Below are 458,422 nucleotides of genomic sequence, written 5' to 3'. Positions count from 1 at the left end.
ATGGCGGTGTGAATTTCACCCATGTTCCCTGCCTCAATGACAGCGATGAAGGCATGCAGGTCATCGAACAGATCGTCCGCCGTGAATTGCAGGGCTGGCTGTAGAATCCCTGCTTTTTGACACTCCCGCTATGGTTTATCGTGCACGGACCCGCTAAACGAGATAGTGTGAGTGTCTAGGCTTCAGGGCCGACCAGGGGGAAATACAATGAGCGGTTTTGATTTCACGATACCAGTGCTGGTCATTCTGGTACTGGCAATTCTGTTTGCGGGCGTGAAGACCGTGCCCCAAGGTTATAATTATACGATTGAGCGTTTCGGCAAATATACCCGCACCCTGTCGCCGGGCTTGAGCCTCATTGTCCCGTTCTTCGACCGTATTGGTGCCAAGCTTAACATGATGGAACAGGTGCTTGCCGTTCCAACGCAGGAAGTCATCACCAAGGACAATGCCAATATTGCCGTAGATGGCATTGCCTTCTACCAGATCCTCAACGCACCGCAGGCGGCCTATCAGGTCAGTGGACTGCAAAACGCCATTTTGAACCTCACCATGACCAATATCCGTACTGTCATGGGCTCGATGGTTCTCGACGAGCTTCTTTCCAACCGCGATACAATCAATGATCGGCTGTTGCGCGTTGTCGACGAAGCGGCGCATTCATGGGGCATCAAGATGACCCGCGTAGAGATCAAGGATATCAATCCACCAAAGGACCTGCTCGATTCCATGGGCCGCCAGATGAAAGCCGAGCGTGACAAGCGCGCCGTCGTGCTGGAAGCCGAAGGCACACGGCAGGCGCAAATTTTGCGGGCCGAGGGTCTGAAACAGTCGCAAATCCTTGAAGCGGAAGGCAAGCGTGAAGCCTCCTATCGTGAGGCCGAAGGCCGTGAACGGCTTGCCGAAGCCGAAGCCAAGGCAACAGAAATGGTGTCTGCCGCCATTACCAGCGGCAATGTGCAGGCGCTCAACTATTTCGTTGCACAGAAATACACGGAAGCCTTCGGCAAGTTTGCTTCGAGTCCCAACCAGAAGATCATCCTGATGCCAATGGAAGCTTCGGCTCTTGTCGGTTCACTTGGCGGCATCGGCGCAATTGCGCGCGAAGTCTTCGGCGACAATGCGCCCGCAACTCCGCCCGCAGCCCCTGCTCGCGGACGCACTGTTCCGGGCAGTGGCAGTACAAATTCATAACGCGGGATAGGGCGGCTCTGACATGCTGGAAAGTCTCTTTGCGGAACTCGGCCCCTGGAATTGGATCGTGCTCGGCCTCGTGCTGATGATTTTGGAAGTAGCAGCGCCGGGTATATTCTTCCTCTGGTTCGGCATTGCCGCGCTCATTGTCGGCAGCCTTGCCATCCTGCTTGGCGATGCATTTGCTTTCGGCTGGCAGGTGCAAGTCATCCTGTTTCTGGTGCTTTCACTGATTGCTGTTTTCATCGGTCGCAAGCTTATCGGCGCGACCGATGCGGAGTCAGACGAGCCTTTACTCAACCGGCGCGGCGAGCAGCTCATTGGTCAGATTGTTACACTTGAAGAAGCGACTGTGAATGGCCGTGGCCGCGCACGCATTGGCGATAGCCTTTGGCGTGTCACAGGTCCGGATCTTGCGGCCGGAACGCCCGTGAAAATCATTGGTATCGATCAGGGAACATTGCAGGTCGAAGCGGTCTAAGAAAACAGAACCAGCTTGTTAGGAATCTATGAAGATTTTCGGCAGAATGAGCCGAAAATGCTGGTTTTCGAGTACCGGAGCGCAGTGAACTTTTGGTTCATGAGCACCGGCACGCAGAAAAGCGTCATTTGCAGGCCAGTCTGACGTAAATCAATGATCTTTATGCAGCGCCGATGCGCAACAGATCATGAAAATGCACGATCCCGACCGGATAATTATCTTCAGTCACAATCAGCGCGCCGATGTTGTGATCATTGAGCAGCGCCAATGCTGCACTTGCCAGCATGGTTGGCGGCACGGTTTTCGGGTTGCGTGTCATGATCTCTTCAACAGTCATCGCCACCAGATTGCGATGCAGATTACGCGAAAGATCGCCGTCCGTGATAATGCCCGCCAGCGTGCCATCGGCATTGCCGACAGCAATGCAACCAAACCGTTTGTCAGACAGAACCTTCATCGCATCGGGGATCAGCGTGCCAAGCGGCACGAGCGGAATTTGATCGTCGCGGTGCATGATCTCGCGCACATGCGTCAGGCTGGCGCCAAGCGAACCACCCGGATGGAATGTCTTGAAGTCCCCCGGCGTGAAGCCCCGCGCCTCAAGCAACGCCACGGCAATGGCATCGCCCATCGCCAGTTGCATGAGCGTCGACGTCGTCGGCGCCAGACCGTGCGGACAAGCTTCCGCCACACGTGGCATCAGGACCACCACATCGGCAGCTGTCGCCAGCGCTGATTTTTCACCCGCTGTCACCGCTATCAATGGAATGCGGAACCGGCGCGAATAGCTGACTATCCCTTTCAGCTCTGCCGTATCGCCAGACCATGACAGCGCCAGAATGGCATCATCGGTGGCGATCATGCCAAGGTCGCCATGATTGGCTTCCGAAGGATGCACGAAAAAGGCTGGTGTGCCCGTCGAGGCAAATGTCGCTGCAATCTTGGCACCGACATGGCCGCTTTTGCCAACGCCGGTGACAATGATGCGACCTTTGATTGCGGCAATCTTTTCAATCGCCCGGCAGAACGCATCCGCCAACGGGCCTTCCAGCGCTGCGCCTAGCGCAACCAACCCATCTTGTTCGGTTGTAATTGTCCGTTTGGCGGAATCGACCACCGCGGACCTGTCCAGTTTTGTGTCATTTATAGCTTGCATGGACAAACCGTTAGCGCTTCGTCTCGCATCTGTCCAATTTTTGTTGGTCAGCCCCCTCAAATCGGGCTCAGCCATGCTCAGAAGCAACGGTCTTATCAAGTCATTAACCATGCTTCTTTACCATCGCTGAAGGTTCGAACCCTTTGGCAAATCTATTGACTCATTCGCCCAAACCACGCGCAAAAGCGAGCTATCGCTTCAAAGCTTCAAGCAATCTTTGCGTCATCGCAATCTTGCTTGGTAGCACTGCGTCTATGGTTTGCGGCCCTGCTTTGGCCCAACAAACTGTCCTGCCGGACAACTCTCAGTTGCGTGGCCCTATCGAGCAAGACACGCCACAAGCGCAAAATCCGCGAGGCGCTGATTCGCGATCCACGCAGGCCGACCAGCCACCTTTTGCCAACTCTGGCATCCCGTCACGCCCCTATGAACCTGTCAGTCCCGGCGCTGTGCCCGCCGACGACGATAGTTCCAATCTGGGATTGCTGGGCGTCCCCTTGGAGAATGGCAGTCCCCCGAGCGGGCCAGCGGATGATAGCGGCGGCTTGAACCCGCCTCCGTCTCCGCAAGATTTGGTGACACCTGTCCCGGCACAGCGACCGGCAGCGCAAAGCCGCGTAACCATAGCCCGCGATGAGGAAAATGCTGATCAAGCCTATGCTGCTGGCGCAATCGAACAAAGTCAGGAAGCCAATCCTGCAGAAAAGCGTGTCGAAAAGGACAATATGCCCGTTTCGGCAATCGAGCGCCGCACACCGCGCCTTGATCCTGAACCTTTTGCACCGCTTGGCATCCGCGCTGGAACCGTCACCTTGCGCCCCTCGCTCAGTCAAGGCCTGCGCGCAACCACCAATGCCGACAACAGTTCTGATGGCAAATCTGCTGTGCTTTCCGAAACCCGGCTTCGCGTCCGTGCGGCGACGGACTGGTCGCGGCATTCCGCCTGGCTGGATTTTGACGGCACTTATGACAAGACCATTTCCGGCGAAGACTATTCCGCGCCCAATATCGGGCTGCGTGCGGGCTTTCAGTTGGACCTTGGCGCACGCACAACTGTAACCGGCGAGGCTGGCTATCGGTATCGGCAGGAAGATCCGAGCGCACCGACAACGCTTCAGGGCACATCAAACCGTCCTGGCGTGCAGGAGCTGGATGGCGCCCTTGGTGTGCGGCATGAGTTCGGAAAATTCTTCGGCGATCTCAAGGGCAAGATTAATCGCACCACCTATGGCAATGCGGAATTTGGCAACAATACTGTCAGTCAGAAAGATCGCGACAATACATTTGCCAGCATCGCCCTGCGCGGCGGCTTTGAAATGTCTCCCGCCATCAAGCCCTTCGTGGAAGTCGAGATCGGCAAGCTGCTTTACGATGAGAAAGTGGATTTCGACGGCTATCGTCGCTCCGGCATCCGCACCGGCCTTCGCGGCGGCGTGGAGATTGATTTTGGCGAGAAAATGTCAGGCGAGTTTGCCTTAGGCTATCTGCGGCAAGCCATTGATGATGACCGGCTGCAAGCTGTCGAAGGTCTGAGCGCTGATGCCGCAATCAAATGGTCGCCGCAACGCGGAACCGATGTCGATATCGGTCTCTTGACCCGCGTGGAAGGTGCTACTGCGCCCGGCGAAAGCGGCTCAATCTATTATGAAGGAACGGTTGGCATCAAACGTCAGGTCAGGGCTAATCTGGACTTCAACGCAAAACTCATCGCTTCCCTGCGCGACAACAAAGATGACACCGGATTGGATAAGGGCTTTGGCGCGGAGGTGGGTGTAACCTATTGGTTCAACCGTATGGTCGGGCTGGATATCAGTGCCCGCCACCAGCTCGTCCGCAGCGATGTTGATTCACGCAATACGGATGAAACCAGTGTCTATGTTGGTGTGACATTGCAGCGGTAATGTGTCCCTCAACGTCATCCTCGGGCTTGACCCGAGGACCCACGGATACAAGAGGTAGATTTAGTGAAACGTCACCTATCCGCCGCGCCGCAAGCACAATGGATCCTCGGGTCGAGCCCGAGGATGACGGTCAAGGTGCATTACAGTGTAATTACTGCCCCTTCGGCTTGATCGTCTTCAGCATATTGCCGATATTGTCGAACACGCCATTCCGGATATCCTCACGCCAAAGCGCGAAGGCCACATTGGCTTCGACAAATCCTTCCTTGGAACCGGTATCATAGGTGCGGCCCTTGAAATGGTAGCCAAAGAAATCCTGTTCCTTGGTCAGCTTGAGCATGGCATCGGTCAGCTGGATTTCATTGCCCGCACCGCGCTCCTGATTTTCCAGAATGCTGAAAATCTCCGGCTGCAAAATATAGCGGCCATTGATGTAAAGGTTTGATGGCGCTGTGCCCTTGGCAGGCTTCTCCACCATTTCCGTCAGCTCAAAGCCATTGCCGACCGGCTTACCCTGTCCGACAATGCCATATTTGTGCGTTTCTGCCGGATCGCATTCCTGCACCGCAACAATATTGCCGCCGGACTGGTTATAAAGCTCCACCATGTCGGCCAGACAGCCATTTTTTTCCGGCTGCATGATCATGTCCGGCAAAAGAAGCGCAAAGGGCTCGTTGCCCACAATATCGCGCGCGCACCAGACAGCATGGCCCAGACCCATTGGCACCTGCTGGCGTGTGAAGCTTGTGGTACCCGGGCGCGGCTGGATGCTCTGCAATTCTTCCAGCAGGGCGGTTTTCCCGCGCTCGGTCAGCGAGGAATACAACTCGTACTGCGCATCGAAATAATCCTCGATGACAGCCTTGTTGCGGCCCGTAACGAAAATGAAGTGTTCAATTCCGGCTTCTCGTGCTTCATCAACCACATATTGAATGACTGGCTTGTCAACGACCGTCAGCATTTCCTTGGGAATGGACTTTGTGGCTGGAAGAACGCGGGTTCCAAAACCCGCAACGGGAAAGACGGCCTTGCGAATTTTCTTCAGTGTCGTCATCAGTACCTCGTTAATGTTGCATGCGATTTCTTCGTTACTGCATCTATTGTCGTCTTGAACTCACAAAAGCCGCAGTAACAATTCAAATTTCGATATAATTTCCAAATACCGATTCTGGTTATTGGCAGGATATTAAACAATCTGGCCTCAAAGAACGAAAATGCACAGACCTGTAAAATAAATATTCTTTGCCGTTGTTAATAGGCTTGCTGAACTTAGGGTCAGGCCCTAGCCGCCCGACGCGCTAAAGAATAATTTTCCCGCTGGAAAAGGCATGGTAAACTAAATCCTAACTTTGACATGCACATATTATCGTTTGAACCTGTGGCGACACATTTCGAGGATATAACATGATTAAAGCTTCGTCGGCATTGTCCAAACGTCTATGCATGATTGCAGCAGCAGCGGGCCTGGTCCTGTCACTGAACGTTAATAATGCCTCCGCCGATGCAAAGTTCCAGGCTTGGATCTCGGATTTCAGGGCAACTGCCATGGCCAGCGGCATTTCTGCGGCGACCTATAAGCGAGCCTTTGCTGGCGTCACGCAGATTGACCCGGAAGTCCTGGAGAAGGCAAAGTTCCAGCCGGAATTCACTGCGCCTGTCTGGAACTATATCGATAACCGCGTCAACGAAAATTCGGTTGCAACCGGTCGTGAGATGGCCAGGAAGTATAGCCGCTGGCTGAGCGCCATTGAAAAATCCTTTGGCGTTGACCGCCACATCCTTCTCGCAATCTGGTCAATGGAAACCAATTACGGCGAGATCATGAAGCGCGATGATGTGATGCGCGATGCTGTGCGTTCGCTTGCCACCCTTGCCTATGCTGATCCGCGCCGGAGCAAGTTCGGGCGCACGCAATTGATTGCCGCCATGAAAATTCTTCAGACCGGCGATATTGATCGCAGTCACCTCACCGGATCATGGGCAGGCGCCCTCGGCCACACGCAATTTATTCCGACCAGCTATATCGCCTATGCCGTGGATATGGATGGCAATGGCAAACGTGACATCTGGAATTCCATACCGGATGCGCTTGCGACCGCCGCCAATCTTCTTCGCAAGAATGGCTGGCAGTCGGGGCAGACCTGGGGCTACGAGGTTGTTCTGCCTGCCGGACGCAAATTCCCCGCTGGCTCACTGACGATTGCCGAATGGCAAAAACTCGGAATCGTTCGTGCCAATGGCAAAGCATTTCCAAATAGCCGGATGAAGGCCACCTTGAAAGTGCCGGATGGTCGCCAGGGCCCATCATTCCTCATGACCAAGAACTTCTTCGTGCTGAAAAACTACAATAATGCTGATAAATATGCGTTGGGCGTAGGCCTTTTGGCCGATCAGATCGCCGGATGGCCCGGTCTGCGTCAGGACTGGAACCGCCCCTTTACGCCGATCACAATGAAAGAGCGCGAGGAACTTCAACATCATTTGCTCGAACTCGGCTATTATGATGGTAAGATAGACGGCAAGATCGGCAGTGGCTCGCGCAATGCCATTCAGGCATTCCAGAGCCGCATGGGCTTGGACCCTGATGGTCACCCAAGCAAGGAAGTGCTGACGATCCTGCGCAAGAAGTAAATCAATTTGCTTGTCGAACCCGTGTGCGTGGTTCGACAAGCTCACCATGAGGGCGTAGCGTTTTGCAACGGGTTATCACGACAAACCTCGAGGACGATTCATTCAACCTGCCGCCCTCCTGCAGCCCACCACCTTCCCTCATGGTGAGCTTGTCGAACCACGCACGACTCATTGGCAAGACTTTCTTCTGTCGGCGTATCCTGCGCCTTTGCCTGCTTCTCACGCTTCCTGCCATTTTGGTTTTTACCGAAACCGCATCTGCCCGAACCCTGCTTGATATGCTGATGGGGCGGCGCGAAATTTATCGCGAAGATACGGATCGTCTCATTGATGATGGCAGAAGAATCCGTCCGAGGCCCAAGAATCGCGCAACCAAACCCGCTCGCCGCAAAGTAGCTCCCGCTGGTGTACAATCGGGACCCGCGCCAGCAGCAACGGTCGAACCGGCTATTCCTGCCAAGCTACCTGATGCCAAGACAGTTCTTGTCGTTGGTGATTTCATGGCAAGTGGTCTGGCGGAGGGCCTTGACGCAGCTTTCATCGATAGCCCCGGTGTGCGTATTATCGACAAGGCAGATGGCTCATCCGGGTTCGTTCGTGACGACCATCTCAATTGGCCTGCAACCGTTAGCCGGTTGATTGAAACAGAAAACCCTTCAGTCGTCGTTGTTATGGCGGGGGCCAATGACCGACAGCAATTTACAGGTGTTCAATCCGAGGCAAAGGGCCAGTCGGTCCTGAGTGAGGAATGGTCGAAGGAATATCAGGCCCGGCTCGGCGCATTTCTTGAGGCCGTCAAGAAAACCGGCCAACCGGTCGTCTGGGTTGGGCAACCAGCCTTCAAAACCAAGAGCATGACCAATGATTTGCTGGCCTTCAACGAACTCTATCGCAATGCCGCTGAAAAAGCCGAAGGTACTTTTGTTGATGTATGGGACGGCTTTGTTGATCAGAGTGGTTCGTTCACACTTACCGGCTTCGATATGTCCGGACAAACTGCCCGCCTGCGCAACAATGACGGTATTGGCCTGACCGTTGCCGGTAAGCGCAAGCTCGCTTTCTATGTGGAGAAGCCGCTGCGTCAGTTGCTTGGCACTGCCACCGCGCCGGATGTCGCCGCGATCAAACCGGGGGCCCCGGTTCAGGCACTACCGGAAACACCGTCAGGCCCGGTCAAAGTCGACCGGCTTGCGCCGATCAGCCTGAATGATCCTGAATTGGATGGCGGCACCGATCTGCTTGGTGCGCCCACGCGTGCCATTCCTGCTACGGAAAAATCGGCCCGTGATCTGCTCGTCAAACAAGGTGTTACACCGGCAAGTCAGCCGGGAAGGACAAATGATTTTTCCTGGCCAAAACCAGCGAAATAGAACTGGCGTCGGCTCGCACGCTCTACGTGTCTAAGGTTGTTATCGCGGCATCGAAGCCAACATTCCGGTAACCTACGAATTCAAGTCACAATTTACAAAACCGACGCGAAAATGAAGCAAATTTCTCGGAGTTGACTGAGAAATCGCCGATTTTTGCGGAAAATTTGTAACTACCGCGTTCAATTTGGTTGCGCGCGGTAGAAATACCTATCGGGGCAGCACCGAGCTTCCCATCAAGGCAGTATCGATAGCGACTGCAGCCTGGCGCCCTTCACGGATAGCCCAAACCACGAGAGACTGGCCGCGCCTGACATCGCCAGCCGTGAAAAGCTTATCGACACTGGTGCGATAATCGACATCGTCCGCTACAACCGAGCGGTTACCACGACGATCAGCCTTCATCTCTAAAGAACCGGAGAGTTCCTTGATGATCCCGTCTTCGAACGGACCAGAAAAGCCGATTGCGATGAAAGCAAGATCGGCCTTGATGAAGAATTCCGTTCCAGCGATAGGCTTGCGTGCCTCATCCACTTCGCAGCATTTTACATGTGTCAGCTCGCCATTTTCTCCAATGAATTCAAGCGTCGCCACCTGAAATTCACGGGTGGCACCCTCGGCCTGCGATGAAGATGTGCGCATTTTTGTTGCCCAGTAAGGCCACACGCTCAGCTTGTCTTCCTTCTCCGGAGGCTGCGGACGGATGTCGAGCTGGGTCACTTTTACCGCGCCTTGCCGGAATGCCGTGCCTACGCAGTCAGACGCGGTATCACCACCGCCAACAACCACAACGTGTTTTCCGGACGCGACAATGGAGTCGCTTTTCCATGCCACGGATTCAATATTCTCACGGCCAACGCGGCGATTCTGCTGAACCAGATAGTGCATGGCATCATGGACACCCTCAAATTCCGCGCCGGGAATGCCTGCTGGGCGCGGTGTTTCGGCACCGCCGCAATATAAAACGGCATCGTAACTATCGATAAGCTCTTGAATTGGCTTGTCAATTCCCACATTGACGCCACAATAGAATGTGACACCCTCGCCTTCCATCTGGGCGATCCGACGGTCGATGAAATGTTTCTCCATCTTGAAGTCAGGAATACCGTATCGCAACAGCCCGCCTGGCTTGCTTTCGCGTTCATAGACATGAACTTCATGACCAGCGCGGCCAAGTTGCTGCGCTGCCGCCATGCCTGCCGGCCCCGAGCCAATGATCGCAACATTTTTGCCGGTTTTGGATGCGGCCGGCTGAGGAATGATAAATCCAGTCTCATAGGCCTTGTCTGCGATAGCCTGCTCGACCGTTTTGATCGAAACCGGCACGTCTTCAAGGTTCAGCGTGCAGGCCTCTTCACAAGGTGCAGGGCAGATTCGTCCTGTAAATTCAGGGAAATTATTGGTGGAATGCAGGTTGCGGATCGCCTCATCCCAATTGTCATTATAGACAAGATCATTCCAGTCCGGGATTTGATTGTGAATCGGGCAGCCTGTTGGTCCGTGACAAAATGGAATGCCGCAATCCATGCAGCGTGCCGCCTGCTTTTTGACCTCGCCATCCGTCATGGGAATGGTAAATTCCCTAAAATGGCGTATGCGATCTGACGCGGGCTGATACTTGCCAACCTGTCTGTCTATTTCAAGAAAACCTGTAACCTTACCCATAAACTGCTCCCCTCGCCTCTCGGAGGACCACCCATATCGATTTAAATCGACGGGCAGCATTGGACCTTTGCCGAGCATCGCAACAGCGACGCTCGAAGCTAAGGCGTTGAAACTATTCGGCTGCGACACCCATCCGCATACGCTCCATGTCTTCGAGCGCGCGTCGGTATTCCACCGGCATGACTTTCACGAATTTTGGCCTGAAACTTTCCCAATTATCGAGAATTTCTTTCGCACGGCCGGAACCCGTATAGTGCATATGGTTCGAAATCAGCTGAACAAGACGCTCTTCATCATGCCTTGTCATATTTGCCGAGACATCAACACGTCCTTTGTGGGCCAGATCACCGCCATGATGATGCAGCCTCTCAAGGATGTCATCTTCTTCCGGAACCGGCTCAAGTTCAACCATGGCCATGTTGCAGCGTTGAGCAAAATCACCAGCCTCATCAAGGACATAGGCAACACCACCGGACATGCCAGCTGCAAAGTTTCGTCCAGTCTGACCTATAACCACGACAACGCCGCCGGTCATATATTCGCAACCATGATCGCCGGTGCCTTCGACAACGGCAATTGCTCCGGAATTGCGAACGGCAAAACGTTCACCTGCAACACCTCGGAAGTAGGCCTCGCCTTCAATTGCTCCGTAAAGTACGGTATTGCCAACGATAATTGAATTTTCCGGCACGATCTTCGTATTCTCAGGCGGGCGAATGACAATACGCCCACCACAAAGTCCCTTGCCTACATAATCATTGCCGTCACCGATCAATTCGAAGGAAATGCCTCGCGCCAGAAATGCACCAAAGGACTGTCCGGCCGTACCTGTAAACTTGACCGAGATCGTATCTTCTTTCAATCCCTTGTGCCGATAGCGCTTGGCAACTTCGCCAGAAAGCATTGCACCAACGGAACGATCGACATTCTTGATGCCCATTTCGATCTTGACCGGCTGTTTGCTTTCGAGCGCGGGCAGTGCCTGCTCAATAAGCTTGCGGTCGAGAATATCGATGATTGGATGGTTCTGCCGCTCGGTCCAACGCGTCTTTTCTTCAGGCGCTTCCGGCTTGTGGAATATGCGAGAGAAATCAAGCCCTTTGGCTTTCCAATGATCAATCGCCTCGCGCTTTTCAAGAAGTTCGGCTTTGCCAACAATCTCTTCAAAACGCGTGTAACCCATTTCAGCCAGGAACTGACGAACCTCTTCCGCCATATAGAAGAAGAAGTTGATTACATGCTCAGGCGTGCCCTTGAAGCGCTTGCGCAAGACTGGATCCTGCGTCGCAACGCCAACGGGGCAAGTGTTCAGGTGACACTTGCGCATCATGATGCAGCCTGCCGCTATCAATGGAGCTGTAGAGAAGCCAAACTCATCAGCTCCCAAAAGCGCACCGACAATCACGTCGCGACCGGTTCGCAGACCACCATCAACCTGCAAAGCGATGCGCGAGCGAAGCCCGTTGAGCACCAGCGTCTGCTGCGTTTCCGCCAGACCCATTTCCCACGGGCTGCCCGCATGCTTGAGCGAGGTCAGCGGCGATGCACCCGTGCCGCCATCGTATCCGGAAATGGTGATGTGGTCGGCGCGTGCCTTGGCAACGCCAGCAGCAACCGTGCCTACACCAACTTCCGAAACAAGCTTGACGGAAACATCCGCTTCCGGATTGACGTTCTTCAAATCGTAGATCAGCTGCGCCAGATCTTCGATGGAATAGATGTCATGATGTGGCGGAGGCGAAATAAGACCGACACCCGGTGTCGAGTGACGGGTTTTGGCAACTGTTGCATCGACCTTATGTCCCGGAAGCTGACCGCCTTCGCCGGGCTTTGCGCCCTGAGCGACCTTGATCTGCATCATGTCAGAATTGACAAGATATTCAGTCGTTACACCGAAGCGACCGGAAGCGATCTGCTTGATTGCCGAGCGTTCAGGGTTCGGCTTTCCATCGGGCAGTGGATAGAAGCGGTCAGGCTCCTCACCACCTTCGCCCGTATTCGACTTTCCACCAATGCGGTTCATCGCAACGGCCAGCGTTGTATGGGCTTCACGGCTGATCGAACCGAATGACATAGCACCCGTGGAAAACCGCTTGACGATTTCCTTGGCAGGTTCAACATCATCAATTGAAACTGGTCTGCGCCCGGTATCAGCAGCCATTTTGATATTGAACAGGCCGCGAATGGTCTTGGCCTGCGCCGATTGGCTGTTCACCATATCGGAGTACTCTTTAAACGTGCTGGGCGAGTCCGTCCGTACGGCATGCTGAAGCTTTGCTACAGCGTCCGGTGACCATAGATGGGCCTCACCGCGCATGCGATAGGCATATTCACCACCCACCTCAAGTGTGTTCAAAAGTACGGGATCATTGCCAAAGGCATCCCGATGACGGCGAACTGTTTCTTCGGCGATTTCTTCCAGACCAACGCCCTCGATCATCGTCGCAGTGCCAAAGAAGAAGCGGTCAACAAACTCCGACTTCAATCCAACCGCGTCAAAAATCTGGGCGCCACAATAGGACTGATAGGTCGAAATACCCATCTTCGACATGACCTTGAGGATGCCCTTGCCGATGGACTTGATATAACGCGATACGACTTCCTTCGAGTCCACTTCCGGCGGGAATTCACCCCGTTTGTGCATGTCGAGCAATGTATCAAAGGCTAGATACGGGTTAATTGCTTCCGCGCCATAACCGGCAAGGCAGCAGAAATGATGCACTTCGCGCGGCTCACCCGATTCAACCACCAGACCAACCGAAGTGCGCAAGCCCTTGCGGATCAGATGATGGTGAACGGCAGCGGTTGCGAGCAGCGCCGGGATCGGAATTCGATCCGGACCGACCTGACGGTCGGAAAGAATGATGATGTTGTAGCCACCGTGAACCGCCGCTTCTGCGCGATCACAGAGCCGCTCCACAGCACCAGCCATTCCAGCCGCGCCTTCTTCAACATTATAGGCCGTATCAAGCGTCTTCGTATCGAAACGATCTTCCGTATGACCAATGGAGCGAATTTTCTCCAGATCGCCATTGGTTAGAATGGGTTGGCGCACTTCGAGCCGCTTGCGGCGCGATGTTCCGACCAGATCGAAAAGGTTTGGGCGTGGACCGATGAACGAAACAAGGCTCATTACCAATTCTTCGCGGATAGGGTCAATCGGCGGATTGGTGACCTGCGCGAAGTTTTGTTTGAAATAGGTGTAAAGCATCTTCGACTTATCAGACATCGCCGAGATCGGCGTATCCGTACCCATCGAACCAATAGCTTCCTGGCCTGTTGTCGCCATTGGCGACATCAGGATTCTTGTATCTTCCTGTGTATAGCCAAATGCCTGCTGGCGATCGAGAAGACTGACATCCTTGCGTAAGGCGCGCGGTTCTACAGGACTCAACTCCTCCAGGATTAATTGGGTGTTCTTGAGCCACTGCTTGTAGGGATGGCGATTTGCAATTTCGGACTTGATCGTATCATCAGATACAATCTCACCCTTTTCCATATCGATCAGCAGCATGCGGCCAGGCTGCAACCGCCACTTCTTGACGATCTTTTCTTCCGGTACTGGAAGCACGCCTGCCTCCGAGGCCATGACCACAAAGTCGTCATCCGTCACGAGATACCGCGCCGGACGCAGACCGTTACGATCCAGCGTAGCGCCGATTTGGCGGCCATCCGTGAACGCAACAGCAGCTGGCCCATCCCAGGGCTCCATCAGCGCCGCGTGATACTCATAAAATGCCTTGCGATCATCGGCGATCAACTTGTTACCAGACCACGCCTCAGGGATCAGCATCATCATGGCATGAGCAAGCGAATATCCGCCTTGGAAAAGGAACTCCAAAGCATTATCAAAGCACGCCGTATCCGATTGGCCCTCATAAGAAATCGGCCATAGCTTGGAAATGTCGTTACCAAAAAACTCTGAATCGACTGAGGCCTGTCTCGCAGCCATCCAGTTGACGTTACCACGCAATGTGTTGATTTCGCCGTTATGCGCAACCATGCGGTATGGATGCGCCAACTTCCAGGACGGAAAAGTATTGGTTGAGAACCGCTGGTGCACAAGCGCGACAGCACTAACAAAGCGCGGATCCTTCAAATCCTTGTAATAAGCGCCGACCTGATAGGCAAGAAACATGCCCTTATAAACAATCGTCCGGGCGGACATGGAGACCACATAAAAGTCACCTTCCTTGCCGCCATTCTCCTGATAGATACGGTTTGAAATCACCTTGCGCAGGACAAACAAACGACCTTCGAAATCCTCGTCGGATTCGATGCTCGGGTTGCGCCCGATGAAGACCTGCCGATGAAACGGCTCGGTCGCCGCGATATGCGGAGCCTTTGACAGGGAGGAATTGTCGACCGGCACGTCACGGAACCCGATGAGCGTCTGGCCTTCCGAAGCAATAACTTCAGCGACGACCTGCTCTATGTGAGCGCGTTCTTCCGGGTCCTGTGGCATGAAGAAATAGCCAACCGCATATTGATTGACTGCAGGAAGCTCGACACCTTTTTCTGCCCACTCAGCACGGAAAAAAGCATCCGGTATCTGGACGAGCATACCAGCGCCATCGCCCATCAATGGGTCTGCACCCACGGCACCGCGATGCGTCAGGTTTTCGAGCATGAAAAGCCCGTCTTCGATGATCTTGCGAGACTTTACGCCCTTCATATGCGCAACAAAGCCTACACCACAGGCATCATGTTCGTTGCGAGGGTTGTAAAGGCCTTGGGCTTTAGGGAAACCCGACAATTTATTGGTTTTGACCGCACGACTCTGTACGGCCTGAGCGAGTTCAGTCGTTACAGATGGCGTCAAATCCGACATCGTCAATTCCTCCATTGAAGCCCTCACAGGGCGGTCTTGGTCATATGGGACGGAATAGCACAATTCCTGCCCCGCTTCATGCGGCATATCTTCCGATTGCGGATTGCGGGCACCTCAAGAAGGACGAAAGCACTTGGCTCACCGTCCTCAATTATCGTCCCCCACAAATAGGACAGCAATGCTGTCGTATCAGCATATGCCAGAATTATTCCAAACAAACAAGATGGAAAAGCAAAAAATAACATCATTCGGCGAAAGAAGATTGCGTCAAAATGTCAAATTGGTCTCATTAATTACAGTTACTGGATTTTCCGCTAAATTCGAAAGAGAACTAGTTACATCATCCAATAATGACAGGTTCTGCTGCTTTCCACCATTCTTCTAAAGGCGTAAACCACTGCTGCACCATCGTGAACAGAGGTAAGCTTTATGCATTTTGCGTCCGATAATTGGGCCGGCGCCCATCCTAAAATTGCCGAAAATCTCAATCGTCATGCAGGTGGCTTCGCCTCAGCCTATGGCACCAGCAAACTCGACAGCTTAATTGAAGAAACATTCAACACGATCTTCGAGCGGGAAGTAGCCGTATTCTTTGTCGGAACGGGCACTGCGGCTAACTCACTCGCTCAGGCCGCTATCAGCAGACCCGGCGGCGTCACTTTCGCTCATCGCGAAGCTCATCTGATTGACGACGAGGGTGGAGCTCCCAGCTTTCTCTCGGCCGGAGGCCGGTTTCAGCCGGTCGATGGGCCGACTGGGTGTATCGATATCAATAATCTTAAAGCAGCTATTGAAGGGTTCGCTCCCGGCAATGTTCATGCCGGGCAGCCAATGAGCGTTTCAATCACACAATCGACCGAGATCGGCACCCTTTATCAACTGACCGAAATCGCAGCCATTGGCGCACTCTGCAAAGACAATGGCTTGCCACTCCACATGGATGGCGCGCGCTTTGCCAATGCCCTTGTTGCGCTGGGCTGCAGCCCCGCGGACATGACCTGGAAGCAGGGCGTCGATATTCTCTCCTTCGGGGGAACCAAAAACGGGTGCTGGTGTGCGGAAGCCTTAATATTCATGAACCCCGAACAGGCAAGGGATTTGCCCTTTATCCGGAAAAGATCTGCCCAGCTTTTCTCAAAGTCCCGTTTCGTAGCAGCTCAGTTCGAGGCTTACTTCGCTGATGGCTTATGGCTGGAACTTGCAGGCCATTCTAACAATATGGCAAGCGAGCTGGCCCAGCGTATTATGGCCTCATCAAAACTGAAACTCGCTTGGCAGCCACGCGCAAACGAAGTCTTTGCAATCGCCTCTCAGGATATTGTGCAGAGTTTGCAGGCAAGCGGAGCAATCTTCTATGAATGGAAGCCACCTCACAATGAAGCAACTATGGTGGCCGAAAACGAAACATTGATTCGGCTTGTGACAAGCTTTGCTACGACGCAGGAAGAAGTCCGTCGATTTGGCGATCTGATCGCATAAAAAAGCGGCGCATTTCTGCGCCGCTCGACTTGTTGCAGCGACTGCTTAGTTCGTGGCTTTTGCTTCTATTTGCTTGGCTTCATTGTCAGACAAAGCCGTAACTGCAATCTTGCGTGGTTTCATCTCTTCCGGAATTTCGCGCTTGAGATCAATGTGCAACAAGCCATTTTTCAGGCTGGCACCATTGACCTCGACGAAATCGGCAAGATGAAAACGGCGCTCAAATGCGCGAGACGCAATACCGCGATACAGCGTTTCGGACCCTTCCGACTTTTCAGCAGCTTTTTCGCCTGTCACTTTGAGCTGGTTGCGATGGGCTTCAATCTGGATTTCATCCTCAGAGAATCCGGCAACGGCCATCGTGATGCGATAAGTACTCTCGCCTGTCCGCTCAATATTATAGGGCGGATATGTCTGGGCGCCTTCCGGCTGAGCCAAACTGTCGAGAATTGTGAAAAGCCGGTCGAAACCGACAGTTGAACGGTAGAGTGGTGAAAAATCAACGTGACGCATGGGTAAGCCCTCCTTTAGAGCGACAATGTTTGCGTTTTCTGATTCGCTGCAGGATTCCCGATGTGGCAAATCCCGTTGAACCAGCAGCCCCGATTTGGCGGCTGCAAATCTTATTTGGTAAGCGCAATTCACGGTTTCAAGTCCATTTAGCATCAATCCGCACCGTTCAATGAACGCAAAATGAACATCATCTTCGGAATACGTTCAGCCCGATGATTTTATAACTGCACTCACAGTCGGACACAGCCCGGCAAACAAAGGACAGGACAATGAAGAGACCCCTTATCGCGCTTACCGCAGCAGCCGTTTTGATCACGGGCTTCGCCTCCTCGGCGTTTGCTCAGGAACGCTACTATCGCGATAATGCGCCTGCAATCTATCTGGAGCAGGACGAACCGGGTGGCTACTACATTCAGGATCGCGGCCGTTATGATCGTGATCGGCGTGACTGGCGTGAAGACCGCCGCGAACGTTTTAGCCGTCGTGATGTTGCCCGTATGCTGGAACGTCGCGGTTACAGGGTCCGCGATGTCGATTTTGAACGTGGCCGCTATTTCGTAAGGGCCTCCCGTCGCGGCAATCCGGTGATTGTCGTCGTATCCCGCAGAGGCGAGATTCTTGAAACTCGCCGCGTGGGGCGTGACCGTGATCGTCGCTCTGGTTTCAGCATCGAGATCAATCCGGCCTACTGATAAAAAAGCCGAAATCATTGCAGATGTAACGTCCCTTCCATCTGCAATGTACTGACCGGAAGCTCTCAGGCAGAGTTTCCGGTCGATCTTTATTCCGAATACTCAAAAATTTGCTGTTCAAGCATGATTTGACCTTCTGTTGGCGCAGCTTTATCACGGAGGCAACTTGCTCTTTAAGGCATCCGAACGCACATGATCCGATCACTTGTCGAAACGGCGTCAAATCCTATTCCTGCCGGTACGCGCGTTGATAGTTTTGATCTGCCAGACGGCAAACAACTGCGCTATGCAATCATTCCCGCCAGCACACATCAAGTTCGTGGAACTGTCATCATTCTGCATGGTCGTAGCGAGTGTATCGAAAAATACTTCGAGACCGCCAAGGACATTGCGGCGCGCGGCTTCGCGATAGCCACCTTTGACTGGCGCGGACAGGGTGCCTCAAGCCGCATCCTGCGGGATGCGGCACGGGGCCATATAAAAAGCTTTGAACATTATGTTGCTGATTTCGAGTGCTTTTTCGAGACCGTACTCCTTCCCGATTGCAAAGGCCCATTTTACGTTCTTGCTCACTCCACCGGTGCGCTCATAGCGCTGCTTGCAGCACCCTCCATGTCCAACCGTATTCACCGTATGGTCCTGACATCGCCATTGCTTGATATTCCCATGACGCGCCTGCAAGGACTGACAGCGAGGATCGTTGCCAATTCCCTGCGTTCTATCGGGCTTGGCAGAACTTACATGCTCAGCGGGCCGTACAAGGCCAAGCCTTTTGAAAACAACCCTGTGACATCGGATGCGACGCGCTACAAGCGCCAATCCGACGTACTTGAACAAGCGCCGGAACTGGCTCTTGGTGGCCCGACGGCAAGTTGGATTGTTGCTGCCGCAAAAGCGATCAACAAAGTCAATCGCCCGGAATTCATCGAAAAAATCCGTATTCCAATGTTGATCATTGCCGCCGGGGCGGACAGCATTGTCTCGACACCGGCGATCGAGCGCTATGCCATGCAATTGCGCAACACCACGCTTCTCACAATTGATAGCGCAAAACATGAGATTCTGCAGGAGGCGGATTTCTATCGCGAGCAGTTTTTTGCTGCATTTGACGCCTTCGTTCCAGGAACCGGCCACGAACCTACACAATTGTCGGACGAGACAAAGCTTATTGATTGAGCAACGCAAGCGCTTTGGCGTGCAGTTCCGGAGTGGCCGCCGCAACAATATCGCCTGCCTGCTCTGCCGCACCACCATCCCATGTTGTGATAACACCGCCGGCTTTTTCAATGATCGGAATTAACGCGACGATATCATAGGGGTGCAGCCCGGTTTCGATCACCAGATCGACAAATCCTGATGCCAGCATTGCATAGGCATAGCAATCTGTACCGTAGCGAGCGAGCCGCGCTGCCGACTCAACCCTGTCATAGGCCTCGCGCTGCACACCTTTGAACAGCGCTGGCGTAGTGGTAAACAACGTTGCCTCGGCCAGCTCAGTAGTGTTGCGCGTGTGCAAACGGCGAACCCCATCTGGTCCTTCGTACCACGAGGCTTTGCCATCACACATGAAAAGCTCCCGAGTGAACGGCTGGGACATCATCCCTGCCACCGCATCGCCATTGATTGTCAATCCGGCAAGTGTCCCCCACACCGGCAAGCCGGAAATGAAAGCGCGTGTTCCATCGATAGGATCAATGACCCATATATTCGGCTGGTCAAGATTCTCTCCGCCAAACTCCTCGCCCAAAATTCCATGTTCCGGGAAAGTAGCATTTATCAAGCCACGAATCGCACGCTCCGCTTCCCTGTCAGCTTCCGTAACCGGGTCAAAACCAGTCTGATATTTATTATCAACCAGCGATACTGTGCGAAAGCGGGGCAGAGTCTGCGCGGCTGCGACCTCGGCAATTTGCTTCAAAAAGGTAATATTGATGACCAAAACAGCTCCTGATGACTTAATTATTCTCTTTCATGACCAAAACACGCAATTTATGCTTATTTTTTAGGCAAACGCGACGAGTGCTTAAAAAATCACTCGCCTGCCTTGACATTTGTGCGATGCAGCATAGACTGAGAAATGGATGGGGTGACCTGTCTATGCCCTCCTTGGGCGTTTCCTCCCTAGACTTAGGCCGCGCTCACGCGCGGTCTTTTTTATTGGGATGTGGTGATAATTCCTACTCTGCCGCTAAAGGTGTATCGAGAAAATAAAAGTCCGGCAGGGACACCAGATCTGCAAGGAACAGTCCTATATCCCGCTGGAGCTGCTCAAAACCTGGTTTTTTTTCGTAGGTATTTTCATTCAGATAAAGGCCACGATTGACCTCAATCTGCAGTGCATGCATGTGCTTCAGGGGACGCCCATAATGTTCAGTGATGTAGCCGCCAGCATAGGGCTTGTTGTGCGCAACAACATAACCCATTGCGCGTAATAGCTGTATGGCAGCACTTGCCAATTCGGAGGCGCAACTCGTGCCAAACCGATCCCCTATGATGAAATCTGGACGCATTCCACTTTCCGGAAAACGAATGCTGGCAGGCATTGAGTGACAATCAACCAGCACGCCATAACCAAAGCGGGCATATGTAGCCGCAAGGATGTTTCCCAAAATTGAATGATACGGCTTATAGATACTGTCAATACGCCCGAGCGCTTCGGAAATATGGAGTTTTTGGGCGTAGATTTCCTGCCCTTCCCCCACGAGACGGGGAACAGTGCCAAGACCGCCAGCCACCCTTGCAGAATGTCCATTTGCAAAGGAAGGCAAAGGCTCCAAAAACATTTTGGCATCGAGTTCATAGGGCTCGCGATTGACGTCAAGATAGGCGCGCGGGAAATGTGCCAGCAGCAGTGGTGCCCCCAACATTACTGCTGATGAGAAGAGCTGATCCACAAAGCAATCTTCCGAGCGGCGGATCGCATGAGCATCAAGCTGCGATTGCAGGATGAAATTCGGCGGATAGAAGCGACCACTATGGGGTGAGTTGAAAACAAATGGAATACGTTGATCGGACGGCTGCCGCAATTCATATGGAGGGTGATCTGGGAAATCGCGGCTGACCGTCATCATTCACTTCAAGCGTTTACTGAAATTGCGGATAATGTTTAACCTACTCTAGAGCAAGTTCACGCGTAATGGAATTGATCGCGCACGCAACATTCGCCGATCTTTGTTAAGATGGTCTATCCGTACCGGACCACCTCGACATTTTGTACATTCAGTCTTATTTCTAGCAAATCATTCACGCGATCTTTACCAAAAAAGCGCTTTGTAGATTTGACAGAACGCTGGTCTGGGGATGATCGGCGCTAGATAGTTCGGACGGACCGATGAAAAGAATACTTCTTGCAGAAGATGACAATGATATGCGGCGCTTCCTGGTGAAGGCGCTGGAGAAAGCTGGTTATCACGTCACGCATTTCGACAACGGAGCCAGCGCCTATGATCGTCTCCGTGAAGAGCCCTTCTCCTTATTGCTGACGGACATTGTCATGCCGGAAATGGATGGGATCGAGTTGGCCCGCCGGGCATCCGAGATCGATCCAGATCTGAAGATCATGTTTATCACTGGTTTTGCTGCCGTGGCTTTAAATGCCGATTCGCAGGCACCTAAAGATGCCAAAGTGCTGTCCAAGCCATTTCATTTGCGCGATCTCGTCAATGAAATCGAAAAAATGCTCGTCGCTGCCTAGAGCTGATCTGACATTCCTGCAAGAAAGCGCGATAAGTTCCATCAACAGCTATTGACGGACACAATTCAATATGGTGTATGCGCCCGGCAGATGGGCGTGTAGCTCAGCGGGAGAGCACTACGTTGACATCGTAGGGGTCACAGGTTCAATCCCTGTCACGCCCACCATCTGACCCAGTTTCAATTGTTGATATTTCAAGCGAGAGCAGTAAATGCATCGCGCTTGATCCGCCTAAGCCTCTCCACACATATCGAACTGTTTTTAACTCATTGCTCTCAGTGGGGGAGAACAGCTGCGTATTTACTTTAAGTTCTGAAATACGCAAACGCTCTTGCGTTTGATTATCGCAGCGGTGAGTATCGCCCCCGCGCACAACTTTTAGTTGATACAGCCGGTTTATAATCGAGTGCCAGGACAATGATGATAACGACCACAGATGACATAGATTATGCGTTCCGTTTGATTTTAGGTCGAACAATGAACGAAGTTGAAAAATCTCACTACACTTATGTTGGCCAGCCGCTTGAGAACATTGTCCGCATGTACATCAACTCGCTTGAGTTCCAGAGCCGCCGTCTGCTTGGTCCGGCATCCGATCGGCAGATCGAAAAGGTCTTTCTGAACAATGCATGGATCTATGCGGATCAGAACGACCCGGATGTTGGAATCAATGTTATCGGAGGCGCCTATGAACCGAACGTGACGAAGATATTCCAACAATACGTTAAACCCGGAATGCATGTCATCGATATCGGGGCAAATATTGGATACTTCACCATGCTGAGTGCAGGGCTGGTTGGGAGTCGGGGACGCGTTCTTGCAGTGGAACCGAATGTCGAAAACGGACGCTTGCTCGTGGCAAGCCGTGATGCGAATTCCTTCAGCCACGTTAATGTTCTTTTGAGCGCAGTCGGCGATAAAACCGATGTCCTTGCTCTAAACGGATCTGGATCCAATGGCGTCACGGCAACACTTCAATCAGGGCAATCTCTCGAAATCAAACGCTTGATCCCATGTGTACGGCTCGATGACGTCTTGCAAGACTGGAGTAAGGTCGATTTCGTCAAGATCGACATTGAGGGCGCCGAGTACAGAGCATTCACCGGTATGATAAACACATTGAGGAAATTCCGCCCCATTATTGTCAGCGAGTTCAGCCCAAATCTTATTGGCTGGATATCCAGCGTTACGCCCGAGACTTATTTGAAGTTCCTTATGGATCTTGGCTATCAAATTTCCATCATCACAGCGGAAGGCACATTGGTTGATCGCGGGCAAGATATTCCGGCGATCATGAACGATGTGCACACGGCGGACAGCGACCACATCGATATCGTTGCACTGCCGGTTTAATTGAAGCCTGCAAACTGCCACGGAGCCAATGACCAATTTATCTTTAAATCGCCGGAGTCTTCTGGCCGCTGGCATAACTGGTATTCTTATGCCTCAAATAGCGGGGGCGAGAGAACAACCCCGGGAAGATGGGCCCATTTGGCCCGTATTCGGCAATCCAAAAGGCAGCGTGACAATTGTCGAGTTCTTCGAATATCAATGCCCCAACTGTAAACGGCTGCATCCTCAACTGGAGAAATTGCTTAAAGACCATGGGTCGATACGACTGATTATGAGAGATTGGCCTATATTCGGCGACACTTCAGTCTATGCTTCAAGAATGGCTTTGGCTGCGGGTTATAGCGGAGAATATGAGCGAGCGTTCCACGCTTTAATGAAAGTATCGGGCAGGCTCACACTGAAACGGGTGGACGATACCTTGAAAGCGGCGCGGATCAACACCAATCGGGTCAGGGACGCATTGGAACAGCATTTCGATACGATACAAGGCCGATTGGATCAAAGCGCTGCGCAAGCAAAGAAACTACGGCTAGCTGGAACGCCAGCATTCGTCGTCGATGGCAAGCTCTATCCCCAAGTGCCGGACATTGACACGCTTCGCACAGCCGTTGATAAATCAGGAAGCGAATAGCGCTCCAAACACAGCCATCCGACCGGCAATGTGTTCCTCAAGGATATTTTCAACTTTCCCGGAGATTAAAAATGCAACTCGGTATGATTGGATTGGGCCGTATGGGTAACAACATGACCCAACGCCTGATGCAGCACGGACACGAATGCGTTGTTTATGACGCGCGTACCGAAAGTATGGCTGCATTGGAAGCGCTTGGGGCTTTGGCAAGCGCCTCCTTGCAAGATTTCGTATCCAAGCTGACCAAACCGCGGGTTGTCTGGCTCATGCTTCCTGCAGCTGTTGTCGATAAGGTTCTGGATCAACTGGTGCCCCTGCTTGAGAAAGACGACATCCTGATCGACGGTGGTAACTCCTACTATCATGACGATATTCGTCGCAGCGGAGCGTTGCGGTCAAAAGGTCTGCATTATGTTGATGTGGGAACCAGCGGCGGCGTTTTCGGTCTTGAGCGCGGCTATTGCCTGATGATCGGCGGTGAGAAAGCGACCGTCGAGCACCTTTCACCAATTTTTGCCGCTCTTGCACCGGGTAAGGGCGAAGTGCCTGTCACTGAAAGCCGCCCGAAGGGCCTGGCCAGTACTGCCGATCAGGGCTTCCTGCACTGCGGGCCGCATGGCGCCGGACACTTTGTTAAAATGGTCCATAACGGCATTGAGTATGGTTTGATGGCAGCCTATGCTGAGGGTCTGAATATTCTGCGAAATGCCGATATCGGCATGCGTCAACACGACGTTGACGCTGAAACCACACCGTTGCAACACCCGGAACATTATCAATATAAGCTTGATCTGCCAGAGATCGCTGAAGTATGGCGTCGTGGCAGTGTTATCAGTTCATGGCTGCTCGATTTGACTGCCGATGCCCTTTATGGTGATCCCGCTTTAGAGAGTTACGAAGGCCATGTTTCCGATTCCGGCGAAGGACGCTGGACAGTGATGGCCGCCATTGATGAGGCAGTGCCGACACCTGTCCTCAGCGCAGCTTTGCAGGAGCGGTTCTCATCGCGTGGCAATGCTGATTTCGCGAATAAGATTCTTTCAGCCATGCGCAGTGAGTTCGGCGGACATAAGGAAAAGCCAAAGGGATAAGCTCCTTAGTCACCCATCTCTCAATGCGGCAAGCTTATGCCTGCCGCATTTATAAATATCTGACCTTCCTCAAAGACCATCCAAATAGCTCTCTTGCATAGCGCGCATTGGTATGCGATGACGCGCCTCCCAAATCGAAAGCGCATTTCGCGCGCGTAAACTAGCAAAATTTAACAGCACAAGGAGCGCGGCCATGGCTCAGGCGCTGGGTTTTGACTTTGGCACGACCAATACCGTTATGGCATTGGCAGATGGAGCTTCCACCCGCTCCATGACATTCACCAGCCGGGCTGGGGAAACCGACAGCATGCGGACAGCATTGTCGTTCATGAAAGATCCTCTTGCGGGCGCTGCATCATTAAAAGTTGAGGCGGGACACGCCGCGATACGGCAATTCATCGATCATCCCGGCGACTGCCGTTTTCTTCAATCCATAAAAACATTTGCAGCAAGCGCGCTCTTCCAGGGCACATTGATTTTTGCAAAACGACAGACTTTTGAAGACCTCATGGAGATTTTCATAAAGCGGCTGCGAACATATGCAGATGATAACTGGCCTTCGGATGTCAGCCGTATCGTGACTGGCCGACCCGTTCATTTCGCAGGAGCCAACCCTAATCCCGACCTGGCTATGGAACGCTACAACGAGGCGCTCACGCGTTTTGGTTTTCCTGAGATGCACTTCGTTTATGAGCCCGTCGCTGCAGCCTTCTACTTCGCCCAACATTTGAAGTCTGACGCTACCGTACTGGTCGCTGATTTCGGTGGCGGTACAACTGACTATTCAATCATTCGCTTTGAGCGTTTCGCTGGCAAGTTGAAAGCGACACCAGTCGGCCATTCTGGTGTTGGCATCGCAGGCGATCATTTCGACTATCGCATGATTGACCAGATCGTCGCGCCACAGATTGGCAAAGGAACCTACTTCAAGAGCTTTGACAAGAAACTCGAAGTTCCTTCCTCATGGTACGCCAATTTCGGTCGCTGGAACCAGCTTTCCATCTTTAAAACCTCGCGCGAATTCGTTGAGTTGAAAAAGCTCGTTCGCAGTAGCCTGGATCCGGAAAAACTCGAGACTTTTGTGGATCTGGTCGAACATGACGAAGGATATCCGCTCTATCAGGCAGTGTCCGCAACGAAGATGGCATTGTCATCGGCAGAAGAAGCGGAATTCAACTTTGCTCCTCTTGGACACGGTGGAAAGAAGACCATCAAACGCACAGATTTTGAAAGTTGGATAACAGAAGATCTGGAAAGAATTGAAGGCGCGCTTGATGAGGTGCTGGCCAAAACCAACACCTCCCCGGATGCGATCGATAAAGTGTTCTTGACGGGTGGAACGTCCTTCGTACCTGCTGTCCGCAATATTTTCACGAAACGCTTCGATGAGAGCCGGATCGAAAGTGGCGGTGAACTCCTTTCCATAGCGCACGGATTGGCACTTATTGGGGAACGCGACGATATCGCCCAATGGACCGTGCAGGGATGACAATCAGCCCGGAACCGACTATCGAAATAGAACACATCCTACATACGCGCTTGGAAAGTCGATATCATGAAAGAAGCGATAACGCTCAAACAACTGAAAGAAGCGGTTGGAACTGAAATCGGTTGCTCCGAGTGGCGTACTGTCACGCAGGATATGATCAATCTGTTTGCCGACGCGACTGATGATCACCAATTTATTCATGTCGATCCGGAGCGCGCTGCAAAGGAAACACCCTTTGGAGGCACCATCGCCCATGGCTTCCTGACGATTTCATTGCTTTCAACGCTGGCCTATGAAGCGCTGCCGATGATTGAAGGTGCAACAATGGGCATTAATTACGGCTTTGACAAAGTGCGCTTCATGTCTCCGGTCAACACTGGGAGGCGCGTTCGTGCCCGCTTCAAGCTCGTCGATGCTGATATCCGACCTTCAGGTCGTGTCCTCAACAATTACGAAGTCACTTTGGAGGTTGAAAACCTCCTCAAGCCTGCACTCGTAGCAAACTGGCTGACAATTGCAGTGCTGGAACACCCGCCAGAAATGGACTGAAAGGCTCTTAGCCAATCCTGCCTTCTTTATCGAGTGGCGCCGGTTCGCCATCATATTCGGTCATCAGTTCAGCAAACATGAAGGGCCCTTGCACAAACATGCCCATATCGTAGGTGTTGCGTATCTGAGCCCCTTTGAGAAACAACAGGTGCATCTTGAAAAAGTTCTTCTTTGCCCGCGCATAACGTGCTGGCTTGTGAACATTCTTGAATCTTATTCGACGGATGATGGGCATGACCGTCTGTTTAATCCCCAACGCACTGGCCGGATTTGACTTATAAAAATGTATAATGTCGGAAATGGCTTGAAATTCTACCCAAAGCACTGGCGTTTCCTGCATCACAACCCGGACATCTTCCTTTAAGCTTGTCGCTTGGGGATGCAATGCGATCATCAGGAGGCAAGACCCCGCTGCAACCAGCGATACCGGTCTGTTTTTCAATAACTCCGGTTGCGAGCGCCAGACATCGGCGATCGCTTCCACGGCTGGCACAGTCCCAAGGCTATGGGAAATTATAATGACTTCATCCGCGTCGCTTGCTGCCAGCTTCCGAACAAGGTGATCAGCAAAATCGCGGCGCCGCAGAATCAATCTGCTATTGCGCCCATGAATCCGGTCAGATGCAGCGGCCCAATCATCAAGTAGATAGGAAAAGAATACTTTGTCGCCCGGCCATCGGATAAGAATGCGGCAAGCAACCAATGCAAGTGGAACACTCCATAGCATATGCCAGGGATTAAAATCTGCCCACATGGGTGACAAGCCAACCCCAAGCAGCACCAGCGCGATCACGCAGGCAAGCGCAAAGGGCCACATGAAGAAGAGGCAAAATCGCCAGCTGGTCCGCATGTATCGATAGAAGGTGCCCGATAGAAGAACATCAAGAAAGGCCATCAAGCCTGTTGCGAAACGGGTAATAACGTTTCGGGCAGAATAGGCATCGAAAATATCGGCAGTGCCATACTGGCAGAATTCCGTTTCTGTGCTCCAATTCGCACCAGTGGTTTCGATGCGCATGGAAGCGACGCCCGGCCCATCGCCTACCATTGGCCCTGCATTGGTTTTTGCACTCCACAGCCTGTTGAAGTCACCTGAACTATTCAGATAACGCCCACGTACCGCATCAGGATGCAAACCTTCATAACCGGTAAAATTGATAACCAGACGCTTCTTGACCGCCATATGCTTCTCTATGCAAGCAGACCACGCGAATCGGCGGTCATCCGAATCTCTTCATAAAAAACGACGGCGTAATTGTGTTTGCCGACGCTGTCAGCGTCTGTTTACATCATATCTGGAAAATTGCATCAGCATTGCTGATGTTTGCGAGAACGGCCCTCGCCCTTATATCGCCATGTTAAAAGATGCTGGAATTAGCAAGGAATAAGCTCCTCGTTGAGTACTTATCCATTACACTGCGGCATCCCGAGCAGATTCTTGAAGGAAAGCATAGGCATAGTTCGAAAATGACCGCCAGCATTCCACGCGGAACTCGTTTTCAGCAAGACGCCAGAGAACAATCTCGATCTTGCCGAGCACTGTCCTCGAAGCAGCTCCAACCGGAAATGCTGTCAGCGAAAGATCCTGTGGACACCCACCATTGACCACGGCATCGGCACCTTTACCAGACACCAGAATGCCGACATTGCGATGCGAAACATCAACCGCCGAATGCAATACTGTGACTTTGGCAAGGGCCGTCATGATGCTGCTCTCAGCGCTGTCGATGATCAGCCATTCATCGGGACCGATCCACAGAGCCGACCGATCGCCCTTCGACGCGGTCGTTTTCGGTCGCATCGGCAATGTCAGACCCAGCACCTTGGAAAGCGCTGGCACAGCATCTTCTCTGGCGCGAAGCGATACGCGAGTGGCGTTGTCAGCCAGCATTACTGATACCGACACAATGTCGGATTGACCGGCGTGCAGCGGATGCAGGCGAGTCGCGCGGATAACCTCAACCATTGAGCCGTTCTCCTTTTTCATCGAAGAAGACCATTCCGGTTACTTCAACCTCAATCACACCATTTGGCATTGGCACATAAAGTCTCTCACCCAGTCGTTTAGCTCCATCAATTACCAGTGCCAGTGCAATGGAGCGCCCGCAATTTTCTGACCAGTAAGATGACGTAACATGGCCAATCATGGTCATGGGCACAGGCTGGCTTGGATTGGCGACGATTTGCGCGCCCTCCTCCAGCACAATTTTCGGATCAACCGTCTTCAATCCGACGAGTTGTTTGCGCCCGTCGGAAACAAGATCGCGGCGCAGAAGTCCTCGAATGCCAACATAATCGGTTTTATTCTTGCCTATGGCCCATGTCAGGCCGGCATCCTGCGGGGTGACAGTTCCATCAGTATCCTGACCAACGATAATATAACCCTTTTCAGCGCGTAGCACATGCATTGTCTCTGTGCCGTAAGGCGTAAGGCCATAAGGTTTACCCTGTTCATAGACCGCTTCCCAAACGGCTTTGCCGTAGTCCGCTGGTACGTTGATTTCGTAACCAGCTTCACCGGTAAACGACATGCGGAACAAGCGGGTGGGAACACCACAAATTTTACCCTCCCGCACACTCATATGCGGCATGGCTTCGTTCGAGAGATCAATACCTTCAACCAGCGGCGCAATGATATCACGGGCTTTTGGGCCTTGGACCGCGATGACAGCCCATTGTTCCGTCGTTGAGGTCAGCCAGACATTCAGATGCGGGAACTCAGTCTGAAGATAATCTTCCATATGATGCATCACGCGCGGAGCACCGCCCGTTGTCGTTGTCACATGGAAGCGATCCTCTGCCAGGCGACCGACAACACCATCATCATAAATAAAGCCATCTTCGCGCAGCATGATACCATAACGGCAACGCCCCACTCCGAGCTTTTCCCAAGGATTTGTATAGAGCAATTCCAAGAACTTGGCGGCATCAGGCCCGACAATTTCGATCTTCCCGAGTGTAGAGGCGTCGAAAATGCCCGCCTGATTGCGCACAGCGACACATTCGCGATTAACTGCTGCATGCATGTCCTCGCCCGTCTGCGGGTAATACCATGCACGTTTCCACTGCCCCACATCTTCGAACGGCGCGCCCTGAGCCTCATGCCAATCATGCATGGGAGTGCGGCGAGTGGGATCGAACAAATTATGCCGGGCATGGTTGACGATCGCACCGAAGGTGACAGGCGTGAATGGCGCCCGGAACGTTGTGAGACCCACCGAAGGAATTGGCTTGTCCAAAGCCTCCGCAGCAATGGCCAGACCATGCAGATTGGAAGTTTTGCCTTGATCCGTTGCCATACCATTGGTGGTGAACCGCTTGATATGCTCGATGGAATGCATGCCTTCCCGAACCGCCAGTCGAACGTCTTTCGCCGTCACGTCATTCTGGAAATCCACGAAGGCTTTAACGGTCGTGTCAGCACCTGCTCCCGGTGCGGAGCCGATCATACCGGCGATCCAGTTCGTACCGCCACTGGCAACAATTGCGCTGGCTTGTCCGCCGCCAGCCGTAAGGGCCTCATCTATGGCAGCTTGCAAATTGTCGGTGCCGTTACAGGCACCAACAGAAACGCAATCTTGAGCATAGGTTCCCGGCAGGAAGCGCTCATTGGCAGAATCCCAAGCTACCTTGCCGCGAGATTGTGAGAATAGGTGAACTGAAGGCGTCCAACCAGCGGACATGATCAATGCATCAACCGCAATTTTTCGCTCATTGCCGCCATTGTTGCGCTTAACGGAAATGGAGGAGACACGGCGCTTGCCGCCAGCGCTATAAACCGCATGACCAGTCAACACTTCAACGCCGAGCGAACGTGCTTCATCGATAACGGCAGATACCGGGTCATCGCGTGTATCGACAATGACTGGCACATCAACACCAGCACGCTTCAGGTCGATCGCTGCTGCGTAAGCTGAGTCGTTGGCGGTGTAGACACCCACCTTGCGGCCAACTGCAACCCCATATTGGTTGAGGAACAAGCGTGCGGCAGATGCGAGCATGATGCCAGGGCGATCATTATTGGCAAAAACCATATGCCGTTCGATCGCACCTGTTGCCAGAACAACCTTTTTCGCACGCACCTGCCAAAGGCGCTCACGCGGCATGTCAGCAGCAGGGCGGCTCAAATGATCGCTGATGCGTTCGACCAGCCCTACGAAATTCTGCGCATAGTAACCGAACGCTGTCGTACGCGTCAGAACTTGAACATTATCCATCCCACGCAGTTTGGCGTAAGTGGCAGTTGCCCATTCGTAACCGGTAATGCCATCAATCTTGACATCGCTTTCATAGCGAAGCGCCCCGCCCACTTCTGGCTGCTCATCACAAAGAATAACTTGCAAGCCAGTGGACGCGGCACTTAAAGCTGCCGCCAGACCAGCGGCCCCAGCGCCTACAATCAGTACGTCACAATGGGCAAAGCGATTGGAATAGCGGTCCGTATCGGGCTCGTCCGGCACAACGCCAAGTCCGGCAGCTGCGCGAATTTTCGGCTCATAGATCGTTTTCCATGCAAACTTCGGCCACATGAAGGTCTTGTAGTAAAAACCAGCCGGCAGCATTGGCGAAAAAACATCGTTGACCGCGCCAATATCGAACGTCAGCGACGGCCAGCGATTTTGTGACTTCGCCTTCAAGCCATCGTAGATTTCTTGAACTGTCGCGCGCACATTTGGCTGCTTGCGTGACTTGTCCCGTTCAATATCGACCAGAGCATTTGGCTCTTCGCTACCAGCGGAAAGAATACCCCTTGGCCGGTGATATTTAAACGACCGGCCGACCAGGTGAATACCATTGGCGAGCAGAGCCGAGGCAAGCGTATCGCCTTCCAACCCTGTGAGGTTTTGACCATCAAACGTAAACCGTACGGTTTTGGCGGGGGTGAGGCGACCAGCGCCTGCAATGCGATTGCTTCCGGAATGAGTGGAATGAACCATCTGATCAAAGCTCCGCTTTCTTTGTGCGGGGCGCACGTTTTTTTACTGGTGCTGTTTCCTGTGACGCATTCCCAGACAGAAGTGCATCCACATCAGGCTTTGGCTCACCTGCCTTGTAAACAGCTAAAAATTTGTCTGACACGGAATCGCGAACGGCATTGAAGAACCGACCGCAGCCATGAATGTGGCGCCAGCGTTCAAACTGCAAACCTTTGGGATTCTGCCTGAAATAAAGGTAGGAGGCGAAGTCTTCGTCCGACTGTTCGATGATCGAAGAATTGCGCACAAGATGCGCTTCGCCAGCGTTGCGGAACTCCAGTTCCGGACGCTCTTCTTCGCAATAGGGGCATTTGATGAGAAGCATAATACGTGTCTCTCTTGAAATCAGTGTGCAACGGCAGCGGCGGCAGCTTCGTCAATCAGGCGTCCGGTGGTAAACCGCTCAAGCGTGAACGGCGCATTGATCCTGTGCGGTTCGTCACGAGCAATTGTATGGGCAAAAACATTGCCAGATCCCGGCGTGGCTTTGAAGCCGCCCGTACCCCAGCCGCAATTGACGTAGAGTCCTGGAACCGGCGTCTTTGCCAAAATGGGAGATCGATCCGGCGTCACATCAACAATACCACCCCAAGACCGAAGCATTTTTAGGCGTGTCAGAACGGGGAACATCTCGCAAATGGCATCGAGCGTATGATTGATGATGTGCAGTCCGCCAGTCTGTGAATAGGAGGTGTACTGATCGGTGCCTGCACCAATGACCATCTCGCCCTTATCCGACTGCGAAATATAAGCATGGACGGTGTTCGACATGATTACACAGGGAATGAGCGGCTTGACCGGCTCTGAAACCAACGCCTGAAGCGGGTAGCTTTCAAGCGGCATACGAACGCCCGCCATGTTCATCAGAACAGAGGTGTGTCCTGCCGCTACGACGCCAACCTTCTTGGCGTTGATCGGTCCACGATTGGTGTCTACACCGAGAACCGCTCCGTTGGGTGCGCGGCGAACACCCGTGACCTCGCAGTTTTGAATAATGTGGACGCCGCGGTCTGCGGCAGCGCGGGCATAGCCCCACGCAACTGCGTCATGTCGAGCCGTGCCGCCACGCCGCTGCAATGCAGCGCCAATGACCGGATAGCGGGCATTAGATGAAAGGTTGATCGGCGGACAAAATTCCTTGACCTGCTCGGGCGTCAACCACTCATTGTCGATGCCGTTCAGTCGGTTCGCATGGATATGCCGTTTGAAAACCTGAACGTCATGAATATTATGCGCGAGCATCATCACGCCGCGAGCTGAATACATCACATTGTAATTGAGATCCTGGCTCAGCCCTTCCCAAAGCTTCACCGCATGCTCGTAAATGCCTGCCGATTCGTCGTAGAGATAGTTCGATCGAATAATCGTCGTATTGCGGCCGGTATTGCCGCCACCCAGCCAACCCTTCTCAAGAACAGCGACATTGGTGATGCCATGCTCTTTTGCCAGGTAATATGCCGTTGCCAGCCCATGACCGCCAGCACCAACAATAATAACGTCATATTCTGACTTGGGTTCCGGGGACGACCATTGCTGATCCCACCCCTTATGGGCGCGCAACGCCTCCCGGGCCAAAGCAAATACCGAATATTTCCGCATCGTCCATTCCTAGCAATTGGGCCCTGGCAAAATAGCCATTGCAAAGCGATTATTAATGGGTGGTGCCGCTTGATCCTGTTCAAATATCGACATCGTCTTTAACGGCCAGAACCACGCTTTTATGCATCAGTACCGTATCCGATCATAGCTCTTTTGCCATTTTGCGACGGAGATTGGCGCTCCGCGTCAGATAATCCCAAATTACATAATTGATGGTGCGTTGAAACAAATACTCGCCGGTCTTTACAACTCTGCCATGGACATCGATAAAAGTTTCTGCTAATGGCCACCCCAGTTTGCGATAGATGACTGTCGCGAAGTTTGGTTTTTGTTCCCTACTCAATGGATAGGCGTCAAAAATCAGGCTCAACGAAATTCTAAGAGATACAGGAAAAACCGTGCAGGTACTCGTACGCGAAAATAATGTTGATCAGGCCCTCCGCGTCCTCAAGAAGAAGATGCAGCGTGAAGGCATGTTCCGCGAAATGAAGATGCATGATCATTACGAAAAGCCGTCGATCAAGCGTGCCCGCCAGAAGGCAGAGGCAATCAGCCGCGCCCGCAAGCTGGCTCGCAAGCAGGCTCAGCGTGAAGGCCTCTTGCCAATGCCTGTCAAGAAAGTACCGGCCCGCGCTTCTGCGGCTCGTTAATAGACAATTATCGACGCCTTGACTCGACAAGGGGTGGAGTGGCTTGTGTCACACCGCCCTTTTTTCGTTTGTCGGAATAGGAACATTTTCGCTTGCAAAGGCTTTGGTTGAACAGGACAATTGGAACATGACACATTCAATGGAAATGGCTTCATACCGCAAACCTGCATCGATCAAGGGATCGACTAGAATCGCTGGCATCCTGTTGGCTTCCGTAATGGCTTTCACACTTGCAGGGTGCAACACAACTGCAACGGACATGACCGGGATCGATAAAGCTCAGGGCTCTGCCGAGAATATCAGCTCGCTCAACGACGTTATCCGTAACAACCCCAAAGATCCTGAAGCCTACAATGTGCGCGGATCAGCATTCGGACGCGCCGGTCGTAGCAATGACGCAATCAAGGACTTCAATACGGCCCTTCAGTTAAACCCAAACTTCTACCAGGCCTATGCGAATCGAGCGCTCGTTTACCGGAACATGGGCAATACAGCTCAAGCGGCGGCCGATTACAGCAGAGCCATCCAGATTAACCCGCAATATGATACGGCCTATATTGGTCGCGGTAATCTATACCGTCAGGCGGGACGCCTGGACCAGGCTTTGAATGATTTCCAACAGGCCATTCAGCTCAACACCACCGACGCGCGTGCTTATCACAATCGTGGCCTGATCTATCAGGCTCGTAACCAGCACAAACAGGCTATCGAAGATTTTTCGACCGCTATATCGCTGCAACCCGATGCCGCAGAGCCTTACAACGGACGGGGCATTTCCTATGTCGCGCTCGGCGATGACGACAATGCGTTCGATGATTTCAACACGGCCATCAAGCTTGACGGCGACATTGCCGAAGGTTGGGCAAATCAGGCGCTCATCTATGAACATCGCGGTGAGAAAGCCCGCGCAGCCAAATCCTATGCCAAGGCGGTGCAGCTTGATCCCAACTATAAGCCAGCCAAGGATGGCCTTGCCCGTACTCGGGGCGCTTGATACTGCAAATTACATTATCGGCCATACAAAAAACCCGCCGGAATGGCGGGTTTTTCATGTCCGGATATATGTGAATCTAATGGTCCAGCGCTTTGACGATGTTCTCGACCATCTTCTTTGCATCGGCAAAAAGCATCATCGTGTTGTCGCGGAAGAACAACTCGTTCTCCACACCGGCATAGCCGGAACCCATGCCGCGTTTGATGAACAAAACTGTGCCAGCCTTATCAACATCCAGAATCGGCATGCCGAAGATCGGTGACTTCGGATCGGTCTTTGCCGCCGGATTGGTCACGTCGTTCGCCCCGATAACAAAGGCCACGTCAGCCTGTGCAAACTCGGAATTGATGTCTTCAAGCTCAAACACTTCATCATAGGGAACATTGGCTTCTGCCAACAGCACATTCATATGACCCGGCATACGACCAGCAACCGGATGGATGGCATATTTGATCTCAACACCCTCAGCCTTGAGCTTATCCGCCATTTCACGCAGTGCATGCTGCGCCTGAGCAACCGCCATGCCATAGCCTGGCACGATGATGACCTTGGAAGCATTTTTCATGATGAAAGCAGCATCGTCGGCAGAACCCTGCTTGACGGGACGCTGTTCAACTTCGCCAGTCGCCGCACCGCCAGTCTCTCCACCAAAACCACCAAGAATGACCGAGATGAATGAACGGTTCATACCCTTACACATGATGTAAGAAAGAATTGCACCGGAGGAACCGACCAGAGCGCCGGTGATGATCAATGCAAGATTGCCGAGCGTAAAACCAATACCTGCCGCTGCCCAACCCGAATAGGAATTGAGCATCGACACCACGACCGGCATATCAGCACCGCCGATTGGAACAATGATCAGTCCACCCAAAATGAGCGACAGGATAACGATGAGCCAGAACACCACATGGCTTTCCGTCAAGACCAACGCAATGACGAGAACGACAATAGCGATCAACAGACCGGCATTAATGAAATGGCGTCCGGGCAGCATGATCGGCTTGCCCGACATACGTCCGTCCAGCTTGAGAAACGCAATGATCGAGCCCGTAAAGGTGATTGCACCGATGGCGACACCAATGGACATTTCAACCAGCGCCTGAGCATGGATTGACCCGATTTCACCAATCCCGAATGACTCTGGAGAGTAAACAGCCGCCGCTGCCACCATGACGGCTGCAAAGCCGACGAGAGAGTGGAAAGCTGCCACGAGCTGCGGCATAGCCGTCATGGCAATACGCTTGGCGATATAAGCGCCGACACCACCACCAATGGCAAGACCAAGAACAATCAAGCCAAGGCCGCCGAAGCTCGGTTCAGCCAGTGTTAGGGTTGTAATGATTGATATTCCCATACCAATCATGCCGTAGAAATTACCCTGACGGCTGGTGGTTGGATGTGACAGGCCGCGCAGCGCCAGAATGAACAGGACACCGGAGACGAGATAAAGAAAAGCTGCGAAATTAACGCTCATTGCTCAAATCTCACTTTTCTTTTTTCTTGTACATGGCAAGCATGCGATGAGTGACGAGGAAGCCGCCAAATATATTGACGCTTGCAAGAACGAGTGCGATGAACCCGAACCCTGTGGCCGCGCCACTTGCTGACAGACCCACAGCAAGCAGTGCTCCCACAACAATGACGGACGAAATAGCATTGGTTACAGCCATCAGCGGCGTATGCAGTGCGGGTGTCACCGACCAGACCACATAATAGCCAACGAAAATTGACAGAACGAAAATTGCCAGCCGGAAGACGAATGGGTCGACGGCGCCACCGGTGATTGCGTGAGCAGCAGCGCCAGCTGCGTCGGGCATGGTTTCGGCAGCCTGCCGCACCATTTCAGTGGCCTGATTGAGCGTTTCGAGCGCTTTGTCTAGCGTTGCATCAGCCATCATGCCTCTCCTTCAGATGTTTTGGGGGCAACAATCTTCGTCGCGACTTTCTTCGGTGCGGCCGCTTTTTTGGGAGCTGCCTTCTTGACGGGCGCTTTTGCAACACTCGCCTTTGCTGGTGTGGTCTTCTTTGCAGCAGCCGGCGTTGCCGCTGAAGCAGCATTGCCTGCAAAGCTCGGATGCACCACCTTGCCCTCATGCGTCAAGACAGTCGCTTTGACCAACTCATCGTCGAAGTTAATCTTGATCGTCTTGGTTTCTTTGTCGACCAGCGTTTCAACGAAGGCGACGAGGTTCTTGGCGTAAAGCTGTGAAGCTGTAGCGGCGATACGTCCGGCAACATTGAGGTGCCCGACAATCTTGACGCCATCGACTTCAACGATCTTTCCAGCAACAGCGCCCTCTACGTTTCCACCGCGTTCCACTGCCAGATCAATGATGACGGAACCGGGACGCATGCGTGAATACATCTCACGCGTTACAAGTCTTGGTGCTGGCCTTCCGGGAATGAGTGCCGTCGTGATAATGATATCTTGCTTGGCGATATGCTCAGCAACCAGCGCAGCCTGCTTCGCCTGATATTCTTTGGACATCTCCTTGGCGTAACCACCGGCTGTTTCCGCCGCTTTGAACTCTTCGTCTTCGACCGCCAGGAACTTTGCACCAAGCGAAGCGACCTGTTCTTTAACGGCCGGGCGGACGTCCGTCGCCGTGACAACGGCTCCAAGACGGCGCGCAGTTGCGATCGCCTGTAGACCAGCAACGCCGACACCCATAATGAAAACCTTTGCCGCTGGAACAGTACCAGCAGCCGTCATCATCATCGGCAAGGCGCGATCATACTCTTCTGCGGCGTCAACCACCGCCTGATAGCCTGCAAGATTTGCCTGACTGGAAAGGACATCCATGACTTGAGCACGCGTGATGCGCGGCATGAACTCCATGGTAAAGGCAGTAACGCCCGCATCCGCGAGTTCCTTCACCGCAGTCTCATTGCCATAGGGGTCGAGCATAGCGATGACGACCACACCCTTTTTATAAGATTTGAGCTCGGACGAGTTTGGTCGACGCACTTTCAAAACAACGTCGGCATTTTTCGCATCAGCAGCCTTGCCAATCGACGCTCCGGCCGACTCGAATTCGCGATCCGGAATTCGGGACAAAACACCCGCGCCGCCTTCAACGATGACTGAAAAACCAAGACTTACAAGCTTTTTGACCGTTTCCGCCGAGCCGCCAACACGCGGCTCACCGGCATCAGCCTCTTTCGGTATGAATAGTGTCTGAGCCAAGCTCTCACCCCCTAAGCAAGTTAACTCCATACAGGCTCCGGCAAGATCGCCTGGAGCCTGTCCGACTTTACCGGGCCATACCCTTACGGTGAAAACAGTCAGTTAACTGGTTTGCAAGGGGCACCCACCCGAGTAATTAATGAAAAGGCAAACAGGCTAAACCAAAAACCAGGCAGCCACACATATAACGATGAATAAGATGGTAGCGGAGAAAAACCCGCCAGCGAAAAAGCCGAAAGCCATCGCGGCTAACAGCGCAACACAGAAAATCACGCCCCATTTTGAAAGAGTAAGGAACAGATTGTAGGTGTTCTCGTGTTCTTTGTAGTCCATGGGAGCGCCCAGTTCCGCAGGGGCGGTATCGTGATGTTCAGCCATCTTCAAACCTCTTCGTATCGACGTCTTAATGGCAATAGCGAAAACGACGCATCAGCGCAATGCGCAGATGGTCGCTCGCTGCTGTTCAATCGAGATAAATCCAATCCAGCGATTGACGATTATTTAATTGAGAAGATTGGGAAACAGGCCAAGCACGCCAATGATAATCAGATAAAGCGCGACGACGTAATTCAAGAGGCGCGGAGCAATGAGTATGAGAATACCCGCGATAAGTGCAACCAATGGGGCGATGGCGATCTGTGTAATCATGCTTGTAACATCCTTTGAATTATATGCCTGGATGCCCAGAGCAATCCAAATCACACAAGAATGCAATCCACTTCCCGTCTTTTGCTCATTGAATCAGTAGATATAGCGACATTTCAGCTCTCAGGGCACGCTGCCAATACAGCGTTTTTGTCCGGATTGGCATCATAAAATGGCCCCACAACAAGGGGTTTGTCAGGCATGACAGACTGATCAACATCAGAGATCATCTTGCGCTCTATAGTCTGTAAGAGCTGACCCTTGCCATCCATCACACGCATGCTGACCTTGTACTCCCGATTGGCCTTAACACATTTTACCGGAGGGCTTTCCACTGTTACCTTGGCCATTTTCGGCCAGATTTTTTGCCGCACGATGAAAGGATCTCCTCCCGTCGGATTCTCAAAAGTCGTTTCCAATAACGAATCGTCTGGTAACGGCCTGATCTTGTTAAGCGTCAAAAGATACGTCGCCTGCGCGATGCGATAATTAAATACGAAGATTTTTCCGGAAACGTTGAGATAATCACCCTGTCCCGGATCGCGGCATGCACCAAGCGCGAGAACAACCGTCATAGTCATCAGCACAATGGCGTTTCGGGCTCTATAAGCCATGCTCCCTGCCCTTACGATCATAGTGTCTTTTTGCCTTTGCGCGATTGCCGCACACGGTCATGTCGCACCAGCGCCGACTGCGATTACGACTTTCATCCAGATAAAGCCAATGGCAATTCGGACATATTTTGATTCTTGATAACCGCGACGTGTGGAGCAGGCTCAGTCCAGACAACACGGCTCCAGCAGATAGTGAAAGCGCGCGGTGCCGGGCAAATGGCGGCAAGGTGAAACCCTGCTCATTCTGGCTTTCACCGATGATGGTAGAAGAAAGCCGAAAAAAACCTGACAAATACTGGGCTTTGAAGCCTTCCTCCAGTACCGCCGTTCGGAACAAGCTGTTTATTGATTCACGTATTTCTATCAGTTTCAAATGCTCTGGCAGTGATTGCGGCGCAATAAAGTTAACACTGCCCCACTCCGCAGCGCGAAAATTCGCAGCAGCGGATGCAAATCTTGCAACTTCGAGACTGTTTGAAAAACGGTCTTGCGCGCGTTCGGGAGCCTGGCGGAAAATAACAGTATTCGCCAAATCGAACGCCAGCACGCCTCCGCTAAACCTGTGAGCATTCCAATCGATCCACATGGCGCAATTCTAACTGGTAAAATGGGTTTTACAAGTTAGAATGAAAGGCAATCGGATTGTTCTTTATGTCATACTTTCTGCAGCTATTGTTGAACGGTATCCATAACGCAGCGCTCTATGCACTGCTCGCATATGGATACGTCCTCATTCACGGCTTGACGCATCGAACAGATTTGTCACTCGGCGCAATCTTTGCGTTTTCCGGTCAGACATTTATCCTTGCAGCAGCTTTTGGTTTTTCCGTCCTTTGGATGACAATGCCAGCCGCTTTGGGGTTTGGGGTTGTGATTTCGGCTCTTTATGTCATCGCGGGCGGGTATATCGTCGCCAAGCTCATTTATACACCGCTGGATGCTGGCAATCGCAATACGGTCCTCGTCGCCACGTTAGGGTTGAGCATTTTTCTGATGGAATTGGCGCGGATCGCTGCCGACACAAGAGATTACTGGCTGCCACCTATGCTCGCCTCGCCGGTCTTTATGTTCGGACCAGCCGTGGACATAAGTCTCACCAAGTTGCAGCTTTTGAACATTGGACTTGCACTGGCGGTTGTTCTTCTCGCTGAGATGACAATGAACACCACGCTCGCTGGCCGCATCTGGCGTGCGGTCAGCGACGACGCAATTGCCTCTGCATTATGCGGTATCAATCCGGGAACCGTCCGAACAAAGGCAATACTGGTCGCCTATGCAATTTGTGCACTCGCCGGCTTTCTTGCAGCACTTTACTACGGAAATGTGAGCTTCAATACAGGCATCATCTTTGGCCTGAAAATCCTGTTTATAACCGCCGCTGGAAGCTTTTCGCGCCCGCTCCATGCTGCATTCGGAGCGGCAATCGTCGGCATGGTGGAGTCCGTCTGGAGCGGATATTTCCCAGTGCTCTGGCGCGATGCGGCTGTATTTTCGCTGCTTGTCCTGGTGTTGGCGATACGCACTAACGTCGATGAATGGGAACGTGTCTAGCCTTGCAGGCTATGGCCACCATCAACGGTGATAACGGTTCCCGTAATATAGCTGCTTGCATCGGAAGCGAGCAATAACACCGCACCATCAATATCTTCCGGCTCTCCCAAACGGCGCATTGGATTTTTGCCTTTAAGAAAACCTTTTGCCGGGCCATCCATGATGGTTTCATTGAGTTTAGTTGGGAACCAGCCAGGTGCAATGGCATTGACGCGGATACCATGCGGCGCCCATTCAAGCGCGAGTGATCGCGTCATTTGTGCGACAGCCGCTTTCGACATCGCGTAACCGGCGGAACCCTTTATCGGCGCGTCGGCCAGTATGCTCGAGAGATTAACTATTGAACCGCCGATCTTTTGGGCGATCATACGCTTGGCCGCTTCCTGAGCAATAAAGAATGCCCCTTCGACATTGACCTCGAATATATGACGCAATTGCTCGCGCGTGGTCGTCAATGCCCGTTCGATAGCAGCCACGCCAGCATTGTTGAAGACAACTGAAACTGGTCCGAACAGCCGTTCTGTTTCGTCAAATGCCCGTTCAATGTCGGCGGCAATCGTAATATCAGCGATGATGTTCACTACATTGGAATGAACGATGCTTTCAGGTGTGGGTGTCCGCGAGATCGAGACCACATTGGCTCCGTGCGCAGCAAGAATCTGGATCATCCTTAGACCAAGACCCGATGAGCCGCCCGTTACAGCAATGTTTTTTCCTGCAACCGAAATAGATGGATCGATATTCATTGATTAAGTACCGCTGGCATCCCAATTGTGGTGTCACTGATAGACGGCCCGGCATGGTATGACAACTAAAGAAGCAGAATGAAACGGGGACCCCGGCTCAAAGAACCGAGGTCCAACGTCGAGATAGCGGCTTTTATAGTTTACCGTTGCGTTGTTGCACCATCATGAAAGTGTCAAATGTGTACTCGGCAACTTGAGAATACAGGAAATGTTCATTGCGGAATGCTTTGATCGAATCCCATATCTTTTTGAAGGAAGCGTTACTGGCCTCCAGTTCTGCATAAACAGTGTTGGCAGCCACGAAACACGCGCTCAGAATTTCAGGGCTGAACGGCCGTAATTGTGCACCACCTGCAACGAGCCGCTTGATAGCGCCGGGGTTGAGGTAATCGTACTTCTGCAACATGTTTGCGTCCGTAGCCTGTGCGGCAGTACGGAACAATGACTGGTACGCAGGTGGAAGCTCGTCCCATTTCGACTTGTTGACCATAAAGCTGACGGTCGGGCCGCCTTCCCACCAACCCGGGTAATAATAGTAAGGCGCAACTTTCTGGAAACCGAGCTTCTCATCGTCGAAAGGCCCAACCCATTCTGCCGCATCGATCGTGCCCTTTTCCAGAGCCGGATAAATGTCGCCACCGGGTAATTGCTGGGGTACAACGCCAAGCGTTTCAAGCACCTTGCCGGCAAATCCGCCAACACGCATCTTCAGACCTTTGAGGTCTTCGATAGTCTTGATTTCCTTACGGAACCAACCGCCCATCTGCACGCCCGTATTGCCACCTGGATAGACTTGCAGCCCTTGGGCGTTGAAGAACTCGTTCATCAAATCAATGCCGCCGCCATGATACTGCCAGGCGTTCATGCCGCGCGCATTGAGTGCAAACGGCACCGCCGCTCCAAGCGCCCAGGTGGGGTCTTTCCCCCAGTAATAATATGCTACCGTATGGCAGAGTTCGACAGTGCCCGCCGCAGTGGCATCCGCAGCTTGGAGGCCCGGAACAATTTCACCAGCCGCAAATGGCTGGATATTGAAGTTGCCATCGGTTGCCTCTCGCAAATACTTCGACAGGTCCACTGCCCCACCGTAAATCGTCTCCAGCGATTTTGGAAACGATGATGCACATCGCCAGGTAATCTTGGGCAATGTTTGTGCAATTGCTGGTGCTGCCAATGTGGTCGCAGCTGTCGCTGCCCCAACGCCTGCAAACCCCGCCTTCGTCATGAAAGAACGACGATCCATTAATTCTCCTCCAAAACGTTGAACCCCAGAACTATTCTTGGTCCAGATCAACAGACATTTCAGCCTTGTCCTCCCGATCCTGCGCTAACCATACACACTCATCCGTTCTAGTCTAGCGGACGGTACGACAGATAGGCCGAATTCTGGTTTACTCATCGCGGTGGCTATTGTGTAGGCTCGGCAAATGGTTAGATGAGAACCATTGGAAATGGTTTCAAACTAAACTACATTCAGCTTGGAAAGCTTTTGGAGTAAAGTCATGCGGCAACCTCTCGTCGCCATATCATCAGACGTGCGAACTTTCGAAAATTACACGTGGCATGCAGCGCCGGATCAATATCTCATGGCTGCGTATCAAGCGGCAGATGTCATTCCGCTGATTATACCCTCATTTGGCGATGGTCTGGATATTGACGCAATTCTCGATGGTGTAGATGGGGTCTTAATTACGGGCTCGAAGTCTAATGTTCATCCGTCACTTTATGACGTTCAACCCACTGAAGCACACGAGCCATTCGATTCGGCCCGCGATGCGACCTCGCTTCCGCTTATACGCCGCGCGATCGAACGTGGCGTACCGCTTCTAGCTATTTGTCGCGGCATTCAGGAGTTGAATGTTGCACTCGGCGGAACGCTTGCCACTGAAATCCAGCAATTGGACGGACGGATGGATCACCGGGCTCCGGCGTCCGAACATCAGGCAGAACGATTTGCGATTCGCCATCCTGTACATATCAAGCCAGGATCATGCTTAGCGAATGTCATGAGCAGTGATTCAATCCAGGTAAACTCGGTGCATCGTCAAGCAATCGATAAGCCTGCTCCTCAACTGGAAATCGAGGCAGTGGCAGATGATGGGACTATCGAGGCTGTATCCGTCAAGAACGCGCGCGCTTTTGCAGTCGGTGTACAATGGCACCCGGAATACTGGGTAAAAACCGATAGTCCTTCCCGGAAGATTTTTGCTGCATTTGGCGACGCAGTGCGCGCGCACAAGGTTAGCCGGGAGCGATTACAGACCGCCGAATAGCTACACTTTAATGAAGGTCAGCGCTCCTTGGGTTTAGACGTCGACTGCCGTATCCGTAATTCAGGTTTTATAAGTTCCTGACGAGCATGGGTGTCAGCTCCATTCAACTGGTCAAGTAAAGCACGCGCCGCACGTTGCCCGACTTCCCGCTGACCGTTCCAAACCGTGGTTAAGGCAGGAGTCGCAATGGCGGCCTCTTCAAGATCGTCGTAACCTGTGACCGAAATATCGACACCCGCAACGAGACCGGCGCGAGCAATGCCATTCATCATGCCAATTGCGCAAAGGTCATTCCAACAGACAGCTGCTGTAGGATGATCCTTTAGCGCAAGAAATTGCGGGGCAGCATCGAAACCAGCCTGTTTGGTGCGTGGCCCAGGGATTCGCCACTCAGGTTTCGCATCAAGCCCTGCTTTCTGCATCGCATGCAGATAACCCTCATATCTGTCTCGCCCTGTCGATGTTTGGTCAGTACCGCCAACCATTGCGATTCGCGTATGCCCAAGCGAGATCAGATGATTGGTCGCCAGACCAATGCCATATGCATCGTCTCCACGGAAAACCGGGACATTCGCGTCCTGCACTGTACGTGCAATCAGCACAACCGGAAGACCATTGTCTTCGGCCATGCGAATATCTGCTGCAGGCGTGCCGATAGCGGGAGACATGATGACACCATCACCACCCAACTGAAGAACCGTTTCAATAAATGTTCGTTGCTTCTCCACCTGATCATAATGGTTCGATAAAATGAATGTTTGGCCGGAACGATCCAATTCGCCCTCAATAGCCCGCAAAATTTCGGCAAAAAACGGATTCATGATGTCATGAACAACTACGCCAACAATCCCTGACCTTGAAGTGCGCAAGCTTGCAGCACGCCGGTTATAGATGTAACCGATTGCCCTCGCATGCTCCTTGATCTTGTCGCGGGTCTGGTCAGCAACAAGCGGGCTATCCCTTAGGGCAAGTGACACTGTCGCGGTGGACACTTTCAAGGCGTCGGCAATTGTCGATAGCTTAATTTTTTGCGCCAAAAGTACTCTCTCCCCGCGATTCCATTCATTGAACAGAATATCATTGTTGGCGTTATGCCATCGCGGATCAATAAATCAAAGTTCTTTCCACTCCAAAACTGACGCGGCAAGATCCAAATTATCTTGTGAGCTCCTAAAGGACGCTCGCAAACCTTCCAGCCGCCAGCTTGTGATTTATGATGAGAACATCCCACAGTTTATGTGCCTGACAAACAGGCGCTCTTAATCATTCATCGTCGTTGTCGTCATCACCATGATCCTCTGAGCCCGTCTGACGCAAAAGATCCGCAGCCGAAAGATTCATTTCAAGCCGTGTCAGCATTTTGACAAAAGCTTTACGTTCCTTTTTGTCAAAACCTTTCATTGCATCTTTTTCGGTTTTGCGAATGGATTTTTCGATCGATTTGATGGCCTCGTTTCCTGTGTCTGTCAGGAAAATATGGGCTTGGCGCTGATCAGTCGATGATCCCTCTTTCTTCACAAACCCCTGAGTTTGCAGACGAGAGATCGTTTTTGTGATTGTCGGAGGACGTACACCAAGTCTCTTGGCAAGGACACTGGGTGATAACCCATCCTCATGCGCAAGTTGGAGCATAACGGCGTCTTGTCCGGCATAAAAACCGTGGCCCAGCAGCCTTATTGCCAAAGCGGTACGTGTCAATCTCGCAGTCGACTGCAAGCGGTGAAGAATAAGAGGTTTACGATCCTTGACCATTCCAATTCCTCTTCTTGCGTATAAACCGTTTACGATAGTGAGACGGCTAGCACAATTGCGTCAAAACTCATTAACAGACAAATCTACGATAGGAAAATGCCTCGTCTCTATGAGATTATTGACCGGTTTCCAAACAATGGCTGCATTTAAACTACTGTCTGAGTGCCGCGTTACAATTCTTATGTGACAAACTGATGAAATTTGCCGACGAATTGCTCATGACGCAAAAATAAGGCTGTGAATGCGTTATACGAGGGCATAGTTTCAAAGACTACAGACGTGCTTTCACAACGATGATGCAAAGTGACCAAATATGTCGAGCTCTTCACCCAATACAATCGCATTACTGCCGCTTGGTGCGCACGAACAGCATGGACCACACCTCCCACTTGAGACGGACACGTTGATTGTTACGGGATTGATCAACCGCCTCAAGCCCCTGCTGCCGTCCACATTGGACATAGTTTTTCTCCCCACCGAGCCTATTGGCTATTCTATCGAGCACATGGATATCGTTGGCACGAAATCGCTACGTTTTGATGAGGCTGTATATCGTTGGATTGGAATTGGCGAAGATCTGGCGCAACGCGGAGTATCCAAGCTGATCATGCTCAATGCGCATGGCGGCAATTCACCGCTTATGACAATTGTCGCCACTGAGCTGCGCGTGCGCTTTAATATGCTCGCCGTCGCGACCAGCTGGACACGCTTTGGACTACCGGCCGGATTGATATCACCTGAAGAAAAGGCCATCGATATCCACGGCGGCTTTATCGAAACCTCTGTGATGCTGTCTCTATATCCCGAACTTGTTAAGATGAGTGAGGCGGGAAACTTCACCTCAAACCAGAATCGGTTTGCCTCTGAGTACAAGCATTTACGAGCCTATGGGCCACACGCATTTGGGTGGAAAATGTCTGATCTGAACAAACAAGGCGTTGCTGGCAACGCGTCATTAGCCACTGCGCAAGCCGGCGAGGCAATAATTGCACATAGCCTAAAGGGTATCGTTGAGCTAATTGACGATGTTGCGAAGTTTGATAGTTCTGCCTTCAAAGCCTAGCCTTTGGCATGTTCAATCGAATTGACACATCCTTTTCTGCATTTGAGCGCTACACATATGGCAAAAGCTGAGTCAATCACCTATATCGTGGGTCTATTCATTATAAGAGGCACACCATGAGTGAAGCTCAGACCATTTCAGCTGACACCGCCAAGACTGCTCAAATTCCGGTTACAGTGTTGACCGGATATCTTGGCGCAGGCAAGACAACGTTGCTCAATCGCATTCTGAGCGAGAACCACGGCAAGCGTTATGCAGTCATCGTCAATGAATTTGGTGAAATCGGAATTGATAACGATCTGATCGTCGAATCCGATGAAGAAATCTACGAAATGAACAATGGCTGTATTTGTTGTACAGTCCGGGGCGATTTGATCCGCGTTGTTGAAGGTCTTATGCGACGCCCCGGTAGATTCGATGCAATTATCGTTGAGACGACGGGCTTGGCCGATCCGGTTCCGGTTGCTCAGACATTCTTCATGGATGAGGATGTGCGCAACAAAACCGCGCTTGATGCTGTTGTTGCCCTCGTTGACGCCAAGCATCTTCCACTGCGTCTGAAAGACAGTCGGGAAGCCGAAGACCAGATAGCATTTGCCGATGTCGTTTTGCTAAATAAGACGGATTTGGTAACCTCGGAAGAGCTGGCAACAGTTGAAGCCACCATACGCGCCATAAACCCGCATGCAATCGTTCATCGCACGGAACGCGCCGATATTGATCTTGCAAAAGTTTTGGATCGTGGGGCATTTGACCTGACGCGTGCATTGGAAAGCGATCCGCATTTTCTCGACCATGACCATCCCGACCATGCTTGTGGCCCGGACTGTGATCACGATCATACACATCATCATCACGACCACGACCACACGCATCATCACCATCATGATCATGCCTCGCCCATCCATGATGTTACCGTGCAGTCAGTTTCTCTGCGCACAGGGGAGTTGGTTGCCGACAAGTTCTTCCCTTGGATCCAAAAGATAACCCAGGAGCAAGGCCCGAATATTTTGCGCCTGAAAGGCATTTTGGCGTTCAAGGACGATCACGAACGCTATGTTATCCAAGGCGTTCACATGATTATCGAGGGCGATCATCAGCGTGCCTGGAAAGATGGTGAAAAACACGACAGCCGTCTCGTCTTCATTGGGCGCGAACTCGACCAAGCCGCGCTAAAATCCGGCCTTGAAGGCTGCCTTGCCTGATGCCAACCATAGCTCCACTGGATTTGGTCGGGCATTGTATTGACGCGCGTTTCATTCAAGAAATTCCCTTCTTTGCTTTGGCAGATGGAACCATCCATCGTCTCGACAATGGCCATAAAGTAGCAGAAGCCCATGATGGGCTTTTATGTGCAATTCCATCCAGCGATGGTAAGGCTCTACTTACGGGCGGTGAAGATGGTCGAGTCTGTTTAACCGGCTTAAACGGCGTATCGAAAGAATTGAGCAATCTGCCCCGCAAATGGTTGACAGCTCTTGCTGCCGCGCCTGGTGGTGCAATCGCTTTTGCATCTGGCCGCAGCGCATGGGTTCGATCTGCTGATGGCACTCTCAAAGAGTTGCCGCATGAACGCAGTGTCGAAGGTTTAGCCTTTGCTCCAAAGGGCCTTCGCTTGGCGGTTGCACGTTATAATGGTGTGACCTTGCATTGGCCTGCTACCAACAGTACACCTACAGAGCTGGAGTGGAAGGGTGCGCACGTGATGGTGATGTTCTCACCGGATAATCGCTTTCTTGTTACCTCCATGCAGGAGAACGCATTGCACGGCTGGCGCCTTGATGACAATCGCCATATGCGTATGACGGGCTATCCGAACAAGGTGAAAAGCTGGTCATGGAGCCCGAAGGGCAAATGGTTGGCGACATCCGGTGCACCAGCAGCAATTGTCTGGCCATTTTCGGGCAAGGATGGTCCCATGGGCAAGGGACCACTGGAACTTGGTACACGCGGTGACAGTCTTGTCACTTCCGTTGCATGCCATCCTGTGGAGGAAATTGTCGCGATCGGTTATTCTGACGGCATGATCCTTGTTGGCCGCTTTGGTGATCAGAAAGAAGTACTTCTGCGACGCCAAGGCAACGGCGCCATTTCAGCTATGAGTTGGGACGCCCTTGGGCATCGGCTGGTTTTTGGGAGCGAGGCGGGCGACTGTGGTGTGATAGATATCACTGGATAACCAGTGGCAGCTTGGCCCGAAACAAAAGCAAGGATTGATTTGTTCCTTGTTTGTTCTATTGTTGCCGAATGCAGTATGTTTTCGATTTCGGAACTCCGAGTCCTCTCGTTGTCATCCATGATCGCTTGAAGGCGCATTATGGCACTCCAGCCCTTGGGCCAAGGTTCACACCTGTCAGTATGCTGGTCATGGCAATGCTGGGGAGCCGGACACGCGACAACGTGTCATTAGAAGCTTTTCAGAATCTTCGTACCAGATTTAAAAAATGGGAAGCTGTCGCTGCGGCCTCACCCGAACAGGTCAACGATTGCATTTATCGGATCACCTTTTCAAAAACTTATCGCATTTTTATTCCAGAAGCCTTGCAAGCAATTATCTTGCGATATGGAGAACTCAGTCTCGACAAGCTTTTCTATATGCCGGTCGAGCAGGCTTTACGCTCGCTGCAACAGCTTCGTGGCGTCGGCCCCAAGATAAGCGCCTGTACTGTCAATTTCAGTACACTGCAGATGCGTGCACTGGTGATTGATACGCATTATCTTCGTTTTGCCGTGCGCTTTCAGCTGATCCGACATCGTCTCCACTATGATGGCGCGATACGAGCCATTCAACGGCTTGTTCCCGATTCCTGGTCGGCATTGGATTCAGAAGAACATCATGTCCTTGTAAAGCGATTGGCACAGGAATTTTGTGTGGCGGGAACACCACGCTGTTCTAGATGCCCTCTGCGAGAAATTTGTGTATATGGTCAATACTTGGACCAATTGAGCTCGACAGATTGGTCTAGCCGTCCATCAACGGGGATGAACCTGCGTCCGATCCTGCCCTGATTATTACGTCATTGCTTTCTGGTGTTTCCATGAAAGCCAGTCTTTTTCGGTTATTCTGCTTGTTATGGGTAATCTTTTTTGGTTGCGGGGAAGCGCAACACTCGGCCCCTGCGAAACGGAGCCCAAAATGCGAAAACCTCCGCAGCCGAAGCTTTGGAGGTTTCGCAGGAATCGGTGGTTGCGGGGGCACGCAACACCCGATTCCTGCGATTGGTTGAGAGACCTATTCCAAGGTTAGCAGCTTAGCTTTTCCCAGTGGAAACTAAGATCATCGACTTTGTCCCGTCAGCCGCTTTGTTCAATCCCGTCATGGCGGCTTATAGACAGCACCTCATCGAAGGACCAGCACGGCGCGTCTTCGCCAAGAGTTCGATGAGGTATCTGCCATCGAGCGGAAACTCGGCAGGTCCGGTCGTAAATGCGTAGGCTGAGGCAATAATCTGCACTTTGGCCAGGAGGCAGAACAAATCGATCTGGCGTCCCGTGTACACGAAGGGGAGTCAGCGGGTCTTCATATCCCTTCCCTCCGCTGTTAGAGCCAGATCAGCTTGGGCTTCGGGTAGACCGTCATCGTGTCAGCCTTGCTGCACGTCTTGCCCCTATAGGTCGTGCCCTCTGATACCGGCTTGCCTGCGTCAGTTAGGCAAACAGCGCTCAGATCATAGGCGGATGAACGAACGGTGCTTGCCGTTGTCCTGCTATCGGCTGTGGTGCAGCCTGACGCGGTAAGAACGGCGGCGGCCACAATAGCGTAAGATTTCATTCGTGGAGACCTTAATATAGCTGTTGGAATGATCGATACTTAGCAAATTGCCGCGCAAAACATCAACCGCCTAACTCGCCCTTCCAACTTGGCGAAGGCGGGAATAACTGCAAACTAGGCTGGCGTTCGCTATATTGCGGCTTCTTGGCGTACGCAGCAAAGCGGAATAGCACGTTTGACAGCGTGAGCATCATTGCAGCGCCTCCCCGATTCCAGATGCCGCGATGGACGTGCCTGCACCACACCTCGCATGACCAGAAAGGCGTTTGCCAATCAAAGTGAGGTATTGAAACAGAATCCGATTGTGTCGGCGCGCCAAGCCCACTGACGCAATGGCCATTAGCCTCGTTAGATGATCATCTTGCTAGTCATCGTTGCGGTTTCAGCATCTGACCTTTCGCTTTGCGAAATCCCTTGTCGGTCGCCATGAAGCGCTGAAGCATCGGCGCGATCAGCTTGACGGGCTCGGGTGCGTCATGCCCGCCTTCATGCCCGATTGCGTCGGCATAGGCCTGTAAGTCCTTGAACACGGGAGACGGCAGCTCAACAGTGAGCTTGACCGGCTTGTCGTCGGGGACGGCAGATAGCTTGAGCTTGGTCATGAGCGCTCCTTGGCAGCCCCGTAGGGCTGCATCACCAAATCCCGGTTCACGATGATCCGGACCGGGAAGCCTGGCCGAATCGTCAATGTCGGCTGGATGTTGAGCTGGCGACGCACAATCTGCTGTCCAACGTCGGAAGCGGTGTCCTGGGCGCTCTCGCGGATCGCCTTGGCGATCTCGCTCTCATTATCGCTCGAGCCAATCTCGGTGCCGACGCCGAGCAGCGTCGAAAGCAGAGCCGCCTTGAATATCTGGCCCCAATGGTAGTCGACACCGTCCTCCAGGCCGGAATAACCTTGGGTGTCGGCGCCCTGGAGCCGCTCCAGGACGATGGAGGAACCGTCGGGCATGATGATGCGGTTCCAGACGAGCAACACGCGCGACTGCCCGAAGGCGACCTGGCTGTCGTACTGGCCGATCAGACGTGCGCCCTGTGGGATGAGCAGATGGGAGCCTGTCGGTGAATCGTAGACATGCTCCGTGACCTGGGCAGTGATCTGGCCCGGGAGATCGGACTTGATGCCGGTGATGAGCGCGGCGGCAATGACCGTGCCGGCCTGCACGACATAGGGCGACGCCTTTTCTTGCACGCGATCCGAGCTAACGGTACGGCGATCGGTGGCGGCATTGACGAAGGCGAGCTTACGATCCTGCATGTTCTGCGCCGAACCGGGATCAAGCGGCGGGGGCTCGGCCGGCAGCGTCAGACCGGTCGCCGGATCGATCGTGCCGGGCCTCACGGGCTGGGCATCGGGCGTCCGCTCGCCGCGACTGCTGGTGAACAATGCCGCGACGCGGGCCGCCTCGATCTCGGCAAGTCGGCGCTGCTCTTCCGGATCGGCGCGCGGCGCCTGGATGTTCGGGGCGACGACGGGCCTGCCTTCCTCCTGCGCTCTGAGGATCGGCCGGCCGAGATCTCCCGGCAGCGCGGGACCGAGTTTCGGGATGCCGGTATAGTCCTTCGGCAGGCTGGCAAGCCCATCGGCGGGAGTGCGGTTGTCGGTGCTATAGAGCTCGGTCGAAGGCTGGTTGCCGCGACGATTCGCGTCGAGCGCCCAGACAAGCGCGCCGAGGATGGCGACGGCGCTGACGCCGCTTAAGCCCATCAGCACCTTGCGCGACAGCCGCGTGACCTTCGGTGCTTCGGGCCGCAGGCGAAGCTCGGCCTTGATGTCCGGCCCCCCAGTCATCGAAACAGCCCCGCACTGCGCGTCGGCCGGCCGTCGGTCCGGACGATGCGGACCCGCTTCGCGGAATTCTTGTCGCCGAGGCGCAGCTCGGCGGCGGCGAAGAGGCGATCGACGACATAGTAGTTCTGGCGGGCGCGGTAGTTGACGAGCTCGGAATCGCCAGCGGAGCCGATGACGAAGAGCGGTGGCATCTCGCCCTGGCCGATGCCGGAGGGGAACTCGATATAAACCTTGGAACCGTCGTCGAAGGCGCGTAGCGGTCGCCAGGGCGCGCTGTCGCCCTCGATGCGATAGCGGAAGTTCAACTTCGAGATGTCGACGCCTGTGGCGACCGGCTCGATCTCGGCGGCTCTCGCGTTCTGACGGCGCAGCGCGATCAACTGATCCTGCGGATACTGCCAGGAGACCGAGGCCATATAGGTCTTCTCGGTCGATCGCAGCTCCATGTGATAGGTGCGCAGGTTAGTGTTGATGACGAGGTTGGTCTGAAGGTCGGGTCGCGTCGGCTTGACTAGGATATGGACCTGCTTGCGGTCGCCGGCGCCGCTCTCGGTGTCGCCGACGATCCAGCGCACGGTGTCGCCAGCGGCGACCGGGCCGGAGCCGACTAGCTGCTCGCCGGGTTGGAGCGCGATGTCGGTGACCTGTCCCGGCGCGGCGTAGACCTGATAGAGCGCACCGGCCGAGAACGGGTAGACCTGCACGGCGTTGATGAAGCCGTTGCGAACGGGCTGTATGCGGGCGGCCTCGTTGGCCTGCGCGATGCGGGCCTTCGGATCGGCGGGCTCGGGCTTGGTCTTGCTGCCGTCGACGGGCTTCAACTGGCCGGGCAGCGGCAGGGGCTTGGGGAGTTCGACCACCTTCACGGGACCGACCGGATCGGCGGTCAGGACCGCAGGAGCGGCATCGTCATAGTCGATCTCGGGCGGCGTGTATTTTCCGGCGCAGCCCGCGAGCGCGGTGGCCGACAGCATGATGACGATCAACGCGGACGAGCAATGCCCGTGCCGCCATGCCCAGTTGTTCTTCATTGCCCCCTTCATGACCCCAACTCCTTCGACCAGTTGATTGCGTTGACGTAGACACCGAGCGGATTGGCCCGGAGCTTCTCGGGCGTTCGCGGCGGCTGGATCACCACGGTCAGGATCGCGGTCCAGCGCTCGGTGCCGGCGATCTGGCCGTTCTCGTAGCGGCGCTCGGTCCAGGCAATGCGGAACGAGTCCGGCGAAGCGCGGATCACGCTGGATATCTCGACAGCGGCTTGGCTCTTACCGACCTTGGTGAAGGGGTCGTTCGACCTCGCGTAATCGTTGAGGGCGATGGCACCGCGATCGGTGGTGTATTCGTAGGCGCGCAGCCAGTTCTGCCGCACGATGACCGGATCGGCGGGGATGCTCCTGACCTGCTCGACGAATCTGGCGAGGTGCCAGGCAATCTGCGGATCGGTGGGCCGATAGTCGGCGACGGCCGAGGCCACGGCCTGCGCCTCGCCGAAGCGGTCGATCTGGACCACCCAGGGCACAACTGTGCCTTGGGTCGATTGCCAGACGAGCGCGGTGGCGAAGCCGCCGGCGAGCGCCAGCGACCCGAAGGCCATCAGCCGCCAGTTCTTCGCCTGCACCCGGGCCGAGCCGATGCGCTCGTCCCAGGTCTGCGCAGCCTTCTGGTATGGGGTTTCCGGTTCGGGCGTGCGCGCATAGCGCACGGAAGGACGTTTGAAGAGATTCATCTGCGATCATCCTGATTGAGAGAAACGGACATGGAGCCGCCGCCGTGGTCGCCTGAGCGGATGGCGTGAGCGGCCGCCGTCATGCCGTGGCTGACGGCTTGGCCCCGCTTCATGCGGCTGGCCCAGGCCGGCGGTGCGGAAGATGAGGAAGCGACACTGGACGCCGCTGCGCTGCCGCCAGCAGTGTCGGCGTGGGCGGGACTGACCTCGTTCTTGCCACCGGTCGCCTTCCATGCGGCGGCCTGTCCGGCGCGGTAGCTGGAGTGGAGAGACTGGGAGGCGCGGGAGGAGACCTCCTTGCCCTTGTTGACGGCAAGGCCGGCGCCGGCCTGGGCTATAGCCGCGAAGCCGGCCGCGGCCCCACCGGTCCCGGTCGACCCCACGGAAGCGTCGCCGAGACCGTAGGCCGTGCGGACACCGCCTGCGAGCGCAGCTCCGCCGCGCACTGAGCCGCCGGCAGCGCTTGCCGCCGCGCCCAGTCCAGCCTTTGCGCCCATGTAACCGGCAGCGCTCAAGCCGGCGACGCCAAGGCCGGTACCGACGGCAGCGCCCGCGCCGAGCTGCGGCGCACCGGAGACGAGGCCGGTCGCGATGCCGGGGCCGAAGATCGACAACCCCATCAACGACAATGCACCGAGAACGAGAGCGAGCGCATCGGTGATGGTTGGCGTCGCAGAGAAGCTGTTCTTGAACTCGTCGAAGAGGCCGGAGCCGATGCCGACGATGACGGCGAGCACCAGGATCTTGACGCCGGAGGCGACGATGTTGCCGAGCACTTTTTCGGCGAGGAAGGCTGTCTTGTTGAACAGGGCGAAGGGAATGAGGATGAAGCCGGCGAGCGTCGTCAGCTTGAACTCGATTAGCGTGACGAAGATTTGCACCGCGAGGATGAAGAAGGCGACGAGAACGATCAGCCAGGCGATCATGAGCACCATGATCTGCACGAAGTTCTCGAAGAAGGAGATGTAGCCCATCAGCTCGCCGGCGGCCTTGAGGATTGGATCACCGGCGTCGATGCCGACCTGGGCGACGCGGCCGGGCTGAAGCAGCTCGGAGGCCGAGAGCGACGAACCTCCCGCCTTCAGGCCGAGCCCGCTGAAGGACTTGAAGACGATGCCGGCGAGATTGTTGAAGTTGCCGATAATGAAGGCGAAGAAGCCGATATAGAGGGTCTTCTTCACCAGGCGATGCAGCACGTCCTCGTCGGCGCCCCAGGCCCAGAACAGGCCGGCGAGCGTGATGTCGATGACGATCAGGGTCGAGGTGAGGAAGGCGACCTCGCCGCCGAGCAGGCCGAATCCGGAATCGATGTAGGAGGTGAAGGTCGCCAGGAAGCGATCGATGACGCCCGTGTTATTCACCGTCCGGCTCCTCATCAATGGCCGCCTCGGAACCGGCGCCGGCTTCCGGTGGAAGTCGGCGTGCATCCGGTTCACCCGGAGGGGTGTGGTCATCGCTGGCTGGAACCGGATCGGCCGGCCGCGCCTTGCCAAACCGTTCCGGCTTTGGCGCAGGCGGCCGCTCCGGCCTTTCGCCGCCGAAGAATCGGCGCCGGTTCTCGGCCCATGCCTTGCGGCAGGCGGCATCCTGGGCGGCGGACAGGCCGAGATCGCGGCAGCGGGCGAGTTCGCCGCGGCCAAGCGGGGCATTGGCAGGCTCGCCGCCCGGATGATGGAGGCTTTGGGCGGGGGCATCCTCCGTACCATTCTCTGGTCCGTCTCCGCGCAACGCCATGACGGCGGCAGTCATGGCGGCGCCAACAGCGAGAACGGCAACCATCCGGGCGGCGATCTTCAAGTCCATGATCGGTCGCCTCAGTCGTTAAACATCTTGACGGTGGACGGGCTGTAGCCGGTGCCGGTCATGAAGCGGCTGAACTGCTCGCGGGCCTGCTCCTGCGCGGCAGCCCGGCGCGACTGCTCCAGCGCCTCGGCGCGGCCCTGCGCGGCCAGCATGGCCGTGAGGTCGGCCATCTGCCGTGCCTGCACCGCGAGAAGCTCGTTGCCGGCTTGGGTCGCCTGCAGCACGCCGACGGCCGATTTCGAGGCGCCGACCAGCGAACTCGCTTGCGAGCGTGTGCCTTCGATGTTGGTGACGGCGGTGGCGCCGGCCTTCAGCGAATGCTCATAGGCCGAGAGTGATTGCTGCCAGCGCTGGCGGGCTCCCTCGACGAGCTGCGCGCCGGTCTTGTCGCCGGCAAAATCCTGATAAGTCGAGGCGAACTGCTGCTCGATGTCCTGGACGCTGTAGGCGAGCTTCTGGGCCTCGCTCATCAGGCTCTTCATCTCGGAGAAGTTGCCCTCGATCTCAGACAGCATCGAGGTCGGCAGGCTGGCCAGGTTCTTTGCTTGGTTGATCAGCATCTGCGCCTCGTTGGCGAGCGAGGTAATCTGGTGGTTGATCTGCTCCAGCGTGCGTGCGGCGGTGAGGACGTTCTGGATGTAGTTGGTCGGGTCGTAGACGATGCGCCACGCCGAGGCTGGCGCGGACGACAGTGCAACGCCGATCGCTATGGTGCTGGCGATGAGCACGTCGCGCAGGCGGGCATGCGGAATTTTGCGGTTCATGACGAAACCTCCTCTTCGGGTGACGGGTCTGTGATGCCGGAGACCTCCGCAGCTGCTGGCGCGGACTGGTCGATGACATTGGCGAGGTCGGGAATGAGGTCGGCGGCCCAGGCGAGGTCGTTGGCGTGCAGCCAGGCCTCAAGGAAGTAGGGTCGCCCGCCCTCGCGGATGAGCTCGTCGATCAGCGCATGCGCAGCCTTGTCGGAGGCCGCGCAGAACGCGAGCGCGACATGGCCCATGCCGAGCTCAAACAGCCGGTTGCCGCGCCGGGACTGGCAGTAATAGTCGCGCTTGGGCGTCGCCCGCGCGACGATCTCGATCTGGCGATCGTTGAGCCCGAACTGGCGATAGACGGCAGCTATCTGCGGCTCAATCGCACGCTCATTGGCGAGGAAGATGCGAGTCGGGCAGCTTTCGACCAGCACGGGCGCAATCGACGAGGCCTCGATGTCGGCAAGCGACTGCGAGGAAAAGACGACGCTGACATTCTTCTTGCGCAGCGTCTTCAGCCATTCCTTGATCTTGCCGGCGAAGTCGCCGTCATCGAGCGCGCGCCAGCCCTCATCGATGATGAGCAGCGTGGGGCGGCCGTCGAAGCGGGCCTCGATGCGGTGGAAGAGATAGGCGAGCACGGCGGGAGCCGCTTTGGTGCCGACCAGTCCCTCGGTCTCGAAGGCTTGCACGGACGCTTCGCCGAGCCGCTCGGCCTCGGCATCGAGGAGCCGGCCATGCGCGCCGCCGATGCAGTAAGGGCGCAGCGCCTGCTTCAGGGCCGAGGATTGCAGCAGCACCGTCAGGCCGGTGATGGTGCGCTCCTCGACCGGAGCGGAGGCGAGCGAGGTCAGCGCCGACCAGATATGCTCCTTCACCTCCGGCGTGATGGCAATGCCCTCGCGGGTCAGCAGGTCGACCAGCCAGTCGGCCGCCCACGCCCGTTCGGGCGTGTGGTGGATGCCGGCGAGCGGTTGGAGAGAGACGGAAGCATCCTCGGAGAGCGTACCGCCGAGATCCTGCCAGTCGCCGCCCATCGCCAGGGTGGAGGCGCGGATCGAGCCGCCGAAGTCGAAGACGAAGACCTGGGAGTTGGGATAGCGGCGGAACTGCAGCGCCATCAGCGCCAGCAGGACGCTCTTGCCGGCGCCGGTCGGGCCGACCAGCATGAGATGGCCGACATCGCCGACATGCAGCGCGAAGCGGAACGGCGTCGCTCCTTCGGTCTTGGCATAGAAGAGCGGCGGCGCATCGAAATGCTCGTCCTGCGCCGGCCCAGCCCAAACGGCCGAGAGCGGGATCATATGCGCCAGGTTGAGCGTGCTGATGGGAGGCTGACGAACATTGGCGTAGACCTGCCCGGGAATGCTGCCGAGCCAGGCTTCGATCGCGTTGACGCCCTCGACGATGCAGGTAAAGTCGCGTGACTGGATGACCTTCTCGACCAGCCGCAATTTCTCGTCGGCGATGGAAGGATCGGCGTCCCAGACGGTCACGGTCGCGGTGACATAGGTTTCGCCGACCTGATCGGAGCCGAGATCCTGAAGTGCGGCGTCCGCATCGGCCGCCTTGTTGGCGGCATCCGAATCCACGAGCACGGATTGCTCGTTGGTGAGCACTTCCTTGAGGATCGCGGCGATCGACTTGCGCTTGGCGAACCATTGCCGTCTGATCTTGGTGACCAAGCGCGTCGCGTCGGTTTTGTCGAGCATGATCGCCCTGGTCGACCAGCGATACAAAAACGCCAGGTGATTGAGATCGTCGAGGACCCCAGGGAACGTCGTCGTCGGGAAGCCGATGACGGTGAGCGTGCGCAGATGGAAGTCGCCAAGGCGCGGTTCAAGGCCGCCGGCGAGCGGCTGGTCGGCGAGCAGCGCGTCCAGATGCATCGGTGTTTCCGGCACGCGCACCCGATGACGCGACACCGAAATCGTTGAATGCAGGTAGGTCAGCGTCTCGGCATCGTCGAGCCAGTCGGCCTCGGGCACGAAGCCTTCGACCAGGTTGAGGACGCGGTCAGTGCGGTCGACGAAACCCTTCAGCAGTTCCCAGGCATCAACGCCGGTTCTGTCACGTCCCTCGTAGAGCCAGCTCTCCATGCGTGAGGCTTCCTCGGCCGGCGGCAGCCAGACGAAGGTGAGGAAGTAGCTCGACTCGAAGAGGACTCCGCTATCCTCGAACTGCTCGCGGCGCTCGATGTCGAGCAGCGCGGAGGCCGAGTCCGGAAAGCGGCTTTCGGGATAGTCGGTGGCGGGATTGCGCTGCGCCTCGACGAAGATCGCCCAGCCGGAGCCGAGACGGCGCAACGCATTGTTGAGCCGGCCGGTGGTGCCAACCAACTCGGCCGGCGTCGCGCTGTCGAGATCGGGACCGCGGAAGCGCGCGGTGCGCTGGAACGAACCGTCCTTGTTGAGCACCACACCGGGTGCGACGAGCGCCGCCCAGGGCAGGAAGTCGGCGAGGCCGGAGGAGCGCTTGCGATATTCTGAGAGGTTCAGCATGGAGACCTCACACGCCCATATGCGCGGGATAGCGCAGGTGCCGGCGCACCACGTCGACGAACTGCGCATCACGTTTGGCTGCCCAGACGGAAGCGAAATGTCCGATCGCCCAGATGGCGAGGCCGGCAATCCAGAGACGCAGGCCGAGGCCGACTGCACCGGCCAGCGTCCCGTTGAGGATGGCGACCGAGCGTGGCGCGCCGCCAAGCAGGATCGGCTCGGTCAGCGCGCGATGCACCGGTGTGAAGAAGCCGCGGACCTCATCCTCCATCAGACAAGCGCCCCGCCGCCGAAAGAGAAGAAGGACAGGAAGAAGGAGCTGGCCGCGAACGCTATCGACAGGCCGAACACGATCTGGATCAGCTTGCGAAAGCCGCCGCTCGTGTCCCCGAAAGCGAGCGCCAGGCCGGTGGCTATGATGATGATCACAGCGACGATCTTGGCGACCGGTCCCTCGATGGATTCGAGGATCTTCTGAAGCGGCTCTTCCCAGGGCATGGAAGAGCCCGAGGCATGGGCGGGCGTAGCCACCAGCATGGCGACGGTCGCGAGAGCGGTCGCATGGACAAGGCCATCGCGGGCGTGGCGGACGGCGAACAGAACAGACGGCTTCATTGCTGATCTCCTTTCGAGAGAGGCTGCTGTTGGGATGGGAGAGATGCGTTGAGGGTGTGGTAGTCGCCGGTAGCGTTATCGAGCCCGTCGACGAGGGCGATCTCGGCGAGACGGCGCGCGGAGCCACGACCGGAGAGCACGGCGATCAGATCAATGGTGTCGGCGATGAGAGCGCGTGGGACCGTCACGACGGCTTCCTGCACGAGCTGCTCGAGGCGGCGCAGCGCGCCAATCGCCGTGTTGCCGTGGATGGTGCCGATGCCGCCGGGGTGGCCGGTTCCCCAGGCTTTCAGGAGGTCGAGGGCCTCGGCGCCGCGCACCTCGCCGACCGGGATGCGGTCGGGTCGCAGGCGCAGCGACGACTTCACGAGGTCGGAGAGCGAGGCGACGCCGTCCTTGGTGCGCAGCGCCACGAGATTGGGCGCGGCGCATCGCAGCTCGCGCGTATCCTCGATCAACACGACGCGATCCGAGGTTTTCGCGACCTCGGCGAGCAATGCGTTGGTGAGCGTGGTCTTGCCGGTCGAGGTGCCGCCGGCGACAAGGATGTTCTTCCGTTTCTCGACCGCAAGGCGCAGCACGTCGGCTTGGGGCTCAGTCATGATGCCGGCGGCGACATAGTCGGCGAGCGTGAACACGGCGACGGCCGGCTTGCGGATAGCGAAGGTGGCGGCCATGACGACGGGCGGCAACAGGCCCTCGAAGCGTTCACCCGTCTCCGGCAGCTCGGCCGAGACGCGGGGACTGCCTGGGTGCACCTCGGCACCGACATGATGGGCGACGAGCCTGACGATGCGTTCGCCGTCGGCCGGGATCAGGATATTGTCGGTGGCGACCAGGCCTTCACGCAGGCGGTCGACCCAGAGCCGGCCATCCGGGTTCAGCATCACCTCGACGATCGAAGGGTCTTCGAGGTAAGCCGCGATCGCAGGGCCAAGCGCCGTGCGCAACATCCTCGCGCCACGCGATACCGCTTCCCTGTTCCGATTTTGAGCTTCCACGAAGACCCCCGATCTGCCATCCGCGAGACGGATGGATGGCAACGGGACAATCAAGAAAGGCACAAATTACGTTGCCGCAACACTATTCTTCAGCGTTTCGTAGCCGCTCGTAGACGAGCGAAAAAATACTTGCGGCTCGCGGCGGGGCGTTTGTCGGATAGTCAGTGGTGATCGTCAGTGGACCCGAATCGATGTGATGCGGATGCGAGCAAGGGCTGTCGGTTATCCTGCCGCGGCTTCTTGCGTTGTCGTTGTTCTAAACAGCCTGTAGGCTGATTCTTGCGCATCGTATATCAGGCTATAGGCTTATTTTTTGGGTTCTATTTCATGCTATAAACTGATATTTAGCGGCTTAAAATCAGACTATGAGCTGATTCCGAGAGGCAGGATAATATGAAAAGCGAAGCGCGCAAGAGAGCCCGCACAAGGCTCGACGAAAGGCTCGACGGGCTGCGGCCGACCGAGCGCCTTAAGGCCCCGCCGAAAGGGTGGGTGCGGGCGCTGCGCGATGCGCTCGGCATGACCAGGGCGCAGCTCGGTGCCAGAATGGGCATTCGTTCGCAGACCGTCGAGACGATCGAGAAGTCGGAGGCGGCAGGCACGATCCAGTTGAATACGCTGCGTCGCGCGGCGGAAGCGCTCGACTGCACACTCGTCTATGCGCTCGTCCCCAACACATCGCTCGAGGCGATGGTCAATGCCCGCGCGCGCAAGATTGCGATGCGCGAGCTGCAGCGCGTCGCGCATACAATGCGGCTGGAAGCACAAGGCACGGACGATGCCGATCTCGAGGCCCGCATCCAGGCCTATATCCGCGACAGGCTCTCCGAGCGCGATCTCTGGAACGAGACATGACCGATCTCTTCCAGGAGCCGGAGGATGCGACGCCGCTCGAGCCACAGGAGCGTGAGGGCCTGCTGCAGAGCTGGATCACGCACAGGAAAGACCTCAACGAGGCCGAGCAGGAAAACATCGTTGAAGGAGCCGCCTGGGCGCGCAGGCTCAGGCGACTGCCGCTCGACAGGCTGCTCAGCGTCGACTTCACGCAGACCTTGCACAAGCGGATGTTTGGGGATGTCTGGCAATGGGCCGGCACGTTCCGGACGACGGAGCGCAATATCGGCATTCAGGCCTATCGCATTGCGATGGAGCTTGCGGCGCTGCTGGGCGATGTCCGGTTCTGGATCGAGCATGAGACCTACCCGCGCGACGAAATCGCGATCCGGTTTCATCACCGCCTCGTCGCGACTCATCCTTTCCCTAACGGCAATGGACGCCATGCGCGCCTGGCGGCCGATCTGCTCGTCGAGCAGCTCGGCGGCGAGCCTTTCTCTTGGGGCGGCGGTAGCCTGGCCGATGTCGGAGAATTGCGGGCGCGCTATGTCGCTGCATTAAAAGCCGCGGACGATCACGATATCGGCCTGCTACTCGAATTTGCGCGAAGCTGAGACCAACCCGCGATCACCTTCGCGGCCTAAGCGCGTCGATGAAAGACCTGCGGGCGGGGTTGGTATTGTCCGGGCGCCAACAGGCGATATAGCCAAGCCGTGTCGCGCCGTTACCGTTGTGGACCGGACGGAAGACTACGCCAAGACTGGTGAGGCCCACAGCGGATTCACACTGGAGCGCGACACCCTGGCCGGCGGCGACCTCGGCCAGAATGCTCTCGCGGCTCAGATGGCGGGTATCGATGTCGGGATGGTCGGAAGGCGCGGCCAGATTGTGCAGCAGGATATTGCGGATATCCAGCCCGGGCTCGTGACGGCTGATCAGGAAGCGCTCGCCCTTCAACTCCGGCCAGTAGATGAACGGCCTGTCGGCCAGCCGATGAGTTTCGGGAAGCGCGACGACGAGATGTTCTGACCAAAGCGCAACCGAATCCAGTACCTCGCATTTGCCGGCATCGCCGAGAATGATGGCGACGTCGATCGCTCCAGACAGCACGGCGGCGGTCAGTTCGATAAAAGGCGTCTCGATCAATTCCACCTCGATGTCCGGATAACGTTCACGGAAATAGGCAAGGGCGGCGCGGAAGCCACCTGCGGAAAGTGATTTGTAGAAGCCGACCACGACACGCCCCAGCTTGCCGGCGCCGCGCGCCTTCGCCCGTTCGGTGAGGCGATGGACATCCTCGATGATGCGACGTGCGCCGATGGCGAATTCCTCGCCGGCCGGCGTCAGCCGCGCACCGGCTGTGGTGCGGTCGAACAATTGGATGCCGAGCTCCTGCTCGACCTGCTTGATGCGCTTGCTGACGATCGGCTGGCGAACGTTGAACTCATGCGCGGCCGCGCTGAAGCTGCCGTTGCGGGCGCTGGCGACGATAAAGCGGAGATGGCGCAGGTCCAATTGTTCCTTCCTTTCCGCGCCGGCTCTTTCACGGTCGGCTGGGTGCCGGGTTCGATGATATCGTTTCGCGGGCTCCCTGGTCCTTGATCGAGACGGGTGTGCGGCCGGTTGCTATTTCGCGAGCTCGGTGCTCCTGTCCATGGCGGCGGTAAATCCGTTGAGCGAGACCTTGAAGGTCGGCACTTCGGAGCCGCCTGCGACGTTCGTCGCTGTTATGATCAGGCTGGTGCCCTTCTTCATCGCGTCGGTGGCAATGGTCGGGAACGAGACGGGAACGATGCAGCCCTGCGGATAGCAGGTGGAGAAGCGCACACCCTGACCGAGATTCTGCTCGTCGATCTTCAGCTTCACGCCGTCGTCGAGCTTGAGACCGAACGGCATCAGAAGGATGCCGTCGGTCTTGCCATCCTTCGGGCTTTGCAATTCGACGGCGAACAGACGCTGGCCGGTCTGCTTGTCGCCCTGCGCCTGGCTCATCACGCAGATCTTGCGGCCATCAGCGATCGAGCAAGCGACGGACCAATCGCCATAGGTCTCGTTGATCGAGTTTGCACCGTTCGGAAGCGAGACGGTCGCCGCGGCGCGATCTCCCTTCGCGGCGGGCTTGTCCTGTGCAGAGGCCGGCATCGCGCCCAATACGAGGACTGCTGCGAGCGGTAGAAGAATGCTTGGGATATTTGAGGAAACTTCAAGGGACATAAGATGTTGCTTTCGTTGGAGATTAATCAGGGCTTGAAGGGGATGACGGCTTCCGCCGACCCAGCGGCCCGGTCATGCGTGACAGGATGCCGTCCCGGAACATCATCCTATGGACGAAGACCATAACGATGTGACCGGCCATGAACGCAGCGAGCGTCCAGGCGAAGATGCCGTGGCTAGCGTTGCCGAGGGCCACCATCCACTCGATACGTTTGCCCGTCGCCGGGATGACCGGAAAGCCCCAAGGGCTCCAGCCGTGGCCGTCCCCATAGATGCGCAAGAGCCCGACTGTAGGAACCGTGAACATCGTGAGGTAGAGCGCCACATGACCGGCAGCGGCGACGCGACCGGGCCAGCCGCGAGCATGGGATGGGCGCCGACGCCGGTTGGCGAACGTCCAGAGCGTTCTCGCCACGACAAGCAGGAATGTCAGGAGGCCGACTGTGCCATGGTTGGGTCCATACCAGGTGATGGTCTTGATGATCTCCAGGGGGCCGAAGACCCGGTAGGACAGGATCACGCCGAACTGCCATAGCAGCAAATAGGCCATGCCCCAATGCAGGATGCGGGTGATCAGCCCGAAGCGCGTAGTGCTGTCGAACCAGATTCGTGTCGCAGGCTCATTGGGCTTGGTTCCCATAGTCTCACCGCACGCTGAACCGGACTGGAGCGATGACCGTCTTATTCACGCCTGGCGGCGGCTGCGGCACCGGAGACGCCCGTCGCACGAGAGCGATGACCTCAGCGTCGAGTTCCGGGAAGCCGGAGGAACGCGCCAGCGAGGCCGAGAGCACGTTGCCGGCATCGTCGATGCGGAACCGCACATAGGCGACGCCGGTCTCCCCGCGCGAGCGCGCGCCGGAGGGGTACTTCTTGCGCCGCTCCAGATGCGACATCAGCCGGGACTGCCATTTGGCTGGCGACATCGACGAACCGCTGCCGCTCGACGACGCGCTTGCGGCATTGCGGCTGCTTTCCCTGACCTGGGCCTGCGCCTGGTCGGCCTGCCGCGACACCGGCGCCGGCTTCTTGCGCTTCGGCCTTTCGGCCTTCTTGCGCGGCTTTTCCTTCTCGACCTCCTTCTTTTCAGGCGGCTTCGGCCGGAACACCGGGACCGGGACCTCGACCTTGTCGAGCTGGGCGAGGATCTGCTCCTCGACCGGATCGGCATCCTCGACCTTTTCGTCAGGTTTGACCTCGGCCGTTTCCTCCGGCTTCTCGATCTCTTCCGGCGTCTCTTCCTCCGCCGTCTCCGTCGGCTCGGGCGTGACCTCCGGCGTGGGGTCCTTCACCGGCTCGACGGTCTGGCTCTGCACATTCTCCGAGACGGTCTGGTCGGGCGCGACATTGGTGTCTTCCGTCTCGACAGCTTCCGGCGTCGGCGCGAGCTCGATCATGATCGCCGGAGGCGGCGAGTCCGCCATGACGGTCGGCGGCTCCTGCAGCGCCCAGGCCACCGCGCCGACATGGGCGCAGATTGCGACCAGGCTGGCGCCGGTCCAGAGCGCGATCTCGCCGATGCGCCAGCGGCCGCGCAACTCGTGCTCGATCACGCTCATGGCGCACTGCCAGGATCGGACGTGACCGGCTTCACGCCGGCATCGTCAGTTCCGACGATGGGCTGCGGCAGGGTTTCCAGGCCGACCAGCGCGATCTTGAGATAGCCGGCGTCGCGTAGCAGGTTCATGACATTCATGAACTCGCCGTAGTCGACGCCCTTGTCGGCGCGCAGGAAGCTGCGCGTGTCCTTGTTGGCTTCGCTGCGCCGATCGAGCTCGGCCGCAAGCGCCTCGCGCGCGACCGGATCGTTGCCGAGGCTGAGCGTCAGGTCGGTCTTCAGCGTGAGATAGAGCGGCTTGTCGGGCTTCTCCTGCGGCTTTGCTGTCGAGGCCGGCAGATCGACATTGATGTCGACGGTCGCCAAGGGAGCGGCCACCATGAAGATGATCAGCAGCACCAGCATCACGTCGATGAAGGGCGTAACGTTGATCTCGTGGTTCTCCTCGAGATCGTCGCCGCCTGCACGCTCGCGTATTCCTCCGGCCATGCTGCTTACTCCGCCGCCAGCGCCGGCGCAGGCGATGAGGCCGTATTGCCGGGCACTTTGCGGAAGTCGAGATCGCGGCTGACCAGCCGTTCGACGCCGACGGCAGCATCGGCAAGCAATTGCCGATAGCCGGTAATGGAACGGGCGAAGACGTTGTAGATCACGACGGCCGGGATCGCGGCAACGAGGCCCAGCGCCGTCGCCAGCAGCGCCTCGGCGATGCCCGGCGCCACGACGGCGAGATTGGTGGTCTGCGCTTCCGAGATGCCGATGAAGGAATTCATGATGCCCCAGACCGTGCCGAACAGGCCGACGAAAGGCGCGGTTGAGCCGATCGTGGCGAGCACGCCGGTGCCCTTCGACATGCGCCTTCCGGCATAGGCCTCGATCCGGCCGAGTGCCGCCGAGACGCGCTCCTTCACGCCCGCGCCACCGGCATGGTCGATGGCGGAATCGGACAGATCGACCTCTTCCTTCGCCGCCTTGAGCATCAGGGATGCCGGCCCGCCGCGGCCGTTGACCCGCTGCACGGCCTCGTGGAGCGTCTTCGAGGCGCGGATCGCGGCGAGTGTGCGATTGGCCCGCGCGCGGGCGCCCATGAGCTCCAGCGACTTCGCCAGCCACACCGTCCAGGTGACAAGCGAAGCGAAGGCGAGGCCGATCATCACCGCCTTCACGACGAGGTCGGCCGCCATGAACATGCCCCAGGGCGACAGGTCGTGAGGCACGTCGGCTCGCCGCTCCCCCGGCGTCAACATGTGCGAAATTGCTCCTGCGGGATCGTCCAGCAGAGATGGCGTATCAACTGGCAGCGTCGCGTCAGGGAGTTGTTTCGCACCGGTCTCCGGCAAGACGTCATTTTGACGGTTTCCAACTGAACCGGCGTCGCCGTTCCCCTCGGCAGGCTCGCCGCTTAACTGCTGGTCTGGTATCATCCGGTCGGCGGGCACAAGCTGTGTCGAGGTAACGCCTTTGATCGAGGTTTCGGCCTGACCCGCGCCGATCGGCGGCGTGCCGGCGGCGGCTGTAGCCCGGTCCTCGACTTCCATATCGGTGTCCGTGACAACGCCTGTCTCTGGAGCCGTATTCCGGGTCTCTCCCAATGCCCCGTTCGGCCGCAGTTCGCCGGCATGGCTGGTGGAGGAGGGATCGCCTGTTGCGGCGACCTCAGCATCCGTCAGCTCAGTTGAACCGGCTTTGCTCTGAGCGAGTGACGCCGCACGAGCGCTGAATTCTGCCCCCGGTTTGGGATCATGGGCTTGCGCAGGCAAGCATAGCCAAGCCGCAGCAGCCACCAAGATGCTCAAGATAGTCATCAGGCGAAAGCGGTAAGTGAATGTCCAATTCGCCTGATCTAGTGCATTCATACCAAAGGCCCTCTCTGTTCAGAGTTGGGGCCTGCCTACATGGTGCATGCTTCGGGCCCCTGAAACTTGACGTTTCAGGGAAAGCAATCTCGCAAAAGGCATGCTCTCAGCGCAGGATGATAATGCCACCAGGAAGTTGGGTCATATTCGCTTTAGCGGCCGCGGCGAGTGAACGAATGGCCCCCTCCGGGTCGTCGAGACGATAGTTGCCGCTGACAATCGTCTGCCCAATTTGCGCATCAGCAAGTATTATATGACCTCGATAGTATCGCTGCAGTCTCGCGATTACTTGGGAGAAGGGCTGATCATAAAAGCTCATTCGACCTTGCAGCCAGGCGAATTCCGTTGCGGTATCGACACTCGTTACGCGAGAAAGCCGGTGTTCGGTCGCGGTCACGATCTGCCCCGGTTCGAGATCCACCGAGTCACGGCTATCCGATAGAAGCGTCACTCCAACACGTCCATGCTCAAGCACGACCAATTCCGATGAACTCTCCATCCGCACCGAAAACGCGGTTCCTTTCGCCTCAACACGTGTAAACGCCGAGGTAACCTGAAACGGATGGTCAGGGTCGCGGATCACATTGAAGTACGCCTCACCTTGAAGCAACGTGACGTTCCGCCGGCTGCCGTCGAAATCGATCGACGCGGCAGAGTCGGTATTGAGGATCATTGTGGAGCCGTCGGGCAGCGTAACAGTTGTCTGCTTTCCGGTTTCAGAAATATAATCGGCTCGCCACTGCAACATAAGCATGGGCAGTTGGTGAACGAAAATCAACACGATGAGCATGGCCGCCAACCCAGCGACACCAACCGTCCAGCGCCCCTGGAAAGACTGCTTTTCCCCTCGCGAGAGGATGGAACCCCCAGGTCTCTTCAGTTGGCGACCGACTCTCTTCGCTGCTCCTTCGAGTTCGCTCGAACCCCAGATAGCCTGGAGCTTCCGGAATTCAACAGAATGACGGGGATCGGCTGCAAGCCAAGCCTCGAATTCTCCAACGACCGCGGGATCCCTCCCGCCGGTCTGCAATCGCGCAAACCATTCGAGGGCCTCGTCGGCTATTGGATCGGGATGCGTATAGATATCTTGTGGTGCATCCTCATCGGATGATTTTCGTCCCACTCAGGCCATCCAATCTGTTCGGCTTCGAGCCCTATAATACTTGGGACGTTTCAACGGCTGCAATCTCGCATAGGTTCAGCGCCGCCTGGAACGAAAAATCGTCCTGACGGCGCATTAGAATGTGTCTTCCTTGGGAATTTACATAGATCGCCCGAGATCAGCAACCGTCGGGACTCACGTCTGGTTGGGCTCGTCGACGGCCTCCCGGAGGTGTCCCATCGCGAGTTTCAGATCAGTGAAGACGGTACGTGGAGAAATCTGAAGCTCTTCTGCAATTCGGGGGTATGGCCACCCCTCTATCCGGCTGAGCACAAAGACCTTCCGCGTCCGCTCGGGCAAGGCCGCAAGCGCCTTTTCGAAACGCTCCATGCTGTCCTTCGCGATTACCGTGGCCTCTGCGGAAGGTATATCTGCGGGAACGCCTTCGATCTCATTTTCAGTGAGATCCTGTCGTTCTACTCTTTCGCGTGTCTTGCGCCGGCGCATGTGATCAAATGCGAGGTTGCGAACGGTGCAGTTCAAAAATGCCTCGATCTGTTCGATGGCGCCCTTTTCGATCGTTTTTCGGGCCCGAAGATATGCCTCTTGCGCCAGGTCCTCGGCAGTATTCGGATCGCGGACGATACGCATTACGCTCCAAATCATCGACCGCCGATGCTTGAGAAAAACGCCGTTCAAACTCGCCACTGACATCAGCCTGTCCCATTCGACCTCGCGCCTCTTGGTCTCGCTCGCCACTACGCCGTGGGTCCGTCAAAACCTTGGCTGGCTACATACGCTGTGGCTTGCTGTGGCAGACTGGCTTGGCGATCGTTCACCGAGACGCGAGTTGATATCCATTTTCGCCACCGCCGCGCCCGGCGAGGACGCCGTTTCGATAGACAAGATCGAAATCGCCTGCAATGACAATGATTTAGAACTACTCTAAGAACGTATCCCTCCAGGTAAGGGTCCTGGAGAAATGATGAGTAGAAAGGTCATGTTTAGTGCTTGATTTTGTTGACGCGTGGAGAAGGTGTCCGGTCGCGGCTGCACCGACACGCTGCTCCATTCGCGGCTGCATTTTTTTAAGTTGTGTTGCGCATTAGAAACACATTGCGCCGATCAGCCGTCATTTCGTGCAAATCTTGATAGTGGCACGCAGTTGATTAAACCGGAATCTGGAACGCGCCGTTTTCGACCAGCGCAGCTTTCATTTCGGAGATCAAGGGCCGGCAGGCTTCCGGCACCGGGGTTCGATGGCCTCGCGGACGCCGAAGCGGCAAAACCTCTCCGCACAAAAACAACGCACTGCCCTTGAAAATCCAGTGTTCGTTTCGTCTCCCCAAAGAGAACGATACGGGTCGGGAGACTATGGATGGCTCGCTGCAGATGGCTGCCGTGTCCAGCAGAAGACAGCACATCGCACGAGTCGCGCTTGGCATCTCGCGTTGCGAGTCGCAGGGCATCTTTCGTGCCCTTCACCAGTATAGCAGCCATCGGATGGCTCATCGACTGCGCCCTCTATCTTTGGTTGACGCTGGAAGCCCATCTACCACCGTTTACGGCAAATCTCGTCAGTTCTGCGATAGCCTCCGCGCTTGTATTCAGTGCAGCCCGTCAAGCTCTTTTCCAAAAGGCCCCTCGATGGGGGGGAACACGCCTCCTCGCCTATGTGGCGTACACTCTTCTCGTGATCGTCGCCGCCTCGGTATTGATCCAAGCGCTCAGTCCCCGGCTATCCACTCTCCTATCGTCGTTCCTGTCTTCGACGAACGACGGCGCAGCAATTCTGCTGTCAAAGATCTTCGTGACGCCACCCCAACTACTGCTAAATTTCTTTGTCGCGCGAAAACTTAGCGAAGCCACTCTTTCCGTGGGGCGATCAGCCAATGACTGATCGGATCCTGCTCTTCATTCCTTGCTTCAACTGCGAAAAACAAGTCGTAAGGGTTGTTCGCCAGGCAGCTCTGGAGCATTGCCCGGGGTTGGCGGAAATCCTCGTCGTCGACAATCAGGTCGCAAGACCGCACTCCTTACCATGCGTTGGAAGCACTGTCGGACATCCAGAACGTGCCTTGGGTGGTATGCCGGAACAGAGCGAACTACGGCCTCGGCGGGTCTCACAAAATCGCGTTCCGCTATGCCGCAAGTAATTCCTTTAGTCACGTCATCGTCCTTCATGGCGACGATCAGGCGCTGTTGACGGATCTGACAAAGCCGCTGGAGCAGGGCTTACATCGCGCGAATGCCAGTCTCCAATGAAAGAACACAAGGGGCAAAACACCTCCGTTGGTGGGCTTTTCCTCGGGTTCGGTTGGTTTTTGACCGGCATTCGCGCCGGATCGGCAAACTTTCTCTTTCCGCCGGGCAGACCGCGTTTGGCTGTCCTTCGGTTCTTGAACCAGTCTCCAATGCGTGACCCTGAAACCTGCGTCACGGTGCCGAGCTGATATGCCCGTTCCATGAGCTGGATATCCGGTCCCCAGCCCTTGAGCAGGCGTTTGTAGGCACCGATGTCGTCTTCCATTTGGCGGCAATATCCAGTCTTGCCGAATGCCAATCGGATCCGAGCGAGGCGATATCTGTAAATGTTGGCGGCACCGCCAACGTGCTCGAGATGGCCAGGCGATGCGGTGTCAGAAGAGTCGTGTTTGCGAGCACTTCGGCCGTGTATGAAAATAATACGCGCTTTCCGTGCAAAGAATCAGATCCCGTTGCACCGAGTCTGATCTATCCTATGTCCAAGCATCAGGCAGAGTTATTGTGCCACTCGTACAAAGAGAATTATGATCTCGATGTAGTCATCACGAGATACTACAATGTCTATGGTCCGCACCAGAACATGGTGAGAAAATCGCCGCCATTCGTCGGCTACGTCATCCGAGAACTCATGGCCGGTCGCCCTCCGCTGTTGCATGCAAACGGGACACAGCAGCGAGACTACGTCTATCTCGATGATGTTATTGCGATCAATCTCGCATGCCTTGAGCGACCCGAAGCGTCCGGCGAGATCTTCAACGTGGCCTCGGGACGGGCCTCCTCGGTAAACGAGATGTATCGGCTTATCACCGACTTGCTCGATGCACGCATCGTCGCGGAGTTTCGGCCGTCATCCTCATTCTGGGATGCCTACCCTAGCCTCTTTGCAGGTCCCTACCCGCTAAAGCGCGAGATGGTCGAGGCCGAGGTGGAGAAATTCACTCTTGGGAGCACCGAGCATGCTGCCAGTCGCCTCGGGTGGTCGGCAGAGATTGACCTGCGCGAAGGGCTTGCAGCCACGATCGACTATGTGAAGCAAATCGTGGAGCCGCAATCATGAAGGCGGCTCCGGAGATCGGCGGCGCGTTGGTGGACTTGACGGCATGGAATCCGAGCCGAAACCCAGTCGATCCGCACCCGTCGCTCGCGCTGGTTATGCCGATGGCGGGAAAAGGCAGCCGTTTTCGCGCCGATCCTACGATCCGTGTCCCGAAGCCACTCGTGACCGTTGCCGGTCGGCCGTTGTTCTGGTGGGCAACAGAAAGCGTACGTCGGGCGATATCCGTCGGGAAACGGTCTTTGTCGTGTTGAAGGAGCATGTGATTGACTACGCTATCGATCGCGAGATCATTCGGTATTATCCTGAAGCAATAATCGTAGAGCTAGACCAGACTACCTCCGGTGCAGCCGAAACGGCTGCGCTGGGTGTCGCAGCTCTCGCATCCCTTGGGCCCTTTGCAGTCAACGACTGTGACCACGCATTCTCCTGCAACGGTCTGATGGCCGCCGTCGCGCGCCTCGCCGACGGTGCGGACGGAGCACTCCTGACTTTTCGGTCGAGCAATCCTGCATTTTCATACCTGCGCCTGTCCGCTGACGGAGAAGTGGTCGGAACGATAGAGAAGCAGGTCGAGAGCGCGAATGCGATCGGCGGGTGTTACATATTCGCCAACGCGTCCGAACTTTGGAGCCTCTGGTCCCGGCGGTTGCAATCGCTATCTGGCTCCTTCTCCCCGCGCTGACGCCAGTGCACGTCGAGGGCTTTTCGGCTCAGATCGCGTCTATCGCGCTCTATGCTCAAGGCGAAGGCGTCGAAGCGCATGACCCCTTCCTCCCCCTGATTACCGAATTCATCTATCTAACCCGCGCCGGCGTCGTTCATATCCTGGCGACGATATACGAGACGACGGGCATGGCGGGCGATTGGGCCTTTTCCATCCTGACGCTTACGAGTCTTGCGACGATCCTTGTCGCATCAGTCATCTTTGCGCGTAAGTGGAATCCCTGCCCCCCGTCGCAGCAATTGCCGCGATGTTGCTCACACCCGGAATTCCCGAGACGGGTTTCTTCTTTAACGACAACATCGTCTCCGCAGCGTTTTCATCCGTTGCCCTCGCGGTAATCGGGCCACAGGCGAAGCCGCGATCATACGTGCTCTCCGGGGCGTTGATGGCCGTTGCAACGATGTGTCGCCTCGATGCAGTTTTGCTTGCGCCGCTGCTTCTGCTGCTGGTCTTCTCGACGCCGGTTTCAACGTCAGAACGCGCCATGCGCGTGCTCGCCCTTGTGACGGGCGGAATCGTAGCCCTCGCCGCGATGGAAGCCTTCACCAAATATTCGATCTGGGCCTCGTTTCGGATTGCTCGTGAATTCAAGGCAATCGTGGAGGGGTGGTACTCGCTCGATGATGCAGCCCTTACCTTCCTGTATTTTTGGGGGCCGATCATGCTCTTCGTGTGCCTGATCGGTGCCTTCATCATCGGCCGCAAAGCCCTTCAAGAGAAGAAATGGATCATCGCCGCCGCCCTCATCGGATACCCACTCCTGCTGGCAATTTATGCTCTCATGACGTCGAGAGAGGTCCGGTACATCTACCCATTGCTCACTCCGATCGTGGCGACAATCGGAGGACGTGGACTTCAATGGGTTGCGACCGCCGTAACGAGTTGCAGCAAATATGAGAAGGCTGCGGCACTTGTCATCGTGATGCTCGGAGCAGTGTCCTTCGTAACACCTCCCACGCTCCTATGGGTAAGTTCGGTCAGCGACGGGCCGCGGATGTTTCTCGGCCGGCTATGGTCTCCGCTCCTCTGGGAGCGGTGGCAGGGTGCCGTTGGAACGTCGATGAATCGGATCGCGCAACTTGTCGAACAGATCGGCCATCACAACAGCGCGGTGGTGATCAGCACACACCACAATGACGTGTTCTACCTCAGACTTCGCCTGTTCGAGGCGGGTTTCAAGCCGGCTCTGCCGGCGACGCTGTCAGTCTCATGTCGTGGTGTGAGCACCTACCATCGCGGCGCCCAGGTCGTCTTCCATATCAGGACCGAGCCGCAATATACCCTCGGGGGCTTCTCGTACGACGAAGCGACCGCTTTGCAGATATCGCATGCCTTCAAGTGCGATGAGGTCGCCGGCTCTGGCGCGGTATTTCTCACCATTTTCGGAGGCGATGCAGGCCGCCTGGACCAGGCAATTTATCCAATTTCAGTTGCTCTGTTCTCTGGGCCGCTCGAGGTTAGTTTTGCCCCGGACCTGTGGCGCTCCCTCAATCCGGTGCCGGGCACGCAAGCACAAACCTACGGCTTATTCGACTTCGTTCCCTTGACGCCTCCTCAAGTCACGGCCATTCGGAGCATGACAGAGGCTTATCTCACAGGCTCTCGCCGGGTTGCAGAATCTGGAGGTGGAGAAGAGAGCTTCGGAAAATTTCATAGCTCGTTCGCTCCACGATATTTGCGGTCATAGTCAACGGGCTTGCCCAAGATGCCTAGTTTGGAACTGCGTTACGGCACAGGTCCGAAAAGCTCACATTGATGAGGCTGTTGCGGCGAGGACAATGCGCTATTTTGCGGATCGCGACGCGCACTGCGAGAGAGAAACGACATTGCGACGCAGATCGGGTTTCAGGATTCGCAGGGCGACAGCTTTGCTTATTGCTTCGCCACGGCTTTCGGCGTGAAGCTTTTTCATGGCCTGGCCGATATGCTTGTCGACCGTCCGGATGGACGTGCCTATGAGATGGGCGATCTGCTTCGACTTGTAACCCATCATCGCATAGTGGAGGGTCTCGGCCTCTCGTTCGGTAAGATCGTCGCTGAGCTCGTAGCAAGCCTTATCGTCAGGCAATCCCAGCGTTATGTCGTCGAGCAAATTATGGGTAATCATTGCCATGAATCTGAGCGTCAAGCGGTCGCGTTCGGCCAGTTTCCGCCCATCAATGGAATAGGAGACACCACTTATCCGCATGCAAGGTCCATGGATTGGAACCGTCAGACCATCGATCAGACCGGCGCGTCTTCTATCGTCGACAACCCTTCGCTCGTCGGGGGTTAGCAATCGCGTCGCATAGAGTTCGCTCCAGACATATGGCGCATCTGCCACGCGAAGATGTTTGGCGACGGGATCAATATGCACATATCCAAGGCGATCATATCGGCTCATCAAATCCTCATTCCAGGTTTGGAGGCGGATAAGTGGACCGAGGCGCTCGCGTCGGGTCGGGAGGTCTGCAACAAGAATTCCTGTAACGCCGAGCGGCCTGGCGATTCGAAGCACCGCATCCGTTACTTCATCCGCGGTTTCTGCCGTTTCAAGGGCAGAGAGATACTCCTCTAAGATCGTCATTGGTGCTAAAATACCTCCCCTGCTTAATCGCTATTCATTCAAAATGCTCCGTTTTCGCGGATGGGAATTCGTTGCCACTGTCGGACCGGGCGGCGCCGGGCGTGTATATGTTCTACCAAGGTGCCGCCATGTCTGCAGTTTGCAGCGCTCCTGACATGGCAGAGTAGAAACAACCGGCGCCTTGGTGCTCCCGATATCGAAACCGTTCAGCCCCATCGCGAGGTCCGCCAGAGTGAAGTCATCGAATGTGTCCAGGAACGAGTCGCAGGCTGCGAGGAGGACACGATCAAATGCGAGCCACGGAACAGATGAGTTGGGTCGTGCCGATGGCCGGCGGCCAACGCCAGGACGCCGGCCGTCTTGCGTCAATCGAAGGACGGCGCCGAGCCGGATTTCTGCGGCAGGATGGGCGAGAGCTACACCTCCACCGCGCCCGCGCTTGCTTCGAAGGAATCCGCCTCTGACAAGAAGAGCTACTGCTTGTGCAGCAAAGAACTTGGTCGTACCGGTCTGCCTGGCCAGTTCCGCGGTCTGGGCGATCTCATGTCTCTTGAGCGCACATGCGTTAAGAATGCCGATGGCAATTTCGGATTGTCGTGATAGGCGCATGTCATCCTCCCGTTCCTTTATCGGCTAGGTCGCGATGGCGACAATTCGCTGTGTTGACGGCTGGCGCATGATTTCCATGCGGAGTCCGTAAATCGCCTCGAGCCGACTCGGGGTCATCACCTCCTCGGGCGTTCCTCGCGCGATTATTCGACCAGAGTGCAGTGCTATCAGTTCGTCGCAGAACCGTGCTGCCAGGTTGACGTCGTGCAGGACGACGACGACGCCCAGACCTTTTGAATGGCTGAGCTTCTGCACCAGAGACAGGACTTCGATCTGATGGGCGATGTCGAGCGCGGAGATCGGCTCGTCGAGCAGCAGGCATTCAGCGTCTTGGGCCACCAGCATCGCGAGCCAGACGCGCTGCCGCTCGCCACCGGAGAGCGTGTCGACGAGGCGGTCCGCCAGTCCCGTCACATCCGTGAGGGACATTGCCTCGTCGACCTTCTCCCGGTCGCCCTTTCCGAAGCGGCCGAGCGCGCCATGCCAGGGATAACGGCCGAGCGCGACCAATTCCTTGACCAGCATGCCGGAAGCCGCCGGGGTATGCTGTGGTAGATAAGCGAGCTTGCGGGCGAAGGGCCGGTCGCCCCAGTCGGATAGCGCCCGGCCCTCGAAGCGTACGGTTCCACCACTCGCCGGCTGCTGGCGCGCGAGGATCTTCAGCAGCGTCGACTTGCCGGAGCCGTTATGGCCGATCAGGCCGACGATGCGCCGCGCCGGCAAATTCAGGGTCAGCGGCTCCAGCAGCGCGCGACCGGACACTGAGAACGACACCTCGTCCAGCACAAACAAAGGCGAGGTCTCTTCCATGCTGCGCCGCTCGCTGGTTGCGACGGCGACGGTGTTCGCCTGCGCGGTTTGCTCGCGGCTCAGGCCGGTATCGTTCGCGGCCAGTGCGGTCGCAACTGTTCCGGACGGGTGATAGGCATTTATCTGCGTGACATTGCTCATGCTATTACTCCCTCGCGAGCGCGGTGACGGGCTCGAGGCGCGCGGCGCGCAGCGCCGGCATGAAGCCGAACACGAGACCTGTGAGAATGGCGGTTGCGACCGCGCCGACCAGGGCGAGACCGGTGAAGATGACGGGTATGCCGAAGCCAAAGGCCGCGATGGCGCCGACCATGATGCCAATCACGGCCCCGACAATGCCGCCGACGCCGGCGACCACAATTGCCTCGGAGAGGAACTGGCGCAGGATGTCGGCGGTGCGTGCGCCCGTCGCCATGCGGATGCCGATCTCGCGGGTGCGCTCGCTGACCGTCATCAGCATCACGTTCATGACGCCGATGCCGCCGACCAACAGCGAGATCGCTGCCGTCGAGCCGAGCAGCAACGTCATCGTGTCCTGCGATTTCGAGCGCGCCTCGATACTGGCGGCCTGGTTGAAGATGCGGAAGTCGCGGACGCCGTGAGCGCGTTCGAGCGCGCGGATAATATCGGCCTCGGTCTCGTCGGCCTGGTCGAGATCGTCAATCAGCACCGAAATCCAAGAGAGATCCTGCTTGCCGAAGACACGGGCGGCACCCGTCGGATAGGGAAACACAATCGTGTCATCGTCATCGCCGCCCTGGCCGTCCGCGCCCTTCGGCGCCAGCACACCGATGACCTGGAACGGCACGCCGTCGACCAGAATCGAACGGCGAATCGGGTCGGAGCCATCCGGGAACATCCGGGCTGCGAGCTTGGTACCGATCACGGCGACCGTCGCGAGCTTCAGTTCGTCGTCCTCGGTGAAGAAGACACCGCGCTCCAATGGCCAGTTCAGGATGCGCGGGAAGTCGGTTGTGATCGCGGCACCTTGCGTTGGGTAATCCACATTGCCTGCACGCACCGTGACTTTACCCTGGAGATATGGCATCGCCGCCGCGACATTGGGGACCGAGCGCACATAGAGCACATCGGCGGGCAGCAGACGCCCGCCCGGGCCGCGACTGCTCTCGCCTCCGGGGATCAGATACATGCGGTTGGTGCCGAAGGTCGCCATGCGGGTAATAACGTCCTGGCGCGCGCCTTCGCCAATCGCCATCAGCGCAACGACCGAGGCGACGCCGATGACGATGCCGAGAAGGGTGAGGCCGGTCCTGAACGGATTGGACCCGAGTGCGCGCACGCCGGAGCGCATCGCCTCGCGCATGTTAGCGAGTAGCGGCGCGCCGGCCGACGCCTTCGGAAGAGAGAAGGATTCTACTGCGCTCTCATCGGAACGTTGATTTGGCAGTTGGGGAACGGCACTCGTCGCGGCGGCAGCGACAGGGCCTTGGCCAGTCGTTGTCGATGCGGCGTCCGAGACGATCCGGCCATCCTTTATCTCGACGATGCGCCGCGCAGCGGCAGCGACCTCATGATTGTGTGTGATCAGGATGATGGTGTGCCCGTCATCGGCAAGCCGCTTCAAGAGCGCCATCACCTCTTCGCCCGTGACGCTGTCGAGCGCGCCGGTCGGCTCGTCGGCGAGAATGATGCGCCCGCCATTCATAAGGGCGCGCGCGACCGAAACGCGCTGCTGCTGGCCGCCGGACAACTGCCCCGGACGGTGATTGAGCCGCTCGCTGAGGCCGAGTTGGCCGAGCAGTTCAGCGGCGCGGTGCCGGCGCTCCCTCGGTGCGAGTCCGGCATATGCGGCCGGCACCTCGACATTCTCGCAAGCGGTTATCGAGGGAATGAGATTGTATTGCTGGAAGACGAAACCGAAGGCCTCACGCCTGAGCGACGCCTGCTCGTCACGGTCGAGGCCAGCGACGTCGCGTCCTGTGAGCCGGTAGCTGCCGCCGGTCGCCCGGTCAAGAAGGCCGAGGATGTTCATCAGCGTGGATTTGCCGGAGCCCGACTGGCCGACGATAGCAACGAATTCGCCGGCATGGATGCTGATCGACAGGCCGCGCAGTACCTCGACTGCCACGCTGTCGCTGGTCATGAAGACCTTGCGCAAATCGCGGAGCTCAATCAGCGGCGTGCAGGCGGGTGCGTGAGACATCGGAGCCGACACCGTCATAGGCGGAACCTGACGAGTGATTGCGCGTCCTTGCTCGTGCGCATTCCGGTTACCACTCGCTCGCCTGGTTTCAGCCCGGACAGGACTTGAACCTCAAAACGGTTTCTGAGACCGACCATTATGCCTCGATCGATCCGCTGCCCGTCAGGTTCCAGCACGTCCACGTGAGCGTGGCCGTTGGGCAGTGGCTTGGAACGCAGGGCCGCCATCGGCGCGATGACCGCGTCTTCCTTCTGCGCCACCACGAACGAGACCTGCGCGGTCATTTCCGGTCGGAGCTCGTTAGCTGCGTTGGTCACATCGAACAGCGCAGTATACAGCACGACATTGTTTGTGGAGCTGGACGACACCCCAGCGCTGTCTGCCTGATTGGCCGCTTTTTCCGGCTTCTGTGGGGCCGGCAATATCTGTTTCAGGTGTGCCGTCCAGCGCTGGTCGCCATGCCCGAGCGTTGTGAACCAAACCTCCATTCCTGCACGGAGCCGGGTAACGTCGGCCTCCGAGACCTGCGTCCAGACAGTCATCGTCCCCAATTCTGCGATGCGCATCACGACCGGCGTGGAATAAGCAGCGTTAAGAGTTTGTCCCTCGCGTACGTCGATGGACACAACGGTGCCCGACATAGGCGCGTAGATCTTCGTGAAGCCGAGTAGCGCCTCGTCCGACTGTAGCGTTGACTGCATTTTCTCGATCTCGGCTCGGATCGCCTCGACCTTGGCTGTGGCTATCTTCGCATCGCGCTTTGCCTCATCGAATGCGGATTGCGAAATCGCATTCGTTGGTGCGAGTTGCGCGTTGCGCCTCGATCGCGCGTCGGCGAAGGCGGCCTCCGCTTCCTGGGCGGCCAGGTTTGCCTCAAGCTGATGCAGTTCGGCCCTGTCGGCATTGACCTTTGCGGCTTGGACCTGAGGATCGATCTCCGCCAGAAGATCGCCGGCCTTGACTTGATCGCCGATCGCGACATGGATGATGTCGAGCCGCCCGGAAGCCTGGGCGCCAACATCGACATAGGCACGTGGCAGTATATTGCCGGTAGTGGTCACGACGTCCTCGATGAGGCCACGCGCCACCTCTTCAGAGACGATATCCTTGTTCGGAGGCAATGCCGCGCCGACAGCCCAATAGAATCCGCTACCGGCAGTGCATAACATGGCGCACGCCACCAGCGCGCCACGCCGCCACCGTGCGTGACGGCGCAAAGATTGGATCGGGCGAGCGGCTGAATGGGATGCAACCATGGCTCAACCTCCTCCTGTCTCGTTGGGAGATGGAGAAGCTGGCGGTCTTTTTTCTGCACGGCCCCTGACCGGGATTCCCCAGGTTTCGTCAGGACGATCGATCGCCTCAACGATCCTTCCCTTCTCGAGACGGATCAGTCGGTCGGCCGCACCGAAATAGCGATCATCGTGGGAGATGACGATTAGCGATTTACCCTGTCGCTTCAGATCAGGGAGCATCTCAGTATAGAACAGTCGCCGGAACGTGGGATCCTGCTCGGCCGCCCATTCGTCGAAGACGATTAGAGGTCTGCCATCAAGCCAGACCTGAATAAGCGCGAGTCGTTTGCGCTGCCCCGCTGACAAGTCGGTGGTAGAGAAGCGTCCACCTTTGACGGCAACCTTGTCGGCGATCTCCAGCTTCTTAAGCCAGTCGGTGATCGCGTCCGGCAATATTCCATCGGGAGCGACAAGGTCGTCGAAGAGGAAATAGTCGAAAAAGATAGTCGAGAAAAGCTGGCGGTAATCGTCGAGTTTCTCCGACGTGACAGGTTCGCCGTTGAGCAACAGTTTTCCTTCCTGCGGCTCGTATAGTCCGAGGATCAGCTTGATTAGTGTGGTCTTGCCGCAGCCGTTCTCTCCCACGATGAAGAGGGTCTCCCCACCCTTGATCGTCAGGTCGACCGGCCCGAGGGTGAAGGGTTCCACGCCATTGGTCGCCGGGAAGGTGTATTTGGTGCCGCGTAGTTCGATCGTCTCAATTGTGGATGCTAGCGCGGCCCGGTCCTCAGATTTCTGAGGATCAAACAAATGTGCTTCCGGATTCGCAAAGTCCGCTGAAAGTTGCGCAATACGTTTGAAGGAGACCTGTGCATTCACGAAGCTTGAGTAGGCGCCGAGGGCCTGATTTAACGGCCCCTTCGCATAGAGCAGCACCAGTACGAAGCCCGAGACGACGGTTCGATCAACGGCGAACCAGCCCTGCCAGCCGACTATGATGCCGATCATGGCGAAGAACAGCGCGCTGTCGGCGGCATTGGCCGACATGAAGATGCGGAACGCCTTCACTTTCATGTCCCGGATACGGTCGATCGCGCCGTTCAGTTGCTCTCGATGGACGCGGCGGCGGCGGTCTCGATTTATGCGGAGTTCCTTTGCGCCTTCGGTGATCGCGCGGTAGTGCTTGTAGACCTCGTCCTGCTCCGAGCGTGCCTGGTCGTACCAGACCGCGCCGCGCTGCCGGGCATATCGGTTGATCCCGACACCAGCGCCGATTGCGATCGCAACGATCACAAAAAGGGACGGCGACAGGAAGATCAGATAGATGGCGCAGCCGGTTGTGACCGCCAGCGCGATGGCCAGCGAGGAAAAGTTGTAGGAAAATCCGGATACAGTATCGACATCCTGGCCGAGTACCGACAGGAGCCGATGGGTCTTGTAACGCTCAAGCTGATCGATCGGCGCCGCGACCACCTTCGCGACCAGCCCCTTTCTCAACGATGAAATGACCTGCTGGCCGATGAAGCTGTTGCCAAAGTCGGATATGATTTCGCCTGCTAGAGTCAGCACGACCAGCCCGGCGAAGGTCCACATGATCGCCGCCGTAATATCGCCCTCGCCATAAAGCGCATGATTTATGGTCGCGAGAAGCCAGGCCGTCGCGAGGCCGCTCAGTGTTCCCATGCCTGTTGCGAACAGCGCAATCGGCCAGAACGGTCTCAGAAGGCGGACGCTCTCGCCGATCAGTGTTGTCTTCGCCTCGCTCATGTCACGACCTCCTTCAGACATGCTTTTCCGGCTTTCGCGACCACCTCGCTCGGGCAGATGCTGCAAAAATCGTCGTTGGGGAGTAGGTATCGAAGGCAGCAGACCCGCTTCTCGCGGCGCGGGCCTTTCGGGCTATCGACATACCGGACTGGCTCGAACAACGGATTGCGCCAGCCGTCAGGCCAATGGCTCTCGATCAGTATCCGATTGAAGTCGGCGATGTGTTCTGCTTGCATTTCTGGCAGCGCGGCAATGTCGCGAAGCGTCCAGTCGAGACCGTTACCGACGATGCCCCAAAGCACCTTGGGCGAGATCCGCGCCCAAGCCGAGATGGACCTGATCAGCGGATCGAGGTGCTCCCGCACCAGCGCGTGCAGGCGGGTGAACACATCGCCTTCGATTGGAGCGCCGCCATGAGGAATGCAGATCGCGGCGACGTGGCGGCCGTCGTCGGACAGCGTCAGGCCCGCCTCAGTGAAGCCGACTGGCAAACGTCGACCGCCGACAAGCGCGGCGCCGACCACAGGACCGGGAAACCGGTTGAAATAGATCGTGCTCCACAGCGAGGCGACGCCGCGACGGTCGGTTCCGGCCGGGAAGCCGGCAAGATAGCGCTCAAGCAAGGCGTGCAGGCCACCGTCCAGAATCGCCTCGCCGGGCAGCTCGGCGTCCATGGCTTGCGTGATGACGAACTGACGTTCGATCTGCACATCAATCGCGGTGAGGAATTCCTTGATAGTCGCGGCCATGGCTCATCTCCCCCTGTACAATCGCCAAAGTAGAAAGGGACCACCGATCAGCGAGGCGACGAGGCCAGCGGGAAGCTGATCCGGGAAGAGGATAGTGCGGCCGAGCCAGTCGGCGGCGAGCATGATTAGGGCCCCGAGAACGGCGGCGGCGATGATCTGGGGCATGGCGCGCTGGAAGCCCAGCATGCGGGCGATGTGCGGCGCCATCAGCCCGACGAAGGTCATTGGCCCGATGACTAGCGTCGCGGCCGCCGTGATGATCGCGATGACGAGCAGCAGGCTCAGCCGGCTCAGGGCGAGGCCGACGCCGACGGCGCGCGGCATGGTCTCGCCGAGCGGCAGGATGTCGAGCCAGCGCTGGGCGAAGGGTACGACGGCAAGGGAAGCGACGGCGATGACGACAGTGACGCCGGCGGCGGTGGCTTCGAGCCGGTAGGTCGAGCCGGCCATCCAGGTCAGCAGGATGCCCATGCGCGGATCGCCGGAAGCCATCAGCACCGCCATGATGGTGGAGACCACGGTGCCGAGCGCGATACCAGCGAGGAGCATGCGCTCAGGCGAGAAGGACGTCTTGCAGCTGATCAGAAGCATGATTGTTAGCACAGCGAAGGCGCCTCCGCCTCCGGCGAGAACCTGTCCCAGGCGATCCGGCATGACGCCGGAGACGAGCATGGCGAGGATGACGCCGAGCATAGCGCCGGAGGTGACGCCGAGGACCTCCGGCGAGGCCATCGGATTGCCGGTGAGGCGCTGCATCAGCGTGCCGGCAATGGCGAGCATCACGCCTCCGGCGATCGACCCGATCATACGGGGAGCCCGAAGGTCGATGACGTAGGCTAGATCGGCAGCGGTGCTCCAATGCCAGCCGGAGAGTCCACGGCCGAGATGCAGCGCGACGTAGGCGGCCAGCGCGACCAGAACGAGCCCGCCGACGATCACCAGTCGAGGCCGCCGCAGTCGTGCGACTGCATCGCCGGAGTGGGCCGTCGGCGACATGATCGCCCCTCGAAGGCGCGGAAGCAGCCAGAGCAACATCGGTGCGCCGAGCAGCGATGCGGCGATGCCTGTGGGGATCAGCTCGCGGTCCCCAGCAGCGAACCATTGCACGGCTTGGTCGGTAAGCCAGAGCAGAGAGCCGCCCAGCAGTGGCGCCCAGACGAGTTGGTCGCGGAAACGGCGAGCTCCCATCAAACGGGCGATCGCCGGGCATGCCAGACCGACGAAGCCGATCATGCCGACCGCACTGACGACGAAAGCAGAGAGCGCCACCGCGAGCGCGAGACCGATGAGCCGGACATGCTTCATCGACAGGCCGAGATTGCGCGCGCCTTCCTCCTCCAGGCCAAGCAGTGTCATTGGCCGGATCAGGAAGAACGTCACCGCCCATACCAAAGCGAGGCGAGGGAGTAGGAAGCTCACCGCGCTCCAGTCGTTCTGCTGCAGCGAGCCCGTGCCCCAGATCAGCAGGCTTTGCAGATACTCGCGATAGAAGAGGGTGACAGCGGCGGCGATCGAGCCGGACAGGAAGTTGACGACAAGGCCGGCCAGGATCAACGACAAAGGCGACAGGGCGCGGCCCCACGATACACCGAACACGAACAGGATGGCGATGGCGGCTCCCGCGAGCGCGACCGTCTCGCGGCCGAAGGCGAGCAGGCTTGGCGCCCAGAGCGTCGCCACGGTCAGCGCCAGCGAGGCGCCGGCCGAGACGCCGAGCGTGGTCGGCTCGGCGATGGGGTTGCGCAGCACTTGCTGGAAGACTACGCCGGCGAGCGCCAGCGCTGCTCCGCACAGGATAGCGGTCAGCACGCGCGGCAGGAGGCTGTAGTGGACGATCATCTCTCGGATGTTGTCAGGATCCGGGGAAACCATGACCCACGACAGATGGCGCAGCTCGATCCAGTGTTCAATCCGTAGCAGTGTCAGAATGAGCGCCGCAACGGCTGCTGCTGCCACTGCCAAAAGTGGGGTCCGTTGCGTAGTCAAGACGCGGGCAGGCGAGGTCATTTCAACCATGTCCCGTCTCCAAGTGTTCCAATGCCGGCACAAGATGGCGGGCGAAGCGCTCGGCGACAGGGAGTCCACCGACGGTCCACATCGGCGGCAGCGACACGACGCGGCGTTCCCGAACCGGTCGCAGAGCCTGCCACAATGGGCTCGCCATTATATCGGAGGCGCTGCCACTGCCTCCGATCACGACAATGTTCGAATCCTCGAGAGGAGCGATCTGATCCAAGCCGACAAGCGACATGCCGAGCGGCATCGCGACGCCTTGCCAGGCGTTCACCAGCCCGAGACGGTCGAGAACTCCCTGGAAGATGCTGTTGCGCACCAGAACGTAGGTGTGCCGCCGGTCGACGCCCCAAAGCACAAGAACCGGACGGCCCGCGATTGGCTTCACACGGACGCTAAAATCCTCTATTAGCCTTGTGATTTTACTCTGGAAGTATTCGCCTTCGCGAACACGACCAAGCGCTTCGCAGGTCAGTTGGTGCTCATGGCCTGCTGTAATGAACGGTTCCTCACCCAGAACCGAGAATCCGCGAGACGGAACAGCCAACGGGGCGATGGTCGAAAGTACTGATCCAGAGGATGCGCTGATCGATTGATTTAGAAGGATGAGATCGGGCTTCAAATACCTGAGCAACTCCAGCGACGGCTCTGTGACGTTGCCACCTATGTCGACCACGCCATTTGGCAATGTGGGTTCAACAGCAAACCGGCGGTAGCGCGACGGTTGGGAGATACCGATCGGGGCAACACCAACGGACAAGGCAATCTGCGTCAAGCTAATGTCAAGCGAGACGATACGCGGAACAATCGTAGTTTGCGCTCGCGCGAAGGGCGTAGCACCAAGATGGGCCGCAACCAAAGCAATCCCTCGTAGGACCTGCCTTCGAGAGATTGCCTGCTGTAGATTGGTGCTTTTGCCGCCGTGTACGCCTTGCGCTACCAGCCGTCGACCGGCGGAACGGCTCCGAGATACTCCTACCACCGGTACGTCAAAGCTCCTGTTATCGTTCGACCGCTGCCATAGTTGCAAATAGTGTTGCTGTAGCAAGTCGTGATATACTCTTTATTGAAGAGGTTCGTGGCGTTGACAGAGAGGTGGAGCCCATCCAAATCACGGAATTTCTTCCCGAAGTCGTAACGGAGCGCTGCATCAAAAAGTGTGGTAGCAGGAGCGTAGAAGGTGTTCATCTGGTCGCCAGGAGAAGAGCCGATGTAGCGAACGCCCCCTCCGAGGCCGAGTCCCTCAAGCGGTCCAGACGAGAATGTGTAGTCGAGCCACGCCGATGCTTGATGTGCAGGCACCGCGTACTGCGATTTCCCGACAGTTGAGACGCCCGCAAAATTCGGATTCGCCTTCGTCACTTCGTTATCGACGTAACTATACGATGCGATGAAACGCAGATCATCTGTGACATTTGCCGCGCCACTCAGTTCGATACCGCGAGATGCTATTTCACCTGTCTGCACACTAAAAGATGTATTGTCAGGATCGGTCGTTACAACGTTCTGCTTACGCAAGTCGTAGAGAGCTACCGTAAAGAAGCCGTCGAAGAAGGAGGGCTGATATTTAATGCCAACTTCGTACTGTCGGCCTGTCGTTGGTTCGAAAGGCTGACTTCCACGAGCAGGTGAGCTAGTGCCGCTCTGCGGCTCGAAGGATTCCGCATAGCTGAAGTAAGGTGCAATGCCGTTTGAGAACTCGTAAACAACGCCGACACGCCCGGTGAATGCATGCTGGTCCATCTCGTTCGTGAGCTTATGATTGTCGAAGACGTTGTATGTCTTCGATTCTGCCCAGTCGTATCGTCCACCCGCAATAAGCGTCCACGAGCCCCATTTGATCTGATCCTGAGCGTAGATACCCGTCTGCCAGCTGTCCTGATCTGTACCTTCGGTGAAGGCAGGCGCCGGTCCTGAAAACAGGTCATACCGTGGGTTGGTTATGTCGATGGGCGGAACACCGGCGGAACTCCACCCACTTTTTGAAAGGCTCGCGATCTGACGATAATCGATTCCGAAAAGAGCCGTGTGATCGAACGGACCAGTGGAGAACTCCGCCTCAGCATTAGTGTCTACAGCGAATTGCCTGGTGCGTTCATAGATATGTTGGGCGCTACGGTTCCATATTGTTGTCGTGGGGGAATTGCCAGCATTCAAGTACTGCCGGTTGAGCTCGCTCTGCTCGTATCGAAGGTTCTGACGAACCGTCCAGATATCATTAAATCTGTGCTCAAACGCATAACCGATCTGAAATTGGCGGCGATACGATCCCGCGTCGTAAGATGGGTCGCTTCCGTAGAAGTTGTTCGGAATGCGAAAGCCGTCAGGTCTACGGAAAATTGTTCCTACTGCAGGAACTGAAGGTGCCGTTAGAATGTGCGGATCGTATTGATACTTGGCAAAAATCGTCAGTTGTGTATCGTCATTCGGACGCCACGTGACCGCTGGTGCGATATAGACACGCTGATATTCGCTCCCATTGTCGTATTCGGTTCCGAGGTTCTTTCCCAAGCCTGTAAGTCGATAGAGGAATTTGCCATCCTCATCGACCTTGCCCCCGACGTCAAAGAAGCCTTGAATCCCGCCGTACTCACTTGTGAGAACTCCGACCTCGCGAATTGGCGTATCCGTTGGACGCTTGCTGACGACGGAAAGTAGCCCTCCTGGATTAGACTGGCCATAGAGAACTGATGCTGGTCCTCGAATAACCTCAATGCGTTCTGTACCATACGGCTCGACCCAGCCGTTACTGTAGAGACCGTCGAGATAATTGCTTGATGAGAAGAAAGGAAACCCGCGGAGGATGTAACTGTCCGTGCCGGCCTGCACGGCTCCGTTTAGATCTGCCTTAACTCCCGGTGTGTAGCCTATAGCTTGGCCCACGGTCTGGACCCCTCGATCCTCCATCTGCTGTCGGCCGACGACGGAAATCGATTGGGGCGTTTCAATCAATGGCGTGTCGGTCTTCGTGCCTGTAGCACTTTGCTTTGCTACGTATCCCTGGACTGGACCCCAAGCATTATCGCCCTGGCCCTGCACAACGATTGTTTCCAGTACTGTTGTGCCTGCCTCAGCGACAGGCGATGCACTCGCGCCGCTAACCGTATTATCAACGAGTGCAGCGGTTGAAGGCCCTGTGATTTTCGCGCTCACCCCCGTGCCATCGACTAGCTTGGCAAGTGCAGCAGCCGGAGTCATTTCTCCGATGACAGCCCGAGACGTTTTTCCGGTCACAGATAAGGAAGAATATCCCACCTGCCAACCTGTCATACGAATGAACGCGTCGATCGCCGAGCGCATTGATTGAGCCGGGATGGAAAAGTGCCTGAGGTTGCGTTGGGCATCGATCGTAGGAGAGGTCTGAGCGACAGCTATCGAAGAATAGGAAACGCTGGCGCACGCAAGTAACGATACGACTACCGCCGTGGTATGAAGCGGACGTATCCCGCCTCCTGATACTGTGCTCCCCGTTCCGAAATGCGTCTTCCGCGATGCTGTCGCCACTTAATAACCCCCTGATCGTATGTACCGAGGGCTTTCACACGGCCTTAGCAGGATCCCTCTCTTTGGTAGACGTCCCTCGAGACCGAATCTTGCAAAAAAAAGATGACTATTCCTGACATGATTTTGGGCCGGTTTTTTCCGGCTCAACCAAGGCGAGGCTATCGCTCGTCGAGCCTTATTGGTTCTCGGTTCGCACCATGAAACCTACGCGGAAGTGACTGCCAAATCTAACGCTGCAACGTGAGCAAACACGTCACCAAAACTATTTAGAAAATCGCGATTGGTAACAATTCCCAAGTGAGTATCGTCTATCACAGGCGCGTCAAACATCTCTCCGCGAGTAAAGGGAGACCAGTCGTGTGTCCAAGAGGGGCGTTTGCTCAAAGCAAGTGTTTTCCAGCAATGAATGTTTGCGCCGACGGTTCCCGCGGTAAATTCTCTTCCTTCGAAGAGCGCTATATGACGGTCAACGATATCCGCAATGATAATTGGTAAATCGCTTGGTGGTATGCCCATATCGGCTAGCAGTGATGCGTAACGGTCAAGTTGGGCAAGACGGTGCGCCTTTTCATCCGGACTGTAATCTGAATGGTCAGACTTACTCAGCACCGGGGTATCGATCAGTCCAAGAAACAAGACTTGAGCGCTCCGTGCCTCAAGTTCATGCGCCACTTGTACCGCAAGCCACCCTCCCAAGGACCATCCCGCCAAGCAATATGGCCCGACAGCATCGATCGACTGAACATGATCAGCGTACAACTTTGCCAAGCCATTAAGATCCATAGCGATAGTAGATATGCCGGGAAGAAACGGTGAATTGACCCCGAAAACCGACGCCCTGCCATCCAATGCACGTGCAAGCTCACGATATGCGATTGCAATTCCGTAATCTGGATGTAGGCAAAACAAGCGTATGCGAGAACGCGACCGATTGAGCAGATGTATGAAAGGGGGCACTACCTTATCAGCGGCGCTGCTCTTTTTTGAAAGACCGTTGATCGTAGGATACGTTAGCAGATCGATTAATGAGATCCGCTGATCGCTCGATTGCTCCAGCAGGGAAATCACTTTTAGAGCTGAGAGCGATGTCCCCCCGAGCATGAAGAAGTTGTCGGTGACGCCGATGTCGTCGCGCTTCAGCACCGCCTTCCACACCGCCAGGAGACGTGCCTCCGTCTCGTTGCGCGGCGCCACGATCGTCCGTTCCGACTGCCCGTCCGGTTCCGGCAACGCCTTCCTGTCGATCTTGCCGTTCGGCATCAGCGGCAGAGCATCCAGCACCATGACGGAGGCCGGCACCATGTAGCCGGGAAGCGCCTGCTCGAGACGTGAGCGCAGATCGTCGGCGTCCGCCTCTCCGGCGGCATAGGCGAGAATGTGCCTGTGCTCGCCCTCGCCGGCGATGACGGCAACCGCGTCACGCACGCCGGGAGCGGCACGCAGCGCCGCTTCGATCTCGCCGAGCTCGATGCGGAAGCCCCTCAGCTTGATCTGGTTGTCGAGACGGCCGAGGAAGTCGACGACACCGTCGGGCCGCTGGCGCACCAGATCACCGCTGCGGTAGAGCCTGCCGCCCGGTCGCGTCGGATCGGGCACGAAGCGCTCCGCCGTCAAGCCCGGCTTGCCGACATAACCCCGCGCCAGCGTCTCGCCGCCGATGCAAAGTTCGCCCAGACCACCCACCGGCGCCTCGTTGCCGTCCCGGTCTATCACGAACGCACTGCGCGACGGATAGGGGACGCCGATATTGACGGTGACGTCGTCGCCGTCGGATGCCTCCGTCCGGCGATAAAGGCAGGCGATGGTGGTCTCGGTGGGACCGTAGAGATTGTCGAGATGGATGTGGCTGAGCGGCCCCTCCTGCCACCGCTTCAGCGCATCGCCGGGCAGGCCCTCGCCGCCCACCGTCACCTGACGCAACGCCGGCATCTCCTCGGGAAGGTCGTGCAGCCATTGTTGCCAATAGGCCGTGGGGATGCGGGAGAAGGTCACCTTCTCTTCCGCCAGCTTGCGGGTGAGCGTGGCAAGATCCCATAGCTGCGGTCCCCGCATGAGCACCTGTCCGCCCTGGGTCAGTGCCGGCAGCAGCTCGTGCAGGGCGACGTCGAAGTTGATGGTGGAAGACTGGAGAACCTTGTCCTCAGGCCCGATCCGATAGGTATCGAGGAAGTCGTCGAGATGGAGGCTGAGGGCATGATGGCTGATCGCCACCCCCTTGGGCATGCCGGTCGAGCCGGAGGTGTAGATGACATAGGCGAGCTGGTCGGGATGAACGGGTTCCTCCCAGCGGCGCTCGGCGCTCTCGCCGTCGACATCGGTGACCAGCACCACGTCGAGGCCGGACAGAAGATCACCAAGGGTCCCGGCGGTGGCCGGATCGCAGATGATCTTGCGCACACCGGCATCCTCGATCATGTGGCGCAGGCGATCGGCCGGATAGGTCGGATCGAGCGGCACGAAGGCGCCGCCGGCCTTCAGCGTGCCGAGCAGGCTGGCGACAAGACCGATCGAGCGCTCAACGGCAAGACCGACACGCTCTTCCGGCATAATGCCGAGCTTCTTCAGACGCCGCCCGATCCGGTTCGACCAACCGTCAAGTTCGCCATAAGAGATACGCTCGCCCTCGCACGAAACAGCCTCCGCTTCCGGATGAGCAGCCGACTGCGACGCAATGCGGGGCCCAATGGAGCGGAAGGTATGAGGAACCAGTGGCTGATGAGGTGTGGCAGGCGAAGTGTTAGAGATGATGGCGGCATCGCCATCTGACGCTCCCACCTTGTGTAGGATGCCGCGTAGGTCTCGCTGAGTATCTCAATGATGTCAGGTTCAAACAGGTCGAGCGCATAATCGAAAGCGAGCCGGAGATTGAGGCCATCGTCAACAATATCCAAAGTGAGGTCGAATTGAGCTATCTGCGTGCGGCTGGATGAAGATCGCCCTTTGGTCGATTGCGGTGAGGCCTTCCCAGAAGCCCTTTTTTGATCGAAGCTGCACATGACCTGGAAGAGCGGTGTCTGGCCGAGGACACGCTCGGGCTGGAGAGCCTCGACGAGCTTTGCGAACGGCAGGTCCTGATTGGCCTGCGCTTCGAGGACACGGTCGCGGACCTGATCGAGCAGATCCCCGAAGGTCATGTCGCCGCGCACGTCGGAGCGGATGACGAGCGTGTTGACGAAGAAGCCGATCAGGCCCTCGGTCTCGACACGCTGGCGGCCGGCCACCGGCACCCCGACCCGGATGTCGCTCTCGTTGCAATAACGATAGAGCAGCACGTCGAAGGCGGCCAGCAGCGTCATGAACAGCGTGGCGCCATGCTCGCGCGACAGCTTGCGCAGCCGGTCGGCGACATCGGCGGGGATCTCGCAGGTTACCCGGCCGCCTTTGTTCGAGCGTGGCCCCTTGGGCTTGCCGGTGACCGGCAGCTGGAGAACGGGATGTTCGTCGCCGAGGCGGTTCTTCCAGTAGTCGAGCTGGCCCTTCAGCGCCTCGTCGTCGAGCCATTCACGCTGCCACAGCGCATAGTCGGCATACTGGATCGGCAGTTCCGGCAGGTCGGGCTGGCGGCCATCGAGGGCGGCCTCGTAGAAGGCGGAGAACTCGCGCACCAGGATGTCGATCGACCAGCCGTCGGAGACGATGTGGTGCATGGCGAAATGGAGGACGTGCTCCTGCTCGCCGAGATGGAACAACTCGATCCGCAGCAGCGGTCCCTGCTCCAAGTCGAAGGGTGTCTGGGCGGCGCGGTCGAGGCCTTCCCTCAGCGCCGCCTCGCGGGCCTGATGATCGGTGATGGCGGCAAGATCGTGCTCGGTCCAGCCGAAGACGGGTTCCGGCTCGATGACCTGCCAGGCCGTGCCGTCGACATCCTCGAAGCGGGTGCGCAGGCTCTCGTGCCGCCGCACCAGGCCGGTCACCGCAGTGCGCAGCGCCGGCACGTTCAAAATACCATCGAGACGGACCGCTCCGACGATGTTGTAGGCGGGGCTGTCCGGCTCCAGACGCCACAGGAACCACAACCGCTCCTGCGCATGCGAGAGTGGAACGCAATTGTCACCAGCAGCGCGCTTGAGGACCGGGAGGTCTGACGTGAGATAACCCTCTACTCGTAATTTTGACCTAATTCGTGTGCGAACGCCCTCAGGAAGTTTTCCATATTCTTTCAGTAGATCTCCAATCTCGTTGGTTCTCATTGGTTTGCCTCGCCTGCAGATGCGCGTTCAATCAGACTTGCCAGCGCTGACGCGATCCCTTCACGCCTATTGAAGATATGACTCGAAAAGGTCGAAATCTGCGGATTTCGGAGAACTTGCTCCACGGACACTGTCGTTGCAAATTCGAGCGAAATCGCAAATGCGACCCGAAGAGCTAGCAGCGAATCGCCGCCGAGCATGAAGAAGTTATCGGTGACGCCGATATCGTCGCGCTTCAGCACCGCCTTCCACACCGCCAGCAGACGTGCCTCCGTCTCGTTGCGCGGCGCGACCCGCTCGGTGATCAGCGCGGTCTCCGGCTCGGGCAGTGCCCTGCGGTCGAGCTTGCCATTGACGGTGAGCGGCATGGCGTCGAGGAAGACGACCGCGGAAGGCACCATGTAGGCCGGCAGGCGGTCGGCGAGATGCTCGCGCAGATCCTCGGCCGAGGGCTCCTGCTCTTCCGATCCGGCGGCCACGACATAGGCGGCCAGACGCTTGCCACCGTCGTGATCGTCGATGGCCAGCACCGCCGCTTCGCGCACGTCCGGATGGGCGAGCAGCGCCGCCTGGATCTCGCCGAGCTCGATGCGGTGGCCACGGATCTTCACCTGGAAGTCGTTGCGGCCGATATATTCCAGCTCGCCGTCGGGCAACCGGCGGGCAAGGTCGCCGGAGCGGTAGAGCCTGCCGCCGGGAACCGACGGGTCCGGGATGAAGCGTTCGGCGGTGAGGCCGGGTCTTCCGAGATAGCCGCGGGCAAGGCCGGCGCCGCCGACATGCAGTTCGCCGGTCGCACCGAGCGGCACGACGTTGAGATCGGCATCAAGCACGGCAAGCGACAGGTCGGGGATGGGTTCGCCGATCAGCGAACGGGCCTCATCTGCGGTGTCGTCGAGAGAGACAGGCCGATAGGTGACATGCACGGTCGTCTCGGTGATGCCATACATGTTGATGAGGCGCGGCGCAGCCTTGCCGCGCTTCTCCAGCCACGTCCTGAGTGCCGCAGGCTCAAGCTTCTCGCCTGCGAAGATGATCACTTTGACGGTAGTGAATGGCGCTTCCGCACGCAGATCCTCTTGCATCAGCGGCAGGAAGGCGGATGGGGTCTGGTTGAGGACTGTGACCTTCTCCTCGCGCAGCAGGCGGTGGAAGGCGGGCGTATCCCGGGATGTCCAGAAGGGCACGACGACCAATCTGCCGCCGGTCGCCAGGCAATGGAACAGCTCCCAGACCGACACGTCGAAGGCATAGGAGTGGAACAGAGGCCACACGTCCTCGGGCCCGAAGCGGAACCACCGGGCCGTGGCATCGAGCAGGCGGGCGATATTGGCATGCGTGACGCCGACGCCCTTGGGCGTTCCCGTGGATCCGGAGGTGTAGATGACATAGGCGAGCTGGTCGGCATGGACCGGCTCGTCCCAGCCCGCGCTGCTCTCGGCATCAAGGTCCGAGACGATAACGATGTCGAGACCCGACAGCAGATCACCCAATACCTCGGCGCTCGCCGCGTCGGCCACCACCTTGGTGAGGCCCGAATCCTCGATCATGTGGCGCAGGCGGTCGGCGGGATAGGACGGGTCGAGCGGCACATAGGCCCCGCCCGCCTTCAGGATCCCGAGCACACCTGCCATCAGGCCGGTCGACCGCTCAACGGCTAGGCCGACCCGCTCTTCCGGCCGAACGCCGAGGGCCTTCAGACGACGGCCGATCCGGTTCGACCAGCCGTCGAGTTCGCCGTAGCTGATCCGCTCGCCCTCGCAGGTGAGCGCCTCAGCGTCTGGACGAAGTGCCGCCTGCTCCGTGATGCGGTCGATCACCGCCCGGAACGGATGATCGGCGAGCGGCGCATATGGCGCCTCCACCTTTGGCCGGACCGTGCGGAGCGGCTCGCCGGCATCCAATGCGCCAGCGAGGGAGGTCAGGATCTCGGCGTAATCCGTGCCGATCTGCCCGACTGTATCGGCGTCGAGGCGTTGGCCGTCCCAGGACCATTTGATCTCGACGGCGCCGCCAGGAACGACGGTGACGGTGAGCGGATAGTGTGTCTTCTCGGCTGTGTCGGCCGCGGTGGTGGCGAGACCGGTGTCGGCCTTGCGCAGCTCCTGATCGACGGGATAGTTCTCGAAGACGACGAGGGTGTCGAACAGGGCATCGCCGGTGCGCCCGGTCCATTGCTGGAGATCGGCGAGCGGCGTGTGCTCATAGGCCCGGAGCTCGGTGTTGCGGGCCTGCAGGTCGCGCAGCCACGGGCCGACGCTGGCATCGCCGGGCACGTCGACGAAGATCGGCAGCGAGTTGATGAACAGCCCGAGCATGCGCTCGACGCCGGGCAGCTCGGCAGGCCTTCCCGAGACCGTGGCCCCGAAGGCCACCTGCGGCCGGTTGCCGTAGCGCGACAGCAGGATCGCCCATGCTCCCTGCATCAGCGTGTTCAGTGTCACCTGATGGGTCTGGGCCGCCTGACGCAGCCGCTCGGCCAGATCGGCGTCGATGACGGTGCGCCGGTGATGCACGCCGGGTTCGGGGTGGCGCGGCCGCCCCAGGCTCTGGGTCAGCGTCGCCGGCTCGTCGAGCCGCTCGATCTGCGCCCGCCACCACGCTTCTTCGGGCGACGGCTGGCGGCGCAGCCAGGCCAGATAGTCGCGATAGGGGACCGGAGCCGGCAGGTCGGCGGTGCGGCCCTCGCGTCTTGCGCCGTAGTCCTGGATGATCTCGCCCATCAGCTGGGCGGTGCCCCAGCCGTCGGTGAGCACATGGTGATTGGTCCAGACCAGGTCGTGGCCGCCGTCGGGACGGGCGAACAGGTTGACCCGCATCAGCGGCGCCTCGGCAAGGTCGAAGCCGCGCGCGAGGTCGTCGGCACGCCATGCCGCGAGCTTCTCCTCGTAGCTGGCCGCCGTCTCGGCCGACCAGTCGTGCTCGGCATAGGGCAGCGGCACGGATCGATGCACCACCTGCAGCGCCTCGCCGCCATGGCGCCATTCGAAGTGGGTGCGCAGGATGTCGTGACGGGCGATCGCCGAAGCCCAGGCATTGCGCAACGCATCCCGGTCCAGATCCCCCGACAGGCCGAGGCGGAGCTGATAGATGTAGACGCCCTCCCCCTGCAGCATCGAGTGGAAGATCAGGCCCTGCTGCACCGGGGTTGCCGGGTAGATGTCCTGCACATCGTCGAGCGGCAGGTTCAGAAGTTCAAGCTGCGACTGGCTCAGGCCCGCAAGCGGGAAGTCGGAGGCGGTGCGGGTCGGCCTGGCCGTGCTGCAATGGTCGATCAGCGCGGCGAGGTTCTGCTCGAAGGCCGCGGCCAGATCGCGGACGGTCTCCTCGGCGATGACGCCGGGGCTGAAGCGCCAGGACAGCGACAGCTTGCCGTCGGCAACGAGGCCGTTGAGATCGAGAACATGGCTCATCGCCGAGGCGGGATCGACGGATGCGCCGGCGCTCTCGGTGGCGAAGCCGAAGCGGCCGCCCTTGTCGATCGCCTGATCGAACTGGCCGAGATAGTTGAAGCCGATCTTCGGCACGGGCAGCGCCGCGACGTCGGCACGGATGCGATCGTCGGCAAGGTGGCGCAGAAGCCCGAAGCGGAAGCCCTTGTCGGGGATCGACCGCAGCCGTTCCTTGGCGGCAATGAGCGCCTCTCTCGGATCGGCATGCGCCTCCAGCCAGACCGGGAACTGGGTGGTGAACCAGCCGACCGTGCGGCTGAGGTCGACCTCGTCGATGACGTGCTCGCGGCCATGGCCCTCGAGCTCGATCAGGACGCCATCCTTGCCGGACCATTCCGAGATGGTGCGGGCCAGCGCTGCGAGAAGAACCTCGTCGGCCTGGGTGCCATAGGCGCGCGGCGCCTCCTGCAACAGCTGGCGGGTGCGCTTGCGGTCGAGGCCGATGCCGACGACGCTGCTGGCAGCGATCGTGCGGTCGGCGTCTTCCGGCTCATCAATCGGCAGCTCCGCTATCGCGCCGTCAAGCTGGCCGCGCCACCAGCCGAGCTCGGCGGTGACCTCGGGGCTTGCCGCATAGGCGCCGAGCTTCGTCGCCCACACGCTCCACGGCGTCGTCCGCGACGGCAGGGTGATGACCTCGCCGGCCTCGGCCCGGCCATAGGCCTCCTGAAGGTCCTCCAGGATGATGCGCCAGGAGACGCCGTCGACGGCGAGATGGTGGATGGCCAGCAGCAGCCGGCCGTCGCCGTCGGGCAGCGTGAAGTAGCCCGCCCGCATCAGCGGCCCGGTGCTCAGGTCGAGACTGCGCTGGATGCGCTCGCCCTCTTCCTTCAGCCGTTCCTTCCAGTCGCGCTCGCCGGCAAGGTCGATGATCTCCAGCACGGAGGCTTCCTCGCCGTCGTCCCTGAACAGCCACTGGTGCCATTGCTGGTCGCAGGCGCCCATGAAGCGCAGCCGCAGCGCGTCGTGGCGCCGCACGATCGCGTCGATCGCCGCCGACAATGCCGTTGCGTCGAGACCGCCCTTCGCCTTGAGCAGCACCGACTGGTTCCAGTGCGACGGCGGCACGGCATGGCGTTCGAAGAACCAGGCCTCGATCGGCGTCAGCGGCAGTTCGCCCTCGACCTCCTTCTGCAGCGCCGGGTCGAAGCCGGACGGCTCGGCCAGTGTGGCCAGCAGGTCGATGCGTGGTGCCTCGAAGACCTGCTTCGGGGTGAGCCTGAGGCCGGCGGCCCTGGCGCGGGCGATGATCTGCAGCGACAGGATCGAATCGCCGCCGAGCATGAAGAAGTTGTCGGTGACGCCGATGTCGTCGCGCTTCAGCACCGCCTTCCACACCGCCAGGAGACGTGCCTCCGTCTCGTTGCGCGGCGCCACGATCGTCCGTTCCGACTGCCCGTCCGGTTCCGGCAACGCCTTCCTGTCGATCTTGCCGTTCGGCATCAGCGGCAGAGCATCCAGCACCATGACGGAGGCCGGCACCATGTAGCCGGGAAGCGCCTGCTCGAGACGTGAGCGCAGATCGTCGGCGTCCGCCTCTCCGGCGGCATAGGCGAGAATGTGCCTGTGCTCGCCCTCGCCGGCGATGACGGCAACCGCGTCACGCACGCCGGGAGCGGCACGCAGCGCCGCTTCGATCTCGCCGAGCTCGATGCGGAAGCCCCTCAGCTTGATCTGGTTGTCGAGACGGCCGAGGAAGTCGACGACACCGTCGGGCCGCTGGCGCACCAGATCACCGCTGCGGTAGAGCCTGCCGCCCGGTCGCGTCGGATCGGGCACGAAGCGCTCCGCCGTCAAGCCCGGCTTGCCGACATAACCCCGCGCCAGCGTCTCGCCGCCGATGCAAAGTTCGCCCAGACCACCCACCGGCGCCTCGTTGCCGTCCCGGTCTATCACGAACGCACTGCGCGACGGATAGGGGACGCCGATATTGACGGTGACGTCGTCGCCGTCGGATGCCTCCGTCCGGCGATAAAGGCAGGCGATGGTGGTCTCGGTGGGACCGTAGAGATTGTCGAGATGGATGTGGCTGAGCGGCCCCTCCTGCCACCGCTTCAGCGCATCGCCGGGCAGGCCCTCGCCGCCCACCGTCACCTGACGCAACGCCGGCATCTCCTCGGGAAGGTCGTGCAGCCATTGTTGCCAATAGGCCGTGGGGATGCGGGAGAAGGTCACCTTCTCTTCCGCCAGCTTGCGGGTGAGCGTGGCAAGATCCCATAGCTGCGGTCCCCGCATGAGCACCTGTCCGCCCTGGGTCAGTGCCGGCAGCAGCTCGTGCAGGGCGACGTCGAAGTTGATGGTGGAAGACTGGAGAACCTTGTCCTCAGGCCCGATCCGATAGGTATCGAGGAAGTCGTCGAGATGGAGGCTGAGGGCATGATGGCTGATCGCCACCCCCTTGGGCATGCCGGTCGAGCCGGAGGTGTAGATGACATAGGCGAGCTGGTCGGGATGAACGGGTTCCTCCCAGCCTTCGGCGCTCTCGCCGTCGACATCGGTGACCAGCACCACGTCGAGGCCGGACAGAAGATCACCAAGGGTCCCGGCGGTGGCCGGATCGCAGATGATCTTGCGCACACCGGCATCCTCGATCATGTGGCGCAGGCGATCGGCCGGATAGGTCGGATCGAGCGGCACGAAGGCGCCGCCGGCCTTCAGCGTGCCGAGCAGGCTGGCGACAAGACCGATCGAGCGCTCAACGGCAAGACCGACACGCTCTTCCGGCATAATGCCGAGCTTCTTCAGACGCCGCCCGATCCGGTTCGACCAACCGTCAAGTTCGCCATAAGAGATACGCTCGCCCTCGCACGAAACAGCCTCCGCTTCCGGATGAGCAGCCGACTGCGACGCAATGCGGGGCCCAATGGAGCGGAAGGTATGAGGAACCAGTGGCTGATGAGGTGTGGCAGGCGAAGTGTTAGAGATGATGGCGGCATCGCCATCTGACGCTCCCACCTTGTGTAGGATGCCGGCGTAGGTCTCGCTGAGTATCTCAATGATGTCAGGTTCAAACAGGTCGAGCGCATAATCGAAAGCGAGCCGGAGATTGAGGCCATCGTCAACAATATCCAAAGTGAGGTCGAATTGAGCTATCTGCGTGCGGCTGGATGAAGATCGCCCTTTGGTCGATTGCGGTGAGGCCTTCCCAGAAGCCCTTTTTTGATCGAAGCTGCACATGACCTGGAAGAGCGGTGTCTGGCCGAGGACACGCTCGGGCTGGAGAGCCTCGACGAGCTTTGCGAACGGCAGGTCCTGATTGGCCTGCGCTTCGAGGACACGGTCGCGGACCTGATCGAGCAGATCCCCGAAGGTCATGTCGCCGCGCACGTCGGAGCGGATGACGAGCGTGTTGACGAAGAAGCCGATCAGGCCCTCGGTCTCGACACGCTGGCGGCCGGCCACCGGCACCCCGACCCGGATGTCGCTCTCGTTGCAATAACGATAGAGCAGCACGTCGAAGGCGGCCAGCAGCGTCATGAACAGCGTGGCGCCATGCTCGCGCGACAGCTTGCGCAGCCGGTCGGCGACATCGGCGGGGATCTCGCAGGTTACCCGGCCGCCTTTGTTCGAGCGTGGCCCCTTGGGCTTGCCGGTGACCGGCAGCTGGAGAACGGGATGTTCGTCGCCGAGGCGGTTCTTCCAGTAGTCGAGCTGGCCCTTCAGCGCCTCGTCGTCGAGCCATTCACGCTGCCACAGCGCATAGTCGGCATACTGGATCGGCAGTTCCGGCAGGTCGGGCTGGCGGCCATCGAGGGCGGCCTCGTAGAAGGCGGAGAACTCGCGCACCAGGATGTCGATCGACCAGCCGTCGGAGACGATGTGGTGCATGGCGAAATGGAGGACGTGCTCCTGCTCGCCGAGATGGAACAACTCGATCCGCAGCAGCGGTCCCTGCTCCAAGTCGAAGGGTGTCTGGGCGGCGCGGTCGAGGCCTTCCCTCAGCGCCGCCTCGCGGGCCTGATGATCGGTGATGGCGGCAAGATCGTGCTCGGTCCAGCCGAAGACGGGTTCCGGCTCGATGACCTGCCAGGCGGTGCCGTCGACATCCTCGAAGCGGGTGCGCAGGCTCTCGTGCCGCCGCACCAGGCCGGTCACCGCAGTGCGCAGCGCCGGCACGTTCAAAATACCATCGAGACGGACCGCTCCGACGATGTTGTAGGCGGGGCTGTCCGGCTCCAGACGCCACAGGAACCACAACCGCTCCTGCGCATGCGAGAGCGCGACACGGTTCTGGCCCGCCGACCGTGGCAGGATGGCGATCTCGGCGTCGACGCCGGGAAGCTTCTCCAACTCGGCGGCCAGATCGCGCAAGACCGGCGTTTCGAAGATGAGGCGGAGCGGGATGTCGCGATGCAGGTCCTGTCGGATGCGCCACAGGACGCGAACGGCAATAAGCGAGTGACCCCCGCGTTCGAAGAAGTTGTCGAGGGCACCGACGGCGTCGATCCGCAGCACGTCGTGCCAGATGCGGGCAAGGCGCTTCTCCATCGCCGTCGCCGGAGCGACATAGATCCGGCTGGAGCTTGTCTCGGGTGCCGGCAGCGCCTTGCGGTCGAGCTTGCCGTTGACGGTGAGCGGCATGGCGTCGAGGAACACAAAGGCCGCAGGCATCATGTAGGTGGGCAGGCGATCGGCGAGATGCCGGCGCAGGTCTTCCTCTAAGGAGCCCGGCCCTTCTGTGGCTAGAACGACATAGGCCGCAAGGCGCTTGCCGCCATCGTGATCGTCGAGGGCGATAACCGCAGCCTCCCGCACTTGCGGGTGGGCAATGAGCGCGGCCTGAACCTCACCGAGTTCGATGCGATAGCCGCGGATCTTCACCTGATCGTCCGCCCGGCCGAGATATTCGAGCGAACCGTCGGGAAGCCTGCGGGCAATGTCGCCTGAGCGATAGAGGCGCTCGCCGTTTCCGAAAGGATCGGGCACGAAGCGCTCGGCGGTGAGGCCGGGGCGGCTGAGATAGCCGCGCGCCAGTCCTGCTCCGCCGATGCAGATCTCGCCGACCGCGCCGAGCGGAGACAGGTGTCCTTCATGGTCGAGCACGAGGATGCGGGTGTTGGCGATCGGCCGTCCGATCAGAACGTCGCCGGTCTGACTATCGCTCTCTGTGACGGTATGAACGATGCAGCCGACCACCGTCTCGGTCGGGCCATATTCGTTGATCAGCCGTGTCGCCGGGGCATGGTTGCGCCACGAGGCAACGGTGCTTGCACGAAGCGCCTCGCCGCCAATGACCAAAGCGTGCGCCTGACCGGCGAGCTTCCCCGACGGGATCAGATGTGCGAGCGCATCGAGATGCGCAGGCGTGAGCTTCACCAGACTGAAGTCGTGGTCGCCCTGGAGGAGCTCTGCGAGGGCTTCGATCTCGTTGTCTTCACCAACGAGCCACAGGCATTTGCCGGCAAGCAGCGGCAACAGGATGCTGGTGACGGTGGCGTCGAAGCTGAGCGGGGTGTTGACCGGGGCGCCGCTTCCGGAGCCTGGAGCATAAGCAGCCTCGCCATAGCTCACATAGTTGTGCAGGCCGGCATGGGTGATCATCACGCCCTTGGGCATGCCGGTCGAACCGGAGGTGTAGATGACGTAGGCGAGCTGGTCAGGGTGCTGCGTGACAGGCAGCAGTCCAGAGCCTATCGGACCGAGCTGATCGACATCGATGCGGACGATGTCCGCGGCAAGGAGCCCGGCATGGCGCGCACTCGACACGACAATGGCCGCGCCAGCATCCTCGACCATGTAGGCGATCCGCTCCTGCGGAAGACGAGGATCGAGAGGCAGATAGGCTGCACCGGTCTTGAGGATGGCGAGCAGCCCCACGATCATGTCGATGGAACGCTCCAGGCCAAGCCCGACGATCGTGTCGGGCTTGGCACCATGCTCTTGCAGCGTGCTGGCGAGCCGGATAGCCCGCTCCTCGAGTTCCCGGTAAGTGAGGTGCTCACCGCCGTGTCGGATGGCGACGTCATCGGGCGTCCGCTCGGCCTGAGCGGCGATGCGCTCATGGACGTAACGGACTGGGCCGAATGACGTAACGGTGTCGTTCCAGTCAGCGACGAGGCTGCGCTCCTCCTCACGGCCGAGCATTGCGAGCTGGTCGATGGACCCGCGGTCAGCTGTTGTGAGCGCGGCAAGCAGATTCCGGTAATGCTCCTCCAGTTGCCCGATGGCATCGTCATCGAAGCGTTGGCCGTCCCAGGACCATTTGATCTCGACGGCGCCGCCAGGAACGACGGTGACGGTGAGCGGATAGTGTGTCTTCTCGGCTGTGTCGGCCGCGGTGGTGGCGAGGCCGGTGTCTGCCTTGCGCAGCTCCTGATCGACGGGATAGTTCTCGAAGACGACGAGGGTGTCGAACAGGGCATCGCCGGTGCGCCCGGTCCATTGCTGGAGATCGGCGAGCGGCGTGTGCTCATAGGCCCGGAGCTCGGTGTTGCGGGCCTGCAGGTCGCGCAGCCATGGGCCGACGCTGGCCGCGCCGGGCACGTCGACGAAGACCGGCAGCGAGTTGATGAGCAGCCCGAGCATGCGCTCGACGCCGGGCAGTTCGGCAGGCCGTCCCGAGACCGTGGCCCCGAAGGCCACCTGCGGCCGGTTGCCGTAGCGCGACAGCAGGATCGCCCATGCTCCCTGCATCAGCGTGTTCAGCGTCACCTGATGGGTCTGGGCCGCCTGACGCAGCCGCTCGGCCAGATCGGCGTCGATGACGGTGCGCCGGTGATGCACGCCGGGTTCGGGGTGGCGCGGCCGCCCCAGGCTCTGGGTCAGTGTCGCCGGCTCGTCGAGCCGCTCGATCTGCGCCCGCCACCACGCTTCGGGCGACGGCTGGCGGCGCAGCCAGGCCAGATAGTCGCGATAGGGCGCCGGTGACGGCAGGTCGGCGGTGCGGCCCTCGCGTCTTGCGCCGTAGTCCTGGATGATCTCGCCCATCAGCTGGGCGGTGCCCCAGCCGTCGGTGAGCACATGGTGATTGGTCCAGATCAGGTCGTGGCCGCCGTCGGGACGGGCGAACAGGTTGACCCGCATCAGCGGCGCCTCGGCAAGGTCGAAGCCGCGCGCGAGGTCGTCGGCACGCCATGCCGCGAGCTTCTCCTCGTAGCTGGCCGCCGTCTCGGCCGACCAGTCGTGCTCGGCATAGGGCAGCGGCACGGATCGATGCACCACCTGCAGCGCCTCGCCGCCATGGCGCCATTCGAAGTGGGTGCGCAGGATGTCGTGACGGGCGATCGCCGAAGCCCAGGCATTGCGCAACGCATCCCGGTCCAGATCCCCCGACAGGCCGAGGCGGAGCTGATAGATGTAGACGCCCTCGCCCTGCAGCATCGAGTGGAAGATCAGGCCCTGCTGCACCGGGGTTGCCGGATAGATGTCCTGCACATCGTCGAGCGGCAGGTTCAGAAGCTCAAGTTGCGGCTGGCTCAGACCCGCAAGCGGGAAGCGAGTGCCTTCGGCCTGTTCCTCAGGCGTATAAAGCTGGATCGGATCGAAGGCTTCTTCCGCGACCGTCGCCAGCAGGTCGATGCGGGGCGCCTCGAACACCTGCTTCGGGGTGAGCTTGAGACCGGCGGCTCTCGCCCGGGCGATGATCTGCAGCGACAGGATCGAATCGCCGCCGAGCATGAAGAAGTTGTCGGTGACACCGATATCGTCGCGCTTCAGCACCGCCTTCCACACCGCCAGCAGACGTGCCTCCGTCTCGTTGCGCGGCGCCACGATCGTCCGTTCCGACTGCCCGTCCGGTTCCGGCAGCGCCTTCCTGTCGATCTTGCCGTTCGGCATCAGCGGCAGAGCATCCAGCACCATGACGGAGGCCGGCACCATGTAGCCGGGAAGCGCCTGCTCGAGACGTGAGCGCAGATCGTCGGCGTCCGCCTCTCCGGCGGCATAGGCGAGAATGTGCCTGTGCTCGCCCTCGCCGGCGATGACGGCAACCGCGTCACGCACGCCGGGAGCGGCACGCAGCGCCGCTTCGATCTCGCCGAGCTCGATGCGGAAGCCCCTCAGCTTGATCTGGTTGTCGAGACGGCCGAGGAAATCGACGACACCGTCGGGCCGCTGGCGCACCAGATCACCGCTGCGGTAGAGCCTGCCGCCCGGTCGCGTCGGATCGGGCACGAAGCGCTCCGCCGTCAAGCCCGGCTTGCCGACATAACCCCGCGCCAGCGTCTCGCCGCCGATGCACAGCTCGCCCAGACCACCGACCGGCGCCTCGTTGCCGTCACGGTCCATCACGAACGCACTGCGCGACGGATAGGGGACGCCGATGTTGACGGTCACGTCGTCGCCGTCGGATGCCTCCGTCCGGCGATAAAGGCAGGCGATGGTGGTCTCGGTGGGACCGTAGAGATTGTCGAAATGGATGTGGCTGAGCGGTCCTTCCTGCCAGCGCTTCAGCGCATCGCCGGGCAGGCCTTCGCCGCCCACCGTCACCTGACGCAACGCCGGCATCTCCTCGGGAAGGTCGTGCAGCCATTGTTGCCAATAGGCCGTGGGGAGAAATACAAAGGAGACAGGCTCGGTGCGCAGAAGTACATTCAAAGAACTCGTATCAATTCCATGCGCCGGGACCAAACCAAGCCTGCCTCCCACGCACAATGCCGGCACAATTTGTTCGATGGCAATGTCAAAGCTGATGGTCGAGAACTGCAGGACGCAGTCATCCACGGCCAACCCGAATCGATCAATGCAATCGTTCACGTGCAGGCTAAGGGCATGATGGCTGACGCCGACACCCTTGGGTGTTCCGGTCGAACCGGAGGTGTAGATGACATAGGCCAGCTGGTCGGGATGGACCGGTTCGTCCCAGCCCTCGGCGCTCTCGCCGTCGACATTGGTGACCAGCACCACGTCGAGACCGGACAGCAGATCGGAGAGTGCCTCCGCTGTCGCCGCGTCAGTGACCACCTTGGTGATGCCGCTATCATCGATCATCTGACGCAGGCGCTCTGACGGATAGGACGGGTCGAGCGGCACGAAGGCGCCGCGGGCCTTCAGCGTGCCAAGCAGACCGGCGACAAGACCGATCGACCGCTCCATCGCCAGCCCGATCCGTTCCTCCGGCTCAATGCCCAGCCGCTTCAGTCGTCGCCCGATGCGGTTCGACCAAGCATCGAGTTCGCTGTAGCTGATCCGTTCGCCCTCGCGCGACACCGCCTCCGCTTCAGCACGGAGAGCGGCTTGCTCCACGATACGGCTGATCACCGGCCGGGACGGGTGCGCTTGGAGCGTCACATGGTCGGATGCGATCGCCGGAACACAGCTGGCGATCCGGAGCGGCTGATCGTTCTCGACCGTGAGGCCGTTCAAACTCTCGACGTAATGCTCAATGATGCGCCGGGCAGTATCAGCATCGAACAGATCGGCGGCATAGTCGATCCCGATCTGAAGTTTTGCACTATCATCGATGGCATTGAGTGTAAGATCGAACTGTGCCGTCATTACTTCGCTGGATGCCGAGCTGGCGGTGATCGTGGACAGGTCGGTGCTGCTGTCGGATCCTTGATGGGCGCCGAAGCTGCACATGACTTGGAAGAGCGGTGTCTGGCCGAGGACACGCTCGGGCTGGAGAGCCTCGACGAGCTTTGCGAACGGCAGGTCCTGATTGGCCTGCGCTTCGAGGACACGGTCGCGGACCTGATCGAGCAGATCCCCGAAGGTCATGTCGCCGCGCACGTCGGAGCGGATGACGAGCGTGTTGACGAAGAAGCCGATCAGGCCCTCGGTCTCGACACGCTGGCGGCCGGCCACCGGCACCCCGACCCGGATGTCGCTCTCGTTGCAATAACGATAGAGCAGCACGTCGAAGGCGGCCAGCAGCGTCATGAACAGCGTGGCGCCATGCTCGCGCGACAGCTTGCGCAGCCGGTCGGCGACATCGGCGGGGATCTCGCAGGTTACCCGGCCGCCTTTGTTCGAGCGTGGCCCCTTGGGCTTGCCGGTGACCGGCAGCTGGAGAACGGGATGTTCGTCGCCGAGGCGGTTCTTCCAGTAGTCGAGCTGGCCCTTCAGCGCCTCGTCGTCGAGCCATTCACGCTGCCACAGCGCATAGTCGGCATACTGGATCGGCAGTTCCGGCAGGTCGGGCTGGCGGCCATCGAGGGCGGCCTCGTAGAAGGCGGAGAACTCGCGCACCAGGATGTCGATCGACCAGCGTCGGAGACGATGTGGTGCATGGCGAAATGGAGGACGTGCTCCTGCTCGCCGAGATGGAACAACTCGATCCGCAGCAGCGGTCCCTGCTCCAAGTCGAAGGGTGTCTGGGCGGCGCGGTCGAGGCCTTCCCTCAGCGCCGCCTCGCGGGCCTGATGATCGGTGATGGCGGCAAGATCGTGCTCGGTCCAGCCGAAGACGGGTTCCGGCTCGATGACCTGCCAGGCCGTGCCGTCGACATCCTCGAAGCGGGTGCGCAGGCTCTCGTGCCGCCGCACCAGGCCGGTCACCGCAGTGCGCAGCGCCGGCACGTTCAAAATACCATCGAGACGGACCGCTCCGACGATGTTGTAGGCGGGGCTGTCCGGCTCCAGACGCCACAGGAACCACAACCGCTCCTGCGCATGCGAGAGTGGAACGCGATCCGTTCGATCACTCAGGCGGACAATCGGAAGTGAGCGAGGTAAAATGTTTTCGCGCGTAAGAAACTTACGAAATTCTACCCGATGGGTAGGCGACAACGATGCAAATCGATGAGATAATGCCAGGCGCCGATCGATCTCATTCATTCCCTTCTTCCTCCCCTGCCTCTGCTTGCGTTTCGTGCGCACTCAGCCAGTTTTCCATTAAGTTGGTTTCCGACGAAGGCTTCAGCAGGTTGGCTTGCAGTGCGCTGGCAAGCTCCGCGACGGTGGCCGATTGAAAAATCGTTTGGAGCTCGATCGGTGTTGAGAATTGGTGCTCGACGTGGAATCTCAAACGAACAGCACCGATCGAATCGCCGCCGAGCATGAAGAAGTTATCGGTGACGCCGATATCGTCGCGCTTCAGCACCGCCTTCCACACCGCCAGCAGACGTGCCTCCGTCTCGTTGCGCGGCGCGACCCGCTCGGTGATGAGCGCGGTCTCCGGCTCGGGCAGTGCCCTGCGGTCGAGCTTGCCATTGACGGTGAGCGGCATGGCGTCGAGGAAGGCGACCGCGGAAGGCACCATGTAGGCCGGCAGGCGGTCGGCGAGATGCTCGCGCAGATCCTCGGCCGAGGGCTCCTGCTCTTCCGATCCGGCAGCCACGACATAGGCGGCCAGACGCTTGCCGCCGTCATGATCGTCGATGGCCAGCACCGCCGCTTCGCGGACGTCCGGATGGGCCAGCAGCGCCGCCTGGATCTCGCCGAGCTCGATGCGGTGGCCGCGGATCTTCACCTGGAAGTCGTTGCGGCCGATATATTCCAGCTCGTCGTCGGGCAGTCTGCGGGCAAGGTCGCCGGAGCGATAGAGCCTGCCGCCGGGAACCGACGGGTCCGGGATGAAGCGCTCGGCGGTGAGGCCGGGTCTTCCGAGATAGCCACGGGCAAGGCCGGCGCCGCCGACATGCAGCTCGCCGGTCGCGCCGAGCGGCACGACGTTGAGATCGGCATCGAGCACGGCAAGCGACAGGTCGGGGATCGGCTCGCCGATCAGCGAGCGGGCCTCGCCCCCGGTGTCGTCAAGGGTGACGGGTCGATAGGTGACATGCACGGTGGTCTCGGTGATGCCGTACATGTTGATGAGGCGCGGCGCAGCCTTGCCGCGCTTCTCCAGCCACGTCCTGAGTGCCGCAGGCTCAAGCTTCTCGCCTGCGAAGATGATCACTTTGACGGTAGTGAATGGCGCTTCCGCACGCAGATCCTCTTGCATCAGCGGCAGGAAGGCGGATGGGGTCTGGTTGAGGACTGTGACCTTCTCCTCGCGCAGCAGGCGGTGGAAGGCGGGCGTATCCCGGGATGTCCAGAAGGGCACGACGACCAATCTGCCGCCGGTCGCCAGGCAATGGAACAGCTCCCAGACCGACACGTCGAAGGCATAGGAGTGGAACAGAGGCCACACGTCCTCGGGCCCGAAGCGGAACCACCGGGCCGTGGCATCGAGCAGGCGGGCGATATTGGCATGCGTGACGCCGACGCCCTTGGGCGTTCCCGTGGATCCGGAGGTGTAGATGACATAGGCGAGCTGGTCGGCATGGACCGGCTCGTCCCAGCCCGCGCTGCTCTCGGCATCAAGGTCCGAGACGATAACGATGTCGAGACCCGACAGCAGATCACCCAATACCTCGGCGCTCGCCGCGTCGGCCACCACCTTGGTGAGGCCCGAATCCTCGATCATGTGGCGCAGGCGGTCGGCGGGATAGGACGGGTCGAGCGGCACATAGGCCCCGCCCGCCTTCAGGATCCCGAGCACACCTGCCATCAGGCCGGTCGACCGCTCAACGGCTAGGCCGACCCGCTCTTCCGGCCGAACGCCGAGGGCCTTCAGACGACGGCCGATCCGGTTCGACCAGCCGTCGAGTTCGCCGTAGCTGATCCGCTCGCCCTCGCAGGTGAGCGCCTCAGCGTCTGGACGAAGTGCCGCCTGTTCGGCGATGCGGTCGATCACCGCCCGGAACGGATGGTCGGCGAGCGGTGCTTGCGGTGCCTCCACCTTTGGCCGCACGGTGCGCAGCGGCTGACCAACATCCAGTGCCTCAGCGAGGGAGGTCAAGATCTCGGCATAATCCGTGCCGATCTGCCCGATGGCATCGTCATCGAAGCGTTGGCCGTCCCAGGACCATTTGATCTCGACGGCGCCGCCAGGAACGACGGTGACGGTGAGCGGATAGTGTGTCTTCTCGGCTGTGTCGGCCGCGGTGGTGGCGAGACCGGTGTCGGCCTTGCGCAGCTCCTGATCGACGGGATAGTTCTCGAAGACGACGAGGGTGTCGAACAGGGCATCGCCGGTGCGCCCGGTCCATTGCTGGAGATCGGCGAGCGGCGTGTGCTCATAGGCCCGGAGCTCGGTGTTGCGGGCCTGCAGGTCGCGCAGCCACGGGCCGACGCTGGCATCGCCGGGCACGTCGACGAAGATCGGCAGCGAGTTGATGAACAGCCCGAGCATGCGCTCGACGCCGGGCAGCTCGGCAGGCCTTCCCGAGACCGTGGCCCCGAAGGCCACCTGCGGCCGGTTGCCGTAGCGCGACAGCAGGATCGCCCATGCTCCCTGCATCAGCGTGTTCAGTGTCACCTGATGGGTCTGGGCCGCCTGACGCAGCCGCTCGGCCAGATCGGCGTCGATGACGGTGCGCCGGTGATGCACGCCGGGTTCGGGGTGGCGCGGCCGCCCCAGGCTCTGGGTCAGCGTCGCCGGCTCGTCGAGCCGCTCGATCTGCGCCCGCCACCACGCTTCGGGCGACGGCTGGCGGCGCAGCCAGGCCAGATAGTCGCGATAGGGGACCGGAGCCGGCAGGTCGGCGGTGCGGCCCTCGCGTCTTGCGCCGTAGTCCTGGATGATCTCGCCCATCAGCTGGGCGGTGCCCCAGCCGTCGGTGAGCACATGGTGATTGGTCCAGACCAGGTCGTGGCCGCCGTCGGGACGGGCGAACAGGTTGACCCGCATCAGCGGCGCCTCGGCAAGGTCGAAGCCGCGCGCGAGGTCGTCGGCACGCCATGCCGCGAGCTTCTCCTCGTAGCTGGCCGCCGTCTCGGCCGACCAGTCGTGCTCGGCATAGGGCAGCGGCACGGATCGATGCACCACCTGCAGCGCCTCGCCGCCATGGCGCCATTCGAAGTGGGTGCGCAGGATGTCGTGACGGGCGATCGCCGAAGCCCAGGCATTGCGCAACGCATCCCGGTCCAGATCCCCCGACAGGCCGAGGCGGAGCTGATAGATGTAGACGCCCTCCCCCTGCAGCATCGAGTGGAAGATCAGGCCCTGCTGCACCGGGGTTGCCGGGTAGATGTCCTGCACATCGTCGAGCGGCAGGTTCAGAAGTTCAAGCTGCGACTGGCTCAGGCCCGCAAGCGGGAAGTCGGAGGCGGTGCGGGTCGGCCTGGCCGTGCTGCAATGGTCGATCAGCGCGGCGAGGTTCTGCTCGAAGGCCGCGGCCAGATCGCGGACGGTCTCCTCGGCGATGACGCCGGGGCTGAAGCGCCAGGACAGCGACAGCTTGCCGTCGGCAACGAGGCCGTTGAGATCGAGAACATGGCTCATCGCCGAGGCGGGATCGACGGATGCGCCGGCGCTCTCGGTGGCGAAGCCGAAGCGGCCGCCCTTGTCGATCGCCTGATCGAACTGGCCGAGATAGTTGAAGCCGATCTTCGGCACGGGCAGCGCCGCGACGTCGGCACGGATGCGATCGTCGGCAAGGTGGCGCAGAAGCCCGAAGCGGAAGCCCTTGTCGGGGATCGACCGCAGCCGTTCCTTGGCGGCAATGAGCGCCTCTCTCGGATCGGCATGCGCCTCCAGCCAGACCGGGAACTGGGTGGTGAACCAGCCGACCGTGCGGCTGAGGTCGACCTCGTCGATGACGTGCTCGCGGCCATGGCCCTCGAGCTCGATCAGGACGCCATCCTTGCCGGACCATTCCGAGATGGTGCGGGCCAGCGCTGCGAGAAGAACCTCGTCGGCCTGGGTGCCATAGGCGCGCGGCGCCTCCTGCAACAGCTGGCGGGTGCGCTTGCGGTCGAGGCCGATGCCGACGACGCTGCTGGCAGCGATCGTGCGGTCGGCGTCTTCCGGCTCATCAATCGGCAGCTCCGCTATCGCGCCGTCAAGCTGGCCGCGCCACCAGCCGAGCTCGGCGGTGACCTCGGGGCTTGCCGCATAGGCGCCGAGCTTCGTCGCCCACACGCTCCACGGCGTCGTCCGCGACGGCAGGGTGATGACCTCGCCGGCCTCGGCCCGGCCATAGGCCTCCTGAAGGTCCTCCAGGATGATGCGCCAGGAGACGCCGTCGACGGCGAGATGGTGGATGGCCAGCAGCAGCCGGCCGTCGCCGTCGGGCAGCGTGAAGTAGCCCGCCCGCATCAGCGGCCCGGTGCTCAGGTCGAGACTGCGCTGGATGCGCTCGCCCTCTTCCTTCAGCCGTTCCTTCCAGTCGCGCTCGCCGGCAAGGTCGATGATCTCCAGCACGGAGGCTTCCTCGCCGTCGTCCCTGAACAGCCACTGGTGCCATTGCTGGTCGCAGGCGCCCATGAAGCGCAGCCGCAGCGCGTCGTGGCGCCGCACGCACGATCGCGTCGATCGCCGCCGACAATGCCGTTGCGTCGAGACCGCCCTTCGCCTTGAGCAGCACCGACTGGTTCCAGTGCGACGGCGGCACGGCATGGCGTTCGAAGAACCAGGCCTCGATCGGCGTCAGCGGCAGTTCGCCCTCGACCTCCTTCTGCAGCGCCGGGTCGAAGCCGGACGGCTCGGCCAGTGTGGCCAGCAGGTCGATGCGTGGTGCCTCGAAGACCTGCTTCGGGGTGAGCCTGAGGCCGGCGGCCCTGGCGCGGGCGATGATCTGCAGCGACAGGATCGAATCGCCGCCGAGCATGAAGAAGTTGTCGGTGACGCCGATGTCGTCGCGCTTCAGCACCGCCTTCCACACCGCCAGGAGACGTGCCTCCGTCTCGTTGCGCGGCGCCACGATCGTCCGTTCCGACTGCCCGTCCGGTTCCGGCAACGCCTTCCTGTCGATCTTGCCGTTCGGCATCAGCGGCAGAGCATCCAGCACCATGACGGAGGCCGGCACCATGTAGCCGGGAAGCGCCTGCTCGAGACGTGAGCGCAGATCGTCGGCGTCCGCCTCTCCGGCGGCATAGGCGAGAATGTGCCTGTGCTCGCCCTCGCCGGCGATGACGGCAACCGCGTCACGCACGCCGGGAGCGGCACGCAGCGCCGCTTCGATCTCGCCGAGCTCGATGCGGAAGCCCCTCAGCTTGATCTGGTTGTCGAGACGGCCGAGGAAGTCGACGACACCGTCGGGCCGCTGGCGCACCAGATCACCGCTGCGGTAGAGCCTGCCGCCCGGTCGCGTCGGATCGGGCACGAAGCGCTCCGCCGTCAAGCCCGGCTTGCCGACATAACCCCGCGCCAGCGTCTCGCCGCCGATGCAAAGTTCGCCCAGACCACCCACCGGCGCCTCGTTGCCGTCCCGGTCCATCACGAACGCACTGCGCGACGGATAGGGAACGCCGATCGGAACGATCGCCTCGCCGGCATCCTCTGTCACGGTCTCGCGCTGGAGCGCCGTTATCGTCGTCTCCGTCGGGCCGTAGAAGTTATAGAGCGGCACCTTCGAGAGAGAGCCTTCCTGCCAGCGCTTCAGGGCATCGCCGGCGAGCGCCTCGCCGCCGGGCGCGACCAGGCGCAAGGCGGGAAGATCGTCCGGAAGGGCATCGAGCCATTCACGCCAATAGGCGGTCGGCGGGTTCATGATGGTGACGCGATGCTCGGCAAGTCGCTCGTTGAGGGTCGGCATGTCCCAGATCTGCGGCCCGCGCATCAGGACCCGGCCGCCGACGCTGAGGATCGGCAACAGCTGTTCGGTGGCCACATCGAAGTTGATGGTGGCGAACTGCAGCACGGTATCGGCATCAGTATAGCCGAAGGTGGCGATATAATCGTCGATGTGCAGGCTCACCGCCCGATGGCTGACGCCGACGCCCTTGGGCGTTCCCGTCGATCCGGAGGTGTAGATGACATAGGCGAGCTGGTCGGCATGGACCGCCTCGTCCCAGCTTTCGCTGCTCTCCCCTTCGACATCGGTGACCAGCACCACATCGAGGCCGTGAAGCAGATCGCCGAGTGCGACAACCGCCGCTGCGTCGGCCACCACCTTGGTGAGGCCACTATCCTCGATCATGTGGCGCAGGCGGTCAGCCGGATACGACGGGTCGAGCGGCACATAGGCCCCGCCCGCCTTCAGGATCCCGAGCACACCTGCCACCAGGCCGATCGACCGCTCAACGGCTAGGCCGACCCGCTCTTCCGGCCGAACGCCGAGGGCCTTCAGACGACGGCCGATCCGGTTCGACCAGCCGTCGAGTTCGCCGCAGCTGATCCGCTGACCCTCGCACAACACTGCCTCCGCTTCCGGATGTGCTGCAGCCTGCTCCGCGATCCGCGGCACGAACGCCCGGAACGGAGGGCCGGCAATAGGTGCATGAAAAACCTCGGCAGAGAAGGCGGCCCATTCTGCGACCCGCAAACGTGCGCCCGTGGTCTCGTTGACTAAGGTAATCAGAATTGTGCGATAGTGTTCTCCAAAACGCCGAGCGGTTTCATCATCGAAGCTATCAGTAGCAAAGCTGAGCGCAATCTGCAGCGTTTCGCCATTGTCCACAGCGCTCAACATGAAATCGAACTGTGCCGAAGCGAGCTCACTGCTTATTGATCGGGCGTTAGTCGCCGATAAGATCTGCTCGTTCTCATCTGTTGCCCCGTGAAAATTGAACGAAACCTGGAAGAGCGGGGTCTGGCCGAGGACACGCTCGGGTTGGAGAGCCTCGACGAGCTTTGCGAACGGCAGGTCCTGATTGGCCTGCGCTTCGAGGACTCGGTCGCGGACCTGGTCGAGCAGCTCCCCGAAGGTCATGTCGCCGCGCACGTCGGAGCGGATGACGAGCGTGTTGACGAAGAAGCCGATCAGCCCCTCGGTCTCGACACGCTGGCGGCCGGCGACGGGAACCCCGACCCGGATATCGCTCTCGTTGCAGTAGCGATAGAGCAGCACGTCGAAGGCGGCCAGCAGCGTCATGAACAGCGTGGCGCCATGCTCGCGCGACAGCTTGCGCAGCCGGTCGGCGACATCGGCGGGGATCTCGCAGGTTACCCGGCCGCCTTTGTTCGAGCGTGGCCCCTTGGGCTTGCCGGTGACCGGCAGCTGGAGGACGGGATGTTCATCGCCGAGGCGGTTCTTCCAGTAGTCGAGCTGGCCCTTCAGCGCCTCGTCGTCGAGCCACTCGCGCTGCCACAGCGCATAGTCGGCATACTGGATCGGCAGTTCCGGCAGGTCGGGCTGGCGGCCATCGAGGGCGGCCTCGTAGAAGGCGGAGAACTCGCGCACCAGGATGTCGATCGACCAGCCGTCGGAGACGATGTGGTGCATGGCGAAATGGAGGACGTGCTCCTGCTCGCCGAGATGGAACAGCTCGATCCGCAGCAGCGGTCCCTGCTCCAAGTCGAAGGGTGTCTGGGCGGCGCGGTCGAGACCTTCCCTCAGCGCCGCCTCGCGGGCCTCATGATCGGCGATGGCGGCAAGGTCGTGCTCGGTCCAGCCGAAGACGGGTTCCGGCTCGATGACCTGCCAGGCCACACCGTCGATGTCCTCGAACCGCGTGCGCAGGCTCTCGTGTCGCCGCACCAGGCCGGTCACCGCCTCACGCAAGGCACCAACGTTCAGCGTGCCTTCCAAACGGACGCTGCGCGACATCACATAGGTCGCCGCAAGGGGCTCCAACCGCCATAGGAACCACAACCGCTCCTGTGCATAGGACATCGGAGCCGGCTGCATCTTATCGTGCCAACGTACGATGGGAAGGTCCGTCTCAGCCGTATATGCTTGACGTACCTTTCGGCGGAACGCAGCCCGCGCCGGCCCACTCAACGCTATATATCGGTGAGCCAGGTCGAGTTCGGCCTTATTGCCGAGAGCAGACGCAAGTACCATAGCCCACCTCTACTTCAAATCGTCGAGGAGAGCGCTCATCTCCTCCAGTTTGCGCCTGCTTGCACCTTCGCCTGAAAATCCCTCGGCCAGCGCCCGCACCGTTCGTTTCTCGAACAGTGAGTTTGGAGTAACGGGCAGACCGGCCTTCTTCGCGCGCGCAACGATCTTCAGACCCCGGATTGAATCGCCGCCAAGATCGAAAAAGTCGGACAACACGCCGAAATCCCCGCGTCCAAGCACCTCTTGCCAAATATCAAGAAGGATTTTTTCCGCTTCGCTCGCTGGTGCAGCACTCTGCACATCAGGTGGATGACCGGGAATAGGCAGCTTCTTTCGATCAACCTTTCCGTTCAGGGTCACCGGAATCCGGTCGATCACCTGAATCGTCGATGGAATCATTTGAGGCGGTAAAACTACCGACAGCGTATGGCGAAGCTCGCCACCATCGAGTGCCTTACCTACCGCATATCCGTGCAACTCGGCGTTACCGTCCTCCGCTATGCGGGCGACTACGATGGCATCGATCACATTTGGGAGGTTCCGAAGGTGATGCGCAATTTCACCTGGCTCGACGCGATAGCCTCGGATCTTGACCTGGTCGTCGAACCGACCTCTGAAGGCGATCTCTCCGTCATCCAGCAGGTGGCCACGATCGCCTGTTCGGTACATTCGAGATCCAGGAGGCCCGAACGATGCCGGAACGAAGCGCTCGGCGGTCGCGCTCGGCAAGCGGAAGTACCCTCGTGCAAGAGCGCTTCCCGAGACGCAAACTTCCCCGTCTGCACCATAGGGGATTACGTTTCCGTCGCGATCGCGCACATCCACATGTACGTGCGCAAGGGCGCGTCCAATCGGCAGGATTGGGTCTGTCGTGTCGCCCCCTGCTCTGGTCAACACACCGACGGTGGTTTCGGTAGGCCCGTAATGATTTATCAGGCGGCATGTGGGCCGAAGATGCGCGATGCGGTCGGCTAGACTCTTGGAGGCGGCTTCGCCACCCAATACGATGCACGTTGAAGGGAGAGCGCCGGCAGGTGCTGATGCTTCTAGCAATCCTGTCAGGTGGCTCGGAACGATCTTCAGCAGATCAATCTCGTTGGCCTGCATGAATTCAGAGAATCCATCTGGATCGACGATCAGGCGATCCGGCACCAGATGGAGGACCCAACCGTAATAGAGAGCACCGAACAGTATCGTGTGACCTAAGTCCGCAGCAGGTGTCGACGTGTACGCTGCCGATCGAATTTCAGATGGCAAAATCGATGCTAGGGCCGAGATGTAATCCGCCAGCGCCCGATGACTGATCGTCACTCCCTTTGGTGCTCCGGTGGAGCCGGACGTAAAGATGATGTAAGCAGCCTGATCGGGTAGCATTTCAAAATCGTCTATGGTGCCACTTCCCCGCTCTTCCGGGGTGATCCACGCGAGAGATGTCGTCTGCCCTGGCAGGGGCTCATTACTGATGACGACCTCGATGCCCGCGCTGCCCAGCTGTTTGACTATGCGTTCAGCGGGCGCGGAAGAATCAAGAGGAACGTAGATTCCCCCGGTCCGCCAGATCGCGAGCAACGTGACCACAAGCTCGATAGAGCGGGGTAATTGGACGGCGACCGGAACTTCCGTTGAGATCCCCGCGTCGACAAGGCGCGATGCGAGACCACCTGACTGCTTCCACAATGCTTCCCACGTTATCGATCGGTCGTCCTCCACGATTGCAATACTGGACCCGCGTTCCCTGCAATTGCGGGCGATCCGCGCAAGGATCAGTGGCTCGGCAGTTGCACTTGGTTGGCTCGCCTCAACGGGGATCTTGAAATCAAGACCGCCGATGCGGGTCGAGCGCTCTGAGGCAAGCTGCTGCACCAGCAATTGGTAGTTTTCGCAGAATGCCTCCATGACAAACGGAGCAAACTTCTCGATGTCGTATGAGAAGCGGCATTCGATCGTCGTGGGCGTTTCCGTCACGTCGAGCGAGATATCGAAATGGGCTTCGCTGTCCGACAGTGGCAACGCACTGCAACGAAGTTCAGCAATTGAACTTTCTGTTGGACGTTCGTCCCGCAGCAGGAACTTGACACGCGTCAATGGAGACTCATGTGAGTTCCGGTCCGGTTGCAGCTCGGCGACGAGACGATCGAACGGCAGATCCTGATTGGCCTGCGCTTCGAGGACACGGTCGCGGACCTGATCGAGCAGCTCCCCGAAGGTCATGTCGCCGCGCACGTCGGAGCGGATGACGAGCGTGTTGACGAAGAAGCCGATCAGGCCCTCGGTCTCGACACGCTGGCGGCCGGCCACCGGCACCCCGACCCGGATGTCGCTCTCGTTGCAATAACGATAGAGCAGCACGTCGAAGGCGGCCAGCAGCGTCATGAACAGCGTGGCGCCATGCTCGCGCGACAGCTTGCGCAGCCGGTCGGCGACATCGGCGGGGATCTCGCAGGTTACCCGGCCGCCTTTGTTCGAGCGTGGCCCCTTGGGCTTGCCGGTGACCGGCAGCTGGAGAACGGGATGTTCGTCGCCGAGGCGGTTCTTCCAGTAGTCGAGCTGGCCCTTCAGCGCCTCGTCGTCGAGCCATTCGCGCTGCCACAGCGCATAGTCGGCATACTGGATCGGCAGTTCCGGCAGGTCGGGCTGGCGGCCATCGAGGGCGGCCTCGTAGAAGGCGGAGAACTCGCGCACCAGGATGTCGATCGACCAGCCGTCGGAGACGATGTGGTGCATGGCGAAATGGAGGACGTGCTCCTGCTCGCCGAGATGGAACAACTCGATCCGCAGCAGCGGTCCCTGCTCCAAGTCGAAGGGTGTCTGGGCGGCGCGGTCGAGGCCTTCCCTCAGCGCCGCCTCGCGGGCCTGATGATCGGTGATGGCGGCAAGATCGTGCTCGGTCCAGCCGAAGACGGGTTCCGGCTCGATGACCTGCCAGGCCGTGCCGTCGACATCCTCGAAGCGGGTGCGCAGGCTCTCGTGCCGCCGCACCAGGCCGGTCACCGCAGTGCGCAGCGCCGGCACGTTCAAAATACCATCGAGACGGACCGCTCCGACGATGTTGTAGGCGGGGCTGTCCGGCTCCAGACGCCACAGGAACCACAACCGCTCCTGCGCATGCGAGAGTGGAACGCGATCCGTTCGATCACTCAGGCGAACGATCGGAAAGACAGAAGTGTCTGGCTGCGAAGACTGGATTTTTGTACGGAACGCGTTACGGCGATCGCGGTCCAGTCGCGCATACTTATTGGAAATGTCGAGTAGCGGATCTGCGATGCTGTGTTCCATAACGGTATCCGATCTATGCGTTGTCGAGCTCTTCAAGGAGCGTGGTCATCTCCTGGAGCGTTTCATCGGTGACGAATTGTCCGGACTGGCCAATATTGGTGACCAGGTCAGCGACCGTGGGGGTGAGAAAGATCTGCCGGACTGGAAGGAGAATGCGCTGACTGCGGGCGCGGGCGGCGACTTGCAGGCAAAGCAGCGAATCCCCGCCGAGCATGAAGAAGTTGTCGGTGACGCCGATATCGTCGCGCTTCAGTACCGCCTTCCATACCGCAAGCAGCCGTGCCTCCGTCTCGTTGCGCGGCGCCACGATCGTCCGTTCCGACTGCCCGTCCGGTTCCGGCAACGCCTTCCTGTCGATCTTGCCGTTCGGCATCAGCGGCAGAGCATCCAGCACCATGACGGAGGCCGGCACCATGTAGCCGGGAAGCGCCTGTTCCAGACGTGAGCGCAGATCGTCGGCATCCGCCTCTCCGGCGGCATAGGCGAGGATGTGCCTGTGCTCGCCCTCGCCGGCGATGACGGCAACCGCGTCACGCACGCCGGGAGCGGCACGCAGCGCCGCTTCGATCTCGCCGAGCTCGATGCGGAAGCCCCTCAGCTTGATCTGGTTGTCGAGACGGCCGAGGAAGTCGACGACACCGTCGGGCCGCTGGCGCACCAGATCACCGCTGCGGTAGAGCCTGCCGCCCGGTCGCGTCGGATCGGGCACGAAGCGCTCCGCCGTCAAGCCCGGCTTGCCGACATAACCCCGCGCCAGCGTCTCGCCGCCGATGCAAAGTTCGCCCAGACCACCCACCGGCGCCTCGTTGCCGTCCCGGTCCATCACGAACGCACTGCGCGACGGATAGGGAACGCCGATCGGAACGATCGCCTCGCCGGCATCCTCTGTCACGGTCTCGCGCTGGAGCGCCGTTATCGTCGTCTCCGTCGGGCCGTAGAAGTTATAGAGCGGCACCTTCGAGAGAGAGCCTTCCTGCCAGCGCTTCAGGGCATCGCCGGCGAGCGCCTCGCCGCCGGGCGCGACCAGGCGCAAGGCGGGAAGATCGTCCGGAAGGGCATCGAGCCATTCACGCCAATAGGCGGTCGGCGGGTTCATGATGGTGACGCGATGTTCGGCAAGCTGCTCGTTGAGGGTCGGCATGTCCCAGATCTGCGGCCCGCGCATCAGGACCCGGCCGCCGACGCTGAGGACCGGCAACAGCTGTTCGGTGGCCACATCGAAGTTGATGGTGGCGAACTGCAGCACGGTATCGGCATCACTGTAGCCGAAGGTCTCGATGTAATCGTCGATGTGCAGGCTCACCGCCCGATGGCTGACGCCGACGCCCTTGGGCGTTCCCGTCGATCCGGAGGTGTAGATGACATAGGCAAGCTGGTCGGCATGGACCGCCTCGTCCCAGCCCGCGCTGCTCTCGTCGTCAACGTCCGTGACGATGACGATGTCGAGACCGGACAGCAGATCGCTGAGCGCGGTAGCCGAGGCTGCATCGGTGACCACCTTGGTCAGGCCACTATCCTCGATCATGTGGCGCAGGCGGTCGGCCGGATAGGACGGGTCGAGCGGCACATAGGTCCCACCCGCCTTCAGGATCCCGAGCACACCCGCCACCAGACCGACGGAGCGCTCCACCGCAAGGCCGACACGCTCTTCCGGCGCAATGCCGAGGCTCTTCAGGCAACGGCCGATCCGGTTGGACCATGCATCAAGTTCGCCATAGCTGATCCGCTCGCCCTCGCAGGTGACCGCCTCCGCTTCCGGGCGAAGCGCCGCCTGCTCGGCAATCCGCAGCATGACAGCCCGGAACGGATGGTCGGAAACTGGCTGGTGCCGTATGCCAAGCGTATTCGCCAGCTGACCTAATTTCGTGGTGGCATCTGCGGTTGCCAGCCTGGATAGAAGCCAGACGTAGTCGCGAGTGACGCTCGCAAGGGTCGCAGCGTCAATGTGCTCAGATCTGGCTGACCACCTTAACTTGATCTCATCCGACGGGACGACAGATACGGCGAGCGGATAATGCGTACGTTCTACTGACGCGACAGCTTCGATCGTTACGTCACCCTTGGTATCGGACAGCGCCTCATCCAGAGGATAATTCTCGAAGACAAAAAGGGTATCGAAAAGCGAGCTAGCCGGTCGCCGCAGCCACGCCTGCAAATCGGTAAGCGCCGTGTGCTCGTATTGTCTCAGCTCGACACTATCCGCCTGGAAAGTCGCGAGCCATTCGGCCAAACCTACGCTGCCATTCACATTGATGAGGAATGGAAGGCTATTGATAAACAAGCCGACCATTTCTTCGACGCCATGCAGTTCCGGTGGGCGCCCGGAAACGGTAACGCCGAAAGATACCGCCGAATCACCGGAGTAGCGGGCGAGCAGGATAGCCCACGCTCCCTGCATCAAGGTACTGAGTGTCACCTCGTGGTTTCGCGCAGCTGTCCGAAGTGCGTCACTCAGATCACGCGGCAAAACAAGACTGCGGAGTTCGTTCCCGATCTGGACGCGTAGCGGACGTCGGAGGCCCAAAGACGTGCCCAGGGAATCGCGGACTATCGAAAAACGATGTGTCCACCACTCCTCACCGGACGGCCGGGTCTGCAGCCAACTCACATAATCGCGGAACTGTGCAGTATCTCCAATTTCGAAGCGGTCGGAGTTGTAAGCCGTCATCACCTCCGTGAGAATTCTCGCTGTGCTCCATCCATCCAAAAGGGAATGGTGGCATGTCCATACAAGGTCGTATTCTCCGCCTGCGCGCGCAAAAAGATTGACGCGCATGAGTGGCGCTTCCGCCGGGTCAAATCCTTGCGCGAGATCTCGTGCGAGCCATTGCGAAAGGCGATCCTCATAGTCGCCGTCATCTGTTCCCCATAGATGTTCGGCATAAGGAAGTGGGACTGTGCGATGCACGACCTGCAGCGCCTCGCCGCCATGACGCCATTCGAAGTGGGTGCGCAGGATGTCGTGGCGGGCAATGACCATCTGCCACGCACGGCGCAATGAGCTGCGGCGAAGCGGCCCTGCAAGCGTTATGCGTAGCTGCGTGATATATAGTCCCTCTCCACGCGCTGCTGTTTCATGGAAGATCAGGCCCTGCTGCACCGGGGTTGCCGGATAGATGTCCTGCACATCGTCGAGCGGCAGGTTCAGAAGCTCAAGTTGCGACTGGCTCAGGCCCGCAAGCGGGAAGTCGGAGGCGGTGCGGGTCGGCCTGGCCGTGCTGCAATGGTCGATCAGCGCGGCGAGGTTCTGCTCGAAGGCCGCGGCCAGATCGCGGACGGTCTCCTCGGCGATGACGCCGGGGCTGAAGCGCCAGGACAGCGACAGCTTGCCGTCGGCAACGAGGCCGTTGAGATCGAGAACATGGCTCATCGCCGAGGCGGGATCGACGGATGCGCCGGCGCTCTCGGTGGCGAAGCCGAAGCGGCCGCCCTTGTCGATCGCCTGATCGAACTGGCCGAGATAGTTGAAGCCGATCTTCGGCACGGGCAGCGCCGCGACCTCGGCACGGATGCGATCGTCGGCAAGGTGGCGCAGAAGCCCGAAGCGGAAGCCCTTGTCGGGGATCGACCGCAGCCGTTCCTTGGCGGCAATGAGCGCCTCTCTCGGATCGGCATGCGCCTCCAGCCAGACCGGGAACTGGGTGGTGAACCAGCCGACCGTGCGGCTGAGGTCGACCTCGTCGATGACGTGCTCGCGGCCATGGCCCTCGAGCTCGATCAGGACGCCATCCTTGCCGGACCATTCCGAGATGGTGCGGGCCAGCGCTGCGAGAAGAACCTCGTCGGCCTGGGTGCCATAGGCGCGCGGCGCCTCCTGCAACAGCTGGCGGGTGCGCTTGCGGTCGAGGCCGATGCCGACGACGCGGCTGGCAGCGATCGAACGGTCGGCGTCTTCCGGCTCATCAATCGGCAGGTCCGCTGTGGCGCCGTCAAGCTGGCCGCGCCACCAGCCGAGTTCGGCGGTGGCCTGTGGCGTTGCCGCATAGGCGCCGAGCTTCGTCGCCCACACGCTCCACGGCGTCGTCCGCGACGGCAGGGTGATGACCTCGCCTGCCTCGGCCCGGCCATAGGCCTCCTGAAGGTCCTCCAGAATGATGCGCCAGGAGACGCCGTCGACGGCGAGATGGTGGATGGCCAGCAGCAGCCGGCCGTCGCCGTCGGGCAGCGTGAAGTAGCCCGCCCGCATCAGCGGCCCGGTGCTCAGGTCGAGACTGCGCTGGATGCGCTCGCCCTCTTCCTTCAGCCGTTCCTTCCAGTCGCGCTCGCCGGCAAGGTCGATGATCTCCAGCACGGAGGCTTCCTCGCCGTCGTCCCTGAACAGCCACTGGTGCCATTGCTGGTCGCAGGCGCCCATGAAGCGCAGCCGCAGCGCGTCGTGGCGCCGCACGATCGCGTCGATTGCCGCCGACAATGCCGTTGCGTCGAGACCGCCCTTCGCCTTGAGCAGCACCGACTGGTTCCAGTGCGACGGCGGCACGGCATGGCGTTCGAAGAACCAGGCCTCGATCGGCGTCAGCGGCAGTTCGCCCTCGACCTCCTTCTGCAGCGCCGGGTCGAAGCCGGCCGGCTCGGCCAGTGTGGCCAGCAGGTCGATGCGGGGCGCCTCGAACACCTGCTTCGGGGTGAGCCTGAGGCCGGCGGCCCTGGCGCGGGCGATGATCTGCAGCGACAGGATCGAATCGCCGCCGAGCATGAAGAAGTTGTCGGTGACACCGATATCGTCGCGCTTCAGCACCGCCTTCCACACCGCCAGCAGACGTGCCTCCGTCTCGTTGCGCGGCGCCACCCGTTCGGTGATCAGCGCGGTCTCCGGCTCGGGCAGTGCCCTGCGGTCGAGCTTGCCATTGACGGTGAGCGGCATGGCGTCGAGGAAGACGACCGCGGAAGGCACCATATAGGCCGGCAGGCGATCGGCGAGATGCGCGCGCAGATCCTCGGCCGAGGGCTCCTGCTCTTCCGATCCGGCGGCCACGACATAGGCGGCCAGACGCTTGCCACCGTCGTGATCGTCGATGGCCAGCACCGCCGCTTCGCGCACGTCCGGATGGGCGAGCAGCGCCGCCTGGATCTCGCCGAGCTCGATGCGGTGGCCACGGATCTTCACCTGGAAGTCGTTGCGGCCGATATATTCCAGCTCGCCGTCGGGCAACCGGCGGGCAAGGTCGCCGGAGCGGTAGAGCCTGCCGCCGGGAACCGACGGGTCCGGGATGAAGCGTTCGGCGGTGAGGCCGGGTCTTCCGAGATAGCCGCGGGCAAGGCCGGCGCCGCCGACATGCAGTTCGCCGGTCGCACCGAGCGGCACGACGTTGAGATCGGCATCAAGCACGGCAAGCGACAGGTCGGGGATGGGTTCGCCGATCAGCGAACGGGCCTCATCTGCGGTGTCGTCGAGAGAGACAGGCCGATAGGTGACATGCACGGTCGTCTCGGTGATGCCATACATGTTGATGAGGCGCGGCGCAGCCGTGCCGCGCTTCTCCAGCCATGTCCTGAGCGCCGCAGGCTCCAGCTTCTCACCGCCGAAGACGACGGTATGCAGATCGATGAGCGGTCGCTCGGCCCTGGCGTCGACATCGATCAGAGGCAGGAAAGCGGACGGGGTCTGGTTGAGGACGGTGACCTTCTCCTCGCGCAGCAGCTGATGGAAGGCTTCCGCATCGCGGGCAACCCAATGGGGGACGACGACCAATCTGCCGCCGTGGCAAAGCGCGCCGAACAACTCCCAGACCGAGAAGTCGAAGGCATAGGAGTGGAACAGGGTCCACACATCCTCGGCCCGAAGCGGAACCATCGGGCCGTGGCATCGAGCAGGCGGGCGATATTGGCATGCGTGACGCCGACGCCCTTGGGCGTTCCCGTGGATCCGGAGGTGTAGATGACATAGGCGAGCTGGTCGGGATGAACGGGTTCCTCCCAGCCTTCGGCGCTCTCGCCGTCGACATCGGTGACCAGCACCACGTCGAGGCCGGACAGAAGATCACCAAGGGTCCCGGCGGTGGCCGGATCGCAGATGATCTTGCGCACACCGGCATCCTCGATCATGTGGCGCAGGCGGTCTGCCGGATAGGACGGGTCGAGCGGCACATAGGCCCCGCCCGCCTTCAGGATCCCGAGCACGCCTGCCACCAGGCCGGTCGACCGCTCAACGGCAAGCCCGACCCGCTCTTCCGACGCGGTGCCGAGCGCCTTCAGACGTCGGCCGATCCGGTTCGACCAACCGTCAAGCGTCGCGTAATCGATGCGGTCGTCACCGTCAGAGACGGCGATGTTCAGCGGGCGATGATCGGCCTGTTCCCGGAACCGTTCCGTCACGCCATGGAATGCAAATGCATCGCGCGGCGCAGTAATGCCGGCGACCTCTGGATCGACGTGCAATTCGGCGACCCGGATGTTGTTGTCATGAATGACCTGGCGCAGCAGGTCCTGATAAGATTGTCCGACCTGCGTGACGGTTCCTTCATCAATGACCGCCGCATGATAGTCGAGCATGCAGCGGAATGACTCACCGTCATCGATGACTTGGAAGGTGAGATCAAACTGTGCCGTCTTGCCAGCGACGGACTCGCGCCGCGAGTCGATGCCGGTAAGTGAAAACGAATCTCTCCGATCCCTATTCACGAAGCTGAACATGACCTGGAAAAGCGGTGTCTGGCCGAGGACACGCTCGGGCTGGAGAGCCTCGACGAGCTTTGCGAACGGCAGGTCCTGATTGGCCTGCGCTTCGAGGACACGGTCGCGGACCTGATCGAGCAGCTCCCCGAAGGTCATGTCGCCGCGCACGTCGGAGCGGATGACGAGCGTGTTGACGAAGAAGCCGATCAGGCCCTCGGTCTCGACACGCTGGCGGCCGGCGACGGGAACCCCGACCCGGATATCGCTCTCGTTGCAGTAGCGATAGAGCAGCACGTCGAAGGCGGCCAGCAGGAATGGGAACAGTGCGACTTGCCGCTCAGCTGAGGCCTGCCGCAGAGCGGTTACCGTCTCAGGATCCAACACCAACTCCTTCGTTCCACCCTGACGGATCTCCGGGCTTGATTGTGCGCCGGCGGACCTCGTTGGCAGTTGGAGGACGGGATGTTCATCGCCGAGGCGGTTCTTCCAGTAGTCGAGCTGGCCCTTCAGCGCCTCGTCGTCGAGCCATTCACGCTGCCACAGCGCATAGTCGGCATACTGGATCGGCAGTTCCGGCAGGTCGGGCTGGCGGCCATCGAGGGCGGCCTCGTAGAAGGCGGAGAACTCGCGCACCAGGATGTCGATCGACCAGCCGTCGGAGACGATGTGGTGCATGGCGAAATGGAGGACGTGCTCCTGCTCGCCGAGATGGAACAGCTCGATCCGCAGCAGCGGTCCCTGCTCCAAGTCGAAGGGTGTCTGGGCGGCGCGGTCGAGGCCTTCCCTCATCGCCGCCTCACGGGCCTCATGATCGGTGATGGCGGCAAGGTCGTGCTCGGTCCAGCCGAAGACGGGTTCCGGCTCGATGACCTGCCAGGCGGTGCCGTCGATGTCCTCGAAGCGGGTGCGCAGGCTCTCGTGACGCCGCACCAGGCCGGTCACCGCAGTGCGCAGCGCCGGCACGTTCAAAATACCATCGAGACGGACCGCTCCGACGATGTTGTAGGCGGGGCTGTCCGGCTCCAGACGCCACAGGAACCACAACCGCTCCTGCGCATGCGAGAGCGCGACACGGTTCTGGCCCGCCGACCGTGGCAGGATGGCGATCTCGGCGTCGACGCCGGGAAGCTTCTCCAACTCGGCGGCCAGATCGCGCAAGACCGGCGTTTCGAAGATGAGGCGGAGCGGGATGTCGCGATGCAGGTCCTGTCGGATGCGCCACAGGACGCGAACGGCAATAAGCGAGTGACCCCCGCGTTCGAAGAAGTTGTCGAGGGCACCGACGGCGTCGATCCGCAGCACGTCGTGCCAGATGCGGGCAAGGCGCTTCTCCATCGCCGTCGCCGGAGCGACATAGATCCGGCTGGAGCTTGTCTCGGGTGCCGGCAGCGCCTTGCGGTCGAGCTTGCCGTTGACGGTGAGCGGCATGGCGTCGAGGAACACAAAGGCCGCAGGCATCATGTAGGTGGGCAGGCGATCGGCGAGATGCCGGCGCAGGTCTTCCTCTAAGGAGCCCGGCCCTTCTGTGGCTAGAACGACATAGGCCGCAAGGCGCTTGCCGCCATCGTGATCGTCGAGGGCGATAACCGCAGCCTCCCGCACTTGCGGGTGGGCAATGAGCGCGGCCTGAACCTCACCGAGTTCGATGCGATAGCCGCGGATCTTCACCTGATCGTCCGCCCGGCCGAGATATTCGAGCGAACCGTCGGGAAGCCTGCGGGCAATGTCGCCTGAGCGATAGAGGCGCTCGCCGTTTCCGAAAGGATCGGGCACGAAGCGCTCGGCGGTGAGGCCGGGGCGGCTGAGATAGCCGCGCGCCAGTCCTGCTCCGCCGATGCAGATCTCGCCGACCGCGCCGAGCGGAGACAGGTGTCCTTCATGGTCGAGCACGAGGATGCGGGTGTTGGCGATCGGCCGTCCGATCAGAACGTCGCCGGTCTGACTATCGCTCTCTGTGACGGTATGAACGATGCAGCCGACCACCGTCTCGGTCGGGCCATATTCGTTGATCAGCCGTGTCGCCGGGGCATGGTTGCGCCACGAGGCAACGGTGCTTGCACGAAGCGCCTCGCCGCCAATGACCAAAGCGTGCGCCTGACCGGCGAGCTTCCCCGACGGGATCAGATGTGCGAGCGCATCGAGATGCGCAGGCGTGAGCTTCACCAGACTGAAGTCGTGGTCGCCCTGGAGGAGCTCTGCGAGGGCTTCGATCTCGTTGTCTTCACCAACGAGCCACAGGCATTTGCCGGCAAGCAGCGGCAACAGGATGCTGGTGACGGTGGCGTCGAAGCTGAGCGGGGTGTTGACCGGGGCGCCGCTTCCGGAGCCTGGAGCATAAGCAGCCTCGCCATAGCTCACATAGTTGTGCAGGCCGGCATGGGTGATCATCACGCCCTTGGGCATGCCGGTCGAACCGGAGGTGTAGATGACGTAGGCGAGCTGGTCAGGGTGCTGCGTGACAGGCAGCAGTCCAGAGCCTATCGGACCGAGCTGATCGACATCGATGCGGACGATGTCCGCGGCAAGGAGCCCGGCATGGCGCGCACTCGACACGACAATGGCCGCGCCAGCATCCTCGACCATGTAGGCGATCCGCTCCTGCGGAAGACGAGGATCGAGAGGCAGATAGGCTGCACCGGTCTTGAGGATGGCGAGCAGCCCCCACGATCATGTCGATGGAACGCTCCAGGCCAAGCCCGACGATCGTGTCGGGCTTGGCACCATGCTCTTGCAGCGTGCTGGCGAGCCGGATAGCCCGCTCCTCGAGTTCCCGGTAAGTGAGGTGCTCACCGCCGTGTCGGATGGCGACGTCATCGGGCGTCCGCTCGGCCTGAGCGGCGATGCGCTCATGGACGTAACGGACTGGGCCGAATGACGTAACGGTGTCGTTCCAGTCAGCGACGAGGCTGCGCTCCTCCTCACGGCCGAGCATTGCGAGCTGGTCGATGGACCCGCGGTCAGCTGTTGTGAGCGCGGCAAGCAGATTCCGGTAATGCTCCTCCAGTTGCCCGATGGCATCGTCATCGAAGCGTTGGCCGTCCCAGGACCATTTGATCTCGACGGCGCCGCCAGGAACGACGGTGACGGTGAGCGGATAGTGTGTCTTCTCGGCTGTGTCGGCCGCGGTGGTGGCGAGGCCGGTGTCTGCCTTGCGCAGCTCCTGATCGACGGGATAGTTCTCGAAGACGACGAGGGTGTCGAACAGGGCATCGCCGGTGCGCCCGGTCCATTGCTGGAGATCGGCGAGCGGCGTGTGCTCATAGGCCCGGAGCTCGGTGTTGCGGGCCTGCAGGTCGCGCAGCCATGGGCCGACGCTGGCCGCGCCGGGCACGTCGACGAAGACCGGCAGCGAGTTGATGAACAGCCCGAGCATGCGCTCGACGCCGGGCAGTTCGGCAGGCCGTCCCGAGACCGTGGCCCCGAAGGCCACCTGCGGCCGGTTGCCGTAGCGCGACAGCAGGATCGCCCATGCTCCCTGCATCAGCGTGTTCAGCGTCACCTGATGGGTCTGGGCCGCCTGACGCAGCCGCTCGGCCAGATCGGCGTCGATGACGGTGCGCCGGTGATGCACGCCGGGTTCGGGGTGGCGCGGCCGCCCCAGGCTCTGGGTCAGTGTCGCCGGCTCGTCGAGCCGCTCGATCTGCGCCCGCCACCACGCTTCGGGCGACGGCTGGCGGCGCAGCCAGGCCAGATAGTCGCGATAGGGCGCCGGTGACGGCAGGTCGGCGGTGCGGCCCTCGCGTCTTGCGCCGTAGTCCTGGATGATCTCGCCCATCAGCTGGGCGGTGCCCCAGCCGTCGGTGAGCACATGGTGATTGGTCCAGATCAGGTCGTGGCCGCCGTCGGGACGGGCGAACAGGTTGACCCGCATCAGCGGCGCCTCGGCAAGGTCGAAGCCGCGCGCGAGGTCGTCGGCACGCCATGCCGCGAGCTTCTCCTCGTAGCTGGCCGCCGTCTCGGCCGACCAGTCGTGCTCGGCATAGGGCAGCGGCACGGATCGATGCACCACCTGCAGCGCCTCGCCGCCATGGCGCCATTCGAAGTGGGTGCGCAGGATGTCGTGACGGGCGATCGCCGAAGCCCAGGCATTGCGCAACGCATCCCGGTCCAGATCCCCCGACAGGCCGAGGCGGAGCTGATAGATGTAGACGCCCTCGCCCTGCAGCATCGAGTGGAAGATCAGGCCCTGCTGCACCGGGGTTGCCGGATAGATGTCCTGCACATCGTCGAGCGGCAGGTTCAGAAGCTCAAGTTGCGGCTGGCTCAGACCCGCAAGCGGGAAGTCGGAGGCGGTGCGGGTCGGCCTGGCCGTGCTGCAATGGTCGATCAGCGCGGCGAGGTTCTGCTCGAAGGCCGCGGCCAGATCGCGGACGGTCTCCTCGGCGATGACGCCGGGGCTGAAGCGCCAGGACAGCGACAGCTTGCCGTCGGCAACGAGGCCGTTGAGATCGAGAACATGGCTCATCGCCGAGGCGGGATCGACGGATGCGCCGGCGCTCTCGGTGGCGAAGCCGAAGCGGCCGCCCTTGTCGATCGCCTGATCGAACTGGCCGAGATAGTTGAAGCCGATCTTCGGCACGGGCAGCGCCGCGACCTCGGCACGGATGCGATCGTCGGCAAGGTGGCGCAGAAGCCCGAAGCGGAAGCCCTTGTCGGGGATCGACCGCAGCCGTTCCTTGGCGGCAATGAGCGCCTCTCTCGGATCGGCATGCGCCTCCAGCCAGACCGGGAACTGGGTGGTGAACCAGCCGACCGTGCGGCTGAGGTCGACCTCGTCGATGACGTGCTCGCGGCCATGGCCCTCGAGCTCGATCAGGACGCCATCCTTGCCGGACCATTCCGAGATGGTGCGGGCCAGCGCTGCGAGAAGAACCTCGTCGGCCTGGGTGCCATAGGCGCGCGGCGCCTCCTGCAACAGCTGGCGGGTGCGCTTGCGGTCGAGGCCGATGCCGACGACGCTGCTGGCAGCGATCGTGCGGTCGGCGTCTTCCGGCTCATCAATCGGCAGCTCCGCTATCGCGCCGTCAAGCTGGCCGCGCCACCAGCCGAGCTCGGCGGTGACCTCGGGGCTTGCCGCATAGGCGCCGAGCTTCGTCGCCCACACGCTCCACGGCGTCGTCCGCGACGGCAGGGTGATGACCTCGCCGGCCTCGGCCCGGCCATAGGCCTCCTGAAGGTCCTCCAGGATGATGCGCCAGGAGACGCCGTCGACGGCGAGATGGTGGATGGCCAGCAGCAGCCGGCCGTCGCCGTCGGGCAGCGTGAAGTAGCCCGCCCGCATCAGCGGCCCGGTGCTCAGGTCGAGACTGCGCTGGATGCGCTCGCCCTCTTCCTTCAGCCGTTCCTTCCAGTCGCGCTCGCCGGCAAGGTCGATGATCTCCAGCACGGAGGCTTCCTCGCCGTCGTCCCTGAACAGCCACTGGTGCCATTGCTGGTCGCAGGCGCCCATGAAGCGCAGCCGCAGCGCGTCGTGGCGCCGCACGATCGCGTCGATCGCCGCCGACAATGCCGTTGCGTCGAGACCGCCCTTCGCCTTGAGCAGCACCGACTGGTTCCAGTGCGACGGCGGCACGGCATGGCGTTCGAAGAACCAGGCCTCGATCGGCGTCAGCGGCAGTTCGCCCTCGACCTCCTTCTGCAGCGCCGGGTCGAAGCCGGACGGCTCGGCCAGTGTGGCCAGCAGGTCGATGCGGGGCGCCTCGAACACCTGCTTCGGGGTGAGCCTGAGGCCGGCGGCCCTGGCGCGGGCGATGATCTGCAGCGACAGGATCGAATCGCCGCCGAGCATGAAGAAGTTGTCGGTGACACCGATATCGTCGCGCTTCAGCACCGCCTTCCACACCGCCAGCAGACGTGCCTCCGTCTCGTTGCGCGGCGCGACCCGTTCGGTGATCAGCGCGGTCTCCGGCTCGGGCAGTGCCCTGCGGTCCAGCTTGCCGTTGACGGTGAGCGGCATGGCGTCGAGGAAGACGACCGCGGAAGGCACCATATAGGCCGGCAGGCGATCGGCGAGATGCGCGCGCAGATCCTCGGCCGAGGGCTCCTGCTCTTCCGATCCGGCGGCCACGACATAGGCGGCCAGACGCTTGCCACCGTCGTGATCGTCGATGGCCAGCACCGCCGCTTCGCGCACGTCCGGATGGGCGAGCAGCGCCGCCTGGATCTCGCCGAGCTCGATGCGGTGGCCACGGATCTTCACCTGGAAGTCGTTGCGGCCGATATATTCCAGCTCGCCGTCGGGCAACCGGCGGGCAAGGTCGCCGGAGCGGTAGAGCCTGCCGCCGGGAACCGACGGGTCCGGGATGAAGCGTTCGGCGGTGAGGCCCGGACGGCCGAGATAGCCGCGGGCAAGGCCGGCGCCGCCGACATGCAGTTCGCCGGTCGCACCGAGCGGCACGACGTTGAGATCGGCATCAAGCACGGCAAGCGACAGGTCGGGGATGGGTTCGCCGATCAGCGAACGGGCCTCATCTGCGGTGTCGTCGAGAGAGACAGGCCGATAGGTGACATGCACGGTCGTCTCGGTGATGCCATACATGTTGATGAGGCGCGGCGCAGCCGTGCCGCGCTTCTCCAGCCATGTCCTGAGCGCCGCAGGCTCCAGCTTCTCACCGCCGAAGACGACGGTATGCAGATCGATGAGCGGTCGCTCGGCCCTGGCGTCGACATCGATCAGAGGCAGGAAAGCGGACGGGGTCTGGTTGAGGACGGTGACCTTCTCCTCGCGCAGCAGCTGATGGAAGGCTTCCGCATCGCGGGCAACCCAATGGGGGACGACGACCAATCTGCCGCCGTGGCAAAGCGCGCCGAATAACTCCCAGACCGAGAAGTCGAAGGCATAGGAGTGGAACAGGGTCCACACATCCTCGGGCCCGAAGCGGAACCATCGGGCCGTGGCATCGAGCAGGCGGGCGATATTGGCATGCGTGACGCCGACGCCCTTGGGCGTTCCCGTGGATCCGGAGGTGTAGATGACATAGGCGAGCTGGTCGGCATGGACCGGTTCATCCCAGCCCGCGCTGCTCTCGGTATCCACGTCGGTGACCAGCACCACGTCGAGACCGGTCAACAGATCACCCAATACCTCGGCGCTCGCCGCATCGGCGACCACCTTGGTAAGCCCGCTATCCACGATCATGTGGCGCAGGCGGTCTGCCGGATAGGACGGGTCGAGCGGCACATAGGCCCCGCCCGCCTTCAGGATCCCGAGCACGCCTGCCACCAGGCCGGTCGACCGCTCAACGGCAAGCCCGACCCGCTCTTCCGACGCGGTGCCGAGCGCCTTCAGACGTCGACCGATCCGGTTCGACCAGCCGTCGAGTTCGCCGTAGCTGATCCGCTCGCCCTCGCAGGTGAGCGCCTCGGCTTGCGGACGAAGCGCAGCCTGCTCCGTGATGCGGTCGATCACCGCCCGGAACGGATGATCGGCGAGCGGCGCATATGGCGCCTCCACCTTTGGCCGGACCGTGCGGAGCGGCTCGCCGGCATCCAATGCGCCAGCGAGGGAGGTCAGGATCTCGGCGTAATCCGTGCCGATCTGCCCGACTGTATCGGCGTCGAGGCGTTGGCCGTCCCAGGACCATTTGATCTCGACGGCGCCGCCAGGAACGACGGTGACGGTGAGCGGATAGTGTGTCTTCTCGGCTGTGTCGGCGGGCGGTGGTGGCGAGACCGGTGTCGGCCTTGCGCAGCTCCTGATCGACGGGATAGTTCTCGAAGACGACGAGGGTGTCGAACAGGGCATCGCCGGTGCGCCCGGTCCATTGCTGGAGATCGGCGAGCGGCGTGTGCTCATAGGCCCGGAGCTCGGTGTTGCGGGCCTGCAGGTCGCGCAGCCACGGGCCGACGCTGGCATCGCCGGGCACGTCGACGAAGATCGGCAGCGAGTTGATGAACAGCCCGAGCATGCGCTCGACGCCGGGCAGCTCGGCAGGCCTTCCCGAGACCGTGGCCCCGAAGGCCACCTGCGGCCGGTTGCCGTAGCGCGACAGCAGGATCGCCCATGCTCCCTGCATCAGCGTGTTCAGTGTCACCTGATGGGTCTGGGCCGCCTGACGCAGCCGCTCGGCCAGATCGGCGTCGATGACGGTGCGCCGGTGATGCACGCCGGGTTCGGGGTGGCGCGGCCGCCCCAGGCTCTGGGTCAGCGTCGCCGGCTCGTCGAGCCGCTCGATCTGCGCCCGCCACCACGCTTCGGGCGACGGCTGGCGGCGCAGCCAGGCCAGATAGTCGCGATAGGGGACCGGAGCCGGCAGGTCGGCGGTGCGGCCCTCGCGTCTTGCGCCGTAGTCCTGGATGATCTCGCCCATCAGCTGGGCGGTGCCCCAGCCGTCGGTGAGCACATGGTGATTGGTCCAGACCAGGTCGTGGCCGCCGTCGGGACGGGCGAACAGGTTGACCCGCATCAGCGGCGCCTCGGCAAGGTCGAAGCCGCGCGCGAGGTCGTCGGCACGCCATGCCGCGAGCTTCTCCTCGTAGCTGGCCGCCGTCTCGGCCGACCAGTCGTGCTCGGCATAGGGCAGCGGCACGGATCGATGCACCACCTGCAGCGCCTCGCCGCCATGGCGCCATTCGAAGTGGGTGCGCAGGATGTCGTGACGGGCGATCGCCGAAGCCCAGGCATTGCGCAACGCATCCCGGTCCAGATCCCCCGACAGGCCGAGGCGGAGCTGATAGATGTAGACGCCCTCCCCCTGCAGCATCGAGTGGAAGATCAGGCCCTGCTGCACCGGGGTTGCCGGGTAGATGTCCTGCACATCGTCGAGCGGCAGGTTCAGAAGCTCAAGTTGCGGCTGGCTCAGACCCGCAAGCGGGAAGCGAGTGCCTTCGGCCTGTTCCTCAGGCGTATAAAGCTGGATCGGATCGAAGGCTTCTTCCGCGACCGTCGCCAGCAGGTCGATGCGGGGCGCCTCGAACACCTGCTTCGGGGTGAGCTTGAGACCGGCGGCTCTCGCCCGGGCGATGATCTGCAGCGACAGGATCGAATCGCCGCCGAGCATGAAGAAGTTGTCGGTGACACCGATATCGTCGCGCTTCAGCACCGCCTTCCACACCGCCAGCAGACGTGCCTCCGTCTCGTTGCGCGGCGCCACGATCGTCCGTTCCGACTGCCCGTCCGGTTCCGGCAGCGCCTTCCTGTCGATCTTGCCGTTCGGCATCAGCGGCAACGCGTCGAGCACCATGACGGAAGACGGCACCATGTAGCCGGGAAGCGCCTGTTCCAGACGTGAGCGCAGATCGTCGGCGTCCGCCTCTCCGGCGGCATAGGCGAGAATGTGCCTGTGCTCGCCCTCGCCGGCGATGACGGCAACCGCGTCACGCACGCCGGGAGCGGCACGCAGCGCCGCTTCGATCTCGCCGAGCTCGATGCGGAAGCCCCTCAGCTTGATCTGGTTGTCGAGACGGCCGAGGAAGTCGACGACACCGTCGGGCCGCTGGCGCACCAGATCACCGCTGCGGTAGAGCCTGCCGCCCGGTCGCGTCGGATCGGGCACGAAGCGCTCCGCCGTCAAGCCCGGCTTGCCGACATAACCCCGCGCCAGCGTCTCGCCGCCGATGCACAGCTCGCCCAGACCACCGACCGGCGCCTCGTTGCCGTCACGGTCCATCACGAACGCACTGCGCGACGGATAGGGGACGCCGATGTTGACGGTCACGTCGTCGCCGTCGGATGCCTCCGTCCGGCGATAAAGGCAGGCGATGGTGGTCTCGGTGGGACCGTAGAGATTGTCGAGATGGATGTGGCTGAGCGGTCCTTCCTGCCAGCGCTTCAGCGCATCGCCGGGCAGGCCCTCGCCGCCCACCGTCACCTGACGCAACGCCGGCATCTCCTCGGGAAGGTCGTGCAGCCATTGTTGCCAATAGGCCGTGGGGATGCGGGAGAAGGTCACCTTCTCTTCCGCCAGCTTGCGGGTGAGCGTGGCAAGATCCCACAGTTGCGGCCCGCGCATGAGCACCTGTCCGCCCTGGGTCAGTGCCGGCAGCAGCTCGTGCAGGGCGACGTCGAAGTTGATGGTGGAGGACTGGAGAACCTTGTCCTCTGGCCCGATCCGATAGGTATCGAGGAAGTCGTCGAGATGGAGGCTGAGGGCATGATGGCTGATCGCCACCCCCTTGGGCATGCCGGTCGAGCCGGAGGTGTAGATGACATAGGCGAGCTGGTCGGGATGAACGGGTTCCTCCCAGCCTTCGGCGCTCTCGGCATCCACCTCGGAGACCAGCACCACGTCGAGGCCGGACAGAAGATCACCAAGGGTCCCGGCGGTGGCCGGATCGCAGATGATCTTGCTGACACCGGCATCCACGATCATGTGGCGCAGGCGATCGGCCGGATAGGTGGGATCGAGCGACACGAAGGCGCCGCCGGCCTTCAGCGTGCCGAGCAGGCCGGCGACCAGGCCGATCGAACGCTCAACGGCAAGACCGACACGCTCTTCCGGCATAATGCCGAGCTTCTTCAGACGCCGCCCGATCCGGTTCGACCAACCGTCAAGTTCGCCATAAGAGATACGCTCGCCCTCGCACGAAACAGCCTCCGCTTCCGGATGAGCGTCAGCCTGCGATCCAATGCGGGGAATGAGTGCCTGGAATTCCCGTGTACGGAACTCGCGGTCAGCGAGAGGCGGCTCCTGAAGAGTAGCTATTTGAAAGTCCGCGTCGTCCGGCCTGCTCAATTCACGCAGAACCGATCTGAACTCGGCATCGATTCGCTCTATGACGTCTCCCCCAATTTTCTCACCGTCCCATGACCACTCGATTTCCATTTCGGGGTCCGGCAGGATGCGCAATGCAAGGGGGTAGTGGGTGTGCTCGACGAGATCCTTTACTGCAAAGGCACCGTCCCCACGCACAAGGTGTTGATCGACGGGATAGTTCTCGAAGACGACGAGGGTGTCGAACAGGGCATCGCCGGTGCGCCCGGTCCATTGCTGCAGATCGGCGAGCGGGGTGTGCTCATAGGCCCGAAGCTCGGTGTTGCGGGCCTGCAGGTCGCGCAGCCATGGGCCGACGCTGGCCGCGCCGGGCACGTCGACGAAGACCGGCAGCGAGTTGATGAACAGCCCGAGCATGCGCTCGACGCCGGGCAGTTCGGCAGGCCGTCCCGAGACCGTGGCCCCGAAGGCCACCTGCGGCCGGTTGCCGTAGCGCGACAGCAGGATCGCCCATGCTCCCTGCATCAGCGTGTTCAGCGTCACCTGATGGGTCTGGGCCGCCTGACGCAGCCGCTCGGCCAGATCGGCGTCGATGACGGTGCGCCGGTGATGCACGCCGGGTTCGGGGTGGCGCGGCCGCCCCAGGCTCTGGGTCAGTGTCGCCGGCTCGTCGAGCCGCTCGATCTGCGCCCGCCACCACGCTTCGGGCGACGGCTGGCGGCGCAGCCAGGCCAGATAGTCGCGATAGGGCGCCGGTGACGGCAGGTCGGCGGTGCGGCCCTCGCGTCTTGCGCCGTAGTCCTGGATGATCTCGCCCATCAGCTGGGCGGTGCCCCAGCCGTCGGTGAGCACATGGTGATTGGTCCAGATCAGGTCGTGGCCGCCGTCGGGACGGGCGAACAGGTTGACCCGCATCAGCGGCGCCTCGGCAAGGTCGAAGCCGCGCGCGAGGTCGTCGGCACGCCATGCCGCGAGCTTCTCCTCGTAGCTGGCCGCCGTCTCGGCCGACCAGTCGTGCTCGGCATAGGGCAGCGGCACGGATCGATGCACCACCTGCAGCGCCTCGCCGCCATGGCGCCATTCGAAGTGGGTGCGCAGGATGTCGTGACGGGCGATCGCCGAAGCCCAGGCATTGCGCAACGCATCCCGGTCCAGATCCCCCGACAGGCCGAGGCGGAGCTGATAGATGTAGACGCCCTCGCCCTGCAGCATCGAGTGGAAGATCAGGCCCTGCTGCACCGGGGTTGCCGGATAGATGTCCTGCACATCGTCGAGCGGCAGGTTCAGAAGCTCAAGTTGCGGCTGGCTCAGACCCGCAAGCGGGAAGCGAGTGCCTTCGGCCTGTTCCTCAGGCGTATAAAGCTGGATCGGATCGAAGGCTTCTTCCGCGACCGTCGCCAGCAGGTCGATGCGGGGCGCCTCGAACACCTGCTTCGGGGTGAGCTTGAGACCGGCGGCTCTCGCCCGGGCGATGATCTGCAGCGACAGGATCGAATCGCCGCCGAGCATGAAGAAGTTGTCGGTGACACCGATATCGTCGCGCTTCAGCACCGCCTTCCACACCGCCAGCAGACGTGCCTCCGTCTCGTTGCGCGGCGCCACCCGTTCGGTGATCAGCGCGGTCTCCGGCTCGGGCAGTGCCCTGCGGTCCAGCTTGCCGTTGACGGTGAGCGGCATGGCGTCGAGGAAGACGACCGCGGAAGGCACCATATAGGCCGGCAGGCGATCGGCGAGATGCGCGCGCAGATCCTCGGCCGAGGGCTCCTGCTCTTCCGATCCGGCGGCCACGACATAGGCGGCCAGACGCTTGCCACCGTCGTGATCGTCGATGGCCAGCACCGCCGCTTCGCGCACGTCCGGATGGGCGAGCAGCGCCGCCTGGATCTCGCCGAGCTCGATGCGGTGGCCACGGATCTTCACCTGGAAGTCGTTGCGGCCGATATATTCCAGCTCGCCGTCGGGCAACCGGCGGGCAAGGTCGCCGGAGCGGTAGAGCCTGCCGCCGGGAACCGGGAACCGACGGGTCCGGGATGAAGCGTTCGGCGGTGAGGCCCGGACGGCCGAGATAGCCGCGGGCAAGGCCGGCGCCGCCGACATGCAGTTCGCCGGTCGCACCGAGCGGCACGACGTTGAGATCGGCATCAAGCACGGCAAGCGACAGGTCGGGGATGGGTTCGCCGATCAGCGAACGGGCCTCATCTGCGGTGTCGTCGAGAGAGACAGGCCGATAGGTGACATGCACGGTCGTCTCGGTGATGCCATACATGTTGATGAGGCGCGGCGCAGCCGTGCCGCGCTTCTCCAGCCATGTCCTGAGCGCCGCAGGCTCCAGCTTCTCACCGCCGAAGACGACGGTATGCAGATCGATGAGCGGTCGCTCGGCCCTGGCGTCGACATCGATCAGAGGCAGGAAAGCGGACGGGGTCTGGTTGAGGACGGTGACCTTCTCCTCGCGCAGCAGCTGATGGAAGGCTTCCGCATCGCGGGCAACCCAATGGGGGACGACGACCAATCTGCCGCCGTGGCAAAGCGCGCCGAACAACTCCCAGACCGAGAAGTCGAAGGCATAGGAGTGGAACAGGGTCCACACATCCTCGGGCCCGAAGCGGAACCATCGGGCCGTGGCATCGAGCAGGCGGGCGATATTGGCATGCGTGACGCCGACGCCCTTGGGCGTTCCCGTGGATCCGGAGGTGTAGATGACATAGGCGAGCTGGTCGGGATGAACGGGTTCCTCCCAGCCTTCGGCGCTCTCGCCGTCGACATCGGTGACCAGCACCACGTCGAGGCCGGACAGAAGATCACCAAGGGTCCCGGCGGTGGCCGGATCGCAGATGATCTTGCGCACACCGGCATCCTCGATCATGTGGCGCAGGCGGTCTGCCGGATAGGACGGGTCGAGCGGCACATAGGCCCCGCCCGCCTTCAGGATCCCGAGCACGCCTGCCACCAGGCCGGTCGACCGCTCAACGGCAAGCCCGACCCGCTCTTCCGACGCGGTGCCGAGCGCCTTCAGACGTCGGCCGATCCGGTTCGACCAACCGTCAAGCGTCGCGTAATCGATGCGGTCGTCACCGTCAGAGACGGCGATGTTCAGCGGGCGATGATCGGCCTGTTCCCGGAACCGTTCCGTCACGCCATGGAATGCAAATGCATCGCGCGGCGCAGTGATGCCGACGGTGCCGAGCTGAAGATTGGCGAGAAGGACATCATCCTCCACGATGGCGCCGAGGATCGCCTCATAGGCTGCGGCGAGGCTTTCAATCACCTCCCTGTCGAAAAGGTCCGTTCGATACGACCACGACACCGACAATCCGTCGCCATCCTCAACATCAACCATCAAATCAAAGGCGACGGGTTGATGCTGAAACCGAATTTCTTCCACGGCGATGTCAGCAAAATGCAGCGTCTGGTTGGGATTTGAATGGCGCAGATTGAACGTCACGTTGAAGAGCGGATTGTCTCCATCACCACGCTCGGCGCCCAACGCCTCAACCAGGGCGGTTAGTGGCACATCCTGATTATGTCGGCCACTGACGAGACCCTGATGAGCCTCTCGCAGCAACTCGCGGAACGATACCTGTCCTTTCATCTTCGAACGAATGACCAGCAAGCGGACGAAATCGCCGATCACGGCTCGTGTCACCGAAACTTCACGGCCACTCACCGGAACTCCGACACAAATGTCATCCTGGCCACTGAAGCGATGCAGGAGGCATTGGAACGCCGCGAGCATAACAGCGAATGTGGTTGTTCCAGCCCTGGCCGCCAATATACGCGCCTTTGCCGACGTCTGTGGATCGAACTGGTGTCGATAGCAAAGACCCTGTCCGTTCCACTCATCGCCCCGTCGTCGCAGATCCCCCAGTTCAATCAGCGGTCCGGTATTCTCCAGATAGTTGACCCAATATGCCAGCTGCGATTGATCGGGCTCGGCAGACATACCTCGTTGCCATAATGCAAAGTCGCCGAAGCCGATACGAGGCGAAACCGATAGAGGTTCCGCGCCGCGGACCTCTTCCTCGTATAGGGCGCTCACATCGGCCAACAAAACATCCGCGGATGTTGCGTCGGCGACGATGTGATGCGTGATGAACTGAACCGATCCGGCATGTTCTCCCAAGCGGATCCATTGCACGCGAAGGAGAGGATCGGCTGCAAGGTCGAACGGTCTCGCCAATGCGGCAAGGTGCAATTCGATCTGTTGTGCTTCCCGTTCCTCGGGCGAAAAAGAGGATAGGTCTTGCTCCGTCCATTCGAAATCAGCGGTAGGCAGAAAACTCTGGTGAGCGACGCCGTCGTGCTCTGAGAATCGTGCGCGAAGCGCCTCATGGCGTTCAACCACCCTTTCCACGGCTCGACGCAACACGTCCAGTCGGACGTTGCCTGTGATCTGGAACGTCCTGGCGACATTGTAGGCAATACTCGAGGGGTCGAGCCGCCAAAGAAACCAAAGTGCCTCCTGCTCTCTCGTGAGTGGCACCGACGCACCCAGGTCCTGTCGGCCGACAATGGCTTGGGTCCCGGGAAGCGTTACGGTTCCGTCCGCGAGCGCCTTGGCCTGCTCTCCGACAGTCGTGGTCTTCAAGGCAAAGGCAGTGGGAATTTCAATTCCCATCACATCCGCCAGCTTACTCGACAGCTGAGCGGCGAGAAGAGACTGCCCTCCAAGCGCGAGAAAATCATCGTGAAGACCGATCGGCCGTATCCCGAGAATCTCTTCCCAGGCGGCGGCTACGAGCCGCTCCAACGGGGTTTCCGGCGCTGCGTAGGGTGGGCGTCCGGTCCCTTGGTCAACCTGATCATGAAAGATGGCGAGTGGCAGCAGCGCACCGCTTAGCCAAGAAGGCAAACATGCGGACCGCCGTAATTTGCCACTCGATGTTCTTGGCAAATCACCCGGCTTGAGCAGCAGGACAAGCGAGGGAGCCTCATTGTGCAAGCGCGCGGCAGCCGACCGAACCGCACGAATAATTCGGTCGGCTCCCAATTTTTTCAGCGCAGTGAGCGAGACCTCCGCTGCAATTCCGAGTTTATCAGATCCGCTTCTGTCGATAGGGAAAGCAGCGATCCGCCCCTTCCGCAGGCCGTCTACGGTCAATCCAACAGTAAACTCGACATCCTGCGGGTATACATTCTGGCCTCGGATAATGATGAGATCCTTCAGCCGGCCACTGATGAAGAGCTTGCCCTCGTGCAAGAAACCCAGATCGCCGGTGCGCAGTTCGGTCTCTCTATCGCGATCAGTCGACTTGACGAACGTCTCACGACTTGCGCGCCTGTTATTCCAATATCCCAGCGCAATGCTCGGACCAGAAAGCCATACCTCACCAATCTCACCTTCCGGCAGTTCCCTATGTGTCTCAGGATCAACGATGCGTACCCTGTGGCCCTGTTGCTCAGCGCCGCAGTCGATGATTCCGATCCCAACCGAGGCCGGAATTGCTCGCCGCTGCGCGATAGCCGCAGGATCGAAGCAGGCGGCATTCGCTCCGGTGAGCGGTCGGCTCCCCGTCGCCATCAGGGTGCCCTCCGCGAGTCCGTAGCAAGGATAGAGGGCCTCCCGACGCAACCCCGAAGGCGCGAACCGTTCGGCGAAGGCGTCCATTGTCTGTTGGCGGATTGGTTCGGCGCCGCAATATGCGACGCGCCAACTGCTGAGATCCAGATCAGCCAACTGCGTATCTCTAATCCTGTCGAGGCAGAGTTGATACGCAAAGTCCGGGCCGCCGCTGACCGTTCCTCTATGGTTCGCGATTGCCTTCAGCCACCGCGACGGACGTTCGAGAAACGCCTGAGGGCTAAGGAGCACCACCGGAAAGCCATAGTAAATTGGGCCGAGCAGCCCGCCTACCAGCCCCATGTCGTGATAGAGCGGAGCCCAACTCACCATTACGTCGCTCGCGACGAACTCCATGGCTCGCCCTATGAGGCGTTCGTTGGCCGCGAGGTTACCATGAGAGATCATTACGCCCTTCGGCGTCGAAGTCGATCCAGAGGTATATTGAAGAAATGCGATTGCCTCTTGGCCGACCGGCGAGGTCCAGGACGTTGAAGTATCCAAGTCGGTACGGCGGACGACAAGCACCTCGGCGCTGCTTACATCCTCATCGTCGACGAATGACGTGGCGACGTTCAAGCCCGCTTCATCAGTCAATAGCAGCGCTGGTGAGCAGTCGTTACAAATCGATCGGAGACGATCGTAAGCCTGCTCGGCCTGCTCCGAGGGAGGAAATGCTGGTACGGCAATCACCCCGGCATGGAAACAACCGAATAGAGCCACGACATATTCCAGCCCAGTCGGAAGCATCAGAACCGCACGATCGCCGGGCTGCGTGCGTTCTTTCAAGATGGCCGCGAACGCTCTCGCCTCTCGATCCAGTTCTGAATACGAAAGCTCGGTCGCTCCAGTCTCGCCGTCGATTAAAAAACGAACGGCGACGTCCGCCTGTTTATTTGCAGCGTGGAAGGTCAGTCGATTGACGATCGTGTCGTCACTCGTTGTCGCCACATTCTCGTGGAGTGGGACATTAAGTGCCCGCGCCGCCTTCTCCGCGGCGAGTTCCTGGTCTTTCTTGCGAGCAAGAAACGGACACGCGCCTCTATTCGGTTCATCGTCGTCCGAAAGGAAGTACTGCTTCCACTCACGGTTATCCGGGTCGCCATAGACGCCCAGGTCAGGGTGATGGGCAACGCCATCCCATGCGATCAAACGTTTGCGGACCTGGTCGCGTGCCTGGGGGCCGATAGCTCGCTGCGTGATGGCGTCAATGAAGACGCTTCGGGGCTGGAACAGCATGATCATGCCAGGCCCCAAATTCCGGCTTCTCCGACGCTGATACGAAGGAGTGCAGGCGACGACGAACATTTGCATTCCGGCGAATTCGAATTCCCAGTCCGGATGGCTGGGATCGAGAACCTCGGTATCCGCCGTTATGGTGTGATCGTGGTCATGTAGATATTGAAGTACGCCCCAGAAACGCTTTCGATATCCGTCGTGATCGAGCGGCGTCTCGTCAGGCTCGAAGAAGAGTGCAAAATTGTTCTTTTCGTTTGCCCTGTCCTGAGACAGCTCCGCGAACTTCATCATCGTCCGGGGCAAGTGAGTGAGATCGGCCTCGGAGACAAAGGAATAGAACATCTCTCCTCTGCGCTCGGCCTGGGTTCCGAAGAAGCAGGGGAATTCTGGATGGAGGACGTCTTCGCTGAATCGGCGATAAGCGTCCCCCAGCCATTCGGGAATCTGGATATTGCCGACCCGCTCACCCAGCACGATACGTTCCCGCCATGGAGATATGGCGGCCTTGGCGGCTTTTGATGATGTGTCGGATTCCAGCATGATGATGCCCGTGACGTTGGTTATTCGGGAGTTGTGCGCTACTCGGCGGCGCGACGCTGATGCAGCTCGTTCACCAACGGCTCAATCCACTCGGGGGGAATGATGGGTTGATGATAGGTGCATTCGTCCGACTCGATCGAAGAACCATGCAAGCGGCCCTTCGGGACGAACACCATCTCGCCCGGCTTCATGCGGAGCGTCATCCCCAGATTGGCCCAGAACACCATGTCGCCCGACTCGATCACCACGAGCCTGTGGTCATTGTGGACGTGGGTCGTGGAGCACATCTCCCGAGGTTCGACGAAGGTTTCTCGATCGATGTCGGGCCGTTCAGCTTCTATCCGCTTGCTGATTGCCTGAGCAATATCCCGATATTGATCCACCGAAGCAATCCAACGGACCTGGTCGTTGAGATCGTCCCAGGCACAAGCCGCCAAACGCTTGGCTGCCATAAATCCTTGAGCAACTTCCGCAACGCCTCGCGCCCCAAAATGCTGCTCCACCGCCGTAAGGACGCGACGGAATCGCGCGGTAATGTCATCGATGGCGGAGGAGACTTCGAGCCCGATCTCGCGGCCCCCAACGAGACCGAGGCGACCCAGACCTTGTCCTACCAGGCATCCGAAGGCGATCAGCTCAGCCTCCGCCGCAAACGCGGCTCCGTAAAGTGACAGCGCCCTGTCTGGACGATCTGCAAACGCATGGAGGAGATTGCCGCTTGCGAGGCTCGTCGACAGGTAGAACTGCCAATAGGAGTGCTCGCGTTTGGTCACGCCGACTTTCTCGGCAAGCTTTCGAATGAGTTCGTCGTCGAAGCCTTGGATCGTGAGGCGCGGCCGGTCATCCGTCGCGATAGGATCAAAGAAGCCCGCTGCGAGGGCCCGGCTCAGAGCTGATCGCTTGGATGGCAGCAGGCTCCAGCGCTGGATGAGGACAAACCGAACTCCTTCCTCCACATAGTCCCGATACTGCAACAGGCCGAACAGCTCGGCCCATCCAGCAGCTTCCGCCTGGAGGAACTCTTTCAGATCGTTGACGCAGGCGTCGATGGAGCCAAGTTCGAACGGCTCAGCAAGATGGCTGAAGACGTAGTTCTCCAAAAAGGGTCTCACACGGGCTGCAAGTACGCGGCCTTCGCCTCCGTAGAAGCGATGAAATTCTTCGAAACTCTTATCGGACCCGTCACGCGGCAGCCTTGCCACGTTCAGCTCATTAATGCAGAGGAGCATACGCTGCGCAGCGAGCGAGGGCAGCAGGCTGATGCGGTCAGGCGTAACCGCGCGTTTGAACTTGATGTACGGCAGGTCCTCTGGGCGCAGCGGGCGCCGATAAAAGTCTTCGTCGAGCTCGAGTTCTTCCACGACTGCGCTTCGAAACGCCTCGTGATCCGCGAACTCTTTCACCAATTCGCGGTACCCCTCGAGCCTGGAGAGGTACGGCGTGAAATCGAAAAGCGCAGACATGAACATAACTCCTCTTCGGATAAATCAGCGGGTTGCCTTGAACGGCGGTCAGGATGGAAAAGTCTCGGCCATGGCGACGAGCACGCGTCGCTTGCCCTTGAACGGCGCTCGGCCGTGGGTCACCAGCATGTTGTCGAGCATGAGCACGTCGCCCTCTTCCCACGGGAACGCGAAGAGGCCATCGAGATAAACCGTCCGGATTTCGTCGAGCAGCTCGTCGTCGATGGGTGTGCCGTCGCCGAAATAGACATTGCGAGGCAAGTCCTCTTCCTCAACGATCTCGAGGAGCGATTCTCGGACGTCCTTTGCCAACCCCGATACATGGAACAGATGCGCTTGGTTGAACCAGAGATTCTCGCCCGTCAGCGGATGAGTTGTTACAGCCTGGCAAAGTTGCCGGGTCCGCAAGCGGCCGTCGTCCAACCATTCCCATTGAATATCCTGCGCGTGGCAGAAAGCTTCTACCTCTTCGCGTCGCTCCGTTTGAAATACCTGGTGCCACGGCAAGTCGAGGCCGTTGCCATAATTCCGCACATACATCAGCTTTTTGCGCGCGAATAAGTCGCGTAACTCTGGCCGAAGTTTCCGGAATACACTCCGGCTATCGACCACGGGCGTTTCCCCACCCTCCTCCGCTGGCGTGTCGCAGTAAAACCATATCTTCAATGGCCAGCGCAGCGTGTAAGCTTGTTCGTTGTGCTGCGGGATCCATTGATCCGCGGGATACTCTGTCGACGAATAAACGCCGCTTTCGATTTTGCTCCGCGGCGTCGAGGCGAACTCATAGGAAGCCAGTTCATGTCCGAAGCTGCGGGCAAACGCATTGAAATCACCGACCGATCCCTTTGCGAACCCACGAAAGAGAATGGCTCCCTCCCTCGTCAGGTGATCGCGGGCGAACTGGTGCGCGACGTCGTGATGGTCGGAGAGCGCTTCCCCGTTGTGGGCGCGTATCACGACGACGCTCGTCCCCTGTTTGCTCCATGTATCGAGCGAGAACGGCCCCAACGTATCCTGCATTGAATCGAGAATAGTCACAGAGAGACTCTCCTTTGTTGTGAGCGCGCTACGCATGATTGTTCAGTCGCGCCCGCCGGACCCGATTGAAGCCGGCGATCTACGAGAAACTGGACCTTGGTGGGTATGAAGCTGGTCGCCAGTGTGGCCACGAACGGCTCAGGGACAGGCAATGGAGTGAGCGACCACTCACCGGCTTCGCCAAGACTGAGCAGGTCTGATGGTGTGCCGTTTGGCCCAAGGACTGATGTCAAGTTCATCGAGTCGTGGAGCCCCTTGCCAATACCCTTGAACACGGCCTCTTTACGCGTCCAGATATCAAAAAACGGACGCGGGTCCTGCGCCTCTGAGAGGTAAGCCAGCTCCGACGCATGATAGGCGATCACGGCCGGCCCCGCCCAATCAAAGCCCGGATCCATGCGCTCGATATCGATACCGACCGGACCGCTCGAGCTGATCGCAAACAGCCAGAACGTGTCAGTGTGGCTCCAATTGACATGCAGGCCGTGGCGAGGATTGAGCATCGGCTTGCCATACTCGCCGGTGCTGATGCTTATCGACGATGGCGGTCTTCCAATATAACTGCCGATGATCCTGCGAACGGTTCCGCGACCGACGGCGAAGGCTTCTCTGTTATGGCGCCGGTCGAAATGCGATGCTCTCCGCATTTCCTCCTCAGACAGGGTGGCCATGCATCGTAAGAGATGACGCTCAGCCTTGCTGGCAACATCGAACGCCCAGACATGCGCGGTTCTTGGTGCCAGGCAAGGCCTTCCACCGAATTCAGCCAAGCCGGCCACTGGGTTCGAGGCAAATGCTCCAGAACTAGCGCCGACACGACTGACCCGAGGGGTGCTTTCGCAGCTCGCAGCGGGATCCTTCCTTGCGTATTTCCGTGGGGCCTCAAGCATACAAGGCACCTCGCGTCGCGGAGGCATGGGCGAGCGAATGAGCAAGCTTGACCAGCACCTCATCGCGACGGCTATCGATGAAGAAATGTCCGTCGTCGATCATGTGGACAGAGCACGGCCCTTTCGTTTCCAGAGCCCACGCGCTCAAATTCTCGCTCGGGTCGGAGACATCGGTGTCTCGAGTGCCCCCCAACACCAGGATTGGGCAGTCGAGCGCGGCGCGATCGGCGCGCGAATAGCTGCCGCACAGATGAAAATCATTGCGCAGTGTTGGCAAAACAAGATCGAGAAGTTCCCGGTGTTGCAGCAGCTCGGGCGGTGTCCCGCCAAGTTTCTGGAGCTCAGCCACCAGTTCAGCTTCGGGGCAGACCAGCCATTTCATCTCCCGTTGTCTTCGCGACGGGGCTGTGCAACCGGATGCGCCAAACCAGACTGGTCCCGGACGTCCGGCTCGCCGAAGAGCATGTGCCAGTTCGAAACCGACGAGCGCACCCATACTATGCCCGAAGACTGCAAATGGTGATCGCAGCCAGCGAAGCTCGGACAATAGCCAGTCGAGTAGCGGCTCCCACTCCGAAAGGCTTGCTTCCCCGGTGCGCACGCCATGGCCCGGCAGATCAACAGCCCGAACCTTGATCCACGACGGTAGCCGACCTTCCCAGTCGCGGAAAACCGCGGAGGAACCACCGGCGTAAGGAAGGCAGAGTAGGGTGAGAGGCCGCATGTCGATACGCCTCAGTTGGCGTTCTGAGTGCTGGCCTCGCGCTCAGCAAGCGCTTTGCGCAAGCTGAGTGGACGCATGTCAGTCCAGACCTCGTCGATATGTGCGAGGCAGTCGGCCTTTTTGCCGGTCTTTCCCTCAGCACGCCACCCATCGGGTATCGGCTTGTAGCTCGGCCAAATGGAATATTGCTCCTCGTGATTGATAACGACAATGAAATCCGTGTTCTCATCACCCCAACTCATGTCAGCGACCGTCCCTTGTTCGTGTGATTCGGCGTGGTTCACTCGGGAAGCGACGAGGTCGTTTCGCTCTCAGAAGCAGAGCCTCGTCTCCCAACACACATGAACGACGATTCAACGGAGATTTTTTCTAGGGGGGAGTTCAAGAAAGTGACGCAACCCACACCGGCGCGGCGTTCCGCCACCGTCGCCGGGATGCATTCAGGCGCACTACCGACTGGCGGCACCTTGAAAATCGGGCAATCGATTCGTCTAGGTCACAAACGAATGTTGCATCGGAGCTCTGCCGAACGATTTAGCCGGAGCGAGAGCAAGGGTTCCGCTATGGCTTACGCAAGACTCACTCGGCAGCTTCGGTCTTCACTTCTGGTGGCCGCCATCCTCCCGTATTCGACGGCGGCGCTGTGCGAATCCATATCGAGGCCGCCCACGTACGACGATCTCCCACGGACAATAGACGTAGAAATCACACGAACCCGCTTCCACATCCCGCATATCAAGGCGAATGATTTCCGAAGTCTCGGCTTTGGAGTCGGGTATGCGTACGCAGAGGATAATATCTGTCTACTTGCGGAAACGTTGCTGACGGTGCGGGGTGAACGATCCAAATATTTCGGCCCAGATGCTGTATCCGCGGGATCGGGTGTCAGCAATATCGACAGCGACACCTTCTACCGAGCCTACCTGAACCGCGAGACGATCAATCCGATTTATGCCGGTATCTCGAATGACGCTCGTGACCTCATTCGCGGCTATGCCGATGGCTATAATCGATACATCCGGGTTACATCACCAACCGCGCTCCCCGTTGCATGCAGGGGCTCAGAGTGGGTCACAAGCGCATCAGAGGCAGACATTCATCGCCTGATGGCCGACAAAATGATCTTGGCGAGCGCAGGTGGGATGATTCCGTTGGTGGTACGCGCATCACCACCGTCCGACAGTGCGGAACCGATCCCGCACATGGACAGGCAAAAAGAGGAGGTTCCTGGCAGCAACGGCTATGCCATCGGGAAAGACCTCTCGAATGATCGATCAGGAATACTCATCGCCAATCCGCATTTTCCTTGGGAAGGATCCAACCGGTTTTACGAAATGCACCTTACGGTGCCGGGAAAACTGGACGTAATGGGCGCCACGATCTTGCCGTTCCCAATGGTGGTGATCGGATTCAACCGCGACGTGGCGTGGACACATACAGTGTCTACGGGGCAGCGTAGCACCCTCTATGAGCTTGAGCTCGTCCCGGGAAATCCGCTCCGCTACGTCTATGACGGACAGGAGGAGCCGATTGTCGAGCGGCGCGTCACGGTGGATGCTCGATTTCCCGATGGCTCACATCGACGCCTCGATCGCTCGATCTACATGACGCGCTTCGGCCCCATTGTGATGAATCCGGAGCGCGGTCTAGCCTGGTCGAAGACGCATGCTTACGCCGTGCGCGATGCCATGCTTCCCAACGCAAGAGCGCTGGACCAGTGGCTGGACCTCAGCCAGGCAAAAGATGTCAAAGCTGTCGCGCAATCGTTGACCGCCATCCACGGTACGCCTTGGGTCAACACAATTGCCGCCGACCGCGCTGGCAATACGCTTTATGCCGACCTCTCAATTGTGCCGAACGTTCCGGATGAGATGCTCAAGCGATGCAGACCGCGGACAATTGATCAGGCTGGCTCGGCTCAGACAGGTGAAATCGTGTTAGATGGATCCAGAAGCCAATGCGCCTGGGTGATGTCACCGGGAACGCGCCAAGATGGGGTGTTGCCAGCCTCAAGCATGCCGCTAGTCATGCGGAGGGACTATGTCTTTAACAGCAACGACTCGTTTTGGCTCGCCAATCCTGATCAGCCGCTCACAGGCTATCCGGCAGTTGTAGGCGAGGTCGGAGTTGAACAGGGCTTCCGAACGCGCATGGGTTATAAGCAACTCCGCGAACTTATCGAGCAGAAGAAAGGGAAGATCACGGCCGACGATCTGCGCCTGATGATCATGAGTGATCGAAATTTCGCAGCGGAGCTTATTCTCGATTCCGTGCTGGAAATCTGCGAAACTGCTAATGCGCAGGAAGCGTCAACCGGACAGGATGCATGCGCGGCGCTCAAGGTTTGGGACCGGCGCGATGATGCGACAAGCCGCGGTGCCGCTCTGTTTCGGGAGGTTTTGCGGCAGCTGAACCACAGGACTGATCTGTGGTTGCACCCTTTCGACCCAGCTGATCCGCTTCGGACGCCGACAGGCCTCGCCGTGGAACGCTCTTCCGTGAGAGACGCCGTTCTCGCCGCGATCGCGAAGGCCGGCAAGCAGTTCGATGCTCTCGGCATACAGCTCGACGCAAGCCTCGGATATCTTCAAACCCGACCTAGCACAGTCGGATCTATCCCATTGAACGGCGGGCTCGGTGATGCCGGCGTGCTCAACCTCATGCACCTTGGCCCATTGCAACGCGGCGGTTACGCCAATCGCACCATTGGCGGTTCGAGCTACATGCAAGCCGTCACCTGGGATGAGAACGGTCCCGTTGTCCAAGCCCTCCTCGCTTACGGACAATCGTCGGACCCTGCCTCTCCGCACTTTGCCGATCAAACGCTGCTTTTCCTCATCAAGGAGTGGCCCCGCCGTCCATTCTCCCCTGACGAAATCGCACGAGAGCGAGCAGCCTATCTCCACCTAAAGCAATAGGCGAACACAAACGGCGGCAATGCGCTGGGAAGTCAATCAGCGATGAACATATTGCGGGCGCGGGGAGCCGCAGGGAGAGGTTCGTCGATCCGCACTAGCCGCGATCAACTCAGAATCCTGTCGTCTCCGACGGAGGAAGGGGAGCGTATGTGTGTCAAGGAAATGAAACAGAACTAAGCATCAGCGTGGCCCAGCGACAAAGACACGATCGCTAGAGCGCAGCAGCTACTCTTCCTCCGTCCGACCTGGCTTTCGATCCACTACGATACCGGCATTCACCAGATCCCCTAACATGGGAGCGAGCCTCTCAACGTCGCCGAGCTTGCGACAGATCCCCGCTCGCCCGGGAGCGGCGCCAAGCCAAGCTTCGAATTCCTGCAACAGCACTTCATCGTCAGGGCGTTCGCGCAGCTTGTCAAGCCACGTCAAAGCGTCGTTCCAGTCACGATCCCTAAGGGCGTCAGTCATTCCTGCCATACATAGTCTTAAACAAGGGGTGGGTGGACTGGTTTCTTCCAACATTTATGCCATAGGGATGTGGCGGCGAAAAGGCAATATGACTAATCAATCGGAAAGCTTATTGTTCGATTGTGTCAGATCAGGAAGTTGCTGAGCCAGATGCCGCATAGCGTTTCGCACGAGCTGATCCACTCGTGCGACTGAAATATCCAAAATATCGGCGATTTCTCTCAGGCGAAGACCTTGCACCTTGTGCATAGTAAATGCTGCCCGGGTACGGGGTGGGAGTTCTTTCAATGCTTGTGCGATGAGATCCAGCTGCTGCCGTTCCATCGCGGCTTGCTCTGGCGAAACGCCGCCTGGCTGTAGATCAAGCTGCTCCACGGGCGCGTAGCGCTGACGCTCAAGTGAGCGGCTGCGAATGCGGTCGATCGCAAGATTGCGCACGACGCCGAAGATATAAGCATGAAGATCACGTATCTCTCCTCGAGGACCGGTCGTCCAACGCGGATCATCCAGCCTGATGGTAGAGATGCGGATGAAGGCATCCTGCACGACCTCTTCCGCGAGATCCGAGCCCACGCGGCTCGCGGCATAGTCGAGGAGATCGGCGCGGCGGCTCAGGAAGGTACCTATAGCTCTGCGATCCTGATCCATCTATCCCATCCCGCACAAACGCCGCATTGCGAGCACCCTGCCCGAAAGAGTACGGTGGCGGTCGGAGGGTACAAAACATGAGTGGAAGTGACAACTTCAGTAAATACTATCTTGACGGGTACTATTTAGAATAGAAATAAAGCGGCCCATGGACGGAGACCGTGCATTGCTCTTTCATCGGCTGTTGAGCGTTATACAATAGCCCCTGTCACGGTGAGACAAGACGACGTTCCGTCTGGGAGGTCTTTCCGAACGCCCTCAATTTTAAGCTTCGATCAGGAAGATGCGGTGTTGGGGCCAGGAGCCCAGTAAGTGACAATCCGCTCCATGTCGGGACGGCGTCGATCCGATGGTGTCGTTGTCGGCGTCCCTATATGGAGAATTCCGGCAATCTTCTCTCCCACCTGAGCGCCCAGCACATGCGATGCGGCGGGACTATAGGCAGCCCAACCCGTCAGCCAGATTGCGCCGAATCCGCTCGCGCGCGCGGCAAGAAGCAGGTTCATACAGACCGCTCCGGCGGACAGCACTTGCTCCCATTCCGGTATCCTTGAAGCTGGGTCCGGGCGACTGACTACAACAACGATAAGGGGCGACTTCTCCAGCGTCTCACTGATTGAACTGCAAGCCTTTTCAATTTGCGCAGAGTCACCGGATGCATTTTCTGCGGCGTAGCTCTTGGACAGGCGTCTGGCGAGATCAGACTTGGCCCGGTCTTCGACAACAATGAAACGCCAAGGTTCCAAAGCTCCGTGATCCGGCACTCGTGCCGCAATACTCAGGATTCTCTCGACCTCCGCCCGCGTCGGAGCAGGCTGGGTCAGCCAGGGTAAGGGCACTGAGCGTCGCTCTTCCAAAGCTGAGAGCATGCAGTCGAGTGGGACAGCTTCCTTGGTCGCTCCATTATCGGTTGCACTCATTTGATCTAATCCTCACCACTCGTCTTTTGGGTACTGTTGCGGGTTGGATGCTATTGTGCCGCTTGCATAGCATCCTTGGGCCGTCCGGCGCCGGGCAGCGTATGCGCCTCAAGCCAATCGACGACGTGCTCGCACCCGGTCTGACTGAGAAACCGCTCCGACATGGCAGCCATATTCTGTCGGATAGTGTCGCCTTGGGCGGCTTGAACCAGCTCGGCAATGTCATCACTCGTGACCGTCGAAATATCACCACGCAGACCAAGCCGGTGAAAAACAACTCGGGCGGCAGTCCCCGGCTGATCGAGCCAGCAGGGGAAGATGACCATCGGCACCCCCAGAATCGTAGCCTCCCTCACCGAGCTGAAGCCGCCATGCGTGATGAATAAAGCTGCACGGCGCAAGAGAGCAATCTGAGGCGTGGCCTTCGCAAGCACGATGTGGCCAGGTACAGGCCCGAGCTCGTCTTCCGTCACTGCATCTCCGATTTGCACGACGAGCTGCCAATCTGTCCGATCTTTGAATGCCTCGACCACAGCGCCGAAAAGTCTTTTGGCATTCGGATAGGCTTTACTATAGGTCCCCAGCGAGCAATACAGCAGAGGTTTGTCATCGTTGATCTGCGACCAGTCGAACTCAATGTCCTGCCGATCCAGATCCACGCAACTGCCCGCGTAAATGCGCCCGTTCGTTCGTGACGCGCCGGGGAAATCAAACTCGTCCGGGGCGAGCACAACTTCCGGGGCGATCAACCGTGGCCCATACTCGCCGATGGCGAGGCGACCGCCATTTTGTGCCACAATCGACCTTGCTCGATATCGAGACGCGCGCCGCGGCCCCATGATGGCAACGCGGTTAACGTCCTCACGTATTTGAGACCACGACTCTCTGAGGAGAATTGGTATCCAGGCCGTCACGTTCCTAAGCCGCTGAAACAGTCGCGAGCCGTCATTTGGTAACATATCCGAAAAGACCGGAGGCAAATCGAGATTGAACCTCCATGCAAGCGTCGTGTTTAGACCAACTACAGGAACACGATTCGCCAAGAGAGGGCCGGCATACCGCCACATGAGGGGATCAAGGAGCGCAATGGCCTTGATCTGTTCGTCGGCAGAGGAGAGAATATCGCGGAACGCTCGGTAGCCTGCCTTAAATCGCGAGCGCTTTTCGCGCCACTTTCGAAACAACCGGAATCGCAAGACCTCCTTCGGTGACTCGGGGGGACTTACGATCAGATATTCGAGGCCTTGGGCGATGACATGCTCAGAATGGTCCTTCGGTCCCAGATAAGCGACCCGATATCCTCTCGCCCGCAACTCCTTCGCCAGAACAAAGCTGGCGTTGAACGCACCACGTTCGGGCAGCAGCACAAACAAGACCGTCCCTTTATCCAGTTCCATTCTCACTGCCTTCAACAGCCCGGTGCTGCCGCTCTGTCTAGCCTCAAGTCGCAATCTGAAGACGAACCAGGCTCGGAATTTTCAAGGGGGTGGCAAGAACTTTGACCGTGCCGGATCATACGGTGCTCATCCACTGCTACGGGCGTTCTGTAACAGCGGGCTTCGAGACCGTTCGGCATACGCATCCGAGTAAATAGCGTCTTGGTTGTGTAACATGTCGGCCTTATAGCCGGATCGTATTTTCCTATGCCGGACCTGGGTCAGAAACGTCCAAACGCATCTCTTCCGGCATTTCCTGCCTGAGCCGCGGCCCCTTGGCGAGACGCCGGCCGAGCACTTCGAGGAACTTGTCGTAGCGCTCGCTGCCCTTGGCGCGGGTTGCGGCGGCCTGGGCGGTTTCGGGAAGCGATGCGGTCGAGGTGAGCCAGGAGCGCATGAAGATGGCGAAGGCTTCGTTGGCGATGCCGATGTCGCGTTCGAGGCGCTGGACGTTGCGATCGATGCGGTCAAGGCGCTTGGCGATGGCTGCTTCCTGCCGCTCGTCGGCATCTGGCGAGAGGAAGGAGGCGATGGCCGCCTCGGCAATCAGTGAGCGCGACTGCTCGCGCCGGTCTGCGAAGTCAGCGAGCAGGCGCATGAGTTCCGGATCGAGATAGACGGACAGCCGCTTCTTCTTGTCAGGGCGCAGGTCGTGGCGGTGCGGCATTGCTCAAATCTCCATGCCGTCGCCGGGGTCCATCGCGATCCGCCGCGCCATCTGGCGCATGTTGCGGGCGAGATCGCGATTGGTCGCGGCATCGTCCTGCGGTTGGTCCTGATCGGGATCGAACTCGTTGGCTGGCTGTTTGCTCGGCTCCGGTGCGATGTCCTTGTGCTCCTCGAGGCCGGGCTCACGGCGCAGCCCGGCATTGGCCGGATCATCGTCCTGCTTCGCGGCAGCTGCCTTTGCAGAGCCGGTGGCCGTCGGCGCGACCGGGGAACCGGCGGATGCATTAGTTGCCGCGGCGGCCGCTGCGATCGGCTTCAGCGGCGACCAGTCGTCGGGCTTGGGCGGGAAGCCGGCATTCGGATTGTCCGGCACCGGCAGCAGACGTTCTTTGAAGCGTGCGTCTTCGTAGTAGCGCGCCTTCTTCGCCCGGACCGGCGGGATGCCGGCGACCATGACGATCTCGTCGTCGGGTGGGAGCTGCATGACTTCGCCGGGGGTGAGCAGCGGCCGCGCCGTCTCCGAGCGAGAGACCATGAGATGGGAGAGCCATGGCGCCAGCCGGTGGCCGGCATAGTTCTGCATGGCGCGCATTTCCGTCGCGGTGCCAAGCGAATCCGAAACACGCTTGGCCGTGCGTTCGTCATTGGTCGCGAAACTGACGCGGACATGGCAATTGTCAAGGACGCTGTTGTTGGCGCCGTAGGCCTTCTCGATCTGGTTGAGCGACTGCGCGATCAGGAATGCCTTGATGCCGTAGCCGGCCATGAAGGCGAGCGCCGACTCGAAGAAGTCGAGCCGGCCGAGCGCCGGGAACTCGTCGAGCATCATCAGGACTCGGTGGTTGCGATCCTTGGCGTGCAGATCCTCTGTCAGCCGGCGGCCGATCTGGTTGAGCACCAGGCGCACGAGAGGCTTGGTGCGGGAGATGTCGGAGGGCGGCACGACCAGGTACAGCGTGGTCGGCTTCTGCTCGGCGACGATGTCCGCGATGCGCCAATCGCAGCGGCTGGTGACGGCGGCGACCACCGGATCACGATAGAGGCCGAGGAAGCTCATCGCCGTGGAGAGCACGCCCGACCTTTCGTTGTCGGATTTGTTGAGCAGCTCGCGGGCCGCGCTGGCAATGACGGGATGCGGTCCCTTCTCACCGAGATGCGGCGTGGTCATCATGGCGGACAGCGTCGACTCGATCGGCCTTCGCGGATCGGAGAGGAAGGCGGCGACGCCGGCGAGCGTCTTGTCCTTTTCGGCGTAGAGGACATGGAGGATAGCGCCAACCAGCAACGAATGGGATGTCTTCTCCCAGTGGTTCCGCTTTTCCAGCGAGCCCTCGGGATCGACCAGCACGTCGGCGACATTCTGGACGTCGCGTACCTCCCATTCGCCGCGCCGCACTTCGAGCAGCGGATTGTAGGCGGCCGACTTCGTGTTGGTCGGGTCGAACAGCAGCACCCGGCCGAAGCGGGAGCGCAGGCCGGCAGTCAGTTCCCAGTTCTCGCCCTTGATGTCGTGGACGATGGCCGAGCTTGGCCAGGTGAGCAGGGTCGGCACAACAAGACCGACGCCCTTGCCGGAACGTGTCGGCGCAAAGCACAGCACATGCTCGGCGCCGTCATGGCGGAGGTAGTCATCCTCGTAACGGCCGAGAACCACGCCGTCGTCACCGAGCAGATGTCCTGTCTCGATCTCGTTGCGCTCGGCCCAGCGGGCGGAGCCGAAGGTGCGCACGTCCTTGGCCTCGCGCGCCCGGTAGATCGACATCATTATGGCGACCGCAATGGCAATCAGGCCGCCGGAAGCCGCGATCGCGCCGCCCTCCATGAAGACATGCGGCGCATAGGCGTCGAAGAAGTACCACCACCAGAAAAACGCCGGCGGATAGTAGACCGGCAACCCGGCGACCTCGAACCAGGGGGAGCCGAGCTGCGTCTGGAAGCCGAGCCGCCAGGCCGTCCACTGCGTCGCGCCCCAGACCGCGACGAGCACGATCGTGAACACGACGATGATCTGGCCCCAGAGGACGCGGGTGGCGGACACGGCTGCGCTGACCTCGCTGCGACGACTGAAAATGTCGAAGAAGGGCCAGGAATCCGCAGGATTCAACCCAATTTGGCGGCCGATCGCAGTGCAGCGAAGGCGTCGCGGAAAATACTTGCCCGTCGCGGCGGCCTGACCTCAGGCGGCGCCTGCCCGCACTCCGATCCGAATCGTCGGCAACCTGAGCTACGGCAGGAATGGGACGATCTCGACGACCTCGCGCGAGGCGGCGATGCTCGACGGCCCTTTGTTGAGCAGTGCGAGCAGCCGTTCGGCGGTGAGCGGAGCGATTTCGATCTTCTCGATCGACCAGGGCGCAGGAACGCTCTCGCACTCGTCCCAGGTCTTCAACAGGTCGCGCCTCAGCTCGTGTACAGCCTCGCGCGCGGCCTCCTGTGTGGTGAAGAGCTCCGGTCCCTCAATTCCGAACTCCACGGCGTAGTAGCTTGTTGGGAACGTCTCGGCCATCTCAGCTCCTTTTGTGTCACTACGCGGAGAATGATGGCCAATGCTCTGCCGCGCACCTGTAGAATTCTACAGTTGGCGGGGCGTGGGTGGTGGCGAAAACCAGGGGAATGGGGCGGTCACAGCCCCAACCCGCGCTTTCGTCCGAAGGACCAGTCCACGCCGCCATCGCCGCGAGCGACGCCGGAGATGTGCTGGCCGATGTGCTTGTCGATCGACGGCGTCCAGGGCACGAGCTTGAAGCCGAGCCCGTCATCGATCATGGCGAAGCGGCCTGAGGAGAGCGCGAAGCGCTGGCGGTAGGTGCCGGCGACATACTCGCCGGCGGCGGATTGCTGGAACGGCATGTTCGTCTCGCTGGCGAGTTTTTGGCCGAGCGCATCCAGCTCCCGCTGCCGAAGCGTGGCGAGCAGGTTACGGGCGAAGACGACGCGCTGACCCTCGCGCCGCGCCAGCCCTTCCTCGATCAGGTGCTCGGTGCGGGCCTCCATCGCCTGCTTCACCTCCAGGCCGAAGCCACCGCCAAGATCGACCGGATCTCGGACGATGAGCTGACGGTCGAGCCAGGTGGCGCCTTCCGCCGTGGCCTGTGTCTCGATCGAGAGGTCCGAGCGGACGGCGAGCGCGACACGTCGCTCGCCCTTCGCATCGTCAAAGCTACGCAGTTCAACGATGGAGCCGGGCGCAGAATCTCCTGCCGCCTCGATATTCGGCAAATGGATGTGATGCATGCGGCCGTCGATGCCGTCGACCACCGCCCAGGCGGTGCCGCGCAGTTCGTCGTCGAGGCCGCGCTCCACGAGGCGGCCGATGACCGGCTGACCATGTGTCTCTCCCGACAGGACATAGTCGGCCGGGCCGCGGTCAATACCCTGTTCCGACAAAGCGCGGTGCATGCGCTTGATGATGTCCCCGCGTTGGCCGAGCTCGCGCAGGGTCGCCTCAGCCTCGTCGGCGATGATCCATTGGCCGGGGCCGATGGTCTCGGCCAGGCCGAGGCGTTCGAGGTGCCGGAGTCGACTGACCTTCTGCGTCAGGTAGTCGTCGGGCTGGCGATCAGGAGATGGCGCAACATCGATGACACCATGCTCGTTCCTGTCACGGACAAGTTGGCGGTCGAGCTGCGTCCAGCGCTCGGCCTCGATCTGCCGATCCAGCGAGCGGCTGATGTCGAGATCGGTCCGTTGTCCCAGTTCCTGCGTGACCAGATCCTGCGCCCGGTCGCGCATACCGCTCTTGATGTAGTCGCGGTCGATAACGAGGTCCTGGCCGTCGTCGGTGCGGCCACGCAGGATGACATGGACATGCGGATTGTCGGTGTTCCAGTGATCGACGGCGACCCAGTCGAGTTTCGTGCCCAGATCCTTCTCTGCCTGCGCCATCAACTCGCGGGCGAAGCGCTTCAGGTCCTCCAGGTCGGTGGCGTCTTCGGGCGAGACGATGAAGCGGAAGTGGTGGCGGTCGTCCTTGCAGCGCTCGGTAAAATCCTTCGCGTCGGCGTCGTCGGTGTCCGGACCGAACATCCTCGCGCGTTCGCCATCACGGGTGACGCCATCGCGGCGGAGGTAATTGAGATGCCGGGTAAGCGGGCCGCGTTCGCCCCTGTTGCGGACGACGAGCGCCTTGACGGTGCAGAAGCGCGTGCGGCTGGTGATGAGACGATTGGCGCGTATGCAAGCCACCCGGCCGCGCGCGAAACTCGACCCCCGACCACGGCCGGAGGCGATCTTTCCGGATCGCGAGACGCGCCCGCCGGCTTTCTGCGCGGCGGCGAGCGCCTGGGCGACGAAGGGCTTTGCCCGCTGCGCCTTCGAGGTGCGGATGCGGCCTGGCCGGACGCGGAAATCGTCGTCGTGGCTCATGGCGCAAAAAACGGCGATGTGCGATCTGCTCTGAAATCGCTGAACAAATAAATGGAGCGCACCTCGCGCTCATGATCCGCGATGTGCGGAAAATTCAAAAAAGGCGAATCAAACCAACCGACCGTCCGAGCCGCGATGTGCGGTTTTTTATCTTGCCTTACTTTACGGTCGGTTCCGGCTACCCCGCAGCGTCCCGCAATGCCTGCGATTGCACACCCAACTATGCGAAAAAGCTCGATATTCAATGCTGGTCTCCTTCCGCTTCCGGCCGGAGCACGAACAGATCATTCGAGGATGGCACTAGTGCTGAGAGATCGATGATCGCTTGACCGTTTGGAGGGCGACCGGAAGGAAGATCGGTGGCCGCCGGATCGTCTCCGGTGCGGACTGTCGAACGCGCAACGAAGAGCGGCGCACGGGACCATGCCCGTCGTGATGAACTGCCGACGGAAGGCGCGATGGCGACCGTTCCGTCGATCATCGGCGTAATCTTGGCGATGTAATCGATCGTCTCGGCCGGCAGCGCGCGGCCGGACGCGAGATGCGTATCGAAGCGCGCCGGGCCGGCATTGTAGGCGGCCAGCATCGCGGCAACCGAGCCGTAGCGGTCGTGCATCTCGCGCAGATAGGCCGCGCCCGCGAGGATGTTGTCGCGCGGCTGCCACGGGTCGTTTCCGAGACCATGCCTGGCTCGCAGTTCGGCCCATGTCGCAGGCATTACCTGCATCAGGCCGATCGCGCCCTTGGGCGAGAGCGCGGCCGGATCGTTGACGCTTTCAACGGCCATGACCGAGCGTATCCAGCGCTCGGGAATGGCGAAGCGCTTCGCGGCTTCCGCGATATGCGCAGCCCATGTATCGGACGATGATGCGCGGTCAGGCGGGCTGCCTCGCGTCGATGCGGTGGCCGTTGCCGGGTCGCCGGGAGATTGTTCGGCCGACGCGGGAGCCGCCATCACGGTGATCATCGCACATGCGATCAGCATCGTCATGATCGACGGGACGGCAGCACTGGCACCGCCGTCCCGAACCGCCATCAGCCTGCCATCGTACTCGCTGCGGCCAAGGGCAAGGCTGCGCTGGCGGCCCACATTTTCCGGACGGGCATCGTGGGAAGATGTGTCCGAAAGCCGGAAAACAGACCGCCGCCCTTGACCTTCGCTGCGCGCGATGGCCGCCCGATGGCGATCGGGTCGAGGGGATTGACCGGCACTCGATCGATCAAGGGGATTGAGCCTGAAGATTGGCGAGAACGATGGCCGCGCATGACTTGTCATGCCTCGCCGTCGTTCTTCTTCCTGCGCGTCCAGTGCAGGTGCCACGTATTCTTTTTGGTGTCAGACTCGAACAAGCGAGCGCGGATCGGCTCGACGAAGGATGGATCGTCGATCGTCACCGATAGATAGGCGCCGGCCTTGTCGCCGGTGCGATTCCAGGCTGCGCCAACCTCCATCCCGTCCATGAAGACACGATGCTCGGGGGCATTTTCCGCGTCCGATCCTTCGGTAGGAAGAACGGTCATTTCGACATCAAGAGTGAGCGTGCGGACGCGGCCGAAGAAGCCGTCGTCGTTGCGGGTGAATGTACCAATCTGGGCCACGATGTTTTTCCTTTTGCGGTTGGAGAAGCGAGCCGTCACGGCTCGTCGGAGACCGGCTCGCGGAAGCTCTCCGCGGCCGGATCGGGATCGTCGGTCGTCCAGACGGGGATGGCGCGGCCGACGACGGTTGAGAGAGGAAGTGGCCCGAAATAGCGGCTGTCGAAGCTGTCGGGACTGTCCCAGTTCATGAAGAAGGCTTCGCCGTTCCGCAGCGTCCGGCAGCCTTGCCAGGCGGGCAGCGGGCGGCCACGCGTGTCGCGATCATGGGCCTCGCCATAGGTCGTGCCGTAGGCGAGGATCTCCGCGCCCGATCGGCAGACGGTGGTGCCGGAGAGCGCCAGCACGCGCTTGATGAGCGGCAAGCCGCGCGGCAGGTAGCCACGCGCGCCGAGGAAGGCCGCGAGCTTGCCGGGCGGCATGACGACGGCGAGATCGGTGACCTCGATGCGCGTTACCGGGACGATGCGGTAGAGACCAATGGGAACGCTGGCCGAAGCATTCCAGATGAAGCGGATATCGGGCCGGCTCCAGACGGGCGCTGTGATCAGCGCCGCGCCGGTGAGCATGGTGAGAAGCGTCAGGCGGCGCGGGGTCATGACAGCACCTCGCGGCGGCGCAGCCATGCGCGGTGCTGTGTGAGCGTGTAGGTCCGGAACGGTTCATGGACGGCGATGCGATTGGCGATGTGTCGCCAATGGTCCGGCGCGACGTCCGCGGGATCGATGCCGAGCGCTTCGATCGCATCGATCGCCTGCAGCACCATCTCGACCTTCGGCCAGCCGGTGAGCCTAAGCAGGATCTCGCCGCCAGGTCTCACGAAAGGCAGCGTCTGGAACGGCACGCCGGAGACAACGGCGCGCACGATATCGATGCGCGAGATGATCGTTCCGTATTCGTTTCCGGCCCACCGCACGAAGGCGAAGATGCTCCCCGGCTGCAAGCTGACGATGCGTCGATGACGATCGAGGCGCTGCTCTTCAGCTATCCGACCGAAGCGAATCCAATGTTCGATCCGCTTCTCACGCCATGTCAGTTCGACCGACGTGAGATCGGAATTATGATCCGATTGCATGTGCGCCGTCATGGCCGCGCCCCTTCCGGAAAGGGTGGCGTGGTCCTGCCTGGCAAAGCGGCGGTGGCGAAGCGTGTCGTTGAATGGCGTAGGAAATCGTAGTGTAACTGTGGTCCTTGCAATCTGTTCGATTGCTCGACGGCAGACGCGCAAACAAACAATCCACAGGACGCGCAATCATGCGTTTGCGTTAGCAAGAATCCGAAGGATTCTATGTTAGATAAGTTAGCAGCGCGAATTTCTCTTCTGCGCCAATAGGCTATACCCTGTTTGGGTTCCCGGAATGACGTGCGGCGGGTTACCGGAATGACGTCTCCGCGGGTTACCGAAATGACGACATGATTCACAGGTTTTCCCCCGCGTTTGTGCGTCGCGTCCGTGGGACGTTCGCCTTGAAGGAAAGCAATGGCTCGCCGTTACGATCCTGCCCGAGCGAAAGCCGATAGCCGGGCAAGGGCTGGCGGCGCACGATGTCGCGGATGTCGAAGGCGAAACGCTTGTAGGGCGAGAGGCAGCCGGACTTCAGGTAGAGGTGGCGCAGGTGGAACGACCAGCCATGCGCCTGCTGCCCGCCATGCTTTCGCACCAGCCGATAGAGCCAGCGCTCGATGCCACCCATCAGGTCGAAATAAGACCGGTCGATCGTCAGCACGAAGGCGTCGGTCATGACGCCTGCGTAGAACCAATCCGGCAGCACCATCTCGATACCGAGCGGACGGCCTTTCGCGTCGGCGCGTTCCTTCCACTCGTTGATCCAGGAGAAGCGGTGCATGCGCCGCTCATTGGTCTGGCGGATGGTGGTTGCAACCGTCGTCGACTGGAGGCGATCGAAAGCGGATTTGAGGAGGTGATATTCGCGCGCCGATGTTCCGCGACCGATGAAGGCCAGGATCTCGTGCGGGGTCGCGATCATATGGCGTGAGGTGAGCAGGCCGTGATCGCGCGCATCGACGATCTGGCTGGCGGCCCAGATCAGGATGTCGGCGTCCCAGATGGTCGCCATGCCGTGCTCGGCGGTCGCCTCGACGCGGATCGCTGTCTGCCCCATCCGGAAATCGATCGGCTTGATCCGACGGGCCTTGGCGAGCGAAAAGAACGGCCAGGACATCAGGTCCTGCGTGTCGCGCGCCGCAATGTCGCCGGAGCGGGCGTAGAACAGCTCCAGTTGCTGGCTTTGATGTGGGCGGCGCGCGGACATGGAGACGGACACCACGACGATCAGCGTGCCGCAGCGGCGACATGAGGTGTCGTCGGGGCTTCAGGCGTGCGGTTACCAGGGGCGGCTTGCGAGGTGGACTGGCGGGCGCAGGCGTCGACCCAGGCATGCAGGTCGGCGACGGCATAGACGACGCGGCCGCCGAGCTTGTGGAAGATCGGCCCGGTGCCGTCGCAGCGATGCTTCTCGAGAGTGCGCGGAGAAAGATCGAGAAGGCGCGCGGCCTCGGGCGTGCGTACGAAGCGCGGCCAGTTGCTGTCGGTTTTGTTATCCATGATCGAGCTCCGTCGCATGAGCCGGCAAAGCGGCGTGTCGATTGCGACGATGGCGGAAAATCCGCGGCCCGGCGGAGTGACAAAAATCGAGCCCTCTAAGGAAAGTGTCTCCCCTCGCGATGGGAGGTGGATCGGCTCGCACACGCTGGAGACGGGGCGATTTCGAAGGGGCTAGCCTTAGACAGAACCAGCCGGCCAAGGCAGAACAGCGACCGCCGGCCGAACCACCATTTCGCCCTCTTATTCGTTATGTAATGTTATAATATTGCATTTCTGGCGCATTCCGGTATTTGGGTAAGGGATCGGAGATATCCCAATGATGCATATGCGATTTTCCGCCGGGGCGATGATCGCCCTTCTTGCTTTCACGCCCTCAATGGCGTCGGCCTATGGTCTGTGGACCGCACGGCGGGCCGGCGAGACCGTTATCGTCTATGGCAAGGGGCCTGCGGACAGATCCTATGATCCGTCTGTCATCCGCTCCGTGGTCGCTCTCGATGCCGATGGCGAGACCGTGTCGACGACGATCGAGCCGCATGAGAAGCGCGTCACGGTCGATGCGGGAAGTGACGCGGCCATCTTCCTCGTCCACGGCGACATGGGGATCTTCAGTCAGGATGCCGAAGGCTACTGGCGCAAAGGCGCAAAGGCCAATGTCGCCGGCTCGAAGGTCACGCAGCGGTTTCTCAAATACGGCGTCTCCGTCACGCACCTTCATGGTGACCTTCCGAAGTTGCCGGCACAGACCCTGCAAATCCTGCCGGTAACGTCCTGCCACCGATCACGGGAACACAATATGAGGCCGGCATCCGGCAGGAGCTGTTCGATGGACGGCTGATGGTTTCAGCCGCCGCGTTCCACATCCTGCGTGAGAACGTGGCGATTTCACAGCGAACCGAAGACGGTCGTCGCTATTCCATCGCAGCCGGCGAGACACGCTCGCGTGGTTTCGAGCTCGAAGCGGTCGGCAAGATCACGGACTCGTGGAAGCTCTATGCCGGCTATGCCTTTACCGACGCGCGCATCCTCAAGGCAAGCATCAACGAAGGCAACGTCATCGCTAACACGCCCCGACACAAGTTCAATCTATGGACCAGTTACGCCTTTCGGGGTGGCATGCTCGAAGGATTGGAAATCGGAGGCGGCGTGACGGTCTCGAGCAAGTTCTACGACAACGCCAATGTGATCGAGGCTCCGTCCTTCGTCACGGTCGATCTCGGGGCGAGCTACAAGGTGAATGACAATTTCGGCGTGTCGGTGAAGGTCAACAACCTCTTCGACGAAAAATATTATAGCAGCGTCGGCACGACCTCTCAGGACAACTACTACGGGGAGCCAAGAAACGTGCTGGTGCAGGCGAAAGCGACATTTTAGAGGTATGCCGGGACGCGAATATAAAGCGTCAAGAATCCTACATGGGCCTGCGAGGGGATAGCCAGCGCAAATAGCCGCCCTCGATGGTCTCGCGGGCGACTTTCAGGATGCGGGCAAGGCGACGGCGTTCCGGTGCATTCTTCCAGTCGAGCGCGCGCATCGAGGTGACATCCGGATTGAGCAGGATGCTAGCGACGTGTCGCCGCGATGCTCCCGATTCCACACCATCCCAGGCGCGCAGCATGAGGGTTGCGCGATGTAGCTGGAACCGGGAGAGACGTTGATCGCGGGGCCACCGGCCGGACGGCTTGCCGTCGAGGTGGCGGTGGAGGCGGATCACATTGCGGATGCGCCAGAAAAAATGCTCGTCGCGCGGAATGACGAACGCTTCATTCACAGGCCGGTCTCCTTCCGGAAACCAGATGCGATGATCGCCAGCGTCATCCGCGGCCACAGCGTGCAGCCCGTCGGCGGTCAGTTCCTCGATGGAGGGCCGTGCGAGCGGGTCAGAAAGCGAGGAGGCAGCAAAGCCGTTCGGGGCTTCCCTGACAATCACGATGGCAGGAAAGAGCTGCGGGCGCCACAAGGGAGCGACTGCGAGGGCGGAGGCAGTGGGATCGGCAGGGAAACTCCAACCCCCAGCGGCGGGACAGACGGGCGATCGCCTCGTCCTTCCTCGCCTTGCCGGAAATGATCTCTTCAAGGGTCGTCTTGTAGTCCGTGCGGTATTCGCGGTTACGGCGCAGGAACTCGAAGGAGACGCCGCCGCGATCGAGGCTGCTCAATTGGTGTTCGAAGTGCGGCGACTGCCAATCCTGCAAGGGCTCCATCTCGAAATCCTCCCCAACCCGGTTGTTGCCTTCGGGATGATTCGAGTATTGGCGGAGTGGCACACTGCCAAGCCAGATAATTGGAATGCGGGGAAGCCGGCAACGCACTAATCGGAAGTTGCGCTTAGCTATTGCATTCGCGTGTCGAGGAGATGGCGGTATCCAGTCTCGGTCATCCATCGGGCGCGAGCCAGGTGAGTGTCGTGAATGCGCCTGGCGCGCTCCAGATCGGCGTCGGGATCGAGGCCGAACACGATGCGCACTACTTCGCGCCAGTCGGCGCCTTCCTCGGCCGCGTCGAGCAGCCTCAGATAGGTCGCGAAATGGGCCTCGTCATAAGCGTTGACACGGTCGGTCAGCGGCGGGCTGTCCTCGAATACTGTGTCGGTCATCAACAGGTCCTCAAAGTCTTCATCTTCGCAGTGCAACAACACCGAACACGACCGGGGTGCAATACTTTGGTCGCAGGTGGCATGTGACATTCGAGGAATGTCATCATGCCCAAAACGGCACGAGTGATTCTATATTCGCAGGCTTTTATGTCGATCATGCGTTGCTGCGGCCGTCGTGGAGGTCGATGTCTTGTGGAAAATCGAACCAGTACGCTTTTGACGCGCCGGTTCGCGGATTGAGATGCGGCGAAATGAAGATGATGATTTGTTTGCACAGCTACTTCCTGCTCATCCTGTAGAGAATACTCCGTGGTAAAATACTCTACAAGGCCGTGCACTCACTTGCATGGACATACGGGAAGTTTTTGCGTCGAATCTGAAGAGGTTGCGGCTGGCTCAAGGGCTATCGCAGGAGGAACTCGCCCATCGTGCGGACATCGACCGCACCTATGTGAGCGCGCTGGAGCGCAGCGTCTATGCGGCCGGCATCGATGTGGTCGACAGGATCGCGAAGGTGCTTGGCGTGGAAGCGTCGGAGATGTTGAAGCGGCCGGCGCCGGCCGGCGACAAGCGGAAGGGATGATGCGGGCGCAGCGCCGGACATGGCCGGCCTGCTGCCTTCGCCCTTATCGGGCGAAGGCAATGACGTCGAAGGGATCAAGCTCCGCGACGATCTCGTCGTCGTCGCCGTCGAATTCCGGCGCAGGGACCACCGAGTGGGAGCCGTCGCCGGCGCGGAAGATGACGATCGAGACCATCAGGGTGGCGGCGAGGCTGAGGGCGAAGGCTTGCGCATCTGGGAAGGACATCGTTTCGGCTCCTGTTCTTGAGGCGGGAGGACTTCCCGCTCGACAGGCGCCGATGTGTTTCGGCCACGGCCGCGGTCACCGCTGAGGCTCGTCCTCAGCGGCGGCATGCTTTGCATAGACCGACCCTTCAGGGTTGACCGTGGAAGGCCGTGATTGAAACCAAGGTCAGCCTCAAAGAGCGGGTGTGCTTCCGACAAACCTGAGCCGGACATGCCCTGGATGCGTTGCCGGAACGCCCTGGGCTGCAACCGGGATGGTCTTGATCGGCGGCTTCCGCGCTCAACGGGGTATTCTGTGGGATGCTCCGGACTGCTGCGACAGATGCCCCCATTGATGGTCTATCGCCTCGTAAGCACAAAAAATCGGGCGATGTGCGTGGTCAAGGCGTTTTCAGGGCTACCAATTTCCGCCGTTTCGCTGTCAAACGGAAAGAAAGAACAACCAGACAAGGAGAGGATTGCTCAATGACGACAGCAAACGAGATCGCCGACAAGATCGCGGGCGACCAGGGGATCCCCAAGGCACAAGCCAAAACTATAGTCGACAGCGTCTTCAGGCTAATCACCGATGCGGCGGTCAGTGGCGCCGAAACGAGTATCCCCTCCTTCGGCAAGTTCAAGCTGAAGGAAACGCCGGAACGCGAGGGTCGCAATCCCTCGACTGGAGCGACGATCAAGATCGCCGCTTCAAAGAAGCTGACCTTCGCGCCGGCCAAGGCGGTCAAGGATGCCCTGAACGGCTGAGCCATTGCGCCGCGAGCATGAAAAGAGCCCGGCGGCTTGCGCCGCCGGGCTTCAATTCGAACCGCTCAAAACGGTATCTCGTCATCGTAGTCGCGCTGGTTGCCACCCTGGCTGTCGGCCTCCTTCGCCTTGCTGAGGAAGTCCACCGTCTCGGCGATGATCTCCGTCGAGTAGCGCTCGACGCCTTCGCGATCGGTCCACTTCGTGTAGTGGATGCGGCCTCGCACCAGCACCTTCATTCCCTTTTCGCAATACTGCTGGACCGTCTTGCCGAGGCCGTTGAAGCAGGTGATGCGGTGCCATTCGGTATCCTGCACCCGGTAGCCGTCCTTGTCCCGAAGGACCTTGCCTTCGGCGTAGCGGGGGCGCGAGGTGGCCAGCGTGAAGCGGGTGATGCGGGTTTCGCTGGAGGTAGTGACGGTTTCGGGGTCCTGGCCGATGTTGCCGGCGAGAATGACGATGTTCTGCATTTGAGGTCTCCGTTGCTTCTGTCCGAGGGACCATCCCTCCGACGAGACCCGGCCAAGCCCGCCGGAGGCCGGTTGCAACCGAAGGCTCGCCGCCAAGTTCCGGTGTGGGGCGGGCAGTCGCTTCAGCGACAACACGGCCGGAATCTTGGTGGTTGCTGCCGGCAGCCGCTCGGGATTAGGGGATCAGTCAGTCGGAGGGATTTGTCCTGCGGCGAAGCTCCTCGGAGACCAGAGCAGCCCCATCGTCCTTGCCGGCAACATCGGGCATGGCGCCGAAATCCCACCGTTCAATGCGATCCGCTCGCTGACGCGCCAGGTCGCCCGATCTTCTGTTATCGGCGAATGGTTCGGGACAGCGAAGGCCACCGATGACAGGTCAGGACTCAAGACGCCCACTGGAATTCAAGGGCTCAATGCGCGGTTCTGCATGCGGGAAGAATGAAGGTGCTGGCTAGCGCGGCTGGACGCTGCTGGGTGGAGCATATCCGACGATATCGAAGCTCTACTCAACCAAGATCGGCGGCGGCGATGAACTCATCTTCAGTGGGGAGGAGACGGGAGCGCAAGGGTCTTGCGACGATCCGACCATACCTCTGAAATGAGCTGCGCGGATCGAAGACTCGGTGGCGGATGTGCGGTGGGCATTTCGGGCACAGCAGGTGCTTATGATCGATCGTTCCTTTTCGGTCCACGTTTCTTGGCACGCGCGCCGGCCCGTCGTCCGGCAACGTCCACGAGGCGTCTGAAGGTCGGGCATTCCATGTGAGGAGGCGCACGGCAATGCGCAACATGGCGCAAGGTGTCGCGCAAGGCAGTGAGCTCGCGAATCTGCCTGTCCAGTTCGTCAGCTTTCGCGTGCAACACCGCCCGCGGCAGCTCCGGTGTGCCGTTCCTGCCGAACATTCCGGAAATCTCTTCGAGCGAGAAGCCAGCCGTTTTGCCCATCGCGATCAGCTTGAGCTGCAGGAGCACTTCGGGCGGAAACTGGCGGCGCAGCCCGTTGCGGGAGACTGAGGAAATCAACCCGACCTCCTCGTAATAGCGTAGCGCGGAGGGACGTACGCCGGTCCTTGCCGATACTTCGCCTATGTCGAGAAATTTCATGCTTGACCTCAAGTCGACTTGAATTCGTAGCCTGCCTGCTCACAGCGTTTTCGGCAAGAGAGGAACAGAGGTATGGAGCAAACAGGATCGACCGCACTGAAGGGAACAGATCGCCGTGTCATGGCGACCCTGGCGCTCTCGATGCTGTTGGCGTCTCTCGGCACCAGCATCGGCAATATTGCGCTGCCGACGCTGGCGGAGGCGTTTTCCGCACCATTCCACCATGTCCAATGGGTGGTCATCGCCTATCTCGCGGCCATGACGGTTTCGGTCGTCTTCGTCGGGCGGCTTGGCGACAGGTACGGGCTGAGGCGCATGCACATTGCGGGCCTCGTTCTGTTCTGCATAACTTCGCTGCTCTGCGGCCTTGCATCGAGCCTTTGGCTTTTGGTCGGGACGAGAGCGCTTCAGGGCATTGGCGCCGCCTTCCTGATGACATTGACCATTGCGCTGGCGCGCGAAACCGCGAGCGAAGAGCGCATGGGGCGGGCGATGGGCCTGCTGGGCACGGTGTCGGCGCTCGGAACGGCTCTCGGTCCTTCGCTCGGCGGCGTTCTGCTGTCAGCGACCGGCTGGCCGGGTATCTTCCATGTGCAGGTTCCGATCGCGCTGCTTGCCCTGATCCTCGCCTTGAGTTCGCTGCCGCCCGACGTGGGTTCGACGATGCAGCAATCGGCCGGACCTCGCGCAGTTCGGAAGCGGATAACGGGACTGCTGCCCAATCTTTCTGTGAACATTCTCGTCGCCGCCGTCATGATGACCACGCTTGTGGTCGGCCCGTTCTATCTTGGCTTCGGTCTGGGCCTGACGGAGATGCGGGTCGGAATTGTCATGTCGATCGGGCCTTTGATCTCTATATTCAGCGGCGTTCCGTCCGGACATGCCGTCGACACATGGGGCGCACGGCGCGTCCTTACGGTCGGGCTGATCATGCTCGCTGTCGGAGCGTTCCTTCTGTCATTCCTGCCGGCATTGTTTGGTACGGTGGGATATGTCTTGGCCATCACGGTTCTGACGCCGGGCTATCAGCTCTTTCAGGCCGGCAACAACACCGCCGTTATGGCGGACGTTCCCAAGGACCGGCGCGGCTTGGTCTCGGGGCTGCTCAACCTGTCGCGAAACATCGGCCTCATCCTGGGCGCGTCCGTCATGGGTGGCATCTTCGCGCTTGGTGTCGGGACAAGCGACGTCGAGCAAGCATTGCCCGCGGCCATCACCAGCGGAATGCGGCTGGTGTTCATTCTAGCCGGCGGGATGATGCTCGCGGCAATCTGGATTGCTCTCCGGCGGTCAAACGGCACACCATGATCGCTACTGTGCGCCGCCGACCTCATCAAGACCTGTCCGAGAGTGGGAGGATGCGCCTGCTTGCTGCTACAAGTAGTTATGACAGGTGTGGTGCCTACTGGATGGTCGTGGCGGAAACAGGTCCGTCCATCGCGGCCTGCATCGCTCCAGCTATGACGATTGCCGGGCTTGCCTCCCCATCCATGGCGGCTTGTTCAACGATCAGTCCTCGATCAACAAGCGAGGCGATCGTGTCGGAGATAGGCACAGTCGAATCACCCAAGTAATCGCGCAGAACCTGAAGCGTGACCGGCTTCCCATCTTCCTGCAGCCTGGAAACAATGTCCAGCAGGCCGATCTGGCGGAGACGATCGGAGGAAGTCTCGCCATCGCGAGGATAATCCATGATCGCTTGAACAAACAGTGTGGAGTGATTTGTATTGCTGTAATGCGTTCTCATGGTCTGTGTCTCCTGCAACGGCTGCCTCGGGTGTCAGATTCAGCATAGAATCCCTGTGCTGATCCTAACGTTGTCAGAACGATGTTTGGAAGGCGCAAAACGAAGTCAGCCAAGTAACTCCGCAGGGCTTGATCTTGTAGCTTGTCCAGACCGGCGGCGTTCGATCGGGAGCGTCCGCACAAGGGCAGATCAGCGAGACAGAAGGGCGGCGCTGAAGGCGCTGATGTTCGTCATCGCTGCAATGCCGACGATGAGGCCACTGGTCCCGCAGAGGAGCCGAAGCGCGATCACGGAGTCGACGGCATTGTGCGCTACGCCGTAGATCAGGGCGTAGCCCGCAACGGCGGCGGGCGCGGCGAATATCCCGAGGATGACGATGCGCAGGGCGGAGTTTGCCGTCATCGCGAGCAAGGCGACGACGAGCGTGACGGTCAGGAAGGCCGCGCCGAGCGCGGCGATACCGGACATCATGAAGCTGGCGTCCATGGTATGGACGTAGCGGAACGCCGCCAGCGCGACCATGCATGGGAGTGCGCACATCGCGAAGCGAAAGGCGATGAGCGCGAGCATGATCGTGAACGAGATGGCGAGAAAGATAAGCGTCATAACCGAGGCTCCTGTAGGAAGATGGAGGGAGAAGGCAGCGCTCACGCGCTGCCGTTGAACTTCATGACCGGGATGCCGAGCTTCTTCGCCTTGTCGGTGAGGTTTTCCTGGATGCCGGTTCCGGGGAAAACGAGGACGCCGACCGGCAGGGTCTCCAGCATCGCGTCGTTGCGCTTGAAGGGGGCGGCGCGGCCATGCTTGTCCCAGTCGGGCTTGAAGGCGATGTGCGCCACCTTGCGGCTATCGGCCCATTTGGCGGCGATCAGCTCGGCGCCCTTGGGCGAGCCGCCGTGCAGCAGCACCATGTCGGGATGCCTGGCGCGGACCTGATCGAGCCTCGCCCAGACCAGGCGGTGGTCGTCGAAGTCGAGACCGCCGGTGAAGGCGACCTTGGGACCGGCGGGCAGCATCACCTCGGCCTCGGTCCGGCGCTTCGCGGCGAGGAAATCTCGGCTGTCGATCATCGCCGAGGTCAGGTGGCGATGATTGACCATCGAGCCGGAGCGTGGCCGCCAGGGTGTGCCGGTGTGGCGTTCGAAGTGCTCGGCCGCCTGGTCGCGCATCAGTTCGAAGGCGTCGCGCCGCTCGATGAGGGTCTGGCCTTCCGCCGTGAGGCGCTCCAGTTCGACGCTCTTGACCTCGGTGCCGTCCTGTTCGCGCTGGAGGCGACGTTGCGCCTGCTCGTTGTCGTCGAGCTCGCGCTCGATCCGGCTGACGGCGCGGTGGAAGAGGTTGACGGCTCCCCAGAGCAACTCTTCGAGGTCGGGTTCGAGCCGGGTGTCACCGAGGGTGGCGATGAGGGCGTCGAAAATGTCGGCGACAGCTCCGGCGACATGACCGCCTTCGGGCAGCGGCCTCGGATCGGGCTCGTCCTGGAAGGGACGCCAGCCATAGAGCTGGAGTTCGGTGATGAGGTGATCGGTCGGGGATAAGGCGTGGTCGGGCTCGAAACCGTCCTCGTGTTCGTTTCTCATTTGTGTGGTCTCCTTCGTCGTCTGACCGCGACCGCCGCGGCCTTCATGGCGCCGAAAGCCCACGGGCGGGCCGGACTGGCACCCTCGCTCGCGAGGGCCTTGATGGCCGGGCACGGCTATTTTGCTTCGCGCTGCAAAGGCGGGGCACGCGCCGCCGGCGGAAAATGGCCAGGGCGCGGCCATTGCCTTTCCGGGCCGTTTGTGGGCTCGATCGCCCTCTGAAGAAGGCCGGGTCGTGGTCTCTGCGACGATTGCCGGAGCCACGCCGAAACGAACTGGACGGCTGCGCCGCCGCCCCATTCATTCGTGACCAGCCTATGCCGCCAGCGCCATGAAGCGATTGACGTCCTCCGGGACGAGATGCGGCACGATTACCGCCCGAAGCGGGCCGATGCCGTGGAGCCGCAGATCCTCGTTGAAGTCCTCCAGCCTCGGCGACAGCACGATCGCCTCGATTCCTGCGCTCGCTGCCCGCTCGACCAGCCGGTCTCTTGCACCGTCGCCGGCCGGGTCGCGGTCACGCAGGATGTAGAGCCGCCGCAGCGTTGCCGGGAACAGAATGGCCGCGAGATGTGCGGCGGACGTGCCCGCCAGCATCGACATCTCGGGCAGGACCGAGCGCGCCGAGAGCACCGTCTCGATGCCTTCGCCTGCCGCCAGCACATCGGATGCCGCACCGAAGCGAATGCCGTGTCCGAGCAGATCGCCCATCGCACGCCTTGGCGTCTCGATCGGCGCCTTGCCGAGACGTGCCTCGGAATAGCCGGCCGGGTCCAGCCAGGTGCGATGCGCGCCGGTCACATGGCCGTCGAGATCGGTCACGGCGGCGATCATTGCCGGCCAGATTTCGGTGGGGGAATGCTCGTCCGGCCGATGATAGCAGCGCGGATGGAAGCGCAGGCTCGCCGTGCCAGAGAGGTTCGTGATGCCACGGCCGCGCAGATAGGAGGCAACCAACGTGCCGTGGATCGATCGCGACATGGCCAGCAGCCGCCGTGCCGCTTCGGGCGAGCCGGGAGATGCTGGCGAACGTCGAGCGTTCTCGTGTTCCTGTTGCGGGAGACTGAGAAAGCTCCGCGCTTCCTCTGCGACGTCCTTGAAGTCGACGAGGCCGAGCGTTTCGCGGATGACGTCGAGCAGGTCGCCGTGCTCACCGGTCGCTGCGTCGGTCCAGCGCCCGCAAGCGCCTCGGCCGCTCTCCGGGCCGACGAGGCGCACGAACATCGAGCGCCCTTTGGTGTTGCGGACGTCGCCCACCAGCCAGTAGCGGCCGCACCGGCGGCCGTTGGGGAGATAATGGCGGCACACCGCCTCGGCCCTGCGACCGAGACGGATCGCCAGTTCGGAGACATCGTAGCGAGGCATCACGCAGCCTCGCGCTCGCCGATGCGCTGGACCGGCCAGCGTTCGAGGATTTTTGTGAGAACCTCCGGCCCCTTGGCGTCCGTGGGCACGAACATGCGCAGCTTCCACGAGATGATCTCGTGGAAGAGGCCGTAGGCTGTCAGGCGCTCGCGCATCGTGTCGGTGAAGCCGCTGAGCTCGATGCGGTTCGCACCCATGACGCGGCTGCGTCGGAGCTGGAGTCCCTCGGTGAGGTCGAGGATCGTCCGACCTTCCGTCAGCGCCATGAAGGCGTCATCCGGCGTCAGCGACGACGTACCCGTCGCGGTGGCTTCGGCCACCCAGGCGGGCGAGACGCGCCGACCGATGATGCGCTCGCCATCGTCGGTCTGGAGCCGGTAAACACGCGTCGACTCGCGCGGCAGGCGCTTCCAGATCGGCAGCAGCAGCCCCGAAACCATGTGCAGCGTGGAATCGGAGAACTCCGGCACTTGCGCCAGTTCGGCACTCCATGCCTCTGCGAAGCTCTTGCGGTCGGTGTCGAGCCAATGGCTGCCTGCCATCGCCTCGACGGGAATGGTGTGGGTCTCCATCGGTCGGATCAGACGAACGCGATACTGGACATCGCCATCGTCGGTCATCACGGACGGCGCACGGACCTGCACGGCAGCGCGTCCCGAACGCTCGTTGACGAGGAGTTCCGCACGCGGATCGTCGAGTTCGGCAAGTGCGTCGTCGAGCGTGATGGGGCGGTTACGCCGGCGCTGGGTGATGGTCAGCAGCCGGGTCTCCGCGCCGGTGCCGGGATGGGCGTAGATCACCTGCCGATCGGTGACGGCAAAACTCTCAGCCGTCAGGGTCTCCAAGCCCATGTCGTAGGTGCCGGAGGCAATTGCGCCTTCGATCCGCGCATTGAGCAACTGCTCGAAGGCGGTGAAGATGATGCCCTGAAGCTCGATGGTGAGCGCGAGCAGCCGGTTGAGGAAGGTGGTGATCGGCGGCAGATCGTCCTTGAGGCCGGTCGAATCCATCAGCTTGAGGCCGGTGGCGGACTCGAAACGATCGAGCGAGCAGCCCTCGACCTTGCCGCGCACCAGCAGGAGATAGAGCTGGCGTAGTGCATCGCGAGCATAGTGCGATTCCAGATTGTCCTCGGGCCGGAACAGGCCCTGTCCACCGGTCTGGCGCTGGCCGCGCGTGATCGCGCCCAGCGTGTCGAGGCGACGGGCGATGGTCGAGAGGAACCGCTTCTCGGCCTTCACAGTGGTGGCGATCGGCCGGAACAGCGGCGGCTGCGCCTGATTGGTGCGGTGCGTGCGGCCGAGCCCCTGGATGGCGGCGTCGGCCTTCCAGCCGGGCTCCAGCAGGTAGTGGACGCGCAGCCGCGTGTTCTTGGCCGACAGCTCGGCATGATAGCTGCGCCCAGTGCCGCCGGCATCGCTGAACACGAGAACCCGCTTCTGATCGTCCATGAAGGCGGCGGTTTCGGCCAGATTGGCCGAGCCGGCACGGTTCTCGACCATGAGCCGGTCGATGCCGCCGGGACTGGTGGTGCGCACGATCCGCCGGGACCGGCCGGTGACCTCGGCCACCATGTCGGTGCCAAAATGCTGGACGATCTGGTCGAGCGCGCCGGGGACCGGCGGCAGGCTGGCGAGTTTTGCGATCAGCGCGTCTCGGCGGGCAACCGCTTCGCGGCTTTCAACCGGCTGGCCGTCGCGCGTGACAGGCCGCGACGACAGGTTGCCCTCCGAGTCGGTGAAGGGCTCGTAGAGCTGCACCGGGAAGGAATGCTGCAAGTACGACAATACGTACTCACGGGGAGAGAGATCGATCCTCAGATCGTTCCACTCCTCGGTGGGGATCTCGGCGAGGCGGCGTTCGGTGAGCGCTTCGCCGGTCGAGACGATCTGCACGACGGCGGCATGGCCCGCCTCCAGATCGGTCGTGATCGACCGCAGCAAGGTGGGCGTCTTCATGGTGGTCAGCAGATGGCCGAAGAAGCGCTGCTTGGTGCTCTCGAAGGCAGAACGCGCCGCGGATTTCGCCTGGCGGTTCAGCGTGCCGGCGCTGCCGGTAATGTTGGCCGCCTCCATCGCGGCGTCGAGATTGTTATGGATGATGGCGAAGGCCCCGGCATAGGCATCGTAGATGCGGGTCTGCTCGGGCGTCAGCGCGTGCTCGACCAGTTCGTATTCGACACCGTCGAAGGAAAGCGAGCGGGCCGTGTAAAGACCCAGCGCGCGCAGATCGCGTGCCAGCACCTCCATCGCTGCCACACCGCCGGCCTCGATCGCCTCGACGAACTCGGCGCGTGTCGTGAACGGGAAATCCTCGCCGCCCCAGAGGCCGAGCCGCTGGGCATAGGCGAGATTGTGAACATTGGTGGCACCAGTCGCCGAGACGTAGACGACACGCGCGTCCGGCAGTGCGTGTTGAAGGCGCAGCCCGGCGCGGCCCTGCTGCGAGGGCGCGGTATCGCCGCGCTCGCCCTTTCCGCCGACCGCGTTCTGAAGCGAATGGCATTCGTCGAAGATGATGACGCCGTCGAAGGCACTTGCATTCCCTGTCGCGGCTTCGCCGCTCCCCGCCTCTTGTGCGAGCCAGTCGACGATCTGCTGGACGCGGGACGCTTTCCCGCCACGCTCGTCGGTCCTGAGTGTGGCGTAGGTGGTGAACAGGATACCCTCGGACAACGTGATCGGTTTGCCTTGCGTGAACCGCGACTGCGGCGTGATCAGCAGGCGCTCCATGCCGAGCGCCGACCAGTCCCGCTGCGCGTCTTCGAGCAGTTTGTCGGACTTGGAGATCCAGACGGCCTTCCTTCGTCCCTGCATCCAGTTGTCGAGGATGATCGCCGCCGATTCACGGCCCTTGCCGACCCCGGTGCCGTCGCCGATCATGAAGCCGCGGCGGAAGCGCACGGTGTTCTTCGCGTCGTCGCGTGCGGCGGTCACGACGTCGAAAGTCTCGTCGACCGTCCACGATCCGGCGAGATGATCGGAATGGGCCTCGCCGGCGAGGATCAGGGTTTCGAGCTGGGCGTCGGACAGCAGGCCGCCCGTGACGAGACCTGCCGGCAGGCGCGGCCGATAGCTCGGCTTCGGCGGCGCGACGGAAGCCATTGCCGCCGACTGCACCAGTTTTGTCGGATGAGGCTGCGCATCGGGAATGCGGATCGACTGGAGCCGGTATTCCTCATAGATGGCGTCGGTGATGCGGCCGACATCCGACTCCTGCCGCTCGATGGCCTCGTAGGCGAGATCGACGGCCTCCGGCTCGGCAAGGAGCTTTCTCGGCGCGGCCTTCGCCGCACGAGCGATGTAGCCGCGCACGCTGCGCGGTGCGGGCGTCGCTGCGACCGGAACCGCAATGGCGGGATCGACCGGCAGGCGAACCGGCACATGTTCGGCTATCCAGCCCATCAGCGTCACAGCGTCGGGTGCAACCCCGAGCGCGGCCGGAAACACGGCCGGATCGTCGGCGGGCAGCTTGTCGATCACGGTGAGCCGCGTCGGGAATGTCGTGCCGTGCTTCGCGTAGACCGAACCGTCGATCGCGGCCGAGAACACGACGCGGCCGCGCTCCTGCAGCCGGGCATAGGCGGATATCCAGGCCGGCGCGTCGGGCGCGAAGTTCGCGCCGGTGATGGTGACGAGACGGCCGCCCGGAGCAAGGCGCGCAAGCGCCGAGGCGACATGGCGCAACGTGGCGTCGGCCATTCGTCCCTCGACATTGGCCATGACGGAAAATGGCGGATTCATCAGTACGACGCTCGGCACAGTGGCCGGATCGAGATGATCGTCGATCTGGGCGGCGTCGAAGCGGGTGACGGAAACTGCTGGAAAGAGGGAGGCGAGCAGGCCCGCGCGCGTTTCGGCCAACTCGTTGAGAGCCAGCGTGCCGCCGGCGATCTCGGCGAGAATGGCGAGAAGGCCGGTGCCGGCCGAAGGCTCAAGCACGCGGTCGGCCGAGGTGATGGCGGCGGCAGTCGTGGCCACCAGGCCGAGCGGGATCGGGGTCGAGAACTGCTGGAAGGACTGCGCCTCCTCGGATCGGCGCGTGTGAGTCGGCAGAAGTGCTGCGACCCTAGCCAGCATGGGAAGCGCGGCAGCAGGCGAGCCTGCCTTGCGCAAGAGCGTCCTGCCGAACTTGCGCAGGAACAGCACGGTTGCCGCCTCGCAGGCCTCGTAGGCGGTCTTCCAGGTCCAGGTGCCGGTCGCATCGGAGCCGCCAAAGGCGGCCTCCATGGCGTGGCGGAGCATCGGAGCGTCGATGCGCTGACCGCGTTCGAGATGAGGAAGGAGGAGCCGCGCGACCGAAAGGATGGCGGTGGCGGAATCGGCTTCGGAGGCGAGCGGGATCGGCGCGGCCGCCTCAGTGGCCACGGTTGCAGACATCATGTTCATGCGAGGAACCTCGGGAGAGCGGGACAGGATCGAGCCCGCGCAGCGCTCTCTCTCCACCGCACCGGCTCGAATCCATCCCGGGCCTTCCTCTGGCTCTCAGGCCGCGGCCATCAATCCACGCCATCAGGCGATGCGCTGGTCGCGGCTTGTAATGGCCAGACGGCGAAGAAGATCGCCGCTCGGCGGACAAGAACGTTACCCCACGACAGCGGTCGCCACATGGCTCAGGTGGCTGGATTGGCGGCGTCGGGCGAAAGAGGCTCGCTCGAGCCTCCTTCATGGTTTCCATAGCAATGCGAGAATGAAGTCAGCCCTCGGGCTTGCAAGTGGCAGGAAGGATCAGTCAGACGCGCGCTTCCCTCACCGCTTTGATCTCGCGAGAGCCTATCCCCCGGCTCACGTAGCATCTCACGGTCAGTTATTGTCGAAATCGGTCAACCAGGTGAACAACGCACTACGCAGTTTCGCGATAGTTTTCTTCGGCAGATGAGTATTCTCCAAGCGATCGGTAATGATCCTCCGGCAGGAATTCAAGTTACATGCGGAATTTCCATGTCGTGCTCCATAGATGTGTTCTAACATCCTATCGCCCCGCCACGGATTGATACTACTGTAGAATTTTACAGTAGCGACACCGCCGCATCGGCGGAAATCAGGCTAAGCGGCGGCCGCATGCGACTGGATCGAATGGGGTAAAACAAAGATTCTTGTGGTAACGTCACGCTGCCCTGAGCAGGGCGGCCCGAGCCATCTGACGCCAGTCGGAGTGAACCAGGCGGCCCTCGAGCACACTGGCACGGAATCGGAGGCGGCGGGCGGTGTCGTGATTGTCCCAACCGGCCTCGATAGAGGCTTCGCCGGCAGTTTGCTCGCCTTTTCAACGACAAGACGGGCTTCGCCATCGGAGGCGACCGGATCGCACCACCTGACGCCGCGTTGCCAAGGCTCTCCCGCGAGAACCAGGCACTGCTCGTCGTCAAGAACCACGAACAGCCGTGGCTCGAAATCGAGGGCATTGTCTTCACCGGTGTCGATACGCTCAAGTCTGGCGATCCCCTCGACGCAGGCGATAGCCTGATCCAGGGAATAGCATTGATCCAGCTCGACGGTATGAACCACCGTATAGGAGCCGAAGGTTGGTTCATCTTCGAGATAACGGATCTCGCCGAGGCAGGTGATCCGCAGCGGAAATTTGCGGGCGACCGCCTGCGTGGCGACCGCATACGAGCGTGGGACGGCAGGCGCTACAAATCCGATGTTGTTCATTACGATGTCTCCGTGACGGGCGGCGGAAGCCTCTCTCCCGCTCAACATCCCGTCGCGGCCAAACCGACAGCCCTCTCCCTCTCATCGCTCGCGAATGAAGACCGTGTCTGGCATGAAAAAAGCGCCCCACCGATCGATAGGGCGCTGATTGTCGTTCAGTCGATGGCCTGGAATATCTCCGACGCCTCCGGATGGCCGCTCGAATAGGCGTGAAGGCGATCGTAGCCTTCCGCCAGAAGGTCGGATTCGAACCGGAAGGAGAGATGCGAGAAGGTGAACAGCGTGGCTATGATGCCGGCAGCTTCCGCCGAGATCTCGCCGCGATACTCCGTGATGTCGCTCTCGATCCGGAAACGCGGGCGGCGGGCCGGCGCGAGGAACAAAGGTTGGCCGGCGCGCTCATAGAAATTCCAGAAGCCGCCGCCATAGTCCCGTGGACTGAGCCGTTCCATGAACGTATAGACGGCGTTCTCGGCGACGATCAGCAGCGGAAGCCCGAACAGTGTCGGCAAGAACATCTCGCGGCGATCGTCCTGAACTGGAGTTGCAAGGTGGGGCATGGTGAGTTGGGTCGTCATGGCCAGTTTCTCCGGAGAGCTTGAAAGGACAGGTCCGTACGACGCTCTCTCGTCCCGCCCGGACCTGTTCCCGCTCCACAGCCCTCTTGCTCTCAGACCCTCCAAAGGCCATCCGAAATCTCGCGCGCGATAAGTGCGCGAGCCTTCATCATGACGTCGTCGCCACGGGTTTCCGGATGCTCGAAGAAGCGGGCGCCGGGGCCGTTTTCGGGCCAGTCCGCGTAATAGCAGTAGGTTTTCTCCGTCAACCGGAAGGCGCGCATGTCGGCAGCCCAATGCGGCTTCGGCTCGACGACCACGGTGATGCTGCCGCGTGTTTCCTCCCACGGCAGCGAGCGAGCTGCGGGGGCGTTTTCTCGATCATTTGCGAAAATGGCATCTATGCCGATCATCCCGCGCCTCCGCCGTCGGGTTTCCGGAGGAAGCCCGTCGGATCCTCGGGGTTCGGCGGCAGATAGGCGTCGTAGGGGTTCTGGTCGGCGAGATGGCCGAACGGCGTGAATATGTAGTCGTCACCATCGCGGCCGACAGCAGCGATGACATAACGTTTCTCGCCTGTGAGCGCATCGGCGCATTCCATCAGCGCGAGATTGCCGTCGCCGGCCGCCCTAAGCAGCGTATCGAAGTTGGTGCGGGCGTGATCGGGAATAGCCATTGTTTGGGCCTCCTGAAACGAAATGGCCCGGCGCTCTCGTGGCGGCCGGGCCGGGTTGTGAATCGGGTCGTGGTCCTGGACGTCACGCTGCCGCGCGGCCCTCGACGACGTCGGCGCCGATCTCGTCGGCGGTGACTTCTTCCAGTCTGGCGGAGCTGTATCCCGCCTTCGCCAGCCAGAGCTCGGCGGCCTCGCGGTTCTCCGCGAGATGCAGCAGTTCCACGTTGTCGCCGAGCTGTTGCAGGACGCGGACCTGACCGATCCGCGGGCGCTCGACGATCTCAAAGGAGAGATCGCTGTCGAGCGAATGCGTACGCATGACGGTGACGAGGATCACGCCGCCGCTGGCGAAATTCCCCTCATGCAGGGTGAAGCATGGCGGGCTCGAATAGGTCGGCCGCTCGCGCGCCGGTTCCTTGCGCACGAGGCGCCCGACGCCGTTATGCCGCTCCCAGGCCGCCAGCTTCTTGGTGTAGCGGGCGGGTGGTTTCGGGGCGTGATCAGTGTAACGGATGAGCGAGCCGAGCGGCGCATTCGCGTGGACAATGTGAGCTGACATGGAAATCGTCTCCTGAAACGAAAATGGCCCGGCGGAATGCCGGGCCATGAGGTGGAAGGGGGAATGAACGGGGCGACCGAAGCCGCTCCGCAGCAGGTTATTCGGCGGCGATCATGTTGATCGGCTCACCGATGGCCTCGGCATCCGGTGATGCTTCGGCGTCGTTCGCGAGGAATGCCGGCAGTTCCTCGTCACCGGTGTCGCCATCCATGCCGACGGCATGCTCCGGCTCGGCATCGAGCAGACGCAGCGGCTCGGGCAGCCAGCCCGTATCCGCCAGGAGACGCTCGGCCTCCCTGGCCATGTCACCCTTCTTCAGATGCTCGATCAGCGAGGCTGCACGCTCGCCAGCACCTTCGCGCACGGCTTCGAGGATGCGGGGCTTGGTGACGCGGCCGAGATAGTTTTCGACCGTCGGCCGCCATCCGGCGCCCTCCACCATGTCGAGACCCGTGGCGCGCGCCAGCCGGTCGGCGTGGGACATGCGCTTTTCCAGCCCATGCGGCGAGACGCCGTGGCCGCCGTAGGGGTTGGGCTTCTCGTAGAGGGCGTTGACGCCATAGGCGACGCAATGGGCGAGCAGCGCCATGCGGCTGGCGTCGTCGAGGCCGGCGATCCAGTCCCAGAGAGCGTCGTCGTCGGTCGGAAGATCCGCCTTCCAGTCCTCGTAGCGGGCAGTGATGGCCTTGGCGGACGGGCTGTCCTTCAGGTCCGTTCCCTGCGCCGAGAAGAAGTGATGGCGCACGGTGACTTCGAGGCACCCGCTCGGAGCGGAATAGTGATAGCGCTCCATCACCAGCCGGTGCAGCAGCGCCGTCATGGCGACGTGGGGATGGTTCGCCAGCGCATCATGCAGTGCCAGCGTCCGATGCGCCGTCAGTTCCGAGACCAGCCGCTCGGGCAACGGCTTGATGACGTCTTCCTCATCGTCCTCCTGCGGCTCGGCCGGCTGGCCGCCGATGGTGATGACCGCACGCTGGATATGCGGCGCCTGCGGATCGCTGCCATCCTGACCGGAGCCTTCAGCCTCGGGCGCACCGCCGTCGACGGCTGCTGCCGGCTCGTCCTCGGGCCGGATATAGCCGCGATCGACGATCAGATCGCCATCGGAATCGACGCTGATGAACACGCCGGCAATGGCAACCTCGGCCGGGTCGTAGATGGCCGGCCGGCGCTCGAAGGCGTTGAGCGCGCTTTCGATCTCACTGAGCCGCTGGTCGACCTCATCTGGCAGCTCGTCGTAGTCAGCGTACTCGGCCTCGAGACGCTCCTGGTCCTTGCGCAGCTTTTCGCGCTCCCGGCGTTCCTTGCTGCTCAATTCGGCGGCCGTGCCGGTGAGCGCCCGCAGGTCGTAGTCGTAGCCATACGGGAGTTCGAGGCTGACGATGATCCACTTCCAGCCTTCGGCTGCAACCTCGTCGGCGACCGACTTGAGCTTGTCGGAGACGAGTTGGTCGAGCAGCGCAACGTTTTCCAGCCAGCCCTCGTCCTCGTCGTCGAACAGGTAGCGCGGCAGCACCGGGCCACCGGCCGCGACGTAAGCGTCAAGGCCGATGAATCCGGCACGCTTGTCGGAAGCCGGAACCGTGGTCTCGGTCAGCATGTTGCGGATGCGCCAGGGCTCGCGATAGTGCGACTGCCTGACAGCGTCCCACACCTGCTCCTGACGGGCGTGATCTGGATGGGCGGTGAACGCCTCCAGTACCGCCAGCGTCATGCCGTTCTCGGCATAGATTTCAAGCAGCTTCGGTGACACCGAGGCAAGGCGCAGGCGCTGTTCGACATAGCGCTGCGTGGTGAAATAGGCGGCGGCGACTTCCTCCGTCGACATGCCGCCCTCGACCATGCGGTTGAAGGCGCGATACTGGTCGAGCGGATGGAGGGCGAGGCGATGCGTGTTCTCGGCCAGCGAGTCATCGACCGCCGTGGTCTTCGCATCCGCCTTCTTGACAATGCAGGGGATGAGGCCGTCCTCCGGGAAGCGGCCTGCTTTCACGAGCCGGGCGATCGAGCGATAGCGGCGACCGCCGGCCGGCGTCTCGAAATCGCCGGTCTCGTTGCCGTCGTCGTCAAGGATAGCGCGGACATTAAGGCCCTGCACGAGATCCTCGCGGCGCTCGATGTCGAAGGTGAGTTCGTCGAGGCCAGCCTCGACGTCGGTCTCGCGAACGTTGCTGTCGGACAGCCTGATGCGGTTGAACGGAATATCGCGCGACCGCGAAAAGACGATCATCGGGACAGCGGACTTCTTCTTGGCAGCTTTCCTGGCCATGGTGGTTTCTCCGTGACGGGCGCCGAGAGCCTCTCTCTCCGCTTCAAACCCGTCACAAAAACCCCATCTCCTCTCTTACTCTCTGCGGGCGATCATGCCGCCGTTCTGTCAGGCAGGGGCATGGTATCGGCAGTTGGCTGCTCGTCCAACGGCAGAAAGGAGAGTATCCAGTCCGCCGCCTTGCTTGCTTGCGAGGCGGCGCGGAAGATGACGCGGTTGTCGGCCCGCATCGTGTCGATCCATGCGCCAATGTAATCGCTGTGCCTCACAGTTGGCGCGATCCCGAGCGCCGCGCAGGTGTAGGCTGCCGAAATCTCGGCCACGCATTCCTCGAAAAAATAGCGCTTCGAGCCGAATAAGCCACCGAGATCGCGGCTAAGACGGGAATCATGGCCGCTTGCATGACTGACCTCATGCAAGGCCGTCCGGCTCCAGTTTATCGGCTCGAAGAAGGCTTGCGGCGGAGGGACTCGGACATAATTATTCAGGACATTGAAGTAGGCGCGATCGCCGCCGATGCGGAAGTCGATGCCAGTCGCCTTGATGAGAGCATCGACCCTCGGTTCGATCAGGCAGGGCGGTGGAGGTGGCGCCGTTGCCTCGATTTCCTCGGGGAGGTTTTCGCACTGCACTGTGTTGAACACTGTGAAGCGCTTGAGAAAAGGTATCGCGTACGCTTCCTCACCGGTCTCGCAGGCGCGCTTCTTCTCATCCTCGGGTGTGAAGCGGTCGGCATTGACGACGGTCGTGCCGCGCTCGCCCTTGCGAACGTTTCCTCCAAGCGACAAGGCCTGGCGAAACGTCAGCCAGCCCTGACCGGGAAAGCCATGCTCGATGACCGCGCCCCAGAGAATGAGTACATTGATCCCGGAATAATTCCGGTTCGTCGACGCGTTCCTCGGCAGGCCGAGCGGCGCCTTGGCGGCAGATGTGCCCCAGGGCAGGACCCAGGGCACACGGCCTTCCTCCAGTTCGGCGATGATCTTATTGGTGACGTCGTCGTAAAGGCTCGTACGGTCCGAGCCGGCGCGAGCATTGCGGTCTTGTCTGGCCATCGGGATTGTCTCCGCAACGGGCGCCGGAGGCCCTTCCTCCAGTCCTCAACCCGTCACAGGAAACCCGACCGAGCTCTTCCTCTCAGGGGGCGTTGCGGGGCGCTCCCCGCTCGAAGGGTGTGCCGGCGACCGCGACGCCGGCCAAGGGGAAGGCATGCCCCCGAGTATGACATCCCCGGCGTCGTGGAAAACCGGTCCATAAGGATGCCCAGAGCGAGCCCACCCTCGACATCATCAGAGGACCCCAGTGAGTTTTGTCGTCCACCGGAACGGCGATTCCGGTAAAGAAAAAGGACTGGCTTTGCGAACTACGGTATGCTATTGTCCTACGACGCTTAGAAGGAAGACCGTTATGGCAAATCTCGCTCCTGTGAGCGTCAGGGTCTCGCCGAAAGAGCGCGAATTGCTCGAGGCAGCGGCCGAACAATCCCGCACCAACCTGAGCGACTTCATCCGCCGCAAGGCGGTGGAAGCCGCCGAACTTGAACTCATCCATCAAAACCGTGTGGTTATTCCCGCGATTGATTGGGAGAAATTCGAGGCATGGGTCGATAACCCGCCGAAGGATGTCCCCGCTCTGCGTGATCTTGCAAAGACCCGTCCGGCATGGCGCGACTGACTCCGCCCCGCCAGCTTCGCGAGGATGATGACAGGGAGAGTTTTGATTGCGGCCGCGAGACGATGAACCAATGGTTCCGGCGGCACGCCTGGCGCAATCAGCAACTCGACATTTCCCGAACCACGGTGATGTGCGATGCGGCGACCGGCGACATTGCTGGATATGTGACCTTGGCCACCGGCTATATCGAAAGGGAGTATCTGCCGAAGCAATCGCAACGAAACAGACCGGAACACATTCCAGTTTTCCTGCTCGGCCAACTCGCCGTTGACCGGCGGTATCAGGGAATGGGACTTGCGCGCTCCCTGCTGTTCTACGCTCTGGCGACATCGGTACGCATTGCCCGGACAATCGGATGCGTCGGAATCCTGACACACCCGCTCGATGACGAGGTTCGCAGATTCTATCAACGGTTCGGGTTCGAGGACCTGCCTTACGATCCGCGGCGCAGCATGATCTTTAGGATTAAGGACCTCAAGCAGAACGGCTTCGATGACGAATGATGGTCTGGAGAAATACGCAGAAGAAAGCGGAACCAACAGGATGAAACCTTGTAGAATTCCAGTATTTTTACGATGGAGTTCGTTCCTTCCGTCGCAAGATGTACGAGGAACTGCGAAACGGCGCGAAGGGGAGCGGCGCTCTACGCTGAAGGTCGCTGATATGCGCGCGAATTCGCATTCAAATCCGCCGGTTTCCGGCCCAGACTTTGCCGGGAGCGGAATGGTCCGCTCGACGGCGAGGATCGCGTTGTGGCAAGGCCGAGACGAACGACAGCGGAAAGGGTGCGGCTGGTCCTCGAACCGTCGCCGCGCGCTGCCGTCCATGATCCGGCGAAGCCCGATCCTCGCCTCATCGAACTCGTCCGCGTGCTTGCACGGCAGGCCGCAAAGGATTTTGTCGAAGCCGAAGGGAAGCGTGAAGCCGGCGATCGCCTCCCCGAATAGGGAGGCCGTCTCATGAAGGTCGCGCTCTACGCCCGTTATTCTTCCGATAATCAGCGCGACGCCTCCATTGAAGATCAGCTTCGCATCTGCCGCGCCCGCGCTGAGCGCGAAGGCTGGCAGATCGTCGACAGCTATACAGACCGCGCGATTTCAGGCGCGTCCCTGATCCGGCCCGGCATCCAGGAGCTGATCGCCGATGGCCTCAAGCGCCGGTTCGACGTGATCCTCACGGAGTCGCTCGACCGCCTCTCGCGCGATCAGGAGGATATCGCCGGCTTCTACAAGCGGATGCGCTTCGCCGGCATCGCCATCGTTACACTGTCGGAAGGCGAAGTGAGCGAATTGCATATCGGCCTCAAGGGGACGATGGGCGCGCTTTACCTGAAAGACCTTGCCGACAAGACGCGCCGCGGCCTGCGTGGCCGTGTCGAGGAAGGTAAGTCCGGTGGCGGATTGTGCTTCGGCTACGACGTCGTCAAGCAGTTCGACGGCAACGGCGAGGCGATCCGCGGCGAACGGAAGATCAACGAGGCGGAGGCGGCCCTGGTGCGCCGCATCTTCGCGGACTATCTCGCCGGACAGTCGTCCCGTACGATCGCCATGGCCCTGAACCGTGAGGGGATCCCCGGCCCGCAGGGCAAGGAATGGGGACCGACGACGATCCACGGCAATCCCAAGCGCGGCGCCGGCATCCTCAACAATGAGCTCTATGTCGGCAAGCTGGTCTGGAACCGGCTGCGCTACCTGAAGGACCCTGATACGGGCAAGCGCGTCTCGCGCCTCAACCCCGAAAACGATTGGGTCATCCAGGACGTGCCCGAGCTGCGGATCGTGGATCAGGAGGTGTGGGACGCGGTAAAGGCCCACCAGAAAATCCTCGCCTATGAACCGCCCGCCGAGGCAGGCGAGAATACACTGAACGACCGTCGCCGGCCGAAGCACCTATTCACCGGCCTCGTCAAATGTGGTTGCTGCGGAAGCGGCTACACTATGATCTCCAAGGACCTGCTCGGCTGCTTCGGCGCCCGCAACAAGGGCATCTGCGAGAACCGGGTCAACATCCGGCGCGATGCGCTCGAGAAGTCCGTCCTGCAGGGCCTCCATACGCATTTGATGGAGCCGGGGCTGTTCAAGGAGTTCTGCGCCGAGTTCACCCGTGAGGTGAACCGCCGGCGCATCGAGCGCAGCACCGGCTTGGACTCCGCGCGGCGCCAGTTGGAAAAGACGGAGAAGCAAATCCGGGGAATCATCGAGGCCATCAAGGAAGGCATGTTCCAGCCGTCGATGAAGAGCGAGATGGACGCTCTTGAGGCACGTAAGGCCGAATTGGAACAGATTCTGGCGAATGCCGACGTGCCGCCGCCCCTATTGCATCCGAATATGGCGGAGATCTACCATCAGCGGATTTCGACGCTCTACGGCGATCTCCAGAACGAGGAAACGACGGCACAGGCGGCGCTGACCTTCCGTTCCCTCGTCGACCGGATCGAACTATTCCCCGACGGCAACGACCTTCAGATCGTGCTGCGTGGCGATCTGGCTGCGATCCTGCGGTTTGCGGCGGCAAAGAAAAACCCCGACGTCCTTTCGGAAGTCGGGGTTTTGGATGACCTGCTATCGCAGGGATCGGTGGTTGCGGGGACAGGATTTGAACCTGTGACCTTCAGGTTATGAGCCTGACGAGCTACCGGGCTGCTCCACCCCGCGCCACCAAGAACGGCAGATTTGCCGCAGCAGCCCGGATTTTTCCGTTTGTCCGGCCTCAAAAGCGAAGGAGCTTTTTCGGTTCCGGACGGGGTGCTGCTCCACCCCGCGTTATCAAGAACGGCAGATTTGCCGCAGCAGCCCGGATTGTTCCGTTTGTCCGGCCTCAAAAGCGAAGGAGCTTTTTCGGTTCCGGACGGGGTGCTGCTCCACCCCGCGTTATCAAGAACGGCAGATTTGCCGCAGCAGCCCGGATTTTTCCGTTTGTCCGGCCTCAAAAGCGAAGGAGCTTTTTCGGTTCCGGACGGGGTGCTGCTCCACCCCGCGTTATCAAGAACGGCAAGTTTGCCGCAGCAGCCCGGATTGTTCCGTTTGTCCGGCCTTTAAAAGCGAGGTGCTTTTTGGCTTTGGACGGGGTGCTGTCTGCCCTTTTTGCAGCGTTGCCGCTGTATTGAGTTTTGGTTGTTTATCCAGAATTTATTCTGAATGTATTCCAAAAGCAAAAGGCCGCGACCTGAACATGTTCTGGCGCGGCCTGATTGGTCTGTTGTGTATGCGGTGTGTTTTGAGAAGGATTTGTTGCGTTTGGCAGACCTGGCAGCGACCTACTCTCCCGCGTCTTGAGACGAAGTACCATTGGCGCAGGGGCGTTTCACGGCCGAGTTCGGAATGGGATCGGGTGCAGCCACCCCGCTGTAACCACCAGGTCAGCAAAGCGCAACAAAATTGAGAAGCTGGTTTTGTTTGATTTATATCGCTCACGCACGAGTTCCCATACAGCACGCTCGTGCGTCCGAAGGCGTCCGCGCAGCACAGGTCCAAAGGACCGTACGTGCGTGAGCGCAACACGCATGCCTCGTTTACGAGGTATGATGGATATGAGTAATGAGAATGATCAAGCCAATCGAGCTATTAGTACCGGTAAGCTTCATGCGTTGCCGCACTTCCACACCCGGCCTATCAACGTGGTGGTCTTCCACGGCTCTGATAGGGAATACTCGTTTTCAGGTGGGTTTCCCGCTTAGATGCCTTCAGCGGTTATCCCGTCCGTATATAGCTACCCTGCTATGCGGCTGGCGCCACAACAGGTCCACCAGAGATACGTCCATCCCGGTCCTCTCGTACTAGGGACAGATCCTGTCAATATTCCTACACCCACGGCAGATAGGGACCGAACTGTCTCACGACGTTCTGAACCCAACTCACGTACCGCTTTAAATGGCGAACAGCCATACCCTTGGGACCTGCTCCAGCCCCAGGATGCGATGAGTCGACATCGAGGTGCCAAACAACCCCGTCGATATGGACTCTTGGGGGTCATCAGCCTGTTATCCCCGGCGTACCTTTTATCCGTTGAGCGATGGCCCTTCCACGCGGGACCACCGGATCACTATGACCGACTTTCGTCTCTGCTCGACTTGTCAGTCTCGCAGTCAGGCGGGCTTATGCCATTGCACTCGACGACCGATTTCCGACCGGTCTGAGCCCACCATCGCGCGCCTCCGTTACTCTTTAGGAGGCGACCGCCCCAGTCAAACTACCCACCATACACTGTCCCGGATCCGGATAACGGACCGCGGTTAGACATCCATATAGGTAAGGGTGGTATTTCAAGGATGACTCCACGAAGGCTGGCGCCCCCGCTTCAAAGTCTACCACCTATCCTACACATGCCGACACGAATGCCAGTGTAAAGCTATAGTAAAGGTGCACGGGGTCTTTCCGTCTAACCGCAGGAACCCCGCATCTTCACGGGGAATTCAATTTCACTGAGTCTGCGTTGGAGACAGCGGGGAAGTCGTTACGCCATTCGTGCAGGTCGGAACTTACCCGACAAGGAATTTCGCTACCTTAGGACCGTTATAGTTACGGCCGCCGTTTACTGGGGCTTCAATTCAAAGCTTGCACCTCTCCTCTTAACCTTCCAGCACCGGGCAGGCGTCAGACCCTATACGTCGTCTTGCGACTTCGCAGAGCCCTGTGTTTTTGGTAAACAGTCGCTACCCCCTGGTCTGTGCCACCCTCCTCTACTTGCGTAAAAAAGGGTCACGCTTCTTCCGAAGTTACGCGTGCAATTTGCCGAGTTCCTTCAACGCAGTTCTCTCAAGCGCCTTGGTATTCTCTACCAGTCCACCAGTGTCGGTTTAGGGTACGGTCTATACGCGGGAGCTATTTCCTGGAACCGCCCCGAAGCCCCTCCAATCCAATAAGGAGGAACAACATACGCGATCCGTCACTACCCGCAGGCCCACGAATATTAACGTGGTTCCCATCGACTACGCCTTTCGGCCTCGCCTTAGGGGCCGGCTAACCCTGCTCAGATTAACTTTAAGCAGGAACCCTTGGACTTTCGGCGAGGGAGTCTCTCACTCCCTTTATCGTTACTCATGTCAGCATTCTCACTTCTGATACCTCCAAAGGCCCTCACGGGTCCCTCTTCAACGGCTTACAGAACGCTCCGCTACCACTTGCATTTACATGCAAATCCACAGCTTCGGTGTATGGCTTTAGCCCCGGTACATTTTCGGCGCAAAGACCCTTATTTAGACCAGTGAGCTGTTACGCTTTCTTTAAATGATGGCTGCTTCTAAGCCAACATCCTGGTTGTTTTGGGATCCTCACATCCTTTCCCACTTAGCCATAACTTAGGGACCTTAGATGGTGGTCAGGGTTGTTGCCCTCTTCACGACGGACGTTAGCACCCGCCGTGTGTCTGCCGATTAGTACTCTTCGGTATTCGGAGTTTGGTTAGGTTTGGTAAATCGGTGAGATCCCCTAGCCCATCCAGTGCTCTACCCCCGAAGGTATTCGATCGACGCTCTACCTAAATAGATTTCGCGGAGAACCAGCTATCTCCAAGTTTGATTGGCCTTTCACCCCTAGCCACAAGTCATCCCAATCTATTGCAACAGATGCGGGTTCGGTCCTCCAGTAAGTGTTACCTTACCTTCAACCTGCTCATGGCTAGATCACTTGGTTTCGGGTCTAATCCAACGAACTGAACGCCCTGTTCAGACTCGCTTTCGCTGCGCCTACACCTACCGGTTTAAGCTTGCTCGTCAGACTAAGTCGCTGACCCATTATACAAAAGGTACGCTGTCACCCAGAACAAATCTTGGGCTCCAACTGTTTGTAGGCATTCGGTTTCAGGATCTCTTTCACTCCCCTTGTCGGGGTGCTTTTCACCTTTCCCTCACGGTACTGGTTCGCTATCGGTCATGCACGAGTACTTAGGCTTGGAGAGTGGTCTCCCCATGTTCAGACAGGATTTCACGTGTCCCGCCCTACTCAAGGACTTTTGTTCGCATTACGTGTACGGGGCTATCACCCATTCTAGCCACCCTTTCCAGAGTGTTCCACTTGTCTCACAAAAGCCACTGGCCTGGTCCGCGTTCGCTCGCCACTACTTACGGAGTCTCGTTTGATGTCCTTTCCTCCGGGTACTTAGATGTTTCAGTTCCCCGGGTTCGCTTCTAACCCCTATGTATTCGAAAGTTAGATACCTTATTATGATATCTAGAAATTATTTGGGTTCTCAGTTTTCGCTCACGCGCCGCATCGTCCCTGCCGGGACGGGCGCTGCGCTAGCGCGGCCAAAAAATGGCCGACGACCTAGCGGTCTGTATGGGCGCTTACCCGCTTTTGTCACCAAAAGGAGCCATCCATACAAAGCCCGTAAGCTCATCATCCAACCAAAATAATTTTCTAGATATCTAAGGTGGGTTTCCCCATTCGGAAATCGTCGGATCAAAGGGTATTCGCACCTCCCCGACGCTTATCGCAGCGTATCACGTCCTTCATCGCCTGTGCATGCCAAGGCATCCACCAAATGCCCTTAAGACACTTGATCATTCTCATTGCCAATATCCATCCTTGCCTTAACGGGCATCATGCCTCCGTGGGGGATACCAACGGACAACAAAACACCCAGCAACAATCGATTTGACAAAAAAGACCAGCTTCTCGAGATAAATCCGATGGCTCTGCGGTTAAGCGGCCAATCATAAGTCAGAGGCTTTTGATGAGCACCCCTGACGACATTATTCAGAGTTCACGGCCCCAAAGGGCCTGCACTCGGCGCGCAGCAAGCTGCGACGACCTAGCGGTCTGTATTTTTGGTACAGACCTTTGAACATCCGGAATAATCCGAACTTATCTTCTCTTCACAATGTCATACAGAACAGGCAACCAGCAGGCATAAACCCGACAAGCTGCAAACTTGATTCTTCCCTCACATGATATTTGCTTTCGCATCGTCCATCTCCAAAACCTTTGGTGGAGGCGGACGGGATCGAACCGACGACCCCCTGCTTGCAAAGCAGGTGCTCTCCCAGCTGAGCTACGCCCCCGTAAGGTATGGTAAAACTCATCCGTCAATCAACACTCCGAAGCAAGGCTTCGCAAGGCCGACTGGCCGTCGCGGCTTACGCCGCGTGCCCGCGCAGCACAGGTCCAAAGGACCGTACGTGCGTAAGCGATGAATATGGTGGGCCTGGGAGGACTTGAACCTCCGACCTCACGCTTATCAAGCGCGCGCTCTAACCAACTGAGCTACAAGCCCGAAAGCCATACCGGCTTTAAGCGCCAGTACAGCGCGCTAGCGCGTCGCGGCTTGTGCCGCGCCCCCGCGGAGCGCCAGCCCATAAAGGGCGGTACGGCGCGCGAGCGCGTATCATGTGGAAGAAAGAGAAACGTAGGCGGCAGTCCGCGCATTGTATGCGCGATTGTCAGGCTGACTGGCCTGCAATCTTTGTTCTAATAGACAGGTAAAAGACCAGCCATGGACAAGTCCATGCTGTTGACTGTTTACGCGTCTCCTTAGAAAGGAGGTGATCCAGCCGCAGGTTCCCCTACGGCTACCTTGTTACGACTTCACCCCAGTCGCTGACCCTACCGTGGTTGCCTGCCTCCTTGCGGTTAGCACAGCACCTTCGGGTAAAACCAACTCCCATGGTGTGACGGGCGGTGTGTACAAGGCCCGGGAACGTATTCACCGTGGCATTCTGATCCACGATTACTAGCGATTCCAACTTCATGCACTCGAGTTGCAGAGTGCAATCCGAACTGAGATGGCTTTTGGAGATTAGCTCGACCTCGCGGTCTCGCTGCCCACTGTCACCACCATTGTAGCACGTGTGTAGCCCAGCCCGTAAGGGCCATGAGGACTTGACGTCATCCCCACCTTCCTCTCGGCTTATCACCGGCAGTCCCCTTAGAGTGCCCAACTGAATGATGGCAACTAAGGGCGAGGGTTGCGCTCGTTGCGGGACTTAACCCAACATCTCACGACACGAGCTGACGACAGCCATGCAGCACCTGTCACCGATCCAGCCTAACTGAAGGAAACCATCTCTGGTAACCGCGATCGGGATGTCAAGGGCTGGTAAGGTTCTGCGCGTTGCTTCGAATTAAACCACATGCTCCACCGCTTGTGCGGGCCCCCGTCAATTCCTTTGAGTTTTAATCTTGCGACCGTACTCCCCAGGCGGAGAGCTTAATGCGTTTGCTGCGCCACCGAACAGTATACTGCCCGACGGCTAGCTCTCATAGTTTACGGCGTGGACTACCAGGGTATCTAATCCTGTTTGCTCCCCACGCTTTCGCACCTCAGCGTCAGTATCGAGCCAGTGAGCCGCCTTCGCCACTGGTGTTCCTGCGAATATCTACGAATTTCACCTCTACACTCGCAATTCCACTCACCTCTCTCGAACTCAAGACTTCCAGTATCAAAGGCAGTTCCGGGGTTGAGCCCCGGGATTTCACCCCTGACTTAAAAGTCCGCCTACGTGCGCTTTACGCCCAGTAAATCCGAACAACGCTAGCCCCCTTCGTATTACCGCGGCTGCTGGCACGAAGTTAGCCGGGGCTTCTTCTCCGGTTACCGTCATTATCTTCACCGGTGAAAGAGCTTTACAATCCTAAGACCTTCATCACTCACGCGGCATGGCTGGATCAGGCTTGCGCCCATTGTCCAATATTCCCCACTGCTGCCTCCCGTAGGAGTCTGGGCCGTGTCTCAGTCCCAGTGTGGCTGATCATCCTCTCAGACCAGCTATGGATCGTCGCCTTGGTAGGCCTTTACCCCACCAACTAGCTAATCCAACGCGGGCTCATCCAATTCCGATAAATCTTTCCCCCGAAGGGCTCATTCGGTATTAGCACACGTTTCCATGTGTTGTTCCGAAGAATTGGGTAGATTCCCACGCGTTACTCACCCGTCTGCCACTCCCCTTGCGGGGCGTTCGACTTGCATGTGTTAAGCCTGCCGCCAGCGTTCGTTCTGAGCCAGGATCAAACTCTCAAGTTGAAAATTTGATATTGGCTATGTTAGTCACGTTATGAATCGACGAGAACATATATACACCTTACATCTAACCTTGCAGTCAAATGCATGTAACATCTTCTCTCGAAACGTGTCCGCCAAAGTATCTGTTGAACTCCTTGCGAAGTTCCGCACGACCCTGCCGCCCACGTTTCTCTTTCTTCTGTATGCAATTGTCAAAGAACCGGCCATGATCACAATCACCGCCCAAATATCAATCCAGCAAAAGCCAGACCAGGTAAACCAACAATCAGGACAAACCCAACCGTCAAAAAACCAAAACAAACCAGGCAATAAAGCCCAATCCGCCAAAGAGAAACTCAATCACTTCTCTCTAATTCCGTCAACGATCGCAGCTCTAAAGCCGCCTAGCTTATGGGCGCATTCGGCAACCGCCAGCGGCGCCCCGCCCTCGTTGTGTCGGTATATAGACCCCACATAACAAAACTGTCAACACAACTTTTCCAAAAAAATACCCAAAATCCAACTTTTATAAATTCATACCCAATCCCTGGGGATAACCTCAGACTAGCGGTGAAAAAATAAGGGGCGCTGCCAATGCAACGCCCCTTATTTTGTGTCTATGACGAGGATCAGGCCAGCGTATAAGCAGTTTTAACGACAGTATAAAACTCTGCTGCGTATTTGCCTTGCTCACGCGGGCCGTAGCTTGATCCCTTGCGCCCGCCGAAAGGCACGTGAAAATCGACACCGGCAGTGGGCAGGTTAACCATGACCATCCCGGCCTCAGCATTGCGCTTGAAATGAGTCGCATGTTTCAGGCTTGTGGTTGCAATGCCAGATGAGAGGCCAAAGGGCGTATCATTCGCCGTATGCAGCGCCTCCTCGTAATCCTTGACCCGGATAACACTGGCGACTGGACCAAATATCTCTTCGCGAGAAATACGCATTTGATTCGTCGCTTCCGTGAACAAAGCCGGCTGCAGATAGAAACCGGGATTATCGCGTGTCAGTCGTTCACCGCCGAAAGCAAGCTTTGCGCCTTCTTTCTGACCGATAGCAATATAATCTTCATCCTGTCTAAGTTGGCTCGCATCGACAACCGGGCCAATATGGGTTCCCGCCTTCAAAGCATCATCAACTATAATGGTTTTCAATTTTTCAGAAACGGCTGCAACGAAGCGGTCGTGAATACCTTCGGTAACGATGATACGCGAAGACGCCGTGCAACGCTGCCCGGTGGAGAAAAACGCACTGTTTACGGCGGCGTCAACCGCGACGTTCAGCTCCGCGTCATCCAGCACGACAAATGGATTTTTGCCGCCCATCTCCAGCTGAAATTTGCGCATATGTTCAATTGACGCTGCTGCAACGCGCTTTCCTGTACCGACAGATCCAGTAAAAGTAATCGCGTTAACATCAGGGCTATCGAGAATTGTCTGCCCTACAACTGAACCCTTGCCCATGACAAGATTGAGCACGCCCTTTGGCAAGCCCGAGCGATGGAGAATATCGACGATTGCCCAAGAGCAACCCGGGACAAGATCCGCAGGCTTAAATACAACGGTGTTTCCATAAGCCAGCGCGGGTGCAATCTTCCACGCCGGGATAGCAATCGGGAAGTTCCACGGCGTAATAATGCCGACAACACCGACGGGTTCACGCGTGATCTCGACGCCGATATTCGGACGGGCGCTTGGGAGAACTTCGCCAGCAAGCCGTAACACTTCTCCCGCGAAAAAATCGAATATCTGTGCTGCGCGCAAAGTTTCGCCAATTCCTTCAGCGAGTGTCTTGCCTTCTTCTCTGGATAATAAACGGCCGATCTCATCCTTGCGGGCAGTAATCTCATCTGCGGTCTTGCGTAAAATTGCATGGCGTTCAAGAATGCCAGAACGCGACCATGCCGGGAAAGCCGCCTTTGCCGCCGCAATAGCCCTTAATGTATCTTCAGCCGTTGCTCGCGCATATTCCCCAACCACATCATTGGTGTTGGATGGATTGATATTGGCAATGGCGTCGCCACCGGCCCATTCGCCGTCGATCAGATTTTGGTGCAATGTCATGATTGTGTTCTTTCGTTCTGTTCAGTGGAATTAGTACCATAGGAGACGTGTGTTTCAACGTTAAATCCGGCATACTTGCTTTATCTATAAACAGAAGCTTCATCAGATGATAGAACGCAGGCCAAAGCACTGCTATTGAAGCATGTCTATTTCGTCCGCAGCAATCGCACTTGCGAGAATCATATCAAGGAATGCCGTTCATGCCTCACTCATTGTTCAGCCTGGAAGGACGTTTGGCACTCGTTACCGGATCCAGTCAAGGTATCGGTTTTGCGCTGGCAAAAGGCCTTGCAGAAAACGGTGCGACGGTCGTGCTTAACGGTCGTGATAAAGAGAAGCTGGCAGTTGCACTCGATGAACTCAGAAACAACGGCTATAAAGCATATGCATCGCATTTCGATGTAACTGATATTATTGCGGTCAAAGCAGGCATTGATCAAATCGAGGCTGCAATTGGTGCGATTGATATCCTCGTCAATAATGCGGGTATGCAGTTTCGCGCGCCCTTGGAGGATTTTCCGGATGATAAATGGCAACAATTACTGCAAACAAATATATCAAGCGTCTTCTACGCGGGCCAAAGTGCTGCCAAACATATGATCAAACGAGGGCACGGCAAGATCATCAACATTGCGTCAGTGCAGAGCGAACTTGCCCGGCCTTCAATCGCTCCCTACACGGCAACCAAAGGAGCGGTTCGCAATCTCACTCGAGGCATGTGTACTGACTGGGCAAAATATGGTCTGCAAATCAACGCTATTGCACCTGGCTACTTTAAAACACCTCTCAATCAGGCATTGATCGAAAATCCGGATTTTTCTGCTTGGCTAGAGAAACGTACACCTGCAGGACGTTGGGGTAACGTCGAGGAACTGGTCGGTGCTGCGGTTTTCCTAGCAAGCGACGCATCATCCTTTGTTAATGGGCAAGTTATTCACATCGATGGTGGGATCACGGCTTCAGTATGATGCGCATTATAGTTATGGGCGTTAGCGGCTCGGGAAAAACCTCCGTCGGTGTTGCAATCGCGGAAACCTTGAGCCTCCCTTTTCTGGAGGGCGACACACTTCATCCTGCAAGCAACGTCGAGAAAATGTCTTCAGGGATTCCGTTGACCGATGAAGACCGCTGGCCTTGGCTCGACAAAATTGGCGCCGAACTGGCAAAAGCCGAAAGTGGCCTCGTAGTATCTTGCTCTGCTTTGAAAATGAGCTATCGCGAACGCTTGCGGGAGAAGGCCAACGGCGCGCTTGCTTTCATCTTTCTGGATGGTAGTGCCGAAGTTCTGCGCTCCCACATGAATCAGCGAACGGGGCATTTTATGCCTGTTTCGATGCTGGATAGTCAGCTTTCAACGTTGGAGTCACCTGTTGGTGAGACTTTGGTTTTCCGTCAGGATGTTTCACAAAGCGTTGATGAGATTGTTGCTGCGAGTGTTGAGTGGCTGCGGCGGTTGCCTGTTTAGGTAATTACGCATGTGTCAACGCAGGTCTATGCTTTGACTATAAGGCCGTGGCACAGTGATTTAAAGTCGACTAGCAAATTCTACTGGACTAATTGCCCAGCTTTTCCGTTTGTCCTCTCACTCTTCAGGTGGTGAAGATCTTGCGGATGGAGAGGTTCCACCGGGAGGGATAGCGGGTTATTTTTGTGCGAAGAGTTTGATTTTGAGATTTGTTTTGGTTGCGGGGACAGGATTTGAACCTGTGACCTTCAGGTTATGAGCCTGACGAGCTACCGGGCTGCTCCACCCCGCGCCACCAAGAACGGCAGATTTGCCGCAGCAGCCCGGATTTTTCCGTTTGTCCGGCCTCAAAAGCGAAGGAGCTTTTTCGGTTCCGGACGGGGTGCTGCTCCACCCCGCGTTATCAAGAACGGCAGATTTGCCGCAGCAGCCCGGATTTTTCCGTTTGTCCGGCCTCAAAAGCGAAGGAGCTTTTTCGGTTCCGGACGGGGTGCTGCTCCACCCCGCGTTATCAAGAACGGCAGATTTGCCGCAGCAGCCCGGATTTTTCCGTTTGTCCGGCCTCAAAAGCGAAGGAGCTTTTTCGGTTCCGGACGGGGTGCTGCTCCACCCCGCGTTATCAAGAACGGCAAGTTTGCCGCAGCAGCCCGGATTGTTCCGTTTGTCCGGCCTTTAAAAGCGAGGTGCTTTTTGGCTTTGGACGGGGTGCTGTCTGCCCTTTTTGCAGCGTTGCCGCTGTATTGAGTTTTGGTTGTTTATCCAGAATTTATTCTGAATGTATTCCAAAAGCAAAAGGCCGCGACCTGAACATGTTCTGGCGCGGCCTGATTGGTCTGTTGTGTATGCGGTGTGTTTTGAGAAGGATTTGTTGCGTTTGGCAGACCTGGCAGCGACCTACTCTCCCGCGTCTTGAGACGAAGTACCATTGGCGCAGGGGCGTTTCACGGCCGAGTTCGGAATGGGATCGGGTGCAGCCACCCCGCTGTAACCACCAGGTCAGCAAAGCGCAACAAAATTGAGAAGCTGGTTTTGTTTGATTTATATCGCTCACGCACGAGTTCCCATACAGCACGCTCGTGCGTCCGAAGGCGTCCGCGCAGCACAGGTCCAAAGGACCGTACGTGCGTGAGCGCAACACGCATGCCTCGTTTACGAGGTATGATGGATATGAGTAATGAGAATGATCAAGCCAATCGAGCTATTAGTACCGGTAAGCTTCATGCGTTGCCGCACTTCCACACCCGGCCTATCAACGTGGTGGTCTTCCACGGCTCTGATAGGGAATACTCGTTTTCAGGTGGGTTTCCCGCTTAGATGCCTTCAGCGGTTATCCCGTCCGTATATAGCTACCCTGCTATGCGGCTGGCGCCACAACAGGTCCACCAGAGATACGTCCATCCCGGTCCTCTCGTACTAGGGACAGATCCTGTCAATATTCCTACACCCACGGCAGATAGGGACCGAACTGTCTCACGACGTTCTGAACCCAACTCACGTACCGCTTTAAATGGCGAACAGCCATACCCTTGGGACCTGCTCCAGCCCCAGGATGCGATGAGTCGACATCGAGGTGCCAAACAACCCCGTCGATATGGACTCTTGGGGGTCATCAGCCTGTTATCCCCGGCGTACCTTTTATCCGTTGAGCGATGGCCCTTCCACGCGGGACCACCGGATCACTATGACCGACTTTCGTCTCTGCTCGACTTGTCAGTCTCGCAGTCAGGCGGGCTTATGCCATTGCACTCGACGACCGATTTCCGACCGGTCTGAGCCCACCATCGCGCGCCTCCGTTACTCTTTAGGAGGCGACCGCCCCAGTCAAACTACCCACCATACACTGTCCCGGATCCGGATAACGGACCGCGGTTAGACATCCATATAGGTAAGGGTGGTATTTCAAGGATGACTCCACGAAGGCTGGCGCCCCCGCTTCAAAGTCTACCACCTATCCTACACATGCCGACACGAATGCCAGTGTAAAGCTATAGTAAAGGTGCACGGGGTCTTTCCGTCTAACCGCAGGAACCCCGCATCTTCACGGGGAATTCAATTTCACTGAGTCTGCGTTGGAGACAGCGGGGAAGTCGTTACGCCATTCGTGCAGGTCGGAACTTACCCGACAAGGAATTTCGCTACCTTAGGACCGTTATAGTTACGGCCGCCGTTTACTGGGGCTTCAATTCAAAGCTTGCACCTCTCCTCTTAACCTTCCAGCACCGGGCAGGCGTCAGACCCTATACGTCGTCTTGCGACTTCGCAGAGCCCTGTGTTTTTGGTAAACAGTCGCTACCCCCTGGTCTGTGCCACCCTCCTCTACTTGCGTAAAAAAGGGTCACGCTTCTTCCGAAGTTACGCGTGCAATTTGCCGAGTTCCTTCAACGCAGTTCTCTCAAGCGCCTTGGTATTCTCTACCAGTCCACCAGTGTCGGTTTAGGGTACGGTCTATACGCGGGAGCTATTTCCTGGAACCGCCCCGAAGCCCCTCCAATCCAATAAGGAGGAACAACATACGCGATCCGTCACTACCCGCAGGCCCACGAATATTAACGTGGTTCCCATCGACTACGCCTTTCGGCCTCGCCTTAGGGGCCGGCTAACCCTGCTCAGATTAACTTTAAGCAGGAACCCTTGGACTTTCGGCGAGGGAGTCTCTCACTCCCTTTATTATCGTTACTCATGTCAGCATTCTCACTTCTGATACCTCCAAAGGCCCTCACGGGTCCCTCTTCAACGGCTTACAGAACGCTCCGCTACCACTTGCATTTACATGCAAATCCACAGCTTCGGTGTATGGCTTTAGCCCCGGTACATTTTCGGCGCAAAGACCCTTATTTAGACCAGTGAGCTGTTACGCTTTCTTTAAATGATGGCTGCTTCTAAGCCAACATCCTGGTTGTTTTGGGATCCTCACATCCTTTCCCACTTAGCCATAACTTAGGGACCTTAGATGGTGGTCAGGGTTGTTGCCCTCTTCACGACGGACGTTAGCACCCGCCGTGTGTCTGCCGATTAGTACTCTTCGGTATTCGGAGTTTGGTTAGGTTTGGTAAATCGGTGAGATCCCCTAGCCCATCCAGTGCTCTACCCCCGAAGGTATTCGATCGACGCTCTACCTAAATAGATTTCGCGGAGAACCAGCTATCTCCAAGTTTGATTGGCCTTTCACCCCTAGCCACAAGTCATCCCAATCTATTGCAACAGATGCGGGTTCGGTCCTCCAGTAAGTGTTACCTTACCTTCAACCTGCTCATGGCTAGATCACTTGGTTTCGGGTCTAATCCAACGAACTGAACGCCCTGTTCAGACTCGCTTTCGCTGCGCCTACACCTACCGGTTTAAGCTTGCTCGTCAGACTAAGTCGCTGACCCATTATACAAAAGGTACGCTGTCACCCAGAACAAATCTTGGGCTCCAACTGTTTGTAGGCATTCGGTTTCAGGATCTCTTTCACTCCCCTTGTCGGGGTGCTTTTCACCTTTCCCTCACGGTACTGGTTCGCTATCGGTCATGCACGAGTACTTAGGCTTGGAGAGTGGTCTCCCCATGTTCAGACAGGATTTCACGTGTCCCGCCCTACTCAAGGACTTTTGTTCGCATTACGTGTACGGGGCTATCACCCATTCTAGCCACCCTTTCCAGAGTGTTCCACTTGTCTCACAAAAGCCACTGCCTGGTCCGCGTTCGCTCGCCACTACTTACGGAGTCTCGTTTGATGTCCTTTCCTCCGGGTACTTAGATGTTTCAGTTCCCCGGGTTCGCTTCTAACCCCTATGTATTCGAAAGTTAGATACCTTATTATGATATCTAGAAATTATTTGGGTTCTCAGTTTTCGCTCACGCGCCGCATCGTCCCTGCCGGGACGGGCGCTGCGCTAGCGCGGCCAAAAAATGGCCGACGACCTAGCGGTCTGTATGGGCGCTTACCCGCTTTTGTCACCAAAAGGAGCCATCCATACAAAGCCCGTAAGCTCATCATCCAACCAAAATAATTTTCTAGATATCTAAGGTGGGTTTCCCCATTCGGAAATCGTCGGATCAAAGGGTATTCGCACCTCCCCGACGCTTATCGCAGCGTATCACGTCCTTCATCGCCTGTGCATGCCAAGGCATCCACCAAATGCCCTTAAGACACTTGATCATTCTCATTGCCAATATCCATCCTTGCCTTAACGGGCATCATGCCTCCGTGGGGGATACCAACGGACAACAAAACACCCAGCAACAATCGATTTGACAAAAAAGACCAGCTTCTCGAGATAAATCCGATGGCTCTGCGGTTAAGCGGCCAATCATAAGTCAGAGGCTTTTGATGAGCACCCCTGACGACATTATTCAGAGTTCACGGCCCCAAAGGGCCTGCACTCGGCGCGCAGCAAGCTGCGACGACCTAGCGGTCTGTATTTTTGGTACAGACCTTTGAACATCCGGAATAATCCGAACTTATCTTCTCTTCACAATGTCATACAGAACAGGCAACCAGCAGGCATAAACCCGACAAGCTGCAAACTTGATTCTTCCCTCACATGATATTTGCTTTCGCATCGTCCATCTCCAAAACCTTTGGTGGAGGCGGACGGGATCGAACCGACGACCCCCTGCTTGCAAAGCAGGTGCTCTCCCAGCTGAGCTACGCCCCCGTAAGGTATGGTAAAACTCATCCGTCAATCAACACTCCGAAGCAAGGCTTCGCAAGGCCGACTGGCCGTCGCGGCTTACGCCGCGTGCCCGCGCAGCACAGGTCCAAAGGACCGTACGTGCGTAAGCGATGAATATGGTGGGCCTGGGAGGACTTGAACCTCCGACCTCACGCTTATCAAGCGCGCGCTCTAACCAACTGAGCTACAAGCCCGAAAGCCATACCGGCTTTAAGCGCCAGTACAGCGCGCTAGCGCGTCGCGGCTTGTGCCGCGCCCCCGCGGAGCGCCAGCCCATAAAGGGCGGTACGGCGCGCGAGCGCGTATCATGTGGAAGAAAGAGAAACGTAGGCGGCAGTCCGCGCATTGTATGCGCGATTGTCAGGCTGACTGGCCTGCAATCTTTGTTCTAATAGACAGGTAAAAGACCAGCCATGGACAAGTCCATGCTGTTGACTGTTTACGCGTCTCCTTAGAAAGGAGGTGATCCAGCCGCAGGTTCCCCTACGGCTACCTTGTTACGACTTCACCCCAGTCGCTGACCCTACCGTGGTTGCCTGCCTCCTTGCGGTTAGCACAGCACCTTCGGGTAAAACCAACTCCCATGGTGTGACGGGCGGTGTGTACAAGGCCCGGGAACGTATTCACCGTGGCATTCTGATCCACGATTACTAGCGATTCCAACTTCATGCACTCGAGTTGCAGAGTGCAATCCGAACTGAGATGGCTTTTGGAGATTAGCTCGACCTCGCGGTCTCGCTGCCCACTGTCACCACCATTGTAGCACGTGTGTAGCCCAGCCCGTAAGGGCCATGAGGACTTGACGTCATCCCCACCTTCCTCTCGGCTTATCACCGGCAGTCCCCTTAGAGTGCCCAACTGAATGATGGCAACTAAGGGCGAGGGTTGCGCTCGTTGCGGGACTTAACCCAACATCTCACGACACGAGCTGACGACAGCCATGCAGCACCTGTCACCGATCCAGCCTAACTGAAGGAAACCATCTCTGGTAACCGCGATCGGGATGTCAAGGGCTGGTAAGGTTCTGCGCGTTGCTTCGAATTAAACCACATGCTCCACCGCTTGTGCGGGCCCCCGTCAATTCCTTTGAGTTTTAATCTTGCGACCGTACTCCCCAGGCGGAGAGCTTAATGCGTTTGCTGCGCCACCGAACAGTATACTGCCCGACGGCTAGCTCTCATAGTTTACGGCGTGGACTACCAGGGTATCTAATCCTGTTTGCTCCCCACGCTTTCGCACCTCAGCGTCAGTATCGAGCCAGTGAGCCGCCTTCGCCACTGGTGTTCCTGCGAATATCTACGAATTTCACCTCTACACTCGCAATTCCACTCACCTCTCTCGAACTCAAGACTTCCAGTATCAAAGGCAGTTCCGGGGTTGAGCCCCGGGATTTCACCCCTGACTTAAAAGTCCGCCTACGTGCGCTTTACGCCCAGTAAATCCGAACAACGCTAGCCCCCTTCGTATTACCGCGGCTGCTGGCACGAAGTTAGCCGGGGCTTCTTCTCCGGTTACCGTCATTATCTTCACCGGTGAAAGAGCTTTACAATCCTAAGACCTTCATCACTCACGCGGCATGGCTGGATCAGGCTTGCGCCCATTGTCCAATATTCCCCACTGCTGCCTCCCGTAGGAGTCTGGGCCGTGTCTCAGTCCCAGTGTGGCTGATCATCCTCTCAGACCAGCTATGGATCGTCGCCTTGGTAGGCCTTTACCCCACCAACTAGCTAATCCAACGCGGGCTCATCCAATTCCGATAAATCTTTCCCCCGAAGGGCTCATTCGGTATTAGCACACGTTTCCATGTGTTGTTCCGAAGAATTGGGTAGATTCCCACGCGTTACTCACCCGTCTGCCACTCCCCTTGCGGGGCGTTCGACTTGCATGTGTTAAGCCTGCCGCCAGCGTTCGTTCTGAGCCAGGATCAAACTCTCAAGTTGAAAATTTGATATTGGCTATGTTAGTCACGTTATGAATCGACGAGAACATATATACACCTTACATCTAACCTGCAGTCAAATGCATGTAACATCTTCTCTCGAAACGTGTCCGCCAAAGTATCTGTTGAACTCCTTGCGAAGTTCCGCACGACCCTGCCGCCCACGTTTCTCTTTCTTCTGTATGCAATTGTCAAAGAACCGGCCATGATCACAATCACCGCCCAAATATCAATCCAGCAAAAGCCAGACCAGGTAAACCAACAATCAGGACAAACCCAACCGTCAAAAAACCAAAACAAACCAGGCAATAAAGCCCAATCCGCCAAAGAGAAACTCAATCACTTCTCTCTAATTCCGTCAACGATCGCAGCTCTAAAGCCGCCTAGCTTATGGGCGCATTCGGCAACCGCCAGCGGCGCCCCGCCCTCGTTGTGTCGGTATATAGACCCCACATAACAAAACTGTCAACACCGATTTTGAAGTTATTATGAAAAATATGACAAAGCCTATGAATCTGGCTTCGGCACACATTATAGGCCAGGAGTACGTCTGACCTTGTGGATAAACACCAAGGTCACAAACATGCCCGATTTGCCCCATAGCGCTCCTTCACGGCATGGCAGTGATCCATACAATGGGAGTTAAGGACGCATTGCGTTGACACAGCGATCTTACGGGGGCAAAACTGCGACCGAATGAAAATACCAGGCAAGGCCAGATGGCCAATACGCTGATCTTCTCGCAAAGCCTTTAATCTTCTAAATGACGACAGGTTCGACACGTAATCGTATGAATGAGTATGAGGGGCATTCTCTAATCGATCCGGGCAATGAGCCTCCGCTGATTACAGACGGTCGCCGGGGGCCGCCGGATAGGCGTGAGGTTTCAGCTCGTTGGCTTGCGGGCACGTTTTTAACCGGCATCACATCAAGTATGCTTATCGGTGTTGCACTTTTTGCTGCCCTTGACGGACGGGAACAGCTGGCCACACCCCCAGAGCTTATGGCGCGCAACGCAATGCCGAGTGCCAATAATAGCGATGTGGTGAAGGGTGCCCGCGTGGCAGCAACCACGCCTGTGCAGAAAAACCGAGACCGCAGGCGCCTTGATATATCGACCATGTTTAAAGAGGGTGAACGCGATGTTATCCGCACAATGCCCTTTGAACTCGTTCATATAGCGCTCGCAGATGTTCATAATACCAATCGCAGATACCCTTCATTCAACCCGTTGAACGTGTTTGCCGAAGCGAATGCCAACACTGATCCCATTCCGCGAACCGGTTTGATCTATGGTGCCAAAGTTGAGAGCGAAGTCAGCCTGCGAACCCTGGACTTTCCGTTAGCCACCGCCCAATACGATCCCTCTGACGATCTGAGCGTCGATGAGGTTGAAGAGGTTGTCCGAAATACCGGCGCACTACTTTCCGATGGCGCCATTCAGGTTGCCTCACTTCATTATGTGGATCCATTGCGCTTTGGCTCGGACGAGGACCCCTACAATCTGCGCAGCCCGCTCGCGGTCAAGATTATTCAAGAAAATGTCAGTGTATCGCCTCGAATGGCCGAGGACGCTGTGAGCGCTGGATATTCGGAGGAGCTCATTCCATTCCGGCGAGATAATGACGTACTCACTGCACTCAGCGATGCTGGCTATGAAGGCAGCGACGCGGCAGGCATGGCCGGCGCGATCTCAAAGCTGCTTAATTCCACGCGGTTGAAAGCGGGAAGCGTATTGCGGCTCGGTATTGAATCTGAAAATAACACCGACCGGATCATTCGTGCCAGCGTCTATAATCGTTCGACCCACATTCTCACGATCGCTCTCAATGATCGTGAGCAATATGTTCCTGCAGACGAACCGGAAATGACACCTGGGCTTCAAGTCGCATTTGACGATAGCCCTCCCCTTATGCGCCGCGCGGAAGATCTGCCAACGGTCTATGATGGCATATATAGAGCAGGGCTGGCATACGGTATGACCGACACGATGATCCAGCAGCTCATTAGAATGCTGGCCTCCGACGTTGATTTTCAGGCTCAGCTATCGCCAACCGACCAGTTGGAAGCATTATTCTCTTTGCCTACAGGGTCCGAGAAAGCCGACGAGCAGTCTGAAATTCTTTATGTAGCGGCTAATTTTGGCGGTGATCTGAAAAAGTTTTATCGGTTCCATAATGATGATGGCACCACCGATTACTACGACGAGAATGGCAAGAGCTCTAAACAGTTCCTGCTACGCAAACCTGTTCCCAACGGTGTTTTCCGGTCGCCTTTTGGGATGCGACGTCATCCGATTTTGGGTTATTCGCGCATGCATACCGGCGTTGACTGGTCGGCGCCGCGCGGTACTGCAATTATTGCATCAGGCAATGGCGTTGTGGAGCGGGCTGGATGGACTAACGGCTACGGCAATCAGACCTTGATTCGTCATTCCAATGGTTATGAAAGCAGCTATTCCCATCAAAACGCCATAGCGAATGGTGTGACACCTGGCGCCAAAGTCCGGCAAGGACAGGTCATCGGCTATGTCGGTTCAACCGGGCTCTCGACCGGTCCGCATCTGCATTATGAAGTAATCGTGAATGGGTCGAAAGTCGATCCAATGCGTATACGCCTCCCAAGTGGCGGTGAGCTTCGCGGGGATGATCTTGTGGCGTTCAAACGTGAACGCGAGCGAATCGATCAACTCATCCAGGACGATGGAACACCCCCGACCAAGGTTGCGGCCAGCGGCTGATCCTATTCTTGAAACTCCACTGTCACGCCTTTTTGCACGAGCTTTGACAGTTCGGTTGCGTCCCAATTGGTAAGACGCACGCAACCATGGCTGTTTGTCTTGCCGATTTTGGAAGGCTCCGGCGTTCCATGGATGCCATAAGTCGGCTTTGATAGCGCGATCCAAACCGTTCCCACGGGGCCATTAGGGCCCGGCGGAATCGTCAGCACCTTGTCATTTTCGCCCTGCTTGAAGTTCAGCTTTGGATTATACGTATAGTTGGGATTGAGTGCGATGCGCTCAACTTGAACGATACCAGAGGGCGAAGGCGTGTCTGTTGATCCGATTGTTGCTGGATAAGCCACAACCAGCTTGCCCTCAGCATTATAGCCGCGCACCTGTTTGCGCCCCTTGTCGGCAATGATCTTGGTTACGGCTCCACCAGCACTCTGTCCCGTATTGGCAACCTGAATTATTACCCCAGGCGTATTGAAATCAATTCCGGGATTAATCTCTTTCAGATAGTTCTCATCCATATGGAATCGTTCTGCCAGCAATTCCGTCACGGACGTAAACGCCATACGCTCAAGCTGTGCCTTGTGAGCATAGTCTTCGGGAATGGAAGCCACATAAGGATAGGCCGCATCCTCCGACGAGATCGTATAGGATGTGAAAGCGGGACCGCCGGTTTGTTCCAGCGAAGCATTGATTCCCTCTTCATTCAAAGGATCAAACTGCTGTCCTGTCATTTCTTCAAACGCAGAGACGGCTTTATCCACATTACCGCCCTTATGGCCATCGATGACACCGGGTGAAACGCCGATCCGGTCAAGCAGGACCTGAATTGCCGCAATCTTCGCCTTGGCGCCCTGCCCCTTTGGCAACTCTACAGTCGGAGCGGGATTGGGATGAGCCGGTATTTGCTCCAGAGGTGCATTGCTCAGCCCATCTGACGGGAAATCGGGATCGAACAGATTGGGGTCGGATGGTTGCAAACCCGGCTCGCTGTTGGCGGGCGGCAAAGGCTCACGGGAAACACTTCCATAATCCCGCTCGGAGGGACCAGATGATGGCCCTCCATAGAGATCATTGGGAATTGCGCCGGTATCGTAAGGATCTTGTGGGGCTTCGGGAAAATAGTCCGGGCTCTGACCATATTGATCGTTCTGCGGCTCCTCCACGGATACAATCCGGCCACGGCGATCTACGGTAACCCGGCGACCATATTCATCAAAGTAGGAGCGGAATGCTTCGCGGCGTGGACGGCGCTCTTGAGGCTCGAACAATTGAGCGACTTCAAAGGATTTCTGATTGCCCGCATGCGCGGAAGGTCCAGCAGCAGCTATTCCCACGCCCAATGCGCTCGCTGATGCAGCGAGCAATATCTTCACCAACGAACCGCGATAGAACGTCATTCCTGAGTTTCCGATTTCTCTAATAACCTGTCATTAATCATAAAATGACGCGTTTTCATGTCTTTATGGTTAATGCCATTAATAATCGTCGCATTTATCGGATGAACGAGACATGAAAATGGCCGCCATGTGGCGGCCATTTTGTTGTCGTGCTCAAGCTGGCTATGCGGCTTCATTGCCCTCAATAACCGGGTTCCCTTTCGAAGCCTTGAAATTGAGCCGGTCCGATCCGGACGTAATCTTGACTGTCGAACCATCCAGTATTTCGCCGAGGAGAATTTTCTCCGCCAGCGGGTCCTGTACCTGCTTTTGGATGACGCGCTTCAACGGACGCGCACCATAAGCAGGATCGTAACCCTTGTCGGCGAGCCAGTTCGTGGCTTCATCGTCGATTTTCAGAACAATCTTCCGATCCGCAAGAAGGGACTGCAAACGTTGGAGCTGGATCGCAACGATGGTTCCCATTTCCATGCGCTTCAGACGGTGGAACAGAATCACCTCATCCACGCGGTTGAGGAATTCCGGTCTGAACGAGGCTTTGACCACATTCATCACATCCTCGCGCACTTCTTCAACATCCTGATCTTCACCCAGCGAAACAAGGTATTCCGCACCAAGATTGGACGTCATAATGATCAGCGTGTTGCGGAAATCGACTGTGCGGCCCTGTCCATCGGTCAGACGACCATCATCGAGAACCTGAAGCAGTACGTTGAACACATCAGGATGCGCTTTTTCGATCTCATCGAAAAGAATGACCTGATAGGGACGACGGCGAACTGCCTCGGTCAAAGCCCCACCTTCTTCATAACCAACATAACCGGGGGGCGCTCCGATCAAACGAGCCACCGAGTGCTTTTCCATATATTCCGACATGTCGAGACGAACCATTGCCGTTTCATCGGAAAACAGGAAAGAAGCCAGCGATTTTGTCAGTTCTGTTTTACCGACACCTGTCGGTCCGAGGAAAATGAACGAGCCAATAGGCCTGTTCGGATCCTGCAAACCTGCACGAGCACGACGCACCGCTCTGGATACAGCTTGCACCGCCTCGCCCTGTCCGACTACCCGCTTGGCGAGTTCATCTTCCATGCGAAGCAGTTTGTCGCGCTCGCCCTCCAGCATCCGGTCAACCGGAATGCCCGTCCAGCGGGAAACAACCTGTGCAATATGATCCGGCGTGACGATCTCCTCGACCATAGAGGTCGAACCATCATTCTTCTCCGACTCCGCCAGTTGTTTTTCCAACTGCGGAATCGTGCCATAGGCAAGCTCACCGGCCTTCTGGAATTCGCCATTGCGCTGTGCCGATGCCAATGCATTGCGTGCATCATCGAGCTGACGTTTAAGATCGGCTGCCAGACCAAGCTTCTGCTTTTCTGCCTGCCACGTATTGGTTATTCCGGTCGATTGCTCTTCCAGATCGACAAGCTCTTTTTCCAATCTTTCAAGACGGTCGCGAGAGGCATTGTCGGTTTCAACCTTCAAAGCTTCGCGTTCAATCTTCAATTGCATAATGCGCCTGTCGATTTCATCCAGCTCTTCAGGCTTGGAATCCACCTGCATGCGAAGACGCGCAGCGCCCTCGTCAATGAGATCGATGGCCTTGTCCGGCAAGAACCGGTCCGTGATATAGCGATTTGAAAGCGTGGCAGCTGCGACAAGTGCCGAATCAGAAATCCGCACCTTATGATGCTGCTCGTATTTTTCCTTCAAGCCGCGAAGAATCGAGATCGTATCTTCGACAGTTGGCTCATCCACGAAGACGGGCTGGAAGCGCCGGGCAAGGGCCGGATCTTTTTCCACATGCTTACGGTACTCATCAAGCGTGGTGGCGCCAACGCAATGGAGTTCACCGCGGGCAAGAGCTGGCTTTAGCAGGTTCGATGCATCCATCGCACCTTCGCTTTTACCGGCGCCAACAAGCGTGTGCATCTCATCGATAAACAGGATGATATCGCCATTTGCGGACGTGACTTCGGATAGAACACCCTTCAGGCGCTCTTCGAATTCACCGCGATATTTTGCACCCGCGATCAGTGAACCCATATCAAGGGCCATCAACTGCTTGTCCTTGAGAGATTCAGGTACATCACCATTGATGATACGCAGCGCCAGTCCCTCGGCGATAGCTGTTTTACCAACGCCAGGTTCACCGATAAGCACCGGATTGTTCTTGGTACGGCGCGACAAAACCTGAATTGTCCGGCGAATTTCATCATCGCGGCCAATAACAGGGTCGAGTTTGCCTGCCCGCGCATCCGCGGTCAGATCGCGCGCATATTTCTTCAAGGCGTCATAGCTGTTTTCCGCTGAAGCCGAGTCTGCGGTTCGACCTTTGCGGATATCATTGATAACCGCATTGAGGCCCGCAGCCGTAACGCCAGCACGGCTCAATATTTCAGAGGTCTTGGACGACTTTTCGATCGCCATGGCCGTCAGCAGCCGCTCAACGGTCACGAAGCTGTCGCCCGCTTTCTGCGCCACTTCTTCGGCTGTAGCAAAAACTTTAGCCAGCGGCTGGGCAAGGTAGAGCTGGCCATTGCCGCCAGTTACTTTGGGCAAAGCGTCCAGTGCCGCCTGCAATCCGAGGCGCACATCTGCAATTCGTCCGCCTGCCCTTTCAATCAAGGATGCAGCAAGACCCTCTTCGTCATCGACCAGAACTTTCAACAGATGCTCTGGCGTGAATTGCTGGTTGTTGGACGATAGGGCAAAAGTTTGCGCGGACTGAATGAAGCCGCGAACCCGTTCGGTATATTTTTCAATGTTCATTCTTGTCTCCTTTTACCGAGCAACCCGATTTCGGCATTGCCTGGCGTGTTGGTGACGGATCCCCTGCAACGAGGCAGATCCATTCGCTCGATGCTGATATGGGAATATTATCCCCGGCGTACAAGGCCGGATTTTCTGCTTTTCTGACGCCTCAAATCTAGCATGTATGCCTCTCCCTTGCCACGCCCGCTTTCGCGTCTGGCTATTGAGGTGGTGGGAAAGACGGGCGGTCATCGAAGCGCATCTTTGTAGTAAATCAAGCGATCCGAAGACCGCCCGTCCGGCGATTTTGCATTCTGCCCGTTCCGCTTGGGAGGCCTCGGTGCCGGGGAATGCCATTTGCGACACGCCATGCGTCACCTACTCGCCCCTTAAAGTGCTCGTCCAGCACGCGCCGTTCCTAGTAACGGCAGGGGAACCCTTGGACAGAACGTCCCCGGATGGCGGGTCCGTAACCCGCCATCGGAGGCGCCCATCCTTCCCCAAACTTCGAACGGCTCCGGAAGCTGTTTCCCGCGGGAAGGACAGGAGCAGAATAATTCAGCTGCAAAGCTGTTGGATAAGTTTTTGGAAGATTATTTTTGGAAGCCTGATTTGCACGAACCAAATGCGCCCTTCGACAAGCTCAGGATGAGGGAGGTGGGTTGATTGCAGGGAGCCATATTCTGGAGCGCCGAAGGTTACCTGTGCAGTTTGCCAATCTTCCTCATGGTGAGCTTGTCGAACCACGCATTACATCAAATGCAGTCAACAAACCCTCTCAGAATGAGCATCCTGAGCTAGTCGAAGGGCGAACCATCCACCAGCCCAACCGCCGCTCAATAAAAAACGCCACCCGCAGATTTCCCTGCGGGTGGCGCATCATTCAATTCAATCAGATCAAACGTCAGATTCGACCGCAGCGCGACGCTTTTTGACTTCAGCCACAATACTGGCTGGAGAAAGATCGGACGCCGCTTCTGGTGCGCTTGCCGCAGCAGCATTGTCTTCAGTTACACGTGGACGAGCAGGTCTGCGACCACGCGGTGAACGGCGGGTGGCTGGCTTTGCCTCTGTAGCTTCTTCCGGAGCAGTAGCAACGGCTTCAACTTCCTGGCTTTGAGCAGGTTGCGCCTGTGGCTGACGCTGGCTGACAGTGTCATCATCATAAGCGACCTCGGCAGGTGTACCCTCGATCACCGGTTGAGGACCACTGCCATTGATCGGCTGATGCATCACGCGCTCAGGGCGTTCACGGCGTTCCGGGCGCTCCTGCCTTTCATGGCGCGGCTGGCGCTCCTGACGGTCTTGACGCTCTGGTCGTTCTTGACGCTCGGCGCGATCCTGACGTTCAGGGCGTTCCTGCAATTCCTGCTCGTTATTGCCGGTATTGTTGCCGTCGTCTTCATAATTATTTTCGTCATCCTGTTCCTGATCATCGCGATCGTCGCGCTGATACTGAACGGGTGCCGCAGCCTGTGCAGCCATGATGATTCGATTGTAGTGTTCTGCATGCTGAAGATAATTTTCAGCCATAACGCGATCACCCGCGCTTTGTGCATCACGTGCAAGAGTCGTGTATTTTTCTGCTACGTGTTGAGCATTTCCCCGAATTTTTACGTCAGGACCGTTGCTCTCATAGTTACGGGAAAGTGGGTTAGGACCTTTGCTGCGGTTATTGTTGTTACCGCGTCCGCGCATGCGCCTATTCTGCTGTACTGGCCTCATACTTATCTCTTTTCAGAAAATCAGGGGGCGCTCATTTGCTCAACATTTCGAGTCAAAAAGCTTCGCTTCTCAAGTGCCGATCTGAAGCGCGCCCCGCGCTTCAATCGCATCCAAAGTTCATAAAACTTTTGTGCTACCCCAAGAACCATTTCTCCAAAACAAAAGTATGGAGAAATCAAACCCCCGGAAATTTGCGTATCAATTATCTTGATAGGCAGAACCAGAGTTGTTCGGTTTCGAGCGGTAACTGGAAACTAGCGGGCTTCGCCGCAAATTCCAAGCCTTTTTTCATTATTTTTCGATTGTTGTGAACAAGAGGGCCCGTTCATGCCCCCCGAAATCCTGCTTCACACCCTTCAGAATGAAATTTTTGATGCGGAAAATGGCCTCGATTTCGTCTCGCTGCCCCGCCCCGATTTCGACAGCGACAGCGCCCCCCGGACGCAGATAGCCGCGGGCATCGGCAGCGATGATCCGGTAGGGTTCCAGCCCATCCGCGCCCCCATCAAGCGCCCGGACAGGATCATGGAGAACAACTTCCCTTTGCAACTGCGCAATATCACCTGTACGGATATAGGGCGGATTGGAAATAATCATGTCATATGAACCGGTTAGCTCGGAAAACCAGTTGGATAACAGCGCGGCAAAGCGCGAAGAAGTTCCGCAAAGCACCGCATTGTCGCGCGCAGTGGCGAGTGCATCGACCGATATATCGACGCCCACAGCACGCAATTGCTGCAACTGATCGAGCAGCGAAAGGGCAATCGCTCCGGTTCCTGTCCCAAGGTCAACAAGGTCAACGACGCTTTGGGCAGAGATGCGTTCTTGCAGGAAGGGTAAAGCCAGTTCCACCAGCGCTTCCGTGTCAGGACGTGGTTCGAGCGTTTCTGTGGAAAGGCTTAACTCAATACCGAAGAATGCCCGCTTGCCGATAATGCGATGCACGGATTCACCATTGATTCGGCGGGCAAGAACGGCACTGAGAGCTTCATATTCCCGCTGGCTGAGCTTGCGATTCGGGTTGCGGATCACTTCCAGCCTGTCACAACCGGTAATCCATTCAAGCAAAAGCCGCGCATCAAGCTCCGCGGATTCGATTCCAGCTTCAGCGAGAGAGGCACGTGCGCCCCGCAGAACGTTCATCAAATGATGGCTGTGATCAGAAGCCGTCATTCATCTGTGCCAGCAAAGCCGTTTGGTAATCGGAAATCAGCGCACCGATCAACTCATCCAGATCGCCTTCCATGATGCGGTCCAGCTTATAAAGCGTCAGGTTGATCCGATGATCCGTGACCCGCCCTTGCGGGAAATTATAGGTGCGGATGCGCTCGGAACGGTCGCCGGAACCGACCTGGCTGCGCCGCGCTTCCGAGCGCTCACTGTCCGCCTTCTGCCGTTGCATGTCGAACAGGCGCGACCGCAGCACCTGCATGGCGCGGGCACGATTCTGGTGCTGTGACTTTTCCGCCTGCACGACGACAATTCCGGATGGGATATGGGTAATGCGCACGGCCGAGTCAGTTGTATTGACGTGCTGTCCACCCGAACCCGATGCACGCATCGTATCGATCCGGATATCGTCGGGGCGGATATCGATATCGATCTCCTCGGCCTCCGGCAATACGGCGACCGTTGCCGCTGACGTATGGATACGTCCGCTGGCTTCAGTATCCGGAACACGCTGAACACGGTGGACACCGGATTCGAATTTCAGCTTGGCGAACACGCCCTTGCCAGAAACCATGGCGATAACTTCTTTGTAACCGCCAGCTTCACCCTCGCTGGCCGAGATCAGCTCCACCCGCCAGCCATTGGCGGATGCATAACGTTCATACATGCGGAAGAGATCGCCGCCAAAGAGCGCTGCTTCCGAACCGCCGGTGCCCGCACGAATTTCAAGGATGGCGTTGCGCTCATCGGCAACATCCCTGGGCAAAAGCAGAACCTGAATATCTTTCTCAAGCTCTTCAATGCGCGCTTCGATTTCCGGCAATTCCGCTTCCGCAAGCTCGCGCATGTCGCGGTCGGTCGACGCATCGTCCAGCATTGCCTGTAAATCGGCCGCTTCGCTGCGGGCGGCAAGAAAATCGCGGATTTTGAAGACGACCGGCTCAAGCTCGGAATATTCCGAAGCGAGCTTCACATAGGTTTCGGAATCGGGATTGCTCGCCATCTGCGTTTCCATCATCGAAAAACGCTTCAGCAGCTGATCCATGCGATCCTGCGGAATAGACATCAGATTAGCCTCACAGTGATATGCCTGCCCGCTCTGCAAATTTGGTCAGGACGTGGCGCAGCGAGCCGGTATCGCCATGATTGTTCATTGCATCCGTCAGTTGTGTCTCAAGCTCGCTGACATCAAGCGAACCGAGCATTGCCTTGATCGGCCCGATGGAAGCGGGCGACATCGAAATCGAGCGGAACCCAAGGCCGAGAAGCGCGAGCGCTGAAATCGGCTTGCCAGCCATTTCGCCGCAAAGCGTGACGTCCGTATTGTTGCGAATGCCTGCTTCGACGATCTGACGAAGCACGCGCAGGAACGGTACGGAAAGATTATCGAAACGGTTGGTGATGATCGAATTGCCCCGATCAACTGCCATGACGAACTGGAACAGATCGTTGGAGCCGACAGAAACAAAATCGACAACTGTCATCAGCTCGTCAAGCTGCCACAGCAAGGAAGGCACTTCCACCATGGCGCCGATCTTGACCCGCGTCGGCAAATTATGGGCAAAGCGGGAAAGATGCTGCACCTCACGATTGATCAACTCACTCGCTTTGCGCACTTCTGCGATTTCAGTGACCATGGGCAGCATGAGGCGCAGTTCACGCCCGCCAGCCGCTTTCAACAAGGCGCGAACCTGTGTGCGCAGCAGGCCCGGACGGTCAAGCGTCAGGCGGATGGCTCGCCAGCCCAGCGCCGGATTTTCCTCTTTGGTTTCGCTGCGGAAATAGGGCAGCACCTTGTCGCCGCCAATATCAAGCGTACGGAAAGTCACCGGCTTGTCGCCCGCTGCCTCAAGCACAGAGCGATAGAGACGCTCCTGCTGCTCGGCGCGCGGGAAAGTCGATGCAACCATGAATTGCAATTCGGTCCGGAACAGGCCAATTCCGGCAGCGCCTGCCTCAACCAGTTGTGGCAGATCCACGAGCAGACCGGCATTCATCAGCAATGTGATCGGCACGCCGTCCTTGGTTACCGACGGGCGGTCACGCAGTTCGCGATAAAGCGCCTGACGCTTGGCGCGGAATTTCACCTTTTCGGAATAGGCCGCTTCCACATCGGACTGTGGCCGCAAATGCACTTTGCCGTCATCGCCGTCTACAATGATCGCATCATTGTTTTCGGCCATGGACACCACGCCCTTGACCTGTCCGGCAACGGGAATACCCATGGCACGGGCAACGATCACCACATGGCTCGTCGCCGCACCATCTTCCAGAACGAGACCCCGCAGGCGTTCGCGCGGATAATCCAAGAGCTCGGCAGCGCCCATGGAGCGCGCAACGATAATCGCATCTTTGGCCAGCGATCCCGCCATGGTCTTCACATCGCGGCCCATCAATTGGCGCAGCAGCCGATTGGCGAGGTCATCAAAATCGCTCAGCCGCTCACGCATATAGGGGTCGGTCAGATGCATCATGCGCGCACGAGTGTCGCTCTGGACTTTTTCGACTGCCGCTTCTGCGGTCAATCCATTGCGAATCGCTTCTTCCAGACGCCGCACCCAGCCATTATCATGGGCAAACATGCGGTAAGCTTCCAGCACCTCGCGGTGCTCGCCTTCAAATGCCACATCGCGGCGTGACAGCATGTCATCAATGGATACACGCAATGACCCCAGCGAGCTTTCAAGCCGGTCTATCTCCGTGTCGATATCTTCATTGAACAGGTTGGTCACGACGATACGTGGCTCATGCAGCACAACATGGCCAAGACCAACGCCATCATTAAACGCACTGCCGGCAAAGCTCATCGGCTTGCCCATGTCGAGTTCAACACCCGGACGCGCCAACCGTGTAAGACTTCCCGCTGCGACCATCTCGGCCAGCACCATGGCCGTGGTTTCCAGCGCCTCTATCTCATCCTCGCGGTAGACCCGCTTCGTCCTGTTCTGGACGACGAGAACGCCGAGCGTGCGCCCTGCCCGCAGGATCGGTACACCGAGGAATGAGTTGTAAATCTCTTCGCCTGTTTCCGGCAGATAGGCGAATGCCGGATGGGTCTGCGCATCGGTAAGGTTCAAAGGACGCGCGCTCGCAGCAATCGTACCGACAAGACCTTGCCCGAGACGCAATTGCGCCAGATGAACAGCAGAAGGATTCAGGCCTTCTGTTGCATAGAGTTCCAGCACGCCGTCGGAGCGCAGCACGTAAAACGAGCACACTTCCGCAACCATGTTCTGCGCGATATCGCGAACAATGCGGTCAAGCCTCTCTTGTGGCTCAAGAGCCTCCGCCATCAATTCGCGGAGCCGCTTCAGCATGACACGAGGGCCGGTTGTCTGCTCGCGCGTGGGCACCATTTGCTCCATAGCATTTATTGGCAAAGCCGGAATGACTTTGCCAATGTGAACTTTAGATCATCTTAGTCGGCAGAAATACCGGCAAACAGAATCTCTTCTGTCAATGCTTATCCAGACCGTAGACAGAATGCAAAGTGCGTACTGCAAGTTCTGCGTATGGGCCGTCAATTAGAATGGAAATCTTGATTTCCGATGTGGTGATAGCACGGATGTTGATGCCCTTGTCAGCAAGCGCACGGAAGGCCGTTGCCGCAACACCCGCATGGCTGCGCATGCCGATGCCGATAACCGACACTTTGACCATACCGGCTTCCGACTGGATAATATCACAGCCGATTTCGGCTTTGACCTTCTCCAGTACCGCCAGCGCCTTATCAAGATCACCCGATGGAACGGTGAACGTCATATCCGTCTTGGTGCCATCTTCCGATACGTTCTGAACGATCATATCCACATTGATGTGGGCCTCAGCAAGCGGGCCGAAAATACCTGCCGAAATACCTGGACGATCCGCAACGCGGCGAAGCGATATCTGTGCTTCATCCTTGGCATAGGCAATTCCTGTGACAACCTGCTGTTCCACGATTTCTTCCTCGTCGCAAATAAGAGTACCGGGCGGATTGATCAGATCACCCATGCCCGGTGCATCGGGGTCTTCAAAACTGGACCTGACAAATGTGCGCACTTTATGCACCATGGCAAGCTCAACGGACCTGACCTGTAGAACTTTCGCACCGAGTGAAGCCATTTCCAACATTTCTTCAAATGAAATGCGCGAAAGGCGGCGCGCCTTGGGTTCAACCCGCGGGTCAGTGGTATAAACGCCATCGACATCCGTATAGATATCGCACCGATCTGCTTTGACTGCCGCCGCAATGGCAACAGCACTCGTGTCCGAGCCGCCGCGTCCAAGCGTCGATATCCGATTGTCGGGGCCGATGCCCTGAAACCCGGCAATCACCGCGACCTGACCTTCTTTGAAGCGCTCGATCAGGAAAGAACCGTCAATATCGGTGATGCGGGCAGCGCCATGCGCATTGTCTGTCCTGATCGGTATCTGCCAACCCTGCCAGGAACGCGCATGAACACCCATTGCCTGCAAGGCGATTGCCAGAAGACCGGCGGTCACCTGCTCGCCTGAAGCAACAATCGCATCATATTCGCGCGCATCGTGCATGGGCGAAGCTTGACGGGTCCAAGCGACGAGTTCGTTGGTTTTTCCTGCCATGGCCGAGACGACGACTGCGACTTCGTGACCGGCATCGACTTCACGTTTGACATGCCGGGCCACATTACGGATGCGGTCGATATCGGCCACCGAAGTGCCACCGAATTTCATCACAATGCGAGCCATGGGAATTACCGTTCTAGAAAGGCCTGAAATTAATTTGGAAGAGAACCCGTCAAATGAACAGGTTCCACGCCAGTTGAATGGGGCCTCCCATAACCAAATTATGACATAACTGCAAGAACGCGGGACGATTTGCGCCTTGACATTTTTTGCATGAACAGGCCACTCGACAGGAAGAGCAAAGGATAAGGCTATGGCCCAGGCAGAACGCAGTACAATTGATGCCGCAGAAGTCGAGCGCTTTTCGCGCATGGCTGCTGAATGGTGGAACCCTCAAGGCAAGTTCCGCCCGTTGCACAAATTCAATCCGACGCGTCTTGCTTATATCAAGGAAAAAGTCTGCGCCCACTATAATCTCGACCCGAACAGCCCCCTGCCGTTCAAAGGTCTGCGCTTTCTCGATATTGGCTGCGGTGGCGGACTGCTCTGCGAACCTATGGCGCGGCTTGGCGCGACAGTCGTGGGCGCCGATGCTGGCGAGACCAATATTGAAGTTGCCAAAATTCATGCCGCCCAAAGTGGCCTCGATATTGATTACCGGGCGACCACAGCAGAAGCGCTGGCTGAAGCCGGAGAAAAATTCGATGTTGTTCTCAACATGGAGGTTGTCGAGCACGTGGCGGACGTAGATCTCTACATGTCCGCCTGTTCGCAAATGGTCAAACCGGGCGGCATGACCTTCGTCGCCACGATCAACCGGACATTGAAAGCCCTTGGCCTTGCCATTTTCGGTGCCGAATATGTCTTGCGCTGGTTGCCGCGCGGAACCCATCAATATGAAAAGCTCGTGCGTCCGGAAGAGCTGGAAACTGCTCTGGTGGCTGCTGGGCTAACTGTTACCGAGAAAGTCGGCGTGAGCTATAATCCCTTTGCCGATAGCTGGAACCGCTCAACTGATACCGATGTGAATTACATGGTGCTGGCTGTTCGGGAGTAATGACAGTTAAACGATGTCGTCTAACGACACGTTGAGTATCTCCGCGATATGCTTCATTACCGACAAGCTGCCATCTTTTTTACCAGTTTCGATTTCCGACAGATAGGCAGCGCTTATCCCTGCTTCAGCGGCCAGTTTCCGGGCTGACATTTTTCTGTATTGCCGCCAGACACGAAGCGGGTTTTCGCCATCAAGAATCCTGTTGGCAAACTCCGCGGGAACACGCTCTTCATCACCAGATGCAAGCTGAGCCTTGAAGCGATCAAAAGCAGCCACATCGTGAACCATTTCGCTGACTGTCATTCTAACCCGCCTTCGCTGCCATCAGTTGCGCCTTTGTCGTCATGGCAACGCCAACGGTAATAACAGCAGCGCCAAGCCATGTGCTCAGCCCATATGTTTCCCCCAGAAACAGCGTTCCCGCCAACAAGGCCACTGCTGCCCCGACATACCCTATCTGGCTGAGGTAAACCGGGCCACCCACCGCTTGCAGCCGGAAATAGAGTGCGAACATGCAGGTGGAGGCAAGAATCTGCGCCAATACCAGCCATGGCACTTCGGCCAGAGGCGCAACCGGGAAACCGCCGGTCATGAGCAGAATAGCGGGAACAAGCATGATCGCCGTCACAATATGGCTTCCTGCCGCCAGTTCCGTCGGATCAGCACCTTTGGGCCAATCAATGGTGCGATAAACATTTCCCAAGGCCAGAAGAACCGGAATCAACAGGCCGATTATGACCCAAAATGGTTCGGCGGGCTGCCCCACCTGACCGCGTGTAAAACCAACGATGACGGCACCGATAAAGCCCACCAATATGCCGAAAAGCCCCAGCATGCTCGGCCGCTTCAACTTGAACAGGATGGAAAGCATCAGCGTGAAAACAGGCGAGAGCGTGTACATAATGCCCGTATAGCCTGATCCGAGATGCGGTATGGCCGAAAGTGTCATGACATTGGGCACTGCGTAGGAGATGAATGCGGCGATCAGATAGTAGCGCACCATATGGGCGTCCAACCGTGGGCGTTTTCCCATGAGCAGAAAGGCGATCAGCAGCACTGTTCCTGCGCCGGTTGAGATCACAAAGGCCCACAAGGCTGGGTTTATACCAGCGGCGAATGCCAGTTTACCGAAAGGCAGCGTCAGCCCGAGAAAACCCCCTGTTAAAAGCAGCAACAGGGGTGCGGAATTCAAAAATTGCATGGAAATTCACCCGGACGGTCAGAATCGACCTCCGCACAATAGTCCTTAGTCAAATCAGATCAATTGCGATCTTCAGGAAACACGGGAAGCGGCATGACATCCACTCCATCTTCCAGCAAGGCTTCTACATCTTCAGGAGTTGCCTCGCCATAAATGCCGCGCGCCTCGGCCTCGCCAAAATGAATTTTGCGTGCCTGTTCGGCAAACTCTGTGCCAACATAATCCGCATTCTCGCGGACCTTTTTGACCATTTCTTTCATTTCCTTGGCCATCTCGCTCATGGCAATGGCAATCTTTTCTTTTTGCCTGCCGGTCGAGACCGAAGGCGCCATCAAAGCTTTACCAACCTTGTGCGAGCCGCATGACGGGCAGGTTACAAAACCTTTATCGACTTGAGAATCGAAGTCGTCATTGCTGCGGAACCAGCCTTCGAAGTCGTGGTCTTGGTCGCAATGAAGAGAAAAACGGATCATGACGCGTCTGCCAGTCTCTCGCTCTGGCCGTCATTTTCAACAAGCACGCCGAACGGGCGAGCATTCTTCAGGTTCGGTACCTTGGCACGGGCAGCGGAACTCAATGCCGGATCAATATCAGCAACGATGACAGCTGGATCGGCATGTGCGGCTTCGGCCAGGACCTCACCCCAAGGCGCGACAATAATCGAATGGCCAAATGTCTCACGGCCATCTTCATGCACGCCGCCTTGCGCGGCGGAAATCATGAAAGCACCATTTTCGATGGCGCGTGCGCGTTGAAGGACATTCCAGTGGGCTTCGCCGGTCTGGCGTGTAAACGCAGCGGGTGCCGTTAAGACCGACGCTCCAGCCAATGCCTGTGCACGGAACAGTTGCGGGAACCTCACATCATAGCAGATTGCGAGACCCAACTTGGCGAATGGCAAATCAAGAACCACCGTATCACTGCCGGGCGAATAGACGGCGGATTCGCGCCAGCTTTCGCCATTATCCAGATCGACATCGAACATGTGGATTTTATCGTAGCGGGTGAGGATATTTCCGTCCGGCCCGAAGAAGAAGGCACGATTGGCAATCTTGCCATCCTCAAGCGCAATGGCAGTGGACCCTATATGAAGGTGAATCTTGTGCTGTGCTGCCAGCTCGGAGGCGGTACGTACGATGATGTCATCGCTTTCGGCCTTCAATACACTGGTTAGTGCTTTGCGGTCCCGTTGCAATGCGCCCGTCATCTCAGGAGTTTGCACATAGACCGCGCCCTTGCCAACAGCATCGGCAACGTAGCCAACGAGATCGGCAGCATTGCGCTGCGGATCGACACCCGAGCGCATCTGGATAGCAGCAGCACGAAATACACTCATTCCACTGTCCTTAAACGAGTTCACCGGTTTTCAGGAGTCCGTCGAGACGGCCTTGCCTTTCCAGCGCGTACAGATCATCACAACCACCCACATGGGTCTTGCCGATGAAAACCTGCGGAAATGTCGTGCGCCCATTGGCGCGGGCCAGCATTTCCTGCCGTGCATTTGGCTCAACAGTGGCGTTGTGCTCGACAAAGGCTACACCCTTTTCCTTAAGCAAGCCAACAGCCGCTGTGCAAAAGCCACAGCCATTACGCGTATAGATTGTCACATCGACCATCATGATACTCCAATTTTTTCCTTATATAGTCGTGAAACCCTGACGGGAAAAGGCCCGTTCATTGCGTGAAAGCCAGATTAATGGGTCCTGACCCTAGACAGACAATTCGTCTCCCATAACCCTGCCAAAGGTCAATACATCTACACTCTTCGCCCCGCCACGCATGAGCGTGCGTGATGCGGCCTTAACCGTCGCGCCTGTTGTGTAGACATCATCAATCAGAAGGACATTGCGCCCTCGAACCTTTATCTCCTGCGCCGCTGGCACTTTAAAGGCGCCGCGAACATTCGTCATGCGCTCGTTTGGACCGAGCCCCACCTGTTGTCTTGTTTTCCTGATGCGTTTGAGGGCGTCGGGCTCAAAGGGCTTGTTGCTGATGCCCGCCAGATGGCGGGCGAGCTCTGCCGACTGGTTGAAACGGCGCAACCAGAAACGCCGCGCATGCAGTGGTACCGGCACGATAACGTCACAATCATCAATCAGCTCGCGCCCTGCCCGCGCCATCCACCCGGCCATCCAGCGACTCAAATCGGTGCGATCATTATACTTGAGCCGATGCACCATATCGCGAATGACGCCATCATAGATTGCAACCGCACGGGCACGGGCGAAGGGCGGCATATCCGCAATCGCTTCCGCCGAAAGAATTTCCGAACCCAGATCATGGCTGAAAGGCGTCCCAAGCACCGGGCAATAGGGTTTTTCGATAAATCTGACTTTGGACCAGCATGTTCCGCACAGGGAGCCAGGCTCAGCAACATGCCTGTCACATCCGGCGCAGACAGGCGGGAAAAGCACATCAAACAATTCACGGGCGGCGGACCGCGTGAACACGCCAAGGCTGGTGCGTATATTTTTCCCGATAGTTTTCATTGCAATTCATGTCCAGGCAACGCATCTACCGGGCAACTATACATTCATCAGAGAAATTCGGAATGGATCGGCATCAGGTCTTCGATCGAACTTTAGTCCTACAAAGAAGATTGCGTGCGCTCAAGCAGCACGGGAATTCTGCCGACTTTCTGCTCATGCGCGCCGCTGACGACCTCGAAGAGCGTCTATCGGCTGTCGAGCGCCAGTTCGATGTTGCGGTTGACATTGCCAGCCATACAGATCTTGCAGCAGAGGCGCTGCAACGCTCAGGCAAGGCTTCGACTATTATACGCATTGAAGAGGCCGCGCCGTTCCTGACAACCGCGTTTCCTGCGATCATTGCCGATCAGGAAATATTGCCACTGAAAGCCGCAAGCATTGATCTTGCCGTTTCCTTACTGTCTCTACATCTGACGAATGATACGCCGGGAACTTTGCTGCAGATACGACGTGCATTAAAACCGGATGGGCTGTTTCTCGGCGCCATGGCCGGTGAGAACACCTTGACCGAACTGCGCGAATGTCTGATCGCCACCGAGAGCGAAATCAGCGGGGGCGTATCACCGCGGGTAGCCCCCTTTGCCGATGTGCGTGATGTCGGCGGGCTGTTGCAACGGGCCGGGTTCACATTGCCCGTCACGGACATTGAAACCTATACGGTGCGATATGATAATCTTTTCGCTCTGATGCGTGATCTGCGCGCCATGGGCGTTCAAAACAGCCTTTTCGGGCGCTCCCGCAAGCCATTGACACGAAAATTCTTCATGCGGGCAGCGGAAATCTATGCCGAGCGCTTCAGTGATCCTGATGGGCGCATCCGCGCGACATTTTCGTTCATATGGATGTCTGGCTGGGCGGCACATGAATCGCAGCAGAAGCCGCTCAAACCAGGCTCCGCGAAAGCTTCGCTGGCAGATTTCCTCAAAGAAGCTGAAAAAGATTAACAGTCGCCTGTTTTCGTACCATCGCTCTTGAGAATGCAAACCGAATTTGGCGTGCTTTGCAGCACGCTGCGGCGAACCGTATAGGTCGATGGGTCAGCTTTCCTGATTGATCCAGTCTGGATTTCGTCCAGCGAGCGGCCTGCCGAATAATCCACAACAGCCTGACTGCCTCGATTGGCAAGCGGGGCTATTATCAGCGCCAGCGCAACGGCAGCAGAGCCAAACAGCAATGTAATCCGCAGGATTCCCCCAGCCGCACCGGACAAACCACCGGCTCGCATCGTCAGATCATCATCGATGTAATCGTTTTTGCGCGCCATAAACCACCTGAAAAATGCGCCTCAAGAATGTTTAAAAGTCGCTTATTCAGGTGAAGGATCGATTAACCGTTAGAGTTAACGGGCAAGAATACATCTTAAAATTGTATAAAATTACAGAAGATCGATCAAAAACGGGATAAGCGGAATATCGGCGGGCGGCATGGGGTAGTCGCGCATGTCTTTGGGACGCACCCATTTGAGTGCCTGCCCCTCCATTGACCGCGGTATGCCCTCGTAACGGCGGCAGATGAACAGCGGCATGAGAAGATGGAATTTCTCATAAGTATGGCTGGCGAATGTCAGAGGCGCGAGACATGAAGGCTTAACCGTAATCCCGAGCTCTTCGTGCAATTCTCTGATTAGGCTGGCTTCCGGCGTCTCGTTCGGCTCAACCTTGCCTCCGGGAAACTCCCATAGGCCGGCCAGCGACTTTCCTTCCGGACGCTGCGTCAGCAATACCCTGCCATCGCTATCAACCAAAGCGCATGCAGTCACCAGCAGAATCGGGAGCATTTTGTCAGTCATGTTCTGCCCGCCAATAAGCGTATCGGTAAGTTTCTTTGAATCCCATGGATTGGTAAAGGGCGATAGCGCCTGCATTACTGGCTTCGACCTGAAGCCATGTCTTGCGGGCACCTTGGAGAACAGCCCACTTCAGCGCCGTTTTTACAATGGCCCGGCCATGTCCGCGGCGACGCTGGTTCTTGACAGTTTCAATACCAAAGAGCCCAGCCATGGCTCCATCGCATACGCAAATTGCGGTTGAAACAGGCACATCGGCATCTTCAACGACAAACAGACCCTTTACGGGTCTAATCGCGCTCACCACATCAATCAGCCCCTGCCTCAGTTTGTTTGCCTCGCCTTGCACCTGCAAGGACGCGTCGACAAACCGAACGATATCGGCCAGAGGGTCCAGATCAATAGCGTCAGAAAGATCGACCTCTGCCAAATCAGCAATCATCACCAGCGATTCGTCGAATCGTGTCCATCCGGATTGTTCCAGATATGATTCAAGTTTTTGCGGGGCCAATGGAGAAAGCCTGAATATAAGCTCCCGACCGGAGGCCCGAAACCGCTCTGCTGCTGCGGCTATACGTTGTTCAATATTGTCCGTATCACCCGGATCAAGCGGGTTGACCGAGTTTAGCCGTTTTGCAGGATGAGTTGCCGTTATGCGGATGCTCCAGCTTCCGTCGTAATGTACGGATGAAGCTGGCCACGCCCGGAAACCCAGCGCCTCAAGCTGTCTGACTTGCGTTAAAGCGATTGGCATCAGCTGCGATAATCACCGTTGATCGCCACATATTCCTTCGTCAGATCGCAAGTCCAGACTGTGGCTTTGCCTTTGCCAAGACCGATATCGACACGAATTTGGATATCTTCGTTCTTCATATAGGCCGAAGTTGCTGCTTCCGAATAATCGGGATCGCGCTCGCCTTCACGGGCAACGCGGATGTCGCCGAACCAGATTGCCAAAAGATCGCGGTCCGCAGGTTCACCAGCCTTACCCACAGCCATGACAATGCGGCCCCAATTGGCGTCCTCGCCAGCGGCGGCTGTCTTGACCAGCGGCGAATTTGCGATGGACAAAGCTATCCGCTTCGCCGATTTGTCTGATTTTGCTCCGGTAACTGTAATTTCCAGCATCTTGCGGGCACCCTCGCCATCCCGCACAACCTGCAAAGCCAGATTTTTGAGGATACGCTCCAAAGCCTTTTCAAAGGGCTTGAGGCGCTTGTCTTTCAGCTTGGTGACGGGCGCGGCACCGCGCTCGGCAGCCGAACCGGTCGCGAAAAGCAGCAAAGTGTCCGACGTTGATGTATCACTGTCGACAGTTACTGAATTGAAGCTCTTGCCAACCGCCTTGGAAAGAAGTTCCTGCAAAACATCAGAAGCGATGGGGGCATCTGTCGCAACAAATGACAACATGGTTGCCATGTCCGGCGCGATCATGCCTGCGCCTTTGGCGATACCGTTGATCGTGACCGGAACACCACCAAGCAGAACGGTTTCCGTGGCGACTTTCGGGAATGTATCCGTTGTCATGATCGCACTGGCGGCATCCTGCCAGCAATCCGGCATTGCCTGCTTTGACATATCACCAAGCAAGTGGCTGAATTTCCCGGCATCAAGCGGCTCACCGATGACGCCGGTGGACGCAAGGAATATTTCACCAGGCTTGCAACCAACAGCTTTAGCGGCAGCAGCGGCAGTGATCTTGGTTGATTCCTTACCCTTTTTGCCAGTGAATGCGTTGGCATTGCCCGAATTGACAATAACGGCGCGCGCATAACCGCCCTTCAAGCTGGATCGGCAGAAATCCACCGCCGCAGAGGGACATTTCGAGCGGGTGAAAACACCGGCAACAGCCGCAGGCTTGTCGAAAACCATCATCACAACGTCGGTTCGGCCTTTATATTTTATGCCTGCCTCAGCCGTCGCAATCCTGACCCCCTGAATCTCAGGCATTGCAGGGAAATGTTTGGGAGCAAGGGGCGAAACCGCTGTGGACATCTACAACCTCGAAGATGGGAAAGAAGGATCGAAGGGAGTGAAGGCCCGCCTTTTTATGTAAGCGGGCCTTCGAAATTTTACTGCTGACCTTCGGTCGCTGCCTTGAAGGCTTTTTCGACTTCGGGATCGGCATAGACAATCTTCAGTGATGTCCGTTCCTTCTTGATCAGGTCCGTATAACGGTCGCGAATCAGCATCGACTTGACCTGATCTTTCACCTGATCGAATGCAGGTGGCTGCTTGGCCCGCTTGTCCTCAAGCTTGATCACATGGAAGCCGAACTGGGTCTGCACCGGAGTCTTGGAATATTTGCCAATCTCCAGCTCATTTGCTGCCTTTTCGAACTCTGGAACCATTTGTCCCTGTCCGAAATAGCCAAGGTCACCACCCTGGGCTGCGGAACCGTCTGTCGACTTTTCCTTGGCAATGTCCTCGAAGGAAGCACCGCCATCCAGCTGCTTGATGATTGCTTCCGCTTCCTCCTTCGTCTTCACCAATATATGACGGGCGCGCACTTCATTTGTCGCTGGCATTGCAGCGATTTCCTTGTCATAGCGTGCGCGAACATCCGCATCCGTAATCTTGTCTATCACCTGCTGCTTGAAGTATTCGTTGTGCATGGCGCGTTCTTTGAGAAAAGTCATGCGCGACTTGAATTCGGGTGTCTGATCGAGCTTTTCGGCTTCGGCCTTCGCAGCAAATGCCTTGATGTCGATGATTGCTGCCAGCGCGGCCACACGGCGCTGCTCCTCAGGCAACTGAGAAATTTGAGGATCGAGATCTGCGGATGCCTGATCCAGATCTTTCTGCGTAATGTCGGTGCCATTTACAGTGGCAATGACCGTGTTCGGATCCAAAGGCGCGGCTTTTGCAGCCTCGGCCGCCGGTGCGGGTTTTGCATCCTGTGCCAACGCGCTGTTCTGGACCATTGCCACAGTGGAAACACCCGCTAAAAACGTGGCTACAGTCATTAATGAAATCGTCTTACGCAATAGGTTCATTTTCAATTTTCTCCTTGGGAGGACCGGTACGGGCTATGAATATGGCAGAATTTGGCCGTAGCGAAGCAACGCTTCAACATTGACATCATTCAAGGCCCCTCTTATCTGTCCAACGGCTTTGCGTCCAGATAGCTTGGCAGAAGATGCTTTATACCTTTGACTTGTTCGTTCAGATATATGGCAGCTTTATAGTTCCGGACATCAGACGCTTCAAATGCCGGACTTACCGGCAGAACGTATTTAAAGAGAGGACCAGGGATGGTCAGTTTCGGCGGCTTGGCTCGCAAGCTTTTTGGCTCTTCAAACGAGCGTCGCGTAAAAGGATTCAAGTCTCGCGTTGATGCAATCAATGCACTTGAGCCGGAAATTTCGGCCTTAACGGACGAACAACTCCAGGGCAAGACTGCGGAGTTCCGAGCGCAGCTGGCAAATGGTACCAAGCTGGATGACCTGCTGATACCTGCATTTGCTGTTGCGCGCGAGGCAGCCAAACGCGTCCTGGGCATGCGTCCATTCGACGTCCAGCTTATCGGCGGCATGGTGCTTCATCAGGGCGGCATTTCGGAAATGCGTACCGGTGAAGGCAAAACACTCGTCGCTACCTTGCCGGTCTATCTGAATGCGCTCGAAGGCAAGGGCGTTCATGTCGTTACCGTCAATGACTATCTGGCCAGCCGCGATGCGCACTGGATGGGCCAGATCTATAATTTTCTTGGTCTAAGCTACGGTATCATCGTTCACGGACTTGACGATGACGAACGCGCCAAAGCCTACAATGCCGACATTACCTACGCGACCAACAACGAGCTCGGCTTCGATTATCTGCGCGACAATATGAAGTATGAGCGCGCACAGATGGTTCAGCGCCCGCACAATTACGCCATCGTCGACGAAGTGGATTCTATCCTTGTCGATGAGGCGCGCACGCCGCTGATCATTTCCGGTCCGCTGGATGACCGTTCTGATTTCTACAATCTTATCGACACATTCATCCTGCCCTTGCAGCCGGAAGACTATGAAATCGATGAGAAACAGAAAACGGCGATTTTCACGGAAGACGGTACGGAGAAGCTGGAAAACCTGCTTCGCGATGCCGGCCATCTGAAAGGCGATGGTCTTTACGACATCGAAAACGTTGCTGTCGTTCACCACGTCAACAATGCGTTGCGCGCCCACAAGCTTTTCCAGAAGGACAAGGATTACATCGTCCGCAATGACGAAATCGTCATCATCGATGAATTCACCGGCCGTATGATGCCAGGCCGGCGCTTCTCGGAAGGCTTGCATCAGGCGCTTGAAGCCAAGGAGCATGTGACAATCCAGCCGGAAAACCAGACGCTGGCTTCAATCACCTTCCAGAATTATTTCCGCATGTACAAGAAGCTTGCCGGTATGACCGGTACGGCCTCGACGGAAGCGGAAGAGTTTGGCAATATTTACGGCCTTGAGGTCACGGAAATTCCGACGAATAACCCGGTCAAGCGTCTCGATGAAGACGACGAAGTTTACCGGACCGTCGAAGAAAAATATAAAGCCATTGTTCGCGACATCCGCGAAGCAGCGGCAAAGGGTCAGCCTGTTCTCGTAGGCACGACGTCAATCGAGAAATCCGAGCAACTCGCCGACCGGTTGCGCAAAGAGGGTTTCAAGGACTTCCAGGTTCTAAACGCCCGATATCATGAGCAGGAAGCCTATATTGTTGCGCAGGCCGGCGTGCCGGGAGCTATAACAATCGCTACCAACATGGCTGGTCGCGGCACCGACATTCAGCTGGGCGGCAATCTCGAAATGCGTATTGCGCGTGAGCTTGACGACATGCCTGCGGGCGAAGAGCGCAAGGCGAAGGAAGACGCCATTCGTGCCGATATCGCTGTCCTGAAGGAGAAGGCACTGGCTGCCGGCGGCCTTTATGTTTTGGCGACGGAGCGGCATGAAAGCCGCCGTATCGACAACCAGCTTCGCGGTCGTTCCGGTCGTCAGGGTGATCCGGGTCGCTCGAAATTCTTCTTGTCCTTGCAGGACGATCTGATGCGCATTTTCGGTTCGGAGCGCATGGATGGAATGCTTCAAAGGCTCGGCCTCAAGGAAGACGAAGCTATCGTCCATCCCTGGATCAACAAGGCGCTTGAAAAAGCGCAAAAGAAAGTCGAAGCGCGCAACTTCGACATCCGCAAAAACCTTCTGAAATATGACGATGTGATGAATGATCAGCGCAAGGTGATCTTTGAGCAGCGCATCGAGATCATGGATGGCACTGATCTGAGCCAGACGACCAAGGAAATGCGCGAGGACGTGGTTGAGGACCTGACCAACCGCCATACGCCGGACGGTGCTTATGCCGAGCAGTGGAACATCAAGCAGCTCGACGAGGACGTTCGAAATATCCTGAATCTCGACCTTCCGGTGACGGATTGGGCCGTTGAAGATGGCATAACGCCAGATGACATTCGCGAACGCCTGTTTGATGCGGTTGAAAAGGCTGCGGCAGACCGTGCCGAGCGCTTCGGGCCGGAAATCATGGCCTATGTTGAAAAATCAATCATACTTCAGAGCCTCGATGCGCTTTGGCGTGAGCATCTGGTCAATCTGGATCACTTGCGTTCAGTTGTTGGTTTCCGTGGATACGCCCAGCGTGACCCGCTCAACGAATACAAGACCGAAGGGTTCGAGTTGTTCCAGACAATGCTGGTCAATCTGCGCCAGAACGTAACGTCGCAATTGATGCGCGTCGAGCTGGTTCGAGACGCTGCCGCTGCACAGGAGCCGGATTTACCTCCAATGGAAGGTCATCATATCGATGGCACAACCGGCGAGGATGATTTTGGCGAAGGTAGCATTCTTGCGGTACAGGAAGACCTGCGTCTTGTGGACCCGGCGGATCGCGACCCCAATAATCCGCAGACCTGGGGCAAGATTGGCCGCAACGAAGCCTGCCCCTGCGGCTCCGGCAAGAAGTACAAGCACTGCCACGGCTCTTTTGCCTGACGATCAAAGGGCCGCGCTAATGCGGCCTTTTATTTCTGAGCAGGCGCATCGGCTTTTCGAACCGTTTCTAAAGGTTTACTGAGTAAAGCTCCCTCATTGGCCATAAATGGAGCTGCCCATTGCGATTCTCTGCGGTACAGACTGCAGACCGGTTTCTGCCGGAGAAACTGACCCGCCAGCTCCATCCATGGCTTCTTGGTCTGGATGCCTTGCTTGACGGGACCAATCAGCATGCCGTTGCACAGCGCGTCTCGCTGATCGCTTTCGGCATTCGAATCATAAGCGCCGCCATAGCCCTTCTTTCACAGGTCATATTCGCCCGATGGATGGGGCAGTTCGAATATGGGATCTTTGTTCTCGTATGGGTTACGGTCGTCATTCTTGGCAATCTTTCGTGCCTCGGCTTCCAGACCAGTATTATTCGGTATGTGCCCCAATATCTTGAGCGCAACCAGCTGAATCGCCTGCGGGGCATCCTGTTTACCAGCAAAATATTCGCAATCTCGATGACGACCTGTCTGGCACTTGTCGGAGCCGCGGGCATTTATCACTTCCGTGATGTGCTGGAATCCTACTATGTCACCCCCTTCCTGCTTGGATTCATTTGCCTTCCGATGATTGCACTGGGCGATACGCTCGATGGGACGGCGCGCTCCCGCTCATGGGTTTTGATCGCCCTCACCCCGACCTACATCGTAAGGCCGATCCTGACCCTCATCGTCATGAGTATTGCGCATGCAGCCGGCTTTCCGCCGACTGCCATTATTGCCGTGACCTGCTCAATAATCGCAACCTATATGACAACGCTGGCTCAACTGCTCGTCGTCAACAAGCGCTTCAAGACCCTCGTACCTCCCGGAAACAGGTCAATCCGTTTCGGCGAATGGTTCACCGTCTCACTCCCGATTTTCCTGGTTGAGGGCTTTTTCTTTCTCCTGACCAATGCGGATGTGCTCATGGTCGGGTGGTTCATGGAGCCGGATAAGGTCGCCACCTATTTTGCCACGGTGAAACTGCTGGCGCTTGTGCACTTTGTCTATTTCTCGGTAAAAGCAGGCGCCGCGCAGCGATATTCCGAGCTGATCCATACAACCGATCACACCCAGCTGTCCGCATTTGCCAGAGACACGGCACGCTGGACATTCTGGCCGTCGCTCGCCATGGCGCTGGTGCTGCTTTTAATGGGCAAACCACTGCTCTATCTGTTCGGGGACGAATTCACGCAGGGCTATCCCCTTCTTTTCATCATGGTTGTCGGCGTCGTTGCACGGGCATCGGTTGGTCCGGCTGAAAGCCTGTTGAACATGGCCGGCAAGCAAAAAATCTGTGCTGCGGTCTATGCTCTCACACTGATTGTTAATATCTGTCTCAGCATTGTGCTTATCCCGGCCTATGGTTTGACCGGAGCCGCATGCGCCACTGCTTTTTCAATGATATTCGAAGCGGTGACCTTGACGCTGACTGTTTACAAACGTTTGAACATTACGATGTTCGTTTTTGCTGGCAGGGTGACTGACACACCTGCCAAGGAAGAAATCTGATGGCAGCGATTCCGCTTCTCGAAGAACTGGCCGGTGGTCCTTCTGCACAAATCATCGCACAACTGTCAGGAATGGATTCGTCACGCGATGCGGTAAAGCAGATCGAGGAAACACTCGGAAGCCGCACCATTCCACGCAAGCTTTCCATCTATTCGGCTTCCGCCGGTTTTGAACTTCTTGATGAGCTCGAACATCTCACCTACCGGACGATCGAGCCGAACATATTCTTCAATCCGCGGTTTCTTGCGCCTGCCATGCCACGCCTTGATGACAGGCAAGTGCGGTTCATGGTCATGCGCGATGAGAACGACATCAAAAGCCGCCTGCGCTTCCTGATGCCCTACACGATAGAGCGGCCGGGGTTTGCCTTTTCAGGCTCCATCCTCCGGGCCTGGGCGACTCCCTTTGGACCACAGGGGACGCCTTTGATTGATCGCGATGATCCCGTTGGCGTTCTGAATGATCTCTTCGACATGCTGGGCCGCAAGCATCTGAAGCTACCCGAAATTCTTGTTCTTCCGGATATGTTGCTCGACCGCCCGGTGGCACAGCTTGTTCGCTCAATCGCCATGGATCGAAATCTGCCTTTGGTCACCACGCATCAGATTGAGCGTCCCTCAATTGAAAGTGCCAAAGAGGGGGACGAATATTTGCGCGAAGCCATTGGCGCAAAGCACGCTAAAGAATATCGTCGGCTCTGGCGCCGCTTGTCGGACAAAGGCGCCCTCACTCATGTCGTCAGCCGCAGCGAGGAGGATATCAGACGCAAACTCGAAGATTTTCTCGCACTGGAAGCCAGCGGCTGGAAGGGTCAGCGCGGCTCGGCCATGGCCGTGGACCGGTTCCGCGCGGCCTTTGCGCGCGAAGCGGTCAATAATCTTGCTGCCCGGGACCTTGCCCGCATACACACACTCGAACTGGACGGTAAAGTCATTGCTGTGCTTATCGTGTTTGTCGAAGCGGGCGAGGCATGGACCTGGAAAACTGCCTATGATGAAAGTCTGGCAGCTTACTCACCGGGCGTTCTCTTGATGATCGAAGTCCTCAAGAATCATCTGGAAGACCCTAATATAGACAGGACGGATTCCTGCGCCGTACCGGACCATCCGGTTGCATCGCGCCTTTTTCAAGAGCGGGAAAAGATCGGGACACTGGTTATCGGCCTTACCCCGAAAGCGGACCGCGCAACAAGGCAGGCCGCTTCACAAATCCACCTTTACCGCCGCACCCAGAACATTGCACGCCTTGTGCGCGAGCGTTTGCGCGAATTGACAGGTCGGGCCTAGTCTAGAGATAACCGAGATTAATCAGATGGCGCTTGGCGTCATCTGGAATATCATCATCCGAAAATTGATCATGATAGGCTCCGGTATGTTTGAAGGGGTTTTTGGATACGTGATCTCCAGTATTCTCGGCATCCGAACCCAACAGAACATAAGCAGCATGCCCGGCGCTCTGGAGGGTAAACCCACAATAGTTGGCAATGTCCTCGGCAACCCTCTCGGGATGCTGCAACAGATCTTCCTGTCTTATTGCCAGATGATCAACCCGATCCTTCCATGAAAGCCAGGCGTCAATGGAATTCACCCACCGTTTGAAACCTGGGCCTGTGTCTTTCTCTATGGTCTTGCGCAACATGCTTGCAACAACATCGCGCCCATCCCGATAGATGTAGATGATCTTGGCGTCAGGAAAATGGGCTTTAACTGCGTCAATGTGGAAAACATAATCTGACCACTTGTCCCCCCAACGCCACGCATCACGCTTTCCATAGATCGAGTGCAGGGCTGCTGGAAAACCGAGCTCAGCTTCAGAACCTGTGAGCTCAATTTCATAATTCCAGTATTGCAACCAGAGATTCTTCTGAACAACAGCACGTTTGTTTTCCAGCCACTGGGCCAGCGAAAACTGATCTTGCCATGCCGGCCAGGCAAACAACGCCCATTCATTTGAAATCATCATGCCATTATCGTTCAAGATCCGAACGATGGCCGTCGTACCACTTCGTTGACACCCACAGACGATTATCGGGCTGCTTTCAGCATTTACATTCATTAATCTTCCCCAATTTGAATTTATTTTCTAGAGAAATGGAAGCTCTCACAATACAGATCACGACAAAATAGCCGCCAACATATTGATTTAATATTATATCTCGTTGAGGATTTGATTGAGCTACATCTGACGGAACGGCACCGGCGTCAAAACCTATCTCGAGGTGAATCCGTTTCACACGCTGCACATCGGCGCTAAACAGACGGCACCATTGATCAATTGGATAAAGCATATGACTGATACAGTTACTGACCGTTTTCTTCGCTACGTTGTGATTGACACCCAGTCAGATGCCAGTTCCTCGACGCAGCCCACGACCCAGAAGCAGCTTAATCTGGGGCGCGTTCTGGTGGCCGAACTTCTCGAAATTGGCTTAACCGACGCACATCTGGACGAATCTGGTTATGTCTATGCGACCATCCCGTCCAATGTCGACAAGAATGTACCCGTCATTTGTTTCTGTTCGCACATGGATACGGCACCCGACTTCACAGGGACAAATGTAAAACCCCAACATGTGCTGAACTATCAGGGCGGGGACATACAACTGACCGGAGACACGCAGCAAATCATTCGCGTGAAAGATCATCCTGTCCTGCTTGATCAGATCGGCAATGACATCATCACGACAGACGGTACGACATTGCTTGGTGCCGATGACAAAGCGGGTATCGCCGAGATTATGACTGCGGCGCAAATCCTCGTGGATAATCCCGATATCAAACACGGTACTATTCGCATCCTGTTCACGCCGGATGAGGAGGTAGGGCGCGGCGCCGACAAGGTTGATCTCAAAAAGCTCGGTGCGCATTTCGCCTATACTGTTGACGGTGAAACCGCCGGACACATTGAAGATGAAACATTCTCCGCAGATGGCGTCGAGATCACCATCCAAGGCGTTGCAATCCATCCAGGCTTTGCCAAAGGCAAAATGGAAAACGCCATCAAGATCGCCAGCGCAATTATTGCCGCTTTGCCCAAAGAAATTGCTCCCGAGACAACTGAAGGCCGCGAGGGTTTTATCCATCCGGTCGGTGTCACCGGCTCAATGGAAAAGGCGACGCTCGCTTTTATTATCCGGGACTTCAACGATGAGGGTCTGACGGTCAAAGAAGCCATGCTGGAAGAACTGGTCAAGAGGGTGATCTCTGACTATCCCGGCTCATCCTACAAATTCATTGTCAAACAACAATATCGCAACATGAAAGCGATCCTCGACCGGAATCCCGAGATTGTCGAAAACGCAATTGAGGCAATCCGGCGGGCGGGCATGGAACCCGTGCGCGGCAGTATAAGAGGCGGGACGGATGGCTCAAGGCTGTCCTATATGGGCCTGCCTTGCGCCAATCTCTTTGCTGGCGGCCATGCCTTTCACTCTCCACTGGAATGGGTCAGCAGACAGGACATGGAAAGGGCGGTAAAGACGATCGTGGAGCTGGCCAGGATATGGGAGGAGCGCGCGTGAGGGTAGTGCATGCAGCAGAGGTTGTTTGAGATCGGGAATTGTAACTTATGCGCTGCGGGCATTATCGCTTCAAAAGTCATGCCGCTCATGGTAGGTTTCTGTAAAGCGGAAACGAGCGAACCGCCTGTTCCGCTTGCCGGTCAACATAAAACTATTATGTACGGGGTATTGACAAATATCCGTGCTGCATCACATTAGGATGTGAAAAGTCGCCCTGCCTAGCCGAATTGTCACCGGATGGTGTGCGTGCTTGACGTTCGTCAAGATAGGCTGGCAGAGCGCACCTTACCCAAAATTCCAAACATCTTCGATCTTTTTGCTAATCGCTTGGCGCCATTTTTGGGCATCTGCTCGATCATCACGATATGATCTTGCAATAGCCCCGGTGCACATATCTGCCAGTTGGATAAGGCGATCGTTCCTGGAATCCGAAAATCTGACAGCTTTTACTGCACCCTCACCTGTGTTGCGCCGAAGGTACGTGGCAAGTTCTGTTTTAAACGCCTTATCACCCGATCCATCGATAATCACCTTGGCGTTCCTCAATAGTCCGTTATCAAACTTGAGCATCGATTTGACAAAGAAACTGTAGAAGCTTGTCTTATCCTCTCGGAGTTTAGAACTGTACAATTTGGCCTTTTGGATCACTATTGCCCGGACACAGAAATCATATGGCTGAACAACCTCAAAAAATGCATCTCTAATTTCAGGTCGAGATTTGCTGAACTTGAACTCAGTAGGCATGCGAAGGTTTTTTGAAACTCCGTCGATTGCTTTGCTCGCCAAAATAGCTTGCTCAGCATCCCTGAATGCCACAAGAGCAACGACAAATACCGGCGAAGAGCCCTTTGCGAGTTTGAAACCAGGATCCCCCGACTCATCGATGAAAACAAGCATAATAACCACATGATGCATGGAAAGCTTGTTGATCAAGTCGTTTCCAAAAACCAGTCCCGTAGAGCGATGTGTTTTTAACGGGCAGATAAGAAGATAGCGTCTATGCTTTAAACAATTGAAAGATATTTACATATTTTTGAAAAATGGTGCCCCTTGCCGGAATCGAACCAGCACTCCTTGCGGAACCTGATTTTGAGAGACCGGACATACGCTATCCTTTGTGTATCCGGCAGTATCCGTTTTCCCGATAACCGATTGTAAGCACTAGCTTTTTTCGGTTTTCAGTTCACACATACCTAGCCGGACGTACGCTACGGTTGGCTTTCTAGGTGCACCTATGTTGCACCTGAAATCCGACCTCAACGGAGGTTAGGAATGCCCAAAATCAAGCTCACAAAGACCGCTGTCGACGCCGCAACCCCGCAGGAGCGCGATTACGAGCTTCGGGATACGACGATACCCGGGTTCCTTGTCAAGATCACGCCGGCCGGCCGCAAGATTTTCATGGTCGCCTATGTCGCCCATAACGGACAGCGCCGAAAGCCCGCCATCGGCCGCTACGGTGAGATCACGGTCGAGCAGGCCCGCGGGATCGCCCAGGACTGGCTGGCCGAAGTTCGCCGCGGCGTCGATCCCAGCGCAGAGCGGGCCACAGCCCGGCAGGCGCCTACGGTCAAGGAACTGTTCGACCGCTTCATCACCGACTACTCGGAGACCCGCAATAAGCCCTCCACCGTCGAGTCGAACCGCGGCTACGGCAAGCGCTACATCATCCCGGTGCTCGGCCATTTGAAGGTGCCCGACGTCACCCGCGCCGATATCTCAAACCTGATGAAGAAGATGGCGAAGAAGCCAACGAATGCGAACCGCGTCCTGGCGGCCGTGCGGAAGATGTTCAATATGGCCGAAGTCTGGGGCATGCGCCCTGACGGGTCGAACCCGTGCCGCCACGTCCCGAAGTTCCCTGAACGGGGAAAAACCCGGCTGATCACCGACAGCGAGATGAAGAAGCTCTTTGCCTACCTCGCGCGTGCCGAGGCAGAGGGCCTTGAGCATCCCTTCATCCTCCTTGCGATCCGGCTCCAGTTCGAATTCGCCGCGCGCATGTCCGAGATCCTCCAGCTCGAATGGTCATGGATCGATTACGACAACCGCCGGGTGGTTTGGCCGGACAGCAAGACCGGTGGCATGTCCAAGCCCATGAGCGCCGAAGCCCAACGGCTCTTCGAGACCGCTCCGCGCCTCGAGGAATCGCCGTTCGTCTGCCCGTCCGTCTTCGATCCCAACCTGCCAATGTCGAAGCACACCTATTACCAGGGCTGGCGGCGCATTCTTGAGCGCGCCGGGCTGCCGCATATCGGAACGCATGGCATCCGACATCGCTCGGCGACCGACATCGCCAACTCCGGCGTGCCGGTGAAGGTCGGCATGGCGCTCACCGCCCACAAGACGGTGACCATGTTCATGAAGTACGTGCACACCGAGGACGATCCCGTGCGAGCTGCGGCAGAAGCGGTCAACCAGCGGCGGCAAGCGTTGCTTGGTGGTCACCCGGCGAGCCCGCCTCCCATCCCGACGCCGGCGCCGATTGTGGACGTGCCTTCGGTGGCGCCTGAAGTCGAGGCGATCGAGCCGGTGCTGACGGCGGCCGGCAAGCCCCTCGGCTACGAGGACGGCCAGTATGCCTCGCGCACCAAGCTCGGAAACTATCGGCCGTTCCGTCATCGCTCCGGGGAAAACCGCGCCGTTCCCTCCGGCACCAAACGCGACGTGACAAAGGAGGCGACCCATGCGTGAGGACGCCAACCAACAGCGCCGATGGCCTACGGCGGACATCCTGCGTCGCGCCAGGTTCGTTGATGACGCTGGGCCGATCCGCTTCGTCGATACCGAGGCGGCCGCTCGCTACCTCGCTTTGGAAGCGCACACCCTGGAATGCTACCGCTCACTCGGCGGCGGACCCATTTTCCATAAGTTCGGGAAATGGGTCCGCTACGCGGTCGATGATCTCGATGCATGGGCCGAGAGTTGCCGTCGTGCGACCACCGCATCCCCGGCCGCTCCGCGCGTCCTTCCCATTGACCGAACATAGCCCGGAGGCTATATGAAGTGGGAAGTCCAAATCCACCCGGCCTTCGAGGGCGAGGTTCTGGCCTTTGAGCGCGATGTCCGCGAGGCATTGCTCGCGGTCGCCAAGCTGCTGTCGGATTACGGCCCGCAGCTTGGCCGGCCACATGCCGATACGCTCAAGGGGTCGAGCCACGCCAATATGAAGGAGTTGCGGTTCGAAGCGGCCGACGGCGAATGGCGCGCAGCCTTCGCCTTCGATTCAGAACGAAAAGCTATCTTGCTGGTAGCCGGAGACAAGTCGGGTGGAAGCCAGAAGCGCTTCTATAGGAAGCTGATCGCAAAAGCGGATTTCCGGTTTTCCGAACATCTGGAAAGCCTGAAAGCCGCAAAGAAGGGAAAGTGAGATGGGCCGGAACCTGAACGACTTCATTGCGACGCTGCCTCCGGAAGAGCAGGCCGCGATCGATGTGCGCTATCAGGAGCTCAAGCAGGAGGTCGAAGGCCTGCGCGAGTTGCGCCAGATTGCCGGAAAGGCACAGGCGGACATCGCCTCCGCGCTTAACATCAAGCAGCCTTCGGTCTCCAAGATTGAGAAGCAGACCGACATGTATCTCTCGACGCTTCGTAGCTATGTGGAAGCCGTGGGAGGTAAGCTCGAATTGACCGTCACACTGCCGCAGCGTCCTGCTCTGCGAATTCACCATCTCGGCGATGACAGCGCCGCGCCGCAGAAATCGGCTCGTCGACCGCGCGGTCGCGTGCAGATCGGCGGTGCCCGTGGGCGCTAGTTACCCGACGAGAATAATCTTGCCCTTTCGGAGCGGCGGTGTCTGCGCTTTGCCGAAGTGCGGCAAGCATCTCGACGCGAAATGGGCGAGGACAGCTACTTCGGCGAAGCTGCCCATATCAAGATCGAGGATCCTTGTGAGTAAGTTGGCATAAGAAAAGAGCTTTGACTGACGATGTGCGTCAGCGACCGGGGGGAAGAATGCGCATCGTCTATCTAGAGATCCAGAACTTCCGCGGAATCAAATCTTTGGCGTGGGCACCCGCGGCGGGCATGAACTGCTTGATCGGCCCCGGCGATGCAACAAAAACGACCATCCTCGATGCCATCGAGCTGTGTCTAAATCCCCGATCCTACAGCTTCGCCGATGATTGTGACTTCTTCGACCTCGATATCGAGAAGCCGCTGCAGATCACTGTTACGCTGGCCGGGCTACCAGGCGACTTCAAGGCCGAGGACCGATACGGATTACACCTTCGCGGCTGGAACCAAGCAGCTACCAAAATCGAGGACGAGTCCGGCGCGGGTTTGGAAGACGCGCTATCCATCACCGTAGTTATCGATCAGTCGCTAGAGGCTCGATGGTCGATCCACAATGATCGTATTGATGCCATCGATAAGGACCCACCGGCGGTACGTTACAAAGACACCAAGCGGATGGGCACCAATCGCTTGGGGCCATATGCCGAACGACATCTCGGTTGGGGCCGAACCTCCGTCCTGACACGCATCGGCGAGGCTGGTGAGGGATACAGTCTTCAACTGGCGGAAGCCAGCCGGGCGGCCCGCACGGCCTTCAAGGCCGGCGATCAAGGTATCTTCAAAAAAGCCGTCGACCGGGCAGAGGAGCTGAGCAAGCTATTCGCCGTGCCCGTCCGAGGGAAATTCACAGCCGAACTGGACGTTCAAGGCGTCAGCATCACCTCTGGCGGAATTGCATTGCATGACGGCAACCTTCCACTCCGTCGGCTTGGAACTGGGTCGTCTCGCCTTCTCGTGTCGGCGCTTCAGCACGACGCCGGTCCGCCTCATATCGCTATCGTCGACGAAATCGAGCATGGTCTGGAACCGCATCGCGTCGCCCGGCTGCTCAAATATCTGAAAACGCCCAAGGGCGGCGAAGGCGCCGTCCAGCCGCAGATGTTCGTGACGACACACTCGCCAGTGGTCATCCGCGAGCTAACCGCCTCGGATATTTTTGCTGTTCGATCGTCGGCTGGCGTGACGACGGTGGCGTCAGTTTCGGGACTGGCCAGAGACCTCGACACGGCTCAGCGTCACCTTCGCGGAACGCCTGAGGCCTTCCTCGCACGCAAGGTGCTTGTTGGCGAGGGGCGAACGGAACAGGGCCTTATGCGCGGCTTGGATGGATGGTGGCATAATGGGGGCCGAGATTCATTCGCCTTGCAAGGAGCAGTCCCGATCGACGGCGGGGGGAAGGATAAGGCCCCACTTATCGCCGAGCACCTTCGCGACCTTGGATACGAGGTTTGGCTTCTTCTGGACTCCGACAAGCCGCCAAACGCGGAGGCCTTGCGACGAGCGACCGACAAAGGCGCGGCTCTCTGGCAATGGCCTGACAATTGCTCGACCGAGCAACGGCTTTTTCTCGACCTTCCCTGGGTCGGAGTACGCGCGCTGATCGCGCTCGCAATCGAGCGCGTCGGACAGGATAGTGTTATCGCCGTCCTCGACAATGCTTTGAGCGTCGCCCAGCTTCCAACCGTTTCCGCCGCCAAGCTGGGACCGGAGCGCGACACCGTGGATTTGCGTCGGCTGATTGGTAAGGTCGCGAACGACAAGAGCTGGTTCAAGGACATTTCACGCGGCGAAGGGTTGGCATCAGTTGTCGGCCCCCATTTGGCCAATGTGGCTGGGACTCCACTCGCCCAAGGGCTCGATGCCATGCGGACATGGATCGATGGCTCCTGAGGCAGACACAGATATTGCGCGATTGGCGGCGGGCATTCGACGCGGGAGCATCATTGCCGCCGCTGGTTGCGGGAAAACCGAGCAAATTGCCCGTGCGGTGGTTGTGTCCGAACATCGCCGACTCATTCTTACGCACACGCACGCTGGCGTCGATGCGCTCACGCGACGCCTCAAGAAGCTTCAAATTCCTAGCGGCAAGTATCGCATCGACACGATCGCGGGCTGGTGCCTCCGGTTTGCGGCTTCCTTTCCTCGGCGCTCCGGGATCCTATCGACTGTACCAAGCTCCACGGCGGAGTGGGACGCCGTTTATGCCGCCGCAGCCTGCCTACTTGATAGTGGCGCCGTGGATGGGGTGATTAATTCTTCATATGGTGGCTGCTTCGTTGACGAGTACCAAGACTGCACCTTGCAGCAGCACGAGGTGATCAAACGGCTCGCCAACCATTTGCCGACGTGCGTTTTTGGCGACCCGCTTCAGGCTATCTTCGACTTTCGGGGCCAAACGCCGGTTAGTTGGGAGAAGGATGTCTTTCCAAGCTTTGGACAAGCAGCCGAGCTGGCAACTCCGTGGCGATGGAGGAACGCCGGGAATGATTCTCTCGCCGAATGGCTCCGAGCCGTGCGGCTGGCGCTTCAGAAGGGCGAAATTCTTGATCTCAGCAGTCGTCCAAATTGCGTAACCTGGACCGCCTTGCCCGCCGATCCGCGTCATCAGCAGGCTACAGTAGTCCGGCAATGCCTCGAATCGATGCGCGATGAGCTGCTTGGAAACCTCATCGTCATCGGCGACAGCACCAGCGAAGACCGCCGATCGGCGCTGGCGCAGAAGCTGGCACAGCAAGGGTTCGTGAATATCGAAGCGGTCGGCTGTAAGACGCTTTTCGCAGCGGCCAGGGCCATTGATGGTTCAGTCGGACAAGCACGTTTCAAGGCGCTCCTAGCTTTCGCCGCCAAATGTATGATCGGGGCTGACAAGGCAGAGCTCCAGCGGGCCGTCGACGCTCGCCAACAGGGCCGCCGCATGGGCCAAGCTAAGTTCGGCGATCTTTTGCAACTAACCGATGCGGTCATCCAAGACGGTAGCGATGCCTCGATGCTCGCCTTCCTTCAGGGGCTGCGAGATCGCCCAGACGTCCGCATCTACCGCCGCGAAATGTACTTTGCGATGCAATCGGCCCTCAAGACCACGACGAAGATCCAACCCCCGAGCCTCCACGCATCAATCTGGGAGGTTCAAAATCGAAGTCGTCACGCAGGTCGTCGATTGGGAAGCCGCAGCATTGGAAGCACGCTCTTGGTGAAAGGTTTGGAGTTCGACCGAGCCATCGTGACATCAACCGACGCAATGAGCGGCAAGGATTGGTACGTAGCGCTCACGCGAGCGACGAAAACTATAAGAATCATATCGCCGAGCGCCCGCTTCACGCCGGCCTGACCAGCAGGCCGTCAGGCGGAGCGAGAGCGCGAGATTCTTGTACTTCGTCCATTTCAGATCGTGCTCGATATCGTCCGCCGCGACAGGCACACCCAAATAGGCGGCCGTCCCGCACGAACCGGCGTGCGGTCCGATCAATGCGCCTTCGATCGCAGCCGTGAAATGCTCGGGAAGGCTCGGCGCAGCCAGTGGGTGAAGCAAACCAGCCCTATCGACAGCCATGACCGAACACAGCACTTCGGGCAGCATTTCCTCGATCCATACGCAAAGCTGGCGCATCGTCTCCTGAATGGGCTCGCCCTTAGCGATCAGTCGCAGAATTTGATTTTCAAACCGAAGCAAACTCGGACCCGCCCACCCAGGATGTATTTCGCCAGCGAGGGGAAAGCCTTCCCCTGCGGGAGATCCCCAGGCTGTGCTAAAACGTCAGCCGTCGGCTGCAGCGCCGGCCAAGTGAAGCCGAAGCGCCTCGCGTCAGTTCGGCGTAATAACCTTCGTTCCGAATGTTGTTCGCGGTGTGTAGGATGTTAAAAGGCCAAGATCGACGCGCTGCCACCGCCTTTACCGCCCCGCAGAACTATCCAAGGCCTATACGGTATGCCTGAAAAACACAGGCATCGTCCGACACAACCAACGGAGTTCGATATGTACAGAACAAACGGTAACTTCGAGGCGTTTGCCCGCCCCCTCAAGCCGGAAGGGATCGACGGTCGCCGCGCCTATTTCGTTGGTGCGGGCCTCGCCTCGCTGTCCGGCGCCGCCTTCCTGATCCGGGACGCGCAGATGCCAGGTTCCGCCATCACGATCTTCGAGGAACTCGCTTTGCCGGGCGGCAGTATGGACGGCATACTCGATGAACATAAAGGCTTCATCATCCGCGGCGGGCGCGAAATGGAGGCGCATTTCGAGACGCTATGGGACCTGTTCCGTTCGATCCCCTCGCTCCGGACGCCAGACGCTTCCGTTCTGGACGAGATGTACTGGCTGCACAAGACGGACCCCGCCACCAACCCGCGCCGCGCTATCCACAAGCGGGGTGAGCCCATCGAGCAGATGCCGGACCTTACGCTGACGCCAAAAGCGGTCGAGGAGCTTGTCGCGCTTGCTTTGATGAGAGAGCAGGATCTCGACGACAAGCGTATCGACGAGGTCTTTACCGAGGAGTTCTTTGCTTCCAACTTCTGGCTCTACTGGGCAACGATGTTCGCATTTGAGCCTTGGGCTAGCGCACTTGAAATGCGGCGCTATATCCTGCGCTTCGTGCATCATGTGTCGACTCTCGCCGACCTCAGTTCGCTGCGCTTCACCTATTATAACCAGTATGAATCGCTTATCCGGCCGCTCGTCAGTTATCTTGAGGGACACGGCGTAACATTCCAGTACGACACACAAGTCGATGATATCCTGGTCACCGACGCCGCAGGAGAGAAGGTGGCGACCACCATCAATCTCACGGTAAACGGACAAGCCCGCCAAATCGACGTAGCGCCTAAAGACCTGGTGTTCGTCACCAACGGCTCGATCACCGAAAGCTCGACCTACGGTGACAATGATACGCCAGCACCGATCGTCACAGACCGCGGCGGCGCCTGGTCGCTGTGGAAGAACATGGCGGCGCGCGACCGCTCGTTCGGCCGCCCCGAAAAGTTCTGCGAGAACATCCCAGAGGCGAATTGGACGATCTCGGCGACTGTCACTCTGACCGACGACCGCGTCGCCCCTTACATCGAGCGGATTACCGGCCGCGATCCGCGCTCGGGGAGGATCGTAACCGGAGGGCCGTGCAGCATTAAGGATTCGAGCTGGCTATACGGTTTTTCGATGAGCCGGCAGCCCCATTTCGCCGCGCAGGACCCGCAGAAGGATCTCGTCGTTTGGCTCTATGGCCTGTTTTCAGACAAGCCGGGCGATTACGTCAAAAAACCGATCCGCGAATGCACCGGTGCCGAACTATGTGCTGAGTGGCTTTATCATCTGGGCGTGCCTGAGGAGGAAATCGACGATTTCGCGCATAATTCGGCGCGCACGATCCCCTGCAACATGCCATATATTTCTTCCTATTTCATGCCGCGCGCCGCCGGCGATCGGCCGTTGGTCGTGCCAGAGGGCTCGAAGAACCTGGCCTTTATCGGTAACTTCGCCGAGACCGAGCGGGATACGGTGTTCACCACCGAATATTCGGTCCGTACCGCGATGGAGGCGGTTTATACTCTGACCGGCGTCGATCGCGGCGTGCCGGAGGTTTTTGCATCCTCATTCGACATCCGGGTGCTGCTGAGTGCACTCTATCACCTCAACGATCGCAAGCCTCTGCACGAGGTGGAGATGCCCATTGTCACTCGGTTGATCGGAAAAGCGGCACTATCCAAGGTTAAGGGCACCTATATCGAAGAGCTTCTGGCCGAAGCAAAGCTGATATGAACCCTCGCCCGCCCCTCCGTTGCCTCTTGTCCGGGCTGTTTCAAATCATCTGAAGCCGAAGAGCGGCCAATGGAAATGCGTCCTGTCGTCTACGACTGCACGGTTTCGATTACGATCTCGCGGCCTGCGCATCGTATGACCGCAGAAACCTGATGAAAGCCGTCAATTGCGGTGGAGGACTACGGCGGCCAGGATAATAGAGCATGTAGCCCTCTTCCTCGGCGGTCCATTCCGGGAACAAGTCGACGAGCTGGCCGGCGGCGAGCCGCGCCTCGACCATGTCTCTGAGGACATAGGCAATGCCGAGCCCGCCTAGCGCGGCTTCAACCATGAGGACCATCCGGTCGAGCGTGAGCTGCCCAGGCACATCCACTTCGAGCTCATCGTCGCCGCGCGAGAACTCCCACATGTACCGGCGTCCGTCGGGCGTCCGGATGCGGATGCAGCGGTGAGTCATGAGATCGGTCGGATGCTCGGGGCGGCCGCGTTGCTCGATGTAGGCGGGCGACGCTACGGCGATCCAGCGGAGGGGCTTGCCGAACCGCACGCCGATCATGTCGCCTGAGACAGTCTTGCTCAACCGGATGCCGGCATCGCATCCCTGCGCGACGACATCGATGAGGCGTTCTTCATGATGAAGTTCGAGCTCGACCAGCGGATGGCGCAGTCCGAACGCCGGGATGATCTCTGGCAGAAGGTAGAGCGCTGCTGATAAGGGCGCGTTGATTCGGAGGACTCCACGAACGTGGTCGTCTCCGCGGATCGGTGCTGCAAGCGCCTCTCCCAGCCCGGACACGAACGGCTCGATCTTCGCCAGAAAGGCAGCCCCTTCGGGCGTCACTGCAACGCTTCTGGTCGTCCGATTGAAGAGGCGAAATCCAAGACCTTTCTCGAGCGACGTCATTGCGTGGCTGAGGGTCGATGGTGCGAGATCGAGCCGTTTGGCCGCCTCGCGGAAGCTGCCGGTCTGGGCAATGCAGAGGGCGATGCGGAGGTCTTTGAGGTCAGGTTCGGGCATAGGTGGTCATTTTCGAACAGGGTGTGCACGATTGATGGGATTTTTCTTTCAATGGCACAAGTCTATTTGTCCGTGGCGGTCCCCAATCGCGGGGGCCCTCGGCAAGAAGGAGCAGATCATGCCAGTCGGTAACGAGCCCAATCTAAGAGCAGATGATCCCACCCTGTCGCAGCGTGCACGCGAGCTTATTCGGATCGGCGAGATCGGAATCGCGCGCGAGAATGCGGCCGAGATGAGCAAATTCTTCCACCCCGATTTCCGGTTCTACGGTCCCGATGGCGGCGCGTTGACCCGCGAAGAGCTTTGGGACTTCTTCGCGGCCTGCCGGGCAGCATTCGATGATTTTGCAGTCACACGGCAGCAGATCTTCGAAGATCGACAATATCTCGGCGCTCGCACGACCTTTTCGGGCATCTTCGCTAGGCCATTCACGGCTTCGCCCATTGGAACGATCCAGCCCAGCGGTAAGCCGATGTTCTTCAACATCAACAACGTCTTCGGCTACGCACCCGACGGGACTCTGATCGAGGAATGGGCGCAATACGACAGTCGCCTATTTCTGGAGCGGCTTGGCGTCCGGCTGATTCCGACCTCGTCCTAACCCTATCCGGAGGCCTTTCCGAAGATGGAACGCGGCGGCCATCACCTCGAGCCGGCGAGCAATCTGCCGGCTCGAGCGAATGGTGGCTGACACCGCCTATGACAGCGACGCCTTGCGGCAGGTGATCGCCGACAAAGGCGCAGCAGCCGTCATCCCCAACAATCGGTCACGCAAGCATCCGCTCGACAAACACCTCTACGCCCAGCGACACCTCGTCGAATGCTGCTTCTCAAAGCTCAAGCAGTTTCGCCGCGTCGCCACCCGCTTCGAGAAAGCCGCCCGCAACTACCGCGCGATCATCACACTTGCCGCCATCGTCCTGTGGCTTAGATAACTGTCCACACCGCCTAGAGTGAGAGTGCGGACCGGCTTTGCCGTGACGGGTTGAGGGCTGGGAGAGAGGCTTCCGGCGCCCGTCGCGGAGATCCGCGATGTCCAGAAAGACCGCATCTGCTCGCCCCGGCCAAGACCGGACGAGCCTGTATGACGAAATCACCGGTAAGATCATCACCGAACTGGAGGCCGGCCTCGTCCCCTGGGTCCAGCCTTGGGGAACGGCGGCGGCGAAAGCGCCCCTCGCCATGCCGAGGAACGCCGCCACCGGCCGGCATTATTCCGGAATTAACGTGCTGATCCTGTGGGGAGCCGTCATCGAGCACGGCTTCCCCGGCCAGAGCTGGCTGACCTTCCGCCAGGCGCTGGCGCTCGGCGGTAATGTCCGCAAGGGCGAACGCGGCACCACCGTCGTCTATGCGGACCGCTTCGTGCCCGACGACGAGAAGCGCCGTGCGCGCGAGACAGGCGACGAAGCCCTGGCGATCCCGTTCCTGAAGCGCTTTACGGTGTTCAACGCCGCGCAGTGCGAAAACCTGCCGGACGACATGGCGACCGTCACGCCACCTCCGCCGCCGGGCCTGATCGAACCCCGGGTCGAGGCCCTGATCCGCGCCACTGGCATCGACTTCCGGATCGGCGGCAACCGGGCTTTCTACGTCCCGGCGCTCGACTACGTGCAGGTCCCCCCGCCCCAGGCCTATTTCGAGCCGATCAACTGGCACCGCACGGCGCTCCACGAACTCGGCCACGCCACAAGCCATCCATCCCGTCTGGGCCGCGATATTACCGGCGGCTTCGGCACCAAGAAATACGCTTTCGAGGAGCTGGTCGCTGAGATGAACGCGGCCTTCTGCTGCGCTTCGCTCGGCATCGTGCCAACCGTCCGGCACGCCGACTATATCGGCTCCTGGCTGGAGGTCCTGCGCGACGACAATCGGGCGATCGTCCGCGCCGCGTCCCAGGCGAGCAAGGCGGCGGACTGGCTGCTCGGCTTCGTCCCCGCCGACGGGGCCGAACTCTCGGCCGGTCCCTCAATCGACAGGAGGGCTGCATGATCCTCCTGACGCCAGAGCTGCGCAAGCGTCTGCTTGCCCACGGCCGCGATCGCTGCGCCGACCATGTGCCCCTCGTCAGATTCTTCAACCCGCTTGGTGAAGGCCTCTGGCTCGCGACCGAACTCGACGAGGACGGCGACACCCTGTTCGGCTTGGCCGATCTCGGCGTGCCGGAGCTGGGCTCGTTCAGCCTCGCGGAGATGGCCTCGGTGAGGCTGCCCCTCGGCCTCGGAATCGAGCGCGACATCCTGTTCGACGGGATGTTTCCGATCTCCGTGTGGGCTGACACCGCGCGCCGCACCGGCAGCCTCCGCGAGGCCGAGCGCCTGCTTCATGGCGTCGAGGATGCAATGCGAAGAGCCAGGTGACGCGTTCGCCCCGCTGGCCTCGGCCGAGCGCCTATCGAGAGACGCCGCGCTAAGCGGCGTCCCTTCAACGGAAAGCCGCAAATCCGTCGAGCCGGGTTTACGCCTTTACGGGTCGGCGACGACCGGCCCGGTCGATACGGGGATTTCCTTAATGGCGCCAGCCCGCACGCAGATGCCGAAGAAGAGAGTGAGAGGGAGGACGGGATTTTCGTGACGGGTTGTAGGTCGAGAGAGAGTCTTTCGGCCGCCCGTCGCGGAGTAAATCCCGATGGCTACTGCTGTTCAGAAGATCATCCTGTCGTCCTCGCGCGACATCCCCTTCAACAAGCTGGTGCTCAGCCAGTCCAACGTCCGGCGTGTGAAGGCCGGCGTCTCGATCGAGGACCTTGCGGCCTCGATCGCCCGACGCGGCCTGATCCAGAGCCTCAGCGTTTTCCCTGTGGTCGACGCCGAGGGCGTTGAGACCGGCATGTTCGAAGTGCCCGCCGGCGGTCGTCGCTTCAGCGCGCTGGAAATTCTGGTGAAGCAGAAGCGCCTCGCCAAGGTCGCACCCGTGCCCTGCGTTGTTCGCGAGCGCGACGGCGCGATCCTCCCCGAAGAGGTGTCGTTGGCCGAGAATATCGAGCGCACGCCGCTGCATCCGCTCGACCAGTTTCGCGCCTTCCACGATATGCTGATCAAGGGCATGACCGAGGAAGAAATCGCGGCCGCCTTCTTCGTGCCGGTCCAGGTCGTGAAGCAACGGCTTCGCCTGGCTTCCGCATCGCCGGCACTGCTGGAGGTTTATGCCGACGATGGCATGACGCTGGAGCAGTTGATGGCCTTCACGGTGTCGCCCGATCATGCCCGTCAGGAACAGGTCTGGGATGCGATCAAGGATGCCTGGTCGAAGGAGCCCTATCAGATCCGGCGCATGCTCACCGAGACTACGGTGCGCGCCTCCGACAAGCGGGCCGTCTTCGTCGGCGTCGAGGCCTACGAGGCCGCCGGCGGCGTCACCATGCGCGATCTCTTCCAGTCCGACGATGGCGGCTGGCTGCAGGACCCGGCGCTCCTCGACCGCCTTGTCGCTGAGAAGCTGAAGGCCACGGCCGAAGAGGTCGCCGCCGAAGGCTGGAAGTGGATCGAGGTCGCGGTCAGCTTCCCCTATGACGTGACGCGCGGTCTGCGCGAGCTGCAGGGCGAAGCACTCGACCTCTCGGCTGACGAGCAAGCCACGATCGACGCGCTCAACGCCGAGTACCAGAAGCTCGAGGCCGAGTACGAGGGCGCCGACGAGCTGCCGGACGAGGTCGACCAGCGGCTCGGCGAGATCGAGACGGCACTGGCCGCCTTCGAAGCGCGACCGGTCGGCTACGAGGCTGACGATATCGGCCGCGGGGGCGTGTTCATCAGCATCGCCCACGACGGCAGCCTCGACATCGATCGGGGCTATGTCCGGGCCGAGGACGAAACGCCGATCACCCCCGAGGGCGAGACTGGCGTGGAATCTGGCGGTGATCCGGCCGAACCGGTCGTGCAGCGGGCCGTCATCACGATCGGCGGCCAGCCTTCCGAGCCGGAGGACGACGAGGACGATGCGATCAAGCCGCTGCCCGATCGCCTCATCACCGAGTTGACGGCCCATCGCACCCTGGCGTTACGCAATGCGCTGGCCGACAACCCGCATGTCGCGATGACCGCGCTCCTGCACAAGTTGGTCTCCGACGCCTTCCAGCACCGCATGTACAAGGGCGCGATGGAGGCTTCCGTCAGTCACGTCTTCTTCCCGGTGCAGGATGATGCGTTGAAGGACAGCCCGTCGGCTCGCGCAGTGCATGAGCGCCACGAAGGCTGGGCCGGCGACATTCCCGCCGAGGACGAGGCGCTGTGGGACTGGCTGGCGGCGCTCGATGACGCCAGCCGCATGGCCCTCCTGGCGCATTGCGTGAGCTACGGCGTCAACGCGCTCTACGAGAAGCCGAACCCCTATGGCGGCAACGGCGTCTCCCAGCACGGCCTCGACATGCGGCTCGGCCAAGCCGACCGACTGGCCCGCGCCACCGGGCTCGACATGGTGGACGTCGGCTGGCGTCCGACCGTCGGCAACTATCTCGGCCGCGTCACCAAGCCCCGCATCCTTCAGGCCGTCCGCGAGGGCGCCGGCGAGCAGGCGGCGCAGCTCATCGACCACCTGAAGAAGGGCGACATGGCCATGGAAGCCGAACGCCTGCTGGCTGACACCGGCTGGCTGCCGGAACCGTTGCGACTGGTCGCTGAGGCCGAGGCGGCCGCCCCGGACACCGACGCGAGCGGCGAGGATGACGGCGCGCTGCCAGACTTCCTCGCGGGCGACGATGAGGAAGCTTCCGCTGAAGACGAGGAACGCCACCTCGTTGCGGCCGAGTAAGCGCACCCGCGGAGCGGCTTCGGCCGCTCCGCCCATTCCTCTAACGCAAGGAGCTGCGCCATGTCGCAATCCAACCTAAAGCCCCGCCGCGTCGTCTTCCAGTTCCTCGTTCCTGTGCATGTCGGGGTCGAGGATGACCTGGTCGGCCGCGTGACGATCATCGACGAAACACCTGTCCGCGACCCCGTCGTCGTCGAGGGCGACCCCGCCTATCTCGATGACGCCGTGCGCGCTGCCGCCGACGGCCAGTCCTGGCCGTCCTGGCAGTTCGGCTACTAGCCGCCGCCATCCCATTCCCACCCCGAGCCCGGCTGAGCGCCGGGCTTTTTTCGTTTCAGGAGCCCGCCATGACCGATTTTCTCACTCGCTTCTCATGCCTGCTCGACGTCGGCACCGCCGCCAACGCCGCGCGGGCCTTCGACATATACGCCGCGCTTATGGCCGAGAACGACCGCGAAGACCCGCCGCCTCTGGCTTCGCGATCCTGGCAGCGCCGATCCGCAGCTCCTGCTCACCTTCGTCGCGCGATGCGCCGAAGCCTTCGCGCTCAGCGGACGCTGGGGATTTCAATGGGCCGGCATCGCCTCGAATCCTGTCGTCGATGGGTTCTCCGGCGGCGCCCATGTGCTCGATCTCGCGACGGGGCAGACCATCGAATGGATGAGCAGCGGGCGGTGGCTCGCCGAACGTCTCGCTGAGGGAGGCACGCGATGAGCATTCCCGATCACGCGCGCGCCAATTTCCAGACGCTGTTGCGTGCCGCCGAGAGCGGCGATCTGGCGCTGATGGAATGCACCGACGTCGCGACGGGTGAACCTCGCTATGTCATCTGCGCCGCAGGTCGTGACGACGGCAACTATGTCTTCACTCCGTTCGGACATCTTGCCGATGGCGATCCGTTCGTGATCTATCGCCCGCCGGAATCCGCGACATAGGTCGCGGGCACCGCTGTCACTACCAGACCGCGACCTCCCACTGACCGTTGACGCGCGCAAAGCCGATCGGCCGGTTCTGTGGTGTCGCGTTCGGCTTCGTCGAATCCATCACGAGCTGCGTCATGCAGGTCACGCCCGGGCCGACCCCACCTGGCGAACAATCGCCGAGCTTCAGCGTGGCGTTGGTGAGCGATGTTCCCGTGAACAGGCGATGACGCCGGACCGCCGCAGTCGCCTCGTCCTCGGTCGGCTGCGCGACTCCGGTCACGACAGCCGGCGACGGGGACACCGGCGCAATCACAGGCCGGAGGACAAACCCCGCGCCAAACCCGACCACCAGGCAACCCGCCGCAATAATGCCGATCGCGCTTCCCTTCATCTCGCCTGCCTCTTTCCTACTGGCACGGCGAACTCCAGAGATCTGACGCGCCGCGGCTTCTCTTCCCAGGAAAGTTTAGCGTCAGATCTCCGCCGCCGGAAGCCGGAGCGATGGGACGGGCGCCGACCGCGCCAGAGTGAGAGGTCGGCCGGGACGGGTTTGAGCCCGTCCGGTCGAGAGAGAGCGCAGGACCGGCTCGTCCGTCTTCCGCTCTTTCGAGGTATCCTCCATGCTTCACACCCCGATCCCGGGAGCCGCTCCGGCGGCCTCGCTTCCGCTCGCGCCCAACGCGCCTCCGGCCGCCGCCATTCTCGCCGCCGCCGGCCATCTCCTTCCTCATCTCGAACAGGGCCGTGCGATCGACGCCGCGATCCTGCGCTCCGCCATGGAACAGGCATTCGGCGCGTCCGACGCCAGCGGCGCCTGGGACTGGAAGACGGCCTACGACGCCTGCGAGGCGGCGACCGTCCTGTTCCTGCGCAAATACGGAAAACCCCTTTACCGCAAAGCCGCTTCCCCGGCTGCACGCCTTTCCGCGCTCATCAAGATCGTCCGCCTTCTGCCGACGCACACGCGTCGCTCAGAAGAAGCGCAGGCCTTTCAGCAATTCTCCACCCCGGTGCCACTCGGTCTCGCCGCCCTGACCGCGGCATCGCTGATCCCGACCGACCGGGTGCTGGAGCCTTCGGCCGGCACCGGCCTGCTTGCGATCCTCGCTGAGATCGCCGGTTCCGCGCTCATCCTCAACGAGCTTGCAGAGACGCGTGCCGATCTCCTCGCCTCGCTCTTTCCGGCCATCCCGGTCACGCGCTTCGACGCCGCGCAGATCGACGATCATTTCGATCGGACGGCCGTTCCCAGCGTCATCATCATGAACCCGCCGTTTTCGGTGATGGCGAACGTCACCGGACGGGTGGCGGACGCCGCCTATCGTCATGTCGCCTCGGCCCTTGCGCGTCTTGCCGATGGCGGCCGCCTCGTCACCATTACCGGCGCGAACTTCTCACCCGAAGCCCCTGCCTGGCGCGAAGCCTTCATCCGGCTGCAGGAACGCGGGCGTGTCGTGTTCACGGCCGCCGTCGCAGGCTCGGTCTATGCCAAGCATGGCACGACCATCGAGACGCGCCTGACCGTCATCGACAAGGCGCCGGCCGAGGACCCAGCACGTTTTCCGGGCTCCGCCGGCCTCGCACCCGATGTCGCGACGCTGCTCGCGTGGATCGACCAGCAGGTTCCGATCCGGCTGCCGGTGTCGCTCCCGACAACGATCGCCGACACGCCCGGCGCGCCGCGCACCGTGCGCGGCTATCTTGCCCGGGCCGCGTCCGCGGCGCCTGCGCGCCGCACGGCCCGGCCCGACGGCATGCCTCTCGACTATGAGACGATCGACTGGACGCCGCCGGAGGGCGGTCGCCTGTCGGACTCGATCTACGAGACCTATACGCTCCAGTCGATCCGCATCCCCGACGCGCAGCCGCATCCCACCAAGCTGGTGCAGTCTGCCGCCATGGCGTCGGTCGCACCGCCGAAGCCCAGCTATCGGCCGCTGCTCCCCGCCCACATCGTCAGCGATGGCGTACTGTCCGACGCCCAGCTCGAGACGGTGATCTATGCGGGCGAGGCTCATGGCGACTATATTGCCGGCGCCTGGACCGTGGACGAGACGTGCGATCTCGTCTCGGCTGCGTCCGACGATGCGCAAAATGCCGTCCGCTTCCGCAAGGGCTTCATGCTCGGCGATGGCACCGGCTCCGGCAAAGGCCGCCAGTCGGCCGGGATCATCCTCGACAACTGGCTCCAGGGCCGGCGCAAGGCGGTCTGGATCTCCAAGTCCGACAAGCTGCTCGAGGACGCCCAGCGCGACTGGTCTGCGCTCGGCATGGAGCGACTGCTCGTCACGCCGCTGTCGCGTTTCCCGCAGGGCACGGCGATCCGTCTCGCGGAAGGCGTCCTTTTCACCACCTATGCCACGCTACGGTCCGACGACCGCGGCGAGAAGCTTTCGCGGGTCAAGCAGATCGTCGAATGGGTGGGCTCCAACTTCGACGGAGTGATCATTTTCGACGAGTCCCACGCGATGCAGAACGCCGGCGGCGGCAAGGGAGAACGGGGCGACGTGGCTCCGTCGCAGCAAGGCCGTGCGGGGCTTCGGCTCCAGCACGCGCTTCCCAACGCTCGCGTGGTCTATGTCTCGGCGACCGGCGCGACGACGGTCCACAATCTCGCCTATGCCCAGCGGCTCGGCCTGTGGGGCGGCGAGGACTTCCCGTTCGCCAACCGCGCCGAGTTCATCGAGGCAGTCGAGAACGGCGGCGTCGCCGCGATGGAGGTGCTCGCCCGCGATCTGCGCGCGCTCGGCCTCTACACCGCGCGCTCGCTCTCCTATGACGGCGTCGAATACGAGTTGGTCGAGCACCAGCTCACGCCCGAGCAGACCCGCATCTACGATGCCTATGCCGGCGCCTTCGCCATCATTCACAATCACCTCGACGCGGCGATGCAGGCCGCCAACATCATCGGCGACAGCGGCACGCTGAACCGGCAGGCGAAATCGGCCGCACGCTCGGCCTTCGAGAGCGCCAAGCAGCGCTTCTTCGGCCATCTCCTGACCAGCATGAAGACGCCGACGCTGATCCGCTCTATCGAGCAGGACCTGGCCGAAGGCCATTCCGCGGTCATCCAGATCGTCTCGACCGGCGAAGCCCTGATGGAACGACGCCTCGCCGAGATCCCCCCCGAGGAATGGACCGACGTCCGGGTGGACATCACCCCCAGGGAGTATGTCCTAGATTATCTCGCCCATTCCTTCCCAGTGCAGCTCTACGAGCCGTTCACCGACAGCGAGGGCAATCTCTCCTCGCGCCCGGTCTACCGGGACGGTCAGCCCGTCGAGAGCCGGGAAGCCGTCGCCCGTCGCGACGAGCTGATTGAGCGGCTGGCATCACTGCCCCCCGTCCCCGGGGCCCTCGACCAGATCGTCCAGCGCTTCGGCACCGATGTCGTGGCCGAGGTGACGGGCCGCTCGCGCCGCGTGGTGCGCAAGGGCGACCGCCTTGCCGTCGAGAACCGCGCCGCGTCCGCCAATCTCGCCGAAGCCGCCGCCTTCATGGACGACCAGAAGCGGGTACTCGTGTTCTCTGACGCCGGAGGAACCGGCCGCAGCTACCACGCCGATCTCGCGGCGCGGAACCAGCGCCTGCGCGTCCATTATCTGCTCGAACCGGGCTGGAAGGCGGACGCCGCCATCCAAGGCCTTGGCCGCACCAACCGGACGAACCAGGCGCAGCCGCCGCTCTTCCGGCCGATCGCCACCGACGTGAAGGCCGAGAAGCGCTTCCTCTCGACCATCGCGCGCCGGCTCGACACGCTCGGCGCCATCACACGCGGCCAGCGCCAGACCGGCGGACAGGGCCTGTTCCGGCCCGAGGATAATCTGGAATCGCACTATGCGCGCGATGCGCTCCGGCAGCTCTATCTCCTGCTGGTGCGTGGCAAGGTCGAAGGCTGCTCGCTCGACCGTTTCGAGTCGGCCACCGGGCTGAAGCTGATGGACGACAACGGCATCAAGGACGAGTTACCGCCGATCACCACCTTCCTGAACAGGCTCCTGGCGCTGACCATCGATCTGCAGGGCGTGCTCTTTACGGCGTTCGAGCAGCTCCTCGCCGGCAAGATCGAGGGCGCGATGCGTAGCGGCGTCTATGATGTCGGATTGGAGACGCTGCAGGCCGAGAGCTTCATCGTCAGCGACAGCCAGGTGATCCACACGCATCCGGGCACCGGCGCCGAGACGCGGCTGCTCACCATCACGCGGCGCGAGCGCAATCGCCCGACCACGCTCGACATTGCGATCGACCATCTCGCCGATCCCCGGGCGCGACTGCTCGTCAATGGCCGATCCGGCCGCGCCGCCGTGCAAATCCCAGCGCCGTCCATGATGCTCGACGACGGCGAGATCGAACGGCGCGTGTGCCTGATCCGGCCGATGGAACAGCACTATGCGCCGCTGCGCATGATGGACGAGAGCCATTGGGAGCAAGTCGGCCGCGACAGCTTTGCGACCGCCTGGGCCGCTGAGCTGGCCGAGGTGCCGGAGTTCTCCGACAGCACCATCCACATCGTCGCCGGCCTGCTACTGCCGATCTGGAAGCGGCTGCCCAACGAGTCGACGCGGGTTTACCGACTCCAGACCGACGCGGGCGAGCGCATCATCGGTCGCCGCGTCTCGCCCGCCTGGGCCGCAAACGCTGGCGTCATGGACGCCAGCACCCTGACGCCGGATGCCGCCTTCACTGCGCTGATCGACGGCGCCACCATCCTCGATCTCACTGAGGGCATGCAGCTGCGCCGCGCCCGGGTGATGGGGACCAACCGCATTGAGCTGTCGGGCTTCACCGATGCGATGCGCGATCGACTGCGGGCCTATGGCCTGTTCAGCGAGATCATCTCGTGGAAGCTGCGCTTCTTCGTGCCTGTCGATGCATCAGGCCCCACGATCCTCGGCAAGCTGCTCGAGACCTTCCCCGTCACGCGCATCTCCGAGCGGGAGGCGGCGTGATGGCCCGGCACGACGCCTCCGATCTCGCGCACAGTCTCGGCCGGCAGGCAGAGGCGGTGTGCCGCCACTACCTATCGAGCGGACGTCGCGAGGGCCGCTACTGGCTGGTGGGCGATGTGCGCAACACGCCCGGCCGCTCGATGTATGTCCGGCTCAAGGACACGCCGAAAGGTGTCGCGGGCAAATGGACCGACGCCGCCACCGGCGAGCATGGCGATCTCCTCGACGTCATCCGGGAAAGCTGCGGCCTGATCGACTTCAAGGACGTGGCCGACGAGGCACGCACCTTCCTCAGCATGCCACCACCCGAGCCCGAGCCGCGAATTCAGGAGCGCCAACGCCCGGCGCCAAGCGGCTCGCCGGAAGCAGCGCGGCGTCTCATCGGCATGTCGCAGCCACTAACGGGCACAATCGTGCAAGCGTATTTACGGGAACGCGGCATTACGGATTTGCGCGGAACCGGAAACCTTCACTTCCATCCACACTGCTATTATCGGCCCGACGAGCACGGCCCGACCGAGACCTGGCCGGCGATGACCGCCGCCGTCACCGATCTCAACGGCAAGATTACGGGCGCGCACAGAACCTGGCTCGATCCCCAATCACGCGACAAGGCGCCGATCGACACGCCGAGGCGGGCCATGGGCGACCTGCTCGGCAACGCGGTGCGTTTCGGCGGCGGCGGCGAGGTTATGGCGGCCGGGGAGGGCATCGAGACCGTGCTGTCGCTCCGGCAGGTCCTTCCCGACATGCCGATGCTGGCGGCGCTCTCTGCGGCGCATCTCGCCGCTATCCTGTTCCCCGATACGCTGCGACGGCTCTACATCGTGCGCGACAATGATCCGGCCGGTGACGGTGCGCGTGACAGCCTGATCGAGCGGGCGAACACGGTCGGGATCGAGGCGATCGTCATCTCGCCGGCGCTCGGCGATTTTAATGAGGATCTCCGCGCCCTGGGCATCGAGCATCTCCGGCAGCAGTCGCGGATGCAGATCGCACCTCAGGACGTAGCAAGGTTCATGGCGCTGGCGGCATAGCCCGGCATGCGAGAGCGGCGATGGCGGTGCGTCGTCATGCTCGCGCGGATGCACCAACCCTCGGAGGGGGACCGCGCCTCGGCCTTCGAGAGGGCGATCGGCCAGCAAACGGGCCCGCCCGACAATGGCTGCGACCGACGATTTTCCGGCGGCGCGTGCCGCGCCTTTCCATCGCGAAGCAAAATCGCCGGCCTCCGCCATCCTCCGCTGACACTCCGGCCCTGCGCTGCGCTCCGGGTGCAGGGCTGGCCCGTCCGCCGGCTTTCGTCGCCATGAAGGCCGCGACGGTCGCGGTCCAACCGACGGAGCATCCCATGAGCGAGCATGACGACTTCGAACCGCACCACGCCTCATCACCGACCGACCATGTCCTCACCGAGCTTCAGCTCCACGGCTACCGTCCTTTCGAGGATGAACCCGACCAGCGGCTCCTGCCAGATGGCAATGCGGTCGCAGGCGCAATCGCCGACATCTTCGACGCCCTGATCGGAACACTGGAGGACACTCGCCTCGAACCCGACCTCGATGATCTCCTCTGGTCGACGGTCAACGTCTTTCATCGCGCCACCGACCGGATCGCACGCGAACTCGACGACAACGAGCAGGCGCAACGCCGCGGACAGCGTGAACAGGACGGCAGCGAGGTGAAGGCGGTCGAACTCGAGCGCCACATCGCCGAAGGCCGGACCCTCATCGAACGCCAAAACGCCTTCGAGCTGATGCGCGACCAGGCGGCCGAACACTACGAACGCCACGTCGGCAAGATCTGGCTTCCGCGTAGCGGGTCAAAGGTCAACCACCGCAATCTCACCTCGGCGATGATCGACAGCCGCGACTTCCTGGCAGCGAAGCGGCGCGCAGAGCAAACGATCCTTCTTCCCCCAGGGCCGAAGATCCTTGTCACCGGCGGGCTCGACTTCAACGACCACCGGCTGATCTGGGCCAAGCTCGACCAGGTGCACGAAAAGCACCCGGACATGGTGCTGATGCACGGCAAGTCGCCGAAGGGCGCCGAGAAGATCGCATCCCTTTGGGCCACCAACCGCAATGTGCCGCAGATCGGCTTTGCACCCGACTGGACGAAGCACGGCCGCGCAGCGCCCTTCAAGCGCAACGACGAGATGCTGGAAGTTCTGCCCAAGGGCGTGATGCACTTCCCCGGCACCGGCATCAACGACAACCTCGCCGACAAGGCCAAGAAGCTCGGCATCCCGGTCTGGAAGTTCGGCGGCGCGTGAGCGCCGCCACGCATCCGTCACCGTTCCGCTATCGCTAGATCGGCCATGGCTGCGCACTCTTCAATTACCTCGACATAACCCAACTCCGTTCGGATTCTGGTGGTGTCCGTGACAAGATGCTGGCGGTAATCAAAGGCTGGTGGCACGGGCGTGTCGCCCGATCGGGCAGGCAACCGCGCAAGTCTTTCCCCCATGCTTGGCGTGTTCGCCTCGCCAACATTGAATATAGCAGTGCTTGCTGCCGCATGACGTGCTGCGAGCGCGATTGCCGAAGCGACGTTCTCGACATGACCGTGCGTCCATCGCCACTGTGGCACTCCGGCGAAGCCGTAAATGGTGGCAAGGTCGGCATTGTCTCCAGGTCCGTAAACCTTCGGCAAGCGAAGGATCGTCCAGTCGATAGTCGAGGCTTGCGAGACTGCCCGCTCAGCTAAGATTTTCTCGTAATCGCGTGCCCACCCGCCAAGCTCGTTCTCCATTGCCCGATGGGGGTAATACACCGAGCGGAGTGGCGCATCCTCGCTGAGTGGGATCGGGTCTGGCGATCCTGGCTCCGCCTTCGTCAAACGGCCATATGCTCGATAAACATCGCAGCTTGAGACGAGGACAAGCCGCCCCACGCGTCCGGAGAATGCCTGCACGGCAGCTCCAGCGTCAGCTTCGCCCATCGCAACCATGTGCACCACGACGTCCCAATCTCGACGGATAATCTCCGGGAAGGCGGTGATCGGGTACTCTGCGGCAGCGTCGCGCACATGTTCGACACTCGGAAGTATGGCGTTGTCGCTCGTGCCGCGGTGGAAGACCGTGATGGCGTCACCGGCATCGTGCATCTGCCTGACGACGTGCGCCCCGATAAAGCGCGTTCCCCCGATCACAAGTACCTTCAATTCTGCCTCTCTACGCCATTCAGGACACTCTGCTACGGATTCGGTCACCCTTGGGACAGCTTACCCCGCTCCGATGACCTTCGCACCTCACCCGCTTTTCTGCGCTGATCCTTGGTCGGACTGATCGCTTGACGCCATCAACCCGTGAAGGGTCGGCTATGCGAGCATGCCGCCGCTTCGGCCTGCGCCTGCGCGGTGATTGCAGCGCTCAGCCCGACACTTCGGGCGCCTGTCAGCGGGGGATGGTCCTCCGCTCAAACAGGAGCCGGATCGATGTCCCTCAACGACGCACACGCCTTCGCCTTCAGCCTCGCCACCACCCTGATGGCCGCCATCATCATCTTTCAGGCCGGCGACGGCACCCTCTCGGTGACGCCCGCCAGCGAGTACGACGGCGACATGGCCGCGATCGTCCATGAGATCGATCCCTTCGCCCCATAATCGGGCGAACCGGCGCCGCCCCGCGGAAGTCGCACGCGATTTCCGCTCCCGGCGCAGTCGATTTTCCGCTATAGTTCGAGCGCGCCATGGTGGTGGTGGAGGCGCGACCGTCAGACCTTTTCTCACGGAGGCCACCACCATGATCATCCTCGCAATACTCGCATCCTTCGCAGCCATCGGCCTGCTTTGCTGGCTGCTGTTCACGCTGGCCGTCTTCGCGCTTCCAGCGTTCGTCGGCGTGACTGCAGGAACCTGGGCCCACGGCACCGGCGCCGGCATCCCCGGAGCGGTCCTGGTCGGGGCCGTCGCCGCCACGCTCACGCTAGCGACCGGCCATCTGCTGATCACCTACGTCCGGCCAATGTGGCTGAAGCTTCTCGTAGCCATCGCCTTTGTCTCGCCGGCGGCAATTGCTGGATTCCACGCCACACATGGCATCGTGAAGCACCTCATGCCTTCCGAGGGATGGCAGATCGCCTTCTCCGTCATTGGTGCGACCGCGGTCGGCATCACCGCCTTCATGCGGGTCGCAGGAATGGCAGCGCCCCCAGGGCCGTCCGGCCAGGACCTCGCGCGAGCCTGATCGACATTGTCGACGTTGGGAGGGCAAGACCAGCGATGAGCTGCGACCGCCCATGCCGTCTCAGGCCGTTGCGACTGATGCATGGAGCGCGAATCGACGCTGGGCCAGGAAAGCGGCTGTCGTTGGAGCTGTGGCCCTGTCAGGACCATCTCTTAGCGGCACACCGAAAATCCGGCGTGGCGAACTCTCCATTGGCGGTAGTTGGTCAGTATGCAGCGCCAATGCCCTGCCGGGAGGGGGAGACGAAGCCGGTGGGGTATTGCCCCAACGCCCGTTTGCCGGTGCGGGATGGCTGCCATCTCCGTTCTCTGACCGTGCCTCGACCGCTCCAAACGGCCTCTTCATGGCCTGATCTGGCCGAAGGCCGGCTGCGCCTCGATCGCCTATGACGCAACAGCCGCGTCAAACTTTCTTCCTCTGCCGGCTGCGCCGCCATTCCTCGCGAGACAAGAAAGCCCTCCTAAGCTGTCAGGCCCCTTCGGGGTGCGCCGTCGATCGCCTCCGGCCAACCGATCGCCATCGAGGCCGCAATGGTGCGGGCTCGGGAACGGAAAACGGAGACTTACAATGGCGACCATCGGAACCTTCAAGAAGACCGGCTCGAACGAGTTTACCGGCGAAATCATCACCCTCAGCGTCCAGGCCAAGAACGTTCGCATCGTCCCCGACCAGCGCGCCACCGGCGAGAACGCCCCCAGCCACCGGGTCCTGGTCGGCCGCGCCGAGATCGGCGCCGCCTGGTCCAAGCGCTCGAACGAGGGCCGCGACTATCTGGGCCTCAAGCTCGACGATCCGAGCTTCAACGCCCCGATCTACGCCAACCTCTTCGACGACGAGGAAGGCGAGACCTTCTCGCTGATCTGGTCCCGCCCCAACGGGCGGCGCGGCGACTGAGGCCCGCGCGAGGCCCCGGCCGGAAGGCCGGGGCCTTCGGATTTGCGGCGACCGAATCAGTTGCGGCTTCTGACGGTCCGAGAGAGCGTACGGAGGGACTTCTGGCTGGAAGATCGTACCAAGAACGACTATTATAGTCGTAGTTTTGGCGTACGCGTAGGTCCGTGTGGGAGGTGATCATGCATGATCACCGCCCGACAATCTCGGGCCGCACGCGCGTTGCTGGGTTGGACACAGGAGACGCTCGCTGACAAGGCCCGGGTCTCATTGACTGCGCTCAAGCGCCTCGAGTCCACCAGTGGCCTTGAGGTCTATGAGAGCACGCGCGATGAGGTCAGAAGGGCTTTCGAACGCGCAGGCATCGTCTTCCTGAACTCCGATCAGGGCAAAGGAGTGCTGCTCGTTGATGCAAAGAAGGAAGGCTGACGTTCGACCTGTCGCGGCGTTGCCACATCTTCCCGCGTCAGAGCCTTGCGTCATCATTCCGACCGCATCACGGTTAACAATCTCCACCAGTTTGGATACATCTCGCGATCGGGGGATGTTGTGACCAGGGACGATTTTCTCGATCAGCCGCCGGCCGGGGCGGCATTGACCGCCTATGACGAGGCGCATGTGAAGCTGTATGCCCGACTGCTCGACGCAGATGCGGCCAGCGCCGACTGGCGCGAAGTCGTTGAAGTCCTCTTCGGCCTCGATGCCAAGGCTGAACCGGAGCGGGCCCTGCGCATCTACACCAGCCATCTCAACCGCGCGAAATGGATGACCACCAGCGGCTTCTGCCAGTTGCTGCAGGGCCGCCTGCACTGAGGTGATGCGCAATTCGCATCACGTTGCGGCCACTTCGTTCTTCCCGCGCTCCATTCAACCCGGAATCGTGTTCACTGCATACTCGCGTTGCACAACATTGCGCGGAGGCGGTGGCGGATGTCCGAGGATGAGAGTTGGCGGTCTGAAGCCGCCTATGATTATATCGACAAGTTGACCCCCGGCGACCTTGCCTGGGAATTCTTGCGTCGCAATCCCGAATACAGGAAGACCTATCAGGAACTCGTGGCCGAGGGGCGGCTGACCGAGGACGTCGCCCGAGAGTTCGCCGAACAATGGGGGTTGCGATTTCGCAGCCGACCCATGCAATTCGGCGCTCATCCAGCCGATCTTCTGGACCCCGCAAACCGATCCGGCGACGCTCCCGTTCACCGCCGGACCGAGCCCGACGGGAGATATCCTCCTCCGCGCTGAGGATCTCCACGCCCACACCATCATTGAGCGTGATCCCAGTGTGATCCGCCTTGCGCTGCGGGGCGAGCCCTACGACGTCGCCCTGGCCGACGTCGGTGATGCCCGTCCCCTTGGTGCATTCGTCATGTTCGACGAACTGACGCCGGACCGGCTGACCGCGGTCGAGCGTCTCTGGCACGCCATGTTCGGAAATCGCGTCCCGCCCGATCCGCGCATGACGCCGCAAAGGCGCCAGCGTGCGCGCCTAATGCTCCGCGCCGTTGATGCGCGAGACACCGGCGCCATCTACCGCGTCGTCGCCGAGCATCTCTTCCCGCAGCACAAAATCGACGCAGCGTCCTGGGTCGGCGATCCGATCCGAGAAATCACTATCCGTCTCGCCCGCGATGGTATGAAGCTCGTTCGCGGCGGCTACCGGACATTGCTGCGCCGCCCACGCCGAGATCGCTGATACCCGCTCGGGTGTCGTTTTTAGCCTGCTTACTTCGACATCGTCCAAGGCGCCGTCTTCGCGCCACCGTGCTCGCAACCCGCCGCTCGTTCGCAGCGGCCGCCCGCGAGACCACGGAGGTTCGATCATGGCCGAAAAAGCCGCCAATCTACCGCCACGCTATCTGAGGACGCAGGAAGCGGCGCGCTTCCTCGGCCTCTCCGAGCGCACCCTTGAGAAGCACCGGACCTACGGAACCGGTCCGACCTATCGCAAGCTCGGCGGCCGCGTCGTCTATTCCGTCGAGGACCTGCAGAGCTGGGCTGATCGAGGTCTGGTTACTTCGACCTCCGACCCGCGCGGGGGGACCGTTCTGCCAGCCAAGCGTCAGTCGCCCGCACCCGCCACTGCCGGCGGCCGCTTCGCTCGCTGAGGTCGCCCGCCGTGTCGTCCCGCCACACCCATCACGATGAGCGCGCTCAGCTCGATCTGTTCCGGGCGCTGCCCGGCGATCTCGCGCCGCGGGACGCGCAGGATCTCATGGCCTACCCGTTCTTCTCGCTCGCCAAGTCGAAGCGCCTGGCGCCGATCGACTTCAAGGCCGGCTCGGTAAAGATCCGCGTCGAAGCCGTGCCCGAGCACGGCATGGCGACGATCTGGGACGCCGACGTCCTGATCTGGGCCGCCTCGCAGATCGTCGAAGCGCGCGACGTCGGGTTGCGCCCGTCACGCCTGATGGCGACCACGCCCTACGAAATCCTGAACTTCATCGGCCGGGGCGTCAGCTTACGCGACTACGACCGCCTGAAGGCAGCGCTCGACAGGCTTCAGTCGACCACGGTCGCGACCTCGATCCGCCAGCCGACCGAGCGCCGGATGCACCGCTTCTCATGGATCAACGAATGGAAGGAGCGCGCCGATCACCGCGGCCGTCCGCTTGGTCTCGAGCTGATCGTGCCCGACTGGTTTTACGGCGCCGTTCTCGACGATGCGCTCGTGCTGACGATCGACCGCAATTACTTCGATCTTACCGGCGGGCTGGAGCGCTGGCTTTACCGCCTGGTGCGCAAGCACGGTGGCAAGCAGGAATTCGGCTGGAGCTTCGACTTCCCGCATCTCCATTCGAAGTCCGGCAGCCTCTCGCCGCTCAAGCACTTCGCCTACGACCTGCGCGACATCGTTCGGCGCCAGCCGTTGCCGGGTTACCGGCTCACCATCGAGCAGTGCCTCGGCGGGCCCGAAGTCCTGTCCTTCGCACCCACCGATCCCGACACGCTCGGCATTCCGCGCCGCCGTCGCCGCTCGACATCGCGCCCTGGGGATAAGCTGTGAATCATCTCGTGCTATCAGGGACCGGCACTATCGTGCCATCGGGGACCGGACTCTCGTGCTATCGGGGACCGGAATCGCCGATTCCTTTTGCTGAATCAGCAGCTTGCGAGCCCCGTAACTTATCTAACCTAGATTCCTTCGGAATCTTTCTAACGGAGACCGCTTTTTCGCGCTGTGTGGACGAGTCCCCGATAGCCGGGAGACCGTCATGATCGTCGCGCTCCTCAACCAGAAGGGCGGCGTCGGGAAGACGACGCTGGCGCTACATCTCGCCGGCGAATGGGCTCGGCATGGGCAGCGCGTCACGTTGATCGACGCCGATCCCCAGGGTTCGGCGCTAGACTGGTCGCAGCAACGCAGCCGGGAGGGGCTGGAACGGCTCTTCGGGGTCATTGGCCTGGCGCGCGACACGCTGCATCGCGAGGCGCCGGAGGTGGCGCGTGACGCCGACCATGTCGTCATTGACGGACCGCCACGCGTCGCCAGCCTCATGCGCTCGGCGCTGCTCGCTGCCGACCTCGTGCTGATTCCGGTGCAACCGTCGCCCCTCGACGGCTGGGCATCGGCCGAAATGCTCGCGCTGCTCAACGAAGCCCGCATTTACCGGCCGCAGCTTGCCGCTCGCTTCGTGCTGAACCGCTGCGCGGCGCGCACGGTGCTCGCCCGCGAAACCGCCGAGACGCTCGCCGATCACGACCCGCCATTGCTCGCGACCACCATCGGTCAGCGCATCGTCTTCGCCGACGTCGTGCAGACCGGCCGGATCGCCGCCGAGCAGGACGAGGATTGTCCGGGCGCGCGCGAGATCGCCGCGCTCGCGGCCGAAGTCGCGAGGATCGGCGCATGAGCGAGCGATCCCCCAAACGCAGCTTCGCATCCCGGCCCGGTGATCCTGAGAGCTGGATTAAGGCGCCCGACCGCCAAACCCAACGCGCTCAGGCCGCCGATGACTTCTCGGCCAGGCTGACCATCGATGTCACCGCCGACATGCGTGGCCGGATCAAGATCGCGGCCTTCCAGCGCGGCCAGACGGTCGCCGACATGCTGCGCGCGCTGTTCGAGCGCGAATTCCCACCAGCCCAAGGAGACGCCCAATGACCGGCCTTGTGGCCGCATCCGCGCGCGCTGGCCGCGCCACCGGATTGACGCTCGACGATCTCACCCAGATCGAACTCGTCTGGATCGAGAAGCAGATCGAGCACTGGATCCGCTTCGGCCGCGAGGTCCGCGAACAGGTCCTCGACCGCCGCCGCCGCATCCTCTTCTTTCCTCCCGGCACGACCTTCGCGCTGGTGCGCTGGGCCGCGAACGAGCACGGCACCGTGCTCTCTCGCCTCGACATTCTGCGTGCCGTGGGTCCCGGTGAGGCCTGCCAAACAATCCCGACCGTGACGCCCGGCGGTGACATCCTGTTGCGCGTCGATGGCTGGCCGAAGGTGGAGCGCGTGCTCCAGCTCATCGACGCGATCGAGGCCAGCGATATCGATCCGGCCGAGGTGTCGCCCGATCACTGGCGGCACGTTCACAACCGCCTTGCCGCCGGCGAGGCGCCGCGCGCCTACACGCTGCAGCGCCACCGCGCCTTCCTCTTGGCGCGGAGGATCGGCGCATGACCCGGCTCGGCTACGCCATCACCACGACGGGCGCGGTGTCATTGCTCGGAATCCTGTCGCTCGTTTCCTTCGCACCGAAGTTGATCTGGAACGCGTCCGCCAGCACGCCGATCGGCCTCTACACCGTCCAGCCCGACCGGTCCCCGGAGGTCACCGATCTCGTCGCCGTGCGCGCGCCCGAACCGCTGGCGAGCTTCCTTGCCGAAGGCGGTTATCTGCCGCGCGGCGTGCCGCTGATGAAGCGGGTCGTGGCGCTTCCTGGCCAACGGGTTTGCAGGACCGGCCTCGCGATCACCGTCGACGCCGTTCCGATGGGCGATGCGCTGGACCGCGATCGTCGCGGCAATCCGCTGCCCGTCTGGCAAGGCTGCCGCGTCGTCGCCGAGGGCGAACTGTTCCTGATGAACTGGCAAGTGCGCGACAGCCTCGACGGCCGCTACTTCGGCCCGCTGCCCGCCTCCGCCGTGATCGGCCGGGCCATCCCTCTCTACACCGACGAGGACGGCGATGGCCGCTTCGTCTGGCGCGCGCCGACGCGGTGACAGCGTGCCCAATCCCAACCTCACCGCACATCCACGGAGGCAATCATGTCCCTGATAGGTCAATTCACCCGCGACGATGGCGGCTTCATCGGCCACTTGGAAACACTCCTGCTGCATCAGGACATCATCATCATTCCCGCCGAGCCGTCCGACGCTGAGAATGCGCCGGATTTCCGCGTGCACGTCTTCGACGGCGTGAACAACGAACCCGGCGCCGAACTCGGCGCGGGTTGGAAGCGCACCGGTGAGAAGGCCGGAGATTACGTCGCGCTGCAGCTTGATGATCCATGCTTTCCGCAGCCGATCCGCGCCAACCTGTTCCAGTCGGCCGACGACAAGTCCGCCTGGGGTTTGCACTGGAATCGCCCGCCCAAGCGCGGCGAGCGGGACTGAGCGATGCCGGCCCGCCGCCATCGGGCTGTCGTCGGACGGTTTCCCACCGTCCGGCGCACAGCCTTCCTCCTCCTTTCCGGCCTGCTCATCGGCCTGCCGCCGGCAATTCCCGCCGTCGCACAGGACGCGCCGGCGGAGCGGCCATCACCCGCTGATCCCTATGCCGGCCACATCGCCGAGGCCGCGCGCCGGTTCGGCATTCCGGAGGCGTGGATTCGCGCCGTCATGCGTGTCGAGAGTCGCGGCGACGTGCGCGCGATCTCGTCTGCCGGTGCGATGGGCCTGATGCAGGTCATGCCCGCGACCTGGGCGGAGCTGCGCGCGCGATATGGTCTCGGTAACGATCCCTACGCCCCGCGCGACAACATTCTCGCCGGAGCGGCGTATCTGCGCGAGATGCACGATCGCTACGGCTCGCCGGGCTTTCTGGCCGCCTACAATGCCGGTCCCGGCCGCTACGAGGAATATCGCGCGAATGGCCGCCCGTTGCCGGCCGAGACGCGCGCCTATGTTGCCGTTCTTGCGCCGATCATCGGTGGCGGCGACCTTGCTGTCCCCGTCACGGTGGCGACCGCCGATCCGCTCGCATGGACCCGTGCGCCGCTCTTCATCGTGCACACGGGCAGCGGCGCCGGCGCAGTTCAACGGCAGCACGACGGCGATCCGGCTGCACCATCCGAGCCGGAGTCCTCGCGCGATCCCGCACCCGCTGCACCGCAATCCGACGGGCTCTTCGTGGCGCGAACCGATAGTGCGAGGCCGCAATGAGAAGGTTCGCACCAACTGTGGCGTTATCGCGCTCTGGCGTAAAATTGGCGTCAGAAGTGGGAAGAGCAGGCACCACAACCGCACGATTGCCGCTGTATTCGGGCGGGACTTGGCGGCCGTTGAAATGACGGCACCTTGCGATCTGGTGGGCATCGGCGCGACCCTTCCGTTGGTCAAACGGAAGCGCAGGAGTCGTGTCATGGAGTTCTTTGCCGGACTGGATGTTTCGATCGAGGAGACCGCAATCTGCGTGGTCGGCGATGACGGGAAAGTGGTGCTTGAGACGGCGGTTGCGACCGAGCCGGCGCTGATCGCCGAAGCGCTTGCGCCGTACGCGGGACGCCTCCGCCGTGCGGGTCACGAAGCGGGCTCACTGTCGCCCTGGCTGCATGCGGGGCTGCTGCAAATCGGTGTCCCGGCGGTGTGCCTGGAGACCCGCCACGTGCGAGCGGCACTGTCGGCTCAGCGCAACAAAACGGATGCGACCGACGCGCTGGGGATTGCCCACATCATGCGCACCGGCTGGTTCCGCCAAGCACATATCAAGACCGAGAGCTGCTATCGGATCCGGCTGCTGCTGGTCCAGCGCCGCAACCTGAAGCGCAAGTTCCTCGATCTCGAGAACGCGATCCGGCACTCGCTCAAGGTGTTCGGTATCCGTCTCGGCAAGGTCGGTCGCGGCAGCATGGAGAAGGCGGTTCGCGATGCTGTTGCAGGCGATCCGATGACCGCGGGGCTGATGGACTGCATGCTTCGCGCTCGCGCAGCGCTGTGGGCCGAATATCTCGTGCTCAACAAGCTGGCGGTGCAGATGGCGATGCGCGACGAACTGTGTCGTCGCTTCATGGCGATCCCGGGCGTCGGACCCGTGACCGCGCTCAGCTTCAGCAGCGCGATCGACGATCCGACGCGCTTCCGGCGCTCGCGCGATGTCGCTGCCTACTTTGGCTTGACGTCGAAGCGATGGCAGTCCGGCACGTCGATCGACATCAAGGGCCGGATCAGCAAGGCGGGCGATCCGGACGTCCGCCGTGCGCTCTATGAAGCCGCGTCGGCGATGCTGACCCGGTTCAAGGGCAGCGACACGATCAAGAGCTGGGGCCTCAAGCTCGCGAAGACCAAATGCCATGCCAAGGCGCGCGTGGCGGTCGCTCGAAAGCTTGCCGTCACGATGCACGCGATGTGGCGCGACGGGACCTTTTACGTCGGCGATCCCGATGCGGGCGAGCATGAAACCAGCGACTGGCAAGCGGCGAAAGTCGCGCGGCTGAGCCTCGCCAGATCATGAACATCAGCAACATCAACGTCGTCAGATGACGGCCTGACAAGCATGAGGAGGTCCGCGCGAGCGGCAGAGTGATGGTACAGTCCGAGGAAACGGGAAGCACGATATCTCGCCTGTGGCCGGTCAATCCGGACCACGCACGAATGCCTGTGATGCTGCCCCGTAAATCCGATAGCGACATGCGCCGCGATGGCTCGAACGCTGCTTGCGAGCAGCCGGACCAGGCCATCGATGAGCGCGGAAGAGTGCGCGGCGTACCTGATCTCGAACACTTCGCAGGACTTCGCACCATGGCGTCGAGACGTGTGGCTTTTACTGTTATGGAGGAGGAATGGCGATGGCGAAGACTTGCAGGAAGAAGGGCCCAAATAAGAGGGCGAGATAAAAGCGCGCGATGTGCTGCTTGGTGCGGTCGTGTGTTTTCAGGGGCTTATGGCGCGTCTGCGCGAGGTGCGCCTGATCGGCGCAGCCTGCGCATTCGCCATTTCGCCAAGGATTTCCGCGCGATTGCCCGATGTGCGGGGCCGCGGCGATGAGCGGCGAGGACGATTTCCGCATTCGGCCAGGCCGCATCCGCTCCACCCGGGCTCAGCAGGCGCGGCCCTTTATAGCCCAGGCGCTCGCGGCCGCTCAACGTGCCGGCGGCAGGGTCTCGCGCTCCGGCCAAATCAGCCCGGGCAACCGCTCGCGGTTCGGGCGCGGGCAGCGCGCGACCGTACAGGCCAATCGCCTGCTCACCAGCCGATCGCGCAACGTCGTCATCAAGACGCGTGTCGTCCGGCATACCGCTAGGGCCGCGCCGCTCAGCGCCCACCTTAGCTATCTCCGGCGCGAGGGCGTGACCCGGGATGGGGAGAAGGCGCGGCTGTTCGGTCCCGAGACCGAAGACGCCGATCCCAAGGCCTTCAGCGAGCGGACCCAGGAAGACCGGCATCATTTCCGGTTCATCGTCTCGCCGGAGGACGCCGTCGAGATGTCCGACCTCAAGACCTATGCCCGCGACCTGATGGGGCAGATGGAGAAAGACCTCGGCACCAAGCTCGATTGGGTCGGCGTCGATCACTGGAACACCGACAATCCGCACGTCCACATCATCCTGCGCGGGCGCACCGACGACGGCCAGGACCTCGTCATTTCCCGTGACTACATCAAGGAAGGAATGCGCGCCCGCGCGCAGGATCTCGTCACCCAGGAGCTGGGGCCGCGCACCGACCACGAGATTCGCCGCAATCTGGAACGGCAGATCGGGGCGGAACGCTGGACCAATCTCGACCGCCAGCTTGCCCGCGACAGTTATCGCAGCGGCGTCGTCGACCTTGCCCCGCACCCAGACCGACAGCCCGACGCGTTCCATGCGATGAAGGTCGGTCGGCTGCGCAAGCTTGAGACCCTCGGCCTCGCAGATCAGGTCGGCCCCGGCCAATGGGTCGTTTCGGAGAACGCCGAGAGGACCCTGCGCGAGCTGGGCGAGCGCGGCGACATCATCAAGCGCATTCATCGTGGCCTCACCGAACGCGGCATCGAGCGTGGCGCAGCCAGCTACGTGCTCGCCGGAGAAAGCGTGGACGATCCCATCATCGGTCGGCTGGTCGATCGCGGTCTCGACGATGAGCTGAAAGGTACGGCCTATGCCGTGGTCGACGGCACCGACGGGCGCACCCACCACATCAAGCTGCCCGACCTCGACGCAGCCGGCGACAGCGCGCCAGGCTCGATCGTCGAGCTGCGCAAGTTCGACGACGCGCAGGGCCGCCGACGGGTGGCGCTCGCCGTCCGTTCCGATCTCGACATTGAGCGGCAGGTCCAAGCGACCGGCGCCACCTGGCTTGACCGCCAGGCAATCGCCCGCGAGCCGGTCGCACTCGGCGGCGGCGGCTTCGGCGCGGAGGTGCGCCAGGCCCTGGACCGGCGGGCCGAGCATCTGATCAACCAAGGGCTCGCCGAACGGCAAACCCGCGGTGTCAGCTTCTCGCCGGGTCTGATCGACAAGCTGCGTCAACGCGAGGTCGAAGCGCTTGGCGAGAAGCTCGCGGCCGAGACCGGCCGCCAATTCTCGAAGGCCGGAACGGGCGAGTATGTGGCAGGCACCTATCGCCAGCGCTTCGCGCTCGCGTCCGGCCGCTTCGCCATGATCGACGACGGCCTCGGCTTCCAGCTCGTGCCCTGGTCGCCCTCCCTCGAACGTCAGCTCGGCCAGCACGTCTCCGGCGTCTCGCGCGGAGCCGGCGGCGTCGACTGGAGCTTCGGCCGCAATCGCGGCCTCGGCATGTAGCCCAGCCAAGAAAGGAGTGCCCCGCCATGTCGGCGACGAAAATCCTCTGGGGCCAGATCCTCACCGTCTTTCTGATCGTGCTGATGACGACCTGGGGCGCGACCCAATGGACGGCTTATCGCCTCGGGTTCCAACCTCAGCTTGGGCAGCCCTGGTTCGAGATCGCCGGATGGCCGATCTACTATCCGCCGGCCTTCTTCTGGTGGTGGTATTTCTACGATGCCTATGCCCCGCCGATCTTTGTCGAGGGCGCCTACATCGCCGCATCCGGCGGCTTCATATCAATCGCCGTCGCAATCGGCATGTCGGTGTGGCGGGCACGCGAAGCGAAGAACGTCGAGACCTATGGCTCCGCCCGCTGGGCACGGCCGGACGAGGTGAAGGCCGCGGGTCTGCTCGGCCCGGATGGCGTCGTACTCGGCAAGCATGAGCGCGACTATCTCCGCCATGACGGTCCGGAGCATGTGCTGTGCTTCGCGCCAACCCGATCCGGCAAGGGCGTGGGCCTGGTCGTGCCGTCGCTGCTGACCTGGCCGGGATCCGCCATCGTCCACGACATCAAGGGTGAGAACTGGACGCTCACCGCCGGCTATCGCGCCCGCCATGGCCGCGTGCTGCTGTTCGATCCGACCAATACGAAGTCGGCAGCCTATAATCCGCTGCTCGAGGTGCGGCGCGGCGAATGGGAAGTCCGCGACGTGCAGAACATCGCCGACATCCTTGTTGACCCGGAGGGCTCGCTCGAGAAGCGGAACCACTGGGAGAAGACATCGCACGCGCTTTTGGTCGGCGCGATACTGCATGTCCTCTACGCCGAGGCCGACAAGACCTTGGCAGGCGTTGCCGCCTTCCTGTCAGATCCGAAGCGCCCGATCGAGTCGACCCTCGCGGCGATGATGAAGACCGCCCATCTCGGAGAGGCCGGCCCGCATCCCGTCATCGCCAGCGCGGCCAGGGAGTTGCTCAACAAATCCGATAACGAGCGGTCCGGCGTGCTGTCGACCGCGATGTCGTTCCTGGGCCTGTATCGCGATCCCGTCGTGGCCGAGGTCACCCGCCGCTGCGACTGGCGCATCGCCGACATGGTCGGCGGCAAGCATCCGACCACGCTCTACCTCGTCGTGCCGCCATCCGACATCAACCGGACCAAGCCGCTGATCCGATTGATCCTGAATCAGGTCGGGCGCCGGTTGACCGAGGAATTGCAGGCGAAGGGCAACCGTCACCGCCTGCTGCTGATGCTCGACGAGTTTCCCGCGCTCGGGCGTCTGGACTTCTTCGAGAGCGCGCTTGCCTTCATGGCGGGCTACGGCCTGAAGGCGTTCCTGATTGCCCAGTCGCTGAACCAGATCGAGAAGGCCTACGGCCCGAACAACTCGATCCTCGACAACTGCCATGTCCGGGTCAGCTTCGCGACCAATGACGAGCGCACGGCCAAACGCGTTTCGGATGCGCTCGGCACCGCCACCGAGATGAAGGCGATGAAGAACTATGCCGGCCACCGGCTGTCGCCCTGGCTCGGCCACATGATGGTGTCGCGCTCGGAGACCGCACGGCAACTGCTCACGCCGGGCGAGATCATGCAGCTCCCGCCGTCCGACGAGATCGTCATGGTCGCCGGCATCCCACCGATCCGCGCGAAGAAGGCCCGCTACTACGAGGATCGTCGGTTTCAGGAGCGCATCCTCACGCCGCCCACGCTCACCAAGCCGACGAGCGCACGGATGGACGATTGGAGCGCGCTCGCTATACCGGAACGCCCCATGCTGAACACGCCCGTCGCGGTCGATGAAGTGGCCGATGACGATCCGACAGACTCCGAGCGCCGTCATCAACCCGAACTGAGCCGCACCAAGACCGTCGAGCGAAAGCAGGTCATCGAGAACGAATTCGAGATCGATCCCCGCGAAGACGTCGACGAGGATGCCGCCCGCCTCAGCCGCATGACGCAGACCATGCGCCAGGTCGCTCGCCAAGCCTCGCTCGATCCGGGCGATGGCATCGAACTGTAGGAGGCGGCTGTGACGAAACCTCCCAAGAAACAGCGGCTGTCGGTCTATCTCGATCCCGATGTGATGAAGGCGCTTGCGGCTCACGCAGCGCGGCGCGACCTGTCCCTGTCGCTGGTCGCCGAGGCCGGCATCGCATCGTTCCTCTCGCCCGACGCCGCCGAGCGGCAGGAGGCGGCGACCACGAAGCGGCTCGATCAGCTCGACCGCCGTATGGCGCGCATGGAACGCGATCTCGGCATATCGGTCGAGACGCTCGCGGTGTTCATCCGCTTCTGGCTGACCTCCAATCCACCCTTGCCGGAGCCGGCACAGGTCGCGGCACGCGCCAAGGCGGCTGAGCGCTACGAAGCCTTCGTGACCGCGCTCGGCCGGCGACTCGCACAGGGACCGAAGCTCAGGCAGGAGATTTCGGAAGACATTCCGCCCGCGCGCGACGCGGAATAATCACTACTCCTCGCATCACAAGTATTCGGGCGTTCCGCCGTTTCCCTGTCTTTGTACGCCACAGTACGACCGCCTCATGATGGTTGTTGTCAGGCCATGATTTCTGCCTCTTCTACTCATCCCCGATCCAGGGCCGCGCATCGCGGACCCGCAAGAGAACGGGGACGACGTGGCGGCAACTCACCAGAAATCGGAGGCGATCCTTCGCGGTGCGCGGATGCTGCGCACGGCCCTCGGGCCTGCGATCGCCACGTTTCTGGAAGATCCCGCGATCGTCGAGGTGATGCTCAACCCCGATGGGCGGCTCTGGGTCGACCGGCTGTCGGAGGGCCTCTCCGACACCGGTGAACGACTGTCGCCGGCCGACGGCGAGCGCATCATTCGCCTGGTTGCGCACCATGTCGGCGCCGAGGTTCATCCCGGTGCGCCGCGTGTCTCGGCCGAGCTACCCGAAACGGGTGAGCGGTTCGAGGGGCTGTTGCCCCCCGTCGTGTCCGCGCCGGCCTTCGCGATCCGCAAGCCCGCCGTCGCGGTGTTCACGCTCGACGACTACGTCGCCGCCGGCATCATGCAAGCGCGCCAGGCGGAGGCGCTGCGCGTTGCGGTCGGCGAACGTCGCAACATCCTCGTCGCCGGCGGGACCTCAACCGGCAAGACCACGCTCACCAACGCGCTTCTCGCCGAGATCGCGAAGACATCCGACCGGGTCATCGTCATTGAGGACACGCGCGAGCTGCAATGCACCGCGCCGAACCTTGTCGCCATGCGGACCAAGGACGGCGTCATCACCCTCTCAGAGCTGGTCCGCTCTTCGCTGCGCTTTCGACCGGACCGCATCCCGATCGGCGAGGTTCGCGGCGCCGAGGCGCTCGACCTGCTGAAGGCGTGGGGGACCGGGCATCCCGGCGGCATTGGGACCATCCATGCCGGCACCGCGACCGGCGCCCTTCGCCGTCTCGAACAGCTCATCCAGGAAGCCGTCGTCACCGTCCCGCGCGCGCTGATCGCCGAGACGATCGATCTCGTCGCCGTACTTTCCGGGCGAGGCTCCTCGCGCCGCCTCGCCGAACTTGCCCGTGTCGAGGGCCTCGGACCTGACGGCGACTACCGCGTCACCCCTGCAAGCCAGCCCCTCACAGGAGACCCGTCATGATCAAGCATGCCCTGCGCATCCGCCGCCACATCGCCACGGCGGTGTCCGTCCCCTTCCTCACCCTCGCGCTAGCGCCGGCCGCCCATGCGTCGGGTTCGTCGATGCCGTGGGAAGCGCCTCTGCAATCGATCCTTGAATCGATCGAGGGGCCGGTCGCCAAGATCATCGCGGTGATGATCATCATCATCACCGGCCTGACGCTCGCCTTTGGCGACACGTCGGGCGGCGCACGGCGCCTGATCCAGATCGTGTTCGGCCTGTCCATCGCATTCGCGGCGTCGAGTTTCTTCCTGTCGTTCTTCTCCTTCGGTGGCGGAGCGCTCATCTGATGGCCGACGGTGCGGATCATGGCGGCGAGGTGCCGGGCTTCTCCGTACCCGTCCACCGGGCGTTGACCGAGCACATCCTGCTCGGCGGAGCGCCGCGCTCGCTCGCCATCCTCAACGGCACTCTGGCGGCCGCGCTCGGCCTCGGCCTTCGCCTCTGGCTGGTCGGCCTGGGGCTGTGGGCCGTGGGGCACTTTGCCGCCGTCTGGGCGGCCAAGCGGGACCCCCAGTTCGTCGATGTCGTGCGCAAGCATCTGCGCATCCCCGGCCACCTGTCGGTCTGAGGAGCGGCGCGATGATGAACCTTGCCGAGTATCGCAACCGAAACACGCGGCTCGCCGACTTCCTGCCCTGGGCCGCTCTCGCCGGCGAGGGCGTCGTTCTCAACAAGGATGGGAGCTTGCAGCGCACCGCGCGCTTCCGTGGCCCGGACCTCGACAGCGCCGTACCGGCCGAGCTGGTCGCCGTCGCTGGCCGCCTCAACAACGCCTTCCGGCGTCTCGGCTCCGGCTGGGCCATCTTCGTCGAGGCGCAGCGCCACGGCGCAGCGACCTATCCCGGCAGCACGTTCGCCGACAGCGCTTCCGCCCTGGTCGACGCCGAACGCAAGGCGGACTTCGAGGAAGCCGGCGCGCATTTCGAGTCCAGCTACTTCCTCACCTTCCTCTATCTCCCGCCAGCTGAGGACGCGGCGCGCGCAGAAACTTGGCTCTACGAGGGACGCGACCACGCCGGCGTCGACGCGCACGAGATTCTGCGCGGCTTCATCGATCGCACCGACCGCATTCTCAACCTCATCGACGCCTTCATGCCGGAGTGCGCCTGGCTCGATGACGCCGAGACGCTCACCTACCTGCATTCGACCATCTCGACGAACCGCCATCGTGTCCGCGTTCCCGAGACGCCGATGTATCTCGACGCGCTGCTCGCCGATCAGCCGCTCACCGGCGGACTCGAACCGCGCCTGGGCGACACCAACCTACGCATCCTCACCATCGTCGGCTTCCCGTCCGCGACGACGCCCGGCATCCTCGACGAGCTGAACCGGCTCCCATTTCCATATCGCTGGTCGACGCGGGCCATCCTGCTCGACAAAACCGACGCGACCAAGCTCCTGACCAAGATCCGGCGGCAGTGGTTTGCTAAGCGCAAGTCCATTGCCGCCATCCTCAAGGAAATCATGACCAACGAGGCCTCGGCGCTCGTCGATACCGACGCGGCCAACAAGGCGGCCGATGCCGACATGGCGCTTCAGGAGCTGGGTGCCGACTACGCCGGTCAAGCCTATGTGACCGCCACGATCACCGTTTGGGATGATGACCCTCGCATTGCAGCCGAGAAGCTCCGGCTGGTCGAGAAGGTCATCCAGGGCCGCGACTTCACCGCGATGGCCGAGACCATCAATGCCGTGGACGCCTGGCTGGGCTCGCTGCCCGGCCACGTTTACGCCAATGTCCGCCAGCCGCCCATCAGCACATTGAATCTCGCCCACATGATCCCGCTGTCGGCGGTGTGGGCGGGACCGGAACGGGACGAGCACTTCGATGCACCCCCACTGCTTTACGGCAGAACGGAGGGCTCGACCCCGTTCCGGCTTTCCATCCATGTCGGCGACGTCGGTCATACGATGATCGTTGGGCCGACCGGCGCCGGCAAATCAGTGCTGCTCGCACTGATGGCGCTTCAGTTCCGGCGCTATCCGCGATCCCAGGTCTTCGCCTTCGACTTCGGCGGATCAATCCGCGCCGCGGCGCTCGCCATGCGGGGCGACTGGCATGACCTCGGCGGTGGCCTCACCAGCGGCGCCGACGACAGCGTGTCACTCCAACCGCTCGCCCGCATCGACCACGTCGCCGAGCGCGCCTGGGCCTCCGACTGGCTGATCGCGATCCTGGGTCGCGAGAGCGTGCCGGTCACGCCCGAGGTCAAGGAGCACCTCTGGTCGGCGCTATCCTCACTGGCGTCGGCGCCGGTCGCGGAGCGCACGCTGACGGGCCTGTCCGTCCTACTCCAGTCCAACGACCTGAAACAGGCGCTGCGACCCTATTGCGTCGGCGGCCCCTATGGCCGGCTCTTGGACGCCGAGTCCGAACATCTCGGCGAGGCGCATGTCCAAGCTTTTGAGACCGAGGGACTCATCGGGACCGGCGCAGCCGCCGCCGTGCTCGCCTATCTCTTCCATCGCATCGAGGACCGCCTCGACGGCCGGCCGACGCTGCTGATCATCGATGAAGGCTGGCTCGCCCTCGACGACGAAGGGTTTGCTGGGCAACTCCGCGAATGGCTGAAAACGCTGCGCAAGAAGAACGCCAGCGTCATCTTCGCCACCCAATCCCTCTCCGACGTCGATGGGTCTGCGATTGCGCCAGCGATCATCGAGAGCTGCCAGACGCGCATTCTCCTGCCGAACGAGCGCGCGATCGAGCCGCAGATCACTGCCATCTACCGCCGCTTCGGTCTCAACGATCGCCAGATCGAGATCTTGGCGCGGGCGATACCCAAACGCGACTATTACTGCCAGTCACGGCGGGGCAATCGCCTGTTCGAGCTGGGCCTGTCGGATGTGGCCCTGGCGCTGTGCGCGGCCTCATCCAAGCAGCACCAGGCGATGATCGCCGACGTTCACGCCCGCAGCGGCACGGACGGGTTCCTGTCGGAGTGGCTCGCGGCGAACCGGCTCGACTGGGCCGCCGACCTCATCGCCGACCTCACCAACGTCATCCCCGAAAACGACCAGGAGGCACGACCATGACTCGTTCAATCCGCACCCGCACGCCCAACCTGCGCATGACGGCCGCAATCCTTGCGGCCCCGCTGACACTATCACCCATCCTCGCGTCGCCGGCCGCCGCGCAGTGGATCGTCTATGACCCGACCAACTATGCGCAGAACGTGCTGACGGCGGCGCGCACGCTCCAGCAGGTCAATCAGCAGATCACCCAGCTTCAGAACGAAGCGCAGATGCTGATCAACCAGGCGCGGAATCTCGCGAACCTGCCTCACTCGTCACTTCAGCAGCTTCAACAGTCGGTCCAGCGGACGCAACAGCTCCTCAGCCAAGCGCAGGGCATCGCCCTCAACGTCCAGCAGATCGACCGTGCGTTCCAGACCACCTACGGCAACGCCTCGATGTCCGCCTCCGATCAGGCGCTCGTCGCACAGGCACGCGAGCGCTGGCAGAACACCGTCGGCGGCTTGCAGGACGCCATGCGCGTGCAGGCCGGTGTCGTCGGCAATATCGACACCAACCGCAATGAAATGTCTGCGCTGATCGGCCAAAGCCAGGGCGCGACCGGCGCGCTGCAAGCAACGCAGGCCGGCAATCAGCTCCTAGCCCTTCAAGCCCAGCAGCTCGCCGACCTCACCGCCGTCGTCGCTGCCAACGGGCGCGCGCAGAGCCTCTCCGAGGCCGAGCGCGCTGCTGCGGCCGACCAAGGGCGCGAGCAGCGTCGCCGATTCCTCACACCGGGAAGCGGCTACCAGCCGGGCAACGCCCGCATGTTCCCGAACGGCAATTGAGGGCCTCGCGATGGACGGCAAGGTACTCGCCCGGGTCGGCGCTGTGGTGTTCGTCGCCGTCGCGATCACGGCGACGGCGATCGAGATGACCCGGAAAGAGGAAGCGCCCGAGCGGTGGCCGTCCGGCCGTGCGATCGAGGCGCCGACCGATCCCCTGCGCGACGCGCTGATCCGCTGCCAGGCGCTCGGCGAAGAGGGTCCGCGCGACCCGGAATGCCGCCGTGCCTGGGCGGAGAACCGCCACCGCTTCCTCGCGCCCGGCGCCCCTCCCGCCGAGCGGTTGCCGGACATGCCGCCCGCACCGCGCGATGGCCTCACCCCTCAGTCACAAAGGACGAACGCACCGACCCCGATGCCCGCCGCGCCAAGCGCACCGCAGCTCGACGAGGCGCGATAGCATCATGGGCGGCACCGGCGTCATCGACCATTTCCTCGAGGTCTTCACCCGCTACATCGATAGCGGGTTTGGCCTGCTCAGCGGCGAAGTCGCCTTTATCGCAACGACGCTCATCGTCATCGACGTGACGCTGGCGGCGCTGTTCTGGTCGTGGGGCGCCGACGACGACATCATGGCGCGGCTGGTGAAGAAAACGCTGTTCGTCGGCGTCTTCGCCTACATCATCGGGAACTGGAATAACCTCGCCCGAATCGTCTTCGAGAGCTTCGCCGGTCTTGGTCTGAAGGCGAGCGGCACCGGGTTCTCGACCGCAGACCTCATGCGCCCCGGACGGGTCGCACAGACCGGCCTCGATGCCGGCCGTCCACTGCTCGATTCCATCTCCAGCCTGATGGGTTACTGGTCCTTCTTCGAAAACTTCATCCAGATCGCCTGCATGTTCCTCGCTTGGGCGCTGGTGCTGCTGGCTTTCTTCATCCTCGCGATTCAGCTTTTCGTCACGCTCATCGAGTTCAAGCTCACGACGCTCGCCGGGTTCGTGCTGATCCCCTTCGGGCTTTTCGGCAAGTCCGCCTTCATGGCGGAGCGTGTGCTCGGCAACGTCATCTCGTCCGGCATCAAGGTTCTCGTGCTCGCCGTCATCATCGGCATCGGTTCGACGCTCTTTTCCGAGTTCACGTCCGGCTTTGGCGGTGCGACGCCCTCAATCGATGAAGCGATGGCGATCGTGCTCGCCGCCTTGTCTCTCCTCGGCCTCGGCATCTTCGGTCCTGGCATCGCCAGCGGCATCGTCTCGGGTGGTCCCCAGCTCAGCGCAGGCGCGGCGGTCGGGACAGGTCTCGCCGCGGGCGGCATGGTCGCGCTCGGCGCTGGCGCCGTTGGCGCTGCCGCCTCCGGTGGCGCTGCGCTGGCAGGAGGCGCAGCCGCCGCCGCTCGCGGTGGCGCCGCGATCGCGGGTGGCGCATCGACTGCCTACAGTCTCGGCGCAGCGGGACAGTCCGGCGCGGCCGGCGTCGCTTCCGGTCTCGGCGGCGTTGCTCGTGCGGGCGGCAATGCCGCCGTCTCACCTCTACGCCGCGCCGCGTCGCGTGCGGCCGACAGCATGAAGTCCAGCTTCAATGCCGGCGGTAAGGCGGCATTCGAAGCCACGGGCGGAATGTCCACCACGGGCTCCATCGGCGGTGACGCCGGCGACGGCGCAGCGCCTGCGAGCGCCGGCGGCCCGCCTGCCTGGGCACAGCGGATGCGGCGTTCTCAACGCATGACCCACGCCGTCCAAGCTACGGCCCACGCTGTCCGCTCCGGCGACGCCCATGGCGGCGGCTCTTCCGTCAACCTGTCCGAAGGCGATCGCTGATGTTCAAACGACCCTCCACCCACTACGGCAAAGCTCCCGAACCAGAAACGCCCTACCAGCGTGCCGGTCAGGCCTGGGACGAGCGCATCGGTGCCTCGCGCGTCCAGGCGAGGAACTGGCGGACCATGGCGTTCGGCTCGCTGATCCTGTCGGCCGGCTTCGCCGCCGCTCTGGTCTGGCAGTCGGCTCGCGGGACGATCGTGCCGTGGGTGGTGCAGGTCGATCGGCTCGGTCAAGCCCAAGCCGTTGCGTCGGCCGAGGCGGACTATCGTCCGACCGATCCTCAGATCGCCTTCCACCTCGCGCGCTTCATTGAGCAAGTCCGCAGCATTCCGGCGGATGCGATCATCGTCCGCCAGAACTGGCTGCGCGCCTACGACTTCACGACCGATCGCGGCGCCATGGCGCTCAATGATTACGCCCGGTCGAACGACCCGTTCACCCGGGTCGGGCGCCAACAGGTCGCCGTCGACGTCTCTAGCGTCATTCGAGCGTCGCCTGACAGCTTCCGCGTCGCCTGGGTCGAGCGGCGCTACGAGAATGGCCAGCTCGCCGAGACCACACGCTGGACCGCGATCCTGACGATCGTTGTCCAGACCCCACGCAACGCCGAGCGGCTCAGGGCGAACCCGCTCGGCATCTACGTCAACGCCATCAACTGGTCACGGGAGCTTGGGCAATGAGGCCGTCTTTCCGTAAAGCCGGAAATCCGGCTTCACACATACACGCACGCGCGGCTCTCCGGAGAGCCACGTTCCCCTTGATCCTGTTGGCGACGACGGCGATCGCCGGCTGCGCGACCACTACCCCGCCGCCGGAAATCTCCTACGACAATGCGGCTCCTGCGGTGCAGACGGTCGACCCGCCAGCGCCGGTCACCGTGGTCGAGCTGCCGCGGCCGCTTCCTCTGCCCGGCCAGTTGCAGCGTGTCGAACCGTCGCGGCGCACACCAGAGCCCTCCGATCCGACGGCACGCGTCAACCAGGCTAACGCCGCCGCGCGCATCCAGCCCGTCCGCGACGGTTTCATCAACTCGATGCAGGTCTATCCCTTCACGCAAGGGGCGCTTTATCAGGTCTATACCGCCGTCGGTCAGATCACCGACATCGCCTTACAGCCCGGCGAACAGCTCGTCGGCTCAGGCCCCGTCGCCGCCGGCGACACCGTGCGCTGGATCATCGGCGACACCGAGAGTGGATCAGGCGCGACGCGCCAGATCCACATCCTCGTGAAACCCACCCGCACCGACCTCATGACGAACCTCGTCATCAACACCAACTTGCGCACCTACCATATGGAGCTTCGCTCCACCGAGCGGACCTACATGGCCTCGGTCTCCTGGCAGTATCCGCAGGACCAGCTTATCGCGCTGCGTCGCCAGAACGCCGAAGCCCAAGCGGCGCAGCCGGTGGCGAATGGCGTCGACCTCGCGAACGTCAACTTCCGCTACGCCATCGAGGGAGACCGCGCCCCGTGGCGGCCGCTGCGGGCCTTTGATGACGGCCGCCAGGTCTTCATTGAATTCCCGCGCGGCATCGGTCAGGGCGAGATGCCGCCGCTCTTCGTCGTCGGCCCGGAGGGCAATACCTCGGAACTGGTGAACTACCGTGTGCGCGGCCATCACATGATCGTCGACCGTCTCTTCGCCGCGGCGGAGTTGCGCTTTGGTGCCGGCGACCGCCAGCGGCGCGTCCGCATCACCCGTACAGACGGGAGGCCGACCTCGTGAGCGAGAACCCGTCCCGGAATGAGGAAGTGCCGGACGACGATGCCCAACCGCTGATCGGCGAGCCGGCAAGCGCCGCGCCGATGCGGCTGCGCGCAGAACCGCCACGCGTGACCCGGCTGTCGCGCAAGGTTCTAGCGGGCGTGGGTCTGGTAGCCAGCGTCGGGCTCGGGAGCGCCCTAATCTACGCCCTTCAGACCCGTGATGGAGGCCGGCCCAACGAAGAACTTTACTCGACCGAGAACCGCTCCACCGCGGACGGTCTGGCTGGCTTGCCGCGTGATTACAGCGGCGCACCGCGCCTTGGTCCACCGCTGCCGGGCGATCTCGGTCGGCCTATCGTCGGCGCCCAAGAACGTGGACAGCCTGTACCGACCCCAAATGTCACCACTCCGAATCCCGGAATCAGTCCGGAGGAACAGCGTCGCCTTCAGGAAATCGAGACCGCACGGACCAGTCGGCTGTTCTCTGGAACCGAGACCCGCGCCGGTGCGACCGCGACGACCCGGAACATCGCGCCGCCGTCAGCGCCGGACTTGGCCAGCCTCGGCCTTGCGCCACCTCCATCGACACCTTCGGCGCAGGACCGCCAGAACGTCTTTCTCAACGCGGCGGCCGATCGCAGGACGGTTGCGCCCGATAGGGTCGCCGCACCAGCCTCACCGAACATCCTTCAGGCGGGAGCCGTGATTTCCGCCGCACTGATCACCGGCATCCGGTCCGATCTGCCAGGTCAGATTACGGCGCAAGTGACTGAGAACATCTACGACAGTCCAACTGGCCGCATCCTGCTTGTGCCGCAAGGCACGCGCGTCATCGGCCAGTACGACAACAACGTTCAGTTTGGTCAGAGCCGCGTGCTGCTGGTCTGGAACCGGCTGATCTTCCCGAATGGAAGCTCTATCGTACTCGAACGTCAGCCAGGTGCTGACGCCGACGGCTATGCGGGCTTGCAGGACGGCGTCGACTATCACTGGTGGGATCTCGCCAAGGCGGCCGGTCTATCCACGCTGCTCAGCGTAGGCGCCGAACTTGCAGTCGACAATGACGATCGCCTCATTCAAGCGATCCGCAATGGGGGGCAAGATACGATCAATGACGCCGGTCAGCAGATCGTCCGCCGTCAGCTCAACATCGCCCCGACGCTGACAATCCGGCCAGGCTTCCCCGTCCGCGTTATTGTCACCCGCGATCTCGTTCTGGAACCCTACGGAGGCTCATGATGCCCAAGCTCAAGCTGGGACCTCTGATTGACGAAAAGCCTGTCAAGATCACAGTAGACTTGCCGGCATCATTGCATCGGGACATGGTCGCCTATGGAGAGGCGCTGGGCCGCGAGCATGGACAGGCATCTATCGAGCCTGGAAAACTCGTAGTTCCCATGTTGGAGCGGTTCATCGCGACGGATCGCGGCTTCACGAAGCTCCGCCGGGCTCACGAGTGAAGTTCCCCGCGATGTCGTAGGCGCTCTGTCAGATGTTTCAGCGCCGGGTTGACGTATCGGGCCGACCAAACCGCGCTCCATCGCAGTTGATCTGCGGACAGGAGTGGCAAGGTACGTACACCGGTGGTGTTGACGCCGATCATGGACTTCGTTGCCAGAGTCAGGCCGAAGCCTTCTCGGACAAGGTATATGAGATTGTCCCTGCCGACTCGCTGCAGAGATAGTCGCGGCTTGTTGCCAAGGCGTCCCAGATGCTGGCCCATCATATCCGCGACCTTGACGCCGAAAGCGTCCGAGCTGACGAGGATGGTCTCGTCGGTAAGATCGCTCCACCCGACCGCCGGTAACCGTGCAAGAGGATGGTCGACCGCTGTAACGATGACGAGTGGCTCCTCCCAGACAGGCAACGCCTCACATCCGTCGACCTGCGGCTCTCCGATGACAAAGGCAACATCGAGCCGACCACGCGACACACCCGCGAGGGTATCATCGAAGGATGCTTCCTCGACTCGAATCTTCACCTGGGGGTACTTTCGCCGATAAGTTCTCAGTATCTCCGGCAAGGGCCCTTGAGTAAGCGTTCCCATCAGACCGATCCGCAAGTGTCCGTGGTGCCCAGCGTGGGATGACGCCAGCTCTTTGACCGCCCTGTGGAGATGCTCGGCTCCAATCCGGGCTTCCTGAAGGAACTGACCGCCAACGGGAGTCAGGACGACTCCACTGCGGCGGCGCTCGAACAGAGCGACGCCAAGTCGCCGCTCAAGAAGCTGGACTCGGCGCGTGAGCGTGGACTGGTTGATGCCGATTGATAGTGCCGCGCGACGGAACGATCCGTACTCCGCAGCAAGATGGGCATACCGAAGGTATCGCAGATCAAGCGAGAGGTCGGGCACTGTCGGCCCTCCTCTCCGAATGCGATGCAATGCCGGACGAACGCTGATTGATTTGGCTCACCCCTCTGCCTGCATCGGACCGATCCAGCGCTCATCGATGATGAAAGTGCCGGGCTGATCTTCCACCGCGTGAGACTCGGAGTCGATGCAGCCCGCATCATGCCGAGACGGCGTCACTGCCTTGGTGAGGAAGGCCGTCGTCTCGGCCTCTCTGCCCGGCTTCGCCTTCGCTTCCCAGAGCACGACAGTCAGGGTGCTCTCAGGCATGTGGCTTCTCCTGCCTCGATCCTTCCTCCCACTCGTTGACGTTACGAAAACCGCCCGCCTTCGCAGCGTGCTCGACAAACAGACCGTCAGGATCTCGGGTGGCGCGGATCTCGGTGTAACGCGCAAACGCGTCGTCGGTCAGACACTTGACCGCGCGTTCCTCCTGATCAGAGTCGCCCCAATACTGACCGACGGTGAACGGTTCGAGGTCGACCATCACCGAACGTAGCCACTGCGCGAGGCGTGCGTCGTCTTCTTCGCTTTCGTAGATTTGATAGGTGCCGATCATGCACTCAGTCGCAAGCGTCAGCGCCATGTCGGGCGCTGTCAGCGGCAACGTGAACTGCAGGAACGTATGCCCTTTATCGCCTGTCTGTCGGCCCGCCACGATTTGGCGGCTGGCTTCGGCCACCTCCTTGTATTTTCCGGTCACCCACGCCGAGTCGACCCTGTACCGCAGGCCTGCGGGGTGGACGCTGTCAGTGAACGCGACCTGTTCCTCAAGTGTGGTCGGCTGGTTCCGAGTGACCAGCAGAGCGTCATCGATGAAAGGATTTTCGTTCAGCGGTGCGAGCGCGGCCGCGGCCTCTTCCGGCGTATCGGTAAAGGCCAGCCCCATGATGTAGTAAACCAGACCGCCCTTGTGGTTGGGCACCTCCATTGGCGGGGTCATTGATCCCGACATCAGGTGGACCGAGCGTCCGATCTTCTGCTGGTTTTCGAACAGCCACGGGATGATGTTGGTGAAGGCTTCGATCGGATACATCTGCATCGTGATCGTCAGCGCCTTCGGGATCGGTCGGGTTCGCAGGTGGAAACGTGTGATCGCACCGGGATAGCCGGGCCCGACGCCGCGGGCCGCCCACCATAAGTCCGCATTCTCATCCGCACTGGCGTGAACGAGTTCGCCATCCGCAGTGACGACATCGATTGCGACGATGCCGTTGGCGGCATAGCCCCAGCCACGGAAGTTCCACCCCAATCCGCCATGCAACAGGAAGCCGCCGAGGCCGATCGACGGACACGCGCCGCCGTTGAAGAAGCGGTCAAACGGCTTGAGGTACGGGTTGAGTTCATCGCCGCTGTGGATCGTCGGCGTGACGGTCGCGATCTCGGTCGCGGGATCGTAGGACATCTCCCGAAAGTCGTGTAAATCGATCAGCAAGCCGTCGTCGCGTAGGCTCCAGACCGGAAAGCTGTGTCCGCCGGCGCGAATGGCGACTTTCCACCCGCGGCGCTTGGCGAGACGGACGCCTTCGACGACGTCCTGCTCTGTCTGTGCTTGCAGAACCGCCGCAGGGTAGCGCGAAGGAATGCGTGCGTTGAAAAGATGCCCAACCCTCGCTGCTTCGTAATCGGCGTCGCCGCGCATGCTGAGTCTGCCCGTAAACGGCAGTGCAGCCGAGGGATCTCCCGTTGAAGTCATCGATCAACTCCTTCTGTCACGCTGCGCGGCTCAGCCGGCAATTTTGGTCATCGAGAGATCTGAAGCGGCAAGCTCGAGAAGCCTGGTCATGAAGGCGACCGACTCTGGTGCGATTGCGTGAGCATCAACCGCCGCCCGGTCACGCCAGCCCTCGAACACCATCAGGTAATCGGGATCCTCGGTGTCGAACCCGCCGCTGTAAGTCAGACAGCCATCGTGCTCACGGACCTTGGCGGCATACTCGGCGAACAGTGCCGAGACTTCCTGCCGCTTGTCAGACGGAATTCGCATCCGCGCACGCTGGACGATCGGCACCGAGCCCGCGCTCGAGAGGTCACTTCCCGGCGCAAGGCTAGCCTCGGCCATTGCAATCAGCCGGGCCTGTGTGTTGGGTACGGCGGAGATGAGGAAACTCTCCTGCCGCAAGCCATGGAGCAGGCAATCGGCCGCACTTTCCACGGTTTGAAGCTCGCCCGACGGTAGAAGCATCGGAACAAGATCCGGGTGCAGGCCGAGGAAACGGCCGCTCTTGCCAAAACCGGTAGCGGTCATGTCCGGGCAGTAGACCGACACGCCGATACCGCGGTTTTTCAGGTAGCTGGCTAGTGCGCGGCTATAAGCGATGATGGCTGCTTTGGAGGCGATGTAAGGCGCTGCGACCGGGGCATCCTGGAAGAGACCTAAGCCGGAGGAGGTATTGACGATCCAGCCTGCGCCCTGATCCGTCATGCGTTGGATAAAGGCGTGCATGACGCGCCCCAAGCCGACGATGTTGAGGTTGGCCATCCACTGCCAGTCCGCAGGTGTTACCTGCTCCAGCATTCCGCCCAGCGCCACGCCGGCATGGTTTACCAGGATGTCGACGCCGCCCAACGAGGCGAAGGCGTGATCCGCAAAAGCGGCAACCGATGCATCGTCCGACAGGTCGCAGACCATGAAGTCCGCGCGACCGCCCTTCTCAACAATCTGCGCAATCAGCGCGCGTCCGGCTTCTTCGGCGACGTCACCGACGAGTAGTGCTGCACCTTCGCTTGCGAATGCGAGTGACAGCGCTGCGCCGATGCCGCCGGCGCCGCCGACAATCGCTACGCGCTTGTTCTTGAAGTCCATGGCCGCCCGTCCTTTCAGGCGACGAACCGCTCAAACCAGTCGAGCATCGGCTTGGGGTTCTCGGGTAGGTAGTTGTAGCCGTCGAAGCGCCGGTTCGTGCCGTCGATCCAGATCAGGTCCTTCTGGTTGGTGGGCATGGCGTCGAACATCGCCTGCACGTCGGCAGGCGTCGTCAGCGTGTCGTCGCGGACCTGCAGGAGCAGCGTGGGGACATCCACCGCGGCCGCGTACTGCGGCATATCCATGTCCTTCAGCTCCATGCTGGTTGCGCGGCGCAGCGCGTCGGCGACCTCGGGCAGCGCATCCGGGATGCCCATGTGAGAGAGGATCGTGCGATAGAAGGAACTGAGCGAGATCGGCTGCGGCGCGACGATCGCGCGGACATCGTCGAACTCGTCGCGGTGCTTGGACATGGCGACCATGGTCGCGTTCATGCCGCAGCAGCGGCTGAGCAAACCAAGCTTCAGATTCTTGAGGTCAGACCGCGAGCGGACGTAGCGCAGCGAGCCGATCACATCGCGATATTCGCGGATGCCGTTGCCGATCACGCCGCCGCTGCCGGCGCCGCTCTGGCCGAAGTTGCGCAGGTCATAGGCGAGGATGTTGTAGCCGGCTTCGTGCAGGTGCTTGTAGTCCGGCATGAAGTTCACTTCGATGTTGTTGCCGCTCGCCTCCCAGGCGTCGCTGTAGGGCTTCAGATGGCCGGGGAAGCCGTAGCGGTTGGCCCAGATCGGGTGATTGGCGACGATCAGCTTGTCGCTGTCGCCGGGGATGAACCAGCCCTCGATCGTCACGCCGTCAGCGGCGGGGAAATAGATGTCTTCGAAAGCGATGCCGTCGTCCGCCGGCGAGCGCAGGATCGGCGAGCGGGCGGGATCCTTCATCCCGGAGACAAGCCCGGCGATGAGTTCGGCGCGGGACGGTTGGGCTGCGGGAGCTTCAGTTGCCTGAGTCATGTTACTGTCCTTTCAGAGCTCAGCCTGTTCGGACGGTGGCTGATGACCTTCGAGATGCCGCCAGCGCCGTCCACCACTATCACCGTCCGTTGCTGTGGCATGTCCTCTCCTTGTGGATTGCAGCCGTCGGCGCGCGAACGGGCTGCCGCGCGACGTGGTCCGGCAACTCACCAAAGCTGAACCCGCGTTATCTCCGTCTGCGCTCAGCAGACGCCATCCTTGAAAGTTGACCGTCGGACACCGCAGGGCACAGCGCGAGGCGATCACGTCTTGCCTGTCACAGCGAACATAAGGACAGCTCTCCGTCCACTCGTTCGAACTGAGACAGTGTGTTGTCGAAGTATCAAGCGCTCAACGCTGTGATTTATTAGCTATGTTAATCGAGAATTGAAGAGCTAGATCTTGCGACGCCGCGTTGCAGATGTTGCAACCAACAACGCTTCAGTCTCGGGAGGGAGCTCGCAACGTGAGACAGCTGTGGTAATCGAGAGATGCGAAGCGCTGGAGCTCAGGACAAGGAGAGCATTTGACACGCTTTCCGACGAAACGACTGATGCCGCTTTCAGCAGGACGCTCGCGCTCATTCGCGAAGAAACGATTCTGGCTTGGCTGAACACCGGTGTCGAGCGCGTTCAGGGCTTCGGTCGTCCACCCTGGCGTCAAAGTCCAGCTAGGAAGCTTGGACGTCTGCGACGCGGTCGGTGTCGTCATGGAGAAAAGGCGCGACGACATCCGGTGACACGCGCACCGGTCTGCCGCTCTGACGATCGACAAGCGCCCATTGGGATCGCGCTGCAACAATAATCCTGCCATTCGCATCGGCGAAATCAACGCGCCGCGTATAGCGCGCGCCACGGGGCCGTCCGTCGACCCAGGTGACGGCGGCAACCTCGTCTTCGGCTGCAATATTTGCGCGATAGTCAATCTCGTGGCGCAGGACCACAGCCACGAAGCCACTGGCGTCGCCAGGCCGTCCAGCGGCGAACCAGTGCGCGACCGATATGTCCTGGATCCACACCATCCAGATCGCATTGTTGACGTGGCCAAGCTCGTCGATATCGGCGGGCTCAGCCCGGAAGCGCGTGTGGAAGCGGCGTTCCTCGTCGATCTGCCCCGTCAAGGGCGCGCCGAGCTCATCGCAACCGATCCGCCGGCGCACGATCACGCCAAGACCCGCGGCGCTGACAGCGTTGATCCATTGGTGCACGCCGCCTTAGAGAACTGCTCGATCATCAGCTCGATAAACACTCGAATCTTTCGTGCTGGATTGAGACCCGGGGGACGGACGACATACATATCAACTTCCGCCAGCGGGTGATGCGGCAAGACCTCGACCAGAGCGCCTGACTCGAGTTGTTCCTCGATAACGAAATTGGGCAGCACGGCGAGGCCAAGCCCCGCGGCAGCGGCCTTCGCAACCGCAATCCCGTTGTCTACCTTGAAGCGTCCCTGCGGCCGGATCGCTATGTTACCGTCGTCTCCTAAAAAACGCCAAGATTCAGCCTTTTGCATAACAGCTTCATGCTTCGCGATATCTTCCAAGCACTTAGGTGCGCCATGCTTGGCGATATAGTCGGGGCTGGCCACTAGGGTTCCGCGCACCGGCCCGATCCGGCGGCCTATGAGATTCGAGTCCGGAAGAACGCCGATGCGAACTGCGCAATCAAATCCCTCCGCGACAAGATCGACGGTGTAGTCGCTAAAGCTTACGGCGATCTCCAGATGCGGATGTTGAAGCGCGAGCCTGCTGAGCACGGGCGTAAGGTGCGTCACACCGAATGAAATGGGCGCAGAGATTCTGAGGCGTCCCCTGAGATCGCCAGTTGGCGACACGATCTCGAGCGCAGCATCCATCTCGGATATGATGCGAGCAGCGTGCTCTTTGAAAGCGATGCCAGGTTCAGTGAGCGCGATGCCGCGAGGGGTGCGCGCGAGAAGCTGCACACGGAGCTCAGCCTCCAGCTTGGAAATTCGTCGACTGACAAGCGACTTCGACACGCCTAGTCGGCGCGCCGCCACCGATAGCCCTCCGGCATCCGCCACTTCTATAAAGGTTCGCAATTCTTCGAAGCCGAGCGTCATTGTTCTCTTTTTCAGAACGTCAGGTACTGGATTGCATAGCTATCACGCACTTTTGCGCAACACCAGTAACCAAAACCCACGTCGTCTGGAGACTTTGGCGTCATCGCAAGTGTCCCTAATTCTGCGACACCGGGGCGCGATCAGCCTTGCTCGCGGCAGGTGCGGGCTTCGAGCCAGATTTCCTCCACCAACGAGCAGCGTTGAGTCTGCTGCATCGCGAGGAGAGAGATCACTCCCACTTCTTGCGTGCGGTTTCCGCAGAACTTTCAATGGGCAGGCGAGAGGCGGCAATAATAAAGAGGGAACAGCGATGCTTCCGAAACGTCAGGAGCACTAAGACCAAACAGGCGGCCGAAGTACGACTGAGCCAATACCGAAGTAGCCGACGCGCAAGTCGCTCCGGGGCAGTACTGCCAATCGGCTCCAGGTTAGACGCGTGATTCCGAGCCTCTCTCGGGATGCTGCAACACGAGCATCCCAGCCTTCCGGTCCGCGACGCCACGGGCGTAATATCCGGGAGACGTGCCGAACTGGCGCTTGAAAGCAGTACCAAACGCGCTCTCTGACCGATAGCCAAGGTCTTTAGCCAGGCTGGCCACAGGTGGAGCGCGCGTTTCGAGCGCGGCGCGAGCGATCTGCATGCGCCACCAGGTTAGGTAGCTGAGAGGCGGCATGCCAACCTTCTCGCGGAAGCGCGTTGCCAGACGCGACCGCGACATACCAATCTCGCGGGCTAGTCCCTCGAGCGAGAAGTGGTCGCTTGGCCGCGCGTGCATGAGCGCGAGCGCCCGGCTCACCTGAGGATCGGTGAGCCCGCCAAGCCAGCCCGGCAGAGAGGCGTCGGCGCCCCCCATGATCGCGCGGACCGTTTCCATGAGCAGCGTCTTGCAAAGCTGCTCGACCATCATCGCCTTGCCCAATCGTGAATGGCGTAATTCACCGAGGAGAAGTTCCACTGAACGCTGCAGTTCGACGGACGCTGGATCACTCTTCGGCACGACAAAGACCCGCGGCAAAACCCGGAGCAGCAGATCAAGGTTCTCATTGTCGAGCTCGTAGTGGACGCCGCACAGGACGGTGTCGGAGCCACCCAGGCTGACGACCGGCTGATCCGGATCGGCGAAGAGCGGCATACCATCCGCCGCCGCAACGCCGTCGTCGCTGGCGACAACGTAGCTCTTCGCATGAAGCAGCATCAGCATGTCGCCCTCGGAGAGGCTGAGCAGCGGGCCATTGTCAGCTCGGATATAGCACTGCCCCTGCTTGATGCTGATGAACTTGAGCAGGGCCGTCGCCGGGAAAGCGAGCGCCCAGTCACCGCCCGCTTTGAGTTCCGACCAGGCTGCCTTCTGCACCGAAAGTAGCGAGATGATCTGCGATAAGGGATCCGTGGTCACACGCGCCTCCATTCCTTCCCATAATGATCAACTTGGTACCGACGCGACGAAATCCGGTACGATCGCGAATTGGTTTGGCTCGAACCTCTTCCTAGATTTTCGACATGGAGAACATCACAAACAAAGTCATTGTCGTCACCGGCGCCGGTAGCGGGATCGGCCGCGCCATCGCACTGGAACTTGCTACCCACGGCGCCAGGCTTGTGCTGAGCGGGCGCACCGCGCCGCCACTCGAAGAACTGGCCGCAGAGATCACAGGTTCGGGCGGCGACGCCATCGTCGCCGTCGCAGACGTAAGCCGCCGTGACGACGTTGTCGCCGTCGTGCAGGCGGCGCTCGATCGCCACGGCCGCCTTGACGCGATCGTCAGCAATGCCGGGGTCGCCCCCATTTCGCCGCTCGCCGAGCTCAAGCTCGAAGACTGGGACGCGATGGTAGATGTCAACGTCAAAGGCGCGCTGAACGCCGTAGCGGCCGCGCTGCCAGTCTTCCTGCGCCAGCAGCGTGGCCACTTTATCTTCACCGTCTCGACCGCCGGCCTGGTCGTGAGCCCGACGATGGCAGTCTATGCCGCGACGAAAAACTTCGTCCGCACACTTGCCGAAGGCCTGCGGGTCGAATCCGAAGGTCGATATCGGGTCACCGGCATCTCCCCGGGCTTCGTGGCGACCAACCTGGTCCAGTCGATGACCGACCAGAAGGTGCGCGAGGCCATCAAGGCGCAGATGGACGAGATCGCGCTCGATCCCGCCGATGTCGCGCGCGCGGTCGGCTTCGCGATCGCTCAGCCCGATCATGTCGATATCGGCGACATCACGATCCGACCGGCGGTGCAGAACTAGCCGAGCCCCGGTTTCGGCTTGGACTCCGAACGCCGATAAAGGACCAGCCTCATCAAAGACGGCAATGGCGATAGCATGCTGCTTTATCAGTTTCGCAAGGGCACCAACCCGCGCCGCGTGATCATCTATTTGTCCGAAAAGGGCATCGACGTTCCGCGCTACGAGCTCGATTATGAGAACAAGGAGCATCGCTCGGCCGAGTATATAGCCATCAATCCGTCCGGCCGGGCACCGACACTGGTGACCGATGCCGGCGTCGCGATCACGGACTCGGCGGCGATCGTCGAGTATCTTGAGGAGCTTCACCCCGATCGCCCGATGATCGGCACGGACGCGGCCTCTCGCGCCCGTGTCCGCTCGCTTGAACGTCTTGCGGCCGATCTCGTGGCGCGCGGCCAGCTGTGGCTGTGGAACCGTACCGACGCCTTCCCGGCGAAAGAGCCTGTGGCATCGCGCGACGCAGCGGACCGGATCTTCCGCTACATCACCGAGCTGTTGGACGTGCTGGAAAAGGAAATCGGCGAGCACGCGTTCCTCGCCGGCAACACACCCACGATCGCCGACTTTACCGCCTTCCCGATCTTCCAGACGGCGCGCGAGCGGTTCGACCTCGCCTTCGGCAACAAGCATCCCGGGCTGGACGACTGGTACAGGCGCTTTCGTGGCCGACCCAGCGCGGACTACTGAATGGGCGCTGCTATGTTGCGTCGCTACCGAACGGGCCGACTGTCTTTCTGCGCCATGGTATTCGCCGCGGTGTACCCGTTGGTGACCGGACTTTCGTATCTGATGCAGGCGGTCACGCCGGACTGGGACCTGTGGCAACGCCACCTGATCATCGTTCCAATAGTTGTCGCCGCGATGGTGTTCGCCATCATACCCGGCATCAACCGGCTGCGGCGCCTGAGCGCGTTGGCTGACGAGTAAACGCATCATGCTAGCTCTATGACTAAGTGTACGTGGACGACCTCCTTGGCGACGGCTGGGGGGCCCCGCGCCGCGGAGCCCCTCGACTTGGATATGCGCCGCCCGTCCTTCAGGCGACGAACCGCTCGAACCAGTCGAGCATCGGCTTGGGGTTTTCGGGCAGGTAGTTGTAGCCGTCGAAGCGCCGGTTCGTACCCTCGATCCAGATGAGGTCCTTCTGATCTGTCGGCATGGCGTCGAACATCGTCTGCACGTCAGCGGGCGTCGTCAACGTGTCGTCGCGGACCTGCAGGAGCAGCGTGGGGACATCCACCGCAGATGCGTACTGCGGCATATCCATGTCCTTCAGCTCCATGCTGGTTGCGCGGCGCAGCGCGTCGGCAACCTCGGGCAGCGCGTCCGGTATGCCCATGTGGGCGAGGATCGTGCGATAGAAGGAGCTGAGCGAGATAGGCTGCGGCGCGACGATCGCGCGAACATCGTCGAACTCCTCACGATGCTTCGACATGGCGACCATCGTTGCGTTCATGCCGCAGCAGCGGCTGAGCAGGCCGAGCTTCAGATTCTTGAGGTCGGACCGCGACCGGACGTAGCGCAGCGAGCCGATGACGTCGCGATATTCGCGGATGCCGTTGCCGATCACGCCGCCGCTGCCGGCCGCGCTCTGGCCGAAGTTGCGCAGGTCATAGGCGAGAATGTTGTAGCCGGCCTCGTGCAGGTGCTTGTAGTCCGGCATGAAGTTGACTTCGATGTTGTTGCCGCTCGCCTCCCAGGCATCACTGTAGGGCTTCAGATGGCCGGGAAAGCCGTAGCGGTTGGCCCAGATCGGGTGATTAGCGACGATCAGCTTGTCGCTGTCGCCGGGGATGAACCAGCCCTCGATCGTCACGCCGTCGGCGGCGGGAAAGTAGATGTCTTCGAAATCGATGCCGTCGTCCGCCGGAGAGCGTAGGATCGGCGAGCGCGCGGGGTTCTGCATGCCGGAGACCAGCCCGGCGACGAGCTCGGCGCGGGTCGGTTGTGCTGCTGCTTCAGTTGCTTGGGTCATGTTACTGTCCTTTTAAAATTCAGCCGATTTGGAAGGTGGCTGATGACCTTAGGTAGCCCTTGCCGGTCAGAGAAAATGCGACCGGCGAATTGGCCGGGCGCCTCCATCCGGATGCTTACAAGTCAACCGCGATAGATCGGCGTCGCACCCGACGCGCGCCGGCGGTCTCCAAGCCCCTCCAGCTTCTCGCGCAGCAATTCGATGTTGCGCTCGCCTGTCACCAGGCCTTCGGCTGTGGCGTGGACCGAGTAGTAGCCGAGGTGAAGGTCATGAGGGTGGGGGATCGCCGAACCCAGCACGAAGGTCGCGCCATCAGATCCGCCCTCCAGTTCCACAACGTCCTCTCCTTCGGCGAGGACGAGCATCTCGCCCGCTGAACCGGCAATCGCTCCGACCAGGCTGCCGTGCGAGAGCGCGAGCCAACCGACGGTGTGACCGGCAGGAGGCGTGTAGGTCCAGCGCTCGCCGGGCGCGAGCGTCACCAGCAGGTATGTCGTCCCAGCGGGCGCATTGACGGGGCTCGTGACGCCCTCGTGCGTGCCGATGATGACGTGCGCGGGGCCGACATGGTGCATCGCCGCCGCCTCGATATACTGGCTTTCGACCGGAGACAGCTCGAGCTTGGCGGGAAGCGCGAGCCAGAGCTGAAAGCCCCTGACACGCTCTGACCTGCCGGAGGACAGCTCCTTGCCGTGCCAGACACCGCCGCCGGCCCGCATCCACTCGACGCCGCCATACGCGATATGGCCCTGACCCGCGTCGGGATCGTCATAGTGAACATCGCCCTCGGTAATGACGGTGACCGTCGCGATCCCCGAGTGAGGATGCACGACGCCCGCTGCCGTCATCTGGCTCATGTTCGCATCGAAGATGTCCAGAAACACGAACGGCTTAAGCTGCTCGCCTAGATCGCTGGGGCTCATCAAGCGGGTGATCGGGCCGTGGCCGCGGCCGCGCGTTCGGTGAATGACAGGGCGGCCAGCAGCGACGATGCTCACCGCTTCGACAGCGGTGTCGGACAGAGTGGTAGCGACGGAAGCCATATTCTTTCTCCTCGGGTTGCAGCAGATTTCTAGCTGCTCGGTTGATGGAGAGAATTTGGCTCGCAGGCGGTCGTGTCGCTAGCCGGCCATATCGCGCCGCGGTGTCGCAGAATTAGCGACACCTGGCATCTTCAGGACCTCTTGCTGTCCCGCAGCCTTGCAACATCGCGGGTGGGCGATGCGCCGAACATCCGCTTGTATTCTCGACTGAACTGCGATGCGCTTTCATAACCGACTGCGAACGCTGCGCTTGCCGCATCAGCGTCGGCGATCAATAGTCGCTTCGCTTCTTGCAGGCGGAGGGCCTTGTGATACTGCAGTGGGCTCATGGCGGTGGCAGACCGGAAGTGGCGATGGAACGTTGCCGGGCTCATCCCGGCAATTCCCACCAGCTCTTCAATCCTGACAGCGCGATCCAAGTTCGTGCGCAGATGAGCGATAGCATCCCGAACTTGTGCGATCCGGCTACCAGCTCGAGCCGCCTGGCGAAGCAGCGCTCCTTGCGGCCCCTGCAAGATACGAAAGAGAATTTCGCGCTCGATTAGAGGTGCCAGCGTGTCGATTTCGTTCGGCGCATCGAGCAGACGCAACATCCGTGACCAAGCATCAAGCAGTTCGGGCGTCATCGCGCCCACAGCAAAAGCCATGGTGTCGCCTTCGGATTTGCAAGGTATGCCAACAACTAGATCCGAAAGAATATCCTGGTCGATTGCGAGCCGTACCGCGACGTAAGGTGCCTCGAGCAGATCCTCGATGGTGACACGCGATGCGGGCACGTCGATCGAAGCGATGAGAAAATGATTGCTATCGTAGCGCAGCGTGCGGTTTCCGATGACCACCCGCTTGGCGCCGCGCAACACGAAGCCAAACATGGGCTGATATAAGACCGGAACCGGCCAGCCCTCCGCCTGCGCGACATGGAGGCTCACTCGCGGGATCGACGCATCTCCCGATTGCTTGGCGTGGCGATAGGCTAGATCGGCGAGAGTTTCGTGCATCAAATCTATATCGATTTTACCGAACGTGAAGGCAAGCTTCCGCCCGGCCGGAAGGGCGAGTGATCGGATTAGGCAAAAGATTGCGACAATCCGGCGCGGAGAAGCTGCGGGCAGGCGTTATGAAAGGGGTGTCCGCCAGCCCGTTTCGTTTCGATCAGGAGAGCCCCATGCGCTATAACACCCTAGGCCGCACCGGCCTGTTCGTTTCTGAACTCTGCCTAGGCACCATGACCTTCGGTGGCGGCGGCGGAATATATAGCAGCATGGGCGGTCTACAGCAGGAAGAAGCTGACGTTCTGATCAGGACCGCGATCGATGCCGGCATCAACTTCATCGATACCGCCAACGTTTATTCGCAGGGCCTTTCCGAACAGATCGTCGGTCAGGCGTTGCTCAACCTCGGTATCGCGCGGGAAGATGTGATCATCGCCACCAAATTCTTCGGACCGACGGGGGACGGGCCCAACGCGCGCGGCACGTCCCGCTCGCATATGCTCTACGCACTGGATGGCAGCCTCAAGCGCCTTCAGGTCGACCATATCGATGTTTACCAAATCCATGGCTTCGACCAGATCACGCCGATCGAAGAGACGCTGCGCGCGCTCGATACGGCCGTCCAACAGGGTAAGGTCCGCTACATCGGCGTTTCCAATTGGGCCGCTTGGCAAATCGCAAGGGCGGTCGGTATCTCCAACCAGTTCAACCTCGCCCGCTTCGCGTCGCTTCAGGCCTATTACACAATTGCCGGACGCGACCTGGAGCGCGAGCTGGTGCCGCTGATCGAATCAGAAGGCATCGGACTGATGGTGTGGAGTCCTCTGGCAGGCGGTTTTCTAACAGGCAAATATGGCCGCGACGGTAAGGAAGGCGCCAGCCGTCGCGATACGTTCGATTTCCCGCCGGTCGATAAGGAACGGGGCTACAAGGTCATCGACGCGATGAAGCCGATCGCGGAAGCCAAGGGCGTCTCGATCGCGCAAATCGCACTCGCCTGGCTGCTGCACCAAAAGGCCGTCACCACCGTGATCATCGGCGCGAAGAAGCCCGAGCAACTCAACGAGAATATTGCCGCGACCAAGGTGGTGCTGACCCACGCAGAACTGGAGGCACTGGACGAAATCAGCAAGCTGCCGGCGGAATATCCAGGCTGGGTATTCGACTTCCAGAGCAAGGTCCGCGCTGACCAGCTCCAGCAGGAACCGCGCGGGGCATGAGAGCGCCCGCTTCCCCCGATCTCCAGTGCTTCTCGGGATGCACATCATGCCCAGCAGCCGGTTGGCGATAGTGTTAAGCCTTCGATCTGCCAGAAGATGAAGCCTTCACCTCTCAGTCGAACTTGACGAGATCATGGGCACTCAGCGGGCCGCCTGGCCCTTGGAACTGGCGGCTGCCATGTTCGACGTCGCCAAGGTCGATACCGAAGAAGCCAAGCTGTTCGATCAGTCCCGCCACCACAGCCTTCGCGGCCGCGTCGTCGCCCGCGTAGAAGAGAACGCGGCGACCGCCTTCGGCCTCCGGATCCTTCTCGATAATACCGTAGAAGTGATGGTTGAAGGCTTTCACGATGCGCGCACCGGGCGCCCACTCCGCTACAATTGAGGTCGACGCGCGCTCGCCGATGTCGATGGGCGGTAGCGGCGCGCGCTGCATGGGATTGTTGGTGTCGATGAGGATGCGGCCGTTCCAGTCCGGCAGATCCGCAAGAGCGTTCTGCAACCTCGGCCAGATGATCGACACGAAGACGACGTCCTTCGAGGCCACCTCCACGCGCGTGCCGGCTTTGATTGACGGGCCAGCTTCGGCGATCAGGGCCGACAGCGTCTCGGGACCACGGCTGTTGGCGATCGTTGCTGCTATGCCCTTGGCGCCGAGCCGCTTGGCGATGGCGCTGCCCAAGAGGCCGGCGCCGAGGATACCGATGGAAGTCATTTCGAATCTCCGGGGAGAGCGAGTCGCGTGCGCGCCGCGGGCTATCCGCGGTCGCGCAGCGCGGTCGCGTTGCATCTTCTAGTTTGCCCGCGCCGCCATCGTGGCCTTCGCCCACCAGGTGAGTTCGTCGAGCGCAGCGGCGGCCGACGGCAACAGGTTCTGCTCGATCGTCTCAATCGGCTGATTGCCGCCCATCGGAAAGACGGTGAAGAAATCGCTCCCGCCGATGTGCACGGCGGCATGGGTCGAGACCATGTGCAGTTCCACTCCGATCAGGCGCAGATGCTCGATCGCGCGCGCCGCGCCGACGCCACCATAGCCGATGGCGGTGAAGGGCTTGCGGTTCCACTCTTTGTAAGCCTGATCGAGCGCGTTCTTGAGCGCGGCGGTGATCGAGTGGTTGTATTCGGCGACGACGAAGATGAAGCCGTCGAAGCGGGCGATCGTCTCTTGCCAGCTGACGGCTTCCGGGCTCTGGCTCGGCACGAAGGCGCTGGAAGCGACCTCATCGAAGAACGGTAGTTCGAAGTCACGCAAATCGATGAGCTCGACGTCGAGATCCTCGCGCGCCTGCGCCTGTCGCAGCATCCACTGCGCGGGCACGTCGGCAAAGCGCGCGGCGCGGGTCGAGCCCACGATCAGGGCGATCTTCGGTTTGGAATGAGCGGTGGACATGGGTCTTCCTTCTCTGTGACTGGACCCGTAGGCCCCTGGATGATGAGGGGAAGGTGGCCCGGCAGGACCGCCGCGACTAGTCGGCGAGAGTGCGCCGCGGGGTTGCGGAAACAGGAACACTCCGCCCTGTTGTGAACACAACAAAGCCGGGCACGCAGGTGATGCGTGCCCGGCTTGGAAGAAGCGCGGAGGATAGCGGATCAACTCGCGGTAGCGAGACCACCCGCGGCGATGCGCCGATTGGCCGAACGATTGTCGAGGCTGAGGGCTCCGGCACCGAACGCGACGATCTGCAGCAGGCCGCCAGTCATCATGATGTTCTTGAAGAAGTGCACGAAGTTGTTCTGGTCAGCGAGGTCGCTGTGAAAAAAGACGGCGGTCGCGATCGAAAACACCGCCATCGCCGCGGCGACCGGCCGGACCTTGTAGCCTGCGACCAGCAGGGCGCCTCCGACGACCTCGAGCACGACGGCGCCGATGAACGCGAGCGGCGGCAGCGGCAGGCCGACGGCCTCGATGGTGGCAACGGTCGCGGCATAGCTCGTGGCCTTGCCAAGCCCAAAAAGGATGAAAGGCAGGCCGATCAAGAGCCTGCCGGCTAACGGAAGAAAACGGGTGCTGTTCATGGTTCATCTCCAGTTGAAGCAGGATGATCAATCATCCGCGGCAATGAAGATGCGCGACGGCGCTACTCGCCACTAGACAGCAAAGATGCTACTCAGTGGTCCCAGACGCGGAACACTTCGCGTGATTGTACGGCGGGGGCGACGTTGGAGATCGAGGACCTTAGAGCATTCGTCGAGATTGCCGACGCTGGCGGTATCAACGCCGCGGCGCGACGCCTCGGACTCGCCAAGTCCATCGTCAGCCGCCGGCTGCTACGATTGGAGCAGGAACTCGGCGCGGAGCTGCTGTCGCGCACCACGCGCGGTGCAGTTCTTACCGAGGCGGGGCTGCTGTTCCGGGATCAGGCGGCCGAGATCTGCGCCCGGATCGACGCCGCGCGCGAGGACATCTCGCCAAATGGCGAGCTTCGCGGCCTCCTCCGCATCGCCGGCCCTTCATCGTTCGGAATGCAATTCGCGCCGACGCTCACCGAGCTCGCTCGCCGCCATCCTTCCCTGCACGTCCATACGCGGTTCTCAGACCGCTACGTCGACTTAGCTGCAGAAGGTTTCGATTGCGGTATTCGCGTGGGTTACCTGCCCGACTCGAACCTGATCGCGCGCAAGATCGGATCGCTTCCCATTCGCCTCTACGCCAGCCCGGACTATATCCGAGACTACGGCGCACCGGACTCGCCCGCCGACGTCGGCAACCATGCCGCGATCACGCCCGGGGTAAACAGCTGGACGTTCAGCGACGGCGACCAGAGCTTCACCGTCCATCCGCGCGGTCGCTTCAAAGCCGACAATGCCTACATGCTCGCAGAGGCGGCGGCGGCCGGACTTGGGATCGTCGCAATGGCCGAGCTTATCGCGGACCGTTATCTTGAGGCAGGAACGCTGGTGCCGATCATGCCGGGCTATACGCTGCCGGATATCGGCATCTACCTCGTGCGCCCGCCGAGCCAATATACGCCGCGTAAGGTGAAGGTCTTGACCGATCTACTCGTTGAGAAGTTCGCCCCTGCCGATTACGCGCAACCCTCTACATCCTGGGTCTTCCTCGCGCGCGACGACGCTCATCAGCCATAAGGCAGCTAGGCGTGAGCTGCCAGCGAGCGCGCTCCCTACTGAGCCACGGTCGAGAGCACCAACTCGATGGTCGGGGCGGACACGCTCGGCCGAAATCTCGTCGACCAGCTCGTGCAGCGGCGCCAGCGTGCCTGCTGACTCGCGACCCCAGCAAGGTCGACTTTCCTCCCGACGTCGATATCTCTGCAGCCCGCTCAACATCTAGTCGTCGCGTCACGCCCTGGGGGTGTGCGGACGCCGTTCCTGCGGAATGCGGTGACCGCGACGAGTTCACCCGAGGATCGTTCCCTGAACAGAGCCCGCCACACCTGGGCTAAGGGGGTCGACTATCTCCCGGTGTGCGACGCCGACCATGCCGTAGATCCACGGCGGTCAGAGGACTGATCGACTCTCCAGCCGGAGCGCGCAACTTGGAAGGACGCGCATGCGCCCTCTGCGAAGCATCACTTCTGGATCAAGAGTGGCGTCGTCCAGTGGTGCAAGGACAGCGGAAGGCGCAACTGAATGGCAACAGCTCAGTCTGCGCTCTCTGAAGCGCACTTTTCTCAGCTCTTGCGAAGGATTTTTCCTCCATAGGGCTCTCTACAATACGAAGCACTAGTTCGAGCTAGGTAGACGATGTACCTGAACGCAAGCGAGGCGAAAGAGCAGAGGCGCCTGCTGGCGCGATGGATTGCGACAGGTATCCTGCCGCATGAACCGCAGGTGCGTCTATGGTTGCGCCGGTACCGGCTTCCGCCAGAGGACATCGACGAGCTTATTCAAGATGCATACTGCGCGATTGCCCGGCTTGACTCGTTTGCTCACATCGAAAGGCCGGACGCCTATTTCTTCGCGATCGTTCGCAACCTTATGCTCCGTCGCATACGCCGCCAGCGGATTGTGCAAATCGACATCGTTGCGGAGATTGAGGCCTATATCGACGAGGAAAGGCCCTCCCCAGAGAGAGAGGTCGGAGCGAAGCTAGACTGCGCGCGCGCCTTAAGCTTGATAGCGCAATTGCCTGAGCGATGTCGTCAAGCAGTGTACCTACGCAAAATCGAGGGCTGGTCTCAGCGCAAGATCGCCGAACACATGAACATCTCGGAGAAAGCAGTCGAGAAACAAATATGGGTTGGTGTTAAAGCTCTGCGTACCGCGTGGGATGCGGCCATGGTCGCAGGGGAAGCAGAAGTGGGCGCGCCCCCCATGGAGCACCGCCGATGATGCGCGACATGCCAAATGCCGAACTTGATACGGCCGCACATTGGGTCTCCCGCATGGACGCTGACAACTGGTCGGCTGAGGACGAGGCCGAGTTGCAGACCTGGCTTGATGGCGACCCGACGCGGCGGGGTGAGCTCGCGCGCATTCAGGCAATCTGGTTCGCGCTGGAGCCTCTCCAGGACGAGCCCGTCCATGGTCACGAAGTTGAAAAGCCAATTTTCCGAAGGCGCACTTTCTTGGCGGCTATGGGCGGCGCCATTGCAGCGTCAGTTGTCGGTGGTTTGTACGTGTTTCAAGCGCGTTCTTATGAGACGGAGCTAGGCGAAATTCGCCGGGTGGCACTGACGGACGGATCTGTAGCGACCATCAATACCGTCAGCCGGATCACCGTCCAGATGAGAAAGTCGGTGCGACATATCCGCGTCGATAGAGGCGAGGCGTGGTTCCAGGTTGCGAAAGGCCCCAATCGACCGTTTGTGGTTGAGGCCGGAGATTTGAACGTGAGGGCCGTCGGAACCGCTTTCTCGGTTCGACGCCTCGATCATGGCGCCGAGGTGATGGTCACTGAGGGGGCCGTGGAGACCTGGTCCGGCGACACGGCTGACCAACGCGTCTATCTAGACGCGGGGAATCGCGCCTTCATCTCCGAAGACGGAACGATCCACCGACAAGTTGCCATGGCCGCGTCGATCGACCGCTCGCTTGCGTGGCGTACCGGAAAGATAATCCTGCTCGGTGACTCGCTCGGGTCCGCCATAGCTGAATTCAACCGCTACAATCGGCGCAAGCTCGTTCTGCTCAATCCGCGGCTCGGCAATGAGCAACTCGACGGTGTCTTCCGGATCGATGACCTGGATGGTTTTGCCCGCACGGTCGGCGAGATCCTGGCCGTGCCGATCGACACGAGGGACAACGACACGGTGCGGATCGGTTGATGCAGTTTCTTTGATCTTACGGAAGGATTTCCTGCGGCCGCGGCTCTTACCTCTGTGAGGGCAAAAAAAAGCCCGAACCAGGGGGAGGTATGCTCGTAAGGGGAGGCGTTTCTGCGACTGCTGTGGTCCTCGGTACGTTCTTGGGCGTTCCGGCGGCCGCGCAACGCATGGCCTTCGAAATCCCGGCGCAGCGCCTTGAAACTGCGATCACCGCGTTCGGCAGGCAAACGAACGTCCAGATTATCGCGTCGCGTAGGGTAACGAAGGGAAAGCGATCGAGCCCTGTCCGTGGCTACATGACGCCTCGCGAAGCCTTGGTGCGGCTGCTGGACGGTACAGGTCTCATTGCGAGGCCAACCGGTAGCCAGACCTTTGCGATCCTCTACCCATCCCGCCCAATTACCTCGTTACCGCTGGCTCTGCAGACTATGCGAGGCTCTCCCCACCACGGGAGCAGTGGCGCTGGCTCGCCCCGATCGCCTTCTGCCGAGGCCCCGCTTCTCGCCGAAGACGAGGACATCGTGGTGACTGGTATACGGGAGAGTCTGGAATCTTCTGCTCGAGCAAAGCGCGAAGCCGAACTGACCCTCGATAGCATCTCTGCAGAGGAAGTCGGCAAGTTCCCGGACAGCAACATCGCAGAGTCTCTCCAGCGCATCACCGGTGTCGCGATCGATCGCTCCGGAGGCGAGGGTCAGTTTATCACTGTCCGGGGTTTAGGTCCGGAGTTCAACACCGTGCTCGTGAACGGGCGCGTGATGGCGACGGATAATGCCGGCCGGGAATTCTCCTTCGACGTGCTCTCGTCGGCCATGATCCAGCGCGCCGATGTCTACAAGTCTAGCATCGCGCCGCTGCAGGAGGGCGGAATCGGGGCAACCGTGAACATCGCGACCGCACGTCCGATGGATGGTAAAGTCGGATTTCACGTCGCTGCTGCGGCCGGCGGCATTTACGACGACCTCCGCAAGACAACCACCCCTGACGTCTCCGCCGTGGCATCCTTGATGAACGAGGCGAAGACCATCGGTTTCGTGATCTCCGGATCCTACACAGACCGGCGCAGCCAGAGCGATGCCGTCCAGGTGGACGGATGGCTGTTCAGTCAGCAGAGCGTACTGCACGGCACGGGGCAGAGTGCTGGTCTAACAGCTGACGCCCTCGACCGGACTGCGACATCAGTACACGTTCCACAAAACCTCAACTTCGCTCGGGAGAATAGCCGGCGCCGACGCATCAACGCCTCCGCGACGGTGGAAGCGCAGCTGACGGATCGACTGACACTCAGTCTCGACGGCATCTACTCCAAATTCGACGCTTCTTCCGACCGCTCGATCTTCGCGAGCTTTTATTCATCCCCCTATATCGCTCTCACCGTCGATGAGAACGGCACGGCAACGGCATTCGAACGTCCGGGCCAGCTTTTCCAGGTCAGCAACCCAGCCCTCGCGAACCGCATCTCGTTGTCCCAGAACGACAACATCGTCCAGACGGGCAACAGGCTTACTCAGTCGTACCAGATCGGAGGCAATCTCAAGTGGAGGCCGTTCGACGACGTCGAGGTAAGGTTCGACGCATCCAAGACCAAGGCGACCCAGCGCAGTCCTGGTTCATATGTCGTGCTGGGTTCTTTCGCGCAGACTAGTCCGCGCTTCGATCTCAACAAGGGCGGCGACCTCCCTATTGGATCCAACTTCGGCAACCTCACCGATCCGTCCCTGGTCCGCGCGCATTACACGCGCGTGGACGAAGGGCGGGTTCGCGACCTTGGATCAGAATATCGCCTGGATACAGAGTACAAGCTTCAGTCGAGCGCGCTCAAGTCGATCAGCTTCGGCGTTTCTTACTCTGAACGATCAAAGTTTCGCCAATATTTTGAGAACAGCGATGCGGCCTGCGCCTATTGCGGCTATGAAATTCCGGTCGAACCATCGCTGCTGCGTACCTACCACCTTGGTGGCTTTCTGCCGAAAGCATCAGGCAGCGAATATGTTCCTCACGATTTCTTCACCTTCGACCCGCGCGCGGTAATCGCCTTCCTTTCAGATCCTGGCAACTTGGCGCGACCGCGCCAAGGCCGGGACGCTGCGGAGCAGAGGGTCGAGGGCGCACGTCTTCTCGCACTGCAGGACGGACCGTTCGGCAGTCGTGAAAGCCTCAGCGGCTACTCGAACGTGCGCGAGGCGGTATTGGGCGGCTACGTGTGGCTGCAGTTCGGCGGGTCTGCATGGAGTGGGAATGCGGGTATCCGGGCTGTTCGCACCGAAACACGTTCGAGCGGTTACGTTACTCCCGTTCTGGGCGTCACGGTCACACCCGGAGATGATACCCTGCAGTTCGGATACGGACCTTCCACAGGGATCGTCATCCGCAATAGCTACGTAAACGCACTCCCTTCGCTCAATATCAAGTTGAACTTAACCCCCGAGATCGTCGCACGGGCTGCATTTTCCCAGACGATCACCCGGCCGACACTCACCGATTTAGGCGTCAGCGACAGTCTTAGTGGACGTGTCTCGGCACCGCTCTCCAGTGGCGGGAACCCGAACCTGACTCCATTCAGATCGATAAACTACGACGCGTCTCTGGAGTGGTACCTGTCGCGGATCAGTTATTTGAGTGTCGGCGTGTTCTATAAGGACCTCAGAGACTTTCTGGAGCTACAGACCCTTTCGCTCGAGAGGTTCGGGCGAACCTTCCTCGATACTCGCACCAGGAATGGCCAGTCCGGGTACATTCGCGGAGTTGAATTCGGCGGTCAGTACCTGTTCGATTGGCTTCCGGGAGCGGCTTCGGGTCTCGGCATCACGGGCAATTACACCTATGTCGAAAGCGAGGCCAGGCGCGACCTGACCCTTGCCGATTATGATTGCGGCTACAACGGGCTATCCCCGCACTCGGCAAACGGCAGCATCTTCTACGAGAAGTTGGGCCTATCGGCGAGAGTCTCTTACAATTGGCGATCTGATTATCTGCGTTCGTGCCGCTCCGAGCAGTCGCGACCTCGTAACAGATCATCCTATGGCCAGCTAGACGTCAGCCTGAGCTTCGACATTGCGAGAGATGTGCAGATTTATGCTCAAGGCATAAATATCACGAATGCTCACATCAAAGAATGGTCAGCAATAGAGGACAGATTTCTTCTGATGCAAAGTACAGGGTCGCGGTACAACTTTGGGGTACGTATAACATATTAAGAACCACACACAGCACATCCGAACTGGTGTGTGAAAGACGAAGTCGGATTCGGGAACAATCTCGAACGGCTGAATTACAAGAGGGAGGTTGTCATGATTGTTCGATCGAAATACGCGCTACTGTTCACCGCTGCGGTTGTTGCTCCTCCGGCTGTTGCGCAGGTACACACAGATCCAGCCACCAACACGCCGACCATGCCTCAAACTCCGGACACGATGGACGCCGATACCGCACTCGAAAGCGGTCAGGACATCGTGGTCACGGGCATAAGGGCGTCGCTTCAGGCGTCCCAAGACATAAAACGCGGAGCGGACGGAGTCGTCGATGCGGTGTCAGCGGAGGATGTTGGCAAGTTCCCTGACTCCAATGTGGCCGAGGCGCTGCAGCGGATCACAGGTGTGGCGATCGATCGAAGTGGCGGCGAAGGGCGCTCGATTACCGTCCGTGGCCTGGGCCCGGAGTACAACACGGTGCTGCTCAACGGACGCACCGTCGCGACCGACAATGCGGGCCGCGAGTTCTCGTTCGACATCCTCGCCGCCGACATCATTCAGACAGCTGAAGTATACAAGACGATCGATCCGAAGACGCAGTCGGGCGGGATCGGGTCCGTGGTGAACATCAAGACCTTCAGGCCGCTCGACCGCCCGAAAGGGTTTAGCGGCTCCGTCGCTCTCTCCGGACAGGAGGACGTGCTGCGCGAGAAGCTGGGCTTCGAGGCGGGCGGGACGGGGTCATGGTCGAACGGTGGCTCGTTCGGCATCGCCCTGGGGGCGACCTATTCCGAACGTCACTCAGCCATCGATTCCTTCTCGACTTCGGGGTACGCGCTCCGTGACGGCGTAAATCCCGCCGTCGTTGGCGACACCGGTAATCCGGGCGACCTTATGGTCGCCGCTCCGGTTACATCATCGGGCCTCACCGCGGCCAGTCTCGTGGCCATTCCCCCGGGCTCCAGGGTGCAACAGGAGGCAGTGTTCAACCGGGGCAATGAGACCCGCAAGAGGCTCGCGCTGAACGGCGCTGTCGAGGCGCTTGTGGGAGACCGACTCAAGTTTACACTGGACGGTCTGTTCGCGCGTTTCGAAGTGGACAACGTCAATGCGCGTCAGTCCAATTTCTTCAGTCCTCCTTACATCGACCCCAAGTTCGACGAGAATGGGACCGCCATCTCCTTCAGCCGTCCGGGAGCCGACTTCGTCAGCCGGAATCCTGCTCTCGCGAGCGCGGTTGGACTTTCTCAGAACGACAATGTCAACAATGGAAGCAGTTCCATCGCCAAGACCTACGCCACAGGCCTGAACATCGCGTACGACCTGACCGACACGTTCAAAATCTCTCTGGACGGCTCCTGGTCCAAGTCCACCAGCGAAGGAGACGACTTCTTCTTGGTGCTCGGTGAGCATGCGCCGGAATCACCGTTCGTTCAGGCGCCGACAGTTAACGGCATCTCTACCGTCACCAATCTGGCCGGGCTGACTGATAAATCGCTACAGCGGCTGCATTATGCGGGTTCAGGGAAATACAAGCGTTCGGACGAAATCAAGGAATTTCGCTTTGACGCGGCGTGGCAGGTCGAAAAAGGTCCGCTGCGGACGATAAGCGCCGGTGCGCTCCGTTCCGATCGCGAGAAGTCATTCTTCGGCTTTCGCCAAAAGGATTTCTCCCAATATGGTCTGAGCTATTCGTCGATCGGCTGCCTCTACTGCGGCTACACCGTGCCCTTCGACACATCCATCCAAAGCGAATACTCGTTTAACGGTTATTTGAAGGGGGTCGAGGGTGCGGACAAGGCGCCACCGGCGATGCTCGTCGCATCTGCTGCAAACATCTTCCGCGAGTTAAACAATCCGGCAAATCTCGCGAATTCCAACTATGGCCGCGGCGATCCTGCAGGCTTGGCTGCACTCCTTGCCAATCTGGGTGGTGCGGGGCTCGATCCCGTTCGGGGCCTGTGGACGCAGTTCCGTTATCCGGAAGGTGACTCAGCGGTCAGGGAAAAAATTTTCGAGGCATATTTTAACACGAAGTGGGGCGGCGATTTCGGAGGCGAGATGCCGTGGAGCGCCAATGCCGGATTCCGGATCGCATTCACAGATGCGACGTCCAGCGGCTTCGTCGTTCCCGTGTTGCAGATCCGGGAGTCGCCGGGCGATACGGGGCTCATCGTGATCGAAGGTCCGTCGGAGTTCACAACCGTATCGAACGACTATGTGAACTTCTTGCCTGCCTTCAATCTGAAGCTCGAGCCGGCCAAGGACATGGTTCTGCGCTTCGCCTACTCGAAGTCGGTCACCCGACCGACGCTGACCGCGCTAGGACTCAACCAGAGCTACGGCGGACGCTCGAACGCGCCCACCAGTGGCGGCGGGAATCCTCTGCTGCAGGCATATGAAGCAGACAATTTCGACGTGGCGTATGAATGGTATTATGACAGGTTCAGCTTTCTTGCCCTGACGGCGTTCTACAAAAAACTGGGCAACTTCATCGAGACCTCCACCCTGCCGGTCACGCGCCCCATTGTCTTCCCCGCGGGAAACGGGGGGCGCCCCGAGGACGAGGTGATCAACGTCACCTTCCAGGATACTCGCCAGCGCAACGGACTATCCGGCAACCTCGTCGGCATAGAGGCGGCGCTTCAAAAGACAATCAACACCGGGGCGCTCAAGGGAGTCGGCGGCATCATCAACTATACTTACGTCCACAGCAAGCGAGACAACTCACCTCCTGGAGACTTGGGCTTCAACGGCTTCACGCCGCACACGGCGAACGCGACGCTGTTCTACGAGAACGGCCCAATCTCGGCGCGTATCGCGTATAACTATCGGTCCGAGTTTCTTGTCGTCGCCCAGGGCGCATATAGCGAGCCCCAGCAACGGCAAGCGTTCGGCCAGACCGACTTCACGCTCGGATACAATATAGGCCGTGAGCTGCAGGTATTCGCGGAAGGTGTGAACATCTTTAGTGAGGACACGAGAGACTTCTCTCGATTCAAGAACCGCATCCTCTATTATGAGGCCACTCCGCCCCGCTACTCAGTAGGTATCAGGGGTAAGTTCTAAGTTGAGGGCGCCGGCCCGGAAACCGGAACGATGGAGTGCATCGTTCCGGCTTCCAGGCCCTCTCATATCGATCCGCCGGGCTCCGGTTCGAAGCACGCACCAATCTGGGAGACAGAATTTGAAACAGGCCGACACCTGTGGACGACGCGGCAGCGCGGGATGGCTTGTCACGCGCCATTTCATCTGGCCGCTGTTGTTCCTCGCGGAATTCATTGCCGTCCCACCGGTGCAGGCGCAGGTTGCCCCGGCCGCTGCCGCCCAGCGGACGATTAGCGTGCAAGGCATCCCCCTATCGATAGTGGGCGACCTGAACGGGTTCGACCTCGACATTCAAGTCCGTACCTATCGTCCAGGCCTCGACGGCGTTGTACTGACGCTGTCACGCTCGACCCCCGCTCCGCCTCCGAAACTCGCTCTTCGCTGGTCGACGCCTTCGATCGATATGGCGGGCATGTGGACGCCGGACGCCGGCTTGGGCCACACCATCCTGCCCGACTTCGTCAACGTCCGCCTCCGTTCAACGCTCACCGCGCACGCGCCCGTGCTCACCTTGTACGGCCGCGGTGAGCAGAATCGGATGACCGTGGCGCTCAGCGACGCTTTAAACCCGATAACGCTCTCTGCCCGGCTGCGAGAGGAAGACGTACGGGTCTACCAGTCGATCGAGCTCTTTACCGAACAACATGAGCCTTTGACGCGCTATCGCGTCGAGCTTCGGCTAGACAGCCGTGCCCTGCCGTTTTCGACCGTCCTTCGCGACGTTGCGCAATGGTGGGCGGAGCAACCGGGCTATGCTCCGTCTCCCGCACCGCAGGCCGCATTCGAGCCGCTCGACTCCACCTGGTACAGCTATCACCAGAACGTGCCCGATGACATTGTCTTGAACGAAGCGCGTGCCGCTGCAAGGCGCGGGTTCAAAGTCCTGATCGTGGACGATGGCTGGCAGACCAACGACAACAGCCGCGGTTATGCGTTCGCCGGCGATTGGAAGCCGGAGCGGCTTCGCCGGATGCGCGCCGTCACCGATGCACTTCATGCGTCGGGTATGAAGGGAATGCTCTGGTTCTCGGTGCCGTTCGTTGGGGACCAATCGGAGGCTTTCCGCCGCTTTCGTGGGAAGACGCTGCGGCGGTGGGACGAGCAGTCTACGAACGTGCTGGATCCCCGTTATCCAGAGGTGCGGTCATACCTGATTGATACCTTTCGTCGCGCAATCGTCGATTGGGGTTGGGATGGATTGAAGCTCGATTTCATCGACTCCTTCAGATCGGACGAAAGCACCGTCCTGAAGGCAGGCGACGGGCGGGACTATGCCTCCGTGTACGAAGCGGTCGACCGACTGATGACTGACATCATGGCAACGCTGCGCCAGGCCAAACCCGACGTCCTTATCGAGTTTCGTCCGGCCTATACCGGACCGCTTATACGCAAGTACGGCAATATGCTTCGGGCATCGGACGCGCCGAACAGTTCTATTCTCAATCGGCAGCGTATCGTCGATCTGCGCCTGTTGGCCGGCTCGACCCCCGTTCATGCGGATCCGATCCTCTGGAATGACGAGGAGCCCGTCGAAAAAGCCGCACTGCAGCTCTGGGACACGCTCTTTGCCGTACCCCAGATCTCCATGAAGCTGGATGCGCTGAAGCCCAGTCACTCCGCGATGCTCGAGCGATATCTCTCTTACTGGCGCGCGAACCGTGACGTTCTGCTTGGTGGTGATTTCAGGCCCGAGGGCATAGGCGCGAGCTACTCACTTGTCCGTGCCGCCTCGGCCCAAAAACAGATTATCGGTCTCTACAGCGATCAGGTCGTCAGAATTGACAGTATCGCCGCTGCCCTGGACGTTGTGAATGCGACTTCATCACAAAACATAGTTCTAGATCTTGCGGAAGACGTCGGGAGTTTTCACCTGACAACGCGCGACGCGCAGGGCCGGATAGTCGAAGAGTCCGTCAAACGCCTAGTCGGAGGGCTTCATCTTATCCAGGTCCCTTCAGCTGGTATCGTCGAGCTGGTGCGATTATGACGAGCGAGGTGCGGCTATTAACCTAGCCAGGCCTCGCCCTTGTCCGGCCACATTAGCGAGCGAGCCAAAAGGTTTAGGATGGCAGCAAAAGCCATTGAGCAGCCCGGGCTCAGTGAACTACATCCGGGACAGCGGCGCGCGCCAGCCGGCTTATGCGGATCCATCGAGGTGTACGGGAACGTGATACTCGGGCGAGGGTCGGGTTCATGATATGCCCGGTTCGCTCGTCCACCAACGTCTCCTCGCTGAGCGCAAGCCCAGCACCATGATGATCCCACCGCGGAACTGGAGGGCGCCTGAGGCCGCAGTCTTCGCATCGTCGAAGATGCTCACGAGGCGCTCCCGCAAGCTGTACCGCGACCGATGTGGCGACTACCTCCGCCAGACCGACCTTGAAGGCATTCGAGGCTCCGGCGGCGGGCCCAGCGGGGTGCTCGGCTCCGCCACCGGCACATCACCTCAACTGGCCGATGACCTGCTCGGTCGTCTTCACGTTCGCGAAGCTGACCGCCATGCCCGACAGCGCAGCGTTCTGCGCCGCATCGTCAGCGGCGGCCGTCGCATCGGCGACGAAGGCCACCTCGTAGTCCAGCATCGACGCGTTCCTGCTGGTGCTCTCGCAGCACACGTTGGAGATCGCGCCCGCTATGACGACCGTGTCGATCCCTGCGGCCCGGAAGTCGCGGTCGAGGGAGCTCGAGTTCGGAAGGATGGCGCAGAAGCGATACTTGTCGACGACCCAGTCGTCAGGACCGACGTCTATTCCGGGGAAGAGGTCATGGGTCGGCAGGCCGGGGCGGAGCGTGTCCCAGATGGGCCTGAACTCCTCGCTACGCAGCTGCCAAGCGGGTGGCGCCCTGGGAGGATCGTCCACGATCGTGTGCCGCGTGAACACGACCCTCGCGCCCGCGGTCCGGAAGGCTTGCGTCAGCAGGTTCACGTTGCGGACGATGTCGAGGATGCCGGGGACGTATCCCGGATGGCTCTCGTCCATGAAGCCCAGCTGCAGGTCGATCACCATGAGCGCGGTGCGGTTTGGGTCGATGCCCTCAGCAAGCGGACCACGCCAAGTCTCAAGCATCCCGGGTTCGAGGTCGATGCTATGCATGACTGGTCCCGCTAGACGCGATAGTCAGGCTGTCGGCTGGAAGAATACGGTACCTTCCCGAGGCGTGGCGGCGGCCGTCGACAGTCACAGGCTGCGTCCCGGGCTGATGCCGCTCGCCTTGTAGACCGCCTGGACCGAATCGTATTCGGGGAACTCCTCCTCGTAGCTCAGCGGCATGGGCAGCAGCGCCCACTTCTGCGCCGAGCGCGTGTAGAGCTGCGCCACGGGCTTGAACCACGAGTGGTCATCGAGCGACGACGGGCGCACGATCATCATCTCGGTCGAGCTGGTGGTCTGCGTGTGCGTCCAGGTCGCGCACTCAGGGCAGACGAAGCGGGTAGAAATCGCGCCGTTGTCGGCGGTCTTCCTGTGTCCTTCCGGCTGGGTCTCGCTCGTTATGCTGAAGCTGTCGGTCGCGATGATGGCGCACAGCGAGAACGCCGAGGCCGTCATCTCCTGGCAGTCGGTGCAATGGCACATCAGCGTCCACAGGGGCGCCGCCGTCACGCAGTAGCGGAGCTTCCCGCAGAAACATCCGCCCTCGAGGTTCAGTCTCTTTTCGCTCATATCCTACTCCGTCAATGCTACAAACGTGTCGTCTCGGGGCTGGGTCGCGGCGACCCGCGGACGCCCGATCCGGCGCCACGCGCCGCATCGAGCCCGACACCCGGATGCGCGAGCCGCACGGGATGGTAGGCCCGCGGATCGGGGGCCGCCATTCGGCCGCGTCCAGAATACCTTCGCGCCCGTCCATATCCGGCGATGCCCCGCCACCACCTCGGCCATCCGCGCATTTTCGAGAGGCCGGGCCGGCGTCACGACACCGCCGCGGCGACCGAAAACATCAGATGGAAGGGCAACGATGGACATCTCTCTCAAGGACAAGGTGGCGGTGGTGACCGGCGGCAGCCGGGGCATCGGCGAGGAGATCGCGAGGACGCTAGTCGCGTGCGGCGCGCGGGTCGTGATCACGGGAAGGAAGAAAGACACGATCGAGGCCGCGGCCGCGCAGATCGGCCCTGAATGCGTCGGCATCGTCGCAGACGTCTCCAAGCTATGCGACGTCGAGGCGCTCTACCGCTCGGTCGAGGAGCGCTTCGGCCGCCTCGACATCGTGGTTGCGAACGCCGCGGTCGGCGCCAACGCGCCGCTCGGCGAGATCACGGAGGAGAAATTCGAGACCGTGATCGGGACAAACCTCAGGGGCGTCCTGTGGACCGTGCAGGGTGCGCTTCGGCTGCTCGGGCCCGGCGCCTCGGTCGTGATCGTCGGTTCCACCGCGTCATACGAGACGCCGCCGTCGATGAGTCTCTACGGCGCGGCGAAGGCCGGCCTGCGCGCCGCCACCAAGGCCTGGATCAAGGACGTCCGCGGCCGGGCGATCCGCATCAATGTCCTGAGCCCAGGGGCCGTTGATACCGAGTCCCTCCGGATCGCGCTTGACGCCGACTCCGACGACAGCAAAATCAAGGCACTCGAGGGGCAGAGCCCGCTTGGACGCATAGGCAAACCTGAGGAGATCGCCAACGTCGTCGCATTCCTCGCCAGCGACTTGGCCAGCTACATTCACGGCGAGGAGATTTTCGTCGATGGCGGCCTGAAGGTCTGAAGTCACCGTGGGCACCTGGTGTTTGCCTGTAGGTAGAATGGATGACCTTCGACATTCGCCTACTCCGATACGCTGTCGCAGCGGCCGATTACGGAGTTTCTATAAGGCAGCGCGTGCGATGGGCGTCGAGCAGTCGACGCTCAGCCGCAACATTCTGAAGCACGTATCGCCGGTTGGCTTCTTAAGTCTCGGCTCGATTCTGAAGGAAGGTGCGGGTGGTCGGAATCGAACCGACGCTCCTTTCGGAACCGGATTCTGAACCCCGGACATGCCCAAGGTCGACTCCGCTGACATGGCCAGGACGGGTCATCATCTCCCGACGTAGGCCGCGAGTTCGTCCGGTGTCCCCTTCGGAAAAGCCTCCTTCAGGTGATCCAGGAACGCCGATACACGAGCACTCAGCAAACGGCGCGTGGGATAAAGAGTCCATAGCGCGATCTCTGGTCCTTCCATAGCACCCCAACGCACCATCGTACCGGTGGCGAGGTCGTGACTTACGAGGGACACCGGAAGGCGCGCGGCGCCCACCCCCATTCGCACGGCATCTCTGACCATGACGAGCGACGAAAGACTCAGCACCGGATTGACTGCGATCTTTGTCTTTCCCGTCGGTGTCACCATGCTCCACGCGTCGCCCTGGCTGGCCGGTCCACGCACCACGACCGGAATAGCGGAGCCGTCTTCCGGCGGCGTCAGGTCCGGGCTCGCTACGACGACCAGACGATCGTGCAGGAAGATGCGTCCGACCAGGCTTTCATCCGGCGCCGGATTGACCCGGATTACGAGGTCGTAGGCTTCCTCGATCATGTCGACGGACCGGTCCTCGGTCGTGACCTCGAGCCGGACCTCCGGATATTTCAGTGCAAAGCTGGCGGCTACTTTCCCCATCGCTGTTTGCGAAAAGAGCAAAGGCGCGCTGATCCGCAACCTGCCCCGGGGACTATGTCCGCCCGAGGCGATTGCGGTGGCGGTCTCTTCCAGTTCGGTGAGCAATTGTCCCGTCCGCTCGAACAGCGCCCGCCCTTCCTCAGTCAGCTTGAGCGCGCGCGCCCCCCGCTCGAACAGCCGCAGGTCGAGGCTGGCTTCCAGCTCCGCGACGCGGCGGGACAACGTCGCCTTCGGGCGCCCGGCCGCGCGCGAGGCTTTCCCGAACCCGCCGTGACGAGCGACCAGGTTGAAATCGGCGAGGGCGAGAAGGTCCATGGCGTTCCAGCAGTGAGACGGTGTGTCTAGATATAGCGGCTACCGGCATGAATGTGGATCGCTAATTTGAGGGCAAGCAAGCGGTTCAACCCAAGGATTAAGACCATGACCATTCTCGTAACCGGCGCGACCGGCAATGTCGGCAGCAACGTCGTCGAACAGCTCGTCAACCGCGGCGCCGACGTCAGCGCCCTGGTCCGCGACCCGTCGAAGGCAAGTTTCCCCGCGAGCGTCGATGTCGTCCAGGGCGACCTACTCGACGTGGAATCACTGCGTAGCGCCATGTCCGGCGTCTCGACCCTGTTCCTGCTGAACGCCGTCGTCCCCGACGAATTCACCCAGGCGTTGATCGCGCTCAACGTCGCCCGTGCAGCCGGGATCGAGCGGATCGTCTATCTCTCGGTCCTCCACAGCGACATCTACGTCGACGTGCCGCACTTCGCGGGCAAGTTCGGCGTCGAGCGGATGATCGAGCAGATGGGGATGAACGCCACCATCCTGCGCCCGGCCTATTACATGGACAACGAAATCACGATTAAGGACGTGGTCACCGGCCATGGCATCTATCCGATGCCGATCGGCGACAAGGGCCTCGCGATGATCGACGCCCGCGATATCGGCGAGATCGCCGCAATCGAACTGGTCCGCCGCGAACAGTCGCCCACGCCGCTCCCGCTGACCCGTATCAACCTGGTCGGCCCGGATACGCTGACCGGCGCGAGCGCCGCCGCCATCTGGAGCGACCTTCTCGGCCGAAACATCACCTATCGGGGCGACGACACCGACGGGTTCGAGCAGAACATGCGCCAGTTCATGCCGGGCTGGATGGCCTTCGACATGCGCCTGATGGCCGAGCGCTTCCTGTCCGACGGCATGCTCCCTGAGACCGGCGACCGCGACCGGCTCACCGCGCTGCTCGGCCGCCCGCTGCGCTCCTACCGCGATTACGTCGCGCAGATCGCCGGCTGATCGCCTCAACCCTCCCGAACAAGGACCACCGACATGATCTATTCGACCGCCACCGTTCCGGTAAATCCACAAGGCGAAACCAGGCTCACCCGTGATCAGGTCTGGAAGGGCCTCGAGCTAAAGGCTCGTGACGCCCGGCTGTTCCTTCCGCCCGGCCTCTGCACCAGGTGCGACGTCACCGAGGAGAGCGCGACGCACTTCGTCCGCGAAGCCACGATCGCGGGCGCGGACCTGCGCGAGATCATCACGCTCGAGCCGCAGCGCAAGGTCACCTTCTTCCAGGCTACCGGCCCGCGCGAAGGCGCGATCATCAACGAACTGTTCGAGGATGAGACGGGCGAGCTTCAGCTCAAATTCTACTGCTATCTCGGGCTGCGCGACAGGCAACCGAACGGCCCCGAGGAACAGGCTGAGCAGGCGCAGTTCGACAGCGACAAGGGCTACAAGGCCGCCCTGCTGTCCACGCTGAAGCGCACCCGAGAGATGCTCGCCGAAGGCAAGCTCTGATCCTCACGGCCCACCTCATCCAGTAACTCAGGAGAACTCCCATGACCGAAGTCTGGTCCGCAATTAAGCTCGGCAACCTGCAACTGCCGCATCGCCTCGCCATGGCACCGATGACCCGCAGCCGCGCCAAGCCCGATGGCACGCCCAGCGACCTGGCGCCCGAATATTATGCACAGCGCGCGACGATGGGCCTGCTGATCACCGAAGGGACCCAGCCGTCCGAGGACGGGCAGGGCTATCCGAACACGCCCGGAATTTACACCGACGATCATGTGACGGGGTGGCGCAAGGTGACAGATGCCGTGCATGAGGCGGGTGGCCGGCTCTTCGTCCAGCTCATGCATGTCGGCCGCAGATCCCATCCGGAAAACACGGCACATCATCGCCAGCCGGTCGCGCCTTCAGCGATCGCCCCGGGTGAAAACATGTTCACCAGCAAGGGCATGTTGCCGGTTCCGGAGCCGCGCGCACTCACCACCGCCGAGGTTCGGCAGACCGTCGCCGACTACGCGTACGGCGCCGCTCGCGCGATCGAAGCGGGCGCGGATGGCGTCGAAGTCCACGGCGCGAACGGCTATCTGGTGCACCAATTCCTGGCCCCGAATGCCAATGAGCGCACTGACGAATATGGCGGTTCGCTCGAGAACCGTGCGCGGTTCGCCATCGAGGTCGTGCAGGCCATCGTCGCTGCGATCGGGCCTGCGAAGACGGCGATCCGCCTGTCCCCCGGACTGCCGACGGGCGGTATCGTGGAAGGGAACGCCAACGACGATCTGTACCGCTATCTGGCGGCGGAGTTCGACAAGATCGGCATCGCCTATCTGCACGTCCTGCACATCGGTAACGAAGCGCTCGTCGCCGACATCCGCAAGGCTTTCGGCGGCGTGCTGATCGTCAATCGGCCGGGCCGCACGCGCGAGCAGGTCGGGGCCGACGTCACGACAGGCGTAGCCGACATGGAAGCTCTGGGCACCATGGCGCTGGCCAACCCGGACCTCGTCACCCGCCTCAAGGAGGACGCGCCGCTCAACGAACCGCGGGTTCCCCTGTTCTACGCCGGCGGCGGCGCCGAAGGCTACACCGACTACCCCGCTCTCGAGCGCGCCTGACCGGGACGCATCAACGGCGGCTGGCACGAGCCTAGCTCGTCCAGCCGCCAATCTGAAAGGAAGTTTCCCATGAAGACGACAGGTAACACCATCCTCATCACCGGCGGTGGCACGGGGATCGGCGAGGCGCTCGCGCACCGCTTCCACGACCTCGGCAATAATGTAATCATCGCAGGCCGGCGGATGGAGGCCTTGGAGAAGGCGATCGGAGATCGGCCGAATATCCACGCGCTGACGCTCGACATGGACGATGCGGCCAGCGTCGCGGCTTTTGCCGAAAAGCTCGTCACCGATTTTCCCACCGTCAACGTGCTGTTCAACAGCGCCGGCATCATGCGCATGGAAGGGCCGCTCGATACATTCCGCGATCTGGGCGGTGCGGAGGCCTCGGTCACCAGCAATCTACTCGGCCCCATCCGGCTGACCAATGCGCTCATCGAACATCTCGGTCGCCAGCCCGACGCGGTCATCGTCAATGTCAGCTCGGGCCTCGCCTTCGTGCCGCTGGTGATCGCCCCGACCTATTCGGCGATCAAGGCTGCGATCCACAACTACACGGAATCGCTCCGTGCGGTCCTGAAGGGCAAGATCGAGGTCATCGAGCTGGTGCCGCCCGCGGTGCAGACGACCCTGACCCCCGGCCAGCAGGACAATGAACGCTTCATGCCGCTCGACGCGTTCGCCGATCAGGTCATGGCGCTTTTCCAGCAGACGCCCACGCCGCGCGAGATCATGGTGGAAGGCGTCGATTTCATGCGCAACGCCGAGGCCGAGGGCCGTTTCGACGATACGCTGGCGGCGATCAATCCGTTTCTCAAGTAGCCGGCGACGCTATACGCTCCTAGGCCTTGGCAGATCGGAGACACTGCGTCCCCTGCCGAGGCCCTGACTCCGGCGAGCCCAATCGGACTCGAACTCGATACTGAATGAACTGTTGAAGAAGGTGGTGCGGGTGGTCGGAATCGAACCGACACTCCTTTCGGAACCGGATTTTGAATCCGGCGCGTCTACCAGTTCCACCACACCCGCACATTTGCCGCCGATTCTAGCCGACGCTCTCTGCACCTATACTGCACCTAGAGCGAAAACTGAATATCGCCAGCCTCTTTTCCTTCCTTCCCAACCCTCTGAAAACACGCCGTTTTCAACTCGTCGTGTTTTCCTGTGGATTGGTAGACAAACCACTTTTTGAGTCAGGCGCGTCTACCAATTCCGCCAAAGGGGCCGCCAAAAAGCGTCGGAGATGAGCGAACTCAAACCCGTGACAGCCAAATACATGCACAGGGCACCCTAGGTCAACACCAATATAAGCTTTTTAGCGGATAACGCACTCGTGTGTTGCCCGTGTTAACGGCGGCAACTAGAGGGGATGCAAAGATACCTGCCAGCGAGGTTGCGAAAATTGATCGTCCCGATTCCATTTGACGAATGTTTGCTCTAAGAGACCTTGCATATTGACTCGAGGCGGGAACCGATAATGCTGCGCAGACTGTATGATTGGACAATGTCACTGGCCGCGCGCAAGTCGGCTGAAGCATGGCTTGCCGTCATTGCCTTTGTCGAGAGTTCTGTCTTCCTCGTTCCCGCCGATGTCCTTTATCTGCCGATGGCCCTTGCCCGCCCTGAACGGGCCTATCGCTATGCGCTGGTTGCCACTATCGCTTCTGTGCTTGGCGGAATAGCCGGCTGGATGCTCGGCTTCTACGCCTATGAGACGCTCGCCAAGCCAGTTCTTGAAATCTATGGCAAACTTGATGCTTTCGAGGCTCTGCGAGGCTCTGCGAGCGCCGATGCTATCCTGCTGCTGCTTGTTACCTCCGGCCTTTCTCATCTGCCTCCTATCAAGGTGGTCACCATTCTTTCGGGCGCGGCAGGCATCAACATCTGGCTGTTCATCGTCTCGGCGATCATTGCGCGTGGTGCGCGCTTCTTCTTTTTGGCATGGCTTTTGCGCCGCTATGGCGAACCGATCCGCGACTTTATCGAAAAGCGCCTTGGACTTATCGCCGGTGCAGTGGCGCTCATCCTGATTCTGCTTTACGCCGTGTTCCATTATCTCCATTTGTAATTGCGTAACCAAGGACCAGTATCTGTCATGACCCATACGAAACCCCATTTGAAGACCGCGCTTTTTCTGTTGCTGGCCATGATTGTCACAGTCGGTTCGGCATTGGGTTTTCAACATATTGGCGGATATTTACCCTGCAAATTGTGCCTCGAACAGCGCTATCCCTATTATGCGGGAATTCCTTTGATGGCGCTGGCAGTCGCTTCATCATCCTTGAAATGGCCAGCTGGTCTGACACGGTTGCTTCTGGCGCTTGGTGGCCTGCTCATGCTCATTGGCCTTGGCCTTGCAATATTTCATGCGGGCGTGGAGTGGAAGTTCTGGGCGGGCCCAACCGATTGCACGGCGGTCGCAATGTCGATCACAACCGACGCAGGTAACCTTCTAAGCGATATGAACTCGGTTCGCCCACCGGCATGCGACACGGCTGCGCTGCGCGTTCTTGGCCTATCATTTGCCGGCTGGAATGCCATTGCAAGCGTCATTTTGATGATCATTGCGTTTCGCGGCGCAGCGAAGACGACTTAAGTTTCCAACTCTCCCATCCGTCATCCTCGGGCTTGACCCGAGGATCCACTCAGCATCACATTCCCTGCTTTGCCATTTGACCATGGGTCCTCGGGTCAAGCCCGAGGATGACGGAGAGGTAAGTATCCAGGCGAAACGCGTTACGGCTCCAGCTCGACATCCCAGTACAGATAATCCATCCAGCTTTCATGCAGATGGTTTGGCGGGAACATGCGGCCATTATTGTGCAAATCATGAACCGTCGGCGGATAGGGCTTTTGCCGTGGCCACATCTTGGCGCGATCCGGCATAAGCCCGCCTTTGCGTAAATTGCACGGTGAGCAGGCCGCGACAACATTTTCCCACACGGTTTCGCCACCAGCGCAACGCGGAATGACGTGATCGAATGTCAGATCTTCTTCCGAGCCGCAATATTGGCATTCAAAGCGATCACGCAGGAAAACATTGAACCGCGTAAAGGCCGGGTTACGCGACGGTTTGATATAGCTTTTCAGCGAAACGACACTTGGTAACCGCATGGCGAAGGAAGGGGACGAGACTTCATGCTCGTATTCCGCCACGATATTCACACGGTCAAGGAAAACCGCCTTGATCGCGTCCTGCCAGGACCAGAGCGACAAGGGATAATAACTGAGCGGACGGTAGTCCGCATTGAGTACCAGAGCCGGCAGTCCGTCCGGCGAGACGGCTATTGTCAAGGAATCAACTCCAATCCAACCATCAGGCCCCGATATTGTAAGCTTGACGTTACAGGAATGTGAAGCGAATTGCTGCGAGGCGGCAGAAAAAGCACCACTATTTCAACTTCATGCGATGGGTGTAGCATCGCGGCCACGGGTTGCGGCATAGTAAGCCCAGAAAAGTCGGGCGGCCACACCCCGCCAAGGCGACCAACGCTCGGCAAAAACCTTCAATGCTTTCGAATCTGGCCGCACTGATTCACCATAGGCATGCGCATAGGCATGTTGAAGCGCCACATCGCCTGCGGGGAAAACATCCGCATGACCTGCTGAAAACAGCAGATAGACTTCGGCAGTCCATGGGCCGACCCCTTTGACGCTGGTCATCACCTGCATCGCTTCTTCAATGGGCCGGGCACAAAGGTCAAACAGGTCCAGTTCGCTGGCGATGATCGACTGGCTTATCCGAGCCAGCGTTGCTTGCTTGGCGCGCGAAAGTCCGGCAATTCGCCATGCTTCCTCACCGCCCGCCAGATAGTTTTCCGGCGTCAGCGGATTAATGATTGTAACGAGGCGGTTCCACATCGAGTCAGCACTTGCTCTGGACACCTGTTGGGAAACGATCACGGAGGCAAGGCTTTCAAAACCCGGCGCAGAGCGGCGCAAAGGCAGCGGTCCTGCTTTTTGCGCAATCGCCTCCAGTTCGGGATGGATTCGCAGCAATTCTGCCAGGCCTTCGGCAATATCATCCAGCGTATCAATTCTGCGCATAAGTCTTCATCCTTGCATGATCCGGCAAACACCGTATCAATGAGTGCGAACAACGCCAAGAATGTCCAACAGCATGACAGTTCCGGTTTTCCGATTCGCACCCAGTCCCAATGGCCTTCTTCATCTCGGCCATGCCTATTCTGCCCTTCTCAATCAACAGATGGCACAGGATATGGATGGCAGATTGCTGCTTCGTATGGAGGATATAGACCGGGAACGCTGCACGCCTGAACTTGAACGTTCAATGCTGGACGATCTTTTATGGATTGGCCTTAACTGGGAGCGGCCTGTTCGCCGTCAGTCAGAACACTTTCCGATCTATCAGGAGGCCCTTGATCGCCTCATTAAAATGGAACTCGTCTATCCGGCATTCCTCAGCCGCAGCGGTATCAAACGGGAAATCGAACGTTCTCATGTTGACGACTGGCCGCGCGATCCGGATGGTGCACTGCTCTATCCGCCGACTGAGCGAGAGCTATCAAAACGCGAACAACAAGAACGTATCGCGGCTGGGCATCCTTATGCGTGGCGGCTGAATATGGACCACGCGCTTGATACCGCAGGAAGGGAACTGGTCTGGCAGGAGTTTGGTTCGCACGAGAACAAGGTCAATGCCCGGCCGCAGGGCTGGGGTGACGTCATCATCGCCCGCCGGGATATACCCACCAGCTATCACCTATCCGTTGTCCTTGATGACGCTTTGCAAGGCATCACCCATGTGGTTCGTGGCAAGGATCTATACCATGCCACCAGCGTTCACCGCCTGCTTCAATGTCTTTTCGGCATTGACCCACCGCTTTACCATCACCACCGTCTCATTCTGGATGACGACGGCAATAAGCTCTCGAAAAGCCGCAAAGACACTTCGCTACGTTCCTTGCGTGAGCAAGGCGTAACGCGTCAGGAGATCTGTGATTTGATCGGTTTACGACCTATCGGATAAGACCGTTCAGGTATAAGCCAGTTATCTGTCTCAATGATCTGGCTTCACTCCCATGTCCGTACGCTTCTTTCCAGCCCTGTTCGTGCTCCTGTGGGCCACCGGTTTCATCGGCGCGCGCTACGCAATGCCCTATATGGAACCCTTCCTGTTTCTGGCGGCACGCTTTGCCATTGCAGGCGCGATCCTTGGAATATGGGTCGTGCTCGCAGGAAATAACTGGCCCGGAAAACGCGGAGCAATACACGCAATAATAGCAGGCTGCCTCATCCACGGCGCCTATCTCGGGGCCGTGTTCTGGGCCATCCATCAAGGCCTGCCTGCCGGCATGTCTGCATTGGTCGTCGGCCTGCAACCCTTGATAACCGCGCTGATCGCCGGTGTAACGCTTGGCGAAAAAATACAGCCACGGCACTGGGCAGGACTGACAGTCGGCTTCATCGGCGTTGCCATGGTCCTTTGGCCGAAACTGTCTATTTCTGCCGATGGCATCACTCCAGCGACAGTCACCGCCTCGGTTTTTTCCGTCATTGCCATCAGCATTGGCACTGTTTGGCAGAAACGCTTTGTTGGCCAGATTGATTTAAAGGCAGGGACAACCTTGCAATATCTGGGTGCGATGGTCGTCATGATCATCATGACATTGCTGTTCGAAACTCATGAAATCATATGGTCCGGCTCGCTTGTATTTGCCATGTTCTGGCTGGTCTTCGTCCTTTCGATCGGCGCTGTGTTGCTGCTGATGATCCTGATCAAACAGGGAGCCGTCTCGAAAGTCGCATCGCTGTTTTATCTTGTTCCCGGCGTGACAGCCTTGATGGCTTATGTCCTGTTCGGGGAAACATTGACGCTGTTCCAGCTCGTCGGCATGGCAATCGCAACATTGGGCGTTGCCCTCTCGACAGGCGGTCAGAAGCGCCTTGCCACCCTGCCCTCGCGATAGATAATGATCGCGGCGTTCACTTCCGCGCCGATAATGAAGATGGCTGCGATTATATAAAGGAAGACGATGGCGGCCATAATGGAAGCAAGGCCCGCATAGGTCGAGATATAGGAGGCAAAAGTTTCCAGATAGCTGGCAAAGATTGTAGCCCCGATCGTCCAGGCAACCAGCGTCAGCAATATGCCCGGCAGAATGTCGATGAAACGCCTGTGTCCCGCAGGAAGCCAGAGATGCACAACAAGCAACCCCACGATGAGCACGGCAGACGCGATAACATAGCGCCAGAAACTGATCGTTCCCGATAGAAGATAGATTTCAGGATACCATTTCGAAGCGATCCGCATGGCTAGCGGGGCAAGCACCAGCAAAAAGCTGATCGCCATAATGCCGATGGTTGCGATGATCACATAGCCCAGACTTTGCAGGCGGCAGTAGATGATCGAGCGTGTGTCCACCACACGGTAGGCCCTGTTGAGCGCAACCCGCAATGCCTCGATGCCGTTAGAGGCAAAGTAGGCTGCCGCGATCACGCTGATTGTCAGCAGTCCGCCGCGCTGCACATTGAGCACATTGCTCACTTCCTGCTTGATCGGGTTGGCAATCACTTCCGGCCAGGTGTCGAAAACAACATGGAGTGCGGTCTCGGTAAATGCGCTTGCCCCAAGAAAACTTGCCAGTGCAGTGGCAAAAATCAGAAACGGAAAGAGTGCCATAATTCCCGATAGCGCCACATGGCTTGCCAGTGCCCACCCATCATCCGTGCTGAAATGCCCCAGAGCATCGCCAACAATACGCCGAAGAAAGCCATATACTTTACGCATCAATGCAGGTTCGCCCCTTTGATCATGTACGCGAGATTGCAAGGCCCAAGCGAATATGTGAAGTGTTTTTTGTGCAACCTATTGAATTGAACCCATGCCCCGTTCCAGAACGATTTTGATTACCGGATGTTCCAGTGGCATGGGTGCCTATTGCGCACGCGCCCTGAAGGCGGATGGCTGGACCGTTTTTACCACTGCCCGCAAACCCTCTGACATAGATGACCTCAGAACGGAAGGGTTTTCCGCTCATTACCTTGACTATAGCCAGACGCAATCTATTCGCGATACGGTCAAAGCTGTGCTTGAACAGACCGGCGGCACACTCGATGCGCTCTATAATAATGGCGCTTACGCCGTGCCCGGTGCGGTCGAAGATTTGCCGACAGCAGCATTGCGCGAGCAATTTGAAGCGGCGTTTTTCGGCTGGCATGAACTGACGCAACTCATTGTTCCAGTCATGCGCAGACAAGGCCATGGTCGGATCGTCCATTGCTCGTCGATTCTTGGGCTGGTTCCGATGAAACTACGCGGTGCCTATGTCGCATCAAAATTCGCGCTCGAAGGCTTGATGACGACCCAGCGCATGGAGCTGGAAGGTTCCGGTATTTATGTGTCGCTGCTTGAGCCGGGTTCAATTGAATCAAGTTTCAGGGCCAATGCTGCGGCACAGGTCAGCAAATATATCGACATTGAAACATCGGTGCATCGCGCGCAATACAACAGCGAAATGATGCGTTTCTCACAAGCAAAACCGATGCGATTCGCACTTGGCCCCGATGCCATTTACAAGGTTTTGAAACATGCATTGGAAAGTGAGCGCCCAAAACCCCATTATGTGGTGACGGTTCCAGCCAAGCTGGCAAGTTTTGCCAAGAGAATTCTATCGGCACGCGCGCTATACCGCATGCTTGCGAGCCAATCATGACAAGACCAGAGTGGAACTCTGCTGATAAGGAATAGACCATGGATATCATCTTCAAATTTCTGGCAGTGATTGCCATTGCGGCGGTCGCCATCGCGCTTCTCGTGGGCCTGCGCAATATGATGAAGGGGGGCGATGCCAATTTCTCCAACAAGATGATGCAGCTACGCATCCTGTTGCAACTCGTTGCCATCATCCTGATCGTCGGCGCCATCTATTTCCACCGCGCGGCGGGTTAGGCGGGTATAATGGTCAAGCTCAACAAGATTTATACACGTACCGGCGACGATGGCACTACAGGTCTCAGCACCGGAGCGCGGCGATTCAAGCATGATCTACGCGTTGAAGCTTACGGTACTGTGGATGAGGCAAACTCCTTTGTTGGCCTCGCCCGATTGCACACGGAGCAGAATTATCCCGAACTCGACGCCATGCTTGTTCGCATCCAGAATGATCTTTTTGATCTCGGTGCCGATCTGGCCACTCCCGATACGGGCGAGACACTTGCCTATGAGCCATTGCGGATTCTTGATAGCCAGGTTTTGCACGTTGAAGCCGACATTGACCTGCTGAACAAAAATCTGGCCCCTTTACGCTCTTTCGTTTTGCCCGGTGGCTCTCCCGCATCCGCAGCGCTGCACCTGGCGCGTACCGTTTCGCGGCGGGCAGAACGGCAGATGGTTGAGTTATCACAAAGAGTCGATGAAACAGTCACACCGGCTGCGTTGAAATACATCAACCGCGTTTCCGATTTCCTCTTCGTTGCCGCACGTGTCGTCAATGACAATGGCGCAAAAGACGTGTTATGGATTCCCGGCAAAAACCGCTGATGTATTGAGACAGGAACCAGGCGCCGATGTTTATTCCACTGCATGACGCCAACAGCCTTAAATATATCAAGCTGCAATATGTGACGCTTTCCCTGATAGCGCTGAATGTCTTCATTTTTGCGCTGACCAGCATTGGCGGCGACTATGCGGAGGCCACCATAATCGGACTTGGCTACATACCGGCCATTGTCCACGATCTGGCGGCATTGCCTGCCGCCTATGAAATTGTGCCTTCAAATTTCACCTACATCACCTACGCGTTCCTCCATGCCGATATTTTCCATCTCGGTGGCAACATGCTGTTTCTTTGGGTGTTTGGCGACAATATTGAAGACGCGCTTGGGCACGTAAAATTTCTGATCTTCTATCTCTTATGTGCCGCCGCGGGGGCTTTTCTTCACGGCGTTATTCTGCCGGATTCAGAAGCGCCGCTGATCGGCGCCTCCGGCGCGATAGCAGGTATTGTTGCAGCTTATCTTATTCTCCATCCGCGCGTGAAAGTCTGGGTTCTGGCCTTTGGGCGAATTCCGCTGCGTATCCCGGCCATCTACCCGCTTATCCTTTGGGTTGCCATGCAATTCGGCATGCTTTTGTGGAGTGGAGATGAGATGATCTCGTGGCCGGCTCATGTGGGCGGGATCATTGCGGGAGCACTGCTTATTGTCGTTTTGAAACGTCGCGACGTACCACTTTTTGATCGCGCCATTGTTTCTCCAGGCGCTGTCGTGGTCGAAAAAGCACCCGCTATCGCCACGCCGGAAACCGAACCCGTGAAATGGGGCAGATAGGTCCACATCATTCAATCGGTTCAAGTACAGATTGTCGCACACCGCGCATTGACCTTTACGTTACTCATATTTACGGTCCCGCGCTGTTCAGACACAAACGTGTCGCTTTTTTCACCTCAATGTCGGCATCCGGCAAGCAGGTACTATGATAGGACAGTTAAAGCTGTCATTTGATTGTTGAAGAGGGAGTCCCCATGAAAGTCCTCGTACCGGTAAAGCGGGTAGTCGATTACAACGTCAAGATTCGCGTCAAGGGTGACGGTTCGGGCGTTGAGCTTGCAAATGTGAAGATGTCGATGAATCCGTTCGACGAAATCGCGGTCGAGGAAGCGCTTCGCCTGAAAGAGGCCGGCAAGGTCGAGGAAGTTGTCGTCGTATCGATTGGCCCGGCACAGGCGCAGGAAACCTTGCGCACGGCGCTTGCCATGGGTGCGGACCGCGCCATTCTGGTCAAGGTCGACGATATTGTCGAGCCGCTGGCCGTCGCCAAGATTTTGAAGGGCGTTGTCGAAGCTGAACAGCCGCAGATGGTCATTCTCGGCAAGCAGGCCATTGATGACGATGCCAACCAGACCGGCCAGATGCTCTCGGCGCTGCTCGGCTGGAGTCAGGCCACCTTCGCCTCCAAGGTTGAACTTGGCGACAAGTCGGCCAAGGTCACACGCGAAGTTGATGGCGGTCTGCAAACCATTGAGGTCACTTTGCCGGCCATTATCACCACTGATCTGCGTTTGAACCAGCCGCGCTATGCTTCACTGCCCAACATCATGAAGGCCAAGAAGAAGCCGCTTGATGAGAAATCTGCCGCTGATTACGGCGTTGACACTGCCCCGCGCCTCAAGGTTTTGAAGACCGAAGAGCCGGGCGGACGCAAGGCTGGTGTCAAGGTCAAGGACGTTGCGGAGCTTGTCTCCAAGCTGAAGAACGAAGCTGGCGTTCTTTAAGGAAAAGGATAAGGAAATCACAATGGCTATTCTTCTTTTTGCCGAACACGATAACGAAACCCTTTCCGACCAGACCGCCAAGGCCTTGACCGCAGCGCTTGCCATCGGTTCGGATGTGCATGTGCTGGTTGCCGGCAAAGGCGCCAAGGGCGTTGCCGATCAGGCAGCCAAGCTTGCTGGTGTCACGAAGGTTCTGCTGGCCGACAGCGATGATCTGACCAACCGCCTTGCCGAAGCAACCGCAGCGCTGATTGTCTCGATTGCCGATGGCTACGACACGATCATCGCCGCTGCCACCACCAACGGCAAGAACATCCTGCCGCGCGTTGCAGCGCTGCTTGATGTCATGCAGGTGTCAGACATTATCGAAGTCATCTCGGCCGATACATTCAAGCGTCCGATCTATGCGGGCAATGCCCTGCAAACAGTTCAGGCGACCGACGCCAAGAAGGTTATCACTGTGCGCACGGCAACCTTTGCTGCAGCGGGTGAAGGTGGCTCTGCTCCCGTCGAGACTGTTGCGGCTGCTGCTAATCCTGGCCTTTCGACCTTTGTTGAAGCCAAGCTTTCCGGCGGCGATCGTCCGGAGCTTACCTCGGCCAAGATCATCATTTCCGGCGGACGTGCTCTTGGCTCCAGCGAGAAATTCACCGAAGTGATTCTTCCGGTTGCTGACAAGCTCGGCGCCGCTGTCGGTGCTTCGCGCGCGGCTGTCGATGCCGGCTATGCGCCGAATGACTGGCAGGTTGGGCAGACAGGCAAGGTTGTAGCGCCTGATCTTTATATTGCTGTCGGCATTTCCGGAGCGATCCAACATCTGGCAGGCATGAAGGATTCCAAGGTCATCGTCGCCATCAACAAGGACGAAGAAGCACCGATCTTCCAGGTTGCTGATTATGGTCTCGTCGGCGATCTCTTCACCATCCTGCCGGAACTTGAAAAAGCGCTTTAAAGAAATATAACCGCAACTTTGAAATGATTTGCTGGCCGGGGTAGACGAACGCTACCCCGGCCATTTACTTTATGTGCTGGAAGTTTGCGCTCGAACAAACAAATGGATGGAAATATGGCTGGAACGATCAAGACTGTAGGCATTATCGGGGCAGGTCAAATGGGCAGCGGCATTGCTCATGTATGTGCCGTCGCCGGCTATGATGTTTTGATCCATGACCAGTCTGCCGAACAGCTGGAAAAAGCAATCGCCACGGTTAATGGAAACATGGCGCGGCAAGTTTCACACGGCAAGCTTGATGAGACAGCGCGCGAAAAGGCCATGGCGCATATCCGCCCAGCTTTGCGCATCGAAGATCTTTCCAGTGTCGATCTTGCCATTGAAGCGGCGACCGAGGATGAAACCGTCAAGCGCAAGATTTTTGCGCAGCTGTGTCCAAACCTCAATCCGGAAGCGATCCTCGCCACCAATACGTCATCAATTTCCATCACACGGCTCGCCGCAACAACCGATCGTCCGGAGCGGTTTATCGGCATTCACTTCATGAATCCGGTGCCTGTGATGAAGCTGGTTGAACTCATTCGCGGTATTGCGACCGAGAATACCACGTTCGAAAGCGCGCGCGACTTCGTTACCAGCCTCGACAAGACTTTGACTGTCTCCGAAGATTTCCCAGCTTTCATCGTCAACCGCATTTTGCTACCTATGATCAATGAGGCCATCTATGTGCTTTACGAGGGTGTGGGCTCTGTCGATGCAATCGATACGGCAATGAAGCTGGGCGCCAATCATCCGATGGGCCCACTGCAACTGGCTGATTTCATCGGCCTCGATACATGCCTTTCGATCATGCAGGTCTTGTATGATGGTCTGGCGGATTCGAAGTATCGGCCCTGCCCGCTTTTGGTCAAATATGTCGAGGCCGGTTGGCTCGGCCGTAAGACCGGTCGCGGCTTTTACGATTATCGCGGGGAAAACCCCGTCCCGACACGTTGATCATGACTCCATGAACTTATCCCATGGATAGCGAGCATGAAGCGGAATATTCCGCCGGAACGAAGCGCCTATCCACGGTGCTTGTTGAGCTTGGGAATATGCCGGCGACAAGAATTTCCTTTGACGACATTCTTGTCGCGCTGTCAGAGCGCAGCTTTGGCGCGCTTTTTATCCTGTTCTCAGCATTGAACCTACTCCCTCTGCCGCCCGGTTCATCGACCATATTCGGCATTCCACTCGTTCTTCTCTCGGTCCAGATGCTGATCGGCCTCGAAAATCCGTGGTTTCCAGCATTCCTGCGCCGCAAATCCATGCGTATCGAAACCTATCGTTCCGGCATAGCCAGACTGGAAGGCATTCTGGCACGCTTTGAACGGCTTGCCCGCCCACGTTATTGGCTCTTACCGCAAATCATTATTGAACGCATCGTCAGTGTCGCTGTGCTTTCCATGTCACTGATCGTTATTTTGCCTATTCCCCTTATCAACCAGATACCGGCGCTCAGCATCATTCTTCTGGCCATTGGTCTTGGCGAACAGGATGGGGTATGGCTGGGAACAGGATTTCTTGTCGCGGCCCTTGCTGTTGGAATTGCCATCGGGCTTGGCGCATCGGTAGGTTTGGCCGCCTTGCATATTTTTGGTTGAGAATGACAGAACAGAAAAACATATCCATCTATGTGGATGCAGACGCCTGCCCGGTAAAAGCTGAAATCTACCGCGTTGCCGAACGATATGGCGTGAAAGTTTTTGTCGTGTCCAATTCCATGATGGCGATTCCGCGCGATCCGATGATTGAGCGGGTCATTGTCAGTGACGGCTTTGACGCTGCCGATGATTGGATTGCGGAGCGGGTCTCCCGGGGCGATGTGGTTGTGACTGCCGATATTCCGCTTGCCAGCCGCTGCGTAAAAGCCGGTGCCGATGCGATTTCCCCAACGGGCCGGGCCTTTACCGAAGCATCAATCGGCAACACGCTGGCGACACGCAACCTCATGGACGAACTGCGCTCCGCGGGTCAGATTACCGGCGGACCGCGACCATTTTCACCAAAAGACCGTTCCTCCTTTCTTTCTGCGCTTGACCTCGCTATTGTACGGTTGAAACGTGCGGGCTTCACCTCCTGAAGGGTAAGTGGATGGGAGCTATGCGTTTCGTGGCATTGACGGAACGCATCGCAGGCTCTACGAGAGCGCAACAAAGCTATATGCGTGCCGCTCGTGCTCCATTGACGCCGAGCTACAAATACGCCCAGAACCAGCACTGAAAGTTCATTTATGACCATTTTCGATTCTATCGCTCCGGCGCTATCCGGCGCTTTGAAAGCCCGTGGCTACGAGACCCTGACACCTGTCCAGACAGCCGTTCTCGCGCCCGAAGCTGAGGGAGCAGACCTTCTCGTCTCCGCCCAGACAGGCTCAGGCAAGACTGTCGCCTTTGGTATCGCCATCGCGCCAACGCTCCTGGAAGATGCGGATCGCTTCACTTCCATCGGCGCGCCCTATGCGCTGGTGATTGCACCCACACGCGAACTGGCATTGCAGGTTCGCCGCGAGCTGGAGTGGCTTTACGAGCCAACCGGCGCGCGTATCGCCTCCTGCGTTGGCGGTATGGACATGACCAAGGAACGCCGGGCGCTTTCGCAAGGCGCGCATATCGTTGTTGGCACGCCGGGCCGCCTTCGTGACCATATCAGCCGTGGCTCGCTCGACATGAAGGAACTGCGCGCCGTGGTTCTGGATGAAGCCGATGAGATGCTCGATCTCGGTTTCCGCGAAGATCTCGAATTTATCCTAGGTGAAGCACCGGAAGATCGTCGCACACTGATGTTCTCGGCAACGGTGCCAAAGCCTATCGCACTGCTGGCAAAGCAATTCCAGAAGGATGCGCTGCGTATTTCCGCCACCAATGACCGCGAGCAGCATGCCGATATTGAATATCACATCATGCCGGTTGCACCGCGTGAGCGTGAAAACGCCATCATCAATTCGCTGCTGTTCTACGATGCACAGAACACCATCATTTTTGGTTCAACCCGTGAAGCGGTCAAACATTTGACCAGCCGCCTGTCGAACCGCGGTTTCTCCGTGGTTTCGCTGTCGGGTGAACTCAGCCAGGCAGAGCGCACCAATGCATTGCAGGCCATGCGTGATGGCCGTGCGCGCGTTTGTGTTGCCACCGACGTTGCCGCACGCGGTATTGATCTGCCCAACCTTGATCTGGTCATCCATGCCGATCTGCCAAACAATTCCGAAACGCTTCTGCACCGCAGTGGCCGTACAGGACGCGCTGGCCGTAAAGGCATCTGCGTTCTGATCGTACCGGCCTCGCGCCGCCGCACTGCCGAGCGTCTTTTGCAGGGTGCGAAACTAACGACAACGATGGTGCCTCCGCCGGATGCCGACGCAATCAACAAGCGCAACAATGACCGCATCCTCAATGATCCTTCCCTGTCTGAAGTGATAACCGAGGACGAGGCCGATTTCGTACGTGAACTGCTCGCCCTTCATTCGGCTGAACAGATTGCCGCCGCTTATCTGCGCCAGCAGATGGCTGCCCGCCCTGCGCCGGAAGAGCTTTCCAACACGCCGTCCCATGTTCTCGAACCGATCCGTAAGGGAAGCTTCGATGATCGTCCGGGTCGCGGTGAGCGCCCATCGCGCTCCGATCGCTTTACCGATTTTGAGAGCGGCGCATGGTTTAGCGTCAGTGTTGGCCGCAAGCAGCGCGCAGAACCACGCTGGCTTTTGCCGCTCATCTGCAAGGCCGGCGATATTACCAAGACCGATGTCGGCTCGATCAAGATTCTGGAAACAGAAACGCGCTTTGAGATTACTGCAAGCAAGGCCGATGCTTTCCTCGCACGTATCAAACAATTTGGTACCGGCGAAAAAGGCGTGAACATTGCCCGCAGCGAAGGCCCAGGCGGCTCCGCTCCACGCAGCGATTTCAAGCCAAAGAAAAACTTCGGCGAGAAGCGCGATTTCGATAACCGCAAGCCACGCGGCAATGACGCCAATCCACGTACTGAGTGGGCAGCGAAGCCTGCAAAGGCAAAGCCGGAAGGCTGGACAACCGAGAAGCCGAAAAAGCTTCCAAAGGAACGCAAGCCCGGCGAATTGCAAGGTTTCGACAAGTACAAAGCGAAAAAAGCCCGCAAGGCCGCAACAGGCGAGTGAGTAACTGCCTTGCTTATCTCCCCCTTTGTGGGGGAGATAAGAGTTCTCTGGCAATTTCTGTTATGCGTGCTTCGACAAGCTCAGCATGAGGAGACGGGTTTGATTGCAGTGAGCCTGATTCTGAGACGTTGCAGGCTGGGCTTTGCAGTCAAATTACCTCCCTCATGCTGAGCTTCCTGAGCTTGTCGAAGGGCGAAGCACGCATAACGCCAACGCAATGTCATAGGCGCGGTTTCGATTCCATCAAAACGTAAAGCCCTCTAAAGACCTAAGGCCGCATCCACAAATCGTAGAGCATCATCGCTGGACCAGTCAGCCGGACCGTTCATGGCAGCGATCTGACAGCCGTCCTTGTCAACCAGCATTGTCACGGGAAGACCAAAGGCAAGCCCCTTCCGCTTAAGCTCGTTGAACACGCCCATTGAAGGATCGCGGTAAAGATCGAGCGACTTGACGCCGATCTCGCTCAGGAATGCTTTGGGCTTTGCATCGTCACCCGTATCAATGTTGATCGTGACAACCTCAAATTTGTCACTGCCCTTTTTCGTCTCCAGCGCATCAAGTGCTGGCATTTCCTCGCGGCAGGGCGCGCACCAGGTTGCCCATAGATTAACCAGCAATGTCTTGCCTTTGAAATCGCTGATACGCACTGGCTTGCCATCCGGTCCTGTGAAAGTCAGGCCTGACATGGATTGCGGCTTGTCGGCACCGCGCATGGCTGCAACAGCGCCAACAGCGGCGGCATCAATAGCCTTTGCTCCCTCCCCCTTCATCAAGCATTGATCAGCCGTATTAGTGGCGACGGCAATATTGCCAGATGGCCGCTCCATCACGTATACCGCAACCGCACCGGCGGCGATGCCGGCGAGCGCGGCAAGGGCGATGATCTTTTTGTTGCTGTTGCGTGGCGTTTGTCGTGTGCCGTCTGTCATTTCTACTCTTTCCGCTTCTCACTCAAGGCGCTTTCCATGTCCGACAAGAAGAACAGCAATGAAATGTGGGGCGGTCGTTTCGCCTCGGGTCCCGCCGCGATCATGGAAGAAATCAACGCTTCCATCGGCTTTGACCAGAAGCTTTACGCCCAGGACATTCAAGGTTCGCTTGCTCATGCAGCCATGCTTGCCAAAACCGGCATAATTGCGAGCGACGATTACGACAAGATCACAAGCGGCCTGAACACGATATTGTCAGAGATCGAGAGCGGAAAGTTCACTTTCTCACGCAAACTTGAAGACATTCACATGAATGTCGAGTCACGCCTTGCCGAATTGATCGGTGCATCGGCAGGTCGGCTGCACACTGCACGCTCCCGCAATGATCAGGTCGCATTGGATTTCCGCCTCTGGGTAAAAGCCGAACTTGAAAAGACCGCCGTCCTTCTCAAGAAACTGATCGAAGTCTTTCTGAAGCGCGCTGAAGAACATTCGGCTACCCTGATGCCGGGCTTTACACATCTCCAGACAGCGCAGCCGGTTACCTTTGGTCATCATTGCATGGCCTATGTCGAGATGTTTGGCCGCGATCTGAGCCGCGTCAAGGACGCTATCGAGCGGATGAATGAATCGCCGCTTGGTGCCGCCGCCCTTGCCGGAACAGGCTTTCCGATTGACCGGCATATGACCGCAAAAGCGCTGGGTTTCCGCGAACCGACCCGCAATTCGCTTGATAGTGTTTCCGACCGCGATTACGCGCTGGAATTTCTCTCAACAGCGGCAATCACTGCAACGCATCTTTCCCGGTTGGCGGAAGAAATCGTCATCTGGTCCACTTCCCAGTTCGGCTTTGTTCGACTGTCCGATAGTTTTTCGACCGGCTCGTCAATCATGCCGCAGAAGAAAAATCCTGATGCCGCCGAATTGGTCCGCGCCAAGACCGGACGCATTACCGGCTCGCTCGTTGCCCTGCTGACGGTTATGAAGGGCCTGCCGCTGACCTATTCAAAGGACATGCAGGAAGACAAGGAAGCTGTATTCGACGCCGCGGAAACACTGGAGCTGGCGCTTGCCGCCATGACCGGCATGGTTGGGGACATGACCATCAATGCGGCCGCAATGAAAAAGGCTGCGGGTTCCGGCTATTCAACAGCCACTGATCTGGCCGATTGGCTTGTGCGTGAGCTTGGCCTGCCATTCCGTGAAGCGCATCACGTTACCGGACGGGCAGTTGCGCTTGCCGAGCAGAAAAAAGTCGATCTCGGCAAATTATCACTGGAGGATTTGCAACAGATTCATCCAGGGATTACCGCCGCCATCTTTGGATTTTTGACAGTGGACAAATCCGTGCGCAGTCGCAAATCCTATGGCGGAACCGCTCCGGAGCAGGTGCGCAGGCAGATCAAATTCTGGCAGAAGCGCATTGCTAAACTGTAAAACAACATTGACTGGCCATGGGGGTGCAAAGCGCGCATTCTTAGGCTAGACATGGCAGACCCATTTCGGACGACAGGATCAACAATGACAAGCCGTTCCCTCTTATCGACAATTCTTATGTCGATCGTGATTGTAAGCGCCATATCGGCCTGTGGCCGCAAAGGGCCGCTGGAGCCACCGCCCGCTTCCGTTACGTCCATGCCCGGTGAGCCGAAAACCGAAACTCCGCCTGTCAAGGACAAGCGCTTTATTCTCGACCCACTTATCTAGGCTGGATTTTCGGTGAATCATTTTGATTATAAAGACGGCGTTCTTCATGCCGAGGGCGTCAGCGTTCCTGAAATCGCCAAGGCGGTCGGCACGCCATTCTATTGCTATTCAACGGCAACGATTGAGCGTCATTTCAAAGTGTTCTTGGCGGCCTTTGCCGATATGGACACACTTGTCTGCTACGCACTCAAGGCAAATTCCAACCAGGCTGTTCTGAAAACACTGGCGCGGCTTGGCTCCGGCGCCGATGTGGTCTCTGAGGGCGAGTTGCGTCGCGCGCTTGCGGCAGGCATTCCGGCTGACAAGATCGTGTTCTCCGGTGTCGGCAAGAAACCCAGCGAAATGGATCTTGCGTTAAGCGTTGGCATTCATTGCTTCAATGTTGAGTCCGAGCCAGAGCTTGCCATTCTGTCCAGCCGCGCTGTTGCCGCCGGGAAGACTGCACCGGTTTCGCTGCGCATCAATCCCGATGTCGATGCAAAAACCCATCAGAAGATTTCGACCGGAAAATCCGAAAACAAGTTCGGTATTCCGCTTGCCAAGGCAAGCTCGATCTACGCGCAGGCGGCCAAGCTGCCGGGCTTGAAGGTCGTTGGCGTGGATATGCATATTGGCAGCCAGATCACCGATCTTGAGCCTTTCGATGACGCCTTCCGTCTGCTGGCGGAGTTGGTCGCGCAGTTGAAAGCAGATGGCCATGATATCAAGCATGTCGATCTTGGCGGCGGCCTCGGTATTCCATATCATTTTGACAACAACCCGCCGCCTCTGCCCGATGCCTATGCACAGATCGTTCAAAAGCATATCAAGCCGTTGGGTTTAAAGACCATTTTCGAACCGGGCCGCCTGATCGTTGGCAATGCTGGCATCCTTGTCACCGAGGTGATCTTCGTCAAGGAAGGCGATGCACGCAACTTCATCATCGTTGACGCAGCCATGAATGACCTCATTCGTCCAACGCTTTACGATGCGTTCCACATCATCCGCCCGGTCAAGGAGCCGACAGCCAACCATCCACGCATTCGTGGCGATGTTGTTGGCCCCGTTTGCGAAACGGGTGACTATCTGGGTCTCGATCGCGATCTGCCGCGCCCCGCACCGGGCGATCTGATCGCAATTGGAACAGCGGGCGCCTATGGCGCAGTGCAGGCTGGTACCTATAATACACGGCTTCTCGTGCCTGAAGTTCTGGTCAATGGCGATCAGTTTCATGTGATACGTCCGCGTAAAACATATGACGAATTGATCGGTCTCGATTCCATTCCCGACTGGCTGTAATTTTCACGCGCTACACAGAAGTATGATTGCGTTTTACCGGGTAAGGCCTCGCCATTGCCATGATGAGTGGTATTATTAGCTTGTCTGGTGGTATCGATACCAGAAAGATGGAGCGAGAATGGCCGATCATAGCCCGCAGGAACGGGAAGCGACCAGCAAATTCGATATTTTGAAAAATATCGATCGTCTCCGTTTGTCCGCATGGTTGATGATCGCGTTTGAGCGCCTTTGGCCGCTTTTGTTGCCGCTTTTGCTTGTTATTTCAGTGTTTCTGAGTATCGCGTGGTTCGGCTTGTTTCGCCTTATGCCGGATTTGGCAAGGCAAGCGCTGCTTGCACTGTTCCTGCTGAGCATACCCGTTTGCGTCTATTTGCTGCTGAAGTTCCGCTTGCCCCACCCGTCGGATGTCACGCGCAGGCTTGAAAATGTCAATGAACTGGCGCACCAACCCATTACGGTGCAGACCGAGGAGCTTGCAACCAACAGCACTGATCCATTTGCTCAGGCATTGTGGAGTGAACACCGCAAGCGTATGGCGGCACGCATTGCCAATCTGCAAAGCGGGTTACCGCAGACACGCATTGCCGAGCGCGATCCCTGGGCTTTACGCGGTGTTGTTGCGCTGCTGCTCTTCATTGCCTTTGCCTTTTCCAGCGGACCACTGGGCGGACGTATCAGCGATGCATTTCTCAGCCACGCCGCGAGCAATGCCATACCGCCCCGCATTGACGCCTGGGTTACACCGCCGCGTTATACAGGCCGCGCCCCGTTATTTTTAACCACTGCGAACAATTCAGCCGACACGCAATTTTCCGTGCCGGAGAATAGCACGCTTGTTGTTCGCATTATCGGCGGCAGCGGATCAGAAGCCCTCACCCAGAAGCTGCCTGACGGAAAATCTGTAGAGATCGCCGCCAGAGACACGCCAAAGACCGAAGACACGGCAACCGCCAAAGCAGCACCACGAAATTTTGAACTCACGCTTGATCAAAACAGCTCTATCAATCTGATGGACGGACGCTCCGCGCTCTCCGGTTGGGGCTTTAAAATCATTCCGGACCAGCCACCAGCAATCCGTTTTACCCAAGAGCCTTCCAGTGCGGTAAATGGCACAATGGACGTCTTTTATGAGATCAAAGATGATTATGGCGCGATAGCAGCACAGGCGAAAATCGAACAGGCTCTGCCTGCTGAGAAGGATGCACGTTCGCTTTATGCAGCGCCGGAATTGCCATTGTCGCTGCCTCGCCGCGGTGAACAGACCAAGGAGAGCAAAACCACCAAGGACCTGACGCAGCATCCATGGTCGGGTTCGGAAATCCATATGACTCTCATTGCATCCGACGATGCCAAGCAGGAGGCCCGAAGCGAAACCAAGACTTTGGTCATGCCGGAGCGGCCATTTGCCAATCCGCTTGCGCGCGTCGTGGTTGAACAGCGCCGCAATCTCGCGCTGAATGCCAACGCCAAGCCAAATGTGCTGGAAATGCTGGACGCAATCACATTGTGGCCGGAAGAGACGATCAAAAATGCAACGCATTATCTTGCGTTGCGCAGCGTTCGCTCCCGCCTTGATCTTGCAAAAAGCGACGATCAACTGCGTGAGGTTGTGGCCTATATGTGGGAGGTCGCTCGCGGTATTGAGGATGGCGCACTGTCCGATGCGGAACGCCGCTTGCGGCAAGCGCAGGAGGCATTAAAGTCTGCCCTCGAAAAGGGAGCCAGCCAGGAAGAAATTGAAAAACGCATGGCCGAGCTGCGGAACGCGATGAATGAATATTTGCGTGAATTCGCGCAAAAGGCTCAGAAGAATCCGAACATGGCGCAGATGCCAGATCCGAATGCCAGACTATTGCGGCAGGAGGATATTGATAAAATGCTGAACCAGATCGAGGAGCTTGCCAGGCAGGGCTCGAAAGATCAGGCACAGCAATTATTGTCCGAACTCGAAAATATGATGAACAACCTGCAGATGGGCCAGCAGCAACAGGCTCAACAAGGGCAGCAGGGACAGATGACGGAGCAAATGAATAAGCTTGGCGAGCTGATGCGCCGTCAACAGGATATGATGAACCAGACCCATCGGCTGGAGCAGCAGCGACAGCAGGGCATGCAGCAGGATTTTGGCGAGGGCGAACAGGGCAAACAAGAGCAGATGTCCGAAGAGGAGATCGCCAAGGCCCTGCGCGATCTTCAGCAAGGTCAAAGCGATCTCCAATCCCAACTCGACCAGTTGATGAAAGATCTGGAAGGCATGGGCATCAAGCCCGGCGAAGGGTTTGGTCAGGCCGGCAAATCAATGGGCGATGCCGGCAAGTCGCTCGGTCAGGCGGATGGAGGTCAGGCACTCGGCCAGCAAAGCGATGCGCTGGATGCGCTGCGTCGCGGTGGTCAGGACATGATGAAACAGATGCAGGAGGCAATGGGACAGGAGGGGCAAACCGGACCGGGTGGTCGCCAGCAAAGTGGTGGACGTGATCCTCTTGGACGCCCGCAACCCGGAGGAGGCGATTATAATGAGCGCGGCGGCAATAAGGTCCCCGGAGAGATCGATATCCAACGGGCGCGCGAAATTCTCGATGCCATCCGCAAGCGCCTCGGCAATTCGCTGAGCCCGCAAATGGAAAAGGACTACCTTGAGCGCCTGCTCAACTTCAACTGATCAGAGATCAAGCTAACCCCTCCCTGCTGCTCCGCAGCCTCCCTCCCCACAAGGGGGAGGGTAGAGGCCGAGTTTGTTTCCTGAGAACGCGATTATCTCAGGATTAAATACCAATTACCCTCCCCCTTGTGGGGAGGGCGAGCGAAGCGACGGGAGGGGGTTTCTTAATCTCTGACCACGCCGACATAAGGCAGTTGGCGGAATGAATGACCAACGTCCATGCCGTAACCGACAACGAAATAGTCCGGGCATTCAAAGCCTTTGAAGTCGGCCTCTATCTCGGTCTTGCGTTTGACGCTCTTGTCCAGCAACACGGCGATATAGACATTGCGCGCACCGCGTTCCAGCATAAGCTGCCGCGTGAATTTCAGTGTACGTCCTGATTCAAGAATGTCGTCGATCAGAAGCACATCACGGCCATGCACATCGCTGTCAATATCGCGCAAAAGTCGCACTTCCGTGCTTTCTGTACCCTTACCATAACTGGAAACAGTGATGAACTCGACATCCGGTTCTGCACCGGCATCATGCATGGCGCGGATCAAATCAGCAGCAAAAATGAACGAGCCCTTGAGGATCGATATAACCAGCAGGTTCTCAAAATTGCTTGCTACGATTGCATTGGCAAGCTCGAGATTGCGCGCAGCAATTGTTTCGGCACTGAAAAGAACATCGATATTTTTAGTCCCGACTTTTGGCATGCAAGCTTCCTGTAGTGCGTTTTCAGACCGAATTCTTCTTTGCACCTATAGCCCGATCACCAGCCAAAATGCAAAAACCTGCGCCGCCGCATAAAATTCATGTTTCCAGTCATGCTGGTTCACGTTTGTTGGGGTGGTCAAATCGCCTTGCGCAAAATAGAACACATTGCAGATAAGATCGGAAAGCACACTTGATTCGTTTTGAGAATGTCGGATTGCGGTACGGGATGGGCCCGGAGGTCTTGCGCGATGTCAGCCTCCACATATCGCCGCGATCATTTCAGTTCCTAACCGGACCTTCCGGCGCGGGTAAAACGTCATTGCTGCGCCTTTTGTTCATGACCCTCAAGCCAACGCGCGGTTCCATCACCGTCTTTGGCAAGGACATCGCGACTATCTCATCCAGCGAAATGCCAATGCTGCGTCGGCGTATCGGCGTGGTGTTTCAGGATTTTCGACTGCTCGATCATATGACCACCTATCAAAACGTTGCTCTGCCCTTACGGGTACGCGGCAAGGAAGAAGCCACGTATCGCGCAGAAGTCGAAGAGCTTTTGCATTGGGTGGGCCTTGGCGAGCGTATGCATGTGCTGCCGCCTGTGCTGTCCGGCGGTGAAAAACAGCGTGCGGCCATCGCCCGTGCACTGATAGATCAGCCGGAAATCCTGCTTGCCGACGAGCCAACAGGCAATGTCGATCCGCCCTTGGCACGGCGTCTCCTGCGCCTTTTCGGCGAGTTGAACCGTTCCGGAACAGCCGTTGTTATAGCAACTCACGATCTCACTCTGATGGATCAGATCAATGCACGGCGTATGATTCTCGATCAGGGGAGGCTCGATGTTTATGATTGATGCCGCAATCCTCAAGGATCGAGCCACGCAATTGGCTGACAGGCTTTGGGTCCGCATTCGCAAAGGCAGCGGACAGGCACCGATCGTTCCTGCGGGCAATGTGGTCGGGCATGCGCTGATGATCGTCATAGCCATCATGACTTTTCTCGCCTGTCTCACCGTCGGCGCCGTCAGCCTTGTTCAAACAACAGCTGCGACCTGGCAAAGCCAGATTTCCACCGAAGCCACAATCCAGATCAGACCTGTGGAAGGTCAGGACATGGAGGCAATGCTGGCTGAGGCGAGCAGGATTGCCCAAGGGTTTGCAGGCGTCAAATCCACACGGATCATTGACCGGGATGCGACGGCACGTCTTCTCGAACCTTGGCTTGGAACCGGGCTCGATATTGACGAGTTGCCTGTTCCCCGGCTGGTGGTTGTTACACTGGACGAAGCCTCGCCTCCGGATTTCGCAGCTCTGCGCAGCATGCTTGTCGGGCAAATACCGGCAGCCAGTTTCGACGACCATCGCACATGGGTCGACCGGCTGGTTTCCATGGCGCGCTCGACAGTTCTTATCGGTACCGGCGTGCTTTCTCTTGTCGTTGCAGCAACCATCCTCACCGTAATTTTTGCCACGCGGGGAGCCATGGCCGGCAACGGCCATATTATCGAAGTGCTCCATTTTATCGGCGCCGAACAAAAATTTGTAGCCCGCCAATTCGAGCGCCACTTTTTCTGGACAGCACTCAAAGGTGCGGCCTTTGGCGGCGCCCTTGCCATATTTATTTTTCTGATGGTCGGATGGTGGTCATCGCGTAATCTTGCGACACCCGAGGCCGATCAGGCAACAGCCCTCTTCGGCAATTTCTCCATTGGATCGGGCGGATATACGGGCGTAATCTTCATCATACTGGCGGTTAGCCTTCTGACCATGATTACAACACGAATGACCGTCATAGCGCATTTAAGGCAGGTTGATGGACGCACGGGCGAAAATCGCGATACCTAGAGCAAGTTTTGTCTATGGACGCGCTGCTTGTTCCAGCGGCAGACAACACAGAGCACTCTCAAGCAAGGCATTTACGGCATAAGATGGACGGCCTTAACGACAGCAGCAGCAAACCTCCCGATGCGGGCGCAGCCCCGGCTCGCCGATTGTTTGCGATCGTGGGCCGATATTTCGTGCGGTTTCTGTTGCTGCTGGCTATCCTCGCTGTAGGCTTGTTCATCGGGGGATTCATTGTCTTCAGCGATCGTGTCACTACACTCAGTATCCCCGATATTACCGAGCCTGCTGACGGTATTGTGGTCCTGACAGGTGGCTATTCGCGTATCGAGGGGGCATTGAAATTGCTTAAGAACAAACGCGGCGAACGTTTGTTCATCAGCGGCGTGCATCCCTCAACAAAGCGCAGCGAATTGCAACGTGTCACTGGTGGCGATGCAACATTATTCGAATGCTGCGTGGATATTGACCGATCCGCCCTCGATACGGTCGGCAATGCCGTGGAAAGTATCAAATGGGCAAGCGCCAACCACTACAAGCGGGTGATCGTTGTTACCAACAATTACCACATACCGCGCACCATGCTCGAACTTAACCGTGCTTCGCAGGAAATAGAGTTCATTGCCTACCCTATCACCAACACAAATCCGAGGGAGGGAGACTGGATAACGCGAGGACAGGTGGTCCGTGTTCTGTTGATGGAGTATGTCAAATATCTTGGGGCCGCTGTCCGCGCCCGATTACCGGACAGTCTTTCAAATGCAACGAGTAAACTATTTCACCAGATTAAGGGCTAACCAAACCCCGGCGAACCACGCATTACAAGCCTGCAACCCCAACGAGACCCCCATGACAATTATCCGGTCGATCATCTTCAATGTGCTGTTCTACCTGAATCTGATCGTCCAGATGATCATTTTCACGCCCTATTACTTTCTAAGCCCACGCAAACAGGCCTGGGCCATTCCGAAGAATTGGGCAAGGTCAAATCTCTGGTTGCAGAAGGTTTTCGCCGGAACGGATATGGAAATTGAGGGGCTGGAGAATATTCCGGATGGCCCCTATATCTGCGCGCCGAAACATCAATCATTCTGGGATGCCTACGCATTTCTGCCCTATATTGCGGACCCGGTTTACATTCTCAAGCGCGAGCTGATGTGGATTCCACTTTTCGGCTGGTACATCCAGAAAATGAAAATGGTGCCTATTGATCGTGGCAAACGCTCTGCGGCAATGAAAACTGCCGTCAAAGGCGCCCATAAAGCCGTATCGGGTGGCAGGCAATTGATGATCTATCCCGAAGGCACACGGACCAGCCCCGGTGCCCCGCCCGCTTACAAGTACGGCGTTGCCCATATCTATGGAGAACTCGGTGTACCGGTCCTGCCCATTGCTCACAATGCAGGTCTCTATTGGCCCCGCCGCAGGTTCCTGCGTTATCCCGGCGTCATTCGCTGCCGTATCCTGCCGCCCATCCAACCGGGCTTGGACAATGATGCCTTTCTGAAGAAGCTCCAGGAGGTCACAGAGGCAGCCTGTGACGAATTGCTGGTCGAAGCAGCAACATCTGCCAACCCGCCGCCAATGCCTCCCAGCGCCGTCAGGCGGCTGAAAGAACTGGGTGTTACGATTTAAAGTCTAAGGCTTATCGTGATCCACAGCAGCAGCCACCGCTTCCATCCAGTGGTCGCGAATATTCATCTTGCGCATATGGTCAAGCGTGTTGTGCACATAGTCCTCATTGCGGCCCGATACGCCGACCGATCCGCAAACGGCCTCCGCAGCTTCGCCAACTGAGAGCGATCCTGCGTACTGCACGTGATTGCGATCGACGATGTAGGTCAATGCTTCGACCCTCCGGCCATCGGGAAGCCGCACGCCGAGACGGCGCTCCAGATAAACATGGGTGACAAGCTCGCGCTCGCGCAGATAGGCAATCACCTCATCTTCAAGCTCGCCGGGCACGCGAAATGCCATGCCAAGGCATGAGCCACCCCGATCCAGCCCAAGCACAAGCCCCGGCCGTTCCGGCGTTCCACGATGCACATAGGAGCGCACGCACAGCGCCCTGCGATAGCCATGAAGACGAGCATGATGCGTCTCTACATGTGCAAAGCCGGGCTTCCACATGAGTGAACCATAGCCAAAGACCCAAAAATCGCCCATATCCATCCTGATAGCTGAATTTGAATCACATCATCTTCTGACCGATAGCGAGAGCCGCACCATGCCGTCAAGCAGCACCACCGAAACCCGCAAGTCGGGCAAGCTTCTCAAATACCTGGCGGGCTTCATCATCTTGCTCGGAATCATCTACACAGGCGGCTGGTTTTATCTGGCCAATCAGCTTGAATCGCGTGTCGCCACCAACCTTGCGGCCTTCAAGGAAAAAGGCATTGATGTAACCTGCGATAATGCAGGGGCCGACGGCTATCCCCTCAGACTTGGCCTTGACTGCACAAAAGTCGGTTGGGCCGATAAGGCAAAAAACCTATCCGTCGTGGCGGGCAGTTTCAATGCCACCGCTCAGATTTACGATCCAATGCGTATCGTCAGCCGTATCGAAGGGCCAGCCTCGGTCGATGCGCCCGGCATGATACCTTTGGATATCAGCTGGAAGAATCTTGGCTCCAATGTCCGCCTCGACAAGCCGCTGCCCAAACAGCTTTCGGTTGAGGGCAATGATATTGTCGTCAACCAGCGCAATACGCCAGCAGGGACAGCCCCCATCGCCATTATGCAGGGGGGCCGGTTGAGCTTTTCAACCGCAGAGCCAAAGATGAGCATTGCATGGTCTTTCGAGAAGCTTAAAATTGCGGACAATATTGTCTATGAGCATCCCTTGCCTGAACTGACTGGCGCTGCCGATATCGAGCTGGAGAATGGCTTTGCGCTTCTCGCCAAGTCGGAACGCGATGCGAGCATATTGCGCGGCCAATCGGGCCTGTTGAACAATGTTGATCTGGGCTTTGCCGATGGCAGCGGCATCGCGATTTCCGGCCCGTTCTCGGTCGATGAGGAAGGCCGGATCAGCGGCGACTTCAACGTGACCATGCGCAATCCGGAAGGTGTGGCTCAGGCAATGCGGAGCATTCTGCCTGACGAAGAAAGCACAATCTCATCCGTGCTTCAGGCGATGGCATTCGTCCCCAAAGACGCAAGCGGCGCACCGACACTCCCTATCACCGTGAAAAAGGGGAAAATGTCAGTGGGTTTCATCCGCATCGGACGCCTGCCATCCCTGTGATTATGGTGTCGCCTTCTGGCGTCCAAAATCAGGTGCATCGATTTCCTGTCCGGCATCGATAATACCGCGCCGTACCGCACGCGTGCGGGTAAAAAGATCGAACAGCGCATCGCCATCGCCCCAGCGCACAGAACGCTGCAATGATGCAAGATCTTCGGAAAACCGTGCCAGCATTTCAAGGATCGCATCCTTGTTGTGCAGGCACACGTCGCGCCACATGGTCGGGTCGGATGCCGCAAGACGGGTAAAGTCGCGGAAACCCGAAGCGGAATATTTGATAACTTCCGAGTTGGTGACTTCTTCAAGATCGCTGGCTGTACCGACAATATTATAGGCAATCAAATGCGGCAGATGCGAAACAATGGCCAGAACCCGGTCATGATGCGCCGGGTCCATTGTGTCGAGCCGCGAGCCGCAGGCTTCCCAGAATGTCTTCAGCTTTTCGACGGCCTCCACGTCAGTGCCCTCAAGCGGCGTTAGAATGCACCAGCGATTGATAAACAGGTCCGCAAAACCGGCATCTGGTCCGGAATATTCCGTTCCTGCCAGCGGATGCCCCGGAATGAAATGCACATTTGCAGGCAGTTCCGGCTGCATCTGCGCGATGACAGAGCTTTTGGTTGACCCCACATCGGTAATGATTGCGCCCGGTTTCAAAGAGGCCGCAATCTGTTTTGCAACAGCGCCGGACGAGCCGACAGGGACGGAAACCACGACGAGATCGGCATTTTCGACGGCTTGCGCGCTATCAAGCGTGTAAGCATCCCCAAGGCCAAGCTCTTTCGCCCGTGCCAATGTGCTTTCGCTGCGGGTGGAAATGATAACATGATCGGCCAGACCTTGGCGTTTGATCACGCGTGCCAATGACGAGCCGATCAGGCCGATGCCGATCAGTGCGATTGTATTGAAATGAGTTTTGGACATTTTTTACTTCAGGAATTCGGAGAGTGCAGCGACTACGCCGCGATTGGCTTCTTCGGATCCAATGGTAAGGCGCAACGCGTTGGGAAATCCGTATCCCGCAACGCGGCGCAAAATATAGCCCTTGCTCGTCAAATAGGTATCAGCCGCTTCCGCCGATTTGGTCGCATCATCGGGGAAATGCACAAGAAGAAAATTTCCGACCGATGGCGTTACCCGCAGTCCAAGCGCTGTCAGCTGCTCGGTCAGCCATGGGAGCCATTTTTCATTGAATGCAATCGCCTGATCGACATGCGCCCGATCACGGATCGCCGCAGCACCGGCCAGAATGGCTGCCGAGTTCAAATTGAATGGCCCGCGAATCCGGTTAACCGCATCGACGACGTGACCCGGTGCGAACATCCAGCCGATGCGCAAAGCGGCAAGTCCATGAATTTTTGAGAATGTGCGTGTCATCACCACGTTTTCAGACGATGAAACGAGTTCTACACCAGACTCATAATCGTTCCGGCGAACATATTCCGCATAGGCCGCATCGAGCACCAGCAGCACATTCTTCGGCAATCCCGCATGCAGGCGGCGGACTTCCTCGAAAGGAAGGTAAGTGCCTGTCGGATTGTTCGGATTGGCAAGAAACACGATCTTGGTGCGGGAGGTAACCGCACTCAGAATCGCGTCAACTTCGGCCTGCTCGTTCTTTTCCTTGGCAATAACCGGCGTGCCACCGGCGGCCATGATGTAAATCTTATACACCATGAAGCCATGCTCGGTATAAATGGCCTCGTCACCAGGTGCCAGATAGGTCTGGCACAGCAGGCCAAGCAACTCATCAGACCCATTGCCGCAAAGAATGTTTCCGGCATTCAGGCCATGCACTTCGGCAATGGCCTGCTTCAAGGCAGTCGCCTGACCGTCCGGATATATTTCGAGATTTTTGGCAGCGGCACTGAATGCTTCAATCGCAAGCTTGCTCGCGCCCAGTGGAGATTCGTTTGATGACAGCTTATAGACCTTGGCCACACCATGCACATGTTCCTTGCCGGGCACATAGGCCGCGATATCAAGCAAACCGGTTTTTGGTGTTGGACGTAGGTCTTGCAGTGTCGTTGACATGATTGTTCACCCGTGTAGCGGCAAAAAACTCCGTCGCGGACATAACTGTCTGGAGACGAGATGTCGAGAACAACTTGACTTTGGCCCATGCGCGACCGTAGCTACGCCCCAATCTGTTTCAGCAGGAACTCTACGCAAATCAGCACCAATATGACCAAAACCACCCGCCCCACCGCTTACAAAGCATCGAAAAGTCACGAAGCGACGAACCCCCACAGTCCGGTGGTTGAGTTTGGCGCAGACAAGCCTTTGAACCTCGATAGCGGTGTATCGCTTTCGCCTTTCCGGATCGCCTATCAGTCCTACGGTACGCTGAATGAGGATAAATCCAATGCGATCCTGATTTGTCATGCTCTGACAGGTGACCAGCACGTGGCAAATGTACACCCTGTGACCGGCAAGTCCGGCTGGTGGGAACTGCTCGTGGGTCCCGGCAAACCGATAGATACGGATCGCTATTTCGTTCTTTGCTCGAACGTGCTCGGCGGTTGTCTCGGCTCGACCGGTCCAGCCTCGATCAATCCGGCGACGGGCAAGCCCTATGCGCTTGATCTTCCTATCATTACCATTGCCGACATGGTGCGTGCACAGGCAATGCTGGTCGAGCATTTCGGCATCAAGCAGCTCTTCGCCGTTGTTGGCGGCTCCATGGGCGGCATGCAGGTTCTGGAATGGGCCTCCAGCCATTCCGACAAGGTTTTTGCAGCGGTAGCGCTGGCTACCGGCGCGCGCCATTCCTCGCAGAACATTGCGTTTCACGAGGTCGGGCGTCAGGCCGTGATGGCTGATCCTGAATGGAAAGATGGCCTCTATCTGGAGGCTGGCACAGTACCGCGCAAGGGGCTTTCGGTTGCCCGCATGGCGGCCCACATCACCTATCTGTCGGAAACTGCCCTGCACAACAAGTTCGGGCGCAATCTGCAAGATCGGCAGAATGTGACATTCGGCTTTGATGCAGATTTTCAGATCGAGAGTTATCTGCGCCATCAAGGCAGCACATTTGTTGAGCGTTTCGATGCCAACTCATATCTCTATATGACACGTGCCATGGATTATTTTGATCTGGCAGCCGAACACGAGGGGCGGCTTGCCGATGCCTTTGCCGGATCAAAGACCCGCTTCTGTATTGTCTCCTTCACAAGTGACTGGCTGTTCCCGACCAGTGAAAGCCGCACTGTTGCCCATGCCCTGAATGCAGCTGGCGCTTCGGTTTCATTTGTTGAGATTGAATCGGATCGCGGCCATGATTCATTTTTGCTGGACGAGCCGGAGATGTTTTCAGCCGTCAATGGCTTCCTGCGTTCGGCAGCGCGCGCCAAGGGGCTTCTTCCATCATGAGTATCAATAGTCATCCCCGCGTTGATTTTGCCGTTATCGCTTCACTGATCGAGCCCGGTTCGCGTGTGCTGGATGTCGGTTGCGGCGACGGCGAATTGCTGGATCTGTTGCAGACAACAAAAAATGTTGACGGTCGCGGCGTCGAGCTTTCGCAAAAGGGCGTCAACGAATCTGTTGCCCGCGGTCTTTCCGTCATTCAGGGCGATGCGGACAGCGATTTGAAATATTATCCCGATGGCGGCTTTGACTACGTGATCCTCAGCCAGACATTGCAGGCGACCCGCAACCCGAAATATGTTCTCACCGAGCTGTTGCGTATTGGCGAAAAGGCCATCGTCTCATTTCCCAATTTCGGCCACTGGCGCATGCGCGCCTCGCTAGCCATCAATGGCCGTATGCCCGTCACCAAAGAGCTGCCCTATAGCTGGTATGACACGCCAAACATTCATTTCTGCACCATTAACGATTTTGTCGACATGACAAAAGAAGTTGGCGCGCATGTGGAATCTGCCGTCGCGCTGAACGCCTTGGGTCAGCGCCTTGGCTTTAACATGCCTTGGGGCTTCTGGAACCTTTTCGGCCAACAGGCGGTATTTCTGCTGCGGCGCTAATCTTCTTCAGGACCATCGCGCCGCATGGCCGTACCTTGCGGAGAAAGCACAGGCACAAAGACGCGGCGTGACGTGCGTTTTGCCACTGGCAGGCCCTGATAGACACGCTTTTGCGCCTCCACAATAAGCACACCGGAGAACATCGGCCAGAATCGCCTGCCCATTCGCTCAAACAGCGCTGACAGGCGCATCATCCAGCGTCGAGAAGACGGCGGAAAGAACAGCGCCTCGCCCCATGGCCCGGGAGTAAAATTCGTCTCCCGCAACAGGCTAATGAGCTGGCTGCGGCTATAGGGCCTGCCGCTCCCGAAAGGCGTATGCTCGAAGCGTGCCCACAGACCGCGCCGGTTGGGCACGACAATAACAAGACGACCATTGGGAGCCAACACCCGCCACATTTCTTTCAATGTTTCGCGCGGGTCTTCGGCATGTTCCAGCGCATGCATAAGCAATATTCTGTCCACTGCCGAATCTGGCAGAGGCAGTTCTTCCTCGAAAATCAGCGCCGTTGATGAAGGCTCCATCGAGGGCCAACTCGCCGCACCCTGCCCTGCTGGCATGAAGGCAAAGGTCCGCTCCGTATCAGCACGAAACCTGTCGAGATAGGGAGCAGCATAACCCAGACCGACAAGGCGCTCGCCGGGGAGCTTCGGCCACATGGAGGCAAGCGCCATTGTGATCGAACGCTCCGTCATATGACCGAGGGTCGACGCGTAAAAAGTCCGAAGATCGATGATATCGAGATGCATGGCGGGCAAACTACCACGCTATTGGCTAAACTCAAGAAAATGCCCGCGCAATGGCTTGCGCATCCATGACGGCGGCCTATCTTGGTTATGACAGAATGAAGAGAAGCTAGATGACCAACTTGCAGATCGAACAGTTTTCCGCCCGAAGCGATAATTTCGGCGTCCTCATCCATGATCCGGAAACAAATCTCACCGCATCCATTGATGCGCCGGAAGAGCAGCCCATTCTCGATGCGCTCAAGCGCCGCGGGTGGACACTGACGCATATTCTCACCACCCATCACCATCAGGATCACGTCGAGGCAAATCTCGCTCTGAAGAAACGCTTTGGCGTTGAAATTGTTGGTCCCGAAGATGAGAAATCGCAAATTCCCGGTATTGATCGCACGCTGAGCCATGGCGATCATTTTCAGTTTGGCAGTTTTGACATCGAGGTGATTTCTACCCCCGGACACACAAACGGTGAGATCTCGTTCTTCATTCCTGCCGCAAAAGTGCTTTTTGCTGGTGATACCTTATTTTCCCTTGGCTGCGGCCGACTGCTGGAAGGCACACCTGCTACAATGTTCAAGTCCCTGCAAAAACTCGTCGCCTTGCCCGGCGATACGCAGGTCTATTGCGGGCATGAATATAGCGAAAGCAATGCACGCTTCGCCTTGTCAATCGACCCTGATAATTCGGCCTTGAAAGAGCGTGCCAGGGAAATCACAGTGCTTCGCACTGCAGGACAGCCCACTTTACCCACCACCATACTACGCGAGATGGCAACCAATCCCTTCCTGCGCTGGCACGATCCTGCCATTCGCAGAAATCTTAAAATGGACAATTCCAGCGACGAGGCTGTCTTTGCTGAGATTCGTAAACGGAAGGATCATTTCTGATGGAATTGACCGCAAAACAGATCAAGGAAATTCTCGGGCTTGAACCCCATCCGGAAGGTGGCGCCTATATCGAAACCTTCCGCGACAACAAGGCGGAACCGCAAGTCTGCAAGCGCGGATACTCCACTGCAATCTATTTTCTGCTCGAAAAAGGTGAAGTATCTGCATGGCATCGCGTAAAGGATGCGTCCGAGGTCTGGCACTATTATGGCGGCGCGCCATTGGAGCTTTCCATAGCATCCGACAAAGAACCTGTGACGACACAAACACTTGGTATGGGTATCGCCAATGGCCAGCGGCCACAGGCTGTTGTTCCCGCAGGGCACTGGCAGATGGCGAAAAGTCTTGGTGACTGGACTCTGGTCGGCTGCACGGTCGCCCCGGGCTTCAACTTTGCTCAGTTCGAAATGGCCGAACCCGGCTGGGAACCCTGATTCTTTTTCAGCAGCATATCCTTGGCAGCAAGCACCGCACCGAGCGTAATCAAGGCGCATGCAAGCAACACGCGTGTTGTTGGCTCAGTCACACCAGCGATAATCAATACAAGCGTCGATAGCAGCGGCGCGGCATAGCTGGATGCGCCCAGCACCTGAATATTACCGCGCTTGACGCCGTAATCCCATACATAGAATGCTGCACCGACCGGAAACAGCCCGAGTCCGAGCACAGCCAGCCACTGAACCAGTCCTTCCGGCCATATGGTCTGCTCAAGCAGCAGATGCGAAATCAGCGAGAGTATCGAGGTTGCGATGCAAAAACCTGTTACCGCGTCCGTTGGCACCTCGACGAAGCGGCGTGACAGCAGCGAGTAGCCCGCCCATGTGAGCGCGCAAAGGCCCGCCATCGCGTAGCCGAAACTATATTGCGGGTCGAAACCAAGCCCGCCGCCCTTGGTGATGATCAGCGCGGTGCCAGACAGACCAAGCAGCGTCCCGACAATATGAAACCAGCGCAGACGTTCACCCGGCATCAGCGCAGACCCCACAACAATGAGCAATGGCCACAAATAGGCGATCAGGCTTGCATCGACTGCGGGGGCGTTACGCAACGCCGTGAAGTAAAGAAAATGATAGCCGAAGAGGCCGATAACGCCGAGCATCCAGACCTTGAGTGGCTGTCGCAAATGTCTCGCAGCGCCGGGTCGCCATATCCATGATATCAGCCCAAGGCTCGCGCCAATGGCGAATGTCATTGCGGTCAGCTGGAATGGCGGCACCTTGCCCGACACATCAGTAAAGAGGGCGAGCATCGCCCACATAATAACTGCGAGAAACCCAACAAAAGTAGCCACGCTGCCCCCAAATCAACAGGCGGCGCGCAGCCGCTTACTGTGTCTTTTCGAAACGGGTCGCGTAAACAGTCACCGTGCCGATCTGCGTGCCGATCTTCGCCTGCACCGGCGAATAGATACCGGACTTGTCGAGTGATGCAAAGGTCATACTGATCTTGCTGGAGTTTTTCAGATATTCGATGGCTTTTCGCCCCGACTGATATCCAGAAATCGGTACAAATTTGGCTGTACAGGTAATTGCATCGCCCTTGAAGCCTTTCGTTGCGAATGGCTGAGGTCTGCCGTCTGGCGAGAGTTTAAGGTCAATACGGGTTTGACCGTCATACATAGGCAGGGTCTTTGTGCAGACCTGATCCAGATTATCCGCAGCGACCATCACACCGGAAATAGGATCAGCAACGGATTTCAGATCATCAGGTTTCAGCTCCACCCAGTTTTTCTTCTTCTTGATTGGCGGCACATTGACCGTTTCGGTCACATTGCCGTTGGTGAAAGCAATCGATGTCGTCTTGTTGCGCTTGCCATGTTTGTACTTCACCACATAGGAACCTGGCACCGGACCGGCTTTGCCATATTGCCCCCTCGCATCCAGCGTGCCGCTCGTATCGTCAAAAAGGCTGCCAAGTCCCGAACTCATCAGTTCGCCGCTGACTTCATAGGTTTGGCTGTCCGAGACATTTGTCGAAAAACTGGCTTTCGCAATGGTCAGCCCATAGAGCGAAACCCTGTATTCGGACTTAAAGGCTTGTGCGGCATTTGCAGCACTCGTCGCCATGCCAGCGGATGCGGCAAGGCAGATTGCCGCCAATGCTCGACTGGAGGAATGCCATTTGGCTCTCATTTGTCGTTTCTCATCTAACATGGTCCCTCACGCAACTGCTCGGTTATAAAGCAGGCAAAGTTGTGTTAAACACTGTATGATCCTGACGAAATGCACAGAGCATGGGCCAAACAGCGTAGATATGCACTTGACGCGTAAGGCTCATATCACTATAGAAACGCAACTTCCCAATAGGCCGCCTTTCCGAAAGCTGAGCCGCTGCGTGGCAACATGCGATGGCAATAGACAAAATCTGGATCGGCGGGAATGAAATTTAAAGGTGAGACCCAATGTCCCGCACATGTGAATTGACCGCCAAGTCGGTCCAGTACGGCAACAATGTGAGCCACGCGAACAATCGTACGCGCCGCCGCTTTTTGCCGAATCTTTGCCAGGTAACACTGATCTCCGAAGCTATGGGTCAGAGCTATCGTCTGCGCGTTACAGCTCATGCGCTTCGCAGCGTTGAGCATCGCGGTGGTCTGGATGCATTTTTGGTCAAGGCTGACGAGAAGGAGCTGTCGCAGCGCGCCCGTCTCCTGAAGCGTCAGATTGCCAAGAAGCTTCTCGAAGCTCCGGTTGCTGCTGCTTAATCAGCGCTTCTTCATTGCTTGATCATCAGGGCCAGCATATGCTGGCCTTATTGTTGCTGGTTCCATTACCCAGGATAAAAAAATGCCGCTCAGCCGCGCTTATTCCCTGTCTGATTTTGTTTTGCCCGTTCTGGCCATGTGCGCAGTCGTGGCTGCGTCCAATTTCCTCGTGCAATATCCGTTCAATCATTTCGGAATGGGTGAGATCCTCACCTATGGCGCGTTCACTTATCCAATAGCTTTTCTGGTAAACGATCTTTCGAACCGAAGATTCGGCCCCCACTTTGCCCGGCGCGTTGTCTATGCGGGTTTTGCTATTGCCGTTGTCCTGTCCATCTGGCTGGCAACACCGCGCATCGCCATTGCATCTGGCACTGCTTTTCTTACAGCCCAGCTTCTCGATATAATCGTCTTCAACAAATTGCGCCAAATGACCTGGTGGAAAGCCCCCTTTGCATCGGCAATCTTCGGGTCTTTGCTGGACACGTTGCTGTTCTTTTCCATCGCGTTTGCTGCGCGGTTTGCATGGATTGACGCGATGACAGGCCAGCCCGATTCGTCGCTTGCCATGCCTGTATCATTCCTCGGCACGCAAATCCCGCTATGGGCATCACTGGGTTTCGGCGACCTCTTCGTCAAAATCATCATGGCAGTGGTCATGCTGGTGCCCTATGGCGCAATCCTCGCCATCTTCGCCCCTGCCATTTATTCGGCCAGCCGGAATTCCAGGTAGAGATTTCGTTGGACGACTGAGAAATTGTCGTCCGAGATCATTGAGACGCGCGTGGAACCATCCGCGGCCCTCCAGACGTCCAGCCCTTCCATATTGTCGATCTGATAGCTCAGATCGGCATTAAGAAGTATCGGCCCGTCGACCGTTGCATTGGGCTTGATTGCATCGCCTGGGATAAGCCGAAGGCGTATGCTGACGCCAGTGATGAAGCTGTACTTGCGCTCTAGCAGCAGAAGATCACCACCGGGCAGAAAGTCTCCATCGCTAATATCAAAGCCATCCTTGCGCTGGACATGGAATATTCCTTTGCGCGGCCCCTCAAGAACAGCTGCAAAAATATCGCCAGCCTTGTTCAGGCTCATCTCTGTCACGGCAACGCGTGCACCGCTCAGTGGACTATTTGCAGGCGCATAGGCGATGGTTTCAATGCCGCGATTGATTCTCAGCTCTTCTCTTGGAATAGGCAGTGGCAGGATTTTCGGCCGCGAGGCAAAACTCTCCGGATCAAGCTCATATTCGGCAATCCGGTGATTACGTTCAAAAGACACCGTGACCTTCTGACCCGAGACATTCATGCCCTCGGCATCTGAATCCCGCTTGCCATCGAGCGGCAAACCGTCTGCATCCAGAATAGGGGCCAACAGATAATCTTTGACCGATGCTGGCCTGCCCTGAGCATCGCGTAAAATTTTCCCCGCATACCAGGAGCCCGTATCGATAACACCAAGAAAGCGATGTCCTGAATCGAGAAAATGAAAGACGGACATGCCGCCAAATCGGGCATTTGTGGATGACATGTCCAAACCGCCAACAAATTCAAGCGGACCGAAACGGGTTTCGGCAGAGCCGAGTTGAAAGTTGGAGATGGTCCGGGATTTGATCTGTATAGGCAAAACGCCTGGTTCTTGCGCCAACGCCATGGAAGCGGCCACGGCAAAGGCCAATGTCAACCAGACGCGCCAGCAAAGCAGCGCAGCTGATTTCATCCTATCGGCGCCCGGCTTTTTTGGCCGTCGCACGTCCCTGTTCCTCAAACAGAGAGGCCAATTGCTCGGTCATCGCGCCCGCCAGTTCTTCCGCATCGACAATCGTCACCGCACGGCGGTAATAACGCGTGACATCATGGCCGATACCGATAGCGATAAGCTCGACAGGCGATTTGGTTTCGATCTCTTCGATAACCGCCCGCAAATGCCGCTCAAGATAATTACCCGGATTAACCGATAAAGTGCTGTCATCGACGGGCGCACCATCTGAAATCATCATCAGAATGCGGCGCTGCTCAGGACGCGCCAGCAGACGTTGATGCGCCCAGATCAGCGCTTCACCGTCGATGTTCTCCTTGAGCAACCCCTCACGCATCATCAGGCCGAGGTTGCGCCGGGAGCGCCGCCATGGCGCATCAGCGCGTTTGTAGACGATATGGCGCAGATCATTCAGGCGGCCCGGATTGGCTTGCTTGCCACGCTCCAGCCACGCCTCACGCGCTTGCCCGCCCTTCCACGCCTTCGTGGTGAAGCCGAGGATTTCAACCTTTACGCCGCAACGCTCCAGCGTGCGTGCAAGAATATCGGCACAGGTCGCGGCAACTGTGATAGGCCGACCACGCATCGAACCGGAATTATCGATGAGCAGTGTAACCACGGTATCGCGGAAATCCGTATCGCGCTCCATTTTATAAGAAAGCGGCTGTGTCGGGTCGATAACGACACGGACAAGCCGGGCGCTATCGAGGTAGCCCTCTTCCAGATCGAAATCCCAGGAACGGTTCTGCTGCGCCATCAGGCGGCGCTGCAACCTGTTGGCCAGACGACCGACCACGCCGGAAAGATTGGCAAGCTGCTTGTCGAGAAACGCGCGCAGGCGCTCCAATTCAGCCTCGTCGCACAGCTCTTCCGCATCGGTCGTCTCGTCAAACTCCTGCGTATAGATCTTGTAACCACTTTCCGCGCCGAGATTGGAAAACGGTTGATTTGGCCGCCTTGATTCGCCGGGAATCTCCGCATCAGCGTCCGAATCCTCATCCATATCGTCAGATGAAGCGTCAGCGGCTTCTGTCTCGCCTGCCTGACTGTCATCGCTGGACGTATCGGAATCATCACTTTCAGACGAATCGCTGCCCTGATCCTCTTCCGAACCGCCTTCATTGTTTTCTTCTGGCTCGGGCTGGTCTTCTTCATTGTTCTGGCTGTCGTCATCCTGGCTTTCCTGCGCCAGTTCTTCCGCCATTTCCATCGAAGCCAGCATTTCGCGCACAACACGCGCAAATGCGTTCTGGTCGTTGATCTTTTCAGACAGATGATCGAGATCGGTCGCGGCTTTCTCTTCGATCCAGTCGCGCCAAAGATCGAGTACATTTCCCGCTGATTCCGGCGCTTTGCGCCCCGTCAGCTTCTCGCGCACAAGCAGGGCCACTGCTTCTTCAAGCGGTGCTTCTGCCTGGTCCGTAATCGCAGGAAAATTGGCGCGGGCATATTTGTCCGCCAGCATAGAATTCAGGTTTTCCGCCACGCCTTCCATGCGCAAAGAGCCGATTGCCTCAACGCGCGCCTGTTCCACCGCATCGAAGATCGCCCTCGCCTGCTTGCCTTCCGGCGCAAGTGTCGCGTGAATACGGTCATTGTGACATGCCTGACGCAGCGCCATCGAATCACCGATGCCGCGCGTGACCGCTATATCATTGGCAGTCGGGCGCTTGGGCAGATCAGGCAGGCGCGCGCGGTGGCCGGTCAGTGCAGGCTTGTCATTGCCAAAGCCGACCTCAAGCTCATGATCGCCGGCAATCGCACGCATACAAGCCGTGACAGCGCGCTTGAAGGGCTCGCTGTCAACCGGACCTTTGGATACCGCACGTGAATTGTCTCCCGGACCTGCCATTTTCTGCTGTGCTCTTAGCCCATAACCACATTGGCTGTGGATTCAGGCAGTTCCTTGCCGAAAGCACGCTGATAGAACTCAGCCACGATGGGGCGTTCCAGTTCGTCGCACTTGTTGAGGAAGGTCAGGCGGAAGGCAAAACCCACATCCTTGAAGATATCGGCATTCTCAGCCCAGGTAATGACCGTACGCGGGCTCATGACAGTCGACAGATCGCCATTGACGAATGCTGCCCGCGTCATATCGGCCACGCGAACCATCTTGGAGACAATCTCCATGCCTTCCTTGTTCTGATAATGCTTGGCCTTGGCAGCAACGATTGCCACCTCATTGTCATGCGGCAGGTAGTTGAGCGTCGTCACGATCGACCAGCGATCCATTTGCGCCTGATTGATCTGCTGCGTGCCATGGTAAAGACCAGTTGTATCGCCGAGACCGACCGTATTGGCGGTCGCAAAAAGGCGGAAGGCAGGGTGCGGGCGGATAACGCGGCTTTGATCCAGAAGCGTCAAGCGGCCTGATGATTCAAGCACGCGCTGGATAACGAACATAACATCGGGCCGACCGGCATCATATTCGTCGAAAACAAGAGCAACATTGTGCTGATAGGCCCAAGGCAGAATGCCGTCACGGAATTCCGTAACCTGCATGCCCTCTTTCACCACGATCGCATCCTTGCCAACCAGATCGATACGGCTGACGTGACTGTCGAGATTGACGCGAACGCAGGGCCAGTTGAGGCGCGCAGCGACCTGTTCAATATGCGTGGATTTACCCGTACCGTGATAGCCGGAAACCATAACGCGACGGTTGAAGGCAAAACCTGCCAGAATGGCCAGCGTCGTTGCCTTGTCGAACAGATAGTCCGGGTCGATCTCGGGAACATAGGCATCGCCAGCCTTATAGGCCGGGACCATCATGTCGGACTGGAATCCGAACAGCTTTTCTACAGAAACCGTTGTATCCGGCAAATTCGCAATATCGCGATCAACCTTATTCATCATGCCTCCAGCGCGACTGCACGCGCAGACGCATAAAAATAGCGAACCTCGTTCCGAGATCCTGAATTCAGCCCATGAGTGGTTAGCAGAAACCAGCTGTCTTGAGCAATTGATAGGCCTGGATTACGTCACGGAAACGATCCTCGGAAGCCCGATCACCGCCGTTTGCATCGGGGTGGTGGCGCTTCACCAGTTCTTTATAGCGCGACTTTATGTCTTCGCCAGTGGCTTTTGCGCCCAATCCGAGCGTATCCAGCGCTTTTGACTCCAGCGGCTTCAATTTGCGTACATGCACGCGCGCATTATTGAAGACACTATTGGGGTCACGGAACCTGTTTTGATAGGCAGCACGCCCCGACCGGAGTTTGGAAAAGTCCGGCGATGTTTTGGCGCTGGCGCTTGCCTGTGCACGGGTGCTGGCGCTTGGCCCTGCCCCACTGCCCGGCAGACCTGCAACGGTCCATGTCGGGCGGTCGCCTGTCAGCGCTTCCTTCTGGTAGCGCGCAACCTCTGCATCAGACAGGCCGGAGAAATAATTATAGCCCTTATTGTACTCGCGCACATGGTCAATGCAGAAATGGAAGAACTCGCCTTCCTTTTCGCGGCCGACGGGAGCACGGTGTGGACCAGGTTTTCCGCAGCCGTCCCATTGGCATACGGGCGTGCGCGATTTCTCCTCGTCCGCTTTTTTCGGGCGGATACGGATGCTGTCGAAATATTTAGAACTTGTGGTCATCGAATAAGGTTATCTTGGCTTGGCGTGAATTGACATTCGCACATGGTTTATGACCTAACGCCTGAAATGGCGGTAAATTTATGAACATGTTCGGATTTGCCAAATGAAACTACCATATGGGCGCAGGAGAATGAAATGTCCACTCAGTCAGCAATCGAAAACAAACTGACACAGGCTTTCCATCCCGTTTCATTGGCTGTCACCAATGAAAGTCACCTCCACGCCGGTCACCATCATTCTGACAGTGACCATCATGGCACATTTGACGGTTCAGGCGAAACGCATTTTCGCGTGCGGATTGTCGCGGAGGCTTTTTCCGGCATGTCGCGTGTCGAACGCCACCGCGCAATCAATGAAGTTCTTGAGGCAGAATTGAAGGGCAGCGTGCATGCCTTGGCGCTTGAACCATCCGCCCCCGGCGAGGCAACACGGCGTTAGAGCGGTTTTGCCAATATTCAATACTGCATGTCTATGGTGCGCCCTTCGACAAGCTCAGGATGAGGGAGGGGATTGGGTTGCATAAAGCACGACTCCGCAAGGGCTGTGTTTGTCCTTGCAGCCCACATGCTTCCCCTCATGGTGAGCCCCGTCGAACCACGCACTAGATAATTGCAGCTAAAACCCTATCCATTAAACTTTTGGCTAATTGCGGTATTTGTTTCGTTGCAGATAATTTCTCAATGGCTATTTTAATCCGCTTACTAAGGTATTTGGCAACTTTTCTGCAACGCTTAACACTAATGGCGGGTCGGGATGAGACAGCTAATATCGCTAAAATCATCGGGCATTTGAATGATCGTGAAGATTTGCACTTGGCAAAGCGGGAGATCCGGGCTGTCCGCGGTGGCACATCTAACATGACATCTCTCAGTGACGTCATGAAGCGTTATGGGATTGAAGGCTAAATTCTCTTTTATCTTGGAACAGCGTTGGGCTATCAGTCCTGCACCAACTGCCGTTTCAATCGCGCGATCATGCCAGCCTGCAATTCGCTGGGTTCACCATAGGCTGATGCGGTCTGATGCAGCATGTCGATCAATTGCAGCCGTTCATTTCTCGTCAGTCGCTCGCGCAGCATCGGTGCCATTTCATCGGCCATGGGCGAGAAAAATCCGCGATGTTTGGTATAAGTCCAGGCCTTTTGAAACATTGCATCCGGGTCTTCGATCTGAAGCGGGTCGCTGATCAGTTCCAGAATCTTCATTTTTTCGTCTGCGGTCACCGGGGCACCCGTCCGCACAAGCTGAATCATCAAGATCACCGCAGCCAGACGCGGGTCTTTTATACGGCTATAGGTCGAGCCGATCAGATTCTGAATGCCGAATTTTGCCTTCCGTTGCAGACCTTTCGTGTCACGATCAAGATCACGCACAGCTCTGACAGTCGAATGGGCTCGCAGGATCCAGAATAGAACAACAGCCGCCACACCAATAATCGCAATGAGAATATGCATTGTTAACCCGGTTAATATGAACCTGAATACCTCTAATTATCGCGTCTTCGGCTTGTCTTCATCCTCGATTGGCCGAATCCGCAATTTTGTTATCCTGTTCTTCTCGCGCTTGATGATCGTGAAACGCTTGCCATGAAATGTATAAGCCTGCTTTTCCTTTGGAATACTCTGCGTCTCGTGAATAACAAGCCCCGCAATGGTCGTGGCCTCGGCATCCGGCAGATTCCAGTCCAGCGCGCGGTTGAGATCGCGTATCGGTACAGAGCCATCAACAAGAATTGATCCGTCAGGCTGCGGGCGCACGCCCTGCACGTCGATATCGTGCTCATCGGCAATATCACCGACAATCTCCTCCAGAATATCCTCAAGCGTGATCAGTCCCTGCACATCGCCATATTCATCGACGACAATCGCAATATGAGCCTTGCGCCGCAAAAATGCATTGAGCTGGTCCTGAAGCGTGGTCGTGTCGGGCACAAACCATGGCTTGGTTGCAACTTTCATGATGTTGATCTTGGAGAAATCACGATCAGCATCCCTGATTGCCCGAACAAGATCCTTGACGTGGACGACCCCGACAAAATTGTCGTTCGTATCTTTCCAAACGGGAATGCGTGTATGGTGGCTGGCAAGAATTTCGGTGATAATCGTCTCGATCGGATCATCGGCATTGACCGAATCCATATTGGTGCGATGGATCATCACATCATAGACTTCAAGCTCGCGCAGATTGAGCAACCCGCCGATCTGGTCTCTGTCGCCCTTCACCACGGACCCTTCCTTGTGCAGAAGGTCAACGGCGCCGCGAAGTTCTTCCTGCGCTGAAAGCATCAATGCTCCAGCGGCGAGATTAATTCCGAAAATCGCGAGTATCTTGCGTACGAGCCAGTTCACCAAATCGGAAAGGGGCCCGAATATCCAAACTGCAATCTGCGCAAATCGCACCAGCGAAAGCGAATTGCGTTCAGGATTTGATATCGCCCAGGACTTTGGCAAAACTTCCGCAAAGATCACCAGTAGAACGGTCATGATGGCTGTCGCATAGGCAACACCGGCCTGGCCAAACAGATCAAGCAACATGCTGGTCATCAGCGATGATGCAAGAATGTTGATAAGGTTGTTTCCGATCAGCATGACGCCGATCAGCTTGTCGCGCTTCTCGATGAGTTTTTCGACAATGGAAGCACGCCCATCACCGCGGTTGGCGAGCCGATGCATGCGGGCCCGTGATACCGCAGTCAATGCCGTTTCAGACCCTGAAAAAAGAGCGGACATCAAGATCAGACCCAGAATAACGCCGCAGAAGATCCAGAGTTCCAAGGTCATGTTGGATGTTTCTCCTTCAAGAAGCTCAAGACCGCCGATGGGGGTACATCCTTGGCGATGAACGACTGACCGATACCGCGTGTCAGGATAAAGGTCAGCGTGCCACGCGTCACCTTTTTATCCTGCGCAATATATTCCATCAGTTTTTCCGCAGGCAGAAGTTGACCCTTTATCGCGTCGATGGAAACCGGCAAGCCAACAGCACGCAAGTGTTTTTCCACCCGCAAGGCATCATCCGGGCTCGCCAGATTCATTTTTGCCGAAAACTGATGTGCCAGAACCATGCCTATGGAAACGCCTTCGCCATGAACAAGACGCGCAGAATCATATTTGGTCGCTGTCTCCAATGCATGGCCGAATGTATGGCCAAGATTGAGCAGCGCCCTGTCCCCCATCTCGAACTCGTCGCGCTCAACCACATCGGCTTTTGACTGGCAGGCTATGGCAATCGCCTGTGCCCTTTCCGGCCCACCGTCGAAAATCCCGCGCCAGTTTGCCTCCAGCCAGGCGAAAAAATCAGGACGGTCTATCAGGCCATATTTGGCAACTTCCGCGTAGCCGGCACGAAATTCGCGCAGGGAAAGCGTGTTCAACACATCCGTATCGGCCAGCACCAGCTGCGGTTGATAGAATACGCCAACAAGGTTTTTGCCATGCGCCGTATTGATTCCGGTCTTGCCGCCGACGGAGCTGTCCACCTGCGCCAGCAACGAGGTTGGTATCTGCACAAATCCCATGCCGCGCCGGGCAATACCAGCGGCAAAACCGGCAAGATCGCCGATCACACCGCCACCAAACGCGATAACAATGTCGCCCCGCTCAAGCCGCGCGGCTAAAATGGCATTGGTTACGGTTTCCAGCGTTGCAAAACATTTTGACTGTTCACCCGGAGCCACCACCACGGGCGTCGCTTCGATACCGGCAGCCAAAAGGCCCGCCTGCAACCGTTCGAGATGAAGCCCGGCCACCGTCTCGTCGCTGACAATTGCGGCCCGCATTGTTTTGCCCGCCCGCGAGACGATCTCATGGCCCGCGCGTTCAACCAATCCAGCACCGATCAGGATATCATAAGACCGATCACCCAGTTTGACCGGGACAATTGTGCTTGCCGCTTGATCCGTCATGATCCGGCTTCCTCATCCGTTTTTGTCTCATTTGAATGGGCTTGCCCGCCCAGATGTGCTGCGATGGCCTGCATCGTCTCCAAGGCGATGATCTCTTTCTTTTCTTCACGTGAATTGATCGTGAGATCGGCAAGAGCATAGACCGGATAACGCTCGCCCATCAGCCGCTCCATTACACCGCGTGGATCGCTGTTTTTCAGCAGAGGCCGGTTCTGCTTGCGCACAACACGCGACATCAAGACATCAAGCTCGGCTTTCAACCATACGCAGACACCCGCGGATGCAATTGACTCCCGCGTCTGCTCGTTCATATAGGCACCGCCCCCTGTTGCCAGAACAATCGGCCCTTCTTCCAGCATACGTGCAATGACCCGCCGTTCAAGGTCGCGGAATTCCGCCTCGCCATAGGCGTCGAAAAGCTCGGGGATCGTCATCGTCGAGACTTTTTCAATCTCGTGATCCGCATCGAAAAACGGCAGTTCGACCATTGATGCGAGTTTTTTTCCAACTGTCGATTTGCCTGCACCCATGAGGCCAACAAGCACGATTGAACGCGTGCCAAGGTGCTCGCGGATGGATTTTGCCAGCTCAGCTGTTTCGTCTGGCACAGGTGCTTCTTCCGTCGTGTTCATGATTGCGTTTCGACAGGAAAACCTTGGTCCAGTCAAGCAGACTATGGTTGAGCGACAGGCAATTTTGCTTTTTGCATCGAGCTTATGCGCCGATGCAGCAAATTCAGCCACCCACCAAATTGTTAAGAGTTTCAGCCCAAGATTATGGAACCTACCAATCAGTCTGTTCGATCAGGAAAATGCCGACACTCACGCGACTTATCATCACCCTCGCCGTCCTTGCGGGACTTGTCTATGCCGGGATGGTTGCGCTCGTGACCTTTGTTCATCCGACACAGACCGAAATGACCATTCGCGTGCCGAGCGAAAAGCTCAATCCGAAACCCCAGCAACCAAAGTAAAATCATGCGCGCTTCAGCAGCCATCGAGAATTTTCTTGAAATGATGAGCGCCGAAAGGGGAGCAGCGCAAAACACGCTCGACTCCTATAGACGCGACCTTGAGGACGCTGCATCCTTTAGCGCTGGCGCTGGCATACAGCTGCCTTTGGCGGAGCCCGTCACCATTCGCACCTATCTCGACGATATTGCCAATCGCGGCTTTGCCGCCACCTCGCAAGCGCGCAGGCTGTCGGCGCTTCGTCAGTTTTTCCGTTTCCTTTATATGGAAAATATTCGTGCCGATGATCCTACGAGCACATTTGATGCTCCCAAAAAAGATCGCTCCTTGCCGAAAATCATGAGCGAAGCCGATGTCGAAAAGCTGCTTGCCCGCGCGGAAGAGGAAACACTTGATGCAAAAGCCTCCAACGCCGTGCACTTCCAGGCCTTGCGCCTCCATGCACTGCTCGAAATTCTTTATGCAACCGGCTTGCGTGTCTCCGAACTTGTCGGCCTGCCTGTCACGGTTGCGCGCTCCGACAATCGATTTTTGATGGTGAGGGGCAAGGGATCGAAGGACCGCATGGTTCCGCTTTCCGGCAAAGCACGCACCGCCATGATGAAATATCTTGAACTGCGTGACGCCCTGCCCGGTTTGAGCGGAAGCCCGTGGCTTTTTCCGGCAGTCTCGGAAAGCGGCTTTCTGGCGCGTCAGGTGTTTGGGCGCGACCTCAAAGGGCTTGCAGCCCGTGCGGGGCTGAAAACATCCGCGATTTCACCCCATGTTCTGCGTCACGCTTTTGCCAGTCACCTGCTCCAGAACGGCGCTGATCTGCGCGCGGTACAGCAATTGCTTGGCCATTCGGATATTTCCACCACCCAAATATACACACATGTGATGGAAGAGCGCCTGCACCGGCTTGTCACCGAGCACCATCCATTGGCGGATTAAACACCACACCTTTGCCGGAATTCACCGTATAAGTTGCGCAGCTTTTGCCTCATCTGAGGCATGGTTCCTTGACATGCGCGCTCGCAACAGCCAGTTAGGCTTTGAAAAATCCACCTTTTTGCAGGCAGATATTCAATCCATGTACAACTATCTTGATTTTGAAAAGCCGGTTGCCGATCTCGATGGCAAGATTCTCGAGCTGAAAAAGCTTGCAGAAGAGGGCGGCGCACTCGACACCAATGACGAGATTGCGCGGCTGGAAAAGCGTTCCGGCGAAGCATTGCGCGATCTTTATCGTAAATTGACGCCCTGGCAGAAGGCGCAGATCGCCCGTCATCCGGACCGGCCCCATTGCGTGGATTACATTGCAAAGCTCTTCACCGATTTCACACCGCTGGCCGGTGATCGTAACTATGCCGACGACGATGCGGTTCAGGCTGGTCTGGCCCGTTTTAACGGTCAGGCCGTTGCGGTCATCGGACAGGAAAAAGGCAGCGATACCAAAACACGCTTGAAGCATAATTTCGGCATGGCCATGCCCGAAGGCTATCGCAAGGCCGTGCGTATCATGGAACTGGCCGACCGGTTCAACTTGCCTGTGCTGACGCTTGTCGATACTGCAGGCGCGTTTCCGGGCATTGCCGCCGAGGAACGCGGCCAGGCCGAGGCCATTGCCCGTTCAACGGCCGCCTGCCTCAATGTGAAAGTGCCAATCGTCTCCGTCATCATCGGCGAAGGTGGCTCAGGCGGCGCGATAGCCATCGCCACGGCCAACCGCGTTTATATGCTCGAACATTCCATCTATTCGGTTATTTCACCGGAAGGCGCCGCGTCGATTCTCTGGCATGATTCGACAAGGGCCAAGGATGCGGCCACATCAATGCGCATCACCGCGCAGGATCTTTATGAATTGAAGATCATTGACGGCATTATTCCAGAGCCTCTCGGCGGCGCCCACCGTGGCAGGGATGCAGCCATCGAAGCGACTGGAAATATCATCAATGTTGCGCTGAAATCCATGAGCAATATGGACCGCGATACATTGCGTCAGGACCGCCGCGAGAAGTATCTGGCCATCGGCCGCAATCTTTAGGAATAAATAGTTGCGGTTTTTTTGGAAACCGGCTTGCATTTACGCAGCCAACCAATTAGGAACCGCCCTGCGCAGACCAACGCGCATTTGTGGCACGCGCCCGTAGCTCAGCTGGATAGAGCACCAGACTACGAATCTGGGGGTCAGAGGTTCGAATCCTTTCGGGCGCGCCATTTTTTTCAACGCTTGTTGTCAAATGCCACGCTAAATTGCCTTAAGAGTCCTGCGGCGGCTGATTTCGTATAACCGCAAGTTTTGACACCAATCTGGCAACTGATTGCCCAATATCCTGCGTCGTAGTGTCGATAACGAAGGGGCGTTGTCCCCAATCGTCGTAATGTCGGGAGACGATTTCTTCCCAGCTAGGCTTTTTCAAGCCCTGAACATCCGTTGCCCGCGTTTCCGCCCGTCGCCGATGTTCATCCTTGTCGGAACAGACAATTTCTATTTCAATGGCTGGCACTGCCGAACGCTCCGCAACCGCCAGCCAGGCATCCCGGGTTACCTTCAAGCAATTTACAGAATCGGCAATGACCGTGTTGCCGAGCGTCAGATTGTCTTCAGCGATCCCGTAAGAGACCATGTATCCTGCGGGGCCAATCTCAGATTCTAATATGGCAGAAGCTCGTATATTTTGCTCGACTGTATCAACGCGAACATGGACCGCCCCCAACTCCATCGCCAAGGCACGAGCAATCGTCGTTTTTCCAGTGCCTGGCAAGCCGCCCAAAATAATGAGCATTAATAGCGACCTTTCATATTTTCTTATCCATCGAATCTACAGCGAGGATTCCCGCTTCCATGATGCCATCATAGCGAATTTCGCTGTATCGGCAGTGACCGCAATTGGCGCAAATGTGGCCTTAGTTCGCGTTCAGAGATCGTTGGCGATCTTCTCAGCCACCCCCACAGGCTCTTGCATGGCGCGCTTTAGAGCCTCCCTAGCAACATGGAGCCTCAGACTGGATTGCTGATCTTCGCAGTCCTCGTGACCAAGCAGCGCAAGTGCAGCCTGAAGGCGCTCCGAAACATGGTCTTTGGTCAACTTCGTCATGCCGACATCCTCGTATTTGACTGAAAACAAGTATGACTCCGTGTGGCCGAGGTTCACAGCATAACTCGCACAAGGAGAAGCTTTTCCCCGATGTTCTGGCAAGCCTGTGACTAAACGTTTCGAAACTATGGCCGGAATGCTGTGCTTCATTATCGGCTCTTGCCGCGAATCACGTAACTGGCTAGCTTTCTGCGCAGGCTCGACCCAAGCCTCCCCCCTCCTTTCGGGAAAGCATCGCACATGTAGGGTAACACTTGTTCATCGAACCATCTGTTCGAGCATCGCATGAGGAGGGGTTGCGGTTCAGCTCGCAATGGAGGTTGTGATGAGGCTTTCTGCACCAATATTTCAGCTCAAACGTCGGGCCAAGCTGATGGCACGAAACAAAAATGTTCCCCTCAATGAGGCATTAGACCAAATCGCACGAGACGAGGGATTCACCAAATGGAGCCTTCTTTCAGCAAGCATGTCTTCGGTGGCTGCTTACGAGCCGATCCTGTCGCGTCTTGAAGATGGAGATCTGCTGCTGCTCGCAGGGCGGCCCGGACAAGGGAAGACCAAGCTCGGCCTTCGACTTCTACTCAATGCCGCTCGCGATAACCGTAAGGCCTCGATGTTTACGCTGGAATATACCGAACAACAGGCGCGCAAGCACCTCAAATCGCTAGAGGCGGATGGAGGCAACATCGCTGACGGCATTCAGATTTTCACATCTGATCAAATCAGCGCCGACTATATCATCCGGCACATGTCGGGACTGGAACCGGGGACAGTCGCAGTCATTGATTATCTTCAACTGCTCGACCAGCAGCGAACGAAGCCATTGCTTTCCGAACAACTCCAGACCCTGAGCGAGTTTGCACAAACGACCGGCGTCATATTCGGGTTCATTTCACAGATAGACAGGTCCTTCGATGCGAAGGACAAATGCCTTCCTGACATTGGTGACGTTCGCTTACCAAATTTTGTCGATCTCGGCCTCTTTAGCAAGGCGTGCTTCCTCCACAATGGAGAGGTACGGCTACAAAACATCATTTAATCGCCAGCCGCGGCCAATCAAGGTCGCGGACCTCCTGCTGCTCAACGTCAGGTTGGCCCTGAGCTGCCGTGATCTCGAGAGCGAACGGCGCCTCAGCCACGCATTTGCAATGGCAGTCTAGTCCGTTGTAAATATCGCACCTGCTCGATTTTCTAAGGAGGGCGCAAATGGATCGATTTACGGGCGGTTGCAGCTGCGGCAATGTCCGCGTCGTCGCGTCGGGCCAACCTTACCGCGTCGGCATTTGCCATTGTCTCGATTGCCGCAAGCATCATGGTGCACTTTTTCACGCTTCGGCCATATTTCCTGAAGCTGCGGTGACGATCACCGGAGAAACCGGGGAATATGCCGGGCGTCATTTTTGTCCACGCTGCGGGTCGTCCGTTTTCGCGCGCACTGGAGATGAAATCGAAGTGAATATCGGCTCTCTGGACGATATTGACCAACTGACACCGACTTACGAAAGCTGGATCATCCGTCGCGAATCCTGGCTGCCGCCCTTCCCGACGAAGAATAAATATGAGCGTGATCGTGATGAGACGACCCGCTTTGAGGATTAGAGCCAGCGCAACGGGAATTACATTTCATGCGCTGGCACAACCGCCCGGTAAAGATGCCAAGTGGCATGTCCGAGCACGGGAATGAAGACCGCAAGCCCAACAAACAATGTTGCAAAGCCCAACAGCAGCAGCGCGGCGACAATCAGTCCCCAGACGATCATCGGCAAGGGGTTTTTTGCCACCGCACGCGCCGATGTTGCTATGGCCGCATAAGCGCCGCCATCCCGGTCGAGGAGGAATGGGAAGGCGATGACCGTCGTGCAAAGCACGAAGGCAGCAAAGACAAAGCCGATTGCATTGCCAACTATGATCATTCGCCAGCCTTCGGGCGTGTTGAAAACCTGATCGATGAAAGCTGCGATCGAAGCGGGAGGTGTTTCACCGAACAGGCTGACATATAGCGCCTGGGCAATCAGCAGCCACGCAACGAAGATTGCCACCAGCATGGCTCCTATCGCGAGAATGGCTGGAATGGCGGGTGAATAGACAACCTGCCTTGCATGCCACCAGGATGTGTCCATGCCCCGCTCTCGTCGGCGGCTGATTTCATAAAGCCCGATAGCGGCAAGAGGGCCGATCAGCGCGAAACCTGACATGAGCGGGAAAATCAGCGGCAGGGTGTTGGCACCCGATGACCACCGTATCAGCACCAGACCGGCAATGGGATAGATCAGGCACAGAAACACATAATGCGAGGGTTTTTCCCAAAAATCATCAAGGCCTTTGCGCAGCGCAGTGAAGACATCTCTGATGCTGATCTTGCGCACATCGGGATGGGCAATGCCTGAATCAGCACCGGCAATCACATGGAAATTCGCCATCTCAAATCCTCCCATAAGTTCAGGGCGGAAAAGGCGCATAGCGACCATGCATGGGTCACTACGGACCTCAACCTGCGTGGCTCAGCATACCCTCCTTCATTTTTTTTGACCACCCCTTTCGCGGAACCAACAGCCTCACTCGAAGGTTATTGAGGGCCGAGCATACTGCCGGCAAATATATGTGAGGTCTCGTATGTTTGATCAGTTCTTCACCAAGATTGCCAATAATGTGGCTCTGGCAGCGGGCAAACCCGTAACCTTCATCCTGTGTCTGGCGGTTGTGGTCATATGGGCGGTTTCCGGCCCGATATTCGGGTTCACCGATACCTGGCAGCTCATCATCAATACCGGCACAACAATCATCACCTTCCTCATGGTGTTCCTCATTCAGAACACGCAGAATCGCGATGGCGTTGCCATCCAGGCAAAACTGGATGAACTTGTGCGCGTCAGCAACGGAAAGAATGCCTTTATCGGCATCGAGCATCTGACAGAGGAAGAGGTCGAGAAATTCCGCAAGCAATGCGAAGCAGCAGCCAGGAAAGCCGACAGGGAGCTTAAAAAACGCATGGATGAGCGAAAAAACACCAAATCTGCATCGCGCCGCCCGGCCAGAAAGCCAGCCACCGCAAAAGCGCGGGCCTGAAGCAGCTTTCGCCGTTAACGAATATGGCCAACTTGGGCAGTTTCGCAGCCGAATCCGCCACTTTCCTCAAATTTTAGACTGATAGTGACAAATTAAAGGCGGAAACCTTTCATTTCAGGGGTTTAAAGGCCCATTTTCCTGCAAACCAGCTATGCAAACTTGTGACTCCAAGTCTCTGATGCACTGCACTATATCCAGCTCACCGATCGAAAACGATCCAACAAACAAAAGAACTTAGGTGAGTGAAATGAACTTGATCCGCTCGTACAATAACTGGCGCCGTTATCGTGACACTGTCACGGAATTGAACCGCCTGTCCGCACGTGAACTGAACGACCTCGGCATCTCCCGCGGTGACATCGCTTTCGTTGCGAAGAAGGCCGCTTCGGCATTCTAATTAATAGAACCTCCCACGTCCGTGGCACTCCTCCTCCCAGTCACGGACGCTTAAAGAACAGCGTTCCTCCCAGAGCCGTTCTTTACAAGTAACACCCATCGCTCCTCCCAGCGGTGGGTGTTCTTTTTTGCGCTGTCTTCTGCGATTGCGCGTTTCCTGCTTTCCCCCTATCAAGCAGCTTGCAAAAAGAGGACGCGAACATGGCAGGCGGCATTCACCACATTACATTGATCACCCGCAAGGTGCAGGCGAATGTCGATTTCTACGTCGGGTTTCTGGGCCTTCGGCTGGTCAAGCGCACCGGCGGCTATGAAGATGCAACACAGCTCCATTTGCTTTATGGCGACGCCACTGGCACTCCCGGCTCTCTGATCACATTTCTCGTCTGGGAAGACGGCTCGCTTGGCCGCGTCGGTTATGGCCAGCCAAGCGAAGTCTCCTTCGCCATTCCACCGGAAAGCATTGGTTTCTGGCTCACCCGCGCGTTGCAATTCAACATCGCGGTCGCAGGTCCAGCACAGGAATTCGGCGAGACGGTGCTGCGCCTACACGACCCTGACGGCGCGATCATCAAACTGGTGGGCACCGATAGCGTCACCGCGGGCGACGCCTGGCAAGGCGACGGCATTCCGGCAGCGGATGCAATCCGGCGCATACGCGGCGCAACCATCCTGACCGAAAAACCCGCAGAGACTGCGGCCTTCCTAAGCAAGCACTTTTCGTATGAAAGCACGGACCAAAGCGAAACAATAACGCGCATGGCTTCCGCATCGGGCGATTGCATTGACGTGCGCGACGCAACCGGCTTCTGGAGTTCCGCGCCAGGCACTGGCACAGTGGATCATATTGCTTTTCGCGCTGCCGATATTCCCGAAGTGAACGCGACCTATGGGCGCCTGATTGCCGAGGGCGCGGATGCAACTGCCATGCACGACCGCAAATATTTCCATTCCATCTATGTGCGCGAGCCGGGCGGCACTCTGCTCGAAATGGCGACGGACGGTCCCGGCATGCTGATCGACGAACCGTTGGAAACGCTGGGAACAGAATTGTTCGTCCCACCGCATTTTGCCGATGAAACCGAGAATGTAAAAATCATCCTCCCGCAATTCGGTCTGCCGAAGGAACCGCGTTTCATTTATCGCGACCTGCCTTTCGTCCATCGCGTTTATACGCCGGAACCCGCAACCGGCCCGGCATTCATCCTTCTCCATGGCTCCGATGGCAGTGAAACAAGCCTTATGCCCTTGGCGGCCAGCATCGCGCCTGATGCAGTGCTGTTCGGTGTGCGTGGCCGCAGCACAGAAGAAGGCACTGCGCGCTGGTTCCGCCGCTTTGGCCCCTTGAGCTTCGATCAGAAAGACATCCGTTCTGAAGCCGAAGCCTTCGCCGCCTTCATCGAAGGCGCGGTCGAAGCCTATGGCCTTGATCTGAACTCAACGATATTCATGGGATATTCCAACGGCGCAAATCTTCTGGCCGCCATGATGCAGCTGCATCCGGGACTGGTGCGCAATGCCATTTTGCTGCGCGCCACCAAGGTGCTTGAAGAAACACCCGATGCTGATCTGGGCGGCACCAGAATCCTCAGCCTGACTGGCGATCATGACCTCTTTGGTGCGCATGCTCCAGCGCTTGAGAATGAGTTGCGGCAGGCTGGCGCCGATCTTATCGCCCAGAGCGTTCCGGCTGGGCATGAGACCAACCAGCACGACATTGACGCGGCCAGAAAATGGCTTGCAGAAATGAAAACAGGCCGGGGTTGATCCGGCCTGTTTCCTGCTTTTTCATCATCAGACGAGTGGCTTTAGTCCGGCTTCGATCGCGGCACGCTTGCTTTCAAGAAATGGCGGCAATGAAAGCTCTTCCCCCAGCGATTCCAATGGCTCATCCACGGTAAAGCCCGGACCATCTGTCGCGATCTCAAACAGAATGCCGTTCGGCTCGCGGAAATAGAGCGAACGGAAATAGTAACGCTCGACTTCGCCGCTTGATGGCATGCGGAAGCTCTTCAAACGCTCTGTCCATTCGTGCAAGGCATTTACGTCCGGCGCGCGGAAGGCCACGTGATGCACTGCACCCGCGCCCTGCCGTGCGGCAGGAAGATCCGGCTGTACGGTCACATGTAGTTCCGCGGCGGGACCGCCCTCGCCCATGGCAAAGACATGCACATGCCCTACACCATCGGGATCGGCATAATCACGAACCTTTTTCATGTTCATCACATGCAGCAGAATTGCTTCCGTGTTGGTAATGTCCGGCACGCTGATGGTGATGGGACCCAGACCGCGAATCTGATGCTCGGCAGGCACAGGACTTTTATCCCATGGGTGGGAATCGCCAGCACCACCATCATCAATCAGGCGAAAGCGTTGGCCTTCGCCATCCTCAAAATCAAGCGAGGCATGACCACCTACCTCTGTGAGCTCACCGGACTTGACGCCAAGTTCGTTAAAGCGAGCCTTCCACCAGTCGAGACTCGTCTTGCTGCCAACCCGCAAACCAGTGCGCGAAATACTGTGGGTGCCGCGACGTTCGGGAGCAGCGGGCCAGTCGAAAAAGGTCAGGTCCGTGCCGGGCGTTGCTTCACCATCAGCATAGAACAGATGGTAAGCGCTCGTATCGTCCTGATTGACGGTCTTCTTGACCAGTCGCAAGCCGAGCGTCTGCGTGTAGAAACGCACATTCTCCGGCGCATTGGCCGTGATTGCCGTCAAATGGTGGATACCTGTCAGTTGCAAGCTCATGAAAGCCTCCTGCATGATTGATTGGCAAAATCGCCGTTGGGCCGAATATCTGCGCTATGGCTCTCGCAATAAAGCTCATAAAGATGCAACTCACGTTCGATAAAACAGAACCATAGAGATAAAATTTCCTATCAACAGAAATTTTGTCCGGTATAAACAAACCATGAAGTGGCGTTTCGAAGATTTATTGACATTTCTGGACGTAATCGAAACCGGCAGCATCACAGCGACGGCCGCACGACTTAACCTGTCCAAATCCGTTGTAAGCAAGCGCATCTCCGATCTGGAGGGCGGCCTTGGCATTGAATTGTTTCAGCGAACGCCGCGCAAACTGCTGGCATCGGCGAATGCGCTGGATTTTGTTGAGCGTATTCGCCCGCTGGTTCGCGACATCATGGAGGCCGCCGATACGGCAGCGACACGCAACAGCGCCATTCGTGGCACATTGCGTATCGCCGCGCCCATGACTTTCGGCACCATGTATCTGGGGCGCATGATTGCTGACTTTGCCCGGCAATATCCCGATCTCGAAATCGCTGTGGAGTTTGAAGATCGCATGATCGACTTGGTGCGTGGTGGTTACGATGTCGGGATACGCATTGGTATATTGAAGGATTCCAGCCTGATCGCGCGTAAACTGTGCACGGATGCCCGCGTCATTTGTTGCAGTCCGGATTTCGCCAATACGCATGGCTTGCCGGAAACGTTGGACGCGTTGAGCCGCTTTTCCTGCATTGATTATTCCAACGTCAATACCAGCCAGCTTTGGCAATTTGAAAATCCGGAAAAGGATGGCGAACCTATCGCCGTGCCTATGCATGGCCGTATCGTCGCCAATAATGGTGAGGCAATGCGCGATATGGCGATTGCCGGTCTTGGGCTGGTGCTCCTGCCCATGTTCATCGCGTCCGAACCGCTGCGGACAGGCAGGCTCATCCCTGTTTTGCCGCAAGCAAAACCGCTGCCCTACAATATCTATGCCGTCTACCCTCCCACGCGGCACGTTTCAGCCAAGGTGCGGGCCTTTGTCGACCATATTATAAGACACATTGGCAGCCCGCCCATTTGGCAAATGAACGAAGCTTTTCGCCCCTTTGATAGCTGAATAAAGGCACGGGCAAGCCGAATCACTTCACGCGATTTGCGGGCCAACCGGCATGTTCATCCGGCAAATCATGGCTCAATTTGCAAAAAACCCCGTAAACACTGGGTATAAACGTGCATTTTGCCTGTAGTTCCTGATGACAGAGTGCGTAACGCGTGCCATACAGACCGCTCCGATCAACGAATATATTGAGGAAACCGCCAAATGAATACGTCCGATCTCATTGATAAGCTCGTCGCTGATCAGGGTCTTACAAAGGTTCAGTCCAAGGCGATTGTTGATAGCATTCTTAAAGGCATCACCGATTCAGTCGTCGCTGGCGATGAAGTTTCGCTGCCAGGCTTCGGCAAATTCAAGGTTCAGGCTCGCGCCGCTCGCGAAGGCCGCAACCCTGCAACCGGCGCAACAATCAAGATCGCAGCTTCCAAGAAAGTTGCTTTCCAGCCTGCAAAGGCTCTGAAGGACGCTCTTAACGGCTGATTTCCTTTGGACTAGACCTAGAAAAGGCGGTGCATTAGCGCCGCCTTTTTTGTTTTGCGGCACTCCAATGGCATTTATTTGCAAGATTTATGGCTGCTTTGCCATAAATCTGCCGTCAGTGCATGGAAGGTGACATCTGCGTGATCGGGGCAATTTATGCGGTTGCGTCAAGACTTTATCAACTATACCGGTGCATCTATAGTGTTGCGAATGTTATATTCGCGGCGAACCCGGCCCGGCAAACACACTTGATGAACTGGCAACTGTTGCTGCAATGAAGATAAAGACACAGATCCTTGCGCCTTTGATGCTCACGCTTTTCCTTGCCGGATGTCAGGGAGGGACAGTCAACGATCTCGTTCCCAATGGTGCCAACACGCAACTGCCTGCCAAACTTGTCCAGAGCATGAAGACGAAGGGCATGACGACCACTTCGCCCATCATGTTCCGCATTTTCAAGGAAGAAAACGTCCTTGAGGTCTGGAAGCGTAAGGACAATGGCCGTTACGATATTGTTACCAGTTACCAGATCTGCAAATGGTCCGGGAAACTCGGCCCTAAATTCGTCGAGGGTGATCGTCAGGCGCCGGAAGGCTATTATGCTGTCCGCCCTGCGCACATGAATCCGAAATCCAGTTACTACCTGTCATTCAACACAGGCTTTCCCAATGCGCTTGATCGTGCGCTTGGCCGTACGGGCGCTAACCTGATGGTTCACGGTGCCTGCTCGTCATCGGGCTGCTACTCGATGACCGATGGGCAGGTTGCGCAGATTTATGCTTTCGCCCGCGACGCCTTCAAAGGCGGGCAGGAATCCATTCAGCTTCAAGCCTACCCGTTCCGCATGACTGCCGCCAATATGGCGCGCTACAAGGATGATCCCAATTATGCCTTCTGGAAAAACCTGAAGGAAGGCTATGACCATTTCGAAATCACCAAGGTGCCGCCGAAGGTCGATGTCTGCGAGAAGAAATATGTCTTCAACCACACAACCGATCCGAACGCCCCTATCGCCGCGACCAGCACTTGCCCGCCTTCCGATCAGCCGGAATCGCTGAAAATGGCCTATCAGTCCTACCAGACCAATTATGAGAGCGCCTTCTCATCCATGGTCGGCAAGGGCAAGATTCAAGCGCCTGCCCGTTCGATCCAGGGCCTGACCGAAGCGAAGATCATTGCTGAATGGAGCCAGCGCCGTGCGCGCGGCGAACGTGTGACGCAAGAGCCGCCATCCCTGTCCCCGCAGGATGCAGGCGCTGCGGGTAAGCCACAGGTCATGGTACGCCTGGCATCTGCCGTTGCAGCCGACAAGGCAAAGGAAGAGCGCGACGCCTCCAAGCGCTCGCGCATGCACACGCCTGCCATTGCTGCCACGCCTGTGCCGCAACAAACGCCGGCACCATCTCCGATGACCACGGCAGGTATTCCTGCGCCCCAAGCTCCAGCTGCTGCACCGGCGCCCACCAAGAAGGCCTGGTGGAAAATCGATAACTAGAACTGAAAATGGAAGCCGAAGTCTACGATCTTCGCGGTCTGAATTGCCCGCTTCCTGTGCTGAAAACCCGCAAGAAGCTCGCACAAGCGGCGGCTGGAACACGGTTGTGGGTAGAGACCACCGATCCACTGGCTGTTATCGACATGCCAAACTTCTGCGTCACTGATGGCCATCGGCTCATTGAAACAATCAGCGTCGAGGGCGGCCACCGCTTTCACATCGAGCGCGGGTAAGGCGACTGTTCTAAAGTCGCGACCAATGCGCCACGCACTTATCCTTTGTCTTTTCACTAACTCCACCTTTCCGTCATCCTCGGGGCACCCCTGCGGCCTTTTTCCACCAACCCTCTATCCGTCATCCTCGGGCTTGACCCGAGGATCCACAAATCACGGGTACAATGGATCCTCGGGTCAAGCCCGAGGATGACGGATAGGTGGTAGCATAATCCACGCATGTGAACCGTCGAACCACGCACAACTGCCCTGTACCAGAACTTAAACCCGCTTCACGCCCGGAATGGCGAGCGGATTATCAAACAAGGCTGCCCTGTCAGGCATGTCGATTTGCGGCCTGTTGAGGAATGCATTGAAAAGTCCCTGCACATAATCCTCGGGCAAATCCTTGACGATCATGACCAATCTTGTCTCGCGCATACCCTCCGGCCATGCAGCAAGGCGCACGGGCGGGTGGAAAATCTGCTGAACGCCGTGAATAACCAGCGGTCGCTCGGGATCGTCCTCCAGCAAAACAATGCCTTTGACACGCAGCAGCTTTTCCCCATGGGCCGAGCGTAGCAAGTCGATAAACATATCGAAGCTCGATAGGGGCACAGGCTTGTCGTGCGTCAGCGAGAATGACCGAATTCCGGCGTCATGGCGGTTCACATCATGATGATGATGGTGGTCATGTCCCTCATGGTCGTGATGATGGTGGTGACCGTGGTGCTCAAGATCGTGACGCTCATGCTCACGATCCCTGAAGGCCTCGCTTTTCAGCCAGCGCTGCACATCGACTGTCTTGGTTTCCGGATTGTAGACTCCGCATTCAAACAGCGCTGCAAAGCCAGTCCGCTCATCGCTTACATCAATAATATCCGCGCCGGGATTAAGCGCTTTCAAGCGCTCCCGGAGCGGATCGACAAGCCCCACCGACTGGCGCAGATCAGTCTTGGTGATAACAATACGGTCGGCCACAGCCGCTTGCTTCACAGCCTCTTCATGGGCGTCCAGCGTCGCCATACCATTCACCGCATCGACGGTGGTGATCACGCCATCCACCCGAAATGCTTGCAGCAATACCGGATGCCCCATAATTGCATGCAGGACCGGCGCGGGATCGGCAAGACCAGTGGTTTCGATGATGACCCGCTTAAGCCGTTGCAATTTGCCGGTCTGCAAGCGATCAATCAGATCGGCTAGCGTATCGACGAGCTCGCCGCGGACGGTGCAGCACAGGCAGCCATCGGAAAGCTCGATAACGCCCTCGCTCGCCTTTTCCACCAGCAGATGGTCGATGCCCACATCACCAAACTCATTGATGATGACAGCCGTATCTGCGAGCGCCGGGTCCTTCAGCAGGCGATTAAGCAGCGTCGTCTTGCCGGAGCCGAGAAAGCCCGTCAGGACGGAAACAGGAATGGGAGCAGCAGCCATCAATTTATCGCTTTCGCAGCACCGCTGGCATCGCTCAGCGACGGACGGTCAGGACGCGGCTTCGGCACCGGCAGGCGATAAAGTTCCATACCGAGTGAGTTGAGCTTTGACGGCAGCAAGGCAACCTTCTCGGCCACCGGTTCGCGGTCCATGCGGTTCATATAAGGCGATCCGGCAATGATATGACCTTCAAGATCTTTGCCGTCCCATGTATCGGAGCCTGATGTCTTGGAGCAGACTTCCGGACGCATATTCACGGCAATATCAAGTTGCGGCGCGCCGTCGGATTTCAGATTGTCAATCGTGGTGCCGTTGCCGCGCGTTTCAAAACCCTTGGCCAGAAGCTCAGCAGCTTTAGTGGCGCGGGTCGAAAGTTTGAGTTCGCCAAGAACGACTGTAACCACTGTCCGGCCATTGCGTGTCGCAGATCCGATCAGATTGTAGCCTGAGGGGCAGACAAAGCCGGTCTTCATGCCGTCAGCACCGGGAAAGCGCCCGATCAGGGCATTCAGATTAGGCTGCACTTTCTTGCCACCATAATCGATGGCCTCAATGTCGAAGAAATGCGCAAACTGCGGAAAATCGTGGCGCAGCCGCAAGGTCAGCACCGCCATATCACGCGCCGTCGTATAGTGATTGTCCGAGTGCAGTCCGTTCGGGTTGACGAAATGCGAACTATTCATGCCAATGCGTTTGGCTTCCTCGTTCATCAGCATCGCGAACTGGTCTGCAGAGCCGCCAAGCGTCTCGCCAATGGCCATGGCGACATCATTGGCTGACTTGACCATAATGATCTTCAGCGCATCGCTAAGCGTGAGTTCCGAGCCGGTCTTGTAACCCATCTTGCTCGGTGGCTGCTTGGCTGAAAGGGCGGTGATTCGAACCGGCGTATCAAGTGTCACCTGCTTTGATTCGATCATGCGGAAAGCGACATAAACGGTCATGAGCTTGGTCAGCGACGCTGGATACCAGCGCTGGAACGCGTCTTTTTGCGAAAGAATCTCGCCGGTTCCAGCATCAAGCGTAATATTGGCGTCGGCACGGGCCGTGGAATCGAAGCCAGCCATCGCAATGGTTGACATCGCGCTACCGACTAGAAAAAGTGCTACAGTTTTCCGCATTCCTGAAATCCAGCCTGTCTGTATAAAAACCTTGGGAAGGCAAAAGGCATTAAGCCGCGCTTCACGTGGAGCGGCAATGGCCTTATCTATCTTATGTGGCATCCAAAAGGCAAAGGGCCTTTCTTGTCACAGGTAAATTGGAGTTGATGTAAAAATGCCCGTGCTCAATCGCGCTGTCGAAATGCAGGAAGAAGTATCCCTATGGCGCCGCCATTTGCACCAGAATCCTGAATTGATGTTCGATGTGCACCAGACTGCAAAATTTGTTGAAGAGAAATTACGCAGCTTCGGTTGCGATGACATTGTGACCGGCATTGGCCAAACCGGGGTTGTCGGCATCATCCGCGGCCGCCACGGGGAAGGCGCAACAATCGGCCTGCGTTCTGACATGGATGCCCTTCCCCTGACAGAAATCACCGGAAAGCCCTGGGCATCGACCAATGCCGGCAAAATGCATGCATGCGGTCATGACGGACATATCTCCATGCTGCTTGGCGCCGCGCAATATCTGGCCGAAACCCGCAATTTCAAAGGCTCGGTCGCCGTTATTTTCCAACCGGCGGAAGAAGGCGGCGGCGGCGGGCGCGAAATGGTCAAGGATGGCATGATGGAGCGCTTCTCCATTTCCGAAGTCTACGGCCTGCATAATATTCCAGGGCTTCCCATTGGCGAGTTTGCCATTCGCAAAGGCCCGATCATGGCGGCAACGGACGAGTTCACCATCACAATTGAAGGGCGCGGCGGCCATGCTGCACAACCGCACACAACCATTGATCCGGTTGTCATTGGCGCCCAACTCGTGAATGCCCTACAGACAATCGTCTCGCGCGGAACTGACCCCCTTGATTCGGTTGTTATCTCGGTGACCAAATTTCACGCGGGCGACGCGCACAATATCATCCCGCAGCAGGCGGAACTGGCAGGAACAGTGCGCACACTTCGCAAGGAAATGCGGGACTACGCGCAAAAGCGGCTTACTGAAATTGTTGAGGGCATTGCAGGCGCCTTGGGCGCGACAGCCACAATCGACTATGCGCGTAACTATCCGGTGACATTCAACCATGACCGCGAAACCGATTTCGCCGCCAATGTCGCCCGTAAGGTCGCTGGAAATGGCGCTGTGAATGAAGACGTTGCGCCAATGATGGCGGGTGAAGACTTCTCTTATATGCTGGAAGCACGCCCTGGCGCATTCATCTTCATGGGCAATGGCGCAAGCGCATCGCTGCACAATCCAGCCTATGATTTTAACGATGATGCAATTCCCCATGGCATCAGCTATTGGGTTAATATTGCAGAAAGCGCGCTACCGCCCTCCAGTTGATTGCGCTTGGGTGAAATTCTACCAAAGTTGAGACTTGGCGGCGGCATAGAAAAACGTTAGAGCCTTTCTTGCTTAAATAGAATCGTTCTGCCGGAGTGAATTTGTGGACAAGGTCGAGGGGTTTAGCGAGACCGATGTTTATCCATCGGGCGAAGCCGAAACCCGATGGATTTGGCCCAAATTCACCCGGCCCTTTGGGTTTCCGGCTGGCGGCCAACCACTTTGTCAGGCGGCTTCGGACGATGGATAAACATCGACCTCGCCACCTTCCGCGTCGATTGTCTCGCCATCCGAGAAACAGAACTGCTTCTATTTAAACAAGAAAGGCTCTAGTCTCGGCGGATCGCCCATATGCGCGATCCGTTTGGATGGTCCCGTAGCTCAGTAGGATAGAGCGACAGATTCCTAATCTGTAGGCCACTGGTTCGAATCCAGTCGGGATCACCAATAATTTCAATTACTTATGCGCATATCAAGTCAGTTATCTTGTTGCATCATGTTGCAACTGACTACCGTTGATTTACAACGGTTTTCTTAGAAGCACGGCAAATCCATGCGACATGGATGCAACATGGATTGACGGCTTATCCGATGTCACGGCAACCTTTAGCGAATTGGACTTGAACGCTAGGACGGACATGCCCCAAGATAATGAATGACGGGCCGCTCTGGTTACACAGAGCGACCCGCCAGGCGAGATGGGTTATTGCTATGTGCCTCAGCGAAACGGTGCTGTATTGACAGCGGCCTTAGCGGTGGTTGGCCGCTGGCCTGTCCGTTCTCCGCAGGGCAAATCCCACTATCCTTAGCGTGCTTGGAAGCGCGAACGCAATGCCGGTTTTCTTTGCCCATCTTTTACGTTTCAAGAGGCCACCACAATTGTTCTTATCCCGCCTATACGCAGGCGGCAGCAACTCATGCAGTGACTACGCCTCGCTCGCCGCCGCTCCCGAGATCGACGCTGTTCTAATCCGAGCGTACACCCCACCTTTGACTAGTAATGCCCAGATTATTCGGGCGAGCTTGTTTGCCACCGCCACTGCAGCAACCTTGAACGGGCGTCTAGCTCTCAACCTCTTTGACCAGCGCACCATCCCACTGTCATCTTTGACGGTGCTGAGAACCGTTGCACCCGCGAAATATAGCAACGAGCGAAGTTCACGGTTGCCCATCTTCGAGATATGCCCCAGGAGCACCTTGCCGCCGCTTGAATGTGACTTCGGCGTCAGACCAATCCAAGCTGCGAAGTGACGCGCGGATTTGAATCCAGAGGGGTCTGGAGCGATTGCCTTCACTGCCGCAGCGATTCGGGCTCCCACACCCGGTATCGTCATCAAGCGTCGCATATCCTCGTCGCTCTTTGCCCGCGCATCGATCTCTTGGTCGAGTTTTTTTATGCGTTCTGACAAGCGTTCGATTTGCAAAACGATTTCCTCAAGGGCATCTCTGGCTATCGTTGGAAGGTCTATCCCATCTATGCCACGAACAGCCCCCGCTAGCGATTTAAAGCTCGCAAGTCCCGTATTCGCAGTAAATCCAAGCTCCGCTAGTTGAGCGCGTAGCGCATTCGTAGCCTGCGCTCTTTGGCGAACGAAAAGATTCCGGGCGCGGAAAACCATAGTGGCCGCCTGTTGGTCAACCGACTTAATCGGAACAAACCGCATGGTCTTTCGTGTTGCCGCCTCGGCGATTGCCTGCGCATCCAAGGCGTCGCTCTTTCCGCGTTTAACGAAGGGTTTCACATACGTTGTGTGTACTAGGCGCACCTCATGGCCCAGTTCCGAGATGCAGCGCGCCCAGTAATGTGCAGTTCCACAAGCTTCCAGGGCGACCATACATTGTGGCAGCCGCTTGAAAAAGCCCAACATCTCCGCGCGGCGAAGCTTGAGATCGAACAACGGTGCGCCCTCCTTATCCGCGCCGTGAACTTGAAAGACATTCTTGGCAATGTCTAATCCAATAGTTGCGACTTTCTCCATGACCGGTCCTCCTAAATCGAGTGGCAGAAATCCGCCATTTTAACACGGGGACCGCCGCACCGCACGCTATGAAGGCAGGCAGAAACCGGTCAATGAGTTCGTAGATAATTGACTGTCAGACAACCTTGCCCTAGCGAAGCTCGATCTGAATAACGGCACGGTGTACTTATGAGCGATAATCCCAACGACCTTGGCCTAATGACGCTGAAAGAAGCTTGCGAAAAGATATTTCGTGGGCAATTGACGCCTTCCGCCTTGCGGACCGAAGCTTCAAAAGGGAACCTTGAAATTATCCAGATCGCACGAAAGGATTTCGTTACCCGGGAAGCCATTCGAGCGATGGTGGAAAAGTGCCGGAGGAAGCCCATAGAGCCCACGCCAGCCATCGACACGCGCTCTCCGCCGGCATTCAACGGCAAAGCCGCCCAAGCCGCTCTATTACATCGACTGAACCAGAAAATGAAAAGCTGATGACCGAAAAACTCAATTGGACCAGGGCTCAGATCCGTTCCGCGGCGATCATGGCCAAAGAGCAGAACGTCGCTATCAGGTTGAATGCCGATGGTTCGCTGCAAGTTTCGCCTTATGAACCGAAGGATGCGCCTGCGGCGGTCGAGCCGACCAAGACGAAAGTGATACGGATGTGACGGGCCGCCTCCGTCCAGATGCTATTGCCTATCCTCCACGCGGTATGCCCCGCGAAGTTGCTGCCCGATATATCGGTGTGGGAACCACGAAGTTCGATCAATTGGTGAATGATGGACGAATGCCAAAACCCAAGCGGATTGATGGACGCGTGGTCTGGGACAGATTTGCGCTGGATGCAGCTTTCAGTGATCTGCCGAATGAGCCCGAGAATATCATCGACGCGATCTTGGCGGGCAGACGCTAGATCAGGCGAGTCAAACCTCGTGACAATCCTCGCTTTCCACAGGCGTCCACAAGGCGTGCCCAACGCGCATCCAGTTGACAGTTCAAACTGTTTCGCATCATCTATCGCGATGCGCCTGAGAGGGTCGGCGTGGTAAGGGGGCGCGTTGAAAAAGGCCGACAGCGAAAGTCAGTTTAGATATTTGTGTAAGCAGTGGGCGTCTGAAACGGGCATTCCTATGGATGGCTCCGTAGATCCATCCTATCCAGAATTTATTTCTTGGATCCACTCAAAACATTACAGCTCCGTTTTGAATTTTCAGGCGAGAGGCGGACCTGATGGTTATCTGAGTCGGTGGTTTGATGAAGAATTCAGGCAAACGTGGAAGAACTGACCCACTTCTCTATTAATGTGGAGAATTCTCGTTGGTAGAAGAGCAGAATATTTGGAACACGAAAGAAATCATCCTGGCTGTTGTCGCAACCGGCATCATTTCAGCAGTCTTTTCGGCGTTAGTTGAATTCCTCAAAGCCTATTTCAAGAGACGTGGGGATGCGAGATACGGAGCAATGCGTGCTGCTGTTGCACTTGAAAAGTTTGCAGTTGATTGTTGGGATGCACTCAACACGGCGGACGGAGAGGCTCGGGAAAACCTAGAGACATCAGTAATAAATTTGCCGAAAGCGCCCCTGCTGCCTGATGACATCGATTGGCGATCCCTCGATCTTGGTATAGCTGACGAAATTATGTCGTTCGTGAACCAGAATGGTATGGCGGCGTCGTTAGCGCAGTACGCCCGCGTATTTGAACGCAACCCATATGACTTCCACGAAGCGGTCAAAGAACGTGGGCTAGCCGCCCTAAGCCTCGCCAAGCGCGTTAGACAGAGTGTCAAGATCAAAGGCAGGAACGACTTCGATAGGATATGGAACGATCTTACGAAATAACACTCATGGCCAGCAACTGATCGAGGCACTAAGATATCCCATTTGCATGCGCATATTTGACAATTCGCAATGGTGTTTCATCGGAGTCATAAATACCTGCAGCAATGAGCTCGAATATCTCCGGAGCAAAATCTTCCCTTGTTAGATAATAGTTTTTATCGACAAGTTTGCCGATGCGGGTGGATTGCGAACATTCTGCCATGCGATAGAGCATATAGCTTGGATGTTTAATGAACGGATGGTCGCCAACGTTTAGAACGCAGGTGTTATCGTGGAATTTGTTTGCCTTGATTGATGTAACGGTAATCCTCAGACATTCACCGACCGCACAAGCATCGTTCATGATCACTGTGAGGTGATGTATCTCATTGATTGGCGCTAAGAGGGCCGCAGTGCGGTATGGGACATACGCCATAGCTAGGCTGCAACTTGCGCTGCAATCGTCCGGCGCTCATCCTGTAGATCTTCTGCAAGCGCAACTGGATCCTCTTTATTGAGTGAAGCGAATATAGTCGCCAAGTCGATCGGAATGGAACTGCCATTGGGATCTTTCCATTCGGGGCAATATTTATGAGTCCACTCTGCGAGCTCAAACCTGTCAATATCTTTAAACTCAGCCCAAGTTTCTTCAAGAATACGAAGATCAGATCTACTTAATTCATCCAAATCTTCTTCGATTGTCACTTCGCGAGAAAGAGGGATATCGTTTTTATTCCTCGGTGAGATAAACTCAAGCCACTGATCTTGTCGGACGGCAGCAGCTCCGTCGATGTAGCTATAGGTATAGGAGTTCACAGGTCCAAACGGCATCGACGCATAATTGTCATTTGTGATCGGGTGATCCCGTTGATCAATGCTTCTACGGTCAGCCAAATAAACGAGTTTCGTTGCTCGAAGAATATTGATTTTCCCGCCCGCCCTCACAGCAAAAAAAGCGACCACTTGGGCCGCTTTGCGCGTTTGAAACCAATCAGGGATCGCCGGGACATAAACCATGATGACAAATATAGTCTAGATTCGACAAAATGGATAGTATAGCTGGCATTAGGGCATGTACACCGTAGCCAAAATACCACTCAACTACTATTTAGCCCTGATTTGTTCGATACAGGTCCATGGAGCGCGTTTTCTATCTCACAAGCCATTGCCACTGGATTTTGTCCTCTCGCGTGTGGTGGCTTGATACGGGCCATTCTGACGGCTTCTGCATGGCCATCAATGATTGAGCCTAGCCGGTAGCAACCCTTGCGCGCCGTTTGCTGAATGTAGCCCTCGCGAACCAGTGCCCGGAAGGTGTACGGATCGACGTGAATGATCTGGGGTGCGTCTCTGGTGGTGACGATCCAGTCACGCACGCAGCGCTTGATGTGGCGATAGGTCGGCATGAAACATTGTTCCTCCTCGTCTTGATCGCAGCAGCCGTCGCAGTAATATCACAGATTGACTGGGGGACATCATGAACATGCTGCGATGGTTTTATGCCGCTTGCTTTGCGATGGCGGTGCTCGTGTACGCGTTTACAGACAATTGGCTTATAGATCTGGTGCACATCGCAAATTTAAAGACAGAGAAGTGGTGGGTTAATTGGATTGGAGCACTCAGCGGGTGGGCAGCTTTCGTCGGCGCCTTGATCGCCCTGCCTCATCTTGCCTCTCAAGCTAGGGAAGCACAAAAACAAACGGCATTCGTACTGGGTGATTCAAACCCGGAATTTATTGTGACTCGAGATCGCCAAAAGCGACGAATGATAATGACAGTCCGAAATTGGAACCGCCGCTTGATCATGGTGGATAAATTAACAGTCAAAAATAACGTCGACATAACAGTTTATGATGTATCAGATTATGACGACCCCAGCGTTCCAACATGGCAAATGCAGCGCCAGTTTGGGGAGACCGGGGCCTTTCGCGTATTCGGATGGGTCGACAGAACTCAACCGCCTCCAGCACGACGCTTGAAAATTCTGCTCGCACGCAATGGAGAATACAGCGATGATCTCGCCGTACTTGCGTCGGGGCTGTCCTTGAAAGTCTCTTATCGCATTGTAGGCCAACAGCATGAAAGAGGTGCTGCCGATATTACCACGCTTGAAATTGCGGACGAGTAATTACTTGGTGCGTTGAATTGCCAATCTCATGCACAACCTGGCTGTTGCCTCTGATATCCCTGCTTCGCTTTTGATCCATGGCCCGAAATGACCCCGTGGGAGCGATTTCTTGACCTGTAGGAGGTATTTGCCGATCTCGGCCTTCTCCTCGTCTGTGCGGTGGATGCGAGGCCGGAAAGCTACTGTGCGAGGTGGCGGGCCGGTTCTGGGAAGTGGATCGATGTTCGCTGGTGATGTGAGGTCCAAGTAGGCCCGCTGAGCGTCCTTCTGCTTCTCCAGTGGCAAAGCGCGGAACTCTTGGTAGGTGAGCCCCAGACCCACTGCCAGTGGTGCTATGTGCCGGTTTGGACCACGCACGCGTTGAATCCGTTTCCACTGCCACATGTTTGGCAGGCGATAAATGCCAACGTCTTCAATTTCAATCTCTGTCAGCATGAAAGCACCTGATTGCAGGATGCCTCCTCTTACCATTGTTCACTGTATCATCGCAAGAATTGGTTCAAAGTATTCATAAATATGAACAGTGCAAACGCATATGTGGATAGATTCTCCCCTTCCACTCCTGAACTGATCGACTCTGCTATCGAAGAGCGTATGGTTTACCGCTCAAGGGGGACAAAAGAATGCCAGCGATAAAGGCAGTAGGCGTCGGGAAAATGGTGCTCACGAACAACCATTTTGTGGGATTGGACACTGGCGTGCAGCAACTGATACAGAGATTGTAGCGAGCGGAAATACTTTCCACGACGTTCGTCAACCATTTGACGTAACTGGCAAGGGTCAAATCTCAGGTACGCGAATATCGAACTCCAAAAAAGTGAAGGCTGGACGAAACAAGTCCAAAACGGGCTGGACCAGACCGAACGGCCCGCCATTGCCTGCATTTTGCGACAAGTGCGGAACTGTGTTTCCATCTCGGGCGTACAATTTAGGCGGCACTATTTTCAACCTTTCTGTCAACGAGGAACCATGCCCCGAATGCGGTAACGAACATGCGCTACTCAGCGAAGGCATTTTCAATCTTACAACCGATATCGCTGAGATAGTGAGCGCTCCGGCGTTCACCTATGAAATGTTCGTGAAAATACGCGACGTAACCTCTGCAATAATCGACGATAAAATTGATCACTCTGATGCTCTCCGAGAGATAGAATCTGTAAGCCCGGATCTGACGAAAGTAATAGAGAGAAGCTCTCTATCCTTCAAAGTGGTGGGATACCTTATCGCTACGGTGATTGCAGCAGCGGGCGTCTATGCGGCACTCGAGGCGAATTCCATCGCTAGAGAGGGCAACACGCTCACTCGAGAACAGACTGAAATTATGAGGGCAGAACACAAAATCAATCGGGAACGCTGGGATGCTGAGAGGGCAAAATCCATTAACACTGACAGACTCGTTGCAACAACCCTAGACACCATCTCCAACTGGCTCCTAACCTCTGATGGACAGTGCAAGGAAGATCAATCCAGTGCTGAAGCTGGTGCCCAAAAGGAATCCAAGGCACAAACCACAGCTAAAAGCGGTGCGTCTAAACTCAAGAAGCAGAGCAAGCTTAAGAGTCGCGATAAACGACGGCAGACCGACAAGGAAAGACGGCAATCTTTTGGTGGATCTCGACATAGGTAGCTCTCCTTGCCGCTTAAGCCAGCGTCCACGTGCCAGATGAGGACTTGGCAACCCAGTTAACCTCGTCAACAGCCACCAGCTCTACAGACGTGCCAACTGTTGCCGGACTGTCAGCATAACCGGCTGCCGTCGATGGTGTGCCGTTTATACGAATGACGTCACCCGCACCGGCCCTGATTCTGAGGCCATCTGCATCCATGTTGATGAACTTGAAGCATAGACCTGCCGCTGCTGCTGGCAGTGTGAACTGTACCCGCGTTGTTGCGCCTTGGTTAGTATACAGAGATCCACTGTCATCAATGATGATGGTGGAATTTGCAGCAGCATTGATGATCTTGTCCGGAATTACCGGCACGACCCGCTCCTCCAATCCGTATCTTGTATAGCGACGGGAGCTGCCCACTTTGGCATAGGTCAGTGTATGCGCATAGTTAAAGGTTGAGTTCCATATCTGGCCGACAGGTATGTTCCGATATACTTCATCTTCGAAGACGCTCGGATTACCACCAGCAGCCTCAACATAGACCCGATTGAGGCCGCTGTAGATATTGTCGGAGAAATAGTGCTCGCCCTGAGTATACACCGTTTCTTCCGGTTGGCCGGGGAACAGCGTCAAGTTATCGAATGAGATGGCCCGCTGATCGTCAAGCACCCAGTTAATGCGGGTGAAGTGATTGCCGCTGACCTGCAACCGGCTTGCGCCCCGGATAGTCAGAGCATTTGCGTTTGCACCAACGGAGGCGTCTGTATCAATGGTTCTGCCCCAGTCCTTGACATAGTTGTTCTTGAAATACCCCTTTGTAGTGGCACGGAACTGCGCTGCATTCGCTGTAATCCGGTCAAAGTGCACTCCCTCGACTTCCAGTGTGCGCCCTGGTCCTGTTGGATACACCTCTGGGGCTCCGAAGCCAGCCGTGCAAAGCTTCACGCTGCCACCTGTCACTTTGAGAAGAGTCAGTTCGCGTTTGCCTTGAGCTGCACTCTGGCACAGCTCGAAATCAGTGTTGATAATCTCGCAAGCGTAGCCATCACCAACTGTACCTAGAGAATTGTCACCTGTTGCATAGATCGCATTGTCACCCCACCCACGGTAGAAACTGTTGCTGATCCGAGTGTAGATGTTCGCCGTCGGTGTATGACCGCTATCAGAGTGACCGTTTGCCGGTAAGACACCGCCATGCGCGTAGGTGCCGTCCTCATAAACTTGTTCAAAATACTGGGTATTAAGAGCAGTGCACGCTTGGCCCGGACCGGTCGTTAACCCCTCAGACGCATCGTAACGCATGTTATGCAACCGAAGAATTCTGCTGGTTACAGTACCCGCAGTGCTGGATGCGCGAATATCAAGAATTGGCACGGTCAAACCTGTGGCAGCCTTTAGTACGCCTCCGCCCAAATTCGACAATGTGATATCTGAGGTGACAATGTTCGGAAGTATCCGATCACCAACGAGGTATTCCTCGTTTCCGTCTATGATAAGTTCGCCACCGCCAACCTCGTTGAGGTAGTTTATCGCGTCCATGAAATTTTGGTGGCTGGACACGCTGGCGGATGGAAACGCCCCAAACTGTGAAGCCCGTACCGTCCGCTTGGTGATAGCAAAATGCTGGCCGTCCGCATCGGTGACATAGCCAGTATGATCAGGGATAGATCCAACTTTTATATAAAGGGCATCACCCTCATCACCAGGAACATCCATGCCCGCAGTCCGGACGAACTGTGCGGCTGGGTTAACCTCAGCAACCTCGACATCGTCACGGGTCGCGAAGTCTTTGATGACGACAGTCGCCGCTGCAGCAATAGCCGCCGCTGCCGCCGCTTCTGCCGCAGCTTGAATAGCTGATGCATCGCCATACGAAAGCAAGCGAAACGAGGTTCCATCATCAACGCATATAACTGCCATGCCGGGAGTGAAATATTCCGCTGGGATCGGATCACCAACATTGGTCACTACCGGCTTGGCAGTGGTTCCATTCACCGAAACAGTGACAGGCCCCGTATTCGCTGCCGTGATATTCAGGACATACAGCGCGCCATAGGCTGCGGAGGGCAGGCCAATAGCCGTAGTGACCTGAATTGAGTCTGGCGTACCAAGATTGGCATTATTCAAATTGATGATGTTGTAAGGCAGAGGCCCGCGCTTGGTCCAAGAACCGACACCGGAAGCGCCAACCTTCTGATATACGCCATCGTCAACAGCCGGATTGCCTTCGCCGGGTGCCGTAATGACCCAAGCCATGACGTTGTTGGTGGGCGATAAGTCACCGTCTAAAGCAGCCTTCGCTGCGCGCACGATAGCGCCCGAGTTCGCCCCGGTCAGAAGACTGAACAGATTGTTGAAGGTGTCGCGCAAATCTCTCTTTTCAGGCTTGAATAGGCCTGACGATGGAACACCGTCAGTCACAAAGTCGCGGAATGCCGTATTGAATGGACGGACGGTCATTTCTTGGTCTCCTGACTGGATTCTGTAGGGCGCAAGTAATCGGCAGCTAGCCGCTCAAAAACATTGGCAATTACATCGTGGGCAGCAATTGTTCCGGTCTCTTCACCATCGGACCGGGTGTCGTCGGCGGTCCGAACGGCCACGGCAGCGACATCACCGGCGGTAAGCACCTTCAACTCAACCAGCTTCCGGCAGAGGTTTTCTACGAAGTACATGACTGCCGTTGTACCGATTTGTTCAGGCCTCATTTGCCATCTCCATTGAGTTCGGTGGTTGGCAACTTTCCGTCAATAAAAATGCCGACGTCATCCATGGGTTGAGTGTGGGTTGAACCGAATTTAACTAACGATAGCAGTGGGATAGCCCTAGTTTGCGATGGGAGGTTTTTCGGTCGTTTTGACGTATTCGGCTGAAATTTCGCTATAACCGAAAAAAAATGTCTCCGTGCGGAACACACGGGTGCGGCCAAAACGGTTTTCTGGGATATTTGATGCTCCCCCCCGGTCATGACAGGAACACCCTCTGCTGATCTTCGCGCTGCTTCTGGCTGTCGTGCCATTCTTTCGAAACCGCCTGAAGGTTTGATGGATCGAAGAACAAGGTCTCATCGCCACCATGGGAGATGATATGATCTACTACCGGTGAGTTAGGCTCTCTCGCTGCGCCTACAAGTAGAACACCTGTCTTCTGGCAAGTGTAGCAGTCGCGGATGAGTATCTGCTTGCGGAGCTTCTGCCACCGTGCACCGTGATACCACTTGCGCCAGTGCTGGGTTTTCTCCCTGTACCGGTCGCGAGCCTTACTGTCACCGGGCGTATATCCCAGCCTTGGTGCCAGCGTCTTAACCATTGGTTTGATCATCTTGATCATTTGGTCCATGCCTCCTGCCAAGCGTGGTGATCGAAGTGGCGGGGCTCGATAGCCATGGGCAGCACAACGCTCTCATGTGCTACTATCTGACCTTCAGCATCGAACGTCTCGACCATCACGGTACGGTTGTCCTCGCAGAGGAACGCTTCTACTTCATGGGCCTGATTGCTCATTTGGCGTCTCTCCCTGCCTTTACGGCCAAGGTCCAAGCCTTTGACTTTCCCGGCTGCTCTTTGGTGGATTCGTTGGCGTGCCACATGCTGCCGTCATAGGTGACTAATGCGCCGCGGCTGTATGAGGAGGCTGCCTGCCAGACACCGTGATATCGGACGCCACCAGCTTCCAGTTCATCGATACGCTTGACCAGCTTCTCGATCGTGGCGTCTCTCTGTTTGAATGCTCGCTGGATTGCTTCTTTGTGGCCAGCGGTGTGAACCATCAGATACCGCAACGAAGGTGCACGCTTGAGCTGCTCCTCGGTAAAGCCGATATTGTCCAATTCTTCCTTGACCCGTTTCTCAACAGCGAGAAGCCAATCCTTGTGTTCAAGCTCCTCGGCAGTTTTGAACCTCTGCCCCTTCGTGAGATCGGTCGAAATATCAATTGTCGCGGGTATTGCTGCGGGTGGCGGTGGAGGAGTCCCCACCAAGGCAGTCCAACCCTTGCCGGTGAGCGGATTGCCGAAGGGAAAGTCTTTCGTTGCCTGCCAGATCACACCGGAATGGACTACGATGTCGCCTTTGCGAAGGGTTTCATCCGGATCGAAAGATGGAAGGGCATTTTGCCCTGCTACCAACCTGGCCTGTATGTTTCGCAACACAGAAACATCATCACGGAGCAACTTGGCTGCGTCTGTATGAGCCGATGAATCCCAATGATGATGCTCAAGCCGTTCGACTTCAGCTTCAATACGTTTGATCTCGGCAGCTACCACTTGATCTGTCAGACCGGCGGGATAATGTTTGGTGAGGAAATCCTGCAAACTCACGGCAGATCCTCCAGAACGGCGTGGATCAATCCATGATGCAAGCACCACGGTAGTGAGGAAGGATTTTCGTTACTGGCTTCTTGTGCGATATCGGCAACAGATGCGCCGGACCGCTCAGCTATGAGGATGGCAATGTCTTGATCAATGGCACGGAGATTATCGAGCTCTTCAGCAAGCTGAGAAGCTGTCCAACTGCCTGTTTCTGAAAAATGGAAACTGGACGGGTGCAGAAGGAAGGTGGAGTTGGGATGGGCAAACCGACAATCTGCAGCCATTGCGATCAACATTGCACTGCTCTGACATGCACCTATGACATGGGCGACTTTCCGCTCGGCTGCATGTAGACGGATCAGACTATGGATAAGTACCGCGGCGTAGCAATCACCCCCAGTAGAATCGATAAAGAGGGCAATTTCTCGAGCGGCTCGAGCGCCGCTTAGCTTCGACAGCACCTCAGCTGCCATTTCATCGGTCACCGGACCTTTTATGGTGATTTCTAAACGTCCTGCAAACTCGCCCTTGGAGCGCAGCTGATCAGCGCGTCGACGGGTGCTGGCTACCTCTTCCGCGTTCGGATCGAGCGTTTTTCCATCATATCCCAATCTTGCAAGGAACATCAGCGCCACCCTGCAATCACCTTCAGCATCGGAGCCAGGTAGGCGTTCTGCATCTGAGGTACGGATTTTAGGGATGTGCTGTTGAGTGTGATCTGGGCTCGGTTGACTTGATTGATCAGTGAGGCGCCAATCGCGGCCAGTTCTTCCATCTCTGCAGCTTTTTGGGCAACGTGGTGCAGATATTCACTGATTGGCTCGCCAAGAGCCGATCGTGACGTCTCCGCGTATTCCTGGTGCAGAATATCCAGCGCTGCGCGTGCGGCTTTCTCAGCCTCAATAAGTGGCTGTAGATCCGCCTCAAGAATGGCAATCTGTTCTGGCGTAACTGTGGACCGACGCTTCAGGCTGCCGTCGACGCTGGCCCGCACCCGGGCATCTTCCAATCGCTTTGCAGCGGATGAACGGGCATCGGTCGCATCCCGTAGGGTTTGCTCAACCGCGATATGCTCTGCACTTCGTTCCGGAAGGTGGAGGACGGCCCTGAAATGAGCCGCCTTATCTGGTTTTTGGACCTTTGCCAGCATCTGCCGAATCCCGATTTGTTTCATGATCGGAATTTAGCAAATCGGATTCCGTGAATTGGTCACGCGTGACAGTTGGTAAAAGGCTAAGGATTAAGCGCTCCAGCGCCCGCTCAGCTTCTTGTCGATCATTATCGTTCCACTCTTCGAGCTTCCCCATTTCGACCAAGCCATCGACGACTAAATAACGTGGAAGCTTCAACTTGAATATGTCTTCGCCGGCGCGCTCGCGGGTTCTCTGATCACGTTTCCGCTGTGCTGCTGTTTTCGCCGGGCGTGTTTCATCAAGCTTGCGTGACGACATGATCGCCTCGCAGAAAATGATTTTTCTTACGGTTTATGACACGGTCACTTGGACGCCGGTACGGGGAGGCAACGACAAAAAGGATCATGCCGCCCCCCCAGGTTGTTGCTGGTAGGAAAGCCGCTTGAGTTCCTTTTCAACAGCACCAAAGAAAGCGCAGAGCATCTCTTCCCGCTGGTCCATTGGAACACCCATCCGGTCAAGCTGGGCAAACAGACCGCCACTGACCTGTGAGAGATAGTTTGCGGCACCTTTTTCGCTGCCTTTGGCAAGAAAGTTGGTGGCGACCTCCCTTACGCGTCCTACACGACGATTGAGAGGGAACACCACGATCTGGCAAGGAGGGCTCCACTCAAGCAAATCCATCTGTCGCATTACGCAGCCCTCCGCTTCATGTTTTTCAGATCGCGCTGGCAAAGGTTGAACGACATCAGTTTGTGAAGAGCAGTTTCTATACGACTTGGATCGACACCCTGCTGCGTAAGCCAATCACGGGCAACTTCAACGTCGTCGGGAGGATCAATCGGATTGTCATCAGAAGAGGACAGAGCCAAGTTCTGATCTGTCGAAGCTGTCTTAGGTGTCCCTAATGTTTCTAAGTAAGTATCTACTTTACGGTGACCGTAAACATTGTTGTTATCAGTCACCGTAAACGAGTTGTTATCAGTCACCGTAATTTTTGAACGTTGGCTGCGGAGGCGACCAGCCTTCAAAGCGGCGCTTTCAACACCCTTGGCATAGGCGGGATTTCGGATGATTTCACCGACCTCAAATGCCCACATAAAGTCGAGTTTAAAGAATAGGCCACGCTCTCCCTTTTTAGGAGCGATATGGTCAGGGACGTCATTACGGTGGATCTTCTTAAGGGCGCCTCCTTTTCGCAATTTGCTGATGGCAGTGCTGACCTTTTCGTCGGTATAGTTTAGTTCGGCTGCCAGCCGTGAAAGTGACGGAAACGCATACCCGAGTTCCGGGTTGTAGAAATCGGCAATTTTCACCGCCACCCGACCTACAACTGTCTCCCGTTTCCATTCTGTCACGGCATTGACTGCATCCCGCCAGTCGAACTTATTGAGTTCGGTCAGTTCCTTCTGGAACCACATTTTTCGAGATGATGGCGCCGTCATAGCGCCCTCACATTGATTAGACGTGCCAACGCCAGGGCTTCACAAGCCTCCAGCGGGGTCAGGTTGAAATGTTCTCTCAGGATAATGACACCGGACCGGTTCGGATCGCGTGGCTGCGTTGCGTACCAGCGAGCGGCGACTTCCACCGCTTCACTGTGTGAGTGCTCGGGAGGGGTGAGATCAGCCATGATCACGCTCCCTTTCTGCGCGGCCGAGTAGGCTTCTGGCACACCGTTCGAAGAACCGCGAGCAACGAAGCGAGGCCAGCGCCAAGCGGTAGTAATACAGGCGGATAAAGCTGCGGATCAGGCGCATGATTGCACCTGCAACTGTTCTATTGTGGGCATGCTGGCGACGATGGATTGGCCCGCCAGCATCGCTTCTTCGGGTTCGCCATGGCTCCAAAGCTCATCGCTCATTATGATGTAGAACCGCAGGGCTCTTTCGTCTTTAGTCGTCGGAGTGCGGTTTCTAACTTCTTTTACAATCTCATCTTTTTCAGCCATCACACGCTCAGCCAGATGCGCGAGAAGATCGCCGGCCTGATTGTATCCTTTGGTTCGATCATAGTTGCACCGCGGCTGATTGGTGAAGCCGCACAGTGTATCGTCAACGGCCCTCAAGGCGTCGAATGTCGTTGCAAGTTCCTTGAATGTGAGCGGCTTGAAATTAAATCCGAGCAGGTTTTCAGGTGAGGTCATTACACAGCCCTCCCTTCGAGAATTGCGACTGCCTTGACGGTCATCGCTTTCGCATGCTCGGCGATAGTCTGCATCGCTGCGCACTCGTCATGATCAAGAGCGGCCGCTGCCATGAAAATGACCTCAATGAGCTGCTTGGCCTCGTTGATGGCGTCGATCGCATCGATGTTGCGTGACATTGGAGTTGCCTGACTATCGGCAACCATGGTATTCACTGACTTGTTCATAGCTTTTCCTCGCGAGGGATTGGTGAGAACCGGCTCGGCAGTTGCTCTAACAACTGGCCGGGCTTTTTCATGTGTTGGAGTCATGCTGCGCTCTCCATGAAGAATGCGATCAGCTTGGAACGTTCAGCCACCCAGCGGCCACCCACCTTTTTTGCTGGTAGCTGCCCTGTGGAAAGCAGATGAAAAGTCTGCCGTTCAGATCGACCTATAAGTTTTGCAATTTCAGAGACCTCCCAAAGAAGGTCGATCGGTTGTGTTGCAGCTGTCATTTGTTGGTCCTCCGTTAAGGTTAATGACACCATATTAGTGTCGCACCATTCCGGTGTCAAGACATGGTGTCATTTTGGTGTTATAACCGGCATATTGATTTGATGAGGATGCAAATGCCTACCCAGGACGAAGAAGTTAGAATTACACTGCGTCTGCCAGTTTCAATGCGAGACCGTCTAACTGAGAGCGCTGCCGCGACCTCTCGGTCGATGAACGGTGAAATACTGGCTCGAATAGAGGCAGCAGAAGGCGTTCGGAGACTGCTCGATGATTTCGAGTTGTTAAAAGCCCAATACGTTGCACAGCAGGAGCGTGAGAAGGCACTTAAAGAGCAGGTGACGAACATGCACAGAATCACTACTGGTGCCCAAGGCATCAATCGCCAACTGATCGAGTTGCTCATGCGACGCCTCAACGTAAGCGAAGAGGAAATTACCGCTATCACCAGATCGAAGAGCGGCGACTAAACATGTCTATCCGTAAACGTGTATGGACCAATGCCAAAGGCGAAGAAAAAACCGCATGGGTAGTCGATTATCCCGATACTAAGGGCAAGCGCCGGCTGAAAACCTTTGCCAAGAAGAAAGATGCTGACCAGTTTGCAGCAACGGCAAAGGTCGAGGTTCGCGAAGGCGTACACGTTGCCGACAGTGCCAGCGCAACGGTAAAAGAAGCCGGAGAATTGTGGATAAAGCGCGGCGAGCAGAATGGTCTTGAGCGCGGCACTATCGTCCAATATCGCCAGCATCTAGATTTGCACATAATTCCTTTCCTAGGCTCAACTTTACTCTCGCGCCTCACAGTGCCAGCGGTTCGCAACTTCGAAGACGAAATGATTGATGCGGGCCGCTCGCCTTCGATGGTGCGCAAGGTACTCGTCAGTCTTGGCTCGCTGCTGGCCGATGCACAAGAACGCGGGTTGGTCATCAGAAATCCTGTAAGAGAGAAGAGCCATGCCCGACAGAAGGGTAAAGACAAGCGTCAAGAACGGCGCCAGAAGGGCAAACTCAAGATCGGGATAGACATTCCCTCCCGCGAAGAGATCAAGGCGATTGTGGACGCTCTGGAGGGCAAATGGCGTCCCTTGCTGTTGACTGCGATATTTACTGGCCTACGCGCTTCGGAGATACGCGGGCTGCGATGGTCAGATGTCAATATCGAAGGGCGAGAAGTCCGGGTTCACCAGAGGGCCGATCGCTTCAATCAAATTGGCAGACCTAAATCCGAAGCAGGAGAACGGACTGTCCCAATTCCACCGCTTGTCGCAAATGCGTTGAAGGCTTGGCGTCTGGAATGTCCTCGCCCCCGAACCGGACAAAAGGATGCGGACGGAAAGCACCTCACCGAGGAGATAAAGCCGGAACAATTGGTATTCCCAAATAGTCTCGGGAACGTCGAATCTCTGTCAAAAATAATGCAGCGCGGATTCCAACCATCACAGATACGAGCTGGCGTGTCCGTCCAGACCGGTGAGACAGACAAAGAAGGCAATCCAATATCGAAAGCGAAATATACCGGCTTCCATTCGCTGCGGCATTTCTATGCATCATGGTGTATCAACAGACGGGAAGACGGCGGGCTTAGCCTGCCCCCAAAAATGGTGCAAGAGCGCCTAGGGCATTCATCGATTACCCTGACAATGGATACCTATGGGCATCTCTTCCCACGCAATGACGATGCCGAAGAATTGGCCGCTGCAGAGCTCGCTCTTTTGAGGTGACTGCGACACAGATGCGACATGGACTTGCAAGCCATTGATATTACTATTGTAATATAAGTTTCCTAATCTGTAGGCCACTGGTTCGAATCCAGTCGGGATCACCATGACTTGGGCCAAATGCCCTTGCATCCAGAGTTTGGCTAGGCCGCAGTTGTTGCTGGTCGGAAGGCCTCGCGGATCATCCTTGCCATTCCATCAATTGCGGCGCTTCTTCTAAGCGGGTTCTTCTTGAGAACGACATTGGATGAATCGATCGGCGGGAAACCATCTTCCTCGGTCAATGCCCTGCATCCTGCTGGAATATTGCTGCTGGCGAGCGGCGCAATTGCCAGTCCCGAAACCACAGCAATTTTAAGCCCCCCGCTCGTATCGCAGCTGTAAGCTACGCGATAGTTGATCCGGCTTGTTTCAAGAGATCCCATGGCGAATTTCTTGCACCAGCTCGAACTATCGTAGATTGCGATGGGCACGACGTCATTTTCATGAACGCAATGCGTATCTGATGTGACCCATACAGTCGGATCAACGAAAAGCACTTCACCCACAGGCGGTTGCTGCTGGTCAAATATGACAGCAAGATCCAGCTCGTCCGATTCCAATGCTGCGATCTGTGCTGAAGAATACCCGCACTTGACCGTCACTTCGACATTGGGGTGCCGATTGGCGAATGCAGCCAGCGCACGCGGCAAGACCGTATAACCATATTCCTCCGGTATGCCGATCCGCACCGGCCCGTCCAACGGTTTTGCCCGTATAACAGCCGCTGTCTCATCCAGCAGACTGATGATTCGGTTGGCATTGGTGAGAAGCGTTCTTCCCTGGCTGGTCAGTGTCACTCCCCGCGAACCGCGGTCGAACAGGCTTTCTCCCAGAACTTCTTCCAGGCGTTTGATCTGTATACTCACTGCGGACTGTGTACGCCCTACCTGATCAGCCGCACGCGTAACATTGCCGTGTTGCGCAACAGCAATGAAAACCCGCAGCAATTCACTGTCCAAGGGAAGCTTCACAATTCTCTTTCAATAAAAATTCCGAATGACAGCAATAGTCGCCATTCCACTTGAAAATGTCAAATAGACGCCAGAGGCGGTTGCACTGGTCGGCTCATCGAAGGCAATTGAAAGTCGCCTGCTCCGCAATGAAAATACTGAATGGCAGGCATGATTTCTATTCGTTTGTTAAATGCCGTGATTGCAATGATTATGGTGCCGAAGCCAAGGAGGCACTATGTCAAACCTGCCACCACCTGGATTGTTTCTGACTGCCTGGTGCCAGGCCTACCAGCAACGGCAGTCTCTTCTGGACCTTCTCGGCAAGCCGGATGATCGTCTGCTGCGTGATGCCGGACTGACCAGAGAAGACGCCTTGCGAATCGTCAGCTGCAATCTCACAATGATTGCCTGGACCGTCTCTCAGGCAAGGCGTAGCAGGGCTATGAGCCCGAAACTGATTGCGACAAGCGATGCGAGCGAGAGGATCGCCACGGCCATCACCCGCCCACCAGCGTGAGCAACGGAGCGAATATCGACCGATAGTCCAAGCGCCGCCATGGCAATGATCGTGAGGACGTTGGAAAGTTGCGCCATGGGCGCAATTGCAGCCTCGGGTATCAGCCCGATTGAGCGCAGGATCATCATCACGCCAAACCCGCCAATGAACCAGGGCACCAGCGACACTTCCCGGCGCACAGCCGGTGCCTCATGGCGCAAATCAGCTTTCATGATCGCGCCAAGCACGAGCAGTACAGGGCCAAGCATCAGCACGCGCACCAGCTTCACCAAGGTTCCGGTTTGCACGCCCAGCAGCCCGGCAGGGGCCGTCGCAGCGATAACCTGCGGCACGGCATAGACTGTCAGACCTGCCAGCACACCATATTGCGGCACGCTCATCATGGTGTGAAAATAAAGCAGCGGCAACAGGAATACGGCAGCGATGCCCAGCACCGCCGTAAAGGTCAGTGCGGCGGCAATCTCCTTGCGGTCTGCCTCTATCACCGGCGCAACCGCAACTATGGCCGAGTTTCCGCAGATGGAATTTCCACAGGCAATCAAAGTCGCAAGCTTTGGCGGCAATCCGAACAGCCTGCCAATGCCATAGCCGATGCTGATTGACAGAACGACCACACCAGCTATTCCGGCGACCAACGCCAGACCTGCTCCCTTCATCGCCGTCAGACTTATCGATGCGCCAAGCAGTACGATTGCCAATTCCAGAAGGAATTTCGCACTGAAATCGATTCCGGCCATCAGTGATTGGTTCGGCTGACGGAGCGAGCGGATCGCAATGCCAATCGCAATCGCCAGTACGAGACTTTCCACCCACCTGACGTCGAACATTGCAACCTCAACCCGCTCACCAAGAACCGCTGCAAAAGCAACAGCGCAACAAAGGGCGAGGCCCGGGAGAATAGAGAACACACGTTGATGGAGAGACATGAGCTTGCCGTTTCAAACTTTGGTTATAGGCAGCTTATCTCATGTTAAATTATCGACATCTATCGAATGTTATGTCATGTTTCATTCGATATAATCGAACGGTTTAAAATGACATTTGAACAACTCGCCATCTTTGTTGCTGTTGCGGAGCGGGAGCATCTCACTCAAGCGGCGGTGGCCATTCACCTCACGCCTTCGGCTGTCAGCAGCGCCATCAAAAATCTTGAGGCATTTTACGGCGTCGAGCTGTTTCACCGCGTCGGGCGGCGTATCGAACTGACCCAGACGGGCCGCGTTTTTCTCGTCGAAGCCAAGGCAACTCTGGCGCGGGTACGCTCATCCGAGCTGATGCTGTCAGAGCTTGGCGGATTGCGGCGCGGCAAGCTTAGCCTTTACGCCAGTCAGACAATTGCCAGCTATTGGCTGCCGCCATTCCTGATGCGCTTCAAGCAGGACTATCCGGGCATAGAGATCGACCTGACCATTGGCAACACGCGGACAGTCGCCGAAGCGGTCACGCAAGGCGAGGCAGAACTCGGCTTTGTTGAAGGGGAGATTGACGCGCCGCTTCTCAACTCGAAAGTCGTGGCAGACGATGCGCTGGTTGTTGTGGTCGCGCCGTGTCATCCCTGGGCAGATAAACGCCCCTTGAAGGCCGGGGATATCATCGGCGGCTCCTCATGGGTCATGCGCGAACAGGGTTCCGGCACGCGCTCGGAGTTTGAGCACGCCATCGATAATCTCCAACTCTCCCATAGTGATCTGAAGATCGCCCTGGTCCTTCCCTCGAATGAGGCTGTTTTGTCTGCTGTCTGTGCCGGGAATTGCGCGACCGTGATTTCCAGCGCCGCCGCCCGCGCCTATTTGCGTGAGGGGCTAGTGGTTGAGGCGGCTTTCAAGCTGCCGGTCCGCCGTTTTCGCATGCTGCGCCACAAGCAGCGACATAGCAGCAAGGCATCGGAAATATTGGAGGGTCTGTGTGAAGGTGCGCTGGTTATCTCCCCCCTTGTGGGGGAGAAAGCGATTTCAGCATCTTAGCTTTTTGGCTAAGTGCTAGAAATCGCCAGAGAGGGGATTTGCTTCCCTAACCACCCCCTCTCTTGGATTTTCTAAGGATTTAGCAAAGCGGCTAAATCCAAGAAAACCCTTTCTCTCCCACAAAGGGAGAGATAGCGCCGCACCTGCTTCTAACTCACCCGCACATATCGGCTCAGGCTGGAATATCGCTTCTGCGGGCCGCGAACACGCCAGCCCTCCACCCACCTATCCCTGCTCTCAAACAAAAACCGCCCTTGATAGAAGTCACTGCCACACAGATGTGACACGCGCTGCGAGGCGTCATATCCCAAAGTGACAAATTCATTCCCGCTTGGGTAGAGCACCCGCACTGCGGCATCTGCAAAAACAAGCCGATAGATTCTGGCGGCCTGAAGCACATTCCTGCCGACGGACATGTCACCGCGCTCTTCAAAAAGCTCAGGGGTTATGGTGGCCCGCCCCGCAAAACCGTATATCGCTCCGGCGCGATGATCGATCACTTTGCGCGTCACCTGCCATGTGCCGCAGAGCATGACGGCAACAGACCGTTCAATCGCCTGGCCGGACCGATCAGACATGAAAATCAATCCACCTGTTCTTCCCAGGCGCAGGCAGCAGTATAAATTGCCGCCAATCGTTCCACCCCTGCCTGATCATCGCTGTCGAAACGTGAAGGTGTCGGACTATCGAGATCAAGCACGCCGAAAACGCGCCCCTCGTGAATCAAGGGTACGACAAGCTCCGAACGGGACGCGGCGTCACAGGCAATATGCCCCGGAAAAGCATGGACATCCTCTACTAAAATTGATGCTGCACGTTCGACAGCGCTGCCACAAACGCCACGGCCAACGGGGATGCGCACGCAGGCCGGTTTGCCCTGAAACGGCCCGACCACGAGTTCACTTTGCGAACGCATAAAGTAGAACCCGGCCCAGTTGATGTCCGGCAGCATCTGGAAGATCAGTGCCGATGTGTTGGCCGCATTGGCCGTCGGATCATTCTCGCCCGCGAGCAGCGCCTCCAGTTGATCGCCCAGCTCCTTGTAGAACTGCGGCTTGTCGCCTTGTGTGATCGCTTTTGCTGCAAACATGAAATTACCTTTCCCTGACGGCCTTGCTCCAGATGCGGCCACATTTCTGCCGATGCACCTGCCTTGTCAAGCAAACGAAAGCTGACAGGTCATGTACATAGGCTTATGCCTTGCTATAGATAGGAATCCATTTCCACAGGTGCAATTACAATGAGTTCAAACGCCAAAGGCGATCTGCAAACTTACGTGCGCATCGACTTTCCTAACAGGGAGCGGCTGGGCCCGGGCAAGATGCAGCTGCTTGAACATATCCGGGAAACAGGATCCATTTCCGCGGCGGGCCGTGCCATGGATATGTCCTATCGCCGCGCCTGGCTGCTGGTCAGCGCCATGAACACCATGTTCGCAACGCCGGTTGTCGATTCGCAGCGCGGCGGCAAGCAGGGCGGCGGCGCCATAGTAACGGAATTTGGCGAAGAGCTTCTGCGCCGCTATCGAAGCATGCAGACGAAAGTCGATGCTGCGCTTGAGTCCGATTTCGAGTGGATCAACCGCAACCGCAGCCGCTAAATTGATGCAGAGTCATTCGCCCGCTCCAGCCAGCGCATGACCGGTGTGACAACAATCCCATGCATCACCACGGATATGAGCACGACCAACGAAACCGTTACCCATAATGTATCGGGTTTCGAGAATGGCGCGTGGCCAAGTGCATAAGCCACATAATAGAACGATCCGAGGCCGCGAATACCGAAAAAGGCGATAACAGCTTTTTCTCTTGTTTGTATGGGAGCGCCCAATAAACCAATCCATCCGGCAATGGGACGAACGAAAAACAGGATAACAAGCGACGCCCCCACGACCCGCCAGTCAAGGGCACGAAAAACGCTGCCTTCTGCTATGGCTGCCCCAAAGCAGACAAGCACGACCATCATCATCAACCGTTCAATCTGTTCGGCAAAATTATGCAGGTTTTCGTGATAGCCGCTGTTACGCTCCGTATGGCGAAGCGTCAGGGCCGTCACAAACACGCCGATAAAACCATAACCATGCGCCAGCTCGATCAGCCCATAACTAAGGCAGGTAATGCCAAGCACCACGAAGCCGTCACCTGTGTGGGCGAGTCCTGCTCTGTTGGGCAGCCGGAACGTCAGATAGCCAAGCACCTTGCCGGTAAGCCAGCCCAGCCCTGCCCCGGCAGCAAGCCTCCAAATAACATCGGTGGAAAGCCAGTCGAAAAACCACGGCGCACCCGTGGTCGTCGATGCTGCAATGGCAATGGCCAGATGCACGAAAGGAAAACTCAAGCCATCATTCAGGCCCGCCTCGGAGGTCAGTGCAAAGCGTACCTCGCTCTTCTCGCCTGATTGCGGCGGCCCCACCTGAACATCGCTGGCAAGCACGGGATCGGTGGGGGCCAGTGCTGACCCGAGCAGCAGCGCCGAGGCAACTCCAAGCCCGAGAAAACTCCAGCCAAGTAGTGCGATTGCCCCGATGGTCAGTGGCATGGAAATGGCCAGCAGCCGCCAGGTTGTCATCCAGCTTCGCCAGCCCAATATCCGGTCGATCTTCAGTCCGGCGCCCATAAGGGCAATGATGACGACAAACTCGGTTATCTTTTCGGTGAGATAGCGGCTGTCGAGCGGATTATCGCCAATCATGAATGACAGCGGTGTCCAGACGAACAGCGTGCCAAAAGCAATGCAGACTATGGGCAGAGAGAGTGGAAACCCCTTCAAAAGCATGGGGAGCCAGGAGGTCATCAGAACGACCAGCCCGAACAAAGCGATCAGAACGAGATAGCTGTCTGTTCCCATACTTGTCTCAAACCATCCGCACACGCTTTGGTTCCGTGAGCGTGAAGTTCCCTTCATCGTAAACGTCAATCATTCGAATTTGCACTATAGCGGGTTTCGTTTAGACACATCGCAAACACCGGAACGCATTCATGACTGCCCAGAGCGTACAGACCGCCAACGCCAATCGATTAGCTCTTGCTGCGCTGCTGCTTGGCGGCATTGCCATTGGCGGCTCACCGATCTTCGTGCGCCTGTCGGAAGTCGGCCCCATGACGACTGCCTTCTGGCGTGTCGCACTGGCTTTCCTTCCGCTTCTGGTCTGGTCAAAAGCAATGCCAGACGTCAAACGCGACGCCCGCCCGGAAAGCCTCGCCGATTATTTCTGGCTGTCCATGCCCGGCATCTTTCTGGCGGCTGATCTTGCTGCATGGCACCTCGCGCTACATATGACCTCGGTCGCCAATGCCACCCTTTTGGCCAATCTTGCGCCAATCTTTGTGACACTTGGCAGTTGGGCAATTTTCCGCGCCCGTGTCAGCAGGATTTTTCTCATCGGCCTTGCGACGGCGCTCATCGGCGTTGTCGTGCTGAAGGGTGGGCCAGCGGCGCTGGGTGATGGAAAGCTTGCAGGGGACGCAACCGCCGCTGTCGCCGCTATTTTCTATGCGGGCTATATCCTCGTCATCGGGCGTCTTCGCGTGCGATTTTCCACCCGCACCATCATGATCTGGAGCACAGCCTCCGCTGCAATCTGCATGCTGCCTGTATCGCTTATCTTTGAAACAAACCTCATACCATTGACGCTGTTTGGCTGGGCGATGCTGGCGGGGCTCGCTTTTATTTCTCATGCGGCGGGCCAAGGCATGATCACCTATGCGCTCGCCTTTTTGCCTCCCGCCTTCTCATCGCTGACCCTACTGTTGCAGCCGGTCGTCGCCGCAGCATTGGCCTGGGTCCTGCTCAGCGAACCCATCGGCCTCATGCAGGCCATAGGCGGCGTTATCGTGATCTTTGGCATTCTCATCGCACGGCGCGGTTAGAGCTCCTCAATCAGACGGGCTTCCAGCTGCGCCTCACCAAACCAGTTCAGCCGGTTGACACAGACATAGCCACAATCGATCAGATCATTATCGTCACCCTCTTCGCTGGTATGGGCGCGGCCACGTGGCACAATGAGCGTCGTCAATTCGCCCTCCTTGCTCACCACATCGGCGTTAAGCGCGATCTTGTCACGGCCTATGCGCGGCTGGCGAATTTCCGCTGGCAATAAAGTCGGCAGGTTGACGCTCAGCCAATGGCCTTCCAGCACCCATTCATCACGCTCGTTCCACAATGTGCGAACAAAATCGGCAAGCCATTTGACATCGCTCTCCATCTGCTCCGGCTTCTTCACCCGCGAAAAGCCGATTGCGGCAATCCCCCAGAATGTGGCTTCGCGCGCTATGCCAAGCGTGCCGGAATAGGCCAGATCCTCGGCAACATTGCGCCCGTCATTGATACCGGAGAGCACCAGATCGGGCCGCTCCTCATCCTTGAACAGCCAACTCATTGCCGTCACGACGCAATCGGCAGGCGTGCCAGAACAGGAATAGCGCTTGGGCGCAAATTCCCGCATCGTCAATGGCCTGCCAACAGTGATGGAGGCCCCCGCGGCCGTGCGCTTGCCATCCGGCGCGACAACCCAGACATCATCGGTGATCAGCCTTGCCGCCTCTACCAGCACAGCCAATCCCGGCGCATCGATTCCGTCATCATTGCAAACCAGAATTCTCATCGTATTCGCCTTCTATATTTCAATATGGTCGCCCGTAACCGCCGTATCGTTCAGTGCAGGCAGATATTGTTTCAGCGCGCTTAGCGAATCCAGCGAGCATGAGTGCCCCAGCGTTGCTGAACGCCCCGCCTTTTCCCAGATTGCTACGTTACCCTGCCGCGTTGGATGGGTCGGCAGCCTAATCCACTCCGCCCGCTTTGCTTCAAACAATTCCGAAGCTGGCGTGTTGGGCGGAATGTGACCTGTCAGCAGGATCGGATATCCTTGATCCGCCGCGCGCTTGATTGCCGCCACCGATGGCCCGGCGCTTCCCATCCCGTCGAAACTCATGAGCGGGCAGTCCGGCAAAGCATCGGACTCTGACCAGTCCAGAGCCTTGGCCAGCCGCTCCGTCAGCATCGCCTCAACGCCAGGGTGGAAGGCACCCCTTGCAGCAATTTGCGCCGCCACCGGCTCGCGCATGCTCGCATGAATGGCAAAGCGCTCAGGCAGGATAGCCATCAGTTCCAGCGGTTTGCCGGAAAGCGGCACAGGCAGTAGGCAACCGTCTGGCTGCGCACCCACCCATTGCCGGATCGCAGAGACGCGCTCATCGCTTGAAATAGCATCATCGCCATACGAAGCATCAAGGATCAGCAGATCACAGCGCGGGATCGGGTCCATGGCAAAAACTGCACTATCCGGCACCACATCAGCCGTATAGACAGCAGACTTCGCGCCATCGCTGGCGGCAAACCACACGCCTCCCGCCACATGGCCGGAACGTCCGGTCGAAATTCTCAGGCCCCCAAGGTCGATTGTTTCACCCGCTGCAAACAATTCAGCGGACTGTGCAGCCATCTCGAAGGCCCGCATATGTTCCCGCTCGCCATATTGCCGGAGCATATCAGACGCTTCCAAAGATGTTTCCGCAGTCATGAAGATGCGGCCGCGAAACCCGTGTGAAAGCAGCCAGGCCAGCCCGCCAATATGATCCTCATGCGCGTGCGAAACAAAGACTGCATCGAGCGCGGCAATCGCTGCATCATTAATTGCCGGGTAATAATCCCGACCCGTCGCGCCCACCTTTATGCCAACGTCCAGAAGGATGCTCTTGCCGCCGACCGAAATGCCAACGCTGGTCCGGCCCTTCTCGCCAAAGCCGCCGTGAAGATCAATCCGCATCAGACATTCGCCCCCGGGATGACCCAGCCGGAGGCAATGGTGATGTGCGCTGTCTCGCCCTCAGCAAGCCGCTTCGGGTCCGCGAGATCGAAATGCAGTTCCTGCGCCTGATCGCCCGCCACCGCCTCGATCCGCGAGCCTCCACCCCGATAGATGCTGCGCTTTACGGAAACCTCAATCCCGCCACTTGCCGCCGGGATGATATCGGCAGCGCGAATGCACACCTTTGCATCACCTGTCACGGCTTGTCCGGTTCGGCAGCGGAAAACAGCCTCCTGTCCAAGCACTTCCACCTTGCATTGCCCGTCCACTTCTGCCGCCAGAACCTTGGCTGGCAGCACCATGCCCTGCGCGATAAAAGATGCCACCATAGGCGTCGCCGGTTGTTCATAAAGTTCGCGCGGCGTCGCAAACTGCACCAAATGGCCCTTATCCATCACGGCAATACGATCCGCCAGCGCCATGGCTTCGGCCTGATCGTGCGTGATGTAAATTATCGTCGTGCCGGTGCGCTTGTGGAATGAGGCAAACTCATCTTCCATGGAGGCACGCAAATGCACGTCGAGATTGGCAAGCGGTTCATCGAACAGGACCAGAGATGGCGTGGATACGAGACATCGCGCCAAAGCCACGCGCTGTCTCTGCCCACCGGAAAGATTGGCCGGACGGCGGTCGCCATATCCTTGCAGATCGACCAGTTCCAGCGCTTCCGAGATGCGCCGCTCGCGTTCGGCTTTATCGACTTTCGCCACTTTCAGGCTGTAACCAACATTTTCCGAAACGCTCATATGCGGCCAAAGCGCATAATTCTGGAAAACAATACCAACACGCCTTTGCTCTGGCGGAACGTTCAGTTTCGGGTCGGACATCACCTTTCCGCCGACAGTGATCGTCCCTTGATTGACCTGTTCAAAACCCGCGACAAGGCGCAACAGTGTGGTCTTGCCACAGCCGGATGGCCCAAGCACGGCCACGAACTCGCCATTGCCAACATCCAGCGAAACATTCGACAAAGCGTCGAAATCGCCAAATGTCTTGGTTACATTTTCAATTTTCAATCCCGCCATGGCAGAACTCCGTTTGGAAGGCTGCGTGCGAACAGATTGGTCAACAGCATCAGCGCAAAAATCACGACAATCGTCAGGGTTGATATGGCGGCGGCGTAGTTGGAATCGCCGCCCTGCTCAAAAGAAAAGATCACCACGCCGATCGTTTCCGAACCGGAAGCCCATAGCAGCGCTGAAACTGTCAATTCGCTGAACGCAGTCATGAAAATCAGCACGCCACCGGCAAGTGTCGCAGGCGCGACAAGCGGAAACACAATGGTTCTCATGCGCCTTATGAGACCGGCTCCGGCTACCTGCGCCGCTTCTTCAAGCGAGCGATCGATCTGGTGCAAGCCGCTGATCGTGGGTCGCAATGCCAATACGAGAAACCGGGCGAGATAGGCGTAAAGGATGATCCAGATCGTATTGTAAATCTGCAAGCCAATAATCGGCAGCGGCTTCAGGAACAGGAGCAGCGAGGCAATCGCCAAAACCACGCCGGGCAAGGCATAGGGCAGTTCGGCGGAGAGATTCAGGAACCTCGTCCACCAGCGTTTGCGCCAAGTGATCAGATAGCCAAGCGGCACCGCGACAAGCACCGCAAAAGCCGCCGCAGCAAGGGAAAGGCCGAAGCTGTTGAAGAATGCCCGTTTCGCCGCCGCATGGTCGAATAGCACGAAGGCGTAATTGGCGAGCGTCACAGTCTTCATGCTCAGCGGAACGCCATAAGCAGCGACAAGCGAGGTCAAAAACAAACCGACAATCGGCAGAACCAGCACAATGACAATCAGCAGCCACATGGCGATTTCCGCCAAGGGGCGCCAGCGCCCAAGCTCAAATGGCGCGGCAGGTAGAGAGGTCGAAGCAATACGATAGTCGCGGCGACGGGAGGTATAGTCCTGCGCCAGTATTCCGGCCATGGCGATCAAGCCGATCAGCATGGAAAGCACCGCAACTTCGGAAAGCACGGCGGGGCCACCACCAGCCAGTCGCTGGTAGATCAATGTTGGCAGGACGAGATAGCCCGCCGGTATGCCGAGAAAAGCGGGGATGCCGAAATTGCCGACGCAGGAAACAAAGGCCAATGCCGTGGCACCAATAATTGATGGCGTCATCAACGGCAGAATGATGGTGCGAAGGACCGTTAGCCGGCTGGCACCGCTGCTCAATGCCGCTTCCACCAGTTCACGCGGCAGTTTGCGCAATCCGGCCCTTACCATCAGGAAAACCAGGGGGCCATATTGCACGCCAAGCAGCACGATGATGCCGGTCGTTGAATAGAGCGGATTTTTGCTGCCCAGCGCTGGTGCCATGCCAATCAACTTGAGAAACGGGCTTGCAGGTCCGAACAATTGCAGCCAGGCCAGTGCCGTAACCTGCGGTGCAATAAGCAGCGGCACCACATAAAGCAAAACGAAAGTGCTGCGTCCGCGCACATTGGTGAGGCTTACCAGAAGGGCGACGGCAGTGCCAAGAATGACCGCCAGCACTGTGCCGCCTATGCCCACCTGCAAGGAATGCAAAGTGGCTGTCCATGTTGCCGAGCCGGAAAGCGCTGCCCGCAGCGGCGCCGCAGAAAGACTGCCTTGCGGCATGACGATCTCAAAAGCAAGACGCAGCATCGGTACGATGGAAAGCATCGCAACAATGATCGCCACCCCTGCAATCAGAGCAGTATCAGCCCCCTGACGCTTTTCAACGGAAACAGTCATTTATAGTCCCAAGCATTCCAATATGCTAAACTTTATTGCATTATCGCTGTGCGTGGTTCGACAAGCTCACCATGAGGGATGTAGTGGTTTGCAAAGAGCCTTGGTCTGAGCCGTTGCAGACGGTTTTTACAACCTTCCACATCCCTCATGGTGAGCTTGTCGAACCACGCACAGCGCAATTGCCAAACTGAAAACGGCAAGAGAATTCAATTGCATTCTCTCGCCAGAACAGCCATTAGCCGCCAAACATCTCAGAAAATTTGGCCTTGTCAGCGTCGGTCGCTTCCAGAACTTTCAGTGTTTCAATCGGCATGACCTTGACCTCGACACCTTCTGGCAACCAGGAAGGACGACCAATGGACGGCTTTGCTGGCAAATAGCCCTGTTCAAGCGCCAGCTTTTGGCCCTCATCCGAAAGAATGAAGTCAACAAACTTCTGTGCGGCTGGCAGATTCTTCGTCTCGGACATGATCGCGACTGGCTCGGTCACGGCAGGAACACCTTCCGGCGGGAACACGAATTCAATCGGAGAGCCCTTGGCCTTTGCGTTCAACGCCATGAAATCCACCAGAATGCCGTAAGGCTTCTCGCCACTGGCAACGGATTTCAGCACAGCGCCATTGCCGCGGACAGCCACTGTTTCATTGGCCTTGAGTTTGTCGAAATAATCCCAGCCAAGTTCTGAATTTCCAACAAATCCGCTCAAAAGATAAGCAGCCGCACCGGAGTAAAGCGGGCTTGGCATAACGATCATGCCCTTATATTCCGGCTTGGTCAGGTCTGCCCAATGCTCAGGCTTTGCCGTTGCCGCTGAATTATAGGCGATGCCTGTGGTGATCAGCTTGCTGCCGAAATAGGTCTTGTCTTTGTCATAGGCATCCTTGTCAAAGCCTTCGACATTCGCCTTTTCATAGGCCTGCAACTTGCCCTGCTTCTTCAGCCCTTCCATGCTCACCGCATCGGCGATCAACAACACGTCTGCCTGCGTGGAACCTGCAGAAAATTCCGCAGCAAGCTTGCTCAAAATATCGCTGGTGCCAGACCGGTAGACCTGCACTTCGATATCCGGATTGACCTTGCGGAAAGCCTCGACGGTTTTTGCCGCATCCGCATCGGGCTGCGATGTATAAAGGCTGAGCGTTTCAGCGTTGGCCGCACCAAAGGCCAGCGACACAGCAAAAAAGGCTGGCACGCCAAGTGTCATTTTCAGAAGCTTGTTCATTTTTTTCTCCTCCCAAGGGGGATTCGGTTTGATCGAGGGGACATATGCCCACGAAAAATCCTCCTCCATGCGTTCCAGGTTCTCACGACCCATCACGCAGGAAGAGTGTTCATGTTCATTTGTCTTTTGTCAAATACATTTGAACAATGAAACTTATATGACAAACACAGCTGCTGAAGAAAAATTCACATTGAGCGAAAGTTGAGAAGTGCGTGCGCCTACAGAACGCCTCGGCTGCGCAAAAAATCCATCAGGCCAACATGGGTAATGGCTTCGAATTCAGCAGCGGCAGCGGCGAACTTTTTGCGTTGATTGATCAGCATGCCGAAGACCTGCTTCATCTCTGACGATACGCCAAAGCGTTCCCAGCGCTCTGCCACATGCGGCGGCAAATCAAGATCGCGGCAGAAATCCGAAATAGTGGCATAACCGAGCAGCGCGAGATTTGTTTTTACTTCGTCAACCGGCATGCGCTCTTCAACGGCATGGTCATGCAGCCGCTGCGCAACCAGACGAAGGTCTGCCGGAGATGATCCTATGACGCGGTTGAGGATGGAACGGACCTCATTTGGGAACGACGACATGTGCAACTCCAGATTTCAAATCATATGCAACTCTATAATGATGGAGCCAGTGGGGCCAGTGGAATTTATGCGGGTAAACGATAGCTTTTGAAATAAAATGGCAAGCCAAAATCGGTTCGAACCAAATCAGCCCCGCCCATGAAGGTAAAACTGGCAACTTTGCGAAAGAATCCTCGATTCTTGCGGTAAAATTGCAATTAAAGGCTGTACTTTAGTTGCGGTCGGTTGAATGCTGCTACGCACGTCAGTGACAGGCGGGCAGTAACCGCCGCCTAAATTAACCCGCGCATCTTTAGCTCGTCCTTCAGATAGGCATAGTAAATCGGGGCAGCGACAAGTCCCGCAATGCCGTACCAAGCTTCTAAGACAATCATCGCAAGCAATAGTTCCCAAGCGGCAGCCTTAATACGCGAGCCGATAATCTTCGCGTTCATGAAGTACTCAAGCTTGTGAATAATGACCAGGAATGCGAGCGACCCAACTGCCGCTGTAAAGGAAACACTAAGGGCAACAATGACGATTACAGTGTTGGATATCAAATTTCCTATAACCGGAAGCAAGCCAACCAGAAATGTTACAGCAATCATCGTTTTTACCAATGGCAGATGAATGCCAAAAGCAGGCAATATAATTGCCAGGAAAATTCCGGTGAAAAAAGTATTTAACGCGGAAATCCGCAACTGTGAAAAAACGATATTGCGGAACGCATTACTTAACAATGCTGCACGCTCTGTCATGGCTTCGGCCAGAGGTCCCGGCTTTCTGATGGGCGAAACAGATGTTAGCGCAATCAATCCCCCGATGACCATGCCAAGAATTATCCGTATAAGCAGGACGCCAATATCACGACCTACGAGCTGCAATTGCCCGGCATGATTGCGCAACCACCCTGCCGCAAAGGTTTCCAGCTCTTCCAGGTTGGATGGGAAGTAGTCACGCGCCCAGGTTGGAAGGTGAAGCTGCGCCGTATCGATGATCTCCGCCATTTTCCGAAACAGCGAGACAATGCCTTCAGACCCGTCGGTCAGCAGCACCATGCCACGCATCACACCGATAACGAGGAGAAGTATAAAAATGAGAGCAAGTATCGCCAAGGCCAGTGTTCTTGTCAGACCATTGGAAACGCCCATTCTTCCAAGTAAAGGCGCTGCCATATGCACCAGGCTATAGACCAAAAGCCCGGCCAGGAGCGCTGAAAGCAATCCAAGTTGAACGGCACCGACAAGTGCGACAAGTGCCAATATATAGGAAGCTATTTGAGGCTTTGAGAGAGGCTGCAAGAGGTCACCAGACAAGGAGAAAATAGATAAAACGTTCCTAGACTTGAAACCTCTTGCTCCGCAAGGCCAATTACAAGAATCGATGACCGCAATGTGATCGGTCGATCCAATCTTTAAAGTTCAACGCGTTTCTCAAACATACCCGATCTGTGACTCTATGCTTCGATGGCTTCCGGATTACGGCGGCGATAAATAATCGACGAAACCAGCGAGAAAACAATCAGCGTTGCGCCAATGAGGCCTGTAATCACTTCCGGGATGTGGAACAGTGTTTGGCAGTACATGATGACTGCGAGAACAAGGATTGCATAGAAAGCGCCGTGTTCCAGGTACCGGTACTGGCCGAGAGTCTCCTTTTCCACCAGCATGATTGTGAGCGACCGCACATAGAATGCGCCGATACCCAGACCAATCGCGATGACGAACAGGTTCGTCGAAAGTGCAAAAGCACCAATGACACCGTCGAACGAAAAACTGGCATCCAGCACTTCGAGGTATAGGAAAGCACCCAATCCGCCTTTGTGGACAGTATCCATCTGTTCCTGCGTGGCATCAAGTAAGGCACCAATGCCTTCGACAACAAGAAATGTTAGAAGCCCGTAAATGGCCGATGTAAGAAACGTTACGGATTCTTCCCCGACGAGCTGGCGGGAAAAAAAGATAATGAGAATAAGAACAACGCCGACCTCAATGCCCTGAATTGAGGCAAAGCGGGATGCACGGCTCTCGATGAGCTTGATCCAATGGACGTCTTTTTCGTAATCGAAGAAGAATTTCAGCCCAACCATCAGGAGGAACGTGCCGCCAAAGGCAGCAATTCCGACATGGGCTTCTTTCATGATGCGCGCATATTCTTCAGGATTGGAGATGGCGAGTTTCATTGCGGAAATCGGGTCAATCCAGGCAGCAACCGCTACAATGGCAAGCGGAAAGACAATACGCATGCCGAAAACGGCTATGATGATACCCCATGTGAGGAAGCGATGCTGCCAGACCGGAGTCATGTCTTTAAGTATTTTGGCATTCACAATGGCATTATCGAACGACAGCGATATTTCCAATACACCAAGCACGGCGCAGATAAACAGCACAGACAGTGCACCCTGTATGTTTCCGGAATAGATGAAACCGATCCAGGCCCCGGCCGCCAACCCGAAAATTGTAAAAAAAACCGGCCAGATGAAATATTTATACGTTGCCATGCGCGTTTCCTGCTCCTGACTCCCTGATTGCCATCAGGACGGGATTTCAACCTCTTTTGATACGTTAAGAATATGAATTTCCACCCGAATGCAATCTCCCGCGCTCCCTTAGAAAGCATAATCCTGTCTTGATCCTGTCGCGAACCCCATTACGCCTGTTTGCGAACGGTATAAATAGTAACGGGCAACGCTGATCGCCAGCTATCAAAGCTTCCAAGCGGCTGTGCATGCGACACGCTGAGCTTGATAAGATCTCCGCCATGCATTTCCCGCCATTTGACCAGCGCCATCTCGCTTTGAATGGTCACAGCATTTGCGACGAGCCTGCCGCCCGGCTTTAAACCGAGCCAGCACGCATCCAGAACACCAGGATCAGTCACACCGCCGCCAATGAAAATAGCATCGGGAGAATTGAGTTTCGCAAGCACCGCTGGCGCTTGTCCACGCACAAGTTCGAGGTCCGGCACGCCGAGCGTTTTACTGTTCTGAGTAATCAGAGCCTGCCGCTTCTCATCGGCCTCGATTGCGATTGTCCTGCATTTAGGATGTGAGCGCATCCACTCAATGCCGATGGATCCACATCCAGCGCCAACATCCCAAAGTAATTCTCCCGGTAAGGGTGCCAGATGCGCCAGCGTTACCGCGCGCACGTCCCGCTTGGTCAATTGCCCGTCATGTTGGTAAGCCTCGTCCGGCAGTCCAGCCATAAGGGGGTATGACAGCGCAAATTGATCCGGCTCTCCGCAATCCACGGCAAGAACATTGAGGTCCGCACAATGCAATCTGTCCCAGCTTTTTGCGACACCATCAACGCGCTGTTGGTTCTCCCCTCCCAAATGTTCAAGCACAGTCAAGCGGGCCGTAGCAAAGCCGGACTCGATCAATAGTCGTGCGACATGAGCGGGCGTTTCACCATCATTGCTGAGAACAAGCAGCTTTGCGCGTGGCACAAAGGACTTTAACAATGTTTCAAGTGGCCGCCCGTGAACGCTGAGCAATTGCGTGTCCTGTATAGGCCATCCCATGATCGCGGCGGCAAGCGAAAACGATGATGGTGAAGGTAAGACCAGCATTTCCTCCGGGCTCACATAACGCGTCAGTGTTGCGCCCATGCCGTAATGCATCGGATCGCCGCTGGCCAGGACAACAACCGCATTGCCGCGCAAGGCAAGCAACATGGCGTAAGCATCGGAAAACGGTGTTGGCCATGCGATGCGCTTTGCGCCAAGTTCTTCGGGCAGGAAATCAAGATGGCGATTGCCGCCGAATATAGTGCCCGCAGCTTTCAGCGCTGCCCGTGCATTCTGTCCAAGCCCTTCATATCCGTCTTCACCAATCCCGACTATCGTAAGCCACTGCGTCATCATGAATCCCATTGAACAGTCAATGCCATTGCATGCCCGAAAGCGTGGGATGGGTCAACGAAACACGCGACGATGAGAATGGTTGGCACGCCCTGCGTCATCCTGTAAACCATCAAAGCCATGAGCCTGATAACAAAACACGCCCGCAAAACCTTACTCCATGATCGGCGCTCCGCCTGTCCGGGCCTGTTTCGCATGGCGCAGGCACGCGATGGTGGAATATGCCGGGTAAAGCTGACTTTTGGCAAACTTACTTCAGATCAGGCACGGGGTATTGCCAAAGCGGCTGACCAGTCCGGCAATGGCATCATCGACATTACCAACCGGGCAAATGTGCAAATTCGCGGCGTTCGCCCGGACAGTGAAGATGCGCTGGTTGATGGTTTGCTCGGGCTTGGGTTGGGACCTTTGACTGACAAGGGCGATGATGTGCGCAATGTCATGATCAGCCCGTTTGCAGGTCTGGATATCAGGTCATTTGCGATGCGTGTTTTGACAATATTGCAGACAAGCCCCAGCTATCAAACCCTCTCGCCGAAATTCTGTGTGCTCATTGATGGCGGCGAGAATATTGCCATGGTCAGCCACCCGCATGATCTTTGGCTCAGCCCGATCAACCCCGAATCTCATATATCGGACTACGCCTTTGGCGTTGCCGGAACTCCTCCTGTCCTGGCCGAGGATCAACCAGCGCTGGGAATGATCAGTTCTGAGCGCGCCTTCGACCTCGTTACTGCAATTCTTGATCTTTTCATCGAATGGAACGAGCGCAATCCTGATGCATCGCGTCTCCGTCATATGTTTGCGGACGTCGGAAAAGAAGAATTTGTTCATCTTTTGGAGCAGCGGCTCGACACTTCCGTTCAAGCACCAGATCTTCTTCAATGGCGTCGAACGCCACCGCAACCAAGTGGTCATCTTGGTATTGTAGAGCCCATGGGTGACAATCCACAAATGGTGGGTGCGATGCCACCACTTGGGCGCTTAAATCCCCATATGCTGCGCAGATTGGCTGCAATCGCCGACCAATATTGCACCGGAGCACTGCAGCTGACGCCTTGGCAAAGCGTGCTTTTACCGAACGTCGCAAGTGACGATGCAGAGGAGGCGCTGACTGCACTTCACGCAGTTGGGCTCATGGGTGACCCTCAGGAGCCAATCGCGACGATGATCAGTTGCTCGGGTTCGGCGGGCTGCAAATCAGCACTGGCAGCAACCCAGTCCGACGGCACACAGCTCGCCGCTCTACTTGCCGGCAAATCTGATATGCCGCAAATACATCTTACCGGCTGTAGCAAGTCCTGCGCTTCGCCCTTGGCAAAACCTGTAACGCTGGTCGCAACCTCCGCGGGTCGCTACGATATCTTTCTGCACGCGACCAATGGACCGTCGCGATTTGGCAAGCTATTGGCTAGCAACTGCACTATCGAGGAATCGGCCGAACTGATCGGCACCAATTTCGGCTCCGGGGGGCCATGACATGCTTGACTATATTCGCGATGGCCAAGCGATCTATGATCGCTCCTTCGTTATTATCCGCGCTGAGGCAGATCTTGGCCGTATTCCTGCTGATCTGGAAAAACTGGCTGTGCGCGTGGCCCATGCCTGCGGCATGGTGGACGTCATTCAGGATCTGGCATTTTCGGACGGCGCAGCGACGGCAGGACGAAATGCCTTGCTTGCTGGCGCGCCTATTCTTTGTGATGCGCGTATGGTTGCCGAGGGTGTCACACGTGCCCGCCTGCCCCGCAATAATGAGGTGATCTGCACATTGAATGACCCCTCGGTCGCTGCATTGGCAACGCAAATGGGCAATACACGTTCAGCGGCAGCTCTTGAACTCTGGCGTCCTCATCTGGAAGGCGCTGTTATTGCCTTTGGCAATGCTCCGACCGCTCTCTTTCGGCTTCTTGAAATGATTGAGGAAGGCGCTCCACGCCCCGCACTGGTGCTTGGCTTTCCGGTCGGATTTGTCGGCGCAATGGAATCGAAAGTTGCGCTTGCTGAAAATACCCATGGCATCCCCTTCGTCGTTGTCCATGGACGTCGTGGTGGCAGCGCCATGGCTGCGGCAGCTATCAATGCACTTGCGTCGGAGAAAGAATAATGTCGGTGCAGGGAAGACTTTTCGGACTGGGTGTAGGGCCCGGCGACCCGGAACTCATTACATTGAAGGCGTTGCGGCTACTTCAGTCCGCACCGGTCGTTGCCTATCATGCGGCCAAGGGCAAAAAGGGCAATGCTCTGACCATCGTTGAAAAATACCTCAATGACAGCCAATTGCTGGTGCCGCTTGTCTATCCTGTGACAACTGAGATTTTGCCTGCCCATATGAATTACGAGGAAATCGTCAGCGATTTCTACAGTGAAATTACCGGCGTCTTGCGGACCCATCTGGATGCGGGATCAGATGTCGCCGTCATCGCCGAAGGCGACCCATTCTTCTACGGTTCGTTCATGTATATTCATGATCGTCTCGCTGAAGACTATCAGACGGAGGTCGTACCCGGCGTCTGCTCGATACTGGGCGGTGCGGCTGTTCTTGGCGCACCTTTGGTCTATCGCAACCAAACTCTGACCGTTCTCTCCGGAGTGCTATCCGCTGAAGAATTGAAAATACGATTGGCCAGCACCGAAGCCGCTGCGATCATGAAACTCGGCAAAAACCTTGCGAAGGTACGCGATGTCATTACCGATCTCGGCTTGATGGATCGTGCGCTTTATGTTGAGCGGGCGACTATGGACGCACAACGGATTGTTCCGCTTGCTGAGGTTGATCCCGCATCTTCGCCCTATTTTTCGCTGATCTTGGTGCCGGGAGAGAAGTGGCAGGGCAACGGCGAATGACGGCCTCTCCTGCCATTCTGGTTCTCTCCGCCTTAGGTCTGCAAACGGCATTGCAGATCAAATCCGGGCTGGATGGTAGCATCATCCATGGCCTGACTACGCGCGTCGAAGGCCCTGATGAGAGCTTCGACAATTACGGCGACACGGTCCGTCGGCTTTATCAATCCGGTCACCCCATCATTGCGCTTTGCTCGGCAGGAATTACCATTCGCGCATTGGCTTCAATTCTGGAAAACAAGGGAGCAGAGCCGCCCGTACTCGCTGTTGCAGACGATGGCAGCACCGTCGTTCCCCTGCTTGGCGGAACGACCGGCGTCAATGTTCTGGCACGCCAGATTGCGGCTATTCTCAATGTGCCCGCGGCTATTACAACCTCCGGTGAACTTCGTTTCGGTACATGCCTGCTCAACCCACCGCCTCAATTCCAGTTGAAAAACCCTGACGATGCCAAGAAGTTCATTGCCGATATGCTTGCTGGTAAGACCGTGCGGATCGATGGGGATGCACCCTGGCTTGCCGATGCGCGTCTGCCATTGGATGACAATGGTGAACTCCTTATTCGGGTGACCGCCGATGATGTCGTTGCTGGCCAGAACGAACTGGTTTTTCAATCAATTGCGCACGCCGATGAGGCGCCACCGCGTGGAAAACTCAGCGTTATAGGGCTAGGGCCCGGCGATCCGGATTTCATGATTCCCGCAGTAAAGCGAACCCTGCAACAGGCGCAAGATATCCTCGGCTACGAGACCTATATTCGCATGGCAGGCTCCTTTCGATCAGACCAGACCATCCATGCGACTGACAATCGTGAGGAAATGCAGCGTGCCCGCCATGCCTTTGAACTTGCGGCGGCAGGCCGGTCCGTGGTGATGATTTCATCTGGTGATCCCGGCGTTTTCGCCATGGCTACAGCAGTCATCGAAGCACTGCATGACTCGGATAATGCCGCATGGCACGAGGTTGAACTGGAAATATTGCCGGGCGTTTCGGCTGCTCTTGCTGCTGCAAGCAAAAGCGGCGCGCCGCTGGGCCACGATTTTTGCATCATATCCCTGTCGGATAATCTGAAGCCATGGGAGATCATCGAAAAACGCATCTCTCTGGCGGCCGAAGCCGATTTCGCTTTTGCCTTCTATAATCCAATCTCCAAACCGCGCCCATGGCAATTGCCGCGCGCGATTGAACTGCTGCGCCAGCACCGCAGGCCGGAAACGCCTGTTGTTCTGGGCCGCGACATTGGCCGCCCGGCAGAAACGTTGCGGACAATCCGGCTGGAAGATTTGACACCAGAACAGGTCGATATGCGCACGGTCATCATTGTTGGCTCGTCTCTAACCCGCCGTTTTCCAAAAACCGGTGGCGGGGAATGGACTTACACACCCCGGTGGTATGGCATCAAGCCCAACACCTGACGTAAATGCATCGTCCGCATAACAAAAGATATCGCAGCTTTCAAAGATGCCGGAAAAAGGACTGAGCACTTCGTTTTTGTGTCGACGCATTTGAGCAGTGCCCCCTATGATCCCGCACAATTGCCATGATAATTGAATGACGACAGACGGAGTTCCCATGCCAGACCAGAATTATGTCCTGACGCTTACCTGCGAAGACCGCCCAGGAATTGTTGCCTCGGTAACGACCGAACTGGCAGGCATGGATGCCAACATTGCCGAAAGCAATCAGTTCTGGGATCGCCAGACCAATCGTTTTTTCATGCGCATTGCATTTACCGCTGCCGAGGGTACGTCCAAGGACGATGTAGAGCGCGCATTGAAACCAGCCGTTTCTCGCTTCGATATGAAGACCAGCCTCATCGACCAGTCGAAGAAGCCGCGAATTATTATCATGGTCTCGCGTTTTGACCATGCTTTGCTGCACCTGATTTACCAGATCAAAGTTGGTTGGCTGGATGCGGAGGTTGCGGCGATTGTCTCCAATCATGAGGACAGCCGACGCTTTGCCGAACACGAGGGCATCCCGTATCATGTGCTTCCTGTCTCAAAAGACAACAAGAAAGAGCAGGAAGATGCGCTACTTAAAATCGTCAAGGATACAGGCGCTGATCTTGTGATCCTTGCCCGTTATATGCAGGTTCTTTCCGACAATCTGTCAAAGCGTCTGTTTGGCAAGGTGATCAATATTCATCACTCCTTCCTGCCAAGCTTCAAAGGCGCAAAGCCTTATCACCAGGCCTTCGAGCGTGGTGTGAAGCTGATTGGTGCAACAGCGCATTACGTAACCCCGGACCTTGATGAAGGCCCCATTATTGAGCAAGAAACTGAACGCGTTACCCACGCTATGAGCGCCGAAGATTTCGTGGCCACTGGTCGCGATATCGAAAGCCGCGTTCTGGCACGCGCAGTCAAGAAACATCTTGAATCGCGCGTTATGCTCAATGGTCATAAGACCGTGGTCTTCGGCTAAAGTCGTTCCTCAAATGGAAGTGTTTCGCGGCTATTTGGCCGCGAAATAATCATCGAGATTGGAGACAACGCGATCAGCCATGGCCTTGCGTGTCTCTACTGTAGCGCTGCCCATATGCGGCTGCAGCACCACATTGTCCAAGGCGAACAACTCGGTAGGGACATTGGGCTCGTCAACAAAAACGTCAAGTCCGGCACGTCCGAGTTTCTTCGACTTCAACAATTCAACCAGCGCAACTTCATCGACGACTGTTCCGCGAGCAACATTGATGAACGTCCCTTGTGGCCCGAGTGCCTGCAAAACCTCACGGGAAATGACACCCTGTGTTGCATCACCGCCTGGCAGAATGGCAATCAATGCTGCACAGTCACCGGCCATCTCGACCAGATTGTCATAATGCTTGAATGAAACGCCAGGCTTCTTGTTGCGCGTGTGATAAACGACATCGCAGCCAAAAGCCAAAAGCTTGTCTGCGATAACACTCCCAATGCGTCCCAGCCCGACAAGTCCAACCTTCTTGCCTTCAATGCCGAGCGCCAATGGAGCAGATTCACCCTTTGCCCACCGGCCTTCCCGCACAAAACGGTCATTGGCAACAATATCTCTTGTAGAGGCCAGCAGAAGTGTGATCGCCATATTTGCGGTGTCTTCATTGAGGACATCTGGTGTATTGGCAATTTTTATGCCTTTCGTGTTGGCATAGGCTACATCGAGAGAGTCGGTGCCGACACCAAATGACGAAACAATTTTCACGGCAGTCAGAAGGTCGATCATATCCGCCTTCAGGCCTGTAAATGTGCTCGTCACGGCCGCTTCAAAACGCCCCGCATTTGCTTCCAGAAATCCAAGCGCATCCTTCTCCTCATACAGCTTTTCAATCTCATACTTTTTGCCTAACTGTTCAATGAGATAGGGCATAAGCGGTCCGAGAACGAGAAGGGGTTGTTTTGGCATGAGAGCGAGTCCTATGGATCATGTGTGAAGAGCAAACCGAACATAACGATGTTTCGAACGCAATGCCAAACCATTTACTCGTGAAGTGTCCGCTCGTATATGATTGCTACTGATAAGGCCTTGCCTCAACAGGTCATTCGTATGAAAACAGGCACAACAACCATAGCGGGAAGAATATGGCAAAAAATCTTGAAATAGCTGATCTGAAAAAAGTCGCGCAGCGCCGTGTTCCAAAGATGTTCTTTGACTATGCCGACTCCGGTGCCTGGACCGAAAGCACCTACCGCGCCAACGAGGAAGATTTTGCCAAGATTCAGTTGCGCCAGCGTGTTGCTGTCGACATGACTGAGCGGACCTTGGAGACCACAATGGTGGGCCAGACCGTTTCAATGCCTGTTGCATTGGCGCCGACAGGCCTGACCGGGATGCAACACGCGGATGGCGAAATGCTCGCAGCCCAGGCGGCAGAAGAATTCGGTGTGCCGTTTACTCTTTCCACCATGAGCATCTGTTCCATTGAGGATGTCGCGTCAGTCACCAAGAAACCTTTCTGGTTTCAGCTCTATGTCATGCGGGACCGGGAATTCATCTACAACTTGATCGAACGCGCCAAGGCCGCCAAATGTTCTGCTCTGGTTCTGACACTCGATCTTCAAATTCTTGGTCAGCGCCACAAGGACATACGCAATGGCCTGTCTGCGCCGCCCAAAATGACGCCGGCATTTCTTTGGCAGATGATGACGCGCCCGCAATGGTGCATGGGCATGCTGAAAACGAAACGCCGTGGTTTCGGCAACATTATCGGTCACGTCAAGGGCGTGGAGAATATGGCATCGCTCGGTGTGTGGACAGCCGAACAGTTTGACCCTCGCCTGTCTTGGAATGACGTGGCCTGGATTAAGGAACGGTGGGGTGGCAAGCTCATTATCAAGGGTATTCTTGACGTTGAAGATGCCAAAATCGCAGCGGCGACAGGGGCTGACGCAATCATCGTTTCCAATCATGGCGGGCGGCAATTGGATGGCGCCCCCTCGTCCATTTCCGTGCTTGCCGAAATCGTCGATGCTGTCGGCGACAAGATAGAGGTGCTGTTCGATGGCGGTATTCGTTCCGGTCAGGACGTCCTGAAGGCACTGGCCATTGGCGCCAAAGGCACTTTCATTGGCCGCGCTTTTCTCTATGGTCTGGGCGCAGGCGGCAAGGCTGGCGTGACGGAAGCATTGGAGATTATCCGCAAAGAGCTCGATATTACGATGGCCCTATGTGGCGAAAGGGACGTTAAGGTCCTTGATCGAAACAATCTCTACAAGAGTGGCCTTGAAACCAAGCCGCGTATGGCTCAGGTCAAGAAATAGAAATGACGCGTTCGCTTACAGGTCCGTTTAAACGGATTGTCATCGTTGGCAACGGACCTGTGGAGGCGGGTGTGGCTCACGCCATCGATAGTGCTGACGTCGTTATCCGCTTCAATGAAGCAATTATCGTTCCTGAACGAACCGGCAGCAAGACGGATATTCTGTTCCTGATGAATTCAGGTAAATCCATGCAGGCACGCTTGGAAACGCCCTCCTATTGGCTAGAGCCATTTGTGCAAGATGCATTGGAGATCATCCTTCCCTACCATCCATCAATCGTAAGGCAATATCATCCAAGGCCAAACTTTCTATCCCGCCTGAAGGGACGCAAGGCTGACTGGACGGCAGAAACATTGAAAAGAATTGAAGGGTTAGGAAAAAAGGCAACCATCCTGTCCCCCGAATTCTATTACGAGACCTGCCAGATTCTTGATATCTCTACAGACAGTCTCAGCAAGGTTTTTCCAAGCTCAGGCTTGTTGGCCATGCGTTATGCAATTGAAACTCTCAGGACAGATTCGACACAAGTTGAGTTTTGTGGCTTCAGCTGGCAAGGCTGGAAAAGGCATTCCTGGGGAAATGAGCAGCATTGGGTCGATGAGCAAGTCCAGCAAGGGCGTATTTCGCCGCTGATCTAAGAAACCACAACAAGACGGATGATTTGGTACGCCCAAGGGGAATCGAACCCCTGTCCGGATTTCACAGGGCCAACCGGTCGGTATCTGGCGGCAATTTCACGGGAGAGGCTAAGCCCGAAGAGTCATGCTCAATTCGGGTTTAGAGTAGTTTTAAGCAGCTTCCAACTCCATAACTTGCTTTGCAGCTTTTGCTAGAAAACCGGATCGCGTAAAACCGTGGGACTCCGCAAAACTATCAATCTGCTGCAAGACATCTTCAGGCAGCGTAACATTTACGCGCACGGCCTTTTTGGCTTCGGTTTTTACGGAAACCAAAATAGCTACGCCGTCACGGTTATTGGCGTCCGCCATTACTTCTTCTAACGATGCTGGTTCGGGAATAGCTTCGCCATCCTCAACCAACCCGTCTATATGAAATGAAAGCGCTTCTTCAGCCATACTACGAGCGTCGTCCAAGGAAATCCCCACTGTCACAACGCCAGGAAAATCCGGAAACGAAACGCCGTAATCGCTCTCTGCTTCTTTGTGAATGAGTCCAATATATTGACGCATCGCGCTACCTCAAATCCAACCCTGATTGTTTTTCTATGCTACGAAGAGTCCCTATAGGAATGTCACGTTTAGGGTGAGGTACGGTGACACGTCCCGGTTTTGTGGGGTGCTTAAACTGAATGTGGCTTCCTCTGGTCGCAACCTTGTACCAACCATCTTTTTCAAGCTTGCTGATTACATCACCACTCTTCATATGTGCGTTATACACATCGATGTGTATAATTTCAACTTAAAAGTGACGCGTCAACCAATTGTGATTTTTGGTCTTGGGAAGCAATTATTACAGGGGTGAATCGTACCAGCCTACCCGCATTTCCATAGACGTGAGGAATCTGATAATATGTTACGCGTACATAGGAATTTACAAGGATTTGCAGAGACTTCTTAGAACTGTGGACGCGGTACGATGTAATGCACATGAACTCAGCGCCGATTTCCGCAGCAATCCATGCTCGTCCACAGGGGTGATATTGGATGCTTATTTGATGAAGTTTTGCCAGATACTGCTAAGTTATTGATTCAGTTGGTACGCCCAAGGGGAATCGAACCCCTGTTTGCGCCGTGAGAGGGCGCCGTCCTAACCGCTAGACGATGGGCGCATCGCAGTCAATCTGGCGGGTATAATCAAGGCAGGTGAAAAGTGCAATGGTCATTTCACGCCATCGCACTCGATTGCCTAATTATCGGCTGCTTCGGCAATGCGGGCGACTACGCGCTTGGTTGCCACATCGTAAATCAGGATTTGCCGCGTACCATTGGCCAGTCTGGTTTCCAGCGAAAGCGTATTGTCAGCAAGGTTATGCGACAATATCCGGGCGCCGGGTTCCAGCGTTATCGACTCGCCTGCCAGTGCCTCCCCAATAGGCTGGCCCGGAGAAATAACACTCGGCGCGATCGCAACATCTGTCACCGGCTGGTTAATCTTGTAGACAATGGCTGCAAGCACCGCCATAAGACCAATGACCATAATGCCGATGGACACAGCCAATAGCCGGATCATCTTGCGGCGAACCCGCTCCATTGCCGGGTCGAGTGGCTGTTCGTCGCCATCCAGGTCTGGATTTATATTTGCCATGCAAGGCATCTCCGAAGTTAAAACGCGCTGCCACATCCTGCTATCAGCGGACGCGGCGCGGTAGGCCTGTGTAACGAAGGGACCAGATTTTTGAAAGCGCTAATTACCGATATCGACGCTACAGGCAAGCGTCTCGACGCTTGGTTGTCCGCTCAACTGGCGCCCGACCTTTCGCGAAATCGTATTCAGGCGCTGATAGTTAGCGGTCAGGTGACTATTGATGGCAAAGTCATCAGTGAGACCAAATACAAGCTTCGCGATGGAATGAGCATCGAGATCATCATTCCGGACGCGGAAGATGCAACGCCGCTCGGTGAAGATATCCCGCTGGACATTCTTTATGAAGATACCGACCTGATCGTCATCAACAAGCCGGCTGGTCTTGTGGTCCATCCCGGCAACGGAAACTGGACCGGCACACTCGTCAATGCGCTGATTCATCATTGCGGCGATACGCTGTCGGGTATTGGCGGCGTGAAACGACCTGGCATTGTTCACCGCCTCGACAAAGAAACCAGCGGCGTCATCGTTGTCGCGAAAAACGATCTTGCACACCGGCATTTGAGCGCGCAGTTCGCCGATCATGGTCGCACCGGAGACCTTGAACGCGCTTATCTGGCGATGGTCTGGGGTACGCCTGACAGAACGACAGGTACGATAGACGCGCATCTTGGCCGCTCACATCGTGATCGGACCAAACAGGCCATCGTTCATGAAGAGCGGGAGGATGCTCGGCATGCTGTCACGCATTTTGAAGTGCTTGAACGCTTTGGCGCTCGCGACGATTCAACTGCGCTTGCATCGCTGATCGAATGCCAGCTTGAGACCGGGAGAACCCATCAGATTCGCGTACATATGACCCATATCGGCCATCCTCTGGTCGGTGATATGGAATATGGCGGTGCGTATAAAACCAAGGCAAATAAGTTTGAGGAGCCACTGCAATCTATTGTCAAAGGTTTCAATCGTCAGGCATTGCATGCACGGCTTTTGGCATTTGAGCACCCTGTAACCGGCGACCTCATGCGCTTTGAAGCCCCGCTCCCGAGTGATATGGCCGAACTGCTTGAGGCGTTCCGGGGATACAGATTATAGGGAACCGTTCGCTCTTTGGCGCGTTTACAAAAAATATATGAACATGACACGATCGTTCACATTTATGTGACGCTTTGTTTCATGACGAAATGCACCGTGTTTTTGACAAAATGATACCTATATATGCATAGCATTAATCTGCTCGCGCCAATGTTTTTGGGCGGGTGGTTGCTGCGAACCTGCCGATAATGGAGGTTCATTTCAAAATGAGGAGGGGTGCTCTGTGGCCCAAAATCTTCCAAGTATTCTAGGCGGTGACGGCGGACTTACCCGTTACCTAGAAGAAATCCGCAAGTTTCCAATGCTTGAACCGCAGGAAGAGTACATGCTCGCCAAGCGGTATCTTGAGCATACTGATGCAAAAGCCGCCCATAAGCTGGTAACCAGCCATCTGCGCCTCGTTGCAAAAATTGCAATGGGTTATCGTGGCTATGGTCTGCCAATTGGCGAAGTCATCTCCGAGGGCAATGTTGGCCTGATGCAGGCAGTCAAACGCTTCGAACCGGAACGCGGCTTCCGACTGGCGACGTACGCCATGTGGTGGATTAAAGCTTCCATTCAGGAATATGTCCTGCGCTCCTGGAGCCTGGTCAAAATGGGAACGACCGCCAATCAAAAACGCCTGTTCTTCAACCTGCGCAAGGTAAAGAGCAAGATTCAGGCGCTGGATGATGGCGATCTGAACCCTGAACAGGTCAAGGAAATCGCAACCCGTCTGAGCGTATCTGAGGATGAGGTGATTTCGATGAATCGTCGCCTTTCCGGCGATGCGTCACTCAATGCGCCAATCCGGTCTTCGGATGGCGAAGCTGGTGGCGACTGGCAGGATTGGCTGGTGGATGATCACGACAGTGCTGAAACCATGCTCATCGAACAGGACGAGCTGGAAAACCGCCGCGAGATGCTCACCGGGGCAATGTCGTCTCTGAATGATCGCGAACGCCGCATTTTCGAAGCTCGTCGACTGTCAGATGATCCTATTACGCTTGAAGATTTGTCGACCGAGTTCGGTATTAGCCGCGAGCGTGTCCGGCAGATCGAAGTTCGCGCTTTCGAGAAAGTTCAGGATGCTGTTAAAGCTGCAGCTACCCGCCAGCAAAAGGCGCTGATTTCCAGTGGCGCTGACACGCACTGACAAGCATATACATTTGAAGAAAAGGCCGCGTGAAGCGGCCTTTTCTATGTGTATAGTAGAGCAAATTTTCCTCTAGCCGCCAACCTTTGTTGCCCACGATTTGAGCACTTCATCAAAGGCACGTTCGCCCGGCAATCCCTTTTCAAGGGTGATAAGAGCCCGGCGACCAGTCTTGTAAGCGATTGGAATATCGATCCAGGACATACGACGCATAAGCGAAGTATTCGTATCGACGGCCGTCTTTGCATCATTCATAGCGATAATGAAAAAATTATCGGCGATCTTGGCTGGAATGGCAACGAGCGGGCTGCCTGGCGCTTCTTCCCTGTCCTTGAACGTCATGCGCGAAACATTATCGATAGAACCACCGGCAAACCCCTCAGGCACCGTGAAAATCATCTCGATCAAATGACTGGCAGGCAAGGTCTTGTCACCATTGCGGCGGATAAGCATGCGCAGCTTGATTGCAAGTTCCGGAATCGTCACTTCAGCGCGAATTGCAGGTTCTGGCGGCAGGTCATTACCGGGAGATTCCTGCACCACGGACCAAACAACACCGCCCTCTTCGCGCCTTTGTGCATCCTGACCGGATCGTTCCTCGTAGAAGAACGCCTTCTGGCCGATTGGCAAAGCTGCCGGAGGTTGGGCCTGACCAGCCTGCTGGTCAGGCGTTTCAGATTGCGCCGTCGGATCAGAGGTAGACGTCGCTACAGACGTACCCTCCCCCACTGATGGAGTGTCATTGGCACGGCCCGGATCTATTTCCTGCCCATCGGGTAACAGCCTCTGGGTGAGTTTTGGTTCACCCTCCGGCTCAGTCGCATTGGGCGTTGCGGTCGGCTGCGCTGGTTTGGCAGGCTGCTGGGGCGCAGCTTGATTGGTTGCAGTCTCAGCCGGCTTCGTGGCTGTTTCGGGCTCACTGGTCACCAGGCTGGCAATGTAATCTTTAGCAGCACTTGCCTGCTTCGAGATATCGTCCCGCCAAGTGTAGCCCGCATAAGCTACCCCTGCGACGACAAGGAGCAAACCAATTATGCTCAAGAGCGGCATAAGAGATCGCTTCGGCTCGCGTTGCTTCAGCGGTCCTCGGGTATAGACCCCATAATCGTTACGCGAATCATCAGTAGCGCCGACGTCAAGTTCTTTATCGTCAATCTCATCGCCCGACAGGTTCGAATGCACCGGTGCGCCTGCTGAAAAATTCTCTTCTTCGAAATCGGCGTTCGGCTTATCCTTGTCATTGCCCAAGAGGAAATCTTCAAGAGCGTCGGGTTGCGATTCAATCGGCGTAAATGCCGGTGACGTGGCTACCGGCTCGCTTTTTGACCACGTGGCTGATGCGTGCTCTGTTTTTGCAATGGTTGGCGGTGCAACCACATTAGGAACAGGTGGGGGCGGGGCAACGGGCAGCGGCTCTGGAACGGTTACTACGTCTTCTGCCACCGGTACAAAACTGGCTTCCACCTCAGCAATGGCATCATCAAGTGCAGCGATCTGACGCTTGGACACGGCTTCAGGCGCATTCAATGTAACAAGTTTTTGCTCGATCGTTGCGCGAGCTTTTGCATATACACGTTGACGGAGCTCGGGATTTGGATCCGCAAGCCCGTCAATTGTCTTTCTCAATACTGCAACGAAATCTGCCATTCACCCAAACCCATGGTTTTGTTGTGAGATTAACCTCAAGTCACCCGGACGACTCTAATCATGAAACGGATCGGTAACAAGTATCGTATCGTCCCGTTCCGGGCTGGTTGACAAAAGTGCGATTGGCGCACCGATCAATTCTTCCACGTAGCGAACATATTTTATTGCCTGTGCAGGCAGTTCACTCCAACTGCGAGCACCCGCAGTGGTATCCTTCCAGCCTTCCAGTGTTTCATAGATTGGCTTGACGCGTGCCTGCTGGCCTTGGCCTGCTGGAAGATAGTCAAGAACCTCGCCATCAAGTTCATAACCAGTACAAACCTTGATCTCGTCGAGACCGTCGAGAACGTCGAGTTTGGTAAGTGCGATACCGGTGATACCATTATTTGCGACAGCCTGACGAACCAGAACCGCGTCGAACCATCCGCAACGCCGCTTGCGCCCTGTGACCACGCCGAATTCATGGCCGCGCTGACCGAGGAATTCGCCTACCTCATTTTGCTGCTCTGTCGGAAATGGCCCCTCACCTACACGAGTGGTGTAGGCCTTTGTGATTCCCAGCACATAATGCAGTGAACCGGGCCCGATGCCCGAACCAGCCGAAGCTTGGCCAGCAACGGTATTGGACGAAGTAACGAATGGATAAGTCCCATGATCAATATCAAGGAGCGTTCCCTGCGCACCTTCAAAAAGTATCCGTTCGCCCGCGCGCTTCTTTTGATCAAGCACGTACCAGACACGGTCCATGAATGGCAGAATATGCGGCGCGGCATCATTCAATTCGGCCAAAAGCTTTGCACCGTCAACTTCTTCAATACCAAGGCCACGGCGCAACGGGTTATGATGAGCCAGCAGGCGTTCGATCTTTGCAGGCAGCGTATCAGGGTCAGCGAGATCAAGGACGTGAATAGCCCGCCGCCCAACCTTATCCTCATAGGCCGGCCCAATGCCCCGTCCCGTTGTGCCGATCTTTGTCCCGGAATTGGATGCCTCACGTTGCCTGTCCAATTCACCATGAATGGAAAGGATCAGTGTTGTATTCTCGGCGATCTTCAGCGTCTCAGGTGTAATTTTAACACCCTGCGATTCAAGACGATTTTTCTCGGCGATGAAAGCATGGGGATCGAAAACGACGCCATTCCCGATAATGGAAAGCTTGCCCGAACGGACAACGCCGGAGGGCAGAAGAGAAAGCTTGTAGGTTACGCCATCGACGACGAGAGTATGACCGGCATTATGGCCACCCTGAAAGCGAACGATGACATCAGCCCGCTCTGAAAGCCAATCGACAATCTTGCCCTTGCCTTCGTCACCCCATTGCGAACCGATTACGACAACGTTTGCCATTCAAAACTCCTTGAGTCGAATCCTAACAACGCATTTTGCTTAAATGCGGTGCTTCTATACAGGTTGGTTTGAAAAAGCGCGACTATTCTTTACGTTTTGTGAGCGACTATTTGGCCTTTTGTGACGAATAAACCTAATGTCGCACTGAACGGTTGTAGCAATTGCGCAAACAGAAAAGCTGATCTCATGCATCGCACCGCCTATATCTATCTTTTAATCACCGCTTTCTTGTGGGGCGGCAATGCAGTTGCTGGGAAATTTGCCGTCGGACATATTTCTCCTATGCTTTTGACCGTGCTGCGCTGGCTTTTTGCTTTCCTGATTGTGGTCATGATTAGCAACCGCCAGTTGCGGCTTGATTGGCCTGTTTTGCGAAAACACTTACCTTTGCTGGCGGCACTGGGGGCTTTCGGGTTTACTTTCTTCAATATGGCTCTCTACAGCGCGCTGAACTACACCTCTGCAATCAACGTCACCATTGAACAGGCAGGCATCCCGATGGTGATCTTTGTTGCCAATCTTCTCTTGTTCGGAACACGTGTTCGCTCTGGCCAAGTGCTGGGCTTTAGCCTTTCACTCGTCGGTGTTGCGTTGACGGCTGGTCATGGCGACCTTGCAAGCTTATCAGGATTGGAGGTCAATCTGGGGGATGCCCTGATGTTGATCGCCATCCTTGTTTATAGCGGTTATACAGTGGCGCTACGTTTTCGCCCGGAACTAAACTGGCAAAGCCTGATGGCTGCAATGACCTTTTTTGCCTTCCTGACAGCAATTCCATTTGCAATCTGGGAATGGAGGACGGGGGCAGCTAGGGTTCCGGATATGACGGGCTGGATTGTGGTGATTTATACAGCTGTGCTGCCTTCCATCGTCGCACAGGTGCTTTTCATCAAGGGTGTCGAGTATATTGGTGCCAATCGCGCCGGTCTTTTTATAAATGCCGTGCCAATATTTGGCACGTTTCTGGCAGTATTCCTTCTCAGCGAAACATTCCAGCTATATCATGCGGTGGCTCTCATACTCGTTCTTGGCGGCATATGGATAGCGGAGCTTAGTGGCCGCAAACATGCGGGCGTCAGCGCAGACGCCGCATCATGAAACGCGCATCATCCGAGTAGGTCCGGAGCTTTTCTTCCAACTCAGGTCGATCATTTGGCTCGAAACCCTGCTTCTTCCAGAAACCGGTCGAGCCATTCACCGCAACAAGTGACATTGTTGATAAGCCTGACCCTTGGGCGTGATCCGCGAGAATGGATACGATCTCACGCGCGGCGCCGGTGCCTCGGGATTCAGGCATCAAAGCTATGTCGTGGAGATAATAAGTCATGGGATTGTTGGGTAATTGATCCAGCAGGCTGTTGAGCGCTGGCATTGTGTAGAGAAGCCATGGATGGGTGATTGCATAGCCGATCAAGCTCCCTTCACGATCCTGCAGGACATGACATCCATCTGGATAAAGCCGGAGACGCTCCTGATAAACAGCATCCGCCTCGAAGAAATCCGTATGGATAATATTTGCCATGGCGCTGACGGCGGCGAGATCACTCGCTTCCATCGGACGCCATCGCAATATTTGTAAACCAGCTACCATAAGTGGCTTCTACAATCAGGAAACGTCGAACTCCAGCGGCTTAGCCGAAACAATCGCTTTATTATCAATCAGCTCTTGCAAAACTGCATCTGGAATTCGTTCGTCAAGATAAAGCAAAGCGATCGCATTGCCGCCCGGATGATCACGACCAAGCGAAAAGTTCGCGATGTTGACTGCGTTCCTGCCGCAAATGGTTCCCAGCGTACCGATCATACCAGGCGTGTCATTGTTGGTTGTATAGAGCATGTGTTGACCAACTTCCGCGTCAAGGTTGATTCCCTTGATCTGGATAAACCTGGGCTTGCCGTCGGAGAAACAGGTTCCGGCAATCGAGCGTGTCAGCGAAGCGGTTTTAACCGTGAGCTTTATATAGCCATCGAAGACACCGGACTTGTCGCGGCGCACTTCAGACAACACAATGCCGCGCTCTTTCACCATAATCGGTGCCGAAACCATGTTCACATCGGCGACCTGTGGGCGAATCAAGCCCGCCAGAGCCGCGCTGATGAGCGCACGCGTGTTCATTGCAGCTGTTGAGCCATCGAAAAGAACTTCCACTTCTTCGATAGGCTCCTCTGTAACCTGGCCAACAAACGCGCCCAATACTTCCGCCAGTTTGACAAATGGCTTGAGTCGAGGTGCTTCTTCGGCAGTAATCGAAGGCATGTTTATCGCGTTCGATACTGCGCCCTTGACCAGATAGTCCGACATCTGTTCGGCAACCTGCAAAGCGACATTCTCCTGCGCTTCACTGGTGGATGCACCAAGATGCGGCGTGCAAACAACATTGGGAAGGTGGAATAGTTCATTTTCATTGGCGGGCTCGACTTCGAAAACGTCGATACCGGCACCGGCAACCTTGCCGGACTTCAATGCCGCAACAAGATCCTTCTCGACGATCAAGCCGCCACGCGCGCAATTGATAATGCGAACGCCATCTTTCATCTTGGCAATAGCATCGGCATTGATAATGCCGCGAGTCTTGTCTGTCATCGGCGTGTGCAGGCTGATGAAATCTGCACGAGCCAGAAGCTCATCCAACTCAACTTTCTCGACACCCAGTTCCTCGGCGCGGCCTTCCGAAAGAAACGGATCGAACGCCACGACATGCATTTTCAGACCAACGCCACGGGTGGCAACAATCGAACCGATATTACCGCAGCCAATAACACCAAGGGTCTTTCCGGTAATCTCGGTACCCATGAAGCGGTTCTTTTCCCACTTGCCCGCCCGTGTCGATGCATCGGCTTCCGGCAATTCGCGAGCAACAGCGAACATCAGCGCGACGGCATGTTCAGCTGTTGTAATCGAGTTACCGAACGGCGTATTCATGACGATGATACCGCGGCGCGATGCCGCCGGAATGTCCACATTGTCGACACCAATACCAGCGCGTCCAATGACCTTAAGGTTTGTTGCGGCAGCGATAAGCTTCTCCGTAACCTTTGTCGCGGAGCGAATGGCAAGTCCGTCATACTGGGCAATGACTTCAAGTAACTTGTCTTTGTCCTTGCCAAGATCAGGGAGGTAATCGACTTCGACGCCGCGATCCTTGAATATTTGCACGGCAGTTGGAGAAAGCTTGTCGGATACGAGTACGCGTGGTGCCATGATGGCCTCCATCTTAAAATCAATGATTGAATGAGAATGGCCGCATGGTCGCGGCCACCACTGAATGAATCAGGCTGCCTGCTTCAATGCGGCTTTTTGTGTCTGAAAGGCCCAATCGAGCCACAATGTCAAAGCTTGGAGATCCGAAGCTTCCACCGTCGCACCGGCCCATATGCGAAGACCGGAAGGCGCATCGCGATAAGCTCCAATATCGAAGGCAACGCCCTCTTTTTCCAGCGCAGTTACTAGATTTTTGGCAAAGGCTGCCTGAGCATCTGGGCCAAGAGCTGTAATCTCGGGATCGACAATCGTCAGGCAAACTGAAGTGTTGGAGCGTGTCGACGGAACAACGGCAAGATTGCCGAGCCAAGGCGACTTTTCAACGAAGGCATCAAGCACGGCAAAATTGGCGTCGGCGCGGGCAACCAGGCCATCAATCCCACCTATGGACTTTGCCCAGTTCAGCGCGTCGAGATAGTCCTCAACGCAGAGCATAGAAGGTGTATTGATCGTTTCGCCGACAAAAATTCCTTCGATCAGCTTGCCGCCAGATGTGAGACGGAAAATCTTTGGCAGAGGCCATCCTGGCTTGTAGGTTTCAAGACGCTCTACCGCACGGGGGCTCAAAATAAGCATGCCGTGTGCGCCCTCGCCGCCGAGCACTTTTTGCCACGAAAACGTCACGACATCGAGCTTGTCAAAGTCCAGACGCTGCGCAAAGGCAGCCGATGTTGCGTCACAAATTGTCAGGCCCTTGCGGTCGGCGGGAATGAAATCGCCATTTGGCACACGCACGCCGGAGGTCGTACCGTTCCAGGTGAAGACCACATCGCGATCAAAATCCACCTTAGAAAGATCGGGCAATTCGCCGTAACCTGCCTCGATAAGGCGGGTATCGGCGAGCTTCAACTGCTTCACAACATCTGTGACCCAGCCAGCACCAAAACTTTCCCAAGTTACCATGTCAACACCGCGCTCACCGAGCAGCGACCAAAGCGCCATCTCAACGGCACCGGTATCAGAAGCAGGAACGATGCCGATACGGTAGTCAGCAGGCACCTGCAGAATTTCGCGGGTAAGATCGATCGCCTGTTTCAGCTTGGTCTTGCCGACCTTCGCACGATGCGAGCGGCCAAGCGGCGCGCCAGCAAGCGCTTGTAGCGACCAGCCGGGACGTTTGGCACAGGGACCTGATGAAAAATTAGGGTTAGCCGGGCGCTGCACCGGCTTGGAAAGCGTCGTCATGTTTTCTCCTATCCTCTCAGATAGCTCGCCTCTCGTTGGGGAGAGGTGGCCCGCTGCGGGAATTAGGAGAAATGTCGCGTGCAGTCAAGAAATATGTTTGCGTGCGACACAAAAAGCCAAAGCGGCGAAACCAATGGCTCGCCGCTTTATTAGTTTCATCAGCGTATCAGAATGCGTAACGCACGCCGAGCTTGAAGTCATGCGAGGTAATATCCTTGAACTTCACGGACTCATTACGATGGGAACCGTTATCATTGTAGAACGTCCCTGTCTTGGCATCGCCAAGATCGACATAGCTGTAACCAAGGTCAATTGTCATACGATCCGTCGCCTTGATACCAACACCGGCATGCAGAGCCCAGGCAAGGTTCCATTCCGATTCGCTGCCAGCATAACCACCGCCACCAGTCACGTTATTTACATCTCTGAATCCGGAGATTGTGTTGCGCGATGCGCCGATACCGGCACCGAGATAGGGAGTTATACCCGCATAGGTTCCAAGATCCGCATAGGCGTTAGCCAGAAACAGCCATTCCGACTTCTTGGCACGGTAATCGTTCGTACCATTATCACCGCCGCCAGGAATACCATCTGTATCGTAATAATCCTGCGCATCGAACCTGGTTTTCCCACGATACTGCGCAGTCACATCCGCACGAAGCCAATCATTGAACTGATACCCGACGCCGAGCTGGCCAGTCATCCCGGCGTCAAACTCGCCATCATTGTTCCAACCGAAATCCTCAGGGCCAGAAAAAGCTGAGTAGCTAAGGCCTTTCAATCGCTGGTTGCTCATACCGAGATCGCCGCGCAGATACCAGCCACCGAATTGCTGTACCTCGACGACTGGCACTTCCTGAATGTCCGCGGCATGGGCCGGAGCGGCCCCCAGGCAAAAAAGTGCTGCGCTCAATGCAGCATATTTGTTAAAGGCGCTCATTTCCGTTTCCCTCATAGGCCAAAATTCATCGCAGCGGATGCCACCAGTAGTTGTGATCCCGAATATGAGCGGAAAAAGTTAAATCGCGCTTAACCGTGTTTGTTCACCATACTTATTAACGCTAACGAATGCTTACCTTCAGAGCAGACAATAAAAAAGGCCCGCAAAGGGGCCTTTTCAAGGTCGCTAAATCCGCATTCATGCAGCTGATGAAATGACCGAAATGATGTCGTTGACGACAGATTCTACCAGCTTCCGGTCGTCACCTTCCGCCATGACGCGGATTAATGGTTCTGTTCCGGAGGGCCGGATAACGAGACGACCCGATGTGCCCAAGCGTCCGCGTGCATCGTCGATCGCACTTTTCACCTGCTTGTTCTCAAGCGGCTTTGTGCCTGTTGTGCGAACATTCTTGAGAAGTTGCGGAACAGGATCAAACTTGCGGCAAACTTCGCTGACAGGTTTTTGCAATTGTTGAACGACTGCAAGGATTTGCAAAGCCGATACTAGGCCATCCCCCGTCGTCGAAAAATCTGACAAAACGATATGTCCCGATTGCTCGCCGCCAATATTGAAACCATGGTTTCGCATATGTTCGACGACGTAACGGTCACCGACCTGAGTGCGCGCCAGCGTCAGACCCCGATCGCCGAGAAACCGCTCAAAGCCGAGATTGGACATGATGGTGGCAACAACGCCTCCACCGACGAGGCGATCCGATTCCTGCCACGATTGAGCAATCACCGCCATCAGTTGATCACCATCAATGATCGCACCGTTCTCATCGACAATAAGCACGCGGTCGGCGTCGCCATCCAGCGCGATACCTATGTCGGCACGAACTTCGTGCACCTTTTTGATAAGGCCCAAAGGATGGGTCGAACCGCACTCTTCATTAATATTTGTGCCGTTGGGCTCGTTGTTAATAGTAACAACCTCGGCGCCCAGCTCCCATAATGCAGCCGGCGCCACCTTATATGCTGCGCCATTGGCACAATCGACGACAATGCGCAAACCTGACAGAGAGATATTCTTCGGCATGGTGCGTTTGGCAAATTCAATATAGCGATAAATGTCACCATCCACACGCTTGGCACGGCCAAGCGCTTCCGAAGCCGATAGACGATCTGCAAGATTCTCGTCCATCAATCGTTCAATTTCGAGCTCGATTGTATCTGAAAGCTTGAACCCGTCTGGCCCGAACAGTTTAATACCATTGTCCTGAAACGGATTATGTGAAGCCGATATCATGACGCCGATGTCAGCGCGCAATGATCGACACAGCATCGCCACTGCAGGCGTGGGAATTGGACCGAGAAGAAAAACATCCATTCCGGTTGAAGTGAAGCCAGCCACCAAAGCATTCTCGATCATATAGCCGGAAAGTCTGGTGTCTTTGCCAATCACCACGCGATTGCGATGTTCACCGCGCTTAAAGGCAAGTCCGACGGCCATGCCAACTTTCATGGCGATATCGGGAGTCATGGGGTAGGCATTTGCCTGTCCGCGAATGCCATCGGTGCCAAAATACTTACGAGCCATGTACGTTATCCAGTTGTTGCGATATGTAGGCCCGGAGCGGCTACATAATATGCTTGAGTTGGTCTTGCTTATTGCAGAAGAACATCTCTTTCGCAGTTCACAAATTATGTGACGATTATACTAAATTCCAAAGCATGAACAATTCGTGCAAAAGCGGCCGGTTTTCACCAGCCGCTTTTTTCATTTTGCTACAATTACGACTGCGGTTGAGGTTCAAGGCCCTTGTCGGGTTCATCCCCCTTGCGCGGTTTCTTGGCTCCGGCCTTTGGCACAGCCGATCCACGCGAAGGGGGCGTATCATCCCCAAGGTCGCGGGCAGGCTTGTTACCAGCCATCAATGCCTTGATCTCTTCGCCGGTCAGAGTTTCGTATTCCAGAAGACCTTCCGCAATCGCAATCCATTCCTTCTTCTTTTTGGTCAGAATGGCACGAGCGGCGCTATAGGCATCATCAATCAGCTTGCGCACTTCCGCATCGATCAGCTGTGCTGTTTCTTCAGAAACATTCTGCGTACGGGCAACCGAATGGCCAAGGAATACTTCTTCCTGATTCTCGCCATAAGCCACCTGCCCGAGCTTGTCGGAGAAACCCCAACGCGTAACCATTGCGCGGGCAAGCTTCGTTGCCTGTTCGATATCAGATGAGGCACCGGAGGTGATGTTTTCCTTGCCGAACTTAAGTTCCTCGGCAATGCGTCCGCCCATCATGATTGCGAGACGGGAAATCATCCATTTGTAACTCATGGAATAGCGATCCGCTTCCGGCAACTGCATGACCATTCCCAGTGCGCGACCGCGTGGAATGATCGTCGCCTTATGCAAAGGATCTGCCAGCGCCACGTTCAGCGCCACGATAGCGTGACCTGCTTCGTGATAGGCCGTCAGTTCTTTCTCTGCCTGCGTCATCGCCGTTGAGCGACGCTCGGCACCCATCATGATCTTGTCTTTGGCGTCTTCAAACTCCTGCATTGTCACAAGGCGTTTGTTACGCCGAGCCGCCATAAGAGCACCTTCATTGACAAGGTTCATCAGGTCGGCACCGGAAAAGCCCGGTGTACCGCGTGCCAACACTTTAAGATCAACGTTTGGCGCCAAAGGCACGTTGCGAACGTGAACCTTGAGAATTTTCTCACGACCGGCAACATCCGGATTTGGAACAACGACCTGACGGTCGAAGCGGCCCGGACGCAACAATGCGGGATCAAGCACATCCGGACGGTTGGTTGCTGCGATCAGGATAACGCCTTCATTCGCCTCAAAACCATCCATCTCCACCAGCAACTGGTTCAATGTCTGTTCGCGTTCATCATTGCCGCCACCAAGACCGGCACCGCGATGACGACCGACAGCATCGATTTCGTCAATAAAGATAATGCAAGGAGCGTTCTTCTTGGCCTGTTCAAACATGTCGCGAACGCGGGAAGCACCCACACCGACAAACATTTCCACGAAGTCCGACCCGGAAATGGTGAAAAAGGGCACATTTGCTTCGCCAGCAATAGCGCGTGCAAGCAAGGTTTTACCAGTGCCGGGAGGGCCGACGAGCAGAACACCGCGCGGGATACGTCCACCCAAGCGCTGGAATTTTTGTGCGTCACGCAGGAATTCAACGATTTCCTCAAGATCTTCCTTGGCTTCATCCACACCAGCAACATCCTGGAAGGTAACCCTTCCATGCGCTTCGGTCAGAAGCTTCGCCTTGGATTTCCCGAAACCCATGGCGCCACGCGAACCACCCTGCATCTGGCGCATGAAGAAAATCCACACTCCGAGAATGAGGATCATAGGCAGCCAGGAAATCAGCATACCAACGAGTGAAGTCGACCCATCGGATTCAGGGCGGGCAGCGATCTGAACATTTTTGCTTTCCAAACGTCCGACCAGCCCCGGATCGCCGGGTGAATAGGTCTGAAAGTTGGAATTATTGTCCGTATACGTACCAGTGATGCGATCACCGGTGATGGTCACCGACTTCACGCGTCCGCTATTAACATCGGTGATAAATTGCGAATACGGCACATCACTCGACGCTGAACGCGACGTAGGGCTTTGGAAAAGATTGAACAACGCAATCAGTAGTAGAGCTATTATCGCCCACAGCGCGAAGTTCCGGTAGTTAGGATTCATGTCAGGTCCCATCAATTGCACCCGCAAACGCGGAATTTGCATGTAACATAGGTTCGAAGCGTGTCCTTGCCAAGACTTCCGCTCAATTCTTGTTAATCTGGTTTACAGGAGAATGCTTGTAAGCCGGTATTTTAAGCATTGTAGCAACGCATTGCGCCAATAATTGGTCATATCCCACGAGAATATTGTCAAACAAGCCAACATGACGCTCGATTATCACTCCGTCGGGCAATTTACCGTGATCAAGCGCAAAATAGCTAACCTGTCCGTTGATATGAGCAGCGGGGCTTGAGGAGACAGATGGCCAATGAAACTCCTGAGGTCTCTCTTTTAGTCTTTCAACGCCCTCGCTGCCGCAAGCTTCAATGATAAGCGAGCGGATCCCCTTGTTGGTTACCCTATAGCGTCCATCCCAGATCAGAGACATTCCCGGCTCAACGGTCGTCGCGGGAATTGATCGCATTTCACGATAGAGGAAAATATTGTCCGTTCTTGTTTCGATGATACAGCGACCGAGGGCCAGCTTACTTTGCTTTCCGGCCTCTTCGATGAATTTCAGCGCTGTTTTACAAGACACTGCAGCAGGCAAAAAAGACTGCCCACCCATGACAGCAAGCAAAACGCCGATGGCCAATTGCCGAACCTCGGGTGTAAGTTGTTCCCATGTTTTACGGTCGATTTCCAGCTTGATGCCACTGAATACTGTGACGCAACTCGGTAACGCCATCGCGACCTGTGCATTGAGCTTGAGCCGCTTTGTGGCCTTCTCATTGATCTCATTTTGGAGTTGGCTCAAATCGTTTCCCTGGATTCTGTTCCGAATCCGGACACGTTCATATTTGAAGCTTTCGTTGGACGGATCGTCTTTCCACGTGATTCCAAGCATGCGCAAATAATCTCGCAGTTCTTCGCGGCGCGTGCTCAATAAAGGTCGCAACAGCCACACCTGTCGTTCCAGCAAAGTTGCAGGCGCCATGCCCGCCTGCCCGCGATCACTGCTATCCACACCGCTTCGGCCAGAGCGCATCAGGAATGTCTCAGCCTGATCGTCCAGCGTATGGCCTGTGAGGATTAACCCTGCACCAGCATCGCGCGCTGCATCGCACAGAAGCCTGTAGCGCACCTCCCGAGCCTTGGCGGACAGACCCGTATCGGGTTTGCGCCCGTGCCATGGCAATATCCGGTGGGCGATTCCTGCTTTTCGGCAGAGTTCACCAACATAGGTTGCTTCATCGCCGGATTCCGGTCGAAGCTCATGATCAATCGTTACAGCTATTATTTCGGGAAATGATAGCCGGGATTTACGATACTCCAGCAGCAGATAGAGCAATGCCAGAGAATCGCTGCCACCGGAAACCGCAACAACAATTGATTTGAAGCCATCAAAGGCAATTGCGGAGAAAATGCCGTTCAGATCGATCGCTGTTTCAGCACTTGTTGGCAGCACGCTCATTCTTCACGCGCTCTTTGATCGCTGCCGAGATGTTCGGATATCTGGACGTAACCGATGCAAATGTGGCGCAAGCCACAGCATGATCTTTCATTTTTGCCAGCGTCATGCCCAACTTGAGCAGATTCTCCGGGCTTTTCTTTGAATCTGGAAATTGCTTGTGATTGTCCAGAAAAACCGATGCCGCCTGTTGGTAACGGCCCTGCCCGAAAAGCGATTCTCCAAGCCAATAACGGGCATCAGGATCAGCCGGATCATTTGGAAAGCGCTCGACATGGCTGCGGAACGCGGCTTCTGCACTTCGGTAATCACCAGACAGGAAAAGCTGATAGGCCTGACTATACAGAGTTTTTGGATCATCGGTCTGCGGCAGAGCAGCGACAGTTGTATTATCCTGCTCGGGAACTTCGTTACGTGTTCCACCAATTACGTTGCCATTGGCATCAAATTGAATCTGTCCCAGCGTTTGCGGCGCTTCGCCAAACACTGAATTGTTGGAAGGATCAATCTGTGGATCAATAGCAGCGGAATCGGTGGAGGCATCTGTCGACGCCTCCGTGTTATGCGGCGCGCGGGAAGCTCCGGCGACCGTCCGGTCGCCCTTGCCGCCAGCGTCGGAACGCTTGCCTTTTTCCAGCTCCTGAAAGCGGAATTCATTGTCATCCTGAACTTTCCGCATCTGCTCTTGCATTTGCAGAAGCTGGAAGTTCAGTTCTTCAATTTTGCCGGTCAGTTGCCTGATTTGCTCTTCCAACTGGCTGACACGAGGATCACCCGCCTGTGCCATGAGAACAGGTGCATCCATAGCACCGACCGCCGCTTTGGGTGCTGGCGGAAAAAACCCACCCCCTCCACTCGCCGCATGACTTGCGCCGGTTGCCAGTAATGGCACCAGCATCGTCGCCATTACGAAACTCTTCAATCGTTTGTTCATTCCTTTACCGCCCCTGATATGGGAATTTAACACTGCAACCTTTTGCAGCAGCCCTATCTATCATGAGCAAGGCGACTTCGGCCAAATTTTGTTTCAACGTGTTATAAAACAAAAAAAGCGGCCCAAAAGCCGCTTTTTTTAGAATTTAGAGCGTTGTCTTAGCTGCCAGCGCCACCGAGAACGGTGATTGCCCGACGGTTCTGCGACCAGCACGATTCCGAATCGCAAACAGCGACAGGACGTTCATTGCCGTAGGAGAGCGTCTTGATCCGTTGTGCCGGCAAACCGCGCGATGCGAGGTAATTGCGCGTGGCAGCCGCACGGCGCTGACCAAGAGCCAGATTGTATTCACGAGTGCCGCGCTCATCAGCGTGACCTTCAACGGTGATTGCGTAGTTAGGATAACGCTGCAGCCATTGCGCCTGCTTTGACAGGGTCTGCTGAGCATCAGCACGAATAACAGACGAGTCAACGTCGAAGAAAATGCGGTCACCAACGTTAACTGTGAAGTCTTGCGTCGAACCGGGCGTTGCAGCGCCAGCACCGAGGCCAAGATCACCGGCACTGTTGACCGGCTTCTTTGCACAACCCGCAATGGCGAGCGACAGGAAGAGGGCGATGAAAACTGGACTGCGGGCGATCATTTCGAAGCGGCGCATGAGCCTGGACTCCTTGAGAATTGGATTTTTTCGGTGAACAAGCAGTAACCATATTGAGGTTAAGACCAATTCAAGAAACAGGGTTAATCCACTCTTAACATCAGGATTAACGGCGAACTAAATGCTTATGCCGCATCCTTAATGCAAGGAATGCGGCGGAAAAACGACATTCCCGGCGATGGTGGAAAACAACGCCGGGAATCGACCTAATTCATCAAGACAGGCCTTTTATTCCAGAAGCGGCGACCAGGCCGGATCAGAAGCCAGATTCGGTGTCTGGATTTGGCGCAGATTACGACCTGTCAGATCGACAGTCATCAGATGCGGGCTGTTTGAGCCTGGAGGCAGGCGGAAAAACATCAGCACGCGACCATTGGGGGCCCATGTAGGACCTTCATCATGATAGCCGCTTGTCAGAATACGTTCGCCGGAACCATCTGTTTTCATTACGCCGATAGCGAATTGCCCACCCGATTGTTTGGTAAAGGAGATCAGATCACCACGAGGGGACCAGACCGGGGTTGAGTAGGAACCATCGCCAAACGAAATACGCTGTGGATTGGAGCCGTCGGCACCCATCTTGTATATCTGTGGGCGCCCGCCACGGTCAGACTCAAACACGACCTGCGTTCCATCTGGCGAATAAGATGCGCCTGTATCGATTGCCGATGTGCTTGTCAGGCGTGTTGTGGTGCGGCTGCGCAAGTCCATTGCGTATACATTGGCGCTACCGTCTTCTTGCAAAAGACTCATAATGACCTTTTGCCCATCCGGTGAGAAGCGCGGCGCGATCGTCATGCCAGGGAAATTGCCGACAAGTTCGCGCTGGCCGGTTTCAAGCTGCAACAGATAAATCTGCGGCCTGCCACCCTCATAAGACATATAAGTGATTTCCTGCCGGCTTGGCGAAAAACGCGGCGTCAAGACAAGGTCTTTGCCATTGGTCAGATAGCGAACGTTTGCGCCATCCTGGTCCATGATTCCAAGACGCTTGATACGCTTTTCCTTGGTACCGGATTCGTCAACGAACACAATGCGCGTGTCAAAATAACCCTTTTCACCTGTCAGCTTTTCATAGATCGCATCAGCGATGATATGGGCGACACGTCGCCAGCTGTCAGGAGCCGTAAAGAATTGCTGCCCTTCGAGCTGTTGACCGGCAAATGTATCCCAAAGCCGGAATTCCGCTTTCAGCCTGCCATCACCCTGCTTGGTCACCCGACCAGTCACCAGCGCTTGTGCGTTGATGACTTTCCAGTCGTCAAAACGCGGTGCCGCATCTGGATTTGAAATCTTCTCGATGAAGGCTCCCTTGTCGACCGGAGCAAATAATCCTGAGCGCTCAAGATCGGCAGCGATAACGCCGGAGATTTGCGCGCCGAGCTGATCGCCGGATAGGAAATCAGTAATTGCGATGGGCATAGGCTCCACAACACCTCTGGTGATGTCGAGTTTAAGCTCAGCACGGGCTGGCAAAGTTGCAATTATGGACGTCGCCATAACCAGCGCAATTGCGGAGAGGAATAAACGGGATAATTTCAGCATTAGTTCAGGGCCCTCTTTGGCTGGCCTATTGTGATTTTCAGGTTGCACCCGGATAAAAGGTCAGTTCGACCGTCGACCAGGTATCATACTTGTCTTGCGGCAGGTTGAACGGAGCAGATCGCATAACGGCTCGCAATGCGCTGCTTTTGACTGCGCCCAAAAGTCCGGCATCAGCCCCAGTGCCGCTAACTACAGGACTTCCATCAATCTGACCGTCCTGAGTAAGGCGGAACCGCACGATAATCTTCATATCGGGCGACTCTTCTGCACCCACCGGCTTGTTCCAATTGCCTTCGATGATACTGCGCAACGCATCCATTTCGCTCTGGCTAAGAGAGTTTCCACCCGTTGTCTTGCTTGCACCCAGCGAAGCTTGGTCAGCTGAACGCTTTGCGCCACCAGCGGATGCCTTCTGCTTGTTAAGCAAATCCGCAACCTGGTCCGCAATACCGTCCTTTTCTTTTGATGGCGTCGAAGCGGTCTGCGTTTTCGGCTTCTCTGCTGTTTCCTTGCGATCAGGCGTCTTGGCGGTCTGGGCCGGAGGGGTTGGCTTGGCCTGTGGCATTGCCACCTTTTCAGGCAACTTGAATTCTTCCTCTGCAGGCTTTTCGGCTTGCGGAGCTGGCTCCGCCTTCGGTGTTTCCGCTGGTGCCGGTTCAGGTTTCATATCGTTGATGGCGGCAGCAACCGGGTCAGGCTTGACCTCCTGCTTAGGCTCCGGCTCCGGCTTCACTTCTGTAGCGGGTACAGGTGTCGGCTTCGGCTCGGGCTTTACTTCCGGTTTCGGTTCGGGCTGCGGGTCCGGTTTGGCGACCGGCATTTCCGAAGGCTTGGGTGCTTCTGCAGCTTCTACAGGCTTCGGTTTTGTCTCGGTTGCGGGCTTGGTTTCGACATCCGTCTCGCTGTCGCCGATATTTTGCGCGTCGGGAATCGTCTGCGGCTTTTGTGTAGGCTTTGGCGCTGGCTTTTCGTTCTTCTCGGCTTTCTTGTCGCCTTTTTGCAGCTGACTCACATCGGAAACGATGTCGATCGGCATGGATTCCGAGTTAGCCATATCCATCGGGGTTGGCGCAGAAAACGACAACAGGCCCCAGCCGAGCAAAGCGGCATGGATTATTGCTGAAGATGTGATGCTACCCCGCATAATGGATTAGTTACCTTCCGGCAGACTGACGAGGCCGATATTCTTGAAGCCCGAACCCGATATCTGCGCCATAACCTTCATAATCGTACCGTAGTCGGCGGCCTTGTCGCCCTTGACGAAAATGCGCTCCTGATAGCCGGTCTTGGCAATTGCCTGCAGCTTGGGCACGATCTCATCAAGAGGGATTTCGGTTTCCTGAAGATAGATCTGACCTTGCTGGTTGATCGTTACATAGATCGGATCGGCTTCGCTGTTCAGCGTCTGCGCCGAAGTTTCCGGCATGTCGATCGGCACGCCAACAGTCATCATCGGCGCAGTCACCATGAAAATGATCAACAGCACCAGCATGACGTCAACCAGAGGTGTAACGTTGATTTCGCTCATCACGCCTTTGCTGTAGCGTCCGCGACGTCGGCGGTTGCCGCCCGAACCATTACTTCCCATAGACATGCCCATAGCATCAATTCCCGCAATTGCTGTATCTGTTGCGCAGGCTCAAGTCCGCGGCAGTTTCTCATCGATTTGCCGCGATAGTATGGCAGAGAACTCGTCGGCAAAGCCTTCCATGCGTGCAGTCAGTTTACCCGCATCGCTTGACAGCTTGTTATAGGCGATGACCGCTGGAATAGCCGCGACCAAGCCGATAGCCGTTGCCAGAAGGGCTTCTGCAATACCCGGCGCGACTACCGCAAGACTGGTTGATTTTGCTCCGGCGATGCCCATGAACGATGTCATGATGCCAATAACCGTACCGAAGAGACCAATAAAAGGCCCCGCTGAACCGATGGTGGCAAGCGATGTCAGGCGAGCGGCCAGATAATCGCTTTCGCGAGCAAGCGCCACATCCATTGCCTTGTCGATACGCATTTGTAGCGCAATCGGTGACCGTGCCCCCTTCTCAAAAGATTTCTTCCATTCGCGCATCGCGGCGATGAAGATGGCACCCATTCCCGTCGTACGCTTGTCGCCGAGATTGCGATACAGCTCTTCCAGTGATTGACCAGACCAAAAAACCTGTTCGAAGCGATCAAAGGCACGTTTCGCTCTTCCAAACCCAAGGCTTTTGTCCAGAATGATCCCCCAGGTCCAGATGGATGCGCCCAGCAAGCCAATCATCACAAGCTTGACGATAAAACCTGCCTGCATGAATAATCCCCATAGGGAAACATCTGCATGTACGGCAACGGCTGTTAGATCTTCCATATTAATCCTCGAATCCGAAAACCCGGCTTGTTGACCGGGGCACAATCGTTTCAATCAGATGAGCCACGTGTAAAAACCGGATTTATTTCCAGTAACCTTAACGGGGCTTCTTTACGTTAATTTTGGTAAAACGAAGGCGTTAACGCTAAACGCCACGTTTCATAGCCCTATTCATGATTTGTTATGGTTAAGGATCGGTTATGATTCACATATCAGACCGATATAATTGGCATAAACTCATGCCCGTGGGTCAAAAAGCTTAACCCACTCTGCCGGAAACCTTCGCGGACGGCCTGCATTATTAACTATGGCTGCTTCAACAACAGCCGATATAAGCAGTTCGTCGCCGCGCCGGATGGTCTGATGCATGCTCACGCGCGCACCGGATATGGAGGCGGTACGCGTTTCAACGCTCAGTACATCATCAATACGCGCAGGTGATTTGAAATCAATCTCCATTCGTCGGACGATCCATACGATATTCTCACCAAGTTTCCCTTCGGCAAGTTCCGTATGGTGCACACCCAGCAAACGCAGATAGTCCGTGCGCCCGCGTTCCAGAAATTCCAGATACCGAGCGTGATAGACAACACCGGAAAAATCCGTATCGGCATAATAGACCCGGGCTTCAAGCTTATGCCCGTCATCTGTCAGCCTTCCCGCCAGCCCGCTCATCAATCATCATCCTGAAAAAGTGCAATCTGCTGCTGGACAATATCCGCAGGCGCAGTCAGTCCAAGATGTTTCCAGGCGTTGACGGTCAATACGCGCCCGCGCGGTGTGCGTTGAAGAAAGCCCTGCTGGATCATGTAGGGTTCGATAATGTCCTCAATCGCATCACGCGGCTCTGAAAGCCCCGCTGCTATTGTTTCAATTCCCACCGGCCCCCCCCCGAAATTATGGGCGATCATCGCAAGGTAGCGCCGGTCCAGCTGATCAAGACCAAGGCGGTCAACCTCAAGTCTCAGCAGAGCTGAGTCCGCAGTTTCGCGGTCAATCTTGTCTTTGCCATCGACAATGGCGAAATCCCGTACGCGCCGCAGCAAACGCCCGGCAATGCGCGGCGTCCCACGAGAACGACGGGCAACTTCCAACGCGCCGTCGTCGGTCATGCCAATGCCCATGATACGCGCACCGCGACGCACAATGTGCTCAAGCTCTTCGACTGTATAAAAGTTCAAACGTACCGGGATACCGAACCGATCACGCAACGGCGTTGTCAAAAGGCCAAGACGCGTGGTTGCGGCAACAAGGGTAAATTTTGCAAGGTCGATCTTTACCGACCGGGCAGCGGGGCCTTCACCAATAATCAAATCGAGTTGGTAATCCTCCATGGCAGGATAAAGGATTTCCTCAACGGCGGGATTCAGTCGGTGGATTTCATCGATGAAAAGAACGTCGTTCTCTTCCAGATTGGTCAAAAGGGCCGCAAGATCACCTGCTTTGGCAATGACCGGACCAGAGGTTGAGCGGAAATTGACACCAAGCTCCTTGGCCATGATCTGCGCCAATGTCGTTTTGCCCAGACCGGGCGGACCCACAAACAGCACATGGTCGAGGGCTTCTCCACGCGATTTGGCAGCTTCTATGAATACTTTGAGATTAGCGCGCGCCGCTGCCTGCCCCACAAAATCGGCAAGGGTTTGTGGACGTAGCGAGGTGTCGAGGTCTTCCCCACGCTTTTCCGGTGTTATCAGACGGCTTGCATCACTCATGCGCCTGTCCTCGCATAGACTGCCTTCCCAGACAATGCATCACCGCGACAGCTCTTTCAGGCCCAGCCGGATCAATTTGGCGGAATCCGCATCCTCGCCTGCATTTTTCAAAGCCGCAGCAATGGCATTGGCAGCTTGATCGCGCGAATAGCCAAGATTGGTGAGCGCTGAAACCGCATCCGTAACAGGCGCAGGCGCTACGCCCTCTCCCAATTCCTGCTTAAGTCCGATCGTTCCAACGGCTTCACCAGCAAATGCCGGAGCCTTGTTTTTCAACTCCGTCACGATGCGCTCGGCAACACGCTTGCCGACACCCGGCGCTCTTGAAACCATCGAAATATCACGCAGCGCGATAGCGTTGGCGAGATCAGATGGCGTCAGGGTACCCAACACACTCAAAGCGACCTTGGCACCAATGCCCTGAACACTCTGCAGCAGGCGAAACCACTCACGCTCAAGAGCAGTTCCGAAGCCGAAAAGGCGTATAAGGTCTTCGCGTACATAGGTTTCAATCAAGAGTACAACCGCCTCCCCAGCCGCAGGAAGATTGGATAGGGTGCGCATTGAGCAAAACACAACATAACCAACGCCATGCACATCGACGATCACATGATCTTCGCCGATTTCGTCAACGGTACCTTTGAGCTTGCCTATCATGCAGTTGCTGCCAGTTTCTGTTCGATCAAAAGACGCCCGATTGCGCTTTGCCTGTGGTGGGCATGACAAATGGCGACAGCGATAGCATCAGCCGCATCATCCGTATCGAACACTGCTTTCGGCATCAAAACCTTCACCATCATATGAATTTGCTTCTTGTCGCCGTGACCAACACCAATAACGGCTTTCTTCACGGCATTGGGAGCGTATTCTGCAACTTTCAGTCCCGCAAGCGCAGGAACGAGAAGAGCAATCCCGCGCGCCTGCCCGAGTTTCAGTGTCGCAGTCGCATCCTTATTCACAAAAGTATGCTCGACAGCCGACTCGTGCGGCATCTGGTCGTGGATGACACTAGCAAGCCCATCATGCAACTGGCAGAGCCGAGATGCGAGATCAAGCTTGGCATCTGAAAGGATCGTTCCGGAAGCGACGAAACGCAATGAGTTTCCCAGCGTTTCGATGATGCCCCAGCCTGTGCGGCGGAGACCGGGATCAATACCGATGATGCGAATCGCTTCTTTCATTGCCGAACCTTATCTGTCTGTCATTTAACATGACAGCACAAAGGTGAACAAAAGAGAAACAAACTTTGGAAAAATTATCGATGACCGAAAGCTGTCGCCAACAGGCTGATTTGATCTGACACGGGATTCGTTGACATGAAGCGATCATGCTCAATGCCTGCGCCGTCATTGTAGATTTCATCGTCCATCTGGCGCACACGAGCCTGCAATCTCAATGAGCGATGAACAATATCGCAATAGGAAAGTGGAATTTCGTCCCAGCCTTCAACTGTTTCAGGTGCAGAATCCGTATCAAGCCGTACTTTGGCTTTTTCCGACATGACCTGTTCAAGCGTCATCTCGCCACTGCGCGAAGCGCGTTGCAGCAACAGCCACGATGCGACCTGCATCAAGCGTGTCGTCAGGCGCATCGACTCGGCAGCGTAAAGCGTTGCCGCAGTCCTTGAAAGTAGGCGCGCGGCATCCCGGCCTTGGCCATCAAGATAAGCCGCCGCCTCCTCCACAAGGTTCATTCCTTCATCATATATGTGATTGAAGCTTCCGGAGCGAACCATACGATCTGCAAGTCGGATCGTGTTGTCTGCCTTGAATTCCTGTTCACCCATCATATGCCCTGTCATCTAAAATATGCGCTGCCGCAATCCGCAATTTTCGTCAAAGCAGTGGCTCCTTACTGAAGGAGGAGCCGGAACAGCACAACGGTCGGCGGGCAGTATTCCCCGCAACCTGCCCGTATGTGCACAGTGACGCAAGTTTATCCTTAATAAAGGGTTAACGGCATAATGATCGCAGGATATGAACAAAAAAAAGAGCCGCAAAACGAGGCGGCTCTCAGGAGTCTAACAGGGAGGCGTCAAACAAAGTGGCCAAACCACTTGGTAAGAATCCAGAAAACTGGATAACTTATTTATAGATTGTAATGCTTAACAGACAGTTAACTTGAACAAATCGAGATAAAACTGCCTAAAATACAATCATTCGCGAACAAAGCAGTAGGGTCCGGACCCTAAATATCAGTTGCCGATTTCCCGAGCCCTTTTGCGCAACTCGAACTTCTGGATTTTTCCGGTCGATGTCTTGGGTATTTCCTCAAACACCACGTGCCTCGGACATTTGAATGCTGCCAGCAATCCCCTGCAATGCGCAATCAATTCTTCCGTGGTGGCTGCATAACCCATCTTCATTTCCACAAAGGCCAAGGGTGTTTCACCCCATTTCTCATCAAGCCGGGCGACCACAGCGCACGCACCCACCCCCGGAAACTTATAAAGCGCGTCTTCGACTTCTATGGACGAGATATTCTCTCCGCCCGAAATGATAATATCCTTTGAGCGATCCTTGAGTTGAATATAGCCATCGGGATAGGTCACGCCCAAATCGCCCGAATGGAACCATCCGCCTGCAAAAGCCTCATCGCTTGCTTGCCGATTCTTGAGATAACCCTTCATGACAATATTGCCGCGAAACATAACCTCACCGATGGTTTCGCCATCTGCCGGAACCGGCGCCATCGTTTCAGGATCAAGAACCGCAAGCCCTTCCAGCGCCGTATAACGGACACCTTGCCGCGATTTCTTGGCAGCTTGTGATGATGGGGAAAGCGTGCTCCATTCATCCTGCCACTCATTAACCACCGCAGGACCATAGGTTTCTGTCAGCCCATAGAGATGCGTGACTTCAAACCCGGCGTCCGCCATGCCAGCCAGGATGGATTCAGGCGGCGAAGCGGCAGCCGTGTTGAACGAGACCGTCTGGGGGAATGTCCGTTTATCGCTCTCGGCGGCGTTGATTAAAGTCGACATAACGATGGGCGCGCCGCAAAGATGCGTGACGCCATGATCGGCAATTGCGTCGTAAATCGGCTTTGCCCTTACCCAGCGCAGACAGATATGGGTCCCGAATTGCAACGCCAAGGTCCACGGGAAACACCAGCCGTTGCAATGAAACATTGGCAACGTCCAGAGATAAACGGGATAGCGCCCCAGCCCGGACGCTATGATATTGCCATACCCCATCAGTGCCGCACCGCGATGATGGTAAACGACGCCCTTGGGATTACCCGTGGTACCGGATGTATAATTGAGCGCTATTGCGTCCCACTCATCATCCGGCATCGACCAGAGATAGTCCGGATCGCCACTTTGAAGGAAGGTTTCATAGTCGAGTTCGCTAATCCTTGGACCCTGCGTATGCGGCGCATCATCGGGATATTCTGCATCGACGAAATCAATGACAAGAGGCTTGACCCTTGCAAGCTTGAGCGCTTCGCTGAAGACCTTTGAAAACTCCGTATCGACAATCGCGATCTTCGTTTCTGCGTGGTCCAGTTGGAAAGCGATAATTGCCGCGTCCAGCCGCGTATTCAATGAGTGCAGCACCGCCTTCGTCATGGGCACGCCAAAATGCGCTTCAAGCATCGGCGGCGTGTTGGAAAGCATCACTGTAACGGTATCGCCTTTGCCAATGCCCTTTTGAGCCAGCGCGGAAGCCAGTTGGCGCGTCCTTCGATAAAAGGTGTCGTAGTCAGTCCGCTGTGAGCCATGGATGATGGCAGTTCTGCCAGGATAGACACGCGCCGCACGCTCCAGATAGGAAAGTGGCGTCAGCGGCTGATGGTTTGCCGGGTTGCGCTCCAGATCCTGCTCAAAAATACTGCCCATACACATCGCCTCCCACAACAATAAAGCCAGCTTAACTTAGCTTTATCGGCGAGGGCCAGCCGATTCTTTTACATAAAAAGAAAGTCCGCAGTAAACGAGACATGCGGACTATCTGATAAAGACGGAACCTAGGGTCAGGACCCTAGGACGGCACCGCTCGTGTTGCCGGTTTCAAAGCCGTACCGACCATGGTTTTACTGACGAGAACAGGCTTCGCGGATACAGGCTTTTGAGCAGGACGCCCGCCCCACCCAATGCGCGGCAACCACTCAAGATAATAAGCAAGGGCAAATTGCGCCATGATGCCACTGGCAACCAGCAATGTATCATCCAGCAGGCCGCCTGGATTAATGACCTTTACCACCTGCGCAATCATGGCAAGGATCGTACCCGCCACAAACACTGGCAATGAATGTTTCCCCAGAATCGCCAGCGGATGATCCCGTGACGTCCGCGCCAGATTGGACAGCGCAGGCACGGAGACGATGACATAAGCAAGAGCCAGAACATGGGCCAGACGTGTCAGCGACAGGAATGTCTTGTCGAAGCCTGTCAGCACCATTGGCAGGCCAAGCGACGTATCAACGCCCCAAAGTGGCCAGCGCACCCAGACCAGCGCCGTCAGAATATAAGCTACGGACAGACCGAACAAATATTTGTTGAAGGCGATGGTCCCGCCACGACGCACATGCATGACACCAGCAATACCGATGACGAACAGGAATTGCCATGACAGCGGATTGAGGAACCACACGCCGTCAGTCGGATAGTTTGGCGGCGCAATCTGATAGACACCTGAAACCAGCCACAACACACCCGAAACACCAATCATGGCGCTCAGGCTGATGCTGCCAATTGCCAGAAACACTGGCAGCATCAAAAGCAGCACGCCATACATGGAAAGAATATTATTATAACCAAGCTGATGCCCCATCGTTGCCAGCCCGATCAGGGCTTTTGCAGGCTGATCCATCAGAGGCCCAATGTTGATAAAGGACATAAATTCAGGACGCTTCAGATAAAGTCCTGCCGCACAGAAAATAGCAAGCGTCGCTATCGTCGTCAGGATATGCGTGCTGTAGAGCGTGGCCGCGCGTCGCCAAGCCTTCAATGTCATCAGCATGCGATTGCCCGGCTCGAACTTGGAGCCGTAAGCCAAACCAACTGCGATCCCCGAAATCAGCACGAATGCTTCTGCGGAATCGGAGAACCCCAGGTTTTTATGAGTTAAATGCTCGAATATCGTGCCCGGAATATGGTTGACGAAAATGGTCAGCAGCGCCAAAGCCCGGAAAACGTCAATGCGGGTGTCCCGCTGTTTTATCTGGGTCTGTGTCATGAAGTTCACCATTTCCTGTCAATACTTTGCAAGCATTGCGTTCCCGGCCTCGTTGGGAGCGACTTATTCTGGGCAGTTGCGATTTGATAATGCCTGCTTAAGGCAAAAGTTGCGGTAGCACCGATCAACTTTGGTTCAAGAATATAACAAAGCGACGATTCCGTCGTAGGTCAGCTTGAGTCCCATCAGCAGGATCATCCCATACATAAAGGGATAAAACACTTCCGGTCGCATGCGTTTGACGATCCACGCTCCCGCAAAAGTCGCCAGCGGCGCAAGGGGCATAAGAACCGCCGATGCCTCGAGATTTGTCGCATCGAATTGCCCAAGCGCGAAATAAGGAATGACTTTCACTGCATTCACGACCGCGAAGAATATCACGCTCGTACCATTATAGACTTTGGGGTCCTGACGAAGCGGGAGAGCGTAAACCTGATAGGGCGGCCCGCCTGCATGGGCGACAAAACTTGTGAACCCGGCTATGGCTGACCAGAAAGTCGCGGCGGCCGTATTGTGCGGCTGCGCCTTGGCGCGTCGCTCGGCGCTTGCAAAAACATATCGCGCGAAAAAGATGATCGCCACCAGCCCGACGATAAGTTTGACCATATTATCAGTCACTATAGAGGCCGTTAGCCAGCCGATCCCAATGCCGAGCAGACCTCCGGGCAGCATAAGCTTGAGCGTCTTTGCGTCGCTATGACCGCGCCACGACCAAAGGCTGGCGACATCCATCACGATCAAAATGGGCAGCATGATTGCCGCAGCCTGAACGGGCGGCATGACCAAGGCCATGAGCGGCACACCGACTTGACCCATCGCTCCGCCAAGGCCACCCTTTGAGAGGCCTATGAGAATCGTCGCAGGCACGGCAGCGGCATAGAACCAGGGGTTCAACAAAAGATCGGACATGGCAGGAATACTCGTAAGGAGGAGATTTTGTCTTAATCCTGAACGGAGATATTGAGAAATGCTTTCTCTGGAAAATCACCGAAAAAACTCAACCCGCCGTTTTCAGAAACTGCGGAGGGTCTGTTCAAAGCACACACCATCCTTTATGCCCGAATTCGATCATGATTTAACCGTTAAAGAAGAACGATAGTTAAGGGTAACAAATGAACAGCGAACCTACTCCAAAGCGTTGCCGTATCGTTCTGGTTGCACCCAATGCAGCCAACGTTGACGAACTTGTAGCAAAACTTGGCGCAGCGCTGAGTGGCGGCGACGTCGCTTCGGTGCTCTTGCCGCCCTATGAAATGGACGAAACTTCATTCCAGAATTTGGCCGAAGCTGCGGTTCCGTTGATACAGAATGCCGGTGTAGCCGCCATTATTGTTGGCAACACGCAGATTGCTGGACGGGTCAAAGCCGATGGGCTCCATTTTGAAGGGCCGGTTGCCGAACTTGCAGATAATGTTGCGCGGCTATCGCCCAAGATGATCGTGGGAACAGGCAATATCAAAAATCGGCACACAGCGCTCGAAATTGGGGAAGCTGCGCCGGATTATGTGCTTTTTGGGAAAATCGGTGCCGATAACAAGCCGGAAGCGCATCCACGAAATATCGATCTGGCAGATTGGTGGGCCTCGATGGTCGAAATCCCTTGCATCATCCAGGCGGGGAACACGCTGGAAAGCATCCCGGATGCAGTTGCCACTGGCGCCGAATTTATTGCCTTGGGCGCGGCCATATTCGATGGAGCGGACCCTGCTGCGGCAGTTAAAGAGGCCAACCGTCTGCTGGACGACCACGCACCGGCACTTGAAGACGGAAACTGATGAAAGCGAAGCAGGACTGATGGAATTGACGCGGGTTGCACTTCTACCTTTTTCGGTAGCTCTGACGGTGATGCTGGCAGCGCCCGGCTTCGCACAGCAAACGACTGACACACCGCCAGCAGCGACCAGCCCTGCACAAAAGCCAATTGACCCTGCGCCAGCACTGCTTGAATCACCTGATACAACCCCGAAACAGGACAAACCCAAGCCCTTGGGCGCTCCTGTTGCCGAACCGATCAACCCCACCCGTTTTGGTAAAGGCGCTGAGGATGAAGCTTTCGGCGCCTATCAGCGCGGCCTTTACAAGACCGCCTATAATCTCGCAATGCCTCGCGCCGAAGCTGGTGATGCAACAGCGCAGGTACTCGTTGCGGATATTCTCGCCCGAGGTCTGGGTGTTCCAGCCAGTCTTGCTGAATCGGCAAAATGGTATGCAAAGGCCGCCGAGCAGGGACAGCCGGAAGCGCAATTCCGCTATGCTGGTATTCTGCTTGAAGGGAAATATGCGGCCAAAGACCCAGCCAAAGCCAAGGAACTGACGAAAGCGGCAGCCAATGCAGGCAATGCCGCGGCGCAATTCAATCTTGGACAGATTCTCATGCAAGAGCATCCGGGCGAAACCGGGCTGGACAATGCATATCCCTGGTTTCTGCAGGCCGCAGAAAAAGGTCTTCCTGATGGCGAATATGCGGTCAGCCAGATTTTGGCCAATGGCACGCCCAAAGTTCAACGCGACGAACCCAAAGCGCGGCAATATCTCATAAAGGCCGCCATAAAGGGCTACGATACCGCGCAGATGGACCTTGGAACCTGGCTCGTTGAGGGCCGAGGCGGCAAGCGCGACTACAGGTCCGGTTTTGGCTGGATGCTTCGCGCTGCTGTGGGTGGCAATGTTGCGGCACAGGCACGGCTTGCAAAACTTTATCGCGATGGATTGGGCGTGGAAGGCGATAGCATCAAGGCAGCGGCTTGGTACATTGTGGCGCGACGCGCCGGTCTGAACGATCCTGATCTGAATTCTTTCCTCGATGGACTGGATGACGATCAGATGAAAGCGGCAATTACTGAGGCAAACAAGCTGCAATAGTAGCTGTTTTTGCGCTTTCACTTGCCTATTGCGCGAATTTGTGGTCTTGGAGCGCCATTATTGGACGCCGCTTTTCATGTTGGTGCCAACTCTCAACTTCAATCCGGATAGACAAATGAAAATCAACGGTAATGAAATCCGTCCTGGCAATGTGATTGAACATGATGGCGGACTTTGGGTCGCAGTCAGAACAAACCATGTCAAACCCGGCAAAGGCGGCGCTTATAATCAGGTAGAGCTGAAGAACCTCATCAATGGCACAAAGCTGAACGAGCGTTTCCGTTCTGCGGAAACAGTCGAAAAAGTCCGCCTTGAGCAGAAGGACTTCTCCTTCCTTTACGAGCAGGGCGATGCGCTGGTATTCATGGATACCGCGAGCTACGAACAACTGGAGCTGCAGAAAGACTTCGTCGGCGACCGCGCCGCGTTCCTGCAGGACGGGATGATGGTTACCGTCGAACTTTATGACGAGCGCCCAATCGGTATCTCGTTGCCGGATTACGTCACGCTTGAAATCACCGAGGCAGATCCTGTCGTCAAAGGACAGACCGCCGCATCATCTTATAAGCCTGCTGTGCTCGAAAACGGAATTCGCGTTCTTGTACCACCGTTCATTTCATCCGGCGAACGTATTATCGTCGATACCAATGAACTGACCTATGTTCGTCGGGCTGACTAAGACCGGGCATAAGCGGCAGCACGTTGAAAATGTGTTGCCGCACACATTCTACACTACGGAGAAATAAGTCGAATGGCGCGTTCAGCGATACTCAATGTGATGGTTCAGGCTGCAATGAAAGCAGGCCGGTCGCTCGCTCGTGATTTTGGCGAAGTTCAGAATTTGCAGGTCTCTCTTAAAGGTCCCGGCGATTATGTCAGTCAGGCCGACAAGAAAGCCGAAGAAATTATTTATGCCGAACTGAAACGTGCCCGCCCCGATTATAGCTTCCTGATGGAAGAATCCGGTGTGGTAGAAGGCACTGACGGGCAGCATCGCTGGCTGGTTGATCCATTGGACGGCACAACCAACTTCCTGCACGGCATCCCGATGTTCGCCGTCTCCATCGCGCTTGAACGTCAAGGCCAGATCGTTGCCGGTGTCATCTTCAATCCAGCCATGGACGAACTTTATACCGCCGAACGTGGCGGTGGCGCTTTCCTCAATGATCGCCGTCTGCGCGTTTCCGGGCGCACCAAACTTGTGGACTCCATCATCGGCACAGGTGTTCCGCATCTGGGCCGTGGCGACCACGGCAACTATTTGCTCCAATTGCGCAACATCATGGGCGAAGTGTCCGGTGTTCGCCGTATGGGTGCTGCTGCGCTTGATTTGGCTTACGTTGCCGCCGGACGCTTTGACGGCTTCTGGGAAGACGGTTTAAATCCTTGGGATATCGGCGCAGGCATCATCATGATCCGCGAAGCTGGCGGCTATGTCACCGACCTCAATGGCGGTCAGGATGTGGTTGAAAGCAAAGCCATCGTGGCTGGCAATGAAGCAATCCAGAAGGCACTGGTAAAGGCCCTCAAAAAGCCCGTTTGACCCGAGCCGCCACCTGTATCACTCGATTGGAATTTATTGTTCCATCGTTGCCTTATTGCGTCTTTCATTTGCAGCATATTTTCGGTTAGGGTTCGCACAGATCGATTTGGTGCGCGCCTGGAGCACGCAGCCAACCGAACCGCGGAGACGATACGATGACTGATTTCAGTTCGACCCGCCAAGGTCTGGACCACGATGATTACGATCCATACCGGCTTTCAAGCCCGAGGTTCGTTCTTTTGTCGATGGCGATTTTTCTGGTCATCGTCGCATTTCTGGCAGCTATCCTCTTTCGCCAGATATCCGGGTTCTTCGCCACGAATCCCGGCTTGAATGGCCTCATTATCGGCGTGCTGGCAGTGGGTATCCTTCTTGGTTTCGGCCAAGTCATCCGCTTATTTCCCGAGGTACGGTGGGTCAATTCATTTCGGCGGGGCAATGTTGATCCGGATGCAAGACCTGTGATGCTTGCTCCAATGCGTGCGTTGATTGGCAGACGTCAATCCATGGCTCTTTCAACAAGCGCCATGAGTTCGATGCTCGATTCCATTGCCGCCAGACTGGACGAAACGCGGGACATTTCGCGCTATCTCATCGGCCTTCTCGTGTTTCTCGGTCTGCTCGGCACATTTTGGGGCTTGCTGGAAACGATTGGTTCCATCGGACATACAATCCAGTCGCTTGATCCTCGTGCAGGCGATGCCAACAGCGTTCTGGATTCATTGAAGGCGGGCCTCGAGTCGCCTCTTCGCGGGATGGGTACGGCATTTTCTTCGTCCCTGTTCGGACTTTCCGGCTCGTTGATCCTCGGCTTTCTCGACCTACAGGCAGGACGTGCACAGAACCGTTTCTATACCGAGCTTGAAAACTGGCTTTCCAGCGTCACCGATCTCGGCTCCGACTTGCAAGCAATCGACGCTGTAAGCAGCGGGACATCCGATGAGCTCCGTGCTCTGTCGGAGCGCTTGCAGAATATTCAGGAGACAGGTGGATCAAGCCAGCGCACAACTGCGGCCTTGGCCAGTCTCGCCGAGGGCATTCAGGGCCTCGTCAAGAATATGCGGGCAGAACAGCAGATAATGCGCGACTGGGTTGAAAAACAGGCGGATGAGCAAAAGGCTATTCGCAAAACGCTCGACAAACTCGGCGACTCTATCGAACGCAACAAGGCAAACTGACCATGGGTCTTGGTCGCAAACGCCGCCCCATTCGTCACGTCGACT

414 protein-coding genes, 11 tRNA genes, 6 rRNA genes and 7 pseudogenes (2 of these 438 only partly in view) are annotated in these 458,422 nt (G+C 58.1%); 192 read left to right on the top strand and 246 right to left on the bottom strand.

Going from position 1 to position 458,422, the window contains the following annotated elements; genetic code table 11:
* The 3 genes from hemH to ACYJL1_RS06370 form a co-directional block, all read left to right on the top strand.
* Positions 1–104: the end of a ferrochelatase gene (hemH, locus tag ACYJL1_RS06380; RefSeq protein WP_460897545.1), read on the top strand. 946 nt of this gene lie to the left of the window's left edge; only the last 104 of its 1,050 coding nucleotides appear in the window; its start codon lies beyond the left edge, outside the window; its stop codon occupies positions 102–104.
* Between the two features lie 103 nt (positions 105–207).
* On the top strand, positions 208–1,194 hold the full coding sequence (locus tag ACYJL1_RS06375; RefSeq protein WP_460897544.1) for an SPFH domain-containing protein: 987 nt from the start codon (positions 208–210) through the stop codon (positions 1,192–1,194).
* A gap of 22 nt (positions 1,195–1,216) precedes the next feature.
* Entirely contained in the window at positions 1,217–1,675 is a 459-nt protein-coding gene (locus tag ACYJL1_RS06370) for an NfeD family protein (protein WP_460897543.1), read from the top strand.
* Positions 1,676–1,835: 160 nt separating this feature from the next.
* On the opposite strand, the gene ACYJL1_RS06365 is transcribed toward ACYJL1_RS06370, so the two are convergent.
* Positions 1,836–2,831, bottom strand: coding sequence for a KpsF/GutQ family sugar-phosphate isomerase (locus tag ACYJL1_RS06365; protein WP_460897542.1), 996 nt, complete (start codon positions 2,829–2,831; stop codon positions 1,836–1,838).
* Between the two features lie 272 nt (positions 2,832–3,103).
* On the opposite strand from ACYJL1_RS06365, the gene ACYJL1_RS06360 reads away from it, so the two are divergent.
* The gene (locus ACYJL1_RS06360) at positions 3,104–4,732 is read left to right on the top strand and encodes an outer membrane beta-barrel protein (protein WP_460897541.1); all 1,629 of its coding nucleotides are present in this window, start codon (positions 3,104–3,106) and stop codon (positions 4,730–4,732) included.
* 151 nt (positions 4,733–4,883) lie between these two features.
* Here ACYJL1_RS06360 and galU read toward each other — a convergent pair whose 3' ends face one another.
* Entirely contained in the window at positions 4,884–5,786 is a 903-nt protein-coding gene (gene galU, locus ACYJL1_RS06355) for a UTP--glucose-1-phosphate uridylyltransferase GalU (RefSeq protein ID WP_460897540.1), read from the bottom strand.
* Between the two features lie 350 nt (positions 5,787–6,136).
* Between galU and ACYJL1_RS06350 the strand changes: the two genes are divergently transcribed.
* Both ACYJL1_RS06350 and ACYJL1_RS06345 read left to right on the top strand, forming a co-directional pair.
* Entirely contained in the window at positions 6,137–7,363 is a 1,227-nt protein-coding gene (locus ACYJL1_RS06350; protein ID WP_460897539.1) for a lytic murein transglycosylase, read from the top strand.
* 149 nt (positions 7,364–7,512) lie between these two features.
* On the top strand, positions 7,513–8,733 hold the full coding sequence (locus tag ACYJL1_RS06345; protein ID WP_460897538.1) for an SGNH/GDSL hydrolase family protein: 1,221 nt from the start codon (positions 7,513–7,515) through the stop codon (positions 8,731–8,733).
* A 207-nt stretch (positions 8,734–8,940) separates the two neighbouring features.
* Here ACYJL1_RS06345 and ACYJL1_RS06340 read toward each other — a convergent pair whose 3' ends face one another.
* Together ACYJL1_RS06340 and gltB are read right to left on the bottom strand one after the other, a co-directional pair.
* Positions 8,941–10,395, bottom strand: a complete 1,455-nt coding sequence (locus ACYJL1_RS06340; protein WP_460897537.1) for a glutamate synthase subunit beta — start codon at positions 10,393–10,395, stop codon at positions 8,941–8,943.
* Positions 10,396–10,507: 112 nt separating this feature from the next.
* Positions 10,508–15,226 (bottom strand): glutamate synthase large subunit, encoded by a 4,719-nt coding sequence (gene gltB / locus ACYJL1_RS06335; protein WP_460897536.1) that lies wholly within the window; start codon positions 15,224–15,226, stop codon positions 10,508–10,510.
* A 429-nt stretch (positions 15,227–15,655) separates the two neighbouring features.
* Here gltB and ACYJL1_RS06330 point away from each other — a divergent pair, with 429 nt between their 5' ends.
* A complete protein-coding gene (locus tag ACYJL1_RS06330) occupies positions 15,656–16,705 on the top strand; it encodes a threonine aldolase family protein (RefSeq protein WP_460897535.1) in 1,050 nt (349 codons plus the stop codon).
* A 45-nt stretch (positions 16,706–16,750) separates the two neighbouring features.
* Here ACYJL1_RS06330 and ACYJL1_RS06325 read toward each other — a convergent pair whose 3' ends face one another.
* A complete protein-coding gene (locus ACYJL1_RS06325) occupies positions 16,751–17,218 on the bottom strand; it encodes an Hsp20 family protein (RefSeq protein WP_460897534.1) in 468 nt (155 codons plus the stop codon).
* 269 nt (positions 17,219–17,487) lie between these two features.
* Here ACYJL1_RS06325 and ACYJL1_RS06320 point away from each other — a divergent pair, with 269 nt between their 5' ends.
* Both ACYJL1_RS06320 and ACYJL1_RS06315 read left to right on the top strand, forming a co-directional pair.
* Positions 17,488–17,910: a hypothetical protein gene (locus ACYJL1_RS06320; RefSeq protein WP_460897533.1), complete on the top strand. Its 423-nt coding sequence runs from the start codon at positions 17,488–17,490 to the stop codon at positions 17,908–17,910.
* Between the two features lie 192 nt (positions 17,911–18,102).
* Positions 18,103–19,086 (top strand): alpha/beta fold hydrolase, encoded by a 984-nt coding sequence (locus ACYJL1_RS06315; RefSeq protein ID WP_460897532.1) that lies wholly within the window; start codon positions 18,103–18,105, stop codon positions 19,084–19,086.
* Here ACYJL1_RS06315 and hisN read toward each other — a convergent pair.
* Complete coding sequence (gene hisN, locus ACYJL1_RS06310) at positions 19,076–19,849, bottom strand: histidinol-phosphatase (protein ID WP_460897531.1); 774 nt, start codon at positions 19,847–19,849, stop codon at positions 19,076–19,078. The two genes, ACYJL1_RS06315 and hisN, sit on opposite strands and share 11 nt — an antisense overlap.
* A gap of 238 nt (positions 19,850–20,087) precedes the next feature.
* The gene (locus ACYJL1_RS06305) at positions 20,088–20,978 is read right to left on the bottom strand and encodes an N-formylglutamate amidohydrolase (RefSeq protein ID WP_460897954.1); all 891 of its coding nucleotides are present in this window, start codon (positions 20,976–20,978) and stop codon (positions 20,088–20,090) included.
* A gap of 263 nt (positions 20,979–21,241) precedes the next feature.
* On the opposite strand from ACYJL1_RS06305, the gene cpdR reads away from it, so the two are divergent.
* From cpdR to ACYJL1_RS06270, 7 genes are all read left to right on the top strand, one after another.
* A complete protein-coding gene (gene cpdR, locus ACYJL1_RS06300; protein ID WP_115052244.1) occupies positions 21,242–21,604 on the top strand; it encodes a cell cycle two-component system response regulator CpdR in 363 nt (120 codons plus the stop codon).
* Between the two features lie 92 nt (positions 21,605–21,696).
* Positions 21,697–21,771, top strand: a tRNA-Val gene (locus ACYJL1_RS06295).
* Between the two features lie 310 nt (positions 21,772–22,081).
* On the top strand, positions 22,082–22,957 hold the full coding sequence (locus ACYJL1_RS06290; protein ID WP_460897530.1) for an FkbM family methyltransferase: 876 nt from the start codon (positions 22,082–22,084) through the stop codon (positions 22,955–22,957).
* 28 nt (positions 22,958–22,985) lie between these two features.
* A complete protein-coding gene (locus tag ACYJL1_RS06285) occupies positions 22,986–23,588 on the top strand; it encodes a DsbA family protein (protein WP_460897529.1) in 603 nt (200 codons plus the stop codon).
* A gap of 71 nt (positions 23,589–23,659) precedes the next feature.
* A complete protein-coding gene (gnd, locus tag ACYJL1_RS06280; RefSeq protein WP_460897528.1) occupies positions 23,660–24,679 on the top strand; it encodes a phosphogluconate dehydrogenase (NAD(+)-dependent, decarboxylating) in 1,020 nt (339 codons plus the stop codon).
* A 193-nt stretch (positions 24,680–24,872) separates the two neighbouring features.
* Positions 24,873–26,168, top strand: a complete 1,296-nt coding sequence (locus tag ACYJL1_RS06275) for an Hsp70 family protein (RefSeq protein WP_460897527.1) — start codon at positions 24,873–24,875, stop codon at positions 26,166–26,168.
* Positions 26,169–26,234: 66 nt separating this feature from the next.
* Entirely contained in the window at positions 26,235–26,717 is a 483-nt protein-coding gene (locus ACYJL1_RS06270; RefSeq protein WP_460897526.1) for a MaoC family dehydratase, read from the top strand.
* A 7-nt stretch (positions 26,718–26,724) separates the two neighbouring features.
* Here ACYJL1_RS06270 and ACYJL1_RS06265 read toward each other — a convergent pair whose 3' ends face one another.
* From ACYJL1_RS06265 to ACYJL1_RS06240, 6 genes are all read right to left on the bottom strand, one after another.
* Positions 26,725–27,900, bottom strand: coding sequence for an alpha/beta hydrolase (locus ACYJL1_RS06265; RefSeq protein ID WP_460897525.1), 1,176 nt, complete (start codon positions 27,898–27,900; stop codon positions 26,725–26,727).
* 228 nt (positions 27,901–28,128) lie between these two features.
* Positions 28,129–28,683 (bottom strand): sarcosine oxidase subunit gamma, encoded by a 555-nt coding sequence (locus tag ACYJL1_RS06260; RefSeq protein WP_460897524.1) that lies wholly within the window; start codon positions 28,681–28,683, stop codon positions 28,129–28,131.
* Positions 28,676–31,654 (bottom strand): sarcosine oxidase subunit alpha, encoded by a 2,979-nt coding sequence (locus tag ACYJL1_RS06255; RefSeq protein ID WP_460897523.1) that lies wholly within the window; start codon positions 31,652–31,654, stop codon positions 28,676–28,678. Before ACYJL1_RS06255 ends, ACYJL1_RS06260 begins: the two co-directional genes overlap by 8 nt.
* Positions 31,655–31,658: 4 nt before the next feature.
* Positions 31,659–32,018 carry a sarcosine oxidase subunit delta gene (locus ACYJL1_RS06250; protein WP_460897522.1) on the bottom strand — a complete coding sequence of 120 codons (360 nt, stop codon included), beginning with the start codon at positions 32,016–32,018 and terminating at the stop codon, positions 31,659–31,661.
* A gap of 20 nt (positions 32,019–32,038) precedes the next feature.
* Entirely contained in the window at positions 32,039–33,292 is a 1,254-nt protein-coding gene (locus ACYJL1_RS06245) for a sarcosine oxidase subunit beta (RefSeq protein WP_460897521.1), read from the bottom strand.
* A 142-nt stretch (positions 33,293–33,434) separates the two neighbouring features.
* Positions 33,435–33,662: a hypothetical protein gene (locus ACYJL1_RS06240; RefSeq protein ID WP_460897520.1), complete on the bottom strand. Its 228-nt coding sequence runs from the start codon at positions 33,660–33,662 to the stop codon at positions 33,435–33,437.
* 28 nt (positions 33,663–33,690) lie between these two features.
* On the opposite strand from ACYJL1_RS06240, the gene rpsU reads away from it, so the two are divergent.
* Complete coding sequence (gene rpsU / locus ACYJL1_RS06235; RefSeq protein WP_008124734.1) at positions 33,691–33,942, top strand: 30S ribosomal protein S21; 252 nt, start codon at positions 33,691–33,693, stop codon at positions 33,940–33,942.
* A 217-nt stretch (positions 33,943–34,159) separates the two neighbouring features.
* Positions 34,160–34,936, top strand: a complete 777-nt coding sequence (locus ACYJL1_RS06230) for a tetratricopeptide repeat protein (protein ID WP_460897953.1) — start codon at positions 34,160–34,162, stop codon at positions 34,934–34,936.
* A gap of 76 nt (positions 34,937–35,012) precedes the next feature.
* Here the strand turns inward: ACYJL1_RS06230 and ACYJL1_RS06225 are convergent, their stop codons facing one another.
* From ACYJL1_RS06225 to ACYJL1_RS06195, 7 genes are all read right to left on the bottom strand, one after another.
* Positions 35,013–36,413, bottom strand: coding sequence for an NAD(P)(+) transhydrogenase (Re/Si-specific) subunit beta (locus ACYJL1_RS06225; RefSeq protein ID WP_460897519.1), 1,401 nt, complete (start codon positions 36,411–36,413; stop codon positions 35,013–35,015).
* Positions 36,414–36,423: 10 nt separating this feature from the next.
* The gene (locus ACYJL1_RS06220) at positions 36,424–36,834 is read right to left on the bottom strand and encodes an NAD(P) transhydrogenase subunit alpha part 2 (protein ID WP_008124740.1); all 411 of its coding nucleotides are present in this window, start codon (positions 36,832–36,834) and stop codon (positions 36,424–36,426) included.
* Complete coding sequence (locus tag ACYJL1_RS06215) at positions 36,834–38,126, bottom strand: Re/Si-specific NAD(P)(+) transhydrogenase subunit alpha (protein ID WP_460897518.1); 1,293 nt, start codon at positions 38,124–38,126, stop codon at positions 36,834–36,836. Before ACYJL1_RS06215 ends, ACYJL1_RS06220 begins: the two co-directional genes overlap by 1 nt.
* A 156-nt stretch (positions 38,127–38,282) precedes the next feature.
* Positions 38,283–38,504: an aa3-type cytochrome c oxidase subunit IV gene (locus ACYJL1_RS06210; protein WP_115052228.1), complete on the bottom strand. Its 222-nt coding sequence runs from the start codon at positions 38,502–38,504 to the stop codon at positions 38,283–38,285.
* Between the two features lie 123 nt (positions 38,505–38,627).
* Positions 38,628–38,774: a DUF3096 domain-containing protein gene (locus ACYJL1_RS06205; protein WP_008124743.1), complete on the bottom strand. Its 147-nt coding sequence runs from the start codon at positions 38,772–38,774 to the stop codon at positions 38,628–38,630.
* Between the two features lie 113 nt (positions 38,775–38,887).
* The gene (locus ACYJL1_RS06200) at positions 38,888–39,385 is read right to left on the bottom strand and encodes a hypothetical protein (RefSeq protein ID WP_460897517.1); all 498 of its coding nucleotides are present in this window, start codon (positions 39,383–39,385) and stop codon (positions 38,888–38,890) included.
* Positions 39,375–39,971, bottom strand: a complete 597-nt coding sequence (locus ACYJL1_RS06195) for a CGNR zinc finger domain-containing protein (protein WP_460897516.1) — start codon at positions 39,969–39,971, stop codon at positions 39,375–39,377. Before ACYJL1_RS06195 ends, ACYJL1_RS06200 begins: the two co-directional genes overlap by 11 nt.
* Positions 39,972–40,036: 65 nt before the next feature.
* On the opposite strand from ACYJL1_RS06195, the gene ACYJL1_RS06190 reads away from it, so the two are divergent.
* On the top strand, positions 40,037–40,936 hold the full coding sequence (locus ACYJL1_RS06190; RefSeq protein WP_460897515.1) for a branched-chain amino acid ABC transporter permease: 900 nt from the start codon (positions 40,037–40,039) through the stop codon (positions 40,934–40,936).
* Here ACYJL1_RS06190 and ACYJL1_RS06185 read toward each other — a convergent pair.
* Together ACYJL1_RS06185 and ACYJL1_RS06180 are read right to left on the bottom strand one after the other, a co-directional pair.
* Positions 40,933–41,682 (bottom strand): SDR family NAD(P)-dependent oxidoreductase, encoded by a 750-nt coding sequence (locus ACYJL1_RS06185; RefSeq protein ID WP_460897514.1) that lies wholly within the window; start codon positions 41,680–41,682, stop codon positions 40,933–40,935. The two genes, ACYJL1_RS06190 and ACYJL1_RS06185, sit on opposite strands and share 4 nt — an antisense overlap.
* A 133-nt stretch (positions 41,683–41,815) precedes the next feature.
* Positions 41,816–42,925: a TRAP transporter substrate-binding protein gene (locus ACYJL1_RS06180; RefSeq protein WP_460897513.1), complete on the bottom strand. Its 1,110-nt coding sequence runs from the start codon at positions 42,923–42,925 to the stop codon at positions 41,816–41,818.
* A gap of 259 nt (positions 42,926–43,184) precedes the next feature.
* On the opposite strand from ACYJL1_RS06180, the gene ACYJL1_RS06175 reads away from it, so the two are divergent.
* A complete protein-coding gene (locus tag ACYJL1_RS06175; protein WP_460897512.1) occupies positions 43,185–43,955 on the top strand; it encodes a gamma-glutamyl-gamma-aminobutyrate hydrolase family protein in 771 nt (256 codons plus the stop codon).
* A 17-nt stretch (positions 43,956–43,972) separates the two neighbouring features.
* Here ACYJL1_RS06175 and ACYJL1_RS06170 read toward each other — a convergent pair whose 3' ends face one another.
* Together ACYJL1_RS06170 and ACYJL1_RS06165 are read right to left on the bottom strand one after the other, a co-directional pair.
* On the bottom strand, positions 43,973–44,992 hold the full coding sequence (locus ACYJL1_RS06170) for a substrate-binding domain-containing protein (RefSeq protein ID WP_115052222.1): 1,020 nt from the start codon (positions 44,990–44,992) through the stop codon (positions 43,973–43,975).
* Positions 44,993–45,218: 226 nt separating this feature from the next.
* The gene (locus ACYJL1_RS06165) at positions 45,219–45,707 is read right to left on the bottom strand and encodes a MarR family winged helix-turn-helix transcriptional regulator (protein WP_460897511.1); all 489 of its coding nucleotides are present in this window, start codon (positions 45,705–45,707) and stop codon (positions 45,219–45,221) included.
* A 313-nt stretch (positions 45,708–46,020) separates the two neighbouring features.
* On the opposite strand from ACYJL1_RS06165, the gene ACYJL1_RS06160 reads away from it, so the two are divergent.
* The 4 genes from ACYJL1_RS06160 (at position 46,021) to ACYJL1_RS06145 (ending at position 49,779) form a co-directional block, all read left to right on the top strand.
* Positions 46,021–46,770: a creatininase family protein gene (locus ACYJL1_RS06160; protein WP_460897510.1), complete on the top strand. Its 750-nt coding sequence runs from the start codon at positions 46,021–46,023 to the stop codon at positions 46,768–46,770.
* Between the two features lie 116 nt (positions 46,771–46,886).
* Positions 46,887–47,975, top strand: coding sequence for a CobW family GTP-binding protein (locus ACYJL1_RS06155; protein ID WP_460897509.1), 1,089 nt, complete (start codon positions 46,887–46,889; stop codon positions 47,973–47,975).
* A complete protein-coding gene (locus ACYJL1_RS06150; protein WP_460897508.1) occupies positions 47,975–48,949 on the top strand; it encodes a WD40 repeat domain-containing protein in 975 nt (324 codons plus the stop codon). Before ACYJL1_RS06155 ends, ACYJL1_RS06150 begins: the two co-directional genes overlap by 1 nt.
* 68 nt (positions 48,950–49,017) lie before the next feature.
* Positions 49,018–49,779 (top strand): endonuclease III domain-containing protein, encoded by a 762-nt coding sequence (locus ACYJL1_RS06145; protein WP_460897507.1) that lies wholly within the window; start codon positions 49,018–49,020, stop codon positions 49,777–49,779.
* Between the two features lie 532 nt (positions 49,780–50,311).
* Here ACYJL1_RS06145 and ACYJL1_RS06140 read toward each other — a convergent pair.
* From ACYJL1_RS06140 to trbB (ACYJL1_RS06085), 12 genes are all read right to left on the bottom strand, one after another.
* Entirely contained in the window at positions 50,312–50,542 is a 231-nt protein-coding gene (locus ACYJL1_RS06140; RefSeq protein ID WP_460897506.1) for a hypothetical protein, read from the bottom strand.
* A 368-nt stretch (positions 50,543–50,910) separates the two neighbouring features.
* On the bottom strand, positions 50,911–51,144 hold the full coding sequence (locus ACYJL1_RS06135; protein ID WP_460897505.1) for a DUF2274 domain-containing protein: 234 nt from the start codon (positions 51,142–51,144) through the stop codon (positions 50,911–50,913).
* The gene (locus ACYJL1_RS06130; protein ID WP_460897504.1) at positions 51,141–52,334 is read right to left on the bottom strand and encodes a TraB/TrbI/VirB10 family type IV secretion system protein; all 1,194 of its coding nucleotides are present in this window, start codon (positions 52,332–52,334) and stop codon (positions 51,141–51,143) included. Before ACYJL1_RS06130 ends, ACYJL1_RS06135 begins: the two co-directional genes overlap by 4 nt.
* Positions 52,331–53,308, bottom strand: a complete 978-nt coding sequence (trbG, locus tag ACYJL1_RS06125) for a P-type conjugative transfer protein TrbG (RefSeq protein ID WP_460897952.1) — start codon at positions 53,306–53,308, stop codon at positions 52,331–52,333. The genes ACYJL1_RS06130 and trbG (ACYJL1_RS06125) overlap by 4 nt, the downstream gene beginning before the upstream one ends.
* Before the next feature lie 65 nt (positions 53,309–53,373).
* A complete protein-coding gene (gene trbF, locus ACYJL1_RS06120; RefSeq protein ID WP_460897503.1) occupies positions 53,374–54,063 on the bottom strand; it encodes a conjugal transfer protein TrbF in 690 nt (229 codons plus the stop codon).
* Entirely contained in the window at positions 54,060–55,424 is a 1,365-nt protein-coding gene (trbL, locus tag ACYJL1_RS06115) for a P-type conjugative transfer protein TrbL (RefSeq protein ID WP_460897502.1), read from the bottom strand. Before trbL (ACYJL1_RS06115) ends, trbF (ACYJL1_RS06120) begins: the two co-directional genes overlap by 4 nt.
* Positions 55,417–55,866 (bottom strand): putative entry exclusion protein TrbK-alt, encoded by a 450-nt coding sequence (gene trbK-alt, locus ACYJL1_RS06110; protein ID WP_460897501.1) that lies wholly within the window; start codon positions 55,864–55,866, stop codon positions 55,417–55,419. Before trbK-alt (ACYJL1_RS06110) ends, trbL (ACYJL1_RS06115) begins: the two co-directional genes overlap by 8 nt.
* A gap of 11 nt (positions 55,867–55,877) precedes the next feature.
* Positions 55,878–56,630: a P-type conjugative transfer protein TrbJ gene (gene trbJ, locus ACYJL1_RS06105; RefSeq protein ID WP_460897500.1), complete on the bottom strand. Its 753-nt coding sequence runs from the start codon at positions 56,628–56,630 to the stop codon at positions 55,878–55,880.
* Positions 56,627–59,122, bottom strand: coding sequence for a conjugal transfer protein TrbE (trbE, locus tag ACYJL1_RS06100; protein ID WP_460897499.1), 2,496 nt, complete (start codon positions 59,120–59,122; stop codon positions 56,627–56,629). Before trbE (ACYJL1_RS06100) ends, trbJ (ACYJL1_RS06105) begins: the two co-directional genes overlap by 4 nt.
* A gap of 7 nt (positions 59,123–59,129) precedes the next feature.
* Positions 59,130–59,393, bottom strand: coding sequence for a VirB3 family type IV secretion system protein (locus tag ACYJL1_RS06095; protein ID WP_460897498.1), 264 nt, complete (start codon positions 59,391–59,393; stop codon positions 59,130–59,132).
* A complete protein-coding gene (locus ACYJL1_RS06090; RefSeq protein WP_434058027.1) occupies positions 59,393–59,659 on the bottom strand; it encodes a TrbC/VirB2 family type IV secretion system protein in 267 nt (88 codons plus the stop codon). The genes ACYJL1_RS06095 and ACYJL1_RS06090 overlap by 1 nt, the downstream gene beginning before the upstream one ends.
* Positions 59,660–59,733: 74 nt before the next feature.
* Complete coding sequence (gene trbB / locus ACYJL1_RS06085) at positions 59,734–60,690, bottom strand: P-type conjugative transfer ATPase TrbB (protein ID WP_460897497.1); 957 nt, start codon at positions 60,688–60,690, stop codon at positions 59,734–59,736.
* A gap of 441 nt (positions 60,691–61,131) precedes the next feature.
* On the opposite strand from trbB (ACYJL1_RS06085), the gene ACYJL1_RS06080 reads away from it, so the two are divergent.
* Both ACYJL1_RS06080 and ACYJL1_RS06075 read left to right on the top strand, forming a co-directional pair.
* Positions 61,132–61,593 (top strand): mobile mystery protein A, encoded by a 462-nt coding sequence (locus ACYJL1_RS06080; RefSeq protein ID WP_460897496.1) that lies wholly within the window; start codon positions 61,132–61,134, stop codon positions 61,591–61,593.
* The gene (locus ACYJL1_RS06075) at positions 61,590–62,186 is read left to right on the top strand and encodes a mobile mystery protein B (RefSeq protein WP_460897495.1); all 597 of its coding nucleotides are present in this window, start codon (positions 61,590–61,592) and stop codon (positions 62,184–62,186) included. The genes ACYJL1_RS06080 and ACYJL1_RS06075 overlap by 4 nt, the downstream gene beginning before the upstream one ends.
* Positions 62,187–62,199: 13 nt before the next feature.
* Here the strand turns inward: ACYJL1_RS06075 and ACYJL1_RS06070 are convergent, their stop codons facing one another.
* The 8 genes from ACYJL1_RS06070 to ACYJL1_RS06035 form a co-directional block, all read right to left on the bottom strand.
* Positions 62,200–63,087, bottom strand: coding sequence for a LysR family transcriptional regulator (locus ACYJL1_RS06070; RefSeq protein ID WP_460897494.1), 888 nt, complete (start codon positions 63,085–63,087; stop codon positions 62,200–62,202).
* Between the two features lie 111 nt (positions 63,088–63,198).
* Complete coding sequence (locus ACYJL1_RS06065; protein WP_460897493.1) at positions 63,199–63,786, bottom strand: invasion associated locus B family protein; 588 nt, start codon at positions 63,784–63,786, stop codon at positions 63,199–63,201.
* Positions 63,787–63,808: 22 nt separating this feature from the next.
* Positions 63,809–64,426: a cytochrome b gene (locus ACYJL1_RS06060; protein WP_460897492.1), complete on the bottom strand. Its 618-nt coding sequence runs from the start codon at positions 64,424–64,426 to the stop codon at positions 63,809–63,811.
* Positions 64,427–64,430: 4 nt separating this feature from the next.
* Positions 64,431–65,345, bottom strand: coding sequence for an energy transducer TonB family protein (locus tag ACYJL1_RS06055; RefSeq protein ID WP_460897491.1), 915 nt, complete (start codon positions 65,343–65,345; stop codon positions 64,431–64,433).
* Complete coding sequence (gene exbD, locus ACYJL1_RS06050; RefSeq protein WP_460897490.1) at positions 65,342–65,833, bottom strand: TonB system transport protein ExbD; 492 nt, start codon at positions 65,831–65,833, stop codon at positions 65,342–65,344. Before exbD ends, ACYJL1_RS06055 begins: the two co-directional genes overlap by 4 nt.
* A gap of 5 nt (positions 65,834–65,838) precedes the next feature.
* Entirely contained in the window at positions 65,839–66,882 is a 1,044-nt protein-coding gene (gene exbB / locus ACYJL1_RS06045; protein ID WP_460897489.1) for a tonB-system energizer ExbB, read from the bottom strand.
* Between the two features lie 424 nt (positions 66,883–67,306).
* Positions 67,307–68,323, bottom strand: coding sequence for a FecR family protein (locus tag ACYJL1_RS06040; RefSeq protein ID WP_460897488.1), 1,017 nt, complete (start codon positions 68,321–68,323; stop codon positions 67,307–67,309).
* A gap of 174 nt (positions 68,324–68,497) precedes the next feature.
* A complete protein-coding gene (locus ACYJL1_RS06035) occupies positions 68,498–68,953 on the bottom strand; it encodes an RNA polymerase sigma factor (RefSeq protein ID WP_460897487.1) in 456 nt (151 codons plus the stop codon).
* A 28-nt stretch (positions 68,954–68,981) separates the two neighbouring features.
* Here ACYJL1_RS06035 and ACYJL1_RS06030 point away from each other — a divergent pair, with 28 nt between their 5' ends.
* Together ACYJL1_RS06030 and ACYJL1_RS06025 are read left to right on the top strand one after the other, a co-directional pair.
* The gene (locus ACYJL1_RS06030; RefSeq protein WP_460897486.1) at positions 68,982–69,251 is read left to right on the top strand and encodes a hypothetical protein; all 270 of its coding nucleotides are present in this window, start codon (positions 68,982–68,984) and stop codon (positions 69,249–69,251) included.
* 489 nt (positions 69,252–69,740) lie between these two features.
* Positions 69,741–70,202: a GtrA family protein gene (locus ACYJL1_RS06025; protein WP_460897485.1), complete on the top strand. Its 462-nt coding sequence runs from the start codon at positions 69,741–69,743 to the stop codon at positions 70,200–70,202.
* A 270-nt stretch (positions 70,203–70,472) separates the two neighbouring features.
* On the opposite strand, the gene ACYJL1_RS06020 is transcribed toward ACYJL1_RS06025, so the two are convergent.
* Positions 70,473–70,832 (bottom strand): hypothetical protein, encoded by a 360-nt coding sequence (locus ACYJL1_RS06020; protein WP_460897484.1) that lies wholly within the window; start codon positions 70,830–70,832, stop codon positions 70,473–70,475.
* On the opposite strand from ACYJL1_RS06020, the gene ACYJL1_RS06015 reads away from it, so the two are divergent.
* The 3 genes from ACYJL1_RS06015 to ACYJL1_RS06005 all read left to right on the top strand — a co-directional run bounded on the left by ACYJL1_RS06015 (position 70,734) and on the right by ACYJL1_RS06005 (position 74,035).
* Complete coding sequence (locus ACYJL1_RS06015) at positions 70,734–71,624, top strand: NAD-dependent epimerase/dehydratase family protein (protein WP_460897951.1); 891 nt, start codon at positions 70,734–70,736, stop codon at positions 71,622–71,624. The two genes, ACYJL1_RS06020 and ACYJL1_RS06015, sit on opposite strands and share 99 nt — an antisense overlap.
* Positions 71,625–71,667: 43 nt before the next feature.
* Positions 71,668–72,306: a glycosyltransferase family protein gene (locus ACYJL1_RS06010; RefSeq protein ID WP_460897483.1), complete on the top strand. Its 639-nt coding sequence runs from the start codon at positions 71,668–71,670 to the stop codon at positions 72,304–72,306.
* A gap of 289 nt (positions 72,307–72,595) precedes the next feature.
* Entirely contained in the window at positions 72,596–74,035 is a 1,440-nt protein-coding gene (locus tag ACYJL1_RS06005) for a hypothetical protein (RefSeq protein ID WP_460897482.1), read from the top strand.
* 96 nt (positions 74,036–74,131) lie between these two features.
* On the opposite strand, the gene ACYJL1_RS06000 is transcribed toward ACYJL1_RS06005, so the two are convergent.
* From ACYJL1_RS06000 to ACYJL1_RS05870, 27 genes and pseudogenes are all read right to left on the bottom strand, one after another.
* Positions 74,132–74,914 (bottom strand): LuxR family transcriptional regulator, encoded by a 783-nt coding sequence (locus ACYJL1_RS06000; protein WP_460897481.1) that lies wholly within the window; start codon positions 74,912–74,914, stop codon positions 74,132–74,134.
* A 30-nt stretch (positions 74,915–74,944) separates the two neighbouring features.
* Positions 74,945–75,523, bottom strand: coding sequence for an Rrf2 family transcriptional regulator (locus tag ACYJL1_RS05995; protein WP_460897480.1), 579 nt, complete (start codon positions 75,521–75,523; stop codon positions 74,945–74,947).
* Positions 75,524–75,547: 24 nt separating this feature from the next.
* Complete coding sequence (locus tag ACYJL1_RS05990; protein ID WP_460897950.1) at positions 75,548–76,333, bottom strand: ATP-binding cassette domain-containing protein; 786 nt, start codon at positions 76,331–76,333, stop codon at positions 75,548–75,550.
* A gap of 145 nt (positions 76,334–76,478) precedes the next feature.
* Positions 76,479–78,515, bottom strand: a complete 2,037-nt coding sequence (locus ACYJL1_RS05985; protein ID WP_460897479.1) for a MacB family efflux pump subunit — start codon at positions 78,513–78,515, stop codon at positions 76,479–76,481.
* Positions 78,512–79,753, bottom strand: a complete 1,242-nt coding sequence (locus ACYJL1_RS05980) for an efflux RND transporter periplasmic adaptor subunit (RefSeq protein ID WP_460897478.1) — start codon at positions 79,751–79,753, stop codon at positions 78,512–78,514. The genes ACYJL1_RS05985 and ACYJL1_RS05980 overlap by 4 nt, the downstream gene beginning before the upstream one ends.
* Positions 79,754–79,756: 3 nt before the next feature.
* Positions 79,757–81,499, bottom strand: a complete 1,743-nt coding sequence (locus ACYJL1_RS05975) for a cyclic peptide export ABC transporter (RefSeq protein ID WP_460897477.1) — start codon at positions 81,497–81,499, stop codon at positions 79,757–79,759.
* A complete protein-coding gene (gene fhuF / locus ACYJL1_RS05970; RefSeq protein WP_460897476.1) occupies positions 81,496–82,248 on the bottom strand; it encodes a siderophore-iron reductase FhuF in 753 nt (250 codons plus the stop codon). Before fhuF ends, ACYJL1_RS05975 begins: the two co-directional genes overlap by 4 nt.
* 3 nt (positions 82,249–82,251) lie before the next feature.
* Complete coding sequence (fhuB, locus tag ACYJL1_RS05965; protein ID WP_460897475.1) at positions 82,252–84,264, bottom strand: Fe(3+)-hydroxamate ABC transporter permease FhuB; 2,013 nt, start codon at positions 84,262–84,264, stop codon at positions 82,252–82,254.
* Positions 84,257–85,243 carry an ABC transporter substrate-binding protein gene (locus ACYJL1_RS05960; protein WP_460897474.1) on the bottom strand — a complete coding sequence of 329 codons (987 nt, stop codon included), beginning with the start codon at positions 85,241–85,243 and terminating at the stop codon, positions 84,257–84,259. Before ACYJL1_RS05960 ends, fhuB begins: the two co-directional genes overlap by 8 nt.
* A complete protein-coding gene (locus tag ACYJL1_RS05955) occupies positions 85,237–87,765 on the bottom strand; it encodes a TonB-dependent siderophore receptor (RefSeq protein ID WP_460897473.1) in 2,529 nt (842 codons plus the stop codon). The genes ACYJL1_RS05960 and ACYJL1_RS05955 overlap by 7 nt, the downstream gene beginning before the upstream one ends.
* Positions 87,766–87,969: 204 nt before the next feature.
* The gene (locus tag ACYJL1_RS05950; protein ID WP_460897949.1) at positions 87,970–90,378 is read right to left on the bottom strand and encodes an amino acid adenylation domain-containing protein; all 2,409 of its coding nucleotides are present in this window, start codon (positions 90,376–90,378) and stop codon (positions 87,970–87,972) included.
* Positions 90,327–91,955, bottom strand: coding sequence for a condensation domain-containing protein (locus ACYJL1_RS05945; RefSeq protein WP_460897472.1), 1,629 nt, complete (start codon positions 91,953–91,955; stop codon positions 90,327–90,329). The genes ACYJL1_RS05950 and ACYJL1_RS05945 overlap by 52 nt, the downstream gene beginning before the upstream one ends.
* Positions 91,952–99,895, bottom strand: coding sequence for an amino acid adenylation domain-containing protein (locus tag ACYJL1_RS05940; RefSeq protein ID WP_460897948.1), 7,944 nt, complete (start codon positions 99,893–99,895; stop codon positions 91,952–91,954). The genes ACYJL1_RS05945 and ACYJL1_RS05940 overlap by 4 nt, the downstream gene beginning before the upstream one ends.
* A 111-nt stretch (positions 99,896–100,006) precedes the next feature.
* A pseudogene (locus ACYJL1_RS05935) lies at positions 100,007–106,122 on the bottom strand (amino acid adenylation domain-containing protein); the annotation flags it as partial.
* The gene (locus ACYJL1_RS05930) at positions 106,115–110,539 is read right to left on the bottom strand and encodes an amino acid adenylation domain-containing protein (protein ID WP_460897947.1); all 4,425 of its coding nucleotides are present in this window, start codon (positions 110,537–110,539) and stop codon (positions 106,115–106,117) included. The gene ACYJL1_RS05930 and the pseudogene ACYJL1_RS05935, both read right to left, overlap by 8 nt.
* A 286-nt stretch (positions 110,540–110,825) precedes the next feature.
* A pseudogene (locus tag ACYJL1_RS05925) lies at positions 110,826–113,828 on the bottom strand (amino acid adenylation domain-containing protein); the annotation flags it as partial.
* Positions 113,829–114,008: 180 nt separating this feature from the next.
* Positions 114,009–117,275 carry an amino acid adenylation domain-containing protein gene (locus tag ACYJL1_RS05920; RefSeq protein WP_460897471.1) on the bottom strand — a complete coding sequence of 1,089 codons (3,267 nt, stop codon included), beginning with the start codon at positions 117,273–117,275 and terminating at the stop codon, positions 114,009–114,011.
* Between the two features lie 13 nt (positions 117,276–117,288).
* Complete coding sequence (locus ACYJL1_RS05915; RefSeq protein ID WP_460897470.1) at positions 117,289–123,066, bottom strand: amino acid adenylation domain-containing protein; 5,778 nt, start codon at positions 123,064–123,066, stop codon at positions 117,289–117,291.
* Between the two features lie 65 nt (positions 123,067–123,131).
* Positions 123,132–126,512 (bottom strand): annotated as a pseudogene (locus ACYJL1_RS05910) (amino acid adenylation domain-containing protein); the annotation flags it as partial.
* 94 nt (positions 126,513–126,606) lie between these two features.
* Positions 126,607–131,223 (bottom strand): annotated as a pseudogene (locus ACYJL1_RS05905) (amino acid adenylation domain-containing protein); the annotation flags it as partial.
* A complete protein-coding gene (locus tag ACYJL1_RS05900) occupies positions 131,126–136,459 on the bottom strand; it encodes an amino acid adenylation domain-containing protein (protein WP_460897469.1) in 5,334 nt (1,777 codons plus the stop codon). The pseudogene ACYJL1_RS05905 and the gene ACYJL1_RS05900, both read right to left, overlap by 98 nt.
* 142 nt (positions 136,460–136,601) lie before the next feature.
* Positions 136,602–141,878, bottom strand: a pseudogene (locus tag ACYJL1_RS05895) (YqcI/YcgG family protein); the annotation flags it as partial.
* A gap of 38 nt (positions 141,879–141,916) precedes the next feature.
* Complete coding sequence (locus tag ACYJL1_RS05890) at positions 141,917–143,341, bottom strand: cupin domain-containing protein (protein ID WP_460897468.1); 1,425 nt, start codon at positions 143,339–143,341, stop codon at positions 141,917–141,919.
* A gap of 48 nt (positions 143,342–143,389) precedes the next feature.
* Complete coding sequence (locus ACYJL1_RS05885; protein WP_460897467.1) at positions 143,390–144,379, bottom strand: TauD/TfdA family dioxygenase; 990 nt, start codon at positions 144,377–144,379, stop codon at positions 143,390–143,392.
* A complete protein-coding gene (locus tag ACYJL1_RS05880) occupies positions 144,376–145,026 on the bottom strand; it encodes a 4'-phosphopantetheinyl transferase family protein (protein ID WP_460897466.1) in 651 nt (216 codons plus the stop codon). The genes ACYJL1_RS05885 and ACYJL1_RS05880 overlap by 4 nt, the downstream gene beginning before the upstream one ends.
* Before the next feature lie 235 nt (positions 145,027–145,261).
* Positions 145,262–145,993, bottom strand: coding sequence for a thioesterase II family protein (locus ACYJL1_RS05875; RefSeq protein WP_460897465.1), 732 nt, complete (start codon positions 145,991–145,993; stop codon positions 145,262–145,264).
* 11 nt (positions 145,994–146,004) lie between these two features.
* A complete protein-coding gene (locus ACYJL1_RS05870) occupies positions 146,005–146,235 on the bottom strand; it encodes an MbtH family protein (protein WP_460897464.1) in 231 nt (76 codons plus the stop codon).
* 321 nt (positions 146,236–146,556) lie between these two features.
* Here ACYJL1_RS05870 and ACYJL1_RS05865 point away from each other — a divergent pair, with 321 nt between their 5' ends.
* Positions 146,557–148,911, top strand: coding sequence for an acylase (locus tag ACYJL1_RS05865; protein ID WP_460897463.1), 2,355 nt, complete (start codon positions 146,557–146,559; stop codon positions 148,909–148,911).
* A 225-nt stretch (positions 148,912–149,136) separates the two neighbouring features.
* On the opposite strand, the gene ACYJL1_RS05860 is transcribed toward ACYJL1_RS05865, so the two are convergent.
* From ACYJL1_RS05860 to ACYJL1_RS05785, 16 genes are all read right to left on the bottom strand, one after another.
* The gene (locus tag ACYJL1_RS05860; protein ID WP_460897462.1) at positions 149,137–149,379 is read right to left on the bottom strand and encodes a hypothetical protein; all 243 of its coding nucleotides are present in this window, start codon (positions 149,377–149,379) and stop codon (positions 149,137–149,139) included.
* A gap of 96 nt (positions 149,380–149,475) precedes the next feature.
* Entirely contained in the window at positions 149,476–150,027 is a 552-nt protein-coding gene (locus tag ACYJL1_RS05855) for a sigma-70 family RNA polymerase sigma factor (protein WP_460897461.1), read from the bottom strand.
* Between the two features lie 275 nt (positions 150,028–150,302).
* Complete coding sequence (locus ACYJL1_RS05850) at positions 150,303–150,947, bottom strand: nitroreductase family protein (RefSeq protein WP_460897460.1); 645 nt, start codon at positions 150,945–150,947, stop codon at positions 150,303–150,305.
* 50 nt (positions 150,948–150,997) lie between these two features.
* The gene (locus ACYJL1_RS05845; RefSeq protein ID WP_460897459.1) at positions 150,998–152,344 is read right to left on the bottom strand and encodes a nucleotide disphospho-sugar-binding domain-containing protein; all 1,347 of its coding nucleotides are present in this window, start codon (positions 152,342–152,344) and stop codon (positions 150,998–151,000) included.
* Between the two features lie 244 nt (positions 152,345–152,588).
* Positions 152,589–153,050, bottom strand: a complete 462-nt coding sequence (locus ACYJL1_RS05840; protein ID WP_460897458.1) for a CopG family transcriptional regulator — start codon at positions 153,048–153,050, stop codon at positions 152,589–152,591.
* 3 nt (positions 153,051–153,053) lie between these two features.
* Positions 153,054–155,090, bottom strand: a complete 2,037-nt coding sequence (locus ACYJL1_RS05835) for a conjugal transfer protein TraG (protein WP_460897946.1) — start codon at positions 155,088–155,090, stop codon at positions 153,054–153,056.
* A gap of 186 nt (positions 155,091–155,276) precedes the next feature.
* Positions 155,277–155,558 carry a hypothetical protein gene (locus ACYJL1_RS05830; RefSeq protein ID WP_460897457.1) on the bottom strand — a complete coding sequence of 94 codons (282 nt, stop codon included), beginning with the start codon at positions 155,556–155,558 and terminating at the stop codon, positions 155,277–155,279.
* A gap of 116 nt (positions 155,559–155,674) precedes the next feature.
* Positions 155,675–157,417, bottom strand: a complete 1,743-nt coding sequence (locus ACYJL1_RS05825; RefSeq protein WP_460897456.1) for a relaxase/mobilization nuclease domain-containing protein — start codon at positions 157,415–157,417, stop codon at positions 155,675–155,677.
* On the bottom strand, positions 157,414–157,662 hold the full coding sequence (locus ACYJL1_RS05820) for a hypothetical protein (RefSeq protein ID WP_460897455.1): 249 nt from the start codon (positions 157,660–157,662) through the stop codon (positions 157,414–157,416). Before ACYJL1_RS05820 ends, ACYJL1_RS05825 begins: the two co-directional genes overlap by 4 nt.
* Positions 157,659–158,453, bottom strand: coding sequence for a lytic transglycosylase domain-containing protein (locus ACYJL1_RS05815; RefSeq protein ID WP_460897454.1), 795 nt, complete (start codon positions 158,451–158,453; stop codon positions 157,659–157,661). Before ACYJL1_RS05815 ends, ACYJL1_RS05820 begins: the two co-directional genes overlap by 4 nt.
* The gene (locus ACYJL1_RS05810; protein WP_460897453.1) at positions 158,453–158,641 is read right to left on the bottom strand and encodes a hypothetical protein; all 189 of its coding nucleotides are present in this window, start codon (positions 158,639–158,641) and stop codon (positions 158,453–158,455) included. Before ACYJL1_RS05810 ends, ACYJL1_RS05815 begins: the two co-directional genes overlap by 1 nt.
* A gap of 48 nt (positions 158,642–158,689) precedes the next feature.
* Positions 158,690–159,016 carry a DUF736 domain-containing protein gene (locus ACYJL1_RS05805; protein WP_460897452.1) on the bottom strand — a complete coding sequence of 109 codons (327 nt, stop codon included), beginning with the start codon at positions 159,014–159,016 and terminating at the stop codon, positions 158,690–158,692.
* Between the two features lie 35 nt (positions 159,017–159,051).
* Positions 159,052–159,612 (bottom strand): S26 family signal peptidase, encoded by a 561-nt coding sequence (locus tag ACYJL1_RS05800; RefSeq protein WP_460897451.1) that lies wholly within the window; start codon positions 159,610–159,612, stop codon positions 159,052–159,054.
* Entirely contained in the window at positions 159,609–160,100 is a 492-nt protein-coding gene (locus tag ACYJL1_RS05795; protein WP_460897450.1) for a DUF2840 domain-containing protein, read from the bottom strand. Before ACYJL1_RS05795 ends, ACYJL1_RS05800 begins: the two co-directional genes overlap by 4 nt.
* Before the next feature lie 331 nt (positions 160,101–160,431).
* Positions 160,432–161,286, bottom strand: a complete 855-nt coding sequence (locus tag ACYJL1_RS05790) for a replication initiator protein A (protein WP_460897449.1) — start codon at positions 161,284–161,286, stop codon at positions 160,432–160,434.
* A 20-nt stretch (positions 161,287–161,306) separates the two neighbouring features.
* The gene (locus ACYJL1_RS05785) at positions 161,307–161,579 is read right to left on the bottom strand and encodes a helix-turn-helix transcriptional regulator (RefSeq protein ID WP_460897448.1); all 273 of its coding nucleotides are present in this window, start codon (positions 161,577–161,579) and stop codon (positions 161,307–161,309) included.
* A 316-nt stretch (positions 161,580–161,895) separates the two neighbouring features.
* Between ACYJL1_RS05785 and ACYJL1_RS05780 the strand changes: the two genes are divergently transcribed.
* Both ACYJL1_RS05780 and ACYJL1_RS05775 read left to right on the top strand, forming a co-directional pair.
* Entirely contained in the window at positions 161,896–162,417 is a 522-nt protein-coding gene (locus tag ACYJL1_RS05780) for a hypothetical protein (RefSeq protein WP_460897447.1), read from the top strand.
* Positions 162,351–162,953 carry a TonB-dependent siderophore receptor gene (locus ACYJL1_RS05775; protein WP_460897945.1) on the top strand — a complete coding sequence of 201 codons (603 nt, stop codon included), beginning with the start codon at positions 162,351–162,353 and terminating at the stop codon, positions 162,951–162,953. Before ACYJL1_RS05780 ends, ACYJL1_RS05775 begins: the two co-directional genes overlap by 67 nt.
* Before the next feature lie 37 nt (positions 162,954–162,990).
* Here ACYJL1_RS05775 and ACYJL1_RS05770 read toward each other — a convergent pair whose 3' ends face one another.
* From ACYJL1_RS05770 to ACYJL1_RS05760, 3 genes are all read right to left on the bottom strand, one after another.
* A complete protein-coding gene (locus tag ACYJL1_RS05770; protein ID WP_460897446.1) occupies positions 162,991–163,539 on the bottom strand; it encodes a DUF2285 domain-containing protein in 549 nt (182 codons plus the stop codon).
* A complete protein-coding gene (locus ACYJL1_RS05765; protein ID WP_460897445.1) occupies positions 163,460–163,783 on the bottom strand; it encodes a transcriptional regulator domain-containing protein in 324 nt (107 codons plus the stop codon). Before ACYJL1_RS05765 ends, ACYJL1_RS05770 begins: the two co-directional genes overlap by 80 nt.
* A gap of 128 nt (positions 163,784–163,911) precedes the next feature.
* The gene (locus ACYJL1_RS05760; protein ID WP_460897444.1) at positions 163,912–164,175 is read right to left on the bottom strand and encodes a DNA -binding domain-containing protein; all 264 of its coding nucleotides are present in this window, start codon (positions 164,173–164,175) and stop codon (positions 163,912–163,914) included.
* Positions 164,176–164,521: 346 nt separating this feature from the next.
* Between ACYJL1_RS05760 and ACYJL1_RS05755 the strand changes: the two genes are divergently transcribed.
* Positions 164,522–164,758: a helix-turn-helix domain-containing protein gene (locus ACYJL1_RS05755; RefSeq protein ID WP_460897443.1), complete on the top strand. Its 237-nt coding sequence runs from the start codon at positions 164,522–164,524 to the stop codon at positions 164,756–164,758.
* A 43-nt stretch (positions 164,759–164,801) separates the two neighbouring features.
* Here the strand turns inward: ACYJL1_RS05755 and ACYJL1_RS05750 are convergent, their stop codons facing one another.
* The gene (locus ACYJL1_RS05750) at positions 164,802–164,984 is read right to left on the bottom strand and encodes a hypothetical protein (RefSeq protein ID WP_460897442.1); all 183 of its coding nucleotides are present in this window, start codon (positions 164,982–164,984) and stop codon (positions 164,802–164,804) included.
* A 464-nt stretch (positions 164,985–165,448) separates the two neighbouring features.
* Between ACYJL1_RS05750 and ACYJL1_RS05745 the strand changes: the two genes are divergently transcribed.
* On the top strand, positions 165,449–165,727 hold the full coding sequence (locus ACYJL1_RS05745; protein WP_460897441.1) for an HU family DNA-binding protein: 279 nt from the start codon (positions 165,449–165,451) through the stop codon (positions 165,725–165,727).
* Positions 165,728–165,792: 65 nt separating this feature from the next.
* Here ACYJL1_RS05745 and ACYJL1_RS05740 read toward each other — a convergent pair whose 3' ends face one another.
* Entirely contained in the window at positions 165,793–166,197 is a 405-nt protein-coding gene (locus tag ACYJL1_RS05740; RefSeq protein ID WP_265615150.1) for a single-stranded DNA-binding protein, read from the bottom strand.
* A gap of 148 nt (positions 166,198–166,345) precedes the next feature.
* On the opposite strand from ACYJL1_RS05740, the gene ACYJL1_RS05735 reads away from it, so the two are divergent.
* Complete coding sequence (locus tag ACYJL1_RS05735; RefSeq protein ID WP_460897440.1) at positions 166,346–166,639, top strand: hypothetical protein; 294 nt, start codon at positions 166,346–166,348, stop codon at positions 166,637–166,639.
* Between the two features lie 221 nt (positions 166,640–166,860).
* Here the strand turns inward: ACYJL1_RS05735 and ACYJL1_RS05730 are convergent, their stop codons facing one another.
* Complete coding sequence (locus tag ACYJL1_RS05730; RefSeq protein ID WP_460897439.1) at positions 166,861–167,301, bottom strand: helix-turn-helix domain-containing protein; 441 nt, start codon at positions 167,299–167,301, stop codon at positions 166,861–166,863.
* 72 nt (positions 167,302–167,373) lie between these two features.
* Between ACYJL1_RS05730 and ACYJL1_RS05725 the strand changes: the two genes are divergently transcribed.
* Positions 167,374–168,609, top strand: a complete 1,236-nt coding sequence (locus tag ACYJL1_RS05725; protein WP_460897438.1) for an MFS transporter — start codon at positions 167,374–167,376, stop codon at positions 168,607–168,609.
* A 94-nt stretch (positions 168,610–168,703) separates the two neighbouring features.
* Here the strand turns inward: ACYJL1_RS05725 and ACYJL1_RS05720 are convergent, their stop codons facing one another.
* The 5 genes from ACYJL1_RS05720 to ACYJL1_RS05700 form a co-directional block, all read right to left on the bottom strand.
* On the bottom strand, positions 168,704–169,048 hold the full coding sequence (locus ACYJL1_RS05720; RefSeq protein ID WP_460897437.1) for a hypothetical protein: 345 nt from the start codon (positions 169,046–169,048) through the stop codon (positions 168,704–168,706).
* A 189-nt stretch (positions 169,049–169,237) separates the two neighbouring features.
* Complete coding sequence (locus tag ACYJL1_RS05715; RefSeq protein ID WP_460897436.1) at positions 169,238–169,654, bottom strand: hypothetical protein; 417 nt, start codon at positions 169,652–169,654, stop codon at positions 169,238–169,240.
* A 41-nt stretch (positions 169,655–169,695) separates the two neighbouring features.
* On the bottom strand, positions 169,696–170,628 hold the full coding sequence (locus ACYJL1_RS05710; RefSeq protein WP_460897435.1) for a DUF2493 domain-containing protein: 933 nt from the start codon (positions 170,626–170,628) through the stop codon (positions 169,696–169,698).
* Positions 170,629–170,943: 315 nt separating this feature from the next.
* Positions 170,944–171,993: a DUF7146 domain-containing protein gene (locus tag ACYJL1_RS05705; protein ID WP_460897434.1), complete on the bottom strand. Its 1,050-nt coding sequence runs from the start codon at positions 171,991–171,993 to the stop codon at positions 170,944–170,946.
* The gene (locus ACYJL1_RS05700) at positions 171,993–176,381 is read right to left on the bottom strand and encodes a strawberry notch-like NTP hydrolase domain-containing protein (RefSeq protein ID WP_460897433.1); all 4,389 of its coding nucleotides are present in this window, start codon (positions 176,379–176,381) and stop codon (positions 171,993–171,995) included. Before ACYJL1_RS05700 ends, ACYJL1_RS05705 begins: the two co-directional genes overlap by 1 nt.
* Before the next feature lie 936 nt (positions 176,382–177,317).
* On the opposite strand from ACYJL1_RS05700, the gene ACYJL1_RS05695 reads away from it, so the two are divergent.
* Complete coding sequence (locus tag ACYJL1_RS05695; RefSeq protein ID WP_460897432.1) at positions 177,318–177,854, top strand: hypothetical protein; 537 nt, start codon at positions 177,318–177,320, stop codon at positions 177,852–177,854.
* Here ACYJL1_RS05695 and ACYJL1_RS05690 read toward each other — a convergent pair.
* The 6 genes from ACYJL1_RS05690 to ACYJL1_RS05665 all read right to left on the bottom strand — a co-directional run bounded on the left by ACYJL1_RS05690 (position 177,803) and on the right by ACYJL1_RS05665 (position 182,766).
* Positions 177,803–178,225 (bottom strand): antirestriction protein, encoded by a 423-nt coding sequence (locus ACYJL1_RS05690; RefSeq protein ID WP_460897431.1) that lies wholly within the window; start codon positions 178,223–178,225, stop codon positions 177,803–177,805. The two genes, ACYJL1_RS05695 and ACYJL1_RS05690, sit on opposite strands and share 52 nt — an antisense overlap.
* A 92-nt stretch (positions 178,226–178,317) precedes the next feature.
* Complete coding sequence (locus ACYJL1_RS05685; protein WP_460897430.1) at positions 178,318–178,617, bottom strand: hypothetical protein; 300 nt, start codon at positions 178,615–178,617, stop codon at positions 178,318–178,320.
* The gene (locus tag ACYJL1_RS05680; RefSeq protein ID WP_460897429.1) at positions 178,614–178,880 is read right to left on the bottom strand and encodes a DUF6117 family protein; all 267 of its coding nucleotides are present in this window, start codon (positions 178,878–178,880) and stop codon (positions 178,614–178,616) included. The genes ACYJL1_RS05685 and ACYJL1_RS05680 overlap by 4 nt, the downstream gene beginning before the upstream one ends.
* Positions 178,881–178,962: 82 nt before the next feature.
* Positions 178,963–179,439, bottom strand: coding sequence for a hypothetical protein (locus tag ACYJL1_RS05675; protein WP_460897428.1), 477 nt, complete (start codon positions 179,437–179,439; stop codon positions 178,963–178,965).
* A 97-nt stretch (positions 179,440–179,536) separates the two neighbouring features.
* The gene (locus ACYJL1_RS05670) at positions 179,537–181,711 is read right to left on the bottom strand and encodes a ParB/RepB/Spo0J family partition protein (protein ID WP_460897427.1); all 2,175 of its coding nucleotides are present in this window, start codon (positions 181,709–181,711) and stop codon (positions 179,537–179,539) included.
* Between the two features lie 92 nt (positions 181,712–181,803).
* Entirely contained in the window at positions 181,804–182,766 is a 963-nt protein-coding gene (locus tag ACYJL1_RS05665) for an ArdC family protein (protein WP_460897426.1), read from the bottom strand.
* Between the two features lie 352 nt (positions 182,767–183,118).
* On the opposite strand from ACYJL1_RS05665, the gene ACYJL1_RS05660 reads away from it, so the two are divergent.
* The 4 genes from ACYJL1_RS05660 (at position 183,119) to ACYJL1_RS05645 (ending at position 186,006) form a co-directional block, all read left to right on the top strand.
* A complete protein-coding gene (locus ACYJL1_RS05660; RefSeq protein ID WP_460897425.1) occupies positions 183,119–183,385 on the top strand; it encodes a type II toxin-antitoxin system TacA family antitoxin in 267 nt (88 codons plus the stop codon).
* On the top strand, positions 183,373–183,888 hold the full coding sequence (locus ACYJL1_RS05655) for a GNAT family N-acetyltransferase (protein ID WP_460897424.1): 516 nt from the start codon (positions 183,373–183,375) through the stop codon (positions 183,886–183,888). Before ACYJL1_RS05660 ends, ACYJL1_RS05655 begins: the two co-directional genes overlap by 13 nt.
* A 249-nt stretch (positions 183,889–184,137) precedes the next feature.
* On the top strand, positions 184,138–184,332 hold the full coding sequence (locus ACYJL1_RS05650; RefSeq protein WP_460897423.1) for a hypothetical protein: 195 nt from the start codon (positions 184,138–184,140) through the stop codon (positions 184,330–184,332).
* A gap of 12 nt (positions 184,333–184,344) precedes the next feature.
* Complete coding sequence (locus ACYJL1_RS05645; RefSeq protein WP_460897944.1) at positions 184,345–186,006, top strand: recombinase family protein; 1,662 nt, start codon at positions 184,345–184,347, stop codon at positions 186,004–186,006.
* Here ACYJL1_RS05645 and ACYJL1_RS05640 read toward each other — a convergent pair.
* Positions 185,963–186,039: transfer RNA gene (locus ACYJL1_RS05640), tRNA-Met, on the bottom strand. The genes ACYJL1_RS05645 and ACYJL1_RS05640 overlap by 44 nt on opposite strands.
* Before the next feature lie 18 nt (positions 186,040–186,057).
* Here ACYJL1_RS05640 and ACYJL1_RS05635 point away from each other — a divergent pair.
* On the top strand, positions 186,058–186,423 hold the full coding sequence (locus ACYJL1_RS05635; RefSeq protein WP_460897422.1) for a hypothetical protein: 366 nt from the start codon (positions 186,058–186,060) through the stop codon (positions 186,421–186,423).
* 205 nt (positions 186,424–186,628) lie between these two features.
* Here the strand turns inward: ACYJL1_RS05635 and rrf (ACYJL1_RS05630) are convergent.
* The 6 genes from rrf (ACYJL1_RS05630) to ACYJL1_RS05605 all read right to left on the bottom strand — a co-directional run bounded on the left by rrf (ACYJL1_RS05630) (position 186,629) and on the right by ACYJL1_RS05605 (position 194,385).
* Positions 186,629–186,743: ribosomal RNA gene (gene rrf, locus ACYJL1_RS05630) — 5S ribosomal RNA — on the bottom strand.
* 184 nt (positions 186,744–186,927) lie between these two features.
* A 23S ribosomal RNA gene (locus ACYJL1_RS05625) occupies positions 186,928–189,886 on the bottom strand.
* A 423-nt stretch (positions 189,887–190,309) separates the two neighbouring features.
* A tRNA-Ala gene (locus ACYJL1_RS05620) sits at positions 190,310–190,385 on the bottom strand.
* Positions 190,386–190,520: 135 nt separating this feature from the next.
* Positions 190,521–190,597, bottom strand: a tRNA-Ile gene (locus ACYJL1_RS05615).
* Positions 190,598–190,858: 261 nt separating this feature from the next.
* A 16S ribosomal RNA gene (locus ACYJL1_RS05610) occupies positions 190,859–192,343 on the bottom strand.
* The 16S, 23S and 5S rRNA genes sit together here with 2 tRNA genes alongside, the layout of an rRNA operon.
* A 608-nt stretch (positions 192,344–192,951) precedes the next feature.
* The gene (locus ACYJL1_RS05605) at positions 192,952–194,385 is read right to left on the bottom strand and encodes an aldehyde dehydrogenase family protein (protein ID WP_460897421.1); all 1,434 of its coding nucleotides are present in this window, start codon (positions 194,383–194,385) and stop codon (positions 192,952–192,954) included.
* A gap of 200 nt (positions 194,386–194,585) precedes the next feature.
* Between ACYJL1_RS05605 and ACYJL1_RS05600 the strand changes: the two genes are divergently transcribed.
* Both ACYJL1_RS05600 and ACYJL1_RS05595 read left to right on the top strand, forming a co-directional pair.
* Complete coding sequence (locus tag ACYJL1_RS05600) at positions 194,586–195,353, top strand: SDR family oxidoreductase (protein WP_460897420.1); 768 nt, start codon at positions 194,586–194,588, stop codon at positions 195,351–195,353.
* A complete protein-coding gene (locus ACYJL1_RS05595) occupies positions 195,350–195,850 on the top strand; it encodes a gluconokinase (protein ID WP_460897419.1) in 501 nt (166 codons plus the stop codon). The genes ACYJL1_RS05600 and ACYJL1_RS05595 overlap by 4 nt, the downstream gene beginning before the upstream one ends.
* Positions 195,851–196,065: 215 nt before the next feature.
* On the opposite strand, the gene ACYJL1_RS05590 is transcribed toward ACYJL1_RS05595, so the two are convergent.
* Positions 196,066–196,142 (bottom strand) — tRNA-Met (locus ACYJL1_RS05590).
* Between the two features lie 18 nt (positions 196,143–196,160).
* Here ACYJL1_RS05590 and ACYJL1_RS05585 point away from each other — a divergent pair.
* Positions 196,161–196,526: a hypothetical protein gene (locus ACYJL1_RS05585; protein WP_460897418.1), complete on the top strand. Its 366-nt coding sequence runs from the start codon at positions 196,161–196,163 to the stop codon at positions 196,524–196,526.
* Between the two features lie 205 nt (positions 196,527–196,731).
* On the opposite strand, the gene rrf (ACYJL1_RS05580) is transcribed toward ACYJL1_RS05585, so the two are convergent.
* From rrf (ACYJL1_RS05580) to ACYJL1_RS05560, 5 genes are all read right to left on the bottom strand, one after another.
* Positions 196,732–196,846 (bottom strand): 5S ribosomal RNA (gene rrf / locus ACYJL1_RS05580).
* Between the two features lie 184 nt (positions 196,847–197,030).
* A 23S ribosomal RNA gene (locus ACYJL1_RS05575) occupies positions 197,031–199,991 on the bottom strand.
* A gap of 423 nt (positions 199,992–200,414) precedes the next feature.
* A tRNA-Ala gene (locus ACYJL1_RS05570) sits at positions 200,415–200,490 on the bottom strand.
* A 135-nt stretch (positions 200,491–200,625) separates the two neighbouring features.
* Positions 200,626–200,702: transfer RNA gene (locus ACYJL1_RS05565), tRNA-Ile, on the bottom strand.
* 261 nt (positions 200,703–200,963) lie between these two features.
* Positions 200,964–202,448, bottom strand: a 16S ribosomal RNA gene (locus tag ACYJL1_RS05560).
* Positions 202,449–203,210: 762 nt separating this feature from the next.
* Here ACYJL1_RS05560 and ACYJL1_RS05555 point away from each other — a divergent pair.
* Positions 203,211–205,187, top strand: a complete 1,977-nt coding sequence (locus tag ACYJL1_RS05555; RefSeq protein WP_460897417.1) for a M23 family metallopeptidase — start codon at positions 203,211–203,213, stop codon at positions 205,185–205,187.
* Positions 205,188–205,189: 2 nt separating this feature from the next.
* Here the strand turns inward: ACYJL1_RS05555 and ACYJL1_RS05550 are convergent, their stop codons facing one another.
* From ACYJL1_RS05550 to ACYJL1_RS05520, 7 genes are all read right to left on the bottom strand, one after another.
* On the bottom strand, positions 205,190–206,581 hold the full coding sequence (locus tag ACYJL1_RS05550) for a L,D-transpeptidase (RefSeq protein WP_460897416.1): 1,392 nt from the start codon (positions 206,579–206,581) through the stop codon (positions 205,190–205,192).
* A gap of 162 nt (positions 206,582–206,743) precedes the next feature.
* On the bottom strand, positions 206,744–209,356 hold the full coding sequence (clpB, locus tag ACYJL1_RS05545) for an ATP-dependent chaperone ClpB (protein ID WP_460897415.1): 2,613 nt from the start codon (positions 209,354–209,356) through the stop codon (positions 206,744–206,746).
* 879 nt (positions 209,357–210,235) lie between these two features.
* Positions 210,236–211,063 carry a DUF4167 domain-containing protein gene (locus ACYJL1_RS05540; protein WP_460897414.1) on the bottom strand — a complete coding sequence of 276 codons (828 nt, stop codon included), beginning with the start codon at positions 211,061–211,063 and terminating at the stop codon, positions 210,236–210,238.
* Positions 211,064–211,354: 291 nt separating this feature from the next.
* On the bottom strand, positions 211,355–212,236 hold the full coding sequence (gene prmC / locus ACYJL1_RS05535; RefSeq protein WP_460897413.1) for a peptide chain release factor N(5)-glutamine methyltransferase: 882 nt from the start codon (positions 212,234–212,236) through the stop codon (positions 211,355–211,357).
* A complete protein-coding gene (gene prfA / locus ACYJL1_RS05530; RefSeq protein ID WP_460897943.1) occupies positions 212,223–213,302 on the bottom strand; it encodes a peptide chain release factor 1 in 1,080 nt (359 codons plus the stop codon). The genes prmC and prfA overlap by 14 nt, the downstream gene beginning before the upstream one ends.
* A 7-nt stretch (positions 213,303–213,309) precedes the next feature.
* On the bottom strand, positions 213,310–215,589 hold the full coding sequence (gene ptsP / locus ACYJL1_RS05525; protein ID WP_460897412.1) for a phosphoenolpyruvate--protein phosphotransferase: 2,280 nt from the start codon (positions 215,587–215,589) through the stop codon (positions 213,310–213,312).
* Between the two features lie 100 nt (positions 215,590–215,689).
* Positions 215,690–216,943, bottom strand: a complete 1,254-nt coding sequence (locus tag ACYJL1_RS05520; RefSeq protein WP_460897411.1) for an aspartate kinase — start codon at positions 216,941–216,943, stop codon at positions 215,690–215,692.
* A gap of 190 nt (positions 216,944–217,133) precedes the next feature.
* Here ACYJL1_RS05520 and ubiG point away from each other — a divergent pair, with 190 nt between their 5' ends.
* A complete protein-coding gene (gene ubiG / locus ACYJL1_RS05515; protein ID WP_460897410.1) occupies positions 217,134–217,877 on the top strand; it encodes a bifunctional 2-polyprenyl-6-hydroxyphenol methylase/3-demethylubiquinol 3-O-methyltransferase UbiG in 744 nt (247 codons plus the stop codon).
* Positions 217,878–217,883: 6 nt separating this feature from the next.
* Here the strand turns inward: ubiG and ACYJL1_RS05510 are convergent, their stop codons facing one another.
* From ACYJL1_RS05510 to ACYJL1_RS05485, 6 genes are all read right to left on the bottom strand, one after another.
* Positions 217,884–218,180, bottom strand: a complete 297-nt coding sequence (locus ACYJL1_RS05510; RefSeq protein WP_460897409.1) for a helix-turn-helix domain-containing protein — start codon at positions 218,178–218,180, stop codon at positions 217,884–217,886.
* Between the two features lies 1 nt (position 218,181).
* A complete protein-coding gene (locus ACYJL1_RS05505) occupies positions 218,182–219,078 on the bottom strand; it encodes a DMT family transporter (protein ID WP_460897408.1) in 897 nt (298 codons plus the stop codon).
* Positions 219,079–219,137: 59 nt separating this feature from the next.
* The gene (locus tag ACYJL1_RS05500; protein WP_460897407.1) at positions 219,138–219,551 is read right to left on the bottom strand and encodes a DUF1178 family protein; all 414 of its coding nucleotides are present in this window, start codon (positions 219,549–219,551) and stop codon (positions 219,138–219,140) included.
* Positions 219,548–220,414 (bottom strand): carbon-nitrogen hydrolase family protein, encoded by an 867-nt coding sequence (locus ACYJL1_RS05495; protein ID WP_460897406.1) that lies wholly within the window; start codon positions 220,412–220,414, stop codon positions 219,548–219,550. The genes ACYJL1_RS05500 and ACYJL1_RS05495 overlap by 4 nt, the downstream gene beginning before the upstream one ends.
* 10 nt (positions 220,415–220,424) lie before the next feature.
* A complete protein-coding gene (gene grxC / locus ACYJL1_RS05490) occupies positions 220,425–220,694 on the bottom strand; it encodes a glutaredoxin 3 (protein ID WP_460897942.1) in 270 nt (89 codons plus the stop codon).
* A gap of 93 nt (positions 220,695–220,787) precedes the next feature.
* On the bottom strand, positions 220,788–221,567 hold the full coding sequence (locus ACYJL1_RS05485; RefSeq protein ID WP_460897405.1) for a ComF family protein: 780 nt from the start codon (positions 221,565–221,567) through the stop codon (positions 220,788–220,790).
* A gap of 62 nt (positions 221,568–221,629) precedes the next feature.
* On the opposite strand from ACYJL1_RS05485, the gene ACYJL1_RS05480 reads away from it, so the two are divergent.
* Positions 221,630–222,511 carry a methyltransferase domain-containing protein gene (locus tag ACYJL1_RS05480; RefSeq protein WP_460897404.1) on the top strand — a complete coding sequence of 294 codons (882 nt, stop codon included), beginning with the start codon at positions 221,630–221,632 and terminating at the stop codon, positions 222,509–222,511.
* On the opposite strand, the gene ACYJL1_RS05475 is transcribed toward ACYJL1_RS05480, so the two are convergent.
* The 5 genes from ACYJL1_RS05475 to ACYJL1_RS05455 all read right to left on the bottom strand — a co-directional run bounded on the left by ACYJL1_RS05475 (position 222,508) and on the right by ACYJL1_RS05455 (position 226,349).
* Positions 222,508–222,831, bottom strand: a complete 324-nt coding sequence (locus ACYJL1_RS05475) for a hypothetical protein (protein ID WP_460897403.1) — start codon at positions 222,829–222,831, stop codon at positions 222,508–222,510. The two genes, ACYJL1_RS05480 and ACYJL1_RS05475, sit on opposite strands and share 4 nt — an antisense overlap.
* Positions 222,832–222,942: 111 nt before the next feature.
* Positions 222,943–223,356: a (deoxy)nucleoside triphosphate pyrophosphohydrolase gene (locus ACYJL1_RS05470; RefSeq protein ID WP_460897402.1), complete on the bottom strand. Its 414-nt coding sequence runs from the start codon at positions 223,354–223,356 to the stop codon at positions 222,943–222,945.
* On the bottom strand, positions 223,349–224,107 hold the full coding sequence (locus tag ACYJL1_RS05465) for a GNAT family N-acetyltransferase (protein WP_460897401.1): 759 nt from the start codon (positions 224,105–224,107) through the stop codon (positions 223,349–223,351). Before ACYJL1_RS05465 ends, ACYJL1_RS05470 begins: the two co-directional genes overlap by 8 nt.
* Complete coding sequence (argJ, locus tag ACYJL1_RS05460) at positions 224,107–225,348, bottom strand: bifunctional glutamate N-acetyltransferase/amino-acid acetyltransferase ArgJ (RefSeq protein WP_460897400.1); 1,242 nt, start codon at positions 225,346–225,348, stop codon at positions 224,107–224,109. The genes ACYJL1_RS05465 and argJ overlap by 1 nt, the downstream gene beginning before the upstream one ends.
* 77 nt (positions 225,349–225,425) lie before the next feature.
* A complete protein-coding gene (locus ACYJL1_RS05455; RefSeq protein WP_460897399.1) occupies positions 225,426–226,349 on the bottom strand; it encodes a peptidylprolyl isomerase in 924 nt (307 codons plus the stop codon).
* A 258-nt stretch (positions 226,350–226,607) separates the two neighbouring features.
* Between ACYJL1_RS05455 and secA the strand changes: the two genes are divergently transcribed.
* The 3 genes from secA (at position 226,608) to bspF (ending at position 232,161) form a co-directional block, all read left to right on the top strand.
* Complete coding sequence (gene secA / locus ACYJL1_RS05450; protein ID WP_460897398.1) at positions 226,608–229,334, top strand: preprotein translocase subunit SecA; 2,727 nt, start codon at positions 226,608–226,610, stop codon at positions 229,332–229,334.
* A gap of 119 nt (positions 229,335–229,453) precedes the next feature.
* Positions 229,454–230,875 carry a lipopolysaccharide biosynthesis protein gene (locus ACYJL1_RS05445; RefSeq protein ID WP_460897397.1) on the top strand — a complete coding sequence of 474 codons (1,422 nt, stop codon included), beginning with the start codon at positions 229,454–229,456 and terminating at the stop codon, positions 230,873–230,875.
* Positions 230,875–232,161, top strand: a complete 1,287-nt coding sequence (gene bspF / locus ACYJL1_RS05440; RefSeq protein ID WP_460897396.1) for a type IV secretion system effector crotonyl transferase BspF — start codon at positions 230,875–230,877, stop codon at positions 232,159–232,161. The genes ACYJL1_RS05445 and bspF overlap by 1 nt, the downstream gene beginning before the upstream one ends.
* Position 232,162: 1 nt before the next feature.
* Here bspF and ACYJL1_RS05435 read toward each other — a convergent pair whose 3' ends face one another.
* Positions 232,163–232,930: a sulfotransferase family protein gene (locus ACYJL1_RS05435; RefSeq protein WP_460897395.1), complete on the bottom strand. Its 768-nt coding sequence runs from the start codon at positions 232,928–232,930 to the stop codon at positions 232,163–232,165.
* Between the two features lie 232 nt (positions 232,931–233,162).
* Between ACYJL1_RS05435 and pepT the strand changes: the two genes are divergently transcribed.
* Positions 233,163–234,395, top strand: coding sequence for a peptidase T (gene pepT, locus ACYJL1_RS05430; protein WP_460897394.1), 1,233 nt, complete (start codon positions 233,163–233,165; stop codon positions 234,393–234,395).
* A 285-nt stretch (positions 234,396–234,680) separates the two neighbouring features.
* Here pepT and ACYJL1_RS05425 read toward each other — a convergent pair whose 3' ends face one another.
* Entirely contained in the window at positions 234,681–235,328 is a 648-nt protein-coding gene (locus tag ACYJL1_RS05425) for a DUF3800 domain-containing protein (protein ID WP_460897393.1), read from the bottom strand.
* 339 nt (positions 235,329–235,667) lie between these two features.
* Between ACYJL1_RS05425 and ACYJL1_RS05420 the strand changes: the two genes are divergently transcribed.
* The 6 genes from ACYJL1_RS05420 to ACYJL1_RS05395 all read left to right on the top strand — a co-directional run bounded on the left by ACYJL1_RS05420 (position 235,668) and on the right by ACYJL1_RS05395 (position 241,519).
* Complete coding sequence (locus ACYJL1_RS05420) at positions 235,668–237,089, top strand: tyrosine-type recombinase/integrase (RefSeq protein WP_460897392.1); 1,422 nt, start codon at positions 235,668–235,670, stop codon at positions 237,087–237,089.
* Positions 237,082–237,384: a MerR family transcriptional regulator gene (locus tag ACYJL1_RS05415; protein WP_114440480.1), complete on the top strand. Its 303-nt coding sequence runs from the start codon at positions 237,082–237,084 to the stop codon at positions 237,382–237,384. Before ACYJL1_RS05420 ends, ACYJL1_RS05415 begins: the two co-directional genes overlap by 8 nt.
* A 12-nt stretch (positions 237,385–237,396) precedes the next feature.
* Positions 237,397–237,765, top strand: a complete 369-nt coding sequence (locus ACYJL1_RS05410) for a type II toxin-antitoxin system RelE/ParE family toxin (protein ID WP_460897391.1) — start codon at positions 237,397–237,399, stop codon at positions 237,763–237,765.
* A gap of 1 nt (position 237,766) precedes the next feature.
* A complete protein-coding gene (locus tag ACYJL1_RS05405) occupies positions 237,767–238,150 on the top strand; it encodes an XRE family transcriptional regulator (protein WP_460897390.1) in 384 nt (127 codons plus the stop codon).
* 200 nt (positions 238,151–238,350) lie between these two features.
* Positions 238,351–240,081 (top strand): ATP-dependent nuclease, encoded by a 1,731-nt coding sequence (locus ACYJL1_RS05400; protein WP_460897389.1) that lies wholly within the window; start codon positions 238,351–238,353, stop codon positions 240,079–240,081.
* The gene (locus tag ACYJL1_RS05395) at positions 240,071–241,519 is read left to right on the top strand and encodes a UvrD-helicase domain-containing protein (RefSeq protein WP_460897388.1); all 1,449 of its coding nucleotides are present in this window, start codon (positions 240,071–240,073) and stop codon (positions 241,517–241,519) included. Before ACYJL1_RS05400 ends, ACYJL1_RS05395 begins: the two co-directional genes overlap by 11 nt.
* On the opposite strand, the gene ACYJL1_RS05390 is transcribed toward ACYJL1_RS05395, so the two are convergent.
* Positions 241,418–241,798 (bottom strand): hypothetical protein, encoded by a 381-nt coding sequence (locus ACYJL1_RS05390; RefSeq protein ID WP_460897387.1) that lies wholly within the window; start codon positions 241,796–241,798, stop codon positions 241,418–241,420. The genes ACYJL1_RS05395 and ACYJL1_RS05390 overlap by 102 nt on opposite strands.
* A 366-nt stretch (positions 241,799–242,164) precedes the next feature.
* Here ACYJL1_RS05390 and ACYJL1_RS05385 point away from each other — a divergent pair, with 366 nt between their 5' ends.
* Positions 242,165–243,940, top strand: a complete 1,776-nt coding sequence (locus ACYJL1_RS05385) for an oleate hydratase (protein ID WP_460897386.1) — start codon at positions 242,165–242,167, stop codon at positions 243,938–243,940.
* A gap of 109 nt (positions 243,941–244,049) precedes the next feature.
* Here ACYJL1_RS05385 and ACYJL1_RS05380 read toward each other — a convergent pair whose 3' ends face one another.
* A complete protein-coding gene (locus ACYJL1_RS05380) occupies positions 244,050–244,958 on the bottom strand; it encodes a LysR substrate-binding domain-containing protein (protein WP_460897385.1) in 909 nt (302 codons plus the stop codon).
* Between the two features lie 118 nt (positions 244,959–245,076).
* On the opposite strand from ACYJL1_RS05380, the gene ACYJL1_RS05375 reads away from it, so the two are divergent.
* The 8 genes and pseudogenes from ACYJL1_RS05375 (at position 245,077) to ACYJL1_RS05340 (ending at position 250,642) form a co-directional block, all read left to right on the top strand.
* Entirely contained in the window at positions 245,077–245,559 is a 483-nt protein-coding gene (locus tag ACYJL1_RS05375; RefSeq protein ID WP_460897384.1) for an ester cyclase, read from the top strand.
* A 79-nt stretch (positions 245,560–245,638) separates the two neighbouring features.
* Positions 245,639–245,893, top strand: a pseudogene (locus tag ACYJL1_RS05370) (transposase); the annotation flags it as partial.
* A 97-nt stretch (positions 245,894–245,990) separates the two neighbouring features.
* Positions 245,991–246,950, top strand: a complete 960-nt coding sequence (locus tag ACYJL1_RS05365; RefSeq protein WP_460897383.1) for an ArdC family protein — start codon at positions 245,991–245,993, stop codon at positions 246,948–246,950.
* The gene (locus tag ACYJL1_RS05360; protein ID WP_460897382.1) at positions 246,947–247,318 is read left to right on the top strand and encodes a DUF2958 domain-containing protein; all 372 of its coding nucleotides are present in this window, start codon (positions 246,947–246,949) and stop codon (positions 247,316–247,318) included. The genes ACYJL1_RS05365 and ACYJL1_RS05360 overlap by 4 nt, the downstream gene beginning before the upstream one ends.
* A 268-nt stretch (positions 247,319–247,586) precedes the next feature.
* A complete protein-coding gene (locus tag ACYJL1_RS05355; RefSeq protein WP_460897381.1) occupies positions 247,587–249,707 on the top strand; it encodes a ParB/RepB/Spo0J family partition protein in 2,121 nt (706 codons plus the stop codon).
* A 60-nt stretch (positions 249,708–249,767) separates the two neighbouring features.
* Positions 249,768–249,986: a hypothetical protein gene (locus ACYJL1_RS05350; protein WP_460897380.1), complete on the top strand. Its 219-nt coding sequence runs from the start codon at positions 249,768–249,770 to the stop codon at positions 249,984–249,986.
* 68 nt (positions 249,987–250,054) lie between these two features.
* Positions 250,055–250,421: pseudogene (locus ACYJL1_RS05345) on the top strand (hypothetical protein).
* Positions 250,418–250,642, top strand: coding sequence for a DUF6117 family protein (locus tag ACYJL1_RS05340; RefSeq protein WP_460897379.1), 225 nt, complete (start codon positions 250,418–250,420; stop codon positions 250,640–250,642). The pseudogene ACYJL1_RS05345 and the gene ACYJL1_RS05340 overlap by 4 nt, the downstream one beginning before the upstream one ends.
* A gap of 19 nt (positions 250,643–250,661) precedes the next feature.
* Here ACYJL1_RS05340 and ACYJL1_RS05335 read toward each other — a convergent pair whose 3' ends face one another.
* Complete coding sequence (locus ACYJL1_RS05335) at positions 250,662–251,021, bottom strand: hypothetical protein (RefSeq protein ID WP_460897378.1); 360 nt, start codon at positions 251,019–251,021, stop codon at positions 250,662–250,664.
* Between the two features lie 229 nt (positions 251,022–251,250).
* Here ACYJL1_RS05335 and ACYJL1_RS05330 point away from each other — a divergent pair, with 229 nt between their 5' ends.
* The 3 genes from ACYJL1_RS05330 (at position 251,251) to ACYJL1_RS05320 (ending at position 257,854) form a co-directional block, all read left to right on the top strand.
* The gene (locus ACYJL1_RS05330; protein ID WP_460897377.1) at positions 251,251–255,579 is read left to right on the top strand and encodes a strawberry notch-like NTP hydrolase domain-containing protein; all 4,329 of its coding nucleotides are present in this window, start codon (positions 251,251–251,253) and stop codon (positions 255,577–255,579) included.
* Positions 255,579–256,616, top strand: a complete 1,038-nt coding sequence (locus ACYJL1_RS05325) for a DUF7146 domain-containing protein (RefSeq protein ID WP_460897376.1) — start codon at positions 255,579–255,581, stop codon at positions 256,614–256,616. The genes ACYJL1_RS05330 and ACYJL1_RS05325 overlap by 1 nt, the downstream gene beginning before the upstream one ends.
* A 314-nt stretch (positions 256,617–256,930) precedes the next feature.
* Positions 256,931–257,854 carry a DUF2493 domain-containing protein gene (locus ACYJL1_RS05320; protein ID WP_460897375.1) on the top strand — a complete coding sequence of 308 codons (924 nt, stop codon included), beginning with the start codon at positions 256,931–256,933 and terminating at the stop codon, positions 257,852–257,854.
* A 17-nt stretch (positions 257,855–257,871) separates the two neighbouring features.
* Here ACYJL1_RS05320 and ACYJL1_RS05315 read toward each other — a convergent pair whose 3' ends face one another.
* The gene (locus tag ACYJL1_RS05315; RefSeq protein ID WP_460897374.1) at positions 257,872–258,744 is read right to left on the bottom strand and encodes an NAD-dependent epimerase/dehydratase family protein; all 873 of its coding nucleotides are present in this window, start codon (positions 258,742–258,744) and stop codon (positions 257,872–257,874) included.
* Positions 258,745–259,017: 273 nt separating this feature from the next.
* On the opposite strand from ACYJL1_RS05315, the gene ACYJL1_RS05310 reads away from it, so the two are divergent.
* The 32 genes from ACYJL1_RS05310 to ACYJL1_RS05155 all read left to right on the top strand — a co-directional run bounded on the left by ACYJL1_RS05310 (position 259,018) and on the right by ACYJL1_RS05155 (position 282,917).
* Positions 259,018–259,185 carry a hypothetical protein gene (locus ACYJL1_RS05310; RefSeq protein WP_164714525.1) on the top strand — a complete coding sequence of 56 codons (168 nt, stop codon included), beginning with the start codon at positions 259,018–259,020 and terminating at the stop codon, positions 259,183–259,185.
* 139 nt (positions 259,186–259,324) lie between these two features.
* Positions 259,325–259,768, top strand: a complete 444-nt coding sequence (locus ACYJL1_RS05305; protein ID WP_460897373.1) for a hypothetical protein — start codon at positions 259,325–259,327, stop codon at positions 259,766–259,768.
* Between the two features lie 52 nt (positions 259,769–259,820).
* On the top strand, positions 259,821–260,120 hold the full coding sequence (locus ACYJL1_RS05300; RefSeq protein ID WP_460897372.1) for a hypothetical protein: 300 nt from the start codon (positions 259,821–259,823) through the stop codon (positions 260,118–260,120).
* A gap of 215 nt (positions 260,121–260,335) precedes the next feature.
* On the top strand, positions 260,336–260,662 hold the full coding sequence (locus ACYJL1_RS05295) for a DUF736 domain-containing protein (protein ID WP_460897371.1): 327 nt from the start codon (positions 260,336–260,338) through the stop codon (positions 260,660–260,662).
* A gap of 183 nt (positions 260,663–260,845) precedes the next feature.
* On the top strand, positions 260,846–261,088 hold the full coding sequence (locus ACYJL1_RS05290; protein WP_460897370.1) for a helix-turn-helix domain-containing protein: 243 nt from the start codon (positions 260,846–260,848) through the stop codon (positions 261,086–261,088).
* Between the two features lie 120 nt (positions 261,089–261,208).
* Positions 261,209–261,472 (top strand): DUF2285 domain-containing protein, encoded by a 264-nt coding sequence (locus ACYJL1_RS05285; protein WP_460897369.1) that lies wholly within the window; start codon positions 261,209–261,211, stop codon positions 261,470–261,472.
* A 117-nt stretch (positions 261,473–261,589) separates the two neighbouring features.
* Complete coding sequence (locus tag ACYJL1_RS05280) at positions 261,590–261,904, top strand: transcriptional regulator domain-containing protein (protein ID WP_460897368.1); 315 nt, start codon at positions 261,590–261,592, stop codon at positions 261,902–261,904.
* A gap of 40 nt (positions 261,905–261,944) precedes the next feature.
* The gene (locus tag ACYJL1_RS05275; protein ID WP_460897367.1) at positions 261,945–262,355 is read left to right on the top strand and encodes a DUF2285 domain-containing protein; all 411 of its coding nucleotides are present in this window, start codon (positions 261,945–261,947) and stop codon (positions 262,353–262,355) included.
* Positions 262,356–262,482: 127 nt separating this feature from the next.
* Entirely contained in the window at positions 262,483–262,767 is a 285-nt protein-coding gene (locus ACYJL1_RS05270; RefSeq protein ID WP_460897366.1) for a helix-turn-helix transcriptional regulator, read from the top strand.
* A gap of 11 nt (positions 262,768–262,778) precedes the next feature.
* Entirely contained in the window at positions 262,779–263,666 is an 888-nt protein-coding gene (locus ACYJL1_RS05265; RefSeq protein ID WP_460897365.1) for a replication initiator protein A, read from the top strand.
* A gap of 208 nt (positions 263,667–263,874) precedes the next feature.
* On the top strand, positions 263,875–264,513 hold the full coding sequence (gene parA, locus ACYJL1_RS05260; protein WP_460897364.1) for a ParA family partition ATPase: 639 nt from the start codon (positions 263,875–263,877) through the stop codon (positions 264,511–264,513).
* Positions 264,510–264,764, top strand: coding sequence for a hypothetical protein (locus ACYJL1_RS05255; RefSeq protein ID WP_460897363.1), 255 nt, complete (start codon positions 264,510–264,512; stop codon positions 264,762–264,764). Before parA ends, ACYJL1_RS05255 begins: the two co-directional genes overlap by 4 nt.
* Entirely contained in the window at positions 264,761–265,279 is a 519-nt protein-coding gene (locus ACYJL1_RS05250) for a DUF2840 domain-containing protein (RefSeq protein WP_460897362.1), read from the top strand. Before ACYJL1_RS05255 ends, ACYJL1_RS05250 begins: the two co-directional genes overlap by 4 nt.
* A complete protein-coding gene (locus ACYJL1_RS05245) occupies positions 265,276–265,821 on the top strand; it encodes a S26 family signal peptidase (RefSeq protein WP_460897361.1) in 546 nt (181 codons plus the stop codon). Before ACYJL1_RS05250 ends, ACYJL1_RS05245 begins: the two co-directional genes overlap by 4 nt.
* Before the next feature lie 45 nt (positions 265,822–265,866).
* Positions 265,867–266,214, top strand: a complete 348-nt coding sequence (locus ACYJL1_RS05240; RefSeq protein ID WP_460897360.1) for a DUF736 domain-containing protein — start codon at positions 265,867–265,869, stop codon at positions 266,212–266,214.
* A gap of 3 nt (positions 266,215–266,217) precedes the next feature.
* Positions 266,218–266,982 (top strand): lytic transglycosylase domain-containing protein, encoded by a 765-nt coding sequence (locus tag ACYJL1_RS05235; protein ID WP_460897359.1) that lies wholly within the window; start codon positions 266,218–266,220, stop codon positions 266,980–266,982.
* Positions 266,983–267,181: 199 nt separating this feature from the next.
* Complete coding sequence (locus tag ACYJL1_RS05230) at positions 267,182–268,270, top strand: IS110 family RNA-guided transposase (protein WP_460897358.1); 1,089 nt, start codon at positions 267,182–267,184, stop codon at positions 268,268–268,270.
* 68 nt (positions 268,271–268,338) lie between these two features.
* On the top strand, positions 268,339–268,803 hold the full coding sequence (locus ACYJL1_RS05225) for a hypothetical protein (RefSeq protein ID WP_460897357.1): 465 nt from the start codon (positions 268,339–268,341) through the stop codon (positions 268,801–268,803).
* Positions 268,800–270,539 (top strand): relaxase/mobilization nuclease domain-containing protein, encoded by a 1,740-nt coding sequence (locus ACYJL1_RS05220; protein ID WP_460897356.1) that lies wholly within the window; start codon positions 268,800–268,802, stop codon positions 270,537–270,539. The genes ACYJL1_RS05225 and ACYJL1_RS05220 overlap by 4 nt, the downstream gene beginning before the upstream one ends.
* A gap of 26 nt (positions 270,540–270,565) precedes the next feature.
* Entirely contained in the window at positions 270,566–272,551 is a 1,986-nt protein-coding gene (locus ACYJL1_RS05215; protein ID WP_460897355.1) for a conjugal transfer protein TraG, read from the top strand.
* A gap of 9 nt (positions 272,552–272,560) precedes the next feature.
* The gene (locus ACYJL1_RS05210) at positions 272,561–272,995 is read left to right on the top strand and encodes a CopG family transcriptional regulator (RefSeq protein WP_460897354.1); all 435 of its coding nucleotides are present in this window, start codon (positions 272,561–272,563) and stop codon (positions 272,993–272,995) included.
* Between the two features lie 169 nt (positions 272,996–273,164).
* Complete coding sequence (gene trbB / locus ACYJL1_RS05205; protein WP_460897353.1) at positions 273,165–274,148, top strand: P-type conjugative transfer ATPase TrbB; 984 nt, start codon at positions 273,165–273,167, stop codon at positions 274,146–274,148.
* A complete protein-coding gene (locus ACYJL1_RS05200; RefSeq protein ID WP_460897352.1) occupies positions 274,145–274,477 on the top strand; it encodes a TrbC/VirB2 family type IV secretion system protein in 333 nt (110 codons plus the stop codon). Before trbB (ACYJL1_RS05205) ends, ACYJL1_RS05200 begins: the two co-directional genes overlap by 4 nt.
* A complete protein-coding gene (locus ACYJL1_RS05195; RefSeq protein WP_460897351.1) occupies positions 274,477–274,758 on the top strand; it encodes a VirB3 family type IV secretion system protein in 282 nt (93 codons plus the stop codon). Before ACYJL1_RS05200 ends, ACYJL1_RS05195 begins: the two co-directional genes overlap by 1 nt.
* Positions 274,759–274,769: 11 nt before the next feature.
* Positions 274,770–277,226 (top strand): conjugal transfer protein TrbE, encoded by a 2,457-nt coding sequence (gene trbE, locus ACYJL1_RS05190; RefSeq protein ID WP_460897350.1) that lies wholly within the window; start codon positions 274,770–274,772, stop codon positions 277,224–277,226.
* Complete coding sequence (gene trbJ / locus ACYJL1_RS05185) at positions 277,223–277,993, top strand: P-type conjugative transfer protein TrbJ (RefSeq protein WP_460897349.1); 771 nt, start codon at positions 277,223–277,225, stop codon at positions 277,991–277,993. The genes trbE (ACYJL1_RS05190) and trbJ (ACYJL1_RS05185) overlap by 4 nt, the downstream gene beginning before the upstream one ends.
* Positions 277,994–278,003: 10 nt before the next feature.
* Positions 278,004–278,390 (top strand): putative entry exclusion protein TrbK-alt, encoded by a 387-nt coding sequence (gene trbK-alt / locus ACYJL1_RS05180; RefSeq protein ID WP_460897348.1) that lies wholly within the window; start codon positions 278,004–278,006, stop codon positions 278,388–278,390.
* Positions 278,391–278,394: 4 nt separating this feature from the next.
* Entirely contained in the window at positions 278,395–279,747 is a 1,353-nt protein-coding gene (trbL, locus tag ACYJL1_RS05175; protein ID WP_460897347.1) for a P-type conjugative transfer protein TrbL, read from the top strand.
* Complete coding sequence (trbF, locus tag ACYJL1_RS05170; RefSeq protein ID WP_460897346.1) at positions 279,747–280,430, top strand: conjugal transfer protein TrbF; 684 nt, start codon at positions 279,747–279,749, stop codon at positions 280,428–280,430. The genes trbL (ACYJL1_RS05175) and trbF (ACYJL1_RS05170) overlap by 1 nt, the downstream gene beginning before the upstream one ends.
* Positions 280,427–281,476 (top strand): P-type conjugative transfer protein TrbG, encoded by a 1,050-nt coding sequence (gene trbG, locus ACYJL1_RS05165; RefSeq protein ID WP_460897345.1) that lies wholly within the window; start codon positions 280,427–280,429, stop codon positions 281,474–281,476. The genes trbF (ACYJL1_RS05170) and trbG (ACYJL1_RS05165) overlap by 4 nt, the downstream gene beginning before the upstream one ends.
* A complete protein-coding gene (locus ACYJL1_RS05160; protein ID WP_460897344.1) occupies positions 281,473–282,696 on the top strand; it encodes a TraB/TrbI/VirB10 family type IV secretion system protein in 1,224 nt (407 codons plus the stop codon). Before trbG (ACYJL1_RS05165) ends, ACYJL1_RS05160 begins: the two co-directional genes overlap by 4 nt.
* Complete coding sequence (locus ACYJL1_RS05155) at positions 282,696–282,917, top strand: DUF2274 domain-containing protein (protein ID WP_460897941.1); 222 nt, start codon at positions 282,696–282,698, stop codon at positions 282,915–282,917. The genes ACYJL1_RS05160 and ACYJL1_RS05155 overlap by 1 nt, the downstream gene beginning before the upstream one ends.
* Here ACYJL1_RS05155 and ACYJL1_RS05150 read toward each other — a convergent pair.
* The 8 genes from ACYJL1_RS05150 to ACYJL1_RS05115 all read right to left on the bottom strand — a co-directional run bounded on the left by ACYJL1_RS05150 (position 282,908) and on the right by ACYJL1_RS05115 (position 291,048).
* Positions 282,908–283,810 carry a LysR family transcriptional regulator gene (locus tag ACYJL1_RS05150; RefSeq protein ID WP_460897343.1) on the bottom strand — a complete coding sequence of 301 codons (903 nt, stop codon included), beginning with the start codon at positions 283,808–283,810 and terminating at the stop codon, positions 282,908–282,910. The genes ACYJL1_RS05155 and ACYJL1_RS05150 overlap by 10 nt on opposite strands.
* 57 nt (positions 283,811–283,867) lie before the next feature.
* The gene (locus tag ACYJL1_RS05145) at positions 283,868–284,077 is read right to left on the bottom strand and encodes a putative quinol monooxygenase (protein WP_460897342.1); all 210 of its coding nucleotides are present in this window, start codon (positions 284,075–284,077) and stop codon (positions 283,868–283,870) included.
* Complete coding sequence (locus ACYJL1_RS05140) at positions 284,070–285,503, bottom strand: FAD-binding oxidoreductase (RefSeq protein WP_460897341.1); 1,434 nt, start codon at positions 285,501–285,503, stop codon at positions 284,070–284,072. The genes ACYJL1_RS05145 and ACYJL1_RS05140 overlap by 8 nt, the downstream gene beginning before the upstream one ends.
* 30 nt (positions 285,504–285,533) lie before the next feature.
* Entirely contained in the window at positions 285,534–286,613 is a 1,080-nt protein-coding gene (locus ACYJL1_RS05135; protein ID WP_460897340.1) for an SDR family NAD(P)-dependent oxidoreductase, read from the bottom strand.
* Positions 286,614–286,627: 14 nt separating this feature from the next.
* On the bottom strand, positions 286,628–287,569 hold the full coding sequence (locus ACYJL1_RS05130) for an alpha/beta hydrolase family protein (RefSeq protein ID WP_460897339.1): 942 nt from the start codon (positions 287,567–287,569) through the stop codon (positions 286,628–286,630).
* A 670-nt stretch (positions 287,570–288,239) separates the two neighbouring features.
* The gene (locus ACYJL1_RS05125; RefSeq protein WP_460897338.1) at positions 288,240–288,734 is read right to left on the bottom strand and encodes an acyl-CoA thioesterase; all 495 of its coding nucleotides are present in this window, start codon (positions 288,732–288,734) and stop codon (positions 288,240–288,242) included.
* Positions 288,731–289,651, bottom strand: a complete 921-nt coding sequence (locus ACYJL1_RS05120) for a LysR family transcriptional regulator (protein WP_460897337.1) — start codon at positions 289,649–289,651, stop codon at positions 288,731–288,733. Before ACYJL1_RS05120 ends, ACYJL1_RS05125 begins: the two co-directional genes overlap by 4 nt.
* A 428-nt stretch (positions 289,652–290,079) precedes the next feature.
* Complete coding sequence (locus ACYJL1_RS05115) at positions 290,080–291,048, bottom strand: AraC family transcriptional regulator (RefSeq protein WP_460897336.1); 969 nt, start codon at positions 291,046–291,048, stop codon at positions 290,080–290,082.
* A gap of 104 nt (positions 291,049–291,152) precedes the next feature.
* On the opposite strand from ACYJL1_RS05115, the gene ACYJL1_RS05110 reads away from it, so the two are divergent.
* The 3 genes from ACYJL1_RS05110 (at position 291,153) to ACYJL1_RS05100 (ending at position 292,817) form a co-directional block, all read left to right on the top strand.
* Positions 291,153–291,890 (top strand): SDR family oxidoreductase, encoded by a 738-nt coding sequence (locus ACYJL1_RS05110; RefSeq protein ID WP_460897335.1) that lies wholly within the window; start codon positions 291,153–291,155, stop codon positions 291,888–291,890.
* Between the two features lie 75 nt (positions 291,891–291,965).
* Entirely contained in the window at positions 291,966–292,577 is a 612-nt protein-coding gene (locus tag ACYJL1_RS05105; RefSeq protein ID WP_460897334.1) for a glutathione S-transferase family protein, read from the top strand.
* Complete coding sequence (locus ACYJL1_RS05100; protein ID WP_460897333.1) at positions 292,578–292,817, top strand: hypothetical protein; 240 nt, start codon at positions 292,578–292,580, stop codon at positions 292,815–292,817.
* A gap of 109 nt (positions 292,818–292,926) precedes the next feature.
* Here the strand turns inward: ACYJL1_RS05100 and ACYJL1_RS05095 are convergent, their stop codons facing one another.
* From ACYJL1_RS05095 to ACYJL1_RS05085, 3 genes are all read right to left on the bottom strand, one after another.
* Positions 292,927–293,865 carry an alpha/beta hydrolase family protein gene (locus tag ACYJL1_RS05095; protein WP_460897332.1) on the bottom strand — a complete coding sequence of 313 codons (939 nt, stop codon included), beginning with the start codon at positions 293,863–293,865 and terminating at the stop codon, positions 292,927–292,929.
* A 122-nt stretch (positions 293,866–293,987) separates the two neighbouring features.
* Positions 293,988–294,908: a pirin family protein gene (locus tag ACYJL1_RS05090; protein ID WP_460897331.1), complete on the bottom strand. Its 921-nt coding sequence runs from the start codon at positions 294,906–294,908 to the stop codon at positions 293,988–293,990.
* A gap of 131 nt (positions 294,909–295,039) precedes the next feature.
* Positions 295,040–295,906, bottom strand: a complete 867-nt coding sequence (locus ACYJL1_RS05085; protein ID WP_460897940.1) for an AraC family transcriptional regulator — start codon at positions 295,904–295,906, stop codon at positions 295,040–295,042.
* 167 nt (positions 295,907–296,073) lie between these two features.
* On the opposite strand from ACYJL1_RS05085, the gene ACYJL1_RS05080 reads away from it, so the two are divergent.
* On the top strand, positions 296,074–297,120 hold the full coding sequence (locus tag ACYJL1_RS05080) for an aldo/keto reductase (protein ID WP_460897330.1): 1,047 nt from the start codon (positions 296,074–296,076) through the stop codon (positions 297,118–297,120).
* Between the two features lie 112 nt (positions 297,121–297,232).
* Here the strand turns inward: ACYJL1_RS05080 and ACYJL1_RS05075 are convergent, their stop codons facing one another.
* The 3 genes from ACYJL1_RS05075 to ACYJL1_RS05065 all read right to left on the bottom strand — a co-directional run bounded on the left by ACYJL1_RS05075 (position 297,233) and on the right by ACYJL1_RS05065 (position 299,136).
* Positions 297,233–297,835, bottom strand: coding sequence for an NADPH-dependent F420 reductase (locus ACYJL1_RS05075; RefSeq protein ID WP_460897329.1), 603 nt, complete (start codon positions 297,833–297,835; stop codon positions 297,233–297,235).
* 78 nt (positions 297,836–297,913) lie between these two features.
* On the bottom strand, positions 297,914–298,510 hold the full coding sequence (locus tag ACYJL1_RS05070; protein WP_460897328.1) for an NADPH-dependent FMN reductase: 597 nt from the start codon (positions 298,508–298,510) through the stop codon (positions 297,914–297,916).
* Between the two features lie 200 nt (positions 298,511–298,710).
* Positions 298,711–299,136: a DoxX family protein gene (locus ACYJL1_RS05065; protein ID WP_460897327.1), complete on the bottom strand. Its 426-nt coding sequence runs from the start codon at positions 299,134–299,136 to the stop codon at positions 298,711–298,713.
* A gap of 144 nt (positions 299,137–299,280) precedes the next feature.
* Here ACYJL1_RS05065 and ACYJL1_RS05060 point away from each other — a divergent pair, with 144 nt between their 5' ends.
* The 6 genes from ACYJL1_RS05060 to ACYJL1_RS05035 all read left to right on the top strand — a co-directional run bounded on the left by ACYJL1_RS05060 (position 299,281) and on the right by ACYJL1_RS05035 (position 310,634).
* Positions 299,281–300,207, top strand: coding sequence for a LysR family transcriptional regulator (locus tag ACYJL1_RS05060; RefSeq protein ID WP_460897326.1), 927 nt, complete (start codon positions 299,281–299,283; stop codon positions 300,205–300,207).
* A gap of 618 nt (positions 300,208–300,825) precedes the next feature.
* Positions 300,826–301,413, top strand: a complete 588-nt coding sequence (locus tag ACYJL1_RS05055; RefSeq protein WP_460897325.1) for an RNA polymerase sigma factor — start codon at positions 300,826–300,828, stop codon at positions 301,411–301,413.
* On the top strand, positions 301,410–302,348 hold the full coding sequence (locus ACYJL1_RS05050; RefSeq protein ID WP_460897324.1) for a FecR family protein: 939 nt from the start codon (positions 301,410–301,412) through the stop codon (positions 302,346–302,348). Before ACYJL1_RS05055 ends, ACYJL1_RS05050 begins: the two co-directional genes overlap by 4 nt.
* Before the next feature lie 89 nt (positions 302,349–302,437).
* On the top strand, positions 302,438–305,545 hold the full coding sequence (locus ACYJL1_RS05045) for a TonB-dependent receptor (protein ID WP_460897323.1): 3,108 nt from the start codon (positions 302,438–302,440) through the stop codon (positions 305,543–305,545).
* Positions 305,546–305,638: 93 nt separating this feature from the next.
* Positions 305,639–308,608 carry a TonB-dependent receptor gene (locus tag ACYJL1_RS05040; RefSeq protein ID WP_460897322.1) on the top strand — a complete coding sequence of 990 codons (2,970 nt, stop codon included), beginning with the start codon at positions 305,639–305,641 and terminating at the stop codon, positions 308,606–308,608.
* A 118-nt stretch (positions 308,609–308,726) separates the two neighbouring features.
* Entirely contained in the window at positions 308,727–310,634 is a 1,908-nt protein-coding gene (locus tag ACYJL1_RS05035) for a glycoside hydrolase family 36 protein (protein ID WP_460897321.1), read from the top strand.
* 454 nt (positions 310,635–311,088) lie between these two features.
* On the opposite strand, the gene ACYJL1_RS05030 is transcribed toward ACYJL1_RS05035, so the two are convergent.
* Both ACYJL1_RS05030 and ACYJL1_RS05025 read right to left on the bottom strand, forming a co-directional pair.
* Positions 311,089–311,742, bottom strand: a complete 654-nt coding sequence (locus ACYJL1_RS05030) for a cysteine hydrolase family protein (protein WP_460897320.1) — start codon at positions 311,740–311,742, stop codon at positions 311,089–311,091.
* 84 nt (positions 311,743–311,826) lie between these two features.
* Positions 311,827–312,309 (bottom strand): GFA family protein, encoded by a 483-nt coding sequence (locus tag ACYJL1_RS05025; RefSeq protein WP_460897319.1) that lies wholly within the window; start codon positions 312,307–312,309, stop codon positions 311,827–311,829.
* Between the two features lie 295 nt (positions 312,310–312,604).
* Between ACYJL1_RS05025 and ACYJL1_RS05020 the strand changes: the two genes are divergently transcribed.
* Positions 312,605–313,351: an SDR family NAD(P)-dependent oxidoreductase gene (locus tag ACYJL1_RS05020; RefSeq protein WP_460897318.1), complete on the top strand. Its 747-nt coding sequence runs from the start codon at positions 312,605–312,607 to the stop codon at positions 313,349–313,351.
* 309 nt (positions 313,352–313,660) lie between these two features.
* Here ACYJL1_RS05020 and ACYJL1_RS05015 read toward each other — a convergent pair whose 3' ends face one another.
* Entirely contained in the window at positions 313,661–314,554 is an 894-nt protein-coding gene (locus ACYJL1_RS05015; RefSeq protein ID WP_460897317.1) for a LysR family transcriptional regulator, read from the bottom strand.
* A gap of 105 nt (positions 314,555–314,659) precedes the next feature.
* On the opposite strand from ACYJL1_RS05015, the gene ACYJL1_RS05010 reads away from it, so the two are divergent.
* From ACYJL1_RS05010 to ACYJL1_RS04995, 4 genes are all read left to right on the top strand, one after another.
* A complete protein-coding gene (locus ACYJL1_RS05010; protein ID WP_460897316.1) occupies positions 314,660–315,523 on the top strand; it encodes an SDR family oxidoreductase in 864 nt (287 codons plus the stop codon).
* A 33-nt stretch (positions 315,524–315,556) separates the two neighbouring features.
* Positions 315,557–316,030, top strand: coding sequence for an SRPBCC family protein (locus ACYJL1_RS05005; protein ID WP_460897315.1), 474 nt, complete (start codon positions 315,557–315,559; stop codon positions 316,028–316,030).
* 41 nt (positions 316,031–316,071) lie between these two features.
* Positions 316,072–317,139, top strand: coding sequence for an alkene reductase (locus ACYJL1_RS05000; protein ID WP_460897314.1), 1,068 nt, complete (start codon positions 316,072–316,074; stop codon positions 317,137–317,139).
* Between the two features lie 69 nt (positions 317,140–317,208).
* Complete coding sequence (locus ACYJL1_RS04995) at positions 317,209–317,961, top strand: SDR family oxidoreductase (protein WP_460897313.1); 753 nt, start codon at positions 317,209–317,211, stop codon at positions 317,959–317,961.
* Positions 317,962–318,083: 122 nt separating this feature from the next.
* Here the strand turns inward: ACYJL1_RS04995 and ACYJL1_RS04990 are convergent.
* Positions 318,084–318,168, bottom strand: a tRNA-Leu gene (locus tag ACYJL1_RS04990).
* A 448-nt stretch (positions 318,169–318,616) separates the two neighbouring features.
* Between ACYJL1_RS04990 and ACYJL1_RS04985 the strand changes: the two genes are divergently transcribed.
* Both ACYJL1_RS04985 and ACYJL1_RS04980 read left to right on the top strand, forming a co-directional pair.
* Complete coding sequence (locus tag ACYJL1_RS04985; RefSeq protein ID WP_460897312.1) at positions 318,617–319,207, top strand: YqaA family protein; 591 nt, start codon at positions 318,617–318,619, stop codon at positions 319,205–319,207.
* 27 nt (positions 319,208–319,234) lie between these two features.
* Complete coding sequence (locus ACYJL1_RS04980) at positions 319,235–319,735, top strand: disulfide bond formation protein B (RefSeq protein WP_460897311.1); 501 nt, start codon at positions 319,235–319,237, stop codon at positions 319,733–319,735.
* Between the two features lie 140 nt (positions 319,736–319,875).
* On the opposite strand, the gene ACYJL1_RS04975 is transcribed toward ACYJL1_RS04980, so the two are convergent.
* Positions 319,876–320,433 carry an HNH endonuclease gene (locus tag ACYJL1_RS04975; protein WP_008127884.1) on the bottom strand — a complete coding sequence of 186 codons (558 nt, stop codon included), beginning with the start codon at positions 320,431–320,433 and terminating at the stop codon, positions 319,876–319,878.
* Positions 320,434–320,541: 108 nt separating this feature from the next.
* Complete coding sequence (locus tag ACYJL1_RS04970; RefSeq protein WP_460897310.1) at positions 320,542–321,186, bottom strand: DNA-3-methyladenine glycosylase family protein; 645 nt, start codon at positions 321,184–321,186, stop codon at positions 320,542–320,544.
* A gap of 73 nt (positions 321,187–321,259) precedes the next feature.
* Between ACYJL1_RS04970 and gluQRS the strand changes: the two genes are divergently transcribed.
* Positions 321,260–322,129, top strand: a complete 870-nt coding sequence (gene gluQRS, locus ACYJL1_RS04965; RefSeq protein WP_460897309.1) for a tRNA glutamyl-Q(34) synthetase GluQRS — start codon at positions 321,260–321,262, stop codon at positions 322,127–322,129.
* 52 nt (positions 322,130–322,181) lie between these two features.
* A complete protein-coding gene (locus ACYJL1_RS04960; protein WP_460897308.1) occupies positions 322,182–323,069 on the top strand; it encodes a DMT family transporter in 888 nt (295 codons plus the stop codon).
* Here the strand turns inward: ACYJL1_RS04960 and ACYJL1_RS04955 are convergent.
* Positions 323,036–323,890, bottom strand: coding sequence for a YihY/virulence factor BrkB family protein (locus tag ACYJL1_RS04955; protein WP_460897307.1), 855 nt, complete (start codon positions 323,888–323,890; stop codon positions 323,036–323,038). The two genes, ACYJL1_RS04960 and ACYJL1_RS04955, sit on opposite strands and share 34 nt — an antisense overlap.
* A gap of 94 nt (positions 323,891–323,984) precedes the next feature.
* Here ACYJL1_RS04955 and ACYJL1_RS04950 point away from each other — a divergent pair, with 94 nt between their 5' ends.
* The 10 genes from ACYJL1_RS04950 (at position 323,985) to ACYJL1_RS04905 (ending at position 332,500) form a co-directional block, all read left to right on the top strand.
* Positions 323,985–324,815: an SDR family oxidoreductase gene (locus ACYJL1_RS04950; RefSeq protein ID WP_460897306.1), complete on the top strand. Its 831-nt coding sequence runs from the start codon at positions 323,985–323,987 to the stop codon at positions 324,813–324,815.
* Positions 324,816–324,853: 38 nt separating this feature from the next.
* Positions 324,854–325,051 (top strand): twin transmembrane helix small protein, encoded by a 198-nt coding sequence (locus ACYJL1_RS04945; protein WP_460897305.1) that lies wholly within the window; start codon positions 324,854–324,856, stop codon positions 325,049–325,051.
* Positions 325,052–325,060: 9 nt separating this feature from the next.
* Positions 325,061–325,642 (top strand): cob(I)yrinic acid a,c-diamide adenosyltransferase, encoded by a 582-nt coding sequence (locus ACYJL1_RS04940; protein ID WP_460897304.1) that lies wholly within the window; start codon positions 325,061–325,063, stop codon positions 325,640–325,642.
* A gap of 26 nt (positions 325,643–325,668) precedes the next feature.
* Positions 325,669–326,430: a rhomboid family intramembrane serine protease gene (locus ACYJL1_RS04935; RefSeq protein WP_460897303.1), complete on the top strand. Its 762-nt coding sequence runs from the start codon at positions 325,669–325,671 to the stop codon at positions 326,428–326,430.
* Positions 326,431–326,624: 194 nt separating this feature from the next.
* The gene (locus ACYJL1_RS04930) at positions 326,625–327,374 is read left to right on the top strand and encodes an electron transfer flavoprotein subunit beta/FixA family protein (RefSeq protein WP_460897302.1); all 750 of its coding nucleotides are present in this window, start codon (positions 326,625–326,627) and stop codon (positions 327,372–327,374) included.
* A 22-nt stretch (positions 327,375–327,396) separates the two neighbouring features.
* Positions 327,397–328,326, top strand: a complete 930-nt coding sequence (locus ACYJL1_RS04925) for an electron transfer flavoprotein subunit alpha/FixB family protein (RefSeq protein WP_460897301.1) — start codon at positions 327,397–327,399, stop codon at positions 328,324–328,326.
* A 114-nt stretch (positions 328,327–328,440) separates the two neighbouring features.
* The gene (locus tag ACYJL1_RS04920) at positions 328,441–329,322 is read left to right on the top strand and encodes a 3-hydroxybutyryl-CoA dehydrogenase (protein ID WP_460897300.1); all 882 of its coding nucleotides are present in this window, start codon (positions 328,441–328,443) and stop codon (positions 329,320–329,322) included.
* A 23-nt stretch (positions 329,323–329,345) separates the two neighbouring features.
* Positions 329,346–329,969, top strand: a complete 624-nt coding sequence (locus tag ACYJL1_RS04915; protein WP_460897299.1) for an exopolysaccharide biosynthesis protein — start codon at positions 329,346–329,348, stop codon at positions 329,967–329,969.
* 2 nt (positions 329,970–329,971) lie between these two features.
* Entirely contained in the window at positions 329,972–330,448 is a 477-nt protein-coding gene (locus ACYJL1_RS04910) for a YaiI/YqxD family protein (protein ID WP_440810906.1), read from the top strand.
* A 150-nt stretch (positions 330,449–330,598) separates the two neighbouring features.
* Complete coding sequence (locus ACYJL1_RS04905) at positions 330,599–332,500, top strand: DEAD/DEAH box helicase (RefSeq protein ID WP_460897298.1); 1,902 nt, start codon at positions 330,599–330,601, stop codon at positions 332,498–332,500.
* 260 nt (positions 332,501–332,760) lie between these two features.
* On the opposite strand, the gene tlpA is transcribed toward ACYJL1_RS04905, so the two are convergent.
* A complete protein-coding gene (gene tlpA / locus ACYJL1_RS04900) occupies positions 332,761–333,432 on the bottom strand; it encodes a thiol:disulfide interchange protein TlpA (protein ID WP_460897297.1) in 672 nt (223 codons plus the stop codon).
* A gap of 36 nt (positions 333,433–333,468) precedes the next feature.
* Here tlpA and argH point away from each other — a divergent pair, with 36 nt between their 5' ends.
* The 4 genes from argH (at position 333,469) to ACYJL1_RS04880 (ending at position 339,079) form a co-directional block, all read left to right on the top strand.
* Positions 333,469–334,869: an argininosuccinate lyase gene (gene argH, locus ACYJL1_RS04895; RefSeq protein WP_460897296.1), complete on the top strand. Its 1,401-nt coding sequence runs from the start codon at positions 333,469–333,471 to the stop codon at positions 334,867–334,869.
* 84 nt (positions 334,870–334,953) lie between these two features.
* Positions 334,954–335,139 (top strand): LPS translocon maturation chaperone LptM, encoded by a 186-nt coding sequence (lptM, locus tag ACYJL1_RS04890; protein WP_460897295.1) that lies wholly within the window; start codon positions 334,954–334,956, stop codon positions 335,137–335,139.
* A 12-nt stretch (positions 335,140–335,151) separates the two neighbouring features.
* Positions 335,152–336,417, top strand: coding sequence for a diaminopimelate decarboxylase (gene lysA, locus ACYJL1_RS04885; RefSeq protein ID WP_460897294.1), 1,266 nt, complete (start codon positions 335,152–335,154; stop codon positions 336,415–336,417).
* A gap of 118 nt (positions 336,418–336,535) precedes the next feature.
* Positions 336,536–339,079: a TIGR02302 family protein gene (locus ACYJL1_RS04880; protein WP_460897293.1), complete on the top strand. Its 2,544-nt coding sequence runs from the start codon at positions 336,536–336,538 to the stop codon at positions 339,077–339,079.
* 164 nt (positions 339,080–339,243) lie between these two features.
* Here ACYJL1_RS04880 and hpt read toward each other — a convergent pair whose 3' ends face one another.
* The gene (hpt, locus tag ACYJL1_RS04875; protein WP_460897292.1) at positions 339,244–339,780 is read right to left on the bottom strand and encodes a hypoxanthine phosphoribosyltransferase; all 537 of its coding nucleotides are present in this window, start codon (positions 339,778–339,780) and stop codon (positions 339,244–339,246) included.
* A 191-nt stretch (positions 339,781–339,971) separates the two neighbouring features.
* Here hpt and ftsE point away from each other — a divergent pair, with 191 nt between their 5' ends.
* Genes ftsE through ACYJL1_RS04855 form a run of 4 tightly spaced genes read left to right on the top strand, consistent with a single transcriptional unit; the run spans position 339,972 to position 343,254 of the window.
* Positions 339,972–340,631, top strand: a complete 660-nt coding sequence (gene ftsE / locus ACYJL1_RS04870) for a cell division ATP-binding protein FtsE (protein WP_460897291.1) — start codon at positions 339,972–339,974, stop codon at positions 340,629–340,631.
* A complete protein-coding gene (locus tag ACYJL1_RS04865) occupies positions 340,624–341,622 on the top strand; it encodes a cell division protein FtsX (protein WP_460897939.1) in 999 nt (332 codons plus the stop codon). The genes ftsE and ACYJL1_RS04865 overlap by 8 nt, the downstream gene beginning before the upstream one ends.
* A gap of 14 nt (positions 341,623–341,636) precedes the next feature.
* On the top strand, positions 341,637–342,416 hold the full coding sequence (locus ACYJL1_RS04860) for a YdcF family protein (RefSeq protein ID WP_460897290.1): 780 nt from the start codon (positions 341,637–341,639) through the stop codon (positions 342,414–342,416).
* 52 nt (positions 342,417–342,468) lie between these two features.
* Positions 342,469–343,254 carry a lysophospholipid acyltransferase family protein gene (locus ACYJL1_RS04855; protein ID WP_460897289.1) on the top strand — a complete coding sequence of 262 codons (786 nt, stop codon included), beginning with the start codon at positions 342,469–342,471 and terminating at the stop codon, positions 343,252–343,254.
* A 3-nt stretch (positions 343,255–343,257) separates the two neighbouring features.
* On the opposite strand, the gene ACYJL1_RS04850 is transcribed toward ACYJL1_RS04855, so the two are convergent.
* Positions 343,258–343,785, bottom strand: a complete 528-nt coding sequence (locus ACYJL1_RS04850) for a gamma-glutamylcyclotransferase (protein WP_460897288.1) — start codon at positions 343,783–343,785, stop codon at positions 343,258–343,260.
* 61 nt (positions 343,786–343,846) lie between these two features.
* On the opposite strand from ACYJL1_RS04850, the gene ACYJL1_RS04845 reads away from it, so the two are divergent.
* A complete protein-coding gene (locus ACYJL1_RS04845; protein WP_460897287.1) occupies positions 343,847–344,866 on the top strand; it encodes a DUF2125 domain-containing protein in 1,020 nt (339 codons plus the stop codon).
* Here the strand turns inward: ACYJL1_RS04845 and ACYJL1_RS04840 are convergent, their stop codons facing one another.
* Together ACYJL1_RS04840 and hisC are read right to left on the bottom strand one after the other, a co-directional pair.
* Positions 344,867–345,790, bottom strand: coding sequence for a prephenate/arogenate dehydrogenase family protein (locus ACYJL1_RS04840; RefSeq protein ID WP_460897286.1), 924 nt, complete (start codon positions 345,788–345,790; stop codon positions 344,867–344,869). It lies immediately after the preceding gene.
* 3 nt (positions 345,791–345,793) lie between these two features.
* The gene (gene hisC / locus ACYJL1_RS04835; RefSeq protein ID WP_460897285.1) at positions 345,794–346,900 is read right to left on the bottom strand and encodes a histidinol-phosphate transaminase; all 1,107 of its coding nucleotides are present in this window, start codon (positions 346,898–346,900) and stop codon (positions 345,794–345,796) included.
* 150 nt (positions 346,901–347,050) lie between these two features.
* On the opposite strand from hisC, the gene metX reads away from it, so the two are divergent.
* Entirely contained in the window at positions 347,051–348,238 is a 1,188-nt protein-coding gene (gene metX, locus ACYJL1_RS04830; RefSeq protein WP_460897284.1) for a homoserine O-acetyltransferase MetX, read from the top strand.
* Positions 348,235–348,849 carry a methionine biosynthesis protein MetW gene (gene metW, locus ACYJL1_RS04825; RefSeq protein WP_460897283.1) on the top strand — a complete coding sequence of 205 codons (615 nt, stop codon included), beginning with the start codon at positions 348,235–348,237 and terminating at the stop codon, positions 348,847–348,849. The genes metX and metW overlap by 4 nt, the downstream gene beginning before the upstream one ends.
* Here metW and ACYJL1_RS04820 read toward each other — a convergent pair.
* Positions 348,846–349,598 (bottom strand): class I SAM-dependent methyltransferase, encoded by a 753-nt coding sequence (locus ACYJL1_RS04820; RefSeq protein WP_460897282.1) that lies wholly within the window; start codon positions 349,596–349,598, stop codon positions 348,846–348,848. The two genes, metW and ACYJL1_RS04820, sit on opposite strands and share 4 nt — an antisense overlap.
* 110 nt (positions 349,599–349,708) lie before the next feature.
* Here ACYJL1_RS04820 and gloB point away from each other — a divergent pair, with 110 nt between their 5' ends.
* On the top strand, positions 349,709–350,479 hold the full coding sequence (gene gloB, locus ACYJL1_RS04815) for a hydroxyacylglutathione hydrolase (RefSeq protein ID WP_460897281.1): 771 nt from the start codon (positions 349,709–349,711) through the stop codon (positions 350,477–350,479).
* Entirely contained in the window at positions 350,479–350,913 is a 435-nt protein-coding gene (locus ACYJL1_RS04810; RefSeq protein WP_460897280.1) for a cupin domain-containing protein, read from the top strand. Before gloB ends, ACYJL1_RS04810 begins: the two co-directional genes overlap by 1 nt.
* On the opposite strand, the gene yddG is transcribed toward ACYJL1_RS04810, so the two are convergent.
* Positions 350,877–351,737, bottom strand: coding sequence for an aromatic amino acid exporter YddG (gene yddG, locus ACYJL1_RS04805; RefSeq protein WP_460897938.1), 861 nt, complete (start codon positions 351,735–351,737; stop codon positions 350,877–350,879). The genes ACYJL1_RS04810 and yddG overlap by 37 nt on opposite strands.
* Positions 351,738–351,804: 67 nt before the next feature.
* Positions 351,805–352,611 (bottom strand): DUF3108 domain-containing protein, encoded by an 807-nt coding sequence (locus ACYJL1_RS04800; protein ID WP_460897279.1) that lies wholly within the window; start codon positions 352,609–352,611, stop codon positions 351,805–351,807.
* Positions 352,612–352,880: 269 nt separating this feature from the next.
* On the opposite strand from ACYJL1_RS04800, the gene rpmB reads away from it, so the two are divergent.
* Together rpmB and ACYJL1_RS04790 are read left to right on the top strand one after the other, a co-directional pair.
* Positions 352,881–353,183 (top strand): 50S ribosomal protein L28, encoded by a 303-nt coding sequence (rpmB, locus tag ACYJL1_RS04795; RefSeq protein ID WP_460897278.1) that lies wholly within the window; start codon positions 352,881–352,883, stop codon positions 353,181–353,183.
* 82 nt (positions 353,184–353,265) lie between these two features.
* Positions 353,266–353,916, top strand: a complete 651-nt coding sequence (locus tag ACYJL1_RS04790) for a queuosine precursor transporter (protein WP_460897277.1) — start codon at positions 353,266–353,268, stop codon at positions 353,914–353,916.
* Here the strand turns inward: ACYJL1_RS04790 and ACYJL1_RS04785 are convergent.
* The 4 genes from ACYJL1_RS04785 to ACYJL1_RS04770 all read right to left on the bottom strand — a co-directional run bounded on the left by ACYJL1_RS04785 (position 353,889) and on the right by ACYJL1_RS04770 (position 358,530).
* Positions 353,889–354,902 carry an esterase-like activity of phytase family protein gene (locus ACYJL1_RS04785; protein WP_460897276.1) on the bottom strand — a complete coding sequence of 338 codons (1,014 nt, stop codon included), beginning with the start codon at positions 354,900–354,902 and terminating at the stop codon, positions 353,889–353,891. The two genes, ACYJL1_RS04790 and ACYJL1_RS04785, sit on opposite strands and share 28 nt — an antisense overlap.
* Before the next feature lies 1 nt (position 354,903).
* Positions 354,904–356,793 carry a cobaltochelatase subunit CobT gene (gene cobT, locus ACYJL1_RS04780; protein WP_460897275.1) on the bottom strand — a complete coding sequence of 630 codons (1,890 nt, stop codon included), beginning with the start codon at positions 356,791–356,793 and terminating at the stop codon, positions 354,904–354,906.
* 14 nt (positions 356,794–356,807) lie between these two features.
* Positions 356,808–357,794, bottom strand: coding sequence for a cobaltochelatase subunit CobS (gene cobS, locus ACYJL1_RS04775; RefSeq protein ID WP_460897937.1), 987 nt, complete (start codon positions 357,792–357,794; stop codon positions 356,808–356,810).
* 82 nt (positions 357,795–357,876) lie between these two features.
* Positions 357,877–358,530, bottom strand: a complete 654-nt coding sequence (locus tag ACYJL1_RS04770; protein ID WP_460897274.1) for a J domain-containing protein — start codon at positions 358,528–358,530, stop codon at positions 357,877–357,879.
* Positions 358,531–358,665: 135 nt separating this feature from the next.
* On the opposite strand from ACYJL1_RS04770, the gene ACYJL1_RS04765 reads away from it, so the two are divergent.
* Complete coding sequence (locus ACYJL1_RS04765) at positions 358,666–358,968, top strand: BolA family protein (protein ID WP_460897273.1); 303 nt, start codon at positions 358,666–358,668, stop codon at positions 358,966–358,968.
* 242 nt (positions 358,969–359,210) lie between these two features.
* The gene (locus tag ACYJL1_RS04760) at positions 359,211–359,435 is read left to right on the top strand and encodes a hypothetical protein (RefSeq protein ID WP_460897272.1); all 225 of its coding nucleotides are present in this window, start codon (positions 359,211–359,213) and stop codon (positions 359,433–359,435) included.
* A 32-nt stretch (positions 359,436–359,467) separates the two neighbouring features.
* Here ACYJL1_RS04760 and ACYJL1_RS04755 read toward each other — a convergent pair whose 3' ends face one another.
* The 4 genes from ACYJL1_RS04755 to ACYJL1_RS04740 are packed head-to-tail and all read right to left on the bottom strand — an operon-like array spanning position 359,468 to position 363,065.
* Positions 359,468–359,983 (bottom strand): tellurite resistance TerB family protein, encoded by a 516-nt coding sequence (locus tag ACYJL1_RS04755; protein ID WP_460897271.1) that lies wholly within the window; start codon positions 359,981–359,983, stop codon positions 359,468–359,470.
* Between the two features lie 36 nt (positions 359,984–360,019).
* Complete coding sequence (locus ACYJL1_RS04750; RefSeq protein ID WP_460897270.1) at positions 360,020–361,309, bottom strand: HlyC/CorC family transporter; 1,290 nt, start codon at positions 361,307–361,309, stop codon at positions 360,020–360,022.
* Entirely contained in the window at positions 361,306–362,433 is a 1,128-nt protein-coding gene (gene aroB / locus ACYJL1_RS04745; protein ID WP_460897269.1) for a 3-dehydroquinate synthase, read from the bottom strand. Before aroB ends, ACYJL1_RS04750 begins: the two co-directional genes overlap by 4 nt.
* Positions 362,430–363,065: a shikimate kinase gene (locus ACYJL1_RS04740; protein WP_460897268.1), complete on the bottom strand. Its 636-nt coding sequence runs from the start codon at positions 363,063–363,065 to the stop codon at positions 362,430–362,432. The genes aroB and ACYJL1_RS04740 overlap by 4 nt, the downstream gene beginning before the upstream one ends.
* 179 nt (positions 363,066–363,244) lie before the next feature.
* Between ACYJL1_RS04740 and ACYJL1_RS04735 the strand changes: the two genes are divergently transcribed.
* The 4 genes from ACYJL1_RS04735 (at position 363,245) to ACYJL1_RS04720 (ending at position 365,603) form a co-directional block, all read left to right on the top strand.
* Entirely contained in the window at positions 363,245–363,406 is a 162-nt protein-coding gene (locus tag ACYJL1_RS04735) for a histidine kinase (protein ID WP_460897267.1), read from the top strand.
* A 4-nt stretch (positions 363,407–363,410) separates the two neighbouring features.
* A complete protein-coding gene (locus tag ACYJL1_RS04730; RefSeq protein WP_460897266.1) occupies positions 363,411–364,337 on the top strand; it encodes a site-specific tyrosine recombinase XerD in 927 nt (308 codons plus the stop codon).
* Positions 364,338–364,476: 139 nt separating this feature from the next.
* Positions 364,477–365,430, top strand: coding sequence for an acetyl-CoA carboxylase carboxyltransferase subunit alpha (locus ACYJL1_RS04725; RefSeq protein ID WP_460897936.1), 954 nt, complete (start codon positions 364,477–364,479; stop codon positions 365,428–365,430).
* 96 nt (positions 365,431–365,526) lie between these two features.
* Positions 365,527–365,603, top strand: a tRNA-Arg gene (locus ACYJL1_RS04720).
* 41 nt (positions 365,604–365,644) lie between these two features.
* Here the strand turns inward: ACYJL1_RS04720 and ACYJL1_RS04715 are convergent.
* Positions 365,645–366,172, bottom strand: coding sequence for an AAA family ATPase (locus ACYJL1_RS04715; RefSeq protein ID WP_460897265.1), 528 nt, complete (start codon positions 366,170–366,172; stop codon positions 365,645–365,647).
* 132 nt (positions 366,173–366,304) lie between these two features.
* A complete protein-coding gene (locus tag ACYJL1_RS04710) occupies positions 366,305–366,484 on the bottom strand; it encodes a hypothetical protein (RefSeq protein WP_460897264.1) in 180 nt (59 codons plus the stop codon).
* A 325-nt stretch (positions 366,485–366,809) separates the two neighbouring features.
* Here ACYJL1_RS04710 and ACYJL1_RS04705 point away from each other — a divergent pair, with 325 nt between their 5' ends.
* Positions 366,810–367,523 carry a DNA helicase gene (locus ACYJL1_RS04705; protein WP_460897263.1) on the top strand — a complete coding sequence of 238 codons (714 nt, stop codon included), beginning with the start codon at positions 366,810–366,812 and terminating at the stop codon, positions 367,521–367,523.
* A gap of 167 nt (positions 367,524–367,690) precedes the next feature.
* Positions 367,691–368,083, top strand: a complete 393-nt coding sequence (locus ACYJL1_RS04700; protein ID WP_460897262.1) for a GFA family protein — start codon at positions 367,691–367,693, stop codon at positions 368,081–368,083.
* 17 nt (positions 368,084–368,100) lie between these two features.
* On the opposite strand, the gene ACYJL1_RS04695 is transcribed toward ACYJL1_RS04700, so the two are convergent.
* Positions 368,101–368,904, bottom strand: coding sequence for a DUF2189 domain-containing protein (locus ACYJL1_RS04695; protein ID WP_460897261.1), 804 nt, complete (start codon positions 368,902–368,904; stop codon positions 368,101–368,103).
* Between the two features lie 193 nt (positions 368,905–369,097).
* Between ACYJL1_RS04695 and ACYJL1_RS04690 the strand changes: the two genes are divergently transcribed.
* The 3 genes from ACYJL1_RS04690 to ACYJL1_RS04680 all read left to right on the top strand — a co-directional run bounded on the left by ACYJL1_RS04690 (position 369,098) and on the right by ACYJL1_RS04680 (position 371,713).
* Positions 369,098–369,550, top strand: coding sequence for a low affinity iron permease family protein (locus ACYJL1_RS04690; protein ID WP_460897260.1), 453 nt, complete (start codon positions 369,098–369,100; stop codon positions 369,548–369,550).
* 247 nt (positions 369,551–369,797) lie between these two features.
* Entirely contained in the window at positions 369,798–369,947 is a 150-nt protein-coding gene (locus ACYJL1_RS04685) for a DUF1127 domain-containing protein (protein ID WP_008127986.1), read from the top strand.
* Between the two features lie 200 nt (positions 369,948–370,147).
* The gene (locus ACYJL1_RS04680) at positions 370,148–371,713 is read left to right on the top strand and encodes a VOC family protein (protein WP_460897259.1); all 1,566 of its coding nucleotides are present in this window, start codon (positions 370,148–370,150) and stop codon (positions 371,711–371,713) included.
* Positions 371,714–371,740: 27 nt separating this feature from the next.
* On the opposite strand, the gene ACYJL1_RS04675 is transcribed toward ACYJL1_RS04680, so the two are convergent.
* Positions 371,741–372,694 (bottom strand): ring-cleaving dioxygenase, encoded by a 954-nt coding sequence (locus tag ACYJL1_RS04675; protein ID WP_460897258.1) that lies wholly within the window; start codon positions 372,692–372,694, stop codon positions 371,741–371,743.
* Between the two features lie 163 nt (positions 372,695–372,857).
* Here ACYJL1_RS04675 and ACYJL1_RS04670 point away from each other — a divergent pair, with 163 nt between their 5' ends.
* The 4 genes from ACYJL1_RS04670 (at position 372,858) to ACYJL1_RS04655 (ending at position 376,007) form a co-directional block, all read left to right on the top strand.
* The gene (locus ACYJL1_RS04670) at positions 372,858–373,799 is read left to right on the top strand and encodes a LysR family transcriptional regulator (protein ID WP_460897257.1); all 942 of its coding nucleotides are present in this window, start codon (positions 372,858–372,860) and stop codon (positions 373,797–373,799) included.
* Positions 373,800–374,003: 204 nt separating this feature from the next.
* Positions 374,004–374,279 (top strand): HU family DNA-binding protein, encoded by a 276-nt coding sequence (locus tag ACYJL1_RS04665; protein WP_008127996.1) that lies wholly within the window; start codon positions 374,004–374,006, stop codon positions 374,277–374,279.
* A 274-nt stretch (positions 374,280–374,553) separates the two neighbouring features.
* Positions 374,554–375,774, top strand: coding sequence for a hypothetical protein (locus ACYJL1_RS04660; protein ID WP_460897256.1), 1,221 nt, complete (start codon positions 374,554–374,556; stop codon positions 375,772–375,774).
* A gap of 8 nt (positions 375,775–375,782) precedes the next feature.
* Complete coding sequence (locus ACYJL1_RS04655; RefSeq protein WP_460897255.1) at positions 375,783–376,007, top strand: sulfurtransferase TusA family protein; 225 nt, start codon at positions 375,783–375,785, stop codon at positions 376,005–376,007.
* A gap of 261 nt (positions 376,008–376,268) precedes the next feature.
* Here the strand turns inward: ACYJL1_RS04655 and ACYJL1_RS04650 are convergent, their stop codons facing one another.
* Positions 376,269–377,426, bottom strand: a complete 1,158-nt coding sequence (locus ACYJL1_RS04650; RefSeq protein WP_460897254.1) for a CobW family GTP-binding protein — start codon at positions 377,424–377,426, stop codon at positions 376,269–376,271.
* Positions 377,426–378,547, bottom strand: coding sequence for a D-alanyl-D-alanine carboxypeptidase family protein (locus tag ACYJL1_RS04645; RefSeq protein ID WP_460897253.1), 1,122 nt, complete (start codon positions 378,545–378,547; stop codon positions 377,426–377,428). The genes ACYJL1_RS04650 and ACYJL1_RS04645 overlap by 1 nt, the downstream gene beginning before the upstream one ends.
* A 154-nt stretch (positions 378,548–378,701) precedes the next feature.
* On the opposite strand from ACYJL1_RS04645, the gene ACYJL1_RS04640 reads away from it, so the two are divergent.
* Positions 378,702–379,871: a M20 aminoacylase family protein gene (locus tag ACYJL1_RS04640; protein ID WP_460897252.1), complete on the top strand. Its 1,170-nt coding sequence runs from the start codon at positions 378,702–378,704 to the stop codon at positions 379,869–379,871.
* 370 nt (positions 379,872–380,241) lie between these two features.
* Positions 380,242–380,318 (top strand) — tRNA-Arg (locus ACYJL1_RS04635).
* A 479-nt stretch (positions 380,319–380,797) separates the two neighbouring features.
* Here ACYJL1_RS04635 and ACYJL1_RS04630 read toward each other — a convergent pair.
* Entirely contained in the window at positions 380,798–381,850 is a 1,053-nt protein-coding gene (locus ACYJL1_RS04630) for an IS110 family RNA-guided transposase (RefSeq protein WP_460897251.1), read from the bottom strand.
* A 198-nt stretch (positions 381,851–382,048) separates the two neighbouring features.
* On the opposite strand from ACYJL1_RS04630, the gene ACYJL1_RS04625 reads away from it, so the two are divergent.
* The 4 genes from ACYJL1_RS04625 to ACYJL1_RS04610 all read left to right on the top strand — a co-directional run bounded on the left by ACYJL1_RS04625 (position 382,049) and on the right by ACYJL1_RS04610 (position 383,668).
* Positions 382,049–382,321: a hypothetical protein gene (locus tag ACYJL1_RS04625; RefSeq protein WP_460897250.1), complete on the top strand. Its 273-nt coding sequence runs from the start codon at positions 382,049–382,051 to the stop codon at positions 382,319–382,321.
* Positions 382,321–382,497 carry a hypothetical protein gene (locus tag ACYJL1_RS04620; protein ID WP_460897249.1) on the top strand — a complete coding sequence of 59 codons (177 nt, stop codon included), beginning with the start codon at positions 382,321–382,323 and terminating at the stop codon, positions 382,495–382,497. The genes ACYJL1_RS04625 and ACYJL1_RS04620 overlap by 1 nt, the downstream gene beginning before the upstream one ends.
* 44 nt (positions 382,498–382,541) lie before the next feature.
* Positions 382,542–382,742: a hypothetical protein gene (locus ACYJL1_RS04615; protein ID WP_460897935.1), complete on the top strand. Its 201-nt coding sequence runs from the start codon at positions 382,542–382,544 to the stop codon at positions 382,740–382,742.
* A 404-nt stretch (positions 382,743–383,146) separates the two neighbouring features.
* A complete protein-coding gene (locus tag ACYJL1_RS04610; RefSeq protein ID WP_460897248.1) occupies positions 383,147–383,668 on the top strand; it encodes a hypothetical protein in 522 nt (173 codons plus the stop codon).
* 28 nt (positions 383,669–383,696) lie between these two features.
* Here ACYJL1_RS04610 and ACYJL1_RS04605 read toward each other — a convergent pair whose 3' ends face one another.
* The 3 genes from ACYJL1_RS04605 to ACYJL1_RS04595 form a co-directional block, all read right to left on the bottom strand.
* Positions 383,697–384,083, bottom strand: a complete 387-nt coding sequence (locus ACYJL1_RS04605) for a hypothetical protein (protein WP_460897247.1) — start codon at positions 384,081–384,083, stop codon at positions 383,697–383,699.
* 2 nt (positions 384,084–384,085) lie between these two features.
* Positions 384,086–384,664, bottom strand: coding sequence for a Panacea domain-containing protein (locus ACYJL1_RS04600; protein ID WP_460897246.1), 579 nt, complete (start codon positions 384,662–384,664; stop codon positions 384,086–384,088).
* An 80-nt stretch (positions 384,665–384,744) separates the two neighbouring features.
* The gene (locus ACYJL1_RS04595) at positions 384,745–385,053 is read right to left on the bottom strand and encodes a hypothetical protein (RefSeq protein WP_460897245.1); all 309 of its coding nucleotides are present in this window, start codon (positions 385,051–385,053) and stop codon (positions 384,745–384,747) included.
* 71 nt (positions 385,054–385,124) lie between these two features.
* Here ACYJL1_RS04595 and ACYJL1_RS04590 point away from each other — a divergent pair, with 71 nt between their 5' ends.
* A complete protein-coding gene (locus ACYJL1_RS04590) occupies positions 385,125–385,775 on the top strand; it encodes a hypothetical protein (RefSeq protein WP_460897244.1) in 651 nt (216 codons plus the stop codon).
* On the opposite strand, the gene ACYJL1_RS04585 is transcribed toward ACYJL1_RS04590, so the two are convergent.
* On the bottom strand, positions 385,776–386,210 hold the full coding sequence (locus ACYJL1_RS04585; RefSeq protein ID WP_460897243.1) for a hypothetical protein: 435 nt from the start codon (positions 386,208–386,210) through the stop codon (positions 385,776–385,778).
* A gap of 382 nt (positions 386,211–386,592) precedes the next feature.
* On the opposite strand from ACYJL1_RS04585, the gene ACYJL1_RS04580 reads away from it, so the two are divergent.
* Positions 386,593–387,402, top strand: coding sequence for an RlpA-like double-psi beta-barrel domain-containing protein (locus ACYJL1_RS04580; protein WP_460897242.1), 810 nt, complete (start codon positions 386,593–386,595; stop codon positions 387,400–387,402).
* A 13-nt stretch (positions 387,403–387,415) separates the two neighbouring features.
* Here the strand turns inward: ACYJL1_RS04580 and ACYJL1_RS04575 are convergent, their stop codons facing one another.
* The 14 genes from ACYJL1_RS04575 to ACYJL1_RS04510 form a co-directional block, all read right to left on the bottom strand.
* The gene (locus ACYJL1_RS04575) at positions 387,416–389,845 is read right to left on the bottom strand and encodes a hypothetical protein (protein WP_460897241.1); all 2,430 of its coding nucleotides are present in this window, start codon (positions 389,843–389,845) and stop codon (positions 387,416–387,418) included.
* Positions 389,842–390,093 carry a hypothetical protein gene (locus ACYJL1_RS04570; protein ID WP_460897240.1) on the bottom strand — a complete coding sequence of 84 codons (252 nt, stop codon included), beginning with the start codon at positions 390,091–390,093 and terminating at the stop codon, positions 389,842–389,844. Before ACYJL1_RS04570 ends, ACYJL1_RS04575 begins: the two co-directional genes overlap by 4 nt.
* 256 nt (positions 390,094–390,349) lie before the next feature.
* Positions 390,350–390,715, bottom strand: a complete 366-nt coding sequence (locus ACYJL1_RS04565) for an HNH endonuclease (protein ID WP_460897239.1) — start codon at positions 390,713–390,715, stop codon at positions 390,350–390,352.
* Positions 390,712–390,888 (bottom strand): hypothetical protein, encoded by a 177-nt coding sequence (locus tag ACYJL1_RS04560; protein WP_460897238.1) that lies wholly within the window; start codon positions 390,886–390,888, stop codon positions 390,712–390,714. Before ACYJL1_RS04560 ends, ACYJL1_RS04565 begins: the two co-directional genes overlap by 4 nt.
* Complete coding sequence (locus ACYJL1_RS04555; protein WP_460897237.1) at positions 390,885–391,703, bottom strand: hypothetical protein; 819 nt, start codon at positions 391,701–391,703, stop codon at positions 390,885–390,887. Before ACYJL1_RS04555 ends, ACYJL1_RS04560 begins: the two co-directional genes overlap by 4 nt.
* The gene (locus ACYJL1_RS04550; RefSeq protein ID WP_460897236.1) at positions 391,700–392,320 is read right to left on the bottom strand and encodes an ATP-dependent Clp protease proteolytic subunit; all 621 of its coding nucleotides are present in this window, start codon (positions 392,318–392,320) and stop codon (positions 391,700–391,702) included. The genes ACYJL1_RS04555 and ACYJL1_RS04550 overlap by 4 nt, the downstream gene beginning before the upstream one ends.
* Positions 392,320–392,844 (bottom strand): hypothetical protein, encoded by a 525-nt coding sequence (locus ACYJL1_RS04545; protein ID WP_460897235.1) that lies wholly within the window; start codon positions 392,842–392,844, stop codon positions 392,320–392,322. Before ACYJL1_RS04545 ends, ACYJL1_RS04550 begins: the two co-directional genes overlap by 1 nt.
* On the bottom strand, positions 392,816–393,145 hold the full coding sequence (locus tag ACYJL1_RS04540; protein ID WP_460897234.1) for a hypothetical protein: 330 nt from the start codon (positions 393,143–393,145) through the stop codon (positions 392,816–392,818). The genes ACYJL1_RS04545 and ACYJL1_RS04540 overlap by 29 nt, the downstream gene beginning before the upstream one ends.
* An 84-nt stretch (positions 393,146–393,229) precedes the next feature.
* The gene (locus tag ACYJL1_RS04535) at positions 393,230–393,520 is read right to left on the bottom strand and encodes a DUF6074 family protein (protein WP_460897233.1); all 291 of its coding nucleotides are present in this window, start codon (positions 393,518–393,520) and stop codon (positions 393,230–393,232) included.
* The gene (locus ACYJL1_RS04530; protein ID WP_460897232.1) at positions 393,520–394,272 is read right to left on the bottom strand and encodes a hypothetical protein; all 753 of its coding nucleotides are present in this window, start codon (positions 394,270–394,272) and stop codon (positions 393,520–393,522) included. Before ACYJL1_RS04530 ends, ACYJL1_RS04535 begins: the two co-directional genes overlap by 1 nt.
* Positions 394,269–394,460: a hypothetical protein gene (locus tag ACYJL1_RS04525; protein ID WP_460897231.1), complete on the bottom strand. Its 192-nt coding sequence runs from the start codon at positions 394,458–394,460 to the stop codon at positions 394,269–394,271. Before ACYJL1_RS04525 ends, ACYJL1_RS04530 begins: the two co-directional genes overlap by 4 nt.
* Positions 394,461–394,577: 117 nt before the next feature.
* Positions 394,578–394,973, bottom strand: coding sequence for a hypothetical protein (locus tag ACYJL1_RS04520; protein ID WP_460897230.1), 396 nt, complete (start codon positions 394,971–394,973; stop codon positions 394,578–394,580).
* Positions 394,973–395,284 carry a hypothetical protein gene (locus tag ACYJL1_RS04515; RefSeq protein WP_460897229.1) on the bottom strand — a complete coding sequence of 104 codons (312 nt, stop codon included), beginning with the start codon at positions 395,282–395,284 and terminating at the stop codon, positions 394,973–394,975. The genes ACYJL1_RS04520 and ACYJL1_RS04515 overlap by 1 nt, the downstream gene beginning before the upstream one ends.
* Positions 395,281–395,469, bottom strand: a complete 189-nt coding sequence (locus ACYJL1_RS04510) for a DNA-binding protein (protein ID WP_460897228.1) — start codon at positions 395,467–395,469, stop codon at positions 395,281–395,283. Before ACYJL1_RS04510 ends, ACYJL1_RS04515 begins: the two co-directional genes overlap by 4 nt.
* Positions 395,470–395,583: 114 nt before the next feature.
* Here ACYJL1_RS04510 and ACYJL1_RS04505 point away from each other — a divergent pair, with 114 nt between their 5' ends.
* Together ACYJL1_RS04505 and ACYJL1_RS04500 are read left to right on the top strand one after the other, a co-directional pair.
* Positions 395,584–395,937 (top strand): Arc family DNA-binding protein, encoded by a 354-nt coding sequence (locus ACYJL1_RS04505; protein WP_460897227.1) that lies wholly within the window; start codon positions 395,584–395,586, stop codon positions 395,935–395,937.
* A gap of 2 nt (positions 395,938–395,939) precedes the next feature.
* Entirely contained in the window at positions 395,940–397,190 is a 1,251-nt protein-coding gene (locus ACYJL1_RS04500) for a site-specific integrase (protein ID WP_460897226.1), read from the top strand.
* A gap of 140 nt (positions 397,191–397,330) precedes the next feature.
* Here ACYJL1_RS04500 and ACYJL1_RS04495 read toward each other — a convergent pair whose 3' ends face one another.
* Both ACYJL1_RS04495 and ACYJL1_RS04490 read right to left on the bottom strand, forming a co-directional pair.
* A complete protein-coding gene (locus ACYJL1_RS04495; protein WP_460897225.1) occupies positions 397,331–398,200 on the bottom strand; it encodes a LysR family transcriptional regulator in 870 nt (289 codons plus the stop codon).
* A 402-nt stretch (positions 398,201–398,602) separates the two neighbouring features.
* On the bottom strand, positions 398,603–399,625 hold the full coding sequence (locus ACYJL1_RS04490) for a YeiH family protein (RefSeq protein ID WP_460897224.1): 1,023 nt from the start codon (positions 399,623–399,625) through the stop codon (positions 398,603–398,605).
* Positions 399,626–399,733: 108 nt separating this feature from the next.
* Between ACYJL1_RS04490 and ACYJL1_RS04485 the strand changes: the two genes are divergently transcribed.
* The gene (locus ACYJL1_RS04485; RefSeq protein ID WP_460897223.1) at positions 399,734–400,663 is read left to right on the top strand and encodes a LysR substrate-binding domain-containing protein; all 930 of its coding nucleotides are present in this window, start codon (positions 399,734–399,736) and stop codon (positions 400,661–400,663) included.
* A 149-nt stretch (positions 400,664–400,812) separates the two neighbouring features.
* Here the strand turns inward: ACYJL1_RS04485 and ACYJL1_RS04480 are convergent, their stop codons facing one another.
* The gene (locus tag ACYJL1_RS04480) at positions 400,813–401,241 is read right to left on the bottom strand and encodes a DUF6314 family protein (protein ID WP_460897222.1); all 429 of its coding nucleotides are present in this window, start codon (positions 401,239–401,241) and stop codon (positions 400,813–400,815) included.
* Between the two features lie 5 nt (positions 401,242–401,246).
* Positions 401,247–401,753 (bottom strand): GAF domain-containing protein, encoded by a 507-nt coding sequence (locus tag ACYJL1_RS04475; RefSeq protein WP_460897221.1) that lies wholly within the window; start codon positions 401,751–401,753, stop codon positions 401,247–401,249.
* A gap of 150 nt (positions 401,754–401,903) precedes the next feature.
* Here ACYJL1_RS04475 and ACYJL1_RS04470 point away from each other — a divergent pair, with 150 nt between their 5' ends.
* A complete protein-coding gene (locus ACYJL1_RS04470) occupies positions 401,904–402,263 on the top strand; it encodes a winged helix-turn-helix domain-containing protein (protein ID WP_460897220.1) in 360 nt (119 codons plus the stop codon).
* Here the strand turns inward: ACYJL1_RS04470 and ACYJL1_RS04465 are convergent.
* On the bottom strand, positions 402,260–403,510 hold the full coding sequence (locus tag ACYJL1_RS04465; RefSeq protein ID WP_460897219.1) for a cation:proton antiporter: 1,251 nt from the start codon (positions 403,508–403,510) through the stop codon (positions 402,260–402,262). The genes ACYJL1_RS04470 and ACYJL1_RS04465 overlap by 4 nt on opposite strands.
* A 131-nt stretch (positions 403,511–403,641) precedes the next feature.
* Between ACYJL1_RS04465 and ACYJL1_RS04460 the strand changes: the two genes are divergently transcribed.
* Positions 403,642–404,532, top strand: coding sequence for a DMT family transporter (locus ACYJL1_RS04460; RefSeq protein ID WP_460897218.1), 891 nt, complete (start codon positions 403,642–403,644; stop codon positions 404,530–404,532).
* Here the strand turns inward: ACYJL1_RS04460 and surE are convergent.
* The 9 genes from surE to cbiE form a co-directional block, all read right to left on the bottom strand.
* Positions 404,529–405,266 (bottom strand): 5'/3'-nucleotidase SurE, encoded by a 738-nt coding sequence (surE, locus tag ACYJL1_RS04455; RefSeq protein WP_460897217.1) that lies wholly within the window; start codon positions 405,264–405,266, stop codon positions 404,529–404,531. The genes ACYJL1_RS04460 and surE overlap by 4 nt on opposite strands.
* Before the next feature lie 12 nt (positions 405,267–405,278).
* Positions 405,279–406,430: an MBL fold metallo-hydrolase gene (locus ACYJL1_RS04450; RefSeq protein WP_460897216.1), complete on the bottom strand. Its 1,152-nt coding sequence runs from the start codon at positions 406,428–406,430 to the stop codon at positions 405,279–405,281.
* Positions 406,430–407,497 (bottom strand): ABC transporter ATP-binding protein, encoded by a 1,068-nt coding sequence (locus tag ACYJL1_RS04445; protein ID WP_460897215.1) that lies wholly within the window; start codon positions 407,495–407,497, stop codon positions 406,430–406,432. The genes ACYJL1_RS04450 and ACYJL1_RS04445 overlap by 1 nt, the downstream gene beginning before the upstream one ends.
* On the bottom strand, positions 407,485–409,188 hold the full coding sequence (locus ACYJL1_RS04440) for an ABC transporter permease (RefSeq protein WP_460897214.1): 1,704 nt from the start codon (positions 409,186–409,188) through the stop codon (positions 407,485–407,487). The genes ACYJL1_RS04445 and ACYJL1_RS04440 overlap by 13 nt, the downstream gene beginning before the upstream one ends.
* A 235-nt stretch (positions 409,189–409,423) precedes the next feature.
* A complete protein-coding gene (locus ACYJL1_RS04435) occupies positions 409,424–410,410 on the bottom strand; it encodes an ABC transporter substrate-binding protein (RefSeq protein WP_460897213.1) in 987 nt (328 codons plus the stop codon).
* Positions 410,411–410,628: 218 nt separating this feature from the next.
* Positions 410,629–410,994 carry a hypothetical protein gene (locus ACYJL1_RS04430; protein WP_460897212.1) on the bottom strand — a complete coding sequence of 122 codons (366 nt, stop codon included), beginning with the start codon at positions 410,992–410,994 and terminating at the stop codon, positions 410,629–410,631.
* Between the two features lie 272 nt (positions 410,995–411,266).
* Entirely contained in the window at positions 411,267–412,274 is a 1,008-nt protein-coding gene (locus tag ACYJL1_RS04425; protein ID WP_460897211.1) for an AI-2E family transporter, read from the bottom strand.
* 155 nt (positions 412,275–412,429) lie between these two features.
* Entirely contained in the window at positions 412,430–413,476 is a 1,047-nt protein-coding gene (locus ACYJL1_RS04420; RefSeq protein ID WP_460897210.1) for a DUF475 domain-containing protein, read from the bottom strand.
* 149 nt (positions 413,477–413,625) lie between these two features.
* Complete coding sequence (cbiE, locus tag ACYJL1_RS04415; RefSeq protein WP_460897934.1) at positions 413,626–414,840, bottom strand: precorrin-6y C5,15-methyltransferase (decarboxylating) subunit CbiE; 1,215 nt, start codon at positions 414,838–414,840, stop codon at positions 413,626–413,628.
* A gap of 120 nt (positions 414,841–414,960) precedes the next feature.
* On the opposite strand from cbiE, the gene cobG reads away from it, so the two are divergent.
* From cobG to purU, 5 genes are all read left to right on the top strand, one after another.
* On the top strand, positions 414,961–416,319 hold the full coding sequence (gene cobG / locus ACYJL1_RS04410) for a precorrin-3B synthase (protein WP_460897209.1): 1,359 nt from the start codon (positions 414,961–414,963) through the stop codon (positions 416,317–416,319).
* 1 nt (position 416,320) lies between these two features.
* Positions 416,321–416,947: a precorrin-8X methylmutase gene (locus tag ACYJL1_RS04405; protein ID WP_460897208.1), complete on the top strand. Its 627-nt coding sequence runs from the start codon at positions 416,321–416,323 to the stop codon at positions 416,945–416,947.
* Positions 416,947–417,687 carry a precorrin-2 C(20)-methyltransferase gene (locus ACYJL1_RS04400; protein ID WP_460897207.1) on the top strand — a complete coding sequence of 247 codons (741 nt, stop codon included), beginning with the start codon at positions 416,947–416,949 and terminating at the stop codon, positions 417,685–417,687. Before ACYJL1_RS04405 ends, ACYJL1_RS04400 begins: the two co-directional genes overlap by 1 nt.
* Positions 417,684–419,099: a precorrin-3B C(17)-methyltransferase gene (gene cobJ, locus ACYJL1_RS04395; RefSeq protein ID WP_460897206.1), complete on the top strand. Its 1,416-nt coding sequence runs from the start codon at positions 417,684–417,686 to the stop codon at positions 419,097–419,099. Before ACYJL1_RS04400 ends, cobJ begins: the two co-directional genes overlap by 4 nt.
* 157 nt (positions 419,100–419,256) lie before the next feature.
* Positions 419,257–420,111 (top strand): formyltetrahydrofolate deformylase, encoded by an 855-nt coding sequence (gene purU / locus ACYJL1_RS04390; protein WP_460897933.1) that lies wholly within the window; start codon positions 419,257–419,259, stop codon positions 420,109–420,111.
* Positions 420,112–420,141: 30 nt separating this feature from the next.
* Here purU and ACYJL1_RS04385 read toward each other — a convergent pair whose 3' ends face one another.
* Entirely contained in the window at positions 420,142–421,065 is a 924-nt protein-coding gene (locus tag ACYJL1_RS04385) for a 2-hydroxyacid dehydrogenase (RefSeq protein ID WP_460897205.1), read from the bottom strand.
* A gap of 176 nt (positions 421,066–421,241) precedes the next feature.
* Between ACYJL1_RS04385 and ACYJL1_RS04380 the strand changes: the two genes are divergently transcribed.
* Positions 421,242–422,420 (top strand): alpha-hydroxy acid oxidase, encoded by a 1,179-nt coding sequence (locus tag ACYJL1_RS04380; RefSeq protein ID WP_460897204.1) that lies wholly within the window; start codon positions 421,242–421,244, stop codon positions 422,418–422,420.
* A 2-nt stretch (positions 422,421–422,422) separates the two neighbouring features.
* Complete coding sequence (locus tag ACYJL1_RS04375; protein WP_460897203.1) at positions 422,423–423,058, top strand: glycosyltransferase family 29 protein; 636 nt, start codon at positions 422,423–422,425, stop codon at positions 423,056–423,058.
* A 150-nt stretch (positions 423,059–423,208) separates the two neighbouring features.
* Here the strand turns inward: ACYJL1_RS04375 and ACYJL1_RS04370 are convergent, their stop codons facing one another.
* The 4 genes from ACYJL1_RS04370 to ACYJL1_RS04355 form a co-directional block, all read right to left on the bottom strand.
* A complete protein-coding gene (locus ACYJL1_RS04370; protein ID WP_460897202.1) occupies positions 423,209–423,610 on the bottom strand; it encodes a type II toxin-antitoxin system HicB family antitoxin in 402 nt (133 codons plus the stop codon).
* 4 nt (positions 423,611–423,614) lie between these two features.
* On the bottom strand, positions 423,615–423,803 hold the full coding sequence (locus ACYJL1_RS04365; RefSeq protein ID WP_460897201.1) for a type II toxin-antitoxin system HicA family toxin: 189 nt from the start codon (positions 423,801–423,803) through the stop codon (positions 423,615–423,617).
* A 331-nt stretch (positions 423,804–424,134) separates the two neighbouring features.
* Positions 424,135–424,209: transfer RNA gene (locus ACYJL1_RS04360), tRNA-Glu, on the bottom strand.
* A gap of 77 nt (positions 424,210–424,286) precedes the next feature.
* Complete coding sequence (locus ACYJL1_RS04355) at positions 424,287–424,685, bottom strand: fimbrial protein (RefSeq protein ID WP_460897200.1); 399 nt, start codon at positions 424,683–424,685, stop codon at positions 424,287–424,289.
* A 90-nt stretch (positions 424,686–424,775) separates the two neighbouring features.
* On the opposite strand from ACYJL1_RS04355, the gene ACYJL1_RS04350 reads away from it, so the two are divergent.
* On the top strand, positions 424,776–425,780 hold the full coding sequence (locus tag ACYJL1_RS04350) for an RluA family pseudouridine synthase (protein WP_460897199.1): 1,005 nt from the start codon (positions 424,776–424,778) through the stop codon (positions 425,778–425,780).
* A gap of 223 nt (positions 425,781–426,003) precedes the next feature.
* Positions 426,004–426,915 carry an RNA polymerase sigma factor RpoH gene (gene rpoH, locus ACYJL1_RS04345; protein WP_460897198.1) on the top strand — a complete coding sequence of 304 codons (912 nt, stop codon included), beginning with the start codon at positions 426,004–426,006 and terminating at the stop codon, positions 426,913–426,915.
* 72 nt (positions 426,916–426,987) lie between these two features.
* Here rpoH and ACYJL1_RS04340 read toward each other — a convergent pair whose 3' ends face one another.
* Entirely contained in the window at positions 426,988–428,562 is a 1,575-nt protein-coding gene (locus tag ACYJL1_RS04340) for a transcriptional regulator (RefSeq protein WP_460897197.1), read from the bottom strand.
* Positions 428,563–428,616: 54 nt separating this feature from the next.
* Complete coding sequence (locus tag ACYJL1_RS04335) at positions 428,617–429,909, bottom strand: adenylosuccinate synthase (protein WP_460897196.1); 1,293 nt, start codon at positions 429,907–429,909, stop codon at positions 428,617–428,619.
* Between the two features lie 186 nt (positions 429,910–430,095).
* Here ACYJL1_RS04335 and ACYJL1_RS04330 point away from each other — a divergent pair, with 186 nt between their 5' ends.
* Entirely contained in the window at positions 430,096–431,007 is a 912-nt protein-coding gene (locus ACYJL1_RS04330; protein WP_460897195.1) for a DMT family transporter, read from the top strand.
* Here ACYJL1_RS04330 and ACYJL1_RS04325 read toward each other — a convergent pair.
* From ACYJL1_RS04325 to ACYJL1_RS04225, 21 genes are all read right to left on the bottom strand, one after another.
* Positions 430,985–431,500, bottom strand: a complete 516-nt coding sequence (locus ACYJL1_RS04325) for a GNAT family N-acetyltransferase (protein WP_460897194.1) — start codon at positions 431,498–431,500, stop codon at positions 430,985–430,987. The two genes, ACYJL1_RS04330 and ACYJL1_RS04325, sit on opposite strands and share 23 nt — an antisense overlap.
* Positions 431,501–431,515: 15 nt before the next feature.
* Entirely contained in the window at positions 431,516–433,111 is a 1,596-nt protein-coding gene (gene serA, locus ACYJL1_RS04320) for a phosphoglycerate dehydrogenase (RefSeq protein ID WP_460897193.1), read from the bottom strand.
* 69 nt (positions 433,112–433,180) lie between these two features.
* Positions 433,181–434,356, bottom strand: a complete 1,176-nt coding sequence (locus ACYJL1_RS04315; protein ID WP_460897192.1) for a phosphoserine transaminase — start codon at positions 434,354–434,356, stop codon at positions 433,181–433,183.
* 166 nt (positions 434,357–434,522) lie between these two features.
* On the bottom strand, positions 434,523–435,296 hold the full coding sequence (locus ACYJL1_RS04310) for an outer membrane protein (RefSeq protein ID WP_460897191.1): 774 nt from the start codon (positions 435,294–435,296) through the stop codon (positions 434,523–434,525).
* Between the two features lie 198 nt (positions 435,297–435,494).
* Positions 435,495–436,838 carry a phosphoglucosamine mutase gene (gene glmM / locus ACYJL1_RS04305; RefSeq protein WP_460897190.1) on the bottom strand — a complete coding sequence of 448 codons (1,344 nt, stop codon included), beginning with the start codon at positions 436,836–436,838 and terminating at the stop codon, positions 435,495–435,497.
* 194 nt (positions 436,839–437,032) lie between these two features.
* The gene (gene ftsH / locus ACYJL1_RS04300; protein ID WP_460897932.1) at positions 437,033–438,964 is read right to left on the bottom strand and encodes an ATP-dependent zinc metalloprotease FtsH; all 1,932 of its coding nucleotides are present in this window, start codon (positions 438,962–438,964) and stop codon (positions 437,033–437,035) included.
* 82 nt (positions 438,965–439,046) lie between these two features.
* On the bottom strand, positions 439,047–440,417 hold the full coding sequence (gene tilS / locus ACYJL1_RS04295; RefSeq protein ID WP_460897189.1) for a tRNA lysidine(34) synthetase TilS: 1,371 nt from the start codon (positions 440,415–440,417) through the stop codon (positions 439,047–439,049).
* Entirely contained in the window at positions 440,392–441,348 is a 957-nt protein-coding gene (gene ybgF / locus ACYJL1_RS04290; protein ID WP_460897188.1) for a tol-pal system protein YbgF, read from the bottom strand. Before ybgF ends, tilS begins: the two co-directional genes overlap by 26 nt.
* 158 nt (positions 441,349–441,506) lie before the next feature.
* Entirely contained in the window at positions 441,507–442,007 is a 501-nt protein-coding gene (gene pal / locus ACYJL1_RS04285; RefSeq protein ID WP_460897187.1) for a peptidoglycan-associated lipoprotein Pal, read from the bottom strand.
* A gap of 228 nt (positions 442,008–442,235) precedes the next feature.
* Positions 442,236–443,552, bottom strand: a complete 1,317-nt coding sequence (gene tolB / locus ACYJL1_RS04280; protein WP_460897186.1) for a Tol-Pal system beta propeller repeat protein TolB — start codon at positions 443,550–443,552, stop codon at positions 442,236–442,238.
* Between the two features lie 37 nt (positions 443,553–443,589).
* Complete coding sequence (locus ACYJL1_RS04275; RefSeq protein ID WP_460897185.1) at positions 443,590–444,696, bottom strand: hypothetical protein; 1,107 nt, start codon at positions 444,694–444,696, stop codon at positions 443,590–443,592.
* A gap of 6 nt (positions 444,697–444,702) precedes the next feature.
* The gene (gene tolR, locus ACYJL1_RS04270) at positions 444,703–445,152 is read right to left on the bottom strand and encodes a protein TolR (RefSeq protein WP_460897184.1); all 450 of its coding nucleotides are present in this window, start codon (positions 445,150–445,152) and stop codon (positions 444,703–444,705) included.
* Positions 445,153–445,191: 39 nt separating this feature from the next.
* On the bottom strand, positions 445,192–445,899 hold the full coding sequence (gene tolQ / locus ACYJL1_RS04265) for a protein TolQ (RefSeq protein WP_460897183.1): 708 nt from the start codon (positions 445,897–445,899) through the stop codon (positions 445,192–445,194).
* A gap of 237 nt (positions 445,900–446,136) precedes the next feature.
* Positions 446,137–446,574, bottom strand: a complete 438-nt coding sequence (ybgC, locus tag ACYJL1_RS04260) for a tol-pal system-associated acyl-CoA thioesterase (RefSeq protein WP_460897182.1) — start codon at positions 446,572–446,574, stop codon at positions 446,137–446,139.
* Positions 446,574–447,614 (bottom strand): Holliday junction branch migration DNA helicase RuvB, encoded by a 1,041-nt coding sequence (gene ruvB, locus ACYJL1_RS04255; protein WP_115054213.1) that lies wholly within the window; start codon positions 447,612–447,614, stop codon positions 446,574–446,576. The genes ybgC and ruvB overlap by 1 nt, the downstream gene beginning before the upstream one ends.
* Positions 447,615–447,653: 39 nt before the next feature.
* On the bottom strand, positions 447,654–448,271 hold the full coding sequence (gene ruvA / locus ACYJL1_RS04250; protein WP_460897181.1) for a Holliday junction branch migration protein RuvA: 618 nt from the start codon (positions 448,269–448,271) through the stop codon (positions 447,654–447,656).
* Positions 448,268–448,795, bottom strand: a complete 528-nt coding sequence (gene ruvC, locus ACYJL1_RS04245) for a crossover junction endodeoxyribonuclease RuvC (RefSeq protein WP_460897180.1) — start codon at positions 448,793–448,795, stop codon at positions 448,268–448,270. The genes ruvA and ruvC overlap by 4 nt, the downstream gene beginning before the upstream one ends.
* A 74-nt stretch (positions 448,796–448,869) precedes the next feature.
* Positions 448,870–449,403, bottom strand: a complete 534-nt coding sequence (gene rcdA, locus ACYJL1_RS04240; RefSeq protein ID WP_460897931.1) for a protease adaptor protein RcdA — start codon at positions 449,401–449,403, stop codon at positions 448,870–448,872.
* Between the two features lie 405 nt (positions 449,404–449,808).
* Positions 449,809–451,455, bottom strand: coding sequence for an acyl-CoA synthetase (locus ACYJL1_RS04235; RefSeq protein WP_460897179.1), 1,647 nt, complete (start codon positions 451,453–451,455; stop codon positions 449,809–449,811).
* 142 nt (positions 451,456–451,597) lie between these two features.
* A complete protein-coding gene (locus ACYJL1_RS04230) occupies positions 451,598–452,794 on the bottom strand; it encodes an OpgC family protein (RefSeq protein WP_460897178.1) in 1,197 nt (398 codons plus the stop codon).
* 135 nt (positions 452,795–452,929) lie between these two features.
* Positions 452,930–453,703, bottom strand: a complete 774-nt coding sequence (locus ACYJL1_RS04225) for a sulfite exporter TauE/SafE family protein (protein WP_460897177.1) — start codon at positions 453,701–453,703, stop codon at positions 452,930–452,932.
* 203 nt (positions 453,704–453,906) lie between these two features.
* On the opposite strand from ACYJL1_RS04225, the gene ACYJL1_RS04220 reads away from it, so the two are divergent.
* From ACYJL1_RS04220 to ACYJL1_RS04195, 6 genes are all read left to right on the top strand, one after another.
* On the top strand, positions 453,907–454,569 hold the full coding sequence (locus ACYJL1_RS04220) for a thiamine phosphate synthase (RefSeq protein WP_460897176.1): 663 nt from the start codon (positions 453,907–453,909) through the stop codon (positions 454,567–454,569).
* 19 nt (positions 454,570–454,588) lie between these two features.
* A complete protein-coding gene (locus ACYJL1_RS04215; RefSeq protein WP_460897930.1) occupies positions 454,589–455,656 on the top strand; it encodes a tetratricopeptide repeat protein in 1,068 nt (355 codons plus the stop codon).
* A gap of 115 nt (positions 455,657–455,771) precedes the next feature.
* Complete coding sequence (gene efp, locus ACYJL1_RS04210) at positions 455,772–456,335, top strand: elongation factor P (protein ID WP_115054206.1); 564 nt, start codon at positions 455,772–455,774, stop codon at positions 456,333–456,335.
* Between the two features lie 72 nt (positions 456,336–456,407).
* Positions 456,408–457,199: an inositol monophosphatase family protein gene (locus ACYJL1_RS04205; RefSeq protein WP_460897175.1), complete on the top strand. Its 792-nt coding sequence runs from the start codon at positions 456,408–456,410 to the stop codon at positions 457,197–457,199.
* A 155-nt stretch (positions 457,200–457,354) separates the two neighbouring features.
* Positions 457,355–458,377: a MotA/TolQ/ExbB proton channel family protein gene (locus ACYJL1_RS04200; protein WP_460897174.1), complete on the top strand. Its 1,023-nt coding sequence runs from the start codon at positions 457,355–457,357 to the stop codon at positions 458,375–458,377.
* Positions 458,378–458,379: 2 nt separating this feature from the next.
* A protein-coding gene (locus tag ACYJL1_RS04195) for a peptidoglycan -binding protein (protein ID WP_460897173.1) crosses the window boundary here: on the top strand, positions 458,380–458,422 show its 5' end (the start). It continues 989 nt past the right edge of the window; 43 of the gene's 1,032 nt are visible here — the first part of the coding sequence; it begins with the start codon at positions 458,380–458,382; the stop codon falls past the right edge of the window.

The organism is Phyllobacterium sp. K27, from assembly GCF_054796155.1.
Note: the sequence above shows the minus strand (reverse complement) of the source record. Positions and strands in the feature narration are given on the sequence as shown.

Bases quoted from the DNA above. Each gene is read 5' to 3' on its own strand.
- cpdR (WP_115052244.1), top strand. From the start codon at position 21,242: ATGAAAAGAATACTTCTTGCAGAAGATGACAATGATATGCGGCGCTTC.
- ACYJL1_RS05195 (WP_460897351.1), top strand. From the start codon at position 274,477: ATGGCCGACGGTGCGGATCATGGCGGCGAGGTGCCGGGCTTCTCCGTA.
- ACYJL1_RS04785 (WP_460897276.1), bottom strand. From the start codon at position 354,902: ATGAAATCAGCTGCGCTGCTTTGCTGGCGCGTCTGGTTGACATTGGCC.
- ACYJL1_RS05785 (WP_460897448.1), bottom strand. From the start codon at position 161,579: ATGGATAACAAAACCGACAGCAACTGGCCGCGCTTCGTACGCACGCCC.
- ACYJL1_RS04675 (WP_460897258.1), bottom strand. From the start codon at position 372,694: ATGAGCTTGCAACTGACAGGTATCCACCATTTGACGGCAATCACGGCC.
- ACYJL1_RS06130 (WP_460897504.1), bottom strand. From the start codon at position 52,334: ATGACTGGGGGGCCGGACATCAAGGCCGAGCTTCGCCTGCGGCCCGAA.
- ACYJL1_RS04465 (WP_460897219.1), bottom strand. From the start codon at position 403,510: ATGGGAACAGACAGCTATCTCGTTCTGATCGCTTTGTTCGGGCTGGTC.
- ACYJL1_RS05200 (WP_460897352.1), top strand. From the start codon at position 274,145: ATGATCAAGCATGCCCTGCGCATCCGCCGCCACATCGCCACGGCGGTG.
- ACYJL1_RS05995 (WP_460897480.1), bottom strand. From the start codon at position 75,523: ATGCGCCTATCACGACAATCCGAAATTGCCATCGGCATTCTTAACGCA.
- ACYJL1_RS04385 (WP_460897205.1), bottom strand. From the start codon at position 421,065: ATGCCAAAACAACCCCTTCTCGTTCTCGGACCGCTTATGCCCTATCTC.
- ACYJL1_RS04950 (WP_460897306.1), top strand. From the start codon at position 323,985: ATGCCCCGTTCCAGAACGATTTTGATTACCGGATGTTCCAGTGGCATG.
- ACYJL1_RS04605 (WP_460897247.1), bottom strand. From the start codon at position 384,083: ATGGCGTATGTCCCATACCGCACTGCGGCCCTCTTAGCGCCAATCAAT.
- ACYJL1_RS05310 (WP_164714525.1), top strand. From the start codon at position 259,018: ATGTCCCTCAACGACGCACACGCCTTCGCCTTCAGCCTCGCCACCACC.
- ACYJL1_RS04995 (WP_460897313.1), top strand. From the start codon at position 317,209: ATGAAGACGACAGGTAACACCATCCTCATCACCGGCGGTGGCACGGGG.
- ACYJL1_RS05280 (WP_460897368.1), top strand. From the start codon at position 261,590: ATGTCCGAGGATGAGAGTTGGCGGTCTGAAGCCGCCTATGATTATATC.
- ACYJL1_RS05595 (WP_460897419.1), top strand. From the start codon at position 195,350: ATGATGCGCATTATAGTTATGGGCGTTAGCGGCTCGGGAAAAACCTCC.
- ACYJL1_RS05815 (WP_460897454.1), bottom strand. From the start codon at position 158,453: ATGGCGGTTCGGGACGGCGGTGCCAGTGCTGCCGTCCCGTCGATCATG.
- ACYJL1_RS05395 (WP_460897388.1), top strand. From the start codon at position 240,071: ATGGCTCCTGAGGCAGACACAGATATTGCGCGATTGGCGGCGGGCATT.
- ACYJL1_RS05390 (WP_460897387.1), bottom strand. From the start codon at position 241,798: ATGCGCCAGCTTTGCGTATGGATCGAGGAAATGCTGCCCGAAGTGCTG.
- ACYJL1_RS04540 (WP_460897234.1), bottom strand. From the start codon at position 393,145: ATGTCGTCACGCAAGCTTGATGAAACACGCCCGGCGAAAACAGCAGCA.
- ACYJL1_RS05705 (WP_460897434.1), bottom strand. From the start codon at position 171,993: ATGCCTCGCTACGATGTCTCCGAACTGGCGATCCGTCTCGGTCGCAGG.
- ACYJL1_RS04755 (WP_460897271.1), bottom strand. From the start codon at position 359,983: ATGCATATTCTCATTGCGATTATTGGTGTGGCGGCTGTTGTTCTATTC.
- ACYJL1_RS06315 (WP_460897532.1), top strand. From the start codon at position 18,103: ATGATCCGATCACTTGTCGAAACGGCGTCAAATCCTATTCCTGCCGGT.
- argH (WP_460897296.1), top strand. From the start codon at position 333,469: ATGTCCGACAAGAAGAACAGCAATGAAATGTGGGGCGGTCGTTTCGCC.
- argJ (WP_460897400.1), bottom strand. From the start codon at position 225,348: ATGTCCACAGCGGTTTCGCCCCTTGCTCCCAAACATTTCCCTGCAATG.
- ACYJL1_RS05655 (WP_460897424.1), top strand. From the start codon at position 183,373: ATGGCGCGACTGACTCCGCCCCGCCAGCTTCGCGAGGATGATGACAGG.
- ACYJL1_RS04430 (WP_460897212.1), bottom strand. From the start codon at position 410,994: ATGTCGTCGTTCCCAAATGAGGTCCGTTCCATCCTCAACCGCGTCATA.
- trbJ (WP_460897500.1), bottom strand. From the start codon at position 56,630: ATGAACCGCAAAATTCCGCATGCCCGCCTGCGCGACGTGCTCATCGCC.
- ACYJL1_RS04470 (WP_460897220.1), top strand. From the start codon at position 401,904: ATGAGTTCAAACGCCAAAGGCGATCTGCAAACTTACGTGCGCATCGAC.
- ACYJL1_RS05660 (WP_460897425.1), top strand. From the start codon at position 183,119: ATGGCAAATCTCGCTCCTGTGAGCGTCAGGGTCTCGCCGAAAGAGCGC.
- ACYJL1_RS05105 (WP_460897334.1), top strand. From the start codon at position 291,966: ATGCTGCTTTATCAGTTTCGCAAGGGCACCAACCCGCGCCGCGTGATC.
- ACYJL1_RS04535 (WP_460897233.1), bottom strand. From the start codon at position 393,520: ATGCGACAGATGGATTTGCTTGAGTGGAGCCCTCCTTGCCAGATCGTG.
- ACYJL1_RS05720 (WP_460897437.1), bottom strand. From the start codon at position 169,048: ATGAGAACGCATTACAGCAATACAAATCACTCCACACTGTTTGTTCAA.
- pal (WP_460897187.1), bottom strand. From the start codon at position 442,007: ATGCGCCGCTTCGAAATGATCGCCCGCAGTCCAGTTTTCATCGCCCTC.
- ACYJL1_RS05010 (WP_460897316.1), top strand. From the start codon at position 314,660: ATGACCATTCTCGTAACCGGCGCGACCGGCAATGTCGGCAGCAACGTC.
- trbG (WP_460897952.1), bottom strand. From the start codon at position 53,308: ATGCTGTCGGCCACCGCGCTCGCGGGCTGCGCCGGAAAATACACGCCG.
- ACYJL1_RS04665 (WP_008127996.1), top strand. From the start codon at position 374,004: ATGAATACGTCCGATCTCATTGATAAGCTCGTCGCTGATCAGGGTCTT.
- surE (WP_460897217.1), bottom strand. From the start codon at position 405,266: ATGAGAATTCTGGTTTGCAATGATGACGGAATCGATGCGCCGGGATTG.
- ACYJL1_RS04760 (WP_460897272.1), top strand. From the start codon at position 359,211: ATGGCTATTTTAATCCGCTTACTAAGGTATTTGGCAACTTTTCTGCAA.
- ACYJL1_RS04705 (WP_460897263.1), top strand. From the start codon at position 366,810: ATGAGGCTTTCTGCACCAATATTTCAGCTCAAACGTCGGGCCAAGCTG.
- ACYJL1_RS05920 (WP_460897471.1), bottom strand. From the start codon at position 117,275: ATGGAACACAGCATCGCAGATCCGCTACTCGACATTTCCAATAAGTAT.
- ACYJL1_RS05290 (WP_460897370.1), top strand. From the start codon at position 260,846: ATGATCACCGCCCGACAATCTCGGGCCGCACGCGCGTTGCTGGGTTGG.
- purU (WP_460897933.1), top strand. From the start codon at position 419,257: ATGCCAGACCAGAATTATGTCCTGACGCTTACCTGCGAAGACCGCCCA.
- ACYJL1_RS06160 (WP_460897510.1), top strand. From the start codon at position 46,021: ATGTCGAGCTCTTCACCCAATACAATCGCATTACTGCCGCTTGGTGCG.
- ACYJL1_RS04400 (WP_460897207.1), top strand. From the start codon at position 416,947: ATGTCGGTGCAGGGAAGACTTTTCGGACTGGGTGTAGGGCCCGGCGAC.
- ACYJL1_RS04880 (WP_460897293.1), top strand. From the start codon at position 336,536: ATGGCCGATCATAGCCCGCAGGAACGGGAAGCGACCAGCAAATTCGAT.
- ACYJL1_RS04590 (WP_460897244.1), top strand. From the start codon at position 385,125: ATGAACATGCTGCGATGGTTTTATGCCGCTTGCTTTGCGATGGCGGTG.
- ACYJL1_RS04660 (WP_460897256.1), top strand. From the start codon at position 374,554: ATGAAGATAAAGACACAGATCCTTGCGCCTTTGATGCTCACGCTTTTC.
- ACYJL1_RS04840 (WP_460897286.1), bottom strand. From the start codon at position 345,790: ATGTCCAAAACTCATTTCAATACAATCGCACTGATCGGCATCGGCCTG.
- ACYJL1_RS04515 (WP_460897229.1), bottom strand. From the start codon at position 395,284: ATGACTCCAACACATGAAAAAGCCCGGCCAGTTGTTAGAGCAACTGCC.
- ACYJL1_RS06200 (WP_460897517.1), bottom strand. From the start codon at position 39,385: ATGGCTTATAGAGCCCGAAACGCCATTGTGCTGATGACTATGACGGTT.
- ACYJL1_RS05350 (WP_460897380.1), top strand. From the start codon at position 249,768: ATGTCGCAATCCAACCTAAAGCCCCGCCGCGTCGTCTTCCAGTTCCTC.
- ACYJL1_RS04380 (WP_460897204.1), top strand. From the start codon at position 421,242: ATGGCAAAAAATCTTGAAATAGCTGATCTGAAAAAAGTCGCGCAGCGC.
- ACYJL1_RS06090 (WP_434058027.1), bottom strand. From the start codon at position 59,659: ATGCTGGTGGCTACGCCCGCCCATGCCTCGGGCTCTTCCATGCCCTGG.
- ACYJL1_RS04940 (WP_460897304.1), top strand. From the start codon at position 325,061: ATGGTCAAGCTCAACAAGATTTATACACGTACCGGCGACGATGGCACT.
- ACYJL1_RS05555 (WP_460897417.1), top strand. From the start codon at position 203,211: ATGACGACAGGTTCGACACGTAATCGTATGAATGAGTATGAGGGGCAT.
- ACYJL1_RS05085 (WP_460897940.1), bottom strand. From the start codon at position 295,906: ATGCACGAAACTCTCGCCGATCTAGCCTATCGCCACGCCAAGCAATCG.
- ACYJL1_RS05400 (WP_460897389.1), top strand. From the start codon at position 238,351: ATGCGCATCGTCTATCTAGAGATCCAGAACTTCCGCGGAATCAAATCT.
- ACYJL1_RS05025 (WP_460897319.1), bottom strand. From the start codon at position 312,309: ATGAGCGAAAAGAGACTGAACCTCGAGGGCGGATGTTTCTGCGGGAAG.
- ACYJL1_RS05330 (WP_460897377.1), top strand. From the start codon at position 251,251: ATGCTTCACACCCCGATCCCGGGAGCCGCTCCGGCGGCCTCGCTTCCG.
- gltB (WP_460897536.1), bottom strand. From the start codon at position 15,226: ATGTCGGATTTGACGCCATCTGTAACGACTGAACTCGCTCAGGCCGTA.
- ACYJL1_RS05230 (WP_460897358.1), top strand. From the start codon at position 267,182: ATGGAGTTCTTTGCCGGACTGGATGTTTCGATCGAGGAGACCGCAATC.
- ACYJL1_RS06155 (WP_460897509.1), top strand. From the start codon at position 46,887: ATGAGTGAAGCTCAGACCATTTCAGCTGACACCGCCAAGACTGCTCAA.
- ACYJL1_RS05980 (WP_460897478.1), bottom strand. From the start codon at position 79,753: ATGGTTGCATCCCATTCAGCCGCTCGCCCGATCCAATCTTTGCGCCGT.
- ACYJL1_RS04510 (WP_460897228.1), bottom strand. From the start codon at position 395,469: ATGACAGCTGCAACACAACCGATCGACCTTCTTTGGGAGGTCTCTGAA.
- ACYJL1_RS04680 (WP_460897259.1), top strand. From the start codon at position 370,148: ATGGCAGGCGGCATTCACCACATTACATTGATCACCCGCAAGGTGCAG.
- ACYJL1_RS04845 (WP_460897287.1), top strand. From the start codon at position 343,847: ATGCCGTCAAGCAGCACCACCGAAACCCGCAAGTCGGGCAAGCTTCTC.
- ACYJL1_RS04850 (WP_460897288.1), bottom strand. From the start codon at position 343,785: ATGGGCGATTTTTGGGTCTTTGGCTATGGTTCACTCATGTGGAAGCCC.
- ACYJL1_RS05985 (WP_460897479.1), bottom strand. From the start codon at position 78,515: ATGACGGTGTCGGCTCCGATGTCTCACGCACCCGCCTGCACGCCGCTG.
- ACYJL1_RS04920 (WP_460897300.1), top strand. From the start codon at position 328,441: ATGGCTGGAACGATCAAGACTGTAGGCATTATCGGGGCAGGTCAAATG.
- gnd (WP_460897528.1), top strand. From the start codon at position 23,660: ATGCAACTCGGTATGATTGGATTGGGCCGTATGGGTAACAACATGACC.
- ACYJL1_RS04800 (WP_460897279.1), bottom strand. From the start codon at position 352,611: ATGAGAGCCAAATGGCATTCCTCCAGTCGAGCATTGGCGGCAATCTGC.
- ACYJL1_RS04625 (WP_460897250.1), top strand. From the start codon at position 382,049: ATGACGCTGAAAGAAGCTTGCGAAAAGATATTTCGTGGGCAATTGACG.
- trbJ (WP_460897349.1), top strand. From the start codon at position 277,223: ATGACTCGTTCAATCCGCACCCGCACGCCCAACCTGCGCATGACGGCC.
- exbB (WP_460897489.1), bottom strand. From the start codon at position 66,882: ATGGAAGTCGAGGACCGGGCTACAGCCGCCGCCGGCACGCCGCCGATC.
- ACYJL1_RS05270 (WP_460897366.1), top strand. From the start codon at position 262,483: ATGGCCGAAAAAGCCGCCAATCTACCGCCACGCTATCTGAGGACGCAG.
- ACYJL1_RS04490 (WP_460897224.1), bottom strand. From the start codon at position 399,625: ATGTCTCTCCATCAACGTGTGTTCTCTATTCTCCCGGGCCTCGCCCTT.
- ACYJL1_RS06175 (WP_460897512.1), top strand. From the start codon at position 43,185: ATGCGGCAACCTCTCGTCGCCATATCATCAGACGTGCGAACTTTCGAA.
- ACYJL1_RS04570 (WP_460897240.1), bottom strand. From the start codon at position 390,093: ATGAGGCCTGAACAAATCGGTACAACGGCAGTCATGTACTTCGTAGAA.
- aroB (WP_460897269.1), bottom strand. From the start codon at position 362,433: ATGACGGATCAAGCGGCAAGCACAATTGTCCCGGTCAAACTGGGTGAT.
- ACYJL1_RS04365 (WP_460897201.1), bottom strand. From the start codon at position 423,803: ATGAAGAGTGGTGATGTAATCAGCAAGCTTGAAAAAGATGGTTGGTAC.
- ACYJL1_RS04340 (WP_460897197.1), bottom strand. From the start codon at position 428,562: ATGGCAGATTTCGTTGCAGTATTGAGAAAGACAATTGACGGGCTTGCG.
- ACYJL1_RS05220 (WP_460897356.1), top strand. From the start codon at position 268,800: ATGAGCGGCGAGGACGATTTCCGCATTCGGCCAGGCCGCATCCGCTCC.
- ACYJL1_RS06035 (WP_460897487.1), bottom strand. From the start codon at position 68,953: ATGCGTATCGTCCGCGATCCGAATACTGCCGAGGACCTGGCGCAAGAG.
- ptsP (WP_460897412.1), bottom strand. From the start codon at position 215,589: ATGGTGCCCACGCGCGAGCAGACAACCGGCCCTCGTGTCATGCTGAAG.
- clpB (WP_460897415.1), bottom strand. From the start codon at position 209,356: ATGAACATTGAAAAATATACCGAACGGGTTCGCGGCTTCATTCAGTCC.
- ACYJL1_RS05890 (WP_460897468.1), bottom strand. From the start codon at position 143,341: ATGTCTGCGCTTTTCGATTTCACGCCGTACCTCTCCAGGCTCGAGGGG.
- cobS (WP_460897937.1), bottom strand. From the start codon at position 357,794: ATGAATAAGGTTGATCGCGATATTGCGAATTTGCCGGATACAACGGTT.
- ACYJL1_RS04980 (WP_460897311.1), top strand. From the start codon at position 319,235: ATGACCCATACGAAACCCCATTTGAAGACCGCGCTTTTTCTGTTGCTG.
- ACYJL1_RS04335 (WP_460897196.1), bottom strand. From the start codon at position 429,909: ATGGCAAACGTTGTCGTAATCGGTTCGCAATGGGGTGACGAAGGCAAG.
- ACYJL1_RS05005 (WP_460897315.1), top strand. From the start codon at position 315,557: ATGATCTATTCGACCGCCACCGTTCCGGTAAATCCACAAGGCGAAACC.
- ACYJL1_RS05765 (WP_460897445.1), bottom strand. From the start codon at position 163,783: ATGGAGCCCTTGCAGGATTGGCAGTCGCCGCACTTCGAACACCAATTG.
- tolB (WP_460897186.1), bottom strand. From the start codon at position 443,552: ATGCTGAAATTATCCCGTTTATTCCTCTCCGCAATTGCGCTGGTTATG.
- ACYJL1_RS06255 (WP_460897523.1), bottom strand. From the start codon at position 31,654: ATGGTTCATTCCACTCATTCCGGAAGCAATCGCATTGCAGGCGCTGGT.
- ACYJL1_RS05050 (WP_460897324.1), top strand. From the start codon at position 301,410: ATGATGCGCGACATGCCAAATGCCGAACTTGATACGGCCGCACATTGG.
- cobG (WP_460897209.1), top strand. From the start codon at position 414,961: ATGAGCCTGATAACAAAACACGCCCGCAAAACCTTACTCCATGATCGG.
- ACYJL1_RS05725 (WP_460897438.1), top strand. From the start codon at position 167,374: ATGGAGCAAACAGGATCGACCGCACTGAAGGGAACAGATCGCCGTGTC.
- ACYJL1_RS05550 (WP_460897416.1), bottom strand. From the start codon at position 206,581: ATGACGTTCTATCGCGGTTCGTTGGTGAAGATATTGCTCGCTGCATCA.
- ACYJL1_RS06145 (WP_460897507.1), top strand. From the start codon at position 49,018: ATGCAGTATGTTTTCGATTTCGGAACTCCGAGTCCTCTCGTTGTCATC.
- trbF (WP_460897346.1), top strand. From the start codon at position 279,747: ATGTTCAAACGACCCTCCACCCACTACGGCAAAGCTCCCGAACCAGAA.
- ACYJL1_RS05415 (WP_114440480.1), top strand. From the start codon at position 237,082: ATGCGTGAGGACGCCAACCAACAGCGCCGATGGCCTACGGCGGACATC.
- ACYJL1_RS05140 (WP_460897341.1), bottom strand. From the start codon at position 285,503: ATGACTTCAACGGGAGATCCCTCGGCTGCACTGCCGTTTACGGGCAGA.
- cbiE (WP_460897934.1), bottom strand. From the start codon at position 414,840: ATGACGCAGTGGCTTACGATAGTCGGGATTGGTGAAGACGGATATGAA.
- ACYJL1_RS05380 (WP_460897385.1), bottom strand. From the start codon at position 244,958: ATGCCCGAACCTGACCTCAAAGACCTCCGCATCGCCCTCTGCATTGCC.
- ACYJL1_RS05875 (WP_460897465.1), bottom strand. From the start codon at position 145,993: ATGCGGCCTCTCACCCTACTCTGCCTTCCTTACGCCGGTGGTTCCTCC.
- ACYJL1_RS05715 (WP_460897436.1), bottom strand. From the start codon at position 169,654: ATGACGCTTATCTTTCTCGCCATCTCGTTCACGATCATGCTCGCGCTC.
- ACYJL1_RS06010 (WP_460897483.1), top strand. From the start codon at position 71,668: ATGGAATCCGAGCCGAAACCCAGTCGATCCGCACCCGTCGCTCGCGCT.
- ACYJL1_RS05155 (WP_460897941.1), top strand. From the start codon at position 282,696: ATGCCCAAGCTCAAGCTGGGACCTCTGATTGACGAAAAGCCTGTCAAG.
- ACYJL1_RS04315 (WP_460897192.1), bottom strand. From the start codon at position 434,356: ATGACGACGCTTTCCAAGCCGGTGCAGCGCCCGGCTAACCCTAATTTT.
- ACYJL1_RS06165 (WP_460897511.1), bottom strand. From the start codon at position 45,707: ATGGTCAAGGATCGTAAACCTCTTATTCTTCACCGCTTGCAGTCGACT.
- ACYJL1_RS04650 (WP_460897254.1), bottom strand. From the start codon at position 377,426: ATGGCTGCTGCTCCCATTCCTGTTTCCGTCCTGACGGGCTTTCTCGGC.
- ACYJL1_RS05250 (WP_460897362.1), top strand. From the start codon at position 264,761: ATGACCGGCCTTGTGGCCGCATCCGCGCGCGCTGGCCGCGCCACCGGA.
- gloB (WP_460897281.1), top strand. From the start codon at position 349,709: ATGACCAACTTGCAGATCGAACAGTTTTCCGCCCGAAGCGATAATTTC.
- ACYJL1_RS05945 (WP_460897472.1), bottom strand. From the start codon at position 91,955: ATGAGAACCAACGAGATTGGAGATCTACTGAAAGAATATGGAAAACTT.
- ACYJL1_RS05485 (WP_460897405.1), bottom strand. From the start codon at position 221,567: ATGAAAACTATCGGGAAAAATATACGCACCAGCCTTGGCGTGTTCACG.
- ACYJL1_RS04855 (WP_460897289.1), top strand. From the start codon at position 342,469: ATGACAATTATCCGGTCGATCATCTTCAATGTGCTGTTCTACCTGAAT.
- ACYJL1_RS06075 (WP_460897495.1), top strand. From the start codon at position 61,590: ATGACCGATCTCTTCCAGGAGCCGGAGGATGCGACGCCGCTCGAGCCA.
- ACYJL1_RS05825 (WP_460897456.1), bottom strand. From the start codon at position 157,417: ATGAGCCACGACGACGATTTCCGCGTCCGGCCAGGCCGCATCCGCACC.
- ACYJL1_RS05070 (WP_460897328.1), bottom strand. From the start codon at position 298,510: ATGTCCACCGCTCATTCCAAACCGAAGATCGCCCTGATCGTGGGCTCG.
- ACYJL1_RS05730 (WP_460897439.1), bottom strand. From the start codon at position 167,301: ATGAAATTTCTCGACATAGGCGAAGTATCGGCAAGGACCGGCGTACGT.
- ACYJL1_RS04460 (WP_460897218.1), top strand. From the start codon at position 403,642: ATGACTGCCCAGAGCGTACAGACCGCCAACGCCAATCGATTAGCTCTT.
- rpmB (WP_460897278.1), top strand. From the start codon at position 352,881: ATGTCCCGCACATGTGAATTGACCGCCAAGTCGGTCCAGTACGGCAAC.
- ACYJL1_RS05435 (WP_460897395.1), bottom strand. From the start codon at position 232,930: ATGAATGTAAATGCTGAAAGCAGCCCGATAATCGTCTGTGGGTGTCAA.
- ACYJL1_RS05710 (WP_460897435.1), bottom strand. From the start codon at position 170,628: ATGAGAAACGAACACGAGGACGGTTTCGAGCCCGACCACGCCTTATCC.
- ACYJL1_RS04215 (WP_460897930.1), top strand. From the start codon at position 454,589: ATGGAATTGACGCGGGTTGCACTTCTACCTTTTTCGGTAGCTCTGACG.
- ACYJL1_RS05990 (WP_460897950.1), bottom strand. From the start codon at position 76,333: ATGGAAGAGACCTCGCCTTTGTTTGTGCTGGACGAGGTGTCGTTCTCA.
- ACYJL1_RS05505 (WP_460897408.1), bottom strand. From the start codon at position 219,078: ATGCAATTTTTGAATTCCGCACCCCTGTTGCTGCTTTTAACAGGGGGT.
- ACYJL1_RS04735 (WP_460897267.1), top strand. From the start codon at position 363,245: ATGCCGACACTCACGCGACTTATCATCACCCTCGCCGTCCTTGCGGGA.
- ACYJL1_RS06220 (WP_008124740.1), bottom strand. From the start codon at position 36,834: ATGGCTGATGCAACGCTAGACAAAGCGCTCGAAACGCTCAATCAGGCC.
- ACYJL1_RS06140 (WP_460897506.1), bottom strand. From the start codon at position 50,542: ATGAAATCTTACGCTATTGTGGCCGCCGCCGTTCTTACCGCGTCAGGC.
- ACYJL1_RS04905 (WP_460897298.1), top strand. From the start codon at position 330,599: ATGACCATTTTCGATTCTATCGCTCCGGCGCTATCCGGCGCTTTGAAA.
- ACYJL1_RS04545 (WP_460897235.1), bottom strand. From the start codon at position 392,844: ATGCTGGCAAAGGTCCAAAAACCAGATAAGGCGGCTCATTTCAGGGCC.
- ACYJL1_RS04435 (WP_460897213.1), bottom strand. From the start codon at position 410,410: ATGAACAAGCTTCTGAAAATGACACTTGGCGTGCCAGCCTTTTTTGCT.
- ACYJL1_RS06290 (WP_460897530.1), top strand. From the start codon at position 22,082: ATGAACGAAGTTGAAAAATCTCACTACACTTATGTTGGCCAGCCGCTT.
- metX (WP_460897284.1), top strand. From the start codon at position 347,051: ATGACCAAAACCACCCGCCCCACCGCTTACAAAGCATCGAAAAGTCAC.
- ACYJL1_RS05305 (WP_460897373.1), top strand. From the start codon at position 259,325: ATGATCATCCTCGCAATACTCGCATCCTTCGCAGCCATCGGCCTGCTT.
- ACYJL1_RS05135 (WP_460897340.1), bottom strand. From the start codon at position 286,613: ATGGACTTCAAGAACAAGCGCGTAGCGATTGTCGGCGGCGCCGGCGGC.
- ACYJL1_RS04820 (WP_460897282.1), bottom strand. From the start codon at position 349,598: ATGCATCTCGATATCATCGATCTTCGGACTTTTTACGCGTCGACCCTC.
- ybgF (WP_460897188.1), bottom strand. From the start codon at position 441,348: ATGAACAAACGATTGAAGAGTTTCGTAATGGCGACGATGCTGGTGCCA.
- ACYJL1_RS04450 (WP_460897216.1), bottom strand. From the start codon at position 406,430: ATGCGGATTGATCTTCACGGCGGCTTTGGCGAGAAGGGCCGGACCAGC.
- ACYJL1_RS05240 (WP_460897360.1), top strand. From the start codon at position 265,867: ATGTCCCTGATAGGTCAATTCACCCGCGACGATGGCGGCTTCATCGGC.
- ACYJL1_RS06095 (WP_460897498.1), bottom strand. From the start codon at position 59,393: ATGGAGGATGAGGTCCGCGGCTTCTTCACACCGGTGCATCGCGCGCTG.
- ACYJL1_RS04690 (WP_460897260.1), top strand. From the start codon at position 369,098: ATGTTTGATCAGTTCTTCACCAAGATTGCCAATAATGTGGCTCTGGCA.
- ACYJL1_RS04670 (WP_460897257.1), top strand. From the start codon at position 372,858: ATGAAGTGGCGTTTCGAAGATTTATTGACATTTCTGGACGTAATCGAA.
- ACYJL1_RS04700 (WP_460897262.1), top strand. From the start codon at position 367,691: ATGGATCGATTTACGGGCGGTTGCAGCTGCGGCAATGTCCGCGTCGTC.
- ACYJL1_RS05110 (WP_460897335.1), top strand. From the start codon at position 291,153: ATGGAGAACATCACAAACAAAGTCATTGTCGTCACCGGCGCCGGTAGC.
- ACYJL1_RS05520 (WP_460897411.1), bottom strand. From the start codon at position 216,943: ATGGCTCGCATTGTGATGAAATTCGGTGGCACTTCGGTGGCCGATATC.
- ACYJL1_RS04685 (WP_008127986.1), top strand. From the start codon at position 369,798: ATGAACTTGATCCGCTCGTACAATAACTGGCGCCGTTATCGTGACACT.
- tilS (WP_460897189.1), bottom strand. From the start codon at position 440,417: ATGAGCGTGCTGCCAACAAGTGCTGAAACAGCGATCGATCTGAACGGC.
- ACYJL1_RS06185 (WP_460897514.1), bottom strand. From the start codon at position 41,682: ATGAATATCGATCCATCTATTTCGGTTGCAGGAAAAAACATTGCTGTA.
- ACYJL1_RS04560 (WP_460897238.1), bottom strand. From the start codon at position 390,888: ATGAGCAATCAGGCCCATGAAGTAGAAGCGTTCCTCTGCGAGGACAAC.
- ubiG (WP_460897410.1), top strand. From the start codon at position 217,134: ATGGCCCAGGCAGAACGCAGTACAATTGATGCCGCAGAAGTCGAGCGC.
- ACYJL1_RS05065 (WP_460897327.1), bottom strand. From the start codon at position 299,136: ATGAACAGCACCCGTTTTCTTCCGTTAGCCGGCAGGCTCTTGATCGGC.
- ACYJL1_RS06270 (WP_460897526.1), top strand. From the start codon at position 26,235: ATGAAAGAAGCGATAACGCTCAAACAACTGAAAGAAGCGGTTGGAACT.
- ACYJL1_RS05845 (WP_460897459.1), bottom strand. From the start codon at position 152,344: ATGGAACTGGATAAAGGGACGGTCTTGTTTGTGCTGCTGCCCGAACGT.
- ACYJL1_RS05800 (WP_460897451.1), bottom strand. From the start codon at position 159,612: ATGACCCCGCGCCGCCTGACGCTTCTCACCATGCTCACCGGCGCGGCG.
- ACYJL1_RS05360 (WP_460897382.1), top strand. From the start codon at position 246,947: ATGATCCTCCTGACGCCAGAGCTGCGCAAGCGTCTGCTTGCCCACGGC.
- ACYJL1_RS05860 (WP_460897462.1), bottom strand. From the start codon at position 149,379: ATGACTGACGCCCTTAGGGATCGTGACTGGAACGACGCTTTGACGTGG.
- ACYJL1_RS04595 (WP_460897245.1), bottom strand. From the start codon at position 385,053: ATGCCGACCTATCGCCACATCAAGCGCTGCGTGCGTGACTGGATCGTC.
- ACYJL1_RS05410 (WP_460897391.1), top strand. From the start codon at position 237,397: ATGAAGTGGGAAGTCCAAATCCACCCGGCCTTCGAGGGCGAGGTTCTG.
- ACYJL1_RS04585 (WP_460897243.1), bottom strand. From the start codon at position 386,210: ATGCTGACAGAGATTGAAATTGAAGACGTTGGCATTTATCGCCTGCCA.
- exbD (WP_460897490.1), bottom strand. From the start codon at position 65,833: ATGGCCGGAGGAATACGCGAGCGTGCAGGCGGCGACGATCTCGAGGAG.
- ACYJL1_RS04790 (WP_460897277.1), top strand. From the start codon at position 353,266: ATGCCGCTCAGCCGCGCTTATTCCCTGTCTGATTTTGTTTTGCCCGTT.
- ACYJL1_RS06340 (WP_460897537.1), bottom strand. From the start codon at position 10,395: ATGGGTAAGGTTACAGGTTTTCTTGAAATAGACAGACAGGTTGGCAAG.
- ACYJL1_RS04565 (WP_460897239.1), bottom strand. From the start codon at position 390,715: ATGATCAAGATGATCAAACCAATGGTTAAGACGCTGGCACCAAGGCTG.
- trbG (WP_460897345.1), top strand. From the start codon at position 280,427: ATGAGGCCGTCTTTCCGTAAAGCCGGAAATCCGGCTTCACACATACAC.
- ACYJL1_RS06005 (WP_460897482.1), top strand. From the start codon at position 72,596: ATGTTGCTCACACCCGGAATTCCCGAGACGGGTTTCTTCTTTAACGAC.
- ACYJL1_RS05355 (WP_460897381.1), top strand. From the start codon at position 247,587: ATGGCTACTGCTGTTCAGAAGATCATCCTGTCGTCCTCGCGCGACATC.
- fhuF (WP_460897476.1), bottom strand. From the start codon at position 82,248: ATGGCCGCGACTATCAAGGAATTCCTCACCGCGATTGATGTGCAGATC.
- ACYJL1_RS04230 (WP_460897178.1), bottom strand. From the start codon at position 452,794: ATGACACAGACCCAGATAAAACAGCGGGACACCCGCATTGACGTTTTC.
- ACYJL1_RS05865 (WP_460897463.1), top strand. From the start codon at position 146,557: ATGGCTTACGCAAGACTCACTCGGCAGCTTCGGTCTTCACTTCTGGTG.
- ACYJL1_RS04405 (WP_460897208.1), top strand. From the start codon at position 416,321: ATGCTTGACTATATTCGCGATGGCCAAGCGATCTATGATCGCTCCTTC.
- ACYJL1_RS05375 (WP_460897384.1), top strand. From the start codon at position 245,077: ATGCCAGTCGGTAACGAGCCCAATCTAAGAGCAGATGATCCCACCCTG.
- ACYJL1_RS06285 (WP_460897529.1), top strand. From the start codon at position 22,986: ATGACCAATTTATCTTTAAATCGCCGGAGTCTTCTGGCCGCTGGCATA.
- ACYJL1_RS06330 (WP_460897535.1), top strand. From the start codon at position 15,656: ATGCATTTTGCGTCCGATAATTGGGCCGGCGCCCATCCTAAAATTGCC.
- ACYJL1_RS06245 (WP_460897521.1), bottom strand. From the start codon at position 33,292: ATGCGGAAATATTCGGTATTTGCTTTGGCCCGGGAGGCGTTGCGCGCC.
- ACYJL1_RS06350 (WP_460897539.1), top strand. From the start codon at position 6,137: ATGATTAAAGCTTCGTCGGCATTGTCCAAACGTCTATGCATGATTGCA.
- ACYJL1_RS04520 (WP_460897230.1), bottom strand. From the start codon at position 394,973: ATGACCTCACCTGAAAACCTGCTCGGATTTAATTTCAAGCCGCTCACA.
- ACYJL1_RS04445 (WP_460897215.1), bottom strand. From the start codon at position 407,497: ATGGCGGGATTGAAAATTGAAAATGTAACCAAGACATTTGGCGATTTC.
- ACYJL1_RS05320 (WP_460897375.1), top strand. From the start codon at position 256,931: ATGAGCGAGCATGACGACTTCGAACCGCACCACGCCTCATCACCGACC.
- grxC (WP_460897942.1), bottom strand. From the start codon at position 220,694: ATGGTCGATGTGACAATCTATACGCGTAATGGCTGTGGCTTTTGCACA.
- ACYJL1_RS05750 (WP_460897442.1), bottom strand. From the start codon at position 164,984: ATGTCCTTCCCAGATGCGCAAGCCTTCGCCCTCAGCCTCGCCGCCACC.
- ACYJL1_RS04765 (WP_460897273.1), top strand. From the start codon at position 358,666: ATGTCCACTCAGTCAGCAATCGAAAACAAACTGACACAGGCTTTCCAT.
- secA (WP_460897398.1), top strand. From the start codon at position 226,608: ATGGTCAGTTTCGGCGGCTTGGCTCGCAAGCTTTTTGGCTCTTCAAAC.
- ACYJL1_RS05840 (WP_460897458.1), bottom strand. From the start codon at position 153,050: ATGCCGCACCGCCACGACCTGCGCCCTGACAAGAAGAAGCGGCTGTCC.
- ruvA (WP_460897181.1), bottom strand. From the start codon at position 448,271: ATGATAGGCAAGCTCAAAGGTACCGTTGACGAAATCGGCGAAGATCAT.
- ACYJL1_RS04915 (WP_460897299.1), top strand. From the start codon at position 329,346: ATGGATAGCGAGCATGAAGCGGAATATTCCGCCGGAACGAAGCGCCTA.
- ACYJL1_RS04485 (WP_460897223.1), top strand. From the start codon at position 399,734: ATGACATTTGAACAACTCGCCATCTTTGTTGCTGTTGCGGAGCGGGAG.
- trbE (WP_460897499.1), bottom strand. From the start codon at position 59,122: ATGCTGAACCTCTCAGAATATCGCAAGCGCTCCTCCGGCCTCGCCGAC.
- ACYJL1_RS06060 (WP_460897492.1), bottom strand. From the start codon at position 64,426: ATGGGAACCAAGCCCAATGAGCCTGCGACACGAATCTGGTTCGACAGC.
- ACYJL1_RS05325 (WP_460897376.1), top strand. From the start codon at position 255,579: ATGGCCCGGCACGACGCCTCCGATCTCGCGCACAGTCTCGGCCGGCAG.
- cobT (WP_460897275.1), bottom strand. From the start codon at position 356,793: ATGGCAGGTCCGGGAGACAATTCACGTGCGGTATCCAAAGGTCCGGTT.
- ACYJL1_RS05500 (WP_460897407.1), bottom strand. From the start codon at position 219,551: ATGATCCGTTTTTCTCTTCATTGCGACCAAGACCACGACTTCGAAGGC.
- ACYJL1_RS04930 (WP_460897302.1), top strand. From the start codon at position 326,625: ATGAAAGTCCTCGTACCGGTAAAGCGGGTAGTCGATTACAACGTCAAG.
- trbF (WP_460897503.1), bottom strand. From the start codon at position 54,063: ATGAATCTCTTCAAACGTCCTTCCGTGCGCTATGCGCGCACGCCCGAA.
- ACYJL1_RS05255 (WP_460897363.1), top strand. From the start codon at position 264,510: ATGAGCGAGCGATCCCCCAAACGCAGCTTCGCATCCCGGCCCGGTGAT.
- ACYJL1_RS04375 (WP_460897203.1), top strand. From the start codon at position 422,423: ATGACGCGTTCGCTTACAGGTCCGTTTAAACGGATTGTCATCGTTGGC.
- ACYJL1_RS04310 (WP_460897191.1), bottom strand. From the start codon at position 435,296: ATGAGCGCCTTTAACAAATATGCTGCATTGAGCGCAGCACTTTTTTGC.
- ruvB (WP_115054213.1), bottom strand. From the start codon at position 447,614: ATGAGTGATGCAAGCCGTCTGATAACACCGGAAAAGCGTGGGGAAGAC.
- ACYJL1_RS04200 (WP_460897174.1), top strand. From the start codon at position 457,355: ATGACTGATTTCAGTTCGACCCGCCAAGGTCTGGACCACGATGATTAC.
- trbK-alt (WP_460897348.1), top strand. From the start codon at position 278,004: ATGGACGGCAAGGTACTCGCCCGGGTCGGCGCTGTGGTGTTCGTCGCC.
- ACYJL1_RS05030 (WP_460897320.1), bottom strand. From the start codon at position 311,742: ATGCATAGCATCGACCTCGAACCCGGGATGCTTGAGACTTGGCGTGGT.
- prmC (WP_460897413.1), bottom strand. From the start codon at position 212,236: ATGACGGCTTCTGATCACAGCCATCATTTGATGAACGTTCTGCGGGGC.
- ACYJL1_RS06000 (WP_460897481.1), bottom strand. From the start codon at position 74,914: ATGACGATCTTAGAGGAGTATCTCTCTGCCCTTGAAACGGCAGAAACC.
- ACYJL1_RS04550 (WP_460897236.1), bottom strand. From the start codon at position 392,320: ATGTTCCTTGCAAGATTGGGATATGATGGAAAAACGCTCGATCCGAAC.
- ACYJL1_RS05095 (WP_460897332.1), bottom strand. From the start codon at position 293,865: ATGACCCAAGCAACTGAAGCAGCAGCACAACCGACCCGCGCCGAGCTC.
- ACYJL1_RS05780 (WP_460897447.1), top strand. From the start codon at position 161,896: ATGATGCATATGCGATTTTCCGCCGGGGCGATGATCGCCCTTCTTGCT.
- ACYJL1_RS05045 (WP_460897323.1), top strand. From the start codon at position 302,438: ATGCTCGTAAGGGGAGGCGTTTCTGCGACTGCTGTGGTCCTCGGTACG.
- ACYJL1_RS05420 (WP_460897392.1), top strand. From the start codon at position 235,668: ATGCCCAAAATCAAGCTCACAAAGACCGCTGTCGACGCCGCAACCCCG.
- ACYJL1_RS05055 (WP_460897325.1), top strand. From the start codon at position 300,826: ATGTACCTGAACGCAAGCGAGGCGAAAGAGCAGAGGCGCCTGCTGGCG.
- ACYJL1_RS05080 (WP_460897330.1), top strand. From the start codon at position 296,074: ATGCGCTATAACACCCTAGGCCGCACCGGCCTGTTCGTTTCTGAACTC.
- ACYJL1_RS05930 (WP_460897947.1), bottom strand. From the start codon at position 110,539: ATGGGCGCCTGCGACCAGCAATGGCACCAGTGGCTGTTCAGGGACGAC.
- ACYJL1_RS05465 (WP_460897401.1), bottom strand. From the start codon at position 224,107: ATGCCAATCGCTTTAACGCAAGTCAGACAGCTTGAGGCGCTGGGTTTC.
- ACYJL1_RS04985 (WP_460897312.1), top strand. From the start codon at position 318,617: ATGCTGCGCAGACTGTATGATTGGACAATGTCACTGGCCGCGCGCAAG.
- tolR (WP_460897184.1), bottom strand. From the start codon at position 445,152: ATGGGCATGTCTATGGGAAGTAATGGTTCGGGCGGCAACCGCCGACGT.
- ACYJL1_RS05365 (WP_460897383.1), top strand. From the start codon at position 245,991: ATGTCCAGAAAGACCGCATCTGCTCGCCCCGGCCAAGACCGGACGAGC.
- ACYJL1_RS04645 (WP_460897253.1), bottom strand. From the start codon at position 378,547: ATGCGGAAAACTGTAGCACTTTTTCTAGTCGGTAGCGCGATGTCAACC.
- ACYJL1_RS05215 (WP_460897355.1), top strand. From the start codon at position 270,566: ATGTCGGCGACGAAAATCCTCTGGGGCCAGATCCTCACCGTCTTTCTG.
- ACYJL1_RS05100 (WP_460897333.1), top strand. From the start codon at position 292,578: ATGGGCGCTGCTATGTTGCGTCGCTACCGAACGGGCCGACTGTCTTTC.
- ACYJL1_RS05475 (WP_460897403.1), bottom strand. From the start codon at position 222,831: ATGGCGCGCAAAAACGATTACATCGATGATGATCTGACGATGCGAGCC.
- ACYJL1_RS05015 (WP_460897317.1), bottom strand. From the start codon at position 314,554: ATGGACCTTCTCGCCCTCGCCGATTTCAACCTGGTCGCTCGTCACGGC.
- ACYJL1_RS05235 (WP_460897359.1), top strand. From the start codon at position 266,218: ATGCCGGCCCGCCGCCATCGGGCTGTCGTCGGACGGTTTCCCACCGTC.
- ACYJL1_RS04770 (WP_460897274.1), bottom strand. From the start codon at position 358,530: ATGACCACAAGTTCTAAATATTTCGACAGCATCCGTATCCGCCCGAAA.
- ACYJL1_RS05790 (WP_460897449.1), bottom strand. From the start codon at position 161,286: ATGTCCGCGCGCCGCCCACATCAAAGCCAGCAACTGGAGCTGTTCTAC.
- ACYJL1_RS06150 (WP_460897508.1), top strand. From the start codon at position 47,975: ATGCCAACCATAGCTCCACTGGATTTGGTCGGGCATTGTATTGACGCG.
- ACYJL1_RS04810 (WP_460897280.1), top strand. From the start codon at position 350,479: ATGGAATTGACCGCAAAACAGATCAAGGAAATTCTCGGGCTTGAACCC.
- ACYJL1_RS04865 (WP_460897939.1), top strand. From the start codon at position 340,624: ATGATTGATGCCGCAATCCTCAAGGATCGAGCCACGCAATTGGCTGAC.
- ACYJL1_RS04205 (WP_460897175.1), top strand. From the start codon at position 456,408: ATGGCGCGTTCAGCGATACTCAATGTGATGGTTCAGGCTGCAATGAAA.
- ACYJL1_RS05745 (WP_460897441.1), top strand. From the start codon at position 165,449: ATGACGACAGCAAACGAGATCGCCGACAAGATCGCGGGCGACCAGGGG.
- parA (WP_460897364.1), top strand. From the start codon at position 263,875: ATGATCGTCGCGCTCCTCAACCAGAAGGGCGGCGTCGGGAAGACGACG.
- ACYJL1_RS05245 (WP_460897361.1), top strand. From the start codon at position 265,276: ATGACCCGGCTCGGCTACGCCATCACCACGACGGGCGCGGTGTCATTG.
- ACYJL1_RS05700 (WP_460897433.1), bottom strand. From the start codon at position 176,381: ATGAACATGATGTCTGCAACCGTGGCCACTGAGGCGGCCGCGCCGATC.
- ACYJL1_RS04910 (WP_440810906.1), top strand. From the start codon at position 329,972: ATGACAGAACAGAAAAACATATCCATCTATGTGGATGCAGACGCCTGC.
- galU (WP_460897540.1), bottom strand. From the start codon at position 5,786: ATGACGACACTGAAGAAAATTCGCAAGGCCGTCTTTCCCGTTGCGGGT.
- hisC (WP_460897285.1), bottom strand. From the start codon at position 346,900: ATGTCAACGACACTGCAAGACCTACGTCCAACACCAAAAACCGGTTTG.
- ACYJL1_RS05870 (WP_460897464.1), bottom strand. From the start codon at position 146,235: ATGAGTTGGGGTGATGAGAACACGGATTTCATTGTCGTTATCAATCAC.
- ACYJL1_RS04330 (WP_460897195.1), top strand. From the start codon at position 430,096: ATGCATCGCACCGCCTATATCTATCTTTTAATCACCGCTTTCTTGTGG.
- ACYJL1_RS05850 (WP_460897460.1), bottom strand. From the start codon at position 150,947: ATGAGTGCAACCGATAATGGAGCGACCAAGGAAGCTGTCCCACTCGAC.
- ACYJL1_RS04600 (WP_460897246.1), bottom strand. From the start codon at position 384,664: ATGGTTTATGTCCCGGCGATCCCTGATTGGTTTCAAACGCGCAAAGCG.
- ACYJL1_RS06275 (WP_460897527.1), top strand. From the start codon at position 24,873: ATGGCTCAGGCGCTGGGTTTTGACTTTGGCACGACCAATACCGTTATG.
- ACYJL1_RS06305 (WP_460897954.1), bottom strand. From the start codon at position 20,978: ATGACGGTCAGCCGCGATTTCCCAGATCACCCTCCATATGAATTGCGG.
- lptM (WP_460897295.1), top strand. From the start codon at position 334,954: ATGACAAGCCGTTCCCTCTTATCGACAATTCTTATGTCGATCGTGATT.
- ACYJL1_RS05480 (WP_460897404.1), top strand. From the start codon at position 221,630: ATGGATCGGCATCAGGTCTTCGATCGAACTTTAGTCCTACAAAGAAGA.
- tolQ (WP_460897183.1), bottom strand. From the start codon at position 445,899: ATGGAAGATCTAACAGCCGTTGCCGTACATGCAGATGTTTCCCTATGG.
- ACYJL1_RS05675 (WP_460897428.1), bottom strand. From the start codon at position 179,439: ATGTCAGCTCACATTGTCCACGCGAATGCGCCGCTCGGCTCGCTCATC.
- ACYJL1_RS05755 (WP_460897443.1), top strand. From the start codon at position 164,522: ATGGACATACGGGAAGTTTTTGCGTCGAATCTGAAGAGGTTGCGGCTG.
- ACYJL1_RS04860 (WP_460897290.1), top strand. From the start codon at position 341,637: ATGGACGCGCTGCTTGTTCCAGCGGCAGACAACACAGAGCACTCTCAA.
- ACYJL1_RS04715 (WP_460897265.1), bottom strand. From the start codon at position 366,172: ATGCTCATTATTTTGGGCGGCTTGCCAGGCACTGGAAAAACGACGATT.
- glmM (WP_460897190.1), bottom strand. From the start codon at position 436,838: ATGGCTCGTAAGTATTTTGGCACCGATGGCATTCGCGGACAGGCAAAT.
- ACYJL1_RS04475 (WP_460897221.1), bottom strand. From the start codon at position 401,753: ATGTTTGCAGCAAAAGCGATCACACAAGGCGACAAGCCGCAGTTCTAC.
- ACYJL1_RS06365 (WP_460897542.1), bottom strand. From the start codon at position 2,831: ATGCAAGCTATAAATGACACAAAACTGGACAGGTCCGCGGTGGTCGAT.
- ruvC (WP_460897180.1), bottom strand. From the start codon at position 448,795: ATGAAAGAAGCGATTCGCATCATCGGTATTGATCCCGGTCTCCGCCGC.
- ACYJL1_RS04420 (WP_460897210.1), bottom strand. From the start codon at position 413,476: ATGGCAACGTATAAATATTTCATCTGGCCGGTTTTTTTTACAATTTTC.
- ACYJL1_RS04960 (WP_460897308.1), top strand. From the start codon at position 322,182: ATGTCCGTACGCTTCTTTCCAGCCCTGTTCGTGCTCCTGTGGGCCACC.
- ACYJL1_RS04630 (WP_460897251.1), bottom strand. From the start codon at position 381,850: ATGGAGAAAGTCGCAACTATTGGATTAGACATTGCCAAGAATGTCTTT.
- ACYJL1_RS04225 (WP_460897177.1), bottom strand. From the start codon at position 453,703: ATGTCCGATCTTTTGTTGAACCCCTGGTTCTATGCCGCTGCCGTGCCT.
- ACYJL1_RS05040 (WP_460897322.1), top strand. From the start codon at position 305,639: ATGATTGTTCGATCGAAATACGCGCTACTGTTCACCGCTGCGGTTGTT.
- ACYJL1_RS05740 (WP_265615150.1), bottom strand. From the start codon at position 166,197: ATGCAGAACATCGTCATTCTCGCCGGCAACATCGGCCAGGACCCCGAA.
- ACYJL1_RS05385 (WP_460897386.1), top strand. From the start codon at position 242,165: ATGTACAGAACAAACGGTAACTTCGAGGCGTTTGCCCGCCCCCTCAAG.
- ybgC (WP_460897182.1), bottom strand. From the start codon at position 446,574: ATGAGCGGGCTGGCGGGAAGGCTGACAGATGACGGGCATAAGCTTGAA.
- ACYJL1_RS06260 (WP_460897524.1), bottom strand. From the start codon at position 28,683: ATGGTTGAGGTTATCCGCGCGACTCGCCTGCATCCGCTGCACGCCGGT.
- ACYJL1_RS05760 (WP_460897444.1), bottom strand. From the start codon at position 164,175: ATGACCGACACAGTATTCGAGGACAGCCCGCCGCTGACCGACCGTGTC.
- ACYJL1_RS06375 (WP_460897544.1), top strand. From the start codon at position 208: ATGAGCGGTTTTGATTTCACGATACCAGTGCTGGTCATTCTGGTACTG.
- ACYJL1_RS04325 (WP_460897194.1), bottom strand. From the start codon at position 431,500: ATGGTAGCTGGTTTACAAATATTGCGATGGCGTCCGATGGAAGCGAGT.
- ACYJL1_RS05495 (WP_460897406.1), bottom strand. From the start codon at position 220,414: ATGAGTGTATTTCGTGCTGCTGCTATCCAGATGCGCTCGGGTGTCGAT.
- cobJ (WP_460897206.1), top strand. From the start codon at position 417,684: ATGACGGCCTCTCCTGCCATTCTGGTTCTCTCCGCCTTAGGTCTGCAA.
- trbB (WP_460897497.1), bottom strand. From the start codon at position 60,690: ATGTTGCGCACGGCGCTTGGCCCTGCGATCGCGGCTTACCTCGAAGAC.
- ACYJL1_RS04480 (WP_460897222.1), bottom strand. From the start codon at position 401,241: ATGTCTGATCGGTCCGGCCAGGCGATTGAACGGTCTGTTGCCGTCATG.
- ACYJL1_RS05685 (WP_460897430.1), bottom strand. From the start codon at position 178,617: ATGATCGGCATAGATGCCATTTTCGCAAATGATCGAGAAAACGCCCCC.
- ACYJL1_RS04440 (WP_460897214.1), bottom strand. From the start codon at position 409,188: ATGACTGTTTCCGTTGAAAAGCGTCAGGGGGCTGATACTGCTCTGATT.
- ACYJL1_RS05670 (WP_460897427.1), bottom strand. From the start codon at position 181,711: ATGGCCAGGAAAGCTGCCAAGAAGAAGTCCGCTGTCCCGATGATCGTC.
- ACYJL1_RS05855 (WP_460897461.1), bottom strand. From the start codon at position 150,027: ATGGATCAGGATCGCAGAGCTATAGGTACCTTCCTGAGCCGCCGCGCC.
- ACYJL1_RS05130 (WP_460897339.1), bottom strand. From the start codon at position 287,569: ATGACTCAGGCAACTGAAGCTCCCGCAGCCCAACCGTCCCGCGCCGAA.
- ACYJL1_RS04500 (WP_460897226.1), top strand. From the start codon at position 395,940: ATGTCTATCCGTAAACGTGTATGGACCAATGCCAAAGGCGAAGAAAAA.
- ACYJL1_RS04970 (WP_460897310.1), bottom strand. From the start codon at position 321,186: ATGCGCAGAATTGATACGCTGGATGATATTGCCGAAGGCCTGGCAGAA.
- efp (WP_115054206.1), top strand. From the start codon at position 455,772: ATGAAAATCAACGGTAATGAAATCCGTCCTGGCAATGTGATTGAACAT.
- ACYJL1_RS05335 (WP_460897378.1), bottom strand. From the start codon at position 251,021: ATGAAGGGAAGCGCGATCGGCATTATTGCGGCGGGTTGCCTGGTGGTC.
- ACYJL1_RS05940 (WP_460897948.1), bottom strand. From the start codon at position 99,895: ATGGAGAAGCGCCTTGCCCGCATCTGGCACGACGTGCTGCGGATCGAC.
- ACYJL1_RS05880 (WP_460897466.1), bottom strand. From the start codon at position 145,026: ATGCGGAGAGCATCGCATTTCGACCGGCGCCATAACAGAGAAGCCTTC.
- ACYJL1_RS04235 (WP_460897179.1), bottom strand. From the start codon at position 451,455: ATGGGCAGTATTTTTGAGCAGGATCTGGAGCGCAACCCGGCAAACCAT.
- ACYJL1_RS06135 (WP_460897505.1), bottom strand. From the start codon at position 51,144: ATGACCAAGCTCAAGCTATCTGCCGTCCCCGACGACAAGCCGGTCAAG.
- ACYJL1_RS04730 (WP_460897266.1), top strand. From the start codon at position 363,411: ATGCGCGCTTCAGCAGCCATCGAGAATTTTCTTGAAATGATGAGCGCC.
- ACYJL1_RS04355 (WP_460897200.1), bottom strand. From the start codon at position 424,685: ATGGCAAATATAAATCCAGACCTGGATGGCGACGAACAGCCACTCGAC.
- ACYJL1_RS04710 (WP_460897264.1), bottom strand. From the start codon at position 366,484: ATGACGAAGTTGACCAAAGACCATGTTTCGGAGCGCCTTCAGGCTGCA.
- ACYJL1_RS06055 (WP_460897491.1), bottom strand. From the start codon at position 65,345: ATGAGCGTGATCGAGCACGAGTTGCGCGGCCGCTGGCGCATCGGCGAG.
- ACYJL1_RS04655 (WP_460897255.1), top strand. From the start codon at position 375,783: ATGGAAGCCGAAGTCTACGATCTTCGCGGTCTGAATTGCCCGCTTCCT.
- ACYJL1_RS06325 (WP_460897534.1), bottom strand. From the start codon at position 17,218: ATGCGTCACGTTGATTTTTCACCACTCTACCGTTCAACTGTCGGTTTC.
- ACYJL1_RS05000 (WP_460897314.1), top strand. From the start codon at position 316,072: ATGACCGAAGTCTGGTCCGCAATTAAGCTCGGCAACCTGCAACTGCCG.
- ACYJL1_RS04530 (WP_460897232.1), bottom strand. From the start codon at position 394,272: ATGACGGCGCCATCATCTCGAAAAATGTGGTTCCAGAAGGAACTGACC.
- ACYJL1_RS05470 (WP_460897402.1), bottom strand. From the start codon at position 223,356: ATGACTGACAAAATGCTCCCGATTCTGCTGGTGACTGCATGCGCTTTG.
- ACYJL1_RS05510 (WP_460897409.1), bottom strand. From the start codon at position 218,180: ATGACAGTCAGCGAAATGGTTCACGATGTGGCTGCTTTTGATCGCTTC.
- trbL (WP_460897347.1), top strand. From the start codon at position 278,395: ATGGGCGGCACCGGCGTCATCGACCATTTCCTCGAGGTCTTCACCCGC.
- trbK-alt (WP_460897501.1), bottom strand. From the start codon at position 55,866: ATGGACTTGAAGATCGCCGCCCGGATGGTTGCCGTTCTCGCTGTTGGC.
- bspF (WP_460897396.1), top strand. From the start codon at position 230,875: ATGGCAGCGATTCCGCTTCTCGAAGAACTGGCCGGTGGTCCTTCTGCA.
- ACYJL1_RS04220 (WP_460897176.1), top strand. From the start codon at position 453,907: ATGAACAGCGAACCTACTCCAAAGCGTTGCCGTATCGTTCTGGTTGCA.
- ACYJL1_RS05915 (WP_460897470.1), bottom strand. From the start codon at position 123,066: ATGGTTCCGCTTCGGGCCGAGGATGTGTGGACCCTGTTCCACTCCTAT.
- ACYJL1_RS04505 (WP_460897227.1), top strand. From the start codon at position 395,584: ATGCCTACCCAGGACGAAGAAGTTAGAATTACACTGCGTCTGCCAGTT.
- ACYJL1_RS04275 (WP_460897185.1), bottom strand. From the start codon at position 444,696: ATGCGGGGTAGCATCACATCTTCAGCAATAATCCATGCCGCTTTGCTC.
- ACYJL1_RS06265 (WP_460897525.1), bottom strand. From the start codon at position 27,900: ATGGCGGTCAAGAAGCGTCTGGTTATCAATTTTACCGGTTATGAAGGT.
- ftsH (WP_460897932.1), bottom strand. From the start codon at position 438,964: ATGAATCCTAACTACCGGAACTTCGCGCTGTGGGCGATAATAGCTCTA.
- ACYJL1_RS05540 (WP_460897414.1), bottom strand. From the start codon at position 211,063: ATGAGGCCAGTACAGCAGAATAGGCGCATGCGCGGACGCGGTAACAAC.
- ACYJL1_RS05300 (WP_460897372.1), top strand. From the start codon at position 259,821: ATGCCGTCTCAGGCCGTTGCGACTGATGCATGGAGCGCGAATCGACGC.
- ACYJL1_RS05645 (WP_460897944.1), top strand. From the start codon at position 184,345: ATGAAGGTCGCGCTCTACGCCCGTTATTCTTCCGATAATCAGCGCGAC.
- ACYJL1_RS04945 (WP_460897305.1), top strand. From the start codon at position 324,854: ATGGATATCATCTTCAAATTTCTGGCAGTGATTGCCATTGCGGCGGTC.
- metW (WP_460897283.1), top strand. From the start codon at position 348,235: ATGAGTATCAATAGTCATCCCCGCGTTGATTTTGCCGTTATCGCTTCA.
- ACYJL1_RS06195 (WP_460897516.1), bottom strand. From the start codon at position 39,971: ATGTGGATCGATTGGAATGCTCACAGGTTTAGCGGAGGCGTGCTGGCG.
- trbE (WP_460897350.1), top strand. From the start codon at position 274,770: ATGATGAACCTTGCCGAGTATCGCAACCGAAACACGCGGCTCGCCGAC.
- ACYJL1_RS06180 (WP_460897513.1), bottom strand. From the start codon at position 42,925: ATGGATCGTCGTTCTTTCATGACGAAGGCGGGGTTTGCAGGCGTTGGG.
- ACYJL1_RS04620 (WP_460897249.1), top strand. From the start codon at position 382,321: ATGACCGAAAAACTCAATTGGACCAGGGCTCAGATCCGTTCCGCGGCG.
- ACYJL1_RS04740 (WP_460897268.1), bottom strand. From the start codon at position 363,065: ATGAACACGACGGAAGAAGCACCTGTGCCAGACGAAACAGCTGAGCTG.
- tlpA (WP_460897297.1), bottom strand. From the start codon at position 333,432: ATGACAGACGGCACACGACAAACGCCACGCAACAGCAACAAAAAGATC.
- ACYJL1_RS06065 (WP_460897493.1), bottom strand. From the start codon at position 63,786: ATGTCCCTTGAAGTTTCCTCAAATATCCCAAGCATTCTTCTACCGCTC.
- pepT (WP_460897394.1), top strand. From the start codon at position 233,163: ATGACTGATACAGTTACTGACCGTTTTCTTCGCTACGTTGTGATTGAC.
- ACYJL1_RS05020 (WP_460897318.1), top strand. From the start codon at position 312,605: ATGGACATCTCTCTCAAGGACAAGGTGGCGGTGGTGACCGGCGGCAGC.
- ACYJL1_RS05690 (WP_460897431.1), bottom strand. From the start codon at position 178,225: ATGACGACCCAACTCACCATGCCCCACCTTGCAACTCCAGTTCAGGAC.
- ACYJL1_RS05680 (WP_460897429.1), bottom strand. From the start codon at position 178,880: ATGGCTATTCCCGATCACGCCCGCACCAACTTCGATACGCTGCTTAGG.
- ACYJL1_RS04370 (WP_460897202.1), bottom strand. From the start codon at position 423,610: ATGCGTCAATATATTGGACTCATTCACAAAGAAGCAGAGAGCGATTAC.
- yddG (WP_460897938.1), bottom strand. From the start codon at position 351,737: ATGTGGGCGATGCTCGCCCTCTTTACTGATGTGTCGGGCAAGGTGCCG.
- ACYJL1_RS06230 (WP_460897953.1), top strand. From the start codon at position 34,160: ATGGCTTTCACACTTGCAGGGTGCAACACAACTGCAACGGACATGACC.
- ACYJL1_RS04750 (WP_460897270.1), bottom strand. From the start codon at position 361,309: ATGACCTTGGAACTCTGGATCTTCTGCGGCGTTATTCTGGGTCTGATC.
- rcdA (WP_460897931.1), bottom strand. From the start codon at position 449,403: ATGATGGGTGAACAGGAATTCAAGGCAGACAACACGATCCGACTTGCA.
- ACYJL1_RS05830 (WP_460897457.1), bottom strand. From the start codon at position 155,558: ATGGCCGAGACGTTCCCAACAAGCTACTACGCCGTGGAGTTCGGAATT.
- ACYJL1_RS06210 (WP_115052228.1), bottom strand. From the start codon at position 38,504: ATGGCTGAACATCACGATACCGCCCCTGCGGAACTGGGCGCTCCCATG.
- ACYJL1_RS06250 (WP_460897522.1), bottom strand. From the start codon at position 32,018: ATGCTTCTCATCAAATGCCCCTATTGCGAAGAAGAGCGTCCGGAACTG.
- ACYJL1_RS06225 (WP_460897519.1), bottom strand. From the start codon at position 36,413: ATGAGCGTTAATTTCGCAGCTTTTCTTTATCTCGTCTCCGGTGTCCTG.
- fhuB (WP_460897475.1), bottom strand. From the start codon at position 84,264: ATGGTTGAAATGACCTCGCCTGCCCGCGTCTTGACTACGCAACGGACC.
- ACYJL1_RS04575 (WP_460897241.1), bottom strand. From the start codon at position 389,845: ATGACCGTCCGTCCATTCAATACGGCATTCCGCGACTTTGTGACTGAC.
- ACYJL1_RS06080 (WP_460897496.1), top strand. From the start codon at position 61,132: ATGAAAAGCGAAGCGCGCAAGAGAGCCCGCACAAGGCTCGACGAAAGG.
- ACYJL1_RS05795 (WP_460897450.1), bottom strand. From the start codon at position 160,100: ATGACGGCGCACATGCAATCGGATCATAATTCCGATCTCACGTCGGTC.
- serA (WP_460897193.1), bottom strand. From the start codon at position 433,111: ATGGCACCACGCGTACTCGTATCCGACAAGCTTTCTCCAACTGCCGTG.
- ACYJL1_RS05975 (WP_460897477.1), bottom strand. From the start codon at position 81,499: ATGAGCGAGGCGAAGACAACACTGATCGGCGAGAGCGTCCGCCTTCTG.
- ACYJL1_RS05295 (WP_460897371.1), top strand. From the start codon at position 260,336: ATGGCGACCATCGGAACCTTCAAGAAGACCGGCTCGAACGAGTTTACC.
- ACYJL1_RS05075 (WP_460897329.1), bottom strand. From the start codon at position 297,835: ATGACTTCCATCGGTATCCTCGGCGCCGGCCTCTTGGGCAGCGCCATC.
- ACYJL1_RS04640 (WP_460897252.1), top strand. From the start codon at position 378,702: ATGCCCGTGCTCAATCGCGCTGTCGAAATGCAGGAAGAAGTATCCCTA.
- ACYJL1_RS06205 (WP_008124743.1), bottom strand. From the start codon at position 38,774: ATGATTACACAGATCGCCATCGCCCCATTGGTTGCACTTATCGCGGGT.
- ACYJL1_RS05145 (WP_460897342.1), bottom strand. From the start codon at position 284,077: ATGCCTGAGAGCACCCTGACTGTCGTGCTCTGGGAAGCGAAGGCGAAG.
- ACYJL1_RS06020 (WP_460897484.1), bottom strand. From the start codon at position 70,832: ATGGAAGACGACATCGGTGCCTACAAACGCCTGCTCAAGGGCTGGGGA.
- ACYJL1_RS04955 (WP_460897307.1), bottom strand. From the start codon at position 323,890: ATGCGTAAAGTATATGGCTTTCTTCGGCGTATTGTTGGCGATGCTCTG.
- ACYJL1_RS04935 (WP_460897303.1), top strand. From the start codon at position 325,669: ATGTTTATTCCACTGCATGACGCCAACAGCCTTAAATATATCAAGCTG.
- ACYJL1_RS04925 (WP_460897301.1), top strand. From the start codon at position 327,397: ATGGCTATTCTTCTTTTTGCCGAACACGATAACGAAACCCTTTCCGAC.
- ACYJL1_RS04615 (WP_460897935.1), top strand. From the start codon at position 382,542: ATGCCCCGCGAAGTTGCTGCCCGATATATCGGTGTGGGAACCACGAAG.
- ACYJL1_RS04695 (WP_460897261.1), bottom strand. From the start codon at position 368,904: ATGGCGAATTTCCATGTGATTGCCGGTGCTGATTCAGGCATTGCCCAT.
- ACYJL1_RS06370 (WP_460897543.1), top strand. From the start codon at position 1,217: ATGCTGGAAAGTCTCTTTGCGGAACTCGGCCCCTGGAATTGGATCGTG.
- ACYJL1_RS05605 (WP_460897421.1), bottom strand. From the start codon at position 194,385: ATGACATTGCACCAAAATCTGATCGACGGCGAATGGGCCGGTGGCGAC.
- ACYJL1_RS05340 (WP_460897379.1), top strand. From the start codon at position 250,418: ATGAGCATTCCCGATCACGCGCGCGCCAATTTCCAGACGCTGTTGCGT.
- hpt (WP_460897292.1), bottom strand. From the start codon at position 339,780: ATGCCAAAAGTCGGGACTAAAAATATCGATGTTCTTTTCAGTGCCGAA.
- ACYJL1_RS05405 (WP_460897390.1), top strand. From the start codon at position 237,767: ATGGGCCGGAACCTGAACGACTTCATTGCGACGCTGCCTCCGGAAGAG.
- ACYJL1_RS06320 (WP_460897533.1), top strand. From the start codon at position 17,488: ATGAAGAGACCCCTTATCGCGCTTACCGCAGCAGCCGTTTTGATCACG.
- ACYJL1_RS05090 (WP_460897331.1), bottom strand. From the start codon at position 294,908: ATGGCTTCCGTCGCTACCACTCTGTCCGACACCGCTGTCGAAGCGGTG.
- ACYJL1_RS05665 (WP_460897426.1), bottom strand. From the start codon at position 182,766: ATGGCCAGACAAGACCGCAATGCTCGCGCCGGCTCGGACCGTACGAGC.
- ACYJL1_RS06190 (WP_460897515.1), top strand. From the start codon at position 40,037: ATGTCATACTTTCTGCAGCTATTGTTGAACGGTATCCATAACGCAGCG.
- ACYJL1_RS04525 (WP_460897231.1), bottom strand. From the start codon at position 394,460: ATGGCTGATCTCACCCCTCCCGAGCACTCACACAGTGAAGCGGTGGAA.
- ACYJL1_RS05455 (WP_460897399.1), bottom strand. From the start codon at position 226,349: ATGAACCTATTGCGTAAGACGATTTCATTAATGACTGTAGCCACGTTT.
- ACYJL1_RS04725 (WP_460897936.1), top strand. From the start codon at position 364,477: ATGTACAACTATCTTGATTTTGAAAAGCCGGTTGCCGATCTCGATGGC.
- ACYJL1_RS05600 (WP_460897420.1), top strand. From the start codon at position 194,586: ATGCCTCACTCATTGTTCAGCCTGGAAGGACGTTTGGCACTCGTTACC.
- gluQRS (WP_460897309.1), top strand. From the start codon at position 321,260: ATGACAGTTCCGGTTTTCCGATTCGCACCCAGTCCCAATGGCCTTCTT.
- ACYJL1_RS05120 (WP_460897337.1), bottom strand. From the start codon at position 289,651: ATGACGCTCGGCTTCGAAGAATTGCGAACCTTTATAGAAGTGGCGGAT.